Source organism: Microbacterium sp. A8/3-1 (assembly GCF_040267695.1).
Classification (GTDB): domain Bacteria; phylum Actinomycetota; class Actinomycetes; order Actinomycetales; family Microbacteriaceae; genus Microbacterium; species Microbacterium luteolum.
This window is the reverse complement of sequence record NZ_CP158357.1, coordinates 2,934,392-3,385,489: the sequence shown is the minus strand read 5'-3', so window position 1 is coordinate 3,385,489 and position 451,098 is coordinate 2,934,392. Positions and strand designations below refer to the sequence as shown.

438 protein-coding genes, 4 tRNA genes and 3 pseudogenes (2 of these 445 only partly in view) are annotated in these 451,098 nt (G+C 69.0%); 198 read left to right on the top strand and 247 right to left on the bottom strand.

Going from position 1 to position 451,098, the window contains the following annotated elements:
* Positions 1–363: the 5' portion of an LLM class flavin-dependent oxidoreductase gene (locus tag ABS642_RS16575; protein WP_350350979.1), read on the bottom strand. Its footprint begins 711 nt before the window's first position; the window shows 363 of its 1,074 coding nt (coding positions 1–363); it begins with the start codon at positions 361–363; its stop codon lies off the left edge, out of view.
* Between the two features lie 29 nt (positions 364–392).
* Positions 393–1,439, bottom strand: coding sequence for an LLM class flavin-dependent oxidoreductase (locus ABS642_RS16570; RefSeq protein WP_350350978.1), 1,047 nt, complete (start codon positions 1,437–1,439; stop codon positions 393–395).
* A 92-nt stretch (positions 1,440–1,531) separates the two neighbouring features.
* Here ABS642_RS16570 and ABS642_RS16565 point away from each other — a divergent pair, with 92 nt between their 5' ends.
* The gene (locus tag ABS642_RS16565) at positions 1,532–1,981 is read left to right on the top strand and encodes a MarR family transcriptional regulator (RefSeq protein WP_350350977.1); all 450 of its coding nucleotides are present in this window, start codon (positions 1,532–1,534) and stop codon (positions 1,979–1,981) included.
* 6 nt (positions 1,982–1,987) lie between these two features.
* Here the strand turns inward: ABS642_RS16565 and ABS642_RS16560 are convergent, their stop codons facing one another.
* Together ABS642_RS16560 and ABS642_RS16555 are read right to left on the bottom strand one after the other, a co-directional pair.
* Positions 1,988–2,464, bottom strand: a complete 477-nt coding sequence (locus tag ABS642_RS16560) for an MmcQ/YjbR family DNA-binding protein (protein ID WP_350350976.1) — start codon at positions 2,462–2,464, stop codon at positions 1,988–1,990.
* A 16-nt stretch (positions 2,465–2,480) separates the two neighbouring features.
* The gene (locus tag ABS642_RS16555; RefSeq protein WP_350350975.1) at positions 2,481–5,474 is read right to left on the bottom strand and encodes a glycoside hydrolase family 38 C-terminal domain-containing protein; all 2,994 of its coding nucleotides are present in this window, start codon (positions 5,472–5,474) and stop codon (positions 2,481–2,483) included.
* A gap of 113 nt (positions 5,475–5,587) precedes the next feature.
* Between ABS642_RS16555 and ABS642_RS16550 the strand changes: the two genes are divergently transcribed.
* Positions 5,588–6,619 (top strand): LacI family DNA-binding transcriptional regulator, encoded by a 1,032-nt coding sequence (locus ABS642_RS16550; RefSeq protein ID WP_350350974.1) that lies wholly within the window; start codon positions 5,588–5,590, stop codon positions 6,617–6,619.
* Between the two features lie 84 nt (positions 6,620–6,703).
* On the opposite strand, the gene ABS642_RS16545 is transcribed toward ABS642_RS16550, so the two are convergent.
* Complete coding sequence (locus tag ABS642_RS16545) at positions 6,704–7,255, bottom strand: GNAT family protein (protein ID WP_350350973.1); 552 nt, start codon at positions 7,253–7,255, stop codon at positions 6,704–6,706.
* Positions 7,256–7,346: 91 nt separating this feature from the next.
* Here ABS642_RS16545 and ABS642_RS16540 point away from each other — a divergent pair, with 91 nt between their 5' ends.
* Positions 7,347–7,994 (top strand): hypothetical protein, encoded by a 648-nt coding sequence (locus ABS642_RS16540; RefSeq protein ID WP_350350972.1) that lies wholly within the window; start codon positions 7,347–7,349, stop codon positions 7,992–7,994.
* Between the two features lie 89 nt (positions 7,995–8,083).
* Here the strand turns inward: ABS642_RS16540 and ABS642_RS16535 are convergent, their stop codons facing one another.
* Positions 8,084–8,671: a hypothetical protein gene (locus ABS642_RS16535; RefSeq protein WP_350350971.1), complete on the bottom strand. Its 588-nt coding sequence runs from the start codon at positions 8,669–8,671 to the stop codon at positions 8,084–8,086.
* 218 nt (positions 8,672–8,889) lie between these two features.
* Entirely contained in the window at positions 8,890–10,200 is a 1,311-nt protein-coding gene (locus ABS642_RS16530) for a glycosyl hydrolase (RefSeq protein ID WP_350350970.1), read from the bottom strand.
* Between the two features lie 216 nt (positions 10,201–10,416).
* On the opposite strand from ABS642_RS16530, the gene ABS642_RS16525 reads away from it, so the two are divergent.
* The 4 genes from ABS642_RS16525 to ABS642_RS16510 are packed head-to-tail and all read left to right on the top strand — an operon-like array spanning position 10,417 to position 16,803.
* Entirely contained in the window at positions 10,417–11,718 is a 1,302-nt protein-coding gene (locus tag ABS642_RS16525; RefSeq protein ID WP_350350969.1) for an extracellular solute-binding protein, read from the top strand.
* A gap of 41 nt (positions 11,719–11,759) precedes the next feature.
* The gene (locus tag ABS642_RS16520) at positions 11,760–12,647 is read left to right on the top strand and encodes a sugar ABC transporter permease (RefSeq protein WP_350350968.1); all 888 of its coding nucleotides are present in this window, start codon (positions 11,760–11,762) and stop codon (positions 12,645–12,647) included.
* The gene (locus tag ABS642_RS16515) at positions 12,644–13,579 is read left to right on the top strand and encodes a carbohydrate ABC transporter permease (RefSeq protein WP_350350967.1); all 936 of its coding nucleotides are present in this window, start codon (positions 12,644–12,646) and stop codon (positions 13,577–13,579) included. The genes ABS642_RS16520 and ABS642_RS16515 overlap by 4 nt, the downstream gene beginning before the upstream one ends.
* On the top strand, positions 13,576–16,803 hold the full coding sequence (locus tag ABS642_RS16510) for a GH92 family glycosyl hydrolase (protein ID WP_350350966.1): 3,228 nt from the start codon (positions 13,576–13,578) through the stop codon (positions 16,801–16,803). The genes ABS642_RS16515 and ABS642_RS16510 overlap by 4 nt, the downstream gene beginning before the upstream one ends.
* Positions 16,804–16,835: 32 nt before the next feature.
* Here ABS642_RS16510 and ABS642_RS16505 read toward each other — a convergent pair whose 3' ends face one another.
* The 4 genes from ABS642_RS16505 to ABS642_RS16490 form a co-directional block, all read right to left on the bottom strand.
* Positions 16,836–18,041, bottom strand: a complete 1,206-nt coding sequence (locus ABS642_RS16505; RefSeq protein ID WP_350350965.1) for an endo-beta-N-acetylglucosaminidase H — start codon at positions 18,039–18,041, stop codon at positions 16,836–16,838.
* A gap of 106 nt (positions 18,042–18,147) precedes the next feature.
* Positions 18,148–19,782 (bottom strand): fucose isomerase, encoded by a 1,635-nt coding sequence (locus ABS642_RS16500; RefSeq protein WP_350350964.1) that lies wholly within the window; start codon positions 19,780–19,782, stop codon positions 18,148–18,150.
* A complete protein-coding gene (locus ABS642_RS16495; protein WP_350350963.1) occupies positions 19,779–22,406 on the bottom strand; it encodes a GH116 family glycosyl-hydrolase in 2,628 nt (875 codons plus the stop codon). Before ABS642_RS16495 ends, ABS642_RS16500 begins: the two co-directional genes overlap by 4 nt.
* Positions 22,403–23,896, bottom strand: coding sequence for an FGGY family carbohydrate kinase (locus ABS642_RS16490; protein ID WP_350350962.1), 1,494 nt, complete (start codon positions 23,894–23,896; stop codon positions 22,403–22,405). The genes ABS642_RS16495 and ABS642_RS16490 overlap by 4 nt, the downstream gene beginning before the upstream one ends.
* Positions 23,897–24,094: 198 nt before the next feature.
* On the opposite strand from ABS642_RS16490, the gene ABS642_RS16485 reads away from it, so the two are divergent.
* Positions 24,095–24,637, top strand: a complete 543-nt coding sequence (locus tag ABS642_RS16485) for a hypothetical protein (RefSeq protein WP_350350961.1) — start codon at positions 24,095–24,097, stop codon at positions 24,635–24,637.
* An 11-nt stretch (positions 24,638–24,648) separates the two neighbouring features.
* Here the strand turns inward: ABS642_RS16485 and ABS642_RS16480 are convergent, their stop codons facing one another.
* Positions 24,649–25,632 carry a LacI family DNA-binding transcriptional regulator gene (locus ABS642_RS16480; protein ID WP_350350960.1) on the bottom strand — a complete coding sequence of 328 codons (984 nt, stop codon included), beginning with the start codon at positions 25,630–25,632 and terminating at the stop codon, positions 24,649–24,651.
* A gap of 102 nt (positions 25,633–25,734) precedes the next feature.
* Here ABS642_RS16480 and ABS642_RS16475 point away from each other — a divergent pair, with 102 nt between their 5' ends.
* Positions 25,735–26,868, top strand: coding sequence for a glycoside hydrolase family 172 protein (locus tag ABS642_RS16475; RefSeq protein ID WP_350350959.1), 1,134 nt, complete (start codon positions 25,735–25,737; stop codon positions 26,866–26,868).
* 24 nt (positions 26,869–26,892) lie between these two features.
* Here the strand turns inward: ABS642_RS16475 and ABS642_RS16470 are convergent, their stop codons facing one another.
* Positions 26,893–27,333, bottom strand: coding sequence for a DoxX family protein (locus ABS642_RS16470; protein ID WP_350350958.1), 441 nt, complete (start codon positions 27,331–27,333; stop codon positions 26,893–26,895).
* 126 nt (positions 27,334–27,459) lie between these two features.
* Between ABS642_RS16470 and ABS642_RS16465 the strand changes: the two genes are divergently transcribed.
* Positions 27,460–28,302, top strand: coding sequence for a PhzF family phenazine biosynthesis protein (locus ABS642_RS16465; RefSeq protein WP_350350957.1), 843 nt, complete (start codon positions 27,460–27,462; stop codon positions 28,300–28,302).
* A gap of 15 nt (positions 28,303–28,317) precedes the next feature.
* On the opposite strand, the gene ABS642_RS16460 is transcribed toward ABS642_RS16465, so the two are convergent.
* From ABS642_RS16460 to ABS642_RS16440, 5 genes are all read right to left on the bottom strand, one after another.
* Positions 28,318–29,418, bottom strand: a complete 1,101-nt coding sequence (locus ABS642_RS16460) for a DUF4185 domain-containing protein (protein ID WP_350350956.1) — start codon at positions 29,416–29,418, stop codon at positions 28,318–28,320.
* Between the two features lie 11 nt (positions 29,419–29,429).
* Complete coding sequence (locus tag ABS642_RS16455; RefSeq protein WP_350350955.1) at positions 29,430–30,326, bottom strand: carbohydrate ABC transporter permease; 897 nt, start codon at positions 30,324–30,326, stop codon at positions 29,430–29,432.
* Position 30,327: 1 nt separating this feature from the next.
* Positions 30,328–31,254, bottom strand: a complete 927-nt coding sequence (locus tag ABS642_RS16450; RefSeq protein ID WP_350350954.1) for a sugar ABC transporter permease — start codon at positions 31,252–31,254, stop codon at positions 30,328–30,330.
* A gap of 75 nt (positions 31,255–31,329) precedes the next feature.
* Positions 31,330–32,697, bottom strand: coding sequence for an extracellular solute-binding protein (locus ABS642_RS16445; RefSeq protein WP_350350953.1), 1,368 nt, complete (start codon positions 32,695–32,697; stop codon positions 31,330–31,332).
* Between the two features lie 130 nt (positions 32,698–32,827).
* On the bottom strand, positions 32,828–33,976 hold the full coding sequence (locus tag ABS642_RS16440) for a DUF4185 domain-containing protein (protein ID WP_350350952.1): 1,149 nt from the start codon (positions 33,974–33,976) through the stop codon (positions 32,828–32,830).
* A 46-nt stretch (positions 33,977–34,022) separates the two neighbouring features.
* Between ABS642_RS16440 and ABS642_RS16435 the strand changes: the two genes are divergently transcribed.
* The 3 genes from ABS642_RS16435 to ABS642_RS16425 are packed head-to-tail and all read left to right on the top strand — an operon-like array spanning position 34,023 to position 35,637.
* Entirely contained in the window at positions 34,023–34,388 is a 366-nt protein-coding gene (locus tag ABS642_RS16435) for a hypothetical protein (RefSeq protein WP_350350951.1), read from the top strand.
* On the top strand, positions 34,358–34,966 hold the full coding sequence (locus ABS642_RS16430) for a hypothetical protein (RefSeq protein ID WP_350350950.1): 609 nt from the start codon (positions 34,358–34,360) through the stop codon (positions 34,964–34,966). The genes ABS642_RS16435 and ABS642_RS16430 overlap by 31 nt, the downstream gene beginning before the upstream one ends.
* Positions 34,967–34,995: 29 nt before the next feature.
* Positions 34,996–35,637 carry a hypothetical protein gene (locus ABS642_RS16425; protein WP_350350949.1) on the top strand — a complete coding sequence of 214 codons (642 nt, stop codon included), beginning with the start codon at positions 34,996–34,998 and terminating at the stop codon, positions 35,635–35,637.
* Between the two features lie 3 nt (positions 35,638–35,640).
* Here ABS642_RS16425 and ABS642_RS16420 read toward each other — a convergent pair whose 3' ends face one another.
* The 10 genes from ABS642_RS16420 to dnaK all read right to left on the bottom strand — a co-directional run bounded on the left by ABS642_RS16420 (position 35,641) and on the right by dnaK (position 45,266).
* The gene (locus ABS642_RS16420) at positions 35,641–36,468 is read right to left on the bottom strand and encodes an ABC transporter ATP-binding protein (RefSeq protein ID WP_350350948.1); all 828 of its coding nucleotides are present in this window, start codon (positions 36,466–36,468) and stop codon (positions 35,641–35,643) included.
* Positions 36,465–37,520, bottom strand: a complete 1,056-nt coding sequence (locus ABS642_RS16415) for an iron chelate uptake ABC transporter family permease subunit (RefSeq protein WP_350350947.1) — start codon at positions 37,518–37,520, stop codon at positions 36,465–36,467. The genes ABS642_RS16420 and ABS642_RS16415 overlap by 4 nt, the downstream gene beginning before the upstream one ends.
* Entirely contained in the window at positions 37,517–38,611 is a 1,095-nt protein-coding gene (locus tag ABS642_RS16410; protein WP_350350946.1) for an iron chelate uptake ABC transporter family permease subunit, read from the bottom strand. Before ABS642_RS16410 ends, ABS642_RS16415 begins: the two co-directional genes overlap by 4 nt.
* Positions 38,592–39,491 (bottom strand): siderophore-interacting protein, encoded by a 900-nt coding sequence (locus tag ABS642_RS16405; protein WP_350350945.1) that lies wholly within the window; start codon positions 39,489–39,491, stop codon positions 38,592–38,594. The genes ABS642_RS16410 and ABS642_RS16405 overlap by 20 nt, the downstream gene beginning before the upstream one ends.
* The gene (locus ABS642_RS16400; protein ID WP_350350944.1) at positions 39,488–40,453 is read right to left on the bottom strand and encodes an ABC transporter substrate-binding protein; all 966 of its coding nucleotides are present in this window, start codon (positions 40,451–40,453) and stop codon (positions 39,488–39,490) included. Before ABS642_RS16400 ends, ABS642_RS16405 begins: the two co-directional genes overlap by 4 nt.
* Before the next feature lie 113 nt (positions 40,454–40,566).
* Positions 40,567–41,343: an AraC family transcriptional regulator gene (locus ABS642_RS16395; RefSeq protein WP_282215594.1), complete on the bottom strand. Its 777-nt coding sequence runs from the start codon at positions 41,341–41,343 to the stop codon at positions 40,567–40,569.
* Positions 41,322–41,747 carry a MerR family transcriptional regulator gene (locus ABS642_RS16390; RefSeq protein WP_282215593.1) on the bottom strand — a complete coding sequence of 142 codons (426 nt, stop codon included), beginning with the start codon at positions 41,745–41,747 and terminating at the stop codon, positions 41,322–41,324. The genes ABS642_RS16395 and ABS642_RS16390 overlap by 22 nt, the downstream gene beginning before the upstream one ends.
* A gap of 45 nt (positions 41,748–41,792) precedes the next feature.
* Positions 41,793–42,776, bottom strand: coding sequence for a DnaJ C-terminal domain-containing protein (locus ABS642_RS16385; protein ID WP_350350943.1), 984 nt, complete (start codon positions 42,774–42,776; stop codon positions 41,793–41,795).
* A gap of 7 nt (positions 42,777–42,783) precedes the next feature.
* Positions 42,784–43,401, bottom strand: a complete 618-nt coding sequence (locus tag ABS642_RS16380) for a nucleotide exchange factor GrpE (protein WP_282215591.1) — start codon at positions 43,399–43,401, stop codon at positions 42,784–42,786.
* A 2-nt stretch (positions 43,402–43,403) separates the two neighbouring features.
* Positions 43,404–45,266, bottom strand: a complete 1,863-nt coding sequence (dnaK, locus tag ABS642_RS16375) for a molecular chaperone DnaK (protein WP_116633685.1) — start codon at positions 45,264–45,266, stop codon at positions 43,404–43,406.
* A gap of 199 nt (positions 45,267–45,465) precedes the next feature.
* Here dnaK and ABS642_RS16370 point away from each other — a divergent pair, with 199 nt between their 5' ends.
* Positions 45,466–46,134, top strand: coding sequence for a hypothetical protein (locus ABS642_RS16370; protein ID WP_350350942.1), 669 nt, complete (start codon positions 45,466–45,468; stop codon positions 46,132–46,134).
* A 22-nt stretch (positions 46,135–46,156) separates the two neighbouring features.
* Here the strand turns inward: ABS642_RS16370 and ABS642_RS16365 are convergent, their stop codons facing one another.
* The 4 genes from ABS642_RS16365 to ABS642_RS16350 form a co-directional block, all read right to left on the bottom strand.
* Positions 46,157–47,536 carry a DUF222 domain-containing protein gene (locus ABS642_RS16365; protein WP_350350941.1) on the bottom strand — a complete coding sequence of 460 codons (1,380 nt, stop codon included), beginning with the start codon at positions 47,534–47,536 and terminating at the stop codon, positions 46,157–46,159.
* An 85-nt stretch (positions 47,537–47,621) separates the two neighbouring features.
* Positions 47,622–48,032 (bottom strand): hypothetical protein, encoded by a 411-nt coding sequence (locus ABS642_RS16360; RefSeq protein WP_350350940.1) that lies wholly within the window; start codon positions 48,030–48,032, stop codon positions 47,622–47,624.
* A 9-nt stretch (positions 48,033–48,041) separates the two neighbouring features.
* Positions 48,042–49,409: an NtaA/DmoA family FMN-dependent monooxygenase gene (locus ABS642_RS16355; RefSeq protein ID WP_350350939.1), complete on the bottom strand. Its 1,368-nt coding sequence runs from the start codon at positions 49,407–49,409 to the stop codon at positions 48,042–48,044.
* A gap of 84 nt (positions 49,410–49,493) precedes the next feature.
* On the bottom strand, positions 49,494–50,387 hold the full coding sequence (locus ABS642_RS16350; RefSeq protein WP_350350938.1) for a heparin lyase I family protein: 894 nt from the start codon (positions 50,385–50,387) through the stop codon (positions 49,494–49,496).
* 102 nt (positions 50,388–50,489) lie between these two features.
* Here ABS642_RS16350 and ABS642_RS16345 point away from each other — a divergent pair, with 102 nt between their 5' ends.
* The 13 genes from ABS642_RS16345 to ABS642_RS16285 all read left to right on the top strand — a co-directional run bounded on the left by ABS642_RS16345 (position 50,490) and on the right by ABS642_RS16285 (position 63,415).
* Positions 50,490–51,164, top strand: a complete 675-nt coding sequence (locus ABS642_RS16345) for a CbiX/SirB N-terminal domain-containing protein (RefSeq protein WP_350350937.1) — start codon at positions 50,490–50,492, stop codon at positions 51,162–51,164.
* Positions 51,165–51,303: 139 nt separating this feature from the next.
* Positions 51,304–53,022 (top strand): nitrite/sulfite reductase, encoded by a 1,719-nt coding sequence (locus ABS642_RS16340; RefSeq protein ID WP_350350936.1) that lies wholly within the window; start codon positions 51,304–51,306, stop codon positions 53,020–53,022.
* A complete protein-coding gene (locus tag ABS642_RS16335) occupies positions 53,019–53,789 on the top strand; it encodes a phosphoadenylyl-sulfate reductase (protein ID WP_350350935.1) in 771 nt (256 codons plus the stop codon). Before ABS642_RS16340 ends, ABS642_RS16335 begins: the two co-directional genes overlap by 4 nt.
* Positions 53,786–54,742, top strand: a complete 957-nt coding sequence (gene cysD, locus ABS642_RS16330; RefSeq protein WP_350350934.1) for a sulfate adenylyltransferase subunit CysD — start codon at positions 53,786–53,788, stop codon at positions 54,740–54,742. The genes ABS642_RS16335 and cysD overlap by 4 nt, the downstream gene beginning before the upstream one ends.
* 23 nt (positions 54,743–54,765) lie before the next feature.
* Complete coding sequence (locus ABS642_RS16325; RefSeq protein WP_350350933.1) at positions 54,766–56,067, top strand: GTP-binding protein; 1,302 nt, start codon at positions 54,766–54,768, stop codon at positions 56,065–56,067.
* A 63-nt stretch (positions 56,068–56,130) separates the two neighbouring features.
* Complete coding sequence (locus ABS642_RS16320; protein ID WP_350350932.1) at positions 56,131–57,204, top strand: ABC transporter substrate-binding protein; 1,074 nt, start codon at positions 56,131–56,133, stop codon at positions 57,202–57,204.
* Positions 57,201–58,079 carry an ABC transporter ATP-binding protein gene (locus tag ABS642_RS16315; protein WP_350350931.1) on the top strand — a complete coding sequence of 293 codons (879 nt, stop codon included), beginning with the start codon at positions 57,201–57,203 and terminating at the stop codon, positions 58,077–58,079. Before ABS642_RS16320 ends, ABS642_RS16315 begins: the two co-directional genes overlap by 4 nt.
* Entirely contained in the window at positions 58,069–58,986 is a 918-nt protein-coding gene (locus tag ABS642_RS16310) for an ABC transporter permease (RefSeq protein WP_350350930.1), read from the top strand. The genes ABS642_RS16315 and ABS642_RS16310 overlap by 11 nt, the downstream gene beginning before the upstream one ends.
* A complete protein-coding gene (gene cobA / locus ABS642_RS16305; RefSeq protein ID WP_350350929.1) occupies positions 58,983–59,963 on the top strand; it encodes a uroporphyrinogen-III C-methyltransferase in 981 nt (326 codons plus the stop codon). Before ABS642_RS16310 ends, cobA begins: the two co-directional genes overlap by 4 nt.
* Before the next feature lie 21 nt (positions 59,964–59,984).
* Entirely contained in the window at positions 59,985–61,418 is a 1,434-nt protein-coding gene (locus tag ABS642_RS16300; RefSeq protein ID WP_350350928.1) for an FAD-dependent oxidoreductase, read from the top strand.
* Complete coding sequence (gene fdxA, locus ABS642_RS16295) at positions 61,415–61,744, top strand: ferredoxin (protein WP_350350927.1); 330 nt, start codon at positions 61,415–61,417, stop codon at positions 61,742–61,744. Before ABS642_RS16300 ends, fdxA begins: the two co-directional genes overlap by 4 nt.
* Positions 61,737–62,681: an NAD(P)/FAD-dependent oxidoreductase gene (locus ABS642_RS16290; protein ID WP_350350926.1), complete on the top strand. Its 945-nt coding sequence runs from the start codon at positions 61,737–61,739 to the stop codon at positions 62,679–62,681. Before fdxA ends, ABS642_RS16290 begins: the two co-directional genes overlap by 8 nt.
* Positions 62,682–62,737: 56 nt before the next feature.
* The gene (locus tag ABS642_RS16285; protein ID WP_350350925.1) at positions 62,738–63,415 is read left to right on the top strand and encodes a hypothetical protein; all 678 of its coding nucleotides are present in this window, start codon (positions 62,738–62,740) and stop codon (positions 63,413–63,415) included.
* A gap of 24 nt (positions 63,416–63,439) precedes the next feature.
* Here the strand turns inward: ABS642_RS16285 and ABS642_RS16280 are convergent, their stop codons facing one another.
* Positions 63,440–63,901, bottom strand: a complete 462-nt coding sequence (locus ABS642_RS16280; RefSeq protein ID WP_116633666.1) for a DUF3817 domain-containing protein — start codon at positions 63,899–63,901, stop codon at positions 63,440–63,442.
* A 98-nt stretch (positions 63,902–63,999) separates the two neighbouring features.
* Between ABS642_RS16280 and ABS642_RS16275 the strand changes: the two genes are divergently transcribed.
* On the top strand, positions 64,000–64,917 hold the full coding sequence (locus ABS642_RS16275; RefSeq protein WP_350350924.1) for an AraC family transcriptional regulator: 918 nt from the start codon (positions 64,000–64,002) through the stop codon (positions 64,915–64,917).
* A 154-nt stretch (positions 64,918–65,071) separates the two neighbouring features.
* Here ABS642_RS16275 and ABS642_RS16270 read toward each other — a convergent pair whose 3' ends face one another.
* Positions 65,072–66,265, bottom strand: a complete 1,194-nt coding sequence (locus tag ABS642_RS16270) for an MFS transporter (RefSeq protein ID WP_350350923.1) — start codon at positions 66,263–66,265, stop codon at positions 65,072–65,074.
* A 253-nt stretch (positions 66,266–66,518) separates the two neighbouring features.
* Between ABS642_RS16270 and ABS642_RS16265 the strand changes: the two genes are divergently transcribed.
* Positions 66,519–67,361, top strand: a complete 843-nt coding sequence (locus tag ABS642_RS16265) for an RIO1 family regulatory kinase/ATPase (protein WP_350350922.1) — start codon at positions 66,519–66,521, stop codon at positions 67,359–67,361.
* 127 nt (positions 67,362–67,488) lie between these two features.
* Here ABS642_RS16265 and speB read toward each other — a convergent pair whose 3' ends face one another.
* From speB to ABS642_RS16245, 4 genes are read right to left on the bottom strand one after another with little or no spacing between them, the layout of a single operon-like run.
* Entirely contained in the window at positions 67,489–68,439 is a 951-nt protein-coding gene (speB, locus tag ABS642_RS16260; RefSeq protein WP_350350921.1) for an agmatinase, read from the bottom strand.
* A 2-nt stretch (positions 68,440–68,441) separates the two neighbouring features.
* Positions 68,442–70,049: a thiamine pyrophosphate-dependent enzyme gene (locus ABS642_RS16255; RefSeq protein ID WP_350350920.1), complete on the bottom strand. Its 1,608-nt coding sequence runs from the start codon at positions 70,047–70,049 to the stop codon at positions 68,442–68,444.
* Between the two features lie 4 nt (positions 70,050–70,053).
* Entirely contained in the window at positions 70,054–71,721 is a 1,668-nt protein-coding gene (locus ABS642_RS16250) for an amidohydrolase (protein ID WP_350350919.1), read from the bottom strand.
* A complete protein-coding gene (locus ABS642_RS16245; protein WP_282215564.1) occupies positions 71,718–73,040 on the bottom strand; it encodes an MFS transporter in 1,323 nt (440 codons plus the stop codon). The genes ABS642_RS16250 and ABS642_RS16245 overlap by 4 nt, the downstream gene beginning before the upstream one ends.
* A 223-nt stretch (positions 73,041–73,263) precedes the next feature.
* Here ABS642_RS16245 and ABS642_RS16240 point away from each other — a divergent pair, with 223 nt between their 5' ends.
* From ABS642_RS16240 to ABS642_RS16230, 3 genes are read left to right on the top strand one after another with little or no spacing between them, the layout of a single operon-like run.
* Positions 73,264–74,160, top strand: coding sequence for an Lrp/AsnC family transcriptional regulator (locus ABS642_RS16240; RefSeq protein WP_282215563.1), 897 nt, complete (start codon positions 73,264–73,266; stop codon positions 74,158–74,160).
* Positions 74,161–74,214: 54 nt separating this feature from the next.
* Positions 74,215–75,621, top strand: a complete 1,407-nt coding sequence (locus ABS642_RS16235) for an MFS transporter (RefSeq protein ID WP_350350918.1) — start codon at positions 74,215–74,217, stop codon at positions 75,619–75,621.
* Positions 75,622–75,639: 18 nt separating this feature from the next.
* Entirely contained in the window at positions 75,640–76,557 is a 918-nt protein-coding gene (locus ABS642_RS16230; RefSeq protein ID WP_350350917.1) for a cation diffusion facilitator family transporter, read from the top strand.
* An 8-nt stretch (positions 76,558–76,565) separates the two neighbouring features.
* Here ABS642_RS16230 and ABS642_RS16225 read toward each other — a convergent pair whose 3' ends face one another.
* Positions 76,566–77,117 (bottom strand): MarR family winged helix-turn-helix transcriptional regulator, encoded by a 552-nt coding sequence (locus tag ABS642_RS16225; protein ID WP_350350916.1) that lies wholly within the window; start codon positions 77,115–77,117, stop codon positions 76,566–76,568.
* Positions 77,118–77,220: 103 nt separating this feature from the next.
* On the opposite strand from ABS642_RS16225, the gene ABS642_RS16220 reads away from it, so the two are divergent.
* Positions 77,221–77,985, top strand: coding sequence for a hypothetical protein (locus ABS642_RS16220; RefSeq protein ID WP_350350915.1), 765 nt, complete (start codon positions 77,221–77,223; stop codon positions 77,983–77,985).
* Between the two features lie 61 nt (positions 77,986–78,046).
* Here the strand turns inward: ABS642_RS16220 and ABS642_RS16215 are convergent, their stop codons facing one another.
* Positions 78,047–78,694: a TetR/AcrR family transcriptional regulator gene (locus tag ABS642_RS16215; RefSeq protein WP_350350914.1), complete on the bottom strand. Its 648-nt coding sequence runs from the start codon at positions 78,692–78,694 to the stop codon at positions 78,047–78,049.
* Positions 78,695–78,767: 73 nt separating this feature from the next.
* On the opposite strand from ABS642_RS16215, the gene ABS642_RS16210 reads away from it, so the two are divergent.
* Complete coding sequence (locus ABS642_RS16210) at positions 78,768–79,703, top strand: alpha/beta hydrolase (RefSeq protein WP_350350913.1); 936 nt, start codon at positions 78,768–78,770, stop codon at positions 79,701–79,703.
* On the opposite strand, the gene ABS642_RS16205 is transcribed toward ABS642_RS16210, so the two are convergent.
* The 3 genes from ABS642_RS16205 to dcd are packed head-to-tail and all read right to left on the bottom strand — an operon-like array spanning position 79,681 to position 81,192.
* Positions 79,681–80,115, bottom strand: a complete 435-nt coding sequence (locus tag ABS642_RS16205) for a GNAT family N-acetyltransferase (RefSeq protein WP_350350912.1) — start codon at positions 80,113–80,115, stop codon at positions 79,681–79,683. The two genes, ABS642_RS16210 and ABS642_RS16205, sit on opposite strands and share 23 nt — an antisense overlap.
* An 8-nt stretch (positions 80,116–80,123) precedes the next feature.
* Entirely contained in the window at positions 80,124–80,585 is a 462-nt protein-coding gene (locus ABS642_RS16200; RefSeq protein ID WP_350350911.1) for a hypothetical protein, read from the bottom strand.
* Position 80,586: 1 nt separating this feature from the next.
* Positions 80,587–81,192, bottom strand: coding sequence for a dCTP deaminase (gene dcd / locus ABS642_RS16195; protein WP_282215554.1), 606 nt, complete (start codon positions 81,190–81,192; stop codon positions 80,587–80,589).
* A gap of 104 nt (positions 81,193–81,296) precedes the next feature.
* Between dcd and ABS642_RS16190 the strand changes: the two genes are divergently transcribed.
* From ABS642_RS16190 to ABS642_RS16180, 3 genes are all read left to right on the top strand, one after another.
* Positions 81,297–85,760 carry a glycoside hydrolase gene (locus ABS642_RS16190; protein ID WP_350350910.1) on the top strand — a complete coding sequence of 1,488 codons (4,464 nt, stop codon included), beginning with the start codon at positions 81,297–81,299 and terminating at the stop codon, positions 85,758–85,760.
* 110 nt (positions 85,761–85,870) lie between these two features.
* Positions 85,871–85,944: transfer RNA gene (locus ABS642_RS16185), tRNA-Gly, on the top strand.
* Between the two features lie 64 nt (positions 85,945–86,008).
* Complete coding sequence (locus ABS642_RS16180; protein WP_350350909.1) at positions 86,009–87,109, top strand: serine hydrolase domain-containing protein; 1,101 nt, start codon at positions 86,009–86,011, stop codon at positions 87,107–87,109.
* A gap of 91 nt (positions 87,110–87,200) precedes the next feature.
* Here ABS642_RS16180 and ABS642_RS16175 read toward each other — a convergent pair whose 3' ends face one another.
* The gene (locus ABS642_RS16175; protein ID WP_350350908.1) at positions 87,201–88,529 is read right to left on the bottom strand and encodes an alpha-L-fucosidase; all 1,329 of its coding nucleotides are present in this window, start codon (positions 88,527–88,529) and stop codon (positions 87,201–87,203) included.
* Positions 88,530–88,614: 85 nt separating this feature from the next.
* On the opposite strand from ABS642_RS16175, the gene ABS642_RS16170 reads away from it, so the two are divergent.
* Genes ABS642_RS16170 through ABS642_RS16140 form a run of 7 tightly spaced genes read left to right on the top strand, consistent with a single transcriptional unit; the run spans position 88,615 to position 95,984 of the window.
* Positions 88,615–89,958 carry an alpha-L-fucosidase gene (locus ABS642_RS16170; protein ID WP_350350907.1) on the top strand — a complete coding sequence of 448 codons (1,344 nt, stop codon included), beginning with the start codon at positions 88,615–88,617 and terminating at the stop codon, positions 89,956–89,958.
* Between the two features lie 60 nt (positions 89,959–90,018).
* Positions 90,019–91,272, top strand: a complete 1,254-nt coding sequence (locus tag ABS642_RS16165; RefSeq protein ID WP_350350906.1) for a sugar ABC transporter substrate-binding protein — start codon at positions 90,019–90,021, stop codon at positions 91,270–91,272.
* A 13-nt stretch (positions 91,273–91,285) separates the two neighbouring features.
* On the top strand, positions 91,286–92,248 hold the full coding sequence (locus tag ABS642_RS16160) for a sugar ABC transporter permease (RefSeq protein ID WP_350350905.1): 963 nt from the start codon (positions 91,286–91,288) through the stop codon (positions 92,246–92,248).
* Positions 92,241–93,107, top strand: coding sequence for a carbohydrate ABC transporter permease (locus ABS642_RS16155; protein WP_350350904.1), 867 nt, complete (start codon positions 92,241–92,243; stop codon positions 93,105–93,107). The genes ABS642_RS16160 and ABS642_RS16155 overlap by 8 nt, the downstream gene beginning before the upstream one ends.
* Complete coding sequence (locus tag ABS642_RS16150) at positions 93,107–94,231, top strand: mandelate racemase/muconate lactonizing enzyme family protein (RefSeq protein ID WP_350350903.1); 1,125 nt, start codon at positions 93,107–93,109, stop codon at positions 94,229–94,231. Before ABS642_RS16155 ends, ABS642_RS16150 begins: the two co-directional genes overlap by 1 nt.
* Entirely contained in the window at positions 94,231–95,259 is a 1,029-nt protein-coding gene (locus tag ABS642_RS16145; RefSeq protein WP_350350902.1) for an aldo/keto reductase, read from the top strand. The genes ABS642_RS16150 and ABS642_RS16145 overlap by 1 nt, the downstream gene beginning before the upstream one ends.
* A 5-nt stretch (positions 95,260–95,264) precedes the next feature.
* Entirely contained in the window at positions 95,265–95,984 is a 720-nt protein-coding gene (locus tag ABS642_RS16140) for a GntR family transcriptional regulator (RefSeq protein WP_350350901.1), read from the top strand.
* Between the two features lie 71 nt (positions 95,985–96,055).
* On the opposite strand, the gene ABS642_RS16135 is transcribed toward ABS642_RS16140, so the two are convergent.
* From ABS642_RS16135 to ABS642_RS16110, 6 genes are all read right to left on the bottom strand, one after another.
* Positions 96,056–96,229, bottom strand: coding sequence for a CsbD family protein (locus ABS642_RS16135; protein ID WP_282215551.1), 174 nt, complete (start codon positions 96,227–96,229; stop codon positions 96,056–96,058).
* Between the two features lie 111 nt (positions 96,230–96,340).
* Complete coding sequence (locus ABS642_RS16130) at positions 96,341–96,955, bottom strand: hypothetical protein (protein ID WP_350350900.1); 615 nt, start codon at positions 96,953–96,955, stop codon at positions 96,341–96,343.
* Positions 96,952–97,536, bottom strand: coding sequence for a DUF6286 domain-containing protein (locus ABS642_RS16125; protein WP_350350899.1), 585 nt, complete (start codon positions 97,534–97,536; stop codon positions 96,952–96,954). The genes ABS642_RS16130 and ABS642_RS16125 overlap by 4 nt, the downstream gene beginning before the upstream one ends.
* Positions 97,533–97,844, bottom strand: coding sequence for a hypothetical protein (locus tag ABS642_RS16120; RefSeq protein WP_350350898.1), 312 nt, complete (start codon positions 97,842–97,844; stop codon positions 97,533–97,535). The genes ABS642_RS16125 and ABS642_RS16120 overlap by 4 nt, the downstream gene beginning before the upstream one ends.
* A gap of 84 nt (positions 97,845–97,928) precedes the next feature.
* Entirely contained in the window at positions 97,929–98,117 is a 189-nt protein-coding gene (locus tag ABS642_RS16115) for a DUF2273 domain-containing protein (protein WP_116633630.1), read from the bottom strand.
* Positions 98,114–98,635, bottom strand: a complete 522-nt coding sequence (locus tag ABS642_RS16110; RefSeq protein ID WP_282215547.1) for an Asp23/Gls24 family envelope stress response protein — start codon at positions 98,633–98,635, stop codon at positions 98,114–98,116. Before ABS642_RS16110 ends, ABS642_RS16115 begins: the two co-directional genes overlap by 4 nt.
* 213 nt (positions 98,636–98,848) lie before the next feature.
* On the opposite strand from ABS642_RS16110, the gene ABS642_RS16105 reads away from it, so the two are divergent.
* A complete protein-coding gene (locus ABS642_RS16105) occupies positions 98,849–99,271 on the top strand; it encodes a hypothetical protein (RefSeq protein ID WP_350350897.1) in 423 nt (140 codons plus the stop codon).
* A gap of 12 nt (positions 99,272–99,283) precedes the next feature.
* The gene (locus tag ABS642_RS16100) at positions 99,284–99,751 is read left to right on the top strand and encodes a MerR family DNA-binding transcriptional regulator (RefSeq protein WP_350353455.1); all 468 of its coding nucleotides are present in this window, start codon (positions 99,284–99,286) and stop codon (positions 99,749–99,751) included.
* 17 nt (positions 99,752–99,768) lie between these two features.
* Here ABS642_RS16100 and ABS642_RS16095 read toward each other — a convergent pair whose 3' ends face one another.
* From ABS642_RS16095 to urtA, 8 genes are all read right to left on the bottom strand, one after another.
* A complete protein-coding gene (locus ABS642_RS16095; RefSeq protein WP_350350896.1) occupies positions 99,769–100,368 on the bottom strand; it encodes a helix-turn-helix domain-containing protein in 600 nt (199 codons plus the stop codon).
* Entirely contained in the window at positions 100,365–100,919 is a 555-nt protein-coding gene (locus ABS642_RS16090) for a TetR/AcrR family transcriptional regulator (RefSeq protein WP_350350895.1), read from the bottom strand. The genes ABS642_RS16095 and ABS642_RS16090 overlap by 4 nt, the downstream gene beginning before the upstream one ends.
* Before the next feature lie 11 nt (positions 100,920–100,930).
* Complete coding sequence (locus ABS642_RS16085; protein WP_350350894.1) at positions 100,931–102,640, bottom strand: hypothetical protein; 1,710 nt, start codon at positions 102,638–102,640, stop codon at positions 100,931–100,933.
* Positions 102,641–102,731: 91 nt separating this feature from the next.
* On the bottom strand, positions 102,732–103,418 hold the full coding sequence (locus ABS642_RS16080) for an ATP-binding cassette domain-containing protein (RefSeq protein ID WP_350350893.1): 687 nt from the start codon (positions 103,416–103,418) through the stop codon (positions 102,732–102,734).
* 1 nt (position 103,419) lies between these two features.
* A complete protein-coding gene (urtD, locus tag ABS642_RS16075) occupies positions 103,420–104,241 on the bottom strand; it encodes an urea ABC transporter ATP-binding protein UrtD (RefSeq protein WP_350350892.1) in 822 nt (273 codons plus the stop codon).
* Complete coding sequence (gene urtC, locus ABS642_RS16070; RefSeq protein ID WP_350350891.1) at positions 104,238–105,341, bottom strand: urea ABC transporter permease subunit UrtC; 1,104 nt, start codon at positions 105,339–105,341, stop codon at positions 104,238–104,240. Before urtC ends, urtD begins: the two co-directional genes overlap by 4 nt.
* A complete protein-coding gene (gene urtB / locus ABS642_RS16065) occupies positions 105,338–106,222 on the bottom strand; it encodes an urea ABC transporter permease subunit UrtB (RefSeq protein WP_350350890.1) in 885 nt (294 codons plus the stop codon). Before urtB ends, urtC begins: the two co-directional genes overlap by 4 nt.
* 110 nt (positions 106,223–106,332) lie before the next feature.
* On the bottom strand, positions 106,333–107,637 hold the full coding sequence (gene urtA, locus ABS642_RS16060) for an urea ABC transporter substrate-binding protein (RefSeq protein ID WP_350350889.1): 1,305 nt from the start codon (positions 107,635–107,637) through the stop codon (positions 106,333–106,335).
* 487 nt (positions 107,638–108,124) lie between these two features.
* On the opposite strand from urtA, the gene ABS642_RS16055 reads away from it, so the two are divergent.
* The 7 genes from ABS642_RS16055 to ABS642_RS16025 are packed head-to-tail and all read left to right on the top strand — an operon-like array spanning position 108,125 to position 113,663.
* A complete protein-coding gene (locus tag ABS642_RS16055) occupies positions 108,125–108,427 on the top strand; it encodes an urease subunit gamma (RefSeq protein ID WP_350350888.1) in 303 nt (100 codons plus the stop codon).
* A 27-nt stretch (positions 108,428–108,454) separates the two neighbouring features.
* Complete coding sequence (ureB, locus tag ABS642_RS16050; RefSeq protein WP_350350887.1) at positions 108,455–108,805, top strand: urease subunit beta; 351 nt, start codon at positions 108,455–108,457, stop codon at positions 108,803–108,805.
* On the top strand, positions 108,792–110,489 hold the full coding sequence (locus ABS642_RS16045) for an urease subunit alpha (protein WP_350350886.1): 1,698 nt from the start codon (positions 108,792–108,794) through the stop codon (positions 110,487–110,489). The genes ureB and ABS642_RS16045 overlap by 14 nt, the downstream gene beginning before the upstream one ends.
* Positions 110,490–110,491: 2 nt before the next feature.
* Positions 110,492–111,196 (top strand): urease accessory UreF family protein, encoded by a 705-nt coding sequence (locus ABS642_RS16040; RefSeq protein ID WP_350350885.1) that lies wholly within the window; start codon positions 110,492–110,494, stop codon positions 111,194–111,196.
* A 1-nt stretch (position 111,197) separates the two neighbouring features.
* On the top strand, positions 111,198–111,941 hold the full coding sequence (gene ureG / locus ABS642_RS16035) for an urease accessory protein UreG (protein WP_350353454.1): 744 nt from the start codon (positions 111,198–111,200) through the stop codon (positions 111,939–111,941).
* Positions 111,941–112,678 (top strand): urease accessory protein UreD, encoded by a 738-nt coding sequence (locus ABS642_RS16030; protein WP_350350884.1) that lies wholly within the window; start codon positions 111,941–111,943, stop codon positions 112,676–112,678. Before ureG ends, ABS642_RS16030 begins: the two co-directional genes overlap by 1 nt.
* Complete coding sequence (locus ABS642_RS16025; RefSeq protein ID WP_350350883.1) at positions 112,662–113,663, top strand: HoxN/HupN/NixA family nickel/cobalt transporter; 1,002 nt, start codon at positions 112,662–112,664, stop codon at positions 113,661–113,663. The genes ABS642_RS16030 and ABS642_RS16025 overlap by 17 nt, the downstream gene beginning before the upstream one ends.
* Positions 113,664–113,708: 45 nt before the next feature.
* Here ABS642_RS16025 and ABS642_RS16020 read toward each other — a convergent pair whose 3' ends face one another.
* From ABS642_RS16020 to ABS642_RS15965, 12 genes are read right to left on the bottom strand one after another with little or no spacing between them, the layout of a single operon-like run.
* Positions 113,709–114,710, bottom strand: coding sequence for an aldo/keto reductase (locus ABS642_RS16020; protein WP_350350882.1), 1,002 nt, complete (start codon positions 114,708–114,710; stop codon positions 113,709–113,711).
* A 44-nt stretch (positions 114,711–114,754) separates the two neighbouring features.
* Complete coding sequence (locus ABS642_RS16015; protein ID WP_350350881.1) at positions 114,755–115,921, bottom strand: aminotransferase class I/II-fold pyridoxal phosphate-dependent enzyme; 1,167 nt, start codon at positions 115,919–115,921, stop codon at positions 114,755–114,757.
* Between the two features lie 57 nt (positions 115,922–115,978).
* A complete protein-coding gene (locus ABS642_RS16010; RefSeq protein WP_350350880.1) occupies positions 115,979–116,809 on the bottom strand; it encodes a hypothetical protein in 831 nt (276 codons plus the stop codon).
* A 12-nt stretch (positions 116,810–116,821) separates the two neighbouring features.
* Positions 116,822–117,874: a mannonate dehydratase gene (locus tag ABS642_RS16005; RefSeq protein ID WP_350350879.1), complete on the bottom strand. Its 1,053-nt coding sequence runs from the start codon at positions 117,872–117,874 to the stop codon at positions 116,822–116,824.
* A gap of 54 nt (positions 117,875–117,928) precedes the next feature.
* The gene (locus ABS642_RS16000) at positions 117,929–118,687 is read right to left on the bottom strand and encodes an SDR family NAD(P)-dependent oxidoreductase (RefSeq protein WP_350350878.1); all 759 of its coding nucleotides are present in this window, start codon (positions 118,685–118,687) and stop codon (positions 117,929–117,931) included.
* Positions 118,684–119,607 (bottom strand): DUF4432 family protein, encoded by a 924-nt coding sequence (locus tag ABS642_RS15995; protein ID WP_350350877.1) that lies wholly within the window; start codon positions 119,605–119,607, stop codon positions 118,684–118,686. Before ABS642_RS15995 ends, ABS642_RS16000 begins: the two co-directional genes overlap by 4 nt.
* A gap of 5 nt (positions 119,608–119,612) precedes the next feature.
* Positions 119,613–120,275 carry an RraA family protein gene (locus tag ABS642_RS15990; protein ID WP_350350876.1) on the bottom strand — a complete coding sequence of 221 codons (663 nt, stop codon included), beginning with the start codon at positions 120,273–120,275 and terminating at the stop codon, positions 119,613–119,615.
* The gene (locus tag ABS642_RS15985) at positions 120,272–122,761 is read right to left on the bottom strand and encodes a hypothetical protein (protein WP_350350875.1); all 2,490 of its coding nucleotides are present in this window, start codon (positions 122,759–122,761) and stop codon (positions 120,272–120,274) included. Before ABS642_RS15985 ends, ABS642_RS15990 begins: the two co-directional genes overlap by 4 nt.
* Positions 122,762–122,790: 29 nt before the next feature.
* Entirely contained in the window at positions 122,791–123,624 is an 834-nt protein-coding gene (locus ABS642_RS15980; RefSeq protein WP_350350874.1) for a carbohydrate ABC transporter permease, read from the bottom strand.
* On the bottom strand, positions 123,621–123,974 hold the full coding sequence (locus ABS642_RS15975; protein WP_350350873.1) for a sugar ABC transporter permease: 354 nt from the start codon (positions 123,972–123,974) through the stop codon (positions 123,621–123,623). The genes ABS642_RS15980 and ABS642_RS15975 overlap by 4 nt, the downstream gene beginning before the upstream one ends.
* The gene (locus ABS642_RS15970) at positions 123,974–124,546 is read right to left on the bottom strand and encodes a sugar ABC transporter permease (protein WP_350350872.1); all 573 of its coding nucleotides are present in this window, start codon (positions 124,544–124,546) and stop codon (positions 123,974–123,976) included. The genes ABS642_RS15975 and ABS642_RS15970 overlap by 1 nt, the downstream gene beginning before the upstream one ends.
* A gap of 30 nt (positions 124,547–124,576) precedes the next feature.
* Positions 124,577–125,866 (bottom strand): sugar ABC transporter substrate-binding protein, encoded by a 1,290-nt coding sequence (locus ABS642_RS15965; protein WP_350350871.1) that lies wholly within the window; start codon positions 125,864–125,866, stop codon positions 124,577–124,579.
* Between the two features lie 151 nt (positions 125,867–126,017).
* On the opposite strand from ABS642_RS15965, the gene ABS642_RS15960 reads away from it, so the two are divergent.
* Positions 126,018–126,791, top strand: a complete 774-nt coding sequence (locus ABS642_RS15960; RefSeq protein WP_350350870.1) for an IclR family transcriptional regulator — start codon at positions 126,018–126,020, stop codon at positions 126,789–126,791.
* A 116-nt stretch (positions 126,792–126,907) separates the two neighbouring features.
* Entirely contained in the window at positions 126,908–127,129 is a 222-nt protein-coding gene (locus ABS642_RS15955; protein ID WP_282215541.1) for a hypothetical protein, read from the top strand.
* On the opposite strand, the gene ABS642_RS15950 is transcribed toward ABS642_RS15955, so the two are convergent.
* Genes ABS642_RS15950 through ABS642_RS15935 form a run of 4 tightly spaced genes read right to left on the bottom strand, consistent with a single transcriptional unit; the run spans position 127,126 to position 131,102 of the window.
* The gene (locus ABS642_RS15950) at positions 127,126–127,662 is read right to left on the bottom strand and encodes a GNAT family N-acetyltransferase (RefSeq protein ID WP_350350869.1); all 537 of its coding nucleotides are present in this window, start codon (positions 127,660–127,662) and stop codon (positions 127,126–127,128) included. The genes ABS642_RS15955 and ABS642_RS15950 overlap by 4 nt on opposite strands.
* A gap of 43 nt (positions 127,663–127,705) precedes the next feature.
* Positions 127,706–129,973, bottom strand: coding sequence for a heavy metal translocating P-type ATPase (locus ABS642_RS15945; RefSeq protein WP_350350868.1), 2,268 nt, complete (start codon positions 129,971–129,973; stop codon positions 127,706–127,708).
* Positions 129,970–130,893, bottom strand: coding sequence for a heavy-metal-associated domain-containing protein (locus ABS642_RS15940; RefSeq protein WP_350350867.1), 924 nt, complete (start codon positions 130,891–130,893; stop codon positions 129,970–129,972). Before ABS642_RS15940 ends, ABS642_RS15945 begins: the two co-directional genes overlap by 4 nt.
* Positions 130,890–131,102, bottom strand: a complete 213-nt coding sequence (locus ABS642_RS15935; protein WP_282215537.1) for a heavy-metal-associated domain-containing protein — start codon at positions 131,100–131,102, stop codon at positions 130,890–130,892. The genes ABS642_RS15940 and ABS642_RS15935 overlap by 4 nt, the downstream gene beginning before the upstream one ends.
* A gap of 152 nt (positions 131,103–131,254) precedes the next feature.
* Here ABS642_RS15935 and ABS642_RS15930 point away from each other — a divergent pair, with 152 nt between their 5' ends.
* On the top strand, positions 131,255–132,682 hold the full coding sequence (locus ABS642_RS15930) for an MFS transporter (RefSeq protein ID WP_350350866.1): 1,428 nt from the start codon (positions 131,255–131,257) through the stop codon (positions 132,680–132,682).
* A gap of 29 nt (positions 132,683–132,711) precedes the next feature.
* Here ABS642_RS15930 and soxR read toward each other — a convergent pair whose 3' ends face one another.
* Complete coding sequence (gene soxR, locus ABS642_RS15925) at positions 132,712–133,152, bottom strand: redox-sensitive transcriptional activator SoxR (protein WP_282215535.1); 441 nt, start codon at positions 133,150–133,152, stop codon at positions 132,712–132,714.
* A gap of 114 nt (positions 133,153–133,266) precedes the next feature.
* Here soxR and ABS642_RS15920 point away from each other — a divergent pair, with 114 nt between their 5' ends.
* On the top strand, positions 133,267–134,706 hold the full coding sequence (locus ABS642_RS15920) for an MFS transporter (RefSeq protein ID WP_350350865.1): 1,440 nt from the start codon (positions 133,267–133,269) through the stop codon (positions 134,704–134,706).
* Positions 134,649–135,599 carry an NAD(P)-binding domain-containing protein gene (locus ABS642_RS15915; RefSeq protein ID WP_350353453.1) on the top strand — a complete coding sequence of 317 codons (951 nt, stop codon included), beginning with the start codon at positions 134,649–134,651 and terminating at the stop codon, positions 135,597–135,599. The genes ABS642_RS15920 and ABS642_RS15915 overlap by 58 nt, the downstream gene beginning before the upstream one ends.
* A gap of 24 nt (positions 135,600–135,623) precedes the next feature.
* Here the strand turns inward: ABS642_RS15915 and ABS642_RS15910 are convergent, their stop codons facing one another.
* Positions 135,624–136,592 carry a WYL domain-containing protein gene (locus ABS642_RS15910; protein WP_350350864.1) on the bottom strand — a complete coding sequence of 323 codons (969 nt, stop codon included), beginning with the start codon at positions 136,590–136,592 and terminating at the stop codon, positions 135,624–135,626.
* A 64-nt stretch (positions 136,593–136,656) separates the two neighbouring features.
* Here ABS642_RS15910 and ABS642_RS15905 point away from each other — a divergent pair, with 64 nt between their 5' ends.
* A complete protein-coding gene (locus ABS642_RS15905; RefSeq protein ID WP_350350863.1) occupies positions 136,657–137,607 on the top strand; it encodes an alpha/beta hydrolase in 951 nt (316 codons plus the stop codon).
* Positions 137,608–137,616: 9 nt separating this feature from the next.
* Complete coding sequence (locus ABS642_RS15900) at positions 137,617–138,588, top strand: NADP-dependent oxidoreductase (RefSeq protein WP_350350862.1); 972 nt, start codon at positions 137,617–137,619, stop codon at positions 138,586–138,588.
* Between the two features lie 8 nt (positions 138,589–138,596).
* On the opposite strand, the gene ABS642_RS15895 is transcribed toward ABS642_RS15900, so the two are convergent.
* Entirely contained in the window at positions 138,597–139,403 is an 807-nt protein-coding gene (locus ABS642_RS15895; RefSeq protein WP_350350861.1) for an SDR family oxidoreductase, read from the bottom strand.
* A 53-nt stretch (positions 139,404–139,456) separates the two neighbouring features.
* Positions 139,457–140,827: a DUF4097 family beta strand repeat-containing protein gene (locus tag ABS642_RS15890; RefSeq protein ID WP_350350860.1), complete on the bottom strand. Its 1,371-nt coding sequence runs from the start codon at positions 140,825–140,827 to the stop codon at positions 139,457–139,459.
* A gap of 198 nt (positions 140,828–141,025) precedes the next feature.
* On the opposite strand from ABS642_RS15890, the gene ABS642_RS15885 reads away from it, so the two are divergent.
* Together ABS642_RS15885 and ABS642_RS15880 are read left to right on the top strand one after the other, a co-directional pair.
* Positions 141,026–142,162 carry a histidine kinase gene (locus ABS642_RS15885; RefSeq protein ID WP_350350859.1) on the top strand — a complete coding sequence of 379 codons (1,137 nt, stop codon included), beginning with the start codon at positions 141,026–141,028 and terminating at the stop codon, positions 142,160–142,162.
* Complete coding sequence (locus tag ABS642_RS15880; RefSeq protein WP_350350858.1) at positions 142,159–142,857, top strand: response regulator transcription factor; 699 nt, start codon at positions 142,159–142,161, stop codon at positions 142,855–142,857. The genes ABS642_RS15885 and ABS642_RS15880 overlap by 4 nt, the downstream gene beginning before the upstream one ends.
* On the opposite strand, the gene ABS642_RS15875 is transcribed toward ABS642_RS15880, so the two are convergent.
* The gene (locus tag ABS642_RS15875; protein ID WP_282215525.1) at positions 142,838–143,308 is read right to left on the bottom strand and encodes a MarR family transcriptional regulator; all 471 of its coding nucleotides are present in this window, start codon (positions 143,306–143,308) and stop codon (positions 142,838–142,840) included. The genes ABS642_RS15880 and ABS642_RS15875 overlap by 20 nt on opposite strands.
* 110 nt (positions 143,309–143,418) lie before the next feature.
* On the opposite strand from ABS642_RS15875, the gene ABS642_RS15870 reads away from it, so the two are divergent.
* Positions 143,419–144,609 (top strand): MFS transporter, encoded by a 1,191-nt coding sequence (locus ABS642_RS15870; RefSeq protein WP_350350857.1) that lies wholly within the window; start codon positions 143,419–143,421, stop codon positions 144,607–144,609.
* Between the two features lie 12 nt (positions 144,610–144,621).
* Here ABS642_RS15870 and ABS642_RS15865 read toward each other — a convergent pair whose 3' ends face one another.
* Both ABS642_RS15865 and ABS642_RS15860 read right to left on the bottom strand, forming a co-directional pair.
* Positions 144,622–145,293 (bottom strand): GPP34 family phosphoprotein, encoded by a 672-nt coding sequence (locus ABS642_RS15865; RefSeq protein WP_350350856.1) that lies wholly within the window; start codon positions 145,291–145,293, stop codon positions 144,622–144,624.
* 126 nt (positions 145,294–145,419) lie between these two features.
* The gene (locus ABS642_RS15860) at positions 145,420–146,067 is read right to left on the bottom strand and encodes an aquaporin (protein WP_350350855.1); all 648 of its coding nucleotides are present in this window, start codon (positions 146,065–146,067) and stop codon (positions 145,420–145,422) included.
* A 215-nt stretch (positions 146,068–146,282) separates the two neighbouring features.
* Here ABS642_RS15860 and ABS642_RS15855 point away from each other — a divergent pair, with 215 nt between their 5' ends.
* Together ABS642_RS15855 and ABS642_RS15850 are read left to right on the top strand one after the other, a co-directional pair.
* A complete protein-coding gene (locus ABS642_RS15855; protein WP_350350854.1) occupies positions 146,283–147,656 on the top strand; it encodes an APC family permease in 1,374 nt (457 codons plus the stop codon).
* Positions 147,643–147,858, top strand: a complete 216-nt coding sequence (locus tag ABS642_RS15850) for a multidrug transporter (RefSeq protein WP_350350853.1) — start codon at positions 147,643–147,645, stop codon at positions 147,856–147,858. The genes ABS642_RS15855 and ABS642_RS15850 overlap by 14 nt, the downstream gene beginning before the upstream one ends.
* A 12-nt stretch (positions 147,859–147,870) precedes the next feature.
* Here ABS642_RS15850 and ABS642_RS15845 read toward each other — a convergent pair whose 3' ends face one another.
* The 13 genes from ABS642_RS15845 to ABS642_RS15785 form a co-directional block, all read right to left on the bottom strand.
* The gene (locus ABS642_RS15845) at positions 147,871–148,815 is read right to left on the bottom strand and encodes a PDR/VanB family oxidoreductase (protein WP_350350852.1); all 945 of its coding nucleotides are present in this window, start codon (positions 148,813–148,815) and stop codon (positions 147,871–147,873) included.
* Positions 148,816–149,442 carry an MSMEG_1061 family FMN-dependent PPOX-type flavoprotein gene (locus ABS642_RS15840; protein WP_350350851.1) on the bottom strand — a complete coding sequence of 209 codons (627 nt, stop codon included), beginning with the start codon at positions 149,440–149,442 and terminating at the stop codon, positions 148,816–148,818.
* 94 nt (positions 149,443–149,536) lie between these two features.
* Positions 149,537–151,453 (bottom strand): helix-turn-helix domain-containing protein, encoded by a 1,917-nt coding sequence (locus ABS642_RS15835; RefSeq protein WP_350350850.1) that lies wholly within the window; start codon positions 151,451–151,453, stop codon positions 149,537–149,539.
* A gap of 72 nt (positions 151,454–151,525) precedes the next feature.
* Complete coding sequence (locus ABS642_RS15830; protein ID WP_350350849.1) at positions 151,526–152,302, bottom strand: enoyl-CoA hydratase/isomerase family protein; 777 nt, start codon at positions 152,300–152,302, stop codon at positions 151,526–151,528.
* Positions 152,302–153,567, bottom strand: coding sequence for a CoA transferase (locus tag ABS642_RS15825; RefSeq protein ID WP_350350848.1), 1,266 nt, complete (start codon positions 153,565–153,567; stop codon positions 152,302–152,304). Before ABS642_RS15825 ends, ABS642_RS15830 begins: the two co-directional genes overlap by 1 nt.
* Positions 153,564–154,928, bottom strand: a complete 1,365-nt coding sequence (locus ABS642_RS15820; RefSeq protein WP_350350847.1) for an MFS transporter — start codon at positions 154,926–154,928, stop codon at positions 153,564–153,566. Before ABS642_RS15820 ends, ABS642_RS15825 begins: the two co-directional genes overlap by 4 nt.
* 136 nt (positions 154,929–155,064) lie before the next feature.
* A complete protein-coding gene (locus ABS642_RS15815) occupies positions 155,065–156,252 on the bottom strand; it encodes a M20 family metallopeptidase (protein ID WP_350350846.1) in 1,188 nt (395 codons plus the stop codon).
* Positions 156,249–157,037: an ATP-binding cassette domain-containing protein gene (locus ABS642_RS15810; protein WP_350350845.1), complete on the bottom strand. Its 789-nt coding sequence runs from the start codon at positions 157,035–157,037 to the stop codon at positions 156,249–156,251. Before ABS642_RS15810 ends, ABS642_RS15815 begins: the two co-directional genes overlap by 4 nt.
* Positions 157,034–158,827, bottom strand: a complete 1,794-nt coding sequence (locus tag ABS642_RS15805; protein ID WP_350350844.1) for a dipeptide/oligopeptide/nickel ABC transporter permease/ATP-binding protein — start codon at positions 158,825–158,827, stop codon at positions 157,034–157,036. Before ABS642_RS15805 ends, ABS642_RS15810 begins: the two co-directional genes overlap by 4 nt.
* A gap of 5 nt (positions 158,828–158,832) precedes the next feature.
* Positions 158,833–159,876 carry an ABC transporter permease gene (locus tag ABS642_RS15800; protein ID WP_350350843.1) on the bottom strand — a complete coding sequence of 348 codons (1,044 nt, stop codon included), beginning with the start codon at positions 159,874–159,876 and terminating at the stop codon, positions 158,833–158,835.
* A 4-nt stretch (positions 159,877–159,880) separates the two neighbouring features.
* Entirely contained in the window at positions 159,881–161,461 is a 1,581-nt protein-coding gene (locus ABS642_RS15795) for an ABC transporter substrate-binding protein (RefSeq protein ID WP_350350842.1), read from the bottom strand.
* Between the two features lie 67 nt (positions 161,462–161,528).
* The gene (locus ABS642_RS15790; RefSeq protein ID WP_350350841.1) at positions 161,529–163,103 is read right to left on the bottom strand and encodes a hydantoinase/oxoprolinase family protein; all 1,575 of its coding nucleotides are present in this window, start codon (positions 163,101–163,103) and stop codon (positions 161,529–161,531) included.
* The gene (locus ABS642_RS15785; protein WP_350350840.1) at positions 163,100–164,203 is read right to left on the bottom strand and encodes a DUF917 domain-containing protein; all 1,104 of its coding nucleotides are present in this window, start codon (positions 164,201–164,203) and stop codon (positions 163,100–163,102) included. The genes ABS642_RS15790 and ABS642_RS15785 overlap by 4 nt, the downstream gene beginning before the upstream one ends.
* A gap of 73 nt (positions 164,204–164,276) precedes the next feature.
* On the opposite strand from ABS642_RS15785, the gene ABS642_RS15780 reads away from it, so the two are divergent.
* Positions 164,277–165,755, top strand: a complete 1,479-nt coding sequence (locus ABS642_RS15780; RefSeq protein WP_350350839.1) for a helix-turn-helix domain-containing protein — start codon at positions 164,277–164,279, stop codon at positions 165,753–165,755.
* Between the two features lie 91 nt (positions 165,756–165,846).
* On the opposite strand, the gene ABS642_RS15775 is transcribed toward ABS642_RS15780, so the two are convergent.
* From ABS642_RS15775 to ABS642_RS15735, 9 genes are read right to left on the bottom strand one after another with little or no spacing between them, the layout of a single operon-like run.
* Entirely contained in the window at positions 165,847–166,986 is a 1,140-nt protein-coding gene (locus tag ABS642_RS15775) for a CoA transferase (protein ID WP_350350838.1), read from the bottom strand.
* A complete protein-coding gene (locus ABS642_RS15770; RefSeq protein WP_350350837.1) occupies positions 166,983–168,578 on the bottom strand; it encodes an amidohydrolase family protein in 1,596 nt (531 codons plus the stop codon). Before ABS642_RS15770 ends, ABS642_RS15775 begins: the two co-directional genes overlap by 4 nt.
* Before the next feature lie 7 nt (positions 168,579–168,585).
* On the bottom strand, positions 168,586–170,055 hold the full coding sequence (locus ABS642_RS15765; RefSeq protein ID WP_350350836.1) for an amidohydrolase family protein: 1,470 nt from the start codon (positions 170,053–170,055) through the stop codon (positions 168,586–168,588).
* A gap of 23 nt (positions 170,056–170,078) precedes the next feature.
* Positions 170,079–171,080: an ornithine cyclodeaminase gene (locus ABS642_RS15760; RefSeq protein WP_350353452.1), complete on the bottom strand. Its 1,002-nt coding sequence runs from the start codon at positions 171,078–171,080 to the stop codon at positions 170,079–170,081.
* A gap of 23 nt (positions 171,081–171,103) precedes the next feature.
* Entirely contained in the window at positions 171,104–171,742 is a 639-nt protein-coding gene (locus tag ABS642_RS15755; protein WP_350350835.1) for an FMN-binding negative transcriptional regulator, read from the bottom strand.
* Positions 171,739–172,590, bottom strand: a complete 852-nt coding sequence (locus tag ABS642_RS15750; protein WP_350350834.1) for a MaoC family dehydratase N-terminal domain-containing protein — start codon at positions 172,588–172,590, stop codon at positions 171,739–171,741. Before ABS642_RS15750 ends, ABS642_RS15755 begins: the two co-directional genes overlap by 4 nt.
* Positions 172,587–173,816: a CoA transferase gene (locus tag ABS642_RS15745; protein ID WP_350350833.1), complete on the bottom strand. Its 1,230-nt coding sequence runs from the start codon at positions 173,814–173,816 to the stop codon at positions 172,587–172,589. The genes ABS642_RS15750 and ABS642_RS15745 overlap by 4 nt, the downstream gene beginning before the upstream one ends.
* Positions 173,813–174,790 carry a hydroxymethylglutaryl-CoA lyase gene (locus ABS642_RS15740; protein WP_350350832.1) on the bottom strand — a complete coding sequence of 326 codons (978 nt, stop codon included), beginning with the start codon at positions 174,788–174,790 and terminating at the stop codon, positions 173,813–173,815. Before ABS642_RS15740 ends, ABS642_RS15745 begins: the two co-directional genes overlap by 4 nt.
* Positions 174,787–176,067, bottom strand: coding sequence for a hydroxymethylglutaryl-CoA reductase, degradative (locus tag ABS642_RS15735; RefSeq protein WP_350350831.1), 1,281 nt, complete (start codon positions 176,065–176,067; stop codon positions 174,787–174,789). Before ABS642_RS15735 ends, ABS642_RS15740 begins: the two co-directional genes overlap by 4 nt.
* A 212-nt stretch (positions 176,068–176,279) precedes the next feature.
* Between ABS642_RS15735 and ABS642_RS15730 the strand changes: the two genes are divergently transcribed.
* Positions 176,280–177,131 carry an alpha/beta hydrolase gene (locus tag ABS642_RS15730; RefSeq protein ID WP_350350830.1) on the top strand — a complete coding sequence of 284 codons (852 nt, stop codon included), beginning with the start codon at positions 176,280–176,282 and terminating at the stop codon, positions 177,129–177,131.
* 35 nt (positions 177,132–177,166) lie between these two features.
* Positions 177,167–179,077, top strand: a complete 1,911-nt coding sequence (locus ABS642_RS15725; RefSeq protein WP_350350829.1) for a GAF domain-containing protein — start codon at positions 177,167–177,169, stop codon at positions 179,075–179,077.
* Positions 179,078–179,252: 175 nt separating this feature from the next.
* On the opposite strand, the gene ABS642_RS15720 is transcribed toward ABS642_RS15725, so the two are convergent.
* The 9 genes from ABS642_RS15720 to ABS642_RS15680 all read right to left on the bottom strand — a co-directional run bounded on the left by ABS642_RS15720 (position 179,253) and on the right by ABS642_RS15680 (position 187,343).
* The gene (locus tag ABS642_RS15720; RefSeq protein ID WP_350350828.1) at positions 179,253–179,678 is read right to left on the bottom strand and encodes a cupin domain-containing protein; all 426 of its coding nucleotides are present in this window, start codon (positions 179,676–179,678) and stop codon (positions 179,253–179,255) included.
* 2 nt (positions 179,679–179,680) lie between these two features.
* Complete coding sequence (locus tag ABS642_RS15715) at positions 179,681–180,454, bottom strand: ATP-binding cassette domain-containing protein (RefSeq protein WP_350350827.1); 774 nt, start codon at positions 180,452–180,454, stop codon at positions 179,681–179,683.
* Positions 180,451–181,320 carry an ABC transporter ATP-binding protein gene (locus ABS642_RS15710; RefSeq protein ID WP_350350826.1) on the bottom strand — a complete coding sequence of 290 codons (870 nt, stop codon included), beginning with the start codon at positions 181,318–181,320 and terminating at the stop codon, positions 180,451–180,453. The genes ABS642_RS15715 and ABS642_RS15710 overlap by 4 nt, the downstream gene beginning before the upstream one ends.
* An 88-nt stretch (positions 181,321–181,408) precedes the next feature.
* Positions 181,409–182,992: an ABC transporter substrate-binding protein gene (locus ABS642_RS15705; protein ID WP_350350825.1), complete on the bottom strand. Its 1,584-nt coding sequence runs from the start codon at positions 182,990–182,992 to the stop codon at positions 181,409–181,411.
* Entirely contained in the window at positions 182,989–183,996 is a 1,008-nt protein-coding gene (locus ABS642_RS15700) for an ABC transporter permease (RefSeq protein ID WP_350350824.1), read from the bottom strand. Before ABS642_RS15700 ends, ABS642_RS15705 begins: the two co-directional genes overlap by 4 nt.
* Positions 183,993–184,943, bottom strand: coding sequence for an ABC transporter permease (locus tag ABS642_RS15695; RefSeq protein ID WP_350350823.1), 951 nt, complete (start codon positions 184,941–184,943; stop codon positions 183,993–183,995). Before ABS642_RS15695 ends, ABS642_RS15700 begins: the two co-directional genes overlap by 4 nt.
* A gap of 7 nt (positions 184,944–184,950) precedes the next feature.
* The gene (gene solA / locus ABS642_RS15690; protein ID WP_350350822.1) at positions 184,951–186,120 is read right to left on the bottom strand and encodes an N-methyl-L-tryptophan oxidase; all 1,170 of its coding nucleotides are present in this window, start codon (positions 186,118–186,120) and stop codon (positions 184,951–184,953) included.
* 135 nt (positions 186,121–186,255) lie between these two features.
* The gene (locus ABS642_RS15685; protein ID WP_350350821.1) at positions 186,256–186,834 is read right to left on the bottom strand and encodes an isochorismatase family protein; all 579 of its coding nucleotides are present in this window, start codon (positions 186,832–186,834) and stop codon (positions 186,256–186,258) included.
* Positions 186,835–186,914: 80 nt separating this feature from the next.
* Positions 186,915–187,343, bottom strand: a complete 429-nt coding sequence (locus ABS642_RS15680; protein ID WP_350350820.1) for a MarR family transcriptional regulator — start codon at positions 187,341–187,343, stop codon at positions 186,915–186,917.
* A gap of 71 nt (positions 187,344–187,414) precedes the next feature.
* On the opposite strand from ABS642_RS15680, the gene ABS642_RS15675 reads away from it, so the two are divergent.
* Positions 187,415–187,822 (top strand): hypothetical protein, encoded by a 408-nt coding sequence (locus tag ABS642_RS15675; protein WP_350350819.1) that lies wholly within the window; start codon positions 187,415–187,417, stop codon positions 187,820–187,822.
* Here the strand turns inward: ABS642_RS15675 and corA are convergent.
* Together corA and ABS642_RS15665 are read right to left on the bottom strand one after the other, a co-directional pair.
* The gene (corA, locus tag ABS642_RS15670) at positions 187,819–188,835 is read right to left on the bottom strand and encodes a magnesium/cobalt transporter CorA (RefSeq protein WP_350350818.1); all 1,017 of its coding nucleotides are present in this window, start codon (positions 188,833–188,835) and stop codon (positions 187,819–187,821) included. The genes ABS642_RS15675 and corA overlap by 4 nt on opposite strands.
* A gap of 35 nt (positions 188,836–188,870) precedes the next feature.
* Entirely contained in the window at positions 188,871–190,145 is a 1,275-nt protein-coding gene (locus tag ABS642_RS15665) for a serine hydrolase domain-containing protein (RefSeq protein WP_350350817.1), read from the bottom strand.
* A gap of 97 nt (positions 190,146–190,242) precedes the next feature.
* Here ABS642_RS15665 and ABS642_RS15660 point away from each other — a divergent pair, with 97 nt between their 5' ends.
* A complete protein-coding gene (locus ABS642_RS15660; RefSeq protein WP_350350816.1) occupies positions 190,243–190,557 on the top strand; it encodes a DUF2470 domain-containing protein in 315 nt (104 codons plus the stop codon).
* 50 nt (positions 190,558–190,607) lie between these two features.
* Positions 190,608–191,255: a biliverdin-producing heme oxygenase gene (locus tag ABS642_RS15655; protein WP_350350815.1), complete on the top strand. Its 648-nt coding sequence runs from the start codon at positions 190,608–190,610 to the stop codon at positions 191,253–191,255.
* Between the two features lie 86 nt (positions 191,256–191,341).
* On the opposite strand, the gene ABS642_RS15650 is transcribed toward ABS642_RS15655, so the two are convergent.
* Positions 191,342–192,763, bottom strand: a complete 1,422-nt coding sequence (locus ABS642_RS15650) for an AAA family ATPase (RefSeq protein WP_350353451.1) — start codon at positions 192,761–192,763, stop codon at positions 191,342–191,344.
* A gap of 115 nt (positions 192,764–192,878) precedes the next feature.
* On the opposite strand from ABS642_RS15650, the gene ABS642_RS15645 reads away from it, so the two are divergent.
* Entirely contained in the window at positions 192,879–193,949 is a 1,071-nt protein-coding gene (locus tag ABS642_RS15645; RefSeq protein ID WP_350350814.1) for a hypothetical protein, read from the top strand.
* Between the two features lie 9 nt (positions 193,950–193,958).
* On the opposite strand, the gene ABS642_RS15640 is transcribed toward ABS642_RS15645, so the two are convergent.
* The 3 genes from ABS642_RS15640 to ABS642_RS15630 form a co-directional block, all read right to left on the bottom strand.
* Positions 193,959–195,971, bottom strand: a complete 2,013-nt coding sequence (locus ABS642_RS15640; RefSeq protein ID WP_350350813.1) for a cytochrome c oxidase assembly protein — start codon at positions 195,969–195,971, stop codon at positions 193,959–193,961.
* A 101-nt stretch (positions 195,972–196,072) separates the two neighbouring features.
* Positions 196,073–196,360 carry an HU family DNA-binding protein gene (locus tag ABS642_RS15635; RefSeq protein ID WP_017203554.1) on the bottom strand — a complete coding sequence of 96 codons (288 nt, stop codon included), beginning with the start codon at positions 196,358–196,360 and terminating at the stop codon, positions 196,073–196,075.
* A 183-nt stretch (positions 196,361–196,543) separates the two neighbouring features.
* Positions 196,544–197,122, bottom strand: a complete 579-nt coding sequence (locus tag ABS642_RS15630) for a helix-turn-helix domain-containing protein (RefSeq protein ID WP_350350812.1) — start codon at positions 197,120–197,122, stop codon at positions 196,544–196,546.
* A 160-nt stretch (positions 197,123–197,282) separates the two neighbouring features.
* On the opposite strand from ABS642_RS15630, the gene ABS642_RS15625 reads away from it, so the two are divergent.
* On the top strand, positions 197,283–198,134 hold the full coding sequence (locus tag ABS642_RS15625; RefSeq protein ID WP_350350811.1) for an alpha/beta fold hydrolase: 852 nt from the start codon (positions 197,283–197,285) through the stop codon (positions 198,132–198,134).
* A gap of 116 nt (positions 198,135–198,250) precedes the next feature.
* Here the strand turns inward: ABS642_RS15625 and ABS642_RS15620 are convergent, their stop codons facing one another.
* The 9 genes from ABS642_RS15620 to ABS642_RS15580 all read right to left on the bottom strand — a co-directional run bounded on the left by ABS642_RS15620 (position 198,251) and on the right by ABS642_RS15580 (position 205,162).
* A complete protein-coding gene (locus ABS642_RS15620) occupies positions 198,251–199,075 on the bottom strand; it encodes a type IV toxin-antitoxin system AbiEi family antitoxin domain-containing protein (protein WP_350350810.1) in 825 nt (274 codons plus the stop codon).
* A 298-nt stretch (positions 199,076–199,373) separates the two neighbouring features.
* Positions 199,374–199,679, bottom strand: a complete 306-nt coding sequence (rpsN, locus tag ABS642_RS15615) for a 30S ribosomal protein S14 (protein WP_017829734.1) — start codon at positions 199,677–199,679, stop codon at positions 199,374–199,376.
* Positions 199,680–199,682: 3 nt separating this feature from the next.
* Positions 199,683–199,853, bottom strand: a complete 171-nt coding sequence (gene rpmG, locus ABS642_RS15610) for a 50S ribosomal protein L33 (protein ID WP_046014935.1) — start codon at positions 199,851–199,853, stop codon at positions 199,683–199,685.
* Positions 199,853–200,089, bottom strand: coding sequence for a 50S ribosomal protein L28 (gene rpmB / locus ABS642_RS15605; protein WP_017203559.1), 237 nt, complete (start codon positions 200,087–200,089; stop codon positions 199,853–199,855). Before rpmB ends, rpmG begins: the two co-directional genes overlap by 1 nt.
* Positions 200,090–200,242: 153 nt before the next feature.
* Positions 200,243–200,968: a DNA-3-methyladenine glycosylase gene (locus ABS642_RS15600; RefSeq protein ID WP_350350809.1), complete on the bottom strand. Its 726-nt coding sequence runs from the start codon at positions 200,966–200,968 to the stop codon at positions 200,243–200,245.
* A gap of 20 nt (positions 200,969–200,988) precedes the next feature.
* Positions 200,989–202,923: a hypothetical protein gene (locus tag ABS642_RS15595; RefSeq protein WP_350350808.1), complete on the bottom strand. Its 1,935-nt coding sequence runs from the start codon at positions 202,921–202,923 to the stop codon at positions 200,989–200,991.
* Positions 202,913–203,710: a TIGR03943 family protein gene (locus tag ABS642_RS15590; protein WP_350350807.1), complete on the bottom strand. Its 798-nt coding sequence runs from the start codon at positions 203,708–203,710 to the stop codon at positions 202,913–202,915. The genes ABS642_RS15595 and ABS642_RS15590 overlap by 11 nt, the downstream gene beginning before the upstream one ends.
* On the bottom strand, positions 203,703–204,749 hold the full coding sequence (locus ABS642_RS15585; protein ID WP_282215505.1) for a permease: 1,047 nt from the start codon (positions 204,747–204,749) through the stop codon (positions 203,703–203,705). The genes ABS642_RS15590 and ABS642_RS15585 overlap by 8 nt, the downstream gene beginning before the upstream one ends.
* The gene (locus ABS642_RS15580) at positions 204,746–205,162 is read right to left on the bottom strand and encodes a transcriptional repressor (protein WP_223622963.1); all 417 of its coding nucleotides are present in this window, start codon (positions 205,160–205,162) and stop codon (positions 204,746–204,748) included. The genes ABS642_RS15585 and ABS642_RS15580 overlap by 4 nt, the downstream gene beginning before the upstream one ends.
* A gap of 147 nt (positions 205,163–205,309) precedes the next feature.
* Between ABS642_RS15580 and ABS642_RS15575 the strand changes: the two genes are divergently transcribed.
* Positions 205,310–206,611, top strand: coding sequence for a GNAT family N-acetyltransferase (locus ABS642_RS15575; RefSeq protein WP_282215504.1), 1,302 nt, complete (start codon positions 205,310–205,312; stop codon positions 206,609–206,611).
* Between the two features lie 5 nt (positions 206,612–206,616).
* Here the strand turns inward: ABS642_RS15575 and ABS642_RS15570 are convergent, their stop codons facing one another.
* The 7 genes from ABS642_RS15570 to ABS642_RS15540 form a co-directional block, all read right to left on the bottom strand.
* Positions 206,617–207,465, bottom strand: a complete 849-nt coding sequence (locus ABS642_RS15570; RefSeq protein ID WP_350353450.1) for a metal ABC transporter permease — start codon at positions 207,463–207,465, stop codon at positions 206,617–206,619.
* 23 nt (positions 207,466–207,488) lie between these two features.
* Positions 207,489–208,340 (bottom strand): metal ABC transporter ATP-binding protein, encoded by an 852-nt coding sequence (locus ABS642_RS15565; RefSeq protein ID WP_350350806.1) that lies wholly within the window; start codon positions 208,338–208,340, stop codon positions 207,489–207,491.
* The gene (locus ABS642_RS15560) at positions 208,337–209,320 is read right to left on the bottom strand and encodes a zinc ABC transporter substrate-binding protein (protein WP_350350805.1); all 984 of its coding nucleotides are present in this window, start codon (positions 209,318–209,320) and stop codon (positions 208,337–208,339) included. The genes ABS642_RS15565 and ABS642_RS15560 overlap by 4 nt, the downstream gene beginning before the upstream one ends.
* A gap of 150 nt (positions 209,321–209,470) precedes the next feature.
* On the bottom strand, positions 209,471–211,159 hold the full coding sequence (locus ABS642_RS15555) for a glycoside hydrolase family 13 protein (protein ID WP_350350804.1): 1,689 nt from the start codon (positions 211,157–211,159) through the stop codon (positions 209,471–209,473).
* 97 nt (positions 211,160–211,256) lie between these two features.
* Positions 211,257–212,132 carry a carbohydrate ABC transporter permease gene (locus tag ABS642_RS15550; RefSeq protein ID WP_350350803.1) on the bottom strand — a complete coding sequence of 292 codons (876 nt, stop codon included), beginning with the start codon at positions 212,130–212,132 and terminating at the stop codon, positions 211,257–211,259.
* Positions 212,132–213,103, bottom strand: coding sequence for a sugar ABC transporter permease (locus ABS642_RS15545; RefSeq protein ID WP_350350802.1), 972 nt, complete (start codon positions 213,101–213,103; stop codon positions 212,132–212,134). Before ABS642_RS15545 ends, ABS642_RS15550 begins: the two co-directional genes overlap by 1 nt.
* Positions 213,100–214,425, bottom strand: a complete 1,326-nt coding sequence (locus ABS642_RS15540) for an ABC transporter substrate-binding protein (protein WP_350350801.1) — start codon at positions 214,423–214,425, stop codon at positions 213,100–213,102. The genes ABS642_RS15545 and ABS642_RS15540 overlap by 4 nt, the downstream gene beginning before the upstream one ends.
* Before the next feature lie 101 nt (positions 214,426–214,526).
* Between ABS642_RS15540 and ABS642_RS15535 the strand changes: the two genes are divergently transcribed.
* On the top strand, positions 214,527–215,747 hold the full coding sequence (locus ABS642_RS15535; RefSeq protein WP_350350800.1) for an ROK family protein: 1,221 nt from the start codon (positions 214,527–214,529) through the stop codon (positions 215,745–215,747).
* A gap of 20 nt (positions 215,748–215,767) precedes the next feature.
* Here ABS642_RS15535 and ABS642_RS15530 read toward each other — a convergent pair whose 3' ends face one another.
* Genes ABS642_RS15530 through ABS642_RS15505 form a run of 6 tightly spaced genes read right to left on the bottom strand, consistent with a single transcriptional unit; the run spans position 215,768 to position 223,473 of the window.
* The gene (locus ABS642_RS15530; RefSeq protein WP_350350799.1) at positions 215,768–217,276 is read right to left on the bottom strand and encodes a helix-turn-helix domain-containing protein; all 1,509 of its coding nucleotides are present in this window, start codon (positions 217,274–217,276) and stop codon (positions 215,768–215,770) included.
* Complete coding sequence (locus ABS642_RS15525; RefSeq protein ID WP_350350798.1) at positions 217,273–218,310, bottom strand: DUF917 family protein; 1,038 nt, start codon at positions 218,308–218,310, stop codon at positions 217,273–217,275. Before ABS642_RS15525 ends, ABS642_RS15530 begins: the two co-directional genes overlap by 4 nt.
* 9 nt (positions 218,311–218,319) lie before the next feature.
* Positions 218,320–219,429, bottom strand: a complete 1,110-nt coding sequence (locus ABS642_RS15520; RefSeq protein ID WP_350350797.1) for a DUF917 domain-containing protein — start codon at positions 219,427–219,429, stop codon at positions 218,320–218,322.
* Positions 219,426–220,520, bottom strand: a complete 1,095-nt coding sequence (locus ABS642_RS15515; protein ID WP_350350796.1) for a DUF917 domain-containing protein — start codon at positions 220,518–220,520, stop codon at positions 219,426–219,428. The genes ABS642_RS15520 and ABS642_RS15515 overlap by 4 nt, the downstream gene beginning before the upstream one ends.
* Entirely contained in the window at positions 220,517–222,070 is a 1,554-nt protein-coding gene (locus tag ABS642_RS15510) for a hydantoinase/oxoprolinase family protein (RefSeq protein ID WP_350350795.1), read from the bottom strand. Before ABS642_RS15510 ends, ABS642_RS15515 begins: the two co-directional genes overlap by 4 nt.
* A 38-nt stretch (positions 222,071–222,108) precedes the next feature.
* Complete coding sequence (locus ABS642_RS15505) at positions 222,109–223,473, bottom strand: cytosine permease (RefSeq protein ID WP_282217548.1); 1,365 nt, start codon at positions 223,471–223,473, stop codon at positions 222,109–222,111.
* Positions 223,474–223,617: 144 nt separating this feature from the next.
* Between ABS642_RS15505 and ABS642_RS15500 the strand changes: the two genes are divergently transcribed.
* The gene (locus ABS642_RS15500) at positions 223,618–224,364 is read left to right on the top strand and encodes an SDR family oxidoreductase (RefSeq protein WP_350350794.1); all 747 of its coding nucleotides are present in this window, start codon (positions 223,618–223,620) and stop codon (positions 224,362–224,364) included.
* A gap of 22 nt (positions 224,365–224,386) precedes the next feature.
* Here ABS642_RS15500 and ABS642_RS15495 read toward each other — a convergent pair whose 3' ends face one another.
* The 4 genes from ABS642_RS15495 to ABS642_RS15480 form a co-directional block, all read right to left on the bottom strand.
* Positions 224,387–225,733 carry a dihydrolipoamide acetyltransferase family protein gene (locus ABS642_RS15495; protein ID WP_350350793.1) on the bottom strand — a complete coding sequence of 449 codons (1,347 nt, stop codon included), beginning with the start codon at positions 225,731–225,733 and terminating at the stop codon, positions 224,387–224,389.
* 22 nt (positions 225,734–225,755) lie between these two features.
* A complete protein-coding gene (locus ABS642_RS15490; protein WP_350350792.1) occupies positions 225,756–226,736 on the bottom strand; it encodes an alpha-ketoacid dehydrogenase subunit beta in 981 nt (326 codons plus the stop codon).
* Positions 226,733–227,860 (bottom strand): thiamine pyrophosphate-dependent dehydrogenase E1 component subunit alpha, encoded by a 1,128-nt coding sequence (locus ABS642_RS15485; RefSeq protein ID WP_282215479.1) that lies wholly within the window; start codon positions 227,858–227,860, stop codon positions 226,733–226,735. The genes ABS642_RS15490 and ABS642_RS15485 overlap by 4 nt, the downstream gene beginning before the upstream one ends.
* 105 nt (positions 227,861–227,965) lie before the next feature.
* Positions 227,966–229,033, bottom strand: coding sequence for a histidinol-phosphate transaminase (locus ABS642_RS15480; protein ID WP_350350791.1), 1,068 nt, complete (start codon positions 229,031–229,033; stop codon positions 227,966–227,968).
* Between the two features lie 62 nt (positions 229,034–229,095).
* Between ABS642_RS15480 and ABS642_RS15475 the strand changes: the two genes are divergently transcribed.
* Genes ABS642_RS15475 through ABS642_RS15465 form a run of 3 tightly spaced genes read left to right on the top strand, consistent with a single transcriptional unit; the run spans position 229,096 to position 230,126 of the window.
* Complete coding sequence (locus tag ABS642_RS15475) at positions 229,096–229,302, top strand: ribbon-helix-helix protein, CopG family (protein WP_282215477.1); 207 nt, start codon at positions 229,096–229,098, stop codon at positions 229,300–229,302.
* Positions 229,303–229,305: 3 nt separating this feature from the next.
* Positions 229,306–229,671 carry a type II toxin-antitoxin system death-on-curing family toxin gene (locus ABS642_RS15470; RefSeq protein ID WP_282215476.1) on the top strand — a complete coding sequence of 122 codons (366 nt, stop codon included), beginning with the start codon at positions 229,306–229,308 and terminating at the stop codon, positions 229,669–229,671.
* 47 nt (positions 229,672–229,718) lie between these two features.
* Positions 229,719–230,126: a phage holin family protein gene (locus ABS642_RS15465; protein ID WP_282215475.1), complete on the top strand. Its 408-nt coding sequence runs from the start codon at positions 229,719–229,721 to the stop codon at positions 230,124–230,126.
* Between the two features lie 21 nt (positions 230,127–230,147).
* Here the strand turns inward: ABS642_RS15465 and ABS642_RS15460 are convergent, their stop codons facing one another.
* Both ABS642_RS15460 and ABS642_RS15455 read right to left on the bottom strand, forming a co-directional pair.
* Positions 230,148–231,413 carry a hypothetical protein gene (locus ABS642_RS15460; RefSeq protein WP_350350790.1) on the bottom strand — a complete coding sequence of 422 codons (1,266 nt, stop codon included), beginning with the start codon at positions 231,411–231,413 and terminating at the stop codon, positions 230,148–230,150.
* Positions 231,410–231,673 carry a hypothetical protein gene (locus tag ABS642_RS15455; RefSeq protein ID WP_350350789.1) on the bottom strand — a complete coding sequence of 88 codons (264 nt, stop codon included), beginning with the start codon at positions 231,671–231,673 and terminating at the stop codon, positions 231,410–231,412. The genes ABS642_RS15460 and ABS642_RS15455 overlap by 4 nt, the downstream gene beginning before the upstream one ends.
* Before the next feature lie 177 nt (positions 231,674–231,850).
* On the opposite strand from ABS642_RS15455, the gene ABS642_RS15450 reads away from it, so the two are divergent.
* Complete coding sequence (locus ABS642_RS15450; RefSeq protein WP_350353449.1) at positions 231,851–232,327, top strand: low molecular weight protein-tyrosine-phosphatase; 477 nt, start codon at positions 231,851–231,853, stop codon at positions 232,325–232,327.
* The gene (purB, locus tag ABS642_RS15445; protein ID WP_350353448.1) at positions 232,324–233,706 is read left to right on the top strand and encodes an adenylosuccinate lyase; all 1,383 of its coding nucleotides are present in this window, start codon (positions 232,324–232,326) and stop codon (positions 233,704–233,706) included. Before ABS642_RS15450 ends, purB begins: the two co-directional genes overlap by 4 nt.
* Before the next feature lie 152 nt (positions 233,707–233,858).
* Here the strand turns inward: purB and ABS642_RS15440 are convergent.
* From ABS642_RS15440 to ABS642_RS15430, 3 genes and pseudogenes are all read right to left on the bottom strand, one after another.
* Positions 233,859–235,291: pseudogene (locus ABS642_RS15440) on the bottom strand (MFS transporter).
* Positions 235,292–235,350: 59 nt separating this feature from the next.
* The gene (locus ABS642_RS15435) at positions 235,351–235,704 is read right to left on the bottom strand and encodes a hypothetical protein (protein ID WP_282215469.1); all 354 of its coding nucleotides are present in this window, start codon (positions 235,702–235,704) and stop codon (positions 235,351–235,353) included.
* Entirely contained in the window at positions 235,701–236,366 is a 666-nt protein-coding gene (locus tag ABS642_RS15430; RefSeq protein ID WP_282215468.1) for an acyl-CoA synthetase, read from the bottom strand. Before ABS642_RS15430 ends, ABS642_RS15435 begins: the two co-directional genes overlap by 4 nt.
* 340 nt (positions 236,367–236,706) lie before the next feature.
* On the opposite strand from ABS642_RS15430, the gene ABS642_RS15425 reads away from it, so the two are divergent.
* Positions 236,707–237,639: a hypothetical protein gene (locus ABS642_RS15425; protein ID WP_350350788.1), complete on the top strand. Its 933-nt coding sequence runs from the start codon at positions 236,707–236,709 to the stop codon at positions 237,637–237,639.
* Here the strand turns inward: ABS642_RS15425 and ABS642_RS15420 are convergent.
* Positions 237,627–238,466: a sulfurtransferase gene (locus tag ABS642_RS15420; protein ID WP_350350787.1), complete on the bottom strand. Its 840-nt coding sequence runs from the start codon at positions 238,464–238,466 to the stop codon at positions 237,627–237,629. The two genes, ABS642_RS15425 and ABS642_RS15420, sit on opposite strands and share 13 nt — an antisense overlap.
* 103 nt (positions 238,467–238,569) lie before the next feature.
* Between ABS642_RS15420 and ABS642_RS15415 the strand changes: the two genes are divergently transcribed.
* The 3 genes from ABS642_RS15415 to ABS642_RS15405 are packed head-to-tail and all read left to right on the top strand — an operon-like array spanning position 238,570 to position 240,602.
* Positions 238,570–239,457 (top strand): DMT family transporter, encoded by an 888-nt coding sequence (locus ABS642_RS15415; protein ID WP_350350786.1) that lies wholly within the window; start codon positions 238,570–238,572, stop codon positions 239,455–239,457.
* A gap of 27 nt (positions 239,458–239,484) precedes the next feature.
* A complete protein-coding gene (ribA, locus tag ABS642_RS15410) occupies positions 239,485–240,144 on the top strand; it encodes a GTP cyclohydrolase II (RefSeq protein WP_282215464.1) in 660 nt (219 codons plus the stop codon).
* Between the two features lie 29 nt (positions 240,145–240,173).
* Entirely contained in the window at positions 240,174–240,602 is a 429-nt protein-coding gene (locus ABS642_RS15405) for a MarR family transcriptional regulator (RefSeq protein WP_350350785.1), read from the top strand.
* A 10-nt stretch (positions 240,603–240,612) separates the two neighbouring features.
* Here the strand turns inward: ABS642_RS15405 and ABS642_RS15400 are convergent, their stop codons facing one another.
* The gene (locus tag ABS642_RS15400; protein ID WP_350350784.1) at positions 240,613–240,987 is read right to left on the bottom strand and encodes a hypothetical protein; all 375 of its coding nucleotides are present in this window, start codon (positions 240,985–240,987) and stop codon (positions 240,613–240,615) included.
* Between the two features lie 2 nt (positions 240,988–240,989).
* Positions 240,990–246,035 (bottom strand): tandem-95 repeat protein, encoded by a 5,046-nt coding sequence (locus ABS642_RS15395; protein WP_350350783.1) that lies wholly within the window; start codon positions 246,033–246,035, stop codon positions 240,990–240,992.
* A gap of 328 nt (positions 246,036–246,363) precedes the next feature.
* On the opposite strand from ABS642_RS15395, the gene ABS642_RS15390 reads away from it, so the two are divergent.
* Positions 246,364–246,720: a helix-turn-helix transcriptional regulator gene (locus ABS642_RS15390; RefSeq protein ID WP_282215460.1), complete on the top strand. Its 357-nt coding sequence runs from the start codon at positions 246,364–246,366 to the stop codon at positions 246,718–246,720.
* 14 nt (positions 246,721–246,734) lie between these two features.
* On the opposite strand, the gene ABS642_RS15385 is transcribed toward ABS642_RS15390, so the two are convergent.
* The gene (locus ABS642_RS15385; protein WP_350350782.1) at positions 246,735–247,334 is read right to left on the bottom strand and encodes an ATP-dependent Clp protease proteolytic subunit; all 600 of its coding nucleotides are present in this window, start codon (positions 247,332–247,334) and stop codon (positions 246,735–246,737) included.
* Positions 247,331–247,945, bottom strand: a complete 615-nt coding sequence (locus ABS642_RS15380) for an ATP-dependent Clp protease proteolytic subunit (RefSeq protein ID WP_350350781.1) — start codon at positions 247,943–247,945, stop codon at positions 247,331–247,333. Before ABS642_RS15380 ends, ABS642_RS15385 begins: the two co-directional genes overlap by 4 nt.
* Positions 247,946–248,096: 151 nt before the next feature.
* On the opposite strand from ABS642_RS15380, the gene ABS642_RS15375 reads away from it, so the two are divergent.
* Positions 248,097–248,567, top strand: a complete 471-nt coding sequence (locus tag ABS642_RS15375; protein WP_282215457.1) for a hotdog domain-containing protein — start codon at positions 248,097–248,099, stop codon at positions 248,565–248,567.
* 15 nt (positions 248,568–248,582) lie between these two features.
* On the opposite strand, the gene ABS642_RS15370 is transcribed toward ABS642_RS15375, so the two are convergent.
* Positions 248,583–249,830 (bottom strand): PLP-dependent aspartate aminotransferase family protein, encoded by a 1,248-nt coding sequence (locus tag ABS642_RS15370; RefSeq protein WP_350350780.1) that lies wholly within the window; start codon positions 249,828–249,830, stop codon positions 248,583–248,585.
* Between the two features lie 112 nt (positions 249,831–249,942).
* Between ABS642_RS15370 and ABS642_RS15365 the strand changes: the two genes are divergently transcribed.
* On the top strand, positions 249,943–250,419 hold the full coding sequence (locus ABS642_RS15365; protein ID WP_350350779.1) for an Lrp/AsnC family transcriptional regulator: 477 nt from the start codon (positions 249,943–249,945) through the stop codon (positions 250,417–250,419).
* 4 nt (positions 250,420–250,423) lie between these two features.
* Here ABS642_RS15365 and ABS642_RS15360 read toward each other — a convergent pair whose 3' ends face one another.
* Both ABS642_RS15360 and ABS642_RS15355 read right to left on the bottom strand, forming a co-directional pair.
* Complete coding sequence (locus ABS642_RS15360; protein ID WP_350350778.1) at positions 250,424–250,822, bottom strand: hypothetical protein; 399 nt, start codon at positions 250,820–250,822, stop codon at positions 250,424–250,426.
* Positions 250,823–250,954: 132 nt separating this feature from the next.
* On the bottom strand, positions 250,955–252,454 hold the full coding sequence (locus tag ABS642_RS15355) for an MATE family efflux transporter (RefSeq protein WP_350350777.1): 1,500 nt from the start codon (positions 252,452–252,454) through the stop codon (positions 250,955–250,957).
* 138 nt (positions 252,455–252,592) lie between these two features.
* On the opposite strand from ABS642_RS15355, the gene cycA reads away from it, so the two are divergent.
* Positions 252,593–254,062, top strand: a complete 1,470-nt coding sequence (cycA, locus tag ABS642_RS15350) for a D-serine/D-alanine/glycine transporter (RefSeq protein ID WP_350350776.1) — start codon at positions 252,593–252,595, stop codon at positions 254,060–254,062.
* Here cycA and ABS642_RS15345 read toward each other — a convergent pair.
* From ABS642_RS15345 to ABS642_RS15335, 3 genes are all read right to left on the bottom strand, one after another.
* On the bottom strand, positions 254,059–254,508 hold the full coding sequence (locus tag ABS642_RS15345; RefSeq protein WP_350350775.1) for a DUF2871 domain-containing protein: 450 nt from the start codon (positions 254,506–254,508) through the stop codon (positions 254,059–254,061). The genes cycA and ABS642_RS15345 overlap by 4 nt on opposite strands.
* A 103-nt stretch (positions 254,509–254,611) precedes the next feature.
* Complete coding sequence (locus tag ABS642_RS15340; RefSeq protein ID WP_350350774.1) at positions 254,612–255,235, bottom strand: response regulator transcription factor; 624 nt, start codon at positions 255,233–255,235, stop codon at positions 254,612–254,614.
* Positions 255,232–256,497: a sensor histidine kinase gene (locus ABS642_RS15335; protein ID WP_350350773.1), complete on the bottom strand. Its 1,266-nt coding sequence runs from the start codon at positions 256,495–256,497 to the stop codon at positions 255,232–255,234. Before ABS642_RS15335 ends, ABS642_RS15340 begins: the two co-directional genes overlap by 4 nt.
* 158 nt (positions 256,498–256,655) lie before the next feature.
* On the opposite strand from ABS642_RS15335, the gene ABS642_RS15330 reads away from it, so the two are divergent.
* The 11 genes from ABS642_RS15330 (at position 256,656) to ABS642_RS15280 (ending at position 267,659) form a co-directional block, all read left to right on the top strand.
* Entirely contained in the window at positions 256,656–257,642 is a 987-nt protein-coding gene (locus ABS642_RS15330; RefSeq protein ID WP_350350772.1) for an aldo/keto reductase, read from the top strand.
* Between the two features lie 167 nt (positions 257,643–257,809).
* Positions 257,810–258,739 carry a DnaJ domain-containing protein gene (locus tag ABS642_RS15325; RefSeq protein ID WP_350350771.1) on the top strand — a complete coding sequence of 310 codons (930 nt, stop codon included), beginning with the start codon at positions 257,810–257,812 and terminating at the stop codon, positions 258,737–258,739.
* 42 nt (positions 258,740–258,781) lie between these two features.
* Complete coding sequence (locus ABS642_RS15320) at positions 258,782–259,750, top strand: squalene cyclase (RefSeq protein WP_350350770.1); 969 nt, start codon at positions 258,782–258,784, stop codon at positions 259,748–259,750.
* Positions 259,751–259,874: 124 nt separating this feature from the next.
* A complete protein-coding gene (locus tag ABS642_RS15315) occupies positions 259,875–260,864 on the top strand; it encodes a LacI family DNA-binding transcriptional regulator (protein WP_350350769.1) in 990 nt (329 codons plus the stop codon).
* A 49-nt stretch (positions 260,865–260,913) separates the two neighbouring features.
* Positions 260,914–262,182, top strand: a complete 1,269-nt coding sequence (locus tag ABS642_RS15310; protein ID WP_350350768.1) for an extracellular solute-binding protein — start codon at positions 260,914–260,916, stop codon at positions 262,180–262,182.
* 4 nt (positions 262,183–262,186) lie between these two features.
* A complete protein-coding gene (locus ABS642_RS15305; RefSeq protein ID WP_350350767.1) occupies positions 262,187–263,083 on the top strand; it encodes a sugar ABC transporter permease in 897 nt (298 codons plus the stop codon).
* Positions 263,080–263,922 carry a carbohydrate ABC transporter permease gene (locus tag ABS642_RS15300; protein ID WP_282215443.1) on the top strand — a complete coding sequence of 281 codons (843 nt, stop codon included), beginning with the start codon at positions 263,080–263,082 and terminating at the stop codon, positions 263,920–263,922. Before ABS642_RS15305 ends, ABS642_RS15300 begins: the two co-directional genes overlap by 4 nt.
* Positions 263,923–263,952: 30 nt before the next feature.
* Positions 263,953–264,924 carry a glycoside hydrolase family 130 protein gene (locus ABS642_RS15295; RefSeq protein ID WP_350350766.1) on the top strand — a complete coding sequence of 324 codons (972 nt, stop codon included), beginning with the start codon at positions 263,953–263,955 and terminating at the stop codon, positions 264,922–264,924.
* Between the two features lie 43 nt (positions 264,925–264,967).
* Positions 264,968–265,624, top strand: coding sequence for a histidine phosphatase family protein (locus ABS642_RS15290; protein ID WP_282215432.1), 657 nt, complete (start codon positions 264,968–264,970; stop codon positions 265,622–265,624).
* A gap of 75 nt (positions 265,625–265,699) precedes the next feature.
* Complete coding sequence (locus ABS642_RS15285) at positions 265,700–266,122, top strand: Fur family transcriptional regulator (protein WP_350350765.1); 423 nt, start codon at positions 265,700–265,702, stop codon at positions 266,120–266,122.
* A gap of 67 nt (positions 266,123–266,189) precedes the next feature.
* The gene (locus ABS642_RS15280) at positions 266,190–267,659 is read left to right on the top strand and encodes a catalase (RefSeq protein ID WP_350350764.1); all 1,470 of its coding nucleotides are present in this window, start codon (positions 266,190–266,192) and stop codon (positions 267,657–267,659) included.
* Positions 267,660–267,823: 164 nt separating this feature from the next.
* On the opposite strand, the gene ABS642_RS15275 is transcribed toward ABS642_RS15280, so the two are convergent.
* Positions 267,824–268,795, bottom strand: coding sequence for a hypothetical protein (locus tag ABS642_RS15275; protein WP_350350763.1), 972 nt, complete (start codon positions 268,793–268,795; stop codon positions 267,824–267,826).
* 16 nt (positions 268,796–268,811) lie between these two features.
* Entirely contained in the window at positions 268,812–269,519 is a 708-nt protein-coding gene (locus ABS642_RS15270; protein WP_350350762.1) for a YoaK family protein, read from the bottom strand.
* 178 nt (positions 269,520–269,697) lie between these two features.
* Between ABS642_RS15270 and ABS642_RS15265 the strand changes: the two genes are divergently transcribed.
* Positions 269,698–270,498: an alpha/beta fold hydrolase gene (locus ABS642_RS15265; RefSeq protein ID WP_282215427.1), complete on the top strand. Its 801-nt coding sequence runs from the start codon at positions 269,698–269,700 to the stop codon at positions 270,496–270,498.
* 118 nt (positions 270,499–270,616) lie between these two features.
* Here the strand turns inward: ABS642_RS15265 and msrA are convergent, their stop codons facing one another.
* A complete protein-coding gene (gene msrA, locus ABS642_RS15260) occupies positions 270,617–271,159 on the bottom strand; it encodes a peptide-methionine (S)-S-oxide reductase MsrA (protein WP_282215426.1) in 543 nt (180 codons plus the stop codon).
* Positions 271,156–271,632 carry a peptide-methionine (R)-S-oxide reductase MsrB gene (msrB, locus tag ABS642_RS15255; RefSeq protein ID WP_350350761.1) on the bottom strand — a complete coding sequence of 159 codons (477 nt, stop codon included), beginning with the start codon at positions 271,630–271,632 and terminating at the stop codon, positions 271,156–271,158. Before msrB ends, msrA begins: the two co-directional genes overlap by 4 nt.
* Positions 271,633–271,785: 153 nt before the next feature.
* Between msrB and ABS642_RS15250 the strand changes: the two genes are divergently transcribed.
* The 5 genes and pseudogenes from ABS642_RS15250 to ABS642_RS15230 all read left to right on the top strand — a co-directional run bounded on the left by ABS642_RS15250 (position 271,786) and on the right by ABS642_RS15230 (position 276,795).
* A complete protein-coding gene (locus ABS642_RS15250; protein ID WP_350350760.1) occupies positions 271,786–272,703 on the top strand; it encodes a DUF808 domain-containing protein in 918 nt (305 codons plus the stop codon).
* A gap of 20 nt (positions 272,704–272,723) precedes the next feature.
* The gene (locus ABS642_RS15245; RefSeq protein WP_350350759.1) at positions 272,724–273,929 is read left to right on the top strand and encodes a hypothetical protein; all 1,206 of its coding nucleotides are present in this window, start codon (positions 272,724–272,726) and stop codon (positions 273,927–273,929) included.
* Positions 273,930–273,994: 65 nt separating this feature from the next.
* Complete coding sequence (locus ABS642_RS15240) at positions 273,995–274,522, top strand: N-acetyltransferase family protein (RefSeq protein ID WP_350350758.1); 528 nt, start codon at positions 273,995–273,997, stop codon at positions 274,520–274,522.
* 5 nt (positions 274,523–274,527) lie between these two features.
* Positions 274,528–275,235 carry a nicotinamide riboside transporter PnuC gene (gene pnuC / locus ABS642_RS15235; RefSeq protein WP_350350757.1) on the top strand — a complete coding sequence of 236 codons (708 nt, stop codon included), beginning with the start codon at positions 274,528–274,530 and terminating at the stop codon, positions 275,233–275,235.
* A gap of 178 nt (positions 275,236–275,413) precedes the next feature.
* A pseudogene (locus ABS642_RS15230) lies at positions 275,414–276,795 on the top strand (LLM class flavin-dependent oxidoreductase).
* 11 nt (positions 276,796–276,806) lie between these two features.
* On the opposite strand, the gene ABS642_RS15225 reads toward ABS642_RS15230, so the two are convergent.
* The 4 genes from ABS642_RS15225 to ABS642_RS15210 are packed head-to-tail and all read right to left on the bottom strand — an operon-like array spanning position 276,807 to position 279,062.
* Entirely contained in the window at positions 276,807–276,983 is a 177-nt protein-coding gene (locus ABS642_RS15225; RefSeq protein ID WP_282215418.1) for a hypothetical protein, read from the bottom strand.
* Between the two features lie 35 nt (positions 276,984–277,018).
* Positions 277,019–278,191 carry a DUF1343 domain-containing protein gene (locus tag ABS642_RS15220; protein ID WP_350350756.1) on the bottom strand — a complete coding sequence of 391 codons (1,173 nt, stop codon included), beginning with the start codon at positions 278,189–278,191 and terminating at the stop codon, positions 277,019–277,021.
* Between the two features lie 5 nt (positions 278,192–278,196).
* Positions 278,197–278,373, bottom strand: coding sequence for a hypothetical protein (locus ABS642_RS15215; protein WP_350350755.1), 177 nt, complete (start codon positions 278,371–278,373; stop codon positions 278,197–278,199).
* Positions 278,364–279,062 (bottom strand): MurR/RpiR family transcriptional regulator, encoded by a 699-nt coding sequence (locus tag ABS642_RS15210; RefSeq protein ID WP_350350754.1) that lies wholly within the window; start codon positions 279,060–279,062, stop codon positions 278,364–278,366. Before ABS642_RS15210 ends, ABS642_RS15215 begins: the two co-directional genes overlap by 10 nt.
* Positions 279,063–279,212: 150 nt before the next feature.
* Here ABS642_RS15210 and ABS642_RS15205 point away from each other — a divergent pair, with 150 nt between their 5' ends.
* The 5 genes from ABS642_RS15205 (at position 279,213) to ABS642_RS15185 (ending at position 283,986) form a co-directional block, all read left to right on the top strand.
* A complete protein-coding gene (locus tag ABS642_RS15205; RefSeq protein ID WP_350350753.1) occupies positions 279,213–280,505 on the top strand; it encodes an extracellular solute-binding protein in 1,293 nt (430 codons plus the stop codon).
* A gap of 58 nt (positions 280,506–280,563) precedes the next feature.
* The gene (locus ABS642_RS15200) at positions 280,564–281,520 is read left to right on the top strand and encodes a sugar ABC transporter permease (protein ID WP_350350752.1); all 957 of its coding nucleotides are present in this window, start codon (positions 280,564–280,566) and stop codon (positions 281,518–281,520) included.
* Positions 281,520–282,440 carry a carbohydrate ABC transporter permease gene (locus ABS642_RS15195; protein ID WP_350350751.1) on the top strand — a complete coding sequence of 307 codons (921 nt, stop codon included), beginning with the start codon at positions 281,520–281,522 and terminating at the stop codon, positions 282,438–282,440. Before ABS642_RS15200 ends, ABS642_RS15195 begins: the two co-directional genes overlap by 1 nt.
* Positions 282,441–282,447: 7 nt before the next feature.
* The gene (locus tag ABS642_RS15190; protein ID WP_350350750.1) at positions 282,448–283,431 is read left to right on the top strand and encodes a serine hydrolase domain-containing protein; all 984 of its coding nucleotides are present in this window, start codon (positions 282,448–282,450) and stop codon (positions 283,429–283,431) included.
* Between the two features lie 153 nt (positions 283,432–283,584).
* Complete coding sequence (locus tag ABS642_RS15185; RefSeq protein ID WP_350350749.1) at positions 283,585–283,986, top strand: carboxymuconolactone decarboxylase family protein; 402 nt, start codon at positions 283,585–283,587, stop codon at positions 283,984–283,986.
* Between the two features lie 2 nt (positions 283,987–283,988).
* On the opposite strand, the gene ABS642_RS15180 is transcribed toward ABS642_RS15185, so the two are convergent.
* The gene (locus ABS642_RS15180; RefSeq protein ID WP_350350748.1) at positions 283,989–284,720 is read right to left on the bottom strand and encodes a MerR family transcriptional regulator; all 732 of its coding nucleotides are present in this window, start codon (positions 284,718–284,720) and stop codon (positions 283,989–283,991) included.
* A gap of 61 nt (positions 284,721–284,781) precedes the next feature.
* Here ABS642_RS15180 and ABS642_RS15175 point away from each other — a divergent pair, with 61 nt between their 5' ends.
* Positions 284,782–285,222, top strand: coding sequence for a DUF6194 family protein (locus ABS642_RS15175; protein WP_350350747.1), 441 nt, complete (start codon positions 284,782–284,784; stop codon positions 285,220–285,222).
* Positions 285,223–285,229: 7 nt separating this feature from the next.
* Positions 285,230–285,778 carry a putative immunity protein gene (locus ABS642_RS15170; RefSeq protein WP_350350746.1) on the top strand — a complete coding sequence of 183 codons (549 nt, stop codon included), beginning with the start codon at positions 285,230–285,232 and terminating at the stop codon, positions 285,776–285,778.
* On the opposite strand, the gene ABS642_RS15165 is transcribed toward ABS642_RS15170, so the two are convergent.
* Positions 285,762–286,421 carry a hypothetical protein gene (locus tag ABS642_RS15165; protein WP_350350745.1) on the bottom strand — a complete coding sequence of 220 codons (660 nt, stop codon included), beginning with the start codon at positions 286,419–286,421 and terminating at the stop codon, positions 285,762–285,764. The two genes, ABS642_RS15170 and ABS642_RS15165, sit on opposite strands and share 17 nt — an antisense overlap.
* Positions 286,422–286,742: 321 nt before the next feature.
* On the opposite strand from ABS642_RS15165, the gene mscL reads away from it, so the two are divergent.
* From mscL to ABS642_RS15130, 7 genes are all read left to right on the top strand, one after another.
* Complete coding sequence (gene mscL / locus ABS642_RS15160; RefSeq protein WP_350350744.1) at positions 286,743–287,147, top strand: large conductance mechanosensitive channel protein MscL; 405 nt, start codon at positions 286,743–286,745, stop codon at positions 287,145–287,147.
* Positions 287,148–287,360: 213 nt separating this feature from the next.
* On the top strand, positions 287,361–288,038 hold the full coding sequence (locus tag ABS642_RS15155; RefSeq protein ID WP_350350743.1) for a response regulator transcription factor: 678 nt from the start codon (positions 287,361–287,363) through the stop codon (positions 288,036–288,038).
* Complete coding sequence (locus ABS642_RS15150; protein ID WP_350350742.1) at positions 288,031–289,347, top strand: HAMP domain-containing sensor histidine kinase; 1,317 nt, start codon at positions 288,031–288,033, stop codon at positions 289,345–289,347. The genes ABS642_RS15155 and ABS642_RS15150 overlap by 8 nt, the downstream gene beginning before the upstream one ends.
* Before the next feature lie 66 nt (positions 289,348–289,413).
* On the top strand, positions 289,414–290,208 hold the full coding sequence (locus tag ABS642_RS15145; RefSeq protein WP_350350741.1) for a hypothetical protein: 795 nt from the start codon (positions 289,414–289,416) through the stop codon (positions 290,206–290,208).
* Between the two features lie 289 nt (positions 290,209–290,497).
* Complete coding sequence (locus ABS642_RS15140; protein WP_350350740.1) at positions 290,498–290,923, top strand: MarR family transcriptional regulator; 426 nt, start codon at positions 290,498–290,500, stop codon at positions 290,921–290,923.
* Complete coding sequence (locus tag ABS642_RS15135) at positions 290,920–291,900, top strand: zinc-binding dehydrogenase (protein ID WP_350350739.1); 981 nt, start codon at positions 290,920–290,922, stop codon at positions 291,898–291,900. The genes ABS642_RS15140 and ABS642_RS15135 overlap by 4 nt, the downstream gene beginning before the upstream one ends.
* Positions 291,897–292,091, top strand: coding sequence for a hypothetical protein (locus ABS642_RS15130; RefSeq protein WP_350350738.1), 195 nt, complete (start codon positions 291,897–291,899; stop codon positions 292,089–292,091). The genes ABS642_RS15135 and ABS642_RS15130 overlap by 4 nt, the downstream gene beginning before the upstream one ends.
* Positions 292,092–292,121: 30 nt before the next feature.
* Here the strand turns inward: ABS642_RS15130 and ABS642_RS15125 are convergent, their stop codons facing one another.
* Both ABS642_RS15125 and ABS642_RS15120 read right to left on the bottom strand, forming a co-directional pair.
* Entirely contained in the window at positions 292,122–292,958 is an 837-nt protein-coding gene (locus ABS642_RS15125; protein ID WP_350350737.1) for a CPBP family intramembrane glutamic endopeptidase, read from the bottom strand.
* A 119-nt stretch (positions 292,959–293,077) separates the two neighbouring features.
* A complete protein-coding gene (locus ABS642_RS15120) occupies positions 293,078–293,773 on the bottom strand; it encodes a WYL domain-containing protein (protein WP_350350736.1) in 696 nt (231 codons plus the stop codon).
* 49 nt (positions 293,774–293,822) lie between these two features.
* Between ABS642_RS15120 and ABS642_RS15115 the strand changes: the two genes are divergently transcribed.
* The 3 genes from ABS642_RS15115 to ABS642_RS15105 all read left to right on the top strand — a co-directional run bounded on the left by ABS642_RS15115 (position 293,823) and on the right by ABS642_RS15105 (position 296,151).
* Positions 293,823–294,500: an alpha/beta hydrolase gene (locus tag ABS642_RS15115; protein ID WP_350350735.1), complete on the top strand. Its 678-nt coding sequence runs from the start codon at positions 293,823–293,825 to the stop codon at positions 294,498–294,500.
* A 29-nt stretch (positions 294,501–294,529) separates the two neighbouring features.
* The gene (locus ABS642_RS15110) at positions 294,530–294,757 is read left to right on the top strand and encodes an RNA-binding S4 domain-containing protein (protein WP_282215399.1); all 228 of its coding nucleotides are present in this window, start codon (positions 294,530–294,532) and stop codon (positions 294,755–294,757) included.
* A gap of 65 nt (positions 294,758–294,822) precedes the next feature.
* A complete protein-coding gene (locus ABS642_RS15105) occupies positions 294,823–296,151 on the top strand; it encodes a DUF222 domain-containing protein (RefSeq protein WP_350350734.1) in 1,329 nt (442 codons plus the stop codon).
* 7 nt (positions 296,152–296,158) lie between these two features.
* Here ABS642_RS15105 and ABS642_RS15100 read toward each other — a convergent pair whose 3' ends face one another.
* Positions 296,159–296,749: a small multidrug efflux protein gene (locus ABS642_RS15100; protein ID WP_350350733.1), complete on the bottom strand. Its 591-nt coding sequence runs from the start codon at positions 296,747–296,749 to the stop codon at positions 296,159–296,161.
* Positions 296,750–296,877: 128 nt separating this feature from the next.
* On the opposite strand from ABS642_RS15100, the gene ABS642_RS15095 reads away from it, so the two are divergent.
* From ABS642_RS15095 to ABS642_RS15080, 4 genes are all read left to right on the top strand, one after another.
* Entirely contained in the window at positions 296,878–297,645 is a 768-nt protein-coding gene (locus ABS642_RS15095; protein WP_350350732.1) for a MerR family transcriptional regulator, read from the top strand.
* Positions 297,635–298,324, top strand: a complete 690-nt coding sequence (locus ABS642_RS15090) for a GPP34 family phosphoprotein (protein ID WP_350350731.1) — start codon at positions 297,635–297,637, stop codon at positions 298,322–298,324. Before ABS642_RS15095 ends, ABS642_RS15090 begins: the two co-directional genes overlap by 11 nt.
* An 89-nt stretch (positions 298,325–298,413) precedes the next feature.
* Positions 298,414–298,758 carry an L-rhamnose mutarotase gene (locus ABS642_RS15085; protein WP_350350730.1) on the top strand — a complete coding sequence of 115 codons (345 nt, stop codon included), beginning with the start codon at positions 298,414–298,416 and terminating at the stop codon, positions 298,756–298,758.
* A 131-nt stretch (positions 298,759–298,889) separates the two neighbouring features.
* Positions 298,890–299,780 carry a PhzF family phenazine biosynthesis protein gene (locus ABS642_RS15080; RefSeq protein ID WP_350350729.1) on the top strand — a complete coding sequence of 297 codons (891 nt, stop codon included), beginning with the start codon at positions 298,890–298,892 and terminating at the stop codon, positions 299,778–299,780.
* A gap of 99 nt (positions 299,781–299,879) precedes the next feature.
* Here ABS642_RS15080 and ABS642_RS15075 read toward each other — a convergent pair.
* A pseudogene (locus ABS642_RS15075) lies at positions 299,880–300,695 on the bottom strand (DMT family transporter); the annotation flags it as partial.
* A 32-nt stretch (positions 300,696–300,727) separates the two neighbouring features.
* Between ABS642_RS15075 and ABS642_RS15070 the strand changes: the two are divergent.
* From ABS642_RS15070 to ABS642_RS15060, 3 genes are read left to right on the top strand one after another with little or no spacing between them, the layout of a single operon-like run.
* Entirely contained in the window at positions 300,728–301,321 is a 594-nt protein-coding gene (locus ABS642_RS15070; RefSeq protein WP_350350728.1) for a TetR/AcrR family transcriptional regulator, read from the top strand.
* A gap of 42 nt (positions 301,322–301,363) precedes the next feature.
* Positions 301,364–301,954 carry a hypothetical protein gene (locus ABS642_RS15065; RefSeq protein WP_350350727.1) on the top strand — a complete coding sequence of 197 codons (591 nt, stop codon included), beginning with the start codon at positions 301,364–301,366 and terminating at the stop codon, positions 301,952–301,954.
* Positions 301,951–302,550: a helix-turn-helix domain-containing protein gene (locus ABS642_RS15060; RefSeq protein ID WP_350350726.1), complete on the top strand. Its 600-nt coding sequence runs from the start codon at positions 301,951–301,953 to the stop codon at positions 302,548–302,550. The genes ABS642_RS15065 and ABS642_RS15060 overlap by 4 nt, the downstream gene beginning before the upstream one ends.
* 16 nt (positions 302,551–302,566) lie before the next feature.
* Here the strand turns inward: ABS642_RS15060 and ABS642_RS15055 are convergent, their stop codons facing one another.
* The gene (locus ABS642_RS15055) at positions 302,567–302,866 is read right to left on the bottom strand and encodes a DUF1330 domain-containing protein (RefSeq protein ID WP_350350725.1); all 300 of its coding nucleotides are present in this window, start codon (positions 302,864–302,866) and stop codon (positions 302,567–302,569) included.
* A 128-nt stretch (positions 302,867–302,994) separates the two neighbouring features.
* Here ABS642_RS15055 and ABS642_RS15050 point away from each other — a divergent pair, with 128 nt between their 5' ends.
* Positions 302,995–303,690 (top strand): spermidine synthase, encoded by a 696-nt coding sequence (locus ABS642_RS15050; RefSeq protein ID WP_350350724.1) that lies wholly within the window; start codon positions 302,995–302,997, stop codon positions 303,688–303,690.
* Between the two features lie 28 nt (positions 303,691–303,718).
* Here ABS642_RS15050 and dacB read toward each other — a convergent pair whose 3' ends face one another.
* Both dacB and ABS642_RS15040 read right to left on the bottom strand, forming a co-directional pair.
* Positions 303,719–305,299, bottom strand: coding sequence for a D-alanyl-D-alanine carboxypeptidase/D-alanyl-D-alanine-endopeptidase (dacB, locus tag ABS642_RS15045; protein ID WP_350350723.1), 1,581 nt, complete (start codon positions 305,297–305,299; stop codon positions 303,719–303,721).
* Positions 305,296–306,492, bottom strand: coding sequence for a serine hydrolase domain-containing protein (locus tag ABS642_RS15040; RefSeq protein ID WP_350350722.1), 1,197 nt, complete (start codon positions 306,490–306,492; stop codon positions 305,296–305,298). Before ABS642_RS15040 ends, dacB begins: the two co-directional genes overlap by 4 nt.
* 170 nt (positions 306,493–306,662) lie before the next feature.
* On the opposite strand from ABS642_RS15040, the gene ABS642_RS15035 reads away from it, so the two are divergent.
* Both ABS642_RS15035 and ABS642_RS15030 read left to right on the top strand, forming a co-directional pair.
* Complete coding sequence (locus tag ABS642_RS15035) at positions 306,663–308,414, top strand: ATP-binding protein (RefSeq protein WP_350350721.1); 1,752 nt, start codon at positions 306,663–306,665, stop codon at positions 308,412–308,414.
* The gene (locus tag ABS642_RS15030) at positions 308,405–309,055 is read left to right on the top strand and encodes a response regulator transcription factor (RefSeq protein ID WP_350350720.1); all 651 of its coding nucleotides are present in this window, start codon (positions 308,405–308,407) and stop codon (positions 309,053–309,055) included. The genes ABS642_RS15035 and ABS642_RS15030 overlap by 10 nt, the downstream gene beginning before the upstream one ends.
* A 48-nt stretch (positions 309,056–309,103) precedes the next feature.
* Here ABS642_RS15030 and ABS642_RS15025 read toward each other — a convergent pair whose 3' ends face one another.
* Positions 309,104–310,834, bottom strand: coding sequence for a hypothetical protein (locus tag ABS642_RS15025; RefSeq protein WP_350350719.1), 1,731 nt, complete (start codon positions 310,832–310,834; stop codon positions 309,104–309,106).
* A gap of 145 nt (positions 310,835–310,979) precedes the next feature.
* Here ABS642_RS15025 and ABS642_RS15020 point away from each other — a divergent pair, with 145 nt between their 5' ends.
* Positions 310,980–312,188 (top strand): alpha/beta fold hydrolase, encoded by a 1,209-nt coding sequence (locus tag ABS642_RS15020; protein WP_350350718.1) that lies wholly within the window; start codon positions 310,980–310,982, stop codon positions 312,186–312,188.
* Between the two features lie 27 nt (positions 312,189–312,215).
* Here ABS642_RS15020 and ABS642_RS15015 read toward each other — a convergent pair whose 3' ends face one another.
* Positions 312,216–312,842 (bottom strand): TetR family transcriptional regulator, encoded by a 627-nt coding sequence (locus ABS642_RS15015; RefSeq protein WP_350350717.1) that lies wholly within the window; start codon positions 312,840–312,842, stop codon positions 312,216–312,218.
* Between the two features lie 88 nt (positions 312,843–312,930).
* Between ABS642_RS15015 and ABS642_RS15010 the strand changes: the two genes are divergently transcribed.
* Positions 312,931–313,704, top strand: a complete 774-nt coding sequence (locus tag ABS642_RS15010) for a CPBP family intramembrane glutamic endopeptidase (protein WP_350350716.1) — start codon at positions 312,931–312,933, stop codon at positions 313,702–313,704.
* Positions 313,705–313,706: 2 nt separating this feature from the next.
* Here the strand turns inward: ABS642_RS15010 and ABS642_RS15005 are convergent, their stop codons facing one another.
* The gene (locus ABS642_RS15005; protein ID WP_350350715.1) at positions 313,707–314,942 is read right to left on the bottom strand and encodes a glycoside hydrolase family 32 protein; all 1,236 of its coding nucleotides are present in this window, start codon (positions 314,940–314,942) and stop codon (positions 313,707–313,709) included.
* A gap of 215 nt (positions 314,943–315,157) precedes the next feature.
* Between ABS642_RS15005 and ABS642_RS15000 the strand changes: the two genes are divergently transcribed.
* The 6 genes from ABS642_RS15000 (at position 315,158) to ABS642_RS14975 (ending at position 321,621) form a co-directional block, all read left to right on the top strand.
* A complete protein-coding gene (locus ABS642_RS15000) occupies positions 315,158–316,438 on the top strand; it encodes an extracellular solute-binding protein (RefSeq protein WP_350353447.1) in 1,281 nt (426 codons plus the stop codon).
* A 75-nt stretch (positions 316,439–316,513) separates the two neighbouring features.
* Positions 316,514–317,407 carry a sugar ABC transporter permease gene (locus ABS642_RS14995; protein WP_350350714.1) on the top strand — a complete coding sequence of 298 codons (894 nt, stop codon included), beginning with the start codon at positions 316,514–316,516 and terminating at the stop codon, positions 317,405–317,407.
* Positions 317,404–318,243, top strand: coding sequence for a carbohydrate ABC transporter permease (locus ABS642_RS14990; protein WP_350350713.1), 840 nt, complete (start codon positions 317,404–317,406; stop codon positions 318,241–318,243). Before ABS642_RS14995 ends, ABS642_RS14990 begins: the two co-directional genes overlap by 4 nt.
* 63 nt (positions 318,244–318,306) lie before the next feature.
* Positions 318,307–319,368: a LacI family DNA-binding transcriptional regulator gene (locus ABS642_RS14985; protein WP_350350712.1), complete on the top strand. Its 1,062-nt coding sequence runs from the start codon at positions 318,307–318,309 to the stop codon at positions 319,366–319,368.
* Positions 319,361–320,290 carry a carbohydrate kinase gene (locus tag ABS642_RS14980; protein WP_350350711.1) on the top strand — a complete coding sequence of 310 codons (930 nt, stop codon included), beginning with the start codon at positions 319,361–319,363 and terminating at the stop codon, positions 320,288–320,290. Before ABS642_RS14985 ends, ABS642_RS14980 begins: the two co-directional genes overlap by 8 nt.
* Positions 320,290–321,621, top strand: coding sequence for a NosD domain-containing protein (locus ABS642_RS14975; RefSeq protein WP_350350710.1), 1,332 nt, complete (start codon positions 320,290–320,292; stop codon positions 321,619–321,621). Before ABS642_RS14980 ends, ABS642_RS14975 begins: the two co-directional genes overlap by 1 nt.
* A 35-nt stretch (positions 321,622–321,656) precedes the next feature.
* Here the strand turns inward: ABS642_RS14975 and ABS642_RS14970 are convergent, their stop codons facing one another.
* A complete protein-coding gene (locus ABS642_RS14970) occupies positions 321,657–324,098 on the bottom strand; it encodes an ATP-grasp domain-containing protein (RefSeq protein WP_350350709.1) in 2,442 nt (813 codons plus the stop codon).
* A gap of 237 nt (positions 324,099–324,335) precedes the next feature.
* Here ABS642_RS14970 and ABS642_RS14965 point away from each other — a divergent pair, with 237 nt between their 5' ends.
* Positions 324,336–325,802, top strand: a complete 1,467-nt coding sequence (locus ABS642_RS14965; RefSeq protein ID WP_350350708.1) for an amino acid permease — start codon at positions 324,336–324,338, stop codon at positions 325,800–325,802.
* A 24-nt stretch (positions 325,803–325,826) separates the two neighbouring features.
* Positions 325,827–326,696, top strand: coding sequence for an aminoglycoside phosphotransferase family protein (locus tag ABS642_RS14960; protein WP_350350707.1), 870 nt, complete (start codon positions 325,827–325,829; stop codon positions 326,694–326,696).
* 40 nt (positions 326,697–326,736) lie between these two features.
* On the opposite strand, the gene dnaB is transcribed toward ABS642_RS14960, so the two are convergent.
* Positions 326,737–328,008 (bottom strand): replicative DNA helicase, encoded by a 1,272-nt coding sequence (gene dnaB, locus ABS642_RS14955; RefSeq protein ID WP_350353446.1) that lies wholly within the window; start codon positions 328,006–328,008, stop codon positions 326,737–326,739.
* A gap of 622 nt (positions 328,009–328,630) precedes the next feature.
* Between dnaB and ABS642_RS14950 the strand changes: the two genes are divergently transcribed.
* Both ABS642_RS14950 and ABS642_RS14945 read left to right on the top strand, forming a co-directional pair.
* Positions 328,631–329,617, top strand: coding sequence for a hypothetical protein (locus ABS642_RS14950; RefSeq protein WP_350350706.1), 987 nt, complete (start codon positions 328,631–328,633; stop codon positions 329,615–329,617).
* Between the two features lie 104 nt (positions 329,618–329,721).
* Positions 329,722–331,251, top strand: a complete 1,530-nt coding sequence (locus tag ABS642_RS14945) for a hypothetical protein (protein WP_350350705.1) — start codon at positions 329,722–329,724, stop codon at positions 331,249–331,251.
* Between the two features lie 317 nt (positions 331,252–331,568).
* On the opposite strand, the gene rplI is transcribed toward ABS642_RS14945, so the two are convergent.
* The 7 genes from rplI to ABS642_RS14910 all read right to left on the bottom strand — a co-directional run bounded on the left by rplI (position 331,569) and on the right by ABS642_RS14910 (position 336,515).
* Positions 331,569–332,021: a 50S ribosomal protein L9 gene (gene rplI / locus ABS642_RS14940; protein WP_282215373.1), complete on the bottom strand. Its 453-nt coding sequence runs from the start codon at positions 332,019–332,021 to the stop codon at positions 331,569–331,571.
* An 11-nt stretch (positions 332,022–332,032) separates the two neighbouring features.
* Complete coding sequence (rpsR, locus tag ABS642_RS14935; RefSeq protein ID WP_017829850.1) at positions 332,033–332,287, bottom strand: 30S ribosomal protein S18; 255 nt, start codon at positions 332,285–332,287, stop codon at positions 332,033–332,035.
* A 79-nt stretch (positions 332,288–332,366) separates the two neighbouring features.
* The gene (locus tag ABS642_RS14930) at positions 332,367–332,888 is read right to left on the bottom strand and encodes a single-stranded DNA-binding protein (protein WP_282215372.1); all 522 of its coding nucleotides are present in this window, start codon (positions 332,886–332,888) and stop codon (positions 332,367–332,369) included.
* A gap of 5 nt (positions 332,889–332,893) precedes the next feature.
* Positions 332,894–333,262, bottom strand: a complete 369-nt coding sequence (rpsF, locus tag ABS642_RS14925) for a 30S ribosomal protein S6 (protein WP_042541520.1) — start codon at positions 333,260–333,262, stop codon at positions 332,894–332,896.
* Between the two features lie 156 nt (positions 333,263–333,418).
* Positions 333,419–334,447 carry an iron chelate uptake ABC transporter family permease subunit gene (locus tag ABS642_RS14920; protein WP_350350704.1) on the bottom strand — a complete coding sequence of 343 codons (1,029 nt, stop codon included), beginning with the start codon at positions 334,445–334,447 and terminating at the stop codon, positions 333,419–333,421.
* Positions 334,444–335,475: an iron chelate uptake ABC transporter family permease subunit gene (locus tag ABS642_RS14915; protein WP_350350703.1), complete on the bottom strand. Its 1,032-nt coding sequence runs from the start codon at positions 335,473–335,475 to the stop codon at positions 334,444–334,446. Before ABS642_RS14915 ends, ABS642_RS14920 begins: the two co-directional genes overlap by 4 nt.
* Positions 335,472–336,515: an iron-siderophore ABC transporter substrate-binding protein gene (locus tag ABS642_RS14910; RefSeq protein WP_350350702.1), complete on the bottom strand. Its 1,044-nt coding sequence runs from the start codon at positions 336,513–336,515 to the stop codon at positions 335,472–335,474. Before ABS642_RS14910 ends, ABS642_RS14915 begins: the two co-directional genes overlap by 4 nt.
* A gap of 185 nt (positions 336,516–336,700) precedes the next feature.
* Here ABS642_RS14910 and ABS642_RS14905 point away from each other — a divergent pair, with 185 nt between their 5' ends.
* Positions 336,701–337,405, top strand: a complete 705-nt coding sequence (locus tag ABS642_RS14905; RefSeq protein WP_350350701.1) for a hypothetical protein — start codon at positions 336,701–336,703, stop codon at positions 337,403–337,405.
* 121 nt (positions 337,406–337,526) lie between these two features.
* Here the strand turns inward: ABS642_RS14905 and ABS642_RS14900 are convergent, their stop codons facing one another.
* From ABS642_RS14900 to ABS642_RS14870, 7 genes are all read right to left on the bottom strand, one after another.
* Positions 337,527–338,651, bottom strand: coding sequence for a hypothetical protein (locus tag ABS642_RS14900; RefSeq protein WP_350350700.1), 1,125 nt, complete (start codon positions 338,649–338,651; stop codon positions 337,527–337,529).
* Positions 338,635–339,228 (bottom strand): RNA polymerase sigma factor, encoded by a 594-nt coding sequence (locus tag ABS642_RS14895; protein ID WP_282215366.1) that lies wholly within the window; start codon positions 339,226–339,228, stop codon positions 338,635–338,637. Before ABS642_RS14895 ends, ABS642_RS14900 begins: the two co-directional genes overlap by 17 nt.
* Positions 339,229–339,436: 208 nt before the next feature.
* On the bottom strand, positions 339,437–340,276 hold the full coding sequence (locus ABS642_RS14890) for an ATP-binding cassette domain-containing protein (protein ID WP_350350699.1): 840 nt from the start codon (positions 340,274–340,276) through the stop codon (positions 339,437–339,439).
* Complete coding sequence (locus ABS642_RS14885; protein WP_350350698.1) at positions 340,269–341,129, bottom strand: ABC transporter ATP-binding protein; 861 nt, start codon at positions 341,127–341,129, stop codon at positions 340,269–340,271. Before ABS642_RS14885 ends, ABS642_RS14890 begins: the two co-directional genes overlap by 8 nt.
* Entirely contained in the window at positions 341,126–342,034 is a 909-nt protein-coding gene (locus ABS642_RS14880; RefSeq protein WP_350350697.1) for an ABC transporter permease, read from the bottom strand. Before ABS642_RS14880 ends, ABS642_RS14885 begins: the two co-directional genes overlap by 4 nt.
* Positions 342,031–343,092, bottom strand: a complete 1,062-nt coding sequence (locus ABS642_RS14875; protein ID WP_282215362.1) for an ABC transporter permease — start codon at positions 343,090–343,092, stop codon at positions 342,031–342,033. Before ABS642_RS14875 ends, ABS642_RS14880 begins: the two co-directional genes overlap by 4 nt.
* 11 nt (positions 343,093–343,103) lie before the next feature.
* Positions 343,104–344,690, bottom strand: coding sequence for an ABC transporter substrate-binding protein (locus ABS642_RS14870; protein ID WP_350350696.1), 1,587 nt, complete (start codon positions 344,688–344,690; stop codon positions 343,104–343,106).
* 235 nt (positions 344,691–344,925) lie between these two features.
* On the opposite strand from ABS642_RS14870, the gene ABS642_RS14865 reads away from it, so the two are divergent.
* Positions 344,926–345,432 carry an Lrp/AsnC ligand binding domain-containing protein gene (locus ABS642_RS14865; protein WP_350350695.1) on the top strand — a complete coding sequence of 169 codons (507 nt, stop codon included), beginning with the start codon at positions 344,926–344,928 and terminating at the stop codon, positions 345,430–345,432.
* A 76-nt stretch (positions 345,433–345,508) separates the two neighbouring features.
* On the opposite strand, the gene ABS642_RS14860 is transcribed toward ABS642_RS14865, so the two are convergent.
* From ABS642_RS14860 to ABS642_RS14850, 3 genes are read right to left on the bottom strand one after another with little or no spacing between them, the layout of a single operon-like run.
* Positions 345,509–345,865 carry a hypothetical protein gene (locus tag ABS642_RS14860; protein WP_282215359.1) on the bottom strand — a complete coding sequence of 119 codons (357 nt, stop codon included), beginning with the start codon at positions 345,863–345,865 and terminating at the stop codon, positions 345,509–345,511.
* A gap of 22 nt (positions 345,866–345,887) precedes the next feature.
* Positions 345,888–346,481 (bottom strand): GNAT family N-acetyltransferase, encoded by a 594-nt coding sequence (locus ABS642_RS14855; RefSeq protein WP_350350694.1) that lies wholly within the window; start codon positions 346,479–346,481, stop codon positions 345,888–345,890.
* Entirely contained in the window at positions 346,481–347,494 is a 1,014-nt protein-coding gene (locus tag ABS642_RS14850; protein WP_350350693.1) for a hypothetical protein, read from the bottom strand. Before ABS642_RS14850 ends, ABS642_RS14855 begins: the two co-directional genes overlap by 1 nt.
* Positions 347,495–347,564: 70 nt before the next feature.
* Here ABS642_RS14850 and ABS642_RS14845 point away from each other — a divergent pair, with 70 nt between their 5' ends.
* A complete protein-coding gene (locus ABS642_RS14845; RefSeq protein ID WP_350350692.1) occupies positions 347,565–348,533 on the top strand; it encodes a hypothetical protein in 969 nt (322 codons plus the stop codon).
* Positions 348,530–349,651, top strand: coding sequence for a hypothetical protein (locus ABS642_RS14840; RefSeq protein WP_350350691.1), 1,122 nt, complete (start codon positions 348,530–348,532; stop codon positions 349,649–349,651). Before ABS642_RS14845 ends, ABS642_RS14840 begins: the two co-directional genes overlap by 4 nt.
* Positions 349,652–349,913: 262 nt before the next feature.
* Here the strand turns inward: ABS642_RS14840 and ABS642_RS14835 are convergent, their stop codons facing one another.
* Together ABS642_RS14835 and ABS642_RS14830 are read right to left on the bottom strand one after the other, a co-directional pair.
* Positions 349,914–350,312, bottom strand: a complete 399-nt coding sequence (locus ABS642_RS14835) for a DUF779 domain-containing protein (RefSeq protein ID WP_350353445.1) — start codon at positions 350,310–350,312, stop codon at positions 349,914–349,916.
* Positions 350,313–350,424: 112 nt separating this feature from the next.
* Complete coding sequence (locus ABS642_RS14830; RefSeq protein ID WP_282215354.1) at positions 350,425–351,975, bottom strand: aldehyde dehydrogenase family protein; 1,551 nt, start codon at positions 351,973–351,975, stop codon at positions 350,425–350,427.
* 185 nt (positions 351,976–352,160) lie between these two features.
* Here ABS642_RS14830 and ABS642_RS14825 point away from each other — a divergent pair, with 185 nt between their 5' ends.
* Positions 352,161–353,027, top strand: a complete 867-nt coding sequence (locus tag ABS642_RS14825; RefSeq protein WP_350350690.1) for an alpha/beta hydrolase — start codon at positions 352,161–352,163, stop codon at positions 353,025–353,027.
* A gap of 15 nt (positions 353,028–353,042) precedes the next feature.
* On the opposite strand, the gene ABS642_RS14820 is transcribed toward ABS642_RS14825, so the two are convergent.
* Positions 353,043–354,374 (bottom strand): GAF domain-containing protein, encoded by a 1,332-nt coding sequence (locus tag ABS642_RS14820; protein ID WP_350350689.1) that lies wholly within the window; start codon positions 354,372–354,374, stop codon positions 353,043–353,045.
* A gap of 173 nt (positions 354,375–354,547) precedes the next feature.
* On the opposite strand from ABS642_RS14820, the gene ABS642_RS14815 reads away from it, so the two are divergent.
* The 4 genes from ABS642_RS14815 to treZ are packed head-to-tail and all read left to right on the top strand — an operon-like array spanning position 354,548 to position 361,147.
* Positions 354,548–354,850 (top strand): hypothetical protein, encoded by a 303-nt coding sequence (locus ABS642_RS14815; protein WP_282215351.1) that lies wholly within the window; start codon positions 354,548–354,550, stop codon positions 354,848–354,850.
* Complete coding sequence (glgX, locus tag ABS642_RS14810) at positions 354,847–357,057, top strand: glycogen debranching protein GlgX (RefSeq protein ID WP_350350688.1); 2,211 nt, start codon at positions 354,847–354,849, stop codon at positions 357,055–357,057. The genes ABS642_RS14815 and glgX overlap by 4 nt, the downstream gene beginning before the upstream one ends.
* Positions 357,054–359,402 (top strand): malto-oligosyltrehalose synthase, encoded by a 2,349-nt coding sequence (gene treY, locus ABS642_RS14805; RefSeq protein WP_350350687.1) that lies wholly within the window; start codon positions 357,054–357,056, stop codon positions 359,400–359,402. Before glgX ends, treY begins: the two co-directional genes overlap by 4 nt.
* A gap of 29 nt (positions 359,403–359,431) precedes the next feature.
* On the top strand, positions 359,432–361,147 hold the full coding sequence (gene treZ, locus ABS642_RS14800; protein WP_350353444.1) for a malto-oligosyltrehalose trehalohydrolase: 1,716 nt from the start codon (positions 359,432–359,434) through the stop codon (positions 361,145–361,147).
* Positions 361,148–361,155: 8 nt separating this feature from the next.
* Here treZ and ABS642_RS14795 read toward each other — a convergent pair whose 3' ends face one another.
* Positions 361,156–361,554, bottom strand: coding sequence for a hypothetical protein (locus ABS642_RS14795; protein WP_350350686.1), 399 nt, complete (start codon positions 361,552–361,554; stop codon positions 361,156–361,158).
* A gap of 143 nt (positions 361,555–361,697) precedes the next feature.
* Between ABS642_RS14795 and ABS642_RS14790 the strand changes: the two genes are divergently transcribed.
* Positions 361,698–362,306, top strand: a complete 609-nt coding sequence (locus ABS642_RS14790; protein WP_350350685.1) for a hypothetical protein — start codon at positions 361,698–361,700, stop codon at positions 362,304–362,306.
* On the opposite strand, the gene ABS642_RS14785 is transcribed toward ABS642_RS14790, so the two are convergent.
* A complete protein-coding gene (locus ABS642_RS14785; RefSeq protein WP_350350684.1) occupies positions 362,255–362,848 on the bottom strand; it encodes a short chain dehydrogenase in 594 nt (197 codons plus the stop codon). The two genes, ABS642_RS14790 and ABS642_RS14785, sit on opposite strands and share 52 nt — an antisense overlap.
* A 154-nt stretch (positions 362,849–363,002) precedes the next feature.
* On the opposite strand from ABS642_RS14785, the gene ABS642_RS14780 reads away from it, so the two are divergent.
* The 3 genes from ABS642_RS14780 to ABS642_RS14770 all read left to right on the top strand — a co-directional run bounded on the left by ABS642_RS14780 (position 363,003) and on the right by ABS642_RS14770 (position 364,395).
* The gene (locus ABS642_RS14780; RefSeq protein WP_350350683.1) at positions 363,003–363,572 is read left to right on the top strand and encodes a dihydrofolate reductase family protein; all 570 of its coding nucleotides are present in this window, start codon (positions 363,003–363,005) and stop codon (positions 363,570–363,572) included.
* 117 nt (positions 363,573–363,689) lie between these two features.
* Complete coding sequence (locus ABS642_RS14775; RefSeq protein WP_350350682.1) at positions 363,690–364,016, top strand: hypothetical protein; 327 nt, start codon at positions 363,690–363,692, stop codon at positions 364,014–364,016.
* Positions 364,003–364,395 carry a PIN domain-containing protein gene (locus ABS642_RS14770; protein WP_282215342.1) on the top strand — a complete coding sequence of 131 codons (393 nt, stop codon included), beginning with the start codon at positions 364,003–364,005 and terminating at the stop codon, positions 364,393–364,395. Before ABS642_RS14775 ends, ABS642_RS14770 begins: the two co-directional genes overlap by 14 nt.
* A gap of 13 nt (positions 364,396–364,408) precedes the next feature.
* On the opposite strand, the gene ABS642_RS14765 is transcribed toward ABS642_RS14770, so the two are convergent.
* A complete protein-coding gene (locus tag ABS642_RS14765) occupies positions 364,409–365,836 on the bottom strand; it encodes a CCA tRNA nucleotidyltransferase (protein ID WP_350350681.1) in 1,428 nt (475 codons plus the stop codon).
* A gap of 23 nt (positions 365,837–365,859) precedes the next feature.
* Positions 365,860–366,153: a hypothetical protein gene (locus ABS642_RS14760; protein WP_282215340.1), complete on the bottom strand. Its 294-nt coding sequence runs from the start codon at positions 366,151–366,153 to the stop codon at positions 365,860–365,862.
* Between the two features lie 176 nt (positions 366,154–366,329).
* Between ABS642_RS14760 and ABS642_RS14755 the strand changes: the two genes are divergently transcribed.
* The 3 genes from ABS642_RS14755 to ABS642_RS14745 all read left to right on the top strand — a co-directional run bounded on the left by ABS642_RS14755 (position 366,330) and on the right by ABS642_RS14745 (position 371,660).
* Complete coding sequence (locus tag ABS642_RS14755) at positions 366,330–367,139, top strand: CPBP family intramembrane glutamic endopeptidase (protein ID WP_350350680.1); 810 nt, start codon at positions 366,330–366,332, stop codon at positions 367,137–367,139.
* A gap of 135 nt (positions 367,140–367,274) precedes the next feature.
* Complete coding sequence (locus ABS642_RS14750; RefSeq protein ID WP_350350679.1) at positions 367,275–369,806, top strand: metallophosphoesterase family protein; 2,532 nt, start codon at positions 367,275–367,277, stop codon at positions 369,804–369,806.
* Positions 369,807–369,902: 96 nt separating this feature from the next.
* A complete protein-coding gene (locus tag ABS642_RS14745) occupies positions 369,903–371,660 on the top strand; it encodes an alkaline phosphatase family protein (RefSeq protein ID WP_350350678.1) in 1,758 nt (585 codons plus the stop codon).
* Between the two features lie 6 nt (positions 371,661–371,666).
* On the opposite strand, the gene ABS642_RS14740 is transcribed toward ABS642_RS14745, so the two are convergent.
* The 3 genes from ABS642_RS14740 to ABS642_RS14730 all read right to left on the bottom strand — a co-directional run bounded on the left by ABS642_RS14740 (position 371,667) and on the right by ABS642_RS14730 (position 376,301).
* Complete coding sequence (locus ABS642_RS14740) at positions 371,667–373,613, bottom strand: carboxypeptidase regulatory-like domain-containing protein (protein ID WP_350350677.1); 1,947 nt, start codon at positions 373,611–373,613, stop codon at positions 371,667–371,669.
* Between the two features lie 68 nt (positions 373,614–373,681).
* Entirely contained in the window at positions 373,682–374,737 is a 1,056-nt protein-coding gene (locus ABS642_RS14735; RefSeq protein WP_350350676.1) for an LLM class flavin-dependent oxidoreductase, read from the bottom strand.
* 28 nt (positions 374,738–374,765) lie between these two features.
* The gene (locus ABS642_RS14730; protein ID WP_350350675.1) at positions 374,766–376,301 is read right to left on the bottom strand and encodes a methyltransferase; all 1,536 of its coding nucleotides are present in this window, start codon (positions 376,299–376,301) and stop codon (positions 374,766–374,768) included.
* Between the two features lie 99 nt (positions 376,302–376,400).
* Between ABS642_RS14730 and ABS642_RS14725 the strand changes: the two genes are divergently transcribed.
* The 4 genes from ABS642_RS14725 (at position 376,401) to trxA (ending at position 381,634) form a co-directional block, all read left to right on the top strand.
* Positions 376,401–378,557, top strand: a complete 2,157-nt coding sequence (locus ABS642_RS14725) for a DUF6049 family protein (protein ID WP_350350674.1) — start codon at positions 376,401–376,403, stop codon at positions 378,555–378,557.
* Positions 378,547–380,166: a murein biosynthesis integral membrane protein MurJ gene (gene murJ, locus ABS642_RS14720; protein ID WP_350350673.1), complete on the top strand. Its 1,620-nt coding sequence runs from the start codon at positions 378,547–378,549 to the stop codon at positions 380,164–380,166. Before ABS642_RS14725 ends, murJ begins: the two co-directional genes overlap by 11 nt.
* A 102-nt stretch (positions 380,167–380,268) precedes the next feature.
* Positions 380,269–381,243 carry a thioredoxin-disulfide reductase gene (gene trxB / locus ABS642_RS14715; RefSeq protein ID WP_350350672.1) on the top strand — a complete coding sequence of 325 codons (975 nt, stop codon included), beginning with the start codon at positions 380,269–380,271 and terminating at the stop codon, positions 381,241–381,243.
* A gap of 67 nt (positions 381,244–381,310) precedes the next feature.
* Positions 381,311–381,634, top strand: coding sequence for a thioredoxin (gene trxA, locus ABS642_RS14710; protein ID WP_116633353.1), 324 nt, complete (start codon positions 381,311–381,313; stop codon positions 381,632–381,634).
* A gap of 360 nt (positions 381,635–381,994) precedes the next feature.
* Here trxA and ABS642_RS14705 read toward each other — a convergent pair whose 3' ends face one another.
* From ABS642_RS14705 to rpmH, 12 genes are all read right to left on the bottom strand, one after another.
* The gene (locus tag ABS642_RS14705) at positions 381,995–382,525 is read right to left on the bottom strand and encodes a GrpB family protein (RefSeq protein WP_350350671.1); all 531 of its coding nucleotides are present in this window, start codon (positions 382,523–382,525) and stop codon (positions 381,995–381,997) included.
* A gap of 1 nt (position 382,526) precedes the next feature.
* Positions 382,527–382,865 (bottom strand): tryptophan synthase subunit alpha, encoded by a 339-nt coding sequence (locus tag ABS642_RS14700; protein WP_350350670.1) that lies wholly within the window; start codon positions 382,863–382,865, stop codon positions 382,527–382,529.
* A 9-nt stretch (positions 382,866–382,874) separates the two neighbouring features.
* Positions 382,875–384,323, bottom strand: a complete 1,449-nt coding sequence (locus ABS642_RS14695) for a sugar porter family MFS transporter (protein WP_350350669.1) — start codon at positions 384,321–384,323, stop codon at positions 382,875–382,877.
* A 61-nt stretch (positions 384,324–384,384) separates the two neighbouring features.
* The gene (locus ABS642_RS14690; RefSeq protein WP_350350668.1) at positions 384,385–385,353 is read right to left on the bottom strand and encodes a ParB/RepB/Spo0J family partition protein; all 969 of its coding nucleotides are present in this window, start codon (positions 385,351–385,353) and stop codon (positions 384,385–384,387) included.
* Positions 385,353–386,279, bottom strand: a complete 927-nt coding sequence (locus tag ABS642_RS14685) for a ParA family protein (protein ID WP_350350667.1) — start codon at positions 386,277–386,279, stop codon at positions 385,353–385,355. Before ABS642_RS14685 ends, ABS642_RS14690 begins: the two co-directional genes overlap by 1 nt.
* A gap of 1,192 nt (positions 386,280–387,471) precedes the next feature.
* Positions 387,472–387,834: a VOC family protein gene (locus ABS642_RS14680; RefSeq protein ID WP_350350666.1), complete on the bottom strand. Its 363-nt coding sequence runs from the start codon at positions 387,832–387,834 to the stop codon at positions 387,472–387,474.
* A gap of 171 nt (positions 387,835–388,005) precedes the next feature.
* Entirely contained in the window at positions 388,006–388,647 is a 642-nt protein-coding gene (gene rsmG / locus ABS642_RS14675; RefSeq protein ID WP_350350665.1) for a 16S rRNA (guanine(527)-N(7))-methyltransferase RsmG, read from the bottom strand.
* A 40-nt stretch (positions 388,648–388,687) separates the two neighbouring features.
* Positions 388,688–389,179 carry a R3H domain-containing nucleic acid-binding protein gene (locus ABS642_RS14670; RefSeq protein ID WP_116633345.1) on the bottom strand — a complete coding sequence of 164 codons (492 nt, stop codon included), beginning with the start codon at positions 389,177–389,179 and terminating at the stop codon, positions 388,688–388,690.
* Complete coding sequence (gene yidC, locus ABS642_RS14665) at positions 389,176–390,246, bottom strand: membrane protein insertase YidC (protein WP_282215322.1); 1,071 nt, start codon at positions 390,244–390,246, stop codon at positions 389,176–389,178. The genes ABS642_RS14670 and yidC overlap by 4 nt, the downstream gene beginning before the upstream one ends.
* Before the next feature lie 3 nt (positions 390,247–390,249).
* A complete protein-coding gene (gene yidD, locus ABS642_RS14660) occupies positions 390,250–390,600 on the bottom strand; it encodes a membrane protein insertion efficiency factor YidD (protein ID WP_282215321.1) in 351 nt (116 codons plus the stop codon).
* Positions 390,597–390,953: a ribonuclease P protein component gene (rnpA, locus tag ABS642_RS14655; RefSeq protein ID WP_282215320.1), complete on the bottom strand. Its 357-nt coding sequence runs from the start codon at positions 390,951–390,953 to the stop codon at positions 390,597–390,599. Before rnpA ends, yidD begins: the two co-directional genes overlap by 4 nt.
* 6 nt (positions 390,954–390,959) lie before the next feature.
* Entirely contained in the window at positions 390,960–391,097 is a 138-nt protein-coding gene (gene rpmH / locus ABS642_RS14650; protein WP_045278552.1) for a 50S ribosomal protein L34, read from the bottom strand.
* A 318-nt stretch (positions 391,098–391,415) separates the two neighbouring features.
* On the opposite strand from rpmH, the gene dnaA reads away from it, so the two are divergent.
* The 7 genes from dnaA to ABS642_RS14615 all read left to right on the top strand — a co-directional run bounded on the left by dnaA (position 391,416) and on the right by ABS642_RS14615 (position 401,798).
* A complete protein-coding gene (gene dnaA, locus ABS642_RS14645; protein WP_116633341.1) occupies positions 391,416–392,807 on the top strand; it encodes a chromosomal replication initiator protein DnaA in 1,392 nt (463 codons plus the stop codon).
* A 493-nt stretch (positions 392,808–393,300) separates the two neighbouring features.
* A complete protein-coding gene (gene dnaN, locus ABS642_RS14640; RefSeq protein ID WP_282215319.1) occupies positions 393,301–394,443 on the top strand; it encodes a DNA polymerase III subunit beta in 1,143 nt (380 codons plus the stop codon).
* 358 nt (positions 394,444–394,801) lie between these two features.
* Positions 394,802–396,031 carry a DNA replication/repair protein RecF gene (gene recF / locus ABS642_RS14635; RefSeq protein ID WP_350350664.1) on the top strand — a complete coding sequence of 410 codons (1,230 nt, stop codon included), beginning with the start codon at positions 394,802–394,804 and terminating at the stop codon, positions 396,029–396,031.
* Complete coding sequence (locus ABS642_RS14630; RefSeq protein WP_282215317.1) at positions 396,024–396,527, top strand: DciA family protein; 504 nt, start codon at positions 396,024–396,026, stop codon at positions 396,525–396,527. The genes recF and ABS642_RS14630 overlap by 8 nt, the downstream gene beginning before the upstream one ends.
* A gap of 118 nt (positions 396,528–396,645) precedes the next feature.
* Positions 396,646–398,730: a DNA topoisomerase (ATP-hydrolyzing) subunit B gene (gyrB, locus tag ABS642_RS14625; protein ID WP_350350663.1), complete on the top strand. Its 2,085-nt coding sequence runs from the start codon at positions 396,646–396,648 to the stop codon at positions 398,728–398,730.
* A gap of 111 nt (positions 398,731–398,841) precedes the next feature.
* The gene (gene gyrA, locus ABS642_RS14620) at positions 398,842–401,397 is read left to right on the top strand and encodes a DNA gyrase subunit A (RefSeq protein WP_282215315.1); all 2,556 of its coding nucleotides are present in this window, start codon (positions 398,842–398,844) and stop codon (positions 401,395–401,397) included.
* Positions 401,394–401,798 carry a DUF3566 domain-containing protein gene (locus ABS642_RS14615; RefSeq protein WP_116633337.1) on the top strand — a complete coding sequence of 135 codons (405 nt, stop codon included), beginning with the start codon at positions 401,394–401,396 and terminating at the stop codon, positions 401,796–401,798. Before gyrA ends, ABS642_RS14615 begins: the two co-directional genes overlap by 4 nt.
* 88 nt (positions 401,799–401,886) lie before the next feature.
* On the opposite strand, the gene ABS642_RS14610 is transcribed toward ABS642_RS14615, so the two are convergent.
* Complete coding sequence (locus ABS642_RS14610; RefSeq protein ID WP_282215314.1) at positions 401,887–402,597, bottom strand: VIT family protein; 711 nt, start codon at positions 402,595–402,597, stop codon at positions 401,887–401,889.
* Positions 402,598–402,718: 121 nt separating this feature from the next.
* On the opposite strand from ABS642_RS14610, the gene ABS642_RS14605 reads away from it, so the two are divergent.
* The 5 genes from ABS642_RS14605 to ABS642_RS14585 all read left to right on the top strand — a co-directional run bounded on the left by ABS642_RS14605 (position 402,719) and on the right by ABS642_RS14585 (position 405,887).
* A complete protein-coding gene (locus ABS642_RS14605) occupies positions 402,719–403,987 on the top strand; it encodes a histidine kinase (protein ID WP_350350662.1) in 1,269 nt (422 codons plus the stop codon).
* Entirely contained in the window at positions 403,975–404,664 is a 690-nt protein-coding gene (locus ABS642_RS14600; protein ID WP_350350661.1) for a response regulator transcription factor, read from the top strand. Before ABS642_RS14605 ends, ABS642_RS14600 begins: the two co-directional genes overlap by 13 nt.
* Positions 404,661–405,626: a DUF4097 family beta strand repeat-containing protein gene (locus ABS642_RS14595; RefSeq protein WP_350350660.1), complete on the top strand. Its 966-nt coding sequence runs from the start codon at positions 404,661–404,663 to the stop codon at positions 405,624–405,626. The genes ABS642_RS14600 and ABS642_RS14595 overlap by 4 nt, the downstream gene beginning before the upstream one ends.
* Before the next feature lie 87 nt (positions 405,627–405,713).
* A tRNA-Ile gene (locus tag ABS642_RS14590) sits at positions 405,714–405,787 on the top strand.
* A 27-nt stretch (positions 405,788–405,814) separates the two neighbouring features.
* Positions 405,815–405,887 (top strand) — tRNA-Ala (locus ABS642_RS14585).
* 46 nt (positions 405,888–405,933) lie between these two features.
* Here ABS642_RS14585 and ABS642_RS14580 read toward each other — a convergent pair.
* Positions 405,934–406,410, bottom strand: coding sequence for a DUF3253 domain-containing protein (locus tag ABS642_RS14580; RefSeq protein WP_350350659.1), 477 nt, complete (start codon positions 406,408–406,410; stop codon positions 405,934–405,936).
* A 65-nt stretch (positions 406,411–406,475) separates the two neighbouring features.
* Positions 406,476–408,977 (bottom strand): AAA family ATPase, encoded by a 2,502-nt coding sequence (locus ABS642_RS14575; RefSeq protein ID WP_350350658.1) that lies wholly within the window; start codon positions 408,975–408,977, stop codon positions 406,476–406,478.
* Positions 408,978–409,144: 167 nt separating this feature from the next.
* Here ABS642_RS14575 and ABS642_RS14570 point away from each other — a divergent pair, with 167 nt between their 5' ends.
* The gene (locus tag ABS642_RS14570) at positions 409,145–411,232 is read left to right on the top strand and encodes a hypothetical protein (RefSeq protein ID WP_350350657.1); all 2,088 of its coding nucleotides are present in this window, start codon (positions 409,145–409,147) and stop codon (positions 411,230–411,232) included.
* Positions 411,233–411,328: 96 nt separating this feature from the next.
* Here the strand turns inward: ABS642_RS14570 and ABS642_RS14565 are convergent, their stop codons facing one another.
* A complete protein-coding gene (locus ABS642_RS14565) occupies positions 411,329–412,159 on the bottom strand; it encodes a helix-turn-helix transcriptional regulator (protein WP_350350656.1) in 831 nt (276 codons plus the stop codon).
* Between the two features lie 76 nt (positions 412,160–412,235).
* On the opposite strand from ABS642_RS14565, the gene ilvD reads away from it, so the two are divergent.
* Complete coding sequence (gene ilvD, locus ABS642_RS14560; protein WP_350350655.1) at positions 412,236–414,140, top strand: dihydroxy-acid dehydratase; 1,905 nt, start codon at positions 412,236–412,238, stop codon at positions 414,138–414,140.
* A gap of 25 nt (positions 414,141–414,165) precedes the next feature.
* Here ilvD and ABS642_RS14555 read toward each other — a convergent pair whose 3' ends face one another.
* The 3 genes from ABS642_RS14555 to ABS642_RS14545 all read right to left on the bottom strand — a co-directional run bounded on the left by ABS642_RS14555 (position 414,166) and on the right by ABS642_RS14545 (position 416,382).
* On the bottom strand, positions 414,166–415,290 hold the full coding sequence (locus ABS642_RS14555) for a Xaa-Pro peptidase family protein (protein WP_350350654.1): 1,125 nt from the start codon (positions 415,288–415,290) through the stop codon (positions 414,166–414,168).
* A gap of 62 nt (positions 415,291–415,352) precedes the next feature.
* Complete coding sequence (locus tag ABS642_RS14550) at positions 415,353–415,802, bottom strand: hypothetical protein (protein ID WP_350350653.1); 450 nt, start codon at positions 415,800–415,802, stop codon at positions 415,353–415,355.
* Between the two features lie 88 nt (positions 415,803–415,890).
* Positions 415,891–416,382, bottom strand: a complete 492-nt coding sequence (locus ABS642_RS14545) for a hypothetical protein (RefSeq protein WP_350350652.1) — start codon at positions 416,380–416,382, stop codon at positions 415,891–415,893.
* A 76-nt stretch (positions 416,383–416,458) separates the two neighbouring features.
* On the opposite strand from ABS642_RS14545, the gene ABS642_RS14540 reads away from it, so the two are divergent.
* Positions 416,459–416,881: an NUDIX hydrolase gene (locus tag ABS642_RS14540; RefSeq protein WP_350350651.1), complete on the top strand. Its 423-nt coding sequence runs from the start codon at positions 416,459–416,461 to the stop codon at positions 416,879–416,881.
* A 92-nt stretch (positions 416,882–416,973) separates the two neighbouring features.
* Here ABS642_RS14540 and ABS642_RS14535 read toward each other — a convergent pair whose 3' ends face one another.
* Entirely contained in the window at positions 416,974–417,429 is a 456-nt protein-coding gene (locus ABS642_RS14535; RefSeq protein WP_282217545.1) for a YbaK/EbsC family protein, read from the bottom strand.
* Between the two features lie 56 nt (positions 417,430–417,485).
* Positions 417,486–417,992, bottom strand: a complete 507-nt coding sequence (locus tag ABS642_RS14530) for a DNA helicase (protein ID WP_282215301.1) — start codon at positions 417,990–417,992, stop codon at positions 417,486–417,488.
* A 173-nt stretch (positions 417,993–418,165) separates the two neighbouring features.
* Here ABS642_RS14530 and ABS642_RS14525 point away from each other — a divergent pair, with 173 nt between their 5' ends.
* A complete protein-coding gene (locus tag ABS642_RS14525) occupies positions 418,166–418,723 on the top strand; it encodes a peptidylprolyl isomerase (protein ID WP_282215300.1) in 558 nt (185 codons plus the stop codon).
* Positions 418,724–418,744: 21 nt separating this feature from the next.
* A complete protein-coding gene (locus ABS642_RS14520; protein ID WP_350350650.1) occupies positions 418,745–419,644 on the top strand; it encodes a rhomboid family intramembrane serine protease in 900 nt (299 codons plus the stop codon).
* A gap of 291 nt (positions 419,645–419,935) precedes the next feature.
* On the opposite strand, the gene ABS642_RS14515 is transcribed toward ABS642_RS14520, so the two are convergent.
* Complete coding sequence (locus ABS642_RS14515; RefSeq protein ID WP_282215298.1) at positions 419,936–420,175, bottom strand: cell division protein CrgA; 240 nt, start codon at positions 420,173–420,175, stop codon at positions 419,936–419,938.
* A gap of 77 nt (positions 420,176–420,252) precedes the next feature.
* Here ABS642_RS14515 and ABS642_RS14510 point away from each other — a divergent pair, with 77 nt between their 5' ends.
* The 3 genes from ABS642_RS14510 to ABS642_RS14500 are packed head-to-tail and all read left to right on the top strand — an operon-like array spanning position 420,253 to position 421,860.
* Complete coding sequence (locus ABS642_RS14510) at positions 420,253–421,047, top strand: class E sortase (protein ID WP_282215297.1); 795 nt, start codon at positions 420,253–420,255, stop codon at positions 421,045–421,047.
* A gap of 28 nt (positions 421,048–421,075) precedes the next feature.
* The gene (locus tag ABS642_RS14505) at positions 421,076–421,231 is read left to right on the top strand and encodes a hypothetical protein (RefSeq protein ID WP_165807956.1); all 156 of its coding nucleotides are present in this window, start codon (positions 421,076–421,078) and stop codon (positions 421,229–421,231) included.
* Positions 421,228–421,860, top strand: coding sequence for a gamma-glutamyl-gamma-aminobutyrate hydrolase family protein (locus ABS642_RS14500; protein WP_350350649.1), 633 nt, complete (start codon positions 421,228–421,230; stop codon positions 421,858–421,860). Before ABS642_RS14505 ends, ABS642_RS14500 begins: the two co-directional genes overlap by 4 nt.
* Positions 421,861–421,947: 87 nt before the next feature.
* Here the strand turns inward: ABS642_RS14500 and pknB are convergent, their stop codons facing one another.
* The 7 genes from pknB to ABS642_RS14465 form a co-directional block, all read right to left on the bottom strand.
* Positions 421,948–423,573, bottom strand: a complete 1,626-nt coding sequence (gene pknB / locus ABS642_RS14495; protein ID WP_350353443.1) for a Stk1 family PASTA domain-containing Ser/Thr kinase — start codon at positions 423,571–423,573, stop codon at positions 421,948–421,950.
* 109 nt (positions 423,574–423,682) lie between these two features.
* Positions 423,683–425,425 carry a protein kinase gene (locus tag ABS642_RS14490; RefSeq protein WP_350350648.1) on the bottom strand — a complete coding sequence of 581 codons (1,743 nt, stop codon included), beginning with the start codon at positions 425,423–425,425 and terminating at the stop codon, positions 423,683–423,685.
* Positions 425,422–426,876, bottom strand: coding sequence for a penicillin-binding transpeptidase domain-containing protein (locus ABS642_RS14485; protein WP_282215293.1), 1,455 nt, complete (start codon positions 426,874–426,876; stop codon positions 425,422–425,424). Before ABS642_RS14485 ends, ABS642_RS14490 begins: the two co-directional genes overlap by 4 nt.
* A gap of 1 nt (position 426,877) precedes the next feature.
* The gene (locus tag ABS642_RS14480) at positions 426,878–428,263 is read right to left on the bottom strand and encodes an FtsW/RodA/SpoVE family cell cycle protein (protein ID WP_282215292.1); all 1,386 of its coding nucleotides are present in this window, start codon (positions 428,261–428,263) and stop codon (positions 426,878–426,880) included.
* Positions 428,260–429,579 carry a PP2C family serine/threonine-protein phosphatase gene (locus tag ABS642_RS14475; protein ID WP_282215291.1) on the bottom strand — a complete coding sequence of 440 codons (1,320 nt, stop codon included), beginning with the start codon at positions 429,577–429,579 and terminating at the stop codon, positions 428,260–428,262. The genes ABS642_RS14480 and ABS642_RS14475 overlap by 4 nt, the downstream gene beginning before the upstream one ends.
* 7 nt (positions 429,580–429,586) lie before the next feature.
* A complete protein-coding gene (locus ABS642_RS14470; RefSeq protein ID WP_282215290.1) occupies positions 429,587–430,111 on the bottom strand; it encodes an FHA domain-containing protein in 525 nt (174 codons plus the stop codon).
* A 97-nt stretch (positions 430,112–430,208) separates the two neighbouring features.
* Positions 430,209–430,925 carry a DUF3662 and FHA domain-containing protein gene (locus ABS642_RS14465; RefSeq protein ID WP_282215289.1) on the bottom strand — a complete coding sequence of 239 codons (717 nt, stop codon included), beginning with the start codon at positions 430,923–430,925 and terminating at the stop codon, positions 430,209–430,211.
* Positions 430,926–431,070: 145 nt separating this feature from the next.
* On the opposite strand from ABS642_RS14465, the gene ABS642_RS14460 reads away from it, so the two are divergent.
* Both ABS642_RS14460 and ABS642_RS14455 read left to right on the top strand, forming a co-directional pair.
* Positions 431,071–431,153: transfer RNA gene (locus ABS642_RS14460), tRNA-Leu, on the top strand.
* A gap of 468 nt (positions 431,154–431,621) precedes the next feature.
* Positions 431,622–432,338 carry a DUF6338 family protein gene (locus ABS642_RS14455; RefSeq protein WP_350350647.1) on the top strand — a complete coding sequence of 239 codons (717 nt, stop codon included), beginning with the start codon at positions 431,622–431,624 and terminating at the stop codon, positions 432,336–432,338.
* A 596-nt stretch (positions 432,339–432,934) separates the two neighbouring features.
* Here ABS642_RS14455 and ABS642_RS14450 read toward each other — a convergent pair.
* Positions 432,935–433,828: a hypothetical protein gene (locus tag ABS642_RS14450; RefSeq protein WP_350350646.1), complete on the bottom strand. Its 894-nt coding sequence runs from the start codon at positions 433,826–433,828 to the stop codon at positions 432,935–432,937.
* Between the two features lie 419 nt (positions 433,829–434,247).
* Between ABS642_RS14450 and ABS642_RS14445 the strand changes: the two genes are divergently transcribed.
* On the top strand, positions 434,248–435,531 hold the full coding sequence (locus ABS642_RS14445) for a hypothetical protein (protein WP_350350645.1): 1,284 nt from the start codon (positions 434,248–434,250) through the stop codon (positions 435,529–435,531).
* A 256-nt stretch (positions 435,532–435,787) separates the two neighbouring features.
* Here ABS642_RS14445 and ABS642_RS14440 read toward each other — a convergent pair whose 3' ends face one another.
* The 7 genes from ABS642_RS14440 to ABS642_RS14410 all read right to left on the bottom strand — a co-directional run bounded on the left by ABS642_RS14440 (position 435,788) and on the right by ABS642_RS14410 (position 442,606).
* Entirely contained in the window at positions 435,788–436,309 is a 522-nt protein-coding gene (locus ABS642_RS14440) for a hypothetical protein (RefSeq protein WP_350350644.1), read from the bottom strand.
* Positions 436,310–436,344: 35 nt separating this feature from the next.
* Positions 436,345–436,872 carry a hypothetical protein gene (locus ABS642_RS14435; RefSeq protein ID WP_350350643.1) on the bottom strand — a complete coding sequence of 176 codons (528 nt, stop codon included), beginning with the start codon at positions 436,870–436,872 and terminating at the stop codon, positions 436,345–436,347.
* A 141-nt stretch (positions 436,873–437,013) separates the two neighbouring features.
* Positions 437,014–438,276 carry a family 1 glycosylhydrolase gene (locus ABS642_RS14430; RefSeq protein WP_350350642.1) on the bottom strand — a complete coding sequence of 421 codons (1,263 nt, stop codon included), beginning with the start codon at positions 438,274–438,276 and terminating at the stop codon, positions 437,014–437,016.
* 7 nt (positions 438,277–438,283) lie between these two features.
* Positions 438,284–439,153 (bottom strand): carbohydrate ABC transporter permease, encoded by an 870-nt coding sequence (locus ABS642_RS14425; RefSeq protein ID WP_350350641.1) that lies wholly within the window; start codon positions 439,151–439,153, stop codon positions 438,284–438,286.
* Positions 439,150–440,106 carry a sugar ABC transporter permease gene (locus ABS642_RS14420; protein WP_350350640.1) on the bottom strand — a complete coding sequence of 319 codons (957 nt, stop codon included), beginning with the start codon at positions 440,104–440,106 and terminating at the stop codon, positions 439,150–439,152. The genes ABS642_RS14425 and ABS642_RS14420 overlap by 4 nt, the downstream gene beginning before the upstream one ends.
* A 64-nt stretch (positions 440,107–440,170) precedes the next feature.
* Complete coding sequence (locus ABS642_RS14415) at positions 440,171–441,415, bottom strand: ABC transporter substrate-binding protein (RefSeq protein ID WP_350350639.1); 1,245 nt, start codon at positions 441,413–441,415, stop codon at positions 440,171–440,173.
* Positions 441,416–441,571: 156 nt separating this feature from the next.
* The gene (locus ABS642_RS14410) at positions 441,572–442,606 is read right to left on the bottom strand and encodes a LacI family DNA-binding transcriptional regulator (protein ID WP_350350638.1); all 1,035 of its coding nucleotides are present in this window, start codon (positions 442,604–442,606) and stop codon (positions 441,572–441,574) included.
* Between the two features lie 79 nt (positions 442,607–442,685).
* On the opposite strand from ABS642_RS14410, the gene ABS642_RS14405 reads away from it, so the two are divergent.
* From ABS642_RS14405 to ABS642_RS14370, 8 genes are all read left to right on the top strand, one after another.
* Positions 442,686–443,417 carry an alpha/beta hydrolase gene (locus tag ABS642_RS14405; protein WP_350350637.1) on the top strand — a complete coding sequence of 244 codons (732 nt, stop codon included), beginning with the start codon at positions 442,686–442,688 and terminating at the stop codon, positions 443,415–443,417.
* Positions 443,418–443,515: 98 nt separating this feature from the next.
* Entirely contained in the window at positions 443,516–444,280 is a 765-nt protein-coding gene (locus ABS642_RS14400; RefSeq protein WP_350350636.1) for a DUF998 domain-containing protein, read from the top strand.
* 22 nt (positions 444,281–444,302) lie between these two features.
* Entirely contained in the window at positions 444,303–445,526 is a 1,224-nt protein-coding gene (locus ABS642_RS14395; RefSeq protein ID WP_350350635.1) for a sensor histidine kinase, read from the top strand.
* Positions 445,516–446,178, top strand: a complete 663-nt coding sequence (locus tag ABS642_RS14390; RefSeq protein ID WP_350350634.1) for a response regulator transcription factor — start codon at positions 445,516–445,518, stop codon at positions 446,176–446,178. The genes ABS642_RS14395 and ABS642_RS14390 overlap by 11 nt, the downstream gene beginning before the upstream one ends.
* A gap of 29 nt (positions 446,179–446,207) precedes the next feature.
* Positions 446,208–446,675 (top strand): heme-degrading domain-containing protein, encoded by a 468-nt coding sequence (locus ABS642_RS14385; RefSeq protein WP_350350633.1) that lies wholly within the window; start codon positions 446,208–446,210, stop codon positions 446,673–446,675.
* Positions 446,676–446,952: 277 nt separating this feature from the next.
* A complete protein-coding gene (locus tag ABS642_RS14380) occupies positions 446,953–447,993 on the top strand; it encodes a Gfo/Idh/MocA family oxidoreductase (protein ID WP_350350632.1) in 1,041 nt (346 codons plus the stop codon).
* 415 nt (positions 447,994–448,408) lie between these two features.
* Positions 448,409–448,669 carry a hypothetical protein gene (locus tag ABS642_RS14375; protein ID WP_350350631.1) on the top strand — a complete coding sequence of 87 codons (261 nt, stop codon included), beginning with the start codon at positions 448,409–448,411 and terminating at the stop codon, positions 448,667–448,669.
* Positions 448,670–448,754: 85 nt separating this feature from the next.
* Positions 448,755–449,555 (top strand): siderophore-interacting protein, encoded by an 801-nt coding sequence (locus ABS642_RS14370; RefSeq protein ID WP_350350630.1) that lies wholly within the window; start codon positions 448,755–448,757, stop codon positions 449,553–449,555.
* 16 nt (positions 449,556–449,571) lie between these two features.
* On the opposite strand, the gene ABS642_RS14365 is transcribed toward ABS642_RS14370, so the two are convergent.
* Positions 449,572–450,060 carry a MarR family transcriptional regulator gene (locus ABS642_RS14365; protein ID WP_350350629.1) on the bottom strand — a complete coding sequence of 163 codons (489 nt, stop codon included), beginning with the start codon at positions 450,058–450,060 and terminating at the stop codon, positions 449,572–449,574.
* A 92-nt stretch (positions 450,061–450,152) separates the two neighbouring features.
* On the opposite strand from ABS642_RS14365, the gene ABS642_RS14360 reads away from it, so the two are divergent.
* Positions 450,153–450,938 (top strand): SDR family NAD(P)-dependent oxidoreductase, encoded by a 786-nt coding sequence (locus ABS642_RS14360; protein ID WP_350350628.1) that lies wholly within the window; start codon positions 450,153–450,155, stop codon positions 450,936–450,938.
* A gap of 60 nt (positions 450,939–450,998) precedes the next feature.
* On the top strand, positions 450,999–451,098 hold the 5' portion of the coding sequence (locus tag ABS642_RS14355; protein WP_350350627.1) for an aldo/keto reductase. The gene runs 890 nt beyond the window's last position; the window shows 100 of its 990 coding nt (coding positions 1–100); its start codon is at positions 450,999–451,001; its stop codon lies beyond the right edge, outside the window.

Sequence of the window (451,098 nt, the reverse complement as noted above, 5' to 3'; positions counted from 1 at the left end):
TCCGCGGCCGAGGATGACCTCCGCACGACCGCTCGACAGGGCGTCGACCGTGGCGAAGCGCTGGAACACGCGCACGGGATCATCGGAGCTCAAGACCGTGACCCCGGATCCCAGACGGATGCGGGACGTGCGGGTTGCGATGCCCGCCAGCACGGTCTCAGGACTCGAGATCGCGTACTCGGGCCGGTGATGCTCGCCCACGAGGAACACGTCGACGCCGAGCCGATCGGCGAGCACCGCCTCTTCGACGGCCTGACGGATGGCCGCGGCGTGGCTGGAGAGCTCGCCGTTCTCGTCTTCGGTGAGGTCGCCGAAGGTGTCGAGGCCGAATTCAAGGTTGTCGACGGATGCCGAGTCGTTCATGACTGCTTTCCTTCCGGGGGTGGGGGTGTTCACGCGGCGCGCTCGAGGGAGAGCAGCTCCCGCACGCGCGGGGCGACCTCGCGGCCGAGCAGCTCGATCGTGCGGGCGCGGGCCTCGCGCGGGAGGTGCATGATGTCGTACTTCAGATCGAAGCGGTCGAGCTGGAGATCGCGTGCGGACCGCGCGATCTTCTGCGCGACCGTCTCGGGCGAGCCGACGAAGAGGGCGCCCTCGGCGATCTCGTGCTCGTACCGTGCGCGGGTGGGTGCGTAGAAGCCGCGCTCGTTCGCGAGGTCGGTCACGACCGGCTCCCAGAAGCGCCACCAGGTCTCCCGCGCCTCCTCATCCGTGTCGGCCACGAGTCCGAGCGAGTGCATCCCCACGGGCTGGGGTGCGTTCCCCGCCTGGGCGAGAGCCCGATGGTAGAGGTCGACATGGCCGGCGAAGCGCTGCGGGTTGCCGCCGATGATGGCGAGCATGAGCGGCAGCCCGTAGTTCGCGGCGCGGATGACGGACTGGGGGCTGCCGCCGACGCCGATCCAGGTCGGGATGCCGCCTGGCCGCATCCGCGGCTGGGCGACGTGATCGCGCAGTGGCGCCCGGGTGGTGCCCGACCAGGTGACGGCCTCCTCGCGCTGCAGGCGCATGAAGAGGTCGAGCTTCTCCTCGAACAGCTCTTCGTAGTCGGCGAGGTCGTAGCCGAACAGCGGGAACGACTCCGTCGCCGACGCCCGGCCGAGCACGAGCTGCGCGCGGCCGTTCGAGACCGCATCGAGCGTCGAGAACTCGTGATAGAGCCGCACCGGGTCGTTGGTGCTGAGCACCGTGACACTCGTACCGAGGCCGATCCGCTCGGTGGCGGTGGCCATCGCGGCGAGGAGCACCGGGGTGGCGGAGTCGTTGTGCCCCGGGCGATAGTGCTCGCCGACGCTGAACACGTCGATCCCGGCATCCTCGGCGCGACGCGCCTCGTCCACGAGCAGTCGCAGAGTCTCTGCACCGCTCAGGTCCCGTCCACCCGACGACGCGGTGTCGCCGAACGAGTTGAGGCCGATCTCGAATCCCTGCGGGTTCACGACGCTTTCCTTCCCTCTTTTATTGACACATCAATCACTTGCACTCAAGTTCTACTCCTATATGATGGACATGTCAACTAAAGGAGGCGACCATGGCAGCACGAAGCACGCCCACCGCGCCGCAGCTGCGCATCTGGCGGGACTTCATCGAGACCGTCGCCGCCATGCAGGGCGAACTGGGCAGGCGACTCCAGGACGAATCGGACCTCTCACCCGCGGACTACTCGGTCCTCCTGGCGCTCAGCGACCAGAGCGATCACCAGCTCCGATCGAGCGAACTCGCCGCGACCATCGGCTGGGAGCGCAGCCGCGTCTCGCACCACCTCGGGCGCATGGAACGTCGCGGGCTGATCCGGCGCGACGACTGCGCGACCGACAATCGCGGCGCCGTCGTGGTGCTCACCGACGAGGGGTCAGCGGCATTCCGTCGCGCGAACGTGCCCCACCTGCGCGCGATCCGCGAACTCTTCATCGACCGCCTCGACGACGAGCAGCTGCAGATGGTCGACGGCATCACCCGGGCGCTGAAGACGGGCGCCTAGGGCGGGTCACCCCAGCCCGTGCTCCGCGAGCCAGTCCTTCGCGACCCGGACGGGGGCGCGCGACAGCCAGGCGTCCGTGACGAGCTCGGCCAGCCGCTCCCGATCGATCACGTCGAGCCGCACGAGCAGCCCCGGGTACCCGTCGAAATGCGGGATCGTGAAGAGCACATCCGGCTCGGCCGCGAGCAGCGCCTCCTTCTCCTCGAGGCTCGCCGTCCGCACTCCGATCACGACGCCGGCCGGCCACTCGCGTCCGAGTTCCTCGAGCTGACGGAGGTCGGTCTGTCGCGGACCGCGAAGACCGGTGAACATCCCGCTTTTGACCCGCCACGCGGCGTCACCGGTGTGTCCGTCGATCACCTCGTGCACGCCGGGCAGCGCGAGCGCGATCTCGCGCAGATCGTCGATGGTCGCCATGAGGCCATCGTCTCGCTGATCGCCGCCTCGCGCCAGCACCACGGCCGGAGCGAGGCGGTCGATCACCTCAGCAGGTTCGAACTCAGCGGGTGATGCGGAGCGTACGCACCTCGAAGGGCCGCAGCTTCAGTTCGCCACCGAGGCGCGGCTCGTCGAGCTCGTCTTCGATGAGCGTCACCTCGCGCACCTCGCGGTGCGGGAAGTCCACGGTGAGCGCGCCCGTCGTGCGCCGGCCGAGGGACTCGTACACGCGCACGATCACGTCGCCGGAGCCGTCATCGGCGAGCTTGACCGCCGACACGATGATGCCGTCGCCCTCGACCGAGACCAGCGGCTCGACCTCGCGCGCCCCGCGCACGACGGTGGGCGTCGCGTTCATCCTGATGCCCTCGGTGGTCGCGATCCCGGCATCCGCTCCGACCACGAAGCCGACCTCGATCTGGTGATGCCCGTGATCGGTGTCGGGGTCGGGGAAGCGCGGGGCGCGCAGCAGCGACAGGCGCACGGTCGTCGCCACCGCATCGCCGTCGACCTCCCGAGTGGTGTCGTACCCGTAGATCGAGTCGTTCACCAGCGCGACGCCGAAGTCGGCCTCGCGCACCAGCACGAAGCGGTGCATCGAGGTCTCGAACTTCGCCGCCTCCCAGCTCGTGTTGGTGTGCGTCACCCGCGACTGGTAGCCGAACTGCGTCTCGGCATCGGTGTGCGCGGCCTGCACGTCGAGCGGGAAGGCGAGCTTGAGCAGCTTCTCGGTCTCGTGCCAATCCACGTCGTTGCGCAGCAGCACCGTGCGCTCACCGGGGGCGAGGGAGATCCTCTGCTCGATGGTCGACTCCGAGAACTCCCGGCGCACGGTGACGACCGCCGTGCCACCGTGGACGGTCGCATCGATCGACGACACGTCGGTGAGGTCGTCGACGCTGTTGCGGTAGTACTTGTCGATGTCCCACGCGTCCCACATGTTCGGGAAGTCCTGGTGCAGCTGGAAGAGGTTCGCCGCCCGTCCCGCCGCGACGGCCTCGCGGCCGGAGGCGCGGTCGACGGCCGACACGATCAGCCCCTCCGCTGAGACGAGAACGGAGACGAGGTCGTTCTCCAGGCGCCAGCCGCCGTCCTCCGCGGTGAGCGACACCGAGGCTGCGGTCGGCTCGACCACGAACGATGCCCCGAGCGCACGCCCGCGCCCGACGGAGGTCGGCTCGAAGAGCAACTCACGCTCCCCCTCGCCGGCGAGGGATCGCCGCGCCTGTGCGGAGATCTCCTCGGCATCCGACAGCACGTTCGTGAGCACCTCGACGGCCTCGCGGTGCACCCAGGCGATCGACGTGCCGGGGAGGATGTCGTGGAACTCATGGAGCAGGACGATCTTCCAGAGCCTGTCGAGCTCGTCCTGCGGGTACGACGCACCCGTGCGCACGGCATCCGTCGTCGCCCACAGCTCGGCCTCGATGAGGGCGTGCTCGGCCCAGCGGTGCAGCGCCTTCGTGGCGTGCTGGCTGGTGAGCGTCCCGCGGTGCAGTTCGAGGTAGAGCTCGCCGACCCACACGGCCGGGTGCGGCAGTTCCGCCTTGGCCGCGTCGAAGAACACGTCGGGGTGCTCCCACACGACCTGCGCACTGCCCTCGAGGTTCGCGAGGCGCGTGGCCTTGCCGGTCATCTCGCGGGTTGTGCCGCCGCCGCCGTCGCCCCAGCCGACGGGCGCGATCGATCGGGAGCTGAGCCGGTTCTCCTTGAACTGGCGGGAGGCCTTCGCGACCTCCATGCCGCTGAGCTGCGAGTTGTAGGTGTCCATCGACGGGAAGTGCGTGAACACCTGCGAGCCGTCGATGCCCTCCCACAGGAACGAGTGGTGCGGGAACACGTTCTGCTGGTTCCAGGAGATCTTCTGCGTGAAGAACCATTCGAAGCCGGCGCGGCGCATGAGCTGCGGCAGGGCCGGGGAGTAGCCGAAGCTGTCCGGCAGCCAGACGCCCTTCGAGCGGATGCCGAACTCGCGCTCGAAGAACCGCTGGCCGTGCGAGAACTGGCGCACCAGCGACTCGCCCGTCGGCATCACGGTGTCAGACTCGACCCACATGCCGCCGAGCGGCAAGAAGCGCCCCTCGGCGACCGCCGCCTTCACCCGCTCGTACACCTCGGGACGATGCTCTTTGAGCCAGGCGTACTGCTGCGCGCTGGACATGCCGTACTGGAACTCGGGCTGCTCATCGAGCAGGGTCGTCATCGACGAGGTGGTGCGCGCGACCTTGCGGATCGTCTCGCGCACCGGCCACAGCCACGCGGAGTCGATGTGCGCGTGGCCGATGGCCGAGATGCGGTGCGCGCTCGCCTCCGCCGGGGCCGCGAGCACTTCGGCGAGGCGGGCACGGGCATCGGGTGCGGTCTGCGCGATGCGCTGCAGGTCGAGGGCATCGAGCGCGTCGTCCATCGCCTGCAGGATGCGCATGCGCCGGGGTGACGTCGGCGTGAGTTCGGCCTGCAGCTCGAACAGCACCTCGAGGTCGACCGAGAGCTCGAAGACGTCCTGCTCGAACACGGCGAGGTCCATCCGCCGCGAGCGGTAGAGCGGCTCACGCGAGGAGGTCTGGATGTCGCCCTCCTGCGTCGGCAGGAAGGGGTGGTAGTCGAGCAGCACCGGGTTGGCCGCGGCCTCGAGGTACAGCTCGACGGGCTCTTCGCCGTGGGCGGCCTCGGTGATCGGCAGCCACTGGTTGCGCGGGTTGATGCTCTTCACCGGGCTGCCGTCCGGGCGGTAGACGAGGGCCTCGCACTGGAAGCCGGGCATGTTGATGTCGAACCCGAGGTCGATCACGGCCTCGACGCGACGACCCGCCCACTCGGCGGGGACGCGACCCGTCAGCCGGAACCAGGTGGTCCCCCAGGCCGGACCCCAGGGCGCCCCGACGGCACCGGGAGCGTAGTCGAGCGCGAGGCCATCCTGCGGGCTGATCGGCTCGCCGGGCAGTTCGTGGAGCTCGACCTCCAGCGGCACGGATGCCGAGTGGATGGCCGGGCGGATGCGCTCTTCGAGGACGCGCTTGACGCGGCCGACGGTGAGCGAGGTGTCGTCATGCATATGGGGGATCTCCGGCTCGACGGTGAGGGCAACTAAAACGATCTAGTGACCAAGTCTAGGACACTCGATCCGTGCTTTCACGAGACTAAACCGATCAAGTATGGTGAGTGACTATGAGCCCGGCGAAACGCGTCACCATCGCCGATATCGCGCGCATGGCCGGGGTCTCTCCCGGCGCCGTCTCGTTCGCGTTGAACGGCCGCCCCGGTGTTAGCGACGAGACCAGGCAGCGCATCCTCTCGATCGTCGAGGAGAACGGCTGGCAGCCGAGCTCGGCGGCGCGTGCGCTGGTCGGGGCGAAGGCGAACACGGTCGGCTTCGCGCTCGCCCGGCCCGCACGGTCCCTCGGATCCGAGGCGTTCTTCACCGACCTCATCGCCGGCATCGAGTCGCGCCTGTCGGTGAGCAAAGTGAGCCTGCAGCTCCGCCTCGTGGCCGATGTCGCCGAGGAGATGGAGGTGCACCGGCAGTGGCGATCGTCGAACCAGGTCGACGGCTTCATCTTCATCGATCCGCGCGACGACGACCCCCGCGTGGACCGCATCACGGCCCTCGACGCGCGTGCGGTCATGATCGGATCCAAGCCGTCGCCCGAGGGTTCGGTGCCGAGCGTCTGGATCGGTGACGATGCCGTGGCCGAGACGCTCTTCTCGTACCTCGCGGCCCTCGGCCACACCCGCATCGCCTACGTCGGCGGCCCCGCCGACCTCGAGCACACGCACCTGCGCGCCGAGGTCCTGGAGCGCATGGCATCCGACGGCATCGAGGGCGAGGTGATCACGACGGACTTCTCGCCCGCACGGGCATCCGCGGTCACCCGCTCGCTGCTCTCCGGGCGGCAGCGCCCGACCGCGATCGTCTACGACAACGACGTGATGGCCGTCGCCGGTCTCCGCGTCTCGCAGGAGATGGGACGCGCGGTGCCGCGGGACGTGTCGCTCGCGTCGTTCGACGACTCCGTGATCGCCGGGCTGATCAACCCGTCGATCACCGCGATGACCCGCGACACCTTCGAACTCGGCGAGCGCGCGGCGACCCTGCTGCTGCAGCAGATCGAAGCCGGGGTCAACCTGCCGAGCGTCGAGGGCCCGACGCCCGTGCTCACGGCGCGCGAGAGCACGGCCCCGCCGGAGCGGCTCGGCTGAAGTCGTCTCCCGCCGACCTGGGCCTTCGGACCGCTGAATCTCGTCGTGGTGCACGGCCAGGAGCGAAGGCGGTCAAGACCGTTTTCAGGTCGTCTGTCCCGTCAACCGCGAGTACATGTACATATCGCGCGGTTGGCCACCCACCCTTTTCCAATTGCGGAGAAGACCCTCACGTTCGTAGCCTGCCGATTCGGCCACACGCCACGAACCTTCATTCCAGGGCTCCACGTACAGCTCGACACGATCGAGTTCCTCAAGTGTGATCGCCCATGAGGTCAAGGCCAGCACGGCGTCCCGCGCGAATCCCTGTCGTCGACGGGAGCGGGCGATCCAGTAGCCGGCGCTGGCTCGGCGAGATGCACCCGGGATGAAGAAGAGCCCGATGTGCCCGACCGCGGTGTCGTCGTCATCAGCGATCGCGAAGACGTAGCCGGCGCCGTCCCGCACACGCTCATGTTGTCGTCGGATGAAGGCCAGCGCCTGAGGGTGATCTGAGTTCGTCGGCACGCTTGTCAGTAGAGGAATCAGAGGGTCCTTGGAGGCCTCCACCACGATCGCGACATCCGAGCGGCGCCATGCGCGCAGCGTGACTTTCTCTCCGGTGAGCGTCGGGAGGGAAAGTGCTCTGGAAGTCATCCCCCATGGTGGCACGTGCGAGCGCGGAGCACGAAAGACAGTGACACCGCGAAGCGTCCGTGACCGGCCGCTCGCGACGTACTCTGTTCTCATGCGCGGCGCGTACGTCGATAAGCGGGACTCCACATGGGAGCGTGACGACCCCCGCTTCCGCATCTTCGTGTTCAAGGGAGCTGTCGATGAGGTGACAGCCGTGGACCTCGTTGACGCCACCCTTGACGAAGCCATGGATGGCGCGCGTGCGTTTTCGAACGGCGACCGAGACCTCTGGTCGATGGCGATCGTCGATGACGACTCGCGCGGTGCTCGCGGATTGATCTGGCTTTCTGGGATGAATTACAACGACACGCCTGTCACCGCACGTCAGTGGCAGCTACGCCGACAGATGCAGAGCCGCTACCTGTCGGCCCGAACTCGACGAGGGTTGCAACCGCTCCTGCCCAACGGGTTACGACTTCTTCGGGTGTTCCCTGAGTGGGCCAGCGGCTGGCCGCTCTGGGAGGACTTCACTGACGGATACCGCTTCGACGTCGGCTCCCTCGACATCTCGCCTGAGTTGAGCTCCGCATTGTTCGATTGGAACGAGGAGTGGCTGACGAGGCAGGAGGATGAACCGCTCGCCGACGCCGAGGGCTGGCGCGAGCGGGGCGTGCTGCTTGTCGAGCAACTCCAGCGCGAACTGAATGGAGTGGCAGAAGTTCGTCCCGAGTTCTCAGAAGAACAGCATCCCTTTGTATGAGATGACGGATGCGGCTACACAACGCGATGACGAGCGCTGTAGGCATTTCGAGGGACAAGACCGGTGGCTTGCTGGACGCGCCACTGTTGCTACTGCGTGGGGAAGATCTCAACGCTTTCAGGTCTTTGTCTCGCAGCGAGGGCGATTGCAAGGATGCCTAACCCCATCGTTCCCGCAAGGGTCGCGAGAGTGGCGAGCGCTTGAAACAGAGAAGCGAAGCTCTGGAGTTCCTCGGGCCTTTGAGAGACGAAAACAACCTGCGGGATCACCCACGTGAAGACGTAGGCGCCCAACACCCAAAGAGGTGCCCACCGCCAGGGATTGGGCACTACACGAGATCGCACGATCCGCACGCCTGCAAGCAGTCCCGCCGCAGTAGGAACCAGCAAAGCCACGAGCCCCAGAGCACTTCCCCCGGCCGGCGAAATCGGATCACTCATCACGACCCGCGTGACGACGGACCACACCAATGGCCAGACACCCACCACCACCAAAGCAGCGACTCCTACGGGCTCACGCCCGACCACGCTCGCGTCTCGAGACAGCCCCATGGCAAACAACAACACCGATGCCGCGAAGATCACATCAGCGAGCACCCCGACCCACAATTGGGAGTTCAATGTGGGCTGCAGAGCACAAGCCACCCCGCAGACGATGAGACCGACGCCCGCGGACACCCATGTCCTTTGTCGCTGACGCCTCGTCATGAGACTCACCCTAACCCGCACACTGCTGACACCTTATGGCAGTGCGGTCAGCCGCTCGACCGCAGACTCCTGGGCCTTGAGAAACCAAAACCTGCCGCATCGAAACTTCGGCAAGGTCGTTTTCGGCGGGTGGGTGAGGTCGGCTCGCCGAGCTGCCCCAGGAAACGGCAGGGAGCTCTCTGACCCCGTCAGGCTCCGACGACCGTGTTCACCGAGCCGTAGGGGTCGACCTCGTTCGCCGACACGTCCGGGCGGATCAGACGACGGATGCCGCGCGCATCGAGCGCCGCGGGGTCGAGCGCCGTCCGCGAGGTGACCAGCGCCGGGTCGAGACCGGCGGCGCAGGCATCCACCCACGCCTGGAACACCACTCCCCCGGGGCTCAGTGCTGCGCGGCTCACCGGCACGTCGCGCTCGTCGACCTCGACCACGATCGCGGTCTCGCGTGCGGGCGGCGTCTGGCGTGCGCGCAGCTCCGGGATGAGCTCGGCGAACCGGCGGCCGAGGGGTTTCGCCTTGCCGTCCTGACCGACCAGGCCGAGCGAGTACTCCAGTTCGGGGAAATCGCCGAGCTCGCGGCTCACGTCGTGCGAGCACCACCAGGTGATGCCCCAGAGGTTCTCGGTGCGGGCGGCCGAGCGCACCGTCGCTTCCAGGAAGCCGGGCATCTCGTCCTCGGCGAGGCAGTTGGAGGGGGCGCCGACCTCCTGCAGCCACACCACACGCTGCGGGTCCGTCGCGAAGGCGCGGGAGAGCTCGATCAGGTACTCCGCGTGCCGGTCGGAGGCGACCGAGCGCCCGCCGTAGCGCTGGGCGGTGCCGTTGAAGATCCAGGAGTGGATCGTGGTCATCGCCCCGAGGCGCGAGGCGTGCGCGGGCGTGAACCCGTGCCCATCCATGTACCAGACCGCGTCGTACTCGCTGTGCACGTTCGCGTGGCCGGGAGCCGCGGCATCCGCCGCCGCCAACAGCGCGGAGATCCACTCGCCTGCCTCGTCCTGCGTGACCGGCCAGGGCGAAGGATGCGTGTGCGCCGAGAACTGGTTCGTCTCGTTCCCGAGGGTCAGGCCGAGGAAGTTCGGGGCCTCGCGCAGCGCCTGGCCGAGCCGGTCGACGAGCGCGACCTGCCCCTCCAGCGCCTTCGGATCGGTGAACATGTTCTTGTCATGCCAGGTGTACAGCCAGGACGGGACGAAGTCGAAGCTCGAGAGGTGTCCCTGGATCACGTCGACGCTGGCGTCCAGCCCGAACTCGCCGGCGATGTCGACCATGGCACGCACGTCGTCGACGGCCTTCGTGCGGATGAGCGTGCGGTTCGGCTGGAGGACGTTCCACAGCGGGAAGACCCTGACGTGGTCGAGCCCCAGCTCGGCGAGCGCGGCGAAGTCGCGGCGCACGTCGTCCGGCGTGAAGTCGAGCCAGGAGTGCATCCAGTCCTTCGACGGCGTGTAGTTCGCCCCGAATCTCAGGGGAGCATCGAGAGCGCCACGCTGCGTCATGTGTCCGGACCTTTCCGACGGCGCCCTCCGGTGAGGGCATGTCGGATCACTATAACGCTTGAGCAACGAACATCCCACTGCCCGGAACGGATTCCCGTGAGACCCTCCGCCAGCACCTTGACAGGCACGGAATCGGATGGTTTCATCTGCTAAAGCGTTGTAGTCCACCCTCATGTGGACATCACGCGGAATCGCCCGCCTCGAGGAAGAAGCACGATGAGAGTTCCGACACGCATTGCCGCTCTGGCAGCATTCAGCATCGGCGTCCTGGCGCTGACGAGTTGCACGGGAGGCGGCGGAGGCTCCGGCGACACCGGCCCCATCGACACCTCCGGCGAGCTGAGCGGAACGATCCAGTTCCAGACCTGGTCGCTCAAGAACGAGAAGTTCACGCCCTACTTCGAGGATCTGATCGACGCGTTCGAGAAGGAGAACCCCGACGTCACGGTCGAGTGGCTCGACCAGCCGGGCGACGGCTACCAGGAGAAGATCCTCAGCCAGGCGAACGCCGACACCCTTCCCGACGTGCTGAACCTGCCGCCGGACATCGCCTACCCGCTCGTCGCCGCCGGCAAGCTCGTCGACATCGACACGGCCGACCCCGATCTGAAGTCCGTCTACAACGCCGGCGCCTGGGATTCCTACAGCCAGTACCCCGAGGTCGAGGGCACGTACGGACTCCCCTGGTACCTCTCCAGCGACGCCTCGTGGTGGAACCTCGCGCAGCTCGCCCCATACGGGGTCACCGAGGACAACCTGCCGACGACCGTCGACGAGCTCCTCACCCTCGCGAAGAAGGTCGCCACGGAGTCCGACGGCAAGGTGCAGCTGCTCTCGTCGATCCCCGCGCTCGACACCTTCACGGCCGCCGGCATGGAGGTCATCGACGACAAGGGCGAGTTCGACTTCAACACCGACGAGGCCGCGAAGATCATCGAGGCCTACGCCGACGCCTACGCGGCGGGTGCGATGCCCGCCGAGGCTCTGACCGGCGACTACGGCGGGAACGCCGAGTCCTACATCCAGGAGAAGGTCGCGTTCACGACCGGAGGCACCGGCTTCACCACCGACCTGCAGAAGGACGCCCCCGCTCTGCTGGAGAACACCGTCGCGACGCAGCGCCTGGGCGTGCCGCCGCTGTACGTGCAGGGACTCAACGTCTCGGCCGACTCCGACAACAAGGAAGCCGCTCTCGCCTTCGCCGAGTTCGTGACCAACGAGGAGAACCAGGTCGCCTTCTCGTCGCTCGCCGTCGGCACCGCTCCCGGCACCGCCGCAGGTGGCGACAAGGTCGTGGAGAACATCTCCTCGTCGATCACCGACGAGAAGCAGCTCGCCGCGATCGACACCGTGTTCACCGCGATGGAGGGCGCCAAGGCTCTGCCGTTCCAGTGGACGTCCGACATGGCGACGTACATGACGCAGCAGATCGCCCTCGCCATCAACGGCGAAGCGGATGCGGCGACGCAGCTCGACAAGATCGTCGAGTACGCCAACGCGAACCGCGTGGACCAGTAAGCATGCGCGCGGACACCGGCATCCGGAGCAGGGTGAGATCGATGAGATCCCACCGATGGTTCACGCCCTGGCTGCTCCTCGGCCCCGCCGTGATCTGGGTGCTGGTGTTCGCGCTCTGGCCGTTCCTCAACACGGTCTTCCTCAGCTTCACCGACGCGCGTCCGCTGCGGACGCCCGAATTCGTCGGCGTGGCGAACTACGACCGCATGTTCGGCGACGAGATGTTCTGGAACGCGCTGACGACCTGCATCATCTACGTCGTCGTGTGCGTGCCGCTGCTCACGGTACTCCCGCTGCTGCTGGCGCTGCTCGTGCAGAAGAAGCTGCCCGGCATCTCGTTCTTCCGCACCACTTTCTACTTCCCCGTGATCGCCTCGGTCGTCGTGGTGGCCCTCATCTGGACCTGGCTCTTCGACAGCCGCGGCATCATCAACCAGACGCTCGAGTTCCTCGGACTGGTCGACAAGCCGATGGCCTTCCTCGTCGATCGCTGGCTGCTGCTGGGGTGCGCGATCCTGCTCACGGTGTGGAAGGGGCTCGGCTACTACATGGTCGTGTACCTCGCCGCCCTCGGCAACGTCGGCAAGGAGCTGCACGAGGCCGCGATGCTCGACGGCGCCGGGGCGTTCCGCCGCTTCCTCTCCGTCACGATCCCCTCGGTGCGCGGCGCGATGCTGCTGATCGCCGTGCTCATCGCCGTCTCGGCGATGAGGGTCTTCGCCGAGCTCGACGTGCTGTCCAAGAGCACGGGAGGGCCCGGCGGCTACGACATGTCGCTGGTGATGCTCATCCGTCAGGTCGGCTCCGGGCTGAACGGCAACATCGGATACGCGTCGGCGATCAGCGTCGCGCTGTTCCTCCTCACCCTGATCCCGCTCGCCGCGATCGCCTTCATGAATCGCGAGAAGAAGGCGAAGGCCCCCGCATGAGCATCCTCACCCCGCCCCGCGCCGACGACGACCGCCGCGCGCCGGATGAGCCCGCGCGGCCCGAGCGCGAGCGCATCTTCCGCCGACGGGGCTCCGGCGACTTCAGCAAGCCGACGCTCGGCGGCCTCATCGGCCGCTACGCCCTGCTGCTGCTCGTCCTCGTGCTCGTCATCGGCCCGTTCGTCTGGCAGCTCTCGACCTCGTTCAAGGGCCCGCAGGAGAACATCTACTCCTTCCCGCCGAACCTCATCCCGCGCGAGCCCACGCTGGGGAACTACTCGACCGTCGCCGACATCGTGCCGGTCTACCTCTACGCGTGGCACTCGCTGCTCGTCTCCCTCGGCACGGTCGTCAGCAACGTCGTGCTCGCGACCTTCGCCGGCTACGCCCTCGGCTGCATGCGGTTCCGCGGCAAGTGGATCGTGATGGCGATCCTCCTCTCCACGCTGCTGTTCCCCGGCGAGGTGACCGTGACGAGCAACTTCCTCACGATCCGCGCCCTGGGACTGGCCGACACCCTCTGGGGCGTCTTCCTTCCCGGCGCCATCAGCGCGATGAACGTGCTCCTGATCGCGACGGCCTGCCGCATGATCCCGAAGGACGTGCTGGATGCCGCGACGGTCGACGGCGCGACCACCTGGCAGCGCATCCGGCACATCGTGTGGCCGAACATCCGCGGCATGGTCTCGGTGGTCGCGATCTTCGCGTTCATCGGCGCCTGGGACGACTACCTGTGGCCCCTCATCGTGCTGTCCGACCCCGCGAAGTACACGCTGACGGTCGGCATGGCCTACCTCAACAGCAGCTTCTCGGTCGACCCGCGACTGATCGCGGCCGGGACCATGATCGCGCTCGTGCCGATCGTCATCATGTTCTCGTTCACGCAGCGGTTCTTCTTCAAGGGCGTGCAGGAGGGCGCGATCAAGGGGTGAGCGCCGCGCACCTCTCGCCGGCGGACGGCCCGGCCGATCCTCCCTCGTCCCGTCCCCGCGCGGGCGTCCTGTCGGGGCCGGTGTTCGCCTTCGCGTTCGATCCGTCTGCCGGAGAGCAGCGGATCGATGCACCCGGACTCGCCGACCTCAGGTTCTCGCCGGACACCGTGCTGCACTGGGCGTTCTACGCGGACGGCCCCTCGGCGACGCTGACGCCTCATGCAGCGCTCGCGGTCACGATCGACGTGCGATTCGCCGACGGCACCCGGCTGAGCGATATCCCGGCGATCCGCGACCGCTACGACTTCCCGATCCCCGCCGAAGAGCAGTTCGCCGCGCGCTGGAGCTTCCCGGAGCAGTGGAACGCCGACACCGTCGCGCTCGCCCCGGTCGCCCACCGCACCGGCACGGTCGAGATCGTGCTCGGCACCGAGACGCTCGCCACCGCGGCGGATCTCCCTCCGCGCGTCTCCGGCTATGTGCAGCTCGTGATCGAGCAGCGCGCGGCATCCGCACCGCTCACCCCCGTCGAACGCGTCGACACGCGCCGCGGGTCGCACTCAGGACCGCGATTCTCCCGTGGGAACACGATCCCGGCCGTTGCCGTGCCGCACGGCTTCACGTTCGTCACCCCGGCGACCGACGCCGCCGACTCCCGCTGGCCGTACCGTCCGTTCGTGCACGATGATCCCCGCGGGCGCCGGCTCGAAGCGCTCCAGTTCTCGCATCAGCCGAGCCCGTGGATCGGCGACCGCTCGGTGCTGCAGCTGATGCCCTTCCTCGGCCGCCCCACCTCGCAGCGTGCCGGCCGCCGACGCTGGATCGTCGCAGGCGCCGAGCGCGCGCATCCGCACGAGTATGCCGCCGACCTCGGCGACGGCCTGCACGTCGAGATGACGGCGACCTCGCACGCGGCGGCCTTCCGAGTGCGGAGCGCCGACCCCGACGCCCGCGTCGGCTTCGTCATCGATCAGCTCACCTCCGGCGGGCGCCTCGAGTGGAGGGATGCCGGAGAGTTCGAGGGCTGGATCCCGGAGGGTCCTGCGGATTGGGGCAACGCGCCCCGCTGCTTCTTCGCCGGTACCGTCCTGCGGGGTCGCGATCAGGCCGATGAGCGCGGCCGTCTCGACGACGACGGCCGCGGCGAGGTCGCCGGATACGTGAGCGGCCGCGGATCGCTCGAGGTGCGGATCGCGGTCTCCTTCCTGTCCGTCGAGCAGGCCCGGCACAGCCTCTCGATCGAGACCCCCGCGACGACCTCGTACGATCAGCTGCGCGACCGTGCTGCAGGGGCATGGAATCGTCTGCTCGGGCGCGTCACGATCCCGCCGCTGCCCGCGGAGGATGCTCCGTATCGCTCGCTCGCCGATGAGGAGCACCGGTCGCGGATCGCCGCCGCCCTCCACCGGATGCACCTGTACCCGAACAGCGCGGCCGAGAACGCCGGCACGGCCGAGACCCCCATCTGGCGGTTCGCCGACGTGTTCGCCGAGGTCCCGGTCCACGACGGCGAACCGGCAGCCGAGGGCGAGCTCGTCGTCAACAACGGCTACTGGGACACGTACCGCACCGAGTGGCCGGCGCTCGCCCTGCTCGACCCCGCCCTCACGGGGCGCCTCCTCGACGGCCAGTTGGAGCAGTACCGCCGCGGAGGCTGGATGGCGCGGTGGAGCGCCCCGGGGTACGTCGACAGCATGGTGGGCACCTCGAGCGACCAGATCTTCGCCGACGCCGCGCGCTGGGGCGTGGAGTTCGACCGCGTCACCGCCTTCGAGAGCGGATGGCGCAACGCCTGCGAACCGGGGCCCGACGCCCGTCGTGGCCGCAAGGGCGTCGCCCGAGGCCGCTTCACCGGTTACATCGCCTCGGAGGTCCCCGAAGGCATGAGCTGGAGCATCGAGAACGCCGTGAGCGATGCCGCGCTGGGGCGATTCGCCTCCCGGCTCGCCGCCGAGGCCGAGCCGGAATCCGCGCCGGCATCCGTTGCGGATGCTGCGCGCTACCGGTCCTTCGCCCGCTACTTCGCGAATCGGGCCCGGTCGTACCGCACCCTGTTCGACGACAGCACAGGGTTCTTCCGCGGCCGGGATGACGACGGCGCCTTCGCCGCCTCGGGATTCGACCCGAGGTCCTGGGGCGGTGACAACGTCGAGACGAACGCGTGGGGGATGTCGGTCGGCGCCGTGCACGACGGCGCCGGGCTGGCCGACCTCTACGGCGGTCCCGACGGCCTCGGTCGTCATCTCGACGCCCTCTTCGCCGAACCCGAGACCGCCGACGAGCGATTCGGCGGCGCATACGGCACGGTCATCCACGAGCAGCGGGAGGCACGATCGCTGCGCTCCGGCATGTGCGCGATCTCGAACCAGCCGGCGCACCACATCCCCTTCATGTACGCGTTCAGCGACCAGCCATGGCGGACGGCAGGCATCGTGCACGACCTCGCCGGGCGCCTGTTCGCCGGCGCGCACATCGGCCAGGGCTTCCCCGGCGACGAGGACAACGGTGAGATGAGCGCCTGGTGGCTGTGGGCCGCGCTCGGGCTGTATCCGCTGGAGCTCGCCTCGGGCGTGCTGCGGATCGGGTCGCCGCTCTTCGACGACATCCGGGTCGATCGCGGCGACGCCTCCTCGCTGCGCGTCGTCTCTCGGCGCAGCTCGCCGACGGCCCGGGTGCTGCAGGAGGCACGGCTCGACGGCGTGCTCCTGCCTGCGGCCGAGCTGCCGATCGACGCGCTCGTCGGCGACGCCGTGCTCGAGCTGGTGTTCGGCCTCGATCCGGCGGCAGCGCTCGAGGCGCGCGATCGCTCGGTCGCGAACCAGGTCGAGGCCTGGCGCGCAGACCTGACGTCGACCGGAGGCCGCATCGTCTCCTCGCCCGGACTCCGCCACGCCGAGCGGGTGTTCGACGACGGGGCGCTCTCGGGGGATGCCGGTACAGCGCTGCGAGCCGGGGAGTGGGTGGGATGGCGGTTCTCCGAGCCCCGCGGCATCAGCGACCTCACCGTGACGGCGGTGGCTCCGGCATCCGCTTCTGCGCTCCGCTGGGAGATGCTCGGGCCGGATGAGAAGTGGGTTCCCGTCCGCACCACGCACCGGGCCGAGCTGCTGCCGAACCGCACGACGCCCTTCACCCTGGCGACGCGCATCGTGACCTCGGCGCTCCGCGTGCGGGCGGAGGCCGAGGTCACGATCCGTCAGGTCGAGCTGTTCGACCTGGACTGATCACTCACCGGGAAGGTCGGTCGACCAGCGGATCAGCCGGCAAGCACGAACGACACCTCGGTGCGGTTCCCCGCGACGTCGAACACCTCGAGCGTGTTCGCTCCGGCGACCGCTCCGAAGGCTCCCGGCTTCACGAAGTTGAGGTCGCTCCACGTGTTGTTCGTGAGGTCCTTCAGCACGCCGTTGACGAAGAGCCGATCGATCTGGCCCGCGTCGTACAGCTTGAAGCTGACCTGGGAGTACGCGTCGGAGGATCCCGTGGTGAACTCGGCACCCTGCTTCACCGTGACGGTCGGAGCCGTGCGGTCCTTCGGCGACGCGCGGTACTCGGTCGCCTCTCCCTTGAGCGCCTGCGTGATGCCGGAGAGATAGGCGGACTGATCGGTCGCGGTGAGGTTGTACGCCACGTAGACCCCGTAGCCATCGGCGACCGTGCGGTTCGCGAAGTCCGCCGCCGTCGCAGCACTCGTGTTCGCGAGGTCGATCGCCGCGGCTCCGATGCGCGTGCGGTCCTCGAGCCCCGGCACCGTCGGCGTGTCATAGGTCGGGTAGTAGGGGTTCCAGGCGTAGTCGAGCACGCCCTCGGCATCGAACAGCGTGAAGTCCGTCGTCGTGTACGACGGACCGATCGCGTACAGGCTGATGATCTTGTCGTCACCGAGGCGATCACGCAGCGCCGTGGCCAGCCATCCGAACGACTCCGCGTTGGGCTGCGGCGTGCCGTTGGCGCCGTACTCCGTCCACTCGTCGTCGAAGTCGATGCCGTCGAGTCCGTAGGTCGTCACCGCGTCGGCGAGCTGCGCGGCGAACGCATCGGCCTGCTCATAGGAGGTGAAGTTCGCGAATCCCGCGCCCTGGTGGTTGCCGAGCACCGAGAGCAGCACCTTCGTTCCCTGCTCCTGCACCGGGCGGATCTGGTTCTCGGCGTCGTTCAGCGTCTCGGTCACGCGCTCGTTGAAGTGCAGGTACGCCTTCTCGCCGTCGTAGTTGATGTTCGCGGCGAAGATCATCGCCAGGTCCACGGCTGCACGCCCGGAATCAGCGAGGGTGTAGTCGGCGACGTTCGCTAAATCGTTAGAGTTCACTTCCACATAGACCGCGAGCTGCGGGTCGTTCTCGGGCGCTTCGGTCGCGGCGGCCGGGCTCGCAGCGACAGCACCGGCTGCGGCGACGGCGAGGCCCGCCACGGCCGCGAGGCCTTTTCGGAACCGGTGACTCCTGATGCGTGACTGACTCATGGCAGATCTTCTCCTTCATCATCGACGTCGAGATCAGGCCGCATCGGTGCGACCTGCCGCCGACTATATCGCTTAAGCGAAACGAGGTGAAGAGTCGATACTCAGGTCAGACGGCGACGTCTCCCACGAGGTTGACCTTGATGCCCATGCCCGCGAACATCGCGGCCTTGGCGATCAGTGCCTTGTCGGCGGTCTCGGCATCCGGGGCATAGACGAGCTGGGCGTGGTTGGCCTTGTGCCGCGCCATGAACTGGTCGCGCGAGATGCCGTGCAGCACCACGTGCGCGATCGGCCATTCCGGGTTCGTGGCGTCCTTGCGGCGCTGCGTCTCCTCGGCCGGCAGCTCGACGACGGATGCCCGGAAGATGTCGGCCTGCAGGATGCCGTCGGCGATGAACACGCGCGACAGCACGATCTCGCCGGGCTTCGAGACGCCATTGATCGTCGCACCGCCCGCGGGGAAGAACACGTGCCCCTGACGCCAGCCCTCGGCGTTCTGCCATCCGCCCAGGTGCGAGGCCGGCACCGATCCCGAGATCTCGTAGACCCACACGAACTGCCCGTCGAAGTCCTCGCCCCAGCGCACGTCGTGCAGCGTGTTGTCGGGCACGAGCCCCATCGCGCGCCAGACCCGGTCGGTCACGAGGGCGTCGACCGCGACGCCCTCGTCGGCCTCATTGAAATGCGGGAACGCGCGGCCCTCGTGCAGCACGCGTGACCCGTCGCGCGAGGTCACCGGCGGGCGCTCGGTGGAGTTCAGGATGCCCTCGGCCAGATCGGATGCCGGTACCAGATCCTTCAGACCCTGCTGGTACTGGATGCCGACCGCGTCGAGCCCGAAATCATCGGCGATGCGGAGGGCGGCGATGTACATCTTCAGCTGCCACTGCACCTGCTCGCGGGTGAGCTCGGTCGCGGCATCCTCGCCGTACTGGAAGGTCATTCCGGCGTCGATCAGCCAGTCGTAGGCGGCATCCGCCTCGCGTTCGGAGACCTTGAGCATCTCGGCGTACAGGGCCGACTGCGACAGGCGCTCCTTGTAGATGCCGGTCTTGTTCAGCAGCTCGTCGTCGAAGATCGCGTTGTACATGCCCATGCAGCCTTCGTCGAAGACGCCGATGATGGCCTTCTCGGCGAGCAGCTCGGCGGCGAGCGCCTCCCCGAGCTGCTTCTCGGGGCTGTCCGGCAGCTCGGGCAGGGCCCGCACGTGCGAGGCGTCGTGCGTGATCGACCCGGTCTCGGTCCACTCCTTGATGCCGGCCTTGAACCAGTCGTCGCTGAAGTCGACCGACCAGATCGACGCGTACGGCTTGTCCATCTTGGTCAGCCCGGCGTTGAGGCCGAGCAGTCCGACGAGTCCCGGCCAGTCACCCGCGAAGTTCGCGACCGTGAGGATCGGCCCCTGATGCGAGCGCAGACCAGCGAGCACGTGGTGCGAGTACTGCCACACGGCCTCGGCGACGATGAGCGGAGCATCCGTCGGGATGTTCTTGAAGACCTCGAGGCCCATGCGCTGGCTGGAGATGAAGCCGTGGCCGGTCGCGGGGTCGACCTCGTTGGCGCGGATGACGCTCCAGCCGAGGTCGTTGAAGACACCGGTGACGCCGGCTTCGAGTTCGACCTGCACGGGCCAGCCGCCCGTGTTGGCGGATTCGCGCAGGTCGCCGGAGGCGATCAGGTAGGCGGTCTTCGGTGCAGACGCCGGGCGGGATGCCGGGGCCGGCAGGGTGTAGGTGGTCATGATGCCTCCGGTGTTGGGGTCGTGGTGAGCGGGAACCGCTGGGATTCGCTCGCTCGGAGTCGGATGCCGAGGCCGAGGCTCCGGCCGTGCAGCTGCAGGTCGGCGATGTCGAGTTCGCCGCCGTCGAGGTGGAGGGTGAGGGCATCGCGGTCGATCTCGACGCGTCCCCAGCCCGTGCCCGTGGTGAACAGGAACCTCTCGGTCCCCTGGGTCCCTGAGCCTCCACCCTGGGTCGCTGAGCTTGTCGAAGCGCAGGGCGCGAACGACAGCACTCCCGTCGGCGCATCCCACTGCGCGCCCGTCGCGCCGAGCAGCAGCGCCCACGACGCGAGCGAGCGGGCGTAGTGGTTGCCGCACTCGATCTCGTTCCACGGACTGCGGTGGCCACCGTCGTACCGGGCACGCAGCGTCCGTTCGACGAGCAGGGCGTCGTCGTAGCGGCCGGCGAAGAGGAGGGATGCCGCGACCTGATGCTCGACGCCGGTCCACACCTCGTCCGAGTACACGAAGGGGATCGCGGGTCGTCCGCCGTTGGGCCAGGACGCGAGCAGCAGCCCGCCCTCGTCGTTCAGCGCGTAGACGCGCTGCGTGCTCTCATGCGCCGAGAGGTCGTCGCGGTGGTTGTGCGCCACGATCGCGGCGAGCGCGGACTCGACCCGCTCCACGGGCAGGATGTGCCCGAGGCCGTTCACGTAGGCGTGGAACTGACCCAGCAGCTGGTCGGAGAGCACGCCCTCGCCGTACTGGTAGCGGTGCGCGTCGGCATCGTCGATCACCTGGCGGTAGTACTCGCCGTTCCAGAGCGTCTCGTCCATGGCCGCGGCGACGTGGTCGGCGCGCGTCGACCATGCGCGGGCCCGCTCCTGCTCGCCCAGGCGCTCCGCCATCCGGACGCCGGCGCGGAGCGCTGCCAGGTACACGCCATTGGCGAGCGGTTCGGCGCCGTGGAACTCGATGTCGTAGGTGTTGTGCATCTCGCCGTCGAGCAGGCCGTCGCCGTCGCGATCCCACTCCCGGATCGCGTAGTCGAGGGTGCGGGATGCCGCGGGCCACAGCTCGCGCAGGAACTCGTCGTCGCCGCTGAACCGCCATTCCCGGTGCAGGCGCAGCAGCGTGCCGAGCTGTCCGTCGACGGCCGGAGCCATGAACCACGCGGGGCCGCCGAAGATGCGGTTGCCGCGGAATTTCTGCGCTCCCTCGCCATCGGTCTCGAGCAGGTACTCGACTCGTCGCGCGCTCCGCTCGAGCGAGGGGAACAGCCAGGCGAGCGTCTGCGCGTACGACCAGACGTGCGTGCAGGTGCCCTCGCAGGAGCCGCCGTGATCGAACGATCCCTCCCAGGCCGCGAACACCGGGCCCTCCCCCAGCTCGGGGTTCGGGGACTCGAGCACGAACCCCGTCGTCGAGCGCGCAGCGGCGATGTTCGCCCCGATCGCGTCGACGAGCACCGGGTCGAGGCTGCTCCCGTACAGCGCCTCGACGAAGGCATCGGTCGCCTCTTCGAGGGCCGGGAGCTCACGGTGCAGATGCGTCGCCGCCGCCCAGGCGTCTGGCCAGAGGGTCGCGTAGTGGTTGCGGACTATGGGCGACAGCGGGCCGTCCTCAGGAGGATCCGCGAACACGATGTGGCCGTGCCAGCCGCGCCGGCGGTTCGGGAAGCTCCACGCCAGCACGAACTCGAAGCCGCGGGCCTCGCCCGGGGCGAGGGTGTGGACGACGCCGAGGGAGCCGGTGCGCAGACGCGGGAGCTTCGCGAGCATCTGCTCCTCGGTGAGCGGGGCGCCCTTCGACGAGCTCAGGGACCCACTCTCGTCGAGCTCGGCGAACAGCCCGCGGGGACGATCCTCGAGGGTGAGCCGGGGCTCCGGGGCGAGCAGCCCGTCGTCGGTCAGGTCGTTCCAGAACAGGCGCGCTCCGTCGGGCCAGTAGCTCGTGACCCATTGGGGTTTCGCCGTGGTGGCGGCATCCGTCGTGGTGAGGCTCAGGGTGCCGTAGCCGGGGTCGTCCTGCGGGAGGTCGATGCCGAAGTCGAGGCCGCGCACGTCGCCGTCGTCGCGCCACCGCACTGTCTGCGTCGCGCGCATCCCCCACGGGGCGTCGGGTCCGGCGGCTCCGCGCCCGGCGGTGTGCGAGACGCTGCCCACCACCGTGACGGCGACGGGCACCGCACCGGGGTTGGTCACGCGGTAGCGCAGCACGGCGGCCGGTATCCCGGAGTCGTCGGCGTCGAGGGGCACGAGGGGGGTGAAGGCGTGCAGCGAGACCTCGACCGGCAGGACGGCGTCGGTGAAGTCGACGTCGACGACCGGGTACTCGCCGTGCAGGGTGGCGCCGTCGAGACGCGGGAGACCGGCCAGCTGGTCGAAGGCGTAGCCGGCATCCGCATCGTGACGACCGGTGAGCCGCGCCTCGAGCACGCGGGTCACCGGAGTGCCGCCCTCGGGCGCGGCATGGATCGCGAAGAACGAGTGCGGGTTGCGCCGCCCCTTGTCCGGCAGGTTCTCGAACTCCCAGTCGCGCAGCTCACCGCGGGCGCCGATCGAGACGTTGCCGGTGCCGATGCCGCCGAGCGGGAACGCCGTCGCCTGCGAGGTGTGCGGGATGCCGCGGGCACGCCGGTTCATGCGGATGCTCCCCGCTGCGCGGCGGCCAGCTCGTGCACCACGTCCTTCGACCCCTCGTACAGCCGCACGTAGCGGTCGAAGAGAGTGTCGTAGAAGGTGCGGAGCGCCGGGTCAGGCCGGATGGTCTCGATGATCGCGTTCCAATCGGTGATCGCGGGGGCCTCCCCCGCAGGGGCGATCGCGGTCGCCGCGAGGAAGGCCGCACCGTAGCTCGCGCCGATGGTCGTCGCCGGCACCTCCTGGACGAGCCCGGTCACGTCGGAGACCACCTGCATCCACAGCCGGCCCTGTGTGCCACCGCCGACCGCGACGATGCGCCGGATGTCGGCCCCGGCCGCGCGCATGGTCTCGACGTTGTGCCGCACGCCGAGGGCCGTCGCCTCGAGCGCCGCGCGGTAGAGGTCACCGCGCGTGTGCTCGAGCGTGAGCCCCGCGATCACGCCGCGGGCATCCGGATCCTGGATCGGGGTGCGCTCCCCCGCGAAGTAGGGCAGCACGAGCAGTCCGGCAGCTCCCGGCCCTGACGCCTCGGCATCCGCGAGCAGCTCTGGGTAGTCCGCGCCGGTGAGATCTTTCAGCCAGGCCGTCAGGGCGCCCGAGGTGGAGAGACCGCCGGCCAGGTTCCGCGTGCCGGCGAAGGCCCCGGCGGTGGTCCACATCGACGGGGTGCGCAGCGTCTCGGCACCCGTGGCCACGAGGAACATGGTCGTTCCGTACATCAGCATCAGGTCGCCGACCTCGTGCGCACCCACGCTCACCGCCTCGGTCCACGCGTCGATCGTGCCGGTGATGACCGGGGTTCCCGCGGGAATGCCGGTGACGGATGCCGCGTCCGCGGTCACTTCTCCGGCGACGTCGCCCGCCCAGGCGAGCGACGGCTGCTCGATGCGGCCTGCGTACCTCTCCCACCACGGCTCGTGCCAGCGCTCGTTCTCGATGTTGTAAAGCGGGGAGACCTGACTCGCCGACTGATGGTCGAGGACATAGGCGCCGGTGAGCCTGCGGGCGAGCCACGAGGCAGGCATGAACAGGCGTCGTGCACGCGCCCAGGCGTCGGGATCCTCCTCGGCGACCCAGGCCAGCTTCGGACCGGCCGCCTGCGAGGTGAGCGTCGAGCCGCCGATCCGCGCGATCTCGTCGACGCCCAGCTCCGCCATCATCCGCTCGATCTGCGCCCCCGATCGGGTGTCGACGCCGTACAGGATCGCGGGGCGCACGGGCTCGTCCGCGTCGTCCGCGAGCAGGATGCAGGGCCCCATGCCGCTCACGCCGACCCCCGCGACCTCGGCGGCGGGTGCCGCGGCGAGCAGCTCGCGCACGATCGCGACGAACTCGTCCCACCACACGCGCCCGTCCATCTCCACCCAGCCCGTGCGCGGGCGGCTGACGTCGTGCGAACGCGTCGCGGTCGCCAGGATCACGCCGTCGTCGGCGACCAGCACGCCCTTGCTGCTGGACGTGCCGATGTCCACCCCGAGGGTGCAGCGCATGGCGTCCTCCTTGAAACCCGAACTGCGGAACCTGAAACCTGATCGTCACTGTACGCGAAATCGATTTCAAGACGCAAGCGGCCGCGACTCCTGCTGCACCGAACTTGCGCGATTCGTGTTGTCCACAGCTCGTGGGATTCGGACGGTCGGCACCCGGAATACCGTGACAATCTGGCCTTTCGTTCGCAGAATGGAGCCATGGAGATGACCGAACCGCAGGTGTGGACTTTGATCGGCGTGTTCGCCGCCGTGATGATCGGCGTGATCTCTCTGCTGCTGCGACAGGGTCACAAGACACTGACGGTGCTCTCCCACCAGAACGAGAGCACGCTCGCCTCGCTCTCCCACCAGAACGAGAGCACGCTCGCCTCGCTCACCCGCCAGAACGAGATCACGCTCACCTCGCTCACCCGCCAGAACGACAGCACGCTCGCCTCGCTCTCCCACCAGAACGAGAGCACGCTCACCTCGCTCACCCGCCAGAACGACAGCACGCTCACATCATTCCGCCGAGAGATCGAAGCCCGCCTCGAAGGACTTCAGGGAGTGTTCGACGCCCGCTTCGAGGCCATGGATGCGAAATTCGACGCCCGCTTCGAGGCCATGGACGCGAAATTCGACGCCCGCTTCGACGCGATGGACGCGAAGGTCGACACGCGACTCGGATCGATCGACCGGCGCCTCGAAGACCTCGACAAGGAGGTCGCGAATCTGGCGACCCGCTTCTGGGGTTCTTCCTGAGCGAAGGCCGCTCAGGCCCGTGGGCTCGCTGGCTGCACCTCGTTGCGCAGCACGACGGTCCGGGCCGGCTGCTTGTCTCCCTTGATGCGCTCGAGCAGCATGCGCGCGGCGGTCACGCCCATGTGCCGGGCGGGAAGCCGCACGACGGTCACCGCGCTGGGCGACAGCGTGGTGAAGGGCAGCGAGCCGATCACCGCGACGCCGACCTGGGGCGGCGTGAGCCCGTGCTCGGTGAGAACCTGGATCGCGCCGACGCCGATGAGGTTGTTTCCGGCGACCACGGCGTCCGGCGGTTCCGGCAGCGAGAGGAGGTCTTCCATGGCAGCGCGGCCGCCGTCGACACGGAAGGTCTCGAATCGCTGCAGCGCATCGAGGTCCAGGTCCGGATACGCGGCGCCGAGCGCCGTGCGCCATCCCGCCGCGCGCTCCGCCGCCGTGTCGATGTGCTCAGGGCCGCCGATGTAGGCGATGCGACGGTACCCGGCGTCGATCAGGTCTTTGGTGGCCGAGGTCCCGGCGGCGCGGTTCGCCATCACGACGCCGTCGATGTCGTAGGTCGTGCTGCGGTCGACAGCCACGATGGGTCGCCCGGTCGCCAGGATGGTGTCGAGCTTGGTTCCCTCGTCGGCCGTCGCGATGATGACGCCCGACATGTGCTCAGCGATAGCGATCCGGAGGTACGTGGCCTCCTTCTCCATCTGGGCGTCGGAGTTGCAGAGCACGACCGAGTAGCCGGCTTCGGAGGCGACATCCTCGACCCCGCGGGCCATCTCGGTGAAGTAGGGGTTCTCGATGTCCGGGATCACGAGAGCGATCACCTCGGAGCTCTGGCGGCGCAGCGTGCGCGCGGTGCGGTTCGGGGTGAAGCTCAGCTTCTCCGCGGCATCCCGGACGGCGGCGACCTTCTCGTCCGACACGCTCGTGCCGTTGAAGACGCGCGAGACCGTCGCGGGAGAGACTCCCGCGAGCTCTGCGACGTCGTAGATCGTGGCCATGCACCCTCACTGCCTGCCCGGTCGCGCCGGGCGTGAAGCAACAGTATCGCGCACGCACGCGATCTCTGGAGTTCTGCGCTGAAATCGATTACATTAGCGCCCATGACTTCTGCTACCTCCGACCTGGCATCCCTCGCAGCGCTGCGATCCGTGCAGACGCGTTCGATCTCACCGGAGAACTTCGACGGATCCGCTGGGGGCGGAGGCCGGGCGACCGAGGGCACGGGCGCGGGGAACGCGCGTGACCTCGGCCCCGGCTGGAAGATCTCACCGAGCGTCGACATCAAGGCCGGCGAGACACTCGAGCTCGCGAGCATCCAGGGGGCCGGCAAGATCACACACATCTGGATCACCACGCACACCGACAACTGGCGCACGCTGCTGCTGCGCGCCTACTGGGACGGATCGGACGAGCCGGCGATCGAAGTGCCGTACGGCGACTTCTTCTGCAACGGCTGGGGCGTGTTCGCGCAGGTGAACTCGCAGACGATCGCCGCGAACCCTCACGGCGGGTTCAACTCGTACTGGCCGATGCCGTTCAAGGACGGCGCCCGCCTGACCATCGAGAACACCTCCGTCGTCGACGTCCGCGTGTACTACCAGGTGACGTACGAGATCGGCGGCGACTACTCGAACGACGCCTACTTCCACGCGCAGTGGCGCCGGTCGAACCCGTTGGAGGACCTGACCCCGCACGTCATCCTCGAGGGGATCGAAGGCCAGGGCCAGTACGTCGGCACGTACATCGCATGGGGCGTGAACTCGAACGGCTGGTGGGGCGAGGGCGAGATCAAGTTCTACCTCGACGACGACACCGACTACCCGACGATCTGCGGCACCGGCACCGAGGACTACTTCGGCGGCGCCTGGAACTTCGACATCCCCGGGAAGGGCTACACCGAGTTCTCGACGCCCTATCTCGGGATGCCGCAGGTGATCAGGCCGGACGGCCTGTATGTGAGCCAGCAGCGCTTCGGCATGTACCGCTGGCACCTTCTCGACCCGATCCACTTCGCCACCGGCATCCCTAAGGTCGACATCCAGGCTCTCGGCTGGCGCAGCGGATGGCGGTACCTGCCGCTGCGGGATGACATCGCCTCGACCGCGCTGTTCTACCTCGACCGGCCGACCGCACGGCTCCCGAAGACGCCGACGGCCGACGACCTGGAGGTCCACCTAGGGACCGCTCCGGTTCCGGACATCGGCACGAGCCCCGCCCGGGCCCCTCAGGACTGAGGCCGCCCGAGCGCCCTGCGATCCTCAGGCGATCCAGGCCGGGACGCGTCCGCGCAGCAGAGCGCGGTCGAGCGAGAACTTCCCCGCACCGGTGAACGCGAGCGCGAGAGCCGCGACGCCGAGCACGGCCACGAACTCGTAGCCGCCCTCGCCGACCCAGAGCCCGGCGGGAAGGTGAACGGCGACGAGTGCAACGGCCATGTCGATGGCGAGGAGGATGCCCACAGGGCGGGTGAAGAACCCGGCGATCAGCAGGATGCCGCCGACGAGTTCGACGAACGCGACGACCGGTGCCGCGATCTCAGGCAACGGGATCCCCATGCCCGCGAAGCTGCCGATCGTGCCCGGCAGGGTGTACTCGAAGATCTTCTGAGCGCCGTGGGCGGCGATGATCGCACCGACGACGACGCGGAGGACGAGGAGTCCCGCCGACGTGGCTGCGGAGGGGGCGGTGGTGTTCGTCATGAGGAGGTGTTCCTTCGTGGCAGGACACCGCGCGCCAGGCGCGGAGCAGGGGCATTCCCTGTCTCGACCGTACGAAGGCGAGCTTTCCGTCTGCTGAGTGCGCCGTCCACCGGATATCCTCCAGACATGCAGCGCGGATTCCGACAGGTAGATGTGTTCGGCGACACCCCCGGAACGGGCAACCCCGTCGCCGTCGTTCTCGATGCGGAGGGCCTCGACGACGATGACCTGCGCCGATTCTCGGTGTGGACGAACCTCTCCGAATGCACCTTCGTGCTGCCTCCGACCGAGCCGGGCGCCGACTACCGCGTGCGCATCTTCAGCCTGAGCACCGAGCTCCCGTTCGCCGGCCATCCGACGCTCGGGACGACCAGGGCGTGGCTGGATGCCGGCGGCGTGCCGTCGACCCCCGGCACGGTGATCCAGCAGTGCCCCGCCGGCCTGATCCCGGTGCGGGTGGACGGCGACCGACTGGCCTTCGCCTCGCCGCCGCGGACGCGCTCCGGCCCCGTCGCACCCGAGCTCGTCACCGAGCTGGTCGAGATCCTGGGCATCGGCCGCGAACAGCTCGTCGACGCCGAGTGGCTCGACAACGGCCCCGGCTGGGTCGGTCTGCTGCTGGACAGCGCCGAGACGGTTCTCGACCTCCGCCCGGATGTCGCAGGTCACCCCGGAGTCTGGGACATCGGCGTGATCGGCCCTCACTCGGAAGGAGCCGAGACCGCGTTCAAGCTGCGCGCCTTCTTCACCGACGGCGACGGCCCGCTGCGGGAGGACCCCGTGACCGGCAGCCTGAACGCCGCGGCGGCGGAGTGGCTGCTCTCGACCGGTCGCGCCCGCGCCCCGTACCTCGCCGCACAGGGCACGGCCATCGGACGCCGCGGACGGATCCTGATCAGCCAGGAGGCCGATCAGGTATGGGTGGGCGGCCGTGCCGACGTGGTCGTGTCGGGGTTCGTCGAGCTCTGATCCGCGGGCGGATGCCTACACGAGTCCCTGCACCCGGAACTGCTCCGAGTGATAGACGCTGTTGTTCCCGGTGTGCCACTGGCTCACGCTGAGGTGCAGATCGGACAGCGTGGACCCGGGGATGATGTATCCGCCGTACAGCTGCGCGACGTGCGAGGCATCCTCCGTCCCCCACTCGGTGCCGTGCAGCAGCGTCGTCTTGGTCGCCGTGTGCAGGTTGTCGGTCGGGGTGTTCAGCACCATCGCGTCGATCCGGTACTCGGGGGCGTTGAACCAGGTGAGGATCCATTTGCCGCCGAGGGGCCGCAGGCACATCTCGCCGAACCCTCCGGGCAGCACCTCGGTCACGGGTTTTCCCCAGCCCCAGGATCCGTTCGCGAAACCCCAGGGCTGATAGGCGGACAGCGTGGTCATGTTGTTCGACGGCACCCGGTAGAGCACGATGCCCTTGTCGCGCTGGAATCCGGTGCCGTAGATGTACACGTAGCCGTCGCTGCCGAGCCCCCACGTGATGCACTGGAACTTCCCGCCCGCCATGTCGGCGGGGAACTGCAGCCCGGTGTGCTGCCAGGTGGCGCCGTTGTCGTCCGACTTCCACAGCTCCGTCCAGCGCACCGCGCCGAACTGCGGACCGTTCACGATCGCGTGCAGGTACATCCGCGATCCGATCGTGATCACGTCGGATGGGATGACGGTCGTGAAGTACGCGTCGTGCGGGTAGTACCAGAGCTGTGGCGCCACCCCCTGCGTGTTCGCGCCCGCTCCACCGCAGCCGTCGAAGGTCACACCGGCGTTGAGGTTCGTCGTCGACGAGTACAGCGCCACCGGCGAGCGCCAGTTCGCGCCTCCCACGGTGTCGGCCCACGTGTCGCCAAATAGGAACAGCATCCGCCCGTCCGGAGTGCGGGCCGGGATGCCGAGGTCGGTCGCCCCCACCCCGTACTGCAGCGGGCTCTGGGTACCCGCGAGCACCTTGATCCTCGTCACCGTCAGTCCGGCGGCGGATGCCGGTGGCGCCGGTGCCGTCGCCGCGACGAACGCGGCGCCGAGCACGGCGGCTCCCTGCAGTACTCCTCGGCGACTGATTCCGCCGCCGTGCGTGTTCTCGGTCTCCATCGACCTCTCCTCTACTTGAGACCCGCCATCTTGATGTTGCCGATGATCTGGCGCTGGAAGATCAGGAACAGGATGATCACCGGGGCCGCGGCCAGCACGGATCCCGCCATCAGCAGTCCGAGCTCGGTGCTGCGCTCGGAGCGGAACGTCGCGAGGTACTGCTGCAGGACGAAGCGCTCGGGCGAGGTGACGGTCAGGATCGGCCAGACGTACGAGTTCCAGTAGGCGAGGAACGCCGTGATGCCCATGACGACGAAGGGCGGCTTGGACAGCGGCAGGAAGATGCGCACGAAGATGCCGAACCGGCCGCAGCCGTCGAGCATCGCGGCCTCCTCGAGGCTCTTCGGGATGTTCAGGTAGAACTGCCGGATGAAGAAGACCATGCCGGCGCTGGCGAGCCCGGGGATCACGAGCACGGCAAGGGTGTCGAGCATGGACAGGCGGGTCACGACGATGAAGCTCGTGAGCAGGATCGTCATGCCGGGGATGAACATCGTCGTGATCACGATGGCCCAGATGGTGCCCTTGAAACGGAAGTCCAGGCGGGCGAAGGCGTAGGCGGCGAGAGAGTTGACCGCCAGGCTGCCGACCGTGAACAGGACGGCGCCGAAGAACGTCCACAGCAGCGTCTGCAGGAACGTGGGGTCGGCGAGGATCTGCGCGTAGTTCTGCCACAGCCAGACCTCGGGGAAGAACTGGAACGGCGTCTCGACGACCTCGGTCTTCGATTTGAACCCGGCGATCACCATCCACGCGAGGGGGAACAGCGACGCGACCACGAAGATCGCGCCGAGGATCACCTTGCCGAGGACGACGAGCCAGCCGCCGGCGGTGCGCGGCGCTCTGCGCTGTGCCCGCGGCTCCTTGCCGGCGAGGACGATGCGGGTGGTCTCCTGCATGACGGCCATCTCAGTCCACCAGCCTTTCGGAGTTGACGAACTTGAACACGAGGGCCGAGATGGTCCCCAGCACGACGAACAGCAGCAGAGCGGCCGCGATCGAGTAGCCGACGTTCACGTCGTTGCGGAAGTGATTGAAGATGAAGAGGTTCGGGAGGGTCGTCGAGTCGAGCGGACCGCCCTGGGTCATCACGAGCGGGAGTTCGAACTGCTGGATCGCCGCGACGAATCCGGTGATCAGCAGGTACAGCACCACGTTCTTCATCTGCGGGATCGTGATGTACGCGGTCTTCTGCCCCCAGTTCGCGCCCTCCATCGCCGCCGCCTCGTAGTACTCGGTGGGGATGTCGACCATGGCCGCGACCATGATCAGCGAGGTGAGTCCCATGCCCAGCCAGATGGCGGGGACGGCGACCGCGAGGAGCGCCCACTTCGGGTCGCCGATCCAGGCGATCGGGTCGACTCCGAAGATCCCGAGGAAGGCGTTGAGCAGACCGCCGGAGTAGTTGTAGATCAGCACGAAGATGATCGACGTGATCACGGCGGAGATGATGGTCGGGATGTAGATACTGACCTTCAGGATGCTCGCCGCCCGACGCGACACCGCCACGACGAGGCTGGCGAACAGGAACGCCAGGATCAGCATCGCCGGCACGGTCATGAGCACGAACAGGAAGCCGCGACCGATCGTGGCGATGAACAGCGGGTCTTTCAGCACGTTGGCGTAGTTGCGGATGCCGACGAATTCCGGGTCCTTGTAGAAGCTCCAGTCCTGGAAGGACAGGTATCCGGCGTAGATGGCGGGCCAGATCACGAAGATCCCCAGCAGCACCACCAGCGGCACCAGGAACCAGTAGGCGGTTCTGTTGTCCCGGTACCGGTACCGGTTCTTCCTCTGCCGGATCTCCCGGCGTTCCTGCACAGCCTGACTGGCCATTTCCACCTCGTCGCGATCTCAGGGTGCGACGCTGTCCGGGGACCGGGACCCCCGGCCCCCGGACAGCGAGCGATATCAGTTCTTGGGCGCCTTGTCGGGCAGCCCGTCACGGTCGATGACCGTCTGGATCGCGGCCTTGGCCGTGTTGATCGCGTCGTCCGCCGACGCCGAGCCCTTCATCACGGACTCCATGGCGGTACCCACGGCGAGGTTCACGTCCCACGGGTAGGTGGCGCCGGCGATCGCGTCGGGCGCGATGTCGTCGACGATGATGCTCGACCACGGGGCGTCCGCGGCTTCCTGGCTCGCCGCGACCGCATCCTGCACCGACTGGCGGACAGGCACCTTGGTGAACTGGGTGTCGACGAAGAACGGCACGAGGTTCTCGGGGTCGCCGGCGATCGCCCACTCGAGGAACTTCCCTGCGGCCTCCGCGTTCTTGCTCTTGGCGTCGACCACCCAGGTGAAGTTGCCCATGGTCGTGGCCGTGCGGCCGTCGGCACCGGAAGCGCTCGGGAATGCGCCGACGCCCGTCTTGGCGAGCAGGTCGGCGTAGTCGGAGCCGATCTCCGACATCATCCACGAGCCGGAGACCTTGAAGGCCACCTTCTGCTGGCCGAAGTCCTCCCCGCCGACGTACGCGGCGAGCGGCTGCTTGGGCATGTATCCCTTGTCCCACAGCTCCTTGTACTGCGTCATGAGATCGCGGTAGCCGTCGTTGTCGATGTCGGGCGCGGACCAGTCGTCCGTGAGTGCGAGGTGCCCGGCGAAGTTGTACTGCTGGCCCACGGTCGACCAGGCCATGGTCACGGCGTCCTGCGCGGGCGAGATGCAGTACTGGCCCTCGGCGAGCGTCGGCTGGATCTTCGCGCAGGCGGCGAGCAGGTCGTCCCAGGTCTCGGGAGCCGCGGAGGAGTCGACGCCCGCGGCATCGAGCATGTCGGTGTTCCAGAACAGCACGGTCTGCGGTTCGAGCAGCAGCGGGTAGGCGTAGTGCTTGCCCCCGACCTCGGAGATCGAGGTGGCGGTGTCCATGATCTCGCCGAGCGCGTCCTCCGAGACGATCGAGTCGAGCTCGTGCACGGATCCGGCGTTCACCAGATCGAGCAGGTTGGCGGAGCTGGTGTAGACGTCCGGCGCCTTGCCTGCGGCCTGGGCGGCCTTCATCTTCTGATCCCACGCGTCGGCGGGAACCTCGGTGTCGACGACCTTGATCTCGTCCTGCGATTTGTTGAACTGCTTGACGATGTCGGCGTACCACTCGTTCTCGACCGGCGTGAAGCTCCGGTGCCAGAACTGGATCGTGGTGACGCCGTCTTCGCCGCCGTCGCCTCCTGCCGTTCCACCGGGGGTGCCCGCGCCACAGGCGGCGAGCAGAGAGCCGACCGCCAGCGCGCCGAGGGCGGCGATCGCTGTGCGTCGGGTGCGGGTGGTGATTCTCATTGGTTCCTCCTCAGGGAACAGACTCCTCATCGAGTCGCTGCTGTGCAGGCCGATCGATCCTCAGTGATCGGGTAGCGCCAGAGTAGGCGAAATCGATTTCATGCGCAAGGGAAACAGGCCTCGCGATATTTCAGTCGGCGCGTTCCAGGTCGGCCGAGAACCAGAACACGTTGTACGGATCCCAGAGCGAGAGCGTGAAGTGGATGCGGCGACCGTCCTCCGTGACGTAGCGCGGATTCAGGTACGGCGAATACAGCCCCGGATACTCCGATCCGGGCACGAGCTCGATGGCCTCACCCCATGGTCCCCACGGCGTGATGCCCTCGCGGATGTAGGCGCTGCCGGCATCCGAATACGTCATGATCCAGCGTTCGAGATAGGTCGACCACATCACCGAGAGCTCGCCGATAGTGCCGTCGACGATCGTCTCGGCATCCGTCATCTCGTCGCTCCACTGCGGCGCATCGCCGTCGAGTCCGGCGAAGTACGAGTACGCCGACTGGTCCTCGACCGCCGCCTCCGTGGCGCGCACGCGCATCAGCTGGACGCCGCCGAACCGGCCCGAGGGAATCGACCAGAAGTAGATCCAGTCCTCGCCGCCCTCCGTCACCTGCGCGGTCGCGAACTGGATGAAGTTCGAGTCCCCTGGCCACTCGACGCCGTCGACCGGGGACCAGGTCCTGCCGTCATCCCGCGAGACGATGAGCGCGGAGCCGTTCGCATCCCAGGCGCCGGGCTCTCCCCAGAACTTCACCGACATGTACGACACATAGATCGTCTCGCCGATCGCGAAGCCGTAGGTGGGGATCTTGGTCACCTCTCCGCCGGCCCCGTTGGCGTCGTGATCGCCTTCGATCAGCGGTCCCGCGAGACCGATGTCGTCTTCCACCCAGCCCTCGAAGTCGATGCCGTCCGTGGGGTCGCCGTCGGTCGTCCAGGCCGCGACGTTCGACCTCCAGAAGCCGCCCTGGCCGCCGATGGACTCGGGGTCCCGCTCGCCGAACGTGTCGCCGAAGAAGAAGAACGTCTTGTCGCCGACGTTCACCATCGAGCCCAGATCCGTACCGGCGACGGAGACGGATGCCGTGTCGTTCATGGCATCCGGACCGGTGAGCTGCGCGATCTCGGTGAGCTTCGAGACGCCCTCCAGCACGAAGGGCTTGTCGGGGTCCGGATCCACGCTCGGTGCGCCTCCGCCGGCGCAGCCGGCCAGCCCGACGGCGAGAACGACGGATGCCGCGGCGAGGACGCGACGGGACGATGCTGTGCGACGATGCATGCCACGAATCTAGCGAAATCGATTTCATATCACTAGGGTCTTCGACATGTCCCTCTCCCCCGAACACGGGTGGCTCCGGCCGTCCGGCGCACCCGATGCCGAACCCCGCTGGGGCCATGTCGGCGGCATCCAGATCGGCATCCCGCCGATCCCCGGGCCTCGTGGTCTCCTCCGCGTCTTCGCGCCCTACCTCGACCATCCGCCCGAGCGGCTCGTCAACTTCATCGCGGTCGAGCCGATCGCGGAGGGAGCGACCGCACGCGGGTTCTCCGAACTCGAACCCAGCACCCTCGACCCCGGCGAGCGCGGCAAGCGGTTCTGGTCGGCGGACGACGCGGATGCCGCAGAGCAGCCGCGGGGGACTCTCCCGCGCGCGGCGTCGTGGAGACCGTCGCCGGCGTCGAGGCCCTGACGGTCTGGATCGGCGTCGAGCGCTTCGACAACGGGGCGGACGTCCGCGTGCGCGTGCGGTTCTTCGCCGACCGGCCGCACGAGGTCGAGGTCGCGGGCTTCGCGAACGCGGCATCCGTCCCGCTGTCACATCTGATCCTCACGGCGACGATGGGCAACTGGGCGCGACTGCGACGACTGCACCTCGCCGATCGCATCGTGACCGCGGCCGAACTGTGGCCGGACTTCTCCGGCACGGCCTTCGCCGAGCATGCGCGGTTCCCGCTGTCCGAGCTCTCCCGCGAGGATGGTGCGGCGATCGTGAGCGCGACGGGTGACGAAGAGGACCCGTGGTCGGTCGAGTACTCCCCCGACACGGCGACGCACTGGCGCTTCCTCGGTCGCCGCGCCGCGCAGACCTGGCGGGTCGACGATCCGCATCCCGAGCTCGAGGCCGTCGTGAACGCCCGCTGGTCGTACTGGGCGAGCGCGTCGCCGATCCCGGGCGGTCCCGCGTACGAGAACTTCGAGATCATCGAGCCGTTCCGCCAGGGCGCGGCGTTCCGCTTCTCGGTCGAGGAGGTCCGACCGCCGGAGTGAATGGGCGAGGGCGGGATATCCTGCCTCGTGTGACGCTCGCGACCTCCCGCCGACGAACCTGGGTCGCGGGCGGAATCCTCCTGCTGCTGTCCGTGGCCGTGGGGCTGGCGGCGCGCGGGTCGTGGGGCGACCTCGCGTCGGCCAAGGACTGGCTGTTCCTCGTGGCCGTGATCCTGCTGGTGGTGGGCATCGGCCGCGCGGGGAGCGTGACCGGCCGCCGACCGATCGGCTCCGTGGCGACGGTCCTGCTGGCGATCGCCCCGCTGACGCAGGCGTTCTGGTTCACCCTGATGCCGGACAGTGCGGGTGACCCGCACGTCGCTGAAGACACCTCGGTGCTGTTCGCGATGACCTACTACGGCGTCGTGCTCGTCCTGGCTGTCATCTCGGTCGTGTCGATCGTGCTCGCCGATGCCCTCCCGTTCCACTGGCGCTGGGCACCGCTCGGCGTGCTCGTCTGGACGCCCCTCTCGGTCGGATTCGGGCTGATGCTGTTCGGCGCCACGCCCCTGGGCACCGTGTTCGCCAGCATCGGCTCGATCGTGGGCGTCCACGGCCCGGCGGTGGGCGTCGCATTCCTCGGCCTCGTGGCGGTCGTGCTCGGCATCCGATCCCGACCGGGAACAGACCTCGACGGACGACCGCTCACCGAGTGGACCGAGCGCCCGTGACGCCTACCGCGAGGGCCGCGGGACCACGAGCGGCGAGCCGGTGTGCGGATCGGGGATGATCGTGCACGGCAGCCCGAAGACCTCCTCGATCAGCTGCTCGGTCATCACCTCATCCGGGGCGCCCGTGGTGATCACCCGCCCGTCGCGCATCACGATGAGGTGGTCGGCGTACCGCGCCGCCTGATTCAGGTCGTGCAGCACGGCGACCAGGGTTCGACCGCCCTGGTCGTGCAGACGACGCAGCAACTCGAGCAGCTCGTACTGATGCGCGATGTCGAGGAACGTGGTGGGCTCGTCGAGGAGCAGCAGCGGCGTCTCCTGCGCCAGCACCATGGCGACCCACACCCGCTGCCGCTGCCCTCCGGAGAGCTCCTCGACATGACGCGCGGCGAGATCGGCGGTGTTGGTCGCGACGAGCGCCTCGGCCACGGCCAGTTCGTCAGCCGTCGTCCACTGGCGGAAGACCCCCTGATGAGGATGCCGTCCCCGCGCCACGAGGTCGGCCACCGTGATGCCCTCCGGGGCGATCGAGGTCTGCGGCAGCAGTCCGAGCCGACGGGCGACCTCCTTCGCCGGGTACTCCGCGATCTCCCGCCCGTCGAGCAGGATGGATCCCGCTGACGGCTTCATCACCCGGGCGAGCGCACGCAGGAGCGTCGACTTGCCGCATGCGTTCGGCCCGATCACGACCGTGAACGATCCGGTGGGGATGTCGACGGTCAGGCCGTCGGCGATGATGCGTCGGTCGTAGCCGAGGGTGACGCCCCGCGCGCACAGTCGCGCCTCGGGCCCTCGCTCGACGCCCACGCGGTCCACAGCAGTGTCGGTCATCGTCTTCTCGCCTCCGAGATCAGCAACCAGATGAGATAGGCCCCGCCGAGGGCGACGGTGATCACGCCGACGGGGAGCTGCGATGGGGCGAAGATCCGCTGTGCGATCAGATCGCTGACGACGAGCAGCAGCGCCCCCATCGCGGCCGAGCCCGACAGCGTGACGCCGGCGGAGCGGGTCAGTCGGCGTGCCAGCTGCGGGGCGGCGAGCGACACGAAGGCTATCGGCCCTGCTGCCGCGGTGGCCGTCGCCGTGAACGCGACGCCGAGCACGACCAGTCGCAGCCGTACCCGCCCGGTCCGCACACCCAGCGCGACCGCCGCATCGTCACCGACCTCGAGGGCGTGCATGCCGCGGGACAGAACGGCGGCGATGCCCCACAGCGCGACCAGGATCACGACGGCGGGAGTCGCCTGCGCCCAGCCGACCGCGTTGAGCGAGCCGCTCCCCCACGCCGATGCCGCGAGGGCGATGTTCAGGTCGGTGTTGAGGATGACCCACGTGCTCACCGAGGCGAGCATGGCGGAGACGGCGATGCCGACGATGATCAGCCGGAATCCCTGGAACCCTCGCCGATACGCCAGCACGTACACGAGCAGCGCTGTCGCGAGTCCGCCGACGAGTGCTCCGCCGGCCACCACGAGGTACCCGGTGCCGACGGTCGTGATGACCAGCAGCGCGCCGACGTACGCACCCGAGTCGAAGCCGATGATGTCGGGACTGCCGAGAGGATTGCGCGTCAGCGACTGGAAGATCGCGCCGGCCGCGCCCAGTGCGGCGCCCAGTGCGAGCGCGAGCAGCACGCGCGGCATCCGCCACCCCCACACGACCAGCTGCGAACGCGAGTCGCCGAAGCCGAAGACGGTGGCGACGACGTCGGGGATCGGCACGACGTAGTCGCCGACGCCGAGACTCACGACGGCCACCGCCGCCGCGGCGAGCAGCAGCGCCGCCACGACGATCACCGGGCGGCGCCGGAGGAGGATGCTGACGCGACCGCCCCGCGATCGCAGAAGCCAGGTGCGGTGACCGCGCTCGATGTGCACGCTCACAGGGCGCTCGCCCCTCGGCGGCGGACGAGCATGATCAGCACGGGTGCCCCGACGAACGCGGTCACGATGCCGACGGGCAGTTCGCCGCTGCGCAGCACGACCCGCCCGACGATGTCACTCGCGAGCACGAGCACGGGAGCGGCGATCAGGCTTCCGGCGAAGATCCAGCGCTGGTCCGGCCCGGTGAACCAGCGGACGGCGTGCGGCACCATGAGACCGACGAAGCCGATGGGGCCCGCGACAGCGGTCGCAGCAGCGCACAGCAGCGTCGCCGCGATGATCGCGAGCACGCGGGTGCGCACGATCCGTGAGCCCAGCGAGACCGCGAGGTCGTCACCGAGCGCCACCGCGTTCAGCGGTCGCGCTACCGCGAAGGCGAGCACGAAGCCGACGAGCAGGAACGGCAGCACCCATCCGATCTGCGCGGACGGCGTGCTGGCGATGCTGCCGGCGTTCCAGCCGCGCATCCGGTCGAAGACCTCCGGGAGCAGGAGGGTGATGCCCGAGGTGATGCCGCTGAGGAAGGCGCCGATCGCGACACCCGCGAGCGTGATCCGCAGCGGGTCGACGCCGCGACGCCCGGAGGCGCCGATCGCCCACACCGCGAACGTCGTGGCGACCGCACCGAGGAGCGCGAACCAGATCGTGCCAGACAGCGTGGTGATGCCGAAGGCCGCCGCACCCGCGGCCACGGCGAATGCCGCACCCGCGTTGACCCCGAGGATGCCGGGATCGGCCAGCGGGTTCCGCGTGAACGCCTGCATCAGCGCTCCGGCGATGCCGAGCGCCGCCCCCACGAGGATGCCGAGCGCCGTGCGCGGTCCGCGGAGGTCGCGGATGATGGTCCACGCCTCACTATCGACCCGCTGCAGCGCGGCGACGATCTGCTCGATCGAGAGCCGCTGGGAGCCGATCGTGAAGCTCAGCAGGATGCACGTCGCGAGGGCGCCGACCGCGAGCGCGAAGCCCAGCATCCGCCGCCGGCGTGAGACGGAGATCGCTGCGCGCGCATTGTCCACGGCCTCGCTCGTCTGCACCGGCTGCTCTGCGACCTCCCGAGGCGGCGCGATCTCAGAGTCCGTGAGCCTCAAGAGTGGCCTCGTACTCGTCTTCGACCTCTTCGGCGTCGCGCGTCTCGTCATCCCACATCGCGCGCAGCCGATCACGGACCGTGTCGGGGAGCGATTCGAAGCGCTCGCTCCACTGCTCCGAATTCGCGGTCCAGTAGCCGACGACCTTGTACGCCGTGGACGGCAGCCGGAGCTCGTGGCGCAGATGCTTGCGCACCCCGCGGGTCACGCGGGTCTCGCCCGCGACCCAGACGTAGCCGGGCTCGCGGGGGAACTCGCTCGCGCGCACGATGTCCTCGACGCGGCTCGGGCCGTGGCCGTTGCCGCCGTGCACCCAGGTGAGCTCGACGTCGGCCGGCAGGTCGACGTGCTGCTCGTCGGCCGGCTCGCCGACCTCCAGCACCACTCGCGTGCGCACACCTGCCGGAGCCTGCTCGGCCAGGCGCAGTGCGGCGGGAAGCCCCGTCGCGTCGGCGACGAGCAGCTGCCAGCGGATGCCCTCGGGCGGGTCGTAAAGACCGCGCGGGGTGTTCACCCCGACGACGTGGCCCGGCTGGGCTCCGAGCGCCCAGGTGGCGGCGATGCCGCCCTCGTGCACGACGAAGTCGATCACGAGGCGGCCGAACACGGCATCCCACGACCGCACCGTGTACGTGCGCACCTCGGTGGAGTCGACACCCTCCGGGAACTCCCAGTAGCCGTCCGCGGTCGGCGACGGGAGCACGGGCTCGTCATGACCTGTCTTCGGCAGGAACAGCCGCAGGTACTCGTCCCCCACTCCGGAGGAGAGGAAGCCCTCCAGACCGTCGCCGGCGAAGACGATGCGGACCATGCCGGGCGTCAGCCGCTCGACCTCGACGACCTCGACGCGATGGACGCGGTTCACCTCGGGGCGGCTCACGGGAGCAGCGCCTTGCGCACGACCTCGAGCAGGCCGTCCTGGCCGCTCGGCGAGCCGTAGCTCATCTCGTAGTTGTAGCCGTGGACCTCGCCGTTCGCGATGGCGGGGAGTGCGGTCCAGAGCGGGTTCGCCTGCAGCGCCTCCTCGTCGGTGATCAGACCGGAGCCGTCTTCGCTCACCCCGGTGAAGATGACGTCGATGTCGGCGAGCTGTCCGACCTGCTCCATGCTGAGGGAGGTGCCGTCGCTGTCGGGCTTTCCGTCGCCGTCGCTGTCGGCGAGCGGGCTGATCTCGAGACCGAGATCGGCGAAGACCAGGCAGGAGATGCTGTAGCAGCCGACGTTGATCTGGCCTTCCCAGAACGAGATGTCGGCGACGACAGGGGCGATGCCCTCGGCGTCGAGCTGCTCCTTGACCTCGGCGATGCGCGCCGCGTAGTCGTCGAGCCAGGCCTGGGCCTGCTTCTCCCGGCCGAGGTCGGCGGCGAGGGTCTGGAACTTGTCGCGCCAGTCGCCGCCGTCGAAGGCGTTGTACGTGTAGGTCGGGGCGATCGGGGTCAGCTTGTCATGCAGGTCGGTCTCGTAGCCGATGCCGTTGAGGATGAAGTCGGGACCGACCTCGAGGATGTGCTCGAGGTTGAACTCCGGGTAGTTGTGGAACCCCTTGATGCCTTCGAGCTCCTCCTGCGGGAAGTAGCTCGGGAACGAGTCCCAGTCGTCGCGGATCGGCTGCTCGGAGGCCAGCGGGTACCCGAGCGTGATGAGGATGTCGACGTCGGTCGTGTAGAAGCCGAGGGCCGCCTCGGGTTCGGTCGGCACGGTGACCTCGCCGAACTCGGTGTCGATGGTGAGGGTCTCGCCGCCGGATTCACCCGCCTGCGCGGACGTGCACGAGGTGAGCAGGAACACGGCGCCGGTCGCGAGGGCGACGGCGCGGAGACGACGGATGCGGGAGGGCGTCATGAACGGACCTTCGATTCGGGGAGGAGATTAGCTGAGGCTTACCTAAGTGCCTCATCGATCATCCCCCGTCTCGATGTCGCGAACCTGCCAGTGGATGTCGTGAGAGAGACGAATTAGAGCGCGGAGACCGCGAATGCCCCCGGCGTCGTCCCCAACTCGCGACGGAACGCCTGCACGAACGCGCTCGACCGCGCGTAGCCGACACGCCTCCCGACCATCGCGACCGGAAGGCCCTCGGCCAGCATCACGATCGCCGCGAGCATCCGTGCCCGGGTGCGCCACTCGGCGAAGGAGAGGCCGGAATCGCGGCGGAACAGCCGCGCGAGATGCCGCTCGCTCGCGCCGACGAGGGCACCCCATTCCTGCAGTGTGCGCGCATCGGCCGGATCCTGCTGCACGGCCTCCGCGATCCGCCTCGCCCGGTCGTCGTCGGGCAGGGTCAGGGTGAGATGCAGCAGCTCCGCGCGATGGAGCAGGCGGGGCACGAGCTGCTCTGCGAGCCGGCGCGTCTCGTCGGCCATGTCCTGTGTCGCGAGTTCATCGAGGAGCGCGCGGGCGGCCATCGGGATGCCGACGCCGCCGACACCCTCGCGCGGCGGGGAGGCGATTCCGGGCGCGAGGAAGGTGCACGAGAACTCGGTCCCCTTGGACGCGGTCACGCGGTGCGGCTCACCTGCGGGGATCCAGAGTCCGACGGTCCACGGGACGGCGTGGAAGCCGACGGCGGTCTCGACGACGAGGGACCCGCGTGCCGACCACAGCAGCTCGTCGGCGTCATGCCGGTGCCAGTCCCATTCCTCGGCGGCGCTGATCGCGAAAGGGCTCGTGCTGATCCCTGTCACACCGACCGGGACGTCGAGCGCGTCGCTCAGTTCCCTCGCGGATTCCACAGCATGACCTCTGTGGAACGGCGGATGCGGCGGCCGGAGGGCATCGGCACCACGCCGGTGGAGCCCGCGGCGAAGACGCGCACGCCGGGGCGGCTCTCGCGTTCGGCGCGCAGCGCCGCGTCGAGCTGGATGACCCGGGCGCGCAGCATCCGGTTCTCATCCTCGAGGTCGAGGAGGCGCGCGATCGCGGGGAGGCTGACACCCTGGGCGGACAGCTCGGCCACCTCGCGGAGCTGTTCGATGTTGCGGGTCGAATAGCGGCGCGAGCCACCGGAGGTGCGGCCGGGCACGACCAGACCGATGCGGTCGTACTGCCGGAGCGTCTGCGGGTGCATGCCCGCGAGCTCGGCGGCGACGGCGATCGCGAACACCGGGGTGTCGGCGTCCATGCCACCTTCAGTCATGGACGCTCACCTCCCCGGTGCTCGCGGATGTCGTCGCGATCATGATCAGCGACGCGCCTTCGCCATCAGCTCGGCGCGCGGGTTCTCCGTCGGCTCGAGCTCCTGGAACTTCTCCAGCGCCGCGCGGGCGGCCTCGTCGAGGTGCGTCGGCACCGCGACCTGGAGCTCGGCGAGCAGGTCGCCGGTGCCCTTCGACGTCGTGACGCCGCGGCCTTTGACGCGCAGCACACGACCGGAGGGCGTGCCCGGTGCGACGCGGAGCTTGACCACGTCGCCGCCGAGGGTCGGCACCTCGATGGTCGCGCCGAGCGTCGCCTCGGTGAATGTCACCGGCACGATGAGGCGCAGGTTCAGTCCGTCACGTGTGAAGACGGGATGCGGGCGCACCGTGATCTGCACCACGATGTCACCGCGCTCCCCGCCGTCGGGCGAGGGACGACCGCGGCCGCGCAGACGGATCTTCTGCCCGTCGGCGACGCCGGCCGGGATCTTCACCTTGAACGGCTTGCCGTCTTCGCCCTGCAGGGAGATGGTCTCGCCCTGCACGGCCGTGATGAAGTCGATCGTCGTGCGCGCCGTGACGTCGGCGCCGCGCTGCGGTCCCCCGTAACCGCGGAACCCGCCGGAGGTCTGCCCGAAGCGGCCGTTGCCGAACGAACCGCCCTGCCCCTGGTTGAACATCGCGAAGATGTCCTCGAAGTCGGCGGACTGGCCGCGTCCCTGCTGGCCGAAGCGGCTGAACACGTCCTCGAATCCGCCGGCACCCGAGCCGCCCGCCGTGAAGCGTGCGCCCGAGCCCATGGCACGGATCTCGTCGTACTCCTTGCGCTGCTCGGCGTCGGAGAGCACCGAGTACGCCTCGCTGATCTCCTTGAACTTCGCCTCTGCCGCCGCATCACCCTGATTGGAATCGGGGTGGTACTTGCGCGCCAGCTTGCGGTACGTCTTCTTGAGATCGGCGTCGCTGACGTCCTTCGAGACCCCGAGGGTCTTGTAGAAGTCCTTGTCGAACCAATCCTGGCTAGCCATCGATCACCTACTCGGCAGGTACGGCGACGACGACCTTCGCGGGACGCAGTTCGATGTCACCGAGGCGGTATCCCACCTCGACGACTTCGAGCACCGTGGTCTTGGTGGCGCCCGGAGTGGGCTGCTGGAAGATCGCCTCGTGGCGCTGCGGGTCGAATTCCTCGCCCTGCTCGCCGTAGGAGACGACGCCGAGGCGCTCCACCACCGCGCGCACCTTGTCGGCGATCACGGCGAAGGGCGTGCCCTCGACGAGGTCGCCGTGCTGGGCGGCGCGATCGAGGTCGTCGAGCACGGGGATGAGGCCCTTGGCGGCCTCGCCCTTCGCTCGCTCGCTCTCGATCTGACGCTGCTCCTCGGTGCGGCGGCGGTAGTTGGCATACTCGGCCTGCAGACGCTTGAGGTCGTTCAGCAGGGTGGACTCGAGGTCGGCGAGGACGGCGTCTTCCGCCGCGGCCTCACCGGTCTGCGTCGCGCCGAGGATGTCGTCGACCGTGAGGTCGTCGTCAGAGCCCTCGGCCGCTGCAGCCTCGGTGGAGTCGGGGTTCTGCGGCTGGGGGCCGGACGCGTTCGCGTCCGACCCCTCTTCCGGAACCCCGGCGTTGTCGTCGAAGTTCTTGTCCGTCATGATTACTTCTTGTCTTCCTCGTCGTCGACGACCTCGGCGTCGATGACGTCCTCGTCGGAGGAGCTGTCATCGGCGGGAGCGTCGCCCTCGGGGGCGGCGCCGGCCGCGGCATCCGCCTGCGACGTGGCGTAGATCGCTTCGCCGAGCTTGCCCTGCGACTCGTTCAGCTTGTCGAATGCGGTCTTCACGGCGTCGTCGTCCTCGCCCGCGAGTGCGGTCTTGAGGGCGTCGACGTCGGCCTGGACCGACTCCTTGACGTCGGCGGGGAGCTTGTCCTCGTTGTCCTTGATCAGCTTGTCGATCGAGTAGGCGAGGGTCTCGGCCTGGTTGCGGACCTCGGCGGCCTCACGGCGCTTCTTGTCTTCGGCCGCGTTCTCCTCGGCCTCGCGCACCATGCGGTCGATGTCTTCCTTGGACAGCGACGAGCCGCCCGTGATCGTCATCGACTGCTCCTTGCCGGTGCCCTTGTCCTTGGCGGACACGTGCACGATGCCGTTGGCGTCGATGTCGAAGGTGACCTCGATCTGCGGGATGCCGCGGGGGGCCGGGGCGATGCCGGTCAGCTCGAACGTGCCGAGCGGCTTGTTGTCGCGCGTGAAGTCGCGCTCGCCCTGGAAGACCTGGATCGCGACGGACGGCTGGTTGTCGTCTGCCGTGGTGAAGGTCTCGCTGCGCTTGGTCGGGATGGCCGTGTTGCGCTCGATGAGCTTGGTCATCATGCCGCCCTTGGTCTCGATACCGAGGCTCAGGGGGGTGACGTCGATGAGCAGCACGTCCTTGCGCTCACCCTTGAGGACTCCGGCCTGCAGGGCGGCGCCGACGGCGACGACCTCATCCGGGTTGACGCCCTTGTTCGCTTCCTTGCCGGCCTCGCGCTTGACGAGTTCGGCGACGGCGGGCATACGCGTCGATCCACCGACGAGCACGACGTGAGCGATGTCGGCGACCTTGATGCCGGCCTCGCGGATGACGTCTTCGAACGGCTTCTTGGTGCGGTCGAGGAGGTCCTTGGTGAGGTCCTCGAACTTCGCGCGGGTGATGGTCTCGCTCAGCGACACCGGGCCGGACTCCGTCAGCGACAGGTACGGGAGGTTGATGCTGGTCGAGGTCGAGGAGGAGAGCTCCTTCTTGGCCTGCTCGGCAGCCTCCTTGAGGCGCTGGAGGGCGATCTTGTCACCCGAGACGTCGACGCCCGTGGTCTCCTTGAACTGCTTGATGAGGAAGTCCACGAGACGCTGGTCCCAGTCGTCTCCACCGAGGCGGTTGTCACCGGCGGTCGAGCGCACCTGGATGGTCGAGAAGTCGTCGTCCTTGCCCACCTCGAGGAGGGAGACGTCGAACGTTCCGCCACCGAGGTCGAAGACGAGGATGAGCTCGTCTTCCTTGCCGCGGTCGAGACCGTAGGCGAGGGCGGCGGCGGTCGGCTCGTTGATGATGCGCAGGACGTTGAGGCCCGCGATCTCACCGGCCTCCTTGGTGGCCTGGCGCTCGGCGTCGTTGAAGTACGCGGGGACGGTGATGACGGCATCCGTCACGGTGTCACCGAGGTACGACTCGGCGTCGCGCTTGAGCTTCATGAGGATGCGCGCGGAGATCTCCTGCGGCGTCCACTTCTTGCCGTCGACGTCGAAGCTCCAGTCGGTGCCCATGTGGCGCTTGACGGAAGAGATCGTCCGGTCGACGTTGGTGACGGCCTGGCGCTTGGCGGTCTCGCCGACCAGCACCTCTCCGTCTTTGGTGAAGGCGACCACCGAGGGGGTGGTGCGGAAGCCCTCGGCGTTGGCGATGACCTTGGGCTCGCCGCCCTCGAGGACGCTGACGACGGAGTTGGTGGTTCCGAGGTCGATACCGACAGCACGTGCCATGTGTTTTCTCCTTTGTTGGAAGTTGTTGTGGTTCGGAAATCTGCGGCGATCAGGGAAACCTGAGTCGCGATGACTCAACTGTACTCCGAGGTGCGGATGCTGTCAAACAAAGTTGATACGAGACGGCTCAAGTTTTCGCTTCGGGAGTTATCCACAGGGGCGGATCGGCGGATGCGGCGACTGCCTAGGCTCCCCCAGCATGACTCGACGAATTCATCCCACCACCCTCCGCATCCCTGCCGTCATCGCCGTGGCTGCCTTCCTGGCTGTCGCGAGCGGGTGCGCCGCACCACCGATCTCGCGCGAGGCGAGGAGTGCGGACTCGAGCCGCGCACCGGGCGCGAGCCCGACACCGGGTGCGGGGATCGGGTCGGTCTCGCACGACGTGACCTTCGCTGCGGGCGCGGAACTGACGGCGGATTCGGACATCGGGTGGGGCGACGGGCTGATCGAGGACGAGGAGTGGGAGGCTCTGCCGGCCGACCAGCCGGGGCGATGGTCGTATGTGAATGCCAGCGGTGCTTGCACGGCCTCGTTCCGGGGCGGTGTGCTCGGTGACGCGACCGGCATGGACGACAGGGAGGCCACCGACGCCATGATCGAGCATCAGACCGGTGACGACTTCCTCGGGCGGGACTGGCTCACCGACGGAGAGTTCCTGCGCTACGGAGGAGAAGGCTCCGGCGTGGAGCACCGGCAGTTCAGCTACACGTTCAACGAGGTCGGATACTTCATGGCCGCGCGAGCTTTCGTGGAGGCCGACTACTCGGTGTGGGTCATCGTCACGTGCGAGGGCGAGCCGGTCGGCCCTGTCGTGCAGGAGGTGCTGTCGAAGAACTTCATCGCGGTGGACGCGCCGGCGAACTGAGCCGGCCACGGGCGCCCCTGCGTCAGAAGGGGGGTGGGGTGTCGTCTTCGGTGAAGGTGATGGTGTGGGGTGGTGGGGGTGTGTCGATGTAGGTGCGGCCGGTGGGGCTGGTCCAGGCGTACAACCCGCCGGTGAGGGGTTCGACGTGCCACGGGGTCTGGTGTTTGAGGGTGTGGTGTCGTCGGCAGAGGTGGCCGAGGTTCTCGGCGGTGGTCGCACCGCCGTGGGCGGCGTCGTGGTGATGGTCGATGTCGCAGTCCGATGGTGGGTATCCGCAGGTGGGGAATCGGCAGCGTTGATCCCGAGCCCGCAGGTGTCGTTTCAGGTCAGCGCCAGGTCGGTACCGGTCGACGGCGAGGAGCGCCCCGCTGATCGGGTGGGTGAGGATCCGATCCCATCCGGATGCCGCCCCCGCCAGGCGTCTCGCGGTGTCGGGGTCGATCGGTGTGCGCCCGTTCAGTTCCGCAGGGGTGGTCCCGGCGCCCATCAGGGTTGTGACGGGGACGGTGACGGACACGGTGGCGGTGATCGCGGCGAGCAGCCCGGCCGCAGTGTCGTGTCCGGCCGGTGTGCCGGTGAGGAGCATGTCGAGGGTGAGGTCGGCGCGGATCTGCCCGAGGGTGCGCGGGTCTTTCGAGACCGTGTCACCGGTCGGGCGTCCTGCGGTCCGCGCCGCATCTGCCGCCGGGCCGAACGCGCTCTCCCGCGAGTCGCCACCAGCATCCGCCCGGGTCGGATTCGACTGCTCCTGCACCGTCTGTTTCTGCACGGTTTTCGCCATGGCGGTGATCCGGTCGAACGCGCCGTGCACGAGCGCGGCGGGGCCGGTCATGCCGAGTTCGGCCATCCCGTCGGGGAGGTCTTTCACCCATACGCCCCGCTTCGCCCGCGCATCCTTGTGCCGTTCACCGATCGGACGGGACTGGTAGCGTTCCGCGACCCGCCGCGCCATCCGGGCGACACGGTTCGGGGACTCGGTCTCCGCGAACCCGAGCACCTCTCCCGAGTACGCGTCCCGGTCACGGGGATCATCCAAGTGCGCACCGGCGTCGCAGATCACCCGGGCATGCCCGGCACTGATGAGCCCGGCGCCCAGCGCCCGCCACACCCGCGGGAAACGCTCCACCAGGAACGACGCGTCGGTCATCCGCCGCTGCACGGTCCGGTCCGACACGCGCAGCGCGGCCGCGAACTCGGCCGCGACCGTCCGCAACGCCAGCTCCGCCTCGTCCCGCGACGCGGCCTGCTGGGCGACGTCGACCGCCAAACGGGACCCGACCGCGAGGAAACCATCACGCACCGCCTGCATGCTGCTGATCGTGCGCTCGACCTCGACGAGCATCTCGGTGACCGCCCCCAGGGCGTTCACCTGCTCGATCGTCGCGTCCGCCAGTGCTGTCATACCCCTAGTGAACCAGGGGCCACCGACATTCAAACCCCCAGATCAGCCCCACAAACCGATACACCGGCATGCCGTGCTGACGGCGTCAATCGGAGGCCTCGGCGGCCGCCGGACGCACCAGCAGCCGGCGCACCGCCCCGCGCGCCAGCATGAGCACGACGATGAGCAGCGTCACGAGGAAGAAACCGCCGAGATACACGGCGTCGCCGAAGACCAGGTCGACCAGCTCCAGCACGAGGAACTTGCTGCCCGGCATCACGAGCAGCAGCACCACAACCCCGACGGCCCGCCTCGCAAGACCGCCGTCGGAGCGGATGCGCGCGAGCGCCTTCGCCTTCACCCACGCCACGACTTCGAGCACGAGCTTCAGCAGGATCGCCGTCAGCAGCGACAGCAGGAAGCTCTCGGAGATCACCGCAGGGAACAGCTGGGTGAAGGTACTGAGGACGACCAGGTACACGAGGACGTCGACCAGGTCGATGGCGCGGAGCCGCATGCCGCGAGTCTAGAGGTTCGCTCCCCCGCGGTACCGCGCCGCAGGATGCCGCTCCGGCAGGCGCGGCCCCTCGCCGAAGATCCGCTCGCGCAGGGTCTCCCCCGGCGTGTACGCCTCGCGCATCCGTCCTCGCCGACGCAGCTCGGGCACGACGAGCTCACCGAAATCCCTGGCCGTGTCGAAGGAGTGGTACTGACGCAGGTTGATGCCGTCGATGCCGTCGACGTCGAGCCAGCGCTCGATCGTGTCGGCCACCTGCTCGGGGCTTCCGACGGCGAGGAACCGCGAATCCCACGCCTCGTCGACCGCGCCGGCGAACTGCCCGACCGTCAGGTGCAGCGGCAGCCCTCCCGCATCGATGACGTCCTGCCGCCCCTCGCGCTCGAGCGCCTCCCGCACGGTGATGTCGGCGGGATGCTGCAGCGGATGGAACGGCACGCTCATGTGGATGAACGCCCCCTCGGGGTCTCGGAATGTCCGGTAGCCCTCGTACTTCGCCCGCGCCTCCTCCTCGGTGGGGGCGACGATCACGGTGGCCATCACGACGTACCGGGTGTCCTCGGGGAGCCGTCCGTGGCGCACGCTCTCGTCCCGGATCGCGGCGATGTTGCGTTCGAGCGCTCCGGGCGGACGGTCGGCCGTGAACAGCACCTCCGCGTGCTGCGCCGCGAACGCGATGCCAGCCTTCGACGCCGATGCCTGGAACAGCAGCGGCACGCGCTGCCGCGACGGCTCGGACAGGTGCGGACCCTTCACGCGGAAGTGCGTGCCGACGTGATCGATCGCCCGCACCGCACCCACGCGACTGTAGGTTCCGACCTCCTTATCCGCGACGACCGCGTCGTCATCCCAGGAGCCCTCCCACAGCTTGTAGAGGACGTCGATGTACTCGGCGGCGATCTCGTACCGGGTGTCGTGGGGGATCTGATCGTCGAGACCGAAGTTCCGCGCGGCGTTCGGCAGATACGAGGTCACGATGTTCCACCCCACCCGCCCGCGCGTCAGGTGATCGAGCGTCGCCATCCGCCGCGCGAACGCGAACGGCGGCTCGTACGTCGTGGAGAAGGTCACGCCGAAGCCGACGTGCTCGGTGACGGCCGCCATCGCGGCGACGAGCAGCAGCGGGTCGATGTTCGGGATCTGCAGCCCGCGCTCCAGCGCCGGCTCGAAGCTGTCGTCGTACACGTCGTACGCACCCACGACGTCGGCGAGGAAGATCGCGTCGAACCCGGCGGCCTCGGCGACCTGCGCGAGCTCGGTCCAGTACGAGATGTCGGCATAGCGCTCGCGCTGGTTGTCGGGCTGGCGCCACAGTCCATGAGTGATGTGCCCGGGCGTCGCCATCTCGAACAGGTTGACGATGAGCTGCTTGGCCATCCCCCAAGGATGCCGGAACCGCTCGTCGTCGACCGCATCGGGTGGCGCGCCCGTCGCAGAGCGTCCCGCTCCGAGCTCCCGGACTCACCCGGCGGCGCACCCGGTGAGATCGTGGACGGTGATACCCCGGTGATAGATCTGGAGGTCGGGCTGGGCCGGATACCCTCCGGTCCGCCACGAAGACCGGTAGATGCCGGTCTGGAAGTACGGCGGCCACTGCTGGTGGTAGTTGTTGTCGCCGGAGATGTCGAGCACCGTCGAGCCGCCGTGGGTGATGATCACCCGACCGGGCGTGGACGGCGTGGACCAGCTGATGTCGAAGGTCCAGTCGTTCCAGCGGCCGTACGCCACCGGCACCGGCAGCGGGTGCCGCGTGAGTCTCGTCGTGAGGTCGGGCAGCAGTTCGTAGGTGTGGAACTCCCAGGCGGGCGTCGGCGCCCCGTCGAGCACGAGAGCGAGCGGCGGGTTGGTGGCGCGGCCGTCCGGCAGGGTGAAACCGTGCCACTGCGCGAGCAGCGTGCCGTATTCGTAGGGCACGTAGTCGGTCGGGATGTAGTGCGAGACCCCGTAACGATAGCGACCGGGAGCGAACTGCTTGCGGGCGATCTCCGCCCGGTACGAGGTCTGATCGGCCGGAACGGTGAAGCGCATCACCGGGCGGCCGGAGCCCGCGGGGTCGGGCACGATCGCATAGCGCGCCGGCGGGAACAGCGTCTGGTCGCTCCACAGATCGGCGGCCGCGAGCGCGGCACTGTCCCCGTCGAAGATGCGCCCCGTCCAGTTGCCCGCGCTCGGCGTCGCGAAGCCGTCCTGGTGGACGAGAGCCTCGCAGGCGGCGCTGGCGGATGCCGGGCGCCCCGCGACCGCGAACGTCGTGGCGAGCGCCGCCGCTCCACCGGCGAGGAGCAGCGTGCGTCGATCGATCACGAATCGGTCGAGGGCATGCCGGTCGGTCTGAGAAACTCCATCGTTCGTCATGCCGACACGGTAGGCGTGTCGTGGGAGGGCGCCAAGCGAACTAACAGAACCTCACATCACCACGGAAACATCTCCGTCATACGCACCTCCTAGGCTGGCCGCATGGCTCGACCCACCCTGCTCGCCGTCTCCCATGGCACGTCCGACACGGCCGGTGCACGCGCGATCGCGGACCTCGTCGAAGCGGTCGCCGCCCGGCTCCCCGAGGTCGAGGTGCGCGCCGCCTTCGTCGACGTGCAGGAGCCCGACGCGGTCGACGCCCTCGCGGCGATCGACGGCCCCGTCGTGGTCGTCCCGCTGCTGCTGTCGAGCGGATTCCACGTGCATCACGACCTGCACGGCATGGTCGCCGACCGGGCGGAGGCCGTGGTGGCGGCGCCCCTGGGCCCCGACCCCCGACTGGCCGCCGTGCTCGCGGAGCGGATGCCCGCGGCATCCGCTCTCCCGGTGATCCTCGCGGTGGCGGGCTCCCGTGATCCGCGTTCGCTGACGGATGCCGAGGGCATGGCGACCGTCCTGCGCGAGCACCTCGGCCGCCGAGTGGAACTCGCGTATCTCGCCGCGCGCGAACCCGACCTGCCGACGGCTCTGGCGACACATCCCGACGCGGTCGTCTCTACCTACCTCCTGGCTCGCGGCTACTTCTTCGACCTCGCGGAGCGGCAGGCGGCCGGGCGCGTGCTCACGCTCCCGCTGCTCGACGGCGGTGCGGTGCCGGATCCGCTGATCGACATCGTGGTCTCGCGGTACGAGGAGACCGTCCCGCAGATCGCCTGATCCGGACCGACGGGCCCTCTGTCAATATTCCGGCGGCCGTGTGTCTCTCTGTGACGCCCCCTGACGCTCCGTGTCATCGAGGTTCTTGCACCGAGTCCAAGCTCCTACTTTGATGCGAAGCCATCCCAGGGAGCAGGTCATGACCATCGAGCAGCCGACGCCGATCCGTGGTGCCCGCACGCGCACCACACGGACGCCGACCAAACCCCACGGACAGTGGGCGGTCGACGGCCGCGAACCCCTGAACGCGAACGAGGAGTTCAAGCTCGCAGACGACGGGCTCAACGTGCGGGAGCGCATCGAGACGATCTACGCGAAGGGCGGATTCGCGTCGATCGACCCGACCGACCTGCACGGACGCTTCCGCTGGTGGGGGCTGTACACCCAGCGCAAGCCGGGCATCGACGGCGGCCGCACCGCCCAGCTCGAGCCGCACGAGCTCGAGGACGAGTACTTCATGCTGCGCGTGCGCATCGACGGCGGGCAGCTCACCACGCAGCAGCTCCGCGTGATCGGCGAGATCTCGACCGAGTTCGCCCGCGACTCCGCCGACCTCACCGATCGCCAGAACGTGCAGCTGCACTGGGTGCAGGTCGAAGACGTCCCGGAGATCTGGCGTCGACTGGAAGAGGTCGGGCTCAGCACCACCGAGGCCTGCGGCGACGTGCCGCGGGTCATCCTCGGCTCCCCCGTCGCCGGCATCGCGGCCGACGAGATCATCGATCCGACCCCGCAGATCCAGGAGATCGCGGACCGCTTCATCGGCGATGCCACGCTCGCGAACCTGCCGCGCAAGTTCAAGACGGCCATCACCGGCCACCCCAGCCAGGACGTCGTCCACGAGATCAACGACTGCGCGTTCGTCGCCGTCGAGCATCCCGAGCTCGGGATCGGCTACGACCTGTGGGTCGGCGGCGCGCTCTCGGTGGTGCCGCGTCTCGGCGAGCGCCTCGGCGTCTTCGTCGCGCCCGACCAGGTCGCCGAGGTCTGGCACGGCGTGACCCGGATCTTCCGCGACTACGGCTACCGCCGCCTCCGCAACAAGGCACGCCTGAAGTTCCTGCTCGCCGACTGGGGCGTCGAGCGCTTCCGCGAGGTGCTCGAGACCGAGTATCTCGACAGCCCGCTCCCCGACGGCCCCGCCGCCCCCAAGCCGACGAGCCTCGGCGATCACGTCGGCGTGCACGCCCAGAAGGACGGCCGGTTCTTCGTCGGCGCAGCCCCGCTCGTCGGCCGCGTCTCCGGCTCGACCCTCACGGCGCTCGCCGACCTCGCCGAGGTGCACGGTTCGCAGCGCGTCCGCACCACCCCGCACCAGAAGCTCATCGTGCTCGACGTGCCCGAGCCCGAGGTCGAGAACCTCATCGCAGGCCTCGATGCGATCGGCCTGTCCGCCCGCCCCAGCCTGTTCCGGCGCGGCACGATCGCCTGCACCGGCATCGAGTACTGCAAGCTCGCGATCGTCGAGACCAAGGCCAACGCGGCGGAGGCGATCACGCAGCTCGAGCAGCGCCTCGGCGAACTCGAGCCCGAGATCGGCCGCCCCATCACCCTGCACGTGAACGGATGCCCGAACTCGTGCGCCCGCATCCAGATCGCCGACATCGGCCTGAAGGGTCAGCTCGTGTCCATCGACGGCGAGCAGGTTCCCGGATACCAGGTGCACCTCGGCGGCGGCCTGGCCAGCGTCGACCGCGAGGAGGCCGGCCTCGGCCGCACCGTCCGCGGTCTGAAGGTGGCCGCCGACGGCATCGCCGACTACGCCGAGCGGGTCATCCGCCGCTATCTCGCCGACCGGGAGCTCGACGAGACCTTCGCCGTCTGGGCGCACCGGGCCGACGAGGAGGCGCTGCAATGAGCCCTTCGACACGCTCAGGTGCCCAGCCCGTCGTCATCGGGCGCGCCCGCCCGGCTCGCCGCTCCGAGGACGAGCTGCGCGCCATCGCCGAGCGCGGCGCCGTGGAGCTGCGCAGCCGCCAGGCCGATGAGGCGAGCCCCGCCGAGGTCGTCGCCTGGGTCGCCGAGAACTTCGCCGTCAGCCAGGCCACCGTGGCGTGCTCGATGGCGGATGCCGCGCTGCCGCATCTGGTCGCCCAGAGCCTCCCCGGTGTCGACGTGCTGTTCCTCGACACCGGCTACCACTTCGCCGAGACGACGGTCACACGCAACGAGGTCGAGCGCGAGCTCGACGTGCGCATCGTCGACGTGAAGCCCGTGCAGTCCGTGCGCGAGCAGGATGCCGAGTACGGCGAAGACCTGTTCGCCCGCGACCCCGGGCTGTGCTGCGCGCTGCGCAAGGTCGAGCCGCTGCAGCGATCGCTGGGCGACTACGAGCTGTGGTTCACCGGTGTCCGTCGTGAAGAGGCACCGACCCGCGCCGACACCCCGCTGATCGTCTGGGACGAGCGCAACGGCCTGGTCAAGGTGAACCCCGTCGCCGCCTGGAGCTTCGACGACCTCATCGACTACGCGACCACGAATGAGGTGCCCGTGAACCCGCTGATCGCGAACGGCTATCCGTCGATCGGCTGCGCGCCGTGCACGAAGCCCGTGGCCGCCGGCGAAGATCCTCGATCCGGCCGCTGGGCCGGACTGTCCAAGACGGAATGCGGGTTGCACCTATGACTCTCGATACGCAGGACGCTTCGACAGGCTCAGCGACCCATTCCCTGAGCTCGTCGAAGGGTCGACTGTCGGCGCTCGACCTGCTCGAGGCCGAGGCGATCCACATCATCCGCGAGGTCGTCGCGGAGTTCGAGCGCCCCGTGTTGCTGTTCTCCGGCGGCAAGGACTCCGTCGTCGTGCTGCACCTGGCGGCCAAGGCCTTCGCCCCCGGGCGCGTGCCCTTCCCGGTGCTGCACGTCGACACCGGACACAACTTCCCCGAGGTGATCGCCTTCCGCGACGAGACGGTGGCGCGGCTCGGCATCCGTCTCGAAGTGGCGAGCGTGCAGTCGTACATCGACGACGGCCGCCTCGCCGAGCGCCCCGACGGCACGCGCAACCCGCTGCAGACGCAGCCGCTGCTCGACGCCATCGCCGCGGGGAAGCACGACGCGGTGTTCGGCGGCGCCCGCCGCGACGAAGACAAGGCTCGAGCCAAGGAGCGGATCATCTCCCTGCGCGACGAGTTCGGCCAGTGGGATCCGCGCAACCAGCGCCCGGAGCTCTGGAGCCTCTACAACGGCCGCCACCTTCCCGGTCAGCACGTGCGCGCCTTCCCGATCTCGAACTGGACAGAGCTCGACGTCTGGCGCTACATCGAGCGCGAGGGCATCGCGCTTCCTCCCCTGTACTACGCGCACGAGCGCGAGGTGTTCCGCCGCGACGGCATGTGGTGGGCGATCGGCGAGTTCTCGCAGCCGCGCACCGGCGAGAAAACCGAACGCCGCGTGGTCCGCTACCGCACGGTCGGCGACATGAGCTGCACCGGAGCCGTGGAATCGGATGCCGCGGACACGGCATCCGTCGTCGCCGAGGTCGGCCGGTCCACGCTCACCGAGCGCGGCGCCACGCGCGCCGACGACCGCATCAGCGAGGCGGCCATGGAAGACCGCAAGAAGGACGGGTACTTCTGATGAGTGCTGTTGAGACGGGGTCCGTGAGCACGTCGACGGGCACACTGTTCCGCTTCGCCACCGCCGGATCGGTCGATGACGGCAAGTCGACCCTCGTCGGGCGCCTGCTGCACGACGCGAAGGCGATCCTCGCCGACCAGCTCGAGCAGGTCGCGTCGACGTCGCGGCAGCGCGGTTTCGCGCACGGCGAGTTCGACTTCGCGCTGCTCACCGACGGCCTCCGCGCCGAGCGCGAACAGGGCATCACGATCGACGTCGCCTACCGGTATTTCGCGACGGATCGCCGCAGCTTCATCCTCGCCGACTGCCCCGGGCACGTGCAGTACACGCGCAACATGGTCACCGGCTCCGCCACCGCGGACGCCGTGATCGTGCTGGTCGACGCCCGCAAGGGCATCGTCGAGCAGACGCGCCGCCACCTCGCCGTCGTCTCTCTGCTGCGCGTCGCGCACGTGATCATCGCCGTCAACAAGATCGACCTCACCGACTTCGACGAGAACGTCTACGTGGCGATCGAGCTCGAGGCGGCGCGCGTGGCCGAGCAGCTGGGCCTGCAGGGCATCCATGTCCTCCCCGTCTCGGCCCTGGAAGGCGACAACATCGTCGACCGCTCCGAGCGCACCCCGTGGTACTCCGGCCCGACGCTGATCGAGCTGCTCGAGGAGCTGCCGCGTCAGGACGAGGCGGATGCCGCGGCATCCGCTCTCCGACTCCCGGTGCAGCTGGTGCTGCGCCCGCAGGGCGGGCTGTCGCCCGAGATCCTCGATGCCGAGCAGTACCGCGACTACCGCGGCTTCGCCGGGCGCATCGCCACGGGCGTCGTGCAGGTCGGCGACCGCGTCGACGTTTTCCCCGGCGGGCATGAGACGACCGTCACCGGCATCCACGTGGCCGGAGAACCGGCGGATGCCGCGACCGCGCCGCAGTCCGTGACCCTCACTCTCGCCGATGAGATCGACGCCGCCCGCGGTGCGCTGATCGCCGCCGCCGGCACACTTCCCGCCGGGCGTCGCGAAGCCGTGGTCGAGCTGTTCCAGCTGGACGCCCGCGCGGTCGTTCCCGGCACCAAGGTGCTCGTCAAGCACGGCACCGCGACCGTGCAGGCACTGGTCGCCGAGGTGCTGTCGCGCCGCGACCTCGAGACGCTCGGCCACGAGGAGGCGTCGTCGCTCGCCGCGAACGAGATCGGCCGGGTCCGCCTGCGCTTCGCCGCCGACCTCCCCCTCGAGCCCTACGCGCGCGACCGCTCCGGCGGCTCGCTCCTGCTCATCCACCCCGCCGACGGCGCGACACTCGCCGCCGCGACGGTGATCGACGAACCCTGAGACCTGCACCACCCACCCTGCACCACCCCACCTGCACCATCTGACCGCTGAGGAGGCGAAACCGTGAAGATCAACAGAACCACCACGACACTCACTGCCCTGGGACTCGCTGCGATGATGCTGGCCGGCTGCGCCTCGGCATCCGCGACCGGAGACGACGCGAAGGGCGAGGCCGAGGCCCCCGCCGAGGTGCGCCTGGGCTACTTCGCGAACGTCACGCACGCGCCGGCGCTCGTCGGACTCTCCGAGGGCCTGTTCGAGGACGCGCTCGGCGACATCGACCTGAAGACCGAGGTCTTCAACGCCGGCCCGGCCGCGATCGAAGCACTGTCGGCCGGCGCCATCGACGCGACGTACATCGGACCGAACCCGTCGATCAACACCTTCATCCAGTCGGGAGGGGAGTCGGCGCACATCATCGCGGGCGCCACCTCGGGCGGCGCCGCCCTCGTCGTGCGCGACGGGATCGACAACCCGGAGGACCTCGCGGGCGCGAACATCGCGACCCCGCAGCTGGGCAACACGCAGGATGTCGCCCTGCGCAGCTGGCTGGCCGAGGAGGGTTACGAGACCTCGACTGCCGGCGGCGGCGATGTCACGATCACCCCGACCGAGAACGCGCAGACGCTCACGCTCTTCCAGCAGGGCGAGCTCGACGGCGCCTGGCTGCCGGAGCCGTGGGTGTCGCGTCTCGTGGTCGAAGCGGGCGCGCACGTGCTCGTCGACGAAGCCGACCTGTGGAAGGACGGCGCCTTCCCGACCACCGTGCTGCTGGTGCGTGCGGAGTTCGCGGAGCAGCATCCCGACGTCGTCGAGGATCTGCTCGAGGGGCACGTGGCCTCGGTCGCCTGGCTCGACGAGCACGCCGACGAAGCGCCGACCGTCATCAACGACGCGCTGGAGGAGGCGACCGGCAAGAGACTGTCGGACGACGTGCTCGCCCGCGCGCTCGACAACGTCACCTTCACCGTCGATCCGCACGCGGAGACCTTCGCCGCCCTGGTCGACAACGGCCTGGCCGCCGGCACGCAGAAGAAGGGCTCGATCGACGGGCTGTTCGACCTGCGCGCACTGAACGCGCTGCTCGCGAAGGACGGCGAGAAGCCCGTCTCCGCCGCCGGACTCGGGGACGAATGATGAGTGCGCCCGTGGGGTCGGCTGAAGCTGGGTCCCTGAGCCCGTCGAAGGGCGCGGTCGCCGCGCTGACACCGAGCTTCGACGGTGTGACGCCGCCGGCCGCGCAGGCTCCGGCGGTCGACCCCGCGGTGCGCCTCTCCCACGTGACCAAGCGCTACGGCTCGGGGCCGCTCGTGCTCGACGACGTGACGCTCGACATCGCGCCCGGCGAGTTCGTGTGCCTGCTCGGAGCATCGGGATGCGGCAAGTCCACGCTGCTGAACCTCATCGCCGGGCTCGAGCCCCTCACGTCCGGCGAGATCCGGACCGCCACGGGGTCGCTGAGCCCGTCGAAGGGCGGCGCGGCGGTGATGTTCCAGGAATCCGCGCTGATGCCCTGGCTCACCGCGCGCAAGAACGTCGAGCTCGCACTCCGGCTGCGCGGCGTCCCCCGCGGCGAGCGCCGCGAGGAGGCGCAGCGCCTGCTCGCGACCGTGAACCTCGCCGAAGCGGGAGACAAGCGACCGCATGAGCTGTCCGGCGGCATGCGGCAGCGCGTCGCGCTCGCCCGCGCCCTCGCGCAGGACCGCCCCGTGCTGCTGATGGACGAGCCCTTCGCCGCGCTCGACGCGATCACCCGGGATCTGCTGCACGAGGAGCTCGAGAGGGTGTGGCGCGCCACCGGACGCACGATCGTCTTCGTCACCCACAACGTGCGCGAGGCCGCGCGGCTCGGACAGCGCGTGATCCTGCTCTCCAGCCGTCCCGGTCGGGTCGCCGGGGAGTGGAAGGTCGCCACGACCACCGGCCGGCGCATCGAGTCGCCGGAGGTCGCCGCCCTCGCCACCGAGATCACCGCCGAGCTGCGGAAGGAGATCCGCCGCAATGCCGCGTGACACCACCGCCCCTCGACCTTCGAGCGAGCACAGCGAGACGAAGGACGACGAGCTCCGCACGCTCTCCGCGGGCCTCGACCGCCTGCAGAGCGCGCAAGGCGACCTCCGCCCCCGATGGCGCACGGCGCTGTCGAAGGTGCTGCCGCCCATCGTCCTGCTGCTGGCGCTGCTCGCCGCCTGGCAGGCCTACGTCGTCATCGCCGACCCGCGGCCCGACATCGCTCCCGGTCCGTTGCAGGTGGCCGGAGCGCTCGGTGAGGCCTGGGAGACCGGCCGCCTGCAGGAGGCCGTGCTGACCAGCCTGGAGCGCGGGGTCATCGGCTTCCTCATCGCGATCGCCGTCGGCACCCCGCTCGGTCTGCTCCTGGCCGAGTGGAAGCCGCTGCGCCGTGCCGCCGGTCCCCTCATCTCCGGCCTCACCGTGCTGCCCTCCGTCGCCTGGGTGCCCGCCGCGATCATCTGGTTCGGCCTCTCCGACGCGACGGTGTACTTCGTGATCCTCATGGGCGCGATCCCCTCGATCGTGAACGGACTGCTCTCCGGCATCGACCAGGTGCCGCCGCAGCTGCGCCGGGTCGGGACGGTGCTCGGAGCGAGCCGGTGGCAGCTCGCCACGGCCGTCATCCTTCCGGCCGCACTCCCCGGCTACGTCGCCGGACTCAAGCAGGGATGGGCGTTCTCGTGGCGCTCGCTCATGGCCGCGGAGATCATCGCCGTGGGCGGCTCGATCGGCTTCGGGCTCGGCTCGATGCTGCAGCAGTCGCGCGAACTCGCCGATCTCGCCGGCGTGCTCGGCACCATCCTGCTGATCCTCGCGATCGGCATCCTCATCGAGCTCGCGATCTTCGGGCCGTTGGAACGACGGATGCTGCAGAGCCGCGGCCTCGCGCTGGGAGGCGACCGATGACCGGAACAGTCACCCTCGTGGGGGCGGGACCCGGCGACGCCGGCCTGCTCACCATCCGCGGCCTCCGCGCACTGCAGGAGGCCGACGTGATCGTCGCCGACCGCCTCGGCGCCCGTGCGGTCCTCGAGCAGCTCGCCGCGGACGGCGTGCACCTCTCCGCCGAGGTCATCGATGTGGGCAAGCTCCCCGGTCACCATCCGGTGCCGCAGGACGGCATCAACGACCTTCTCGTCCAGCACGCCCTGGCCGGGCGCCGCGTCGTGCGGCTGAAGGGCGGCGACCCCTTCGTCTACGGACGCGGACGCGAGGAGCAGCAGCACTGCGAGGAGGCCGGCATCCCCGTCGATGTCGTCCCCGGCGTCACGAGCGCCGTGTCGGTTCCTGCCGTCGCCGGCATCCCGCTGACCCATCGCGGCGTCGCGGCATCCTTCACCGTGCTCAGCGGCCACGACCAGATCGAGCCCGGTGGGGTCCTGAGTCTGTCCAGGGGCGACCACACGGTCGTGCTGCTGATGGGCGTGAACACGCTGGGGCACTCCGCGCACGTGCTGAGCAGCGGCGCCCGCGGGGTCGACTGCCCTGTCGCGATCATCGAAGACGGCTACGGCGAGCGCGAGCGCGTGACCATCGGCACTCTCGGCACGATCGCGCACCTCGCCGCGAGCCGCCAGGTGCGGTCGCCGGCGGTCGTCGTGGTCGGTGACGTGGTGGCCCTGAGCCCGCACGCCGCTGGGTCCCTGAGCTCGTCGAAGGGCCGCACGTTCACCCGACGCTTCGACAAGCTCAGCGACCCAGGCCATGAGCTCAGCGACCCAGGCCACGAGCCCAGCGTCCCAGCGACGCCCAAGCCGCACTGGGCCGATGCCCTCGACGCGGGTCTCGCGGTCGACACGGGCCTCGTCCAGGCGGTCGATGCGCTCGACCCGGCATCCGCTCGTCGTTCTCCCCTCTCCTCCCTGTTCTCTCGCTCGCGCTGAACGCGCCCCCGAAAGGCTGTCATGACCTCCTTCCCTCCTGCCCTGCGCGTCGCGATCGTCGGCGCCGGTCCGGCCGGCATCTACGCCGGCAACCTCCTCGCCACCGCGGTCTCCGCGCGCCCGGACGCCGATGTCGAGATCGACCTGTTCGAGTCGCTCCCCGCGCCGTACGGGCTGATCCGCTACGGCGTCGCACCAGACCACCCCCGCATCAAGGGCATCGTGAACTCGCTGCACGAGATGCTCGACGCGTCGAGCTCCTCGTCTCGCCGCACGATCCGCTTCATCGGCAACGTCGAGGTCGGGCGCGACATCGCCCTCGACGAGCTGCGCGAGCGCTACCACGCGGTGATCCTCGCGACCGGCGCGATCCGCGACGCGGTGCTCGACATCCCCGGCGTCGAGCTGCCCGGCTCCTACGGCGCCGCCGACTTCGTGGCCTGGTTCGACGGCCACCCCGACGTCGCCCGCACCTGGCCTCTCGACGCCTCGTCGGTCGCGGTGATCGGCAACGGCAACGTGGCCCTCGACGTCGCGCGCGTGCTGGCCAAGCACGCCGTCGACCTGCGCACGACCGAGGTGCCGGACAACGTGCTGGAAGGCCTCGAGTCGTCAGCCGTGACCGACGTGCACGTGTTCGGCCGACGCGGCCCCGCCGACATCAAGTTCACACCGATCGAGCTCCGGGAGCTCGGCGAGGTGCGCGACGTCGACATCGTCCTGTACGACGAGGACTTCGAGGGCGTCGATCCGGCCTCCGCCCCGAACAACCAGCTCAAGGTGATGCTCCGCACGCTGAACGGCTGGCGCGAGCGCCCCGCCGGCACAGCATCCCGTCGGCTGCATCTGCACTTCTGGCACGCGCCGGTGGAGATCACGGGCGACGGGGAGGTCGAGGGCATCCGCTTCGAGCGCACGCGTCTCGTGACCGGCGAAGCGGATGCCGCGCCGCGACTGACCGGCACGGGCGAGTTCCGCGACTACGCCGTGCAGGCCGTCTACCGCGCGGTGGGCTACTACGGCACCCGTGTGGTCGACGCCCCGTTCGACGAGGCGCGCGGCGTCGTGCCGAACGCCGGCGGCCGCGTCGACGGCGAGACGGGTCTGTACGCGACCGGCTGGATCAAGCGCGGACCCGTCGGCCTGATCGGGCACACGAAGTCCGACGCGCTCGAGACGATCACGAACCTGATCGCGGACGCCGAGGCCGGCCTGCTGACGGATGGCCCTGGGTCCGTGACCCCGTCGACAGGCGAGGGCGACGTGCTCGACCTGCTCGACGCCCGCGAGACGGCGTACACGACGTGGGACGGCTGGCTCGCCCTCGATGCCCACGAGCGCCACCTCGGCGAGACGCACACCTACGCCCGCGAGCGGGTCAAGGTCGTGCCGCGCGAGGAGCAGGTCGCGGTGTCGTCTCAGGCGGTGTCGCGCGACGGCGCGCTCGTCCGATGACCTACGTCATCGCGCTGCCCTGCGTGGATGTGAAAGACCGGGCCTGCATCGACGAGTGCCCGGTGGACTGCATCTACGAGGGCGAGCGCTCGCTGTACATCCACCCCGACGAGTGCGTCGACTGCGGCGCCTGCGAACCCGTGTGCCCCGTCGAGGCGATCTACTACGAGGACGACCTGCCGGATGAGTGGCAGGATTACTACAGGGCGAATGTCGACTTCTTCTCGGAGATCGGATCGCCCGGCGGCGCCGCCAAGGTCGGCGTCTACGCGTTCGACCATCCGGTGGTCGCCGCCCTTCCCCCGCAGGAGGGTGCGCATGACTGAGACGGCTCCGTACGACGTGCTCATCGTCGGCGGCGGTCCCGCCGGCCTCTCGGCCGCGCTGAACCTCGGCCGCTCGCTCGTGCGCGTGCTCGTCGTCGACGCCGATCGTCCGCGGAACGCCGCGACGCTGAACTCGCACGGCTTCCTCACCCGCGACGGCGTGCCGCCGCATGAGCTGCGTCGCATCGCCCGCGAGGAGCTCGCCGCCTACCCGAACGTCGAGATCCGCTCGCGCGTGCGCGTCGCCGCTCTCCGGTCGACGGATGCCGGAGCCGACGGTGCGCGCTTCGACGCCGAGGTCGGGCGCCGGGAGCCCGAGACGACGGTCTCGGCGCGTTCGGTGCTGCTGGCGACCGGACTCCGCGAGACGCTTCCCGACGTGCCGAACCTCCGCGGCTTCTACGGCATGAGCCTGTTCAGCTGCGCCGCGTGCGATGCATGGGAGCTGCAGGGCCGACGCCTCGCGCTCATCGGGGAGTCCGCCGACCTCGCCTCCCGTGCCCGCCTGATCGGCCGGTGGACCGAGACGCTCACGGTCTTCACGAACGGCGCCGATGTCGTGACCGCAGCCGAGGAGGCAGAGCTCGCCGCCGCCGGCATCACCGTGCGGCGGCATCCGATCGTCGAACTCGTCGGCGACCGCGGACGGCTCGAGGCGATCCGCCTGGCCGACGGGGCGACGATCGCCGTGGACGGCGGATTCGTGCGCCCGGAATGGGAGACCGAGCTGTCGTTCCTCGACGGGATCGCGCCGACTCTCGACGACGCGGGGCACCTGGTCACCGATCGCTCCGGACGCACCGACGTGCCGGGTCTCTACGCGGCGGGCGACGCGGCGACCCCCGGACCGCAGCAGCTCATCGTCGCAGCCGGAGCCGGAGCCCGTGTGGCGGCGGTCATCGTGCACGACACGATCGGCGTCGCGACCGCGCACTGAGCGCTGAGCAGGGCTGCCCATCCTCCGCGGCCGGGCGCGGGGCTAGGCTGACCGCCATGACGCGCACCTCGCAGATCTCCCCGTTGCTCCGTCTCGCCGCCGCGGCAGTCGTCGTGACGGCGGTGCTGCCGCTCAGCGGATGCCTCTTCGCGCAGATCCCGACCGGCGGACCGTCCGAGAGCGCGCCGTCCGGCGGGCCGGAGGCGACCGACGAGCCCGCCGAGGAGCCGGCGGGCGGATCGACCCTGACGTTCGACGAGGGTCAGGAGCTCTCGAGCAGCGCGTACATCGAATGGGGCGACGGGTTCCTGGCCGACGACGACTGGAAGTCGGTCACGCCCGACGACGGCAACGGGGGCTGGACGTACGGCACGCTCGACGACACCTGCACCGCGCAGTTCTGGCAGGGCCGGACCTCCGACGTGCCGGTGGTCGACGGTGACGACAGCGCCTCGTCCGACGCGATCCTCGGGGTTCTGCTGCAGACGCCGACCGCCGACATCACGCCGGTCGCGACCACCGGAGAGTTCAGTTACCTGGTCGGCGGTGCCGGCGGCGTCGAGACCCGCCAGGTCGTCGGCACGGACGGCGACCGCACCTGGACCATGGCCGCACGGGCGTTCACGGCGACCGGTGTCGGCCTGTACGTGATCGTGGACTGCACGGGCGGCATCGGCGCCGAGGCGACCATGGACCTCGTCAACGAGGCCAACGCGGTGGTCGTCACCCCCTGATCGGCCGCCGGCGAGGGCGAGGCCTCACTTGCCGCCGGGAGGACCGACCAGCAGCAGGATCACGTAGAGCGCGACGATGCCGACCGCGAGCAGGAGCACCAGCACGAGGGGCCGACGCAGGAACCAGCGCATCAGCCGGTCGTACCAGCGGCGGTCCCGGGGGTCGTCGGTCGCATCGAGGCGCCAGGCGCCGTCGAGCCGGCCCGTGCGGTGCAGCCAGATCTCGGTGGGGATCGTGGCATAGGGAACGATCGCGCTGACGACCGCCAGCACGCCGACGCCGAGGTGCCAGCGCTGGTTGAGCGCGACGAGCACGGCCGTGGCCGCATAGGCGAGGAACACGAAGCCGTGGATGCCACCGCCCACGGTCACCACCACGCCGGGCGCGCCGACCGCACGGGCGATGATCGCGGCGATCAGGATCGTCCAGGTGATCGCCTCCGCGATCGCGAGAACTCGGAACAGGCGGTCGGGGGTGCGGAACACGGGACTCCTCGGGTGGCGTCCTCCCAGCGTATCCGGGCCGCGGCGCCCTTCGAATCGAACGGTGGAATACCCGGCGGCGGCACGACGTTGCCGAAGGCATGGTGACAGTGGATGCGGACGCGCTCTCGCAGGTGCTCAGCACCGTCGATCTGCGCGTCGGCGTGGCCCGGCGCACCTCGCTCCCCGCGGGGGCGCTGCTGCCGATCCCGCACGACGTGATCACGCTCGTGTACATCGCCGAGGGCAGTGTGCACGGGCATCCGCCGCTGGGAGACGGATGCCGTCTCGACGTCGATCCCGGTTCGCGCCGCCTCACGATCGACCCGCAGGGCACCCGCGATCGGCTCGTCGCCGGCGACGCGTTCCTCATGCTGGGCGGATCGCCGTTCGCGCTCGAGGCCGAGGACGCCGCCAGCCTGATGGTCGTCGACCTCGAACTCGCGGATGCCGCCTCGCAGCTGCGCGCGGTCCTGCCCGAGTTCATCACCGTGACGGGATTCGACGCCCTCGAGCCCGCGGCCGCCGCTCTGGCCGAGAACATGGGCCTCGTCGACCCGGCCACGTGCCCCGTCCGTCAGGGCGATCCGCTGATCTGCCGGATGATGGCGACGACCGTGCTGCTCTCGCTCATCCGCGCCTGGGCGGCGAACGGCTGCGCGCCGCAGGGCTGGCCCTCGCTGTCGAACGACCCCTTCCTCGACCGCGTCGTCGAGGCCATCCACGAGGAGCCGGGCCGCGACTGGACCGTCGAGCGCCTCGCCGGCGTCAGCGCGATGTCGCGCTCGACCTTCGCGGAGCGCTTCCGCAACGCCGTCGGCCGCTCCCCCGCCGACTACGTCACCGAGGTGCGCGTCGACGCGGCGAAGCGGATGCTGGACGCCGGACGACCCGTCTCCGAGATCTCCCGGGAGCTGGGCTACGCCTCGGACGAGGGGTTCAGCCGCGCGTTCCGCCGCCGCACCGGCATGACCCCGTCGTCCTGGCGCATGGCCCACCGCACGCCCGTCCCCGCGTAGCCCGGCGTCCGGCATCCGGCATCCGGCATCCGGCACAACTTCGGAGCCCCGCGCACGACACGCCGCGCGGGGCTCCGAAGCCGCGGGGTGTCGGCCGTGGACTCCGAAGCTGTGCGCAGCTGACTGCGGCTGGCCGGGTGTGCCGAGATCCCGCTCAGGACTTGATGCGGTTCGATGCTCCGAACAGCACGGCGCCGACGAGGAGGATCACTGCGCCGACCGCGTAGACGAGCTCGATGCTCATCGTGTCGACGAGGAATCCGCCGACGCCCGCCGCGATCATGATGGCGCCCTGGAATCCGACGACGACCAGGCTGCCGCCGGCCTCGAGGCGATCCGGCATCCGGTGACCGACCCAGGTGTTCACGACGATCAGCCAGGAGGCGAAGAAGAGGCCCCAGACGAACACGACGATGCCGATCCCGAGGACGGTGCCGGAGAGCAGGATCATGGAGGCGACCGCCACCGCGATGACGACGGGTGCGAACACGGCGAAGAAGGCGAACGACCGGTCGATCACCAGACCGATCACGAGGTTTCCGATCAGGCCGCCCGCGCCGAACAGGGCGAGCAGCACGACGATGGTCGAGGCGTCGACGCCCGGGATGCGCTCCAGCGCGAGACGCACGTAGGTGTAGGCGAGGAAGTGGCCGAGCACGATCAGCACGTGGCCGATCATGCCGAGGCTGATGCCGGGGCGGCGGACGGTGTCGACCAGGAGACGGATGCTGGACGCCTGAGCCGCCGGCACCGACGGCAGGAGCACTCGGAGCGCGATCGCGAGCAGCCCGGTGACCACGCCCGCCAGCGCGAAGACCATGCGCCAGTCGATGAGCTCGCTCAGCATCACTCCGATCGGCACGCCGGCGACGGTGGCGAGCGAGGTCCCGGCGGCGGTGAACATCACCGCGCGACCGAGGCGCTCAGGACCGGCGATGCGGGCGGCGACCGTGATCGACATCGACCAGAACGCGCTGATCGCAGCGCCCAGCAGGAACCGGGCGAGCAGCACGATCACGAGGTTCGGGGAGATCGCGACGATGAGGTTCGACACCGCCGCGGCGAGCGCCATCCACACGAGCAGGGAGCGGCGGTCGAGGCGCGGGAAGATCAGCCCGATCGTCGGCGCCACGAGCAGCCCGACCAGGGCGGTCACGGTGACGGTCTGCCCGGCCTGCCCCGGGGTGACGCCCAGCGACGCCGCCATCTCGGTGAGCACACCGTTGGGAAGGAACTCCGCCGTCACCAGCAGGAAGCTCATCATCATCACGACGATGAGGCCGCCGTACGGCATCCGCCCTGCTCGAGAAGGGGATGCGGTCGTCGGGATCGGCGCTGTCGTGGTCATGGTTCCACGCTCTCAGGTTCCGGGGGTCGACGCCCGACCGGTCGTCCGCGGCATCCGACCATTCGTCCGGGTCTGGACAAGCCTGGCGCGCACGCCCTAGGCTCATCGACGCACCGGGACGAGCCCGGAAGGCCCGAGCGGAAGGAGCTGAGGACATGAACACCGTCTTCGTCGCGCTCTTCGCCGACCACCTTCCCTTCGAGGCCACCCGCTCCTGATCCCTGGTGTGGCCTCCCCTTTCCGGAGCCACATCTTGTCTGATCCCTTCCTCTCTGATCCCTTCGCGACAGAACTCTTCTTCGCGGACGTCGAACCCGGCGAGAACCAGCGCTGGTCGACCTGGCCGGCCGTCACCCCGACGGAACGCGGGCCGGAGCCCTGGCCCGACTGGGTCGTGACCTCGGCCGGCGCGCTCGACACCGAGCTCGGCATCCTCAAGACCGGCAAGGAGGCCGACGTGTTCCTGCTCGAGCGCGCGGTTCCCGACGACCCGGCGCAGCGCACGATCCTCGCGGCAAAGCGCTACCGTTCCGCCGAGCACAGCAGCTTCCACCGCTCGGCCGTCTACACCGAGGGTCGCAGCACCCGGAACACCCGCGACACCCGCGCCCTCGCGAAGAAGTCGAGCCATGGGCGGGAGGTCGCCGCCGCGCAGTGGTCGTTCGCGGAGTTCGAGGCGCTCTGCCGGATGTGGGAGCTGGGCGCCCCCGTGCCGTACCCGGTGCAGGTCAACGGCACCGAGGTGCTCATGGAGTTCCTCGGCGACGCGCACGGCACCGCGGCACCCCGCCTCGCTCAGGTGCGCAGCGACCGTGCGGAGCTCGCGGGCTTCTACGACCAGGTGGTCGAGATCATGCGGGTGTTCGCGGCCGCAGGGTTCGCGCACGGCGACCTCTCGGCCTACAACCTGCTCGTGCACGACGGCCGCGTGCGGGTGATCGACCTGCCGCAGATCGTCGACATCATCGCGAACCCGCAGGGACTCGACCTGCTGCACCGCGACTGCGTCAACATCTGCGACTGGTTCACCCGGCGACGGGTGGAACGCGACCCGGAGGAGCTGTTCGCCGAGCTGCTCGCCGCGTCGTATGCCTGAGGTGCGGCGTTCCGGTCCCAGTTGCTGCCGGTGAGCGGCGTTCCGGTCGCAGTTGCTGCCGCCATCTCGGCCGCTGGGCGGCACGAAGTGCGACCGGAACGGAAGAAGGCGGGGACGGATGCCGGGGCTAGGGCTGCGCGACCTGCGCGGCCAGGAGGCTCACCAGCTCGTAGACCACATGACTCGCGGCGATGCCGGTGATCTGGGCGTGGTCGTAGGCCGGCGACACCTCGACGACGTCGGCGCCGACGATGTGCTGCGAACCGAGCGCCCGCAGGATCCGCAGCAGCTCGCGGCTGGTCAGCCCGCCGGCCTCGGGCGTGCCGGTGCCGGGGGCGTGCGCGGGGTCGAGCACGTCGATGTCGATCGAGACGTAGAGCGGCTTGTCGCCGATGCGCTGCAGGATCCGCGCGATCGCGGCCTCGACGCCGTGCTCCTCGATGTACTCGCTCGACACGATCGAGAAGCCGAGGCGCTCGTCGTCCTCGAGGTCCTGCTTGGAGTACAGCGGACCACGGGTGCCGACGTGGCAGCTCGCGGTGAGGTCGATCAGCCCCTCCTCGCTCGCCCGGCGGAAGGGCGTGCCGTGCGTGATCGGAGCTCCGAAGTAGGTGTCCCAGGTGTCGAGGTGCGCGTCGAAGTGCAGCACCGCGACCGGGCCGTGCTTCGCGGCGACCGCGCGCAGCAGCGGGAGCGCCACCGTGTGGTCGCCGCCGATCGTGACGATGCGCTGCACCTGCTCGCCGAGCGCGATCGCCGCGGTCTCGACCTCGCTCACCGCGGCGGCCAGGTCGAACGGGTTCACCGGGATGTCACCGGCATCCACCACCTGGGCGATCGCGAACGGCGACACGTCCTGCGCCGGGTTGTACGGACGCAGCAGGCGCGACGACTCGCGCACGTGCGACGGCCCGAAGCGCGTGCCCGGGCGGTAGCTCACCCCCGAGTCGAACGGGATGCCGACGACGGCGATGTCGGCGCGCGGCACGTCCTCGATCCGCGGGAGGCGTGCGAAGGTCGCGATCCCCGAGTACCGGGGGTTCACGGAGGCGTCGATGGGGCCCACGTTCTCGGTCATGATCAGTCCTGTCTTTCCATGGGGATGTGGACGAGCTGCACGCCGCCCTCGGCGATGGCCTCGCGGATGCTCGACGCGATCTCCTCGGTCCGGTCGACCCGGCGCCCGGTCGCACCGAACGCCGTCGCGAGCGCGGCCCAGTCTGGCTGCACGAGGTCGACGCCGACGGGTGTCATCCCGCGATCGACCTCGTTCTGCCGGATCTCGGCGTAGCCGCCGTTGTCGACGCACACGATCGTCACGTCGAGGCGCTGCTCGACGGCCGTGACGAGTTCGTTGACGCAGAACATCAGCGCGCCGTCGCCGATCACGGTGACGACCGGGTGCGCGGTCTGGGCGACCCGCGCGCCGATCGCGGCGGGCAGCCCGTAGCCGAGAGTGGCGTAGGTCGGCGTGTAGAGCAGGGAGTGCGGACGCGGCGAGCGCAGCACGCTCCCGAGCGCCATGTAGACGATCTGCGAGGAGTCGCCTGCGACGATCGCGTCGTCGGGCAGAGCGTCGGCGATGATCTCGGCCAGGGCGACGGCCTCCGGCGCGGTCTCGCGCATCTCGGCGTCGATCGCGTCTCGTGCCGCCCCGCGGTCGGGCGCCGGTCGCGCCTCCGACGGCAGAGCGGCCAGCAGCGCACCACCGACGGCTGGCGCATCGCCGGCGATCCCGACGGTCGCGGCGAGGTTCTTGTCGCGCTGCGCCGGCGAGATGTCGACGCGGATCACGGCACCGCGCGCCTCCAGCCGCGGAGCCCACAGCTCGGCCTCGCCGAGCTTCGAGCCGATCACGAGCAGCACGTCGGCGTCCTCCGCGACGGCGCGGGCGGCCGCGAGCCGCAGGTTCGAGCCGAGCGAGAGCGGATGCCGCTCGTCGACCACGCCCTTGCCGTTGAGGGTCGTCAGCACCGGAGCTCCGAGACGCTCGGCGAGCGCCGCGACCTCGGCTGCGGCATCCGTCGCTCCGCCGCCGGCGACGATCACCGGTCGGTGCGCCGAGGCCAGCAGCCCCGCCGCCTGAGCGATGGAGGAGGGGTCGCCCGCGGCAGGGGCGGGCGCGGGGCGCGCGATCCGATCCGCCTGGGGGACGTCTGCGGGGGCCTCGAGGACATCGAGGGGGATCTCGATGTGCACGGGCCGCGGGCGACCGGTTCGGAAGAGCGTGAAGGCATCGTGCACGGCTTCGACGGCCTCTGCGGCCGAGTGCACGCGGCGCGACCACTCGGCGATCGCGCCGACCATGGCCGTGGCATCCTTCGTCTCGTGCAGCGTGCCGACGTCGGCGAACTCCGCGCCGAGGGGCACGCCGGGCGACAGCACGATCATCGGCCGCGACTCGCAGAACGCGGTGCCGATCGCGCTCATGGCGTTCTGCAGACCCGGGCCGGAGGTCGTGATCACCACACCGGGGAGCCCGGTCTGCTGCGCCCAGCCGTCGGCGCCGTAGCCCGAGCCCTGCTCGTGGCGGTTGGTCACCGCGCGGATGCCGAGCTCGGCGAGCGGCCGGTAGAGCTCGAGGTTGTGCGTGCCGGGGATGCCGAAGACCGCGGTCACGCCATAGGCGCGGATGGTCTCGAGCACGGCGCGGCCCGCGGTGTCGGCATACTGCTCGTTGTTCGTCATGACGTCAGGCACGGTACCGGCGCTCCCCGTCGACCCAGGTCTCGCGCACGGTGATCGCCGCGATGTCCTCTCCCGCGACGACCAGCGGGTCGTCGGAGAGCACGGCGAAGTCGGCGTACTTGCCGACCTCGAGCGAGCCGAGGTCGTCTTCGCGGCCGATCGAGACCGCACCCTCGATCGTGTGGGCGCGGAGCGCGGCGAGCGCGGAGACCCGCAGGTCGTCCGGTCCGAGCTTGTGCCCGCGACGGGTCACGCGGGTGACCGCGGTCTGGATGGCCTCGAGCGGGATGGGCTCGGCGACCGGAGCATCCGACGAGATCGTGAACGGCACGCCCGCGCGCTCGAACTCACCGAGCGGGTTGAAGCGCTCGCCCGGGGTGCCGATGGCCTCCTCCACGCCCTCGCCCCAGTTGAAGTAGTGCTGGGTCTGGTTCACCGGGCGGATGCCGGAGGCGGCCATCCGCGCGATCTGCTCGGGGGTCGGCAGCCCGCAGTGCTCGATGCGGTGGCGGGCATCGGCATCCGGACGTTCGGCGAGCGCGGCCTCGATCGCCGAGACCACCATCTCGATCGCGGTCGGCGACTGCGCGTGCGTCGCGGTCTGGAGACCGGCGGCGTGGGCCTTGCTGATCAGCGCCGTGTATTCGGCGGGCTCGTGGTACAGCTGGCCGGTGCGGCACGGGTCGCCCACGTATCCGTCGGGGAAGTACGCGGTCCAGCCGCCGAGCGTGCCGTCGGCGTAGAGCTTGATGCCGGCGAAGCTGAGGTGCGCGTTGCCGAACTGTCCGACCAGGCCCATCTCGAGCGCCTCGTCGAGCAGATGCGAGAGCAGGTACATCGACACGCGCAGCTCGAGGCGCCCGGCCTCGGCGAGGCGCAGGTACATGTCGAACTCGCGGCGCGTGACCTGGGCGTCGCCGATCGAGGTGACCCCGCCGGCGAGGAAGCGCTGCGTCGCGGCATCCAGCTGGCGGAGGTGCTCCTCGGGCTCGTCGGCGAGGTGGAAGTTCGGGCCGTGGTGGCCGATCTTCACACCGTGCACGCCGGTGAGGATGTTGCACGCGGCGTCCGACAGCTCGCCGGTCAGCTCGCCATCGGCATCGCGGAAGAACTCGCCGCCGTCGGGGTTCGGGGTGTCGCGGTCGACGCCGTTCACCGTCAGCGTGTGCGAGTTGACGACGCCGCCGTGACCGGAGGCGTTCATCAGATACACCTCGCGGTCGGTCGCGACCTCGTCGAGCTCGAAGCGGGTCGGATGCCGCTTCTCGGCGAGGTTCCGCTGCTCGTATCCGTAGCCGCGCACCGGACGCCCGGCGGGCGTCTCCGCGGCAGCGGCCTGCAGCAGGGCGACGATCTCGGGGATGCTTCCGGCCTTCTCGGGCCCGCAGTCGACCCAGGTCATCAGCTGGCCGTACATCAGCGGGTGGGCGTGCGCGTCGATGAAGCCGGGGACGACGACCGCGTCACCCAGGTCGACCCGTTCGGGTGCGAGGCCGGCACGGCCGGCCACGGCCTCGCACTCGTCCGCACTGCCGATCGCGAGGATCCGCCCGCGATCGGTGAGCATCGCCGTGGCCGTCGTGGCCTCGGCATCCGCCATGTGGATCGCGCGCGCCGTGATGAGTCGCGGCGCCGTCTGAGCGGAGCGATCGAAGGGAGTGAGCCTTCTCATGGCAGCCTGTTCGCGGTCGTGTCGGTGCGGGCGGTGAACGACGCGGTGACCGGCGCCTCATCCGAGTGCTGCGGGGCGAGGCGGGTGCAGATGCCGGCGATGATCGCCATGCCGGTGAACATCGCGATGACCGACCAGATGCTGCCGGTCCAGGCGATGAGCTGCGTCGCGAACCACGGCGAGAATCCGGCCCAGAGCGCCGCACCCACACCGTAGGCGAGCGCGAGGGAGGTGTACCGGGCCTGCGGGCGGAACATCTGCGCGAGCAGGGCCGCGATCGGGGCGTACGTCGCGCTCATCGCGATGCGCACCAGCGACGCGAACAGGAAGATGAGCGGTTCGACGCGGCCGGGCATGATCAGCAGGAACGGCACGAACGTGAGCACCGAGGTGACCAGACCGATGTACATGACGTTCTTGCGACCCCACTTGTCGCCCAGCCAGGCGACCGGGAGGGTCACGACGAACTCCACGAAGGAGGCGATCGTCATCGCGTCGAGGATGACCTGCTCGCTGACCGAGATCGGCTCGCCGGTCGCGTAGGCGGTGACGAACGTGGTCGCGAGGTAGTAGCCGCCGGTCGAGATCGGCAGGATGCCGATGCCGAGCAGGATCGGCTTCCAGTTCGTGCGCAGGGCGTAGGCCAGGGGCATCGACTGCTTGCGGCCCTCGACCTTCGCCTCGAAGACCGGGGTCTCCTCGACGCGGTAGCGGACCCAGAACCCGACGCCGACCAGCACGATCGACAGCAGGAACGGGATGCGCCATCCGCCGTCCATGATGAAGTCGGGGCTGACGCGAGACATGATGGCGAAGATGCCCGAGGCCAGCAGGGCGCCAGCCGGGTTGCCCAGCTGCGTGAAGCCGCCGTAGAACGTCTTCGACTTCTCGGGGGCATGCTCGACGCTCATCAGCACCGCGCCGCCCCACTCGCCGCCGACCGCCAGGCCCTGGATGGCGCGGAGCAGGATCAGGAGGACCGGCGCCAGGATGCCGATGTTCTCGTAGGTGGGCAGGCAGCCCACCAGCACGGTGGCGGCGCCCATCATCAGCAGGGTGATGACGAGCGAGGTGCGCCGGCCGAGCTTGTCGCCGATGTGGCCGAAGATGATGCCGCCGAGGGGCCGGACGAGGAAGGCGACCGCGAAGGTGGCGAAAGCGGCGGCGGTCTCAGCGAGCCGGTCTCCGCTCGGGAAGAACAGGGGGCCGAAGACGAGGGCCGCGGCCGTCGCGTAGACGTAGAAGTCGTACCACTCGATGGTGGTGCCGACGAAGGCGGCGATGCCTGCGCGTCGGGCCTTGCTGTGCGTGGAGGTCATGAGGGAACCGCTCCTTTGCGGAAGATGTCGGATAACGGAGGATGCTACGTCCGTACGGAGCCTGCGACAAGGCCAGAACTCCAGTGAGAAGAGTCATTCACTGGAGAAATGATCGCCACCTCGGACAAGTGTCGCCTTCCCGTTGGTCGCTGGACCTCTTAGGCTGAGGTTGTGCTCGCCCGGGCGAGCGATCCCGGGAAAGATGACGAATCGGAGGAAAGCCGTGGATTTCGACGCCGAGCTCATCCGGGCCCTCCAGGAGGACGGGCGCGCCAGCATCCGCTCGCTGTCCGTGCGCCTCGGGCAGTCCCGGGCCGCCGTCGCCGCCCGACTGAAGGCCATGCTCGAAGACCGCACCGTACGGGTGGTCGCCGCCGTCGATCCCGTCTTCCTCGGCCAGCACGTCCTCGCGCACGTCTCGATCCGCACCGACGGCGCCGTCGAGGTCGTCGCGGAGCACCTGCGGGACCTCGACGAGACGGTGCTGGTCTCGGCGGTCGGCGGAGCGCACGACGTGGTCACCGAGATCCGGGTCGGCTCGATGTCGGAGCTGCACGACCTGCTCGCCCAGATCCGCGCGATCACCGGCGTGCTCGACATCAGCACGATCATCTACTCGACCGTCGTGAAGGGGTTCTTCGTCTCGGAGTACCACGGCGGGGTCACGCTCGACGCGATCGACGAGGCTCTGATCGAGCAGCTGCAGACCGACGGACGCCGAAGCTTCCGCGCGCTCGGCGAGGAGGTGCGGCTCTCTCCCTCCGCGGTAGCCACGCGTGTGCAGCGGCTCATCGATGCGGGAGTCATCAAGATCAGCGCGGTCGAGGCACGCGGTCTCGCGCACCGACAGCTGTCGATGGGCGTCGGCATGATCCTCGGCGACGACGACGAAGCGGTGATCGAGGAACTTCGCAGAGGGCGCGGCGTCGACTTCGCCGCGCGCACGCTCGGACGGTTCGATGCGGTCGCCACCCTCGTCGAGCCCTCGGCCGGCGCCCTGTATGCCAGCCTCGAACGTCTGCGGGCGCTGCCCGGGGTGACGCGCATCGAGGCGTGGCTGCATCTCGCGGTGCTGAAGGAGGACTACGCCCGCACGCTGCGCCCCCTGCGCACGGACTGAGGGGAGGCGGCGCGCCGTCACCGCCCGTTCACCGCGCAGCGCCAGACTTCGACCATGAGCGAACCTGACGCGCACCCCGGCGTTCCCGACCCCGTCGCCACCGCGAACAGCGGCGCCGTCGGCGTGATCGGACTGGATCTGCGCGGCGAGACTCCGGCCCCGAAGAAGCAGGTCTACTCGTGGGCGCTGTGGGACTGGGCGACGCAGCCGTTCAACACCGTCATCCTCACGTTCGTGTTCACGGCGCTGTACCTGGTCGGCGAGGGCTTCCTCCCCGCCGACATCGCCGCTCTCGACTCGTCCGACCCCGTGCGCAAGGCCGCCGAGGCCGACCTCGCCTCCGGCCTGGGACTGGGTTCGACGATCGCCGCCTTCGGCATCCTGCTCCTCGCGCCCGTGCTCGGTCAGCGAGCGGATGCCGCCGGCCGGCAGAAGCTCTGGCTCGGGATCGGCACCGGAGCCCTGGTGTTCTGCATGCTCGGCCTGTGGTTCGTCGAACCCACCCCCAGCCTGTTCTGGCTCGGGGTGGCGCTCATCTCGGCCGGATCCGTGTTCGGCGAGATCGCCGCGGTGAACTCGAACGCGATGCTCATCGGCATCGCGACGCCGAAGAACGTCGGCCGCATCTCGGGTCTCGGCTGGGGCTTCGGCTACATCGGCGGCATCCTCGCCCTCGTCATCGTGGTGGTGCTCGACACGTTCGACTGGTTCGGCATGTCGACCGACAACGGGCTCGCCTACCGGCTGATCGCGGTCGGGTGCGCGGTCTGGACGATCATCTTCAGCATCCCGATCTTCCTGAACGTGCCGGAGCCCTCACTCGGACGCCCCGAACGCAAGGTCGGCTTCTTCGCGTCGTACCCGCTGCTGGTCAAAGACGTGAAGCGGCTCTATCGCGACCCCGAGACCCGGCCCACCTTCTGGTACCTGCTGTCGAGCGCCGTCTTCCGCGACGGCCTCGGCGGCGTCTTCGCGTTCGGCGCCATCATCGGCACCGCGGTGTTCGGTTTCGAGACGCAGGCGATCATCATCTTCGGCATCGCCGCGAATCTCATCGCCGGCGTCTCCACGATCCTCGCGGGACGACTCGACGACCGCGTCGGACCGAAGCGCATCATCCTCGCCTCGATCGGTTCGATGATCGTCGCCGGCCTCGCGGTGTTCTTCCTGCGGGACGGCGGGTCGATGGTGTTCTGGATCGGCGGCCTCATCCTCTGCGCGTTCGTCGGCCCCGCGCAGGCCGCTGCCCGCTCGTTCCTCGCCCGCGTCACCCCGGCCGGCCGCGAGGGCGAGATCTTCGGTCTCTACGCCACGACCGGCCGCGCGGCGAGCTGGATCGCGTCGGGCGCCTGGACGGTGCTCATCGTGGCGACGAGCCAGACCGCCTACGGCATCCTCGGCATCGTGCTCGTCCTGATCCTCGGGTTCGTGCTGCTGCTCCCGGTGAAGGCGCCGCGCTGACGGGAGTAGCCTGACCGCGTGACCGTGATCATCGCCTTCCTCGCCAACATCCTGGTCGCGATCGCCAAGACGATCGCCGCCGTCATCACGTCATCGGCGTCGATGGTCGCCGAGGCGGCGCACTCGTGGGCGGATGCCGGCAACGAGATCTTCCTCCTCATCGCCGACCGCCGCGGCGCACGCACGAAGGACGCCCGGCATCCGCTCGGCTACGGACGCAACGCGTTCGTGTGGTCGCTGATCGCGGCCTTCGGCATCTTCACCGCCGGGGCGATCGTGTCGATCATGCACGGCATCCAGGAGCTGTCCGAGACCGGTCCGGTCGAGAGCCCGCTCGTCGCGTACGTCGTGCTCGGCATCGCCTTCGTCCTCGAGGGCGCGTCATTCACGCAGGCGATGGTGAAGTCGCGCCGGCTGGCGAAGGAGCGCGGCTCGTCGACGTGGGACTTCGTGCTCGAGACGAGCGACACGACCCTCCGCGCCGTGTTCTTCGAGGACGCCGCGGCGCTCATCGGCCTGGTCCTGGCGGGTGGCGCGATCCTCCTCCACCAGATCACCGGCGTCGCCGCGTGGGATGCCGTCGGCTCGATCCTCATCGGCATCCTGCTCGCCGTGGTCGCGATCATCCTCATCAGCCGGAACATCGAGTTCCTCGTGGGCACGACGGCGGCGCCGAAGCTGCGGGCGCGTGTCGGCACCGCCCTCCTCGCGCTGCCCCAGATCGAGCGGGTCACCTACCTGCACATCGAGTACGTGGGGCCGAACCGCCTGTTCATCGTCGCGGAGGTCGACCTCGCCGGCGACGCGGTCGAGCATGACGTCGCCCGTCGTCTGCGCGATGTCGAGCTGCGGATCGAGGAGCATGAGGCGGTCGAGACCGTCGTGCTGTCGCTCTCGGTCGACGACGAGCCGTCCCTGGAGTTCTCCGCGTCGTAGGCGGCGGCTCAGCGCTGCCAGTTGTCGGCGAGCTTGTTCAGCAGTCGCGCGAGCTCGGTGCGCTCGTCCTCGGTGAAGGCCGCCAGCGCTCCGGCCAGCATCTCGCGCCGCTCCCCGCGCATGCCGCGCGCGACGCGACGACCCTCGTCGGTGAGCGCGATGCGCGTGCGGCGCGCGTCGTCGGGGTCGGCCTCGCGACGCACGAAGCCCCGCTCGACCCCCTGCTGCACGAGCCGTGACGCGCGGGGCTGATCGACGCCGATCGCCTCGCCGAGCGCGCTGACGCTCAGCGGAGCGGATGCCGCGGCGAGCGCCTCCAGCATCCGCATCCGGGCGGGTCCGCCCATGCGCCCGGAGGGATCCGCCATCCACGGGGGCATGCCCGGATGACCGCGGTGACCGAAGGGCCCGTGATCGCCGTGATCACCCGGCGCTCCGCCGGGCCAGCCATGAGGACCGCCATGACCGCGGCCGCCGGGACCGCCCCCGAGACGACGTCCGCGCAGACGGGAGAGCGCCTGGGCGATGGCTTCGGCGGGATCGTTCGGTTCGGCGGTCACGAATTCATTTTACATGCGACTTGACATGGATCCTTAGTCCATGTCACACTACATATACATGACATGTGACAACCACATGCACACTGACATCTAAGGACTACTCATGAACACCGATACAGAGAACCCCCAGAACAGTTCCCGCCCCTTCGGCTTCTGGCTGAAGGCCGCCGACCGCCTGATGGCGGCCGAGTTCGCCACGGCCTTCGAGGCCGAGCAGGCGAGCCGCCGCGACTGGCGGATCCTCAACGTCGTCGACGGGACCATCCCGGCGCATCGTCCGCTCAACGACCACAAGCTGCACCGCCTCGTCGAGCGCGGCTGGGTCGCCGCAGACGGCGACGGCTGGACGCTCACCGACGAGGGCCGCGCGGCCAAGGAGCGCCTCGGCGCCGTCGTCGACGGCATCCGCGCGAAGGTCTCCGACGCCGTCTCCGAAGAGGAGATGGCCACCACGCTCGCGTCACTCGAGAAGATCGCCCGCGCCTTCGGCTGGGACGAGGAGACCCCGCTTCCGCGCGGTCGTCGTCACGGCTTCGGCGGGCGCGGCGAAGGTCGCGGATTCCCGGGCCGATTCGGTCGGCCCTTCGGTCGCGGCTTCGGCCCGGGACGCGGCTTCGGTCACGGCTTCGGTCCCGGCTTCGGCCCGCGTCGCGGCTTCGGTCCCGACGCCGACCAGCGTGACGACGAGTGCCGCCACGGCGAGCGCGGGCACGGCCACCACGGCCACCCGGGCTTCCGCGAAGGCGAGCACGGTGAGCGCGGAGACCACGGTCACCGCAGTCACGGCCCGCAGCGCGCCGCGCGGTTCGCGCAGCACGCATACGAGCGCGGCTTCGATGCCGGCTACAGCCGCGGTCGCGACGCCTGACCCACCTCTCGCACGAAAGCGAAACGCCCCATCCGACACACCAGTCGGGTGGGGCGTTTCGTCACAGTTCGAGCAGGGCGACCGCGTCTTCGTCGGCACCGGCCGCGCGCAGGCGCCCGCGCATGGCCGCAGCGGCCAGGGCGTACGGACGCTCGTCGCGCATGAGCAGCGAACGCGAGTTCGCCTGGTCGTCCAAGGCGATCAGCTCGAAGGCGAGGACCTCGATGTCGTCGACCTCGATCTCGCCGGCATCGACCGCGTAGCGGATCTGCATCCCCACATAGGCGTACCAGTCGGACAGCCCCGCGCGTACGGCGTCGCTCACGGGGCCGGGCTTCGAGTCGACATCGGCCGCGGTCGCGGCGAAGAAGCATCCACCGGTGAACACGCGGTCGCGGGAGTAGACGAGCCCGTTGCGCATCAGCGCCGCCAGCCGGCGGACTCCACGCGGCTCAGCCCTGGCCGGTTCGACGATCTGCGCCACGAAGATCTCCCGCGCGGCGGCGACCGTCGCGAGCTGCAGCCCCTCCTTGCTCTGGAAGAGCGTGGCGATGCTGCTCTTGCTGTAGCCCGACGCCTCGGAGAGCCGCCCGATCGTGAGTCCGTCGAGTCCGTCGACCGACGCCAGATCGGTCGCGCTCTGCAGCACCACGCGGCGCGAGGCATCGCCGCGGGCCCTTCGGCCATCCAGAACTGCGTGATCCGACATTCCCCTAGTATACGAACGATCGTTCGCCTAATATACGTATGATCGTTCGTATTGTTTCGGCGAAGGAGAAACCATGTCGTCCCTGCCTGCACTCGTCGCCCGCGGCATCCGCACCACCGCGACGCTGTCCCCCACCCTCGCCGGCGGACTCGCCCTCCAGGCGTTCTTCGCGACCGGCCCGCGGATGCCCGTTCGGGACTGGGATGCCACCACGCACAGCGAAGCCCGACACCGTCGCCTCGCCGTGCGTGGCATCGAGGTCGCCGGCTACGAGTGGGGCACCGGACCTCGCACCGTGCTCGTGCTCCACGGTTGGCGCGGCCGTGCCTCGCAGTTCGCGCCGCTCGTGCGCGAACTCGTGTTCGAGGGCTTCCGCGTGGTCGCGTTCGACGCCCCCGCGCATGGCGCATCGAAGGGCCGCCGCACCGACGTGCGCGACTGGGTCGCCCTGGCCGAGGAGCTGCAAGCGATCCACGGACCGTTCACCGCGATCGTCGGGCACTCCTTCGGCGCCCTCGCCGCCCTCGCGGCCGCGCGATCGAGCGTGCCGACGCCGGCCGTGGTCGCGATCGCCGGGGGTGCCGGTCCCTACGCCTTCATCGACGAGTTCGTGCGCGAGTTCCGGGTCGACCAGACCACGGCCGACAACATGAAGGCGCGGTTCCGCCGGCGCTTCGGCACGGAGGAGACCACGTCCGGGGCACTGTCCGACGCGGCGCAGCATCCGCTCCCCGCCGACACGTCGCTGCTCGTCGTGCACGATCGCGGCGATCGTCGGATGCCGGATGCCGACTCGCTGCGCCTGCACGCCGCGCATGGCGCACGCTCACGACTGCTGCGCACCGACGACTACGGGCACACGAGGGTGCTCTCGGCGGATGCCACCCTCGACGCGGTCGTGGCATTCGTGGCCGGCGGGCTCGCGGGCGTCGACGCGCTCGGCACGACCACCGGCCAGGCCCAGCCGGTCACGACGGATGCCGTGGTCAGATCTGCGCCCGTGTCATGAAGACGTCGATCTCGTCTTCGCTGTCGACGACGAAGCCCGCCCGTTCATAGAGCCGCCGCACGGGACTGCCCTGGAGCACGTTGAGTCGGAACCGCGGCGTGAGGCCCTCGGCGAGGACCCGGGCGAGCACCGCTGATCCGATCCCGCGCCCCTGCTGCCGAGGATCGAGGTAGAAGTGCTCGATCCACACGGCACCCTCCTCGTCGGCTCGCAGCGCGATGGACCCGGCATCCGCCCCGTCGATCACGATCACACGGGTCGACGACGAGCCGAAGGCATCGAGGAACCGCCGTCGCACGCGCACCGGGTCATAACGACCCAGGCGCTCCAGGTCGTCACGGAGCACGATCGCCCGCAGCTCGGCGATCCAGGTCGCATCCGCCGCCGTGCTCGGGCGCAGCCCCCACGCCACCCGCCCGCTCAGAGCGGCAGCACCACGCCCAGGCCCAGCGCGGAGGCGTCGAGATCGAACACCACGAAGGGGAAGCGGCCGGTGCTGAGCAGGTAGATCCCGGTGACGACCGCGGCGGTGAGCAGGATCAGCAGGAAGGCGAAGATCGCGACGGTGAGGCCGCGATAGCCGCCCGAGGTCGGGACCTCGGGCGCGACCGAGGGCTTGGCCCAGTCGTCGGCGACGGCGGCGGGCTGATCCCCTTCGAGGATCGCGGGGCGCGGACGCTCGGACGAGCGCAGCCGCGCCTCGGGCGGGGGCGGCGGGATCACCGCGTCCGGCACCGGGATCTCCGCCGGCGGAGGGGTCAGCAGCCCCTCCGGGATCGGGATCTCCGGCGGGGGCGGCGGGATGACGGCATCCGCGGGCGCGATCGCCGGCTCGTCCGGGGTGACCGGTTCTTCCGGAGTCGTGCCGCTGCCGTCACTCATGTCAGCCCCCTGTTGCTCCGACGTCGGTCACGCCGACATCCGTCCGATGGAAGTTCTGGAAGGAGCGGGAGGCCGTCGGGCCCCGCTGCCCCTGGTACCGGTTGCCGTAGGGGCCGGAGCCGTACGGGTTCTCGGCCGGCGAGGTCAGGCGGAAGAAGCACAGCTGCCCGATCTTCATCCCCGGCCAGAGCTTGATCGGCAGGGTCGCGACGTTCGCGAGCTCGAGCGTCACGTGCCCGGTGAATCCGGGGTCGATGAACCCGGCCGTCGAGTGCGTGATCAGGCCGAGGCGGCCGAGCGACGACTTGCCCTCGAGGCGGGCGGCGACGTCGTCGGGAAGAGTGACCTGCTCGTACGTCGCACCGAGGGCGAACTCCCCCGGGTGCAGGATGAACGGCTCCTCCGGATCGACCTCGATCAGGCGCGTGAGCTCGGGCTGATCGACCGACGGATCGATGAACGGGTACTTGTGGTTGTCGAAGAGGCGGAAGTACCGATCGAGGCGCACGTCGATGCTCGACGGCTGGATCATCTCCGGCTCGTGCGGTTCCAGGCCGACGCGGCCCGATGCGAGTTCTGCCCTGATGTCGCGATCGCTGAGAAGCACGGGTTCAGCCTAGTTGTCCCCCGCACCCTTGTCGGGAGGATCGTCTTCCGCTAGATTGTGTTGACGTCGACATGTTGACGTCAACACAATCGGAATGGACAAGGATGTCTGAAAGAAGAGCGACCTCACCCCGGCGCGCGCTCGCCATGGCCGCCGTGCTTGCGGCGACAGCGAGCGGACTCGCCGCCCTCCCCCAGGCGGCCAGCGCCGCCGAATCCGATCTCACCCTCACGCCCAATCCGGCCTATGCCGGCGGGCCGTTCCAGGGATGGGGATCGAGCCTGGTCTGGATGGCGAACGCCACGGGCGCCTACCCGGAAGAGCTGCGTGATGAGCTCATCGGCAAGGTGTTCGGAGACGACGGCCTGAACCTCAACATCGCGCGGTACAACATCGGCGGCGGCAACGCCTCCGACGTACCCGCCTATCTCCGACCCGGCGGCGCCGTGCCCGGATGGTGGAACCCCGATGCACCCCTCACCGACGACAGCGGCGAGATCACGTCGGACTTCGCCGACCGCGACCGCTACCGTGGCGCGTGGACCGGCGAGAACGCGAGCGACTACGACTTCTCGGCGGATGCCGCGCAGCTCGCCTGGGTGTCGGCGATCAAGGACCAGGTCGACACGTGGGAGGCCTTCAGCAACTCCCCGCCCTACTTCATGACCGAGAGCGGATTCGTCAGCGGCGGCACCGACGCCTGGGCGGACCAGATCCGCCAGGACTCGCTCGGCACCTTCGCGACCTACGTCAAGACGGTCGTCCAGCACGTCGAGGACACCCAGGGCATCTCCTTCGACACGATCGATCCCCTGAACGAGCCGAACACCAACTACTGGGGCACGACCCTGGGCGACGACGGCTGGCCGACGAGCGCGAGCCGGCAGGAGGGTGCGCACGCCGGACCCGCCCTGCAGGCCGAGGTGCTCAAGGCCCTCGCCGCCGAACTCGCCGAGTCCGACACCACGACGGATGCCGCGATCTCCGGACCCGACGAGACGAACCCCGACCGGTTCGTCGAGGACTGGAACGGGTGGGATGCCGAGGCCCGAGACGTGGTCTCGCAGCTCAACGTGCACACCTACGGCACCAGCGGCCGTCCGCTGGCTCGCGACATCGCGAAGAGGGCCGACAAGCCGCTGTGGATGAGCGAGGTCGAGGGCAACTGGGGCGGCGACAGCTGGAACCCGGATGCGATCGAGAACGGTCTCGGCATCGCCCAGCTGGTCAGCGACGACCTGCGCGAACTCGAACCGGACGCCTGGGTGCTGTGGCAGCCGGTCGAGGACCTCTACAACATGGAGAAGGTGGAGAAGAAGAACTGGGGTTCGATATTCATCGACTTCGACTGTGACGCGAACGGCGACTCCGCCCGCCGGATCGCCGACGGCGACGCCGACCCGAGCTGCCAGCTCCGCACGAACGCGAAGTACAACACGCTGCGCAACTTCACCCACTACATCGAGCCGGGCGACCAGCTCGTGCGCGTCGGCGACGACGACACCACCGCCGCGATCGACGGCGACGGCTCCGGCGCCACGCTCGTGCACACGAACGAGAGCGACCAGGACCGCACGATCACGATCGACCTGTCGCTCTTCGGCGACATCGACCAGGGCGCGACCGTGACGCCGATCGTGACGACCGGGTCCCCGGCATCCGACCCCGAGGCGAACGCGCTCCGCACCGGCACGGCGGTCACCGTCGGTGCCGACGGAACGGCGACCCTGACGGTGCCCGCGAAGTCGGTGACCACGTTCGTGGTCACCGGTGTCGAAGGCGTCGCCGCCGACGCGCCCGCCCTCCGAGATGGCGCCTCCTACACGCTCACGGGCGTGCAGAGCGGGCACGCGCTCACCGTGGTCGACGACAGCACGCAGCTCGGCAGCGCTCGCGAGCCCGAGCTGATCGGCGCCCAAACGTGGACGGCATCGCTGATCGACGACCAGCCGGGAACGTCTCGTGACCGCTTCGCTCTGCGCGCCGCCGACGGTCGCGCGCTCGTCGCCGACGGCGACAGCACGGTCCTCCGCGACGTCGACGATGCCACGGCATCCGCCGACCCGTCGGCCCTCTGGATGATGACCTCGACGAACGGCAGCACCTTCAGCCTGCTCAACGCCGGCCGCGGGAAGGTGCTCGACGTCGGTGGCTCCTCGACCTCCACCGGCGCATCCGTCGGGGTCTGGCAGTCGAACGGGGGCGCGAACCAGCAGTGGAAGCTGGACGCGGCGCGCGATGAGATCGCGCCCTACGCGAGCTTCCGCCCGGGCCAGGAGTGGCTCGACACGAACGGCGAGGTCATCCAGGCGCACGGCGGCCAGGTGGTCCCGTCGACGGACGACGACGGCCGCACGATCTACTACCTCTACGGCGAGGACCGCACGAACGGCTACCACTCGGCGCCGGGCGTGCACGTCTACACCTCCTACGATCTCTACAACTGGGAGGACCGCGGGGTCGCGCTGCGCACGCTGGCATCGACGGAGCAGTTCGACGAGCCGTACTTCGAGGCGCTCGACGGCGACTACACGCAGGAGCAGAAGGATGCCGTCTACCGCGATCTCGGCACTGTTCCGGTCGAGGGGGTGACCCCGCCGATCATCGAGCGTCCGAAGGTGATCTTCAACGAGCAGACCGGCAAGTGGGTCATGTGGGCGCACATGGACGGTCCATCGGCGACGTCGTCGGCGCAGTACGCGAAGGCGAATGCCGGCGTCGCGGTGTCGGACTCCCCGTTCGGCCCGTTCCGCTACATCGACAGCTACCGGCTGAACTACGCCCCCGCGGATGCCGATCCGCCCAACCACGCCCCGAACAACGGCGGCATGGCGCGGGACATGAACCTGTTCGTCGACGACGACGGCACCGGGTACATCATCTACTCGAGCGAGGAGAACGCCACCATGTTCATCTCGAAGCTCGATGACGAGTACACGGATCTCGCGACCCCCGCGGATGAGGCCGTGCTCGGAGTGGACTACAACCGCATCTTCGTGAACCAGTCCCGGGAATCCCCGGCGATCTTCCAGCACGACGAACGGTACTTCCTGATCACTTCCGGCACGACGGGCTGGAGCCCCAACCCGTCGCGCTGGGCGTCGTCGACCGACCTCATGGGCGCGTGGACCGAGATGGGCGACCCGTTCCCGTGGTGGGCGCAGAGCAACTCCTGGAACTCGCAGCCGTCCTCCGTGATCCCGGTCGACCCCGAGCAGGGGAAGTACATCTACATGGGCGACCGCTGGAACGGCGGCACCGATCTGAAGAACGCGCAGATGGTGTGGCTCCCGATCAGCATGGGCGAGGGCGGAGACTCCCTCTCGGTCGAGGTGCACGACGAGTGGACTCTCGATCAGCTCGACCAGTGGTCGGCGTGGGACATCTCGGCGGTTCCGGAGACGATCCCGGTCGGCGGCAGCTTCGACGTGCCGGTGGTGACCGTGACCAGGAACGGCGTCGCGACGGAGCAGCCGGTCACGTGGAGCTTCAGCGGATCGTTCGACGCGCCGGGCATCGTGACGGCCACGGGCACCCTGCCGGAGTTCGGCGGACGCACCTTCACCCGGACGATCGCCGTCGTTCCCGACGGCCTCCGCTACGCGGTGAACGCCGGCGGGCAGGAGACGGCGGATTGGAAGGCACTGCGGGATGCCGCGGATGAGGGCGACCTGCAGAACACCCTCGCCGACCAGTCCTACGGCGAGGATGCCGACACCGGCGCATCCTGGGGGTACGTCAGCGAGGGCAGCAAGTCGTCGGGTGCGACCGACGGCACGATGTTCTCCACGCTCCGCTACGCCGTCGAAGGGCGCGACATCGCGTACCGCTTCGGCGACCTCGAGCCGGGTCGCTACAGCGTGCACGTCGGCTATGCGGATCCGTGGGACCAGTGGGATGACCGCGGGGCACGGGTGAGCGTCAACGGCACCGTCGTCGAGGAGGACCACGACTACGTCGCGGCCGACGAGACGCGCAGCTACGGCGACCTCACCGTGGGCGATGCGGGCGAGATCGAGCTGGTGCTGGCACCGACCCGTGACGCCGACGTGCAGGTGAGCTGGATCATGGTGACGCTCGACGAAGCCGTGACCCCGGAGGCGCCCGAGATCACGATCTCCTCGGATGCCGTCACCGCCGGCGACAGCGTCACGGTCGAGGTCGCCGGGCTCGAGCCGGAGGAGGATGTGTCGTTCGCGCTGCACTCCGACCCGGTCGACATGGGCACGGTGACGGCTGACGCGGCCGGAGCGGCGTCGCTGACGTGGAGGGTGCCGGCGAACGTCCCGGCGGGCCAGCACCACATCGTGATGACACGGGCCGACGGCACGGAGTTCCGCGCCGCGCTGACCGTGCGGGCGGCTGACCCGGGAACCGGGCCGGGAACCGGGCAGCCGGGCACGGGCACCGGCGGTAGCGGCGGAGCCTCCAGCGGCACGAGCGGCGGAGGCGGACTCGCGGCGACCGGACTGGACGGAAACGTCCTCACCGTGACTCTCGCCCTGGCGGCGCTCCTGCTCGTCGGCGGCGGACTCGCCTTCGCGGGGCGGCGACGCTGGCGTCGCTGAGCGGCTGACGCACGGGGCCATCGCGGAGCAGCATCCGCGGTGGCCCCGTGCTTTTGCCATCGGGCGGCGGGCGGGTAGGCTTGCGATCACCCGCTCCTCGGAACGGGTTCGGGACTGTAGTTCAATGGCAGAACTTCTGCTTCCCAAGCAGATAGCGCGGGTTCGATTCCCGTCAGTCCCTCCACATGTAACGTCCAGAGCTGTTCCCGGACATTCGCTCGCGACGCACAGCGTGTTCAATGGTGGGCATGACGAATCCTCTGCTTCCGATTCTCGAAGACCATGTCTCGCGCGGAACGGCGCCGGGGATCATCGCCGTTCGCGGTCGGCCCGACGGACCGGACGAGGTCGTCACGGCGGGCGATCTGCCGGCGGATGCGATCGTGCGGATCCAGTCGATGACCAAGCCGATCGTGACGGTGGCGGCGTTGCGGCTCGTGCAGGACGGACGGCTCGGTCTCGATGATCCGGTCGCACGGTGGCTGCCGGAGCTTGCGGATCGTCAGGTGCTGCGCACTCCGACGTCCTCACTCGATGACGTCGAGCCCGCCGAGTCGCCGATCACAGTGCGGGATCTGCTGACGAACATGTCGGGGTACGGCATGATGACAGCGCCGTGCCCGTTGCAGGATGCGATGATCGCCAACCGGACCCAGGCCGGACAGGAACCCGTCGCCCTCGGTGCGCAGGAATGGTTGGATGCCCTCGCCGACCTGCCGCTCGCCTTCCAGCCCGGGACCGGATGGCGCTACCACCACTCCTTCGGGATCCTCGGCATCCTGCTCTCCCGCGTGGTCGAGGGATCGCTCGAAGATCACCTGCGGACGGACCTGTTCGAGCCGCTCGGCATGGTCGACACCGGGTACACCGTGCCCATCGCGCAGGCGCATCGGCTGCCCGCCGCGTATCGCCACGACGAGTCCGGCACCTTGGTGGAGATCGAACCCGCCGCAGGCGGGTTCTCCGTCGCCCCGGCCCCGTTCGACCTCAGCCATTCGGAGCTCGTGTCGACGGCATCCGACTACGCCGCGTTCGCACGGATGCTGGCAGCCGGCGGCATCCACGACGGGAAGATCGTCCTCGATGCGGAGCTTCTCGACCTGATGCGCACGAATCAGGTGCCGGCCGCGGCAAAGGCGGAGGACAGCTTCTTCCCCGGGTTCTGGAACGGCACCGGCTGGGGCTTCGGCGTCGCCGTCGTCACGGAGGGCGAGCACGCCGGACGCTACGGCTGGTCCGGCGGCCAGGGCACCGACTTCCACATCGACCCGGACGGCACCTTCCAGATCGTGCTCACCCAGGTCGAGATGGGCGAGGCGATCATGGAGCTGTTCGCAGACACTGTTTGACGAAGACGGGGTCGCTCACGCGACAGCGCCGGCCTCCCACCGCGGCGACGGCAGATGGATCAGCACCAGCCCGCCCGCGGGAGGCCTCTCGTCAGATCCGCGGCCGGAAGGAGATCGCGATCGGCGTCGCCGCATCCTCCGTCTCGACCAGGATGGCACCGTCGACACGCATCGCGCTCACCGGCGACTCGCCGATCCTGGCCGTCGCCTCGTCGACCACGCCGTCCGGGTCCGGCAGCCGGATGCGCCCCCGCTGATCGGTCACCGCGTGGATCTCCTCTCCGGAGCGGGTCCATCGCAGCCAGGGCTCGTCCGACGGCTGCAGACGCTCTTCGGGGTGCGCACCGAACACGGCATGGCCGTATCGGCTGTTCCACTCCCCGATCCCCTCGAGCGTCCGCCGCTGCAGGTCGGGTATGCGACCGGATGCTTCGAGTCCGATGTTGAGCAGGAGGTTGCCGCCGCGCGAGACGACGTCGACCAGCAGCCGCACGGCGTCGTCGGCCGAGAGCAGGTGCTCACTCGTCTCGTTGCGGTTGTGCCCGAAGGAGAGTCCGATGCCCCGGCAGTTCTCCCATGCCTCCCCCACCTCGACAGCCGTGCCGTGCACGTACTCGCTGGTGCGGAAGTCCCAGTGCGACTCGCCCCAGCGGTCGTTGACGACGCCGTCGGGCACGGCGTCGTAGAACGCACGGAATGCATGTGCGAGGCTCTTCGGCCCCGGTTCGATGCCCGCAGCAGGCCAGCGGATGTCGCCCCACAGGACATCGGGGCTGTACCGCTCGATCAGGTCGATCACGTGGTCGTGCGCGTACTCGGCGTAGGCGAGATCGTCCGGGGCCGGATCGTCATCGTGCTCGATGGGCGGCAGATCGGAGAAGTGCCAGTCGAGGCCGCCGGAGTAGTAGACCCCGAAGCGGAGACCCGCGGCGCGCGTCGCCTCGGCGAAGGCGCCGATCAGGTCCCGCTGCGGGCCGCGCGCGACCGTGTTGCGCCCATCGGTGCCCGGCGCATCCCAGAGCGTCACGCCGTCGTGGTGCTTCGTGGTCGGGATGAAGTACCCGGCGCCCGTCGCCGCGACCACGGCCAGCACCTCGTCGGGGTCGAACTCCTCGGCCTTCCACTCGTCGAGAAAGCGGTCGTACGGCGCACCGCCGTGCACGGTCTGCTGATGCTCGTGCGCCGGCGAACCCTCGATGCGGATCGTGTTCGCGTACCACTCCGCATAGGGATTGTGCGCGAACCATCTCTCCCGCGGCACCGCTCCGAGCTCCCCCGTCGGCTCCGCCCACGCAGGAACGGAGTACGGCCCCCAGTGCACGAAGATCCCGAGCGCCGCGCCGCGGAACCACTCCGGCAGCGGACGCTCGAACCCGCGGTACGCCTCTGGCCTCACAGCATCCGGTTTGAACATCGCCATTTCGGCACCTTCCCTCACACCCTTGTGGATCGGATCGTCTATCACGTATCCTATAGGAAATCCGACCCTCAAAGGAGAGAGTCTCATGACCGACGCATCGTTCCTCCGTACGACCGAGCGAATCCCCGGCGGTGAATGGTTCAGCGGCGCGGGCTTCGGCATCTTCGTGCACTGGGACCAGGCCTCGCAGCAGGGCATCGAGATCTCCTGGCCGCTGGTCGGGCGCTCGATCATCCCCGGCGTGGACACCGTCGACGAGGTCACCGTCGCGGGCTACCAGGCGACGGCTCCGACGTTCAACCCCACCGAATGGGATGCTGCCGACCTCGCCCGACGCGTCAAGGAGGCCGGCGCGACCTATGTCGTCTTCACCGCCCGCCACCACGCCGGCTACAACATGTTCTTCACGGAGCAGTCCGACTTCGGCGTCGAGCACGGCCCGTTCGGCCGCGACATCACCCGCGAGTTCGTCGACGCCGTGCGCGCCGAGGGGATGAAGGTCGGCATCTACTACAGCCTCCCCGACTGGAACCACCCGGACTACCCCGCGTTCCGCGACGACGACCTGCCCTACAAGCTCGAGCACTGGCCGGCCGCCGGCCTCGCCGAGTTCGCCGATACTCCTGGCGCGACGGACCGTCACCGCCGGTCCAGCCCCGAGGAGTGGTCCCGCTACCTCGACTACGTACGCGCCCAGCTGCGAGAGCTCCTCACGAACTACGGCACGATCGACCTGCTGTGGTTCGACGGCGACTGGGAGCGCTCGGCCGCCGAGTGGACCGCGCCGGGACTGCGCCGCCTCATCAAGGAGTTGCAGCCGGACGTCGTGATCAACGATCGCCTTCCCGGGCAAGGTGACTACCGCACTCCGGAGCAGGGCTTCCCGCTCACGGTGCCGACCGGCCCGTGGGAACTCTGCCTCACCATCGGCGACCAGTGGGCCTGGCGGAACGGCCCCGACAACGAGAAGTCGGCGCGCTCCCTGCTCGTGACCCTGATCGACGTCGTCGCCCGCGGCGGCAACCTTCTGCTCAACGTGGGGCCCGGGCCCGATGGCACGCTGCCCGCGATCGAGAACGAGCGCCTCCAGGAGTTCGCCGACTGGATGGCGGCGCACGCCGAATCGGTGATCGGCGTCGAGCCCACGCAGGGCGTCGACTTCCACGGCCCCAGCACGGCGCGCGAGGGCCGGGTGTACCTGCACCTCACCGCTCTCCCGGTCGACGAGGTCATCGTGCGCGGCCTGCCGGTACGGCGGATCACCCGCGTGCACCGCCTCGCCGACGGCCTCGAGCTGCAGCACGCCGCCAGCTTCGAGGTGCACGAGTCCTCCACAGCCGGCGACGACTCCGGCGAGCTGCGCATCGTCGCCCCGGCTCCCAGCGGCGCTCTGATCGACGTGATCGCCATCGACTTCTCCGACGACTGACCCGAGCAGCACCCACCCACCCCGCATCGAAAGCAGCATCCAATGAAGGAGGCAGTCAGTATGAATGCAGTCTCGAACCGGCGCGTGAAGCGCCTCATCCTCACCGGCGCGGCCGGTCTCACGGCCCTCACGCTCGCCGGCTGCGCCGGCGCCTCGGGCGGCGGAGGCGAGGCCGGCGGCCCGCTCGTGCTCTACACCTGGGCCGCGAGCGAAGGCGACCAGGCCCAGTGGGCCGACTTCATCGACGGCGCGAAGGCCGAGGACCCCGACCTCGACATCTCGGTCGAAGGGCCGAGCTTCGCCGATTACTGGACCAAGGTCAAGACACGCCTCTCCGGCTCCAATCCGCCCTGCCTGCTGACGACGCAGGCGGCGCGCGCCCAGGAGCTCGGCGACCTGCTCATGCCTCTCGACGACCTGATTGAGAAGAGCGGCTTCGACGTGGACAACATCGACGCCTCGATGCTCAGCGGCATGACGGTCGACGGCACGATCCGCGCGATCCCCTACGACGCCGAGCCGATCGTGCTCTTCTACAACGTCGAGGCGTTCCAGGCCGCCGGCCTCGACCTGCCCGGTACCGAGTACACCCGCGACCAGTTCATCTCCGACGCGAAGGCCCTCACCGACGGCGAGAAGAAGGGCCTCGCGCTCGCGCCGGGCGTCTTCATCCCGAACGCCTGGTCACTGGCCGACGGCGTGCCCGCCGTGACCGAAGACGGCGAGCTCGACCTCACCAACCCCGACTTCGTCGACCAGATGCAGAGCTTCTTCGACCTGGTCGCGGTCGAGGGCGTCGCGAAGGCGCCCGAGGCGGCCGACGGCTCCGAGGTGTCGCAGCAGGCGTTCACCAGCGGTGCGGTCCCGATGCTCATCGAGGGTCCGTGGATGTACGGCAGCTTCGCGGATGCCGCGGACTTCACCCTCGGCGTCAGCATCGTCCCCTCCACCAGCGGCGAAGCGGCGGCGATGACGGCCGGATCCGGATTCGGCATCGCCGCGAACTGCGAGCGCCCCGACGAGGCGTTCGCCGCGATCGAAGCCCTCACCTCGCTCGCTGTGCAGGAGAAGCAGGCCGAGGCCCGGGGCATCGTGCCGGCTCGCATCGAGGCGCTCCCGGCCTGGGCCGAGGGCAAGACGGACGGCGCTTCCGAGGTCGTCGAGGCCCTGCTCTCGAACGCGACCCCGCAGCGCACCACCACGACCTGGAACCAGGTCGAGACCCTGATGACCCAGTACGGCGTGCAGGGGTACCGCGGTGAGCTGACGGCCGAGGAGATCATGGAGACGATCCAGAACTCGGTCCAGGGCTGAGCGGATGGCGATCATGAGCGATCGGAGTGAGGCCCCGGCGTCCTCCATGATGCCCGCCGGGGCGGGGGTGCCGATCGGCACCCCTGCCCCGGCGGGGCCTCGGCTGCCGCGCCGACGCGGTCATGGATGGGTGGCGCTGGCCTTCCTCGCCCCCGGGATGATCGGATTCGTCCTGTTCATCCTGACCCCGCTGTTCGGGTCGGCATTCATCAGCCTGTTCGACTGGAAGCTGTTCGGCAGCCCCGAGTTCATCGGCATCGAGAACTACCTGAAGCTGTTCCGCGATCCGACCTTCTACACGGTGCTCGGCAACACGGTGATCTTCGCCGTCGTCTACACGGCGCTGAACCTCTTCGTCGCTCTCGTGATCTCGCTGTGGCTCGGCACCCGGATGAAGGCGGCCGGCGCCTGGCGCGTGGTCTTCTTCCTGCCGGTCATCACCCCGATGGTCGCGAACGCCCTCGTCTGGCGTCTGCTGCTCTCGCAGGACGGCCTGGTCAACTCGATGCTCGCCGCGGTCGGCATCGACGGCCCGAACTGGTTGTCCGATTCCGCCTGGGCGCTGCCCTCCGTGATCGCGATGTCGGTCTGGCAGTCGTTCGGCTACAACGTGATCGTGCTGTCGGCCGGTCTCAGCGCCATCCCGAAGGAGCTGCTGGAGGCGTCTCGCATCGACGGCACCAGTGCCTGGCAGCGCCTGCGGTACATCATCCTGCCGCTGCTCTCGCCGTCGCTGTTCTTCTGCTCGACGATGACGATGATCGGCGCCTTCCAGGTGTTCGTCCAGCCGCTGTTCCTCACGCAGGGCGGCCCGGGCGAGAGCACCAACACGTTCGTGCTGTACCTGTACCGCAACGGATTCGTCTTCGACCGACTCGGCTACGCCTCCGCCCTCGCGTGGATCCTGTTCGTCGTGGTGATGCTCATCACGGCCCTGCAGTTCGTCGGCCAGCGCAAGTGGGTGAACTATGAGTGAGATCCGAGTGAGCCTCCCCCGTCGAGCGCATCAGCGCCGTGCATCGGTCAAGGTATGGCTGAACACCGCAGGCATCGCGATCGTCGCGCTGATCTTCGCGTTCCCCTTCATCTGGATGTTTCTCACGGCACTCAAGCCCGAGAACGAGGTCTTCACGGCGACGCCGCAGATCTTCGGGTCCGAGATCCGCTGGGCGAACTTCGTCGAGGCGTGGACGGTCGTCCCGTTCGGGCGTTTCATCCTCAACGGCCTGTTCGTCGCGATCGCCGGCGCCGCGCTCTCGGTCGTGGTCGCTGTGCTGTCGGCCTACGCGTTCTCGCGGCTGCGCTTCAAGTTCCGCGACAAGCTGTTCCTGCTCTTCGTGCTCACGCTCGTGCTGCCCCAGGAAGTGCTCGTGGTGCCGCTGTTCATCATGATCAACAGCTGGGGCTGGAACGACAGCTACGGCGCCCTGATCATCCCGTTCGCCTTCACCGCGTTCGGCACGTTCCTGATGCGGCAGTTCTTCCTCACGATCCCGATCGAGTACGAGGAGGCAGCACTGATCGACGGGGCTTCGCGGTTCCGCACCCTGTGGTCGGTGCTGCTGCCGCAGCTCGTCGCGCCGCTGAGCGTGCTCGCGGTCTTCTCCTTCATCGGCTACTGGAACTCGTACCTCTGGCCGCTGATCATCATCAACACGCAGGACATGGCGACAGTGCCGCTCGGGCTCGGGATGTTCACCGGCCAGTTCGGCACGCAGTGGTCGCTGCTCATGGCGGCGTCGACGCTCGCCGTCATCCCCTCGCTGATCCTCGTGCTGCTGCTGCAACGGCAGCTCATCAAGGGGGTCACCCTGGGCGGACTCGGAGGACGATGATGAACACAGCACAGACCATGCCGGACGCCACGGCCGGCAGCCGCATCGTGCACGTCGAGGCACAGCTGTGCGACCTGCCGGTCGAGACGCAGCGCACCGATGCCCTGCAGACCTTCGTCAAGCAGGAGACGATCTTCGTGCGGCTCCGTACCGCCGACGGCACCGAGGGCGTGGGCTACAGCTACACGATCGGCACCGGCGGCGGGGCGGTGCTGAGCCTGCTGCGCGAGACACTGCTGCCGGCACTGCTCGGCCTCGAGGCCGAACGCCCGGAGGCCGTCTGGCTCGCCTTGTTCGGCATCACCCGCGCCACCACCGTCGGGCCGATCACCGCGCTCGCCCTCGCCGCGGTCGACACCGCGGTGTGGGATGCGAAGACCCGTCGTGCGGGCCTTCCGCTCTGGGTCGCGGCCGGCGGGGCATCGCCCTCGATCCCGATGTACGACACCGAGGGCGGCTGGCTGCACTTCGGCACCGACGAGCTCGTCGCCCACGCCCATGCCGCGAAGGAGCGCGGTATGGGCGGGGTCAAGATCAAGGTCGGGATGCCGCGCGGCCACCAGGACCTCGAGCGCTTGCGCGCCGTGCGCGACGCGGTCGGCCCCGGCATGGACATCATGGTCGACGCGAACCAGTCGTTCACCGTCTCGGAGGCCGTGCGCCGCGCCCGGCTGTTCGAGCAGGTCGACGTGTTCTGGTTCGAGGAGCCGCTGCCGGCGGAAGACATCGAGGGGCATCGGCAGCTCGCCCGCTCGACGTCGGTGCCGATCGCTGTCGGCGAGAGCATGTACTCGCTCGGTCATTTCCGCGAGCACCTGCAGCGTGGTGGCGCGTCGATCGTGCAGCCGGACGTGGCGCGGGTCGGCGGCATCACGCCGTGGCTCAAGATCGCGCACCTGGCCGAGTCGTTCAACGCCCCGGTCGCGCCGCACTTCCTCATGGAGCTGCACGTGTCGCTCGTGTGCGCGATCCCCAACGCCCTCTACCTCGAGCACATCCCGCAACTGCGGGCCGTGACGACGGATGAGCTGCGCATCGAGGACGGCCGCGGCTGGGCGCCGACAGCTCCGGGCATCGGCATCGCCTGGGACGCCACGGCCCTCGATCGTGTAAGCGTCGGATGATGACTCCCGACCCGGTCCCGATCGGTCGCGGCGGCCTGACCGCTCCACCCCTCGGGTACGGCGCCGCGTCGCTCGGGAACCTGTATCAGGCGCTCTCCGAGAACGAGTGGCCCGAGATCGTGCCGGCGGCGTGGGCCGGCGGCATCCGATATTTCGATGTCGCTCCGCACTACGGGCTGGGTCTCGCAGAACGGCGGCTGGGTGAGAGTCTGCGAGCGCTGCCTCGCGACGAGTACGTCGTCTCGACCAAGGTCGGGCGGCTGCTCGTGCCGCAGGATGCCGCAGGGCGCACCGATCACGAGAACCTGTTCGCCGTGCCGGCGGACCACCGGCGCGTGCGCGACTACTCGCGCGACGGCGTGCTGCGCTCGATCGAGAGCTCGCTCGAGCGGCTCGGCCTCGATCGCATCGACCTGGTACTCGTGCACGACCCCGACGAGCACGAGCGCGAGGCGCTCGACGGCGCCTTCCCCGCCCTGAGCGAGCTGCGCGACCAGGGCGTGATCACCTCGTTCGGCGCCGGAATGAACCAGAGCGCGATGCTCGCGCGCTTCGTTGCCGCGACCGATGCCGACGTGATGATGGTCGCCGGGCGCTGGACGCTGCTCGACCAGTCCGCGGCCGACGACCTGCTGCCGCTCGCGCTCGAGCGCGAGGTGTCGGTGATCTCGGCAGCGGTCTTCAACTCCGGCATCCTCGCGACCGACGCTCCGGGTGCGGGCGACACCTTCGACTACGGTCCCGCCGCCCGCGCCGTCGTGGAGCGGGCGCAGGCGATCGCTTCCGTCGCACACCGCCACGGCAGCACGCTGCCCGAGCTCGCGGTGCAGTTCCCGCTGACCCATCCGGCCGTCGCTGCGGTCGTGACCGGCGGCGCCAGCGCGGCGCAGGCGATCCGTAACAGCGGGCTCATCGACCGGCCGGTCGCGGACGCCGTCTGGGATGAGCTGCGCGATCGCGGCCTCGTCGGCCCTTCCCGCATGCACGCGCGGCGGCCGGGGGCGCGGGTGGGGCAACCCGTACGATGAGTCTCATGTTCAGCGACGACGTGGCTCGCAGCCCCCGGGCGCTCCCCGCGCGACGGGCCCTCGTCGACGACGTGTACGACGCCGTGCTCGCGCTCCTGATGGACCGCGCGATCGAGCCCGGCGCGCGCGTGAACATCGACGCCGTGGCCCGCGACCTCGATGTCTCGCCGACGCCCGTGCGGGAGGCGCTCGCCCGCCTGGAATCGGAAGGCCTCGTCGCGAAGCGCGCGTTGAAGGGCTACGTGGCGGCGCCGCTCCTCGACGCCGCCGGACTGCGCGATCTCTACGACATGCGCGAGCTCCTCGAACCGGAGGCTGCCCGACGCGCGTCCGCGAACCTCGACGACGCGACGGCCGCTGAGCTCTCGGAATCCGTCGGGCAGATGCGCACGGCATCCGCCCCCGACGATGACGAGCACTTCCAGAACTACCGGCGCTTCATCGAGGAAGACCTCCGCTTCCACCACCTGATCGCCGATCGGGCACTCAGCCCGCTCCTCACCGAGGCGATCGTGCGACTGCGCTCGCACATGCATCTCTACCGACTCAACTTCCGGCACGACTTCGAAGAAGACACGGTCAGCGAGCACGAGCAGATCCTCGACGCGCTGCGTCGACGTGATCCGGATGCCGCCGCGACGGCCATGCGGACGCACATCGAGAATTCCTACCAGCGCCTCGGCCCCATCCTCGCGCGTCGAGCCGAGACGCCGACCGACCACTGACAGACCGGGGCATCGACTTCGTGACCCGCTGAGAGAACGAGGGCCGCGACAAGAGGATGGGTCGCCCCTGATTACTTCTTGAAGGCGTCCTTGATGTTCTCGCCGGCCTGCTTCACGTCGGACTTGGCCTGGTCGGCCTTGCCCTCGGCGACGAGCTTGTCGTTGTCGGTCACGTTGCCGATCGCTTCCTTCGCCTTGCCGGCGATGTCCTGAGCGGCGTTCTTGATCTTGTCATCGAGTCCCATGGGGAGCTCCTCTCCTGTGGTGGTCATGACGTCGGGATGATCCCCCGACGCCTTATCGACGTGCCGCGCAGCGACCGACGATAAGTCTCTGGGTGGGTGCGAACCTCTCTGTCAGGAGAGTCGACGCTGGTCGTGCGCGAGGCGCGCACGCAGTCCGGTGTGGATCGACACGTAGGTCTCCGTCTCGCGTCCGGTCAGGGCGGCGAGGTTGGTGAGCAGGCGGTCGAGGTGATCGACGACCTCGCGGGGGTCGGTGTTCTGCCGCGGCGTCACGGCCACGTGCAGCACCGGACGGTGACGGATGTCGTTGGCCGTGACCTGCGTCGAGAGGATCTCGTCTCGTGTCGCCAGCGAGTTCTTCACGGCATCCGACACGAAGGACTCGGTGACCGTGACCCGACCGAGGGGATTCTGCGCACCCGACGAACGGAAGACGGTCTTCGAGCGGCGACCCGCGATGCTGGTCAGCGCCAGGATCAGCAGCACGACGACGACGAGGATCGCGGCGACGGCGCCGACGGCGATCCATGAGAGGTTCCCGCCCGCGATGGCGGACGCCGCGATCGCCTGGTCGAGCCAGGAGCGCGTGTCCTCTCCCGCCGACGACCAGATCTCGGTCGCGGTGGGCCAGCTCATGATGGCGATGCCGACCGCCCCGAGGCCGAGGAACAGCAGCCCGATGATCAGGAGCAGCGTGCGGTTGAGTGCGCGATTCGTGGTGTTCACAGCTCGTCCTCCTCGGCGTCGGGGCGGTCGATCCGTACCCGCGTGCGGACCCTCCGGGTCAGTCGGTACGTCTCCAGCTCGAGCTCGGCCGCCGACTGCACCATGCTCTTGTCGAGCGGGATGCCGGTGCCGGGGCGCACGGTGACGTCGACGCTGCGGTGTCCGACTCCGACGGTGATGTTCTCGCGTGCGAGTCCCGTCTCCTCCGACAGGTGCTGCGCCAGGGCGCTGGCGATCACGCCGTTGTCGACGACGACCGCACGGTCGCCCGCGTCGAGGGTGTGCTTCGACAGGCGCCCCGGGGTGACGGCAAGCCACACGAAGATCACGCCGAGGAGGGCGAGGACCGCGCTCCCGGCGATCACGAGGCCGGCCGGCTGAGCGGTCGGAAGGCCGATCAGCCATCCTCCTGCGGCGGCGGGACCCAGGAGGAGCGCGGGCTGGGCGGCGAGACTCAGCACGATCTCCAGCCCGATGTAGACGAGCGCCAGGATCAGCAGGATGACGGCGACGAAGGTCGCGACGGTGCGCGGCGAGTGCGTCTCGCGTCGGATGACGCGGCGCAGGACCGGGGTGCTCATCGCACTCGTCTCCTTTCGGGGATGGCGGCACCGGTGATGGTGAGGTTGATGCGGGTGACCTGACGGCCGAGGATGCCGGAGAGTCGCTGCTGCAGCTGCTCCTGCAGCTGACGTGCCCGGTCGAGCACCGGCGGGCTCTGGGAGATCGCGGCGGTGTCGTCGAGATCGGGCACGGGAAGCGGCGTCGCGATGCGGACGGCGATGCCTCCGGGGTGTTCGGCGACATCGACCTTCACGTCACCGCGGGGCACGCCGATCAGGGTTGCGGACGCCTGCTCGGTGACCGTGCGGTACACGCGCTCTCTCACGTCGATGCGGCCCGGGACGGAGTCCCCCTCCGGTGGCGACCCCCGCGGGGCCGCCACCGGGGGCGATGTGCTGGTCGACGCGCATCAGGAGGTGCGCCGCCCTGTGAAGGCGTCGGCGAGTCCGCGAACGTCGATCTTGCCGGAGGCGATCCGGCCGACGATCGCGCCGATGCCGGCGAACAGGGCCATGAGGAGGAATCCCCAGAACCCGAACAGCAGCGCCGCCAGAGCGAGGAGGGCGCCGATCAGGGCGCCGGTGACGGTGGGACTCATGAGACGCGCGACTCCTCGTTCTCCTGGTTGTCGGTTCCGGGCACGTGCACGTCGTTGACCTCGACGTTGACCTCGACGACCTCGAGGCCGACCAGTCGACTGATGGCTCCGGCGACGGCGGCGCGCACGTTGCCCGCGACCTCCTGGATGGGGGCGGGGTACTCGACGACGATGGTCAGGTCTGCGGCGGCCTGGGTCTCGCCGACCTCGACCTTGACGCCCTGGGCGAGGTCGGTCGCGTTGATCACGTCGCGGATCGCACCGAAAGCGCGTGCTCCGCCGCCGCCGAGCGCGAACACACCCGGGACCTCACGGGCGGCGATGCCGGCGACCTTGGCGACCACGCCGTCGGCGATGACCGTCTTGCCTGCGGCATCCGAGTCCGCGGGGATCCGCGACGTCGAGAAGCTCGAGGACCGGTCCACGCGGGAGGCGGAAGCGGGCTTCGACGCGGTCGCGGTCTGGGCCAGCTCCTTCTCGGCGGGAGCGGCGGGGGTGTTCTGGTCCTGGTTTGCCATGACGGGTCCTATCTCGATCTGAAGACCGGTCGCCCGCCCCTCTGGGGCTTCGACCGGGAGCGAGATCCTCGCTCACAGGTAAGACGCGCACACCCGTCGATTCGTCACGAAAAGGTTCTGAACCTTTCGACCCCCGTGCCGTTTCCTCGGATGCTGCGCTGGATCGACCCACGACTTGACACTGCACCGAGGTGCAGGCTCGACGATGAGGGCATGACCGAATCGACGACGCTCCGCGTGATCCGCATCTCCGCCCTCTACGACCTGGTGATCACCGCCGGTTTCGCCCTGCCATGGACGGCGGTCCTCGTCTTCGGTGGTCTGGCACAGGCTCATGAAGCGCTCGGGCTCACGGGCATCACGCCCTCGCCGGATGACGTCTTCACCGTCATGTTCGCGAACCTCATGGGTTCGATCGTGGTGGTCTGGGCCGTGTTTCGGATCCTCCGGCCCACGATCGCCGCCGGCGTCGCCGACACCACCGCGCGCCTGCTGTTCTCGGTGGGGTTGGCGACCGCCCTCCTGAACGGGGCCACCGCCTTGACCGGAGTCCTGCTCGCCCTCGAACTCGCTTGGGCTGTCGTCCAGGGCGGCGCCGTCCTCGCGCATCGGCGCCGGGCGACGGCATCCGTTTAGAGTGTGCTCGTGATGATCAGCGAGCTCGCAGCGCAAGCGGGCGTGAAGGTATCGACCATCCGGTTCTACGAACGTGCAGGTCTGCTGCCGGCGGTGAAGCGCGCGGCGAACGGCTACCGCGAGTACGACGAGGACGACGCGCGCCACGTCCGTTTCCTGCGGCGCGGGCAGGAGCTGGGGTTCGCCCTCACGGAGCTCAGCGCGTTCGCCGCCCTCACCGGTGGAGCGGTCCCGGCATCGATAGTCACCGAGCAGGCGCTGTCGAAGGTCGATGACATCGATCGACGCATCGCCGACCTCCAGCGCACCCGGGCTGCGCTGCTTGTGATCGCCGAGCGCCCCGTCATCGATGCGGACGCCGCCTGTCCGGTAGTCGAAGCGCTCGGCGGGTCGCTCCCCGCGGCACTGCCGTCGACCCGGTCTCGGCACATGGCAGATCAGATGAATGCTGCGCTGACGCAGCTCGATCCGGCGCTGTGATCAGGCCCGGGATCCGATCACTGACCGACGCGTCCGCGAATAGGGTCGAGGACCGCTTCGGCCGCCCACCCCGCAGCGTCTGCGATGTCGCGACCGCTCATGCGCATCTCGCGAGCGAAGGTCACCCATGTCGTGGCCGAATCGAGGTGCGAGAGCGCCGCGGCGATGACCAGACGCTCCGCTTCGGGGACGGAAGGCGCGTCGCGCGCGAGCATCGCGGTCACCGAGTCCTTCGTCGGCGAGGGGGCGGCGCCGCTCACCCCGCGCATCGCCGTCTCAGCGACGACGTGGGCGAGTTCAGGCCGACGGTCGTACGCTTCCATGGCTTCCCGGATCGCGAGCGGCACATCGAAGACGGATGACGACTCGCGTCGCATGAAGACGCTGCGCTCGATCCATGCGGCCGTCGCCAGAAGAAGGTCGACACGAGTCGCGTAATTGCGGTAGATGGTGCGCTCGCCGACGCCGGCGCGGCGCGCGATCAATCGGAACGACACATCGTCGGTGCCCAGTTCCTCGATGAGCTCTGCGTATGCCGCGAGGATCGACTCCTGCGTGCGGTTGAGGGCGGTGGCATCGAGGTCAGGAGCGTCGAGACCGGCGTCTCCAGCGCTCATCGCGGGGTTCGGGACATCGTCGAGAATCGGTCGACCGCCAGTCCCACGGTTCGGTCGAAGACATCTGAGATCTCGGGGGCGCTCATCTCGAAGCCGGTGCGCATGCGCGCCCAGAACTGCGCGGAGGCGAAATAGCGCATCACGGCGGAGACGCGGCGGCGATCTCGGGCGTTGACCGAGGGGTGGGCGGTCTCGATCATCGCCTCGATCGTCCGTGTCAGGAACGTGGGTTCCGATTCGCCGGTGGGCGAGATCGACGCGGCGCGCGCACAGACGAACGCGAAGGCGGGCGATGCGTCGAAAGCGGTGAACCTCGCCCGCGCCGCCGCACGGAATTCGGGGATCGTGACGAATGCCGGCAAGGGGAACTCGGTGGTCTCGATCCAGCCGGCGAGCCCTTCGAGCAGGTGCGATCGAGTGGGGAATTGGCGATACACCGTGCGCTCGGAGACGCCGACGGCATCGCCCAGGGAGCGGTACGAGATGTCGTCGAAGGTGTTCTCGCGCAGCTCGGCCGCCGCGCTCACGAGGATCGCCGTGGGCGTGTCCACCGACTCCGCCTTCATTCTCGTCCTCCCGTCGACCTGACGCGCTGCGAACGTGCCGCGTTCTTCGCCGCTTTCCGTCGCGGCGTCGCGGGCTCCGGCGGGAGCAGGTACCGATCAGAGGCATCGAGCGTCAGCGCCAGTGATGAGACGAACTGAAGCTCGCCCTTCGGGCCCCGTTCCGCTGATGCCAGCATATCCGGGCGCTCGAAGATGTAGCCGGTGACGTGGCAGCGCAGTCGTTCACCGGAGGGATTGCCGTCGGCATCCAGCATCGGAGAGGGGATCCCGTCGGTCTGACGACGCAGGTAGAACCGGCCGCGCGTGACGATCGCGACGGCCGGAGTCGTCACCGCGGCCGTGCCGATCGCGATCAGCACCGAGTACGGCCGCACGTCTTCGCCGAACACCCCCGCGAAGGCGGTGAGAGAAAGGACTGACGCGAGTCCTACCGACACGAGTCCGACCGGGTTCCAGTCGTGCAGCATGCCGCGCCGGAACTCGGGGTACTGGGGTGAGATCCGCAGGAGGTGCTTGTTGATCACGATGTCCGCGGCGATCGTCACAAGCCACGCCATCACGACATTGGCGTACAGGCTCAGCACGAAGGCGATCAGGCTGAAGACATCCATCCACATGAGCGCCAGGGCGATCGCGAGGTTGAAGAAGACGAAGAGCGATCGTCCCGGGTAGGTCTTGGTCAGGCGCGAGTACACATTGGACCAGGCCAGCGATCCCGAATAGGCGTTCGTGACGTTGATCTTCACCTGTGCGACGACGACGAGGACGAGAGCGAGGGCGATCGCCAGCCACTCGGGCATCATCGACATGTAGAGGCCGACGAACTGCAGAATGGGCTCCGTCGCGCGGCCGCCGAGATCGGGATCGATGCGGGTGAAGAGGTAGACCGCGAGAAAGACGCCGACCACCTGCTTGAGCCCGCTGAACAGAACCCATCCGGGTCCTGCGAAGAGAAGAGACGTCCACCAGGACCGGGCGTTCGCGCGCGTGCGCGGCGGCATGGCGCGGATCATGTCGATCTGCTCGGCGAGCTGAGGGGTGAGTGCGAAGCACACCGCGGCGCTCGCGACGATCGCGCCGAAGTCGAGCTCGCCGTTCGTGTTCCCGGTGAACGCGAGGAAAGCGCGCACCGCGCCCGGGTCCGACACGATCACCCAGATCAGCGGCAGGAGTGCGAGCACGAGCCACAGCGGCGTCGTCCAGAACTGCAGGCGCTCGAGTGCCCGCATTCCGTAGATCACCATCGGGATCACGACGACCGTGGAGATCAGATACCCGAAGGCGAGAGGGATGCCGGTGGCGACCTGGATCCCCTGCGCCATGATCGCGCCCTCCAGCGCGAAGAAGATGCAGGTGAAGACGGCGAAGATCACCGTCGTGATCGACGACCCGTAGTAGCCGAATCCGGAACCGCGCGCGATGAGGTCGAGGTCGAGGTTGTAACGGGCGGCGTAGTACGCGATGGGCAGGCCGACCAGGAAGATGGTGACCGAGGCGAACAGGATGCCGAGAATCGCGTTGTTCGAGCCGTGCTCGATGCCGACGCTCGCGCCGATCGAGAAGTCCGCGAGGAACGCGATGGATCCGAGTGCCATCACCCCCACGGATGCCGCACCCCACCGCCGGAACGTGCGTGGCACGTACCGGAAGGCATAGTCCTCGAGGCTGTCCTCGGCGGCTGCCCTCGCGTTGTCTGCCTTCGTCACCTCGCAACTCCCTGCGCCTCGCACGTGTGGCTCATTGTCTCCATCGCGTGTTACAGGCGCATTGCGGGCAGAGCGCACGGGCAGGTCGCCGCTAGATCGCCATCGCCGAGCGCACACTTCCCGCCGCTGAGGTCCCGCCGTCGCCGGTGCTCGATGCGAACCCGCTGGCGAGCACGAGGTACTTGTCGGCGGCTTCGAGGGCGAAGCCGATGTGCTGTTCGACGAGCAGCACCGAGAGGCCGTCTCGCGCGAGCTGCATCACCGTCTGCTCGATCTCGGCGACGATCGTGGGCTGGATGCCCTCGGTCGGCTCGTCCAGGATGAGCAGCTTCGGCTCGGTGATGAGGGCCCGGGCGATCGCGAGCTGCTGCCGCTGGCCGCCCGACAGCAGGCCCGCTTTGCGGGTTGCGAACTTCTCGAGGGCCGGGAAGCGCGCGAGTTGCTGCTCGATGAGTGCCTTGCCGCGCTTGCGTCCGTCTGCGATGAGCTGCAGGTTCTCCATCGTCGTCAACTGCGTGAACGACTGCTGGCCCTGCGGCACGTAGGCCATGCCGCGCGCGACGCGCCTGTTCGGCGCCATCGACGTGACATCGTCGCCATCGAAGACCACCTGGCCGTTCCGGGGCTTGATGAGCCCGATGGCGACGCGGAGCAGCGTCGATTTGCCGGCGCCGTTATGGCCGAGCACGGCGACCACGCCGTCGGAGCGCGGGAGGGTCACCCCGTGGAGTACGAGGGTGCGACCGTAGCCCGCCTGGATATCGTTCAGTTCGAGCATCTCAGACCCCGCTTACAGAGGTGGCGGCGTCCGTCACCGTGGCCATGGGCTCCGGCATGGCGACCATGCCGGTCGTGGTCGCCGCACCGGCGGTGCCGAGGTAGACCTCCTGCACCTTCGGGTCGGCCTGCACCTGCGCGACCGGTCCTTCCGAGAGGACCTTGCCCTGGTGCAGCACCGTGACGCGGGACGCGTAACGGCGCATGAAGTCCATGTCGTGCTCGACCACCAGCACGATGCGTCGCTGCGCGATGCGCTGCAGCAGCTCGCCCGTCGCGGTGCGCTCGTCCTGGCTCATGCCCGCGACAGGTTCGTCGAGCAGAAGTGCTCGAGGGTCCTGCACGAGCATCATCGCGATCTCGAGCCACTGCTTCTGGCCGTGCGACAGGATGCCGGCGGGAGTGTCCTTGTCGCGGCTCAGTCCCGTCTCCTCCAATGCGAGCTCGATCGCCGGATCGACGCCTCGCCGAGCACGCAGCAGCGAGAGCGGAGAACGGCGCAGCCCTGCCGCGATGTCGAGGTTCTGCAACACCGTGAGCTGCTCGAAGACGCTCGCCGTCTGGAAGGTGCGCCCGACTCCGAGTCGCACGATCCTGTTGACGGGCGTGCCCAGCAGTTCGTGGTCGCCGAGCTTCACCGATCCGGTGCCCTTCGACAATCCGGTGATCGCATCGATACACGTGGTCTTGCCTGCGCCGTTCGGCCCGATGAGGAACCTGACCTCGCCGGGTCGGGCGTCGAACGAGACGCCGTCGACGGCGACGAAACCGTCGAACTCGACGCGCAGATCGGTCACGACGAGCGAGTCTTCAGTGGGGGTCATCTTTTCACCTCATCGAGGACGGACGCGGAATCGGAATCGGAGACGAAGGCGGATGCGGGTGGCGTCGCGCGCGAGCGCCGCACCAGACTCTTCGCCTTCCCCGTCAGAGAAGAGAGACCCATGGGCAGGAACAGGGTCACGAGGATGAAGACCAGGCCCAGGATGTAGATCCATCCGCTGGGCCAGCTCGAGCCGAGACTCGACTGACCCCAGCCGATCGCCATCGCCCCGAGAGCGGGGCCGAAGAGCGACGCACGCCCTCCGAGAGCGACGCCGGCGATCATCAGGATCGAGGCGGCGGCACCGATCTCGGCCGGCGTGATGATGCCGACGATCGGCACGAACATGGCGCCCGCGACGCTCGCCATCACGGCGGCGACCACATAGGCGACCAGTTTGATGTTCGCAGGATCGTAGCCGAGGAACCGCACGCGCTCCTCGGCATCCCTCGTCGCGATCAACAGCTCTCCGAAGCGGCTGCGGTTGAGCTGCCACACCCCGAGGAGGCACACGATGAGGAGGGCGGCGGCGATCATGAAGACCATCACCTTGTTGGCATCGTCGTCGAGCACGAACCCGAAGAAGTATTTGAAGTCGCTGAGCCCCGTATCACCCCCGGTCTCGCGGATCGTCGAGCTGATCAACACGGCGAGCGCCTGGGACAGGATCGCGAAATACGCCCCCTTGATCCTGCGCTTGAACAGCGCGTAGCCGAGGACCGACGCCACGATCACCGGAAGCGCCACGATGGCGATCAGCGTGAAGGCGTCACTGCGGAACGGCTCCCAGAACGCCGGAAGCGACGCCGACGGGTCGTAGAGGATCATGAAGACCGGGAGGCTGTCGGGCCCCGCGCTCTCCAGCGTCAGGTGCATGGCCATGGCGTAGGCGCCGAGACCGAAGAACACACCCTGCCCGAGGACCAGCATCCCGCCCCGGCCCCAGGCGAGGCCGATCCCCACGGCTGCGATGGCCCAGCAGCAATATTTGCCGAGGTTGTTGATCCAGTGCATCGACAGCACGGCCGGCGCGACGACGAGGAGCAGGATCGCGAACACCCCGATGCCGATGAGTGGAAGCCACGGCTTCAGTTTCGTCATGTCAGCCCCCGTGTGCGGACCGTGAACAGGCCCTGTGGTCGGAATTGAAGGAACACGACCAGCAGCACGAAGGCGAGTACCTGCGCCATGCTGCCGGTCGTCCAGTCTGCGAAGTACGACAGTGCGATGCCGAACGCCAGCGCGGCGATCACCGTGCCCTTGATCTGGCCGATCCCACCGGCGACGACGACAAGGAATGCCGGGATGATGTACTGCGTGCCCATCTGGGAGTTCGTCCCGCCGATGAGCGATGCCGCGACCCCCGCGACCCCGGCCAGGCCCGAGCCGACGAAGAAGGTGAGTCGGTCGATCGTGCGGGTGCGGATCCCGCTCGTCTCGGCGAGGTCGCGGTTCTGCACCGTCGCCCGGATCCGGCGCCCGAAGGACGAGTACTTGAGCCACGCCGCCAGAGCGGCCAGGCACACCGCGGCGAGGAGGATCGTGAACACCTGCCGCAACGGCCATCCGTAGCCCAGCACGTCGATCTGCCCGTCGAGCCAGGCGGGGCTCTGCACGGGTACACCCTGCGCGGGGAAGATCTGCAGGGCGACCTGCTGAAGGATCAGACTCACGCCGACGGTGACCAGGAGCGTGTCGAGGGGGCGTCGGTACATCCATTGGATGATGCCGATCTCGAGGAGAAGGCCCAAGAGGCCCGCCCCCACGAAGGCGAGAGGCAGCGCCAACAGGATCGAGACGTTGGACGTGGTCACGACGAGCTGCGTGAGATAGGCGATGAAGGCACCGGCCATGATGAACTCCCCGTGCGCCATGTTGATCACCCCCATCTGGCCGAAGGTGAGCGTGAGGCCGAGTGCGGCGAGCAGCAGCAGCGCGCCCAGCGCGGTGCCGTTCAGGAGCGGCGGTATGAGGGCGTCCATATGCGATCACTCTCTCTGCGGTGGTGGATTGCCTGCGGTGGTGAATGGCGGAGTTGTGGGGGTGTGGGGCCCCGTGCCGACGGGCACGGGGCCCCACACCCGGTGGGAGATCAGCCCGCCGCAGCGACGAGCGCGTCACGCACGTCGGCGGGGAACCAGTCGTACCCCTCGAGGTACGGGTCGGGATCGATCGGGCCTTCGGACGACCAGACGATGTCGAACTGGTTCTCGGCGTTGATCCGACCGATGTTGCCGGGCTTCGAGATGTGGTGGTTCTCGCCGTCCAGCGTGACGACGCCCTCCGGCGCATCCACCGTGATCTCGTTCTCCAGCGCCGCCGCGTTGATGGCGTCGACATCGAACGAGCCGGCCGCCTCGACCAGCGCCTTGTAGAGGTAGAGCGAGATGTATGCCGCCTCCATCGGGTCGGAGGTCACTCCGCTGCTGCCGGGGTAGGCCTTCCAGCGCTCGATGAACCCCGGGTTGTTCGGAGTGTCCATCGACTGGAAGTAGTTCCAGGAGGCGAAGTTGCCGGTGACCTCGTGGCCCATGGCCGGCGCCTCTTCCTCGGCGATCGACACCGAGATGATCGGGGTCGTCTCGGGAGTGAGTCCCGCGTCGTAGTAGGCCTTGACGAAACCGACGTTCGACGAGCCGTTGATGGTGTTGAAGACATAGTCGGGGTCGGCCGCGACGATCTTCGCCACCTGCGTGGTCCAGTCGTCCTTGTCGAGCGGCACGTACTCCTCGCCGACGATCTCGATGCCGAGTTCCTCGGCGTAGAGCTTGATGATCGCGTTGGCGGTGCGGGGGAACACGTAGTCGGATCCGGCGAGGAACAGGGTCTTGACGCCTTCGGCCGCCAGGTAGTCCAGCGCCGGGATGATCTGCTGGTTCGTCGTGGCGCCCGTGTAGTAGATGTTCGGCGACGCCTCGAGCCCCTCGTACTGCACGGGGTAGAAGAAGAGGCCGTTGTGCTCCTCGACGACGGGCTTGACGGCCTTGCGGGACGACGAGGTCCACCCTCCGAAGATCGCCCCGACGCAGTCCTGCGTCAGCAGCTTCTCGGTCTTCTCGGCGAAGGTCGGCCAGTCGGTGGCGCCATCCTCCTGCACGTACTCGATCTGCTTGCCGAGGATGCCGCCGTCGGCGTTGATCTCGTCGGCCGCCATGTGCAGCGCGGTCGATACCGTCTTCTCGGAGATCGCCATCCCGCCCGTGAGCGAGTTCAGGAAGCCGAGTTTGATCGTGTCGCCGGATGTGTCGACGCAGCTCTCCGCGGCGGAGCTGGAGGAGGACGGCTCGGCGGAGTCGCCGGCGCGAGCGCCGCAGCCCGCGAGGACCAGCACCACGCTGGCGAGCATTGCGGGGGCGACCAGGGCCGTCCTGAGTCGTCGTGTTCGGATGGTGCTCATGTGGAGTCTCCGTTTCTCGATGGTGCAGGGGCGGTGCGCGTGCTGTGACGTGATCGATCTCCGCGGTCGCCGAGGCGCGCCGAAGCGAGGCGTGGCTCGACCCTCGCTCAGGGAACGCCGATCGACGGCGGTGCTGGACCGGGAGCGGGGGGCGGGCTGACCCGAGGGTCAGTTCGTGGAGAGGAAAACGACGGGTGGTGCGTGAATCGCTGCGGAAGTCGGATCGATCCGGCTATCGCATCCCGGTTTTCGGCGACGACGGGTGGTCGGCACCTGCTGCGGTAGTTGTCAGCATGAGCCCGTGACATTGCTCTGACATTTCTCGATTGTTTCAATCCTGTTAATCGTTGGAAGCGCATATCGCGCTTTTGCCCGTCATATCAACGAATGGCACACAAAGCCCCGTTTCGGGACGGCCGGCGCACTCTTGTCGGAACCTCCGTTGTGGCACACTTCTGACATCCAATCTGCCCCGGGGAGGGATGCCGTGCACTTCACGCCAGCCGAAACCGAGAAGCTCCTGCTCTCGGTAGCCGCCATGGTCGCCCGCGACCGACTGGAGCGCGGTGTCGTCCTGAACCATCCCGAGACGGTCGCCCTCCTGTCGTGCTGGGTCATCGAGGGTGCCCGCGACGGCCGCGGCGTCGCAGAGCTGATGCAGGCCGGACGCAGCGTGCTCACCCGATCGCAGGTCATGCCGGGAGTGCCCGAGATGCTCGCCGACGTGCAGGTGGAGGCTACTTTCCCCGACGGGCGCAAGCTCGTCACGATCCATCACCCCATCGACTGAGCCGATACCCATCGAAAGAGGATCCGCATGACTTCATCATCTTCCGAAGGGCCGGGCGCCTACCGCATCCTGCCGGGGAGGATCGAGTTGAACGCCGATCGCCGTGACGACGAGCGGGTCCGCCTCGTGTTCGTCAACACCGGCGATCGGCCCATTCAGATCGGGTCGCACCTCCATCTGCCCGATGCGAACTCGGCGCTCGAGTTCGACCGCGTGCGCGCCCATGGCTTCCGCCTCGACATCCCCTCCGGCACGTCCCAGCGGTTCGAGCCGGGCGCATCGCGAGAGCTGGATGCCGTCGCGCTCCGCGGCGCTCGGCGGGTCCCCGGCATCCAACTCAAATCCGACGGCCAGGAGGTCCTCGATGGTGTGGCTTGACCGATCGCGGTATGCGGCGATCTACGGACCGACGGTCGGCGACCAGGTGCGCCTGGGAGACACGGATCTCTGGATCGAGATCGAGCAGGACCTCACCGTCGGGGGCGAGGAGTCGGTGTTCGGAGGCGGGAAGTCGATCCGCGAATCGATGGCGCAGGCCACGACGAGTCGCGCGGACGGTGCACTCGACACGGTCATCACCAACGCGATCATCCTGGACTGGTGGGGCATCATCCGCGCAGACATCGGCATCCGTGACGGGCGGATCGTCGGCATCGGACATGCCGGCAACCCCGACATCAGCGATGGGATCGACATGATCATCGGTCCGTCGACCGACGTCATCGCGGGAGAGGGACGCATCGTCACCGCAGGGGCGATCGATTCCCACGTGCACCTGCTCTCCCCGTCGCAGATCCACGAGGCGCTCGCGGTCGGCATCACGACGATCGTCGGTGGCGGAACCGGTCCCTCCGAGGGATCGAAGGCGACGACGGTGACTCCCGGCGCCTGGCATCTCGCAGCGATGCACCGCTCTCTCGACCCGCTCCCCGTCAACGTCCTCCTCCTGGGCAAGGGCAACACCGTCTCGGCTGCCGCCCTGAAGGAGCAGGCGCTCGCGGGGGCTGCCGGATACAAGGTTCACGAAGACTGGGGATCGACGCCCGCCGCGATCGACGCATCGCTCAAAGCCGCCGAGGACTGGGGGCTCCAGGTCGCCCTCCACTCCGACTCCCTCAACGAGGCGGGTTTCGTCGAGTCGACGATCGCCGCGATGGGCGGCCGATCGATCCATGCCTTCCACGTCGAGGGTGCCGGTGGCGGCCACGCGCCCGACATCCTCTCGATCGCCGGTCTTCCGAACGTGATCCCCGGTTCCACGAACCCGACCCTGCCGCACACCGTCAACACGGTCGCCGAGCACCTCGACATGCTGATGGTCTGCCACCATCTGAACCCGGCCGTACCCGAAGACCTTGCGTTCGCCGAGTCCCGCATCCGCGCCACCACGATCGCGGCGGAAGACATCCTGCACGACATCGGCGCGCTGTCGGTGACATCGTCCGATGCGCAGGCGATGGGCCGCATCGGCGAGGTGATCACCCGCACGTGGCAGGTGGCGCACGTGATGAAGCACCGGCGTGGCGCCCTCGGAGGAGGGATGCCGGCCGACAACGAGCGTGCGCGTCGGTACGTGGCGAAGTACACGGTGAATCCCGCCATCGCGCACGGCATCGCCTACGACGTGGGGTCGATCGAAGTCGGCCGGCTCGCCGACATCGTGGTGTGGGATCCGAAGTTCTTCGGCATGCGCCCCGCCGTCGTGATGAAGGGCGGTTCGATCGCGTGGGGGGCACTGGGTGATCCGAACGCGTCCATCCCGACTCCGCAGCCGGTGATGATGCGGCCATCGTTCGGGGACACCATCGGCGCAGACCTCTCGGTCACGTACGTGTCCCCGGCCGCGCTGGCGGACGGGGTCGCCGAGACGCTGGGACTGCGGCGTCGACTCTCTGCCGTCGAACCCACGCGACACATCGGCAAGGCCGACATGAAGAACAACGATCTGCTGCCCCGTATCCGCATCCGGCCCGACACGTTCGAGATCTCGATCGACGGAGAAGACGTCGAGCCCGCGCCCGTCGATCGCCTGCCGCTCGCGCAGCTCTACTCGATGTTCTGATCATGACGCCTGAGTTCCCCACCCACGCCGCCTCCGTGACGGTCGCGATGCTGCTGGCGGATGCGCGACTGCCCTCGGGCGGACACGCGCACTCCGCGGGAATGGAGCCGGCGATCGTCGGCGGCCTGCCGGTCGCCGACGTGCCCGCGTTCCTCATCGGTCGCGCCCGTACGACGACCCTGGTCGAAGCCGGCACGGCCGTCGTGGCCCGGCACCTGACCCTGCGCAGCATGACCTCGAACAGCATCGACATGTGGGAGCTCGAGCGGGCCTGGGCGGCGCGCACGCCGTCGTCGGCGATGCGTGATGCGTCGCTCGTGCTCGGTCGCGGCTACCTGCGTCTGGCGTCGCGGGTCTGGCCGCACGCCGCGGCGCTCCGCCGTGCGCGCGAGCGAAGCGAAGCACCTCCTCGTGCCATCGTGCTCGGGATGATCGCCGCCGCCGCCGGGCTCAGCGCGGAAGACCTCGCCCGCGTGACGATCTACGACGAGGCGCACAGCGCCGCCGCGGCCGTGCTGAAGCTCGAGCCGCGCGACCCGGCCGACACGATCTCGTGGGTGCTCGACACCTGCGCTGCGGTCGAGCACCTCGTACCGGTGCTCGCCGAACTGACCACCCCCGACGCGATCCCCGCGGCGGGAGCCCCACAAGCCGAGGGTTGGGCCGAAAGCCACGCCCTCATGAGCCAAAGGTTGTTCCGTGCCTGAGATCCCGCAATCGTCACACTCGCACCCCGCCCGATCCCTGCGACTGGGCGTCGCCGGCCCGGTCGGCACCGGCAAGTCATCCCTGATCGCGACCGTATGCCGCGCGCTCTCCTCCGAACTGCGCCTCGGTGTGATCACCAACGACATCTACACCGATGAGGACGCCCGCTTCCTGCGCTCCGCCGGAGTCCTCGAGCCGGAGCGCATCCGCGCCGTCGAGACCGGAGCCTGCCCGCATACGGCGATCCGCGACGACGTCACCGCGAACCTCCTCGCGACCGAAGACCTGGAACGCGACTTCGACCCGCTCGACGTCGTCATCATCGAGTCCGGCGGTGACAACCTCACCGCCACGTTCTCTCCGGCACTCGTCGACGCGCAGATCTTCGTCCTCGACGTCGCCGGAGGTGGCGATGTCGCACGCAAGGGCGGCCCCGGAATCGCCCGCGCCGACCTGCTCGTGGTCAACAAGACCGATCTGGCGCCGTACGTGGGCGTCGATGTGCCGCAGATGGTCGCCGACGCAGAGGCCGCCCGTGAAGGACGTGCCGTTCTCGCCCTCTCGCGCTCCGACGCAGACTCGGTCGCGACGCTCAAGGCCTGGGTGCTGCAGATGCTCGCCGCGCACCGCTCGGGCGACCACACCCCTCAGGATCCTGGCCCGATGGCTCCGCACTTCCACGCCGACGAGGAAGGTGGCGGCGTCACCCACTCGCACGACGGGGTGGCCGCACACTCGCACTGATGTCCTCCACTCGAATCGCGATCCATGCCGACGAGCCGCGCACCCGCGTCGACCTCGTGGCCGGCGCGATCGTGCCTCGCCTCATCGAGCGCGGTCCGCGGTCGGCGCGCATCGCGCTCGTCGCCGGTGGCGCGCTGCTGCTCGGCGGTGACCGCGTCGACATCGCGGTCACCGTCGGAAGCGGGTGCACGCTCGACCTCGAAGACATCGGGGGCACCGTCGCATACGCCTCCGACGGTGTCGCGGCCTTCTGGGATGTCGAGGTGACCCTCGGTGCGGACTCTCGTCTGCGCTGGGCAGGGCTTCCCCTCGTCATCGCCGACAGCGCCGACGTCCATCGCCAGACCCGGATCCGCCTCGGCGACGGGGCGATCGCGGTGATCCGCGAGTCGGTCGTTCTCGGGCGGTCGGGGGAACGCGGCGGACGTATCCGGCACCGCACTTCTGTGGCGGATGCCGAGGGGCCGGTCCTGGAGGAAGAGCTCGATGCCGACGGAGGCGCCCCCGTCCCCGGAGTGCTGGGGGCGAACCGGGTGCTCGACACGATCATCCGCGTCGGCGATCGACCCCCCGCAGCGACCGGGCGCGGGGCGACCTTCATGGCCCTGAGCGCCCCCGGGGCGATTGCGCGCTACCTCGGCGACGCCGCCCATGCGAGTCCCCTCGCAGAAATCTGGAACGAGTGGGCGGATCTGCCCCTCGCCGTGGAAAGGAACGCTGTTGACGTCACTGGCTGACACCCGCCCCGGGATGCGCATGATGCCGAGCACGATCGGAGTCGTCGCGTTCATCGCGCTGCTGCACGTGCTCGGCTGGGGTGTCCTCCTCTTCGCGGTGATACCGGCAGGAATCCCGCTGGGCGGCAGCACACTCGCAACGCTCGGCGTCGGGCTGACCGCGTACGTGCTGGGCGTCCGGCACGCGTTCGATGCCGACCACATCGCCGCCATCGACAACACCACTCGGCGGCTCGCGGAACGCGGCAAGCCCGCCACGACGGTCGGCTTCTGGTTCTCACTCGGGCACTCGACGATCGTCGTCGTGCTCTGTGTGCTCCTCACCTTCGGCATCACCGCCGTCGGCTCGTCGCTCGCCGACGATTCCTCGACTCTGCGGGTGTGGACGGGGGTGATCGGCCCCGTGGTCTCGGGCGTCTTCCTGCTGATCATCGCCGCGATCAACATCGCGTCCCTGCGCCGCCGGCGAGGAAGCACCGGCGGCCCCGTGCTTCGCCTGCTCGGACCGATCGAGAAGGCGGTCGACCGCCCCTCTCGGATGTACGTCGTCGGACTCCTCTTCGGCCTCGGTTTCGACACCGCGACCGAGATCGGCCTCCTCGCGCTCGCGGGCGCCGCGACTCTCACCGCCATTCCCTGGTGGGCGACGCTCACCCTGCCCATCCTGTTCGCCGCCGGAATGAGTGCCTTCGACACCGGCCAGGGTGCGGTGATGCGCCGGGCCTACACGTGGCAGCCCGGCCGCCGTCGCCTGGGAGAGACCTACGTCATCGCGATGACCGGCCTCTCGGTCGTCGCCGCCGTGCTCATCGCGACCGTGCAGCTCGCAGACGTGCTCGTCGCGAACCTCGGGCTCGGCGGACCACTCCCCTGGGTGGCGTCCATAGGTATCGATGACCTCGGACTCGTGCTCACCGCCGTGCTCCTGGCGACGTGGGCAGCCGTGCTCCTCATCGCCCGTCGGCCGCACGCGGTTGCGACCTGAACGGCGGTCTGACAGTTCCTCAACGCTCAGTTCGGCGGGTGACGCTCACGCCGGCTTCGCGGCCAGCGGCTCGAGGCGGGCGATCTCCTCGTCCGACAGCGGAGCACCGTCGAGAGCGCGCAGGGAGTCCTCCAGCTGGCGGACGCTCGACGCACCGATCAGCGCGCTGGTGACCGCCGGGTCGCGCAGCACCCACTGGATCGCCAGCTGAGCGAGGGTCTGGCCGCGCGACGAGGCGATCTCATTCAAGGCCTTCGCCCGATCGAGGTACGCCTCCGAGATGTTCGACTCGGTCATCCATCGTCCGGTCGCCGCACGGGAGTCGCTCGGGATGCCCTTCAGGTAGCGATCCGTGAGCAGGCCCTGATCCAGCGGGGAGAAGGCGATCGCGCCCGTGCCGAGCTCGGTCAGGGTGTCGAGCAGACCCAGCTCCTCGATGCGGCGGTCGAACATGTTGTACCGCGGCTGGTGGATCGTCAGGGGAACACCCTCGGCACGAAGTGCCGCCGCAGCAGCCCGAGTCTCCTCGGGCGTGTAGTAGTTCGAGATGCCCGCGTACAGCGCCTTCCCCTGCCGGACGGCGGTGGCGAGCGCACCCATGGTCTCTTCGATGGGCGTCTCGGGATCGGGCCGGTGGGAGTAGTAGATGTCGACGTAGTCGAGACCGAGGCGCTGCAGGGACTGATCGAGCGACGCGACCATGGTCTTGCGCGAACCCCACTCGCCGAACGGCCCGTCCCACATCTGGTAGCCCGCCTTCGTCGAGATGATGAGCTCATCGCGGTAGGGCTGGAAATCGAGCTGGTGGATGCGGCCGTAGTTCTGCTCCGCGCTGCCGGCCGGCGGACCGTAGTTGTTGGCCAGGTCGAAGTGGAAGACACCCAGATCGAACGCGCGGCGGAGGATCGCGCGCTGCGTCTCGAACGTGCGGTCCTCGCCGAAGTTGTTCCACAGACCCAACGAGACGCGCGGCAGGATCAGTCCGCTCCGCCCGGATCGGGCCGTCGTGATCGAGTCGTACCTGGTCGGCTCAGCGGTGTACGTCATCGTCCTGCTTTCTGGGGGAAGGATTCGAGTCCACTATTCCAGCCTCAGCGCGCGGCCAGCGCGTCGGCCATCCGATCGACGGCCTGCTCGATGATCGGGCGGGGCGTCGCGAAGACGAAGCGCATGAATCCGATGCCGGCCGTGCCGGTGGCGGATCCGTCGGTGAGGGCGACGCCGGCCTTCTCGCGGAAGAACTCGGCCGGCTGCGCGCCGAGGTCGAGCGCTCTCGCGTCGAGCCAGCCGATGTACGTCCCCTCGGGTGCGCGGTAGGAGATCTCCGGGATGCGCGCGGCCAGCGCCTCGCCGAGGAACCGGCGATTGCCGTCGAGGTAGCCCTTGACGTCGGCGAGCCAGGCGCGGTCGTCGCGGTAGGCGGCAGTGTTCGCGATGACGCCGAGGTTGCTCGCGCCGTGCGAGGCCATCATCCCGATCGGATCCCAGACTGCGCGGTCGGCGTCGTTGCTCAGGATGATCTGCGCCGTCTTCAGGCCCGGGAGGTTCCAGGCCTTCGACGCGGACGTCGCGGTCACGGTGTGGGCGGCGGCGGCATCCGAGATCGAGGCGTAGGGGATGTGAGACGCCGGGGCGTAGACGAGCGGCGCATGGATCTCGTCGGAGAACACCCGCCCGCCGTGACGCTCGACGACCTCGCTGACGGCGAGCAGCTCCTCACGCGTGAAGACGCGACCGACCGGGTTGTACGGGTTGCAGAGGATCAGCAGGCCGGCCCCGGCACGGAACGCCGCGTCGATGCCGTCGAGATCGAGCATGTAGCGCCCGTCGGTCACCGTCATCGGCACCTGGATGACCTCGCGTCCTGCCGCGGGCGGCACCGAGAGGAACGGCATGTAGGCGGGCGTCGGAACGATGATCGGAGAGCCGGGGCGCGAGAAGTGCTCCATCGCGAGCTCGAGGCCCTGGATCACGTCGGCGATCGGGTGGACGTCGGATGCCGGCACGGCCCAGCCGTACATGTCACGCAGCCAGTCGGACGTGGCCTCCGACATCTCGTCGGAGAGGGCGGTCGGAAGATATCCGAAGATGCCCTGGTCGACGGCCGTGTGCAGCGCACGGGAGATGCCGGGTGCGACCCCGAAGTCCATCTCGGCGACGAAGGCGCCCACCGCGTCGGGGAACATCGACCACTTCAGCCCCCCGATGCGACGAAGATGCTCGACCTCGATGGCGTCGAAGGCGGAGGCGAGAGACATGGGGCTCCTGTCGTTGCGCTGGCGGGGGTGCGTGCTCCCTCCATCTTCGCCCGGTTCTCAGGGGGTGGGCTCGGCCGCGATCATCTCGTCGTACCCCTCGACGTACGTCGGGTACTCGAGACTGCCGAGCAGAGACAGCAGCAGCAACCCGTCGTGCACGAGCCCGGTCGCCTCGGCCGACGGGTCGTCCGGCGGAGCGTCGACGCCGAGCCGGAGCGCGATGTGAGCGACGACGTCTCCCAATGGCGCCGGCGCCTGATCGACCGCGTGGACCAGGGAGGGCGGCTCCGGCATCCGCAGGAGCAGATCGAGTGCGCGCACCAGATCCACCTCGTGGATGCGGTTCGTACGGCGCCGGTGGTTCACGGGCTTGTGCTCGCGCACCTGACGGAGCAGGAACCCCCGGCCCGGGCCGTAGATCCCGCTCGGTCGCACGACCACCGCCGAGAACAGCTCGATCGCCGCGCGCTCCCCGTCGTACAGGCCTCGGGAGCGATCGGATGCCGGCACGGGCTCGTCCTGCTCGGTGATCGGGTGATCGGATGCCGTCGCCTCGAAGACCCCCGTCGACGAGACGAACACGGTGCGCTGAGGCACGGAGGGCAGAGCGTCGCGGAGGTGGGTCAGGGCGATGCGGTACCCGTCGACGCCTCCCGGCGGCGGAAGGGTCACGACCATGGCGTCGACCGCAGGCAGAGGCTCGGTCAGCGGGATCGACAGATCCCCGCGGATGCCGGTGACGCCCTCCGGCAGATCGCCGTCGCTGCGCCGCAGCGCGAACACCTCACTGCCGTCGGCGACGAGCCGGTGAGCGAGACCCCGCCCGAGCTTGCCGAAGCCGACGAGGAGCGTGCGGCGGGGAGGCACGAGGGGGGCGGAGGAGTTCATCGCTTCAATCTGTCACACGATCGCGGCGGACCTCGCCTCGGGATGCCCGAACACCGCATGCTGCAGACCGCGGATGTACCCGGCCGCGAACAGCCGTCCGAGCGCCTGATAGCCCGGGCGGTCGTTCGCCTCGCCCGCCATGGTGGGGACGTGGTCGGGGCGCAGCGGGCCGGTGAATCCCACGTCACGATAGGCGCGCATGCACTCCGCCATGTCGGTCTTGCCATCGTCGTGGAACGTCTCCACGAAGTCGGAGGCGCTACCGCGGAGATCACGGAAGTGCACGAACGCGATGGCGTCGTCGGCCCCGAGCTCGCGGATCGCCGCCGGGACATCGTCGGTCATCAGGGCGAAGTTCCCCTGGCAGAACGTGATCGCGTTGCTCGCGGACGCGTCGATGCTCCGCAACCGCCGGTAGCCGTCGAGCGAGCTCATGATCCGCGGCATCTCGCGCACGATCGGCAGGGGCGGATCGTCCGGATGCAGGGCCAGCCGCACGCCCGCGCTCTCCGCCTCGGGCAGCACGGCGGCGAGGAAGTACTCCAGCGCGGACCACAGCTGCGGGGCCGTGACGTCTCGCCCGGGAAGGATCGGGCCGCGGGCGTTCGCGTCGGCCAGCGAGAATCCGGTGACGAGCGCACCTCCTCTGGTGGGGATGTCGCTGCGCGTCCGCGACCAGCTCGAACCGACCATCCAGTTGTAACAGAGCACCGGGATCTCCAGCACGCCCATGGCGCGGATCTGCTGGATCACATGCTCGATCTGCTGGTCGCGGGCAGGGCCCCCGAGCCGCACGTCGTCCATCGGCGCCGTGTCCTCGATGGCGATCAGCTGCATCCCGTGCTCCGCGAACGTCGCCTTGTCCTCGGCGAGCGCCGTCTCGCTCCACGGCTCGGCGCCGTCGGCGTAGTGAGGGGGTTCGGTGGCGCCCGCTACCGCAGCGAAGATGCGGTGCTCCTGTTCGGCTCCGCGCATCATGCCGACGGCGTGCTCGACTCCCGCCTGCCGCAGCAGCGCCCACCACGGCTCGGGGCGTGCGGGAAGGAACTCACTCAGTTGGAACATCGAATCTCCGTGCAGTCTTTCTGGGTTGGCGTTGCGGTGGGTGCGGGAACCGGATCAACCAGGGTCGGGCTCGTACCGCACCAGATGGTTCGAATACGCGCCGTCGACGGTCACGGTGGTGCCGGAGATGTACCGGCTGTCGGGGCCGGCGAGGAACGAGGCAGCGCCTGCGACGTCGTCGACAGCTCCCACTCGCCCTGCCGGTATCCAGCGCCCGAAGCGCTCCGCGCCGATCTCGTCGATGAGGTGCTCGTTCATGGCCGTGCGGATGGCTCCCGGCGCGAGATTGTTGATGCGGATGCCGCGCGGACCGAGCTCGACCGCGGCCGTGCGCGTGTAGGCCGCCAGCGCGGCCTTCGTCGTCGCGTATCCGGAGTTGCCCGCGACGGGGACCGATTCGTGGATCGACGTGACGTTGATGATCGATCCGCGACCGGACCTCTGCAGCTGCGGCAGGCTCCGCCGGATGAGCTCCACCGGCGCGAAGACGTTGATGCGGAACATCCGCTCCAGAATCCGCGGGTCGAGCTGGTCGACGGTCGCGGGCTCTTCGAAGCCGGCGTTGTTGACGAGCACGTCGAGCGTCCCGACCGCCTCGATCGCGGCGAGAACCGCGTCGAGTCCGGAGGCCTCGGCGAGGTCCGCGACGATGAGCTCCGCATCCAGCGCTTCGGCGACCCGTCGCGTGCGCTGCTCGTCTCGGCCATGCACGAGGAGGCGCGCGCCGTCCGCGGCGAGACGCCGGGCGATCGCCTCGCCGATGCCCGCACTCGCTCCGGTGACGAGGGCGGTGTATCCCTGCAGATCGGTCATGAGATGTCCTCCACGGTCAGTGTCAGTCGCATCGTCCAGCTCTCCCCCGGCTCCAGGGTGGGCTGAGGTCGGGCATCGTCGAAGCCGGCGATCCCCCAGTTGGCAGGCTCGATCGCCTGCACGTAGGCGCCGGGAGTCCGACGCCGCCAGCTGAACCCTCGTGGAAGGCGCTTCGTCTCCCACGCGACGCCGAACCGGCGGTCTCGCGACGGCGAGGTGATGAAGGCGCGTGCCGTGCCGTCCGAGGACTCCGGGTCGATCGCGATGACCTCGTCCTCGACGACCTGCGGCTCGCCCATCCGGCCCCGACTCTCGCCGTCGATGATCAGCTCGGATGCCGGCTGCAGGAACGGGTAGCCCAGATTCACGTGATAGAGCAGGGGTGCCGCAGCGGGCGCAGCCGACTCGTTGACGATCTCGTCGTGCAGGTCGATCCGGCCGTCGTCGGTGTGGAACGTCCACGTGCGGTGCACGACGAACAGGCGGCCGATCCCGTCGTTCTCTCGAATCGTCCCGCGGACGACGATCCTCCCCGTGGCCGGATCGGCATCGACGCTCACCTGCTCAGCGGGGTTGCCGCTGTAGCGCCCGTGCCGCGGCATCCCGGGAACCGCTCCGCCGACGTGACGGAGCCCGCAGGTCGTGAGCAGTCCGCCTTCCCACATCCGGTGCCATCCGTCGTCGTCCGACGGGACATCACCCGCGCGTCGCGGTCCGGCGGCCGACGTCCACGACAGCGCCTCTCCCGCGAACCACGCCTGACCGAGATCGAGGCCACGGTCGAGGAGCACCCGCGCATGGATCCCGCCGGATGGCGAGACGGCGAGCAGCCGCTCCCCGCTTCCGGTGCCGTCCGCGCGCACGAGGACATCGGCGCTCATCAGCTGCGAGTCGGAGGCGGTCAGGGATCGGAGGTCCATGTCGATCAGAGCACCCCGAAGGTCGCGAAGGCCTCGGATGCCGGCATCCCGTCGGCCACCGCGGTGCGGAAGGCCACCTCGCCGGCGCGCTTCTCCTGGGCGGCGGCGATCGTCGCCTCGACCAGGCGCTCCGGAACCACGACCACTCCGTCGCAGTCGCCGATGAGGAGGTCGCCCGGTTCGATCCGGACGCCGTCGATGACGCACGACACCCGCAGGGCGACGATCTCGTGACGCCCCATGCTGTCGTAGGGGATCGTCCCCGCCGAGATGACCGGGAAGCCGAGGCCCCGCACCTGCCGGGTGTCGCGCACGAGGCCGTCGGTGATCGCACCGGCCGCACCACGGACCTGGCACGCGGTGGAGAGCAGCTCACCCCAGACCGCCATGTCGACGGCTCGCGCCGTCGGCGTCACGAACACCTCGTCGGCACCGATCTCGTCGAGGGCGGCGATCAGGCCGACGAACGGCTTCTCCGGGATGTCGTACATCCGCTGCGTCGTCACCGGGAACGCCCACCCGACGATGACGTCGTCACGGTCGAGGGGCGCGAGGCCGGGCCCGAGGCACTGGTGACGCAGTCCCTGCGCGTCGAGCAGGTCGGACACCACGGACGAGCCGAGTTCGCGGCGGATCCGGTCGAGGTCGACGTTCGGCCGCGGGCTCATCGCGCGTCCTCGGTGAGCGCAGCGGTGAACTTCAGCGTGCTGATGCGCCAGGGAGCGAGCTCGATGTCCACACGGCCATCGGCCACGGGCACCTCGCCGACGACGGCGCCGGTGAGGTCGATGACGTCGGCGCCCTCCGCCGTGAGGAGACCGGTCAGTCTCGCCGTGACGGTCGAGGCCGACTGGTTGACGAGCCGCACGCAGGCGCGGCCGTCCTCGTCCAGGTAGAGCGCGGAGACCCGCACGTCGTCGCCGTGGTTCTCCAGCAGCACGGACTCCGCCGCGTCGCCGAACAGCACCCGCGAGCGGCGCCACCGTCGATCCGCCAGCGCGGCGACGTAGTCGGACGCATCGAGCACCTGCACGCGGAACTGCCACGTCGTCTTGCCGGGGTTCGTCCAGTGCAGCCGACGGTCGCCGCAGGATGCCGCCGTGCGCAGCAGCACCGCGCTGGTCTCGCCGTGCTCGGACCGGAATGCCGGATGCTCGGTCAGCACCGCGACCGCGCCGTCCGCGTCATCCGCCGCGATCCAGTGCTGCACCTCGCGGTACGCCGCCTGGTCCTCCGGGGAGATCTCATCGGGCGCGTAGGGGTGCGCCCCCTCGGGAATGCAGTCCCATGGCGAACCGTGGAACGGGGTGCCGAAGCTCAGCGCCGATCGAGAGGCCTCGGGCAGCAGCGGGAGACGGACCTGCCAATCCTCGAGTGCCGGCCAGTCGACGTCCATCTCGACGTCGACCGCCTTCTCGTGGGCCCAGACCGTCAGGATCTGGCGCCAGGTCACACCCAGCAGCTCCCAGTCGAGGTGGACCTGGACGGCGAGCGCCCCCTGCGAGCCCACCGCGACGTCGAGCAGCACGGCGTCGACGCGCTGCTCCTCGTCGGTCGCGAGCGTGACATCGTTGCCGAGCTCACGGACGGCATAGGCCGGAGCGAGGATGCGGCGACGGCGGTCATCCTGCGTGAGCCATGCCTCGCCGCTCGTGCGCGAGACCTGCAGCTGGAGGTCACCGGTCGTCACGACGACCTCGTCGGCGTCGGAGCGCACGTCGATCGAACCGGTGGCAGCGGCGGTCGTCAGCGGATGCAGGCCGATGCTCTCGGGAAGGTCGGCGGCGACCGCGCGGATGGCTCGACCGTCGGCTCCTTCGAGCACCTGGGTCGAGCCCGTCTCGGAATCGAGCGCGGCGTCCAGCGCAGCATCCGCTCCGACGTCGACGAGCAGCACCGGTTCCGCGCCGAAACGCGTGCGGAACACGACCGGGCGAGCGCCGGCATCGGCACCGGTCGCCACCGCGTGAGTGACGACATCGGCCGCGTAGCCGCGTGCGCGATCGTGACGGACCTTCTTCTGGAAGACCGAGAGCGCGCCGTCCTCGCCGCCGCCGTTGTGATCCTGCGTGAACACCTGCATCCGCCAGAGCCACTCGAACTCGCGGCCGGCGGGTGCGAGGTCCTTCGGCGCGAAGAACGCCTCCTCGCCGTACAGGCCGTGCCACTGCGCCGCGCTCTCCGGCAGGGGCGCACGACCCGCGGATGCTGCGAGCACCGCGGCTGTCTCGGCGTCGAGCAGGTCGCGCTCGATCGCGCGGACGCGGTGGAAGAAGCGCATCTCCTCGTCGGGGGCGACGCCCCACACACTCGGGAACGTCCCTTCCCGCTCCGGAAGTTCGACCGGATCGTCGAGGTACGGCTGCATCACCGTGGCCGGGATCGCGTAGTCGATCTCGATCTCCGGGAACTCGTGCTGGAACTGGTCGATGTAGGCGCGCTGGTCCTTGCCGTACCGGGTGATGAAGTCCTCCGGCCCGGTCAGGTCGCCGGCGCTGCCCGACATCGCGAGGGTGCCGTGCGGGTAGCGCCCGGCCATGTCCTCGTGCTCGAGCGTCTTGCCTCCGACGAAGTGCCCCTCGGCTCCCTCGACCAGCGAGCCCTCCCGGAACGGCACGAACACGTAGTGAACCGGCCAGTGCATCACGTGCATCGCACTGCCGTCCGGGGCGACGTGCCGCCAGATGCGGCCCTCGTGGAAGATCTTGCGCGAGGTGACGTAGTAGTCGACGCCGGCCTGCGTGTAGATCTGCGAGGTCTGCGCGTTCAGACCGGGGAGGTCCGGATGCGCAGCCAGGCGCGTCTCGATGCCCAACCGCTCCTTCGCCCAGCGCCGGCCGATCTGGATGTTGCGGATGAGCGATTCGCCGAGGACGAGGTTCTCCCAGCGGTCGATGTACGCGCCGCCGATCTCGAGCCGCTTCTCGGCGATGAGCCGACGGACGAGCGGTTCGTAGTGCGGGTGCGTCATCAGGAAGTGCTCGGCGAAGATCGCCGTGTCGATCACGAACGTCTCGTTGCCCGACTCGTCGGCCCGATCCAGGTAGCGGCGGATCAGGCCATCCCCTCGGGAGAGGCAGTTGCGGTAGTCACCGAGCCAGAACAGGTCGAGGTGCGAGGTGGGGATGATGCTGATGCGGGAGATGTCGCGCATGGTTCACTTTCTGAGTTCTGGGGGTGAGTTCAGGCTTTGACGGCACCGGAGATGCCGTCGGCGAAGTACTTCTGCAGCAGGAAGAAGAGGAGGAGGGGCGGCAGGGCGGCGATCGTGGATGCAGCGAGCACGACGCCCCAGCTGGTCGTGTGCTGACCGACCATGCTGGCCAGCGCCACCGGCACGGTCTGCAGGTCGCCGGAGAGCAGGATCAGGGCGAACAGCAGCTCGCCCCAGCATCCGATGATCGCCCAGATCGCGACCGCGGCGATGCCGGCGCCGGCCATCGGGATGATCACGCGGAACAGCGTCCGGAGGGGCCCGCTTCCGTCGACCTCGGCCGCTTCGATCACCTCGTTGGGGATCGAGGCGAAGTGACCGGTGATGATCCAGACGGCGACGGGAAGCTGGAAGGCGATGTACGCGAGCGTGATGCCCGGCAGCGTGTCGATGAGCCCCAGGTTGCGCCACAGCAGGAAGACCGGCAGCAGGGTCGCCGCCTGCGGCAGCAGCTGCGTCACGAAGCTCAGGGTGAGCAGGTGCGAGCCGAAGCGGAAGCGGAGGTGCGTCGTCGCGTAGGCGGACAGAGACGCGAGCACGACGACCATGACCGTCGTCATGAGGGCGATCGCCAGGGAGCGCAGCGACGCCTCGACGATGGTGCCCTCTCCCAGGACCGTTGCGAAGTTCTCGAACGAGAGGGATTGGGGCCAGAGCGTCGCCGGGATCGAGGCGAGCTCGTTCGAGGTCTTCAGAGAAGAGGTGACCAGCCAGTACAGCGGCGCCAGGGTTCCGAGCAGGATCAGTCCGAGCACGACCCCTGCTGTCCAGGGCTTGCGGCGGGTGGAGCGTCTGACCGTCATTTCTGCGCCTTTCTGGCCACCCGCATGTAGAACCCGATCGCGATGCCGGTGATCAGCACCGAGAGCACGGAGTACGTGGCGGCGTAGTCGAAGCGGTTGAACTTCAGCGATGTCTCCCAGATCACGAACGGGAGGGTGCGCGTCGCGCCGTCGGGTCCTCCGTCGGTGAGCAGGTAGACGAGGTCGAAGTAGTTGAAGGTCCAGATGAAGGCGAGCAGCGTCGTCGTGATGAGGACGGGGCGGATGCTGGGCAGCAGCACGCTCCATACGATGCGCACGTAGCGGGCGCCATCTACTCGTGCGGCCTCGGTGAGCTCCTTCGGAACCGTCTGCAGCGCCGCCGAGATCATCAGGATCCAGTACGGCGTGGACTTCCAGGTGTGACGATGATGAGCGCCGCCATCGCGAGCGTCGGGTCGCTCAGCCAGGCGACCGGCGCGAGGCCCGCGAGATGCAGCACCGCGTTGGCCATGCCGGTGTTCGCGTCGAGGATCGAAGCCCAGATCGCGCCGACGGCGACGGCAGGGACGACCCACGGGATGAGCAGCACCGGGCGCAGAACACGGCTGGCGCGGGGGAAGAACTCGAGCGCCAGAGCACCCGCGAGCCCGAGCAGGAACTGCAGGATCAACGACCCGAACGTGAACACGAGGGTTCGGCCGATCGTGGGGAGCAGATCTCCGCGGCCGATCACCTCGAAGTAGTTCCCCAGGCCGACGAACGTCCCGTCATCGACGCTGAGGCGGTCGATGTGCATGCTCAACCACACGTTGTAGCCGAGGGGGTAGATCAGCAGGACCGCGAGGGCGATCAGAGCCGGCGCCGCGTAGGGCCACGCGGAGGGTCGGCGGATGCGCTGCGTCCGCCGACCCTCCGGCCTCGGCGACCTCGTGGACGTCACGTCCGCGGTGGTCTGGGTCATCATTGTCCCTTTCGTCGGCCGAAGCCCGGGTTACTTGATGATGGCGTCGGCCTGGGAGTCGAACTCCCCGAGCGCATCCTCGACGGAGCCGCTGCCCTTGACGATGACAGGCTCGAGCACGTTCTCGAACGCGGCAGAGACCTCGGCCATGCGCGGGACCGGCGTGATCGGCACTCGCGAGTTGGGCAGCACCTCGGCGAAGGCGTCGAAGAACGGGTCATCGCTCCACGGGGCCACATCGAGGCCGTCCGTGGTGGGAGGGAAGGCCTCTTCCCGGTTGATGTTCTCGAGGTTCTCGGCCTGCACCATCCACGCCACCAGCTTCATGGCGGCCTCCGGGTGGTCGGTGTTCTTGAACGCCCCGATCTGCCAGCCACCGGCGGTCGACGACGACTTGTCGCCGTCGTTCTGCACCGGGACGGGTACCGTGACCCAGTCCTCGCCGTAGACGAGCTGATCGTTGTAGCTCTCGATCTGCGGACGAACCCAGGGTCCGCCGAGCATCATCGCGAGCTTGTCGCTCGCGAACAGCTGCGCGAGGGCGTCGCCGGCGAGGTTGTCGAGCCCCGGAGGGACGGCGCCGGTCGCGACGATGTCCTGGAGGAGCTGGAGCGCGTCGACGGTGGCGTCGTCCTTCGCGGCCACCGCTGCTGAGCCGTCCTCGTTCAGGATCGCCCCGCCCGCGGTGTTGATGTACGGACCGGCGGACTCGTAGGAGAGCGAGTAGTCCGAGTCGAGCGGGAAGCCGTATCCGTAGACGTCGGTGCCGGCGAAGGCCTTCACAGCCGTCAGCAGCTCGTCCCAGGTCGTCGGTGGCGCGTCGATGCCGTTGGCCGTGAGGAGACGGGTGTTCACGAACAGCACGCGCGCGTCCGTCGTCAGGGGAAGAGTCAGCTGCGCATCGCGCACCTGCCCCACCTCGACGAGGCCGGGGATCAGCGGCTCGGTGTCGATGGTGCCGTCGTCGATCGCGTCGTCCAGCGGCAGGAGGAAGTCGGCCGCCGCGTAGGTCTGGATGTCGGTGTGGTTCACGCGCCCGACATCCGGGCCACCACCGCCGCGCATCTCGGTCTGGATCTTGGTGTTGTATTCGCCGAAGGGGATCTGCTCCACCTTGACGTCGATGTCGGGATTCGCCTTCTCGAAGGCTTCGATGGCCGGCATCTCCCCCGCTGCCAGCGTGGCGTCCTCCACGCTGGTGACATAGGTGAGGGTGATCGGTCCGTCTTCGCCGCCGTCAGCGGCGGGACTGCATCCGGCGATGAGGATACCCACCGTGGACAGGCCTGCCAGGACGGCGAAAGTCTTACGTGATCTCACTGCAAGCTCCTTTGCTTGTTCCCATATGGAAACGGTGTTTCTCATACGAGAGCATCATACGAAGGCTGGCGCGAAATCGTCAAGCATTTCCGGGGAATCAGTTCTTGTCCAGGAACTCACTTTCCATGGAGGAACGCGGTAGCATCGGCGAATGGTCGAACCGACGACAGACGCAGCGGGTGTGAAGTCCGCCGAGCGCACCCTCGACGTCCTCGAACTGCTCGCCAGGGCATCGGAGCCGATGACCTTCACGAGGATCGCCACGGCACTGTCCGTGCCGAAGAGCAGTCTCCACAAACTCCTCGCCACACTGGAGCGGCGTGGATGGGTCGAGACCGACGAGATGACGCGGTCGCGCTATCGCGTCGGGATGCGCGCGCTGCAGGCCGGCACGAGCTACGTCGACGCCGACGAGATCGTGCAGTGGGCCGAGACCGCGCTCACCACGCTGACCGAGCACTTCGGCGAAGCATCCCACCTCGGCCGGCTCGACGGATCCGATGTCATCTACCTCGCCAAGCGCGAATCCGCGCATCCCCTGCGCATGTTCAGCGCGGTCGGACGGCGACTCCCCGCCCACGCCACGGCCATGGGCAAGGCGATGCTCGCGACCATGGCCTGGGAAGACGTGGAGCGCCTCGTCGGCCCGCACCTCGAGACGCTCACCCAGAAGACCATCACGTCGATGGAACGCCTCGCCGACGAACTCGCCCTGACCCGCGAACGAGGCTACGGCGTCGACGACGAGGAGAGCGCCGACCTCATGCGCGCCGTCGCCGTCGCGCTCCCGAGCGTCGACAGCACCTGCAACGCGATCAGCGTGTCGGCTCCCGTCGTGCGGATGCCGCTGGATCGGACGCCCGACGTCGCCGCCGCGATCGCGCAGGCCATCTCGAGTTCCATCCCGCCGGCGCCCCGGCGCTAGACGAGTTCGCGTGAGTCCGTAGTTCCACCGATGTGCACGCCTCCCGGTCGGAGAAGACTGACGGTCGGACCGCTCCCGCACGCGCGCGGGGCGGGCACGACCGAGAGGAACAGACCATGAAGAACATCAAGAAGCGCGCCGCCGGCGCCGGGGCCGTCGTCGCACTCGCGGCCGCGCTCCTCCTCGTACCCGCCGGAGCCGCCAACGCGGCGAACAGCTACGTCTACCAGGGCTCCTGTGGCGCGGGTTGCTTCAAGTACAGCAACGGCGCCCAGAGCGCCTACATGGACAGGTGGATGGGAATGACCTTCCACCTGACCAGTCAGGTGCCGTACTAGGGGAGTCGCCGCTCCAGCACCTGGCCGGGCCACGCGTTGGGCTCCTCGCCCACGGCGAAGGTCCCCGCCCGGGTGTACCCGCAGGCTTCGTAGAACCGCACGAGGTCGCCGGACCCTCCGGCGTAGCAGTCGACTCGAAGCAGGTCGACGCCCTTCGCGGCCGCGCGCTCGTCCGCGAGGGCGAGCAGCCGGCGTCCGACGCCCTTCGCCCGTGGATCCCGCGAGCCGATCAGCACCCGGACATAGAGCTCCGGCTCGACGGTAGCCGGGACGTAGTCGACGGCGTCGCCGAGCGCGATCAGCCCGCAGACTCCGATCTCCGGATGCTCGACCACCCAGCTGTCGTCGCCGGAGCACCACTCCTCGGCCCGCGCCTCCCAGCGGGGCGTGCCCGAGACCGGCTCGGTGCCCCACTGGCCGGTGTTGCCGATCGAGACGAACCAGGCGATCGCCTCGTCGAACAGACGCAGCACGGCGGCGGCATCCTCCGGCGCAGCCCGGCGGAGCGGGAGGTCAGGGACAGCAGAAGTCATCTCTCGATCCTAGGAAGTTCTGCGCGCCCCCTGGGCCCGGAGCCTACTGGCCGTGGCCCGCGACGCTCTTGAACCCGCGCAGGCGCAGGCTGTTGCCGACGACGAAGACGCTGGAGAGCGCCATCGCCGCGCCCGCGAGCATCGGGTTCAGCATCCCGAGGGCCGCGACGGGGATCGCCGCGACGTTGTAGGCGAAGGCCCAGAACAGGTTGGTCTTGATGGTTCCGAGCGTCTTGCGGGACAAGCGGATCGCATCGACCGCGCTGCGCAGATCGCCGCGCACCAGGGTGATGTCGGATGCTTCGATCGCGACATCCGCTCCTGTGCCCATTGCGAGACCGAGGTCGGCCTGCGCGAGCGCCGGAGCGTCGTTGACGCCGTCGCCGATCATCGCGACGACCTTGCCCTCGCTCTGAAGGCGGCGGACGACGTCGACCTTGTCCGCGGGCAGCACCTCGGCGATGACCTCGTCGATCCCGACCTCGGTGGCGATCTGCCGTGCGACCGCCTCGTTGTCTCCCGTGAGCAGGACGGGGGTCAGACCGATCGCCTTGAACTGCGCGATCGCCTCGGCACTCGTCGGCTTGACCGTGTCGGCCACGATGAGGATGCCGCGCGCCTGGCCGTCCCAGCCCACGGCGACGACGGTCTTGCCTTCGCCCTCCGCGCGCGCCTTCGTGGATGCCAGCTCACGACTCAGCTTCAGCGACCACTCGGCCAGCAGGGACTCGCGGCCCACCAGCACCGCGTGCCCGTCCACGACGCCCTGCACGCCCTTGCCCTCGATGTTCGCGAAGTCCTCCGGGGCGGCGAGCGCACCGACTTCCTGCGTCGCGCCCTTGGCGATGGCCTGCGCGATGGGGTGCTCCGAGGCATCCTCCAGCGCGCCGGCCAACCGCAGCAGGTCCGCGCGGTCCACACCCGGCTCGACGACGACATCCACCAGGGTCATCTTCCCGCTGGTGACGGTGCCGGTCTTGTCGAGCACGACCGTGTCGACCATGCGCGTGGACTCCAGCACCTCCGGACCCTTGATGAGGATGCCCATCTGCGCGCCGCGACCGGTACCGACCAGCAGCGCCGTCGGCGTCGCCAGCCCCAGGGCGCACGGGCACGCGATCACGAGCACGGCGACTGCTGCCGTGAACGCCGCCGTCACCGGGAAGCCGGCTCCCAACCAGCCCCCGAGTGCCGCGACGGCGATAACGATCACGATCGGCACGAAGACCCCGGAGATCCGGTCGGCGAGGCGCTGCACCTCGGCCTTGCCGGTCTGCGCGTCTTCGACGAGCCGGGCCATCTGAGCCAGCTGCGTGTCGGATCCGATCCGCGTCGCCCGCACCACGAGTCGTCCCCCGACGTTCGTGGTGGCACCGGTCACCGCATCCCCCGAGGCGACCTCGACGGGGACGGACTCCCCGGTGAGCATGGAGGCGTCGACCGCCGACGTGCCGGAGACCACGACCCCGTCCGTGGCGATCTTCTCGCCCGGACGCACGATGAACTCATCGCCCACGCGGAGGTCCTCCACGGGGATCTTGCCCTCGATCCCGTCGCGAACGATCGAGACCTCCTTGGCGCCGAGCTCGAGCAGCGCCCGCAGCGCGGCCCCGGCCTGCTTCTTCGAGCGCTTCTCGAAGTAGCGCCCGGCGAGGATGAACATCGTCACGCCCGCGCCGACCTCGAGGTAGATGTTCGCCGCACCGTCAGAAGGCGCCAGTGCGAACTCGAACGGATGCGTCATGCCCGGCGTGCCCGCCGTTCCGAAGAACAGCGCATACAGCGACCAGAGGAACGCGGCCGCGGTGCCCATCGAGATGAGCGTGTCCATCGTGGCCGCACCGTGCCGAAGGTTCATCCATGCCGCCCGGTGGAACGGCCACGCCGCCCAGACGATCACCGGTGCGGCGAGCGCGAGCGACGCCCACTGCCAGTACGTGAACTGCAGAGCGGGGATCATCGCCATCGCGATCACCGGAACGGTGAGGATGATCGATCCGATCAGCCGATTGCGCAGCGAACGCAGCTCCGGGTCCGCCTCGTCGGCGTCACCGGTCCCCTTCTTGTCGCCCTTCGGCGCGGGCAGGACGGCCGTGTACCCGGTCTTCTCCACCTCGGCGATCAGTGCTGCGGGGTCGTACCCCTCAGGCACCGTGACCTTCGCCTTCTCGGTCGCGTAGTTGACCGTCGCCGTGACGCCGTCGAGCTTGTTGAGCTTCTTCTCGATCCGCATCGCGCACGAGGCGCACGTCATCCCGCCGATCTCCAACTCGACGCCGGCGCCGGCGGTCTGGGGAGCTGTCGTGCTCATGAGTGGCCTCCGTGTGCCGCGTCGATGACGAACTCGGCCGTGTGCACCACGCCGTCGACCTGGAAGTCCAAGTACAGCAGGGAGCGTCCGGCGGTCGGGGCTTCGGCGAAGAACACGATCTCCGGTCCCGACGTGTCGCCGGCCTCGGGCTCGTCCCCCTCGGCGTGCACGTGCAGGAAGGCGAGATCGCCCTCACGCAGAGCCACGAAGTGACCGAAAGCCCCCAGGTAGGGCTCCAACGTCGTGACGGGTTCGCCGTCACGCGAGATGGTGATGGCCAGTTCCCTCGCAGACCCTGCCACCACGTCTCCTTCGAGGGAGACGGTGAAACCGTCGACCTCGGAGGCCACGCTCGGCTGCGTCTCGACCGGAACGAACTCGCCCACCACCTGGACGGTGCGCGAGAGGGTCAGGTTCGCCGCGTCCGCGCCGCCCGGCGTGAAGTCGGCGAACACGCGGTACGTTCCCGCCGCCTCCCACTCCCACGGCAGCGACCATGTGCCCGTCGCCTCATCGAGCAGCGGGTGCACATGCTGGAAACCGCTCCCGTCCGATCGCGCGACGATCAGGTGCAGATCCTTGTCGTGAGCCGTCGTGTAGTCGGTCACCGCCTCGCCGGCGGCATCCTGGATCTGGAAGCGGAGCTCCCCGGCCTCGCCCACGGTCGTCGGCGCTTCGATCGGCGACAGGACGTACCCGTCGATGCTGAGCGCGAGGCCCTTCAGCGCGGTGGCGACGGATGCCGATGCGGATGCCGTCTCCCCGGACTCGTGTCCCTCGTCATGCCCGTTCATTTCGCTTCCCTTCTGCCATCCGGCGACCACGTCGTCGGGAACCACCGCTGCGGCGATGCCGAAGGCTCCGCCGAAAGCGACGATCAGTCCGAGCCCGTACAGGGCGAGACGTGCGCCGGTCTTCATGACGCCCGTACCGCCGAGTAGCCGGCCTCCTTGACCGCCGCGAGAATCTGCGCGTCGTCGATCGCGTCCGAGGCGGTGACCTCCAGCAGCCCGGTCTTCGCACTCACCTGAATGCCTTCGACTCCGGCGACCTGTCCGACCTCTTCGCGCACCGACATCTCGCAGTGCCCGCACGTCATGCCCGTCACCTGGTACTCGTTCGTCGCCATGTCATCCTCTTCTCGTTTTGGGATACCCCTGCTGGGTATTTGATTCAACCGTATACCCCACCCGGGTATTCCGCTACTCTGAAGTTAATACCCCCTGGGGGTATTACGACATCTCGCCCGGACCCCCGGGCCACCCTTCAGGAGGAATCACCATGTCCCACCCACCCATAACGCCGGCGAAGCGCTGGCTCGGCCTCGCGCTGATCGCCATGGCGCAGTTCGTCGTCATCATGGACACCTCGATCATCGGCGTCGCTCTTCCCGACATCCAACGGGAGCTCGGCTTCACTCCCGAGTCGTTGTCATGGGTCTTCAACGCCTACGTGGTCGCCTTCGGCGGCCTGCTCCTGCTCGGCGGTCGCCTCGCCGACGTCTTCGGCGCCCGCAAGATCTTCGTGCTCGGCTGGATCGTCCTGATCGCCGGGTCGATCCTCGCCGGCGCCGCCGGCACTGTCGGACTCGAGATCACCGGCCGCGCCATCCAGGGGGCCGGCTCCGCACTCATCGCCCCCGCCGCGCTGACCCTGCTGATGATGCTCTTCGGCGGCACCTCCGACCTGCCGAAGGCGTTCGCGGTGTACGGCGCTGCGGCCCCGATCGGCGGAACCGCGGGGGTCTTCCTCGGCGGCGTGCTCACCGAGTACGTGAGCTGGCCATGGGTGTTCTACGTCACCGTCCCGATCGCGCTGTTCGTGCTCGCGTTCACGGCCACGTCGCTCCCCCGGACCGTCCGCAAGGCATCGGGATCGATCGACATCGTCGGCGCGCTCACCGTCACCGGCGGACTCGCCGCGGTCGTCTACGCGGTGGTCAACGCGCCGGAGGTCGGCTGGCTCACCTGGTCCACCCTGGGCCTGCTGAGCGGAGGCCTCGTCCTGCTGGTGATCTTCTTCCTCGTCCAGGCGCGGAGCCGCAACCCGCTTCTTCGACTCGGCCTGCTGCGCACTCCGCTGCTCGGGGCAGCCAACGGCGCACAGCTGCTGCTGGGCGCGGCGTGGGTCTCGATGTGGTTCTTCCTGAACCTCTACCTCCAGCAAGTGCTGGGTGCGAGCGCCTTCGCCGCCGGCGCCGCACTCCTCCCGATGACCGGCCTCGTCGTGCTCGTCATGGTCGCTCTCGCACCGCGGCTGCAGGGGAGGTTCGGTGCGAAGGCGCTGATCGTCAGCGGTCTTCTCCTCCTGGCGGCGGGGCTCGCCTGGCTCGCCTTCGTCCGAGCTGACGGCAACTACGCCGTCGATGTCCTGCCCGCCTCGCTCGTGGCCGCCCTCGGCATGTCGCTGGCCTTCGTCCCCTCGCTCGGCACGGCCATCAACGCCGCACCGCCGGCGGAGACGGGCGTGGCCTCGGGGCTCGTGAGCACCAGCTACCAGATCGGTTCCGCACTCGGCCTCGCCGTCCTCACGGCCGTCGTCTACGGAATCTCCGGCACGGATCCTTCTCGCGTGGAACTGACCCAGGGATACTCCGCGGCATTCATCGGCGCGGCGATCCTCGCCCTGGTCGGGGCATTGGTCACCGCCATCGCGATGAGAACGCCGCGGGTGTCCACGCACACGACAGCGCACTCCGTCCCGGCCTGACGGCCGGGAACCCACGGGCTGGTCCCGCGTCAGATGCGACGCGGGCCCGGCCCGTCGACGCCCAGCGCGTCCTCGGGGTTCAGCAGCCGGCAGGCCTTGAGCGAGAGACACCCGCAGCCGATGCAGCCGGTGAGCTCGCGTTGCAGGTGGTCGAGCTGGGTGCGGCGTACCTCGAGCTGCGCGCGCCAGAGCTGGGCGACCCGTCGCCAGTCGCGCTGCGAGGGCGGATCGTCGAGCGGCAGGCTCTGGAACACCTCCTGCACGTCGCTGAGCGGGATGCCGAGCCGTTTCGCGACCACGATCAGCGAGATCCGCCGCAGCATGTGCCGGCGGTATCGACGCTGATTCCCCGGGGTGCGCGTCGACGCGATCAGGCCGAGCTGCTCGTAGAAGTGGAGAGCGGATGCCGGCACTCCGGTGCGCTGCGTCACCTCGCCGATCGCCAGTAGATCATCGGGTTCCAGAGACATCTCGACCCTCCTCTTGACCTCAAGCTTACTTGAGGTCATAGCGTGACGAAAGGTCGCCGGCAGTCGGCGCCGCGGAGGCCGCCAGCCTCCCCCGATGCCCTGAAGGAACGATCGATGACGCAGACCCCGCAGAAGACCGCAGCCGGCGGCACCTGGCGCGAACTCCTGGGCAGCCGCTACGCCCCCGTCGCCTCCGTGCTCGCCGGCGGGGTGCTGCTCGAAGCCAGCAACGTCTATCTGACGACCAGCCTCCTGCCCACGATCGTCGGTGAGATCGGCGGCGCCGAGTTCTACGCGTGGACCATGATGACCTTCCTGCTGGCCTCGGTGGTCAGCTCGATGCTGGTGAGCAGGATCCTCACGCAGCAGGGCGCTGTGCGGGCCTACCTGCTGGCGTTGGGACTGTTCGCGCTCGGCTCTCTGCTGTGCGCGGCGAGCCCGTGGATGTCGGCACTGCTCTTCGGCCGTGCGGTGCAGGGTCTCGGCGGTGGGCTGCTCGCCGGCCTCGGCTACGCGCTCATCCAGCGGGCTCTGCCCGAACGCCTCTGGGCACGAGGCGCCGCCCTCGTCTCCGCCATGTGGGGCGTCGGCAACATCGTCGGCCCCGTGGTCGGCGGCGTCTTCGCGCAACTGGATGCATGGCGCGTGACGTTCGTCGGACTCGCCGTGGTGTCCGCACTCATCGGCATCGTCGTGGTCCGCGCGCTTCCGCGAACCGCACGAGGCCGGTCCAGCGAGTCCATCCCGTGGGCGTCGCTCGTCCTGCTCTCCGGCGGTGTCGCCGCCGTCGGGATCGCGAGCGTGGTCCCGGCCGGTCTCGGCACGGCGATCGCGCTGGTCGTCGGCGTGGCCCTGGGCATCTGGTTCCTGCGCCAGGAGAAGCGCGGCACCCGTGGCATCCTCCCTCGCGTGACGTTCACGCACGGCTCTTCGCTCGGTTGGGTGTACCTCACGGTCGCCGTGCTCGCGTTCGCGATCGGCACCGAGGCATTCATCCCGCTGTTCGGCCAGGAGATCGGCGGGCTGGCACCGTTCGTGGCCGGGCTCCTCGGAGCAGCGCTCTCGCTCGGATGGTCGATCACCCAGGTGTTCACCGCCAATGCCTCCGGCATCCGCTCGCGCCGGGCGCTGATCACTCTGGGCCCGCTCGTCGTCGCCCTCGGCCTGGCCGCCTACGGCCTGCTGCAGCACGAGGGCCCGTCGGTGCTCGTCATCGTGCTGTGGTTCACGACTCTCTTCATCGCCGGAGCGGGCATCGGCCTGGGCTTCCCGCACCTGACGGTCGCGGCGCTCGGCAGCACCTCGGGCGAGGAGGAGGGCGCCAAGGCCGCCGCGGCAGTGAACACCGTGTTCATCATCGCCAGCGCGTTCAGCGCGGCGATGGCCGGAGTGCTCGTCAACCTGGCCATGCCCGACATCGTCGGATCGGCCCGCCTGCTCATGCTGGTGTTCGCCGGCGTCACGGTCCTCGGAGTCTTCATCGCGCGCGGCGCCAGCTGGGGCATCGGACTGAGGTCCGACGACGAGCAGCCGACCGACACGACCGCACACTGAAGGGGAAGGACATCATGACGATGAACAGCCAGGTCACCGTGATCGGCCTCGGGAGCATGGGGTCGGCGATCGCACGAACGTTCCTCGACCGCGGATACCGCACGACCGTGTGGAACCGGACGGCGAGCAAGGCCGAGCCCCTGGCGGCGGCGGGAGCCTCGGTGGCGGAGACCGCCACGGATGCCGTGGCCGCGAGTCCGCTCGTCGTCATCTGCCTGCTCGACAGCCCTGCCGTCGAAGCCGTGCAGGAGACGATCGCGGATGCTGTCGCCGGCCGCGCCCTCGTGAACGTCACCAGCGGCTCGCCCGCTCAGGCGCGGATCAACGCGGACTGGGCGCACGCGCAGGGGGCGACGTACATCGACGGCGGGCTCATGGGAGACCCGCCGTACATGGGGACGCCGACCATGATGCTCTCGTTCAGCGGCGACCCCGACGCCTGGGAGGCGCAGCGGTCGACGCTCGAGGAGCTCGGAACCGTCGCATACTACGGAGAGGACCCGGGGCTGGCCGGCGTGGAGTTCCTGGCGCAGGTGGCGGTCGGCTACGAGTTCCTCATCGGGCTCCTGCACACCTTCGCCCTCGTGCGCGCGGAAGGCGTCGACGTCGCGGCCTTCGCGGAGAGAGTCGCCGGCACGATCGGCGGATACGCGCCGCTCGTGAACGCCTTCGGCACCGCCGTAGCGAGCGGCGAGTACGGACCGGATCTCGGCTCTCTCGACGTGCAGGCTGCTCTGATGGACGACCTGATCAGCCACCGGGAGACCCTCGGCGTCGACGCGGTCCGCATGCGTGAGGTCAAGAGGCTGATGGACCGGCGCATCGCCGACGGCCACGGCGATCAGGGCTTCTCGAGCCTGTTCGAGGTGCTCGGAGAAGAGAGAGCGGAGTGATTCACGCCGGCCGTGTCGATGCGCTCAGCGGGCAGTACCGGAGCCGCCGTATCGTTCGACGAGGGCGTTGCCGATGGACGCGAGATGATCGCGAACACCGGAGGGCTCGATGATGTCGAGCCATTCGACCAGTCCGGCGAGAAGTCCTGCGAGTCCGTACTCGCCGGGCCCGCGGATCACGACGGAGATGCGTCCGTCGGCGTCGGCTCCTCGGATCTCGAGGTTGTCGCCGACGGCGACTCTGAGATAGTCGAGGCCCTCGGGCTCGCAGGTCGCGAGGATCTCGACGGGCGATGACCGCCTGACGTCGATGTCGGCCGCGATCTCCTGCCAGCTTCCGGAGAGATCGACACCGTCGGGAATGATGACGGCTGCCTCGGTCACCACGGCGGACGAGACCCGATCCATCCGAAACGTGCGCCGACCGGTCTCCGTATACGCGACGAGGTACCAGGATGACCCCTTGGCGACGATGCCCAGCGGGTGGACGATTCTGTCGGATGCCGCACCGGAGCTGTCGACGTAGCCGAGTCGCACCTGCACGCCGCGGATCGCGGCATCCTGCAGGTCGTCGAGGAACGGAGGGCGCGGCCGTTCGGTGCGCGGAGACCCCCACGGCTGGGAGTCCAGGATCCGTGACGACGCCGCGGCCTCGGCCTCGTCCCGGAACGACTCCGGAAGGGCGCGCACGAGCTTGCGGAGCGCAGATCGCACGGCCGGAGTCGCCGTCGATGCCGGACCGGCGACGAGGAACAGCGCGCGGGTCTCGCTCGCAGTGAGCCCGGACAGATCGGTGCGGCCGCCGCCGAGGAGCCGCCAGCCGCCGTGGCGACCCTGGATCGAGTAAATGGGAATGCCGCTCTGACCCAGCGCGTCGAGGTCACGACGCGCGGTGCGCTCCGACACCTCGAGCTCGGCGGCGACCTCAGCGGCCGTCACCTGTTCGCGGCGCTGCAGCATGAGCAGGATGGCCACGAGTCGATCGCTTCGCATGAGGACAACATTTCCAGATAAATCGGTCATCAGGTGACCTGTTTACCTCCCTAGCGTGAAGAGCATGAACACACCGACTCCCTCCCCCTCCTTCCCCGAGCCCACCCTGATCGCCGTCAACGGCGTGACGCTCGAGGTCTTCGAAGCCGGCCGCGAGAACGCCGGCCGACCCATCGTGCTGTGCCACGGCTGGCCGGACCTCGCCTTCACCTGGCGGCATCAGGTGCCCGCGCTGGTCGCCGCGGGCTACCACGTGATCGCCCCGAACCAGCGCGGCTTCGGGAACTCCTCGCGCCCGGCCGAGGTCACCGCCTACGACGTCGCGCAGCTGGCCGGCGATCTCGTGGCCCTGCTCGACCACTACGGCTACGAGGACGCGACCTTCGTCGGTCACGACTGGGGCGCGATGGTCGTGTGGAGCCTCACCGCGCTGCACCCGAACCGGGTGAACCAGGTGATCTGCCTGAGCCTGCCCTACCCCGCGCGCGGGGAGCGGCCGTGGCTCGAATTCATGGAAGAGGTGCTCGGCAGCGACTACTACTTCGTGCACTTCAACCGGCAGCCCGGCGTCGCCGACGCGGTGCTCGACGCGAACACCGAGAGGTTCCTCCGCAACCTGTACCGCAGGAACGAGCCGCTCCCGGCTCCGCAGCCCGGGAACGCGATGATCGAACTCGCGCTGACCGACTCGCCTTCCGGAGAACCCCTGTTGAGCGCAGACGAGCTCGCCGTCTACGTCGCCGCCTTCGAGAAGACCGGGTTCACGGGCGGCATCAACTGGTACCGCAACTTCGACCGCGACTGGCATCTGCTCGGGGACGTCGATCCGATCATCCACCAGCCCGCGCTCATGATCTCCGGTGATCGCGACCCTGTGGCGCCGTCACCGAACCTCGCGGAATTCGTGCCGAACGTCGAGCAGGTCCATCTCGACAGCGGCCACTGGATCCAGCAGGAGCAGGCGGAGGCGACCAACCGCGTCATCCTCGACTGGCTGTCGCGCGGAGCCTCCTAGGCTGTCCCCATGACCCCCGAACCGACGGATGCCGCGTCGAGACGCGTCGTCTTCCGCCGGTTCGGAGGGCCCGAGGTCCTGGAGATCGAGCGCCGAGCGGTGCCTCGCCCCGCCCCGGGCGAGGTCCTGGTGCGGGTCGCCGCGGCCGGCGTGAACCCCGTGGACTGGAAGCTGTTCAGCGGCGAGCCGATGCACGACCCGTACGAGCGGAGTCTGCCGTCGGGCAACGGCTACGACTTCTCCGGCACGATCGAGGCGCTCGGCGATGACGTGGTCGACTGGCGCGTCGGCGAGCAGGTCTTCGGCGGTCTTCGCTACGAGGCGCAGGCCGACCATCTCGTGATCGACCCCGCCCTGCTCGTCCGCGTGCCCGAGGGACTCTCGCTCCTCGTCGCGGGAGCACTCAACGTCGTCGGACGCACGGCCGTCGCGAGCGTGGAGTCACAGCGGATCGGCGAGGGCGACGTGGTGCTCGTGAGCGGTGCGGCCGGCGGTGTCGGCATCCTCACCGCGCAGCTCTGCGTCCTGCGAGGCGCCCGCGTGCTCGGCACCGCTAGTCCTCGGAACCACGCGTTGCTGGGCAAGCTCGGCATCCACCCCCTCGCCTACGGCGACGACCTCACCGAGGCGGTGCGCGCGGCGGCGCCCGACGGGCTCACTGCGGTGCTCGACACCGTTGGCCACGGGACCGTCGACCTCGCCCTCTCGCTGGGCGTCCCCGCGGACCGGATCAACACGATCGCCGACTACGAGGCGCGATCCCGTCATCCGGTCCGCGGCGTCGGCGGGGCGAAGGCTGGCGGGCCGGAGCTCGCGATGATCGCGCAGCTCCTCGCCGACGGCAGGATCGAGCTGCCGATCGACTCGGTGCATCCGCTCGAAGATGTGCGTGCCGCGTATGCGCGATCGATCGAAGGCCACGCGACCGGCAAGATCGTGATCACGACAGCGCCGGTCGCGGAGGCCGACGGGATCGGCTGACCTCTGCCTCAGTCGACCAGCGCCCCGGCGGAGAGGTTGACCACGGTCCCGGTGATGGATCCTGCACGATCCGACGCGAGGAAAGCGGCCATCTCCGCGACCTCCGAGAGAGTGGGCAGGCGCTTCAGAAGCGTCCCCTGCGCGAGCTCTTCGGTGAGGAAGCCCTGGACCGAGCGCCCGCCTGCCGCGGCGAACTGTTCGAACAGGGCTCCGGTGTAGGACCCCGCGGCCGGAGCGTCGATGATCGCGTGCGGGCGGATGCCGACGACCCGGATGTTGCTCGCCGCCAGCTCGGCCGCGAGCAGGCGCGAGAACGCCTCCTTGCCGGCCGCGCTGACGCCGTGCCCAAGGATCCCGGGCGCCGTGAGCTTCGCACCCGGCTCGGACAGCGTGAGGATGACGCCAGGGCGTTCATGCCCCATGTGCGGAGCGACGGCCTTGCTGGTGATGAACAGCATCCGCAGGAAGCCGTCGATCGGCTGCAGGAAGGCCTCCACCGAGAGATCAGCCAAGCCCGTACCCTGATCGTGCGGGACACTCACCGCATTCATGACGATGTCGATGCCCCCTTCGGTCGACGCGACCTGCGCGGCGTGCCGCTCGACCGCCTGCTGATCGTGCACGTCGAGCTGAGCGGTCGCGACCGTACCGCCCTCGGCCGCGATGCCCTGTGCCACGGCGTCGAGCCTCGCCGACGTCCTCCCGGCGAGGAACACCCGGGCACCCTCGCGGGCGAACACCCGCGCGGTGGCGGCGCCGATGGCTCCGGCGCCGTAGATCACGGCGGTCCTGTCGGTGAGCAGCTGATCATTCATGGGCGTGCCTTCCTGTCCGGTGTTGTTTCGCTGATTCATGCGCTGGTGGGGAGTCATCGACGGCCGTTGCCGACGATCTCGATGTCGCCCTGTCCTGTGCGTGCGCGGATCGCGCTGTCACTGTCGGGGTCGACGTCCACATCGATCCGCTCGTCTCCGGCGCCCGCCTCCGCGGTCACGTCGTACGATCCGTCGGGCAGACCGATCTCGATGCGACCGGAGCTGACGGTGGCGTCGACACTGTCGGGAACGCTCGCGAAGTCGAGCGAGACCTCCCCGGAGGCGACATCGACGACAGCCTCCGACAAGCCGCTCACACCGGCCAGTTCGACATCGCCGCTCGCGATCCGAAGGTTCACCGTCCCGACCTCGATGTCGCGCGCGGTGAGCGAGCCGGCACCGATCTCGATCTCGAGGTCGAAGCCGTCCGGGATGGTGATGTCGTAGGAGACCTCGCAGCCGGAGTTGAACTGCCCGCTGCAGTCGGCCTCGATGACGATGCCGTCGGCGCCGGAGGTCTCCCGGATGGTCGGCTCGGTGATGCCTCGTCGCGTCGTCCGATCGACGATGATCTCCGTTCCTGTGCCGTGGCGCAGGACCACATCACCGCTGGAGACGTCCAGCCGCAGCAGCTGCTGCTCGATCGGCAGTCGGATCTGGTCGTGCGTCGTGGACACCGCCGGCAGGACGGTGACCAGGGTCAGCCCGGCCGCGACGAGCACGATCGCCCCGAGGGCGCCGAGAAGCACCATCCGACGGCGACGTTTCGGTGCGACGGCGAGACCGATGCGGTCGGTGGTGACCGGGCGGGGTTCTCCGCGCCCGGCCCGCACGGTGAGCGCGAGCCCGACGACGATGATCGAGAGCGCGACGACCTCGGTCGGCCGGGATTCGACGACCCGTGCGACGCCCATGAGCGAGGCGCCGGCGACGAGCATCCACCCCGGGAGTCGCCGGGGGTTCGGGCGGAGGATCAGGAGGACCCCGAAGATGGCGAGTCCGGTGAACAGCAGTGCAGGGCCCACCGTGTAGAAGGTCAGATCCATCGGTGCGGCACTCTGGATCGTGTCGAACATGCGGTCGACGGCTTCGGCGTCGCCGCCGCCGAGGTGGACGACGACGAAGTCGATGACGAACTGGCCGGCCAGCGCCAACGCGCCGGCCGAGGTCAGCACGAGCGCTGTCCGGCTCGGCCAGGTCGGATGCCGGTCGACGAACAGACCGTGCAGTGCGACGCCCGTCGGCAGCATCGCGAGGCTTCCGGCGAGGAAGACCAGATGCGACAGGGTCCAGAACCCGGGCAGGATCATGAGCACCACGCCCGCAAGAAGCAGGAACGGACCGATGACCAGGGCGGCGGCGCGCACGGCGCCGACCGGCTCACGGCGGGTCGATGTGGTGGTGGGCGAGTGATTCGATGACATGACGACTCCTCTGCTGGATGCGGGACACCGCCCACACTGCTCGCCTACGGAGCCGCGCGGATCGCCGGTGCGACCGATTTCGGATCTCCCTCGCGCGAGTGAGGACGGCCGGCGGCTGCGGGAGTAGCGTCGGTCACAGGCGCGATCCGAGGAGGAGTCGATGTCCGACGTTTCTGCGATACGGCGTGCGCTGCACGGATGGTCGGCGCGCCTGCGCAGCCTTCCCCCGCCGGAGCGGATGCCGCGCTCACGGTGCTGGCATTGGCCGGACAGATCACCCCGTTCCTGACCACCACCCGCGGGGATGGCAGGCCATGGACCGCTGCCGAGTTCCTGCCGATCCTGCTCGTCTCGCTTCCCGTCCTGGGGCGCCGGCATGCACCGATCACCTGTCTGCTCATCTCCGCGGCGGGGATCGGCGTGTACGCGATCGTCGGCGGCGACGGGCCGGAGCAGCCGATCTGGTACGGCGCGCTCATGCTCATGTACGCGGTGGCCGAGCGGGCACCGCAGCGGCAGCGCCGGCTGACCCTCGTCTTGGCGGCGGCCGGGATCACGATCATCGGCGGCGTCTTCGGATCGCTCGCCGTCGGCATTCGGGAGGCGATCCTGTGGGGAGCGGCGTACGCACTGGGCCGAAGCGCGAAACTCCACCGGGAGAACACGACGATGCTCGAGGAACGGGCGGCGCGGGCAGCGCGCGAGCGTGCGGTGGAGGCCGAGCGGGCAGCCGAGCGGGAGCGCGCCAGGATCGCCAGGGATATGCACGACATCCTCGCCCACGCGGTCAGCCTGATGGTCGTGCAGGCGGAGGCCGGAGCGGCAGCGGGAGCTGCTGTTCCCGGGCGCAGCGAGGCCATCTTCGACGCGATCGCCGAGGCGGGCCGCGATGCGATGGGTCAGCTGCGAAGAACGCTGGGCCTGCTCGCGGAGCCCGACCTCGCTCGGACTCCGCAGCCGACTCTCGCCCGGCTCCCCGATCTCGTCGCCGGCATCGGCCTGCACGGCACCCTGCAGTCCAGCGGCATCCCCCGCGCGCTGCCGCCCGACGTGGAGGTCGCGGTCTATCGGATCGTCCAGGAGGCGCTCACCAACGTCATCAAGCACGCCGATGCCGAGAATGTCGCGGTCGCGCTGCGCTGGGACGATTCCGAGCTGATCGTCTCGGTGGTGGACGACGGCAAGCGCGCCACGACCCCCGGCGCGGACAGCGGGAGCGGCGCCGGCCTGATCGGCATCCGTGAGCGGGCGGCCGCGTGCGGTGGTTCCGCGCGATCCGGCCCTCGTGTCGGAGCGAGCGGGTTCGAGGTCACGGCTCGGATACCCGCTTCATGAGCATTCGAGTGGTCGTGGCCGATGACCAGGAGCTGGTCAGGACGGGCTTCGTCATGATCCTCGACGCCCAGCCCGACATCGACGTCGTCGGGGAGGCGAGCGACGGGTTGCAGGCGATCGCCGCTGCCCAGGTGCACCGGCCCGACGTGATGCTGATGGACATCCGGATGCCGCAGCTCGACGGGATCGCGGCGACGAAGGCCATCTGCGCCGCCACGGCGACCCGGGTGATCATGCTCACCACCTTCGACCAGGACGACTACGTCTTCGACGCACTGCGCTCCGGCGCGAGCGGCTACCTGCTCAAGGATCTGCGCCGCGACGACCTCGTGCAGGCCGTCCGGGTGGTCGCGGCGGGCGACGCCCTGATCGCTCCGGCGGTGACACGACGACTCATCGAGGCGGCAGTGCGCAGGCAGCCTCTTCCCGGCATTCCTGCCCGGTATCGCGAGGTGCTGACCGCTCGAGAGCTCGAGACCCTCGTCCTGTTGGGGCGCGCCCTGTCGAACGCGGAGATGGCCGCCGAACTCGTGGTGAGCGAGCACACGGTCAAGACGCACGTCAGCAACGTCCTGACCAAACTCCATCTGCGCGACCGCGCACAGGCGGCGATCAGTGCGTACGAGATGGGACTGATCGTTCCCGGCGCGCAGGACGATCGGCCGCCGGGCGGGATCAGCCCGTCGTCGTCGTGACGAGCGCCGGAAGCGCGACGCCGTGCAGCGCGTCGACCACCGGAGCGAGCTCCGGCTGGGTGGCCGCCTCGTCCAGCGCGCGGCGGAGCGTGGCGTCGTGGATCGGGTGGGCTCGTTCGTAGAGCTCACGACCGGATGCCGTCAGCTCGGTGTAGATGCCGCGGCGGTCGTCGGCGCACAGCACGCGCGTGAGGAGGGCGCGGTCCTCGAGGCGGTTCACGAGCCGGGTCGTGGCGCTGGGACTCAGCGCGGTCGCCCTGGCGAGCTGCTGCATGCGCATGTGCCAGCCGTCCTGACGCTCCAGCGCGTCGAGCACGGTGTACTCCACGACCGAGAGACCGACGGCGTCACCCAGGGCGCGCTCCAGCTCGGCTTCGATCAGACCGTGCAGAGCGGCCAGTGTCCGCCACCCCTGGGCGCGCACTTCGACGGCGTCGTCCGCGATTCCCATCAGCACTCCTCAAGTAGTTGCTTGCGCTTTATAGTTGCGTGTGCAACGATTGTGCTTCGACGCGCAATATCCGGCGTCTGCAATCAAATCACTTTATCAGGAGAATCGTCATGCCCGCAGGACTGATCGCACTCGCCATCGGGGCGTTCGGCATCGGACTCACCGAGTTCGTCATCATGGGACTGCTGCCGGAGGTCGCCGCCGACTACGGTGTCACCGAATCCGCGGCCGGCTGGCTCATCTCCGGCTATGCGCTGGCCGTCGTCGTGGGCGCTCTGCTGCTGACCGCCGCGACCACGCGCCTGCCCCGCAAGCCCGTGCTGCTGGGGCTGCTCGTTCTCTTCATCCTCGGCAACACCCTCACGGCGCTCGCTCCCGACTACGGCACCGCCATGACCGGCCGGATCATCGCCGCCCTCTGCCACGGCGCGTTCTTCGGCATCGGCTCTGTCGTCGCGGCCGGCCTGGTGGCCCCGGAGAAGAAGGCCGGTGCGATCGCGATCATGTTCACCGGCCTCACCGCGGCGAACGTCTTCGGCGTGCCGTTCGGCACGTTCATCGGGCAGGAGTTCGGCTGGCGTTCGACCTTCTGGGTGATCTCCGCCATCGGCGTGCTGGCGTTCATCGGCATCGCGGCGCTCGTACCTGCCCTGCCGCGGCCCGATCAGAGCATCAGCCTCCACCAGGAGTTGCGGGCCTTCCGGTCCGGCCAGGTGTGGTTCTCGCTGATCGTCACGGTCCTCGCCTTCGGCGGCATGTTCGGGGCGTTCACCTACATCGCCTACACGCTCACCGAGGTCAGCGGATTCGCGTCCTCCGCCGTGCCCTGGCTGCTGGTGCTCTTCGGCGGCGGCCTCGTGCTCGGCAACTGGCTGGGCGGCCGCCTCGCCGACCGGGCCATCGACCGTACGCTCATCGTCTTCATCGCGGCACTGGTCGTCGTGCTCGCCTTCTTCGCCCTCTTCGCGCAGTCCGGGATCGCGACCGTCTTCGCCCTGTTCCTGATGGGCGGATTCGGGTTCGGCACGGTGCCCGGTCTGCAGAGCAGGGTCATGCATTACGCCGGCGGTGCGCCGACGCTCGCCTCCGGCGCCAACATCGGCGCGTTCAACGTCGGCAACGCGCTGGGCGCGTGGGCCGGCGGCGTGGGGATCTCCGCCGGGTTCGGCTACACCTCGCCGATCTGGCTCGGCGCGATCATCACCGGCGCCGCGCTGGTGGTCATCGTGATCGCGGCTGCACGCGCGCGCATTCCCGCGACGTCGGACCGGCAGGCCCCGGTCACCGCCGTCGTGCGCTGATCCGAGCGGCGCTCAGCCGGTCGTCGTCGCGACGATGACCGGCGTCATCGCGGCCATCAGCGCCGCAGCGATCGCCGTGTTCACCGCCTTCGTGACGGCGTCGCCCGCTGCCGAGCCCGAGACGAGCTGCTCGATGCGCTTCTTCAGCTGACCCGCTGATGCCCCGGCCGCCTCGTTCTTCAGGATCGGATGCGCCGCGTTCATCCCCTGCAGGATCGCGAGGATCGTGACGTCCGCCTGAGTGGCCGCGGCCGAACCGGACAGCACGGCGGCGAGCCGGGAGCGGATCAGCATCTCGGGCCCGGGATCCGACTCCGGCGTGCGCAGCGAACCCCACCCGAAGAAGCCGCGCTCTCCGCGCACGAGCACACCCTGGACGACGAGCGACTCGATGACGTGGTCGAGCGGGTCGAGCTTCGACCGCATCAGGAGCGACTGCAGGCGCTTGCCGCTCAGCGGCTCGAGACGGACGAGGGTGGCGTCGAGCACCGGATTCCCGGTCGGCTCGGCCGAGACGACCTGCACGGCGGGATTCTTCTCCTCCGTCACCACGACGCGACCCTGCACGGAGAGGTCGACGATGACCGCGGCGATCGCAGCGAACAGGCGGTGCACGCTCGCGGCGCTCTCGACGCGTCCGTCCGGCCGGGTCAGCAGCAGGTGGAGTTCCTCGACGATCAGCATGGCTTCACGCTACGGAAGGCGGATGCCGACGGCATCCCCCGCACGACGGACTTTTCCTCGGAGGATACGGCCGCACGCAGAAGCGCCGCGCCCTCCGGAGAGGACGCGGCGCTTCGGAGCCGGGAGTTACTCGCCGGCGATCTTCTTGGCGTCGTCCGCGTTGAGCACGCGGAACAGGATCGCAGCGATCACCGCACCGACGACCGGAGCGACGATGTAGAGCCACAGCGAGCTCCACGCGAAGTAGCCGCCCACCGAGAGGCCGAGGGCCACGGCCGGGTTGAAGCCGCCGCCCGAGATCGAGCCGACGGTCGCCGCGCCGATGAACACCGTGGCACCGATCGCGAGACCGTAGAACGAGTTGCCGTCGGTGCCCTTAGCGGTGGCCGTGTTGAGCACGACCCAGACGAGGATCAGCGTGAACAGCGCCTCGACGAGGAAGGCCGGTCCGATCTCGATGACGACCGCCTTGCCGCCGCTCGGCCACACGGCCAGGCTGGCGAGGGCGGCCAGCGCGCCGCCGACGAACTGGGCGATGAGGTAGGCGATGAAGTCGACGACGCTGAGGCCGCCGCGCAGGAAGACACCGACCGAGACGGCCGGGTTCAGGTGCGCACCCGAGATGTGGCCCGTCGAGTAGACGAGGACCATGAGGGTGAAGCCGATCGCGAGCGGTGTCAGCGGGCTTTCGCTGTTCACCGCGGCGATGATGGCGAGGACGAAGAGGAAGGTCGCGAGGCCTTCGGCGAGCGCCTTCCGTGCGGTACCGGTCATGAGAGAACCCGTTTCTTGTGTCAGGTCGTGAAGCGATCCCCTCGATCGCCCCTGCCGGAGGCCGGCGGACCGTCCTTCGTGCGACGACAATTTATCGGCGATCCCGCAGCGGATCGCCGCGCCGCGCGGCATGTCTGTGAGAATGCTGAGTGCGTGACACCGGCATATCTGTCAACCCCGTCGCGGCGATCCGCCGTCGGCCCTAGCTTTCGAGGATGACCACCGAGACCGCGACCGGCGCCGAGGCTCCCACTCGCCTCCGCAGAGCCATCACCGGACCGCTGCTCTTCGCCTTCATCCTGGGCGACGTCCTCGGAGCGGGGATCTACGCGCTCATGGGCGTGCTCTCCGAGAAGGGGGGTGGGATGCTCTGGGCGCCTCTGCTGCTCGCGCTTCTGCTCGCGCTGCTCACGGCCGGCTCCTACGCGGAGCTCGTGACCAAGTATCCGAGGGCCGGCGGATCGGCGGTCTTCGCCGAGCGGGCCTTCCGCAGTCCGCTCGTCTCCTTCCTCGTGGGGTTCAGCATGCTGGCGGCCGGCGTGACCAGCGCCGCCGGGCTCGCCATCGCGTTCGCCGGCGACTACTTCCGCACGTTCATCGATCTGCCGACGATTCCCGTCGCCATCGCGTTCCTCGCCGTGGTCGCGCTCCTCAACGCCCGCGGCATCCGGGAATCCCTGGGCGCCAACCTCGTCATGACCGCGATCGAGCTCAGCGGACTGGTGATCGTGATCGCCGTCGTCGCGGTCTTCGTCGGCGGGGGCGGCGGCGACGTGTCGCACATCACCGAGACGCCCGAGGGAACGAGCGTCGGCATGGCCGTCCTCGCCGGCGCCGTGATCGCGTACTACTCCTTCGTCGGGTTCGAGACCTCGGCCAACATGATCGAAGAGGTGAAGAACCCGCGGCGCACGTATCCCCGCGCCCTGTTCGCTGCGCTCTTCACGGCGGGCGGGGTCTACGTGCTGGTGGGGCTGGCGAGCTCGATCGCGCTGCCGGCGGCGGATCTGCAGGAGTCCAGCGGACCGCTCCTCGCCGTGGTCGAGGCGACCGGCGTCAGCATCCCCTCCTGGCTGTTCAGTCTGATCGCGCTCATCGCGGTCGCGAACGGCGCCCTCCTCACGATGATCATGGTCAGCCGCCTGACCTACGGCATGGCCGAGCAGAACCTGCTTCCTGCCGCGCTGGGCCGCGTGCTGCCGAACCGGAAGACCCCGTGGGTCGCCATCCTCACCACGACTCTCGTGGCGATGGGGCTCACCCTGGTCGGCGACCTGGCGACGCTCGCCGAGACCGTCGTGCTGCTGCTCCTGTTCGTCTTCCTCAGCGTGAACGTGTCGGTGCTGGTGCTGAGGCGGGACCGTGTCGAGCAGGACCACTTCCGCGTGTGGACCTTCGTGCCGGTGCTGGGGATCGGCTCCTGCATCCTGCTCCTCACGCAGCAGCGCCCCGTCGTGTGGCTGTTCGGCGCGATCCTGATCGCGGTCGGAGTGGCGCTGTACCTGCTGGCACGGTGGGGCCGGAAGCGCACCGAGAGCCGAAAGACCGATGACGACCGCAACACCGAGGAGAGCCATGAGCACGCCTGATCACGCATCCGCAGACGACGAGACCTTCGAGGAGAAGCGCCACGATCAGCTGACGGCGGCACCCGATGCCACCGAAGCCGACGCCGCGCCGCGCATCGAGGTGAGCGAGCACGACGGCAACACCCGCATCGACATCGCTCCGGATGCACCGGTCCGCCCCGGGCCCGGGCCGGGCGTGGAGACCGACGATGAGGAGTCCTAGGGTTCCGCGCTCCTAGACGTCGACGACGAGTTCTCGGGAGATCGACCGCGACACGCACGGGTAGATCGTCATCGAGTCGTCGTCGGCGTTGAGCGAATCCCGGTGCTCGGGGAGGCCTTCGAGCACGTTCAGCGCGCAGGAGCCGCAGACGCCGCGCAGGCAGGAACCGCCGACCGAGACCCCGGCATCCGCCAGCGCGTCGAGCATCGACCGCTGCGCGGGAACCTCGACCGTGACCTCTGATCGCGAGCACACCACCGAGAACGCCTCGTTCGGTCGGTGCTCGCGCGGCTTCGGCTCGAAGCGCTCGACATGGATGCTGCTTCCCTCGGGCAGTGCGTCCGCGAGTCCGGCGAGCTCGTCGATGAAGCCCTGCGGCCCGCAGGCGTAGACCGCGGTGCCGGGTGCGATGTCGGCCAGCAGACCCGCCAGGTCGAGCCGGCCGCGCTCCGAGCTGATGTGTGTCGTCACCCGGTCGCCGAGGCCCTCGAGCTCGGCCGAGAACGCGATGCCATCCCTATGTCGAGCGAGGTATGACATGCGCCAGTCCGCCCCCTCCGCAGCCAGATGACGGGCCATCGCGAGGATCGGCGTGATGCCGATGCCCGCGGCGAGGAGCAGGTAGGCGGGTGCCTCAGAGAGCGCGAACAGGTTGCGCGGAGGCCGCACCCAGACGCGGCTGCCGACCCGCAGGAACGAGTGGATGTAGTACGAGCCTCCGCGGGAGGCAGACTCGCGCAGCACGGCGATGCGGTACCCCGTGAGGTCTGCCGGGTCGCCGCACAGCGAGTACTGCCGTTCGTGTCGCGTGATCAGCTGGACGTCGATGTGGGCACCGGGCACCCACGGCGGGAGCGGCGAGCCGTCGGAGGCTTCGAGCCGTACGCTGACGATCGACGGCGTCTCGCTGAGGATCTCGCTGACGAGGAGGGGGATCATCCCCGCGCGGGAGCGCATTCAGTACAGCACCTTGTAGGCGCCGGCCATCGCATCGTCGATCGCGGTGCCGACGGTGGGGTCCCACCCCGACATGCTCGCCCAGATCTGCCCCGAGCTGGGCACCTCTGCGGCGAGATCCTGGGTCTCCGGATCCCACAGCCCGCCGCGCAGCAGCGCGCGACCGCAGTGCAGGTAGACCTGCTCGGTGTGGACGACGATGGCGAGATCGGGAACGGCGTGATCCTGCTCGAGCATGGCCAGGAGAGCCGGATCGTCGGTCACCGTCGCGGTGCCGTTGATGCGGAGGGTCTCGGTCATGCCGGGAACGAAGCACAGGAGCCCCACGTGCCCGTTGTCGAGGATGTTCGTCATCGAGTCTGCGATCTTGTTGCCGAGGCGGTCGGGGATCACGAGCGTCTGCGCGTCGAGGGCGCGGACGAAGCCGGGGTAGTCGCCGCGAGGTGAGCAGTCGCAGTTGCCCGCGGCATCCGACGTCGACAGGCAGCAGAACGGCGAGTGCGCAAGGAACGCCAGGCAGTTTTCGTCGAGGTGATCGGTGATCTTCTGCGTGGTCGGGGCGTCGGGCTCCCCCATCTTCGCTCGCAGAGCAGTCAGATCGACGGGTCGAAAGTCACGGGCGTCCATTCTTCGACGCTAGACAAGGATCATCGTTGTGTCAGCGGCACTTCGTCACAGTGTCTGAGGGCTCGACTGTGACCGCATCACACCGTGCGACACGTCACCTGCCTGCGATCAACCGGACGCGGAGGTTCTCGAGCCTTACCGCGGCCTGCACGCGGAATCGGTACTCGGCGTCGTCCCAGTCGCCCTCGAGCAGGGTCCAGATGCGCTCGAGACGCTGTTGGACGGTGTTCTTATGAACTCGCAGCGATGCCGCGGCCGCCTGCCGGCTGCCACCTCCGTCGAAGTAAGCGGCGAGGGTCTCGACGAGCGCGGTACCTCGGCGAGAATCCCACTCGCGCACCCGCCCCAGCACCTCATCGACGAAGCGCGCGACCGCGTCCGGGGCGGCCGAGGTGAGCACATGGTACGGCGCGAAGGCGTCGGACCGCACGGTCGCGTCCGTGATCCCCAGAGGAACCAGCAAACGCAGGTCGCGTGTGGCACGATCGACGGCGGCCCGGAGCGACGTGCCTTCTGCGACGGCCACGACCGCGCGGATGTCGGGTTGGCGCAGGCGGTCGGCAAGCACGCGGCGCATCCGCTCGGTCTCATCCGTCGCCTCCGGCACCCCCCACGCGACGATCAGGTACTCCCCGCGCACAGCCACGATCCCGTCGTCTCCGACCGCGTCGGCTGCGGCCGTGAGAGCGCCCTCGCGGCCCTGCACATCGACGACTGCGCACGCGGTGATCTCCGCTGAGAACTCCGCGCGGAGATCCGCCTCATTCCGAGCCGTCTCTCCCTCGATGACCGCGAGCAACGCACGCGCCCGACGCTCGGCTCGGAGCGCCGACGCCGCATCCCGCTTGAACGACACCAACGCGGCGACATGGGCCGCACGCTCCAGCGTCGGCCGGACCACGTCGTCGTCCGGCGGGTCCTCGCCCCCGCGCTCCGCGACGATGGCGCCCAGCACCCGGTCTGCGCCCAGGATCGCGACCACGAGCCAGCGGCCGCCGTCGTGGTCGATCGTGGCAGCGTGGCCGCTCCGCTGGCTCTCGCGGACCGCGCCGGTGAGCAGCATCCTGGCGGGAAGACCACGAACGGGTCCGGCCGAGGCGCCGAGCGGCCGGGCAGCGTCATCCAGAGCCCAGACGCGGCGGCCCAGCCGATCCGAGAGCGTGGAGACGAGATCGACGACCGTGGCACCGGACATCACCGCGGCCGTCAGCTGCTCATGGATGCTGCTCGCCACCTGGGTCGCCTCGAGATGCCGATGCAGCTCCCGGTACGCCTGTTCGGCGCGGGCCCTGGCGGTCGCGCTGTCGGCCAGCACGCGCGCACTGTGCAGCACGGCCGCCGCATGATCGGCGAAGGCCGACAGCAGCAGCACCTGATCAGGAGTGAAGTCGTGCGCGAAGCGGTTGCAGGCGAACAGGGCGCCGAGCACCTCGTCGCCGACGGCGAGCGGCACACCGAGGAACGACACGAGTCCCTCCCGCTCGACCGCGGCGTCGATCGAGGCGTCGTGCGGAGCATCCGCCATCCGCGCGTACTGCCGCACCCACACCGGTTCGCGACTGTTCGCCACCAGGCTGGCGAGGCCGTAGCCCGCCGGCACCAGCAGATCGCGGAACTCCGGGGTGACCGTGCCCACCGAGTACCGCACCCGCAGGTCGCCCTGCGCATCGTCGACCTCGGAGAGATAGGTGACGTCGGTTCCCATCAGCTCGTGCGCGCGTTCGACCAGCCGACGCAGCACATCCGTGACGTCCTGCAGACGCACGAGCTCACGCGCGGTCGAGAACAGCGCCTCGAGCTCGGTGGCCCGGCGGCGCAGCCGCGCGGTCAGCTGTTGCGCCTCCTGCACCGAGGCCAGCAGCTCCTCGACCTCTGCCGCGGCGACGTCGGCCTCGGCGAGCAGCGCGGCGAGCGCCGCGGTGCTCTCGCCCGGCTCGGAGCGGGTGGCCGACACGACCCCGCGCACCAGTGCCGCCGTCGCAACGGGAGAGGCTCGGGTCGGATCGGCCATCGCACCTCCTCGGCGAACGGCCACAGGGGTATGGCCATCGGGTGAACAGCAGTCTACGAGCGCCGGTTCGTCCTAGCCATGCGAGGGGAAGACCGGAGGGCGCCGTGCCGCGAAGGCGTCGAGCCCCTCACGGGCGTCGGGGCTCGCGAATGCCCGCTGCCCGAGCTCGGCCTCGAGCCGGAACGCCTCGTCCTCCGGGAGATCCTGCAGTGCGCGAACCGCGCGCTTCACCGTCGCGACGGCGGTGCGGCTCTTCGCCAGCAGGTGCTCCGCGACGCGGAACGCCTCGTCGCGAAGGTCGGTGGCCGGGACCACCCGGTTGACGAGTCCGTAGCGCAGCGCGGTGCCGGCGTCGATGCGCTCTCCGCGCAGCATCAGGTCCATCGCGAACGCGTAGGGGATCTGCCGGACGAGTCGCACGAGCGTGCCGCCCGCTGGCACGACGCCGACCCCGGTCTCCGGCAGCCCGAACTCGGCGTGCGACGCCGCGAGACGGATGTCGGTCGACAGCATGATCTCGAAGCCGGCGCCGAGAGCCAGGCCGTTGATCGCCGCGATCACCGGTTTCTCGAGCGTCGAGTGCTTCTGGTGCGCAGCATCCCACTCGCTGATGTCGAATCGTTCCTCGGTCAGTGCCGGGATCGATTCGCCGAGGTCGGCACCCACGCAGAACGCGCGGTCGCCCTCGCCTGTGAGCACGGCCACCCCGATGCCGGCGTCGTCTCGCACCTCGGCGAACGCGGCGCCGAGCTCGTCGTACATCGCGAGCGTCATCGCGTTGAGCTTCTCGGGTCGATCGATCGTGATCAGCCCGATGGCCCCGTGCCTCTCGAGGCGGATGCCGGCCATCAGACGGTTCCGCTCTGACGCAGGGCTTCGACGTCGTCGGGCGAGAACCCGAGCAGGTCGCGCAGCACGTCGGCGGTGTGCTGACCGATGTCCGGTGCAAGCCCTGCCATCCGGGGCGGGGTGCGGTCGAGCTTGATCGGCGACCCGAAGGTGCGCAGCGTGCCGTGCCCCGGATACTCGGCCTCGACGATCATGCCGCGTGCGGCGATCTGCGGATCCTCGACGACCTCGCCGATGTCCTTCACCGCACTCAACGGCACGAGGTCGCCGGCGAGCTGCTCCAACTCGACCTTGGTGCGATCGGCGAACCAGCGCTCGACCATCGGCCGCACCTCGGTGCGATAGACCTCGGCGTCGAAGCGCGCGGCCATGGTGTGCAGGTCGGGGTGCGCCTCCCAGTCGGCGGCGGTGCCGAACGTCTCGCACGAGATGAGCCAGAACTTGTCGGTGTAGCCGCCGAAGAACACGAACCCGTCGCGGCAGGGAAAGAGCTCGTAGGGGCGGACGAACGGATGCTCGTTGCCGAGCGGCTCGGGAATCGTGCCGTCGACCGTGTACGCCACGACCGCGTTCTCGGTGAGGGTGAGCACGGAGTCCTGCTGCGAGACGTCGACCAGCTGCCCCTCACCCGTGCGCTCGACGTGCCGGAGCGCCGAGAGCACGCCGATCACGCCGTAGAGGCTGGCGGCGAGGTCGCCGATGATCGTGCCCACCCGCGTCGGCGGTCCGCCGGCGGGACCGTTCATCGACCACAGTCCGCCGGTCGCCTGGGCGCTGTTGTCGTACGCCGGCCGCGAGCGGTACGGCCCGGTCTGCCCGTACCCGCTGAGGGCCGCATAGACGAGTCGCGGGTTCACGGTGCGCAGCCGCTCGTAGCCGTGCCCGAGCCGGTTCATCGTGCCGGGGCGGAAGTTCTCGACCAGCACGTCGGCCTTCTCGACGAGGCGGTCGAGCACCGCCGCGGCATCCGGGCTCTTGAGATTCAGCGTGACGCCGAGCTTGTTGCGGTTGTACTGCGCGAAGAACCCACTCAGCGGCTCCTCGCCCGCGCGGTCCAGCAGCGGCGGGAAGGTGCGCGTGTAGTCCGGGTCTCCCGGGTTCTCGACCTTGATCACGGTCGCGCCGAGATCGGCCAGGATCATCGAGCAGTACGGACCGGCCACGACCCGCGTGACGTCGAGCACGACGACGCCATCGAGGGAGCCGGGCGCGGCATCCACTCCGCCGAGGGTGTTCAGCAGGGCGCGTGTAGCGTCGTCGATCATCGGGCGGATCCTTCAGTCGGGGCAGATGCTGCGCGCCGGGCGGCGCCACGGGTGAGCCGGTGCAGGAGCGTGGCCGAGACGAGGGTGATCAGACCCGCGACCACGATGTAGAGCGCGATGGCCCAGGAGCCGCCGAAGACCGACAGCAGCTCGAGGTAGATGATCGGCACGAACGCGGAGCCGATGATCGTGCCGATCCCGAGGGCCAGCGACATGCCGGTGTAGCGGATGCGCACGTCGAAGGCCTGCGCGTACAGCACGCCGAGCGTGCCGTAGGTGGCGCAGAAGGCGATCGTCATCGCGAGGTAGGCGACGTAAGCCGCGGCCAGGCTTCCCGTGTCGATCAGCCAGAACGCGGGGAACGCCAGCAGCACCGACAGGATCGTGCCCGCGGCGAAGACCTTCGCGACCCCGAAGCGGTCGGCGAGCCATCCGGCCAGCGGCAGCCCGCCGAGCGCCAGAACCGAGCAGATCGTCGCGATGGTCAGCATCTCGGAACGCTCGTGGCCGATGAACTCGGTGCCGTAGGTGAGGCTGAACGTGAACAGCATGTAGAAGACGGCGCCGATCACGGCGAAGCTGAGCGCGGCGAGCAGTACCTGCGCCGGGTGGGTCTTGAGCGTGACCCACAGCGGCACCTTCGCGGCCTTGCCGGCATCCTTCATCTCCTCGAACTCGGGCGTCTCGGTGATCTTCAGCCGGATGAACAGACCGACCAGCACCAGCACCGCGCTGATCAGGAAGGGCACGCGCCAACCCCACTCGGCAAACGCGTCACCGGGCAGCGCCACGAGCGGAAGGAACACCAACGTCGACAGCGTGAGGCCGAGCGCGAGCCCGACCTGCGGGAAGCTGCCGAGGAACGCGCGTCGGCGCGGTTCGGCGTGCTCGACGACCAGCAGCACGGCACCGCCCCACTCGCCGCCGAGGGCGAAGCCCTGCACGAAGCGCAGCACCATGAGCAGGATGGGGGCCGCGACCCCGATCGCGGCGTACGTCGGCAGAAGTCCGATGAGGAAGGTCGCCGCGCCCATCAGGATCAGCGAGAGCACCAGCATCCGCTTGCGTCCGATGCGGTCGCCGAAGTGCCCGAAGACGATCGATCCCAGCGGACGACCGAAGTAGCCCACCGCGATGCCGCCGAACGCGAGGATCGTGCCGACCAGCGGGTCGTAGTCGGGGAAGAACAGTCCGTTGAGGATGAGGGCCGCCGCCGTCGAATAGGCGAAGAAGTCGAACCACTCCACGGTGGTGCCGACGACGCTGGACGCGACGATCGTGCGGATCTGCGACGACTCGGGGGCGCTCTCCCTGCCGGATGCTGAGCCTGAGCCGCGGGTCACGGTGGATGCCGAGATCATGAGAGGGTCCTTTCCGCCGGCATCCGCGCTGAGGCCGGCTCGTTCCAGCGTGCCGGTCGGGCGGAGTCCAGAGTATGTGTGGCCGAGCTACAACCAGTGCCTGATCGTGGCACCTAGCGCCACAGCATGAACGCAGTCAGCCGCGCTCGAGCCTCCGCCAGGCGAGCTCGGCGAGTACCTGCGCCTGCAGAGGCAGCACCGCGTCGTCGAAGATCGCATTGTCGGCGTGCAGCGGCAGCGGCCCACTGTCGGGCGCGGCACCCACGAAGACCAGGGCGCCCGGCACCTCCTGCAGCACGTAGGAGAAATCCTCCGAGGCCATCGACGGCGCCTCCAGCCGCGTGACGCGCTCCGCCCCGACCAGATCGTCGAGCACCGCGAGCACCTCGCGCGTCTCGGCCGGGTCGTTGTACGTCACGGGATACGACGCGATGAACTCACTCTCGAACGCGCAGCCGTTCGCCTCGGCGATGCCGGCGAGCAGCACCGGCAGCTGCGTGCGCACCGTGTCCAGCGTGGTCGACGAGAGCGTGCGGATGTTCGCCTCGAGAGAGACGCTGGCGGCCAGCACGTTACTCGCTTCGGAGTCGCTGCTCAACCGGGTGATCGAGATCACGGCCTGGTCGGTGGCGGGCAGCCGCCGCGCGGCGAATGCCTGCACCGCGAGGATGAGCTGCGCGGCCACCGGCACCGGATCGATCCCGAGCTGCGGGAACGCGGCGTGGCCGCCGGTGCCCCGGAGGGTCATCCGCATCGCGCTGGCGCTGGCCATCATGGCGCCCCCGCGCGTGACGAGCTGACCGCGCGGGGTCGCGCTGTCGACATGGATCGCGTAGGCCGCGACCGGCCGCTCCCCCGCGGCGTCGAGCACGCCCTCCTCGATCATGATGCGACCCCCGGCCTGCCCCTCCTCACCGGGCTGGAACATGAAGATCACGGTGCCGGGCAGGTCGTCGCGGCGGGCGACCAGCAGCCGGGCGGCACCGAGGAGTCCCGCCATGTGCAGGTCGTGGCCGCACGCGTGCATCGCACCGGACGTGGAGGTGAAGGGCAGGCCCGTCGCCTCCGCGACCGGGAGGCCGTCCATGTCGCCGCGAAGCAGGACCACCGGTCCTGGGCGACCGCCGCGGAGGACAGCCGTGATCGACGACAGCGAGGTGCCGCGGGTGATCTCGAGACCGAGGCCCTCCAACTCCCGCAGCAGGATCCCCTGTGTCTGCGGAAGGTCGAGGCCGATCTCCACCGCCTGGTGCAGCTCCCGCCGCACCGCGACCAGTTCCTCTCGCAGCTCTTCCGCCGTGGCATCTGCGAAGCGTCTCGTCATCCGAACTGCATCCTCTCGCCGAGCACAGGCACCGCGTCGAGCAGGTCCTGCGTATAAGGGTCCCCGGGAGCCGCGAGCAGCGTCTCCGTCCGGCCGGCCTCGACCAGCCTTCCATTCCGCATCACGCACACCTCGTCGCTGATGTACCGCACGACCGCGAGGTTGTGCGAGATGAAGAGCATCGACAGGCCGAGGTCCTGCTGCAACTCACGGAGGAGGTTGAGGATCGCCCCCTGCACCGACACGTCGAGCGCGCTGGTGACCTCGTCGGCGATGAGCACCGACGGCTCTCCCGCCAGCGCCCGTGCGATCGTGATGCGCTGCCGCTGGCCGCCGGAGAACGCTCCGGGCCTCTCGTCCGCGCGATCCGGATCCAGGTGCACCTTCGCCAGCAGTTCCCGGACGCGTGCCACGCGTTGGGCCCTGGTCCAGCGGCGGCCGGTCGCCCGCAGCGCCTCGCCGATCGAGTCGCCGATCGGCATGAGCGGGTCCAGCGCCGAGAACGGATCCTGGAACACGAGCTGCATCCGACGGCGAGTGCGGCGGGCCGCGGAGTTCGTGCCCACGGCATCCGCTCCGTCGACCCGGATCGAGCCCGACTCGGCGCGCACGAGCCCCACGGCGGCAGCGGCGATCGTGCTCTTGCCCGATCCCGACTCCCCCACGAGCCCGACGGTGCGTCCCTTCGGCACGGCGAGGCTCACGTTCTCGACCACACGGGTGCGGCCATAGCGGACGCTCAGGTTCTCGATCTCGAGCGCGTTGACGTTTTCCGGCGTGCTCACACCGTCACCTCCCGGTCGTCATGGGCGTCGTCGTGGGTCTCGTCGAGCGCCTCGGGCACGAGCTCGGGCGGGATCACCGGCAGCGGCCGCGTGCGGTCGCTGTTCATGTCGGGCAGGCAGGCGATCAGCGCCTTCGAATACGGATGCCGGGCGTCCTCGCGGATGCGGCGCGCGTCGAGGGTCTCCACGGCCCGGCCGTCCTTCATCACGATGACCCGGTCGCAGAACGCCGACACGAGCGCGATGTCGTGCGAGATAAACACGATCGCCGCGCCCGTCTCCTCCTGCGCCCGGTGCAGCACGCCCATGACCTGGCGCTGCACCGTCACGTCGAGCGCGGTGGTCGGCTCGTCGGCCACGATGAGCCGCGGACGCCCGGTCATGGCCATCCCGATCATCGCCCGCTGCCGCATACCGCCGGAGAACTCGTGCGGATACTGCTTCAGCCGCTGCGCGGCGTTCGGGATGCCGACGGCGTCGAGCGCGTCGGCCGCGCGCGCCCGTGCCTCCTTCGGCCGCATGCCCATGTGCACCTCGGGCACCTCGGTGAGCTGCCGACCGACCGTCAAGGCCGGGTTCAGCGAGGTCAGCGGATCTTGGAAGATCATGCCCAGCTCGACGCCGAGGCGGGCGCGCTCGGCGGGCGACGGCGCCCGCGTCATGTCGATGCCGGCGAAGGTGTGGGCGGACGTCGTGACGATGGCGTCGTCGCCGAGGAGGCCGGCGAGCGCCATCGCCGTCAGCGACTTGCCCGATCCGGATTCGCCCACGATGCCGACGACCTCGCCGCGGGCGACGGTCAGGTCCACGCCGCGGACGCGCTCGATGGTCCCGCCGTCGGCGGTCGCGAACGCGATGCGCAGGTCGCGGATCTCGGCGACCACGTCCCCCGCGGATTCCCCGGTCTCGGCCACGAGTTCGCGGCGACGGGCGGAGATCGTGACGGCGCCTGCGGCCCGCGCCCTGACAGCGCGGAGTCCCGCGCCCCGGGAACCCGCGACCGCCTCGCTCACCATCGTGAAGACGAGTCCCGCGAGCACCACGGCGAGGCCGGGGCCGAGTGCGGCCAGCGGGTTCACGTAGATACGCAGGATCCCCTCCTGCAGCATCCGCCCCCAGTCGTACTCGGGCGCCTGCACGCCCAGGCCGAGGAACGACAACCCGGCGAACGAGAGCAGCGTCACGCTCGCGGTGGCCGCAGCGTTCACGAAGAACGGGTTCGCGATGTTCGGCAGCACGTGGCGCAGCAGCACGCCTATCGGTCCGACGCCGACCACCCGCGCGGCCCGCACGTAGTCGCGTCCCGAGACGGATGCGGCGAGGTTGTAGACCAGCCGGGCGAACGAGGGGATGCCGGCGAAGCCGATCGCGAGCATCGCACCGGTCGCCGTCGCTCCCCAGATGACCGTGAAGAACAGCACCATCAGCAGCCACGGGAACGCGAGCAGGATATCGAGCAGCCCGGTGAACAGGCGTCGCGGATGCTTCGGCAGGATGCTCGCGACGAGCCCGAACACGATCCCGCCGCACAGCGCGATCGCGGTCGCACCCAGAGTGAGCAGCAGCGTCAGGCGCGTGGCGACGAGGACTCGAGCGAGAATGTCGCGGCCGAGCTCGTCAGTGCCGAACGGGTGGGCGGCGCTCGCGCCGAGGAGGCGGGACGAGACATCGGTCGTGGTCGCCGCCTCGCCCCAGATGGTGGGGCCGGCGACGGCGACGAAGAGCAGCAGCGCGCTGCCGGCGATCGCGGAGATCGCGATCGGATTGAGGAACCTCTTGCGCGGAGACATCGGGATCAGCCCTCCGTGATCGACGAGCGCGGATCGATGGTGGCGAGGATGACGTCGACCACGAGGTTCACGCCCAGCACGATGAGGGCGTAGACGATGACGACGCCCTGCACCATCGGATAGTCCTTGGCGCCGACCGACGAGACCATGATCGACCCGAGTCCAGGAATGGCGAACACGGCTTCGATGAGCACCGTCGCCGCGGTGAGTCCGGCCAGGATCATGCCGCCGACCGTGAGCGTCGCGGTGACGATGTTGGGCAGCGCGTGGCGCAGATGGATCAGGCGCCGCGGCAGGCGCTTGGCCCGGGCGGTGGTCATGTATGTGGTGTCGAGCACCGCCAGCATCTCGACCTGCACGATGCGCACGAGGTAGGCCATGGGACCGATCGCGAGTGCGATGACCGGCAGCACGGCATCTGCCGGCGCGCCCCAGCCCGCTGCGGGCAGCCAGCCGAGCCGCACCGCGAAGAGCGAGATCAGTCCGACCGCGAGGAGGAAGCTGGGCACCGCGATCAGGATGCCGAGAACGGCTGACACGGCCATCGACAGCCCGCGGCGGCGACCCGAGCGGGCGAGCACAGCCGCGCCGATCCCTGCGGGGAGGGCGCCCACGACCGCGATGACGAACGCCAGGACCGCGAGCAGCAACGTCGTCGGGAATCGCTGGCCGATCACGTCGGCGACCGGTCGTTGCAGACGCACGGACGTGCCGAGATCGCCGGTGAAGAGACCGCCGATGAAGCGGAGGAACTGCTCGGGCATCGACTTGTCGAGCCCGAGCTGGATGCGTGTCGCCTCGACGAGCTCGGGTGTCGCGCTCTGGCCCAGGGCCGCGCGGACCGGGTCGCCCGGTACGAGGTACATGAGCAGGAACGAGGCCATGATGACGACGGCCAGCGAGACGACCAGTCTCCCGAGTCGGCGCAGCAGGAAGGCGGTGCGCGGAGTGAGCCCCCGGCGCAGGCGGCGCTCCTCCGCCCGCGCCGCCAGAGCGGCCGTGGTCGTGTCGACCACGTCAGCGGTCGCGAGCGGAGGAGTCGTCGTCATGATGTCAGCCGAGCATCCGGATCGAGGTGGGCTGGATGAAGTTCGGCAGATCGAACGTCGCGCCCGACTGGTAGGTCGGAAGGATGTTGTCGATCACCGGGAAGACGTCGAAGCGCTCGATGAGTTCCTTCTCCGCATCCTGCCAGATGCCGCACGCGTCGTCCGGGCTCGCACTGGAGGCCTCGGCCACGAGAGCCGAGTACTCCGGGTTGTCGACCCACATGAAGTTCAGGCCGCCCTCGTCCGGCGTCGCTCCATCGAAGAACACCGACAGCAGCACCGGGCCGCCGGGGGCGATCTGCACCCAGCCTGTGTCCCAGTCGAACGACGTGTAGAGCTGCTCGGACCAGGCCGCCGCGTCGTTGCCGGAGAGCTCCGTCGTCACGCCGAGGCCGTCCCATGTCTCCTTCACGAGCTCTGCCGCAGCAGCGTGCGTCGAGGTGGGCGCGTTGTAGACGAACTTGATCGTGAGCGGCTCGCCGTTCTTGTACCGCAGGCCGTCGGACTCGAGCAGCCATCCGGCCTCGTCCAGCAGTTCTGCGGAGCGGTCGAGGTCGGTGTCGGGCAGCGACCATTCGGGCTTGTCTGCGACGCACAGCAGCGGGTTCTTGGTGACGAGGGAGATCGACTCCAGACCCTCGCCGTCGGCGATCACCGTGCCGACCTCGTCGCGGTCGATCGCGGTCGACAGCGCCTCGCGCACGAGCGGGTCGGAGAACGGACGCCCCTCCTTCTCGTTGAACAGGATCTCGCCGACCGGGTTGCGCACGCCGACGAAGGTGAGGCCGGCGGAGTCCAATCGAGCCCGATCCGCCCCCGAGATCGTCGCAGCGTTGATCTCGCCGGACACCAGCAGGTTCGCGGCGGTGCTCTCGTCGGTGACGACGCGCGCCTCTATCGTGTCGGGAAGTCCCTTGGTCTCGCTGGTCACGTCGTCGGGACCCCAGGTGTAGTCGTCGCGCTTGGTGAACGTGTAGGTGTCACCAGGCTTGATATCGCTGAGCGCGAAGAGGCCGGTACCGTCGGTCGCGTCGGACATCGTGGTCGGGTCGGCCAGGCCGGCGTCGCAGACCAGCTGGATGGTGCCGATGTTGACCACGAGGAACGGGTTGTTCTCCGTGCTCGTCACGGTGACGGTGTTGCCGTCGGCCGTCGCCGAGATCTTCTCGTCGATGACGGAGCCGTACGAGAACGTCGCGTTCTCGGGATCAGCGTTGTAGTTCAGATTGTCGGCGACGGTCTGCCCGGTGAACTCGGACCCGTCGGCGCACGTGATGCCGTCCTTGAGAGTGAAGACGACCTCGGTGCCCGTCTCCTCCCAGCTCTCGGCGAGCCACGGTTCGAGCTCGCCCTCGGGCGTCACGGCGATCAGCGACTCGTAGGCCAGGGCGAGAACGGAGAAGGTGTCGGGCGAGACGGCCTTGAGCGGGTTGAGGTCGCCCGGGTCGTCGCCGACGGCGGTGACGAAGGTGCCGCCCGAGACGACTTCACCTTCGGACGGACCGGTCGAACCGGCGCAGGACGTCAGCGTCAGCGCGAACGCAGAGAGAACGGCGGCCACGGGTACTGCGGTACTGCGTTTCATTGCGATCTCCTCTTATCGGGTGGGAAGTGCTCGGGTACAGATTGCTCGGGGACAGATATGGTGCGGATCAGCGGACGGGAGCCTCGGCGGAGAGCCGGGCGAGGGGCCCTGCGGCCTTGACCGTCACGTTGACGGTGGGCTGGGCGGTGTACGGCACGTGGGTCTCGAGCACCTCGACGACCGACACCTGCAGCGGGTCGGCTCCCGCCTGGATGGCCTTCGCCACTGCGGCCTCGGATGCCTGCTCGATCGCGGCATCCCGGTCACCCATCGGGGCCATCTGGTCGGCACGTCCGCCGGCGAGCGAGATGGCCGCGCCGACCGCGTTGGCGACGCCGCCGTGATCCGGACGCAGGATGCGTCCGGCGCTGGCGAGCCGGTCGGGCACGAGAAAGCCGCCGCCGCCGACCACCACCAGCGGGATATCGAGACGTCCGAGCGAGAGGCGCTCAACCGCTTCTTCCAGCCGGTCCGCCACCACGGCGAGCGCCGCTTCCAACGCCTCGGATACGCTCGCCGAAAGCGACGGAAGCGCGCGGCCGGCTACCGGGCTTCCGGCGAGCGCCGCGGCATCCGTCAGCGTCGGGGTGGAGCCGCCGAACAGCAGCCCCTCCGGGTCGATGCGGTAGCCGACGGAGTCCGGCCCGACCCGCCCGGAGGCGACGTCGACGACCGTTCCGCCGCCGATGCCGACGCTGAGGATGTCCGGCATCCGGAAGTTCGTGCGCACGCCGCCGATCTCGCGCGGCAGCGTGGATTCGCGCGGGAAACCCCCGACGACGACGCCGAGATCGGAGGTCGTGCCGCCGACGTCGATGACGATCGCGTCGTCGTGGCCCGACAGATAGGCGGCGCCGCGGATGGAGTTCGCCGGTCCCGAGCCGATCGTGAGCACGGGGTATTGCGCCGCGTAGTCGAGCGACATGAGCGTGCCGTCGTTCTGCGCGAAGAAGGTGGCGGCATCGAGTCCTTCCTCGGCGACGACCGTGACGAGCGCCTCGGTGACCGAGCGGGCGACGCTGTAGAGCGCGGCGTTGAGCAGCGTGGCGTTCTCGCGTTCCAGCAGGCCGGTCGGACCGATGTCCTGGCTGAGGAACACCCGGGTGTCCTGACCCAGGTGACCGCGGAGCAGCTCGGCGACCTCGAGCTCCTGGTCGGGGGACGAAGGGCTGAAGATCCCGGCGACGGCGATCGCGTCGAAGTCGTCGAGTCCGTCGACGAAGCGCAGGATCCCGTCGCGATCGAGCGGCGAAATGGGTGTGCCGTCGACCATGTGGCCGCCGCCGAGCATCGCGGAGCCGGCGAGCACCATGCGCACCAGGTCATCCGGCCAGCCGGTCAGTGGCGGGTACTCGGTCGCCGCCGGAGCCCCGAGCCGGATCATCGCGACACGGTCGAGCTGACGACGCTGCACGATCGCGTTGGTCGCGTGCGTGGTGCCGAGCATGACCCGCGAGACGCGGGAACGGTCCTCGCCGATCGCCGCGAGCACGTCGGCGATTCCGGCGCGGATGCCGCCTGTGATGTCATCCGTCGTCGCCCGCTTGGTCCAGGCCAGCACTCGGCCGTCACCGTCGAGCACGACGGCGTCGGTGTTGGTGCCGCCGACGTCGACGCCGATCGCCAGGTCGCGCGCGATCATCGGGTTGCTCCTTCGAACGGGACGTACGGGAGGTCGTAGCCGAAGGCCGCGGGTCCGGCGAGCTCCAACCCGCGCGGGGTGCGCCAGATCGGATCACAGGCCCAGGCGAGCACGGACACCCGCTGGCCGAAGCGCAGCATCTCGGTGGTGATCGCGTGCCCGGTCTCGGCGTCGATGATCGTGATGAGGTCGGGCACGCTGGCCAGCACGGCGCCGTCTTCGAGCACCAGGAGGTTCTCGTTCTGCAGCTCGAGACGCTGCAGGCGGCCGCGGTCGGCGCCGGTGCCCGAGATGGTGACCGAGCCGCGCACGAAGCCGCCGGCGGTGCGGCGGTCGAGGTCGGTGATCTTTCCGGTCATCAGCACGCGGGCGTCGAGCTCGGCGGCCACGGCGTTCACCGGATCGGATGACGACATCAGCGCATGGCCGACGCGGATGGAAGCGCTCACGGTCCCTTCGATCACGGCGCCGCGCACCTGCTCGGCGGTCATCGGGTAGTGCGCGCCGAGGCAGATCGAGCCGCTCGCGACGGTGAGGGCGCGCGCGTGGCGCTCGAGCCAGTGCAGATCGATGGTCTTCATGACCGAGATGTTGCCGACGACGTCGCTCTGGACCGCCCACTCGCACGGCACCCCTGCGACGTTCATCGCGACCATCGCGGCGTCCGGGAACGCGCGGCCCATGCCGTCGGCGTCGAGCACCTTCAGTCCGAGGCGGGCTGCCCAGCCGACCGGCTGCACGCCGTTGCCGCCGCCGATCTCCGCCGCCATGAGCGTCGTGACCTTGCGGCCGAGCAGCCGCTCCGCCTCGGCGAGCAGCGCGTGGATCTGACCGGTGGCCGAGAGCATCTCGATGCCCACCGTGGGGGCGCCGATGCCCGACATCAGGATGACGACGTCGTCGGGTCCGAGGTCGTCGACCGTGACGAGCGGCACGGGTCCGTGATCGCGCAGCGCGTTCTCGACCATGATCTGGCTGGTGTACACGGCGCCACCGCCGCCGGTGCCGAAGATCGCGGTGCCGATGCCGAGCGCGGCGACGTCATCGACCGTGATCTCGGTGATGCGCTCGGTGCGCGCGATCGGGGATGTCTGTGCCATGTGTTCACGCTACGGTCGGGGCGAACGACCGACAATGTTCTGAGAAGCCAGTGTTTCCCGGCATACTGTGCGAATGGCACAGTACACGCTGGAAGACCTCCGGGGAGATGCGAGTCGCCTCGGACTGCTGCACGTCGCGGGACCCGTCGACTCGCGCATCGTCGTCCGCGTCGACATGGCCGCGGTCGATCGACTCGACGCCGTGCCCGCCGGGACTCTCGTCATCGTCCCGGGCGACGAGCAGCCGCCGCCCTACCGGATCGACGTCGCACTGCGGCAGGCCAGCGCCCGCGGACTGGCCGGCATCGTGTTCACCACCGGCCTCGCCCTCGCCGAGACCGCCACGGTGCTCGCGACCCGGGGCGGCGTGCCGGTGTTCTCCGCCGCCGGCACCGCAGCCGCGGAACTCGCGAAGACCATCGACCGCGCGATCTCCGGCGGCGCATCCGAAGCCATGATGCGCGGCGCGCACGCGGTGTCGGCGGCCACTGAGGCGGCGTCGGCATCCGAGAGCACTCCGGAGAGCATCCTCGCCGCCGCGAGCGGAGCGCTCGGCATCGAGCTGTCGATGATCGCCGACCCGACAGCGACGTGGGCGGCATCCGACGCCGTCTGCATCGGCGAGGTACCCGTAGGACGACTGGTGGCGGCGACCACCGACGGCGCCACGGCCGTGTCGGTGCCCGTGATCGCGTCGCTGCTGTCGCGCGTCGTGCAACGCCAGAGCCGGGACCGCTACGCCCCCACCCAGTCCCGCGCCGACCTGCTCGTGGAGCTCGTGCTCGCCGAGTCGTCGCGCGTCGAGGGCTTCGTCGGGCAGGCCGCACGGCTCGGGCTGCCGCTCCCCCAGTCGCACGTCGTCGCCTGGCTCGCGCCGACCCACACCGCCGACCCCGAGGCCCGCGCACCGCGCAGCGTGCAGCCCGCGCTCGAACTTTTCGTGCTGCAGCTCGTGGAGTCGCGCGAGGAGATGTGGCACGCGGCGTTCCTGCAGGACGACCTCATGCTGGTGTGCACCGAAGAGCACGGTGCCGGCGACCACCAGCGCCGGGTGCGCGAGGTCGCGCGGCTGATCCAGCACCAGGCGCGCGAGCTCGCGGGCACCGAGTGGGCGTACACGCTGGGGCTCGGCACGCCGAAGCTCGGCGCGCTCGGGCTGCGGCAGTCGGCCGCCGAGGCCCGGATCGCCGCGGAGTCCGCGATCGCCGCCGGGCGTCTGGGCGGCGTCGAGCTGACCGACGTGACGGGGCTGCGGCGCGTGCTGCTCGATGTGTACGCGTCGCCGATCAGCCGCGACCTGCTGCACGACGTGCTCCGCCCGCTCGACGACCTCGGTCCCGAGCGCGCTCTGAACGCCGTGCGGACACTGCTCGTGTACCTCGCCCACGGTCGCTCGCTCGTACACGCGGGCAAGGAGCTGATGCTGCACCCGAACGGCGTCGGCTACCGCATGCGCCGCATCCGCGAGCAGCTCGACATCGACCTCGACGATCCTGATGTGCGCTTCGCGGTCGAACTCGCGTGCCGGGTGCGGCTGCTCGGGGCCGGGTAGGCGACCTGGCTCGCGTGAAAAACTCCTCCGATCCTTCCGGCTGAGGCCCCGGATCGGCCCGGATGGCCCGCACTCGACCGTTCTGGAGGAGTTATGCACCGACCTCGGCGCGCAGAGCAGCACCGTCGGCGTCGAGCTGCGGCGCGCGCGGGAGGTGCGCGGTGCCGTTCGTTCCCAGAGCCGACCGGGCGATCGAGACGCCGTCGTCGTGCTCGATGAGCCCCAGCGCCGCGGCCTGCTCGCCGGCCGCTGCCTCTTCGGGACTGCGCACCCGGGCCACGAGCACGCGGGCTGCCTTCAAGCGGGTGACCACCTCGTCGAGCGTCAGCCCGCCCACCCGCGCGGCGAGGGCCGCCTCGAGCTCGTCGCGACCCTCGACGCGCGCCTGATTGCCGGCCCACCTCGCACCGCCGAGCGCTTCGCCGAGATCGAGCGCCCCGACCAGCCGTGCGAACATCGCGTCGTTCGTCGCGCCGAGCACGACGCTGCCATCGGCGGCCGCGAACGCCCGGTACGGCACGATCGACGGATGCGAGCTGCCCCACGGCTTCGACGGCGGCCCGCCCGCCGAGGTCGCCGCGATGACCGTGCCGAGCGAGCTCAGCGCTGTGGCGAAGAGCGAGAACTCCAGGCGCCGGCCCGCACCCGTGCGTGTGCGCTCGAGGAGCGCGGCGAGCACGCCGTTGATCATCGACATGCCGGTCGCGATGTCGACCATCGCCACCCCGGAGCGCACCGGGTCGGCGCCCTCGTACCCCGTGACGCGCATGAGCCCCGACTCTGCCTCGACCGTGACCGCCGTGCCGGGTTCGGCAGCCAACGGCCCGTTCGGCGAGAAGCCGCTGATCGACGCGTAGACGAGCCGCGGAAACCGTTCGCGCATCGCCGCCGGACCGATTCCCAGGCGCTCGGCGACGCCCGGCCGGAAGCTCTCGACCAGCACGTCGGCCGAGCCGATGAGCCGGTGCGCGACCTCGCGGTCCGCGGCATCCGTCAGATCGAGCGCGATGCTGCGCTTGCCGCGGTTGATCGCGTGGAAGTACGCGCTCGCGCCGTGCACGAAAGGCGGCCCCCAGTGCCGGGTCTCGTCGCCGATGCCAGGCTGCTCGACCTTGATCACGTCGGCGCCCAGCTCTGCGAGCGTCATCGTCGCGTAGGGCCCGGCCAGCAGCCGCGTGAAGTCGATCACGCGGATGCCGGCGAGCGGCAGGAACGCGCCGTCTCCGGTCATGCGTGCTCGATCTCGCGGACGAACACCTGCTCGCCACGGATCCAGGTCTCCGCCACCCGCACGGCGGCGATCTCGTCGTCGGGCACGGTGAAGACGTCGCGCTCGAGCACAGCGAAGCTTCCGTCGTACCCGGGAGCGAGCGTGCCGACACCGGTCAGCGGCGACAGCGACGCCGCGCGCGACGTGTAAAGCAGCAGTGCCTGCGCGACCGTGATCGCCGCCTCGGCACCGAACTCGATTCCGTTGTAGGTGCGGCGGCGCACGGCGGCCTCTACCGAGAGCATCACGTCGTCCGCACCGCTCCACGCCGTGGCCGGCCGGTCCGACGACAGCGCGAGCGGATCGAGGCCCGCGTACAGGCGGGCGATCGGGTACGCATCCGGTACCTGCTCGACGCGCAGAGCCTTCTCGTAGCCGTCGTACTCGGCGAAGAAGAACACAGTGTGCGTGGCGATGCCGAAGGTCATCCGCGCCGACGCCAGACGAGCGAGGTACGCGTCGCTCACGATCGTGGCGTGCTCGATGCGCACCGAGGGGATGCCGTCGAGCCAGGGCTCCGCGTCTTCGAAGAGCTCGACGACGCGGTCGAGAGCGCGGTCGCCCATCGCGTGCACGGCGAGCTGCACCCCGTTGCGCCGCGCCCAGTCGCCCGCGGCGAGCACATCGGCGTCGTCGACCAGGCGCAGACCGTGGTCGCACGAGTCCGGGTACGCCTGATGCACCCACGCCGTGCGGTTGGAGTAGGCGCCGTCGAGCACGACCTTGACTCCCGCGACCCGGATCTGGCCCTCGCGGTCGCCGGCGTCGAGGTCGGCAAGCGGCGCGGCGGGGTCCCATGCCGGATACAGGGCCACCTGCGTGCGGAGCCCCCGCTCCACCGCGGCGCGGAACGTCGCGAGCGGCTGATCGATCCGCGTGGAGAACAGGTCGCAGACCGCGACGATACCGCGGGTGGCGAGCTCTTCGCCGATCGACACGATCGCCGCGAGCTGCTCCTCGCGGGTGGGAGCGGCGACGAACGAGACCACCGCGTCGACGGCGGCGAGCTCGGTCAGCACCCCGTTCGGCTTCCCGTCGGCGTCGCGTCCGAAGCGGGCGCCGTCAGGGTCAGGGGTGTCGGCGGTGATGCCGGCGATCTCGAGGGCCTTGGTGTTGCAGACCGCGGAGTGGGCATCACAGCGCCACACCAGCACCGGCCGGTCGGTGCTCACCCGATCGAGGTCGGCGGCGGTCGGCATCCGTCCCTCGGGGAACTTCGTATCGTCGAACCCGCGGCCGAGCACCCAGGCGTCCACGGCGATTCCGGCCGCATGCCGCTGCAGCACGGCCACGAGGTCGTCGGGCGAGAGCACGGCCGGCGGGAAGCACTCGGCGGCGAGCGCGGTGCCCGCGAGGAGCGCCGGATGCGTGTGGCTGTCAAGGAGGCCGGGCAGCACGGTGCGGCCGCCGAGGTCGACGGCATCCGCATCCGACACGTCGGCCGCGTCGCCGACCCACTCGACGAGCCCGTCGGTGACACGGAACGCCGAGGCGAACGCGGTCTCGGACTCGCCGGTGAACACCCGGCCGTTGGTGAAGGTTGTCGTGGTCATGTCGTCCTCAGATCGTTCGCCAGGTGAATCGGCCGCCCAGAAGGGTCGCGGCGACCGGCATCGCGCGCAGTTCGTCGCGATCGCTCGAGTAGGGGTCGCGTTCGGTGAGCACGAGATCGGCCGGCTGGCCGATCTCCACCGTCGTGCGAGCGGATGCCGCGAGCGCGACGTCCAGCGGCAGACGCTGCTCCGGATGCCACGCCTCGCGCGCTCCGCGGCTGCGTGCGGTCGCGGCGCTCAGCGAGATCCACGGATCCAGCGGAGCCACGGGGGCATCCGAGCCGAGGCGCAGCGCCGCGCCGGAGCGATGCAGCGACCCGAACGCGAAGGCACGCCCGGTGCGGCCGGACCAGTGCCGGTCGGCCACGTCGCGGTCGTCCATGGCGTGCTCAGGCTGCACGCTGGCGATCAACCCCAGAGCGGCGAAGCGGGCGAAGTCGTCGTCGCGCACGAGCTGGGCGTGCTCGATCACGCCCTTCATGCCGAGCGCCTCGAAGGTGTCGAGCACCTCGGTGTTGGCACGGTCGCCGATCGCATGGACCGCGGCCTCGATCCCGGCGCCGCGCGCGCGTTCCAGCAGTCGTCGCAGCTCCGGGATCGGCACACTCTCCATGCCGCACGCGTGCGGGTGCCCCGGGTCTATCCCCGGATAGGGATCCCAGCACCACGCCGTGCGCGTGTTCAGCGAGCCGTCGACCACGACCTTGAGACGCCCGAAGGTGATGAGCCCGTGCTCGTCGACGACGTCGCCGGTGCGACGGCCGGCGGCGATGACAGACTCCAGCCGATCCGGCCACACCGCGATGTCGGCGCGCAGACTCGTCAAGCCTCCGGCTGTCCGCTCCGCCCACTCCGTCACGTTGTCGGTGTTCTCGTATTCGACGATGCCGACCACGCCTCGCGCCGCCGCCGCATCGGCCGCCTCACGGAAGGCGTCGGCCGGGAGTGCGGATGCCTCGTCGAACGAGTGCAGCAGCTGGATCCACGGGCCTTCGCGCAGCAAGCCGGTTTCATCGAGGGAGAGACCGAACCGGGATGCGGCGGCCCGGTTCATCCAGCCGCAGTGCAGGTCGCCGCTCACGAGCACGACCGGCACATCGGACACGACGGCGTCGAGCGCGGCGAGCGTGGCCGGTACCGGCCAGAGTCCGTCGCGGAACCCGTAGCCCATCAGCATCCCGTCGCTGAGCGGCGCGCTCGCCGCCCGTGCGCGGCGCACGACGTCGAGCACGTCGTCGGCGCTCCGCGTCTCGGTCAGGTCGAGCCGGCGACGACGGATCACATGCTGGGTGAAGTGCACATGCGCATCCCAGAACCCCGGGCCGACCCAGCGTCCGTCGGTGGCCACGGCCTCACCCTCCGGCGCAGCCGAGCCGGCCGGGGCGATCGACGCGATGATCCCGTCGCGCAGCACGAGGTCGACGGGCTCGCCGCCGTCGAACGGCCGCACTCCGGTCAGGGTCACGGACTCGGTCATGATGCTCCGATCTGAAAGGCGCGTCAGAGTGCGGGAACGGGCGAGTGCGCGAAGCCGAACAGGTCCTTCGGGTCCTCGGGCGCCGCGACGAGGTCGATCTCCGTGTCGAGTCCGCTTCCCGCGAGGTCTGCCCGCAGATGCCGCAGCGCTGAGAAGTCCTCGATGGCGAAACCGACCGAGTCGAAGATCGTCACCTGCTCGGCCGAGGTGCGTCCCGGCGCGAGGCCGGCGAGCACCTGCCAGAACTCCGTCACCGGGAAGTCAGCCGCGACGTTCTGGATCTCGCCCTCGACGCGGGTCTGCGGTGTGTACTCGACGAACACCGGCCCGCGATCGAGGATCCGCGGGTCGAGCTCGGTCTTGCCGGGGCAGTCACCGCCGATCGTGTTGATGTGCACGCCGGGCGCGACGTCGGCATCCGTCAGCACCTGAGCCACCGCCTTGTCCGCCGTGCAGGTCGTGACGATGTCGGCACCGGATGCCGCCTCCGAAGCAGAGCCGCAGACCGTGATGTCGAAGCCGCGCGCACCGAGGTTGCGGACGAACTTCTCCGATGCCGCGGAGTCGACGTCGTAGATGCGCAGCCGCGAGATGCCGAGCACGCCGCGGAAGGCCAGCGCCTGGAACTCGGCCTGGCTGCCGGCGCCGATCATCGCCATCGTGCTCGAGTCCGGGCGCGCGAGCCGGCGCGCGACCATGGCCGACGTCGCCGCGGTGCGCAACGCCGTGAGCAGCGTCATCTCGGCGAGGAACACCGGGTAGCCGTTGTGCACGTCGGCGAGCACGCCGAACGCGGTCACGGTCTGGTAGCCGCGACCGGGGTTGAACGGGTGACCGTTGACGTACTTGAACGCGTAGATGTCGGGGTCGCTGATCGGCATCAGCTCGATCACGCCGAAGGGCGTGTGATTCGCGACGCGCTCGCTCTTGTCGAACGACTCCCAGCGACGGAAGTCCTCCTCGATCGTGTCTGCCATCTCGGTCATGATCGTCTCCGCGCCGCGGCGCGAGATCCACTCCACCATGTCGGCCACTCCCACGAATGCGGTCACGCCGTCACCTCCTGTCCATTGGTGCTCGCGATGCGATCGGCGAGCTTCGGGTTCTCGTAGGGGCCGGGTCGCCGGAGTGCCGCGACGATCTTCGCGATCACGTCGGCCGGCTTGTCCTGGCTCATCTTGTCCTTCGCCTCGAACCGGTCCACGCGCAGGCGGAACCCGACCGTGCCGTGCACGATCCGCTCCGCGTACGCGGTGTTCTCCAGCGTGCGATACATCAGGAACGGCTCCGGCAACGGGCTCTCGAACCACGCGACCAGCCGGTCCAGCACCCGCAGGTTCTCCTCGTCGGAGAGGATCTCCGGCGTGCCGTGCAGATGCGCGACCGCGAAGTCCCAGGTGGGCACGGCCGGCGACACGTCGTACCAGCCGGGCGAGACATAGCCATGCGGCCCGTAGATGATGACCATGACCTCGTGCTCGCCGAGGCGGTGCAAGCGCTCGTCGGGGCGACCGACATGGCTCACGAGCACGATGCCGTCGGCATCCTCCTCGAGCAGCATCGGGTAGTGCGAGGCGACCAGACCCTCACCGGGCACGTGCGTCACGATCGTCGCCCACGGGTTGTCGCGCACGAGCGCGCGGATCACCTCGACATCGTCGAGCACGTAATCGGGGGTGTGTCTCATGCGCGCGGCTCCCAGTCGATGTCAGCGGTCGCCAGCACCACGTCGTCCGGGTCGACAGCGGTCACCCGGGTCGTGTCGCCGGCCGTGCGACCGACGATGCGCAAGAGACGATCGACGAGCACCGGCGCGGTCGCGCGCACGTCGAGGCGGACGGGCACGCGGCCCGGGGTGTTCCGCCGCGCGACATCCATCAGCAGGATGCGGGTGAGCGGGCCGTGCACGAGCAGGTCGGGCAGCCCTTCGACATCGCGGGCCCAGGCGCGGTCGTAGTGGATGAGGTGCGTGTTGAAAGTGAGCGCCGAGAACCGGAACAGCTGCCGCGCGTCGAGGGTCAGCTCCTCCTGCCAGTCGGCTTCGGCCACGACGGCCGGGTCGGGGCGGGGCGCCCGCGCCGGAGCATCCGGATCCGCCGCATCGAGGAACACATCGTGCCAGACGGTCCGCACGGCCGTCTCGCCGTCGACGGCGTACTCGCGCTCGACATCGACGAACACCAGGCGTCCGCGCGAGCCGTTCTTCGCCACGACGCTGCCGAGCGACGCCCTACGGGTGACGTCGTCGCCCACGCGGATCGGGCGCAGGAACTCGGTCGTCTCGCCGGCATACATCCGCCGCGGCAGATCGATCTCGGGGATGATGCCGTCACGGGCGGGCGTGCCGTCAGGGCGCAGGTCGGCGAGCGCGGCATCGAACGGGAAGAACACGCCCTCCCAGGCGGCCGGCAGCACATCGACGTCGGCGAGCGCGGCATCGGCCGCCGCGAATGTGCCACGATACGCCTCGACGGTGGTCGCTGTGATCCGCTCGGTGCGCACCTCGCTCGTGGAGGCGCGGTCGGAAGCGCTCACGGCAGTGCCCCCGCGGCACGCAGCTCGGCGATGCGCGCGGCGTCGTAGCCCGCGAACTCGGCGAGCACCTGGTCCGCGTGCTCCGCGAAGCGGTTGGCCGTGCGCGCCGGGGTCGCGGGCGTCGCCGAGAGCTTGATGGGCTGGCCGAACATGCGCAGCACGCCCAGGTCGCCGTAGTCGGCCTCGACGATCATGTCGCGCTCGGCTGTGCCCGGATCCTCGACGACCTCGCCGATCGTCTTCACCGCGGTGAGCGGCACGACATCGCCGGCGAGCTCTTCGAGCTCCTTCTTGGTGCGCGAGGCGAGCCAGCCGGCGACGATCGGCTTGACCCGGCGCTCGTACACGTCGGCCGCGAACCGCTTGCGCATCGTGTCGATCTCTGGGTCGCCCTTGTGCTCGGGCGTGCCGAACAGGTCGCAGCTCGCGTTCCAGAGCTTGTCGGTATACGCGCCGAAGAAGACCTGCCCGTCGGCGCAGTCGAACAGCTCGTAGGGCCGCACCCACGCGTGCGCGTTGCCCTGCGGCGAGGCCACCGTGCCGTTGACGGTGTAGTCGACGACGGCGGTCTCGGTGAGCGCGACGATGCTGTCGACCTGCGCGACGTCGACCACCTGCCCCTCGCCGGTCGCCTCCGCGTGACGGAGCGCGGCCAACGTGCCGACGACCGCGAACAGGGTGGCGGAGAGGTCGCCGATCGTGACGCCCACGCGCACCGGCGGATGCTCGGCGTAGCCGTTCATCGACCAGATGCCGCCGGCCGCCTGCGCTGTGTTGTCGAAAGCGGGGCGCTTGCTGCGCGAGCCGGTGCGGCCGTAGCCGGAGATGGCGGTGTACACGAGCCGAGGGTTGACCTCGCGCAGCACCTCGTAGCCGACGCCGAGCTTCTCCATCGTGCCGGGGCGGAAGTTCTCGACCAGCACGTCGGCGTTCCGGACCAGGTCCTTCAGCACCTCCTTGCCCTCGGGCGTGGCAAGGTCGAGGCCCATGCCGAGCTTCCCGCGGTTGTACTGGGCGTAGTAGGCACTGAATTCCTCCTCGCCGTCGGTGAGATACGGCGGGAAGCCGCGCGACACGTCGGGGTCGCGAGGGTTCTCGACCTTGATCACGGTCGCCCCGAGGTCGGCGAGCATCTGCGCGGCGTACGGACCGGCGAGCACGCGCGACAGGTCGATCACGGTGACCCCGGCGAGCGCGCCGGGAGCGGGGAGCGTGGTGTCGATCATGCGGGCGTGACCTCCTGGAGAGATTCGGGAGCATCGATTCCGGCGGCCGCGAACGCCCGGGCGACGTTCGACTCCGGGCGCACGTTGCGGATGCGCGAGAGCCAGAGCGTGGTCGCGGCCAGGGCGCCGAGATCGAGTCCGGTCTCGATGCCGAGCCCATGCAGCATCCACACGAGGTCCTCCGTGGCGAGGTTACCGGTCGCGCCCTTCGCATACGGGCATCGGCCGAGGCCGCCGATCGAGGCGTCGAACTCGGCGACGCCGTACTGCAGCGCGGCGTGCACGTTGGCGAGCGACTGCCCGTACGTGTCGTGCAGGTGCAGGGCGATGGCCGAGACGGGGATGCCTGCAGCCAGGGCCTCCTCGATCATCCCGACCGTGTGCCCGGGGGTCGCGACGCCGATCGTATCGCTGAGCGCGATCGTGCGGGCGCCCGCCTGGTGCAGGGCCGCGACCGCCTCGACGACGGCATCCGGAGAGACCGATCCCTCCCACGGGTCGCCGAACACCATCGACACGTAGCCGCGCACCGGGATGCCCTGCGCGGTGGCGGCGGCGATGACCTCGACGGCCCGGTCGATCGCGCCCGCCCGCGTGGTGTTGAGGTTCGCCTGCGCGAACGACTCGGTGGCGCTGACGACGACCGACACCTCGCGGATGCCGGCATCGATCGCGCGCTGCAGGCCGCGGAGGTTCGGGACGAGGCCCACGGCGCGGGCGCCCTCCGGCACCTCGAGACCGGCGACCACCTCCTCGGCGTCGGCGAGCTGGGGGATCCAGGTCGGCGGCACGAAGCTGGTGACCTCGAGGTCGCGGCTGCCCGCGGCGTAGAGCCGGCGGCACAGCTGCGTCTTGATGTCGGCGGGGATGATGTCGGTCTCTGCCTGCAGGCCGTCACGCGGCCCCACCTCGAACACGGTCACTCTGGCCGGGAGGCCGTCCTGGCGGATCACGGTCGGGGCGGGAACGGTCATGCGCCCGCTCCGCCGCCGCGCAGCTCGGCGAGCACTTCCTTCGCGTATTCGACGCGGATGCGGCGGTCGGCGACGATGCGCGCGGCGACCGCGCCGATCTCGTCGACCTCGGCGCCGGCACTCGCGGCGATCGTGCGGGCGTGCAGGGTCATGTGGCCGCGCTGGATGCCTTCGGCGGCGAGCGCACGGCACGCGGCGAGGTTCTGCGCGAGTCCGACCGCGGCGATCACGGCAGCGAGCTCGCGCGCCGTCTGCACGCCGAGGAGCTTGACGGAAGCCTGGGCCGTGGGGTGGGCGCGGGTCGCGCCGCCGACGAGACCGACCGCGAGCGGAACCTCGAGAGTGCCGACGAGGTTGCCGTCGGCATCCTTCTCGAACTGCGACAGCGCCGCGTACTGCCCGCTGCGGGCGGCGTGCGAGTGGCAGCCCGACTCGACGGCGCGGGTGTCGTTGCCGGTCGCGAGCACCACCGCGGTGATGCCGTTCATGATGCCCTTGTTGTGGGTGGCCGCGCGGTACGGGTCGGCCTCGGCGAACGCGCTCGCGGCGACGATGTCGTCGACGACCTGCGGCCCACCGAGCAGTTCGGCGTCGAACACGGCGCGGGCCCGGGTGACGCGTAGCTCGGCCTTGTTGGTGAGGATGCGCAGCAGCGTGCGGGTGCCGGCGACCTCGGCGATGCGGGGGGCGATCGCCTCGGCCATCGTGTTCACCGCATTCGCGCCCATCGCGTCCTTCACGTCGACGTGCAGGTGCAGGATGACCTGCACCCCGGCGCGGGTGGGGAGCACGCGGACCGAGATGTCGAAGGCGCCGCCGCCGAAGGACACGAGCACCGGGTCCTGCTCGTTCGCGAGAGCGAGCAGCTCGTCCTTCGCCTCGAGCAGCGCGAACCGCGTGCCGTGCGGGTCGACCGCGTCGAGCACTTGGATCTGCGCGATCATCACATCTCCGGTGTAGGAGGTGGTGAAGCCGCCGTGCGCCCGCGCCATGCGCGCCGCGTTCGAGGCGGCCGCGACGACGCTGGGCTCCTCGGTGGCCATCGGGATCAGGCGATCCTGGCCGTCGATCGTGAAGTTCGTGGCGACGCCGACGGGGATGCCGATCATCCCGACGACGTTCTCGATCATGTGATCGGCCTGCGCGAGGCCGAGCCCGCGGTCGGGCCGGAGCGCGTCGAGCACGGTGGGCTCCAACTCCGCACTCCGCGCGACGAGAGCGAGACGCTCGTCGGGCGTGTGGTCGCGCAGACCGGAGATTCGGCTGTTGGTCGACATCGCCACCTTCTTTCGTGACAGCGTCCGGATCGTCGGCGCTGTGGTCACCTCGACACTAGGAGCGGCGACAGGCGAGCGACGATGGGTGGAAAGCTCACCGCATGCGTCTCGCTGTATGCGGATGACACATCCGCCTGCGCCGGTCGCCGACCTAGACTCGCACCACATCCCGGACCGCGGTCGCTCGCGTCCGCTGCGCGTGAGGAGATCCGATGCCCTACACCGAATCCGCCGACCTGCGCCTCTATTACGAGGTGTTCGGTGACGACGATGCCCCCGTGCTGGTGCTCGTCTCCGGCGGCGGCGCCCAGCTGCTCTCCTGGGACGAGCACTTCATCGGGATGCTGACCGCGGGGGGCCTGCGCGTGGTGCGCTTCGACAACCGCGACACCGGGCTGTCCGCGCGCCTCGGCGGCGAGGACGACCTCGACGGCGGGTACGACCTCTCCGACCTGGCGGAGGACGTGCTGCGCGTGCTCGACGATCTCGGCGTCGCCGCGGCCCATGTCGCCGGGCATTCGATGGGCGGCATGATGGCGCAGATGCTCGCGATCGAGCATCCGGATCGGGTATTGAGCCTCGGACTGCTCTCGACCATCCCCGGGCAGTCGCCGCGGTACGTGCTGCACGAACGCCCCGACGTGAGCGCGCCGCCGGTGCGGGTCACCCGGGAGCAGGCGGTGGAGTTCGCCGGGCTCTACGCCGAGTCGACGCGGCTCGGCTCCTTCGATCCGCAGGTCGAGTGGCACCGGGCCGCCGCCGGCGAGGCGTACGACCGCGGGTACTTCCCCGAGGGCTTCTCGCGGCAGTGGGCGGCGCTCCTCCGGGCGCCGGAACGGCTGGACTCGCTGAAGGCCGTGACCGTGCCGACCCTCGTCTTCCACGGCCGGGAGGATGACGTGCTGCACTGGGCATCCGCTGTCGACATCGCCGAGGCGATCCCCGGGGCCGAGCTGCAGGTGCACGCCGAAATGGGGCACCTCATCCCGCACGAGCTGTGGCCCGACCTCGTGGCCGCGTTGCTGCGCACGATCGCCAGAGCGGATGCCGTCGCCGCCCGCTGACGCGGGCCGCACACATCGCGCCGTACAGTGAAGTGATGCCCGAGGACACCGAAGCGATCGCCGCGCTGCTCGACGCGGCGTACGACCCCGAGCTGGTCGGACCAACCGCGGTCAGCGACGCGCTTCAGCGTCTGGGCGCGACCGACGATGCCGCCACCGCGTTGGCGGAGCGGGTCGGCCGCGCGCAGCGCGAGCTGTCCCGCCTGCGACGCCGCGAGCACGAGCTGACGGCGCTGTTCTCCAGCGCCAGGGAGCTGGCCGAGCTGCGCGACAGCGACGCCGTGCTCGCGCGTCTGGTGCAGCGCGCCAGGGAGATGATGGGCGTCGACCTGGCCTACCTCTCCGAGTTCGACACCGACAGCCGTGAGCTGCGGGTGCGCGAGACGAGCGGTTCGGTGAGCGCGTCGTTCCAGACGCTTCGCGTGCCGCCGGGTCGCGGTCTCGCGAGCGTCGTCGTCGAGTCGCGCACCGCGCACTGGGTCGCCGACTACACCGCCTACGCCGCCGACCGGCACGACGCCGGTATCGACGACGCCGTCTCGGCGGAGGGCCTGGTCTCGCTGCTGGGCGTGCCGATGCTGACCAGCGACGACGTGCTCGGCGTGCTCTTCGTGGCGAACCGCGAAAAGAAGAGCTTCTCTCCCGACGAGGTCGCGCTGCTGTCGGCTGTCGCCGACCATGCCTCCGTCATCCTGCAGACGACGCAGACCCTGCGGGATCTGCAGCTCTCCGAAGACGCCAGCCGTCGCACCCTCGAGAGCCTGACCGCGCACCTGGTCGAGCGCGATCGGGCGAACACCGTGCATCAGGAGCTCGTACAGGCCGTGCTCGCCGGCGGCGGTTTCGGTCCCGTCGCCGAGACGCTCGCTTCGGCCCTCGGCCGCGCGGTCGCGATCATCGACGCACAGGAGAACGTGATCGCCGCAGCAGGACTGCCGCTCTCCCCCGGGATGCTGTCACTCGACGAACCGGTGCGCGACGCCCTCGCCGAAAGCCGCCGTCACGGTCACTGCGTACCGGTCGCCGGGAGCGGGGTCCGGGCAGTATCGGCCCTCACCGCGGGCAGCCGCCACTTCGGTGCGCTGCTGCTCGGCGACGGCGACTTCGAGCTCGGCGCGGTCGACCTCCGCACGATCGAGCGGGCGGCCCAGGTCGGCGCCTTGCTCGAACTGCAGCAGGAAGCGGCATCCGGTGCCGACCACCGCGTGCGCAGCGAGCTGATCGCCGACATCCTCGACGACGTGCCGGAGCGGCGGGCCGACGTGGAACGGCGCGCCCGCCGGCTCGGCGTCGACCTCGCCGCGCTCGACTCGCTCCTGGTACTGGCCGTCGCGGGCGATCAGCAGACGCCGGCGGCCCGCGCGGTCATGCGACAGCTCGACGACCGCGTCCTAGTCGGCGAGTACCGCGGCTTCGTCGTCGCCGCCTATTCGGGGGGACGCGGTGAGGTCCAGCCCGATCGGCTGCGCACGCAGGTCGCATCCGCCATCCAGGGATCCGTCGCGGTCGTCGTGCCCCCGCCGGCGAAAGGCCCCCTGCCCGCGGCGTTCCTCGCCGCCCGGCGCACGGCTCGTCTGCTCGCCGCGCTCGAGCTCATCGACCTCACCGCGCACGTCGAGGACTTCCTCCCCTACTCGGCCGTGCTCGACACCGACGCCCACGGCCTGTCGTCGTTCCTGCGCGACACGATCGGCGCCGTGCGGCAGTACGACGCGGAGCGCAACGCCGACCTGATCGGCACCCTCCGCGCCTTCGTGCGCAACAACGCGAGCCCCACCCGCACCGCCAGGGCCCTCAACTTCCACACCAACACGATCCTGCAGCGGCTCGACCGCCTCGACCACGTGCTCGGCGCGGACTGGCGCGACGACGAGCGGATGTTCCGGCTCGGCATCGCCGTGCGCCTCGACGAACTGCGCGAGAGGCTGCAGGGCGGGAAGGGCTGAGGGCGGGTTCTGCGTCGGAGGGTGCGTCTGGCGCAGCATCCGTGTCCGCCGCACGCGCGCCCGCACGCGCAATGAAGGAGAACGGCGCGAATGCAGGAGCCCAGCGGCATCCGCTCCTGCATTGCGTGAGATCTCCTGCGCAGCGCGCGGCCGTGGCACCGAAACACCCGGCGACCTACCGGTCCGCCTCCGCGTCGAACGCCTCCACCCCGGTCTGGGGGAACGGATGCTGCCCGCGCGGGCCGAACACGAGCATGAGCTCGGCTGCGGCATCCGACTCGTTCCGCACGCCATGCTGCATACCCTCCGGGGCGTAGAACGCATCGCCTGCGCGCAGCACCTGTCGATCCTCGCCCGCGGTGATCACGACCTCGCCCTGCGTGACGATGTACATCTCATCGGAGCTGTTCGTGGAGCAGCTGTCCTGGTCGCCTGCCAGGTGGTGGTGCTGCCCTTCCTCCGCGCCGGGCTCCAAGTGATACCGCATCACCGAGATCGGCAGCGCGGAAGTCTCCTTGAAGTACCACTCGATGCCGATGCGGCCCGCGCCGTCGTACAGCTCCCAGTCGTGGGCGTTGTCGCCCGCCCGCTGAATCCTCATGGTCAGGTGCGGTACAGCACCGGCATCGATTCCAGCAGACGCTGGGTGTACGGATGCTCGGGCGCGTTCATGACCTGCTCGCCGGTGCCTTCCTCGACGACCTTGCCCTGGTGCATGACCGCGACCCGGTGCGCGAGGTGGTGCACGACGGCGAGGTTGTGCGTGATGAAGAGGTACGTGACACCGGTGTCCTTCTGCAGCTGCACGAGTAGGTTCAGCACCTGCGCCTGCACCGAGACGTCGAGCGCCGACGTCGGCTCGTCGAGCACGACGAACTCGGGCTCCGCGGCCATGGCCCGAGCGATCGCGATGCGCTGACGCTGTCCTCCGGAGAACTCGTGCGGGTAGCGCTCGGCCGAGTCCATCGGCAGTCCGACGCGATCGAGCGCATCAGCCAGGCGGCGGCGGCGCTCCTTCGACCCGATGCCGGCGGCCACGAGCGGCTCGGAGATCGATCGGGCGACCGTGAAGCGCGGATCGAGCGAGTCGTTCGGGTCCTGGAACACCATCTGGATGCGGCGGCGATGAGTACGCAGGGCGCGGCCGCGCAGTCCGGTGACGTCCTCGCCGTCGAACTCGATGGTCCCGGCGGTCGGCTTGCGCATCAGCAGGATCGCGCGGGCGAGGGTGCTCTTGCCCGACCCGGACTCGCCGACCAGGCCCAGCGTCTCGCCGCGAGGAACGGCCAGGCTCACGTCGTCGAGCGCCACCATGGCGTTGTCGCCGTGTCCGAAGCGCTGGGTGATGTTCTTCACCCGGAGCACGTCGTCACTCATGAGGCCTCCTCCAGTTCGGCGGGCGCCTCGGTGAAGTCGTTGAGCGCCGGGATCACCGCGAGCGGCGAGCGCACCGGCACCGACGGCCGCGGGATACTCTCCAGCAGCGCGCGCGTGTACGGATGCCGAGGATCCTCGAGCACGCGTCGCGCCGAGCCCGATTCGACGACCCGGCCGCGGTACATCACCGCGACCCGTTCGCAGAGTTGACCGATCACTCCGAGGTCGTGGCTGATGAACAGCACGCCCATCCCGGTCTCGTCGCGGAGGCTCTTGATCAGTTCGAGGATCTGCGCCTGCACCGTGACGTCGAGCGCGGTGGTCGGTTCATCCGCCACGAGCAGGTCGGGGCCAGCGGCCACGGCGATCGCGATGACGACGCGCTGACGCTGACCGCCGGAGAGCTGGTGCGGATAGTAGCTGAGCCGCTTCTCGGCATCCGGCATCTGCACCAGCTGCAGGATCTCGAGAGCGCGCGCCCGCGCCCGCCTCTTGTCGGTCTTGCCGTGGATCTGCAGTACCTCGGCGATCTGGGCGCCGATGCGCATGCACGGGTTGAGGGCAGCCATCGGCTCCTGGAAGACCATCGACGCCTTCACGCCGCGCACCTGTTCCCAGTCGCGCTCCGTCGCGTCCTGCATCTCCGCACCGGCGACCGTCATGCGGCCGGCCGTCACGCGAGCCGAGTCGGGCAGCAGCCCCATCATCGCCAGCGCGATGCTGGACTTCCCGCTGCCGGACTCGCCGATCACTCCGACGATCTCGCCCTTGCGCACGCGCAGCGAGACGCCGGAGACCGACGGCGGGGCGGTGCCGTAGGAGATGCTGAGGTCTTCGACGCGGAGGGCGTCGACGTCGTCGGTCATGCGCGGCCCGGCTTTCTCTCTGGTGCGGAGGAACAGGTGGATGCCCGGGCGTCGGCGCTCATGTTCACGCCGACGCCCGGGCGGGGTGTCACTGCGACAGCCAGGCCCGATCGAGAGCCGAGCGCGAGTAGAACGCGTCGTTCTCGTAATCGTGCAGCTTGCTACCGTCCCAGACCTCGAAGTACACCGGCACTGCCGCCGGCACGAACTCGAGCGCCTGCTCGGCGGCTTCGTTCGCCAGCTGCGCCACGAGGTCGGTGTACTCCTCGGGGGATGCGGCGGACTTCGCGGCCTTCAACAGTTCGCGCGCCTTGTCGGCGTCGGGGTTTCCGTCCCAGTGGTTGTACACGCCGCCCTCGAGCAGGACCGGCTCCAGGTAGAACGCGGCCGAGGCGCGCGGACTGCCGGGGATGGCGACCAGGTCGGTCCAGGACTCGCCCGTGGTGAAGATCGGCGCGATCTCGGCGAGCGGCGTCGACTTCAGGTTCAGCGTGATCCCCGCCTCGGCCAGCTGCTGCTGCATCATCTCGTAGACCGGGTGGTGGGCCTGGGCGACGTCGCCCATGTAGCTCAGCGTGATCTCGGGGTTCGGCTGGCCGGCTTCCTCGAGCAGGCGCTTCGCCTCATCCACATCGCGCTGGTGGTAAGGCAGCTTCGTCGCGTCGGTAGCGCCGGGGTCGCCGGCCGGGGGCACGAACGAGACACCCGCGTTGCCCAGCATCGCCGTGTCGACGAGAGCCTGGCGGTCCAGCGCGAGCGAGAAGGCGCGGCGCACGTTCACGTCGGACAGCGGTCCTGCCTCGGGGTTCACGTAGATGGCGAGGTTCTGGCGGAACGCGGCATCGCCGAGGGTGAAGCCCGACTGCTCGGCCTGCTGGGCGAGGCTGCCGTCGATGAACGATGCGGCCTGCACGCTCCCCTGCTGCACGGCGGCGAGGAGCGTGTTCTCGTCGGGGTAGAGTTCGAAGACGATCTCGTCGAGGTAGGGTTCCTCGCCCCAGTAGTCCTCGTTCTTCTCCATGGTGACGGAAACGCCCTGGTTCCACTCGGTCACCTGGAAGGCGCCGGTGCCGAAGCTGGTGGTCTGGCGCTCCTCCTCGGTCGCGTTGCCGTAGCCCTCTTCGCTCACGATGAGGAACGTCTGGCGGGCGGAGACCGCGTCGAGGAATGTGCCGTCGGGCTCGCTGAAGTGGAACGTTACCTCGTGGTCGCCGGTGGCCTCCACGCTTTCCATGAGGCTGAGGTAGGTGGCGTTCGTGCCGCCGTCCTTGCGCGTCTCGAAGGAGTAGACCACGTCTCCGGCGTCGAACGGCGTGCCGTCCGAGAAGGTCACGTCGTCGCGCAGCTGGAACACCCAGGTGAGCTCGTCGACCTGCTCGTACTCGGTGGCGAGGGCGGGCTCGATCTTGTTGTCGTCGTCGCGGGTGAGGAGCGTGTCGTAGGCCATCGAGTAGATGACCTCGGCGGCGATGGCCGAGGCGACCATCGGGTCGATGCCACCGGCAGAGGGCTCTGCGGGGACACCCCAGGTGAGGGTGCCACCGGCGACCGGGTCGCCCGCGGGCTCTTCGGCGCCGCCGCCACCGCCACCGCCACCGGCGGAGCATCCGGAGATCGTCAGGGTGACGACGGCGAGTGCTGCCGCCGTCCCTGCCCAGGATCGTCTGTTCATGAGGGCCTCTTCTCGGTTCGGGACTGCTGTGTTCGGGACTGCTCGGTTCGGGTGTCGTGCGCGGATGCGGTGGAGCTGTCGGATGCGGCGGTCTTCGCACGCCGCGGCAAGCGTCGCTTCGAGCGTCCACCGAGCGAGAAGGCCGGTTCGCGACGGGGCGCGAGGTAGTCCTGCATGCCGTCGGCGAGGAGGTTCCAGCCGGCCGAGAGCAGGAGGATCACCAGCGACGGGAGGATGATGAGCAGCGGCTGTAGCTGCATGAAGCGAGTGAACTCGCTGATCATGCGGCCGGCCGACGGCTCCGGCGCCTGCACGCCCTGACCCAGGTAGCTGAGGGCGGCCTCGATCAGGACGACCTGCGAGGCGACGGAGGCGAACTGCACGAACAGCGGGGTGAGCACATTGGGCAGCAGGTGCTCGGCGATCACCCGGTGGGGACGTACGCCGCTGAGCGTGGCCGCCAGCACGAAGTCCCGCTCCCGCAGAGCGATGACCGGGGCCCGCATGACCCGGGCGAAGCCGGGCGCGAAGACGAGTCCGAGCGCGAGGATCAGCGGCCAGGGGCCGTTGCCGATCACGACGCCGACGACGAGCGCGACGAGGATGGCGGGGAGGGCGAGGATGGCGTCGACCACGCGCATGATGACCGCGTCGACCCACCCGCCGACGTAGCCGGCGATCAAGCCGAAGAACGTGCCGATCACGGCGCCGAGCAGAGCCGCAGCGCCCGAGATGACGAGGCTGGTCCGTGCGGCGAGCGCGAGGCGGGTGAAGGTGTCCCGACCGAGGTTGTCGGTGCCGAGGAAGTGCTCGGCCGACGGCCCGCCGAGAGGCGTGCCGGAGGCGGCGAACGGATCATGCATCGGCCAGAAGCTCATCCAGCCGGCGAGGATCAGGATGACGCCGAGGATGCCGGCGCCGCCCCAGAAAGCGGGGCCGAAGCGGCGGCGAGCCGGACGCTTGCCCGCGACCTTCGCGAGGGCGAGCTCTCGTGTGACGGTCATCGCGCGTGCACCCTCACTCTGGGGTCGATCAGCGGGTAAAGCAGATCGACGGCGAAATTGATCACGACGTAGACGACGCCGATGAGAAGGACCGTCGCCTGGATGATCGGGTAGTCGGACGAGCGGATGCCGGTCAGCAGCAGCGATCCCATGCCGGGCAGCGAGAACACGGCCTCGATTACCACGGTGCCGCCGACGAGCGCGGCGAGCTCGATGCCGATGACCGTGGTGACCGGGATGAGGGCGTTGCGCAGCGCGTGCCGGGTGACGAGGCGGCCGGGTGAGGCGCCCTTGGCCCTGGCCGTGCGCACGAAGTCCTGTCCGAGCGTGTCGAGCAGCGTGCCGCGGGTGTACCGGGCGATGATCGCCGCCAGCACGATGCCGATCAGGAGCGCGGGCAGCAGCAGCACCCCGAAGGCCCGGAGCGGATCGTTCGCGGCACCGGCGTAGCCGACGAGCGGGAGTCGCAGGGTGAGCGAGTTGACGAGGATCAGCACGGTTCCGAGCACGAACGGCGGTGTGGCGAGGAGCACGAACGAGAGTCCTCGCACGACCGTGTCGGGCAGTCGGCGCCACCGCGTCGCGGCGAGGACTCCGGCGGGAATGCCGAGCGCAGTGCCGATCACCGTCGCCATCACCGCGAGCGTGAGGCTCAGCGGAAGCCTGGTGGCGATCAGGCCGGACACCTCGCCGGGGATCGTGATCGCGCGGCCGAAGTCGCCCTGGACGACGCCGAGCAGCCAGACGAAGTACTGCGTGATCCACGGCTGGTCCAGCCCGAGCTGCGTCCGCAGCGCGTCGAGCTTCGCGGGATCGGGGTTCGCCGGGTCCGCGAAGGCGGCCAGCGGATCGCCCGGGATGATCCGGACCATCGAGAAGACCAGGACCGACAGGACGAGCAGGACGAAGAGCGAGGAGAAGACGCGGGAGATGATGTATCGGGTCATCCGCGGGTCACCCCTCGGTGTGGAACGGGCTGGCGGCGCCGCCCGCGAGCTCACGGACCATCGAATCGGCCGCATCGAACTCGCTGAGGTCGTCGGTCGATTCGCCGTCCAGGGCCAGCTCGGCCAGCACCCGCCCCAGTGTCGGCGTGAACTTGAAGCCGTGCCCTGCGGCGAGACCGACGATGATGTCGGGATGCTGCGGCAGCGCGCTGAGCACGAATCGGCGGTCCTTGGTGAGCGCATACTGGCAGGTCACGGTGCGCAGCTCCGGCCCCTTGCCTGGGATGAGACCGTCCATGAACTCGGACAGCTGGGCCGTGAGCTCAGGCGACGGGACGAACGACCGCTGCTCTGGGTTCATCCGGTTCTCCGACACGTCGCGAGCCGCCTTGATGCTCGGCTCCCCGAACGTGGGGAAGCCGTAGTAGCACTCGTCGTCCTCCCAGATCCACACCGGGAAGCGCGCCCGGTCGTACTGGTCGGGCTCAGCGGGGTGGAAGTACGTGACCTGCTCCTGCATGATGTCGAGCGGGATCGCCGCATCGAGCGGCTCGAGCAGCATGTTGGTCCAGGCATCGGCCGCGACGACCACCTTGCCTGCGCGGATGTCGCCGTTCGCTGTGTGCACGACGACGCCCTCGGCATCCGGGGTGAGCGACAGCACCGCCGTGCGATCGCGGATCTCGGCGCCGTGCATCCGGGCCCGCATCTGCAGGGTCGCGACGGTGCGCGACGCATGGGCGATGCCGGTGTCGGCCGTGTACACGGTCTCGACGTTCTCCGGCACGCGGAACTGCGGCCAGCGCGCCTGCACCTCGGCGGGCGAGAGCAACTCATGCTCGACGCCGCACTCGTTCAGGGCGACAGTGAAGTCGGTCGCCGAGTAGGGGCCGTCGATCGGGATGAGGATCACGCCGCCCGTGATGGTGAGCAGCCGCTCGCCCGATTCCCGCTCGAGGTCGGCCCAGTCGCGGTACGCCGACTGAGCGAGGCGGACGTAGGCGGTCGATCCGTACGAGGTACGGACGATCCGTGAGGTGTCGTGCGAGGCGCCGCGCACATGGCCGAGCTCGTACTGCTCGAACGCCACCACCTTCGCCCCGCGGCGAGCCAAGTGGTACGCGGTCGCGCTTCCGATCGCCCCCATTCCGACGACGGCCACCTCGAAGGACTCCATGGCTGCTCCGCTTCTCTCGCGGCGTCCGGTGCATGCCACCGGCTCGCTGCTGTCAGTGTGCGGGCGGCGATGAAGTCTCGACTATGGAATGAACGTCCACAGTGACGGAGTCGGAATGTGCGAAGTTGCCACGACTCAGCTGCGCGGGTCGCCCCCGATCCGCGTCTTCGTGTCGGTGATCGTGGCGAAACCGCGCGCCGAGAGGATGCTCTCGGTGCGGCGCATGATGTCGTCACCCGACACCGCGGCGAGCGCGCCGTGGGACGGGATGGCGGAGGTCGTCGTGGCATCCGTGACGAACTCGACCTCGAAGCCGAGGTCGGCGGCGACGCGCGCCGTCGTCTCGCAGCACTGCTCGGTGCGGATGCCGCAGATCACGACCCGGCGGATGCCGACGCCCTGCAGCCGCTCCTGAAGATCGGTCGATGTGAAGGCGTTGATCGTGGTCTTCGTGACGGCCGCTTCGTCGTCTCGGGGGCCGAGCTCACCGATCACGCGCACGAACCCGAGCGCGGGGTCGAACACTCCCCCGGTCCCGGGCTCGGAGTGGGTGATCCACACGACCGGGTCGCCGACCGTCCTGGCGTGATCGACGAGAAGCGCGATGTTGTCGAGTACCGCGGGATTCGCGGTGGCCGCCCAGTCGTCGGGACGCTGGCGGAAGGACTCCTGCGCGTCGATCACGAGGAGGGCAGTGTCGGAGGATGCGGTCATCCGTTCAGCTTGGGTCCGCCGTCTGCGACCCCACAAGGCGCGGAACGGTCAGCGACGGGAGGGATCCCGCCACTCCCCGCTCACGACCCGGCCGGCTCGCGCCCGAGGCGGGTGATCATGTCGAGGAAGACCCCGCGCTCGTCCGCGGTCAGCGGCGCCAGGAAGTCGGTCTGCGCCTGCTCGACGACGGCGTCGAGGCGCAGGAGCTCGTCGCGCCCTCGTGCGGTGAGGGAGACGAGATTCTGCCGCCGGTCGGTCGGGTGCGCAGCGCGCATGATGAGCGCGTCCTTCTCCAGAGCGCTCAGCGCGACCGAGACATCGCTGCGGTCGAGACCCGTCACGCGCCCGAGCTCGGCTTGACTCACGGCGCCTGCTTCGTCGAGCGCCGCGAGTAGGCGGTAGTGATACGCCCGCGCTCCGGCGTCGGCGAACAGCTCCTGCAGAAGCGAGTGGGCACGGAGGTGCGCGCGGCTGACCTGCCACGTCGCCCGACCGTCGAGACGTTCCATGTCCCCACTCTACTCGTTGGCCTTACCCACGATCTGATATCGTTGGCTGGGCCAACTAAAAGGAGAAGACCATGCTCGCTTTCAGCACACAGCTCATCGGACAGACGGAGAAGGCCTTGAATGCGCTCCTGCGCACGGTGCTGGTCGACCGACAGCTCTCCGAGCGCGAGTGGGTCGCGCTGCGTCTCACCTCGCAGTTCGACGGCCCCGGCACTCTCGTCGAGACCATCAGGGACAGCGCGCAGTTCACCGACGCCGCCGACCTCCTGTCCGGCCTCGAGGCGCGCGGCCTGGTCATGGACGATGCGCTCAGCGCGGCGGGAGCGGACCTGGTCGCCGAGATCAGCCGCGAGATCGGAGCCCTGACCGAGCCCATCTGGGCGAGCATCGCCCCCGCCGATGCCGAGGCCGCGGCACGCGCACTCGACGGCGTGCTGACCCGGACCAGGGCGCTCCTGCGCGGCGAGAGTCAGCCCTAGAGCCAGCCCTTGCGCTTGAAGGCCGCGTACAGCCCGACGCCCATGGCGAGCATCAGACCGATCGCCATCGGATAGCCGAGCACCCAGTGCAGCTCGGGCATGTGGTCGAAGTTCATCCCGTAGATGGTGCCGACCAGCGTCGGGGCGAACAGGATCGCGGCCCATCCGGAGATCTTCTTGACCTCATCGTTCTGGCGGATGCTGAGCTCGGTCATCCGCCGCATCTCCTCGTTCTGCCGGCGCGCCACGATGGTCGACTCGACCGTGAGGGCGTTGTCCAGCACCGTGCGGAACGTGGTCGCGCGATCGGTGACGCGCAGCGTGTGGTCGAGGACGTCGCGCAGATACTTCTGCAGCTCTTCGCTCACCCGGTACTTGTCCGACCCGCGCAGCAGGGCCTCCAGCATCCCCGAGAGCGGCTGCGTCGCGCGCTGGAAGTCGATGACCTCGCGGCCGAGGTCGTAGATGCGCTGCGTGGCGTCCACATCCTCCTCGAACAGCTGGCTCTCGATCTCGTCGATGTCGTTCTCGAGCCCGGCCAGCACCGGCGCGTACTCGTCGACCACCTCGTCGAGGATGGCGTAGAGCACCGCCTCCGGCCCGTGGCCGAGCAGCGTCGGATCGTCTTCCAATCGCCGGCGGACCCGCCCGAGATCGGGCGACTCGGCGTGCCGGATGGTCACCACGAAGTCCGGGCCGACGAGGACGTGCACCTCGCCGAACTCGACCTCCTCCGACGCATCGAGGTAGCGCGCCGGTCGCAGGACCATGAACAGCACGTCGCCATAGCGCTCCAGCTTCGACCGCTGGTGTCCGGCGAGCGCGTCCTCGACGACGAGCGCATGGATGCCGAACTCATCGGCGACCGCGCGGAGCTCCGCCTCACTGGGGCGGTACAGCCCGATCCAGCTCATCCCGCCGCGCTCGCGCATGCGCTCGAACGTCTCGCTGAGAGTCTGCGGATTCTCGGTGCGGACGCCGTTCACGTAGATCGCGTTGTCGATGATCGCCATCGTCGCCGTCCTCGCTCTGCCGGATCAGCCCCGGATCACTCCACGGGCGGTTCGACGCAGACGAGCGCGGCGTCGAGGATGGCCTGGTGGTACTGCCCGGCCGTGAACGGCAGTCCGAACTCCGGTGCGGTCTCGCCGGAGGCCGCCGGCGCCTTGGAGGCGATCGCTGCGAGCTCCCACGAGAGGTACTGCGCGAACGTCGCGCCCGCCGTGGAGTCGTTCAGCACGACCGCCACCGTGAAGCCGGTCGTCGGGTCCGAGTAGGCGGCCGTCGCGTACCCGGGGGTCCAGCCGTGCTGGCCGACCATCGAGCCGACGAGGTAGGCGCCGCCCGTGGCCTGGTACCAGGACGCGGCGTCGGCAGCGACCGGGAGCGGAGCACCGAAGCGGTTCGGCTTGTCCTTGTCCTTGCGGAGCACCTGCGCCGCCTCGGCCTGCGCGTAGCGGCCGAGGTCGGTGATCGTCGAGACGACGCCGGAGTCCGTGAAACCGGCGCTGGACGAGAGCGCGGTGATGTCGACCGGTGCCGCGCAGGTGTATCCACCCGTGACGCCGTTGATGAAGTGCCCGTTCATCGACGGCGGGTCGGCCTTGACGCCCGGCAGCGACGTGTCAGGAAGGCCGAGGGGCTCGGTGACGTACTCCGCGATCAGCTCGGAGGCGGTCATCCCGGAGGCGCGCTCGAGCGCCATGCCGAGCAGCAGATATCCCGAGTCCGAATCGCGGTAGGTCGTGTGCGCGGCGACGCGGGTGATGCCCAGGCCGTAGCCCGCGAGCTCCAGAGGCGCCCACACGCGCTCGGGGGTGTTCAGCCAGGCGTTCTTCGCGACCGTCTCGGACGACCCGGCGCCGCTGGTGCCGTTGCAGAGGTCGAGGAGAGTGATGTCCTGCATGTCGGCGACGCCCGACACGTACTTCGGGACCTTGGCGTCGAGCTCGACGGTCCCCTCGTCGACGAGGGCGTAGAGCACATCGCAGGTCATCAGACGCGTCACGTCGGCGATGCGGAAGGACATGTCGGTGTCGACGGGCGTCGCTCCGTCGCGATCCTGCGTGCCGGTCGCCGTGACCCAGGTGCCGCTCCAGGGGACCCACACCCCGACGATGGCCCCGGAGGCACCGGACGCCGCGACCGCACTGTCGACCGCTTCCTGCATGGCGGCGACCGTGTCGTCCGGCAGTGCGCCGTCGACCTGAGCGGGTGGCGTGTACGTGAAAGTCTCACCGGAGGAACAGCCGGTGAGGACCAGACCGATCACGGCCGCAGTGGCCGCGACGGCGCGCCACCGGCGCGACGAGAGATGCTGCATGGAAAGTACCCCCGAAGACGTGTCTCCCGAGTCTAGAACGCGGATGCTGAAATTCTGCACCGGCACCCGCTGCGCCGAGCGCCTCTAAGGTGTGAATGTGCCCCACGCCTTCGATGCCGATGTGATCTCCGCCGTCCTCCGCCACATGAACGGCGACCACACCGATGACAATCTCCTCATCGCGCGCGCCTTCGCCGCACCGGCCGATGCCCCGATCACGGATGCCGTGATGGTCGGCTTCGACGGCGACGGCGGAGTGTGGGAGATCACGCGGAACGCCACGGTCTCCGAGCTCCGCGTGCCGTGGCCGGGCGGCCCGATCGACGACCGGCCGGCCGTCCGCCGCGAGGTCGTCGCGCTCTACGACGCCGCCTGCGCACGTCTCGGAGTCGAGCCGCGCCCGCACGCCTGAGCCGCATCTCGCACTTCCGCATCAGGTTAGGTAAGCCTTACACTGGTCGCATGCCCGAGATCCTCTCCTTCTCCGCCGCCCTGCGCGAACGCTCCTCCGGGTCGCATTCCCGCAGCGAGGGCGCCGGCTTCATGTCCGACCTGCTGAAGGGCGAGGGCTCGCGCGAGGACTACATCTCGCTGGTCTCGCAGCACTACTTCATCTACGAGGCGCTCGAGGCAGCCGGCGAGCGGATGCGCCAGGACCCCGTGGCATCCGTCTTCCTCAGCGACAAGCTGACCCGCCTTCCCGCTCTCGAGGCCGACCTCGCCTTCCTGCTCGGGGCCGACTGGCTCGAGCGCATCACGCCGCTGCCGACCACCCAGCGCTACGTCGAGCGCATCCGTCAGGTCGGCGCGACCTGGGCCGGCGGCTTCGTCGCCCACCACTACACGCGGTACCTCGGCGATCTGTCCGGCGGCATCTTCATCGGCCGTGTGATGGCGCGGCGCTTCGGGTTCGAGACCAACGGCATCGGCTTCTACCTGTTCGACGACATCGCCGACCCGTCCGCCTTCAAGGACGTCTACCGCGAGCAGCTCGACGCCGCCCCGTGGGACCAGGCGGAGCGTGAGCGCGTGATCGACGAGGTCCTCCTCGCCTACCGCTTCAACACCGAGCTCTTCGAAGACCTCGACCGCGCCCGCGTCGCGGCCTGACGATTCGCGACCGCTCGGACGCTTCGACAAGCTCAGCGACCCAGGAGGCTGGGTCCCTGAGCTTGTCGAAGGGCCGAAACGCCGCGTCACCCCTTCGGCAGCTCCGGCGTCGACTTCGCGAGCCACGCCTCGCGCATGAACCGCCGCACGTCCTCGTCGACGCGGATGTCGGTGGGGCGCAGCGCACGCGACAGGTACAGACCCTCCAGTGACGTCAGCCGGCTGAGGGCGACATACGTCTGGCCGGGGGCGAACGCCCCGGAGCCCAGGTCGATGATCGCGCGCTCGTACGTCTTCCCCTGCGACTTGTGGATCGTCACGGCCCAGGCCAGGCGCAGCGGGAACTGCGTGAACTCGGCCACCACGTCGCGGGAGAGCTTCTTGGTGCTCTGGTCGTAGGCGTAGCGGAAGCGTTCCCAGACCGCCGGCTCGACGTCGACCTCCTCGCCGTCGATGTCGACGCGCACCGCGCTCCCGAGGATGCGGATCACGGTGCCGATCGTGCCGTTCACCCAGCGGGGCGGCTCGCCCGACATCGCGGTGTCGTTGCGCAGGAACATGACCTGCGCGCCGACCTTGAGCTTCAGCTCCGACTCCGCCGGCAGCGACGCCTCGCCCCGCCCGAAGTCGCCGCTGACCTCGGCCCGCGCCGTCTGCTCCTTGCCGGGCAGGGCGTTCAGGTGCTGGCTGTTGATCTTGTTCACGATGTCGTTGCGGGTCGCGAGCGTGATCATCGGCACCTCGCCGGGCTCGGGGTCCGGTGGCGTGCGGGCTCCCTGGGCGTTGAGCACCCCGGCGATCTCGGCCGTCACCCGCCCGTACCGCACCGCGTTCAGCATCGCCTTGAATCCGTCGTCGGACTGCCGGTGGATGTTCACCAGCTCGCGCACGTGCAGCTCGGCCCGCGTGTCGACGGCGAAGAGGCCGTCCTGGTCGGAGGAGCCGTAGCCGTGCGACTCGGCCCGCGTGCCGGAACCGGTCCAGGGCCCCGCCCACACCTTCGCATCGAAGAACCAGAACGACCGGTAGTGATCCTGCACGTAGCGGGCCTCGTCGCCGCGCGGCGGCACCGGAGCCAGCTGGTACGGATCGCCGAACATCACCACCTGCACTCCGCCGAAGGGCTCGCCGCGCCGACCGCGCGCCTGCCGCAGCGAGCGGTCGATGGCATCCATCAGATCGGCGTTGACCATGGAGATCTCGTCGATCACCAGGGTCTCGATCGCATTGAGGATGCGACGGGTCGCGTCGTTCTGGTCGATGTCGGCGTCGCCGATGAGCCCGATCGGCAGGCGGAAGAGGGAGTGGATGGTCTGCCCCTCCACATTCAGCGCCGCGACCCCGGTCGGAGCGCAGATCGCGATCTGCTTCTTCGTGTTCCAGGCGAAGTGCTGCAGGAGCGTCGACTTGCCGGTGCCGGCGCGCCCGGTGATGAAGACGTGCTCGCCGGTGTCCTCGATGAGCCGGAACAGCTCTTGCTGCTCCTCGGACAGGGCGGGAAGGGACACGGTTCTCACAGGGGCAGCAGACGGACACGGGGCGCCCACCCATGCTACGTCCCGGCATCCGCCCGGAGTCGCCGACGCTCGGCGTCGTCCCAGGACGCCCTCCTAGACTGACGCCATGCAGCAGGTCGCGACCACGGGGGCCCGGCGCGCCCGTCTCGGTGCCGACCTGGCGATGCTCGCGCTCGTGGGCGTCCTGCTCCTCGCCGCGATCGGCGCCGGCGGCGCCACGCTCTACCAGCAGTTCTACGGACCGTCGGCGTTCGTGACCCGCTATCTCGACCTCCTCGCCGCCGGCCGTGCCGCAGACGCCCTGCGGATCCCCGGCGTGGCCGTCGACCGCGAGACGCTGGACGCGGCAGGCATCGACGCCGCGGCATCCGAGGCCATGCTCCGTCACGCCGCGCTCGCCCCGCTGACCGACGTCGAGATCGAGTCGGAGGAGCCCGCCGACGGCAAGACGGCCGTGACCGTCAGCTACAAGGCCGGCGGCCACGCCGGAACCACCACGTTCCTCGTCGAACAGGACGGCTGGGCCGGAGTCACCCCCGACTGGCGCTTCACCACCAGCCCGCTGGCGGTCGTCGACCTCACGGTGCTCGGGGCCGACCGTTTCGCCGTGAACGGCTTCGAGGTCGATCGCCGCCAGGTGTCAGCCGCCGGGGCGGAGGCTGCCGCGGCCGATCCGCTGCCGCTGCTCGTGTTCACGCCCGGCCTGTACTCCGTCACGGTCGACACCCCCATCGCGCAGGCGTCGGGCACCGGGGTCCTCGCCGACACTCCCCTGGCCATCACGCCGCTCGAGGTGCAGACGACGCCGACCGAGGAGTTCATCGGCGTCGTGCAGCAGCGCGTCGAGGAGTTCCTCACCGAGTGCACGACTCAGGAAGTGCTGATGCCGGCCGCGTGCCCGTTCGGCCTCGAGGTCAGGAACCGCATCGCCTCCCCGCCGAAGTGGTCGATCAGCACCCAGCCACAGGTCACTGTCGCACCCGACGGCGGCAACTGGCAGATCCCCACGACGGATGCCGTCGCCCACGTCGAGGTCGAGATCCAGTCCCTGTTCGACGGCTCCGTCGAGCCGGTGTCCGAAGACGTGCCGTTCCAGGTCAACGGCACGATCACCATCCTGCCGGACGGCACCGCGTCGATCCGGGTCGGATCCCCCGACGACACCGTCTCCGACTGATCCGTCCTTCTAGCGGCGCTCGTGCTCCGCGGCGCGCCGGTCCCGCTCGGCGAGCGCCGCGAGCTTGGCGTTGTACTCCGCGAGCTCGGCGTCGCCCGTGCGATCCGCGTTCCGGTCGGTCCGACGCTGCAGCTTCGTGTCGTTGCGGCTCCACTGGATCGCGACCGTGATCGCCAGGATCAGGGTCGGGATCTCGCCGATCGACCAGGCGATGCCACCGCCGACGTACTGGTCCGCCATCGGGTCTGCACCCCAGGCGCGGCCCATCGACCCGAACCAGTCGGCGACCATGAGACCCTCCTGCATCATGATCGCGATGCCGAAGAACGCGTGCATGGCCATGATGGCGATGAGGGTGATGAGGCGTCCGGGGTACGGCAGGCGGTACGGCACGGGGTCGGCGCCGATCAGGCTCATCACGAACAGGTAGCCCGACATCAGGAAGTGGATGACCATCCACTCGTGACCGAGATGCTCGTACATCGACCAGCGCACGAGATCGGTGAAGTAGAACGCCCACAGCGACAGGATGAAGATGGCCGCCGCGACGAACGGATGCGTGAGAACGCGGGCGACGGGCGAATGCACGGCCCACATGATCCACTCGCGGCCGCCGCGGGTGCCGTCGTCGCGCTTGTGGACGGCGCGCAGCGCGAGGGTGATCGGGGCCCCGGTCACGAGCAGCAGCGGGATCGCCATCGACAGCATCATGTGCCCGAGCATGTGCACGCTGAACAGGTACTCCTGGTACGCGTTGATCGGCCCGCCGGTCACCCAGACGAGCAGCAGCATCCCGAGGATCCAGAACACGGTGCGGTAGATCGGCCAACGATCGCCGCGACGGTGCAGGCGGATCACGCCGGCGAGGTAGAGGAAGAGTCCGAACCCGGCGGCGACGAGCCAGAGCACGTCGATGTTCCATGCCGTGAACCAGCGCTCGAGGGTGAGCTCCGGCGGGAGCGTCGCGCCGGTCAGGATCTCGGCGGGCGTCTGGGCGAACGCGGCGGTCTCGCCGGTCGGTGGGGGCGTGCGAGCGAGCGCTGCAGCGGCACCGGAGGCGAGCCCCATCAGGGCGACCTCGCCGAGCACCAGCATCCAGAACCAGCGGGTGGCGCGTTCCCCGGAGAGCTTCGGGATGAGCCGGGTGCGGTACCAGGCACCGAGCAGGCCCATGCCGACGAGCAGGGCGACCTTCGCGAGGACGATCGCGCCGTACGGGGTGGCCCAGAGCGCGTCCCAGCTGCCGACCGCGACGATCGACCGGGTGACGCCCGACACCGCGACGACCGCGAAGGCCGCGATCGCGAGCGACGAGTATCGCGCCACCAGTCGCGGGGTGTCGACGTCGGTGCGTCCGCGCAGGAGCACGAGCAGCAGCAGTCCACCGAGCCAGACGGCCGCGGCGATCATGTGCAGCAGAATCGAGTTCACCGCGATGTTGTGGCCGGCGAGATCTCCCGCGTGCCCCTGCGTCGCGAGCGGGAGGAAGGATGCCGCGGCGAGGAGCGCCGTGATGAGCGTGGGTGTCCACGTGCGCCAGGCGAACGCGAGGACCGTGATGACGGCGCCGAAGATCGTGGTGATGAGCCAGGACTGGCCGAGGGGCAGGTCGAGCAGGAACCGGCCGAGCTGCGTGCCGAACTCGCGCTCGATGCTGAGCTTCGGGTTGAACGCCGCCATGAACGCGAGGAAACCGGCGAGCCCGGACGCGACCGTGAAGATCGCGGCCCCGACCGATGCGATGTTCAGCGCCGCGTCGAAAGCCTTCTCGCCGGCGCGCAGCGCGAACAGGGCGAGCACGAGGGAGCCGAGCATCGCGGCGCCGGCGATGTTCATGACCAGCCTCGCGATCGGAGTGCCCCACAGCACGAAGGGTCCAGGGTCCTGCAGGAGCGGAGGCTTGGCGCCTCCTCCGAGGGCGAGCGCGATCACGGTCGCGACGACCGCCGCGACGAGGAGGATCGCGATCCCGGCGAGTCGATACGCCGAGGACCGGGTGGTCGTCTCGGCGCGGGAAGTCACCCCACCAGCCTAAGCCGCGGCATCCGTGCCGGCTGACCGTCCGGGAACGCCGAAGGCCGCCATCCCGCGAGGGACGGCGGCCTTCGTGAAGGTGCGTCGAATTACTTGACGGCAGCCTTGAGCTTGGAGCCAGCGGTCACCTTGACGCGCTTGCCGGCCGGGATCTTGATCTCGGCGCCGGTCTGCGGGTTGCGGCCCGTGCGGGCAGCCGTGTCGACCTGCTCGAACGAGATCCAGCCCGGGATCGAGACCTTGCTGCCCTTGGCAACGGCGTCGGAGACCGTGGCGAACAGCGAGTCGAGGACACCGGAGACGGTGGCCTGGCTCTGGCCCGTGGCGCTTGCGATGCTCGCGACGAGCTCGGTCTTGGTGATGGACTTGTCAGCCATGTCACTCCTCCAGCGACGAGATCCCGTCGCATCGTTGTGGGTTCGGAGCGGATGCTCCTGGTCTTGCGACCGCCTCGAATGTATCAACGACCGCCCGCATTTCCGCGTCATTTCGCGGGTTTTGGGCAATTACTGGGCGTGTCGCACCACTTTGGTCACTCCAGTCACAGGTTTCAGGCCGTTTCACGACCGGTGGGCGTCGATCACGGAACGCGCGGTGCGCTCGAAAGCCGGCGTCACGCGGTCGTCGCCGTCGAGGTATCCGCCCACGAGGGCCGCGTCCCGCAGCAGGACGAGGGATGCCGCGACGTCGGCCGGTCGGTCGAGACCAGCCGCTTCGGCGACGGCCTGCAGGGTCGCACGGAACCACTCGCGGTGCTCGCCGATGAGCTGCCGCACGGCGCCGGCGGCATCCGGATACTCGGCGGCCGCATTGATGAACGGGCAGCCGCGCGTGTGGCGGTGGCGGATGTCGGCGGCGATGCCGTCGATCACCGCGGTCAGCAGGTCGTCGGGGGCAGCGCCGGTTGAGCCGGCGGCAGCGAACAGCTCTCGGAGCATCGTGTCCTCGTTCGCGAGGTACGCGAGCACGAGGTTCTCCTTGCCGCCGAACTGCTTGTAGAGGGTGGCGCGCGTCACCGCGGCCTCCTCGATCACGCGATCGACGCCCACCGCGTGGATGCCCTCCTCGTAGAAGAGCCGGGTGGCGGCGTCGATCAATCGTGCGCGGGCGGGACTGGGGCGCTTCGTGGTGGTGGTCATGATCTCTCTCCTCTCATCGTCGCATCCGATCCCCGCATCCGGTGCTCGTATCCGGTCCTCGAGAAGAATTTCGGAAAAGGGGTTGCGGTAGATAGAACGTTCGGTCTACTATCACTATACGGCAGCCGCACAGGGCGGGGCCCGACAAGGAGAAGACATCATGAACAGCACCGACATCACCAGCACCGGCAAGGCACCGATCGTCCTGATCCACGGACTGTGGATGACGCCGAAGAGCTGGGACACCTGGGCCGAGCGCTTCCGGGCGAAGGGGCACGAGGTCATCGTTCCCGGGTGGCCCGGCATCGACGACCGCACGGTCGAGGACATCCGCCGGAACCCGGAGGCCCTCAAGGGCATCGGCCTGAAGCAGATCGCCGACCACTACGAGCGCATCATCCGCGCCCTCCCGGTCAAGCCGATCATCATGGGCCACTCGTTCGGCGGTGTGATCACCCAGATGCTCGCCGATCGCGGACTCGGTGTCGCCTACGTGGGCGTCGCGCCGGGACAGACCGCCGGCGTCACGGCACTCCCCCTCTCCACCCTCTGGACCGGCACGCCGATCCTCGCGAACCCGTTCGGCCGCAACGGCGCCAAGCCGCTGTCCAAGCGCCACTTCCACTTCACCTTCGGCAACGACCTTCCCCGCGCAGCATCCGATCTGCTCTGGGAGGACTACGCGGTGAACTCCTACAACCGGGTCTTCTTCGAGGGCGTCACCTCCGTGCTGAACGAGAAGGGCGGCGTGACCCACGTCGACTACGCCCGCACCGACCGTGCACCGCTGCTGCTGATCGCCGGCGAGATCGACCACGTCGTGCCGCCGGCCATCGTCCGCGCGATCGAGAAGAAGTACCGCTCCACCGGCAGCCCGTCCATCGTCGAGCGCAAGGAGTACGCCGGACGGACGCACCGCCTGGTCAGCCAGGACGGCTGGGAAGAGATCGCCGACGAGGCCCTCGCCTGGGCGGTGTCGCACGCGGCCCAGCCGACGGCATCCGTCGCCTGATGCCGGGGCGCTGCGCGTCGGCGCACATCGTGAAGGAGATCTCACGTGATGAAGGAGCGGATGCTGCATCCGCTCCTTCACTACGTGAGATCTCCTTCATAGTGCGCGACGACTCGTCACGCGAGGTGCTTTCCCTGCGCAACTGCCTCCATGATCACCGCCTGCACGTCGTGCCACCGGTCCATGACCTGCTCGTAGCTGAAGCGCAGCGGGTGGTAGCCGCGGAGGACCAGCTGTGCGTCGTGAGCGATGTCGCTCGTCCGCTGGGCACCCGTGTGCGTCGCCCCGTCGATCTGGATGACCAGTCGCTCTCCGATGAGCAGATCGACTTGCCGGTCCACGACCCAGGCCTGCGGCAGAAGCCGCACGTTCATCCATCTCAGCCTGGAGACGAAGATCGTCTCCAGGCCGGAATCAGCGAACGGACGCGCTCGCTCCAGCACCGCGCGGGCGGCAGGCGGCAGCTCGAAGGCGCGGAGATACGCGCTGTCCACCAGTCGCTTGTTCATCGCCGACTCCCAGATGACCAGCGCCGTCTCGTAGGGCTGACACTGGGCGACCAGCACGAGTGCGTTCGCCAGCTCGTCGACCGTCGCATCGGGTGGGCGCGGCACGATCGGTTTGGCCCAGTGCACGACGACCTTCGCCGGAACCTCGATGCGAGCCGCGTGCGGAGGGGCGGCGACGTGCAGCGGAGATCTCTCCGGCACCCACAGCCCGTGCCGCTTCGCTGCCGTGACACAGCTCAAGACCACGCCTCGCGCCGCCGCTCCTCGCAGCTGCGGATCAGCATCGGGCAGCGCCACCCATCCCTGACGCACGGTCGTGATGGTTCCACTCTCTTTCAACCGTCGCAGCGCATGCTGACTCGCCCCCGCGGCTCGGAGGTCGCGAACCCGCCCGACGCCTCCACGAGCGCGTAGCTCTTCGACAGGATCCATCGGGACATCCTGCCCCGCGCCGAATGATGAGCAGTGTCGTCTCCCCGGGGAATGTGCAATCGCCGTGCGGAGCGGCATCGGTGCAGAAGGTACGCGCAACATCCGCTCACCGCCATCATCTGACCGCCGACCATTCGGCCGCGCGCGCAATGCAGGAGATCTCATGAATCGAAGGAGCGGATACCGGATTGCGACCTTCACAACGGAAGATCTCCTTCAGAGTGCGCGGGCAACCCCGCCCGGACGCACAGAAAGGGGCGAGGATCCGAAGATCCTCGCCCCTTTCGAGTACTGGTGCTTACCAGCTGGACTTGGTCACGCCGGGCAGCTCGCCACGGTGTGCCATATCACGGAAGCGGACACGCGAGATGCCGAACTTCGTGAGGACACCGCGGGGGCGGCCGTCGATGACGTCGCGCGAACGCACGCGAGCCGGCGACGCGTTGCGCGGCAGCTTCTGCAGGCCGACGCGTGCGGCCTCGCGGGCCTCGTCGGTGGCGTTCGGGTCGACCAGGGTCTTCTTCAGCTCGGCGCGACGCTCGGCGTAGCGCTCCACGATGACCTTGCGCTGCTCGTTGCGAGCGATCTTGCTCTTCTTAGCCATTGATCAACGCTCCTCTCGGAATTCGACGTGCTTGCGGACGACCGGGTCGTACTTCTTCAGCACGAGGCGGTCGGGGGTGTTGCGGCGGTTCTTCTTCGTCACGTACGTGTAACCCGTACCTGCCGTCGAACGCAGCTTGATGATCGGACGGACGTCCTGAGCCTTCTTGGCCATTAGAGCTTCACACCCTTCGCCTGGAGGTCCTTGACGACGTTCTCGATGCCGCGGACGTCGATCACCTTGATGCCCTTGGCGGACACGTTGAGCGTGATCTTACGACCGAGCGAGGGGACGAAATACGTCTTCTTCTGCACGTTCGGGTCGAAGCGGCGCTTCGTCCGGCGGTGCGAGTGCGAGACGTTGTGACCGAAACCGGGAACAGCTCCGGTCACCTGGCACACTGCTGCCATGATGGTGACTCCTTCTCTACCGTGAGGCCGACGGCCCCACCCAAGATCCCTTGTCTGCACGCCTCGGGCCCTTCGACTCCTTCGACAAGCTCAGGAACCGAGAAAACCCAGCAGGCACGCGAACTGCGCACAGGAGTGTGCGCAGACAAAGAGTCAGTCTAGCACGCCGGAAGCAGCCGCCTGCGCCCCGCGACCCCAGCGGAACGCCGACACGGTCGGGTCGCCCTCGAGCCAGAAACGCCAGGGGAAGGCGTCCGTTCCGGCAACGCCGGCGACGCCGACGCGGGGACCGCGCGCGAAGCCGCCCACAGGCTCTCCGAGCCACAGCTCCGCCCTGGCGCCGTGAAGCTCTTCGCCGGTGATCGCATCGATCCCGTCGTGCACCGGATGCCGAAGGCCCACGGCCTGACCGAGTCGACCAGGGCCGCGCGCGAGATCGCGCAGCGCCGTGCGGCCGAGCGGCAGTGTCGCGCCACGGCGCCGGGCCGCGGCATCCGTTCCGAAGACGACCTCACCCGCGCGGAGCAGCACGCCGTCTCCCTGACCCTCGGGGCCGCAGACGACGTTGACGCACGAGTGGATGCCGTGGCTCAGGTACACGTACAGATGTCCGGGCTCTCCCCACATCGTGGCGTTCCGCGCCGTGCGGCCCATGCGCGCGTGCGAGCCGGGGTCGGGCAGCGCCCCCGTTCCCTGCCCGTGGTACGCCTCGACCTCGGTGATCCGCAGGCGCACCTCGACGGGCGCGGCGTCGGGCGAGACACCCTGCGGGGCGACGACCGTGCGCAACTCCGCACCGAGAAGACGGGGTGCGACCTCGACCGCCGAGCCGCTCAGCTCCGCACGCGTGGCGCGACGCCGCCCATCGTGTTCCGCCATCTCAGAACCGAGAGTCCATCTCAGAATCGAGGGGCCGTCTGGCACCAGGACGCGTCGAAGCCGGTGAGGGCGACGAGCTCCTTGCCCGACTCCATGTCTATCAGGTGCGTCTCGACGTTCTCCGGCAGCGGCAGCAGCATGCCGTCGTAGGGGTTGTTCGCCATGTCGGAGGCGAGGGCCACGGCGGCGTACTGACCGCTCGGAGACGCACAGGCCTGGAGGATCCTGTCGGACGAGCCGACCTCGACCAGCGGCGTCGCCTTTCCGTCCTCGTCCACGCGGATGACCGCCTGCCCCACGGGGATCCCGTTCGCGTCACGCTGAACGACGTGACGGAGAGTACCGCCGGGGAAAGGAGTGATCGAGGTCGCCGTGCCGTAGTCGGGATCGGATGCCGCCAGCGGCGCCTCCGACCCGTCGGCGAGGTTGATCTCCACCACGGATCCGTCGACGCGCTCCACGATCGCGGTGTACGTTCCGCGGGAGATCCCCTGGATCGTGGATGCCAGTCCCAGCGACTGCACTCCCGCGTCGGTCGAGCGGTCGACGAGCGAGAGCGCTCCGTCGAAGTCGATGAACAGGACGGCGGAGCTGTCGGGGACGAACTGCCAGACGAAGACGCTCGCCTCCTCGCCGCCGACCTCGATGATCTGCGGCTCCTCGTCGCCGCTCAGCGGCTGCGTGACGAGCACGCTGGCGCGGCCCTCGGTGTCGCTGAGCTCGCGGTCCGAGTAGCTGTAGCCGACGAGCCCGCCCCGCTCGGAGACCTGGATCGCCCCGACGTACCCCACGCCGGGGAGCTTCAGCTCGCGCTCGTTCTTTCCATCGCGGTCCATCACCAGCAGCCGCGATCCCTCGTCTTCGGCGACGGAGACGACCAGCTTCGTCGACGTCGCCCGGAAGTCGTTGATCTCGGCGTGCGAGAACACCGGAACCGCGTTCTCGCCGCTGAGGTCGGTACGGAAGATGGTGTCGTCACCGGAGACGTCGCGCCGGAGCAGGAAGATGTTCGAGGCCGGAGTGGAGAACGTCGTGCTCAGGTCGGTCGACGGCCCTCCGCCCCTGCCCACGACATCGGCGACGCGCACCGTGTACTTCGTCGACTCGTCGAGCGGCACGGTGAAGCGGATGCCGACTCCTCGACCCGAAGCGTCGACCGTGAAAGGCACTGCGGGCTCGACCGTGACCTGTTCGGGGTCGATGTCGGCGAGCGCCTGGTTCGCCGTGAGGATGACCCGACTGCCCGAGGCCTCGATCGCCTGCGCCGGATCGACCTGCACCTCGGAGATGCGCGGTCCCTGCAGGAGGCTGACGATGCCGAAGCCGGTTCCGACCAGCACCAGGACGCCGAGCACGGCGCCGAGTGCGACGAGGAAGCGACGAGGGGACCCCGCGGGCTTCCGAGGGGACGACGTTGCGGTGTCGGCCGACACGCCGGATGTCGGACGTTCCGTGGCATCCGGTCCGACATCTGGCGTGTCGGCCCCCAGAACGGGTCGTGGGGCAGCGTCCGGGGCGACCGGCGTCAGACCGGCCAGCACCGACTCGGGGGCGACGGGAACCGCGGAAACCGCATCCGCGTCGACATCTTCCCGAGCAGTCGCCTCGAGATCTTCCCGAGCGGCGGCTTCGAAGGCCGCCATCTTCCGGGCGGCAGCTTCCTGCTCGGCGATCTCACGGTCGCCTGCCTGGCGGACCGCAGCCTCGCGGACCGCGGCCTCGCGGACCGCCGCCTCGCGCGCCGAAGCATCGCGGGCAGCAGCGTCCCGGACAGCAGCCTCATCCGGGCCGGCATCCGGCTGGTCAGTGCGCTGTGCGGTCGGATCGGTGGTGGGTGCGGCCGCGCGACTGATCCGCTCAGCTTCCGCCGCCTCCGCCGCCTCACGGGCGGCGCGCATCTCCGCACGCGTGCGCGGGACGGCGGGGATCTCGGGCCGCTCGTCCTCAGTACTCATACGGATCCCCCGGCTCATCGATCGCGACGACGTCGGTCGGCTCGATGTGGAGGTCGCCGTCGGCATCCGCTCTGACGGTTCCGGTGATCTCGACCCACTGTCCGGTCGGGTACTCGCTCGGGTCGACCGAGACCGGCAGGGTCGCGGTCTGCGCGTCGATCACGCAGTGCGTGATGATCAGCCGGGTGAGGTTCACGCCGTCGTCACCCGAAGCTCCGGGCGTGACGAAGCCGGTGAGGGTGACCGCGGCCCCGTCGTAAGCGGTCGTGTTGGTCGCGGTGGCGAAGACGCTCGCCCAGTCGCCGATGCCGAAAGTCGTGGTGTCCGCGACGCCGAGAGCGACGGTGTCGGCGCCGGCGAAAAGCGCGGTCTGCTCCCCCGCGCGCGACATCGCCAGCTCGACCGACAGCGACGCCGGCGGCAGCACGAGGGCGGCGGCGACCACGCCCGTGGCGATCAACCCTCCGGTGACGGCGCCGACGGCGGCGAGGGTTCTGCGGGGGGAAGCGGCCGATGCCGGCGCATCGTCTGCGGCATCCGCTCCGTGCCCGTGGTCGTGTCCGTGATCACCCTCCTCGCCGAGGGGAAGCGCGAACGACCAGATCGCTCCGGCCAGGGTCACGACGGCCGCGGCACACGCGAACCACACCGACTCTGGGCTGATGTAGAGCGTCAGCCGCCCGGTGACACCGAGGCCGAGCGTGACGACGGCGATGACCGCGGCGAGGCCGACGCCGAGCCAGCGACTGCCCAGCGCGCGGGCGCGCGAAGAGGTGTGCTCAGACAAGGACGTTCACCCCGATCCCGATCGCGAAGGCCGCGGCCACCACCACGCCGACGATCCCGGCCAGGGTGCGCCCGGTGAAGGTCGTGCGCATGAGCGCGAGCATCTTGATGTCGACGAGAGGGCCGACCAGCAGGAAGGCGACCAGCGCGCCGGACGAGAAGGTCGACGCGAACGAGAGGGCGAAGAAGGCATCCACATTCGAGCAGATGGCGACCGTCATCGCGAGCACCATCATCGCAACGATCGAGAGCACCGGATTCGATCCGATCGCGAGCAGCATGTCGCGCGGGATCAGTACCTGCACGGCTCCGGCGAGCGCGGATCCGATCACGAGGGCGGGCATCACCGCGCGCAGCTCGACGAGGAACTGCGTGAGGCTGCGTCGCACGGGCGTGCCCGGCTCGTGGGTGACGCGGTCGCAGGTGTCGACGAAGCGCTGGGTGAGCAGGGAGTCCGGCGACGGGTGCCGGCTGTAGATCCAGCCGATGAGGTTCGCGATCAGGTAGCCGCCGACGAGGCGGGCGACGAGGATGCCGCCGTCCCAGCCGAACGCCGCATGCGTGGTGAGGATCACGATCGGATTCACGATCGGCGCGGCGATCAGGAAGGTCAGCGCCTCGGCCGGAGCGAGCCCGCGCATCATCAGGCCGCGCGCGAACGGCACGTTGCCGCACTCGCACACCGGGATCAGCATCCCGAGCAGCGACAGCACCGCCCGTCGCGCCCAGGCGCGCTTCGGCAGCCAGCGGTGGATGACGTCGGCCGGAAGCCAGACCTGCACCACGATCGACAGCAGCACGCCGAGGACCACGAACGGCAGCGCCTCGATGAGCACGCTCAGCGCGAGCGTGAGTCCGTCCTGCGCCCTGGTCGGGAGCGAGGCGGGGAACAGCGAAGGCAGGAAGCGATCCACGAGGAACAGCGCGGCGATGATCGCGACCCCGAGTCCGACGCCGACCCAGGCCGAGCGCGGAGAGCGTGTCGGGCGATGCGCGTGGGTGTGCCCCGGGCGGGTCGCCGTTCCTGCCGAGGGGCTCACGCGTTCGCTGCCCGTTCGGCGTCGCGCTTGTTCGTGCAGGGGGTGCACAGCCCGAAGATGTCGACCACGTGCGCGGCTTCGGTGAACCCGTGGAGCGCCGCGGTGCGATGCGCCCACTGCTCGACGTCCTTCGCCTCGATCTCGACGGTCAGCCCGCAGGAGCGGCAGATCAGATGGTGGTGGTGACCCTGGGTGGTGCAGGCGCGATAGAGCGCTTCCCCCTCGGGGCTCTGCAGCGAGTCGGCGTCTCCGGATGCAGCGAGCCCGGCGAGTGCGCGATACACGGTCGCGAGCCCGATCCCGGTGTTGTCCTCGCGCAGCGAAGCGTGCAGATTCTGCGCGCTCACGAAACCGCGCGCGTCGGCGAGTGCTTCGCGCACGCGTTCGCGCTGCCAGGTGTTCCGCTGAGCCATGCGACAAGTCTAGGCGGAGGGGGTTGACGAGGGCTGGGAGCGCGTGAACGGTCCCGGATGCCCTCCCGAGCCGCCGTATTACGCCCCCGTCTGGGTGCTGGACCGAGCCGCCGGTATCGTTGCGGCATCCGAGACGAGGGAGTCCCGATGACCGGCTGGCGACTGCGCGAGTTCCACAATGACGATCTGGGCGGCATCCTCCACCTGTGGGAGGAGCTGAAGCGCTCGGGGTCAGAGCCTGTGTACGACCTCAGCGAGGTGGTCGCGTCGTGCCAGAAGGACCACGCGATCGTCGCCGTGCACGGCGACGAGGTGATCGCGGCCGTGGTGGGACGTGCAGCGCACGATCAGGGCTGGGTGGTGTTCTTCGCCATCGACGACGCCTGGCGCGATCGCGGCATCGGGTCGGCCCTGCTCGCGGCCCTCGAGAAGAGCATGGCGCCCTACGGCCTCACCAAGCTGTCGGCCCTGATGCCCGAGGTCGAGACGCGTCTGGCCGCTTTCGACGCCCGTGGGTTCGAGCAGAAGCACCACCTGCGCTACTTCGAGCGGCGCATCCCCGTGCAGCGGCAGGAGCTCACGTCGCTCGCCGAGCTGGGCGGCCGCCAGATGCCGCGCGACCTCTGGGAATCCGTGTCGGGCATGCGTCGCGAGAAGGACATCCTCGAGCAGCGGCTGGTGCTGCCGCTCGCCGAGCAGGACCTCGCCGAGAGCTTCGGCGTCGTGCCCCCGCGTGCGGTGGTGCTGTTCGGCCCTCCCGGCACCGGCAAGACCACGTTCGCCAAGGCCATCGCCTCGCGGCTCGAGTGGTCGTTCGTCGAGGTGTTCCCCTCCCGCCTCGCCGCCGATCCGCAGGGCCTCGCCGGGGCGCTGCGCGAGACCTTCACCAAGATCTCCGAGCTCGAGCACGCCGTGGTCTTCATCGACGAGGTGGAAGAGATCGCGGCGCAGCGCTCCGGCGAGCCGCCCTCCCCGCTGCAGGGCGTGACGAACGAGCTGCTGAAGATCATCCCCGCGTTCCGCGAGCAGCCCGGCCGCCTTCTCGTGTGCGCGACGAACTTCATCCGCGCCCTCGACAGTGCTTTCCTGCGTCACGGGCGCTTCGACTACGTGATTCCGATCGGCCTGCCCGACCGCGCTGCCCGCGCCTCGATCTGGCGGCGCTACATCCCGGACGTCACCCGGGACGCCGTCGATGTCGAGGCTCTCGTGCAGCGCACCGAGGGATTCTCGCCGGCCGACATCGAGTTCGCGGCGCGCAGCGCCTCCCAGCGTGCGTTCGAAGCCGCCGTCGGCTCACGGCTGCCTGGGGCCGAGGGCACAGCAGCGGATGCCGCCGGCCCGAGCACCGAGGACTACCTCGAAGCCATCGCCGGCACGCGCACGACCGTCTCCGCGGAGACGGCAGCCCAGTTCCTCGAGGACATCGAGGCGCTCGCGCGGGTGTGAGTCGGTCAGGCCACGCGCCGCACGCGGGCACGCGCCCGCTGCACGATCCAGCACACGACGTAGATCGTGAACGACAGGGTCGTGATGTAGGGGCTCACCGGGAGGGTGCCGGCGAGCGCGAGCAGGATGCCGCCGACCGCCGACACGAAACCGAACAGTGCGGCGAGGAGCGGAACGGCCACGGGCCCGGCGGTGATCCGCATCGCCGCGGCGGCGGGCGTCACGAGCAGCGCCATGACGAGCAGGGCACCGATGATGTGCACGCTCACCGCGACGATGAGTCCGAGCAGCACCATGAAGATCAGGCTCACGGCGCGGGTGGGCACTCCGCGCGCGGCGGCCGACTCGGGGTCGAGCGAGTCGAAGCGCAGCGGGTTCCACATCACGAGCAGCCCGAGCAGCACGACGATGCTGATGCCGATCAGCCAGCCGAGGTCGGGGCTCGAGACCGACACGATCTGCCCGGTCAACAGGCTGAAACGGTTGGCGCTCCGCCCGTCGTACAGGGAGAGGAACAGGATGCCGAGGCCGAGGCCGAACGGCATGAGCACGCCCACGATCGAGTTGCGGTCCCTGGCCTTCGCGCCGAGGACGCCGATGAGGATCGCCGCCACGAGCGCCCCGCCGAGCGACCCTGCGACGACGCTGCCGCCGAAGAGCAGGGCGGCGGCCGCTCCGGCGAACGACAGTTCGCTCACGCCGTGCACGGCGAACGCGAGATCCCGCTGCATCACGAAGACGCCGATCAACCCTCCGACGATGCCGAGCACGGCGCCGGCGATGATCGAGTTCGCGAGCAGGGCCACGAGCTCGCCGTAGTCCTGGAAGGAGAAGACGTCGCTCCAGTCGACCATCGGCACGAGGCCCGCCGATGCGATCATGCGTGTCCTCCGTGCTCGTAGTCGCCGTGGTCGTGGTGCGGCTCGGCATCCGGAACGCCCACGACCACCAGGCGGTCGCCGGCGCGCAGGACGAACACCGGGGTGCCGTAGAGGTCGGTGAGCACGCGCGTCTGCAGCACCTCTTCCGGGGTGCCGAGCAGGAACCGTCCTCCTGCGATGTACAGGATCCGGTCGACGCGGTTGAGGATCGGGTTGATGTCGTGCGTGACGAACAGCACCGCAGCTTTTCGCTCGCGCCGCTGCCGGTCGATGATGTCGGTCACGCCGACCTGGTTCGCGAGGTCGAGGTTCGACAGCGGCTCGTCGCACAGGAGCAGCGACGGCTCATCGGCGAGCGCCTGGCCGACGCGCAGCCGCTGCTGCTCGCCGCCGGAGAGCAGACCGACGCGACGGTCGGCGAAGTGCGCGGCGCCCACGGCCTCGAGCAGGCGATCGACTTTGGCGCGGTCGCCGCGGTGCGGGACGGGGAATCCGAAGCGACTCCCCTGCACGCCGAGTGCCACCAGGTCTCGCGCCCGCATGCTCGTGTCGGGCGCGAGGGAACGCTGCTGCGGGATGTACCCGATGCGCGCGTTGCCGCGGTGCACGGGCTCCCCCGCGACGGCGATCGTTCCCGAAGACAGGGGCTGCAGACCCAGGATGCTGCGCAGCAGTGTGGTCTTGCCCGAACCGGAGGGGCCGAGCACGGCGATGAACTCCCCGGGCTCCACGGTCAGGTCGAGCCCGGACCACAGCTCACGGTCTCCGCGGTGGAGGGCGGCGCCGGAGATCTCCAGCACCGGGCGGTCGCCCGAGGCGTCGGTTCCCTGTCGACGGGGCGCCGTCACGGCTGGACGGCGGCGGCGAGGCTCTTGATCGCGTCACGCATCCACTCAGAGTACGACGATCCGTCCTCCAGGAGCTCGGTGAAGGCGACAACCGGGATGCCGGCATCCTTCGCGGCCGTCTCCACGCGATCCGTCTCGGCGCCCCCGGTCTGCGCGTTGGTGAGCAGCGCGGTCACCTCGCCGCTGTCGATGACGTTCAGCGCATCGAGCAGGACGGCCGGGGCGACATCCGTACCCTCCTCGACGGACTCGGCGAACCCTTCGGGCGTGACGTCGGTCAGGCCGGCGGCCGCCGCGAGGTAGCCGGGAAGCGGCTCGGTGATGAAGACGTTCGCGCCGGCGGCATCCGTCTTGATCGTCTCGAGGTCGGTCTCGAACCCCTCCAGATCGGCGACGATCTCGTCGGCCGCAGCGGTGAAGTCGGCCTTGCCCTCGGGGTCGAGCTCCGCAAGGTCGGCCGCGATGTCCTCCACGACATGGATCATCGTGTGCGGGTCGAACCACACGTGCTCGTTGAAGCCCTCGATGTGGTCGTGGCCCTCGTGACCCTCTTCGCCCTCGGCGTGGTCGTGGTCGTGCTCCTCCGCGTCGGCCTCGCCCTCTTCATGGCCCTCATTGCCGGGGAAGTCGTGCGAGAACTCGACGGCGGTGAGCACCTCGGCATCCGAGCCGTCGAGCAGGTCGTCGATGAAGGCGTCGTAGCCGCCGCCGTTCTCGATCACGAGATCGGCCTTCTGCACGGTGAGGCGATCGCGCGCGGTGGCCTCGTAGGAATGCGGATCCTGGGTCACGGAGTTGATGATCGAGGAGACCTCGACGCGGTCGCCGCCGATCTGCGCCGCGAGGGAACCGTAGACGTTGGTGCTCGCGACGACCTGGACCTTGCCGTCGTCGCCCTCTCCCGCAGCAGGAGTGGAGCAGCCGGCGAGCCCGAGGGCGGCGACGGATGCGAGGGCGAGAGCGAGCACGGGCTTCTTCATGATCTCACTCTAAACGCTAATGAGAACCATTATCAAATCGGCATCCGACCGTCGCGAGCTGCGATTTGCAGGTCCGTTTCACGGATGCAGGTCGAAAGAACACGTTTCGACCGGCATCCGTCACAACTGCCTACAGATGGAGCCGATGCCTCAGCCGACAAGCCCCGCCGGTGCGATCCAGACCGTGTGCTCCCCCGGCACGGCGCCGTCGACGACGGCACCGAGCACGACGTCCGCGGCATCCGTCCCGAGGTCGAAGGGCTCGGTTCCGAAGTTCGTCACGACCTGCCAGCCGTTGGGGCGGGCGAAGCGCAGCACATCATCGCGTCCGGTCTCGACCCACTCCAGCCGCTCGTCGGCCTGCAGCAGGTGCCGCAGCCGCAGAGCCTCCCGGTAGAGCGAGAGCGTCGACGACGGGTCCGCCGCCTCGACGTCGACCGCGTACTCCGCGAACCATGACGGCTGCGGCAGGTGCGCGTCGCCAGCGCCGAAACCGAAGGAGGAGCCGGATGCCGTCCACGGCAGCGGCACGCGGCATCCGTCCCGCCCGAGCCCGTCGAAGGCCTCCTCCCGCAGGAACGCCGGATCCTGGCGCTGCTCCGGAGTGATCTGGGCAACCTCGTGCAGACCGAGCTCCTCGCCCTGGTACAGGTACGTGCTGCCGGGGAGCCCGAGCAGCAGCAGGGTCGCGGCGTGCGCACGGCGCAGCCCGCCCTCGCGATCGAGCTGGTCGGCCGGACCGCCCGCAGCTACCCACTCGGTGCCCTGCTTCACCGCGCGCCCGCGCAGCGACGGCAGCCCGTAGCGCGTGGCGTGCCGGGTCACGTCGTGGTTCGACAGCACCCAGGTCGTCGACGAACCGCTCGCCTGCGCCTGCTGAAGGTTCTCGGTGATGACCTCGCGGAAGTCCCCTGCAGAGAACTCCGCGACGAGCAGGTCGAAGTTGAACGCCTGCCCCAGGCCCTCGGCCGACGCATACCGCGCGCGGCGCTCGGGAGTCTCCACCCAGGCCTCGGCGACCGCCGTGCGCGGCGGGTCGTACTCGTTGAACACCGCACGCCACTCGGCGTAGATCTCGTGCACCTCGTCGCGATCGAGCAGCGGATGCCGTCCCGACGTGCGGTCCATCGCGTCGAGCTCGGCCTGACTCGGCAGCGGCTCCGTCAGGTCCTTCGTCAGCATGTGGGCGACGTCGATGCGGAACCCGTCGACTCCGCGGTCCGACCAGAACCGCAGCGTCTTCAGGAAGTCGGCGCGCACCTCGGGGTGGTCCCAGTTCAGGTCGGGCTGTTCCACCGCGAAGCTGTGCAGGTACCACTGGCCGTCTGCGACGCGCTCCCACGCGCTGCCGCCGAACGCCGCGCCCCAGTCCGTCGGGGGCTCGGAGCCGTCGGGCCCTGCGCCCTCGCGGAAGATGTAGCGCTCACGGGCGGCCGAACCGCGACCCGCGGCGAGCGCCTCCTGGAACCACTCATGCAGGTCGGAGCTGTGGTTCGGGACGATGTCGACGACGACCCGGATGCCGCGGGCATGCAGCGCCTCGACCATCGCGTCGAAGTCGTCGAGCGTGCCGAGTCGGGGATCGACGTTGCGGTAGTCGGCCACGTCATAGCCGCCGTCGGCAAGCGCCGAGGGGTAGAACGGGCTGAGCCAGACCGCGTCGATGCCGAGCTGTGCGAGGTAGTCGGCGCGGGAGACGATGCCGGGGATGTCGCCCAGCCCGTCGCCGTTCGCGTCGGCGAAGCTCCGCGGATAGATCTGGTACACGGCGGCCTGCCGCCACCAGGCGGCGGCATCGGCGTCGGTCGTGCGGGTCTCGACGGGAAGCACGTCGGTCATGAAGTGGGACTCCTTCTTTCTTGTTGCGGTCTGGTTGCCCTTCGACAGGCTCAGGGATCCATGGGTCGTTGAGCGAGCGAAGCGAGACGAAACGCAGTCAACCCTTGACGGCGCCCTGCGTCACGCCCTCCATGACGAAGCGCTGCGTGAACAGGTACGCCAGGATCGCGGGGGCCATCGCCATCAGGTACGAGGCGAACGAGACGTTGTAGTTGTTGCTGAACTGGGTCTGGAACAGGTTCTGCCGCACCGGCAGAGTCTGCATGGCCGGATCGGAGATGATCAACGATGGCATCATGAAGTCGTTCCAGGCGTAGAGGAAGGCGAAGATGCCGACCGTCGCGCTCATCGGGGCGAGCAACGGGAAGATCAGCTGCCAGAACGTCTGCCAGGTCGTGGCACCGTCGATGCGCGCGCTCTCCTCCAGCTCGATGGGGATCGAGCGGAGGAACGCCGTGAACAGCAGCACGCTGAAGCTCAGCTGGAACATCGTGGCCAGGATGATCACGCCGAACGGGTTGTCGAGCCCGACACGACCCGTCAGCTGGATCTGCGGCAGCGCGACCACCGGGAACGGGATGAACATCGCGGCCAGCAGGTAGAAGAACGACCAGCGGAACAGCTTGCGGTCCCAGTTGCGCACGATCGCATACGAGGCGAACGCCGCGAGGATGATCGTCGCGCACACGGTGCCGGCGGTGACGAGCAGTGAGATGCCCGCTCCGATCGGGAACTTGGTGAGGTTCCAGGCTTCGACGAACCCGTCGATGCTGAACGGCGCAGGCAGGGAGAAGGCGTTGCCGTCGACCGCCTGCCCCGTCGTCTTGAACGCCATCGAGATGGTGACGTACAGCGGGAGGAGCACGGTGACCGCGCACAGGATCAGGATGATCGTGCCCGACCAGTTGGGTCGCTCCATCCTGATGCGGGGCTTCTTGCCCGCGGTCTGGGTGGTGATGGTCTGCGTCGACATCAGAGTGCGTTCCTTCCGCGCGTCAGCGAGAGCTGGAGGAGCGAGATGAGGACGGCGACGATGAAGAAGATGGTCGCGTTGGCCATCTGGTAGGCGTAGTCGCCGCCGTTGAAGCCCGCGATGATCGTCATCGCGACGCTGCGGGTCGAGGTGCCGGGGCCGCCGTTGGTGAGGCCGACGATGATGTCGTAGGCGTTGAGGAAGCCCTTGAAGCCGAGGATCACGTTGATCACGACGTAGCCGGCGACCAACGGGAGCGTGATGCGCAGAAGCTGCTGCCGCTTGTTGGCGCCGTCGATGCTCGCCGCTTCGTACACCTCGCCGGGCACCGACAGGAGCCCTGCGATGTAGATGAGGAGCGTCCCCGGCACGGCCTGCCACGCCGTCACGATGACGATCGCGACCCAGGCCAGGTCGGGATTGGCCAGCAGGCTCGTCTCGAGGAACGGGATGCCGGTGGCAGCACCTGCGGCCGGGAGGGAGTTCGAGAACAGGAAGTTGAAGACGTAGGCGATGATGATGCCCGAGATCACCATCGGGATCACGAAGATCGTGCGCAGCCCGGTCTTGAAGCGGATACGCGAGGTCAGTCCGACCGCGAGTAGGAAGGCGACCACGTTGACCACGATCACCGTGGCGATCGAGAAGCCGAACGTGAACAGGTAGCTCTGCAGGATCGACGGGTCGCTGAACATCGCGACGTAGTTGGTGAGCCCGTTGAAGCTCCACTCGCCGATGCCGATCGAGTCGGTGAAGCTGAAGAAGATGCCCATCACCGCCGGAACCGTGATCGCGAGCGTGAAGATCACGAGCGTCGGGAGCAGGAACAGGTAGTAGATCGGCTCGACGCGCGTGGTGCGACGGCGGAGGCCGCGAGTGCCTCCCGTGATGACCGACGTGGTGTCCGTCGAAGGGGCGGGCGGTTTCGTGATGCTGGGGACTGCCGGGTTCGGCAGCGCGGTGTTCGTCATGGCGTCGACTCCTCTGTCGTGCCGGATGCGGAATCCTGAGTGGTGGGTATCGGGGCGCGGAACGCGATCCGCGCCCAGTCGGCGTCCATCGTGCGGAGGGTGGACTCGGGCGATGCGCCGAGCACCATGGCCTGCGCGTAGTTGAACATCGGGAGCGTCTTCGGCACGAGAACCGACGGGCCCTGATAGATCTGACCGTTGTCGTAGTACTCGATCATTCCCTCGACCCGCGGGTCGTCCGGCGCCGGAGCATCCGTCGTCGGGGTGAACCCGAGTTGCGAGGCGTTGTACGCCTCGATGTTCTCGGGCAGATACAGATACTCGAGGAAGTCGCGCGCGGCATCCTGGTGATTCGATTCGACCGGGATCATCGCGGCGAGGTCCATGTTGACCCGCACCCCGAGATCGGCGGGATCATCGGTCATCGGCAGCGGGAAGGTGCCGAGGTCGAGGTCCGGCGCGGTCTTCTCGATCTCGCTGAACGCCCAGGGGCCCTGGAGATACATGGCGGCTTCGCCCTTGCCGAAAGCGAGATTGCCGTCGCCGTAGCCGCGGCTCGCGGCATCCGAGTTGGTGTACTCGCTCGCCAGCTGCATCATGCGGTCCATCGGCTCGGCGAAGTCCTGCTGGAACGACACCGGGGCGTCGGGGCCGACCTCCGTGCCCTCCTCCGCCATCGCATCGAAGAAGTCGATGACGTCGACCGAGCCGCCGCCCGTGTAGTCGTACCAGCCCTGGGCGACGGTCCAGTCGTCCTTGAATGTCGCGTAGAACGGGTCGATGCCCGCATCCTTCAGCTGGTCGCAGACGGCGAGCAGCTCGTCCCAGGTCTGCGGGACCTCGAGACCCTGCGCGTCGAAGATCTCCTTGTTGTAGATGACAGATGCCGCCATCACGGAGTACGGGAGTGCGCTGGTCCGGCCCTCGCAGGAGCCGTACTGGTCCATAAGGGGCTGGAGGTCGTCGCGGATGCCGGCGGCGGCATCCGTCTCGGAGAGATCGGTGAGTGCGCAGCGCTGCACGAATCGCGCGATCTCGTAGTTGTAGTTGGCGAGCATGATGTCGGGCGGGTTGCCCCGCACGAAGCTGGCGGAGACGACGTCGACACCCGAGGTGTCGATCTCGACCTTCACCTCGTCCTGCGAGGAGTTGTACTCCGCGACGAGTTCGGTCATGAACTCGATGGCCTCGCGCTTGCTGAAGGTGAAGCGGATGGTCTCCGCCCCCGAGCCGGCCGCACAGCTCGTGAGTGCGGCTCCGACCAGCGTGAGCCCGAGGGCCCCCGCGATCATCCGCAACGCGCGTGTTCGTTTCTCAGACACCGTCGTCCTTTCGATCCGTAGATACGCGTACTAAATCTAGTGAGCGAATTTACTCTGTCGAGAGGTACTCTCTCATTGGCGCGACAGAAAGGTCAAGGGGCGTGGCAGAAGTCTCGGCGGATCTCGGCACCGGGCGCGCAAGCGTCGGGGCGGTGCTCGACTTCGCCTGGGCGGCGGGCGAGTTCACGGCGACCGAGGTCATGGCCGGCACCTCGCTCACACGCTCCACGGCAATCGACGCCATGGACACGCTGCTCGACGCCGCGCTGCTGCGCGAGCTGCCGAACGCCCGCGCCGTCGGCAGCTACCGGTCCGGCCGTCCGGCACGCCGCTTCGCCCTCTCCCCCGATCTCGGCGTCGTCGTCGGCATCGATGCGGGCGACACCCACCTTGCGGTGACGGTCGCCGATCCGCTCGAGACGACGCTCGTGCACCACCGCATCGAGGTCGACCCGACGCACTCCGCCGAGGAGCGGCGTGCGACGATCATCTCCGCCCTGGGCGCGGCGCTCGCGGAAGCCGGCGTACCCCGCGAAGACGTTCTGGCGCTGTGCGTCGGGGTCGCCGCCCCGGTGGATCGCAACGGCATCTCGCCGCCGCATCCCGACGGCTTCTGGGAGCGGACCAACCCGGGGCTGGCCGAAGCGCTGCGCGACTGGGCGCCCGTCGTCGAGATCAAGAACGACGCCCAGCTGGCGGCGATCGCCGAGGGCGCCGTCGGAGCGGCTAGCGGATGCCGCGACTACGTCGCGCTACTCGCGAGCGAGCGCTTCGGCGGCGGGGTGGTCGTGGACGGCCATGTCCTGCACGGTGCGCACGGCGGCGTCGGCGAGGGCGTCGTGTTCGACCACATCATCGGCGTCGGTTCGGCGTTCGGGCTCTCCTACTCCGTGCGCAACCACGCGCAGGCCGCAGTCGACGCAGGCGAGATCGCCAGCGACAGCGCCGTCGGGCGCATCGTCGCGGCGGAACGCATCGACCCCCGGCTCGTGCTGACCCTCGCCGCGTCCGGCGACGAGGACGCGATGCTCGTCACGGATCGCGTCGGCGCCACGGTCGCGCGCGTCGTCGGTGTGCTCGGCAGCATGTACGACCCGGCGCGCGTGATCGTGTGCGGGGCCGTCGCCGAGAGCATCGAGCCCGTGCTCGCGGCAGCGCGTCGGATGCTCCCCGGAGAGCTGCACCTGCCGGCGCCGGAACTCCTGGCGTCGGAGCTCGGCGCCGAGGTCGTGTCGATCGGCGCCGTCGCCACCGCACGCCGCGCCGCGCGCGAGCAGGCGGTGCCGCGCCTCGCGGAGCAGCGCCTCCGCGTGCGGGCGTAGCGCAGCATCCGGCCTTGCCGTCAGCGCACCGCGCGGCAGGCGAGGTGGAGCGCCAACCGGACCTCGGGATCGCCCATGTCCACGCCGAGCAGCTCCTGCGCGCGATGTACGCGACTCGCGACGGTGTTCCGGTGGAGGCCGAGAGCGGCCGCGGTCGGGGCGAGAGCCGACTCGTGATCCAGGTACGCGGACAGGGTCGTGAGCAGCTCGCCGCGACCCTCCTGCAACGGCGCGAGGAGCGACTGCGCCGCCGGGACGAACGTGTCGTTGCCGGTCCACGCGAGCAGGAGCCGTTCGAGGCCGAGCCCGTCGACACGGACGAACCAGCTCGTGGTCGAACGGTTCACCGCGATCTTCGACGCGTCTGACGCCTCGCTCAACGACGTCGTGAGTCCCGCGGAGCCGTTCGCCACCGAGCCGACGCCGGTCGCGACGTTGAATGATCGCCGGGCGGCGACATGCAGCTCTCGAAGTGAGGCCACGTGCTGCTCGATCTGGGGCGGGGCCGGCGGATCCGTGAACGTCAGCCATCCGGTGACGCCTCGACCACTCGTGGTCGCGTGCGAGTCGACGGAGATGCGGCCGAGCTCGCCGATGACGAACCGGAGGAGCTGCAGGGTGTCGACGCGGGTGCGCCCGATGATGCGGAACCCGAGGTGGTACCCGCTCGTGCGCCACCCGCGCTCGAGCATACGGCGCTCCACATCGAGATCCGGGGTGCCGCGCAGATCGACGAAATCGCGGAGGACTCCCGACGACACCGACGCGTCGTTGACCTCGTTGACCTCGTCGATCAGGATGCGGGCGGCGACGGCGGGCATCGCCACCTCGGCGGCGACCGCGAGGGCGCCGACCTGCCGCTCGTCGAGCCCCTCGCCGAAGAACGCGAGCCGCAGGCCTTCTCTGCTGGGGCTGTCGACACGCACGGATGCCGCGGACCCTGCGGGCACGCGCACGATGTCGAGCCACGGAGCGAAGTCGATGGAGGCGTGCACGTCGGGAGCCAGTGCACCCCCGGATTCGAGGAGCACGCCCTCGGCATCGAGCAGGGCGACTCCGTGCCGCACGCTCGAGGAGAGATGCCGCAGCAGATCGGTGAGGCTGTCGGCGTGGTATTCGATCGACTGCGCCACCTTCCGCACGTAGTGCAGAGCGAGGGCATCCCGCGCCTCGACGAGCTGCCAACAGGCCTTCGCGAGCTGGATGGGCCGATCGACGTGCAGCACCGTGAACCCGAGCCGCTCCGCGAGCGCACGGGTGCCGGCACCGAAGGCATCCGCTCGCGGCACGGCGAGCGCTCGGAATCCGCGATCGCGCGTGCGGCGGATGAGCGCGTCCTGCTGCCAGGAACGATCGGGCGGCGATTCCGTGAGGACCACGAGGCGGCCAGCCCCCTCGGAGGGGAGCCGGGTCTCGTCCGACTCCACGACGACGCCCGTCCACTCGACATCCTCCGGCCCGGCGATCGCGCGCACGCCGCCGTTCTCTGGGTGCGCGAGCAGAGCACTCAACAGGAGCGCGTCGGTCATCTCGGTCCGTCCAGTTCAGCCAGCCCGTAGGCGGAGGGGACCACATGACGGAGGCGCTCGGCGGATTGCGACCACCATTCCGGTCCGTCCAGGTGGGCCACAGCGACGTATCGCCCCATCGACAGGTGCGGAACCTCCAGGATGTCGCGCGAGATCGCGTCGAGCACGACGACCAGATCGGGGGCCGCGGCTTCGAGCCTGCCGTCGGTCATCAGCGCGAGGCTCTCGGACCGGGCGACGAGCCGGTGCACCTCTCCCGCGCTTCCCTCGATGCCGAAGACGGTCACATGCGGGTCCCGCTCGTCGATCTCGATCGCGGTGATGCGCCCCTCCGCGAGCAGGCGTCCACCCAGCGCCCCCGCGAGATCGCCGAGCGGCCCGGTCGCTGCGGAGAGGAAGGCCTGCCCCAGCTTCAGCGCGTGCGCGGCATTGCCGACGACCGAGTGCTCGCGCAGGTCTCCGACGGTGAAGCCCGCGAAGACCATGCCTCCGGCGCCGCCCGCCTGGACCGTCGCCGCCCGCACGATGCGTTCGATGTCGATCGCCCGGTCGGTCTCGACGAGGGCCACGCCGCCGGCGCCCGTGTCGCAGGTGACGATGATGTTCGGCACGCCGTCGACCAGGAGCGACATCTGGTCGAGTGCCGGGACCGCCCGACCGGTCAGGTCGGCGTCGACGATCATCCGTTCGCCGGCCAGCGTGAAAGGCGCGAGGCCGTTGAGGCCTCCGCCCTCGAGCGAGCAGACGACCGGCACGTGATGGCCCAGCCAGCGCTCCGCCGCGGCGATCAGCCGAGCGAAGGGATCGGCTCCCGGGAGCCGTTCGCCGAGCAGGATGGTCGAGCCGACGAAGGCCGCCCCGAGGACCGGGAGGTCCGGATCCAGGTCATCGACGTCGTGCAGCGTGATCGGCCAGTCCGGGGAGTCCCTCAGCACGAGCTCGAGCATCGTCGTGCCCCCGCCGCCCCCGGAGCCGAGCAGCGCGAACCCGGCTGCCAGCGCGGGGAGGCTGTCGAGCTCGAGGGTGACCGGCATGGCCTCAGCCTAGGCTCGCCGCTCCCCCGCTGTCTCCACCGGGGAGAAGGGCTCGGTCAGCCCGAACGCCGTCGGCCCGAACGCCTGCAGGGCCTCGGGCGTGCGCATCATCTCCGGGGTCGAGATGCCGAGCACACACACCCTCTGCCCGTAGCGCAGACCCTCGGTCGTGATGGGTTCGGCGGACTCGTGGTCGACCACGCAGATGAGGTCGGGCACGATGGCGACGACCTCGCCGTTGCGGCGCGCGATGAGGTTCTCGTTCTGGAACGAGATCTCGAGTCGATCATCGCTCGACGGGTCGGATGCCGAGACGATGGCAGTCCCTCTGGCGAACCCCTCGGTCGTACGGCGCTCCACGTCTGTGACCTTCCCGACGAACAGCTCGCGCACATGCGGGTAGAGGGTCGTGGAGAGCGTCTCCGCGATGGCTTCGAAAGGCGATCGATGTGCCTCTCTGGCCAGGCGGATCGTCCGCCCCAGCGCGAGCGCCATCGAGATCGTGCGCGGGACCGCCGTGCGCTTCACGTCGGCACCGGACATCGCGTACTCCGCGATGTGCCCGACGCCCCCGAGCCTGATGGTGATCCCTCGCGCCAGCCACTCCATCTGCCGATCGTCGTCGCCGGTGTCGATGATCACGCGCTCGCCCCGCTCGCCGGCCAGGGCGAGAGGCGAGCCGTGCACACCGTAGACCGCGAAGGTCTCCATCGATAGCTCGGGGAACGCGCGCCCCATCCCGTCGGCGTCGACGACCGGAAGGTCCGTCTCGGCGGCCACCATGAGCGGGATCATCGAGTTGATGCCCCCGCACTCGATCGGCATCGTCGCATCCGCCGTCCGCCCGAGGTGCTCCTCGAGCGTGCGCAGGGCGAGCGTGGCCTCGAAGCCCGCCGGAATCTTCTCGATCATCACGGTGGGCGCCCCCATCTGCGCCGTCGGGATCACGAACATGTCGTCGGTCAGATCCTCGGGGTCGAGGATCGTGATGGACCGATCGCCGAGGACCTGTTCGACGAGCATCTTGCCGATGTACGGATCGCCGCCGCCGCCGGTTCCGAGCAGCGTCGCACCACGGGCGAGATCGGGCAGGTCCGCACTGGTCAGCTGCCAGCTCACGCGGCATCCTCCTCGGCGAAGGTCTCGACCCGACCGTCGAAGCGGTGGGAGGGGAGGTCGTACCCGAAGTACCCCGGCCCGACCATGGCCAGCGCGGCGGCCCCATGCCAGCGCTCGTCGCTCGGCGCGGCGATGACGCGCACCCGCTGGCCGTACCGCAGCCCCTCCGTCGTGATCGGCTCCCCCGAGTCGTGGTCCAGCACGATGATGAGGTCGGGCGTCGTCACGAGGGTCTGCCCGTCGAGGGTCGCGATGAGGTGCTCGTTCTGGAACGACAGTTCGAGCGCCGAGTCGGCACCCTCGATCCTCGCCCTCCCGCGGGCGAAGCCCGTCGTGGTCGCGCGCTCGACGTCGACGACCTTGCCGTCGAAGAGCTCGCGTCCGCCGAGAAGGGCGACCACCTCCGCGACCGGATCCGTCTTGGCCTCGCGCGCGGAGTCGATGCCCTCACCGATCTCGCGGCACAGCGACAGGGAGTCCGCGACCAGCGCCTCGCGCGCCTGTGCCCCCGACATCCGGAAACCGGAGATCATCACGGAACACCCCATCTCCACGCAGGCGACCCGCGCGATGCGCTCGGTCCAGCTGTTGTCGACGGTGTTCAGCACACCCACGTTGCCCTTCTCGTCACTGAACGCGAGAGGCGACGCATCGATGCCGTACAGGGTCGGCAGCACCATCTGGAGCTCGGGGAACGCGCGGCCCATGCCGTCGCCGTCGATGAGCGGCAGACCGAGCGCGGCAGCCGCGGCGATCGGGATCGTCGAGTTGACGCCGCCGACCTCCGCGCACGCGATGTGCGTGACGGCGCGGCCGAGGGCCGCCCCCAGTGCCCGCACGGGGGCTGTGACCTCGTCGAGGCTCGGAAGCTTCTCGACCATCACCGTAGGGGCACCCATCATCGCGACCGTCAGGACCAGCGCGTCATCCGGCACCTCGTCGAGCGAGACGACCGTGACGTCGCCGTGGAGGCGCAGCGCCTGCGAGGCGAGCAGGGCTCCGATGTACGGATCGCCACCACCGCCGGTGCCGAGCACGGCTGCACCGCGGGCGAGTCCCGGGATGAGGTCGCGGGTGATCGTCCAGCTCATCGCACACCGCCCATGTCGAGATCGCCGACCGCCTTGACCCGGATGCGGGTGGCGTTGCCGGGGAGATACGGGATCGGGACCTCGTCGAAGTCGACGATCTCGACCGAGGACGGGAACGCACCGGCGGCGATGGCCTTGTCGACGGCCTCCGCACGCACCGCGGCGATCGCCTCCTCGCGACGGCCGGGCTCGATCGCGTAGACCTTGTCGATCTCGCCTCCGACCTGGGCGATGGAGGCGCCGATCGCGTTCGCGACCGCATAGTTCTCGGGACGCTGCGCGGCACCGAAGATTGGGAGCTCCCCCGACACGAGGATCGAGCCGCCGCCGACGGCCACCACAGGGATCGGTTCGGGCGAGGTGCGCATGCGGTCCACCGCCTCGGCGACCCGCTCGCCGATCCGGTCGAGCACTCGCTCGACGAATGCCCGGTCGAGGTGGGCGACCTTCGAGGCGTCGCCGATGTCGGCGCGACCGGCCGCGACGGCGATGTCGGTCGCGGTGAGCGTCGACCCGCCGAACACGAGTGCCTCGGTCGTGAGCCGGTAGCCCACGGATTCGGGCCCGACCTCGCCGGTCTCCTCGTTCACGATGGACCCGCCGCCGATTCCGATCGACAGCACGTCCGGCATCCGGAAGTTGGTGCGGATGCCGGCCACCTTCACCTCGTTCGCCGTCTCACGGGGGAAGCCGTTGATGAGCAGTCCGATGTCGGTGGTCGTGCCGCCGATGTCCACGACGGCGCACGTCGCGAGACCGCTGGTCAGTGCCGCGCCGCGCATCGAGTTCGTCGGGCCGGACGCGAAGGTCGCGACCGGATACAGGCGCACGTAGTCCTCGTCCATGAGCGTTCCGTCGTTCTGGCTGAGGAAGATCGGCGCCAGGATGCCCTGCCGGCGCACGGCCGCGGTCAGGCCGTCGACGATCTCGGATGCGAGCTCGCGGAGCGCGGCGTTGATGATCGTGGCGTTCTCCCGCTCGAGCAGTCCGATCCGGCCGATCTCGTGCGAGAGGGAGATCGCCACATCGTCGCCGAGCTCTTCGGCGATGATCCGCGCCGCCTCGACTTCGAGGTCGTGGTTGACGGGGCTGAAGACGGACGAGATCGCGACCGAGCGGATGCCGTTGGCGCGCATGTCGGCGGCGTGCTCGCGGAGCTCGTCCGGATCGAGCGGAGAGATCGGCCGCCCGTCGAACTCGTAGCCGCCGTGTGCGAGGTAGCTCCGGCCCTGGATCGCCTCGACGAGACCGGCGGGCCAGTCGACGAGTGGCGGGAGGGCCTTCGTGGCGGGCAGCCCGAGACGCAGCGCCGCGGTGGGTGCGAGACGCTTGGCCTCGACGAGGGCGTTGATGAAGTGGGTCGTGCCGATCATCACGGCGGAGATGTTCTCGCCGTCGAAGTGGTGGCCGGAGCGCAGGGCGTCGATCGCCTGGACGATGCCGGTCGTCACGTCCTCGGTCGTCGCGTGCTTCACCGCCGCCAGCGTGTGCGTGCCGTCCATGAGGACGGCATCGGTGTTGGTTCCGCCGACATCGATTCCGATGTGCATGTGGGTGGTTCTCTTTCTGTCGCTTCTGCTGCGGGGAGTCAGTTGGTGGCGCCGAGACCGGGTACCGCGTCGGGGGCGGCATCCGTCTCGAGTTCGGGCTGCGCCGTGCGAGCCGTGCCGACGCCGCGCACCCAGCCGAGCTTGCCCGCGATGACGTACAGGACCATCGAGAGGATCAGCGACAGCACGGGAGGGATGCCCCAAGTGATGACGTAGCCGGCGACCGCCGAAACGAGCCAGATCACGAGTGTGGCCGGGACGATGCGCGGTGCCGTCTCGGGGAGGCGGCCGGTCTCCCTGCTCGCATCGAGCTCGGGACGCCAGCGACGCACGATGAAGTACTCGGCGACCATGATGCCGGCGATCGGGGGGAACGCCACTCCGAGGATGATGAGGAAGCCCGCGAACTGACCGAGGATGCCGACGGCGGCGAGCACCGAGCCGACGACACCGAGGACGATCGTCGTCGTGACGCGGTGGAGGTTCTTGTTGAACGCGGTGGAGATGAAGTTGACGAGTCCGAGCGTCGACGAGTACAGGTTCCAGTCGTTGATCTTCAGGGTTCCTGTGATCACGATGATCAGGCCCACGAAGCCGATCGACGAGGTGACGATCGCGACGATGTTGCCCGAGGCGGCGGCGTGCGCCAGGAGGACGCCGGCGAGGCCGATCACGAACTCGCCCAGAGAGACGCCGACGACGGTCTGCTTGATCACGTCGGCACGGGACCGGTTGAAGCGCGTCATGTCGGCGGTGATGATCGCGCCGACGATGAGCCCGCCGGCGACGATGCCGGTCCCCGCCCACACGCTCATGGTCGGGCCGGGAGCGGGTCCGGTGAGCAGCTCGCCCAGGTCGTGATCGACGAGTTCGCTGATCACCGACCACCCGACGAGGACCAGGAACAGCGGCACGGTGATGTTCGCCAGCCACTGCATGCCCTTGAATCCGAAGGCGACGATCGCGGTGACCGCGAGGCCGAAGAGCAGGCTCCACGCCCAGATCGGCAGGGCGCCGGGCATGAGGGCATCGAGCGACTCGGCGGAGATCGCGCTCTGGATGCCGAACCACCCGATCAGGCTGATGCCGATCGCGAGCCCGACGAGAGAGGCGCCGACCTCTCCGAATCCGGTCCATCGGGCCAGGAGGGCCGTGTTGAGCCCTTCCTTCTGACCGATGATGCCGACGATGCACATGATCACCTCGAGGATGATCGAGCCGAGGAGGAGTGCGAGGAAGGCCTCGCCGAACGTCATGCTGTAGCCGAGCGTGGCGCCCAGCAGGAACTGCGAGAGAGCGGAGACCTGACCGAATCGCTGAACCGCGATCCCGAACCAGGGCTTCTGCGCTTCCGGACGGACGCGACTGAGGGCGAAATCGTCGGCGTGTGCCGTGGTGGCCATGGTGTTCTCCAGAGTCATGTGGACGGGTTCCGGCCACGGTATCCGCGCAGCCAGCACACAGGAACATGCAGAGTGCACTGATTCTCATGAGAGATGTGCACACCGCATAAGCGTCACTCTGCGGGCGCGTCACAGAATGGAGGCATGTCAGCGCACACCACGGAATCGTTCGACGCCCGCCTCCACGATCGGACGATCGTCCTCATCGGGGGCGGCTCCGGGATCGGCCTCGAGGTCGCGCGACGATCCCTCACCCTCGGAGCCGAGGTCGTGCTGGGCGGGCGCACGCCGAGCCGGCTCGAGGCCTCGGTCGCCGAACTCGGGCCGCGAGCCCGCTGGAGCACGGTCGACACCTCCGACGAGGAGTCGATCACCCGCTTCTTCGCCGACATCCCGACCGTCGACGGCATCTTCACCACCGCGGCCGACTATGTCGTCGGGTCGATGCGAGACCTGGATCCGCAGGCGGCCGCTTCCCCCTTCGAGTCGAAGTTCTGGGGCCAGTACCGGGTCGTGCGCGCCGCCCTCGACCTGCTCTCCCCCGATGCCTCGATCGTGCTGATGTCCGGGGCGGCGAGCGTGCGCCCGCCGGCTGCCGCGCCCGCGTACGTCGCCGCGAACGCGGCGATCGAAGGACTCGCTCGCGGTCTGGCCGTCGAACTCGCACCGGTCCGCGTCAACGCGGTGTCGCCAGGGACGATCGACGGCAACCTCTGGGCGAACCGCGACGAGGCTGCCCGCGAGGCCGCCTTCGCGCAGTTCAGCGCCGACACCCTGCTCGGTCGCCCCGGCTCGGAGGGGGAGATCGCGGATGCCGTCATCCACCTGCTCGTCAACGGCTACACGACCGGCTCCACGCTCTACGTCGACGGCGGTTATTCGCTGCGCTGAAGGGAGCGCGACCGACGGAGGGTCAGTCGACGAGCAGCGCCGGCTCCTCGAGCACGGAGGCCACGTCGGCGATGAAGCGGCTCATGCCATCGCCGTCGATCACGCGGTGGTCGAAGGAACCCGCGACCGTGGTCACCCAGCGGGGACGCACCTCGCCGTCGACGACCCACGGCTTCTGGCTGATCGTGCCCATGGCGACGATTCCGGCCTCGCCGGGGTTGATGATCGGCGTGCCGGCATCCATCCCGAACACGCCGATGTTGGTGATCGTGATCGTGCCGCCCTGCTGGTCGGCCGGCGAGGTCTTGCCCTCGCGAGCGGTGAGCGTCAGGCGGTTGAGCGCCCGGGCGAGGTCCTTCATGCCCAGGTCCTGCGCATCCTTGATGTTCGGGACGAGCAGGCCGCGCGGGGTCGCCGCAGCGATGCCGAGGTTCACGTAGTGGCGCACGGAGATCTCGGCTCCGGCATCCGTCTCGATCCACGCCGCGTTGACCATCGGCGTGCGGCGGGCCGCCCAGATCACGGCGCGTGCCATGATCAGCAGCGGCGAGACGCGGATGTCGGCGTAGTCCGGAGACGCCTTCAGGCGCTTGACGAGCTCCATCGTGCGGCTCGCGTCGATCTCCTTCCACACCGTCACGTGCGGCGCCGAATACGCGCTCTGCACCATCGCCGACGACGTGGCCTTGCGGACGCCCTTGACCGGGATCGACTCCGTGCGTCCGTCGTCGCTCGCGCCGGCGGGAGCCGGAGCGGGGGCGAGCCCGCGCGCCAGTCCAGCCGGGGCGCTCTGCGGAGCGGGAACCGTCTCTTCGCGCACCTCTCCCCATTCGGGCGTCTCGATGTTGCGGAAGACGCTCGCCTGGGAGGCGTGCTTCACGACGTCATCGCGCGTCACCTCGCCATCGGCGCCAGTGGCAGCCACAGCGGTGAGGTCGACCCCGAGGTCGCGGGCGAGCTTGCGGATCGGAGGCTTCGCAATCACGCCGACCGACGAGCGCACGGCTCGCTCGGCCGGACGCTTGCGACGCGAGGTCGCACCTCCGCCGGTGCCGTAGCCGACCAGCACGGAACCGCCGCCCTCCTCGGGTGCCGGGGCCACCGCGACCGCGGGCGCTGCAACGGCATCCGCCGTGGTGAAGGTGATGATCGGCGAGCCGACCTCGACCGTCGCCCCCTCGGCCGCGAGCAGCTCGCCCACGACGCCGGCGTGCGGCGACGGCAGCTCGACGAGCGACTTGGCCGTCTCGATCTCGCAGATCACGTCGTTGATCGCGACCGTGTCGCCCGGGGCGACCTTCCACGACACGATCTCGGCCTCGGTCAGGCCCTCGCCGACGTCGGGGAGGTTGAAGTTCTGCGTGCTCATGAGGATGCCTTTCGGAACAGTGTCAGTAGGCCAGGGAGCGGTCGACGGCTTCGAGGATGCGGTCGGCATCCGGGAGGTACAGGCCCTCGAGCTTCGCGGGCGGGAACGGGGTGTCGTACCCGGAGACGCGCAGCACCGGCGCCTCGAGCGCGTAGAAGGCGCGCTCCATGACGGTCGCGGCGATCTCGCTGCCGAGGCTCGTGAAGCCCTGCGCCTCCTGCGCGTAGACCATGTGTCCGGTCTTGCGCACCGAGTCGAGGATCGGCTCGTAGTCGACCGGCGACAGGGACCGCACGTCGACGACCTCGCAGCTGGTGCCTTCGGCTTCGGCGAGCGCCGCGGCCTGCAGGAGCGTCGTGACCATGGCGCCGTGTCCGACCAGGGTCACGTCGGTTCCGGTGCGCACGACCCGCGAGGCGTGCAGCGGAGCGGAGGACGCCTCGAGCTCGACCTCGCCCTTGGGCCAGTAGCGGCTCTTCGGTTCCATGAAGATCACCGGGTCGTTCGACGCGATCGCCTCCTGGATCATCCAGTACGCGTCGTTCGGCGTCGAGGGCGAGACCACGCGCAGACCCGGAGTGTGCGTGAAGTACGCCTCCGGGCTCTCCTGGTGATGCTCGACCGCGCCGATGTGCCCGCCGTAGGGGATGCGGATCACGATCGGCAGCGAGAGCCTGCCCTCGTGCCGGTTGGTGAGCTTCGCGAGCTGCGTGGTGATCTGGTCGAACGCCGGGAACACGAATCCGTCGAACTGGATCTCGATGACAGGGCGGAACCCGGTCATCGCGAGTCCGATCGCCGTTCCCACGATCCCCGACTCGGCCAGCGGGGTGTCGAGCACCCGCTTCTCACCGAAGTCGCGCTGCAGGTGCTCGGTCACGCGGAAGACGCCGCCGAGCTTGCCGATGTCCTCACCCATGAGGATGACCTTCGGATCGTTCTCCATGGCCTTGCGGAGTCCGGCGTTCATCGCCTTGCTCAGGGGCATCGTCTCGAGAGTCATGCCTGTCCCCCCTCGAACGACGCCTCATACTTCGCCTGCCAGGCCTTCTGCTCCTCGATCAGCGGATGCGGGTCGCTGTAGACGTGGTCGAACATCCGGCTCACCGGCGGCGGTCCGAGCTCGACGGTGCGGGCACGCAGGTCCTCCGCGGCATCCGCCCCCTCCGCGTCGACGTCGTCGAAGAAGGATGCCGCGGCACCCCGCCCCTCGAGGAACGTGCGCATCCGGACGATCGGGTCGCGCAGCGCCCAGATGTCCTCCTCGTCGGTGTGCCGGTACTTCGTCGGGTCGTCGCTCGTGGTGTGGGCACCGAGGCGGTACGTGACGGCCTCGATCGCCCGCGGACCCTGGCCGCTGCGGGCCTCGTCCAGCGCGACACGGGAGACCGCGTAGCTGGCGAGCACGTCGTTGCCGTCGACCCGGATGCTCGGAATGCCGTAGCCGGCGCTGCGCTGCACGAGCGGCACCCGCGACTGCGTCGTGACGGGCACCGAGATGGCCCAGTGGTTGTTCTGCAGGAAGAAGACCACGGGAGCCTGGTAGCTCGCGGCGAAGACCATGGCCTCGTGCACGTCTCCCTGGCTGGAGGCGCCGTCGCCGTAGTAGACGACGACCGCCTCGTCGCGGTCGGGGTCGCCGATGCCGCTGCGGCCGTCGAACGAGAGCCCCATCGCGTATCCGGCCGCGTGCAGCACCTGCGAACCCAGCACCAGCGTGTAGAGGCGGGTGTTGCCGTTCTTCGGATCCGTCGGGTCCCAGCCGCCGTGCGAGACGCCGCGCATGAGCTTGATGATGTCGACCGGGTCGACGCCGCGGATGCGGGTGACGGCGTGCTCGCGGTACGACGGGAAGATCGTGTCCTGAGCGCGCGCCGCGCGGCCAGAGCCGACCTGCGCCGCCTCCTGACCGCGGCTCGGCGGCCACAGCGCGAGCTGCCCCTGCCGTTGCAGGTTGGTCGCCTGGGTGTCGATGGCTCGGATGACCACCATGTCGCGGTAGAACTGCTCGAGCTCTGCATCGCTGATCGCCTCGATCAGCGGCAGATACTGCTCGGCAGCAGGGCTGGGCGCGAAGCGGCCGTCCTGATCCAGGACGCGGACGAGTTCAGTCTCTGACGAGGTCACGTTCACACGCTACCCGCGCCGGCATGCCCGGTCACGCATACCTAGGAGGCCCTCGTATCTGCCGGGAAACCGGAGAATCGGGGCGGAACGGCGCGCGTCGCGGGCTCAGCGAGCGGCGGCCGCGACCTCGAGGACGCGGGCGATGGAGTCCTCCTCGCCGGCGGAGATGCGGATGCCGTCGCCGGGGAACGGACGGACCACGAGGTCGTTCTCGATGAACGCCGCGGCCACCTCCTCGGTGCGCTCTCCCGTCGGAAGCCAGACGAAGTTCGCCTGGGAGTCCGGGACATCCCAGCCCTGTGCACGGAGGCCCTCCACGAGGCGCGTGCGGCGCTCGACGATCACGGCGACCCGCTCGAGGAGCTCGGCCTCGGCGTCGAGGCTCGCGATCGCGGCGTTCTCCGCAGCGGACGTGACCGAGAGCGGGATGCCGGTGGTGCGCGCGGCATCCAGAACCTTCTCGTGCCCGATCGCATAGCCGACCCGGAGTCCCGCCAGACCGTACGCCTTCGAGAAGGTGCGCAGCACCACGACGTTCGGATGCTGCTCGAACACGCGCTCGGCCAGACCGTCGACCGCGTCGGGCGCCGTCACGAACTCCGCGTACGCCTCGTCGAGGATGATGAGGATGTCGGCCGGAACCCGTGCGACGAACGCGGCGAACTCGGCGCTCGTGACGATCGGCCCGGTCGGGTTGTTGGGCGTGCAGACGATGATGGCGCGCGTGCGATCGGTGGCGGCATCCGCCATCGCATCGAGGTCGTGGCGTGAGTCGGCCGTCAGGGGCACCTGCACGCCGGTCGCGCCGGCGACGAGCGGGAGGCTCGGGTACGCCTCGAAGGAGCGCCACGCGTAGATCACCTCGTCGCCCACCGACGCCGTCGCGAGGATCAGCTGGTGCAAGATCGAGACGCTGCCGGAGGCCACATGCACCTGGTCGGGCTCGACGCCGTAGCGCTCTCCGAGCCGCGCGCGCAGGCGACCGGCGGTCGCATCCGGGTAGCGGTTGATCGGCGTCGTTCGCTGCAGGGCCTCGAGCACCGACGGCAGCGGATCGAAGGGGTTCTCGTTGCTGGACAGCTTGAACGCGTCGGGACCCGCCTGCCTGCCCTGCCGGTACGGCGCGAGCGCGGCGATGGCGGGACGGATGCGGGGCAGGATCGGCTCGGTCACATCGCCAGTCTAGAAGTCTCGGGTCCCCGGGCTACGGGAGAAGTGAGTGGTACCATTCTGGTATGGCTATGACCGTGCGACTCCCGGAAGAACTCGATGCCCAGCTCGAGGCGATCGCCCGCGCCCGGCACACGTCGAAGCACGCCGTGATCATCGAAGCCGCGACGCGATTCGCGAACAGCGAGACGAAGACCGATCGCGTGCTCTCGATCGCCAAGAGCGTGGCAGAACGGTATGCGGACACGCTCAAGCGACTCGAAGACGCCTGACCCGTGGCGACGGAGTACATCGAGCCGGAGCAGGCGCTCGCTCTGATCGAGAGGCTCGGCCTGCATGTGCGGGACGAGGGCCTTCTGTTCTCTGCGCTTGCCCGGCCGTCGGCTGGCATGTTCGGCGTCGACGCGTACCCGACATTCGAGGAGAAGGCTGCGGCGCTCATCAGTTCCGTGGCGCAGAATCACGCCCTCTTCGACGGGATCAAGAGAATCTCGTTGTTTCTCACCTTCATCTTCATCGAGCTCAACGGATATGAGGTGACGTTCACGAACGACGAAGCCTTCGACTTCGTCCTCGACGTCGCCCAGAGCAGGCTCGAGTTGAAGGAGATCGCTGAGGTCATCGCGGCGCACATCCGCTGACGCCACTTCCTGACAAGCGCGGGCGGGCGTGCGACACTGGACGCACTATGCGCTTCATCATCCGCGTCGTCGTCAACGCCTTCGCCCTCTGGGTCGTCACGCTGATCCCTGCCCTGCAGGTCGTGATCACCGCGTTCCCGCCCGGCGAGACGCTCCAGCTCGTGCTGACGCTGCTCGCGGTCGCCGCGATCTTCGCGATCGTGAACACCATCATCGGCACCGTCGTGAAGATCGTCGCGTTCCCGCTCTACATCCTCACGCTCGGCCTCATCGGGCTCATCATCAACGGCTTCCTGCTCTGGCTCACCGCCTGGATCACGAGCGGGTTCGGCTGGGGCCTGACGGTCGGCGACTTCTGGTGGGGCGTGCTCGCCGCGCTCATCATCTCGGTGATCAACGGCATCTTCGGCTTCATCCTCCGCCCGCAGACGAAGAAGCAGCGCCGCCGCGACTGAGACTCCTGTCGTCGAGGGCGCTCATCGAAGGGGCTCCTCGCGCTCGCCGTGATACTCGGTGCGCTCGACGGAGACGGCCTCGGCACGGGGGTCGTTCGACTCGTCGATCATCTCGGCGGTCTCCAGATACGGCTCGAACCTGTGCGGCGCGAGCAGGAGGTCCTGGATCCCCGGGTTCGGGTCGGCGAGACGCGTCGCGGTGAAGCTGTCCGGCGAGCCGGTGCCACCGGGAGACCCCTCGCCCGCCAGGCTCGACACGACGTCGTCGGTGTGCGCGATCTGGACCACGAGCTGGTCGTCGCGGAACGTACCGCCGGTGGGGCTTCCCGCCGTCGCGATGAAGTCGACGTCGTACTCGCTCTCCATCCCGAGATGGACCGCGATCATGCCCGACTGGGAGTGGGCCACGACGCCCACCGTGTCGCCGGGACGCGCCCCCGCCGCCTCCAGCGCATCGAGCGTCGCCTGGTACGACGCCGACTTCTCGCCGGTGTAGAGCTCAGCGTTCGACTTCATGTCCCAGGGCTCGGAGCCGCCCGCTTCCCACGGCACGAAGTTCTGCGTGCCCTTGAGGTAGACCATGTACTTCGTCGACCCGTCTGCGAACGTGAGCTTCTCGACGGCGACCTGCGCGCTCGCGTCCTTCGGCATCCTCTCGAAGGCGCCGCGCAGGGTCGACGGAGGAGCCGCGGGGGTCGATTCCCGCACGGGGGTCACGGTCACCGGTTCGACGCTGCCCTTCAGCGTCATGCCGGGGAGGACGGTTCCGAGGCGGGCGGTCGTGCCGACGAGCGCCCCGATGAGCCACACCGGCGGCAGCAGCCCGCCCATGTCCCACTGGGTGCCCAGCCCTTCGAACCGCTCCTCCTTCCAGCCGCTGCGCTCCAGCCGGCCGGCCAGGATGCCGATGCGATCGTCGGTGGCCAGCAGCCGATCTCTCCGCGCGAGGAGGGCGCTGGCGGCTGCGGCGTCCGAGTGAGCCAGCGCCTCCGCCTCTGCGCTCAGTTCGACCACCTCGAAGGCGTCGGCCATCAGCAGCGTGCCGGTCGCCGCGTCCTCCGTCTCGGTGCGCAGCTCGACGATCCGCGTGGCGCATGACGAGAGGGCCGCGGTGTCGACCTGGCCGGCGAGGGAGGAGGAACCGGCGATGTGACACGCGCGCTCGATCGCCGCGCGAGCGTCATCGAAGTGCTCGGTCAGCGCCATCACGCGCGCACCGACGTCGCGCATCTGCTCCGTGTCGACCGCGATCGCACCACCGTGATCGATCTCCAGTTCGCCGCTCACTGCGCCACCGCCCTTTCGAGCTCCCACTCCCGAATGGCGAGCGCACCCCGCTGTTCCCCCGTGCGCTCCGTGAGACGTCGGAGGAGCTCGTTCAGCGCCCTGACGCCGTCGGATCGCCAGTCCGAGTCGTCGACGAGACCGACCAGAGCCGCTCCTGCGGTGTCGAGGGCGGTCATGGCGGAGCGGACATCCTGGAGGGCGGAGACCTGCGCCCAGAGGGCTTCGGAGACGCCGGCCTCGGCGTGTGTGAAGGAGTGCATGCGCCCAGCATCCGTGATCCGCCCCTGTCGCCGGAGCCGCATTCGCCGCAGCGGTGGAGAGCCGGGATGCGGCCACCGCTGTGCAGGACAGCCGACGCCAGGCAGAATGGACGGGTGACTTCCCCGGATCCCTTTCGCGTGATCTTCGTCTGCACGGGGAACATCTGCCGCTCGCCCATGGCCGAGGTCGTGTTCCGCGACCTCGCCGATCGGCAGGGATTCGGGCCGCGCGTCGTCTCGCGCAGCGCCGGCACCGGCGACTGGCACCTCGGCGAGCGCGCGGATCACCGCACGATCGACTCGCTCGCGCGGCGGGGCTACGACGGATCGCAGCATCGTGCCCGGCAGTTCACCGCGGCATCCTTCGCGGACAACGACCTCGTCGTCGCCCTCGACCGCACGCACGAGCGCATCCTCCGCGAGTGGGCTCGGGACGAGGACGAGGAGGGCAAGGTCACTCTCCTGCTCGCCTTCGACCCGAATGCGTCGACGCACGACGTCCCGGATCCGTACTACGCGGGCGCGGAGATGTTCGATTCGGTGCTCGGTATGATTGAGGCGGCGACGCGGGGCCTGTTCCAGCAGCTCGAACCCGCTCTTCGCCTCCCCCGCACGCCCCGAGCCTTCGGGGCCTCATCAGGAGGACTCCCCTGACTTTCCAGCCTTCGCTCCCGCCCCAGCCTCTGAGCCCTCTCGACGGCCGCTACCGCGGTGCCGTCACCGGCCTCGCCGACTTCCTCTCCGAGGCCGGGCTGAACCGCGCACGGGTCGAGGTCGAGGTCGAGTGGCTGATCGCCCTCACCGACCGTTCCCTGTTCGAGACCTCGCCGCTGTCGGATGCCGACAAGGAGCGTCTGCGCGCGCTGTACCGCGACTTCGGTCAGGCCGAGATCGACTGGCTCGCCGAGAAGGAAGCCGTCACACAGCACGACGTCAAGGCGATCGAGTACCTCGTGCGCGACCGGCTCTCGACCCTCGGACTCGATGCGATCGCCGAACTCACGCACTTCGCCTGCACGAGCGAGGACATCAACTCGGCCTCCTACGCCCTCACGGTGAAGCGCGCCGTCGAGCAGGTGTGGCTGCCCGCCCTCGACACCGTGATCGCCAAGCTCCGCGAACTCGCCGTCGAGCACGCGGACGCCCCGATGCTGTCCCGCACGCACGGACAGCCCGCGACGCCCTCGACCATGGGCAAGGAGATCGCCGTGTTCGCGTGGCGCCTCGAGCGGGTGCGCGGCCAGATCGCCGGCTCCGACTACCTGGCGAAGTTCTCGGGTGCGACCGGCACCTGGTCGGCGCATCTCGCCGCCGATCCCGACGCCGACTGGCCGACGATCGCCCGTGAGTACATCGAAGGCCTGGGGCTCGGCTTCAACGTGCTCACCACGCAGATCGAGTCGCACGACTGGCAGGTCGAGCTCTACGACCGCGTGCGTCACGCCGGCGGCATCCTGCACAACCTCGCCACCGACATCTGGACCTACATCTCGCTCGGGTACTTCGCGCAGATCCCGGTGGCCGGCGCCACCGGCTCGTCGACGATGCCGCACAAGATCAACCCGATCCGCTTCGAGAACGCCGAGGCGAACCTCGAGATCTCGGGCGCCCTGTTCGCGTCGCTCGGCCAGACGCTGGTCACCAGCCGCCTGCAGCGCGACCTCACCGACTCGACGACGCAGCGCAATATCGGCGTGGCCTTCGGGCACTCGCAACTCGCCCTCGACAACCTGCGCCGAGGACTGAACGCGATCTCGCTGTCGCGCGACGTCCTGCTGGCCGACCTCGACGTGAACTGGGAGGTTCTCGCCGAGGCGATCCAGACCGTCATCCGCGCCGAGGTCGTCGCCGGCCGCTCGACGATCACCGACCCCTACGCCCTGCTCAAGGAGCTCACCCGCGGTCACCGCGTCGGCGGAGCAGACCTGGCGACCTTCGTCGAGGGGCTCGAGATCGGCGACGCCGCGAAGCAGCGCCTGCTCGCCCTCACCCCGGCGACCTACACGGGCATCGCGGAGCAGCTGGCGCGTTGACGTCTCACGCCGACGCGGGAATCCGCCCGGTCGCGCGTGCACAACTCAGCAGATCCTTCGGCGGCGGGAGCCTGCTTCCGCGTCTTTCCGGGCCACCACTCTCGCGCGGCGTGCGTTCTTGCTGAATTGTGCACGCAGAGCCTCGCCGTGAGCTAGCCGTCGACCTCGCCCGACCGCTCGACCACCGCATCCTTCGGCATGAAGGCGGCGGCGAGCAGGGTGAGCACGGCGGTCACGGCGACCGCGACGAAGACCCAGAAGGATGCCGCGATGATCGTGTCGGGGTCGCCCGGCCCTGCGCCCTGCGCGATCACCGAGTTGGAGATCGCCCCGAAGACGGCGACGCCGACGGCGCTGCCCGCTGATCGGGCGAACGCGTTCATGCCGGTCACGGCGCCGCGCTCCCCCAGCCGACCGAGGCCTGGGCCGCGATCAGCGTCGGTGCGGCGCTCCATCCCAGACCGAAGCCGAACAGGAACGCGACCCCCGCGATGACGAACGGGTTCGGCCACGGCGAGACGGCGGCGAGGGCGATGGCGGCGATCGTCGCGATGCTCATTCCGATGAGGGTGGTGCGACGGAAGCCGATCCTCAAGTACAGGCGCCCGGCGTTCGCCGCCGAGAGCGGCCATCCGAGGGTCAGCGCGGCGACCGCGAGCCCCGAGAGCAGCGGAGCGATGCCGATCGATCCCTCGAGATACGCCGGGGCGAAGCTCGTCACGCCGATCATCAGCGCGCCGACGCCGAGCGAGACGATCGTGGTCGTGAGGATCAGCCGCCGCCGCGCCAGGCGCAGGTCGACGATCGGCTCCGCGACCCGCCGTTCGACGAAGACGAACGCCGCGAGCGCGAGGATGCCGACGCCGAAGCAGAGGGCGCTCTGCACCGACAGCCACGCCCAGGCGTTGCCGCCCTCGAGCATGCCGAGGATGATGCCGGTGAGCCCGATCGTGAGGAGCACGGCTCCGGCGTAGTCGATGCGGTGCCGCTGCGTCTGCTTCTTCTCGTGATACGTGCGCAACAGCATCCACCCGGCGATCAGACAGAGCGGGATGTTGACCCAGAAGATCCACCGCCACGCGTCGAGCTGCGCGAAGATGCCGCCGAGTGCCGGCCCGACGACCGACGAGACCGCCCAGACGCTCGCGACGTAGCCCTGCACCTTGGCGCGTTCGGCGACCGTGTAGATGTCGCCGACGATCGTCATCGACATCGGCGCGACGGCACCGGCGCCGAGGCCCTGGATGACGCGGAACACGATGAGGGCGGGCATGCTCCACGCGAATCCGCAGAGGATCGAGCCGAGCAGGAACAGGGCGATGCCGAGCAGGATGATCGGCTTGCGCCCCACCGTGTCGGCGAAGCGCGAATAGATCGGCACGCTCACCGCCTGCGCCAGCAGGTAGACGGAGAACAGCCACGGGAACTGCTGGTAGCTGCCGAGCTCCCGGACGATGCTGGGCACCGCGGTCGCCAGGATCGTGGCGTCGATCGCGATGAGTCCGGTGGAGAGCATCAGCGCGCCGAGGACGGGGCCTCGCTCCGACCGCAGTCCGATGGAGGCGCGGTCGACGGAGGCAGTCACTCTAGGCACAAGCCCTCAGCACCCGCGACTATTCCGGATCCGCGCACGGCGACGCGGGATCAGGAGGAGCGCGACGGTCCGGGCTTCTCGGCGCCGGAGTCCTCGTCGGGCTCCGCGTCGTACAGCACCGGACGGTCGATCGTCTTGGTGACGTCGGCCGGATCGACGGCGAGGATGAGCATCGCGAGGATCAGCAGCGTCACGATGAAGGCACCACCGCCGACCACGAGGCCCAGCGCCACCGGCGTCAGGCCGTCGTAGCTTCCCTCGGCGATCGCGGCGTTCACGCGCGCGGTGAAGGCTCCGGTCGAGACCAGGGTGACGATCATCGCGAAGACGCCGCAGCCGAGGGCGATGCCGAGCAGGTGCAGCGGGCGCAGGATGTCCCGGCGGGTCGGCTTCTCGTCGCTCATCGCTCTCCTCCGCGCTCGGCCGAGGCTGCGCTCTGATCGGTGTCTGTCGCCGTGGCCGTGTGAGCACCGACGGCGGCGTGCGGCGCGGCGGCAGCGGCGACGGCATCCGCCCGCTTCGGAGTGAGGCCGGCGATTCCGAGGAAGACGGCGACGATCGCGGCGTAGCCGCCGAACATGCCCACGCCGAGGATGATGCCGGAGAGCAGGAACGTGCCCGCCTTGTCGATCGTGTACTCCTGGACGAATCCGGCGGGGATCAGCAGGAGGACGACGCCGAGGAGGATGCCGAGCGCACCGATCGTGATCGCGTCCCGAGCGAGCGGGTCGGCCGTGCGGCGCGCGCGGATGCCGGCGAGGAGCTCGACCCCACCGGTGACGATCGCCCAGGCCGAGACGACGACGAAGAACAGATCATCCGAGCGCCAGGCGGGAACGCCGCTCGCCATGCCGGCGATGATGCCGAACGCGGCCAGCAGGACCTGCGGCCAGCGCGACCCCGCGGGCAGCACCAGCCACGCGGCCAGCACCTGGATGAGCGCCGTGACCAGGACGAAGCCGCTGAACACGGAAAGCCCCACCGGAGCGGAGTGGTCGGAGGAGAACGTGATCATCAGTGCGGCGACGGCGGCGAAGAGCGCGCGCAGCAGTTGCACGTTTCGCATGGTGAATGCGCGAGCAGGGGCAGACATGACGATCCAGAGTCCTCCGGGGTGTTCCTCCCAGTCTACGCGGGGCCGCCGGGCCGCGGAGCCGCGTGCCGGAGGGCGCCGGAGAGGTGTTCGTGAAGCCCGGTGGATCTCCCCAGATCGATCACCGGGCTTCACGACGAACGCAGTAAGGGGGCGTCACTGCGTGAGACTGGTCGTGCGCAAGGTCGGGCACCCTGCCCTTCGACGACACAGCCGAGCGACCCCACTCGCCCACCCGGTCCCCTGAGGTAAGCGTGTGCGGTCGTATGCTCACTCTAAGGTTGTGTCCTTCACATACCGGGGGAGGTCTGTGATGAGTTTGGAATATGACGATCGCGAGTCCTCTTCGGAGGCGTTCGCCGGGGCGCTTCGCGATGCCATCAATGCGAAGGACGTCACGCTGTCCTGGCTGCAGCGGCAGCTCAAGCGCCGTGGGAACCGGGTCTCGATGGCCACGTTGAGCTACTGGCGCTCCGGCGCGCGCCGCCCCGAGGGCGTGCAGTCGCTGGCGGCGCTGGCCGACATCGAGCAGCTGCTCGGCCTCGAGGACGACACCCTCGCCCGCCTGCTCCCCTCCACCAAGAGGACAGGCCCCCTGGGACCGAGCCAGTTCCCGATCGACCAGGAGGACATCGAGCAGGCCGTGAAGGACGCGTACGCGGCGCTCGGCGCCCCGTATCCCGACCACTCGCGCGAGGTCACGACCCACTCCGTGACAGACGTCGACGCCGACGGAAACGTGTTCTACTGCATCACGCGGAGCGTGCTCCAGGCGACGTCGGGCACGATGACAGGGACCCCGTTCCTCGAGCTGACTCCCGGCACCCGCACTCCCGCACCGACCTTCCGGGCCGTGTCAGGAGGACGCATCGCGGAAGCGTATTCGCACGCCGCCGGCGAGGTCCACGGCGTGCTGTTCGAGCTCGACGCTCCACTGTCCGCGCCCGACACGACGATGGTGGAATGGTCCGTTGAGTACCCGCCGGACTACCCGCCGACCCGCGAGACCGGCCACGCTGTGGCGCGGCAGTGCCGCGAGCTGCTGGTCTGGGTGCGGTTCCACCCGGATGCGCGGCCGGACTGGTGCGAGGAGCGCGTGGAGACGGCATCCGGAATCACGACCACGCCGGTGTCGCTCAACGGGCAGGGCTCGGTGCACCTGATCCACCGGGCGTTCGGACCGGGCGTCGTGGAGCTGCTGTGGGGGTACGGCCCTCGCCGTGACGCGGCCGATCAGCCGGGCTGATCACCTGTCGCGACCGGCCGACCTGGCGTGTTCGACCACTGGCTCCACGATCCGGGGAACACCTTCGCATCGATGCCCACCTCGCTGAGGATCAGCGCCGTGTGCGCAGCGGTGACGCCGGAGCCGCAGTACGCGGCGACGGGCGTCCCGGGTGTGACGCCGACCCCCGCGAACGTCGCGCGGACGGTCTCCGGGTCGAGCAGGCGCCCCTCGGCGTCGAGATGCAGCATCGTGGGGAGGTTGCGCGCGCCGGGGATGTGTCCGGCCTGCGGGTCGAGCGGCTCGGTCTCGCCGCGATAGCGCTCGGGAGCGCGCACGTCGAGCAGGACACCGGATGCCGGGAACGCTGCTGCTTCGTCGATCGAGAGCGCGTCGCCGCCGATCTCCTCGAGCACGACGTCGCCGGCTTCGGGGGTCACGTCGTCCGTGGCGACGTCGAACCCGGCGGCCTTCCACGCGCGGAGGCCGCCGTCGAGCACCCGCACGTCGACGCCGGCCTGGCGGAGGAGCCACCATGCCCGCGAAGCAGCCGTGCTCTTCGCGTCGTCGTAGGCGACCACGATGTCGCCGTCGTTCACACCCCAGCGGCGGGCGGCCGCCTGAAGCGTCGCGGTGGACGGGAGCGGATGCCTTCCCTCCGAGGGGGCGCCGTGCGTGGAGAGCTCGGTGTCGAGCGGCGCGAACACCGCGCCGGGGATGTGCCCGGTCAGGTAGTCGTCGTGCCCGGCCTCCGGACGGTCGAGCCGCCACCGCACGTCGATCAGGCGCACCGGGGCACCCTGAGAGAGGAGGTCCTTCAACGCGGTCACGCTCACGAAGCTGCTCATCCTCCGAGGCTATCGACTCGATCCGGCCTCCGGCTCCGCCGCGTCTTCGCGCGTCATGGATTGCCGGATAGGCTCGATCCGGCAACGTCGAGAAAGGGCCGCGATGCCCTCTTCCCGTCTTCGCTGGATGCGCTTCCGTCCGCAGGAGGCCGCGCTCATCGCGATCACCGCGGTGTGGGGCAGCACGTTCCTGCTCGTGCACTGGGCGATGCAGCATTCCGGCCCGTGGTTCTTCGTCGGCGTGCGGTTCCTCATCGCCGGACTCATCAGCGTCGTGATCTTCCGTCGCGTCCTGCGCGGCATCCGGTGGCGTGACGCGGGCGCTGGCGTCGCGATCGGCGTGATGATCTACCTCGGCTACGGCCTCCAGACCGTCGGACTGCAGACGATCGACAGCAGCACCTCCGCCTTCATCACCGCGATGTACGTGCCTCTCGTCCCCCTCGCACAGTGGGCGGTGTTCCGCAAGCGCCCTCCGGCGATGGCGTTCATCGGTGCGGGCCTCGCCTTCCTCGGGTTGCTGCTCATCGCCGGCCCCGACGCGTTCACGTTCAGCCTCGGCACGGGCGAGATCGCGACCATGATCAGTACCCTCCCCATCGCGGCCGAGATCATCCTCATCAGCGTGTTCGCCGGGAAGATCGATCTCGGACGCATCACCGTGGTGCAGCTGCTGACCGCGGGCGCACTCGGACTGCTGACGATGCCGGTCGTCGGCGAGGGGATCCCCGAGTTCTCCTGGATCTGGGTCGGCTGCGCGGTCGGCCTGGGTGCGGCCAGCTGCCTGATCCAGCTCACCATGAACTGGGCGCAGAAGTCGGTGTCGCCCACCCGGGCGACGATCATCTACGCCGGAGAACCGGTCTGGGCCGGAGTCATCGGGCGCATCGCCGGCGAGCGTCTGCCGGTCACCGCGCTCATCGGCGGGGCGCTCGTCGTGCTCGGCATCCTCGTCAGCGAGCTGAAGCTGATCCGTCGACGCCGGGAATAGACCACCCGCTGTCGCGTTGCATCTCGCATGATTGAAACTTCAACCGTCGTTCCGGTCGCCACCGAGCGCACGCGGGTACGCGTGCCGATGCGTTTCGCCGACGGTTTCGCCACGACCGCCGATGTGGTCACGTTCGACGGACTCGTCGACGGCCGCGAGCACCTCCTGCTGGGACTCGGAGACTGGCGCGCGGCGATGGAACGAGCGGATGCCGGTGGCGACGCGCCGCTGGTGCGCCCACACAGCGAATGCCTGACCGGCGACGTCTTCGGCTCGGAGCGCTGCGATTGCGGACCGCAGCTGCGCGAGGCGGTCGAGCGGATCTCCGACGAGGGCGGCTTCCTGCTGTACCTGCGCCAGGAGGGCCGCGGCATCGGCCTCTACGCCAAGCTCGACGCCTACGCCCTGCAGGACTCCGGCCTTGACACCTACGAGGCGAACGTCGCCCTCGGTCACGGTGAGGACGAGCGCGACTACACCGTCGCCGCGCAGATGCTGAAGGCCGCAGGGGTGGACGGCATCCGCCTTCTCAGCAACAACCCCGACAAGGCGGTGCAGCTCGAGGGCCTCGGCATCCGGGTCACGGACCGCGTGCCCACCGGGGTGCACCTCTCGGACGCCAACTCCCGCTACCTGCAGGCCAAGCGCGATCACACCGCGCACACCCTCGATCTGTCCGCCGCCTGATGGACGAGCGCCGGCTCGACGATTCCGAGATGGCGACCTGGCTGCCGACGATCCGCTTCGTGCAGCTGCTTCCGCAGGTGCTGGACCGCACCCTCAAGGCGGAGACCGGGCTCAACCACGCCCACTACGCGATCCTGATCACGCTCGCCGGCCGGGGCGAGAGCACCGTCACGATGACCGAGCTCGCGCAGATCGCCGGCCTCAGCAGGTCACGCCTCAGCCACGCTCTGGATTCTCTCGAGGAGCGCGGCTGGGTGGTGCGGTCGTCCTGCGGCAGCGACAAGCGCACGCTCACGGCGACGCTCACCCCCGCGGGGCGCGAGCTGCTGCGGTCGGCGGCTCCCGTGCATGTCGCGCAGATCCGCGACCTGGTGCTGGGTCCGCTCACCGACGAGGAGCGTGCGCAGCTCGGCACGATCCTCACGAAGCTGATCCCCGGAGTGACCGCCGCGCTGTAGCGCCCGTGCTTCAGAGCATGCCGCGCGTCAGGGCGACGGTGCAGCTGCTCGCGGAGGCCTCGCCGAGATCGGCGGACGCCGACCAGTCGACGGATGCTCCGGCATCCACCCCCTCGATCTCCTCCCACGCCGACGCGATCACGGATCCGTCGGCGTCGAGCCAGCTCACGTGCACGAGGTAGTCGCCCGCGTCGCCCTGGCTGTTGCGCACCGAACCGGCCGAGGTCAGGCGCCCGCTCCCGGGCGGGCACTCATCGATCGTCAGGTCATCCACGGCGTTCGTCCCGCCGGTGACCGAGGGCGCCGGTGGAGCGGACGGGCTGCATCCGGCGAGGACCGCCGCCGCGGCGAGCGCCGCGACGACGGCCAGGACGGTGGCCCTCAACCTCAGGCCGACCGTCGACGGATCAGGATCACGATCCCGGCGAGCAGCAGCAGCAGGCCGGCTCCGAGAGCGATCCACGGCACGGCGCCACCGGTCGTCGGGAGCGTGGCGCCCGCGGCCACCGTCACCGTCACCGTCGCGGTGACCCGCGTGCCGTTCGCATCCGCCACCGAGTAGGTGATCGGTCGGGTCGTGCCGACGAAGCCGGGGGCGGGCGTGAACACGATCTTGCCGTCCGCCACGGTCCAGACGCCCTCACCCGGCACGGTGAGCTCGGTCACGAGTGCGCCGTCGGAGCCGACGATGCGGAGGGTCGAGCGGTCGAGCGGGACTCCGGTGGCTCCCGGCGTGTCGTCGCCGATCACATCGATCACCACCGGGACTCCCGGCGCCGTGGTCGCGGAGTTGTTCCGCGCTACCGGGTCGACGCCTGCCACCGTGATCGTGAGCGTCGAGCTGGCGGAGTTGCCCAGCGAATCGGTGACCGCGTAGGTCACTGCCGTCGCCGCACCGCGGAAGGTGGGAACAGGCGTGAAGGTCACCCGGCCGTCCGCTCCGATCTCGTACGTGCCCTCACCGGGGACGTCGAGCGTCTTGCCGCCTCCGCCGACGGTCGCACCGGCCGGCTGACCCGTCGCGGGGAAGACCACGGACGCGGGGTCGAGGACTCCGTCCGTCCCGTCCGCCTGCTGGCCGGGACTGTCGTTGCCGAGGATGTCGACGGTCACCGGCACGTTCTGCGGCGTGCTCTCGACATCGGCGTCCGCGTCGGGCCCGGGTCGCACGGTCACGGTGAGCGCCGCGTTCGCGGGTGAGCCGTTCTCGTCGAGGATCGTGTAGCGGACCGGGGTCGTGGTGCCGCTGAACCCGTCGGCAGGTGTGAACGTCACCGTTCCGTCAGCACGCAGGGTGTAGACGCCCTCGCCCTCGACGTCGAGCGTCTTGCCGCCGTCGCGGATCTCGGCGGTCAGGCCTGCGGGGATCCCGGACGCCTGGAAGACCACGGACGCGAGGTCGAGCGGAACCGCGGGGTCACCGGGATCGTCGTTCCCGACGAAGTCGAACGTCACGGGGGTCGCGTACGGCGTCACGGCCGCATCGTCCGCCGCGGTCGGAACGACCGGGGTCACCTCGATCGTGATGGTCGAGGTGATGGCGTTGCCGATCGCGTCGGTGCCGGTGTACGACACGACGGAGGCGAGGCCGGCGAAGGCGGGAAGAGGCGTGAACGTGACCGAGCCGTCGGCGGCCGCGGTGTACGTGCCCTCCCCGGGCACGACGAGGCGGGTGCCGCCGTCGAGCACCTGGGCGCCGGCCGGCTGGCCCGCGGTCGGGAATCGCAGCGTCGGGAGATCCCAGGCACCGGCCGAGCCGTCGGCGTTGCGCGAGGGGACGTCGTTGCCGAAGGGCTGCAGCGTCACCGGGACCCCCTGCAGCGTCGAGTCGGAGTCGGGAGTCGCAGACGGGCCCGGGCGGACCGTGACCTGCACGGTGGCATCGGCGGTGGTGCCGTTCGCATCCGCGATCCGGTACGTCACGGGGGTCGTGGTTCCGGTGAAGCCCGAAGCCGGAGTGAAGACCGCCGCGCCCGTGCTGCCGATCACGTAGCTTCCCTGGCCGTCGATCGTCAGCGTCTTGCCGTCGGGCGAGACCGTGACCCCGCTCGGCTGCCCCGTGGCGGGGAAGACGGTGGCGGAGGGCGTCAGCGGCGCGGTCGCACTGCCGGGCCTGTCGTCGTCGAGCAGGTCGATGGTGACCGGCACGCCGTAGGGGGTGCTCGCGCTGTCGTCCTGCGCCACGGGAGTCACACCGGTGACGGTGACCGTGACGGTCGAGGCGACCGCCGCACCGTGCGTGTCGAGCGCGGCGTAGGTGATGGTCTGCGCCGCACCGGTGAACGTCGGCAACGGCGTGAACGTGACGGCTCCGGTGGCGGGGGCCACCGTGAAGACGCCCTCGCCGGGAACCGTGATCGTGCGTCCGCCGTTCGAGACGACCGCGCCCGCAGGCTGACCGTCCGCGGGGAACACGACGCTCCCCGGCACCAGCTCACCCGTGTCGCAGCCGACCGGGACGTTCGTCTCGCCCGCATCGCAGGGGTTGCCGAGATCGCTGGCGAGATCGTTGTCGAGGATGCTGAGGGTGACCGGGGTGTTCTGCGGCGTGGTCGCGGCATCCGGTGCGGCGATCGCACCGCTGCCCACGGTGACCGTGATGTTCGCCGGCGCGAGGGTGCCGTTCGCATCGGCGACGGTGTAGCCGACCGGAGTGGTCGTCCCGGCGTAGTCCGGCAGCGGAACGAAGCGCACCGTGCCGTCGCTGCGGACGGTCCACGTGCCCTCCCCGGGAACCACGAGGGTCTTCCCCCCGTCTGTGGCGTCGGGCGAGGTGAGCACGACCGAGCCGGGAACGAGCGGCACGGACGCGGAGCCCGGGGCGTCGTTCGCGAGGATGTCGATGACCACCGGCGTGTCACCGGGGGTCTTGGCGACATCGCTGGTGGCGATCGGCGCGACGGACGCGACGGTCACCGTGACCGTCGTCGACGCGGCATTGCCGAACGAGTCCTCGACCGTGTACGTGACCGGGGTCGCCGTTCCCGTGAACTGCGGCTCGGGATCGAAGGTGACGTCACGGGTCGCGGGGTCGAAGGTGTAGACGCCCTCGCCGGGAACCGTGAGCACGCGACCGCCGCCGCTCACCGCACTGCCGACCGGCAGACCGGGGGTGACGCTGAAGCGCAGCGAATCAGGATCGAACGTGCCGGCGCTGCCGTCGGCGGCCGTCCCGGGCACGTCGTTGCCGACCACCGGGAACGACACGTCGACGTTCTGCGGCGTCGAGGCGTTGTCCGGGTTCGCGGTCGGCCCCGGACGCACGGTCACCGACACGGTGGCGGTGGCCTGCTGGCCGTTCTCGTCGGTGACCCGGTAGGGCGTCGACGCAGTGCCGGAGAAGCCCGCGGCCGGCGTGAACTCGACCTGCCCCGCCGGGGTCACGCGCCAGGTGCCCTCGGGCGTGACGAGAGCCTTGCCGCCGTCGGTGGCGGTCGGATCGGTGAAGACGGTCGATGTGGGCACGATCGCACCCCCGGGGCCGGGGACGTCGTTGTCGACCACGTCGACGGTCACCGGGGTCGCGTGCGGGGTGGTGGTCGAGTCGTTCACGGCCGTCGGAGTCACGGCCGTGACCGTGACCGTGATGGTCGTCGACGCCGGGTTGCCCAGGCTGTCGGTGAAGCGGTACGCGACGGGCGTGGTCGACGGACCGTCGAAGGTCGGATCCGGCGCGAAGGTCACGACGCCGGTGGTCTGGTCGATCGTGTAGACGCCTTCGCCCGGTACCTCGAGACGGCGGCCGTCGGGGCTCACGACGGATCCGGCCGGCTGCCCGGTCGGCTCGAAGAGGACGGATGCCGGCGGGATGGTCCCCGGGGTTCCGTCGGCGTTCTGTCCGGGTGCGTCGTTGCCGAGCACGGGGATCTGCACGCTCGTCCCCTGCGTCGTCGCGGCGGTGTCGGCGACCGCCGACGGCCCGGGGCGCACGGTGGCGGTCGCGGTGGTGGTGGAGGTCTGCCCGTTGTCGTCGACGATGCGGTACTCGGTGGTGGCATCGCCGCTGAAGCCCGGTGCCGGGGTGAACGTGATGCCTCCGTCCGGGGCGATCGTCCAGACGCCCTCGGGGGTCTGGAGTCGCTTGCCGCCGTCGGTCGCGGCCGGATCGGTGAACACGGTCTGGTCGGGCAGGATGGCGCCGGTGCCCGGCTGGTCGTTCTTCGCGCCCGGCAGCGTGACCGGGTCGCCGAACGGAGCGGAGCCGGAATCCGGCACGGCGACGGGCGGCGGGAGCACGTTGACGAAGGCGCAGACGATGTTCGCGCCGTCCGTGCCGGAGGGAGCTGTGAAGGTGGCCGTGTTGCCGGTGCCGCTCGCGACGACGGCGCCGGTGGCGTCGGTGCACGACCACGTGGTCGTGTAGTCCGTCAGGTCGGTGGTGCCTTCCGGCACCTGCCGCATCGTGTAGGTCTCGCCGGGAATGATGAGGCCCGGTGTGCTGGGAACGCCTCCGCCGCCGGGACCCGACGATCCCGGGGGGAAGTCCGGTGTCGTGCCGTCCGGACCGTACGAACCGCCCTCGAGCACGACGCGCACCTGATCGGTGGGGGTCGCGCGAGGACCGTCGAACTGCGCGACCGTCTGCGCCGAGGAGGGGTTCGCGCAGGAACCGAGGTCGGACGATGCGGCCCCCGTCAGGGTGAACGTGGTGCCGGTGGGCGCACCCGTGATCGGGTTCGTCTTCTGCAGCACGGTGCTGCCGCCCAGGTAGAGGAAGCCGTCGGACCCGAACGCGATGCCGTTGGTCGGGACAGTGGTCGCACCCCGGGAGAGCTCGCGCGCGGGCAGAGTGGTGCCCGTTCCCGAGGTCGGCACGGTGCCATCGACGACATACAGCGCCGCCTCGGAGGCGCCACCGGCGACGATGTACAGCCGACCCGTCTTGTCGAAGGCGAGGTCGCCGTTGAAGCCGGGAGGGTTGGCGGGCGTGACGGACAGGACCGGTCCGGCCGGCGCGATGTTCGTCGCCGGATCGAAGACGTAGATGTCCACGCTCGAGGTCGCATTGAACGCGCCGTAGTAGTACAGCCCGTTCGCGGGGTTGATCGCGCCCATGGTGCCGTTGGCGACACCGGGAGTCTTCGGCGAGGCGGTGACGGTGCCGTCGGCGCTCGCCGTCGGCTCGTACTCGACGACGCTCGTCGATGTCCCGAGGATCGCGGCGGTGCCGCCTGCGCCGATGCCCAGCTGGTTCGCGAAGGCACCGTCGGTCGAGGGCACGGTGAAGGTCGGGGTCGTCGATGCGGTGCCGGTGGTCAGGTCGAGCTGCCACACGGTGCCGGCCTGGTTGTTGGCGTAGTAGAGGGTGTTGATGCACGCCAGCGGTTCCGCGGCGGCGGCGGGCGCGGGTGCGCCGGCGGCGGTGAACCCCGCAGCGAGCAGGGCGCCGGCCGCTGCGACGGCGAGGAGGCGGGATGCGACGGGACGAGCCATCAGACGGCCCTGCCCGACTGCGGGAGGTCGATGACATCGCCGAGAAGGATGAGTTCCCTGAGTCCGTTGGTCATTGCTCTGCACCGCTCTCGCTTCGGTCGCCGTGAGGCGTGGGGAGTGAGAGCGACTCCGGCCGCCTCACTCCCCGCCCTACCCCCATGTCCCCCACAGGGCGCCGGGACGACCGTGATTCGTCGCCGTCCCGGCGCGCAGAAAGCTATCAGCCGGCTGTTCACGCTAAGTCGGCCAGATGTGGAAACACGGCGCGGGGGTTCTGCTCTGAGCAGAACCCCTCGAACAGGGCGGATGCCGCGGCATATCGTGAGGCATGGCCGACATCGTCCCGTTCTCCCGCGCCCCTCGTCCCGCCCGCCGCCCCCGGCCGAACGACCCCGAGCCCCTCTGGCGTCAGCTCCTCGGCGATCAGCTGCGCCGCCGGCGGCACGAACGCGACGAGACGCTCACCGAGACCGCCGAGAAGGCCGGCGTCTCGCCGCAGTACCTCTCCGAGGTCGAGCGCGGACTGAAAGAGCCCTCCAGCGAGATGATCGCCGCGATCAGCGGCGCGCTCGAGACCTCGCTCATCGAGCTCACCAGTGCGGTCGCCGACGAGCTGCGGACCGAGACGGCCCCGGCATCCGCCCTGGTCTCGGCCGGGCGCGCGGTGTTCGCGCTGGCCGCCTGAGCCGCGGCATCCGCTCAGCCGGCCGCGACCCGCGCGCCGAGCACCGTGTCGATCAGTCCGTACTCGAGCGCGGCGGATGCCGTGAAGACGCGGTCGCGGTCGGTGTCGGCACGGAGCTCCTCGACCGTGCGGCCGCTGTGCTTGGCGAGGATGGCCTCCATGTCGGAGCGGACGCGCACCACCTCGTCGGCCGCGAGGATGAGGTCCGGGATCGCGCCACGGGACTGTCCCGCGGGTTGATGCAGCACGATGCGCGCGTGCGCCAGGGCGGCTCGCTCCCCCGTGTCACCGGCGGCGACCAGCAGCGCGGCCGGTCCGATCGCCTGGCCCACGCAGGTCGTCGCGATGCGCGGACGGATGTGCTGCATGGTGTCGTAGATCGCCAGCGCGGCGCCGGGGTCTCCGCCCTCGCTGTTGATGTAGAACTGGATGCCGCTCTCCGGGCTGTCGGCGTCGAGATGCAGCAGCTGCGCGATCAGCGCGTTCGCGACGCCGGCGTCGATGCCGGTTCCGAGGTAGATGACGCGCTCCGCGAGCAGGTGCGAGTACACGTCCATGATGCGCTCACCACGAGGATGCTGCGCGATGACGTTCGGGATCGAGTAGGTGCTCATGCGCTCGTCCCCAGCCCGACGCGCGCGCGTCGACGCGGCATGATCTCGGCGAGCGAACCGACGATGTCGTCGATGAAGCCGTAGTCCAACGCCTCGGCGGCGGTGTACCAGCGGTCGTGCAGCGAGTCCTCGAAGATCCGCGTGACCGGCTGGCCCGTGTCGTCGGCGATGAGGCCGAGCACCGTGTCGCGCATGTGCCGCAGATCGTCGGCCTGCGTCTCGAGCTCACCCGCCGACCCGCCGATGCCCGCGGATCCCTGGTGCATGAGGATGCGCGCGTGCGGCAGGGCGCGGCGCTTGCCCTTCGTGCCGGCCGAGAGGAGGAACTGACCGGCGCTGCACGCCAGGCCGAGCGCGAGGGTCGACACGTCGTTGGGCACGAGCTGCATCAGGTCGCGGATCGCCAGCATCGACGGCACCGAGCCGCCGGGCGAGTGGATCCACAGGGCGATGTCGGTCGTCGCGTCCTCGGCCGAGAGCGCGAGCAGCTGCGTCATGAGCAGCGTGCCGTTGTCGTCGTCGAGGGCGCCGTCGAGCACGAGCACGCGCTCGTGGAACAGGGCGCGTCGGGCTTTGGGTCCGAACTGCGGGATGGGGTTGTCTTCGCTCATGCCCCCAGCATCCGCTCGTCCCCGCGGTCGCAGGGCGGTATCCGCCTCAGGCGGATCCGCCGTGAGCAGAGGCGGTCAGGCCGAGCCGCTCGGCGCAGAACGAAAGACGCCCGTAACACCGCCGACTCACGGCGCTCCTACGCTCGGGATCATGGCGAAGCAGACGACACCGGCATGGCAGTGGTCCGAGGACGGGATCAACTTCCGCACCCGCAAGTGGGTGCGCCCCGAGGACCTCAACGCGAACGGCTCGCTGTTCGGCGGGAGCCTGCTGAAGTGGATCGACGAGGAGGCGGCGATCTACGCGATCGTGCAGCTGGGCAACTACCGCGCCGTCACGAAGCACATCTCCGAGATCAACTTCGAGGCGTCGGCGGTGCAGGGCGACCTGGTCGAGATCGGTCTGACGGCGACCCATTTCGGTCGCACCTCGCTCACCATGAAGGCGATGGCGCGCAACATGATCACGCGCAGGCGCCTTCTCACGATCGAGAAGATCGTGTTCGTGAGCCTCGATGAGGACGGCGCTCCCACCCCGCACGGCTACACCGACATCACCTACGATCGCGACCGCATGCCGACCGAGCGCATCGCGACGGGGACCATCCGCCTGCCGAGCTGACGCCGAACCGCCCCCTTATGCCCGAACGGCCCCCGTATGGGCATCACTCAAGGGGGTGGCTCGCTCAGAGAGGGGCGGCTCGGCGATGCTGGGGGCCGCCGCGAAGGCCTGGGCGAGGTCGGCGATCAGGTCGTCGGCATTCTCGAGACCGATCGACAGACGGAGCACGTCGGCGGCGGGGCGCGCCTCGGGCGGCACCGGGCGATGGGTGAGCGCGGCAGGATGCTGGATCAGCGAGTCCACCCCGCCCAGCGAGACGGCGTGGGTGAACAGTGCCGTCGCCGTCGTGATCGTCGATGCGGCGGCGAAGCCTCCCCGCATCCGCATCGCGATCATCGCTCCGGTGCCCCGCATCTGCCGGTTCAGGATGCCGTGCGGATCGCCGTCGAGCCCCGGGTAGAACACCTCGGCGACCTCCGGCCGGTCGATCAGCCACTGCACGATGCGACGCGCGTTCTCCTGCTGCTGGCGCATCCGCACCGGCAGGGTCGTGAGCCCGCGATGCAGCAGGTACGCGCCGAGCGGATGCAGCAGACCGCCGGTCACGGCCCGCACGCGCCGGAGCGCCTCAGCCGTCGCCTCGCTGCAGGCCACGACGCCGGCGATGACGTCGCCGTGCCCGCCCAGGTACTTGGTGGCGCTGTGCAGCGACATCGCGGCGCCGAGGTCGATCGGGTTCTGCAGCACCGGAGTGGCGAAGGTGTTGTCGACGACGACGGGCACCTCCCCCGCCTGCCGCACGATGTCGGCGATGTCCGCGATGTCGAGCGTCGGGTTCGCCGGCGTCTCGAGAACGACCAGTCCGGTGTCGGGGCGGATGCTGCGGGCCACCTCGTGCGGGTCGCAGTAGCTCACCTCGGCACCCAGGAGTCCGGAGCCGAGCAGGTGGTCGGTGCCGCCGTAGAGCGGGCGCACCGCGACGACGTGCCTCTTGCCGACGGCGTTGGTGTGGGCGAGGATCACGGCCGTCATCGCCGCCATGCCCGAACCGAAGGCGACGGATGCCTCGGCGTGCTCCATCTCGGCGAGCGCGGCCTCGAAGCGCGCGACCGTCGGGTTCCAGAGCCGGGCGTAGACCATGCTGCCGTCCGCGGGCGGGCGTCCGCCGGTCGCCATCGCCTCGTACGAGTCGCCGCCGCGCTCGATGTCGGGGAGCGGATTCGTCGTCGAGAGATCGATGGGCAGCGCGTGGACCCCGAGACCCTCGAGATCGGAGCGGCCGCTGTGGACGGCGACGGTGTCGGGATGCAGCGGTGCAGTCATGCTTCCAGGCTGTCGGAAACACGACGAAGGCGCTGAGATTCGACAGCATCCGCCATTTTTTGCGCCTTTCTCGCTATTCTGAGCAACCGGCAGCATCAGAGACGAGGCGACATTGGCGAGAACACAAGGCGCAGCACTCGACGAGGTCGACCTCGCGCTGCTCGCCGCCCTCCTGGACGACGCGGAGATCACGAACAAGGCGCTCGCGCACCGACTCGGCCTCGCGGAGTCGACCTGCGCGCATCGGATCAGGGCGCTGCGCGAGCGCGGTGTGATCCGCGACACCCGCATCCGCGTCGACGAGGCGGCACTCGGCTACCCCCTGCAGGCGATCATCAAGGTGCGCCTCGCCAATCACACCGGCCCGAAGGTCACCGCGCTGTTCGATGCGCTCGCGAGCATCCCCCGCGTGCTGCAGGTGTTCCACGTCGCCGGGGTGGACGACTTCCTCGTGCACGTGGCGGTCGAGGACGCCACGGCGCTCCGCGACATCGTGCTCGAGCACATCACGATCCATCCGGTCGTCCGCGGCACCGAGACGCAGCTCGTGTTCGAGCTGCGCGACGGCAGCGGGATGCTCCCGCGGTGACGCGTCAGGAGACGACGGCGATCGATCCGGTCGATGCGCTCTGCAGCGCGGATGCCGGCTTCACCACGGTCGGCACGGCCTCCTGCTCGCGCGAACGCTGACGCATCGTGCGGCCGAGATCGGTGGCGCTGACGATCGCGCGGACGACACCGCCGAGCGTGAGCATGGCGACCAGTGCGGCGCACGCGGCGAGCAGCGGCAGCCACTGGTTCGCGAACGACGCCGTGAAGCTCATCAGCGCGCCGACGATCCACAGACCCACGGCGCCTCCCGTGAGCCCTCCGGCACCGCGCATGATCGCGATCCCCGCCACGACGGCGCAGATCGCAGCGAATGCCGCCCCCGCGATCCCGATCGGAACCATCACCTCAGCCAGATCGCTGGCCATTCTGAATGTCGTCATGACGACCCCCCGTCAGCGGAATATCCGCTCCTTCGACACTAAGAGAGTGCCAGCGGGAAGCCATCCGTCTCAAGTGCGACCCCGCATCATCCTCCAGAACGATCTTTTTCCTGCGCGTTCCGTGCTTTTCGGTCAGCGGCGGGCGCGCTCGGAGCGGCGTCGGCGCAGCGTGAGCTTCCGCAGACGCGAGGTGCGGACCGTGGCGATGGGCTGCGTCACGACCGCGTCGACGACCATGGAACCGTCGGTGGGGCCGACGATCGCGATCGCGGAGGTCTCGGTCGCCTCCGCCGGATCGACCGGCAACCGCGCGAGATCCCGGTGCGCGCGGACGTACGCGGGGACCAGCAGCACGATCGCGCCGACCCAGGCGAGCGGGTTGCTGAGGGCGACACCGGCGAAGCCGATCAGCGCGCCGAGCAGGACCGCCGCGCCGACGCGCATCACGAGCTCGATCACACCCGTGACGGTCGGCACGAGCGTGTGGCCGAGCCCCTGCAGAGCGCCGCGGAGCACGAACAGCATGCCGAGGGCCCAGTAGCCGCATCCGTTGATGATGAGCATCTGGTGGGCGAGGTTCACGACGTCGTCGGAGCCGGCGCCGATGAACAGGCGGACCATGGGGGCGCCGAAGGCGATCAGCAGCCCGCCGAGCACGATGCCCGAGACGATCGACATCCAGGTGGCCTCGACGACTCCGCGGCGGATGCGGTCGGGGCGACGACCGCCGTGGTTCTGCGCCGCGTACATCGAGACGGCCAGACCGAGAGAGGACAGCAGCGCCACCGCCAGACTGTCGACGCGCGAGGCGGTGGTGTACGCGGCGACGGCGTCGGAGCCGAGCGTGTTCAGCGCGACCTGCACCGTGAGCGTGCCGATCGCGATGATCGACGCCTGGAAGCCCATCGGGAGCCCGAGTCGCAGGTGCTCCGCGACGTCGGCGCGGGTGACGCGCCAGTCCAGGCGGCGCAGGTGCAGCATCGGGAGACGGCGGCGCACGAACTCGAGGCACAGCAGGACCGAGACCGCCTGCGCCACGACCGTGGCGAGAGCTGCACCGGCGACCCCCCACTCCAACGGCCCGACCATGAGCACGACGAGCCCCACGTTCAGGGCGCACGACACGGTGAGGAAGACCAGCGGCGTACGCGAGTCCCCAATCGCACGGATGATCGCGGAGAGGTAGTTGAAGAACATGGTCGCGCCGGCGCCGAGGAAGCTGATCTGCGTGAAGACCGTGGCCTCGGCCATCAGCTCGGGCGGTGTCTGCAGCAGCGCGAGGAGCGGCGCCGCGATGAGAGGGGCGACCACGGTCAGCAGCACACTCGTGACGCCGGAGAGGATCACTCCCGTCGCGACCGAGCGACGCACCGCGGCGTCGTCACGCGCGCCGAAGGCCTGGGCGATGGGGATGGCGAAACCGCTGGTGAGACCCCACGCGAAGCCGAGCAGGAGGAACAGCAGCGGGCCGGTCGCCCCCACCGCGGCGAGGGAGTCCACGCCGAGGTGCCGCCCCACGACGATGGCGTCGGCGAAGTGATACAGCTGCTGCACGACATTGCCGATGAGCAGCGGGATCGAGAAGGCGAGGATGACACGCCACGGGCGACCCGTGGTGAGAGGAGTGGCCATGAAGAAGCGGCTCGCAGAACTGGGGGGTGATCGGGGGAGGCTCCAGTTTATCGAATCGATTCGGCGCAACGGAAGAGCAGCTCACAGGAAGTACGGTCGAGGGGATGCACGGGCATCCGGCATCGAACGCACCGGAGGATGACAGTGACGACAGAGAAGACGAAGGGGTCCGTCGGGGTGGGCGGCTCCACGGGCGAGGATCAGCATCTGCGGCGAGCGCTGAGCAACCGGCACATCCAGCTGCTCGCGATCGGCGGGGCCATCGGCACCGGCCTGTTCATGGGCAGCGGGAAGACCATCTCGGTCGCGGGGCCGTCGGTGATCTTCGTCTACATGATCATCGGCTTCATGCTGTTCTTCGTCATGCGGGCGATGGGCGAGCTGCTGCTGTCGAACCTCAAGTACAAGTCGTTCAGCGACTTCGCGAGCGACCTCCTCGGCCCCTGGGCGGGCTTCTTCACCGGCTGGACGTACTGGTTCTGCTGGGTGGTCACGGGTGTCGCCGACGTCATCGCGATCGCCGGCTACACGGACGCCCTGATCCCCGGCATCCCGCTGTGGATCCCCGGCCTGCTCGTGATCGTGATCCTCCTCGCCCTGAACCTGCCGACGGTCGCGGCGTTCGGTGAGATGGAGTTCTGGTTCGCGCTCATCAAGATCGTCGCGATCGTCGCCCTCATCATCACGGGCCTCGTGATGATCTTCACCGGGTTCCAGCACGACGCCGGAACCGCGAGCTTCTCGAACCTCTGGGACCACGGCGGGATGTTCCCGCACGGGTTCATGGGCTTCGTCGCGGGCTTCCAGATCGCGGTGTTCGCGTTCGTCGGCGTCGAGCTCGTCGGCACGGCTGCCGCCGAGACCAAGGACCCGAAGCGCAACCTGCCCAAGGCGATCAACGCGATCCCCATCCGCATCCTGCTCTTCTACGTGGGCGCGCTCATCGTGCTGATGGCCGTCACGCCCTGGACCGAGTACGTCGCCGGCGAGAGCCCGTTCATCGCGATGTTCGCGCTGGCCGGACTCGGCATCGCCGCCACCGTCGTGAACCTCGTCGTGCTCACCTCGGCGATGTCGAGTGCGAACTCCGGCATCTACTCGACCTCGCGCATGGTGTTCGGCCTCGCGCAGGACGGCGACGCCCCGCAGCTCTTCGGACGGCTGTCACGCCGGCGGGTGCCGCAGAACGCGCTGTTCCTCTCCTGCATCCTGCTGCTCTCCGGAGTGGTGCTGCTCTACGCGGGCGAGGACATCGGCACGGCCTTCGACATGGTCACCACCGTCTCGGCCGTGTGCTTCATGTTCGTCTGGACGATCTTCCTCTGCAGCTACCTCGTGTACCGGCGCCGGCGCCCCGAGAAGGTCGCCGCCTCGACGTTCCGGATGCCGGGCGGCGTCTTCATGGTCTACGTCGTGCTCGCGTTCTTCGTGTTCATCCTCTGGGCACTGACGACCCAGCCCGACACGCTGACCGCGCTGCTCGTCACGCCGATCTGGTTCGCGCTGCTGATCGTGGCCTGGCTGTTCGTGCGGAAGTCGCCGAACCACCTGACGCGGCACGAGGCGCACATCCGGTACCTGCGGGACGACTCGATCGAGGCGGACTAGGCGCGCGCCAGGGCGGCTTCCTCCGGAGCAGCGGTCTTCGCGACGAAGATCCGCTTGCGCAGCGCGAGGAAGAGCAGCACCATGCCGGCGGTGAGCAGCATGTGGCCGACACCCGCGATGCCGGCGATCATCTTCGACGACTCCTGACCGAGCACCGTCAGGCAGCCATGCCATACGAGCATCGCCGACGTCAGCACGAGGCCGGCGTTGTAGAGCCAGAAGAACCACCCGAAGAGGCGGCTCTCGGAGAGCGTGAACGCCTTCTCCAGGAGGAGGACGATGAGGAGCACGACGAAGCCCAGCACGAGCAGGTGCGTGTGCACGAGGCCGAGCTGCGTCGCCTCCCCCTCCGGGAAGCCGTTGATCTTGGTGAACTCGCGGTAGAAGAGTCCGGAGGCGACGCCTACGAGCATGTAGGCGAACGCGGCGTGGAAGAGTCTGCGCATGGGGGTACCTTTCGGGTCTCTTCCAGCCTCGGCGCAGCATCCGTTCCGGGGATCCATCGAACGGTTGAGATGCGGATGCTGCGGCGTCGCAGCCGAACCGACGTCAGAGCAGACCGGCGTCCCGCGCGATCGCGATCGCACGGGCGCGGCTGTCGGCGCCGAGCTTCTCGAACACGTGCACCAGGTGCGTCTTCACGGTCGCCTCGGTGACGAAGAGGGTCTTCGCGATCTCGCGGTTGGATGCCCCGGTGTCGAGCAGGGCGAGGACCTCCCGCTCGCGATCGGTGAGTCGCACGCGGGGCGCGCGCATCACCTGCACGACCCGCTCGCTGATCTCCGGGGCGAGCACGAGCCCTCCGGACGCCGCCTGACGGATCGCGCGAACGATGTCGTCGGGCGCGACGTCCTTGAGGAGGTACCCCGCCGCGCCCGCTTCGATCGCACCGAAGATCTCGGCGTCGCGATCGAACGTCGTCAGGATGATCACGGCGGGAGCCGGATGCTGCGCACGCAGGGCGGCGGTCGTCGCCACGCCGTCCATCCCCTCGCCGAGTCGCAGGTCGCACAGCACGACGTCGGGGTGCAGGTGCCGGGCGAGCAGGACGGCCTCCTCGCCGGACGACGCCTCGCCGACCACCTCGACGTCGTCACGGTGGTCGAACAGGGAGCGCACCCCGGCCCGGACGATGGGGTGATCGTCGACGAGCAGCACCCGCACGGCCGTCATCCGTCGCCTCCGGCATCCCGGGCCGGAGACGGACCACCGAGCGGGACGTGCGCCGACAGTGCCGCTCCGTCGCTCTGGACGCTCTCCACGTCGAGTCCTCCGCCGAGCTCCCGCAATCGCGCGCGCATGGAGCGCAGTCCGTAGCCGCCGCCCCGGCTCCCCGCCCCGCCCTGGGCTTCCCACCGGGTCGCGTCGAACCCGATCCCGTCGTCGACGATGTCGAGCCGCACCGCATCGCCCGCGTCGGCCAGCGTGACCACCACCCGGGAGGCGGCCGCGTGCGAGCGCACGTTCGCGAGGGCGGACTGCGCCGTGCGCAGCAGCGCGACCTCGGCGTCGAGGCCGAGCGCGGGCAGGTCGTCGTCGACATGGAGCGTCGCGGCGATGCCGGTCTCCTCGGCGAGACGCTCGAGCATGCGCGCGAGGGCGTCGCCGAGCGCACTGGACTCGAGCTCGGCGGGCATCAGCGCGTTCACGATGCGCCGCGCGTCGGCCAGCCCCTCGGCCGCGAGCGTGCCGATCTGGCGGAGGGCGCGGGTGCTCTGTGCGGCGTCGTCGGCCTCCAGAGCCGAGCGCGCCAGCATCCCGATCGAGGAGACGCTCTGGGCGACGGTGTCGTGGATGTCGCGGGAGACCCTGGTGCGCTCGGCGCTCGCGCCCGACTCGCGCTGCGTGCGAGCGAGCTCGTCCTGCAGTGCCGCCATCTCCTCCTGCGTGGCGACGAGCGAGGCGATCAGCCGTCGCCGTTCGCGACCGTCGCGCACCAGTTCGAGGTAGCCGCGGGAGATGCCCAACGCGAAGACGCCGCCGACGAGCGGCCCGATCACGTTCGCGTAGCTCGTCGCGCCGGTGTGCAGCAGCGGGGCGACGACCACGACCGCGAGGATGACGACGCTGAGCAGCAGCGCCCAGCGCAGGCGCATCACGAACCCGGCGAGCAGCCAGAGCGGGAACGCGAGCCACACGAACTCGGGCGACACAGCGACCGCGCCGAGCCAGATCAGCGTCAGCCCGAGCAGCCACCAGGTCGCCAGACGCCGATCCGCGGTGCGCTCGCCGAGCAGCAGACCGCCGCCGTACCACCCGAGGAAGGCGAGCGACAGCGCCAGGACCCAGGGCAGCGGGATGCCGTCGGCCGAGGCGCGGACGGCGCCGATCACGAGCAGCACGACCGTGATGACCGCCTGGCCGATGCGGATCGACCCGATCAGGCTCGCCCACGTGTGCGCGGGCTCCCGCGGCGACGGGTCGATGGACGGCATCCTCACATTCTCGCCCCGGACCGCCGCCGGCGCCTCCATCGTTCGATCGATCCGTCGGACAGAGGGGTACCGACAGGCCCTCCCTCAGCGGAAGGCCCGCGCGTAACGTCGGTGGCACGGCCGCGCAGGCGGCCTCGATGCTCGGGAAAGGACCACTCATGCACACACGCACAATCGGACAGGGACTCGAGGTCTCGGCGGTCGGACTCGGCTGCATGGGGATGTCGCAGAGCTACGGGCCGAACCCCGGCGACCGCGACGAGATGATCGCGGTGCTGCGCTCGGCCCTCGATCACGGCGTGACGTTCTTCGACACGGCCGAGGTCTACGGCCCCTACGCGAACGAAAAACTGGTCGGAGAGGCGCTGGAGCCCATCCGCGATCAGGTCGTGGTCGCCACGAAGTTCGGCTGGCGGATCGAAGACGGACGCAGCGTCGGACTCGACAGTCGTCCGGAGCAGATCCGCCGGGTCGCCGAGGAGTCGCTCCGGCGGCTCCGCACCGACGTGATCGACCTGTTCTACCAGCACCGCGTCGACCCCGAGGTGCCGATCGAAGACGTCGCCGGCACGGTCGCCGAGCTGATCGCCGAAGGCAAGGTCCGGCATTTCGGGCTGTCCGAGGCGTCGGCATCCACCATCCGCCGCGCCCACGCGGTGCAGCCGGTCACGGCCTTGCAGAGCGAGTACTCGCTCTGGACGCGCGACCCCGAACGCGACGTCCTCCCGGTGCTCGGCGAGCTGGGGATCGGCTTCGTGCCGTTCAGCCCGCTCGGGAAGGGATTCCTCACCGGCACGGTCGATCAGAACACGACCTTCGCGGACGGCGACATCCGCGGGACGATCCCGCGCTTCAGCGAGGAGAACCGCGCAGCCAACCAGGCGCTCGTGCGCCAGGTCGGCGACCTCGCCGCCGCGAAGGACGCCACGCCCGGCCAGATCGCCCTCGCCTGGCTGCTCGCTCGCGCCCCGTGGATCGTGCCGATTCCCGGAACCCGTCGCACGGCGCGGATCGCCGAGAACGCGGGAGCGACCGCCGTCGCCCTGTCGGCCGACGAGGTCTCCGACCTCGACCGCCTGGCCGACCGGGTGGGCGTCGCCGGCGACCGGTACAACTCGCAGCAGATGAGCTTCGTCGACCGCTGAGCAGGGTCGGCGGTCCCGTTCGTCGGGTTCCGGTCGCAGTAGCTGCCGCCGGGCGTCGTTCCGGTCGCAGTTCCTGCCGTCCGAACGTTCTCGAAGCGGCACGAACTGCGACCGGAGCAGCGCCGCGAACGCAATAACCTGGATGCTGCGGCGACGGAGGGAGCGCGATGTTCGACAGTCCGCTCTCGGCCTCGGCCTACGAAGTGCTCGGCGTCGCGTCGACGTCGGCCGACGACGACCTGCGGCGCGCGTATCGGCTGCGGCTGCGGCAGACGCATCCCGACACCGGCGGTGACGCGGCCGTGTTCATCCGGGTGCAGCGCGCCTGGGAGCTGGTCGGCACTCCGGAGGGCCGTGCGGCCTACGACCGCAGCCACGGCATCGGCGTCGAGACGGAGTGGGGCGGATGGCGGGCCCCCGACACTCGCAGGGACACGCGACCGCGCCCGAAGTCGTACGGCGAGCCCGGTGCGTGGCGGCGTGCCCGGTACGTGTCCCTCCTGCAGGAGTGGGCCGGCGAAGAGGTCGCCGACCCGTACGCCCCGGCGCTGGTGCGCGCGGCACCGCGCGAGCTCAAGCGCCTGCTCGCCGACGCGCTGGCCGAGGAGGGCACGGCCCAGACCGTCGCCGGTCTGGGCATGGGCTTCACGCTGTGGCACGGCGTGGCCGTTGCGGCATCCGCCGAAGCGGAGACGACGGATGCCGCGGACCGGCTCGACCACATCGTGCTCGGCCCCTCCGGCCTGTACGGCGTGATGTCGGCCGACTTCGGCGGCGTGGTCGGATTCCGCCGCGGCGAGATCACGGGTCCGAGCCTGGGTCACCGGGCACCGGTCACGACGCTCCTCGCCCAGATCAACGTCGTCGCCCGCACCGCGCGCGTGCGCTTCAGCGGCGCGATCGTCGCCCTGCCCGACGACGACCTGTCGCAGGCGGTCACGCCGCTCGGCAGCATCCGCGGACTCCCGGTGGTGGTCGTCCGACGCAGTGCCCTGCCGCTGCTGCTGCGGAAGGGGATGCCGGGCGCCCGGGTCATCGGAGGCAACGAGCTGTTCGACATCCGCACCCGGCTGATCCAGCGGTCCCGCTTCGCCTGAGCGAGGGTTTCGCCGGTCGCGGGTCAGGAGTAGCGTGCGCGCATGGCGATCTCGACGGCACTCCGTGATTGGCTGCTCGATTCCGACCCTTCCCTCCGCTGGCAGGTCGAGCGCGACCTGACGGATGCTCCGCCCGAGGTCTGGGAGGCGACCAGGGCACGGGTGACGACCGAGGGGTTCGGCGCCGCGCTGCTCTCCCGACAGGATGCCGACGGGCAGTGGGCGGGAGGCGCTCACTTCCCTCGAGGCTTCTTCGACAGTGCCGAGGCGCAGACGTCGGGACAGCCCTGGGTCGCGACCAGCTGGTCGCTCAAAGACCTCCGCGAGTGGGGCGCGGACGCCGCAGCCCTCGAGGGGACAGTTGAGAAGCTCGCGGCGAACTGCCGCTGGGAGTACGAGGATCTCCCGTTCTGGGGCGGCGAGGTCGACGTGTGCATCAACGCGTTCACCCTCGCCAGCGGCGCCTGGCTCGGGGTGGACATGAGCGAGCTCGCGCGCTGGTTCGTGACGCACCGCCTCGCCGACGGCGGCTGGAACTGCGAGGCGGAGGAGGGACGGTCGACGCGGTCCTCGTTCCACTCGACGCTGAACGCGATGGTCGGACTGCTGGCCTACGAGCGCCTCACGGGCGACACGTCCGCACGCGGCGCCCGCCATGGGGGCGAGGAGTATCTCCTTCGGCGCCGGCTCCTCTACCGGGAGTCGACCGGAGAGGTCGTCGACGGCTTCGTGTCGCAGTTCACGTACCCGCACCGGTACCGGTACAGCGCGCTGACCGCGCTCGACCACTTCCGCGATGCCGCGCTCCTGGAGGGCACGCGTCCCGACCCACGGCTCGCCGATGCGGTGGAGATGGTCCGCGCCGCACGTCGGCCCGACGGCACCTGGCTGCAGGGAACGCCACTCGCCGGCCGCACCTGGTTCGCCGTCGATGCCCCGGAGGGCGAGCCGTCGCGCTGGCTCACCCTGTTCGGCACGCGCGTCCTCGATTGGTGGGATGCCGCGGCCTGACCCGGCGTTTCGAATCGAAACAGGAGAGGTCCGTTGACAGTCACAATCAAACCGGTTTACACTCATCAAACCGGTTCAACGCCTGCAACGGCGTGCTCCGGGGTGAATCCACGAGGAGGTGGGCATGAGCCGCACGACGATCGCCGACGTGGCCCGCGAGGCCGGCGTGACCAAGGCGACGGTCTCCCATGCCCTCAGCGGCAATCGCCCGATCTCCGACGAGACCAGGGCGAAGGTCCTCGCCGCGGCCGCGAAGCTCGACTGGGTGCCCAGCCAGAGCGCCAGGGCTCTCGCCACCCGCCGCGCCAACGCGATCGCCGTGGTGCTGGCCCGCGATCCCGAGGTCATCGCGAACGACTCCTTCTTCCCGGCGTTCATCGCCGGCGTCGAATCCGTGCTCGCCGAGTCCGAGACCGCACTCCTGCTCCAGGTCGTGCCGGACCGCGACGCCGAGGAGCGCGCGTACCGCACCCTCAGCCACGGCCGCGCCGACGGCGCGCTCCTGCTCGACCTCCGCACCGACGACTGGCGCATCCCGCTGCTCGACGAGCTGAACCTGCCCACCGTGCTCGTCGGCGCCTACGAGCAGCCGACCGACTTCTCCTGCGTCCGCACCGACGACGCTGCTCCCGTGCGCGAGATCATCGCCCACCTCCGTGCCGGCGGACACGAGCGCATCGCCCACGTCTCCGGTCCGCTCGACTACGTGCACTCCCGTGCACGCGCCGACGCGTATCTCGCCGAGATCGGCAGCGACGAGCTGCTCCGCGAAGGCGACTTCACCGCAGCGAGCGGACGTGACCTGACCGAAGAGCTGCTCGCCTTGCCCGAGCGTCCGACGGCCATCCTGTACTCGAACGACACCATGGCGATAGCGGGGCTCTCGTACGCCCGCTCGCAGGGTCTCTCGATCCCCCGTGACCTCGCGATCTCGGGATTCGACGACGACCACCTGTCGGCTCATCTCTCTCCGGCGCTGACCAGCGTCTCGTCGGATCCCGCGGCGCGTGGTCGCGCCGCCGCCCGCATCCTGCGGGAGGTCATCCTCGGCGCGCAGCCGCGCACCGAGTTCGTCGACTGCAACGTCGTGCACTTCCGCGACAGCACCAGCTAGTCGGCATCCGCATCACCGCACCAGATCCACTCGTGTCGAGGAGGACACCATGAAGAAGATCCGCGCACTCGCGCTCATCGGCGCCACCGCACTCATCGCCACCGGATGCTCCGCCGGAGGCGGCGGCGGGGGTGAAGGCGGCGCTGACGCCACAGGACCCATCGACGTCTGGCTCTCGAACAACGAGCAGGAGGTCGAGTGGGGCAAGGCGGTCGTCGAGGCCTGGAACGCCGAGCATCCGGATGAGAAGGTCACGGCGCAGGAGATTCCCGCCGGCTCTTCGTCGGAAGAGGCCATCACGGCCGCGATCACCGCCGGTACTGCGCCGTGCCTCGTCTACAACGTGGCGCCCGCGGCCGTATCCGGGTGGGTCAAGCAGGGCGGCCTCGTCGACCTGAGCACCATCGACGGCGGCAGCGACTACATCACCGAGCGGGGCGGCGACGTCGAGTCGTACTCCACCGACGGCAGCTACTACCAGCTGCCGTGGAAGTCGAACCCCGTCATGGTCATGTACAACAAGGCGCTGTTCACGGCTGCGGGCATCGATGCGGAGAACCCGCAGATGAACACGTACGACGCGTTCCTCGAGGGCGCACAGAAGATCGTCGACTCGGGAGTCCAGAGCGCGATCTGGCCCGCTCCGACCAGCGAGTTCTACCAGCCGTGGTTCGACTACTACCCGCTGTACCTCGCCGAGACCGACGGCACCATGCTCGTCGAAGACGGCAAGGCGACGATCGATTCGGATGCCGGACGCACCGTCGCCGAGTTCTGGGCGACGGTCTACAAGGACAAGCTGGCGCCGAACGAGGCCGCGACCGATGACGCGATGTCGGCGGGAACGACCGCGATGCAGCTCGCCGGGCCCTGGGCGATCCCGTCCTACGCCGAGACCGTCGACGTCGGCTTCATGCCGGTTCCGACGAGCGACGGCCGCGAGAACCCGGTCACCTTCGCCGACTCGAAGAGCGTGTCGATGTTCACGGCCTGTGAGAACCAGGGCACCGCGTGGGAGTTCCTGAAGTTCTCCACCAGCGTCGAGAGCGACGGGCAGTTCCTCGAGGCCACCGGCCAGATGCCGATGCGCACCGACCTGACCGGGACCTTCGCGGACTACTTCGAGGCGAACCCGAACTACGTCGCATTCGCCGAGCAGGCCGAGGCCACGGCCGACGTGCCCAGCATCCCGAACTCGGTGGAGGCCTGGCAGGCGTTCCGCGACGCGTACTCCCCCGCGGTGATCTTCGGCAAGGACTCGATCGACGACTTCCTGAAGAACGCCTCGTCCAAGATCGACGAGCTCGTCGCCGAGTGATCCGATGACCGACAACCGGCGGTTGCGCACCCGATGGCTGGGTGCGCAACCGATCGGCGGCCTGTTCGCGCTGCCGTACTTCGTGTTCGTGATCGCGATCTTCGCGTATCCGCTCGCGTTCGCTGTCTACATCGCCTTCCACGACTACTTCTTCACCGCCCCGGGCACCGAGCCCGACCGCCCGTTCGTCGGGTTCGAGAACTTCGTCACCGTGCTCACGGATCCGCGCGTGCTCGGCTCGTTCCGCAACACACTGGTGTTCCTGGTGATCAACGTGCCGCTGACCGCGGTGCTCTCGCTCGTGCTCGCCGCGGCCCTCAACACCGGCATCCGCTGGGTGGCCGCCTACCGCGTCGCGTTCTACGTGCCGTACCTGACGGCGAGCGTGTCGCTGGTCGGCGTGTGGATGCTGCTGTTCTCGGGCAACGGACTGATCAACTCGATCCTCGGCCCGCTCGCGCCCGACCCGTCGTGGCTCGTGAACAGCGGGCTCGCGATGCCGATGATCGCGCTCTACGTGACCTGGAAGCAGCTGGGCTTCTACATCCTGCTGTATCTCGCGGCGCTCCAGAACGTGCCGAAGGAGCTCTACGAATCGGCGGAGACCGACGGCGCCGGCGCCTTCAAGCGCTTCCTGCACGTCACGGTTCCCGGCGTCCGCAGCGCCACCACGCTCGTGCTGATCCTGTCGATCATCACCGGCGCCAACCTCTTCACCGAGCCGTATCTGCTCACCAACGGCGGAGGGCCGGACGGCGCCTCCTCCACCCCCGTGCTGCTCATCTACCAGCTGGGCATCCAGCAGCAGAACCCCGACACGGCCGCAGCGATCGGCATGATCCTCGTGATCCTCGTCGGGATGCTGTCGCTGGCGGCGAACCGCGCGACCAGGGAGCGATGATGAAACGCAGAAGCAAGGCCCCCCGCATCCTCAGCATCGTCCTGCTCACGGTGGCGGCGATCGGATTCGCCTTCCCGTTCTACTTCATGCTCGTCGGCGCGTTCCAGGAGAGTCCGACGAACGCGCCGAACGAGCTCTTCCCGACCAGCGGATGGACCGTCGACAACTTCGTCGCGATCGACTCGCGGATCGACCTCGCGGGCTCGCTGCTGAACTCGCTGATCTTCACGGCGGGTGTGCTGCTCGGCACCGTGGTGTTCGGACTGCTCGCCGGGTACGCGATCGCCCGCCTCGACTTCCGCGGACGCGGCGTCGTCTGGGTGCTCATGCTGCTCGTGCAGATGGTGCCGTTCCAGCTGCTGATGATCCCGCTGTACGTGCAGATCACCCGCAGCTACGGACTCGGGGACTCGTACCTCGGCATGATCCTGCCGTTCCTCATCAACACGACCGCCGTGTTCATCTTCGTGCAGTTCTTCAAGGCGCTGCCCGTGGAGATCTTCGAGGCGGCGCGCATCGACGGGGCCGGCGAGATCCGCCTGCTGACGTCGGTCGCGATCCCGCTCATCCGGCCCGTGCTGGTGACCGTCGTGCTCGTCACGTTCATCGGTCCGTGGAACGAGTTCCTGTGGCCGTTCCTCATCACGAAGGATGCGACGCTGCAGCCGCTCGCCGTGTCTCTCGCGAACTACATCTCGAACGTGGCGCAGTCCACCGCGAACCCCAACGGGGCGATCCTCGCCGGCGCGACCGCGCTCGCGTTCCCCGTCGTCATCCTGTTCATCGTCTTCCAGCGGTTCTTCCGCGCCACCGACCTCGGCGCAGCCGTCAAGGGCTGATCACTCGCTGTCCAGCCAGAAAGGGCATCCATGTTCTCCGGAGCCTCCTTCCCCCTCGGTCCGTTCACCCCGTACGAGGGCAACCCGATCCTGCGCCCGCGCGGCGACAGCTGGGAGTCGGCGAACCTCTACAACCCGGCGGCGATCGTCGACGGCGACGAGGTCGTGCTGCTCTACCGGGCGCACGCCGACGACATCATCTCCCACATCGGCATCGCCCGGTCGAGCGACGGCGTGAACTTCACCCGCGAGGATGCACCGATCCTGTCGCCGTCCGAGGACTACGAGACCTACGGCTGCGAGGACCCGCGCATCGCGCTGATCGACGGCACCTACTACCTCACCTACACGGGGTGGGATCGCCGCAGTGCGCAGCTGTGCCTCGCGACCTCGACGGACCTCCGCACCTGGACCAAGCACGGCCCGTTGTTCGACGACTTCGACACCTTCAAGACCATGGACCCCCGCGGGTTCAACTGGTCGAAGGCCGGGGTCATCGTGCCGCAGAGGATGCATGGGAAGTGGTGGATGTACTTCGGCGAGGGCGCGATCTACTGGGCGACCAGCGACGACCTCATCCACTGGACCCCCGGCACGGCCGACACCGATCCGATGTACTCGCCGACGCCCGGCACCTGGGACGAGGCGCTCGTCGAGATCGGCACCTCGCCCGTCGTGACCGACAACGGGCTGCTGCTGTTCCTGACGAACGGCGCCACCCGCGTCGTGCATGAGGACGGATCGGTCGACGTCGACTACCGCTGCGGGCAGATCGCGATCGACCCGGATGAGCCGACGAAGGTCATCGCCCGCCTGCAGGAGCCGTGGCTGCGGCCGCAGACCTTCGAGGACAGGCACGGGCTCGTCTCGAACGTGACCTTCGTCGAGGGCCTCGTGAAGTTCCAGGAGAAGTGGTTCGCGTACTACGGCCAGTCCGACACGACGCTCGCGGTCGCCATCCACGACCCGGCAGAGCCGTGGGGCCGTGCGCTGCGGGAGTGAGCCGGATCGTGACAGCATCCGCTGAACGTGACAGCCTTGCGATGTGCCCACGAACGATCCCCTGCCTGACCGCCCCACCCCCGACAACCCCACCGGGAAGCTGGTGCTCCTGCGCCACGGCGAGACGGAGTGGTCGAAGGCGGGCCTGCACACCGGGCTGACCGACATCCCGCTCACCGCACGCGGGGAGGATCTCGCCCGCGGGGCCGGCGAACTCGTCGCCGACTACGACTTCTCGCTCATCCTCACCTCGCCGCTGCAACGCGCACGGCGCACTGCTGAGCTCGCGGGACTGCACGCCGAGGTCGATCCCCTTCTCGTCGAATGGGACTACGGCGGATACGAAGGTCGCACGACGAAGGACATCCGCGAAGAGCTCGGCTACAACTGGACCGCCTTCACGCACGGCGTCATCCGGGGCGACACTCCCGGCGAGACCGTCGAGGAGGTCGCCGCCCGCGCCTCGCGCGTGCTCACCCGCGTGCTCCCGGCGATGGCGCACGGCGATGTCGCCCTGGTCGCGCACGGGCACTTCCTGCGCATCCTGACCGCCGTCTACCTGCGTCAGGCCCCGCGCTTCGGCGCCCAGATCAGCCTGGATGCCGGATCGGTGTCGGTCCTGAGCTTCTATCGCGAGCAGCCGGCGATCCTGTCGTGGAACTACGGACGCGAACTGCCCCTGGCCCCCTCGGAGTCCTGACGTTCACCCGATGGACACCCGATATGCCGGCATCCTTCTTTTGAATGACTCAAAAGAACGTGTAGGGTCGAAGACATGGAGACAACGCTCGACTCGGCACTTCGCGGTGCCGGGCTGCGTGCGACCGCGGGCCGCATCGCCGTCCTCGAGGCGCTGGACTCCATGGCCCACACGGATGCGGAGCGGGTCTACCGCGCCGTGTCCGACGTGCTCCCGACGACGTCGATCCAGTCGGTGCACAACATCCTCGCGGACCTGACGACGGCGGGCCTCGTCCGTCGGATCGAACCGGCAGGCTCCGCAGCCCTCTATGAGCGGCGCATCGGCGACAACCACCACCACATCGTCTGCACCGCCTGCGGTGCCGTCGGCGACGTGGACTGCGTCACCGGTGATGCGCCGTGCCTCACGCCGTCATCCGCGGGGGGATTCACCGTCCAGACAGCCGAAGTCACCTTCTGGGGCCTCTGCCCCAGCTGCCAGAACGTCGCGCAGTAGTCCGACGCGCCCGCCTGCCCGCCCGGGCAGGGGTACTCGTCGCGCCTGCGCGCAGAAGGAGAAGAAAATGACGAATCCGCACGACCCGGCGAAGCCCGCCACCACCACCCAGACCGGCACCCCGGCTCCGAGCGATGCTCACTCGCTGACCGTCGGCGCCGACGGACCCACGGTCCTGCACGATCGCTACCTCGTCGAGAAGCTCGCCTCCTTCAACCGCGAGCGTGTGCCGGAGCGCAACCCGCACGCCAAGGGCGGCGGCGCGTTCGGCGAGTTCGTCGTGACCGAAGACGTCTCGGCCTACACCCGCGCGGCAGCCTTCCAGCCCGGCGCGACCAGCGAGACGCTGCTGCGTTTCTCCTCCGTCGCCGGCGAGCAGGGCTCCCCCGACACCTGGCGCGATGTGCGCGGCTTCGCGCTGCGCTTCTACACGACCGAGGGCAACCTCGACATCGTCGGTAACAACACCCCGACGTTCTTCCTGCGCGACGCGATGAAGTTCCCCGACTTCATCCACTCGCAGAAGCGCCTCGGCGACTCGGGTCTGCGCAACGCCGACATGCAGTGGGACTTCTGGACGCTCTCCCCCGAGACCGCCCACCAGGTCACCTACCTCATGGGCGACCGCGGACTCCCCCGCAGCTGGCGCCACATGAACGGCTACGGCTCGCACACCTACCAGTGGGTCAACGCCGCAGGCGAGCGCTTCTGGGTGCAGTACCACTTCCTGTCGAACCAGGGTGTCGAGGCCATGGGCGCCGCCGAGGCGCAGGAGCTCGCCGGATCGGATGCCGACTTCTACCGCCGCGACCTCTTCGAAGCGATCAACACCGGCGAGTTCCCCTCGTGGGACGTGTACGTGCAGGTCATGCCCTACGAGGAGGCGAAGGAGTACCGCTTCAACCCGTTCGACCTCACCAAGACCTGGTCGAAGAAGGACTACCCGCGCATCAAGGTCGGCACGTTCACGCTGAACCGGAACCCGCAGAACTTCTTCGCCGAGATCGAGCAGGCCGCGTTCTCGCCGGGCAACCAGGTTCCCGGCACCGGCATCTCGCCCGACAAGATGCTCATGGCCCGCGTCTTCGCCTACTCCGACGCGCAGCGGTACCGCATCGGCGCGAACTACAACCAGCTGCCGGTCAACCAGCCGCACGCGGCCGAGGTGCGCAACTACATGCACGAGGGCCAGATGCAGTTCAAGCCGAACCCGGCCGAGCACCGCACCTACACGCCGAACTCCTTCGGTGCGGCCGGTGGCCCCGAGGCCGACCCGCAGGCCGGCGTCGAGGCGAGCTCGGAGTCCGACGGCGAGCTGATGCGCGCCGCCGCAACCCTGCACCTCGACGACGACGACTTCGGTCAGGCCGGCACCCTGTACCGCACGGTCTTCGACGACGAGCAGCGCGCCCGGTTCCTCGAGACCCTGACCGGTCAGGGCCAGGGCATCACGATCGACGAGATCCGCGAGCGCTTCTTCCAGTACTGGACGAACGTGGATGCCGCGCTCGGCGAGGCCCTGCGCCGCGCAGTCTGAGTCGGCGGCGGATGCTGCGCGGCGGGGTTCGGCCCTGCCGCGCAGCATCCGCGTCTCTTCGCACGTAGTGAAGGAGATCTCACGTTCTGCAGGACCCCATCCCACGGATGCTCCTTCAGAACGTGAGATCTCCTTCGTCGCGTGTGGCTCGTGGATGCTCCGGATCAGCCCGTCACGGTCGCGAACAGCAGTTCACTCGAGGAGGCGAGCACCGCCGTCTCACCGCGCACGTCCACGAGCGCGAATCCGGCGGCTCCCCGGATCAGCGGGACCTCGTGGAGTGCGCCGTCGGCGAGCGAGAGCATCCGCTGCCGCCCCTTCCACTCGCCGGACGAGAAGACCGGCGACAGGATCACGGACGCCCGGTCGGACGTGAACCGCGCACGGATGCCGTGCTTGCCGGGCTGCTTCTTCCACCCGCTCTCCTCGAACACGCGGCGGGTCACACGTCCGGCACCGTCGAGCTCCGCGAGCGTGAAGAAGTCGGAGCCGTACTTGTTGACGCTCATCGTGTCGCTGCCCTGCGCCGCGACGAAGCGGATGCCGTCGACGTCGATCACATCGCCGACGATCGGTGCCTTCACGCCGCCGGGCGCGGAGCTCGTCCGACCGCCCGCCATCGGGTAGTCGGAGCCGTCGAGCAGGTCCATGCGCACCCAGGACACGGCATCCGCCTCTATGCGGAGGCGCGCGATCGTGCGGGCGTTCTGGAACGCGATCGGGTCGGTGAGCACGGCGAGCCAATCACCGTCCGCCGTCGCCCGGGCGATCCCGCCGGCGGGCAGGCGCGGTCCGCGGTCCGCGGCATCCGACCCGTCGACGATCTCCCGGGCACTCGACGCTCCCAGGTGCGCGTCGAAGACCACGCAGGTGCGGTCGTCCACCAGCACGACGATGCCGTCGTCGCCGCGATCGACGATCACCGGCTGCGCTCCGAACTCCCCCTCGGGCAGCAGCACTCTCGCCCGTTCGCCGGAGGGGTCGGCGAGCACGACCTCGGTGCCCCAGCCGTCTTCTTCCCGCTGCGCGACCACCGCGAGCGCCGAGCCGTCGCCACGCAGGCACGCGGTGGGAGGATGCGGGAACGCCAGCGCTCCCCCACCGAGATCGACGCGGGAGACCGGGAGCAGCTTCACGCCCCGACCCTACCGGTCAGACGGAGACTGCACGCGTGTAGAGCGAGCGGTGGCCGAACACGACGACCGCGACGGTGAGCACCGCCGCGAGCATCAGCGGCACGGCCACGCCCAAGCGCAGGAGCAGCGCGCCGACGAGCGCTCCGCCGAAGATGATCGCGATCGCGGCGAAACGACGGTTCCACACGCCCTTCACCCCGCCGGCGACCAGGGACTCGCTCGCGAGAGAGGTGAGGGTGGATGTCACGACGACGGTCGTCACATCGGCGACGGCGAGACTGCGCGCCACCGCCGCCTGCATGCCCATCGCGGCGGCCGTGGTCGAGGAGGCGATGAGCTCCAGCACGTCGGACTCCGCCCAATCGGGGAGGAGATACGCCACCCCGAGCAGCGCGAGGACCAGTGCCCCGGTGAGCAGCAAGAGCGACACCCCGCCGCTCCACTCCTTGCGACGCCGACGAAGGACCATCCCACCGATGTATGCCCCGATGGTGAAGGTCGCCAGCGCGATCGCGGGCCCGAGCACCGGCAGATCGTCCGCTCCGGCGACGGCCATGCCGAGGATCACGATGTTCCCGGTCATGTTGCCCACGAACACTCGATCGAGCCCGAGGAACCCGACCGCGTCGACGAGTCCGGTGACGAACGTCAGCACCATCATCATCCAGAGCGTGACAGTGGGCGCGCGCTCCCCCGATCGCGGGGCGATCACCGGTGTCGCCATCAACGGATCCTCTCGAGACTCGTCCGGGACTCGGCGCCGAGCCGCAGCACGGCTTCGGCGAGAGCACGGATGCCGTGTGCGACATCTCCCGCACTCACGCTCTCATGAGGTCATGGCTGACGCCATCCGGGTTACGGCGGAAGACCATCCCGACGCCGGTGGGGCCAGAATGGATGCCGTGGCCGTCCCTCTCTCCGACCTGACCAGCATGCCCGAACCGCAGCAGGTGTACGCGGCCGACGGCACGCGCCTCGCGACCTACACCTGGGGCGACCTGGATGCTCCGGTCGTCGTGGCCGTGCACGGCTTCGCATCCAACGCGCGCGACAACTGGGTGCTCACCGGCTGGGTGCGCGAGCTGACGCGTGCCGGCTACCGGGTGCTCGCCCTCGACCAGCGCGGGCACGGGCACAGCGCGAAGCCGCATCAGCCGGAGGACTACGGCATCCGCACCCTCGCGACCGACGTCGAGTCCGTGATGGACGCGTACCTCGTCGACGACGCGTTCTACGTCGGGTACTCGCTGGGGGCGCGCGTCGGGTGGGAGGTCGTGCGCGATCTCCCGCAGCGCATCGAGCGCGCGGTGCTCGGCGGCGTGCCCGACGGCATCCCCCTCGCCCGGCTGGATCTCGACCAGGTGCGGGCCTACATCGCCGATGGCACGCCGGTCGCGGATCAGACCACGCAGAACTACATCGCCCTCACCGAGCGGGTGCCGGGCAACGACCTGCAGGCGCTCGTCGCGCTGGCGGAGGGCATGCGCGCATCCGGCACGATCGATCCGGATCCCGCGGATGCCCCGACGCGGCCGATCCTCTTCGCCACGGGCTCGAAGGACGCGATCATCGAGGGGTCCCGGGCCCTGGCATCCGCCGCCCACGACGGGCGGTTCTTCGAGATCCCGAACCGCAACCACTTCAACGCTCCGGGCTCGCGCGACTTCAAGGAAGCGGCGCTGGCCTTCCTCGCGGAGGGCTGACGGGCCCGGCCCTTCGACAAGCTCAGGGACCCAACAGAGGGGTTGTCAGGGACCCCAGACCTGGGTTGTCAGGGACCCCAGACCTGGGTTGCTGAGCTTGTCGAAGCACCACCGAGGGTCAGACCGCGGCGTCGGCCCTCTTCGGCAGCACCCACCCCGCACGCGGGAAGTGGCAGGTGTAGCCGTTCGGGTACTTGATCAGGTAGTCCTGGTGCTCCTCCTCGGCCTGCCAGAACGGGCCCTCGGGCTCGATCGTGGTGACGGCCTTCGCGGGCCAGAGACCGGAGGCGTCGACGTCGGCGATCGTGTCGCGCGCGACGGTCTCCTGCTCGGGGCTGAGCGGGAAGATCGCCGAGCGGTAGCTCGAGCCGATGTCGTTGCCCTGACGATCCTTGGTCGACGGGTCGTGGATCTGGAAGAAGAACGCGAGGATGTCGCGGTACGTCGTCTTCGACGGGTCGAACACGATCTCGACCGCCTCGGCGTGACCCGGGTGGTTGCGGTAGGTGGCGTGGTCGTTCGACCCGCCGGTGTAGCCGACGCGCGTGTCGAGCACGCCGGGCTGGCGTCGGATCAGGTCTTCCATACCCCAGAAGCAGCCGCCCGCGAGGACGGCGGTCTCGGTCCCGGGGGTGCGGGTGATGGTTCCGGTGTCGGTCATGACTGCTCCTCAGAAGTGTGTGCGGTGGTGGTGTCGAAGAGGCGGCTGTAGCGACCGTACCCCTCTTCGTCGAGCCTGTCAGCGGGGATGAACCGCAGCGCGGCGGAGTTCATGCAGTAACGCAATCCTCCCGCGTCGCGCGGCCCATCGTCGAAGACGTGGCCCAGGTGGCTGTCGGCGCCGGCCGAGCGCGCCTCGGTGCGCTTCATGAACAGCTTCCGATCGGTGCGCGTGGTCACGGCATCCGCGTCGATGGGCTTGGTGAAGCTCGGCCAGCCGGTGCCGCTGTCGAACTTGTCCGCCGAAGAGAACAGCGGTTCGCCCGAGACGACGTCGACGTAGATCCCGTCGTCGTGGGTGTTCCAGTAGGCGTTGCGGAACGGCGGCTCCGTCGCGTCCTGCTGGGTCGCCTCGTACTGGAGATTCGTGAGGGCACTGACCGCCTCGGGGGTCCTGCCGTAGTCGTTCGACATGATCTGACTCCTTGTCCGACGTCGCTGGCTGCGCCGTCACTAGAGGAGAACGGATGCCGGTCCCGTTTTGGTCCCGCGGGACTGGGAGCGGGCTGTGAGTTTCGCGCGACTCGATAGAGTTGGCCCCCGGAACCACAGACCCTGGGGGAACACATGTCCGTTGGACTTCTCGCCGTCGTCGACGACATCCTGAGCGCCGCGATGAAGGCGTCGGCGAAGGCGGCGGGCGTCGTGATCGACGACGCCGCGGTCACGCCGCAGTACGTGCAGGGCATCACTCCTGCCCGCGAACTGCCTGTCGTCGGCAAGATCGCTCTCGGCTCGCTCGCCAACAAGTTCCTGATCATCATCCCGGCGGCTCTGCTGCTCACCGCCTTCGCGCCCTGGGTGCTGCCGTACCTGCTGATCCTCGGCGGCGCGTACCTGTGCTTCGAGGGTGCCGAGAAGGTGCTGGAGTGGTTCGGCGTGCAGCACGGCCACGCCGACGAGGGCGACCGCGACGAGAAGAAGCTCGTGCTCGGGGCCGTGCGCACCGACCTCATCCTCTCCACCGAGATCATGCTCATCTCGCTCGCGAACCTGGAGGCGGGCCTCGACATCTGGACGACGCTGGCGATCCTCGCCGTGATCGCCCTGCTGATGACCGGCGTCGTGTACGGCGCCGTCGCGCTGCTGGTGAAGATCGACGACATCGGTCTGAAGATGGCGAAGAACCCCGTACAGCGCGTGCGCCACACCGGCACCCGGATCGTGCGCTCGATGCCCGCGGTCTTCCGCTTCATCAGCATCCTCGGCACCGTCGCCATGCTGTGGGTCGGCGGTCACCTCGTGCTGGTGAACCTCGGCGAGGTCGGCTGGCACTTCCCGGTCGACATCCTGCACGCCGTCGAACACGCGCTCGAGCCCGCGGGCGCCGTCATCGTCTGGATCGTCGACACGATCATCTCGGCGATCGCCGGCCTCGCGCTCGGCCTGCTGATCGTGGGCATCGTGCTCGGCATCGGACGGATGTTGGGCAAGAAGCCGAGCTTCCACGAGGGCGAGGAATCTCCCGCCGACGTGCACGTCTGACGCGCGAGTAGTCTCGTCGCATGTCCGCATCCCCGAGCAGCCGGAACGCGAAGCGCGATGCCGATCGCTGGTTCCGCGAGCAGGGGCTTCCCACCTTCGTGCCGCTGCGGCGCTGGTTCACCGACCTCCCCCGCCGCGTCGCACCGCTGATCGCGGGAGTGGCGATCCTCGTCTACCTGGTCGGGGACGGGATCGAGCTGACCGTCGATCTCGCCGAGGACTCGACCGCCGGTGAAGCGGCGTGGCTGACTCTCGTGGTGGTCGGCGTCCTCGCGCTCGCCGTCGTCGCACCCTGGGGCGGCTACGTCGCGGTCCGCGCCATCCTGCGTCGACTCTCGGTCGGCATCGGGACGCTCGTCGCGCTCGCGCTCATCATCGCGTGCCTCGCCGGGCTCGTCGTCTTCGGCTACCAGAACAATCCGCAGGCGACGGTCGGCCCGGTCTTCTGGGCTCTGCTCGTCCTCTTCCTGTGCGTGCTCGTGACCGGGATGGGCGGTGGCGCACTGATCTCCTGGGCTTCGCGCCTCGCCGTGCACAACGCCTCGGCGATCGGTCACATGGCGTCGATCGCGCTGCCCGTGATCCTGATGCTCGTCGTCTTCGCGTTCTTCTCGGCGGAGGTGTGGCAGATGGCGTCCGCGCTGAACTGGGGGTCGATCGCCCTGGTCGGGCTGGTCGTCGCGATCCTGGCGGGCATCGTCGTGCTCCGGGTCAGCGCCTCGGAGATCGACGACGACGCCCAGGCGCCGACCGAGGTGCAGCGGAGGGCGATGCTCGCCGACACCCCTGCCGAGCACCTGCCCGCACCGGCGGAGCACCAGCGGCTCCGTGCACCGCAGCGCTTCAACATCCTGATCGCGATGACCATCGCCCAGCTGCTGCAGGCGCTGTTCTTCGCCCTGCTGCTCGCCGCACTCCTGATCATCATCGGGAGCATCGCGATCCCGATCGGCGTGGTGGAGATCTGGCTCGGGCCGCGCAGCGAATCCCAGCCGCTGATCACCGAGCCGCTCGTCGTGGCGGGGGTGGAGCTGCCGCTCACGGTGAACCTGTTGAAGGCCGCGATGCTGCTCTCGCTGATCGCCTCGCTGCCGTTCGTGTTCTCCGCCGTGAGCGAGGCCCGCTACCGCGAACGGTTCTTCGATCCGATCATGGTCGACATGCGCCGCGCGATCCTCGTGCGGGATGCGCTGCATGCGAAGGCGCCGCGCTCGCGCGACGTCTGACCCCCCGGCATCCTGCTAGCGTCGGCGATGCGCACCCGAAGCGCAGAAGAAGATGAGAGACCCCGATGACAGCCGTGCAGATCAGGGATGCCGATGACTCGGACCTCCCCGCGATCACAGAGATCCACAACCACGCCGTCGTGCACACCACCGCGATCTGGAACGAGGACGCGGTCGACGTCGCCGATCGCGCCGCCTGGCTCGCCGACCGGACGGCTCGCGGATATCCGGTCATCGTCGCCGTCGACGACAGCGGCCTGGTCGGATACGCGTCCTATGCGCAGTGGCGACCGCACAGCGGCTACAAGCACACCGTCGAGCATTCGGTCTATGTCCGCGGCGATCAGCGCGGTCGCGGCATCGGCAAGACGCTGATGGCCGAGCTCATCGAGCGGGCGCGCGCCGCCGGCCTCCACGTCATGATCGGCGGGATCGAGAGCGGGAACGTCGCCTCGATCGTGCTCCACGAGAGGCTCGGCTTCGCCGAGGTCGGACGGATGCCGCAGGTCGGGGCCAAGTTCGGGCGCTGGCTCGACCTCAGCATGCTCCAGCTCATGCTGGACTACAGGCCCGCGCCCGACGCGGCATCCTGACGCCGATGGACCTGCTGCGCTGGCTCGCCGAGGCCTTCAACTCGCAATGGGTGCTGCCCGGTGGGCAGACGCTGCTCATCCGGGAGGTCGTGGGCAACGCCTTCGGCCTCGCGAGCGCGATCGGCGGCATGCGGCGGAAGATCTGGGCCTGGCCGGTCGGGATCATCGGCAACGTGCTGCTGCTCACGGTGTTCCTCGGTTCGATCCTCAGCCCGGACCACTCGCTTCCGCATCTGCTCGGCCAGGCGGGCCGACAGGTCATGTTCATCGCCGTCGCGATCTACGGGTGGCTGCGCTGGCGGAACGCCGAGGGCGGGCGGGTGAGCCCGCGGTGGGCGCCGACGAGTGCGCGCATCGGGCTGGTGCTCGGAATGGTCATCGGCACGGTGGCGCTGACCCCGCTGTTCCGCGCGCTCGGGTCGTGGGAGCCGGTGTGGGCCGACGCCTGGACCTTCGTCGGCTCGCTGCTGGCGACGTACGGCATGGCCAAAGGCTGGACGGAGTTCTGGCTCATCTGGATCGCGGTCGACGTCGTGGGCGTGCCGCTGCTGTTCAGCTCGGGCTATTACGCGACCGGCCTCATGTACGTCTTCTACGGCGCCTTCACCGCCGTCGGGTTCGTGATCTGGTGGCGAGCGCAGGTGAGGGCCGCGCATCCGATCGAGATCATCCCGCCCGACCCCAGTCCACGACGCGCGGACGAGTCGGCCTGACCCGGTCGCGCACGCCGTCCCTCGGGTACAGCTGTCGGACGCCACGCCAGATGTCGGACCGATTCGGCGAATACGCCCGACAAGTGGCCCATCACCCGACATCTGTACCCGCGCCGAATGTTTCTGCGGATGTCGGGCACCCTGGCCACACGGCGACCTGTCCCGTTTCATGGTCTCCATGACTCGTCAGATCCGCTTCAACGCCTTCGACATGAACTGCGTCGCCCACCAGTCGTCCGGTCTGTGGCGGCATCCGGACGATCGTTCGCGGCAGTACAACACCATCAGCTACTGGACGGATCTCGCGAAGCTGCTCGAGAGCGCGACGTTCGACGGCATCTTCATCGCCGACGTGCTCGGCACCTACGACGTCTACGGCGGCACGAACGAGGCCGCGATCCGCAACGGCGCGCAGGTTCCCGTCAACGACCCGATCCTGCTGGTGAGCGCGATGGCCGCGGTCACCGAGCACCTCGGCTTCGGCATCACAGCCGGCACCGCGTTCGAGCACCCCTACCCGTTCGCCCGTCGTCTGAGCACGCTCGACCACCTCACGCAGGGCCGCATCGGCTGGAACGTCGTGACCGGTTACCTGCCCAGTGCCGCGCGCAACATGGGCCAGGAGGACCAGCTCGCCCACGACGACCGCTACGACCACGCCGACGAGTACGTCGAGGTGCTCTACAAGCTCTGGGAGGGATCCTGGGAGGACGACGCCGTCATCGAGGACCGCGAGCGCGGCATCTTCACGGACCACACGAAGGTGCATCCGATCAGGCATGAGGGCAAGCACTTCAGCGTTCCCGGCATCCATATCTCCGAGCCGTCGCCGCAGCGCACCCCGGTCATCTACCAGGCCGGCGCGAGCCCCGCGGCGTCCGCTTCGCGGCCGAGAACGCAGAGGCGATCTTCGTCGCCGCCCCCTCGAAGGAGGTGCTCGCCGGAACCGTCAAGCGCATCCGCGACGCCCTCGAGGCCGCCGGTCGCGACCGGTACGACGCGCGCATCTACACGCTGCTCACCGTCATCACGGCGGCGACGAGCGAGGAGGCGACCGCCAAGCACGCCGAGTACCTCACCTACGCGAGCCCGGAGGGCGCCCTGACCTTCATGTCGGGCTGGATGGGCGTCGACCTGTCGCAGTACGAAGAGGACGAGCCGGTCGGCGACGTCGAGTCGAACGCCATCCAGTCGGTGCTGCAGCACCTGAAGGAAGAGGCGGATCTCGGCCGCGAGTGGACCGTGGGCGACTTCGGTCGGCACAACGCGATCGGCGGCCTCGGCCCCACGGTGGTCGGCTCGGGCGAGGAGATCGCCGACGAGCTGCAGTCCTGGGTCGATGAGACCGACATCGACGGCTTCAACCTCGCCTATGCGGTCACTCCGGGCACCTGGCAGGACATCATCGAGCACGTCATCCCGGTGCTGCGCGCCCGCGGCGCCTACCCCGAGGAGTACACGCCGGGCACGCTCCGGCACAAGCTGCAGGGCAAGGGCGACCGCGTGCAGGACACGCATCGCGCGGCGAAGTACCGCATCGGGGCGAAGGCGAGCGTCTAGGCTCGACCGCCTCAGTCGTCGGCGCGGCTGAAGACGCTCCGGATCACGACGAAGACCAGGACGGCGACCACCGCGACGATCGCCAGCTTGGCGATGAACCACAGCACGGAGAACAGCGCGCTCACGATCCACCAGGCGATCACGACGGCCAGGATCACGCCGAGGATGGTCCAGATGTTCTTGGTCATGGGTACAGCCTACGGAGTCCCGCGACCCCAGCGCCTCACGCGTAGAGCACGTCCTCGGCCACGGCATCCGCCCATCTGGGAACCGCGAAGCGCTCCGGGTCGTTCCACTCCCCCGCGACGAGCTGCGCGAACGCCCCTTTCACCCCGAAGAGCTTCTCGAGCGGCGTCCAGTCCGACTCCCCGGGCATCGGCATGAGCGAACGCTCCTCCAGCGCGCCGGGGTGGATCTCCTCGATCAGCGACAGCAACCGCGCTCCGGTGTGCACAGGTCGGAGCGCGTCGGCATCCGTGACGTGCAGGATCACGCCCTCGCAGGCCTCGCCGGCATGGTCGCGCACCAGGGGTGTGAAGCCGTAGGGCACTGCGGCGATGCCGGGCAGCCGCGCAGCCGTGATGGCCGCGGCGTAGAGCTCCCCGTCGAGGAACGGCGCGGCGATCACCCGGAAGGGCACGGCGGTACTGCGGCCCTCCGACACGTTCACGCCCTCGGCCAGGCACGTACCCGGGTACAGCAGCGTGGTCGTCGGGCTCGGGAGGTTCGGCGATGGCGGCATCCAGGTGCGTTCCCCGCCCCCGATCGGCGCCTCCCTCGACCAGCCGTCGACCTCGATCACGTCGAGATCGACGTCGATCCCGCGCGTGCGCACCCAGTGCCGCGCCAGCTCGCCGATCGTCAGTCCGTGGCGGATCGGCATGGTCCAGCGTCCGACGAGCGACTGCGCCCCTTCGTCGAGCATCGGGCCTTCGGCCTGGTCGATCCGCCCGCCGATGGGGTTGGGGCGGTCGAGCACGACGACCGCGACGCCGGCATCCGCACACGCCTCCAGCACGTGGCTCATCGTCCAGATGTACGTGTAGAAGCGGGCTCCGACGTCGGGCAGATCGATCAGCACGACGTCGAGGTCGGCGAGGTCTTCGGCCGCCGGACGCACGTCCTCGCCGTAGAGACTGCGCACCTCGACACCCGTCACCGGGTCGGTGAGATCGCCGACCAGCTCGCCCTCGCGGGCCCGTCCGCTCAGTCCGTGCTCGGGTCCGAACAGGCGCGTGAACCGCCATCCGGTGCCGGCGAGCGACTGCCGCCCCCGTACGAGGTCGGAAGTCAGCGCCAGGTCGTTCGTGAGCATGCCGATCCGCCCGCCGGTGAGACGGGCGAGCAGATCGGGTCGGATGTCGCGGCGGATCAGACGGTCGATGCCGAGAAGCATGGGGATCAGTCGATTCTGTGGTCGGTGACGGCGTTGTAGGTGCGCTGGAGGTTGTCGGCGATGGTGTCGTAATCGGCCTGCGCGATGCGGGTGAACAGGAAGTCGAGCACCGCCAGCTGGGCGATGCGGCTCGCCATGGCGCCGGAGCGGAAGGTCGACTCGGCGACGGCCGTCACGAGCACGAGCGAGCACACCGCGCGAGCGGCGAGCGCGGGTTGTTCGTGATCGCGATGGTCTTCGCCCCGGCGCGCTGGGCGACCTCGGCCGACTGCACGATCTCGAGCGTGCGACCGGAGTGCGAGATCGCGATCGCGACATCGCGTTCGTCGAGCAGGGCGGCGCCCGTGAGCGCGAGATGCAGGTCGGTGCGCGCCTGGGCGACGAGTCCCGCGCGATGCAGCTTCTGCTCGAGATCCTGCGCCGCCAGACCGCTGGATGCCGCGCCGTAGATGTCGATGCGACGGGCGCCGCGCACCGCGGTGACGCAGCGTTCGAGCTCGTCGATGTCGATCTGCCGGGCGGTGCGCTCGATGGCGGAAGCCTCGGCGAAGGCGATCTTGCGCACCGTGGTGATCGCGTCGTCGTGCCGGCTGACGTCGCTCTCCGACACCTGGAACCGCTCACGATCGGATGCCGTGCGATCCAGCTCGGTGGCCAGCGCGCGCCGGAGCTCGGGGTAGCCCGAGAAGCCGAGGCTCTGTGTGAAGCGCGCGATGCTCGCGACGGAGGTGTCGCACGCGACCGCGAGCTGGGTGATCGAGTTGTCGACCACGCTCTGCGGATCGGCGAGGACGTGCTTGGCGATCCGGCGCTCGGTCGGAGTGAGCGCAGAGAGTCGCTGATGGATGGCGGTCATCGCACTGGTGGACACGAGACCAGAGTGCCAGACCCGACCTCGGAGTGGAAGTAATTTTCAGAAGGGGCTTGAAATCTTGTAACTAATTGCCCAAAGTAGGCCGAGAGGCTTTCACAGCAGAGATGCCCGGTCCGTCCGACGGCTCTCATTACCGAGAGGAACCCCATGCGACAGCGCACCACCCGACTTGCCCTCACCGCAGGTCTCCTCGTCACGGGGCTCGCCGTGGCGGGCTGCGCCCCCGCGGCATCCAGTGGCGAGGCCGGAGGCGACGGCGAAGACGTCACCCTCAAGGTCTGGTCCTGGCAGGCCGCCTCGTCCGCGAAATGGGAGGCCGTCTTCGACAAGTACGAGGAATCGCACCCGGGCGTGACGGTCGAGTTCGAGGGCTTCCAGCCCACCGAGTACAACCAGATCCTCGCCACCGGGCTCGAGGGCAGCGACGGACCGGACATCGCGATGCTCCGCGCCTACGGTGGCGTCCAGCCCGCGATCCAATCCGAGCAGCTGGTGCCGATCGACGACATCGTCGATGGGCTCGACCAGTTCGACCCGACCGTGCTGCGGGCCGCTCAGGGCAAGGATGACGGCGCCACCTACGGCGTCCCCTTCGCGTATCAGACCATGCAGATGTTCTACAACAAGACCATGTTCGAAGAGATGGGTCTCAAGGAGCCGAAGGACTGGGACGAGTTCATCGACCTGCAGGAAGAGCTCCTCGCAGAGGGTGTCACCCCGATGGCGCTCGGCGCCCGCGAGGACTGGGTGCTGCCGATGTTCCACGACATCGTGGGATCGGCGAACTACGGCGGCGCCGACTTCGAGGAGAAGGTGCTGAGCGGCGAAGCCGACTTCACCGACCCGGCCTACGTCTCGTCGCTCGAGATCGTGAAAGATATGCAGAAGTACCTCGACAAGAATGTCAACGCGATCGCCGTGGCCGACGCGGTGCTGCAGTTCACCTCGGGCCAGGCCGCGCAGTGGCCCGGCGGCTCGTTCGACCTGCCGACGTTCCAGGACTCCGCTCCCGACACCGAGTGGGGCGTGTACGAGGTGCCGCCGGCTCCCGGCAGCGCGCTTGACCACGCCGTGACGCCCGGATATGCCGACGGCAGCTTCGGCATCAACGCCTCGAGCGACCAGCAGGATGCGGCCGCCGAGCTGCTGAACTGGATGACCACGAAGGAGTTCGGCCAGCTCGTCGCCGACGAAGTCGACCAGTTCTCCGCCCTGCCCGGCGTGAAGTACTCCGACCCGCTCATGCAGGAGATGAACGAGCACTACACCGCCAACCCGGCGCCGTACCTGCTGCTCGTCGACTTCCGCTACGGCGACCCGACCGGGACCGCGGTTCTCGGCCCGGACATCCAGGCGATGTTCCTCGGCGACAAGACGCCGGAACAGCTGGGCAGCGACCTGCAGTCCGGGGTCGCGACCTGGTTCACGCCCGCATCCTGATCCGTCCGTGGTGGGGGCGCCGGACTCGGCGCTCCCACCACGCAGCGAAGGACACCTCATGGCTCTGACCCTTCCCGTCCGCCGGGAGAAGACGCGACGCACGCGCACCGGAATCGCGCTCACGACACCGACCGCGCTGATGTTCGTGCTCCCCGCCGCGGCGCTGTTCGCGGTGCTGATCCTCTATCCGATGCTCGCGGCGCTCAGCTATTCGTTCTTCGACTGGCAGGGGACCAAGCAGGGCGGATTCGCCGGCGTCGGCAACTACATCACGCTCCTCACCAAGGAGCCGTACGCGTCCGAGCTCTGGAACGCGTTCGGGCACAACCTGCTGCTGTTCGTCGGTGCGCTGGTGTTCCAGAACTCTCTGGGCCTGGGTATCGCGACCCTGCTGCACCGTCGCAAGCGCACCAAGCGCTTCTTCCAGACGATCTTCGCGCTGCCCTACCTCGTGAGCCCGATGGTGATCGGCTACCTGTGGTCGCTCATGCTGTCGCCCCTGTTCGGACCGGTCAACGCGATCCTCCGCGGCGTCGGGCTCGAGAGCCTCGCGCTCCCCTGGCTCGGCGACCCCCAGCTCGCGATCTGGGTCATCGTGCTGGTGAGCGCCTGGCAGTGGATCGGATTCCCGATCCTGCTGTACGGCGCAGCCCTCGGCGGCATCCCGGAGGAGATCGAAGAAGCGGCCGCCCTCGACGGCGCGACAGCGGGCAAGCGATTCCGCTACATCACGCTGCCGATGCTCACCCCGACGATCGGCATCATCACAGTGCTCACGTTCATCGGGAGCATGGAGGCGATGGCGATCCCGTTCGCGCTCGCCGGCTCCAACGGCGCGCCCGCCGGGTCGACCGACGTGATGATGCTGCTCTTCTACCGCACGGCGTTCGAGTCCGGGAACCCGAACTCCATCGGAGTCTCCTCCGCCCTCGCCACCGTCCTCTTCATCTTCATCATGGTGATCTCGGTGGTCATCACCTCCACGATGCGCCGAGCCGAACGGAAGCTGTTCTGATGAGCACCGCCACCGAATCACGCGCCGAGGCGACCACCGAGGCGATCGTGTCGGGTCGACGTCCGTCGGCGCCGCGCCGCAGCACGACGCGCACCTCGGACACCCCGTTCATCGGCCGCCTGTTCGCGAACATCTTCCTGTGGGGCTACGCGCTCGTCGCCATCGGCCCGCTGCTGCTGATGGTCAACAACTCGCTGCGCACCCAGCAGCAGATCGCGACCGAGCCGCTGGGGCTGCCCACTCCCCCGACGTTCACGAGCTTCCAGAGCGCGTGGATCACGGCGTCGTTCGACACGTACTTCCTCAACTCGATCACCGTCACCGTGGGCTCGGTCATCGTCACGACCGTCGTGTCGGTGCTCGCGGCCTACGCGTTCGCGCGGGCCAGGGCGAAGTTCTTCCGCGGCATCGAGGCGGTCTTCCTGTCTGGGCTCATGCTGCCGGTGCACCTCGCGATCCTGCCGCTGTTCTACCTGCTCGACTCGCTCAAGATGACGAGCAACGTGTTCAGCCTGATCCTCGTTTACGGCGCCCTCGGCATCCCCTTCACGACGTTCGTCCTGACGGTGTTCTTCCGCGCACTGCCGATCGAGCTCGAGGAGGCGGCGCGCATCGACGGGGCGGGTCCCTTCCGGACTTTCCTGCAGATCCTGCTCCCGCTGGTGCGGCCGGCCCTCGCGACCGTGATCGTGTTCCGGTTCGTGCCGGTGTGGAACGACTTCTTCTACCCGCTGATCCTGCTGCGCGACCGCGACTCGTACACGCTGCCGGTCGGGCTCACCCGGTTCTTCGGCGAGTACTCGACGGATTGGCCGCAGCTGTTCGCGGGACTCACGATCGCGACGATCCCGCTGGTCGTGCTGTTCCTGCTCGCGACGAAGCAGATCATCAACGGACTCACCTCTGGCATGAGCAAGTGAGCCGAGCGTGGTGAACGGCGCGCCGGGTTCGGCCTGGGCCTCGCTGCGCAGCAATCCCGGATCGGAGGGCGACGAGCTGACGCTGCTCGGCACGGCAGCCGACGACGATCCGACGCCGCTGCGCCCGGAGCACCTGTTCGACCTCGCCTCGCTCACGAAGATCTTCACGACAGTGGCCGCGCTGCGGCAGGTCGAAGCCGGGATGCTGGGACTCGACGCGCCGGTGTCGGGCGTGCTCGCCGTGGGACGGGGCGAGGGGTCCGACCGCATCACACTGCGTCACCTCCTCACCCACACGTCGGGGCTACCGGCCGAAGGCGGAGGCTGGCGGACAGGGCTCACGGGTGACCAGCTCCGGGCGACGGTCATCGCCAGCGGGCTACGCGCGGAACCAGGCGCCGTCCACCTCTACTCGGATGTCGGCTTCATCTCGGTGGGGGAACTGCTGGAGCGGGTCTCTGCTCGTCCGCTCGCCGAACTCGTCGCTGAAGCGGCAGTGCTCATGGGCGCCGATTCCCTCACCCTGAATCCACCGGTCGCGCTCGCAGTGGCGACCGAGATGCAGCCGCACCGCGGGCTGGTGCGGGGCGAGGTGCACGACGAGCTGGCTCACGCCCTCGGACGCCCCGCCGGCCACGCGGGTCTCTTCGGGACCGTGCACGACGTGGCGGCGCTCGCGCGCCTGATATGCGACGAGGGCTTCGGGCCCGGCGGGCGCGTGCTGTCCGCCGACAGCGTCCGGCTGATGACGACGCCCGTCGCGACGGCGGAGACCGGATACGGCCAAGCCGTCGGCCTGCGGGTGCGCGACGACGCCTGGATGGGAGCGACGGATGCCGTGGGGCACACCGGCTTCACCGGTACGGCGTTCGCGGTCCACCGCGTCTCGGGGGCGTTCGGCGTGCTACTCACGAATCGCGTGCATCCGTCGCGGGTGGACGTGGACGTGAACCCCGCGCGGCGGGCATTCTTCGGGGAACTGGGGCACTGAGCCGTCGACCTGATCACACGATCCGCCGCCGACACCTCACATCTCCGTACGCTGCGTCGTCGGATCTCTTGGGGCGCAGACGCGCCCGAACAGAAGGAGAGACCACGTGTCCCATGTGAACACGGCAAGATCTACTCGGCTCCGTACCAGGCGATGCTGGAGTTCGCCGCGAAGGCCGCAGAGGCAGGAGCGGATGCCGGGCTGTCGCCGCTGCTCGTCGAACTCGTCAAGGTCCGCGCCTCGCAGCTCAACGGATGCGCGTTCTGCCTGAGGATGCACGCCGCCGACGCGGTCAAACAGGGCGAGACCGCCGACCGGCTCGCGGTTCTGGCGGGCTGGTGGGAGTCGCAGTACTTCACCCCGGAGGAGCAGGCCGCCCTGCAGATCGCCGAGCGCGTGACGCTCATCGGAGACCACGGTCGACTCCACGATCGCGGGATCGACGTCGACGGCATCCTCACCGAGAAGCAGATCGCCGCCGTGACCTGGCTGACCGTCGTGATCAACAGCTGGAACCGCATCGCGATCACCAGCCACTATCCCGTGGCGCCCTGAGCTCAGGGTTCGTCCCCCGGTAGGGCATCGCGCAGAAGGTCGTGCAGCGCACCGGCGGCCCCGAGGAGCGCGACGCTCCGGCGGGTCAGGTCAGCGAGCCGGTCCGTGAGGATGCGCTGCGCGTCGGCGGTCAGCGCGTGCCCGCGCAGCTGCTCGAGGATGCGGGCGATCGGCGGGATGCCGTAGCCGCCCGCGCGGAGCGCCGCGACGACCCTCGCCTCGGTGATGGCTCTCGCCCCATAGGAGCGCGTGTCGGATGACGCGGTGCGGAGCGGGTGGACGAGGCCCTCCCGCTCCCAATGGCGCAGGGCCGAGCTGCGCACGTCGAGCGCTTGGGCGAGCTCGCCGATCGTCATCGCATCCTCGTCGCCGAAGACCTCGGCGGATTCGGCGACGGCGACGTCCAGACCGCGGAGCGCCTCGCGGACACGGGACCGTTCACCGGCCAGCGACGCATGGAGGTCGTCGATCCGCTCCGCCGCGCGCTCCACCGTGCCCTCGATCAGCACGGGCATCAGCTGCCGCGCCGGCACCGGGCCGATCGCGGAAGCGAGCGCGCGGTACGCCCGGAGCGCCACGAGGTGCCGCTCCTGATAGCGGCGGTACCCGTTGGCGCCGCGGTCCGCTGCCGGGATGACGCCGAGGCGCTCGAGATCGCGGACCTGCTGCGTCGAATAGCCGATCCGGCTCCCGATCTGCGCGGTCGTGAGGGATGAAGCTTGAGGGTTGGGCATGATCTCCCCCTGTCTTCCGGCGCGGAAGTCCACATAAGCACGTCAACCTCATCATTGAAGCATGAAGATGCAGCAGATCATCGAGAACGTCCGCGGTTTCGACGGCGTCCTGGTCGTCGCACCCGAAGCCGGCAGTGCATTCCCCGAGCTCTCGTGGGGCGACGCCTACTTCTACCACGCGCCCGACGGACGGATGCCGGAACGCACCCAGCCCTACGGGACGATCATCACGAAGGACTACCCCGACGACACGTCGTCCGACCTCGACGCCCCTGGGCGCTTCCGCGTGAACATCCACGTCGGGAGGGAACGCGCATCAGGGCTCGTCTCGACGGAGGCCGAGCCCGCGGAAGCCGACGTCTTCCACCGGCATCCGCTCTACGGCGACGCCGGCTGGGTCTGCGTGATCGACCCGGCGGAGAAGACGACGGATGCCGTGCTCGCTCTGCTCCGCGAGGCTCACGAGGCGGCGCGGTCGCGTGCCGCGCGTCGGAAGAGGTGAGGGCGACATGGCCGGGACTGTGTCTCCCCAATCGCTGAGCGACGCCGAGCGACGGATCGTCGCGTTCTGGGCGGCCGACTGCGCGGAGCGGGTGCTGCCGCTCTTCGAGGCGGAGGCGCCGGAGGACGACCGCGCCAGGGATGCCATCGCCCGTGCGCGAGCCTTCGCCCGCGGCGAGCTCGACGCGGCGGGTGAGATCCGCCGCCGCTTCGTCGCCGGTCGAGCTGCGGCCGCTGCGCGCACGCCGGCAGGGGCGGCCTCAGCGCGGGCTGCCGCCCAAGCAGCCGGCGTCGCGCATATGGGCGCCCACGCGCTCGGAGCCGCGGCCTACGCGGCCAAGGCTGTGGAACTCGCGCACCCGGACGATCCCGACGCCCGCGACACCGAGGTGCGGTGGCAGCTGGCTCACCTCTCCCCCGAGGCCGCCGCGGCGCTCCGGCTCCTGCCGCTCCTGGGCGAGGATCACGCCGGACCGCTCGGCCCGGGCCTCCTCGCGTCCGGCGTGCTCGGCGCCGTCATCCGCGAGATCCAGAGTCGCCTCAGGCCTTCTCCATGAACTCGTGCACCAGGCCGCGCGCCGCGATTCCGAACAGCGGCCAGGTCTCACCGTCGACCTCGGTCATGAGGTGGGGCAGTCCCTCGAGCGTCCGCACGGCGAAGCCGTCTCCCAGCGCGGCCATCGCCTCGGAGAACTGGCGGACCGTGTAGGGCTCTCGCATCCGATACCCGTACTCGCTCATCAGATAGGCGTAGTAGTCGGCGAACTTCTCGATGGAGTCCCGGTGCCTTTCGCGACTGGCCTCCGTCAGCTCGGGCCACGAATCGGCCGTGGTGCGCAGCGCGAGCGTCACCAGGAACAACCGCGACGCGAAGGTCTCGAGTCCGAAGTGCCCGAGCGCTCCCTGTCGGAGCACCTCGTCGAGCGGCGCCTTCTCATCGATCAACGACTGCAGGCGGGAGCGGGCCTGGTCGGTGGGATGCTCCGCACGGTGCCGCACGACCGCGACGGCGACGTCCTTCTGGTACTCGGTCTGATCCGCCCACAGCCGGTACGCGGCACCCGTCGTCAATCCTGCGTGGCGCAGCACTTCCTGCAGACGGATGTGCTGAACCCCGGCGGACACTCCCCTCGTGACCAGCATCTTCATTCCGATGCGGACGAGGAGTGCTCGTGTTTCGTCAGCAGCACGACGAGGCACGACGCTCACCTTCCTCTCGAAGACGCCGGATCAGCGAAGCGATCCCCGAGCGTAGGCGGCCGTTGTTCACAGAGGGCAGGACTCCGTGAACAGGAATCAGCGCACGCGGTGACCCAGAACGGGGGTGTTTACGATCCGCCCGCTGCTGTGAACGACGCATTGCTAGCTTCATCGCTGTCGGCGGCTCGTCTGCCTGGCCGACCGTCGCTGCTCACTGGGGTGAGGGCAGCGCGAACGGGGAACCGAGCGATGAGATCGCCTGCTCCCTGGCGCCCGGGCCCCGAGCATCAGCCCGATATCGGAGAGAAAGCGGTACGAACAGTGATCAACGGATTCAAGGAATTCATCCTCAGAGGCAATGTCATCGACCTTGCCGTCGCGGTCGTCATCGGTGCCGCTTTCACCAGCATCGTGAATGTGCTGGTCGACGCGCTCATCAACCCGCTGATCGGGTTGTTCTTCCAGGCCGGCAGCCTGGATGAGGCGCTGCTGGTGACGGTGCCGAACCTCGTCGGCGGAGAGTCGACGTTCTCGTTCGGCCTCATCATCGGCGCGGTGATCAACTTCCTCGCCGTCGCCGCGGTCGTGTACTTCGCCTTCGTGCTCCCGATGAACAAGCTGAAGGAGCGCACGCAGCCCGTCGACGCCGGCGACGAGGCCGGCCCGAGCGAGCAGGAGCTCCTCGTCCAGATCCGCGACCTGCTGCAGGCGAAGAACGGCATCTGACCGCCGTCGTCGCCGCACAGCGGCATCGAACTGCTCCTCGGCCGGGGTCTTCGGTCGAGGAGCATCTGCGGGAGATCTCCTGCCCCGTCGGGTCGGGGCAGGAGAGTCACAAGACTCCTGCGCGTGCAGGGGCGGGCTTCGGGGTTCCGCTCCTGCACACTTCCCACCCCTCGCTTCAGCCGCGATTCAGCGTCGGACCGCCACACTGGAGGAATGCGGATCCTGGTGGTCGATGACGAGGTGCGCCTGGCCGACGGCGTGCGCCGCGGCCTCGAGGCCGAGGGTTTCGCCGTCGACGTCGCGCACAACGGAGTCGACGGGCTCTGGCGGGCGCGCGAGACGCGGTACGACGCGATCGTGCTCGACCTGATGATGCCGGGGATGAGCGGCTGGAAGGTCTGCGAGGCGCTGCGCGCCGAGGAGAACTGGACGCCGGTGCTCATGCTGACCGCGAAGGACGGCGAGTGGGATCAGGTCGAGGCACTCGAGACGGGCGCCGACGACTACGTCACGAAGCCGTTCTCGTTCGCGATCCTCGTCGCCCGGATCCGGGCCCTCGTGCGTCGCGGCGCTGTCGCGCGTCCGGCGATCCTGGAGGCGGGCGATCTGCGACTCGACCCCGCCGCCCACCGCGTCTGGCGCGGCGAGATGCCGGTGACGCTCACCGCGCGCGAGTTCTCGGTGCTGGAGTATCTGATGCGCCACCGTGGAGAGGTCGTGTCCAAGCGGGTGCTGATCGACGGCGTCTGGGACGACGACTTCGACGGCGATCCGAACATCGTCGAGGTGTACGTCGGGCACCTGCGTCGCAAGCTCGACAAGCCGTTCGGTCGCGAGGCGATCGAGACGATCCGCGGTGCCGGCTACCGGTTGGCGGCCGACGGTGGCTAGTCGCTGGTGGCGCTCCGTGCGGGGCCGCACGACGCTCGGCGCGACTCTCATCGTCGCCGTGGCCCTCGCCATCGGCGCTGTCTCGTTCTACGCCGTGCTGAGCAGCAGCGTCAGCGGCAGCACCGCGCAGGCCGCGCAGCAGCGCCTCGAGCAGCTCGGCGATCGCGAGGGCGGGCCCGACGGTCGCGGCATCGACGCGCTCGAAGACGAATTCGTGCAGCTCCTCGGCGCGGACGGCGCCGTGCGCGCAGCCAGCGAGGACGCCCGCGAGACGCTCGGATCGACACCGCTCCCTGTCGCCGACGACGCGGTGACGATGACGATCGACGGCGAGCCGATGCTCATCGTGTCGGACGATATCGACGATGACCAGACGATCGTGCTCGCGGTGTCCGTCGAGGACGACGCGGAGACGCTGGCGACCGTCGCGACGCTGCTGGCCGTCGCGGTCCCCCTGGTCCTTCTACTCGTGGCCGGTACGACGTGGTTCGTGACCGGTCGCGCGCTCCGTCCCGTCACGCGCATCCGCCAGGAGGTCGACGGCATCACCGCCGAGCGGCTCCACCAGCGCGTCGCGGTACCCGGCTCCGCCGACGAGGTCGCCGCGCTCGCGACGACCATGAACGGCATGCTCGACCGACTGGACGCCGCGGCGACGGCGCAGCGACGCTTCGTGTCCGACGCCTCGCACGAGCTGCGCTCCCCTCTCGCCACGATCCGCCAGCATGCCGAACTGGCGCAGGCGCATCCGGCGGTGACGAGCATCGGCGAGCTGGCGGAGGTCGTCTCCGAGGAGGGCGTCCGGTTGCAGGGCATCGTGGAGTCGCTGCTGCTTCTCGCGCGCCTGGACGAGGGCGTCACCCCGCACGACGAACCGGTGGATCTCGACGATGTGGCGCTCGGCGAGGTGCGCCGGCTCCGCGCGGCGGGCCATGAGGTCGACGGCTCCGGCATCCGCGCCGCCCGCGTCTCGGGCGATCCGCGCCTGCTGGGTCAGCTCGTGCGCAACCTGGCCGACAACGCCGCACGCCACGCGCGCGGACGCATCGCCATCGGCGTGACGCCCTCCGACCAGCACGTGTTCGTCACGATCGAGGACGACGGCGACGGCGTGCCGATCGAGGAGCGCGAGCACATCTTCGAGCGCTTCGTCCGGCTCGACGAGGCGCGCAGTCGCGACGCGGGCGGCAGCGGCCTCGGCCTCGCGATCGCCCGGGGAATCGCGGCGGCGGAACGCGGAACCGTCGTCGTCGACGAGTCGCGCTGGGGCGGCGCGCGTTTCGTCGTCACCCTTCCACTGAGCTCCTGACGGTTCCTGAAGACGGCTTCAGGACGCTTCAGGAAGGCTTCAGTGCCGGCGCGGGACCATCGACACATGGACGACAAGAACCTCACTCCCGACCAGACTCCCGACCGCAGCGCCGACCAGCCCACCGTGCCCGTCACGCCGGCAGCGGATGCCGCACCGCACGCCCAGGCAGCGGATCAGCACCCGGCGGCAGCGCCCGTCGCATCCGCTCCCGTCGAGGCCAAGCCGCGGCGCAGGCGCGCGCTCCTGATCGGCGGCGGGATCGCCGCGGCCGTCGTGCTGATCGGCGGCGGTGTCGCCGTCGGTGCCGCGATGGGTGACGAGCTCGGCGATGACGACGACCGGTCCTCGGTGTCGGACGGCGCCCGCCACGACGTCGACGACGCGGATGACGACGGCAGCGACGGCGGAACGTCATCCGCCGGCCAGAGCTCCGCGACTGCGATCGGCACGGACTCCGCAGACGAACTCATCGAGATCGCGGATGCCGCGCGCGCTGCCGCCGAGGGCGAGGTCACCTCGATCGACGCGAAGCGCGACGGCAGCTGGGAGGTGCAGCTGACCACCGCGTCCGGCGACGAGACCGAGGTGCGCGTCGATGAGAAGAGCGCGGCCACGGTCGTCTCCACCGAGATCGCGGACGGCGACGACACCGGCCCCACGCTCGCACTGGATGACGAGGCGATCCGATCGCTCGTCTCCGCGGCTCTCGCCGAGGCCGACGGGATGATCACCGACCTCGATGTCGACGGCGACGACGTGAGCCCCTACGACGCCTCGGTCCTCACCTCCGACAAGCGCTCGATCGACATCGACTTCACCGCGGAGTTCGCGGTCGTCGGAACCGACATCGACGACTGATCCCCGATCGCACTTCGCCTGGGTGTTCACACCTGCATCCGGATACGTGGACGCGCGTCTGGTCGACTGGGAGAGCACTCGCCTCGGGAGGGGTCCCGGGGCGGAGGCGAATCGCCGTCTCCCTGACTGGACGGCCGGTGGGCGGGGTCCTCCACGCCCCGCCCACCGCATCCGAGACCGTGGCGGCGACGGGCAGCTTGGCCTGCCCTCGGGGCAGCCCGCACCGGACAGATTCCAAGGAAGTCAATTCCTGGGAATATAAACGCTGCACAGGCGCGTTGCACCCGACATGGACTTCTTCGACGCACTCGTTCGCTACGAGACCGACCTGTGGAACCACCTCGACGCCAGGGTGCGGCACACCGGAGCACCCGGACTCGCGACCCTCTCGGCTCTGCGCGTCGTCGAACGATTCGCGCCCGCCAGTCGCGTGCAGGAACTCCGGGATGAACTGAGGATCACCGTGGGCGCGGCGAGCAAGCTCGTCGATCGTCTGGAACGTGAGGGGCTGGCGGCGCGGCGGCCGCATCCCACGGATCGCCGTTCCTCCCTGATCGCTCTGACCGCGAGCGGCGAGACTGCGCTGGCTCTCGGTGCGCAGGCGATGAAGGATGCTCTCGACGACCACCTTGCAGGGCACGATCTCGCCGAGGTCACCTCGCTCCTCTCTCGACTCGATCGATCCCTGACCGTCGAGCAGGCGGTGATCCGATGAACGATTCGATGCGTGCCGTGGTGGTGGAGGCCCCCGGGGGTCCCGAGGTGCTTGCCGTGCGCACAGTGCCGAGGCCGCGAGCCTCGAACGATCAGGTCCTCATCCGCGTGAAGGCCTTCGGCCTCAACCGCTCGGAGCTGCACTTCCGAAAAGGCCTGGCCTACAGCGGCAGTTTTCCGCGGATCCCCGGCATCGAGGCGACCGGCGTCGTGGAGGAGGCTCCGGGAGGGCAGTTCCTGCCGGGCCAGCAGGTGATGACGATGATGGGCGGCATGGGTCGCGAGTTCGACGGCGGATACGCCGAGTTCGTGCGGGTGCCCGCAGCGCAGGTCATCCCGTTCCGGAGCGAGCTGCCGTGGGAGGTCGTGGGCGCGGTGCCCGAGATGCTCCAGACCGCGTACGGCTCTCTGGCGATCGGCGTGCGAGCGGGCGACGGCGACAGTCTCCTGATCAGGGGTGGCACGTCATCGGTCGGCCTGGCGCTGGCGGTCCTGGCGAAGCAGCGCGGGATGCAGGTCCTCTCGACGACCCGCAGCGAGAGCCGCCGCCCGCTGCTGGAGAGCGTCGGCGTCGATCACGTGCTCGTCGACGACGGAGAGATCTCTGAACGAGTCCGTGACATCGTCCCGGACGGCGTCGACGGAGCCGTGGAGCTCGTCGGGGTGAACGTGATGCGGGACACGTTGCGCAGCGTCCGCTCGGGCGGCGTTGTCTGCTTCACCGGGATGCTGTCGGACCAGTGGACCATCCCCGACTTCTACCCGATGGACTGGCTGCCGAACGGCGTGCGCCTCACCTCGTACTCCGGCGAAGCCGCCGACCTGCCTCCGCGAGTGCTGCAGGACTTCCTGGACGCGGTCGCCGCGGGCGAGGCGCGGATCCCCATCGGCAGGACGTACGCCATGGACGACATCGCACAGGCGCACCACGATCTGGAAGCGAACGTCGTGGGCGGCAAGGGCGTGGTGCTGCCGTGAGCACGCCCATCGACTGGGCCCAGGCGCAGTATCTGCGACGCCGTGCAGCGCTGCCGCTCGCCGTGCCGGATCGCGAGCACGACGCGGCCGATCAGACCGAGGGAGAGCCCGTGCTGGCGGGCGTCGGGCAGCAGGTCCTTGTCGCCGAGCACTCGGCATCGGCGGTAGACCCAGATCTCGCCCGACCCTGATCGCGGCCGGCGTCCGGTGGCGAGGGTCGGTCAGCTCGCCGAAGCCGCGACCTCTGCCCGTCGGCGGCGGCGCTCGCTGACCAGGAACACGATCAGCAGGATGAAGCCCGTGACGATCACGATGTAGGTGCTCAGCGTGGGGAGGAGGATGAGCGGGTTGCCCGTCGTGTGGAACTCGCCGAAGAGGAAGATCGACGGGTCCGTGCTCGCGTGCACGAGCATCGGCGCGATCAGCGTGCGCGTCACCCGCAGGATCAGGTACATGCAGATGCCGAACGCGAAGGTGTAGACGATCTGCACGAGCGTGGTCCCCAGCCCCTGCTCCGACGTGAAGAGGTTCGTGAAGTGCAGAGCCGCGAAGATGCCCGCCGAGGCAAGGGCGACGGCGATCTCGCCATGCCCGCCCTTGCGCATGAGGTTCACGACGAATCCACGCGTGACAAGCTCCTCGACCAGGCCGATGAGCAGCCCCGCGAACAGCCACGTGCCGACGAGCGGGATTCCCGCCTTGCCGTAGTCGATGCTGAGGAGCGCGGCGACGTTGATGACGAGCACGACGATCAGGCCGATCCACATCCAGCGGCGGCCGCCGAGCGCCTGCCTTGAGAACAGCTCTTTCAGCCAGCCGACGGATGCCGCGAAGCCGAGCAGCAGCAGGCTGGTGATGATGAGGGGCAGGGCGGTGCCGAAGAACACGGATGCCGCGCTGTCGGTCCCGCCGTGCCGGCCGTCTTCGACGTGCACGACCAGACCGATCAGGAATCCGATCAGCTCGTAGACGCCGAGGTAGACCGCGGCGAGCAGCAGCACCCGCCAGATGCCGCCCCGGTTCCAGAACCGCTTCCCCGCTGACGACTGCTCGGCCATGATGCCCCTGTTCCGAACGCGACCGGCTGTCGCGCGCTCTCGGGCGAGAGGCACCCCGGCGTTCCTGGTTCGATGATGGCAGATCAGTCGGCTTGGAGCAGGATCGCAGCGCCTCGGAGCTAGCGGTCGGTGAGCGACGACGCCGACGACGGCGGGGCCCCGATCGCATCCACGGGGATGACGGAAGCGCGCTCCTTCGTGAGTCTCGCGCCGATGATGCGATCCGTGCGGAACCAGCGGATGCCGTCGGTCAGCCGGCAGTGGCCGACGAAGTACCAGTGCCCCCGGGTGAGCGCGAGGATGATCGGGTCGACCCTCCGCGTCGTGGCGGCACCCTTGTGGTCGACGTAGTCGAGGGTGATGACCCGCATGTCGTTCAGCGCGTGCTCGAGGGAGCGCTCCACCTTCGCACTCGCCGGAGCGGCGGTCGCGTCGATCCAGATGCGGTCGGTGAGGGAGGATGCGCGGTCGCGGGCCCCGCTGTCCATCACGCTCAGGGCCTTGTTCAGTGCACCGCGCAGGTGCTCGGCGAACGGCTGGTCGCGATGAACCGCGGCGGCGGCGGCGAGGCCGGCAACCTCGGCCTCGGTGAAGTTCACCGGCGGCAGCGTGGCACCGGGGTCGACGACGTAGCCGCCGCCCGGCCCGGGTCTCGCCCAGGCCGGGAACCCGGAGTGCTGCAGCGTCGAGATGTCGCGCTTGATCGTGCGCGTGCTGACCTCGAAGGTGGCCGCCAGGCGCTCGGCCGTCCGTCCCGCCGGACCGGCACGCCGCAGCTCCTCACGGATGGCGTAGAGCCGGTCGGTGCGATTCACAGATAAATAGTGACATAGGAGTGACATTCGCGCCCGGAATGATCGAAGGATGATCAACTCCTCCGAAACCATCCTGTTCCTCAGCGGCGCCGGGCTCAGCCCGTGGATCTGGGACGACGTGCGGCGCGAACTCCCCTTCGCGTCGGTGGTCGCGCCGCGGCCGACCGCAGACGCGCCGTCGTTGCGCGACTACGCCGAAGCGGCGATCGCGGCCGTCGACGACGACACGTTCACCGTCGTCGCCCACTCGATCGGCGGCGTGGTCGCCAGCGAGATCCTGCGGCTCGCACCGGAGCGGGTGAACGGCGTGCTCGCCGTATCGGCCGTCGTTCCGCGCTCGGGCGAGTCCTTCGCCTCCGCCATGCCCTTCCCGAACAGGGTGATCCTGCCGTTGGCACTTCGGCTCGGCGGAACGCGTCCTCCGGAGTCGGCCATCCGTCGCGGGCTCGGCCACGGACTCGACGAGACGCTGGCCGACCGGATCGTCACCGACTTCACGACCGAACCTCGGGAGCTGTACCTCGACCGGACTCGCGGGCACTCCTGGACGGGGCGCGCGGGATACCTCATGACGACGCAGGACCGCGAGCTGCCGGAATCGATGCAGCAGCGCTTCGCCGGGCGCCTCGCCGGAGATTGGCGCGAGAGCATCCCCACCGGTCACCTGCCGATGCTGCAGGACTCCTCGGAGACCGCGGCATCCATCGCGCGGTTCATCGCAGCCTGAGGCTCTGCCCCGACGGCTAGCATTCAAGGATGACGAACAAGGGCCCGATCGACGACGTCTCCATCGGCGGCGAGATGATCCGTCTCGGACAGTTCCTGAAGTTCTCGGGTCTGCTCGACTCCGGCGGCGACGCCAAGGAGGTCGTGATCGACGGCTACGTGACGGTCAACGGCGAGGTCGATCGCCGCCGCGGTCGCCAGCTCCACGACGGCGATCTGGTGACGTTCGAGGGCCGCACGGTTCGCGTCCGCCCCTGACGCAGGTCTTCAGCCCGCGGGATTCGTATGCTGCCATATTAGTACATACGTTCTAATCTGGAGGCATGGCACAGCGGCGGACTGATCTCGACCTCGATCTCGAGGGACGCCGTCGTGTGCTGGATGCGTGGGTCGAGAAGAAGCGGCAGATCGCGGTGCTCGAGGCGGAAGCCCTGGGGCTCATGGTCGAGCAGATCGCCTTCCATGATGCGGATGTGTCGGGCAACGGGTTTCACCGGGATGCGATGTACCGATCGATGGTCGCGGAGTTCTCCGCCGCCTCGCGCATCCCGACCGGATCCGTGGAGTATGCGTTCACCGATGCGCTGGTGGTGAGCACAGCGTTGCCGGAGGTGCGGGCGGCGTTCGATGCCGGACGGATCGGTGCGGGGCATGTGCGGGAGATCGTGCGGGCGAGTGCGATCGTGTCGGAGGCGATCCGCAACAAGCGTGTGGATGCCGAGGTGATGGGGTTGTACGAGACCGCGGTGCTGGTGTTCGCGGAGCGGGAGACGGCGGCTCGGACCAGGGCGCACGCGGCACAGGTCGCCGCAGCGCTGGTCGGAGAGACGGTCACGGACCGGCACAAGCGAGCGGCGGGCGAGCGATGCGTGAAGGTCCGCTCGGTCGGTGACGGGCTCGCCCTGCTGACCGCCGTGCTGCCGGAGTGGGCTGCGAACGCGATCGCGGACCGGCTGGCGCAGATGGCCCGCCAGGTGATGACCACGCGCGATGACCGGGAACCCGTGATCGCCCATGGCGACACGTTCGCTCTCGACCCGGATGACGACATCGAGCACATCCCCGCCGACACACGCACGTGGGATCAGGTGCAGGCGGATCTGTTCGCCGACCTGCTCCTCACCGCCGACCCCAGCGCCGTGCATGGTGACGGGCTGGACAACATCCAGGGGCGCATCCAGGTGACGATCGCCGGGACCACGCTGGCCGGCGAGGATGACCGTCCGGCGGAGCTCGATGGGTACGGGCCGATACATCCCGATATCGCGCGGGATCTCGCTGGGCGGAGCACCGGGTGGTCGCGCTTGTTCCTCGATCCGGACGGGATGGTCACTCAGACCGACACGTACTCCCCGACGGAGGGGATGCGGCGGTTCCTGCGTGCCCGGGATCAGCATTGCCGGTTCCCCGGCTGCCGGATGCCCGTGCACCGGTGCGACATCGACCACAACCAGGACCACGCGCGAGGCGGCAAGACCCGGATCGACAACCTCGCCCACCTCTGCCGCCGCCACCACACCCTCAAACATCCCGATATCCCGGACACGCACCGGTGGACGGCGCGACAAGAACGCGATGGCACCATCACCTGGCACAGCCCCCTCGGCCGCGACTACACCGACCGACCCACCCACCGCGTCATGTTCATCTGATCGACCCTCACCAACCGAGCAGGGCGAGAACCCCGGTGGCTGCCGCCGCGACGGCTCCGGTCCACAGCACGATCGCGACGACCTGCCAGAGGATGACCCATTCCTTGCGGACGCCCGACGCGACGAAGAACGCGGCCGTCAGCATGGTGGGCAGGGCGATCGGCGCGAGGATGCTCGCGCCCGGCACGCCGAAACGCACCAGCCAGCCGCGCAGCTTCGCCCGCCCCTTCGACCGGCGGTCCGGTTGCGCGTCGGCATCCTTCTCAGCGACCGCGGTCGCGGCCGACGTCGCGAGGGCGCCCTGCGACGTGGCAACGGTCCCTGCTGCCGAACTCGACTTCGCCCGCGCAGTACGACGGGCGACGACGCCGCCGCGGATGCGCGAGCCGAGGAGCACCACCGCGATCACGCACAGGATGTTCCCGGCCGCGGCGGCGATGGCCGCGACGATCGGGTTGATGCCGGCGATGATGCCGAACGCGGCCGCGCCCTCCCCCTCGATGTACGGGATCGCTGCGACGAGCGCGACCATGAGCGGTTGGAGAAGCTCGGGAACCTGGTTGATGAAGTCCTGCAGCCACGGGTAGGGATTGTCCATGACATGCAGTCAAGACCGTGTTCTCACCACAGGGTCAAGCACGGGCCGATTCGCCACGCCGCCCTTGACCCTGTTCCGGGAACAGGGTCTTGAATGGACGCAGACCTGACGAGAGGAGTGGAGAGCAGATGGCATGGAGCACGCGCGAACTGGCTGATCTCGCCGGGACGACCGTCAACACGGTCCGGCACTATCACCGTTCAGGCCTGCTCGAGGAGCCGGAGCGGATGTCGAACGGGTACAAGCAGTACCGTGCACGGCACCTCGTGCGACTGCTGCAGATTCGTCGACTCCGCGACCTCGGCGTTCCGCTCGCGCAGATCGAGGCGGTCGGTGTCTCGAACGGTGCGAACGCTGCGCCGGCGCTGCTCGCGATCGACGCCGATCTCGCCGCGAGTATCGAGCGCCTGCAGCGGGCGCGTGCCGAGATCCGGGCCATCCTGGAGGGCGCGACCGCAACAGATGTTCCGGCCGGATTCGAGGGCGTCGCGGCGACCATGTCCGACGCGGATCGGTCGCTCATGCTCATCTACGAGCAGCTCTACGACGAGTCGGCGATGACCGACCTCCGGCAGATGGTCCAGGCCGACCCCGACGATGCGAGCGCCGAGTTCGACGCTCTCTCACCCGATGCCGACGACGCCGTCCGCCAGCGTCTCGCCGAGGCGCTGGCACCGCAGCTCGCCCAGCACCTGTCCGACTTCCCTTGGCTGCTGCAGCCCGCCGAGCACCTGTCGAAGAGTGAGCGCGTGACGCAGGAGACGTTCGTCGAGACGTACACCGAGCTCTACAACGAGGCACAGCTGAATGTGCTCGGCCGCGCGAGCGCGCTGGCCAGAGAGATCCTGGCTGCGCATGCCGCCACGAACGACGAAGGAGAACCCCATGACGGATGACCTGGCACGCATGTCGGAGGACCCCCTACTGGTCGAGGACACACTGCTTCTGCTCTTCCAGCCCGACTCCGGATCGATCGCCGGAGAGAACATCCTCTTCTACGTGCTCGGGGGTGCCGTTCTCGCCGACCTCGCTCTCGCCGGACGGACCGAGGCGCAGGAGCACCGCGGCTCGACGCGCGTCGAGGCGACCGGCGAAGGGCCCCTGCCGGATGCGCTGCTCGACCCGGCATGGGCGTACCTGTCGCCGAAGCCGCGGGACGTGCAGACGGCACTCGCCGCGATCGGCCCTGAACTGCGCGGTCCTGTTCTGGATCGCCTGGTCGCCCGGCGCGACCTGAATCGAACGAAGGGCAAGACGCTCGGCATCTTCCCATCGACGAAGCTCACCCTCGGAAGCGAGCGACGAGCGACCCTGATGGAGCGGGTACGTGCCGCACTGGTCGACGGCGAGACCCCCGATGCGCGCACTGGTGCGAGCATCGCGCTCCTCTCCGCTAGCGGCACGCTTCCGCAGTTCCACAAGGAGATTCCGTGGAGTGGCGACGTCTACGCGCGGGGCAAGGAGTTCGAGCGTGGTGACTGGGGCGCGTCCGCCGCCTCCTCCGCCGTGACCCGCACGATGAACGCGATCATCGTCAACGCGGTGATCGCCGCCACAGTACTGCCTCGGACATGAGTGCCATACGCGGAGCGGCGATCCGAGCGGCTACGATGAATCGATTCATTCCGCCCCGATCAGCACGAGCGACGCGCAAAGGACAGGACATGACCGAACGAATCGCCTTCCAGTTGCAGATCGCCCCGGCAATGGTCGATGAGTACGTCGCCCGCCACACGCCGGTCTGGCCCGAGATGCTCGCCGAGATCGCGGCATCCGGCCGACGCAACTACTCGCTCTTCCTCGGCGAAGGCGGTCGGCTCTTCGGCTACTACGAGACCGACGACGACGAGGCCGCCCGCACCTACCTCGCCGCCTCCCCCGTCGCGGCGAGGTGGGAGGCGGCGATGGCGGAGTTCTTCGTCGGGCTCGTGGGACGCGCCGACCAGGCCGCCACGCCGCTCGTCGAGGTGTTCAACCTGCACGACCAGCTGACGGCATCCGGCGCCTGACCGATCAGCCGCGCTCTTCCACGAGGCCGATGATGACGCCGGCGGGACCGCGCACGTCACGACGCATAGACGCGCGGTGCCGGGCTTTCTAGCATGGGAGCACTCACCCGACGATCCAGGAGGAACTGTCGATGGATGTGCCCTTCTTCTGGGTCGACGTGTTCGCCACCGCTCCCCTCGCGGGAAACCCGCTCGCGCTCGTCCCGGATGCCGATGCGCTGACGACCGAGACCATGCAGGCCATCGCTCGCGAGTTCAACCAGTCGGAGACGACCTTCCTCGTGCGTCCGACGCTGCCTGGCGCGGATCATCGCCTGCGGTCCTTCACCCCCGGCGGCTTCGAAGTGCTCGGTGCGGGGCACAACGCGATGGGCACGTGGCTGTGGCTGGCGGCATCCGGTCGACTCGATGAGGACGGCGGGCGGTACGTGCAGCAGATCGGCGAGGAACTGCTCCCGGTCACCACCACGAGCGATGGCGCGGGCCGAGCGGTCGTCACGATGCAGCAGTCGGAGCCGCGGTTCCTGACGGCGGTCGCCGGCGAGCGGCGGGGCGCCCTCGCCGCGGTCCTCGGGCTCGATGCGACCGACCTCAGTGACGATCGCGCGGCGCAGGTCGTCTCCACGGGTGCCGAGCATCTGCTCGTTACCGCGCGGAACCCGGATGCCGTCGACACGGCCCAGCCCGACACCGCGGGCTTGCGCGAGTTCCTGGCCGACGTCGGCGCCGAAGGCTGCTACCTCTACACGACCGCCGTCGAGCCAGGTTCAGGGATCGACGCGTACGCGCGGTTCTTCAATCCGACGGTCGGGATCGTCGAGGATCCCGCGACCGGCACGGCCGCGGGTCCGCTCGCCGCACTCCTCGTGCGCGACGGACTCGCACGCGAGGGCGCCCCGATCACGGTGGAGCAGGGAACGGCGCTCGGCCGCCCGAGCCGCATCGGGCTGCAGGTCGACGGTGCCGTGGTGACGATCTCCGGAACGGGGATCATCGTGGGCGAGGGCGTTCTCCACCTCTGACCGGGGCCTTCGCGCTCGGCCTGCGCGGGCCTCCGAAGCGAGCACCATCCCGACGCCCAGGCCGCAGAGCAGGAAACCGAGCAGCGTCACGACGGTCAGCACCTCTCCGAGCAGGATGGCTCCGGCCACCGCCGTGAACGGGGCGATGAGAAAGAGCAGGGCGTTGAGCGCCGTGATGCCGACGCGGCGCAGCAGCCACCAGTAGAGCCCGTACGCCGCGAGCGTCGGGAACGCCGCGGCGAGCGCGGTCGCCACCCAGAAGGATGCCGAGGCGGGCGGCAGGAGGGTGCCCGTCGCGGCGGCGAGCACCACGAGCGCGAGCGCCGACACCGCGGCGTGGATCGCCAGGGTCGGAAACACGGCGGTCCTCGGGTCGCGTCGACGCTGGATGATCGTGCCGGCGATCAGGCACGCCATCGCGACGGCGAGAAGGAGGTACACGAGCGGATGCGCGTCGGACTGGCCGAGCTGCGACTGCACGACGAACACGACGCCGACCGCCCCGAGGATCAGGCCGATCCACTGGACCCCGCGCACGCGCAGGCCGAGGAGAGGGCCGACGAGCAGGGCGATCACGAGCGGCTGCACGGCGTCGATCAGGGCGACCGTTCCCGTCGCGATGCCGGCGGCGAGAGCGGCATAGGTCGCCGTGCAGTAACCGAACTGCGCGAACAGGCCGACGGCGCCCTGCCAGCGGAGGTCGGACGCCGTGATGCCGCGGAATGCCCCGGTGGCGAAGGCGACGATCAGCAGGACGCCCGCCAGCGGCACGAACCGCCAGACGAGCAGCGTCACCGGCGCGGCATCGACGGTCGCGATCGCCGCGATGAGAAACCCGGAGCTCCAGGTGACCACGAACGCCGTGGCCGCTGCGACCGTGAGGAAGGCAGAGACTATACCGATCTGTATACTCATTCCTCGACTATACAGGTTGGTATACTCAGGGCATGAAGCAGTCGATCCCCGAGCTCGCCCCACTCACTCCCGGCGCCCGCCGGGTGCTCGATGCCGCGTCGCACCTCTTCTACGAACGCGGCATCCATGCGGTCGGGGTCGACACGATCGCGGAGGCCGCCGGCGTCACGAAGAAGACCCTCTACGACCGGTTCGGCTCGAAGGAGACGCTGGTCGTCGCGTACCTCCAGCACCGTGACGCGCGATGGCGCGAGCACGTGGCGGCGAGTCTCGAGCGCTCCCCCGGGCCCGGCGTGGAGCGGATCCTGACGATCTTCGACGCCGCCGAGTCCTGGTCCGACGAGAACAGCTCGAAGGGGTGCAGCGCGATCAACGCCCGCGCCGAGATCGGCGACGAGCACGACGGGCACCCGGTCTTCCCCGAGGTGGCGCGCCAGAAGGTGTGGCTGCTCGACGTCTTCGAAGACCTCTGCACAGAGGCGGGGGTGCCGGATTCTCGAGCGATGGCAGAAGCGCTGATGCTGCTCTACGAGGGCGCCATCGTCACCGTCGGGATGGAGACCTTCCCGAACCCGTTCCCCGCGGCCCGACGGGTGGCGAAGTCGCTGCTCGATACGGTGGCGTAGATCTCCGACCGACCGGTCGGTCGGGTGCGTTAGTATCGACCCATGCAGCGCTCGATCCCGATGCCGAAGGTGTTCCACGAGATTCTCGGCCGCGCCCAGACCCCTGCGGACCTCATGGTGATCGCCGCCGCGGCGATCGGCCTCGGCGTGGCGATCGGCATCGCGGGCGGCGAGACGCTCGCCGCGGTGCCCCTCTGGCGGGCAGTGCTGGCGGGGTTGCTGATCGTGGACATCGCCGCAGGATGCGTCGCCAACTTCACCCCCGGTACAGATCAGCACTACGCGACGCGTCCGATCAGCCGGTGGGTCTTCATCGCCGTCCACTGGCATCTCGTCGCGATCGGCGCTCTCCTCGGCGTTGCCGTGGTCCCCCTGCTCCTGGTGACGGTGTACGTCCTGCTGTCAGCGGCAGTGGTCAACCTTCTCCACGGCAGCCGCTCGCAGGTCGGCATCGGCGGCGCACTGATGGCGATCGGGATCGTGGGCGTCGTGATCTGGATGCCGGCGAGCGCACCGCTCTTCCTGGTCGCGACGGCCGCCCTGTTCGTCGTGAAGGTCGTCTTCGCGTTCGGGGTCGCGCATCACGGCGTGCCAGAGAAGGCGACGACCGCTCCGCGTGGGGTGCGAGCGTGATCGCGGAGAAGGGGTCCGCGCGAGCGAGTATCCTCGAGACGTCGTTCCTTCTCTTCCTGGCCAAGGGATACGACGCCACGAGCATGTCGGACATCGTGCGCGAGACCGGAATGTCCAAGGGCGCGCTCTACCACCACTTCACGAGCAAGGACGAGCTCTTCGCGGCCGCCATCCGGTCGTACTTCATCGACATCGTCGCCGACAGCGCATCACCGGCCGATGGGTTCGACGGGTTCGAAGGGGCCGTCCGAGCCGCGTCCACCAGCCTGACGGACGCTCTCACGCACGTGTCATCCCTCGGCGCCGAGATGACTGCGTACTATCGCTTCCTCACCTACGCGATAGACCGGCACGGCCCGGAAGTGCAGCGCGCCCTGTCGGCGCGCCTGAGGACGCTGTCGGACGCGGCGGAACGCGACGCCCGCAGCGGTGCACGGCGCAACCGCATCGCCCCCGGAGTCCTCGCAGACATGGCCCTCGCCACGATCGAGGGGGCCGCCCTCCTCGGGTCGATGGAAGGACCGGAGCGCATGGTCGCCCGCGTCGAGGACGCTGTCGACCAGTTCCTGGCGACGGTCCGCGCAGCCGAGCGGTGAGATCCGGCTCGCCGCTTCACTCGGCCGGCGGCGCCGCGTCGATCACCCGGATCTCCCTGGTCGCCGCGTCTCCGAGAGTGTGCAGCGCCTGCTGATAGGCGTCCGAGTGATACGCCGCGACGGCGGCTTCGAGGTCGGGGAACTCGATGATGGTCGTGCGCAGCGCCGACTCGCCCTCGAGCACGGCGAGCGGTTCCCCGCGCGCGATGAAACGCCCTCCCCCGGCGAGCATCGCCGGACCGGCGAGATCGACGTACAGACGGAGACGCTCCGGATCACGGATGCTCGTGAAGGTGTTGACCCAGTAGACCGGCATCCGCTCAGTCTGCCACCGGCTCCACGGCGCGGGGCCGGATCGGTCGAGGTGGGGAAATCCGGCCAGAGCGCGGACCACGGAGCGGCCGGGCGCGTAGGGTGGGACGTCTGCCGAGGAGAGGCTCCGCGATGATCGCACGGTATGAAGAGCTGGACTGGCAGAAGACGCGGATGGGTGAGCTCATGCTCCGCCGTCGCGCGGACCCCGCGACGGGCGAGATGATCTACGAGGTCAGGCTCGAGGACGAGTACCTGATGTCGAGCCTCTTCACCGTCGCCGAGGAGGAGCTCGCGACCCTGGGACTCGCCGCCGCGACGGGTGACCGCCTGAACGTGCTCGTCGGCGGACTTGGCCTCGGCTACACGGCCGTGACCGCGCTCGGCGATGCGCGCGTGGCGCGACTCGAGGTGATCGACGCGCTCCCCGCGGTGATCGGGTGGCACGAGCGGAAGCTGCTGCCGGTGTCGGCGCAGCTCGTGGACGACTCCCGGACGACGCTGACCCACGACGACTTCTTCGCCGTCATGCGCGGTGCACCCGGCCGGCGCCACGACGCGATCCTTCTCGACGTCGACCACTCACCCCGGCACACGCTCGACCCGAGCCACGCCGACCTGTACACCGAGGCGGGACTCACCGCTCTCGCGCGGCACCTCGCCGACCGTGGCGTCTTCGCACTGTGGTCCGACGATCCGCCCGACGACGAGTTCCTGCAGACGCTCGGTGCGGTCTTCGACGACAGTCGCGCGCACGTCGTCGACTTCGACAACCGCCTCACCGGCGGGGTCTCGTCGAACACGGTCTACGTCGGCATCAAGCGCTGACGACCGCCCGCCCGGAGGCGCCGCGGACTCAGTAGTGCTGCTGGATGCTGGCGGCGACCTCGCCCACGTCGTCGTTCGCCTGGAAGACCCCGTCGATCTCGGACGCGAACCCCTGGTTCATGATGATGATGAACGCCAGGTTCCGGCCGCTCTCGGTCTCCATGACACCGCCGAGCGCCTTGGTGTTCAGCCGGAAGCGGTCGTTGAGCTCGTCGCCGCCGACCAGTGTTCCCGTCTTGGCGAAGACGTGGCCTGCGGCAGGGCTGTCCGGCTGCACCTCTGCGAGCGAGCCGTCGACCCCGAGGATCGGCATGGTCGCCTTCCAGCGGTCGGCGTCGGATCGTTCGGCCATGATCGTCTGCAGAGCGACGGCGTTCTCCGGCGTGACGAAGTTCCCGTTGAGGCCGGAACCGTCCACGAGTGCCGCCCCCTCGATGTCGAGCCCGGCCTCCGACCAGATCCGGCCGACCTCCTCCATCCCCGTGCTGCAGTCATCCTTGCCGGCCTCGACGGCCAGAAGGCATACGTAGGTCTGCGCACCGCGGTTGTAGCTGATCTTCATGATGTACGTGGCCTGCTCGGCGAGCGGCAGCGATGCGAACTCGGCGACCGAGGGCAGCGCGTCCACGCTCTCCGTGTCCGCCAGCGTCGCCGTCGAGTTCACGGCGACCGAGTCGCTGCTCACCGTCACGCCGGCCCGGCCGAGCGCTTCGATGAAGGCGGTGCGCGCGAAGGTGGCGGGATCCTCCAGCGCGAACACCTTCAGCACCGGTTCGCTGTCGGCGGCGATCGTGCCGCCGATCGTGATCTCTCCGTGCTGCGCGGACTCCGGGTCGGAGATCGACGCGTCGGCCCCGGCCGCCACGGTGTCGACCTGGCCGACGATGCGCCACGGCGCGACGGCGGGGGTCATCTCCACCGTCGCCGGCTGACCCGCCTCACCCGGGGTCACCAGGACATCGATCAGATTCTGGTTCACGACGATGGGCGTGATCGATTCTCCGGCCAGCTCGCCCTGGAAGAGGCGGTCGTCGACGACGACATCCCCGGCCACGGTGTCGATTCCCGACGCCTTGACCTGACGCGCGAGGTCGTCGATGCCTGCCAGCGGGTCCTCCGTCGTGAGCGTGGCGCCCGGCAGAGGATTCGCGTCGTTGTGGTCGAGGTTCGTGTAGTCGACGGAGCCGTCGTCCTTCGTCCGCCCGCCCAACGTGATGTCGCCCTTGCCCACGAGGACGAGATCGCCCTGCAGCGTCGTCCCGACGAGGTCGCCGGTGTGTTTGACCGGCGTCACGATCTGGTGGTCGGGTCCCCAGTTCAGCCAGGCGGCACCGACGCTGTAGCTCTTCACGAACGACGCCGGCTCCGCCATCTTGTCGCCGTCGAGGTCGATGAGCACCTCGCCCGTGTCGAGGTCGGACACCGAGATCATCCAGCGGGCGTTGGCATACTGCGGCTCGTTCATGACCTTCCACGCCTCGTCCGGGAGACCGGGAACCGATCCGTCGGAGGTCAGGTCAGGGGCATCCGCCGTGCAGGCGGCCGCGGTCGCCGCGACGAGAGCCAGTGCGAAGGCGGCGGCGCCGATGCGGAGGACGCTACCGGTCATAGAACTGCTCCTGTCGTGAGGATCTCCACCGCGCGGCGGAACATCTGGTCGGCCGGGTGCACGTCATCCGGGACGTTCGACTCGTTCATGAACACCGCGACGGTCGCGCCCGACTCGGGGTCGTGGAACACGGCGGCCGTGAAACCGAGCCCCTCGCCGTTGTGCCCCCACCATCCGTCCGTCTCGCCCATGCCGAGCGCGTAGATGTCGTAGGGCGGTCCGGCATCCAAGGGCGCCCCCTCCTGGCGCTCCGTCTGCGTCGCGGGCTCCAGCAGGGCTCCCGTCGCAAGCGTCTGGCCCCACACGCGGGCGTCGTCGAGTGTCGTGATCATGGAACCTGCGGGGCCGAAGATCGAGAGGTTCGAGGGTTGCGGCGCGAGGCCTCCCTCGCCCGGGGCGTAACCCACGGGGTGGGGTTCCGTCCAGGTCGCCGCATCCACGATGTACCGTGTGCCGGTCTGCCCGAGCGGCTGGAGAATGCGCTCGTCGATCACATCGGCGAACTCCTGACCGGTCACCTCCTCGATGACAGCACCGAGTAGGTTGGTGTTGGCGTTCGTGTAGACCTTCTCGGTGCCGGGGTCGAACTGCGCCGGCTTTCCGAGCATGAAGCCGTTCAGCTGGTCGAGGGTGAAGATCGCATCGGGATCCTCGGTGAAGGCGGCGAGGAAGTCGTCGTTGGTGTAGTCCGCGTTTCCGCTGGACATCTCCGCGAGTTGCCGCAGGGTGATGACGTCGCCGTCGGTGACCCCGTCGACGTACTGCCCGATGGTGTCGTCCAGGCTCACTTCGCCTTCGTCGACCAGCTGAAGCAGGAGCGTGACCGTGTACGACTTCGTGACGCTGCGCATCGGCCACATCATGTCGAGGTCGACGGGCTCGCCGGTCTCGATGTCCGCCAGGCCGGACGCGGTCGTCCAACTGCCCTCGTCGGGGATCCAGACGCCCATGGCCGCTCCGGGTACGCCGAACTCCGTCATCGTCTCCTCGAGCGACGTCTGGAGCTGCGACTGCAGCTCCTCGGAAAGCTCGCCCGTGGGAGCATCCGGTCGAACGACCGCCGAAGACGCCGAAGGTTCAGGCTCCACGGGCGCGGGGCCGGCACATCCGGCAGCTCCGACGACGCCGGCGAGCGCGGCGGCGACGAGCAGAAGGCGCCGACCTCGCGGCGCTCGATCTCCGTGTCGGTTCACGACGTTCCTCCCGCTCGGTTCCCTCATGAGGCATGACGCACCGCTCACCTCGACGATCCCAGAAACGGGCGGCTTCCGCTATGGACATAGGTCGCCTATCGGCCCCGGACGGCCCACGGCGCGAGGGCGACGCGCCACAATGGGAGACGTCGCCCGTCGGAAAGGCCCCGATGTCCGAAATCCCCCGCGTGCAACCGGCGCTTGCGCGGTCGCTCAACCATGCGCTGCTCATCGTGGCGCTGTTCTCGGCGCTGCTGATGATCACGGTGATCGGTCTGATGCCGCTCGACGGACCGGCCGGTCTGCTGCTGGCTGTGCTGCCGATCATCTTCGGCATCTACGTCGTCGCCGGTCTGATCGCCTGGCTGCGCCGGCCGAGCAACGGGATGGGACCCCTCATCGTCGTCGCGGGGTTCATGGTCCTGATCGGTGGCATCGCGAACACGGAGGTTCCGGTGCTCCTCGCCATCGGCGCGATCGGAGCGACGCTGGCACTTCCTGCGACCGTGCACCTGCTGCTCGCCTTCCCGACCGGACGGCTTCCCGACCGCCTCTCGCGCGCGCTCGTGATCGCGCTCTACACCACGTCGCTCGTGCTGCAGATGCCGGAGTACCTGCTGGACCCTGCGGGCTCGTACCCGCCGTTCGCGATCGCCGACGCTCCGGGTCTCGTCGCGATCATGGGAACGGTCCAGACGGTCGTGGCGACGGGGATCATGCTCGTCGTGGCCGCGGTGCTCTGGGGCCGGCTTCGCCGAGCGGATGCCGTGCACCGTCGTGTGCTGATCCCGCTGTTCTCCTACGGCATCATCACCGTGCTGTTCCTGCCTCTCATCGCGATCGCTCTCGACAGGCTGTTCCATGTCGAACCGGCCGTCCGAGGGTTGCTGCAGTTCGCGGCGGTCGCCGGCATCCCGATCGCGTTCACGCTGGGGCTGCTGCGCGGCGGGTTCGCGCGCACCGGGGAGCTGGAGGAGCTCGGGACATGGCTCGGCGCCGCCGACACGTCGAGGCAGCCCCTGGTGGTCGCGCTCGCCCGCACGCTCGGCGACCCGTCGCTGCGGCTGTACTTCTGGGCGGAGGATCGGGGGATGCTCCTCGATGCCGATGGCAGGGCGGCGCCCGATGGGACCCGCACGGATCCTCGGCGCGGCTGGCAAGAGATCACCCTGGAGGGGCGCGCGATCGGTGCGATCGAATACGACGCGGCGCTGCTCACCGATCCCGAGCTCGTGCACACCGCGGGACGGATCGTGGCGATCGCGGTCGAGCGCGAGCGGCTCACGGCCGACCTGCGGGCGAGTCGCCGGGCCCTCCTGCGTTCGCGGGAGCGCATCGTCCAGGCCGCCGACCTCGAACGCCGCCGCATCGCGCGCGATCTGCACGACGGGCTCCAGGTTCAGCTCGTCCTGCTGGCGCTCGAGGCCCAGCAGATCGCCTCCGCTCCCGCTCCGACCGTGGCGGAGCGCGCGACCCGACTGCGCGTCGACATCGACGCCGCTGCGACCGAGGTGCGCACGCTCGTGCGCGATCTCGTGCCGGCTGCCCTCGTCGAGCGCGGCCTGAGCGCCGCTGCCGAGGATCTCGCCGATCGCATGCCGATCTCGACCACGTTCGAATCGAATGTCAGCGACGCCGGCCTCGGTGATCTCGCCGAGGCCACGATCTACTTCGTGCTCGCCGAGGCCCTCGCGAACGTGGTCAAGCACGCTCGCGCCTCGAGTGTGCGCGTGCGACTCGTCCTCGAAGACGGACGACTGCGGCTCGGTGTGGAGGACGACGGGCGCGGCGGCGCATCGATGGATGCCGGCACCGGCCTTCGCGGACTGGCGGACCGTGTGGAGGCCATCGGCGGAACCATCTCCATCTCGAGCGCGCCCGGTCGGGGAACGACGGTGTGGACGGAGGTGCCGTGCGAGTAGTCATCGCCGAAGACGAGGCACTGATCCGACGAGGGCTCGAGCTGGTCCTGGAGGCGGGCGGACACGAGGTGGTCGCCGCCGTCGGCGACGCCGACGAGATGCTCGCCGCCGTCGCGCATCATCGACCCGACCTCGTGGTCACCGACATCCGGATGCCGCCGACCCATACGGACGAGGGGCTCGCCGCGGCGCTCCGCATCCGGCGCGACCACCCAGGCACCGCCGTGGTCGTGCTCTCGCAGCATGTCCAGCGCCGCTATGCGAAGGACCTCCTCGAGCGGGGGACGGATCGCGTCGGCTACCTGCTCAAACAGCGGATCGCCGATGTCGACACGTTCCTGGCCGATCTGGAGCGCGTCGCGGGCGGCGGCACCGCGCTGGATCCGGACGTCATCGCGGTCATGGTCGGACGCGCTCGTCATTCCGAGGGCGCGGTGGGAAGCCTCACGGCTCGCCAGCAGGAAGTGCTGGCGCTCGTGGCCGAAGGGCGCAGCAACGCCAGCATCGCCGCCACGCTCTTCCTCACCGAGAAGGCCGTCGTGCAGCATGTGTCGCGCATCTACAGCGCGTTGGGCCTTCCTCCCGATGCCGACACGCATCGGCGCGTGCACGCGGTCATCCTGTTCCTGAACCGGGATTGACCGTCGCCGCAGCGGGGCCCGCACCTCGGGGCCCCGCCTCGGCGGTGGTCAGAGCGAACGTCGGGCAGAGCGGCGTCGCACGAACCTCGTGCTGAGCAGCCCGGCACCGGCCAGTACGGCCGCGATCGCCAACCAGATCGCCGCCACGTCGACGTCGGCACCTGTCGCTGCGAGCTTCCCGCTTCCGCCCCTGCCGGCCGATCCGGCCAGCGCCGGGTTGAGCGGTGCGGTCGTCGTCGGAGGCTCCGCACCCACTCCACCCCCGCCCGGAGACGACACGACGGGTCGCGTGAAGGACGACAGCTGCCCCGTCAGCCGATCATCCGGAACGGTGTAGCTGCCGCCGGTGACGCGATACCAGGTGCCGTCCACCTCGAAGAGGAAGTCGCCGGAGATCTTCCGGTAGGCGGGCGCGAACTCGAACCAGCCCTCCTCGTGGGCCGGGACCTTCATGGTCGCCACCCACTTCTTGTCGGTCTCGTTCGTGTTCTCATATCCGTACGCCGCCTTGATCGACGCCTTGAAGACGTCGAACACGTTGACCTCGGCGGAGACCGTCAGGTCGAACGTGTGCGTCACCGAGCGGTTGGTGGCGTAGTAGAACGAGTAGTCGGCCTCCTCCGATCCGGTGTTCGCGTAGGGGGCGCCGAGCACCTTGCCGGGCTCGACGACGGCGTCGTCCGCCGTCGGCACGAAGTAGCACGCGTCGGTCGGGTCCCCGCAGCCGACGGCGATCAGGTCGCGGGCCTGAAGCGGACCGAGGGTCTCGATCGCGCCGACGCTCACCGTGAAGTCGACCCGGTAGTCGGCGTTGCCGTCGATCTTGGTCGTCGACATGTCGCAGCTGTACGGCGATGCGCTGACGGGGAGGGCTCCGGCGAGCGGGTCGCCGTCGTAGATCTTGCAGTCGTAATCCCAGTTGAACTCGACCCCGCGCCAGTTCGAGGCCATGCCCGACACCCAGAACCGGGTGGGCACGCCGCCGTCGTAGATCCGGTAGGAGAACAGGCCCTCCGCGTTGGCATCCGATTCTCCGTTGCGGCGGAAGGCCGCGAAGTTCAAGGTCGCACCCGACTCGATGGTGACGTACGGCCCCTGCTCGGCCGGGTCGCTCGGGTACCAGCGGCCATCGACGATGAAGCGGGTGCTCGGGGACTCGAGGTGCCCGTCGCCGAGCTTCAGGGTGCCCTGCGGCATGATGGCGCCGCGCGCCGTCGCCCAGTTCAGCGAGGTGATCGTGAAGGTCTCGGTGAACAGCCGCCGAGGATGCTCGCCCGAGGTGTTGCTGTGTCCATGCGACCAGCACTGGTACGGGGAGTTCTCCTCGGCCAGCGGTTCCGCACCCGCGGCGGCGGGGTCGCCGTGGAAGATCTGGCAGTCGCTGCCGTAGATCAGGCTGCTTTCCTGCACATAGGCGAACGCCTTGATCCAGTAGTCCGTCGTCCGGTCGAAGTCGACGATCCGGGCCACCATCTGCGAGTGCAGGGAGCCCGCCGTCGTGCCGAGAGACCACGTCGCCGATGAGGTCGTGCTGGAGGGGCCCGGTTCGACGTTGGGCCCGGGGGCGGCCGGCATGCCATCCTCCTGGAACTCGTAGCGGATCGACTGCAGCTGGAGGTCGCCGGCGATCTCCACGGTGGTGGTGGTGGCGAGGTCGCCGTCGACGGCGGCGAGCGCCGGAGAGGCCACGAGGATGCTCGTGGCGGCGAAGCCGAGTCCGATCGCAGCGGCCACGACACGGCTCAGACGGCGTCGGACGGCGGTCGAGGTTTCAGTCATGAACCCGACGCTAGGAGCAGACCCGGACCGTTCGCGAGAGACCTGAGTCCCCAGCACGACGTGCTCGTGCGCACCCGTGGGGACCCAGGTCGCCAATGTCCTCCGCTGCGGTGACACGCACGCGCGCCGCGTCTAGCGTTCAGGCATGAGCGCGTCACCGGGAGCCCTGTTCAGCGATCCGTTCCATGAGGAGTTCGGCACATGGATGTGGGGCTACACGCCCTCCGGTGGAGGCGATCACGGGGAGGTCGCCGCCGTCGCCGCCGCCGTCGGGGACGGGGACGACGGCGCGTTCTTCGACGCGTGGGTCAGCGCGGGCGATCGGCTGCGGGCGGAGGCGGATGCCGCGGCGGCGCGGGGGCGGCAGAGCGCATCCGACCTCTACCTGCGGGCGAGCGCGTTCTACGCCAGCGCCTATCACCCGCTGTTCGGCGACCCCGTCGACCCGCGGCTGCTCGAGGGGTTCCGCCGGCAGATCTCGGCCTTCGATGCGGGGTTGGCTCTTCGCGGCGTCCAGCCGGCGTCCGTGGCGCTGGGAGACGCGCGGATTCCCGTCTATCTGATTCCCGCAGTCGGCCACGAGGACGAGGTGCGTCCGCTCCTCATCCTCGTGAACGGCTACGACGCGACGGTGACGGACTCCTATTTCGCCTCGGCGGTCGCCGCACTGCAGCGGGGGTACCACTGCCTCCTGTTCGACGGCCCAGGGCAGGGCGCCGTGCTCTTCGAGCAGGGCGTGCCGATGCGACCGGACTGGGAAGTGGTCGTGTCAGCCGTGATCGATCACGCTCGCACGTCGCCCCTCGTCGACCCCGACCGCATCGTGGTCAGCGGCTGGAGCCTCGGCGGCTACCTGGCACCGCGCGCGGCCTCGGGCGACTCGCGGATCGCCGCGTGCATCGCGGATCCGGGTCAGTGGGACCTCGGGGCCGGTCTCGCGGGATTCGCACGCCAGCTCGGCGCGACCGAAGACGAGGCGGCGAACCTCCTGACCCTCGACGACAGCGTGCTCGACCGGCTGATGGGCGTCATCGAGAGCAACCGGAAGCTGCGCTGGTCGATCATCCAACGAGGGTTCTGGGTCAACGGGGTGAGCGATCTGCGCAGCTTCCTCGCGAAGAGCGCCGAGTACCGCATCGACGACGTCGACGCCATCCGCTGCCCGGTTCTGTTGACGCAGGCCGAGGGCGACCCGATCGCCGCGGCCGTCCCGGCCTTCGCGGCGGCGCTGCGTGACGCCACGGTCCTCGAGCTCACCGCCGCGGAAGGAGCCGGCGGGCACTGCTCGATGCGAAACCGCTCGCTGCTCAATCGCCGCGTGCTGGACTGGCTGGACGACACGCTCGCGCGGTGATCGACGGCACGTCTGCACGCCCTGTGCTCAGAGCGCGGGCCCGACGCGGCCGTTGCTCCCGTCCCTGACCGCTCGCGCAAGCGCATACAGCACGTCCTGACCGTCGGGCTTGATGCCTCGGTCGACGAAGTCGACGCTGAGCGAGTCGTTCAGCACGCGAACCGCGCCGGACACCGACGCCGCGATCTGCTGAACCTCCCGGCTCGTCGCGTCCTGCCCGAGCCGTTCTCCGAAGATCCGCGCGCACTCGCGCTCGGCGTCATCGCACACCATCAACCACGCGCTGCGGAGGACGGGTTCGTCGAACCCGAGCCGGATCATCCGCGACGCGTGCAGGTCGTCCTCGGTGTACGTCACCGGCCCCGGGATGCGAGCCGCCTCCAGGAAGTCCTCGATGCTCACATCGAGGGGCCAGGCGGCGAGGACCGACATGAACCGGCGCCCGGACTCCGCCAGGACCGGCTCGACGCACGCCTCCTTGGAGCGGAAGTACCGCCACAGGGTGCGCGTCGCGATCCCCGCCGCTGCGGCGATGTCGTCGCCGCGCGTGGCCGAAACCCCGTCTCGCCAGAAGAGTTCCGCGGCCAGACGAGACACCTGCAGGCGTGCATCCGGACGGCGGCGCAGATCGATGGGCACCCGAGTTTCTGTCACATAGTGACTATACGCCGTGGATGAGCTACAATCTGTCATGAAGTGACAGTAGACACTTCATGACTATAGAGAAAACGGGTCCACCGCCATGAACACCTCCACCTCACCGCGCCGGCTGCGCGTGTGGCATTACCTCGTCATCGTGGCGGTCTACATCGCCATCGTCCAGGCGACGGGCATCTTCCTCACCGCCGGTCAGGACGTCGAGTACGCGCAGCCCACGTCGGTGGACTATCTGATCAGGTCGTACGTCATCCCCGTCGGACTCGGCATCCTCTTCGCGATCGGAATCACGGGGTACCTGGGCCGATGGCAGGAGATCTTCGTGGAAGGCAGACGGTTCCGACGCTGGACCCTCGTCGTGCCCGCGATCGTGCTCGTCTGCGCGCTGATCATCACCAACTACAGCGGCCTCGGCGAGAAGGGCATCGTCTTCGCGCTGCTGCTGTTCATCTCGACCATGATGGTCGGCTTCGGCGAAGAGCTCGTGTTCCGCGGCATCGGAGTCTCCGCCTTCCGCGACGGCGGATTCAGCGAGTTCAAGGTCGGGCTGTGGACCACCGTGATCTTCGGGCTCGCGCACGGCACGAACATCTTCGTCGCCGGCCCGCAGGCGCTGGTCCAGGTCGTCGCCACCACCGCCACCGGGTTCGTGTTCTACCTCGTCCTCCGCAGTACCGGTGCCCTGGTGATCGCGATGACCGCCCACGGGCTCTGGGACTTCTCCGTCATCAGCACCCAGGTGAACCCCGACTCACCGTCACCCCTGGCGAACATCGCCGGAGTAGCCCTCGCGGTCGTGCTCCTCATCGCGGTCCTCGCGCGCAAGCGGCTGAACCCCGCAGGCGCGAAGTCCGCCTGACCTCAGGTGGTCTGCCGCACCGTCGCGTTGGCGCGACGTGCGGGCGCGCTGACCGTGAAGGCCGAGTTCGACCCCACCCCGAACAGTGCGGCGCCGGAGAACAGCTCGACGGTCTCTCCATCGACGAGGATTCGGACGTCCCCGGCGGCGGCGGGAAGCACCGTCACGGCATCCAGCCAGGAGCAAGTGATCGAGAACTCATCCCGGCGGATCGCGAGCGTGCCCGCGTCGTTCGACGCGACCCACTCCTCCCCCGCCGCGAGCGCGGCCTCGAACCCGTCAGTCGCAGAGGAGCGGGCATCTGCGACGTACGCCCGCACCGCAGGATGCGGCGCAGCCACCAGAGTGTCGCCTTCCAGACGGAGCACGTGCGGAACGCTCAGCGCACTGGCACGGCCGGCCTCTTCGTCGATCACACCCCGCATCCAGAAGATGAGGCACGGCCTCCCGTCGCGGTCTCTGAAGAAGGACGGCGCGTAGTAGCTGTCGCCGTAGGTGAGGCGGCCCCAGTTGTCGGCTCGGAAGCGGCCTTCGACGAACTCACCCACGGCATAGACCACGTAGTGCAATTCATCCTCCTGCCAGACCGAGGTCACCATGACGTCGCGATCATCGATCGTGAAGATCTGCGGGCATTCCCAGAGGGCGCCGGTCCATACCGGCTCCGACTCGCGCGTGTTCCGCGAGGCAGCCAACCCCTCGAATGTCCAGGTGCGAAGGTCGTCCGAGACGAAAGAACTCGCGGCCGCATCTCCTCCGTCCAACGCGGTTCCCACCAGCATCCGCCATCGCCCTCCGTCGCGCATCACGAACGGATCGCGGAACGCGATCAGGTCGAGCGGTGGCGCTTCGACGACGACCTCGCCCTTCGCCCAGCGGATCCACTCATCGTCGACGGGGGTGGCGGTGCGGATGCTGCCGATGCCGAAGTCGGGGACCTGGACCGAGGTGTAGAAGATGGTCGGACGCCCGTCTTCGCCGATCGCGATCGAACCGGACCAGATACCGTCGTCGCCGTCACCGGGCTCCAGCGCCACCGGATGCTCCGTCCAGGTGACGAGATCGGGCGAGGTCGCGTGGCCCCAGCGGCACTCGGGCGCCCAGGTCGTGCGGCCAGGCACGTACTGGAAGAAGAGGTGGTACTGACCGTTGCTCCACGTCACGGCCAGGGGGTCGTTCATCCACCCCGACTGCGGGGTGAAATGCAGGCGAGGATGGGGGCGCTGCACGTCCGTCATGGGGCCGGCTCCTTCTGCGGTCGCCGTCGGCGGCGGTCGCTCTCGTCCAAGTATGTGCTTGACAAGACGTTTTGGCAAAACGTATTGTCATCACAGTCGCCTTCGCGATCAGCGCCGAACAGATCGACGCTCAGCCTCGCAATCACGCAACGCCGCACAGAATTGGAGCCGAAGTGATGATGCTTCGCAAACACCGGCACTCGTCCCGACGTGCCATGGTCGGATCCACCGGCGCACTCGCCGCTCTTCTCGTCGTCAGCCTCGCCGGGTGCGGTGTGGGCGGGGGCAGTACCGCCTCGGGCGACGATACGATCACCGTTCTCGTCGAGGCCGGTGGGCATGGAGAGCTGCAGCCCATCGCCGACCAGTTCGAGAAGGACACCGGCACCTCGGTGACGTTCGTCGAGTTGCCGTACGACGGTCTCTACAACCGCCTCAACAGTGAGTTCAGCTCCGGTTCGCTGTCGTTCGATGTCGCAGCGCTCGACGCGATCTGGCTGCCCACCTTCGCCGAGGCCCTGACACCCCTCGATGACATCTTCACCGACGAGGTGCAGTCGGACCTCTTCCCCGCCCTGGTCACCGAGGCGCAGGTCGACGGCGCGTTCGTGGGCATGCCCGCGTGGACCAACTCCGAGATCCTCTACTACCGCACCGATCTCTTCGAGGACCCGACGCAGCAGGCGAACTTCAAGGCGGAGTACGGATACGATCTCGCACCGCCGACGACCTGGGAGCAGTACTCCGACACGGCCGCGTTCTTCACGCAGGACACCGACGGCGACGGACAGGTCGACGTCTACGGCACCGACGTCAAGGGAGCCGTGGAGACCGAGTGGCTCGCGACGCTGTCGCAGACCGGCGCGAGCGACATGGTCGTCGGGAACGACGGGACCGTCTCCCTCGGCGACGCCGACAGCCTCGAGGCACTCGACTTCTACACCAGCCTGCTGCCGTATGCGCCGTCCGGCGCCGCGCAGCTCGACTGGGCCGGATCGCAGAACCTCTTCAATCAGGGTCAGCTGGCGATGATGCGCTTCTGGGCACATGCCTACAAGCAGATCCCGTCCGACTCAGCGGTCGCCGGCAACGTCGGCGTCACCACCATGATCGGCGGGCCCGGCGGCGTGGCGGGCGTGCCGGGTGCGTGGTACCTCTCCGTGCCCTCGGGTACGAGCAAGCAGGACAAGGCACTGGAGTTCGTGCAGTACGCCTTCGACCACAACGAGCTGTCGGTCGACACCGACCTCGGGCTGGCATCACGGATCTCCGTGCTCGAGCAGTACCAGGACGAACCCGGATACGAGAACTACAAGCCTCTGATCGAGACCCTGAACGCACAGGCGACCGTGCCTCGGCCTGCCACCCCGCAGTGGCAGGAGATCGTCGACTCCGCGCTGATTCCGATGATCCAGAAGGCGGTGGTCCCCGGAGCGGACAATCAACAGCTCCTCGACGACGCCAAAGCGCAGGTGCAGTCGATAATCGGCGACTGATCGAGACGGCGGCGGCGCCCCGCGCCCGCAGGAGCGCCGCCGCCCCCTGTCCACCACCTCACAGAAAGACTCATCGTGCGTCTCACCGATCGCCAGTTCGCCCTGTTCCTGATGCTGCCGGCCACCCTGTTCCTCGCGGTATTCGTCGCGTGGCCGCTCCTGCAGTTCATCTCGGACTCGTTCTTCGAGATCAGCAAGTTCGCCGGCGGCCCGCGCACCTTCGTCGGCTTCGACAACTACGCCACGGCGTTCACCTCGGGCGACTTCGGCAACGCCGCCTGGCGCACCATCGTGTACACGATCATCGTGGTCGTCTTCGAGTTCGTCCTCGGCCTCACGGTCGCACTGATCTTCACGGCCCTCGGCGACAGATCCCGGGTGTTCCGGACGATCTTCCTCTATCCGCTGATGATCGCCCCCATCGTGGCGGGACTCCTCTGGCGCTTCCTGCTCATCGACAACTTCGGCATCGTGAACCAGCTGCTCACCGATGCGCGCATCCTGCAGGATCCCGGCCAGATCCAGTGGCTCAGCGATCCGAACATCGCCCTCTTCTCCGTCGCCATCCCCGACATCTGGTTGACCACGTCCTTCATCTCTCTGGTGCTCTTCGCCGGCCTGCAGAACATCCCCGGCGACGTCATCGAGGCCGCCCGCCTCGACGGCGCCCGATATCCGACGGTCCTGTTCCGCATCATCATCCCGCTGCTCCGCCCGGTGATCGCGGTGGCCCTGATCATCCGCGGCATCGACGCCGCCCGTGCCTTCGACGTCATCCTGATCCAGACCAACGGCGGGCCGCAACAGAGCACGGAGACGATGTCCCTCTTGATCTATCGGACCATGGTGCGCTTCGGCGACCCCGGTCTGGCCAGCGCGATGGGCACGATGTACCTGCTGGCGATGCTGGCCGTGTCCGTCGTGGCGATCCTGCTCATCTGGCGTCCCGGAAGTGAGAACGAACGATGAATGGCCTCGAAACCACCCGCACCGGATCCAGGACGATCCTCTGGATCGCCCTGGTGCTCCTCGTCATCCTGTACGGCTTCCCCTTTCTGTACATGCTCTTCACGTCCTTCAAGACCCCGTTGGAGACGATCGCGGTACCACCCACCGTGCTCCCGTCGCAGTGGACGATCGAGAACTACGTCTCTGCCATCAGCCGGGACGGCGTCGTCGCCTCGTTCATCAACAGCGTGATCACGGCCGTCCTCAGCACGGCCATCTCACTCGTCCTCGCCCTTCCGGCGGCGTACGCCGTGACCCGCTTCCGCACCGCGTATGGTCGGTTCTTCATCGTCGGCGCCCTCGTCATGCGCATGGTGCCGCCGATCGTGATCGGGGTTCCGATGATCGCGATGTTCCGCAACCTCGGCATCGCCGATACGTCACTCGGTCTCGCGATCGCCCACACCACCATCTCCCTGCCCCTGTCGATCTGGTTGATGTCGAGCTTCTTCGAAGCCGTGCCCGGCGAGCTCGAGGAGGCGGCGAAGATCGACGGCGCGAGTCGACTGGGCGCCCTCTGGCGAGTGGTGCTCCCCGTGACCATGGGCGGAGTGGCGGTGACCGCGATCTTCGCATTCCTGGCATCGTGGAACGAGTTCCTCTTCGCTCTTCTCCTCACGGCGACGCGATCCCAGACGACGCCCATCGTGATCGCCAACTTCCAGACCCAGTTCGGTCTCGATTGGGGGGCCATGACGGCTCTGGCGGTGCTGTACTCGGTCCCCGTGATCCTGCTCGCCCTGGTGCTGCAGCGTCACATCGTGGCCGGTCTCACGCTCGGGGCGGTCAAGGGCTAGAACCGAGCGGGTGAGACGGATGCTCGCTCACCCACTAGAAATGAACGGACGAAAGGCGAGACGGTGGCACGCAAGACAGTCGGCATACGAGACGTCGCACGCGAGGCAGGGGTCTCCGTGACGACGGTCTCGCACATCCTCAACGACGTCGAGTCCGCACGCGCCAGCGAAGAGACGCGCGAACGGGTGCGCACGACCGCGAAGCGACTGGGCTACGGCGCGAATCGCATTGCTCGCAGCCTCCGCCGCCAGCAGTCCGAGATGATCGGGCTGCTCAGCGAGGAGATCGCCACGACGCCGCACGCCGGTCGCATCATCCTCGGAGCGCAGCAGGCCGCTCGTGAACGGGGCCTCACCCTGGTGCTCATCAACACCACGCGCGACGACGTGGACATACAGCGCGACACCGACGCGCTGCTGCGTCAACAGGTCGACGGGGTCCTCTACGCCACCATGTACCACCGCGAGATCGCACTGCCGGCTTCGCTGCAGGCGATTCCGACGGTCCTGATCGACTCCGCATCGGTGGGTGGCCGGGTCCCCTCGGTCGTCCCCGACGAAGAGGGCGGCGCCTACGTCGCGGTCGACGAGCTCATCCAGCACGGGCATCGGCGGATCGGCTTCCTCACGAACGCCGATGACGTGCCGGCGACGCGCGGTCGCCTCGCCGGGTACCGTCGCGCACTGGCCGATGTCGGGGTGGAGTTCGACGAGGCGCTCGTGATCGCCGAACCCTCGGAGACCCCGGGCGGATACAAGGCCGCGATCGAGGTGCTGAGTCGACCGGACCGGCCGACCGCGCTGTTCTGCTACAACGACCGCATGGCCATGGGCGCGTATCGGGCCGCAGCGGAGCTGGGACTGCGCATCCCGACCGATCTCTCCATCGTCGGCTTCGACAACCAGGAACTGATCGCCGAGGGTCTCTTCCCGGCGCTGACGACGGTCGCGCTGCCGCATTTCGAGATGGGCAGGTGGGCGCTCGACGCCCTCGCCGGCGTGATGGAGGGGGACGTCGACCTGGATTCGGGTGTGACCTACCCACCCGCGGTTCTCGCCTGTCCGCTCGTGCGCCGTCAGTCCGTGGCGGCTCCGAGCGTCGAACAGGCGGGCTCCGATGAGTGAGGTGCTCGTCGTCGGCGAGGCACTGGTCGACGTGGTCTCGTCCGCGACCGGAGGGCAGGCGCATCCCGGAGGAAGCCCCCTCAACGTCGCCATCGGCTTGGCGCGATTGGGAACGCCCGTGACCCTGGCGACTCGTCTCGGCACCGATTCATACGGACGGATGCTCGCGAGCCACCTGGCGGACGCCGGTGTGCGGCTCACCTCCGGCTCCATCGATCCTTCGACGCGCACGTCCTCGGCGACCGCGACAATCCAGGCGGACGGGTCCGCGCACTACGACTTCGACATCACGTGGGACATCGCCGACATTCCGTCGCGCGGATTCGACCTGGTGCACGCGGGATCCATCGGGGCGCTGCTGAAGCCCGGCGGGGACACCGTCGCGGAATTCTTCGAAGTCGCCGACGGCGACATGCTCCGCTCGTTCGACCCCAACATCCGACCGTCCGTCGTGGGATCACGCGCCAGCATCCTCCCCCTCGTCGAGCGATTCGCGCGCGCCAGCACGATCGTGAAGATGAGCGACGAGGATGCCGAGTGGCTCCACCCCGAACTCGCTGCGTCAGAGGTCACGGCTCACTACGCGCGGCGAGGAGCCTCGATCGTCGTCATCACCCGCGGCGCCGAGGGCAGCATCCTGCGCTGCGGGGAGGAGAATGCGCTCATCCCCAGTCCCGTCGTCGACGTCGCGGACACGATCGGCGCAGGCGACTCCTACATGGCAGGTCTCCTCCACTTCATCGCTGCGGAGATCGGCGTCGTTGGGCTGCGCACTCGAGGAGTCTCTCTCTTCGAAGCCATCGACGCGTGCCGTTTCGCGGCAGCCTGCGCAGCGGTGACCGTCGGTCGGTCCGGCGCCGACCTGCCGCATCTGAACGACGTGACCATCACCGCCGGAATCCGAGATGAGAGCACGAACTGATGACGAGCCCGAACGCCTACGACGTGACGACCTGGCCGGTGGGCGACGCCACCGAGGACGTCGGGGCGGTGATCAACAGCATCATCGCGGACATCAAGCGCCGTCAAACCGGCGATCAGGGTGCGAAGCCCGGCGCGGTGATCACCTTGCCGCCCGGTGACTACCCCCTTCGGACCCAGGTGATCATCGATGTCAGCTTCCTGCGGATCGAGGGGGCCGGCCACGGGTTCACCTCGTCCAGCATCCGGTTCAATGTTCCGGAAGCGGACTGGCCGGATCTGCATGAGCTGTGGCCCGGAGGAAGCCGAATCCTCGTCGATCTGCCGATCGTCGAGGGCGCCGATGAGTCCGCCGGCGCCGCCTTCCTCGTCGAGCGCAGCGGAGATCCGCGGATCAGCTCGGTCGAGTTCTCGAACTTCTGCATCGATGGCCTGCATTTCGTCTCCGACGGCTCTGACCTGCACGCGGAGAACACCTACGTCAACGGCAAGACCGGCATCCACGTCGCGAGCGCGAACGACTCCTTCCGCGTCAACGGCATGGGATTCGTCTATCTCGAGCACGCGCTCACCGTCTGCAACGCCGACGCGCTCTCTCTCCACGACAACTTCATCGCCGAGTGCGGAAGCTGCATCGAGCTCCGCGGGTGGGGCCAGGCTTCGAAGATCACCGACAACCTGATCGGAGCGGGGCCCTGGGGTCACTCGATCTACGCCGAGAATCACGGGGGACTCCTGATCACGGCGAACAACGTCTTCCCGCGCGGGGCGAGCAGCATCCATTTCACGGGCGTCACCCGGTCGAGCATCACCGGCAACCGTCTGCACTCGTTCTACCCGGGCATGGTCGTTCTCGATGAAGGAAGCTCGGAGAACCTGGTGTCATCGAATCACCTGCTCCGTGATCTCGAACCCTGGACGCCTTTTCTGGACGTCGACAACGGGCAGGATGATCTCTTCGGAGTGGTCCGCGTCAACGGGAGCAACAACTCGGTCATCGGCAACCACATCTCTCATGTGGTCGATGCGCAGCGCATCCGCCCGTCGGATGCCGTGCCGGTGATCGTGCGACTGGTGGAGGGGGCCGGCAACCTCGTGTCCACGAACCATGTGGTCGCGATCGACATGCGCGCGAAGTCGAGCGGCTCGGCCTACGCTGCGCAGGTCGACGCCCTGTTGACCACCGAGGCCACGGACGCGCTCCCCGTCACGACCGTGCTGGTCGATCCGGCATCCACGAGGAACACGGTGCTCGATTCCGGGCGCGAGACGGAGGTCATCCTCGACCGGGCGGTCAACGCCTTCCGGGCGACACCGGCCGTCGGATCCTGACGCCGCCCGCACACCCACACCGATCGATGAGGCCGTCAGAGCCCTTCGCGACGCACCATCGGGACGGCGACCGCCCGCACCACTGTCTCCAGCAGACGCCATCCTGCTCGGTGCCGCCACGGGAGGTGGTGCGTGTACACCGCGGTGTACTCGAATTCCGGCTCAGCCCCTCGGTTGCGCTTGAACGCGGCCACCCCGCTCGAGTTGTGCAGCTGGACCCCGTTCTCGTTGGCGGTGCGGGCCACGAGATAGCTGAGCATCCGATAGAGGCCGAGCTCCTGCGGGAGCCGCGTGTCGTAGCCGAGAACAGGAGCGGCGAGGAAGCCGTTCGCCACGCGGAACCCGAAGACGCCGTCGATGCGAGCGTCACCCTCGTGTTCGAGCAGGACGAACTCCAGGAGCCCGCTCTGCTGCGCGACGCCGATGAACGCGGCGGTGTAGCGAGGGTTGAGCCGCGAGTACTTGTCGACGTACAGCTGCGTGTATAGCTGGGCGATCCGCTCGCGCATGACGAGGGGCGACATGCCGGTGACGGGGTCGAGCGGTGCGGGCCGCGCCCGATAGGCCGAGCCTTCGTACACGGCGCGATCGCGCACGGTGTCGCGCACCCGCGCCCATCCGGTGCCGCGCGTCTCGGTGAACAGGACGCTGCGCGCGGGAATGAGCCGATAGCCGCACCGGCGCAACGTCTCGGGGAGCAGGTTGCCGCGCCCGTGCACGCTGCGCCAGCCGATGGCGAGATGCGGATGCGACCGCTGCAGCGCTTCGGTGAGCCCGGCCACCTCTACCTCGTCGAGCTGCGGATGCAGATTGGTGGAGATCAGGGAGTTGCCCACGAACGCGACGTCGTCGATATGCGACACGGCGAACGCCATCCCGAGGACGTGCAGCAGACCCCGAGCCGCGAGGCGGGCCACCCGGGAACGCAGCTCCCCCACCTCCTCGCGGGCGTAGTGCAGGTAGTGCGTCACGGGGGACACGACGTAGCTCTGCGGATCAGTCTCTTCACTCCGCACGCCCGGGCGCGGAGTACGGGATGAGGGCGTGGTCAACGGCAGTCGCTCGCCGCCGACCGCCACGACCGACAAGGTGACGTCGACGTTGGATGCGACCTCGCGGGTACCGCCCGCACGGGCGACGGCGGCCGCGAACGCATCGGCCCCGCTGTGCTGTACCGCTCGGGAGGGCAACCGGACCGGCTCCCCGTTCCACTCGATGTCATGCGTGGAGGCGGCGAGAATCGACACGCGAGCGGCCCGCGCGGTGCGAAGCTGCACCAGAACGGATCGCGCGAGTGTCCCCAACGCCACGCGGTCGCCGGGTTCCCGGAGCACATCAGGCGCCCGCAACTGACGAACGAAGCGACCGGCGTCACTCACCGACCGCATGCCCCCCGGCCCGTACAGGAGATGCGGCACTCCGAGGCGCACCACCGTGCGGGATGCCGTAACGAGCTCGAGGGCCTCGCCCGAGCCGTCGGTGTCGGCGGAGAGAGCCGGCGCGAACGCATCGGCGAGCCGATCGCCAGGAGCGAAGAGGTGGATGCCGCTGGTCGCTCGAGGATTGCATTCGAGGATGGTGAGCCCCGAGTCGGTCTCCATCAGATCGAGGCCGAACTGACCGGAGAAGCTCAGGCCGGCCGCGAGGCTCGCGGCCAGAGATCGTGCGGCGACATGGACCCGGTCGCTCTCCTCGATGCGTTCGAACGCCACCCCGGCTCCGCGAGCGGCCCGCCAGACGGGCGCGTAGAGGACGAAAGCCGTGAGCCGTCCTGCGACCGCGACCGCGTAGGTGCACAGCTCCCGACCGGCCACCCGCTCCTGGATGATCCAGGGCTGATCAGCCGTGATCCGACCCACGTCGGGAAGCGGCTCCCCCGCGGGCACCATCATGGTGCGGCTGCCGAAGCGCGACAGCGCCGGCTTCACGACCCTCGCCCCCGAAAGCCACCCGGCGCGGGCCACGCGTCGGCGTCGCCACTCGATCGCCGACGAGACGACCTCTGTGCGCGGGTGCGGCAAGCCGAGTTCGTCGAGCAGTGCGACGAATCGTCCCTTGTGATGCAGGCGCGCGAGCAGATCCGTCTCCGAGGCGAACAGCCGGTCGCGGAGCAGGGCGAGATCGCTCTTCACATGGCGATCGTCATTCGCCTGTCCTGGCGCGTCCGCGACATCGTCCGCCGTGAGCACGGCGCTGAGCCAGAAGGTCTCCTCGCAGGTGGGGACGATGAGATCGGCCCGATGGCGTCGCGCGATACCGGCGATCGCCCGCGCGAACTCCACCGGACGGAACCGCGCGGACGGCACCCGATAGGCGCGCTGCACTGCCCGCGAATTCGCCGTCAGGTTGGGTTCGCTGTCAGCGACGACCACACGCCAGTCGGCCTCGGCGAAGCGCCGTGCGAGGTCGAGAGTCGCCGGGGCACGGGCGCCGGTGAGCACCACCGTGCGCGACCGGATCACGCCCGCGAGAACCACGCCGTGCACATTCGCTCCCTCTCGGTCCCTCCCGCCCTGCTGCCGTCAGACGACTCTACGACGCCTCAGCCCCGAGCTTCGCGGCGATCCCGCTCGCTGAGTACACCGGCATCGCGCTGCCGTGAGCCTGAACAGTAGCGTTCAGCATCAGTCACCTTTCGCGAGGCGTCTCCAGGTACATACTGGGCTGACCGTCACAGGGCAGTGATGGTCGCGGCACCAACTGAGGAGCATCTGATGAGTGCAAAAGATCCATCCCAGTCCATCATGCGGCGCAAGCCCATCGACGACATCGAGGCCGAGAGCAAGAACAGCGGGCTCTTCAAGTCGCTGGGTCTGTGGCAGCTCACGGCGATCGGCGTCGGCGGCATCATCGGCGTCGGCATCTTCTCCCTCGCCGGGTTGGTGGCGGCAGGCAGCCAAGGGACCCCCGGAGCGGGACCCGCCGTGCTCATCTCCTTCCTGATCGCCGGGCTCGCGTCGGCGGCTGCCGCCCTCTCCTACGCCGAGTTCGCCGGCATGATCCCCAGGGCAGGGTCCGCATACACGTACGGCTACGTCGCCCTTGGCGAGGTCATCGGCTGGTTCATCGGGTGGGACTTGCTGCTCGAATACATCGCCATCGTTGCCGTCGTCGCTATCGGCATCTCCGGCTACTTCGACGCCTTCCTTTCCGGGGTGGGCATCCACATGCCGACGTGGATGACCTCCACGGCCGACGAGGGCAAGGGCGGAATCGTCAACATTCCCGCCATCGCTGTCTGCCTGCTCGTGACGTGGATCCTCGCCCGCGGAACCAAGGCCTTCGGGCGCTTCGAGCTCGTCGCAGTCGCGATCAAAGTGCTCCTGATCCTGTTCATCATCGGCCTGGGCGTCTTCTACATCGATGCGAACAACTACAACCCGTTCATGCCCAGCGGCTTCGGTCCCGTGCTCGCCGGCGCCGCGACCGTGTTCTTCGCAGTGTTCGGCTACGACGCCATGAGCACCGCCGCTGAGGAGGCGAAGGACGGCAAGAAGCACATGCCGAAGGCCATCATCCTCTCGCTGATCATCGCGATGCTCCTCTACGTCGCCGCCACGCTCGTGCTGACGGGCATGCAGAACTGGAAGGAGATCGACCCCACAGCCGGGTTCGCATCCGCGTTCACGAGCGTCGGGCTGCCCGTGATCGCCACCATCATCTCCGTCTTCGCCGTCCTGTCCATCCTCACCGTGATGCTCACCTTCCTCCTCGGCGTCACCCGCGTGTGGTTCTCGATGAGTCGCGATGGGCTCCTCCCGGGGTGGTTCGCCAAGACCGACCGAAACGGCACCCCACAGCGCGTCACCTGGATCGCCGGCGTCGCCTCGGCGCTCCTCGCGGGCGTCTTCCCGATCAAGGCAGTCGCGGACCTCACCAACATCGGCATCCTCGCCGCGTTCGTCGTGGTCTGCTTGTCGGTCATCATCTTCCGATACAAGCGCCCGGATGCTCCCCGCACCTTCCGGCTCCCGCTCATGCCACTGGTTCCCGCGTTCGGAATGCTCGCCTCCGGCTTCCTGATGCTCCAGCTCCACTGGGAGACCTGGCTCCGCTTCGGCGGCTGGCTCATCATCGGCCTCATCATCTACTTCGTCTACGGCCGCAGGCACTCCCTGATGAACCCGAACAGTCCACGACACGCTGAGAAGCCGGCAGCGAAGGCACCGGGCAGCGAATAGCGCGTGCTGAAGCGGGGAGGAAAGATGGTCGATATCGACGAGGCCCTGGTGGCCCAGCTCATATCGGAGCAGTTTCCGCACTGGAGCACACTGCGCATTCGCGCGGTTCCGCAACAGGGGTGGGACAACCGGACGTTTCGCCTGGGAGATGATCTTTCCGTGCGGCTGCCCAGTGGCGAAGCCTATGCCGCTGCTGTCGAGAAGGAGAAGCGCGCGCTCGAGTTCCTCGATGGGAAGCTGCCGGTTCTCGTCCCCGGCGTCGTGGCCGTCGGAGTGCCGAGCCGGGACTACCCGCTTCCGTGGTCCGTGCGTCGATGGCTGCCCGGTGACACGCTGGACGAGAATTCGCTGATCGACCGGGTCTCCTTGGCCGTCGATCTGGGAACCGTGTTGCGCACACTGAGATCCCTCCCGACAGGGGAGGGCACCGCAGCGGGACGACATTCCTTCTACCGCGGCTGTCACCCGAGCGTGTACGGCAATCAGGTGCAGATCGCCCTCGAACGTCTGGGAGACGACGTCGATGCGGAGCGGTGCCGAGAGATCTGGCTCGCCGCGACGACGTCTGCCTGGGAGTCCGAGCCTGTCTGGTTCCACGGAGACGTCGCCACCGGCAACCTCCTCACAGAGGAAGGGCGACTCTCGGCAGTCATCGATCTCGGCACCTGCGGGATCGGCGATCCCGCCTGTGATCTCGTCATCGCGTGGACCTTCTTCGACGGCGAGGCGCGTGCGGCGTTTCACGAGTCGGTCGGCCTCGATGATGCGACCTGGCAACGCGCGCGAGGATGGGCCCTCTGGAAAGCACTTGCAACCATGTCGGACCAGTCCAGCCCGGATCCCGGGAGAACTCAGCAGCGCGTGCTCGCGGAAGTCCTCTCCACGGCGCTCTAGGTCGCCGCCGACTCTGTCGTGTTGACCCGGAACCTACAACTCAGTTGAAGTCGCCACCCGGGGCCATGTCCTTGAAGCGCGAGTAGTGACCCTGGAACGCGACCGTGATCGTGGCGGTCGGGCCGTTACGGTGCTTGGCGACGATGAGGTCGGCCTCGCCCGGACGCACGTCCTTGTCGTAGACGGAATCGCGGTGGAGCAGGATGACCATGTCGGCATCCTGCTCGATCGAGCCGGACTCACGCAGGTCACTGATCGCGGGCTTCTTGTCCTGCCGCTGCTCGGGACCACGGTTCAGTTGCGACAGGGCGATGACGGGGACCTGCAGCTCCTTGGCGATGAGCTTGAGGCTTCGCGAGAACTCGGAGACCTCCTGCTGACGCGACTCGACGCGCTTGCCCGATGTCATGAGCTGCAGATAGTCGATGATGACCATGCGCAGACCCTCGCGCTGCTTGAGCCGACGGCACTTGGCACGGATCTCGACGAGCGTCATGTTGGGGCTGTCGTCGATGTAGAGGGGCGCGTCGTTGATGCGACCACGGGTCGCGGCGACGGTGGTCCAGTCGCGCGGATCGAGCGTTCCCTTGCGCATGTTCTGCAGCGGGATCCCGCCCTCGGCGCTGAGCAGACGCATCGCGATCTCGCTCTTGCCCATCTCGAGCGAGAAGAAGATCGACGGGAAGTCATGACCGATGGATGCCGCGCGGGCGAAGTCGAGGGCGAGCGTCGACTTACCCATCGCGGGTCTGGCCGCGACGACGATCATCTGGCCACCGTGGAGGCCGTTGGTGAGCTCGTCGAGCTCTTTGAACCCGGTCGGGATGCCGGTCATCGAGCCGTCGCGGCCGTTCGCGGCCTCGATCTCCTCGATCGCCGCGTCGACGGCTGTGGTCAACGGCACGTAGTCCTCGGCCGTCTCCGTGCCGGTGACCGAGTAGATCTCGGCCTGGGCGTTGTTGACGATGTCGGTCGCGTCGCCCTCACCGGCGTACCCGAGCTGCACGATGCGCGTGCCCGCGTCGACCAGGCGACGCAGGATGGCCCGCTCGTTGACGATGCCCGCGTAGTACCCGGCGTTCGCCGCGGTCGGGACGATCGAGGTGAGGGTGTGCAGGTAGTCGGCGCCGCCGGCCCTGCCGAGCTCGCCCGTCTTGATGAGCTCGTCGGTGACCGCGACCACATCCGTCGGTTCGCCGTGCGAGTACAGCGACAGGATCGCCTCGAAGATCAACTCGTGCTTCGGGATGTAGAAGTCGGCGCCCTTGAGGGTCTCGATCACGTCGGCGACGGCGTCTTTCGACAGCAGCATGCCGCCCAGCGCGCTCTGCTCGGCGAGGAGGTCATGGGGAGGCGTGCGCTCGGGCGGGCGCTGCCCTCCCAGGCGCTCCTCTGAGATGTCCGCGATCGACACGCTTTTCCCTTCGATGCGACGTTTCCGAATGCGCCGCCCCGAGGGGCGGAGCCGTGTCCGTCCGGCCGTTCCGGCCGCTGTGCACAGCGAATCAGGAGCCCCCGACATTCGGTCGCTCGACCACGCTACGAGCGGCGTGAATCGGGTGCAACACAGCCTGTGGATAACTCTGTGGAGAGTTTGCGGACAAAGCCGGAGTGTCTGTGTAGAACGGTTGTGGATAACCCGGTGGACGGTCTTTCATATTGGTTTTCTTAATCGCGCTGACCTGGGCTTTCTCGATTCCCCAGCCTGTGGATGGGAACCGGATTCAATGCGTGATTGAAGGTTTTCCCGTCATGGGACGACATGTGTAGAACCTGGGGAAAGTCAAGCTGAGATTCTGCCGGGCGCGTCATCGCGCGATGAGCTTCCGGACCTGCGCGAAATAGCCCTGGACAACGGCTGTAAGCGCGAGTATCGTCAGCCCATCGAGCACGTTCGTGCCGATGGTGCGTTGCCTTCAGAGGGGGAGGTTGACGTGAACGTTCGGGCCACCCGACGCGGCATCCCCACCGCCGTCAAATGGGGCGGTCTCGTCGCGCTCGCCTGGGCGACACTGACGGTCGTCGCCGGCGGAGGCTCCGCGCACGCCGACGAGTCGGACGGACCCCTCGACGGGCTCACCTCGATCGTGAGCGAGACGGTCTCCGCCGTCACGACACCGGTCGTCTCCGACGTCGTCGCACCCGTCGTGACGCAGGTGGTCGCCCCGGCCGTCACGGCCGTGATCGCGCCCGTGCAGCAGGAGGCGCCCGTCGTGGTCGACACTGTCGCCACCGCCGTCACGCAGGTTCCGATCGTCGGAGCCGTCGCCGCGCCGATCGTCCAGGCGGTGGCCCAGACCGCCGAGGGCGTGGTCGCGCCGGTGACCGACGCTCTCACGCACTCCCCCGTCGCACAGATCGCCGACCCGATCCTGGATGCCGTCACCGGTCTCCCGATCCTCGGAGACCTCGTCGACGATCTCGGTGCCGCCGACCTGGTCCGCGGCCTCATCGGAGTGGTCGACGGCGCGACCGGCGTGATCGGCGAGGCGGGCGGGGAGACGCTGCCGCCGATCCTGGAACCTCTCGACCCGACAGCATCGGTGCCGCCCGCACCCGGCACACCCGGCACGAGTTCTGCTGCGCAGCTCGCCTCGGCGACGGCATCCGCACTCTACCTCCAAGCCACGACCCCCGCGCTCGCCTCCGCTTCGCCCGTAGTCCCCGCTACCATCCCCAGGGGCACTGTGAGCGAGCGCGGGGCGTCGGACGCGCCCTCCGGGCCGTCCTCCGGCGCCCCGCCAGGGGGTCCTGGCACGCCTTCTTCCTTCGCCGGTTCCGGTGGAGGTTCTCACAGCGCCCACGCTCGCGTCAGCGACGTCGGCGCGTCCCCGCTCCGTGCCTGGGAGCGGGCTGCCGGTGCATCCGACGACGCCCTGCCGACGTCGCCGGTCTTCGCCACCGACGTCTCTCCTGACTGACTGACGGTCGCGCCGCCCTCACCCCGAGGACGGCAGATGCTGTGCTGCGCGCGCACTTCGCCCGCACCCATCCAGACTCCCCCAGTCCAGTCAGGAGAATCATCATGCGTACTTATCTGAAGCGGGCCCTGTGGGGCACGCTGATCGCCGGGGGCATCACGCTCTTCGGCGCGACGGTCGCCAACGCGGCCGAGACATCCGGAGACGACAGCCTTCTCTCCGGCACCCAGGCGGTGGCCACGGTCACCGCGCCGATCACGATCGTCGACAACGCGATCTCGGTGCTCGGCACCTCGACCGCCGAGGCACCCGCTCCGGCACCCGTCGCCGAGACCCCGCCTCCAGCCCCTGCCCCCGCGCCGGTGGCGGAGACGAGCGGCGACTCGGGCGCGGCATCCGGCTCCCAGGCCGTGGTGACCGTCACCGTACCCGTCACCGTGACGGACAACGCGGTGAGCCTTCTCGGCACCTCCTCGACCAGCACCCCGGCTCCGGCATCCCAGGACGAGGCTCCCCAGGCCTCGCCTCCCGCCGCCGGGGTGCCGTCCGTGACGACCAGCGGCATCGACGGCGTGCTCTCGGGTACGCAGGCGCTGCTGCAGGTCGACGCGCCGATCACCGTCTCGGGCAACGCCGTCTCGGTCCTCGGTGAAAGCGATGCGGAGTCGCAGGGAGCCGCAGCACCGGCCCCTGCCGCCGCCTCGCCGGTCTCCGCGGAGACGGACGGAACGGATGCCGTGGGCAGCGGCACCCAGGTCGTGGCCCCGGTGACGGCACCGATCACGGTCGACGGCAACGCCGTGTCCGTGCTCGGCACCAGTTCGGCATCCGGCTCCCCGGCCGGCGCACCCGCGCCGGACTCCGCACCCGGAACGCCGGCGACGACGTCGGGAGACGATTCGATCCTCGGCGGCACCCAGGTGGTGGCACCCGTCACGGCACCGGTCTCCGTGCTCGGCAACGCGATCTCGGTCCTCGGCACCAGCACGGTGACCGGCGGAACGGGCGCAGCACCGGCACCGGCATCCGGCGGTGACGTGTCGACCGGCGGGGATGACTCGCTCGCCGGCGGCAGCCAGGTCGTGGCGCCCGTCACGGCACCGGTCTCCGTGCTCGGCAACGCGATCTCGGTCCTCGGCACCAGCACGGTGACCGGCGGAACGGGCGCAGCACCGGCACCGGCGGTTCCTGCCGTCGGCGGGATCGACACGTCGGGGTTGGGAGGACTCCTCGGCGGCAGCCAGGTCGTGCTCCCGGTGAGCATCCCGATCACGGTCGGCGGCAACGCCATCGCGGTGCTCGGCGAGAGCACCGTCACCGGGCCCGGGACGAACCCCGGGACGAACCCCGGAACGGATCCGGGAACGGACCCGGGGACTGATCCGGGAACCGACCCGGGAACGGATCCGGGAACAGACCCCGGCACCGGTCCCGGTACCGGTCCGGGCACCGATCCGGGCACGACTCCGGGAACCGGTTCGGCCTCCGGAGCGGCCGCTGCCGCTTCGGCATCCGGCGCAGCGGAGGGCCTCGCCATGACCGGCGGCGCCGCCGCCTCCGGTCTGGTCGCACTCGCCGCACTCCTGCTCCTTCTCGGAGGAGCAGGGCTGCTCCGCCGTCGCACGACGGCGTAGCCCAGACGCCGGCGGTGCGGCCGTCCTCGGGGAGGAGACCCGCACCGCCGGTGCGTCCCGCGTCGCGTGACGGGCGGATCTCGGTCCGACCGCGCGTGACGCGGACGCAAGGGGTGCCCCGTGGGTTCGCGCCCACGGGGCATCCTGCGCGCCCGCGTGCGCAGGCATTCGGCCAACCCCACGTTCTGCGGAGAATGCGGGCGTGATCGTCCGAAGAAGACGGAATGGTCCGAAAACGTGCGGCCCGGAGACGCCGAACGCCCCCTGTCCCGAAGGAAAGGGGGCGCACATCGACAGGCTCAGTGGCCCATCGGGAATTACTTGGCGGCGACGACCTGCAGCGTGATGACCGCGGTCACGTCGTCGTGCAGACGAACGGTGGCCTCGTGGTCACCCGTCGACTTGATCGGCGAGGTGATGTGCACCTTGCGCTTGTCGATCGCACCGATACCGGCAGCCGCGACAGCGTCGGCGACGTGCTCGGTCTTGACCGAACCGAAGAGGCGACCGGACGCGCCCGCCTTGACGGCGAGACGGACCTTGGTGCCCTCGAGAGCGTTCTTCAGTGCGACAGCGTCGTCACGATCGTGGATCGCGCGTGCCTGACGCGCGGCCTGGATCGAAGCGACCTGCTTTTCGCCACCGCGGGTCCACGCCGTAGCGAAGCCCTGCGGGATGAGGAAGTTGCGGGCGTACCCGTTCTTGACCTCGACGACGTCTCCCGCGCTACCCAGCCCGGCGACCTCGTTCGTGAGAATCAGCTTTGCCATCTCGATACCCCTTACCGGCCGGCGCCAGCGTAGGGCAGGAGCGCCATTTCGCGCGCGTTCTTGATCGCCGTGGCGATCAGACGCTGCTCCTGCACCGAGACACCGGTGATACGACGGGCGCGGATCTTGCCGCGCTCCGAGACGAACTTGCGGAGGGTGGCGACATCCTTGTAATCGATGACACCGACCCGGATGGACTTCGCGGGAGCGGTGGGCTTGCCACCCTTCCGCGGCTTGCGGCGGTCGCCGCTCGACTTTCCAGCCATTGGTTTTCCTTAATGATGAGCGGCCCTTCGACAAGCTCAGGGACCCAAGGGTCCCGGGCTCAGACCGCGGGAGTTGAGTTTAGAAGGGGGTGTCGTCGCCGAAGCTGCCCGGAGTGCTCCAGGCATCCGCGCTGGTCGACGAGCCGGGCGTGGACCACGGCTCCTCCGACACCTGCTGCTGCGCGGGACGGGACTGACCGCCGCCGGGACCACCGGCACCGCCGGCACCGCCGGTCGACGCCGCACGGGTGACCTGCGCGGTCGCGTACCGGAGCGAGGGGCCGATCTCGTCGACCTCCAGCTCGATCGCGGTGCGCTGGTTGCCCTCACGGTCCTGGTAGGAGCGCTGACGCAGACGGCCCTGCGCGATGACGCGCATGCCCTTCGTCAGCGAACCCGCCACGTGCTCGGCGAACTCGCGCCACACGGACGCGCGGAGGAACAGCGCATCGCCGTCCTTCCACTCGTTCGCGGCACGGTCGAAGTTCCGAGGCGTCGATGCGATGGTGAAGTTCGCCACCGGCAGCCCGTTCTGCGTGTAGCGCAGCTCGGGGTCGGCCGTGAGGTTTCCCACCACGGTGATGACGGTTTCGCCGGCCATGGCGCTTAGGCCTTCGCAGCCTTGGCGGCCTTGCGGGCAGCCTTCTCTTCGGTGCGCTTGGCCTCGAATGCGACCATCGCCTGAGCCTCTTCCGAACGGAGGACCTTGGTGCGCATGATCTGCTCGTTCAGCTTCAGCTGACGGTCGAGCTCCTGCGTGGCCTCGCTGGTAGCGGTGAAGTTGACGACGGCGTAGATGCCCTCGTTCTTCTTCTGGATCTCGTAGGCCAGACGGCGCTTACCCCAGATGTCGACCTTGTCGATCGAGCCACCATCGTTGGTGATGACCTTCAGGAACTTGTCGAGCGTAGGTGCGACCTGGCGCTCGTCGATCTCGGGGGTCAGAATGACCATGAGTTCGTACTGGTGCGTCACTTACCCACCTCCTTCGGACTAGAACGGCTTCCGCGTATCTCGCGGAAGCAGGAGGGTGTGTGAACGTGTCCGCCAGAAGGCAGACAACCTCGTCAGTCTAGCGGAGTTCCGCGCAGGCCGCGAACGCGGGTCACGGGGTGGGAGAACCGAGCGACCTCAGAAGCGCTGTCGGGCCGTGCGCACCACCAGGAAGATCAGATACACGCCGCCGAGAACGAGCGTGACGACGCCGACCGGGAGCGCATGTCCGGGGATGGCGTTCTGCCCGATGATGTCGGCCGCCGACAGCAGCACGGCACCCGTGAGCGAAGTGGCCACGAGATGGAGCGGACCGTTCTTCACGATGAGCTTCGCCAGGTGCGGTGCGGCGAGCGCGACGAAGGCGATGGGTCCGATCGCGGCCGTGACGACGGCGCAGAGACCGACGGCGATGGCGACCAGTCCCGCCTTCGTCAGGTTGATCCGTCCGCCGAGACTCGTGCCGATGTCATCGCCCAGCTCGATCAGCCAGAGGCCGCGTCGCGACAGGGCGAGGAGCACGATCAGCACCGAGACGATCACGATCGGGAGGAGCACCTGCTGCCATCCGACGCCGTTGAGCGATCCCGCACCCCAGATGGCGGCCGAGACAGCGACCTCGAGCCTGGCGCGCAGCAGCATCCAGGCGTTCACGGCGGCGAGCACCGCGCTCACTCCGATGCCGACGATGACGATGCGGTAGCCGAGGGCGCCTCTGCCGGCGACGAGGGCGGCGACCAGTGCCGCCGTCGCGAAGCCGCCGAGGATCGCGGCGATCGACACGGCGACGCCGGACGAGCCGCCGGTCGTCATGACGATCAGGGCGCCGGTGTAGGCGCCGGTGGTGAGCCCGATCACGTCGGGGCTGCCCAGCGGGTTGCGGGTGATCGTCTGGAACACCGTGCCCGACAGGGCGAGCGCGGCGCCGAAGAAGAGGGCGGCGAGGGCACGCGGCAGCCGCCAGTCGACGACGACCATGCGCACACCGCCCTGTGTCTCGAACAGCGCCTCGACGACGCGGATCGGCGAGATCAGGCGGTCCCCGATCGACAGGCTCGCGAGGAACGCGGCCAGCACGGCGACCACCAGGATCCCCATCGCCCAGCGCGCTCGGCGATCGAGCGGGCGACGCAGGCGACGGATGCCGGACCGCGGCGCGGCGCTCACAGCTGCACCGGATTCCGGCGGCGGCCGATCCAGATCAGGAACGGTGCGGCGACGAAGGCCATGACGATGCCCACCGGCACCTCCTGCGGCGCGATGACGATCCTGCCGACGACGTCGCCGAGCACCACGACGATGGCGCCGATCACGGCCGCGAGCGGCACGATCGCCTTCTGCGAGGAGCCGACGATCCCACGGGCGATGTGGGGTGCGGCGAGTCCGAGGAAGGCGACGGGGCCGGCCACGGCGGTCGCGGTTCCGGCCAGCAGTGTGACGGATGCCACCGCGCCGGTGCGCAGCGAGCCGATCCGCACCCCGAGCGCCGCGGCCGTGTCGTCGCCGAGGGCGAGCACGTCGAGGCTCCGCGTGATCGCGAAGGCGAGCACCAGGCCCACGGCGATCGTCGGACCGGCGACTGTGAGGATCGACAGGTCGCGCCCCGCGAGCGCACCCGATTCCCAGCTGCGCATCTGCAGGAAGGCGTGCGGGTTGAGGAGCACGAGCGCCGTGGTCAGGCCGCCGAGCACGGCCGCGAGGGCGACACCCGACAGCACGAGCGTCACCGGGCTGCCGCCGCCTGCGGATCCCAGCAGCACGACCCCGATCGTGGCGACGAGGGCTCCGGCGAGCGCTGCGGCCATGAGGGCCGGGAAGTCGTGGATCCCGAGGGCCGCGACCGCGACGGCCACCGCCACCGAGGCGCCGGCGTTGACGCCGAGGATGCCGGGATCGGCGAGCGCGTTGCGGGTGAGGCCCTGCATCACGGCGCCCGCTGCCCCGAGGGCGAGGCCGACGAGGAGGCCGAACACCGTGCGCGGGATGCGCGACTCGCGCACCACGAGCTGCAGGTCGCTGCCGTCGAAGCGCGCGATCGCGTCGATCACGGTGTCGATGCCGACGAGCTTCGTGCCGACGGTGAGGCCGATGCCGGCTGCCACGACGAGCGCGACGGCGGCGAGCACGACGACGAGCGCGATCCGCCCGGCGGATGACCGGGACGGATCGCGTCGTGTGCGTGCGAGGGAGGTCACTCCGCGGTGCGCGCGGGACCGTTCCCCGCGATGGCGTCTGCGAGCGCCGGGACGAGGGCGTCGATCACGTACGGGAGGCTCAGCGGCGAGGTGAAGTAGATCGCACCGGCCGTCACGCCGTCGGTGTAGACCACGGAACCGCGCTTCATCGCCTCGATGGCCGCGACGAAGGGCTCGCCCTCGAGAGCGGTGATGTCGTCGTCGGACTCGGTGCCCCAGATGAGTACGTCGGCCGCGTTCAGCACGTCGAGGTTCTCCACCGGGATGTACGCCTGGCCGCCGGACTCGTCCTCCGGCGCGTACGCGTCGATCTCCGAGGGGATCGAGAAGCCGAGGTCGGTGAGGAAGTCGGTGCTGAGCCCGTCCTGATAGGCGATCGCCGCGCCGTCGTAGATCGCGTTCTGCAGGAACACGACGGATGCGCCCGCGAACTCGGGGTGCGCTTCGGCGGCTTCGGCGAACTGCGCGTCGATGTCGTCGACGAGCTTCTGGGCGTCTTCCGTGCGGCCGACGGCCTTGCCGATCTGCAGCGTCTGCACGTCCCACGGCTCGAAGTACATCGAGTAGTCGCCCGAGTGGGCGATGGTCGGCGCGATGTCGGACAGACGGTCGAAGTCCTCCTCCGTCATCCCCGCGTTGGTGCCGATGATCAGGTCGGGGTCGAGCAGGGCGATCGCCTCGAAGTCGAGGCCGTCGCTGGTGCCGAGCACCTCGGGCTCGGAGTCGCCGCGGGCCTCGTCCGCCCACGGCCACGAAGCGAAGTCGTAGCCGCCGTACCACTCGGTGACGCCGACGGGCTCGATGCCCAGCGCCCAGAGCGTGTCCTGCTCCGTGTAGCCGACAGTGACGACCCGCTGCGGCTGCTCGGAGATCTCGGTCTCGCCGTAGGCGTGCTCGACCGTGACGGGGAATGCGCCGTCGTCGGCGGCGGGCGCTGCACCCTCGCCGTTCTCGGTGGCGGGCGCGCAGGCGGTGAGGGCCGCCGCGGCGACGGCCAGGGCGAGGAAGGCGGTGAGGGCCTTCGAGCGTGGGGAGGACATGGCGAACCTGTTCGTCGAAGTAAGGGTTGGCTAAGCTTATCGACCCGGCTCACCCTCTTGCATCCACATGACCGCCATGGGGAGCTGTGCCCGACCGCGGTGTGCGGGTCGGCTCGAAAAATTTGGCATGCTGGAAGCCGTGCCTCGATGACCGTCATCGGGGCATACGACCGAAGGGGGACGCCATGCGCGTCAACAAATTTGGGGTCGGCGTGATTCTCGCCGCCTCGGTCCTGCTCACCGGCTGCGCGGCCGGAGGCTCCGACAAGCCCGCCGACGCGAAGCCCAGCGCCGGCGCATCGCAGGAAGCCGAAGCCCCGGCCTCCGACTGCCCCGAGCTGAAGGAAGGCGCGACGATCGACGGCGCCACGCTCGGTGGATGCGTCAGCGTCGCGGCTGAGGACACGGCCGGATACGCCGCGTCGATGTCGATCATGGACATGACGACGACCACGCGGCACAGCCCGGCTGACGAAGCCGTCGAGCTCACGACCCCCATGGGATCGGTGATCAAGATCGGCGACGAGAGCTGGGTCAAGACGGCGACGAGCGAGTGGCAGGTCGCCGACCCGAACTCCACCGACCCGATCATCGCCGGCCTCAGCACCGGCGCCGCATCGGCTACGGCCATGGACCCCACCGCGATGGCCACGGCGCTGACGGGTGACTACACCGTCACCGGCACCGGCACGCGTCTCGGCCAGAAGGTCTTCCTGCTCAGCGGAACCATCGAGCAGGAGGGGATCGCCATGGAGACCGTCTACGAGGTCACCGCGGACTACGTTCCTCTCGCAATGACCAGCACGGCCGACATGAACGGTCAGCCCCTGGAGTCCGTCTTCGAGGTCACCGAGTGGGACGTCAAGCAGGACATCGTCGCACCGCTCTGATCCAGAGCTGAAGAACACGGCGGGCCGGGGCTGATGCCTCGGCCCGCCGTCGTCTCCGGGCACGCGATGGGGCAGCGCACCCGTGCCCGGCCCGTCGCGCGGACCGGACACGGCGCAGCCGTCAGCCTTCGCTGTTGATCGCCGGCGGGGCGTCGACGATCTCGTGCGTGAAGCGGCGGATGGTCGTCGGTGCGCCGTCCTCGACGAGCGGGCTCGTGCCGACCGGCGCGTCCTGGCCGGCGTCGTACGCCTCGGTCAGATGCTGAGAGACCTCCAGCAGCTGATCGGTCTCCGTGTCGAAGACGAGTCGACGCATCGCCCGATCGTCATCGAGGCGAACAGTGGTGACGGTTCCCTCGACCGACTCGATGTGCAGGCCGTCCGCGAGTGCGATCACGCCGAGGAGCACCGCGCGGTAGGCAGCCGAAGCGGTGGCGATGTCGCCGGTGACCAGGCTCTCGAAGACCACGGCGATGGCCTGATCCTTCGTCGTCCCGGCGGGGAACTCGGCCAGGACGTCGTCGAGGAACTCCTGCGGCTCGGTCGCGAACGCGCCCCAGTCGTCGATTCGAGAGTCGTCGGGATCGTCGATCGGCCGCGTCTCCTCAAGATCCTTGCTCCACAGACGCGCGTGCGCGACACCATCCATCTGGAACACCACCGGCGGGCGGGGAGATTCGATGACGTCATCCCAGTGCCCATAGGTCGAGCCGTAGTAGGAGTTCCACGCGTCCTCGACAGCCTGCACGTCGCCGTTCGCCTCGACCGGCTGGTACTCGCTCGTCTCCAGGATCGGCGGGACCTCGGCGTCGGATGAGAGGAACGTCGACGTGATCCACCTCGTCGTCAGAACACCGGTCGCGTCCTGCAGCACATAGGAGAAGGGTTCTGCCTCCGTCGGCCCGTGGAATCCCATGACCTGTTCGAACGTCTCGGTCGTCTTCAGGTACTTGCCGGCCGGTATCTCGGACGCCTGGAGCTGTGCGGCGGCACTCAGGACGATCGTCTCGGCAGCCGAGGCCGGCGGCGCGACGACAGCGCCGACGGTGAACGTGCCCGCCACGACCGCGGCCACCGCGGAGACGCCGACGACACCACCTGCCGTGCCGAATGCGATTCCGAGACCGCGGCGACGTCGCCGTCGCCCCTCGCCGGCCATCGCCCGATGAAGCGAGTTCCGCGCACCGACGATGCCGGCGGAGGGGTCTTCCACTCCGAGTTCGCGAACGCTATCCAAGATGTCCATATTCGACCTCCGATGACTGCAATGCGTTGGTTGATGTCTTGTGACCCGCGTTGGCCGGCGCGAGCAGCCGGCGAACGCGGTTCAAGCGTGACTTCACGGTTCCCACCGGCACACCGAGAGCCTGCGCCGTCTCCTCATAGCTCAGATCCCCCCACGCGAAGAGGAAGAGCGTGTCGCGGTCCTTCTTCGCCAGTGCCGCGACCCGAGGAGCCAGTTCCCGGAGCGACGCACTCGCGTCGAGACGATCCGACAGGCCGTCGGAGTCGTCGGGGAGCGCTCGCTCCGGTTGCTGCGCGAGCAGGCTTCGCAACTGCTTGGCTTCGCTCGCGCGGTGTCGGTGGATGACCCGGGTCGCGATGCCGAGCAGCCACGGGCGTGCGGAATCGACGCGGAGATCGAAGCTCGCGCGCCGGCGGAACGCCACGAGGAACGTCTCGCTCAACACGTCTTCCGCGACGTCCGCTCCGACCCGTCGAGAGGCGAAGCCCGCCACCGCGCGGGCGTGCCTCTCGAACAGCTCGCCGAACGCGGCCGCCTCGTGTCTCGATCGCCGGACGATCTCGCTATCAGTAGTCACGTTAGATATTCCTCGGCCCGCGCGATCGGGTTCACGCGCCGACAGCCTAGGCCGCCGGCGAGGCGAGGGCGGCACGCCGCCGGAAGGCGCGCGGAATCAGGCAGACGCGCGGAATCAGGCCGATTCTCAAGATGTCGGCCTGATTTGACGCGATCGCCTGATGTGGCGTGCCGCCCCGCGCAGAATCGGACCGACGCGCCGTCCGGCGTCAGTTCAGGACGGGCGGGACCTCGGCCCAGACGGCGCGATCGTCGACCGAGGGTGCTGCCGGGATGCGTCCGGCGCCGTCGGGCTCCGGGATCGCGGCGAGCAGCGCGCGGGTGTACGGATGCTGCGGCGCCGACCACACCTGATCGGTCGGCCCCGACTCCAGCACCCGACCGGCGAACATCACGAACGTGCGGTCCGCGATGCGCCGCACCACGGCGAGGTCGTGCGAGATGAACAGCATCCCCGCACCCGCCTCTGCCACCAGGTCGCGCATGAGGCCAGCCACACTCGTCTGCGTCGAGGCGTCGAGCGCGGAGATCGGCTCGTCGGCGACGAGCAGCGAGGGGCGCGCGGCGAGGGCACGGGCGATCGCGATGCGCTGCTTCTGCCCGCCGGAGAACTGATGCGGGAACCGGGATGCCACCTGCGCGGGAAGGCCGACGCGCTCGAGCCACTCGGCCACGGTCGATCCCTCGGCGCCACGAGCGCGAGCGGTCGCGATGCCGTCGGCGATCTGGTCGCCGACGCGGCGCCGCGGGTTCAGCGAGGTCGAGGGGTCCTGGAACACCATCTGGATGCCGGTCAGCGCCTTCGAGCGACGACGGATGCCGAGCGGCGACACGGGCGCGTCGCGGAAGAGCACCGTGCCGGCCGCGGTCTTCTCGATGCCGACGACGGCACGGGCGAGGCTCGACTTGCCGCTGCCGGATTCGCCGACGAGCGCCACGGTCTCCCCGGGGGCGACGCGCAACGACACTCCGTTCACGGCGATCACGGGCGGGTTGCCCGGGTAGCGCACGACCACGTCCTGCGCGTCGAGGACGGCGATCTCACTCATCTGCATCCCCCTCGTCCGCGGCGTCCGCCGGCGCAGCACCTGCGATCTTCGAGCCGGGAAGAGCCGCGAGCAGCGTCCGCGTGTACTCGTGCTGCGGATCGCGGAACAGCGTCTCGCGGTCGGCCCGCTCGACGATCAGTCCGTCCTTCATCACGGCGACCTCGTCGGCGATCGCGCTCATCACCCCGAGGTCGTGGGTGACCAGCAGCACCGCGAGATTCCGCTCGATCGCGAGGTCGCGCAGCAGCTGCAGGATGCCGGCCTGCACGGTGACGTCGAGCGCGGTGGTCGGCTCGTCCGCCAGCAGCACCTCGGGGTCGCACGCCAGGGCGCAGGCGATCGCGATGCGCTGGCGCTGGCCGCCGGAGAACTGGTGCGGGTACCGCTTGAGCGCCTCCGCAGGATTCGGCACCTGCACGGTCTGGAGCAGCTCGATCGCCCGTGCACGTGCTGCCGCCCCCTTGAGGCCGAGGTGCACGCGCATGTGGTCCGTGAGCTGGCGACCGACCGGCAGCTGCGGGTGCAGCGACGCGGAGGGGTCCTGGAAGATCATCGCGATCCGCTTGCCGCGCACCCGGTTGAGGGCGCGGCGGCCGAGGCCGATGAGCTCCTCTCCCGCCAGCGAGATCGATCCGCCGGTGCGGGCCTGTCGCGGCAGGAGCCCGAGCACGGCGAGCGAGGTCAGCGTCTTGCCCGATCCCGATTCGCCGGCGAGACCGTGGATGCGACCGGGAAGCAGTTCGAGCGAGACGCCGCGCACGAGCGGGCGACCGATGTCGATCGTGAGATCGCGGATGCTGAGCGTCGCGTTCCGCGCCTCGACGGTGCGGGGCTCGACGGTGCGGGCGTTCACGCGGTCACCCCCGCAGAGGCCTTGTGCTCGCCCTGCTTCTCGTGCACGACCTCGGCCGTCGGGTCGAGCACGTCGCGCATGGCGTCTCCGAGGAAGTTGAACGCCAGCACGACCGTGAGGATCGCGAGGCCCGGGAAGACGCCGAGCCACCAGGCGTCGAAGTTCTGCATCGCCCCGGAGATCATCGAACCCCATTCGGCGGTCGGCGGCTGGGCGCCGAGACCGAGGAAGGAGAGTCCGGAGAGAAGGAGGATCGCCGCGCCGATGTCGAGCGTCGCGAGCACCAGGACGGGGCCGGCGATGTTCGGCAGGATGTCGACGAACAGGGTGCGCAGCGGCGAGTGGCCGAGAAGGCGACCGGCGATCACGTAGTTCTGACCGCGCAGGCTCAGCACGATGCTGCGCGTGACGCGGGAGTACTGCGGCCATGACACGACGATCGCCGCGATCACCGCGTTGAACAGCGACGGGCCGAGCGATGCCGCGACCACCATCGCGAGGATGACGGTCGGGAACGCCATGAACAGGTCGGTGATGCGCATGAGGGTCTCGTCGAGCCATCCGCCGAAGTATCCGGCGAGCGCGCCGATCACGGTGCCGATGATCATGGCCGCGATCACGAGCATGAGGGCGAGCGGCAGGCTCACCGTCGCACCCGTCATCAGGCGGGAGAAGATGTCGCGGCCGTTGCCGTCGGTGCCGAGGAGGGTGTCGACGCCCGGCGGCTGCAGTCGTGGGAGCACCTGGGCGTTGGGACCGAAGGGCACCCACCACTGCGCCGTGAACGCGACGATGATCCAGGCGCCGGCGATGACCGTGCCGATGATGCCGAGCGGCGTGCGCCAGGCGCGCGGCCAGCGGAAGCGGAAGCGTCCGGCCGGGGTGGCTGCGGCGATGCGGCTCATGCGATCCTCACTCTCGGGTCGAGGACGCCGTAGAGCAGGTCGACGACGAAGTTGATGAGGAGGTAGATGACGCCGACCACGAGACCGACGCCCATGATGCCGGGGAGGTCGAGGTTGGCGGCCGAGTTGTAGGCGTAGGTGCCGAGGCCCGGCCAGGCGAACACCGACTCGACGAGCACGGTGCCGGAGAGCAGCGAGCCGAAGGCGACACCGACGATCGTGAGGATCGGCAGCGAGGCGCCGCGGAGCACGTAGTCCAGGATGACGCGCATGGCCGGAAGCCCCTTGGCCCGCGCCGCGCGCACGTAGTCGCTGCCCAGCACCTCGAGCACCGAGGTGCGGATGAAGCGGGTCAGCAGGCCGATCGTCACGAGCGACAGCACCAGCACCGGAAGGGCCAGGTGCGCGAGCGCGTCGAAGAAGCCGACGCCGTCGCCGTTCAGCAGGTAGTCGACCGTGTAGAGGCCCGTGATCCGCGGCGGCGGGGTGATCGAGGGCGAGATGCGCCCGGACCCCGGCGCGATGCGCAGCTCCAGGAAGAACACGTAGAAGCTGACGAGCGCCAGCCAGAAGGTCGGAACGCTCAGGCCGATCAGCGTCACGACGCGGATGACCTGATCGGTGACGAGGCCGCGGCGGTAGGCGGCGAGAGTGCCGAGCACGATGCTGACCGCGAGGCTGAGGATGATCGCGCCGATCGCGATCTCGATCGTCGCGGGCACCGCGGTGGCGAGGTCGCTGGTGACCGGACGACCGGTCACCAGCGACGTGCCGAGGTCCCCGCGGAACAGGTTCCCCATATAGATGAAGTACTGCACGAACAGGGGCTGGTCGAGGCCGTTCGCGCGGATGAACGCCTCACGGGTCGCGGGGTTCTGCGACGCCCCCTCACCGAGGGCCGCCGAGACCGGATCTCCCGGCACCAGGTTGGTGAGCGCGAACGTGACGATCGTCACGCCCACCAACAGGAGCAGGGAGGTTCCGGCCCGCCGCAGCAGGTACCCGACCAGAGGCGATCTGCGCCGCTGCGCCTGCCTCTGCACCGCCACCGTCGTCATGGGGATTCCGCTCAGCCGGCCGGGGCGATCTCGGCGATGTCCATCTCCCAGACGGAGTTGTACACGGCACCGGCCACATCGCCCGCGGTCGCGATGTTGCGGCCAGGGACGATCAGCGGCACGAACGGGCCCTCGGCCTGCATGGCCTCGGCGAACGAGGTGAAAGCGTCGGCACGCACGGCCTCATCCGTCGCGCTGGCTGCACCAGCGGCGATCCCGGCGATCTCCGGGTTGGCGTCGGCGGACCAGCCGGCGCGCAGGCCGACCTTCAGGCCCGGGGCGAAGGGGAGGAAGTTCGCGGAGTCCGCGTAGTCCGGACCCCAGAACCAGAGACCGAAGCCCTCGGTGCCGTTGACGTAGGCGTCGAGCTCAGTGGCGAACGGTGCGGGAGCGAGTTCGACCGTGATGCCGGCCTCTTCGAGCTGCGCCTGGATGCGCTCAGCGAGCGGGGTGAACTCCACGCCGCCGACCGGGTAGTCGTTCGGGAACTGCAGCTTCAGGGTCTGACCCGTGTAGCCGGCCTCGGCGAGTGCCGCCTTGGCCTTCTCCGGATCCGGCTTCACACCGGAGTCGAGGGCGCCCTCGAACCCGGGCGGGATGACGCCGGTCGCCTGGACCGCGCCGGCACCCGCCAGCTCGAGCAGGGCGTCGTAGTCGAGCGAGTACCGGATCGCCTCGGCGATCTTCACGTTCGCGAGCTCGCCGGCGACGGCATCCGACTGGTTGAGCAGCAGGAAGATCGTCTGGCCGGACGGAACGGACTCGACCGTGAGGTCGTCGCCGAGACCGGCGACCTGGTCGCCGTTCAGGTCCATCGCGACCATCGAGTCGCCGCCCTTGAGGTTGGCGAGCTGCGTGGCGCTCTCCGAGACGTTGCGCACGACGACGCGCTTGTATGCGGACTCCTCGTCGCCGTTGTACTCGTCGTTCTTCGTCAGCACGACCTGCGAGCTGAGGTCGAGGGTGTCGAGCACGAACGGACCGGATCCGGCGGACTCGCCGTCGAGGAAGCCCTGCGCCGTGTCGGCGCCGTCGGTCGTGCCGCCGTTCTCGATCACGACGTCGGAGTTGACGATGCCGAGCGCCGGGTTCGCGAGGATCGCCGGCAGCTGCAGGAGCGGGGTCTCGGAGACGAACGAGATCGTCTTGTCGTCAACCTCGGCGATCGTCAGGCCGCCGAGCAGGAAGTTCGGCTTGGCCTCGGTCATGCCCTGGATGCGCTGCAGCGTGAAGACGACGTCCTTCGCCTCGATCGGCGAACCGTCGGAGAAGACGCGGTCGCCCTCGAGCGTGAAGGTGAACTCGGTCGCGGCCTCGTTCTGCTCCCACGAGGCGAGACCGGGAACGGGGGTCGAGACGTCGGAGCCCTCGAAGTCGACGAGGGTCTCGTACAGGGCCTTCGCGATCATGTTGCCGGTCGGGTCGTAGGTGTGACCCGGGTCGGCCGTCTCGATCGAGAAAGCGGTGTCGATGACGAGCGAATCCGAGCCCGAGGACTGGTCGCCGTTGTTGGCGGAGTTGCCTCCGGAGCAACCGGCGAGCGCGAGGAGCGCGACGGCTCCGATCGCGATGACTGACGTGCTGCGACGTGACGACATGAGAGCCTCCAGAGGCGAGGAGTACATTCGGGTGTGGCCGACCCAGATGTGGACGACCGGTGATCAGATTCGCATCATATGCGACGATGTGTCCAGCAAGGGTGCGTCACATTGACACGCTCTGTCCAGAACGTCGTGCGTGAGGAGCAATATGTCCAGCAAGGATGCGGAACGGTCGAAGCATTCTGGACGAAGTGCCGCCCCATTGGACGAGACCGCGTACAGAATCCTCGATGTGCTCCGTGATAACGGTCGCGTCTCGATCGCCGCACTCGCCGACAAGGTGGGCATCTCGAGGGCGAATGCCTACACGCGGGTCGAGTCGCTCGTGCACGACGGGGTCATCACGGGCTTCAGCGCCAGAGTCGATCAGGCCAAGGCCGGGCTCTCGATCGGCGCCCTCGTGTTCGTCACGGTGCTCCCGCAGGCATGGGCGTCGTTCCGCGACCGCGTGCTCGAGATGCCCGACGTGGAGTGGTGCGCCATCACGACGGGCGAGCACGACGCGATGCTGCTGATCCGGGCCGTCGACGTCAGCGGTGTGCACGAGTTCTCCACCGGGGTGATCGCGCAGCTGCCCGAAGTGCGGACGGTCGTCAGCGTCGTCGTGCTCGACGAGGTGATCCGGCGCCCCTATCTGCTTCCCGCCGACCTGCCGGAGCGTAGCAGCGTCAGCGCGCCCCTCGGCATGACGCGCTGGACCCCGGCCTCACCCGGCCGCGACACCCTCCCGCCGCGCTGAGGCGTTTCGTCTCGCTCGCTGACGCTCCCTCGCTCAACGACCGGTCGTTGAGCGAGCGCCAGCGAGACGAAACGGGTCAGGCGGGGATCTCCTCGACCACGCTGAGCTGCGGGAGCCCGTGCATCTCGTAGTGCTCGACCAGGCGGATGCGTCCGTCGTCGGTGAGTTCCAGCTCGCTCTCGCCGTCGCCCGTCACAACGCTGCCGTCCGCGACGAGAACATGCACGAAGGACACCCAGATCGTGTCGCCCGTGCGGGTGCCGACGAACTTGCCGAACGTGACCGTGTCGCCCTCGTACCCGCCCCAGATCGCTCCGTCGCGCTCGAAGTACTCGAACACGCTCGGCGCATCGGGGTCGACGGTCGAGGTCGTCGACGACACCATCCGGAATCGGCGGCCGTCGAGGGAAGGGAGCGTCGCAGTGGCAGTCACCCCTCGATTATGGGGGATGCCGTCAGGCCGAGGCCGCGCCGGTCCTCCCCCGCCACTCGTCCTCGAGCAGCGCGTACACCAGCATCGTGGTCCATTCGTCCTTGAACCACTCGCTCTCGACGAGCCGGGCCTCGCGTCGGAACCCGAGCCGCTCGACGACGCCCGCCGATGACGTGTTCCGGTCGTCGATCCGCGCCGCGATGCGATGCAGCCCCAGTCCGTCGAACCCCAGCTCGAGCAGCGCGCCGACCGCCTCGGTGGCGTATCCCCGTCCGGCGAACGCCGGGTCGAAGATGTAGCCGACCTCTCCCGCGCGATCCCTCTCGCTGTGCCAGAACAGCACGACATCGCCGAGCAGGGTCCCGGTCTCCCGGTCCTCGACGGCCAGGCAGATCCCGCCACCCGGTTCGTCGAAACGGGTGCGCGACCAGGTGGTGTCGATGCGCTCTTCGACCTCGGCGAGCGACAGCGGTGCGTACGGCACGCAGCGCACGGCATCCGGATCCGACTTGTACACGTGCATGGCCGGCGCGTCGCCTGGCGCGATCGGTCGCAGCAGCAGCCGCTCGGTGCGGATCGGATACGCGGGCGCGAGTCCCCGTTCTGCCTTCGCCATCATTCGAGGTCCAGCGAGAGGAGGCCGGGGAGGTGCGCGGTCTGCGCCCGCACCGCGACGAGGAGGTCGGCGTAGTCGGGTGTGATCCCGACGCGCGACGATGCGAGCAGGTGCGTGGTGCGCGCGGCGCCTGCGCGTTCGAAGCGGATCCGTCGGACGGGATACGCGGGCGGCGTCATCCAGATGCGGGTGAGCTGCGCGTACGGCTGATCGACATCGTCGAGACGGATGCCGTGCGGACTCACCGTCACGTGCGCCGGGATCGCGCGCACGACGCGACGGCGCTGCACCGCGCCGATCGCGAAGCCGATCGCTGCGACGGCCGCCATCGGCACGATCAGCACGAGCGCCGAGAACTCGCCCTCGAGGAAGCCGGGCACGGCGGCGAGGAGCCCGAAGCCGAGCGCGACGGCGAAGAACACGACCGCGCCGATCGTGAGCCGCGAGGCCAGTCGGCGCTCCCCGGCAGCGTCGATCGTGAACGTCGTGGGCAGATGGGCCCGCGCTCGCGCGGCCTCGACCGGGTCTGCGACGGGAGGCGGCGCGATCGGGTTGAGCTCGGCCATGAGCTCGCTGAACGTCGCTCTCGTGAAGCCGGGCAGCTCGATCGTGATCTCGCGGTCGCCGCTGAACACGACGAGTGCGCGCGTGGTGCCGCTGGGCAATCCGTTCGTGCGGTGCTCGGTGACCTTCGACCGGAAGACGGTCGTCGCCCGCGGGAACGACTCGCGGCTTCCCGCTCGACCGATCTCGACGGTGTCCGGACGCACGACGACGCGGATGTTCCGGAACCAGAACGCCCCGACGAAGACCGCCACGGTCAGAGCGATCGCCACGACGAGAACGACGGTCCCCCTGGTCGAGATGTTCATCGTCCGCGGCAGGAACCGCGGAAGGAGGAAGAGCGCCGCGGCCGACAGCGCCGCCGCGAGCAGGACCGCGCCGAGGAGGATGCGCATCGGATGCCGGCGGAAGACCCGCTCGCTTGGAGCGACCTGAACCTGATTCACCATGCGGGATCTCCCCCGAGACCGTGGACTGTCAGCAGCACGCCTCTTACCGTAACGCCGGTAGCGTGGTCGCATGGAGTGGATCGCAGACACGAGCGTCGGAGCGTGGCTTCGCGAGCGCCTGGACGACGCCCACGCGACGATGCACGGAGTCGTCCCGCATGGCTTCCCCGCGTATGCGCGGGTCTTCCACCCGGCGATCGTGCGATCGCTGCCGGATCGCCCCGTGCCGGCGCCCGCCGAGTGGGAGAGCATGCCCGAGGCGGAGCAGCAGCGCCTCCGCGAGCAGTTCGTCGATGAGCCCGCGACGTGGGCCGAGACCGCCGCGGCGTTCGGAACGACGATGCATCCCTTCGCGCAGTGGCGACGGATCGTCCGCACCCCCGACGACGAGGACTGGCGTACCCGCATCTCCCCCGACGGGCGCGAGTTCAGCGCGCCCGTCGAGGGCGAGCTCGGCGCCGGGATGCTCTCGGCGATCGCGGGGCACCTCGTCGCGCACACGAGCACTCCGGATGCCGGATTCGCGGCGGTCTGGGAGGGCTACGGCGGCCTGCTCGGCTTCTTCGGGGAGGCGCCGTCGCGGGCGTTCCTCACCTTCACCGACGATCCGAACCACCAGGCGATGCTGAACCGGAGCACGCACGATCCGTTCAACAACGTCTTCCGCAAGCCCACCTGGCAGGACGGCATCCTCTCGCGGGAGATCTCCGAGGGACCGCGTCTCTCGCTGCCCGACCGCGACCACGTGCTGTTCTCCGCGCCGCCGCGCACCTTCGCCGACCCCGGATGGGTGCTGCAGGTGCCGTGGCGGGACCGGCCCGCGGAGGAGCACGGCTTCCCGCCTGCGGCCCTGAGCCCCAGCCTCCTCTGGCCGGAGGATCGCTCGTGGGTGATGGTGTCCGAGATCGACTTCGACTCCACGATCGTGGCGGGTCCAGACGCCCTGATCCACGAGATCTGCGCCGACGACCGTCTCGAGGCGATGCAGATCCCGGAGGGCACCGACCTGACCTGGGACGCCGACCAGGTGAACCGATGACCGCGCCGCAGCCCCCGATCACGTTCGACGCCCGGCCGCTCACCGACCCGGTCGACTCCGCGGCCGTCCGGGCGTTCACCTCCGAGCTGCGAGCACGGCAGTCGACCAGCGCCTCGACATCGACGATCATCGGCATCGTGGCCGCGTCGGTCGCCGGCATCGTGGTGCTGCCGATCATCGTGACGGTGTTCCTCAGCCTGGCGTCGGCGAGCGGCTCGCCCGGGATCGCGGTGATCCCCCTGGTGCTCATCGGCCTGGTCCTGGTCGCGGTCGTCCTGATGATCTGGCTCGGCGTGCGGAACGCCCAGGCCACGCGCTACCGGCTGAGCCGCTTCGCCCAGGCGAACGGCATGTCGTACGAGGCGAGGATCGCCGACCCGCCGCTGCCCGGCATGATCTTCAGCCTCGGCCGCTCCCGCCAGTCGACCGACCTCGTCCGCGGCACCCGCCCGCGGTTCGTCGAGTTCGGCAACTACCAGTACACGGTGCAGTCGGGGAAGAACTCGACGACCTACCGCTGGGGGTACGTGGCGGTGAAGCTCGACGTGCCGCTCCCGAACATCGTGCTCGACGCGAACGGCAACAACAGCTTCGGATCGAACCTGCCTGCGTCGTTCGAGAAGGAGCAGCGCCTCTCGCTCGAGGGCGACTTCGACCGGTACTTCACGCTGTACTGCCCCGCGGGATACGAGCGCGACGCTCTCTATCTGTTCACGCCCGACATCATGGCGCGGTTCATCGACAACGCCGCCCAGCTCGACGTCGAGATCGTCGACGACTGGCTGTTCCTCTACACGCAGCGCAAGGTGTCGACGCTCGACCCCGCGACCTGGGCGTGGCTGTTCGGTGCGGTCGGTGCGCTGCTGACGAAGTTCGACCAGTGGGCGCGGTGGCGTGACGAGCGGCTGCTCGCCGAGAACGCGGATGCCGTCGCGACGGCATCCGTCCCCGCCCCCGCGATGAACGCGCAGCTGCCGTTCGCTCCACCGGTCGGCCTGCTCACGCCGCCGCCGGGCGTCGCACCGCAGGGCCGCCGGCTGAAGCGGAGCACCAGGTGGCTGCCGATCGTGTTCCTCATCGGCTTCGCGCTCTTCTGGTTCTGGAGCCGGCTGAACTGAGAGTCAGAGGCGGAGGGGGAGTGTGGGGGTGGGTGTCGGCTGGGGACCGAACTCCCACCCCATCCCCCCTCGGGATCGAAAGAAGATCGACTCTCCCTCCGCATGACGGCTGACGCCGTCCGCGCCCGCGGTCAGCTGGGGACTGACGCTGCTCGGCGCATACGTGAATGGTATACCGGCCGACGTTGCAACGGGTTGCGTCCATGCGTCCGCATGCGGTCTGCGGATCACGCACGGCGTTCCTGCTCACAGGAGATCGAACTCACGTGTCGCTGCGAAGGCCGAAGTACTCCAGCTCCGCGTCGTTCAGCATCCGCGATCGGATGAGGAAGCGCATGCCCGTCGGCCCCTCGACGCTGAAGCCGGCTCCCCGTCCGGGGACGACGTCGATGGTCAGGTGCGTGAACTTCCAGTACTCGAACTGCGACTCCGACATGAAGACCTCGACCGGTGCCTCGAGCCCCATGTCGAGGGCACCGAGGAGGACGTCGCCCGGTCCCGTGATGAACATGCCGACGGGATAGCACATGGGCGATGAGCCGTCGCAGCATCCGCCGGACTGGTGGAACATCAGCGGGCCGTGCTGCGCCGTGAGGTCGCGCGCGAGGGATGCCGCGGCATCCGTCACGTCCACTCGCTGGTACGTGCCGATCTTCACCATGTCCGTGCCTTTCACGTCTTGCTCGTCGCACCCACCTCTGGGTCCCTGAGCCTGTCGAAGGGCCGAACGATCGGCGACGCTTCGACAGGCTCAGCACCCCATCGGATCGAGCTCAGAAGAAGCCCATCGGGCCTTCCGCGTACGAGACGAGGAGGTTCTTCGTCTGCTGGTAGTGGTCGAGCATCATCTTGTGGTTCTCGCGCCCCACACCCGACTGCTTGTATCCGCCGAACGCGGCGTGCGCGGGGTACTGGTGGTAGGTGTTCGTCCAGACGCGACCCGCTTCGATCGCGCGACCGGCACGGTACGCCGTGTCGCCGCTGCGGCTCCACACACCGGCACCGAGGCCGTACAGCGTGTCGTTGGCGATCGAGATCGCGTCGTCGAAGTCATCGAACGAAGTGACCGACAGCACGGGTCCGAAGATCTCCTCCTGGAAGATGCGCATGTCGTTCGTGCCCTCGAACACGGTCGGCTCGACGTAGTAGCCCTCGCTGAGGTCGCCGCCGAGGTCGACCCGTCCGCCGCCCGTGAGCAGCCGGGCGCCGCCCTGCTTTCCGATGTCGATGTAGCTGAGGATCTTCTCCAGCTGGTCGTTCGACGCCTGCGCGCCGATCATCGTCGCCGGGTCGAGCGGGTTGCCCTGGACGACCTTCTTCACCCGCTCCAGACCGTCGGCGAGGAAGCCGTCGTAGATCGAGCGTTGGATGAGCGCCCGCGACGGGCAGGTGCAGACCTCGCCCTGGTTCAGCGCGAACATCGTGAAACCCTCGAGCGCCTTGTCGTAGTAGGGGTCGGCGGTCGAGCGCGCGACGTCCTCGAAGAACACGTTCGGGCTCTTGCCTCCGAGCTCGAGCGTCACCGGGATGAGGTTCTGCGAGGCGTACTGCATGATCAGGCGACCGGTGGTGGTCTCACCGGTGAAGGCGACCTTGCGGATGCGCTTGTGCTGCGCGAGCGGGGCGCCGGCCTCGATCCCGAACCCGTTGACGATGTTCACGACGCCGGCCGGAAGCAGGTCGCCGATGATGTCGAACAGGAAGAGGAGGGATGCCGGGGTCTGCTCGGCCGGCTTGATCACGACGCAGTTGCCTGCGGCGAGCGCGGGTGCGAGCTTCCACACGGCCATGAGGATCGGGAAGTTCCAGGGGATGATCTGGCCGACCACGCCGAGCGGCTCATGGAAGTGATAGGCCACGGTGTTCTCGTCGAGCTGGCTGATGCCGCCCTCCTGAGCGCGCAGGACGCCGGCGAAGTAGCGGAAGTGGTCGACCGCGAGAGGGATGTCGGCGGCGAGGGTCTCGCGCACCGGCTTGCCGTTCTCCCAGGTCTCGGCGACGGCGATCTCCTCGAGGTGCTGCTCGATGCGGTCGGCGATCCGGTTCAGGATCACCGAGCGCTCGGCCGGGCTCGTCTTGCCCCAGCCCGCGAACGCCTTCCACGCGACGTCGACCGCCCGGTCGATGTCCTCGCTCGTGCCGCGGCCGACCTCGGTGAACGGCTTGCCGTTGACCGGACTGACGTTCTCGAAGTACTGCCCCTTGACGGGATCGACGAACTCGCCGCCGATGTAGTGGCCGTAGCGGGCACGGTAGTTCGCGAGGGCGCCCGGTCGTCCCGGGGCCGCGTAGGCGGTGGACACGTCTTCTTCGACGATGGTCATCGTGACTCCTTCGACGGGCCGCGCTTCGGTGCGGCGGCTGTTGTCACGACGGTAGGTCGCGCGAGGTTGCACCCGAGTGCGCAACGTTGCAGGGGGTTGCATCGCCCCCGGACCGATGGTGCTGGCGCACACGGCCCCGGCGTCATAGCATCCTGGGAGATCGCCCGCGATGGAGGAGGCCCTCAATGACGCAGCACACGCTCGAGCTCCCGGATGTCGACCTGGTCTACGACGTGCACGGGCCCCTGCCGACGGCGGATGCCCATCCCCCGCTGCTGATGATCGGCCAGCCGATGGACGCGAGCGGCTTCCGCGACCAGGTGCGGCTGTTCGACGACCGGACGGTGATCACCTACGATCCTCGTGGTCTCGGCCGGAGCGTCCGCAAGGACGGCGGGGTGACGAACGAGCCCGAGACCCAGGCGGAGGACCTCCACGCGCTCATCGAGGCGCTCGGCGCCGGCCCCGTCGACCTGTTCGCGAGCAGCGGTGGGGCGGTGACGGCCCTCGCGCTGGTCACCGCGTACCCGCACGACGTGGCCACCCTGGTCGCCCACGAGCCGCCGATCGACAGCGTGCTGCCCGACGCCGAAGCCGTCCAGCGAGCACGCGCGGCGTACACGCAGGTGTATCAGGACAAGGGCTGGGGCGCCGGGATGGCGGCGTTCATCGCGATGACCGCCTGGGAGGGCGAGGTCACGGACGAGTACTTCGCCCAGCCGGTACCGGATCCGGCGGCGTTCGGGATGCCGACCGAGGACGACGGCACCAGGGAGGATCCGCTGCTGTCGGAGCGGTCCTGGGCCGTGTGCCTGTACGAGCCGGATCTCGAGGCGCTGAAGGCGTCGCCGACGCGGATCGTCATCGCGGTGGGTGAGGAGTCGAAGAACGTCTACACCGGCCGGACGGCGCTCGCCCTGGCGGAGCAGCTCGGCCAGGAGGCGACGGTGTTCCCCAGCCACCACGGCGGCTTCCTGGGCGGCGAGTTCGGCTACGCCGGTCAGCCCGAGGCCTTCGCCGTCAAGCTCCGCGACGTGCTCGATCAGGAGTGATCCCGGTCGCCGACGCTAGCTGCGGTCGAGGCGCTCGATCCGGGCGACCAGCGCGGCGCGCTTCGGCGAGCGCGCGGGAAGCATCTCGAGCGCGAGCCGCAGCGCCTCGGCGTCACCCTGTCCCTCGGGGATCTCGGCGTAGGCCAGCAGCACGTCGAGGCTGGCCTCTGAGAGCATGACCTCGCGGAGCGCCCCGCGCACGGATTCGCGGAACTCCTCCACGCCCGGCGACGTCGACTCGGGCAGCACGGGCCCGCGATACGCGGTGAGGGCCACCCTGTGCGCGCCGCGGTCGAGCAGCGAGAGCACGTCGTGCGCATCCGTCTCGAGCGCCACCGGCAGGCGGTACGGCCGCGACTCCGGCACGAGGTCCGGTGCCGTCCGCTCGAGCACCTTGCGCAGGCGCACCATCTCGGGTCGCAGGGTGTCGGGAGAGACGCCCGGCCCGTAGACGAGCTCGCACAGCCGCTCGGCGGAGAGACCCTGCCGGTGCACGGCGAGCATCAGCAGGATGGCCGCGTGCCGCGCGCTGAGCTCGATCATCGACTCGTCGTGCTCGGACTCGGTCTCCAGTCGTGCGCGATCCCTGCCGAGCACATGGAGCGTCGCCCGGGCGGTCTTCAGCGGCCGGGCCTTGACCGGCGCCGGACGCTGGCGCGGTGCCTCGCTGCGCTCCCGGAGGCGCGTGACCATCAGCTCCGATTCGACGGCCCGCGCGGTGGCGTCGACGAGCAGCCTCGCCTGCGGGGACACGACCTCGGGACCGCCCGTGATGTCGATCACACCGAGCACGCGCTGCGTCTCCGGGTCGCGCACCGGAGCGGCCGTGCACGACCACGGGTGCACGAGGCGGTTGTAGTGCTCAGCGCCGCGGATCTGCACCGACTGCCCGAGCGCGAGCGCGGTTCCGGGGGCGCTCGTGCCGACGGCATCCTCCGACCAGTTCGCGCCGGCCACGAAGCCCATGTCGTCGGTGAGCGAGCGCAGCTGACGGTCCCCCTCGATCCAGAGCAGCCGACCCGCCTTGTCGCCGACGGCGATGATGACGCCGGAGTCCTCTTCGGTGTCGGGCAGCAGCAGGGCGCGGATCATGTCCATCGCCGAGGCGAGCGGGTGCGCGAGCCGGTAGTCCTCGAGCTCCTCGGTGTGGAGGTCGAGGGGCGGCGCGCCTTCCGACCCCACCCTCCCCCGCCACGACCTCTCCCACGAGTCCCGCACGAGGGGACGCACCTCCTGCAGGCGCCGATCGTCGAGGTTGCCCGCCAGCATCTCCTCGTGGGCACGCTCGATGAGCAGCCGCGATGCGTGCGGGAGGGCTTCGCGCGAAACCTGCCACGGTGCAGACACAGCGTTCTCCGATCGTCGAAGATGGTGCGTTTTCCTCAGTGTAGGAGTCGGATGCCGTGGGCGAAACCGGTATATCGGTCAGTCTGTAGCGGTTTCCCGCCGCCCTGGCAATGCCGTTCCCGGATTCGCCGACCCCTTCTACCGTGAGGATCATCCCCGAGTCAGGAGGTCTCATGTCCGTCAGAACCCCCGCCCCCTCTGGCTCCGAAGTGCGCACCGCGCAGGAGCCGGACGTGTCGTCCGAGCCGCAGCATCCGGCCAAGCCGAGAGCCGAGCTCTTCGACTTCGACCGCTACGTCGTGAGCCAGGACGGCCCCATCGGCTATGTCGAGGTCGTCTCCCCCGTCTTCGTCTGCTACCTGGGGCACCCGTATGCCCTGGCCGAGGAGATCGCGCAGGTTCTCGACTTCGACCGCGCGGTGCAGATCGTCGCAGAGCGGGCCGCCACGTCGCGGCGGCCTAAGCTCGCCCCATGAGTCACGAGATCTGGCCTGGATCGGCATACCCCCTCGGAGCGACCTTCGACGGGCAGGGAACGAACTTCGCGCTGTTCAGCGAGGGCGCGGAGAAGGTGGAGCTCTGCCTCTTCGATGACGACGGCGGCGAGGAGCGCGTGACGCTCACCGAGGTGGACGCCTTCGTGTGGCACGGCTACCTCCCCTCGGTGCAGCCGGGGCAGCTCTACGGCTACCGCGTGCACGGTCCCTTCGCCCCCGAAGAGGGCAAGCGCTTCAACCCGAACAAGCTCCTCCTCGACCCGTACGCCAAGGCCGTCTCCGGCCGTATCGAATGGGGACAGGCCCCCTTCGGCTACGACTTCGGCGAGCCCGATTCCCGGAACGACGACGACTCCGCGGCATCCATGGTGAAGGGCGTCGTCATCAACCCGTTCTTCGAATGGGCCGGTGACCGCCTGCCGAAGACTCCCTATGCCCAGACCGTCATCTACGAGGCGCACGTCAAGGGACTCACCGTCCGCCACCCCGACGTCCCGGAAGAGCTGCGCGGCACGTACGCCGGCATCGCGCACCCCGCCGTCATCGAGCACCTCACCCGCCTCGGCGTGACCGCGCTCGAGCTGATGCCGGTGCACCAGTTCGTCGACGATTCCGTGCTCGAGGACAAGGGGCTGTCGAACTACTGGGGCTACAACACGCTCGGCTTCTTCGCGCCGCACAGCGGGTACTCGTCCAGCGGCGAGCACGGCCAGCAGGTGCAGGAGTTCCGCGCCATGGTCCGCGCCCTGCATGCCGCCGGGATCGAGGTCATCCTCGACGTCGTCTACAACCACACGGCCGAGGGCAACCACCTGGGACCCACCCTCTCGATGCGCGGCATCGACAACGAGGCCTACTACCGCCTCGAGAAGGACAAGCGCTACTACACGGACTACACCGGCACGGGGAACAGCCTGAACGCCGGCAGCCCGCACGCGCTGCAGCTCCTGATGGACTCGCTCCGCTACTGGGTGACCGAGATGCACGTCGACGGTTTCCGCTTCGACCTGGCCTCGACGTTGGCGCGGGAGTTCTACGACGTCGACCGCCTGTCGACGTTCTTCGAGCTCGTGCAGCAGGATCCGGTGGTCTCGCAGGTGAAGCTCATCGCGGAGCCGTGGGATGTCGGCCCGGGCGGCTACCAGGTCGGCAACTTCCCGCCGCAGTGGACCGAGTGGAACGGCAAGTACCGCGACACGGTCCGCGACTTCTGGCGGGGCGAGCCGCAGGCCCTCGGCGAGTTCGCGTCGCGTCTGACCGGATCGGCCGACCTCTACGAGCACTCGGGCCGGCGTCCGGTAGCGTCGATCAACTTCGTCACCGCGCACGACGGCTTCACGCTGCGCGACCTCGTCTCGTACAGCGAGAAGCACAACGAGGCGAACGGCGAGGACAACAACGACGGCGAGAGCCACAACCGCTCCGACAACATGGGCGTCGAGGGACCGACCGACGACGAGGCCGTGAACCGTCGGCGCGCCCGTCAGCAGCGCAACTTCCTCGCCACGCTGCTGCTGTCCCAGGGCGTGCCGATGATCTCTCACGGCGACGAGCTCGGACGCACCCAGCGCGGCAACAACAACGGCTACGCCCAGGACAACGAGACGACCTGGATCGACTGGGACTCCGCCGATCTGCCTCTCGTCGAGTTCACGGCGGCCGTCGCCCGGCTCCGCCGCCGGCATCCGACGTTCCGGCGCAGCCGGTTCTTCAACGGCCGTCCCGTGGAACTCGACGACGAGCGCATCGCCGACGTCGTCTGGCTCCGCCCCGACGGCAGCCCGATGGCGCCGGCGGACTGGGATTCCGGCTTCGGGCTCCTGGTGGGCATGTTCCTCAACGGCCAGGGCATCCGCGAGAAGGATCTGCGCGGCCGGGCGGTCACCGACGTCAACTTCATCGTGTACTTCAACAGCGGCGACGAGCCCGTCGACATCGTGCTCCCGGATGAGCGCCACGGCGAGCACTGGCACGTGGCCGTCGACACCGCGGGCGAGATGGCCGACGGATCGGATCACGCCGCCGGCACGCAGCTGACGATCGAGGCGAAGGCCCTCCTCGTGCTGCAGGAGGTCGACGGGCCCGAACCCTCCACCGACGACTCGGTGGATGCGTCGCTTCGGATGCAGAACGATCAGGCGGACGGCGTGGCACCCGCGCCGAGAGCGGAGCAGGCGACCTCATGACCCGACGGCCCCTCTCGACGTATCGGCTGCAGATCAGCGATCGGTTCCCGCTCGACGATGCGGCCGCCGTCACGGCGTACCTCGCGGATCTCGGGGCGGACTGGGCCTACCTGTCTCCCCTGCTGGCTGCGGTGCCGGGGTCGAACCACGGATACGACGTGGTCGATCACTCCCGCGTCGACCCGGATCGCGGCGGGGCCGAAGGGCTCGAACGGTTCGCGGCCACCGCACGCGCGGCGGGGCTCAGCATCCTGGTCGACATCGTCCCGAACCACGTCGGCGTCGCGGTGCCGAGGCTGAACCCCTGGTGGTGGGATGTGCTGCGGCTCGGGCGCGCATCGCGCCACGCGGTCGCATTCGACATCGACTGGCCGGCTGGCGGCGGCAGGCTGCTCGTGCCGATCCTCGGCTCGGCGCCCGAGGAGGTCATCGCGAACGGCGAGCTCGTGATCGACGCCTCCCCCGCCGAGGACGCCCCCGACGGCACCCTCGCGTACTTCGACCACGTGCTGCCGCTGGCGCCAGGATCGGGCGAGCACGCCGACGACCTCCCCGCACTCCTCGCCGCCCAGCACTACGAGCTGCGGTTCTGGGAAGACCAGAACACTGCGCTCAACTACCGCCGCTTCTTCGCGGTGGTCGAGCTCGCCGGCATCCGCGTCGAACTCCCCGACGTCTTCGCGGAGTCGCACCGCGAGATCGCGCGGTGGGTGCGCGACGGGCTCGCCGACGGCATCCGCGTGGATCACCCGGACGGGCTGGTCGACCCCGGCGGCTACCTCGAGCAGCTGGCGGATGCCACGGGCGGGGCATACACGCTGGTGGAGAAGATCCTCGAGCCCGGCGAGCCGCTGCCGTCCTGGTGGCGCACCGACGGGACCACGGGGTACGACGCGCTCGCGGAGCTCGACCGTGTCCTCGTCGATCCCGCGGGCGTCGAGGAACTGGACCGGCTCGACGCACGCCTCCGCGCGGAGACCGGGCTGCCCGAGGCGCAGCCGTGGCCGGACCTCATCCACACCACCAAGCGCATGATCGCCGACGAGCTACTCGCGTCGGAGGTCCATCGACTCGTGCGCACCCTTCCGCACGGGGTCGTGCGCGCGGAGGATGCCCTCGCCGAGCTGCTCGCCTGCTTCCCGGTCTACCGCTCGTACCTGCCCGAGGGCATCGCGCACCTGCTGCACGCCTTCACGGAGGCCCGGCGGCGGCGCCCGGACCTTGCCGAGGCTTTCGACGAGCTGGAGCCGCTGCTCGCGGATCCGGCGCTCGAGGTCGCGCAGCGCTTCCAGCAGACGAGCGGGGCGGTCATGGCGAAGGGCGTGGAGGACACGGCCTTCTACCGGTTCACGCGTCTGGGGACGCTGACCGAGGTCGGTGCTGATCCGTCGATCGCCGCGCTGTCCGTCGACGACTTCCACGAGGCGCAGGCGGCGCGCCTGGCGGCATGGCCGCATTCGATGACGACGCTCTCGACGCACGACACCAAGCGATCGGAGGATGTGCGGGCCCGGCTCACGGTGCTGTCCGAGATCCCCGAGCGCTGGGCCGAGGTGCTCGACGAGCTTCGCGCGGTCGCCGGCACAGGGCACGGCCCGCTCGACGCCCTGATCTGGCAGGCCGCGGTCGGCGCGTGGCCGCTGTCGTCGGAACGGTTGCTGGCGTACGCGACGAAGGCCGCCCGCGAAGCATCCGAGTCGACCGCGTGGCAGCATCCGGATGCCGTGTTCGAGGAGGGCCTGGCCGCGACCGCCCGATCCATCGAGGGTGACGCGCGCCCGATACTCGACCGCTTCGTCGCCGAGATCGCGGATGCCGGACGCTCGAACTCGCTCTCGGCCAAGCTGCTGCAGCTCACCGGCCCCGGAGTCCCCGACGTCTACCAAGGCAGCGAGCTGTGGGATCTGTCGCTCGTCGACCCGGACAACCGCCGCCCGGTCGACTTCGCCGAGCGGGCCCGCCTGCTGACCGAGCTGGACGCCGACGCGGCGCGCGGCATCGTTCCGCCCGTCGACGACTCGGGCCGGGCGAAGCTGCTCGTCACGTCGCGCGCGCTGCGTCTGCGCCGCGACAACCCCGAGCTCTTCCGTGTCCATCGCTCCGCGGTGGTCGAGGGCGAGGCGGCACGACACGGCATCGCCGTCCATCGCGGAGGGGTGACCGCGGTGGCGACACGCCTCCCGGTCGGGCTGGCCCGACGCGGCGGTTGGGGCGACACCGTCCTGATGCGCGCCGACGTCCCTGGAACGGACGTGCTCACCGGACGACGGATCGCCGCGGGGCCGGTACGCCTCGCGGAACTGCTGGCGACGTACCCCGTGGCGTTGATCGAGGACGCACGGTGATCGAGGTCTGGGCTCCGCGCGCGCGACGGATGCGGGTGCGGCGGCTCGACTCCGGCGGCGCGACGATCGACGAGCGGGAGCTGGAGGCCGGACCGGACGGCTGGTGGCATGCCGATCTCCCCCTCGCCGACGGCGAGCGGTACGGCTTCCTGATCGATGACAGCGAGCAGCTGCGCCCCGATCCGCGTTCCCGCCGACAGCCCGAGGGCGTGCACGGCCCGTCGGCGGCGTTCGACGCGCGCGCGTTCGCCTGGAGCGACGACTCGTGGACCGGGCGGCAGCTCGCGGGCGGGCTGATCTACGAACTGCACCTGGGCACGTTCACGCCCGAGGGCACGCTCGACGCCGCGATCGACCGGCTCGACCACCTGGTCGCCCTCGGCGTCACGCTCGTGGAGCTGCTGCCGGTCAACGCCTTCAACGGAGCGTGGAACTGGGGCTACGACGGCGTGCTCTGGTACGCCGTGCACGAGGGCTACGGCGGTCCGCCGGCGTATCAGCGGTTCGTCGATGCGGCGCACTCCCGCGGCCTCGCGGTGATCCAGGACGTGGTCTACAACCATCTGGGCCCGAGCGGCAACTACCTGCCCGAGTTCGGCCCCTACCTGCGCGAGGGCAGCAACACGGGTTGGGGCGACTCGGTCGACCTCGACGAGCGGGCCGTGCGCGACTTCATCCTCGAGAACGCCCTGATGTGGCTGCGGGACTTCCACGTCGACGGTCTCCGGCTGGATGCCGTGCACGCGCTGCACGACATCCAGCCGGTGCATATCCTGCGCGAGCTCGCGCAGCGCGTCGATGCGCTCTCGGTGCAGCTCGACCGCCCGCTCAGCCTCATCGCGGAGTCGGACCTGAACGACCCGACCCTCATCCTGCCTCGGGAGGCGGGCGGCTACGGCCTCACGGCCCAGTGGTCCGACGACTGGCATCACGCCATGCACGTCGCTCTCACCGGCGAGACCGCGGGCTACTACGCCGACTTCGCAGCGGAGGATGCCGTCGCCAAGGTCTCTCAGGGCGGGTTCTTCCACGACGGCACCTTCTCGTCGTTCCGCGGTCGCCCGCACGGTTCGCCGATCCCGCCCGAGGTGCCCTCCTGGCGGCTGGTCACGTTCGCACAGGACCATGACCAGATCGGCAATCGCGCGGCCGGCGACCGTCTCTCGACCTCGCTGTCGCCCGATCGGCTCGCCGTGGCCGCGGTGCTCACGCTGACGGCACCGGGAACGCCCATGCTCTTCATGGGCGAGGAGTGGGGTGCCTCAACGCCCTGGCAGTTCTTCACCTCGCACCCGGAGCCCGAGCTCGGGCGCGCCGTCTCGGAGGGACGCAAGGCAGAATTCGCGCGGATGGACTGGGACACCGACACGGTGCCCGACCCGCAGGACCCGGCGACATTCGAACGCTCGCACCTCGACTGGGCGGAGCTCGAGGAAGCGCCGCACGCGCGACTCCTGGCTCTGTACCGCGAACTCGCGGCGTTGCGGAGGGAGCGCCCGGAGCTCACCGATCCCGACTCGACGTCGACGCGCGTGAGCGTGCGAGAGACCGACGGCACCCCGCAGCACCGCGTCTACCGGATCGACCGCGGTGGGCTGTCCGTGCTCGTGAACCTGTCGGCGGCGCCTGCGGAGTTCGAGATCGGTACGGATGCCACAGTGCTGCTGTCGACCGCCGCGGCGGCGCCGGATGCCGGCATCCTGGTGCTGCCGCGCGACTCGGCCGCGGTGGTCGCCCCGGCCTAGCTGTCTGACTATCCCCAGAAGACGGGGAGGAACGATGCGACGAAGCCGACGACGGCGGCGCCGAGCATGACGAACGAGATCGTCAGACACGCGCGCTCGACGGGCGATCGCGCCTCGACGCGCATCCGCTCGGGATCGCGGTCCGAGACGTAGCCGACCGGCTCCGGCAACTCGGCGAGGTGACGCGCCTCCGACGCCGTCAGCGATCGCGAGCAGGTGCGGCCGCCCGCCGACCACAGCGCCATCGGCCGGTCCTCGAGGTCGTCGAGGACCGCGACCGAGGTGCGGGTGAACGGCCCCTGCACGCTCCGGGTCAGCAGGCCGATCCCGAGCAGCGGAAGGCCGACGATGAGACCGACCCAGGCGATGATCTCGCCCACCAGGCCGACGGCGTCGATGATCTCCACGGTCAGCCCCCCGGCGGGGTCTGCGGCGGAGTGATCACGCAGTCGAGCCTACCCGGGCAGGCCCCGTGAGGGATCGCAGGAAGGCCGCATGGGTTCCGTGCGGAGACGTTCCGCGTGCTCCGGCGCGGGCATAGGACAGAGACATGACCCTCACGGAGATCCTGCCCACGATGCGATTGAGCATCCCCTCCCCTCTCGCCGTCGACTCGTGGCCCGTTCACACGCAGCCGACCGTCTCCGATGTCATCGTCGCCGGTGTCTCGCTGATCAGGCTCGCCGAGATCAGCGGCACCCCGGCCGTGCTCACCGGAGACCTTCCTCGTCCGGGGCGGCCGCGCGAGCGCGCACTCACCGGCGGGACCGACGTCACGGTCCTGGTCTTCCGGATCACGTTGCGCGTGGACACCCAGGAGGACAAGCGCATCGCACTGACCGACTGCACGTTCGACGGCGTCACTGCGCAGTGGAGCGAATGCCGGCTCATCGAACGCGCCTCGGGCAGCAAGAGCGTGCGCATCGAGCTCATCCCCGGCGACGTCGGGGATGCGTCGTGGCCGCATCCGGTCGCGATGCTTCCGGGAGATCTGCGGGAAGGCGACCTGGTCGTCGTCCCCTGCCTCGGAGCGGCATCCCTCCACGACGTGCGGCCTCAGCGGCCGGGAGTCGCGCGTGCCGGGAGCCCAGCCCTCGGCATCCGCGATCAGACGGCGAGGATCCGGCCGTTGATGACGCCCTCGACGGCGCGCACGTAGGCGGTACCCACCTCGTCGTCCGTCACGGGGCGGTGCCCGGGGAAGGCCGAGTGATAGCCGGGCGAGTTCGCGAGCACGTCGGGCGAGACGGCGTTGATGCGGATGCCGCGCGGCGCCTCGGCGGCGGCCGTGAGCACGAACGACTCGAGGGCCCCGTTCGCCATCGCGGCGGCGGCACCGGTGGCGAGGGGCTCGCGAGCCAGCACGCCGCTCGTCAGCGTGATCGACCCGCCGTCGCGCACGTGCGGGAGGGCCCGGGACAGCACCTCGATCTGCGCGAGGGTCTTCGACGTGAACGCCGCGAGATAGTCGTCGCGGGAGAGGTCGGTGAGGGGCTTGAACGGGACGGAGCCCACGGCGACCACCACGGCGTCGAGGTCGGCGAGTCCGGCGAACAGGTCACGGACGGATGCCGGGTCGGTGACATCGACCGAGGGTTCGGAGTTCCGCGAGGCCCGGATGACCTCATGCCCGCGGCTCTCGAGAGTGGTCGCGACCACGCCGCCGATGCTGCCTGTCGCGCCGATCACCAATGTCCGCATGTCCGGGTTCCCATCCGTCGAGCTCTCCGCGCGACGTCCGCGCGCGGAGTCTCCAACGTACCTCCCGGGGATGTGCGCACGGGTCAGCTCCCGTTGCGCAATCACTACATCCGTTGTAGTTTCAACTGCGACACCTGTTGTGAAGGGAGAGATCATGCGAGAACTCGTGTACTACGTCGCCGTTAGCCTCGACGGTTTCATCGCCGGCCCGAACGGCGAGTTCGATGCGTTCCTGGTCGAGGGCGACCACATGGACGCGATCAACGATCGCTTCGCCGACACGATCCCGACCGACGCGGCCGCCGCGCTCGGCATCCGCCAGGAGCGCACGGAGTTCGACACCGTGCTGATGGGCTGGAACACCTATGCGATCGGCGGAACTCCGAGTCCGTACCGCCACCTCCGGCAGATCGTGTTCAGCCGCACCCGCACGGCAGAGGCCGAGAACCTCGAGGTGACGGCCGAGGATCCGCGGGCCGTCGTCCAACGGCTCAAGAACGAGGACGGCGCAGCGATCTGGCTCTGCGGCGGCGGGGAGCTCGCCGCGACGCTGGCCGACGAGATCGACCGGCTGGTCCTCAAGCGGCAGCCGCTGCTCTTCGGAGCCGGCATCCCGCTGTTCGGCGACCGCCCCTACCGACCCGAGCGGTTCGAGCCCGTGGACACGACCGCGTTCCGGACCGGTGTCGTCGTGTCGGAGCTCATCCGCCGCCGCGAAGGATGACCGCCACCTGCCGCTGAGCGCGTTCGAGTATGCCGGAATACGATTCCGCCGGCTGGGCTGAAGCCCTGTCTCCGCCTGAGGTGGATTGCTAGCATTGTGCTGTCAAGGAGGTGCAGCATGGCGACGGTGACGATCCGGAACCTGAGCGACGAGGTGGTGGCCGCACTCAAAGAGCGCGCACGACGCAACTCTCGCTCGATGGAGGCCGAGGCGCGCGATCTGCTCACGCGCATGGCGGAAGGAGAAGAGTTCGTGAGCGGGGTGGAGGCGCGCATCGCCGCACGAATCCGACCGCGCTGGTCCATGCCGACGAGCGAGTTGATGGCGCGAATCGCTCAGAGCCCGCCACCACCCGTCGACGCCGAAGCCTGGCTCGCGGACACTCGATCAGACGACGATTCCGAAGACTTCCGTGATCCCTGGGACCAGCATGCTGCTTCTTGACACGTCGGTGCTCATCGATGTGGACAGAGTCCGCCTTCCCGACGAAGCGCTCACCTTCAGCGCAGTGACCTATTCGGAGCTGGTGTTCGGTATCGAGGCAGCGTCGACCGAGGCGCTTCGCCGTGAGCGCACGGCACGATTGGCATGGCTTCGAGACACCTTGGAAACGGAGTGGCTGCCTTTCGACACTTTTGCCGCCGAGAGCTATGCGCGGCTCGCGGCACGCGTCGCGCTCCAGAGGCCACGCCACGCGCGGAGCAAGGACATCATGCTCGCCGGGCACGCCGCCGCGCTCGGCGCCCGCATCGCCACTCTGAACCCCAAGGACTTCGAGCTCGTCAGCGACCTCGTCGAGATCGTCGTGCCGGAGCTGCGCTGAGCGAGACTCCGCCTCAGCTCCGCGCCGCCCACCACTCGCGCAGCCGCTGCTCCGCGACCTCGGGCCCGAGCACGCCCTCGTCGAGACGAAGGTCGAGCAGGAAGCGGTACGCCTCGCCGACCTCGCGGCCGGGCTTGATGCCCAGGACCTTCTGGATGCGGTTGCCGTCGAGTTCGGGGCGGATGGAGTCGAGCTCCTCCTGCTCGCGGAGCGCCGCGATCCGCGACTCGATGTCGTCGTAGGCGCTGGCGAGGCGTCCGGCCTTGCGCCTGTTGCGGGTGGTGACGTCGGCGCGGGTGAGGATGTGCAGCCGCTCGAGCCGCTCGCCCGCGTCTCGCACATAGCGGCGCACCGCGGCATCCGTCCACGCTCCCTCGGCGTAGCCGAAGAAGCGCAGGTGGAGCTCGATGAGGGTGGCGACGGCATCCGTCGTCTCGGTGTCGAAGCGCAGTGCCTGCAGGCGCTTGCGCGCCATGCGCGAGCCGACGATGTCGTGGTGGTGGAACGTCACCACGCCGCCGTCTTCGAGCTTGCGGGTGCGCGGCTTGCCGATGTCGTGCAGCAGGGCGGCGATGCGCAGGGGCACGTCGGGGGCGGCACCGGGATGCCGGGAGTGCTCGAGTTCGATGGCCTGCGCGAGCACCGTGAGCGAATGCTCGTAGACGTCCTTGTGGTGATGGTGCTCGTCGACTTCGAGACGGAGAGCACTGACCTCGGGCAGGAACTCGTCGATCAGGTCGGTCTCGACCAGCACGCGGATGCCGCGCACCGGGTCGTCGGTCTGCATGAGGCGCACGAGCTCGGACTGGATGCGCTCCGGGCTGACGATCTCGATCGTCTTCCGCAGCTGCGCGATCGCGTCGAACGTGTCGTCGTCGACGCGGAAGCCGAGCTGGGCGCTGAAGCGCGCGGCGCGCAGCATCCGCAGCGGGTCGTCGCCGAACGAGACGTGCGGATCCGCGGGTGTGCGCAGGACGCCGCCAAGGAGGTCTTCGACCCCGCCGGTCGGATCGACGAGCTTGACGGACGGGACCTGCAGGGCCATCGCGTTGACCGTGAAGTCTCGGCGCACGAGGTCGCCCTCGATGGAGTCGCCGAACTCGACGGTGGGCTTGCGGGTCACGCCGTCGTAGCTGTCGGCGCGGTAGGTCGTGATCTCGACCTGCTCGCCCTGCACGCGTGCACCGATCGTGCCGAATGCGCGGCCGATGTCCCAGTGCGCCGTCGCGATCGGCTTGACGATCTTGAGGATCTCGTCGGGCGACGCGTTCGTCGTGAAGTCGAGGTCGTGCGTCTCGCGGCCGAGCAGCGCATCGCGCACGGGACCGCCGACGACCGCGAGGTCGAAGCCGGCATCGGCGAAGGCCGTGGCGAGGGTGCGGACGACCGGATCCTCGGCGAGCGCGCCGAGACGGAGGAGGCCGTCGGCCATGTTGAGCATGGGTTCCAGCGTACCGGGGCAGGTCAGAAGAGCGGGTTCTCGCCCTTGGCCTGCGCGATGGCCCGGGTACGGGCCTGCATCAATCGCACCAGGAACATGCTGAGCAGGAACCCGCCGATCACCGCCACCGCCACGATGTACCAGATGCCGATCTCGGGGTCGATCAGCCCGAACCCGTAGATGACAGCGACGAGGACGGCGAGCACCGCGCCCTCGACGACCGCGAAGGTCAGGAAGAGACGGGTCTGGCGGCGCCCGTAGTCCGCGACGACCTCGCGGACGCGGGCATCGATCGAGGAGTCACCGGCGTAGGTCATGAGCCCAGGGTAGCGAGCACGCCGACCGGCCGGGGGCGGCGCGGGAGCTCGCGCGGATTTATGGATCCCCCGAAACGAACCGCTGGTTTCCCGCGTTCCGGCACACCGGCGCCTCTCCCTAGAGTCCTAGACGCGCGGGGTGCCCGCGGCCGTTCCCCACACGAACCGAGGTCAGCATGACTGCGTCTCCCCCACGCCCGCGAACGTCCCGATCGATCACCGCCGATGTCACCTGGTTCTTCGCGATCGCCATCCTGCTGTGCTTCGCGCTGTCCGTGCCGATGGTGTTCCGGCTGGTCCCCGAAGACGTCAACAACCTGATCACTCCGCTCCTGCAGCTGACCCCGTTGCTCGCCGCGATCATCATGTGGATCGCCCGGCGGCCGGGGACCTTCCGACAGACCTTCGCCACGGGCTGGCGCGGCACACCCCGGTGGATCGGAATCGGCATCGGCATCATCGCCGCGATCGCCGCGATCCAGACCGCGATCGCCCTGTCGACGGGGATCTGGCAGCTCAATCCGCTCGAACAGATCGCCGCCGCGACCATCTGGGTCATCCCCGTTCTGCTCATGCAGTCGATCTTCGCGATCGGCGAGGAGTTCGGCTGGCGCGGGTGGCTGGTGACGCGCGCCGCATCGTGGGGCTTCTGGCCCCTGGCGATCGTCAGCGGCCTGGTCTGGATCGTCTGGCACCTGCCCGTGCTCGCCGTCATCGGCGACCGCCCCGTCTGGGACATCGTCATCTACTTCGCGGGCATGCTGCCCTGGGCGCCGCTGCTACTCGCCCTCCGCTGGCGCTCGGGGAGCGTCTGGCCGGCGGTTCTGACACACGGCGCCATCAACAGCATCCGCGTGTACCTGCTGCAGTCCGTCCCGAACGCGACGGATCACCTGCTCATCGAGGTGATCGGCTGGGTGCTCACGCTCGCGGCCGCCGCATGGCTGATGCGTCCGAGCAAGGCGCAGTTCGTCCAGGCGGGATAGAGCACGGCGGATGCCGCGGCGTCCGCTCTGTTCATCTTCCCGACGCCTCGACGTCAGCCGGGAGTCATCCGTCTTCGATGGGCTGAGGGGGCCCCGTGCGGCTGAGCACGAACCCCCACCCCACAAAGGACTGACATGACCTCCCCCACCCCTGCGGTGCGGTGGCGGCGTCGCGGACTGACGTCCGTCGCGCTCCTCGCCCTGCTCGGCGGCGCCGTCGTCGCCCCCGCGGCATTCGCCGCACCGGATGCCGCACCCGAGGTGCCGACCGGATCGCTGATCACCGGCGACACCGCCTGGCACTACCTCGACGACGGCTCCGACCCGTCCCCCGCACCCGCGGCTCTGCGAGACTGGACGCTTCCCGCGTTCGACGACAGTGCTTGGAAGACGGCGCCCGGATCGTTCGGCGCGAAGAACGGCAAGCTCGCCGCGGTCGGTCCTGTCACCCCGAAGACACTCCTGAACCACTACCTCGACGGAGCGCAGGCTCCGACGGTTCCCACCTACTTCTTCCGCGGCACGTTCGAGCTCGAGGCGGGCGTCGCTGAGCAGGTCGCGTCGCTCTCGAGCTCCGTCACCTACGACGACGCGATCGTCGTGTGGATCAACGGCACAGAGGTCGCCCGCTTCGTCGACGGCCGCATCACCGACACCACGAACGTCGAGTACGCCGGCGACTCGAACGGCGACCCGCTGACCAGCACCATCACCGCCGAGGGCGACGTGCTGCAGGACGGCACGAACACGGTCGCCGTGGCGCTCTTCCAGGACCGCGAGACCAGCTCCGACATCTACTTCGACATGTCGTCGCTCACGCTGGTCGAGGCGTCCGACCCGGGCACCCCGGTCGTCGCCCCACCGACACGCGTCATCCTGACCCCGACCGAGCAGCCCGAGATCTCGCAGTCCTTCTCGTGGCTCGCCGGTGATGCCTCGCACACGATCGGCCAGGTCGAGATCGCCCCGGCCGCCGGCGGCGACACCCGCACGGTCGACGCCTATGACGCTGGCGTGGTGAACGGCAACCCGAACCACCACTTCTCCGCCACGGTCACCGACCTCAGCCCCGCGACCGAGTACCGCTACCGCGTCGGGCTCCCGGGCAGCTGGAGCGACTGGTTCACCTTCACGACGGCCGACCCGAACGCGACGGACTTCCAGTTCGTCTACTACGGCGACGCGCAGATCGGCCTCGACACGACTTGGCCGAGCGTCGTCAAGCAGGCCGAGGCGAACGCGCCCCGATCGATCGGCTCCGTGCACGCCGGTGACCTGATCAACAAGTCCAGCAACGAGGACGAGTGGCTGAACTGGTTCAAGGGCATGGAGGACTCGGCCACGCACACCAACGTGATGGCGGCGCCGGGCAACCACGAGTACTCGGGCGACAAGCTGCTCACCGCCTGGAAGGCCGCGTTCGAGTACCCGCACAACAACCCGTCGATGGAGTCGATCGGCGAACTGGCCGACCTCGCCAAGGGCGACACCGAGGTCGCGGCGCAGTACCGCTCGCTGTTCGACCACTGGAGCGCGTTCGCTGCCGAGACCGCGTACTACACGGACTACCAGGACGTGCGCTTCATCACCCTCAACGCGACCCGCGACGCGACGTTCCTCACGCCGCCGGCTCTGCCGTCCTGCACGGGAGACGACTGCCCGATCAACCAGGGCGAGGAGCTGTGGATCCGCTTCCAGGGCGCCTGGCTCGACCTGCTCCTGCAGAACAGCCCGTCGAAGTGGAACGTCGTCACGTTCCACCAGCCGGTCTTCTCGGCATCCGAGGGTCGCGACGAGCCGAAGCTCCGTGCCGACTGGGTACCGGTCTTCCAGCGCAACGACATCGACCTCGTGCTCATGGGTCACGACCACACCTATGCGCGCGGCTACGTGAACACCGACGCGACCGAGACCCCTGGCCTCACGACCGGACCGGTCTACGTCGTCTCGAACTCCGGCGCGAAGCACTACGAGCTCGAGACCCCGGAGAAGAACGTCTGGACCAACAACGGCGCCACCCAGGTGCTGCGCGGCCAGGGCGTCACCACGTACCAGGTGATCGACGTGTCGCACGATCAGCTCGTCTACCGCTCGTACCTCGCGGAGAAGCAGCCGAACGCCACGACCGACCTTCCCGTCGGCGCCGTCTACGACACCTTCACGGTGACGAAGTCGGATGCCGGTGAGAAGTGGGTCACCGAGGCCGGGGTCACGCCCCCGACCACCGAGCCCGAGGTTCCGGCAGAGGTCGAGCTCGGGGCGGCATCCGTCAAGGCCGGTGGCACGGTCACGGTCTCGGGTACCGGATTCGCAGCGGATGCCGAGCTGCGGCTCGAGCTGCGCTCCGACCCGGTCGACCTCGGTACGGTCACCGTGGGCGCGGACGGCGCGTTCTCGCGCAGCGTCACGATCCCGGCGGCCACCCCGGCCGGCGTGCACACCCTCGCGGTGATCCGCGCCGACGGCACCGAGGTCACCGCCTCGCTCACCGTCACAGCGGCGACGTCGGGCGGCGGAGCGGTGACCCCGGGCGCCGGTGGCCCCGCTGCGGGCGGCCTCGCCACGACCGGTGCCGACAGCACCCCGTACGTGGTCGCCGCGGTGGTGCTCCTCGCGCTGGGTCTCGGGCTCTTCGCGCTGCGACGCCGTCGGAAGCACGCCGAGTAGTCCACGGCATCCAGCGAAAGGCGTCGTCGGGGCTTCGGCTCCGGCGGCGCCTTCGGCCTCTGTCGGGGCGACTCGGCCCGCCGTAGGATCAGCCTCGTGACCGAAGACCCCGCGCGACCCGGACCCGACCCCTCCCGCCGAGGGTTCCTCAAGCTGGGCGGGGCCGCGTTGGCCGGAGCAGTGGTGGGCGGAGCCGGCGGAGCCGCCATCGGAGCGACGATCGCCGCGAGCCATCGCGACGGCTTCGCCTCCGATCCGGATCCGTTCGCCGCCCTGACTCCTCGGAGCGAGCCGGGATTCGATCACCTCGTCGTGGTGATGGGCGAGAACCGCTCGTTCGACAACCTGCTCGGCTACCTGTACTCGAAGGAGAACCTGCCCGAAGGCGAGACGTTCGAGGGGCTGGCCTTCGGCGACCACAGCAACACCGCCCCCGATGGGACCGTCGTCGCAGCGCACGTCCACCAGGGCGACACCGACCGGATCATGAGCCTTCCCGACCCGGATCCGGGCGAGGAGTATCCGCACGTCAACACCCAGATCTTCGGCACGATCGATCCGAAGACGAACGCCGATCTCTTCGTCGACGAGATGACGGCGCCGTTCAATGCCCCGACGAAGGGCGAGAAGGCGACGATGTCGGGGTTCCTCGAGGACTACATCATCAACTTCCGGCGCCTCCGTCGTGGGGTCGACCCGAAACCAGAAGAGGCCGCGCACATCATGGGCTCGTTCTCCCCGGAGATGCTGCCCGTGCTGTCGACGCTCGCCGCCGAGTTCGCCGTGTTCGACCACTGGTACGCGGGCGTGCCATCGCAGACGTTCTGCAACCGGTCGTTCTTCCACGCATCGACCTCGCACGGCTTCGTCACGAACCAGGGCGAGGGCGGGTACCGGAAGTGGCTCGACGCCCCGGCCGCGCCGACGGTCTTCAACCGGCTCGAAGACAAGAAGCTGAGCTGGAAGATCTACCTCGACAAGCTGCAGCTCGTCTCGTTCACGGGCATGCTGCATGCGGCCGTGCTCGAGAAGTACTGGCGTACCGAGCACTTCGGGACGATGGAGGACTTCTACGCCGAGGCGAAGGAAGGGAAGCTCCCCGCCTACGCCTTCATCGAGCCTCGGATGGTCTACGACCACAACGACTTCCACCCGCCGTTCGGCGCCGTGCGCGAGAGCAGCGCCGACGGCGAGGAGATCTTCGACAGCGCGGTGTCCGATGTCCGTGCGGGCGACCGTCTCATCCACGACATCTACGAAGCGGTGCGCACCAGCGCGTCCCCGCAGGGCTCGAACGCCGTGAACACGCTGCTGCTCATCACGTTCGACGAGCATGGCGGATGCTACGACCACGTACCCCCGCCCGCTGCGACGAAGCCGACAGCCGACACGAAAGCCGGGGAGATGGGTTTCACGTTCGACCGCCTCGGATGCCGGGTACCGGCGATCGCCGTCTCGGCATACACGAAGCGCGGCACGATCATCCACGACGAGATGCACCACGGCTCGGTGACCGCGACGCTCTCACGCCTGCACGGGCTGAAGCCGCTGAACGACCGCGACCAGTCGGCCAACACGCTGACGAACGTCGTGAACCTCGACAAGCCGCGGCATCCGGCCGACTGGCCCGTCACCACCCCGGCGTACACGCCACCCAACCCCGAGGAGGCTCCGCCGCAGCCGAACGACGCCGATCAGACCAGGCCTCTCACGCCGCCGGCCCGCGGCCTGCTCGGTCTGCTCATCGCGCGCTACGGCAAGCCGGGCGAGCCCGAGCCGCAGACGTTCGCCGACGCCTACCGGCTGCTCCACGAGCATGGCGAAGAGCTCTTCGGACCTCCGAAGGGCAGCTGAGGCCGCTCAGTCCTTGGTCGCCCGGCGGCGCGAGACGATGAACAGCACGGCTCCGATGAGGAGCACGGCGGCACCGCCCGCGGCCCAGGCGAACGTCTCCGGGCCGAGCCCCGTGGCCGGAAGCGGCTTTCCGCCGCCGTTGCCTCCGCCGCCGACGGGCGGATCAGGGTCAGGCGACGGAGGTGTGACCACGATGGCGGCGAGGGTGAAGTCCTGCTCCACCACGGCCTCGCCGGCGGCAGTGATCACGACGGTCCTGGTCGCCGAACCGACGACCGTGGTTCCGGCGGGGGGCACGACGGTGAACGTGTAGGTGCCTGGCGGGAGATCGCCGAGGCCGAACGATCCGTCGGCATCCGTGATCAGCTGCGCGGGCACGCCCGGACCGGTGACCTGGATGACCGCTCCGGGCACGGGTGCCCCGCCGTCGGTGCGCACCGTTCCGTCGACGGCGCCGAGGCAGGCGAGCTCGAAGTCCACGTTCTCGACGTCGGCTCCCGCGATCTGCTCGTTCCGCGTGACCGGCGTCACGGCCACGTACCCGCCCGGCGTCGTGATAGTGATCTCGTAGTCGCCCGCGGGAAGGCGCGGGAAGGCGTATCCGCCGCTTCCGTCGGTCACGGTCGTGAGGACCGCGCCACCCGGACCGGTCGCGGTGACCGTCACCCCGGCGACGCCGGTGCCGTTGGACGAGACCAGGCCGCTGAGACTCGGGTTCTCCGCCACCTGGAAGTCGACGTTCTCGATCGGGTCCTCACTGCCGGGAGGGATCGTGAAGGCCGGCGGTGACGTGACGAGGGTGTACCCGTCGGGCGTGGTGATGACCGCCGTGTGCGTGCCGACCGGGATCGAATCGAACAGGTAGCGCCCGTCGGCATCCGTCGTGGTGGTCTGCCCGTCGATCGTCACGGTGACGCCCGCGATCGGACCGCCACCGGCATCCGTCACCTGCCCGGAGACAGCGACGGGAACGATGTCGCGAACCGTGAAGTCCGCGACCGCGTCGGAGGTCGTGAGATCCGCGGTGAGAGTGGCGGGGCCGGTCGAGATCTTCCCTGCCGGGGGCGCGACGCGGACGATGTAGCCGTCGGTCGCGATGAAGCCCGGGAACGCGTAGGTGCCGTCAGCCGCGGTCGTCGTCGTGCCGACCACCGCACCGGTGCCGTCGATCAGCGTGAGGCCGACGCCGGTCAGGGGCCCGTCGACGATGTCGACGACTGATCCGGTGATGTCCCGCGCCTGCGAGGCGAACCAGGTCTGGTAGACGGGGAAGCCGGATCGACGGGTGAAGAAGAAGGTGAGCGAGGTGATCGGAGCGGCCGGCTCGAACCAGGCGGCCGAGCCGCTGGTGTCGGCAGCTGCCGCGTTTCCGGTCAGAGTGAGGGTGGCCGGATCCCAGCTCGGGATGTCATCCGCCGCGCCCGTGCATGACGGCTTTCCGACGACTCCGGGCGCGCAGTAGTTGAAGCCGCCCTGGAAGCCGAGCTCCGTCGCGTCGAGCGCCTGCCCATCGGGACCGATGGCCTGGATGCGCACGGCATCCGCGTCGATGTCGCCGAGTGCGAAGGCCCATCCCGACGACGGCGTCGGGGCCGCGAACGAATACGTCGTGGTCGAGGGGCTCGCCGCATTGTCGGCCTTCGGCCGCAGGTTCAGGTACGCCTGGTCACGGCTCGACCCGTACTTGGCTCCGATAGGGGTGCCCTCCGACAGCCAGGTGGATGCTCCGGAGATCACGGCCGGTCCGCCGCCGCGGGAGTCGCTCGTCATGGTCGCGGTGAGAGCGGGCTGCGGCGCGATCTGGACCGTGGTCGTGTATGCCCCGGCACCGCCGGACAGCGGCTGCCAGGTGGCCCAGGAACTGGTCGTCGCTGCGGCCGCCGGGATGGCGCCCACGAGCACGGCGACCATGACGATCGCTCCGGCAAGAATCCCCCGCTGACGCACACGCATGCGGCCAGCGTACCGATATACCGGAATGACGTGAAGGGCGGATGCCGCGGCATCCGCCCTCTGCGCGATCAGACCGGGTCGCCCTGGACGGGGCCTTCGGTGTTCGGCTTCCACCCGAGCGCCGGAGCGACATGGGTCGCGAACGACTCGAGCACGTGCAGGTTGTACGCCGGTCCGAGCTGGTTCGGGATGGTCAGCAGCAGGGTGTCGGCGCTCATCACGGCCTCGTCGCGCTTCAGTTGCTCGATGAGCACATCGGGCTCCGCGGCGTAGGTCTTGCCGAACGTGGAGCGGAACCCGTCGATGATGCCGATCTGGTCGCCGTTCTCCTCGCTGCGCAGACCGAAGTACGCCCGGTCCATGTCGGAGATCAGCGGGAAGACGCTGCGGCTGACCGAGACGCGGGGCCGACCCGTGTGGCCCGCCTCCTTGTAGGCGGCGCGGAAGAGCTCGATCTGTTCGCGCTGCAGCTCGTGGAACGGCTGACCGGTGGCCTCCGTGACGAGCGTGGAGCTCATCATGTTCAGGCCCTTGCGGCCGGTCTCTTCGGCCGTGCCTCGGGAACCCGAGCCCCACCAGATGTGATCGCGAAGCGTCGGGGACTGCGGCTCGATCGCGAGGTAGCGTCCCTCTCCGACCATGCGGGGGTCACCGGCGGCGATCCGCTCCCCCTCGATCGCGCGCAGGAAGATGTCGAACTTCTCGCGCGCCAGCACGCTGCCGCGCTCCGGGTCCTCCTGATCGACGTAGCCGAAGGTCTCGTAGCCGCGCAGCGCGGTCTCGGGTGAACCACGGCTCACGCCGAGAGCGATCCGGCCGTCGGCGATCAGGTCGAGCGCGGCCGCCTCCTCGGCGAACTGCAGGGGGTTCTCGTAGCGCATGTCGATCACGCCGGTGCCGACCTCGATGCGCTTCGTGCGTGCCGCCATGGCCGACAGCAGCGGCATCGGCGACGCCGCCTGCCGCGCCCAGTGGTGCACGCGCACCGAGGCGCCGTTGACGCCGATCTCGTCCGCACCCTCGGCGATCTCGATCGTCTGCTTCAGCATGTCGCCCGCCGTGCGGGTCGCCGAGCCGGGCACATCTGCGTAGTGCCCGAAGGAGAGGAATCCGAAAGCCTTCATGATCTATTCCAACGCATGGATGCTGCGCCTATTCCCCCGGCACCAGCAGGCCGTCGAACACGAGCGCGCGGATGCGGGGCTCGAGCTCGGACCAGAGGTCGGCCAGCGGCACCTCGAACAGGTCGGCCAGCGCCGCGACGATCTGCCCGACGGTCAGCTCCCCGTCACACGCGCCGACGAACGCGGCGAGCGCAGGATCGACGTTCACGGTGCGGGCGAATCCGCTGCCTTGTCGCAGCTCGATGACGCTCGGATCGTCGTTGCCGGGCAGCAGGTGCCGCGCCTCCGTCACATCGGATGCCGTGACGAGCGTCGCCGGCACGCCCTCGGCCAGCACGTCGTGGGCGGCCAGCCCGATGGCGAGCGCCGTGCCGACGTTCGACACCGGCTGCGACAGCTTCTCCATGCGCCGGATCGGTGCGGCATCCGCCTGCTCGGTTCCCGCGCCCGTCGACGGACGCCGGATCAGCACGTAGCCGAAGCCGATGGAGGTGACCTCGCGCGCGGCGAAGTCATCGAGCCATGCCGTGAGCAGCGGCGTGAACTCGCGGTCGCGCGGCGTCGTGCCTCCGTCGCGGATCCACAGCTCGGCGTAGCCGAGAGGAGAAAGCTGCTCGCGCTCGATCACCCAGAGGTCGAGGTCGGCCGGCACCCAGGCGTCGAGACGCGCGAGTCCTGCGACACCCGCGCGCGACTCCCAGTTGCCGAGCAGCTGGGCGATGCCGCCGACGGTGAGGAACGCCGGGGCGGTCCGCACGAACTGCTCGACCAGCGCATCGCCGACGAGACCCCCGTCGCGGTACTCGTAGGCGGGGACCCCATCGACGCGCGGGGTGATGACGAACGGCGGGTTCGAGACGATCAGGTCGAACGCCTCCCCCTCGACCGGATCGAACATGCTCCCGAGGCGGAACTCGATGTTGGTCACGCCGTTGAGCCGGGCGTTGAGCTCGGCGAAGGCGAGTGCCCGTGCGGAGATGTCCGTCGCGACGACGGTCCGCGCCCGGCGGGCGACCAGCAGCGCCTGGATGCCGCACCCGGTGCCGAGATCGAGGGCACGGTCCACTTCGATCGGCACGATCGTCTCGGCGAGGGTGCGCGACGCCCCGCCGACGCCGAGAACGTGGTCGGCGGGCAGAGCGCCGTCGAGCGCGACCTCGTCGAGATCGCTGGCGATCCACCACTCCCCGACACCGTCGGCGTCGACGAACGACTGCGGGCGCAGCAGGGCGGCCGGCGACACGGTCTCGGCGTCCGCCGTCGCGAGCCCGAGGGCGATGAGCCCCTCGACGCCCAAGCGGGGCAGGGCGTCGTCGACCGCAGCCCTCGGCTGCGGCATCCCGAGCACGAGCAGGCGCCCGAGGGTGGCCAGGACACTGCTGTCACCGGCGATCGCGCGGAGGATCGGCTCGCGCATGCCCCGGGCGAGGGCGTCGTCGGCCTCCTCGCCCCACAGGCGTCGCAGCGGCTCAGAGCGAAGGTCGGCGGCATCGAGATCGGCGGCGAGATCGGCACTGCCGAGCGGCTCGGGAACGGGTGCGGGGGTGTCGGACACGGCCGTCACTCTACGCGTCTTCAGGGTTCTCCTTCCTCGGGCCTCCTAGAATCACAAGGTCAGTACTCACGAGCAGCCCCCGTCCCGGGGCGTTCGAGGAAGACCTTCATGTCCGTCAACACCCCCGAAACCGGCTTCCGTGCGCGCCTGCAGCAGCTCGCGCGCAGGACCGTCGTCTTCGCGATCGCACTGGCGGTCGGCGGATTCGTGGTTCCGAGTGCCGCATCAGCCGCAGAGACGCCGCCGGCCGATGGCGAGCAGAGCGTCGAGCTCCACGTCTCCGCAGGACTCCGCGGAACGATCGCACCCGGTTCTTCGACCTCGGCGACCCTCACCGTGCGGAACAGGACCGACGAGGAACTGAGCGCCGGTCGCGTCCAGGTCGAGATCGGAAGCACCCCGCTGGCCGACGACGAGGCCGTCACGAACTGGCTCGACCAGGAAGAGGCATCCGGCGACTTCACGCCGCTCGGGACCGACAGCACGGGATCGATCGATGCGGGCGAATCCGCGACCGCCACGGTGTTCCTTCCCGAGAGCGCCGTCGGCGATCTCGTTCCCGGCATCTACCCGCTGCGAGCCGAGCTGACCGGCGCGACCACCGGCGGACCGGCGGCGGATGACACGGTCGCCAGGGACGCCTCGGCGACCAGCATCCTGGTCGTGACGGCGGCGCAGACGTCGCTGATCGGCGTGCTCGTGCCGATCACTGCCACGCCCGCCGGCGGGGCGCTCCTCACAGCGGACGAGCTCGCGGCTCTCACCGCCCCCGAGGGCTCGCTGACGGCGCAACTCGACGGTGTCGCCGGCACCACGGCCGTGCTCGCGATCGACCCGTCGATCCCGGCCGCGATCCACGCTCTCGGCACCGCAGCGCCGGAACAGGCGACGGACTGGCTCGCCCGCCTCGATGACCTCCCGAACCCACGCTTCGCCCTGCAGTTCGGCGATGCGGATGCCGCCGTCCAGGCGCAGGCGCAACTCCCCGAGCTGCTGCAGCCGACGACGCTCTCGCCCTTCCTGGATCCCGCGAACTTCCCGGTCGCGCGCGTCACCACGCCCCCGACCGCCGCCGCCGACGGGACCACCGCCCCCACGCCCGCGCCGACCGAGGCCCCGGTCCTCCCCGATGACGAGCAGCTCACGGTCGTCGAGGGCGCGCTGCCCCGCATCCTGTGGCCGCGCGCAGACGTGACGCCGCAAGATCTCGCCGCCTTCCAGACGTACCTCGGCGAGGGGACGACCACGATCGTCTCCTCCTCCACGGTGAGCGGGCAGAGCACGGCGCACGCGACCGCCGAGGGCCAGGACCTCCTCGTCACCGACGCCGTCGCCTCCGCCGCGCTCTCGGATGCCGCGGCCGAAGCCGACCCCGCCGCCCGTCAGCGCCTGCTCGCCGAAGCGGCCGCACGCCTCTTCCTGGCGGAGAGTCGAGCCCCCGGAGCGCCGCTGCTCATCGGGCTGGACCGTGATGAGACCCGCACTCCGGACGCACTGCGCGAGGTGATCTCTGCGGCCGACTCGATCGGCTTCGACCTCGGCGCGCTGCGCGACACCCCGCCGGCCGCCGCGACGATCTCCGTCGAGACGGGCACCCCGGGAGCGGCAGACGTCGGGAGCCTCCTCGCAGACGAGCAGACCCTCGTCGCCTTCTCGACGATCCTCACCGACCCGCAGGTGCTGCTCGGCCCGGAGCGCATCAGGATCCTGCGCACGCTCGCGGTCGGAACTCCGGCGGAGGATTTCGTCGCGGTCGTCGCCGCGCACCGGGCGCAGACCACCGCGACGCTCGGCGCGGTCAGCATCCCGCCGTCGAGCACCATCCAGCTGCTCTCCGCCAACGCCGACCTGCCGATCCGGGTGCGCAACGATCTGCCCTGGCCGGTGACGGTGCAGCTGACCGCCTCGCCGAGCGACCCTCGCCTCGAGGTGAAGCCGCTCATCGAGACGGTCGTGCAGGCGAACAACACCGCGACCGTCAAGGTTCCCGTGTCGGCTCGAGTCGGCAGCGGTGAGGTCGACCTGCGGCTGGGCCTCATCAGCCCCACGGGCGTGCAGATCCAGGGCGTCCAGACCGTCCGCGTCGCGGTGCGCGCGGAGTGGGAAGGCATCGGCCTCGGCATCTTCGGCGGACTCGCCGTGCTGCTGATCGGCCTCGGCGTGATCCGCACCGTGCGCCGCAAGCGCCGGGAGGCGGCCGAGGAGGCCGCAGCGGATGCCGCCGCACTGGAAGCAGCAGAGCCGAAGGACGGGCGTGGAGAGTAGCCTCGGGCGCGCGAGCGCCGTCATCGGCGCCGGCACCCTGGTGTCGCGCCTCACCGGACTCCTCCGGAGCATCGTGCTGGTCGGAGTGCTGGGCGCCGTCGGCTCGGAGGCCGCGGACGCGTTCACGTTCGCCAACACCCTCCCGAACAGCGTCTTCGCCCTGATCTCCGTCGGCGTGCTGACGGCGGTGATCGTGCCGCAGATCGTGAAGGCGACGGCGGATGCCGACGGCGGCAACGCCTTCATCTCCAAGCTCTTCACTCTCGGCACCGTCGTGCTGGTCGTCACCACGTTGATCGCGACCATCGCCGCGCCCTGGCTGGTCGTGCTGGTGGCCGGCCAAGCGCCCCCCGCCGCCCAGGCGCTCGCGACCGCCCTCGCGTACTGGTGCCTCCCGCAGATCCTCTTCTACGGGCTCTACGCGCTGCTCGGGGAGGCGCTCAACGCCCGACGGATCTTCGGACCCTTCACCTGGGCGCCGGTCGTGAACAACATCGTCTCGATCGTCGGCTTCCTGCTCCTCGGAGCGCTCTTCGCTCCCGTGCCGACCAAGGCCGCGGAGTGGACGCCGACGATGATCACCACCCTCGGCGCCACGGCGACCCTGGGCATCGCGCTGCAGGCGGTCGTGCTGCTGGTGTTCTGGCGGCGCACCGGTCTCGCGCTCAAGCCCGACTTCCGCTGGCGAGGCGTCGGCCTCGGGACGGTCGGGAAGCTCGCCGGCTGGACGTTCCTGATGGCCTTCGCGAGCCTCGCAGCGGGAGTGCTGCAGGGGAACATCGTGAGTGCGGCCTCGGGAACGGGCGCCTCCGCGACGGTCACCGCCAACGCCTGGCTCATCTTCATGCTCCCGTACTCGGTGATCGTGCTGTCGATCGGGACGCCGTACTTCACCCAGATCAGCGAGCATGCCGCGGCCGGTCGACACGTCGAGGTGCGAGAAGACATCTCGCGCAGCATCCGCACCCTGCTGTTCTTCATCGTCGCGGCCGTCGCGGCCGTCGCCGCCGCCGCGATCCCCGCATCCCGGGTCTTCACGAGCTCGCCCGCCGACGCCGAAGCGGCCGCGCTGGTGCTGATCTGCTACCTCGTGAGCCTGATCCCCCTGACGATCCTCTTCATCGTCCAGCGGACCTTCTACGCCTACGACGACACCCGCACGCCATTCTGGTTCACGATCTTCCAGTGCTGCCTCATCGTCGGCACGGCGCTGATCGCCTGGGGGCTGCTCCAGGCCGATCTGATCCCGATCACGGGTCTCGCCGCGGCCGTCGCCCTCGGCCAGTCGATCTCCAGCACCGTGCAGACGATCGTCGCCACGTGGTTGCTGCACCGCAAGATCGGCAGCCTCGGAGTGCGCTCCTGGCTCGTCACACTCGGCCGCTTCGCCGTGGCCGCGATCCCCGCGGGACTCGCCGGCTGGGGTGTCTTCGTCCTGTTCGGCGCGAGTGCCGGCTGGACCGTCTCGGACAAGATCCCCGGCGCCCTCGGCACCGCCGTGATCGGCCTCGTCGTGGTCGTCGTCTACCTCGGGATCCTCGCCCTGCTACGCGCGCCGGAGCTCAAGGTCGCCGGTTCGCTCGTGCGCCGTTTCCTGCCAGGTCGCTGAGTCCCGCCGGGCGCCCCGCGCGGGGAATGCCGCGCGGTTACCATGGGTTGAACCACTCGGGACGTCTTTCGGCGCCACCGCAATTTCTCAGACGGAGAGCACATGCGTCAGGTCATCATCATCGGTTCCGGCCCCGCCGGATTCACGGCCGCCATCTACGCTGCACGCGCGAACCTCAAGCCGCTGCTCATCGCGAGCTCCGTCGAGGTCGGCGGCGAGCTGATGAACACCACCGAGGTCGAGAACTACCCGGGCTTCCCCGAGGGCATCCAGGGACCCGAGCTCATGGCCAAGTTCCAGGAGCAGGCCGAGAAGTTCGGCACCGAGGTGCTCTACGACGACGTCACCGAGCTGCAGCTCGACGGGCCGGTCAAGACGGTCACCCTCGGCAGCGGGGCGGTGCACGAGACGCAGACGCTGATCTACGCCACCGGCTCCGCCTACCGCAAGCTCGACATCGCGGGCGAGGAGCGCCTCTCCGGATACGGCGTCTCCTGGTGCGCCACGTGCGACGGGTTCTTCTTCCGCCAGAAGACCATCGCGGTCGTCGGCGGCGGCGACTCGGCGATGGAAGAGGCGACGTTCCTCACGCGCTTCGCCGACAAGGTCTACGTGATCCACCGCAAGGACACCCTGCGTGCCTCGAAGATCATGCAGGAGCGCGCCTTCGCGAACGAGAAGATCGAGTTCGTGTGGAACAGCGAGGTCACCGAGGTCCTCGGTGGCGACTCCGTCACCGGCGTGCAGCTGCGCAACACCGTCGACGGCACGCTGAGCGACCTGCCGCTCGACGGTCTGTTCATCGCGATCGGCAACGACCCGCGCACGCACCTCGTGCACGACAAGCTGAAGCTGACCGCCGAGGGCACGATCTGGGTCGACGGCCGGTCCTCGGTCACCTCGGTCCCCGGTGTCTTCGCCGCCGGCGACGTCATCGACCCGACCTACCGCCAGGCCATCACGGCTGCCGGCACGGGCACGATCGCCGCCCTCGACGCGGAGCACTTCCTCGCGGATTTTGACGACGCCTCCGTCGAGTTCCCGGCCGCGGAGGCCGCCGAGATCCTCACCGCCTAGGCACGCGGGAACACTTTCACCTCGTCTGCTGTTGTAGCAGGCGAACCTCGAATCAAGGAGAACTCTGATGAGTGCAAAGGCTACGAGCCAGGCGACCTGGGAACAGGACGTTCTGCAGGCCGACGGTCCCGTGCTGGTGGACTTCTGGGCCGAGTGGTGCGGTCCCTGTCGCATGGTCGCCCCGGTTCTGGACGAGATCCAGTCCGAGAACCCCGACAAGATCACCATCCTCAAGCTCAACGTCGACGAGAACCCTGAGCTCGCGATGAAGTACCAGATCACGTCGATCCCGGCGATGAAGGTGTTCGACGGCGGTGAGGTCAAGACGACCATCATCGGCGCCAAGCCCAAGTTCGCCCTCGAGAAGGACCTCGCCGCATTCATCGGCTGATCCTCTGAGACCCAGCAGGGCCGTCACCTCTTCGGAGGTGGCGGCCTTTTCTGTGCCCGGTCGTTGAGCGAGCGAAGCGAGACGAAACGTGGTTCCTGTGGTCCCGGGCTCCGGGATGTTCCCCTCTCTCGCAGAACGGGGACCCTCCCGCTGCGCGGGCCCCTCCCGATGCTCGTTCGGGGAACATCCCTGCGCCCTGCGCTGCGCGGACGGGCGCAGTGATACGGGCGCGGGCCACAGAGGGTGTGATTACGGGGGCACGATTTCGGGGGGTTTCACGAATCTCGGATGCTTTGGGACGATGCATCCGAAATACGTGGGGTTGTCCGAATTCGTTGCAGAGCGGATGCCGGGGACGGGTCAGTTCTTGTCGGAGACGGGGACGGACGGGAGGCCACGGGCGGCACGGGCACGGTCGACGAGGTCCTGGATGACGGGGGTCTTGGCGGCGTTGTAGGTCGACGTGCCGCGGGCGGCAGCGGCCACGGCGTCGCACTTGGCGTGGGTGTAGCGGTCGGCATCCGCCGGGTGAGTCCGCAGCCAATCGCGCAGGATGCGCTGGTTCACGGTGTCCCAATCGCTCGCGGTGAAGAAGTGCGCGATGCGAGTGCGGATGCCGTCCACCTCGAACAGCATCACCGGATGGCTCTGCACGCTGCTGCCGAGGCGCCAGCCGATCGCCTCGAGAGCCTGGTGGTGCCGTTCGAAGTCCTCGACGTCGCCGATTCGCACGGCGAGGTCGATGATCGGCTTCGCCCGCATCCCGGGAACGGCCGTCGAACCGATGTGCTCGACCAGCCACTCCGGATTTCCGTGTGTGCGGATCTCCGCCGCGATCTCCTTGAACTGCTCCGGCCAGCGCGGGTTGTACGAGACCAGCATCCGTGGCATGTCAGGAAGGGGCGTCGGCGACCGTCGGGTCCCAACGGCGGTGACGCTGCTTCTCGTCGAGAAGCCCCCAGACCGCCGGGGTCAGTTCCGGGTACTCCAGGGCGATCTGTCGCAGCACCCGGTAGTGCCGGGCCGCGTTCGGCCGCACCCCGTCGTTCGCGGTGATGTTGTCGGCCCGCAGAAGGTAGACGACGAGCTCGTCGACGCTCGGGAGCTCCTCCATGAAGTCCCACGGGTCCTCGCCGCCGAGGAGCCGTTCCTGGATGAGGACCGCGAGCTCGTCCGCCGCCTCCGCACGCAGCACTTCGAGGCTGGCGCGGCGCTGGACGGACTCGGACATGCTTCCAGCCTACGTCCGACTCGGGCGTCGCCGGCGCTCGACCTTCGTGTCTTCGCGCATGTCCTCGAGCTCTTTGCCCTTGGTCTCCGCGACCTTGAAGTACACGAAGAAGAACGACAGCACGGCGAAGAACGCGTAGAACCCGTAGGCGAACGGGAGACCGATCGCCGAGAACGCCGGGAACGTCGTCGAGATGAAGAAGTTCGCAACCCACTGGGCCGCCGCGGCGACGGCGAGGGCCCCGGCACGGATCGAGTTCGGGAACATCTCCCCCAGCAGCACCCACACCAGCGGACCCCAGGTGGCGCCGAAGAACACCACGAAGCCGTTCGCGCAGATCAGTGCGACCGTCGACCACGGATCAGGCAGCGTGACCGCCCCCAGGGCATCCAACGTGCCGAACGAGAACGCGAGTGCCATCAGCCCGAGCGTCAGGGTCATGCCGACCGAGCCCACCAGGAGCATGATGCGCCGACCGACGCGGTCGACGAGCAGGATCGCGATGATCGTGACCACGATGTTCGTCACCGAGGTGATGACCGTGATCAACAGGGCTTCCGACTCCCCGAACCCGACCGACTGCCACAGGGTCGTGGAGTAGTAGAAGATCACGTTGATGCCCACGAACTGCTGGAACACCGACAGCAGGATGCCGACCCACACGATCGGCTTCAGCCCGAGACGGTTGCCGCGCAGATCCCTCAACGACTCGGAGCGCTCGGTGTTGAGGGTGCCGGTGATCTCGGCGATCTTCGCCTTGACGTCAACGGCTCCCGTGACCGTCGTCAGCACCTCGGACGCCTTCTCGATCTCGCCCTTCGCGACGAGGTAGCGCGGAGACTCGGGGAGCCTCATCGACATGACGCCGTAGACGATCGAGGGGACGGCGCCGGCGATGAACATCCAGCGCCAGGCATCCAGTCCCCAGAGCGGCTCTGCCGCTCCCCCGGCGACGTTGGCGAGCATGGCGTCGGAGAGCAGCGCGATGAAGATACCGGTGACGATGGCCAGCTGCTGGAGCGATCCCAGGCGTCCGCGGATGTGCGCCGGGGAGACCTCGGCGATGTAGGCCGGAGCGATGACGGATGCCGCGCCGACGCCGAGGCCGCCGATGACGCGCCAGAAGATGAGATCGATGACTCCGAACGCGAAGCCGGAGCCGAGGGATGAGAGCAGGAAGAGGACCGCAGCCACGACCATCACCGGGATGCGCCCGAAACGGTTGGCGAGGGGGCCGGCGAACCAGGCTCCGACAGCGCAGCCGATCAGCGCCGACGACACGGCGAAGCCCTTGAGCCCGACGTTGAGGTCGAAGCCCGACTGACTGCCGGCCAGAGCGTCGACCGCGCCGTTGATCACGGCGGTGTCGAAACCGAACAGGAAGCCGCCGAGAGCGGCGGCGATGCTGACCGCGATGACGCGGCCTCGAACGGCTGATCCGGGTTGTGTGCGCGACATTGTGCCCCTCCTCGACATCATCTGACGCGAGTCTAGGCCTGCATCTGCCGCTGGGGGTGGGTCAGCTGCGGCCGTATCCCTTTTCGCCGAGCTCCTCGAGAATCCGGTTCAGATCCTGGATCGATGCGAAATCGATCGTGACCTGGCCTTTACGCGCGCCCAGTGCGATCTTCACGCGCGTGTTCAGGCGGTCCCCGAGCTTGCCGGCGACCTCGTCGAGGTAGGCGCGTCGCGCCCCGGGAGTCGGCTTCGGGGTCTTCCCCGCGTCGGCCGGCTGCGACTTCGCGACCTCTTCCGTGGCACGCACGGAGAGATCCTCGTTCACGACCTTGTCCGCCAGCCGCTGCATCGCCTCGGGGGTCTCCAGACTGAGGATCGCGCGGGCGTGACCGGCGGTGAGCACGCCGGCGGCGACCCGCTGCTGCACCGGGACCGGGAGCTTGAGGAGGCGGATCGTGTTGCTGATCTGCGGCCGCGACCGCCCGATGCGCGTCGCGAGCTCCTCCTGCGTGATGCCGAAGTCCTCGAGGAGCTGCTGGTAGGCGGATGCCTCTTCCAGAGGGTTGAGCTCGGAGCGGTGCAGGTTCTCGAGGAGCGCGTCGCGGAGAAGGTCCTCGTCCGCGGTCTCGCGGACGATCACAGGGATCGTGTCGAGGCCCGCCTCACGAGCCGCGCGGGTGCGCCGCTCCCCCATGATGAGCTCGTACTCGCCCTCGGAGTTCTTCCGCACGACGACGGGCTGCAGCACACCGAACTCGCGAACGCTGTGCACCAGCTCCGCGAGGTCCTCGGGGTTGAAGTGCGTGCGCGGCTGCCGAGGGTTCGGCACGATCTTGTTCGGATCGACCTGGACGAGATGGATGCCGGGAACGGTTGCGAGCTCCTCCTGCTCCCGCGCGACCGTGCTGACCTGGTCATCGCTCGGACGGAGGTTCGCGCCCGGGAAGAACACGTCGACAGGACGCTCCGCCTGATCGGCCGTCGGAATCAGGGCGCCGATGCCCCGGCCCAGTCCAGTGCGCTTCGCCATCATTTCTCCTTGCTCTGCGTCGCTGTGCGCGACGCGATCTCGACAGCGGCCTCGCGATACGCGATCGCTCCGGCGGACTGCCCATCGTAGGCGATCACCGTCTGACCGAAGCTCGGCGCCTCCGACACGCGCACCGAGCGCGGAATGACGGTCTCCAGCACCTGCGTCGGGAAGTGGGTGCGCACCTCATCCGCCACCTGCTGGGCCAGGCGGGTTCGCCCGTCGAACATCGTCAGCAGGATGGTCGAGAGGTGCAGCGAGGGATTCAGGTGCTTCTGGATCATCTGGATGCTGCCGAGCAGCTGACTCAGACCCTCCAGCGCGTAGTACTCGCACTGGATCGGGATGAAGACCTCGGATGCCGCCGTGAAGGCGTTGATCGTCAGCAGCCCTAGCGACGGCGGGCAGTCGATGATGACGAAGTCCATCGGGCTGTCGACGAGGTAGTCCTCGAGGGCACGACGCAGACGATGCTCCCTCGCGACCTGGGCGACGAGCTCGATCTCCGCGCCGGCGAGGTGGATCGTGCTCGGAGCACAGAAGAGGTTGGGATCCTCCGGGCTCTGCTGCACGATGTCCGCGAGCGGGAACTCCTCGATGAGCACGTCATAGACGCTGGGAACCTCCGCGCTGTGCGGGACTCCGAGAGCCGTGGACGCATTGCCCTGCGGATCGAGGTCGATGACCAGCACCTTGGCACCCAGGCCGGCGAGGGCGGATGCGACGTTGACGGCCGTGGTCGTCTTGCCCACTCCGCCCTTCTGGTTCGACACTGTCAGCACGCGGGTCTCCCCGGTGAACTCGACCTTCGCGGCTTCAAGCGCACGGCGCCGAGCGGAGAGGTCGGCGAGTTCCCGCGCGAGCGGCGTGTCCATCCCGAACGATTCGTTCGATGATGCCTTCTCGGATTGTTTCACGTGAAACATCCACTCCTTTCGGGGCCGCGTACCACTCTAATCGCAGGAGACGACGTTGGACTTACCGCGGGACTCCGGGGCTCGTCGGGTGACGCCCTGAGCGCTTTCCCACGGTGCCCTCGGGGTACAAGGGTGGGTCCCCCGACATTCGTGGCGCCGACCTCTGTCCCACGCGGGGAACCGCGGATGTCCGGGTCGGCAATCAACACATTCACGCCTCGATTCGAGGCGCAGCAGGCGGAAGCCGACACATGTTTCACGTGAAACGGGGGTGTTCGCGAAGCCTCGGCGTCGTGCTGTCAGCCGGGCCCTCCCCCACCTGCACTGTCACGCGCTCCTCTAGCTGCGGCTCGCCGCCCAGGACGGAGGTGTGCTTGGCACGACCATGAGCGTGCTCGCACAGCACTCACCCGTCCCAGCGGGTGCGTGCCAGCACGGTCCTACGACGGCTGCACTCAAAGAGCGCCGCCTAAGGTCGCTGATCATCCTCCCGTGAAGCGAGTCCTGGTGCTTGGAGAGGTAGGCCACCCCCACCCGAGGAATCACGCGAGCGCGCGCCGGAGCGACTCCGGGACATGTTTCACGTGAAACGGAGTGCTCGCGGCTCATCGTCGCCCGGTCCTCGCGCGGGACTCCTCGGTCGCCTCACGTCAACGAGTCACGTAGTCGAGGTACCCCCGTGCAGATCTTGCCCATCTTCGAGCGGGAGGTCGCGGAATGCTCGCCGGTCCCCCATCAGGGTCCCCGGGTTCGGAAGCCCCTCCGCCTTCACACACCCATCGAGCGCTCGGTCCCGCGATCACGCGGATCACTCCCTCTCGCAGGACTGCAGACATCCGTACCCCCACTCCTGCGCGTCAGGGAAGGTGAGTACTGAAGATGTTTCACGTGAAACGTTGGATATGGAGTGATTGCCAGACGTACCCTCCACAGTCACAGGGTTCCCGTACGGGCGCGCATCACGGCCACATCGATGCACGAGCGCACCCAGCGTTCAGGGAGGGACGTTTTTCCGGTACGTCGAGAGTCCTCTGTACCGCCGATCCTCGAGTCGATGGCGGGCGCGGCTTGGTCCGGGGGACCCCCGACCTGGTCGTGATGCGATGTTTCACGTGAAACATCGATCACTGGCGGCCGGTCTACTCGTGTTCGCCTCCGTCAGTCACACAGGATGCAGGCGCGGCGAAACCGCGCGGGCACCCTACTGCGGAGCAGGGGGCTCCGTGTGCATGCCGATGTTGATGACGCTCCCACCGGCGTCCCGGTAGAAGAAGCGGGTGACTCCCCAGGGTTCTTCCGTCAGCGGATGCACGATCTCCGCACCGGCGGCGATGGCCTGGCGCAATGCCTCCCCCACGTCATCCACGAAGACCGAGACATCCGGGTTCACCGCAGCGGACGCGTCACGAGTCATGACGCTCAGCTGTCGACCGGCATCATCCGCGAGCGTCACGATCCATCCGTGGTCCATGACCACCGACATCCCCAGCACGCGCCGATGCGTCTCCACGGCACTTGCGACATCCGTCACGGTCAGGATCGGCACCACTCGTTCCACACGCATGCTCCTATCAAACAGCAGGAACCCAAGGCACTGGCATCTCCGAGTCAGATAAGACAACTCATACGAACTCGGCTCATAAGCCAGTGAATCCAGGCTCCCCCCACCGCCACACGAAACCCACGGTGTGGACTCCACAACGGCGATGTTTCACGTGAAACATCGGCCCCCGACTCAGCGAACGACAGCCCGCAGGACTCGCGTCGTCTCGAGCAGCACGCCCTCGCCCAGCACCTCGACGCGTACGTCGGAAAGTCGGAACCTCTTGATCTGCTTCTGAGCAGCGTCGATCTCATTGCCGACGTTCATACCCTTGAGGAGCGTGAGCTCTCCCCCATCCCGCACCAGGGGTGCCGTCAAGGGAATGAGGGTGCGGAGTGCACTGACTGCTCGCGCCGTCACGACGTCGAAGCCCTCGGCGGGGCGCACGTCCTCCGCCCGGGCACGCACGACATCGACGTTGTCCAGTCCGAGAGCGGAGACCTGTTCGTTGAGCCAGGTGACCCGTCGCTCCATGGGCTCGATGAGCGTCCACTGCACGTCGGGCCGCGCGATCGCCAGCACCAGACCCGGCAGGCCGGCACCGGAACCGATGTCAGCGACGGACCCGTAGAAGAGTGGCGCAGCGATCACGCTGTTGAGAATGTGCCGGCTCCACAGGCGCGGGAGCTCGAGCGGACCGATGAGGCCGCGCTCCTCCCCCTCGCGGGCCAGAGCCTCCGTGAAGGATCGAGCTACGTCGATACGATCACCGAAGAGCTCAGCGGCGATCTCGGGTTCGGCTTCGAGCTCGCCACCATCCGTGTTCGTCGTCACGCGACCAGGTTCCTCGCCACTCGATGTTTCACGTGAAACATCAACGGCGACGAAGCACCGTGTGCCGGTCGGCGCCCTCGCCGTAGGACTCGGAGACGAGGCCACGGTCCGCAGCGATGTCATGCACCAGCTTGCGCTCGTAGCTCGACATCGAAGGCAGCGACGCCTGCGAGGATCCCTCGTCGAGCTTCGCGGCTGCCGCGTCCACCAGCGTCTCGAGCTGACGGCGACGCGTGTCGCGTGATCCGCCGATGTCGAGGATCAGACGCGAGAACGAGCCCGTGCGGTTCTGCACCGCGAGACGCGTGAGCTCCTGAAGTGCCTGCACAGTGTCCGGCGCCGAGAGCAGCGCGAGTCCATCGCCCTCCGCTTCGACCGAGACATACGCACGGCCCTGGCGGACATCCAGGTTCAGATCGCCATCGATGTCGGCGATGTCGAGCAGCTCCTCGAGGTAGTCCGCGGCGACGTCGCCCTCGTTCTCCAACTGTGCCACCGTCGGTTCGGTGGTCTCGGTCACGACCTCGCTCATGAACCGCTCCCCTTCTTCTTCGCACGCTTCTTGCCGACCGGCTGCTGACGCTTGGGTGCCTCGGCCTTGGCCTTCTCCACCTCGTCGAGCAGACGCTTCTGCTCCGCCTCGTAGGCAGCCATCGGGACCACCTTGCCGGACGAGTCGATCGCCTTGCCCTTCTTCGCCAGACGCTCTTCACGAGCCTTCGCCGCTTCGGAGCCAGGAGTCGGCATCTCGCGAATCACGAGGAACTGCTGGCCCATGGTCCAGATGTTCGAGATGAACCAGTAGACGACCACACCGAGCGGGAAGAAGATACCCGAGAAGATGAAGCCGAGCGGCAGCACGTAGAGCATGATCTTCTGCATCTGGTACGCCTGGCCGGTCTTGGCCTCGGGCGACAGGTTCTTCGAGATGATCTGCAACTGGGTGAAGAACTGCGAGCCGATCATCAGGACGACGAGCGTGACCAGAATGATGATCGCCGTGGTGTTGCCCGCGTCGACGGCATCGCCGAGCGTTCCGTGCAGCGAGGCGACGTCGAACAGCTTGGCGTCGTAGAACTCCTTGGTGAGCTGTGGGGTGAGCAACCCCACACCACCGAGCTCGTTCTCGGCATGCTTCTTGACGTCGCTCAGCACGCTGAACAGGGAGAAGAAGATCGGCATCTGCACCAGCAGCGGAAGACAGCTCGACATCGGCGTCGTGCCGTGCTTCTTATACAGGCCCATGGTCTCGCGGCTCATCGCCTCGCGAGAGAGCTGATCCTTCTTACCGCGGTACTTCTCCTGGACTTTCCGCAGTTCAGGGGCAATTTCCATCATCTTTCGCTGGCTCTTGATCTGCTTCACGAAGAGCGGGATCAGAGCAGCGCGGACGACGATGACGAGCCCGACGATCGAGAGCACCCAGGTCAGACCGGATGCCGCGGGCAGACCGACCGCGGTGAGAAGCCAGTGCCAGGCGACGAGGATCATCTCGACGACCCACTTGAGCGGCCACAGGATCGTGCCGATCAGGTCGAAGCCACCCGCCGCGGGCGCATCGCTGGGGGTGGTGCTGGCGAGCAGAAGGTCAAGACCCACCGTTCAGTCCTTTCGGGCAGGGACGACGAAACCGTGAGCAGTCAGGTCGTAGCGGAAGTGTTCATGCGGACGGACGTCATCGACGCCGCCGCGAGTCCAGGGATTGCAGCGGAGGATGCGCCACGCAGAGGACAACGTCCCCCGCACGGCGCCGTGCTGCTGCACCGCACCTACAGCGTAAGCGGAGCAGGAGGGGTAGTAGGCACAGACATCTCCATACAGAGGGGAGATCGTCTTGCGGTACGCGGTGAGGAACCCGAGCACCAGATTGCGAGGAATCAGCGGGATGCTGCGCAGCAGGTCCTGTGACTGCATCCGAGCCGAGCCGATCGACGATGCCGGCAGCGCCGTCATGACGCACCCGCCGTCGATGCCGGCGCGAGCCGACCGAGACAGCGGTTCACATCCGCGCTGAGTTCGGCGAACGACGCCGTCGCGGATGCAGGAAGGGCACGGATGACGACATCCGTGCCCTCGGGTACGCGCGGGAGCGCATCCGCACAGACGGCTTTCAGACGCCGACGCACGGTATTGCGCACCACAGCGGTGCCCACCTGCTTGCTGATGATGAATCCGAACCGTGCAGCCCTGCTCTCACCCGTCGACATCATCGACGTGATGACGCTCGACCCGCCACAACGCGATCCGCGACGAACGACCAGTCGATAGTCGCTCCCGCGGGTCAGCCGATACGGGCGGGCGAGCACAGCAGACTACGCGGAGAGCTCGGTGCGGCCCTTCGCGCGGCGGGCAGCGAGGATGCCGCGGCCGGCGCGCGTGCGCATGCGAGCGCGGAAGCCGTGCTTCTTGGCGCGACGACGGTTGTTGGGCTGGAAAGTGCGCTTAGTCATGGAATCACTCCGGGAATACTGCCACCGGGTTCACTGCGACCGGAGACATGGGGAACTGCCAAAAAAATGGCATAAGTCAACCAAGTAAGGGTACGTCCTGCCGGCGCGCAGAGCAAATCTGCGCGCTGGGGAGGCCGACACCCTGCACGAACCGCACAGCCATTATCCACAACCGGGGCGCGCCCGGAGTGCAGGACACGCGCGCGGAATTCCCGGGGCAGGTTGCCGTTCCCAGCCGCGATGACTACCGTGGCAACCGAAGTTATCCACAGGGGCACGGCACGTCGGAGCCCTCATCGATCCCCCGTCCGGAGCGTCATGTCCTCACCAGCCCAGCCCGACGTTCCGATCTGGACCACGGTGCAGGAGCTCCTCGTCGACGACGACCGGGTCACCCCGCAGCTTCAGGGCTTCCTGAGCCTGGCGGTTCCGGCAGGTGTGATGGCTGCGACGCTTTATCTCGAGGTCCCGAACGATCTCACCGCCGCACAGATCAACAAGCGTCTGCGGCTGCCGATCATGGAGGCCCTCTCCCACATCGGTGAAGAGGTCACCTCTTATCGCGTCGTCGTGAACCACGAGCTCGCCGAGCAGCCCACCGCGCCGATCGCCGTCGCGGACTTCGGTCGCCACGAGCCCGTGCGCGTCGAGTCCCCGATGGAGCAGCCCACGCAGCTGCGGCACGAATCGCGACTGAACCCGAAGTACACCTTCGACAACTTCGTCATCGGCCAGTCCAACCGCTTCGCCCATGCGGCAGCGGTCGCGGTCGCCGAGGCGCCGGCGAAGGCGTACAACCCGCTCTTCATCTACGGCGACTCCGGTCTCGGCAAGACGCACCTTCTGCACGCGATCGGCGACTACGCCCAATCGCTCTACGCCGGCGTCAAGGTGCGCTACGTCTCGAGCGAGGAGTTCACCAACGACTTCATCAACTCGATCGCGAACAACCGCGGTGCGGCATTCCAGGCGCGCTACCGCGACGTCGACATCCTCCTCATCGACGACATCCAGTTCCTGCAGGGTCGTGCCGAGACGCAGGAGGCGTTCTTCCACACCTTCAACACCCTCCACGACCACAACAAGCAGGTCGTCATCACCAGCGATGTCGCCCCGAAGCACCTGACCGGCTTCGAGGACAGGATGCGTAGCCGCTTCGAGTGGGGTCTGATCACCGACGTCCAGGCGCCCGACCTCGAGACCCGCATCGCGATCCTCCGGAAGAAGGCGCAGAGCGAGGCGCTCCACATCCCCGACGAGGTCCTCGAATACATCGCGACCGTCGTCTCCTCGAACATCCGCGAGCTCGAGGGCGCTCTCATCCGCGTCTCCGCATTCGCGAGCCTCAACCGGTCGTCGCTCGACATCTCCCTCGCGCAGACCGTGCTGCGCGACATCATCGACACGGCCGAGGACAACATCATCTCGCCGACAGACATCATCACGGCGACCGCTCAGTACTTCAAGCTGACGGTCGACGATCTCTACGGCTCGAGCCGTTCGCAGCAGATCGCCACCGCCCGCCAGATCGCGATGTACCTCTGCCGCGAGCGGACCAGCCTCTCCCTGCCGAAGATCGGACAGCTCTTCGGCAATCGGGATCACACGACGGTGATGTACGCGTACAAGAAGATCAGCGAGCTCATGAAGGAGCGTCGTTCGATCTACAACCAGGTCACCGAGATCACGACCCAGCTCGGCCGACGCTGACCGCACGCAGGCCCGTAGAGGGGGATGCGACACCGATTCCGGTGCCGTATCCCCCTCTTCGTCGTCTCGACACGCCTGTGCAGCATCCGATAAATGCCTCTATGCACATGTGGATAACTTGTGGATGATCGAGCGAACCATCGGGACGAATGTGGGCTCAGGCGTCAAACCTGTGGATAACTACGTGAACGTCGGAGAGGGGTCGGATGCTCCGAACCCGCGGATTCCTCAGGGTTTCCACAAGTCACAGCCGTGTAGTTCCTTACTCGCGTCTGCTTTCCACCGAGTTATCCACAGAATCCACAGCGGTTAACACCGTTAAGGAGTTAACACTTAGAAGCGGCGATCCGATCACCAGACGATGGGGAGAACGCTGAGCGGATCACAAAACCTCCGAGCGTAGGGATACGCGGGACTGTGGGGCTAGCATGGGAAGCCCTGCACCGGCAGGACTGACGACGACATGTCACAGAACGACGACAAGGGAGCACCCGTGAGGTTTCAGGTCAACCGCGATGTCTTCAGCGAGGCAGTGTCGTTCGTCGTCAAGCTCCTCCCGCAGCGGAACCCGCAGCCGATCCTCGCCGGAGTGCTGATCGAAGCAGACGGTTCGGGCCTCACGCTCTCCGCGTTCGACTACGAGGCATCCGCTCGCACGACCATCGAGGCCACCGTCGAGACACCGGGCACGATCCTGGTCCACGGCCGTCTGCTCTCCGACATCGCCAGCCGCCTGCCGAACGCTCCGATCGAGATCGCCGTCGAGGACGACGGCGGGATCACCGTCACGTGCGGCTCCGCCCGATTCACCCTCGCCGCCATGCCCGTCGAGGAATATCCGTCGATCCCCGAGGTCTCCGGGTCCTCCGGCGTGGTTCCCGCCGACGACTTCGGCACCGCGATCGCGCAGGTCGGCTTCGCTGCGTCGCGCGACGACGTCACCCCGGTGCTGACGGGTGTGCAGCTCGCCGTCTCCGGTCACAACCTCAGCCTCGTCGCGACCGACCGCTACCGGGTCTCGATCCGCGACGTGCCGTGGGACGGCGAAGAGGTCGAGGCCACTGCCCTCGTCCCGGCGCGCACCCTGGTGGAGGTCGGAAAGACCTTCGGCCACGCCGGCACGATCCAGATCGCCTTCTCCGGTGCCGGTGAGCGCGAGATCATCGCCTTCACGGCGGGCAACAAGACCGTGACGTCGCTGCTGATCAAGGGCAACTTCCCGCCGGTCCGCCGTCTCTTCCCCGAGCAGACCGACCACTACGCCGTCGTCAACACCGCCGACCTCGTCGAGGCCGTCCGCCGTGTGTCGCTCGTGCTCGACCGCGCTGCCCCGCTGCGGTTCACGTTCTCGAGCGACAGCGTCACGATGGATGCGTCGGGCAGCGAGCACGCTCGGGCATCCGAGTCGGTCGACGCGATCCTCTCGGGCGGCGACGAGGTCACCCTCGGCCTGAACCCGCAGTACCTGATCGAGGCACTCGGTGCGGTGAAGAGCGAGTTCGTCCGCGTGACCTTCACGTCGAGCGACAACGCCAACAAGCTCAGCCCGGTTCTCATCACGAGCCAGACGTCGGTGGATCAGGCCGGTCTCGATTCGTTCAAGTACCTGCTGCAGCCCAACCTCCTCCTTCGCTGACCTACTCCGCCAACCGTTCCTGCCCCTTCGACAAGCTCAGGGACCCAGCGAGCTGGGGACCCAGGTCGCGCGAGGATGCAGTTCCGCTCCGCGTTTCGTCTCGCTCCGCTCGCTCAACGACCGGGCTACCGCGGATTCGCACGCAGTCGGAGAGCGAAGCGAGCCGATGCCACCCCCGTACCCACCCGTTCGTCGATGCGTACAACGCAAGGGAGTCGGGTCGTTCCCGGGAGTGAGCATCGGGAGGGGCCCGCGAAGCGGGAGGGAACCCGCTCTGCGAACGAAGGGAACGACCCGACTCCCGACCCACAAGACCCAAGAACAAGAGACTGTCCGACCCCGAAGATAGGCTGATCCCGTGATTGTGGAGCACCTGAGTCTGGTCGATTTCCGCAATTACGCGACCGCTGAACTCGCCCTTCACAGCGGCCCGAACGTTCTCGTGGGCCGGAACGGCCAAGGGAAGACGAACCTGGCGGAGGCCGTGGTCTTCCTCGCGACGCTGGGTTCGCATCGGGTGTCGTCGGATGCGCCGATGGTGCGTGATGGTCAGGAGTACGCGATCATCCGGGCTCGTCTGTCCCATGGTGAGCGCAAGGTCCTCGTCGAGGTGCAGCTGAATCGGCAGGGGTCGAACAAGGCGCGCATCAACGGCTCTCCTTCGAAGGCGAACGAGCTTCCGCGGTATGCGCATGTCGTCCTGTTCGCTCCCGAAGACCTGCAGATCGTTCGCGGGGATCCGTCGGCACGTCGTCGTTTCGCGGATCAGCTCCTCATCCAGCGCACGCCGCGGATGGCGTCGGTCCTGGCGGACTACGACCGCGTGCTCAAGCAGCGCAACGCCCTGTTGAAGTCGGCGCGTGCGCGCGGCATCCGTGGGGAGGGTCTCAGCACTCTCGATGTGTGGGACGACAAGCTCGTCGCGCTCGGCTCGGAGATCATCACCGCGCGTCAGCGTCTCGCCGCGGATCTGCAGCAGCCGGTGGCCGATGCCTACGCGGCCATCGCCGGCGAGGACCACCGTCCGCAGCTGGAGTGGGCGCTCTCGGTACGCGGCGGCGATCCCGAAGAAGACGGCGCCGACCCGACGGATGCCGATGACACCGCGCCGTACGACAAGGTCGGCGAGACGCGTCTGATCGCCGACATGTTCCGGGCTTCTCTCGCGGCGAAGCGCTCCAACGAGCTGGATCGAGGGCTCACGCTCACCGGGCCGCACCGCGACGACCTGGTGCTGCGGGTGCGCGATCTTCCCGTGAAGGGCTATGCCTCGCACGGCGAGTCGTGGTCCGTCGCGCTCGCGCTGCGCCTCGCCTCGGCCGAGCTGCTGAGGAGCGAATCCCCGGCCGGCGACCCGGTGCTCATCCTCGACGACGTGTTCGCCGAGCTCGATGCCGACCGCCGTCAGCGCCTCGCTTCCCTGACCGCGGCATACGAGCAGGTGGTGGTCACGGCGGCGGTGGAGGAGGATATCCCCGAGGTGCTGCACGCCCACGTGGTGCGGATCAGCGCCGGAACGATCAGCGATGAACGAACCCTTCGACAGGCTGAGGGACCCAGCGCAGAGGAGGCGGGCGAAGATGACTGACGCCGCGTCCACGCCGGCAGCCGCCGATGTGCCGGAGACGGTCGCCACCTACCTCCGACTGCGAGGCCTGAAGCCGAGCTCCACCTCGTGGAAGCGCAAGCGCCGGATCGTCGACGACGACAACGCGCCCTTCACGCCGGGTCGCGACCCGGGATCCCTCGGCGCCGTGCTCGACCGGCTGAGCCGGGATTCCGGCTGGCAGACGACCCTGGCCCGCGAGGACCTGGTGCGGCAGTGGGCTGACCTCGCCGGCGCCGACACCGCGAAGCACTCCGAACCTGTCTCCCTGGAGCGCGGTCTGCTGACCGTCAAGTGCGATTCGACGGCGTGGGCGAAGAACCTCCAGTTCATGCGCGCGACCATCCTCACCGAGATCGGTCGACGCTATCCGGATGCCGGTGTCGAGAACCTCCGCTTCATCGGGCCGGACGTTCCCTCCTGGAAATGGGGTCCCAGAGCCGTTCCAGGACGGGGCCCGCGCGATACCTACGGGTAGGGCACCATGCGAGGGGTCTGAAACGCTCAGAGGGCCACACGCGGCCTCTGAGCCGCATATCGCGACGAAATCCCGCTAGAATGGGAGTTCGTGATATCGATGTGGAGAATGCCCTCTGATGACGCCTGAATCCCCCGCAGACGAGACGGAATCGACCAACGGAGGGACCCCCGAGAACGGCTCCGGGAACGGACACTCGCCGATCTCACCCACCTCGAAGCAGCCGGGCGAGTACGGCGCAGACGAGATCCAGATCCTCGAAGGACTCGAGGCGGTCCGCAAGCGCCCCGGCATGTACATCGGCTCCACGGGTCCGCGTGGTCTGCACCACCTGGTCCAGGAGATCGTCGACAACTCCGTCGATGAGGCGATGGCCGGGTACTGCGACACGATCATCGTCACTCTTCTCGACGATGGCGGTGTGAGAGTCGTCGACAACGGCCGCGGCATCCCGGTCGATCCGCACTCCTCCGACCCGTCGAAGTCGACGGTCGAGGTCGTGCTGACCATCCTGCACGCCGGCGGAAAGTTCGGCGGCGGCGGGTATGCCGTCTCAGGTGGTCTCCACGGTGTCGGCTCCTCTGTGGTGAACGCGCTCTCGACACGCTTCGACATCGCGGTCAAGCGTCAAGGGCACGTCTGGCGACACAGTTTCGCCAACGGCGGTCAGCCGCAGCAATCGCTGGAGAAGGGCGAGGCGACCGACGAGACCGGCACGATCATCACGTTCTGGCCAGACCCTGAGATCTTCACCGAGGGCGTCGAGTTCGACTACGAGACTCTGCGCACCCGTTTCCAGCAGATGGCGTTCCTGAACAAGGGTCTGCGCATCGAGCTGCACGACGAACGCGAAGGTCACACCGAGGTCATCGAAGAAGAGGGCACCAGCGTCGAGAAGCAGCGCGGCGATGTCTTCCTCTACGAGCGCGGCCTCGTCGACTACGTCGAATATCTCAACAAGGTGCGTCACGCCGAGGTCGTCAACGACGAGATCATCGACTTCTCCTCCGAAGACACGGTGCGCAAGATCTCCGTCGAGATCGCGATGCAGTGGACGACCTCGTACACCGAGAACGTCTTCACCTATGCGAACGTCATCAACACTCACGAGGGTGGAACGCACGAGGAAGGGTTCCGCGCCGCGCTGACCACTCTGGTCAACAAGTACGCTCGTGCGAACAACATCATCAAGGAGAAGGACGACAACCTCTCCGGCGACGATGTGCGTGAGGGTCTCACCGCGGTCATCTCGATCAAGCTCGCGGAACCGCAGTTCGAGGGGCAGACCAAGACCAAGCTCGGCAACACCGAGGCGAAGGCGTTCGTGCAGAAGGTGGTCGGAGACCAGCTCGGAGACTGGTTCGAGCGCAACCCGAACCAGGCCAAGAACGTGATCCGCAAGGCCATCGACGCCGCGACCGCGCGTCTCGCAGCGCGCAAGGCGCGCGAAACCGCTCGTCGCAAGAGCGTGTTCGAATCGGCGGCGATGCCCGACAAGCTCAAGGACTGCACGAGCAAGGATCCGTCGATCAGCGAGATCTTCCTCGTGGAGGGTGACTCGGCCGGCGGTTCCGCGGTGCAGGGCCGCGACCCGCACACCCAGGCGATCCTGGCGCTGCGCGGCAAGATCCTCAACGTGGAGCGGGCGCGACTCGACAAGGCGCTCGGCAACCGCGAGGTCCAGGCGATGATCCAGGCCTTCGGCACGGGCATCGGCGAGGACTTCGACATCGAGAAGGCCCGATATCACAAGATCGTCCTGATGGCGGATGCCGACGTCGACGGTCAGCACATCACGACGCTGCTGCTCACGCTGCTGTTCCGCTACATGCGCGGTCTCATCGAGGCGGGTTTCGTCTATCTGGCCATGCCGCCGCTGTACCGCCTGAAGTGGTCGAACTCCGCACACGAGTACGTGTTCAGCGATGCCGAGCGCGACGCTCTGCTCAAGCACGGCCTCGACAATGGCAAGCGCATCCCGAAGGACGCCGGCATCCAGCGTTACAAGGGTCTCGGCGAGATGAACGCCAAGGAGCTGTGGGAGACCACGATGGATCACACCACGCGGACCCTCCGCCAGGTGACCATCGAGGATGCCGCGGCCGCCGACGAGATCTTCAGCGTGCTGATGGGTGAGGACGTCGAATCCCGGCGCAGCTTCATCCAACGCAACGCCAAGGACGTCCGCTTCCTCGACATCTAGCGAACCCTGGGTCCCTGAGCTTGTCGAAGGGCACCCATACGAAACCGAATTGGGTCCCTGAGCCTGTCGAAGGGCAGCGACCCAGAACTGAACGACCGGAATCGAACACACATGACTGACGAAGAACGCCCCGTCCCCGAACACGATCACGGCAAGATCGACCAGGTCGACCTGCAGTCCGAGATGCAGCGCAGCTATCTCGACTACGCCATGGCCGTCATCGTCGGCCGCGCCCTCCCGGATGTGCGCGACGGCTTGAAGCCCGTGCACCGTCGTGTGATCTACGGCATGTACGACGGCGGGTTCCGCCCCGACAAGTCGTTCTCGAAGTGCGCCCGCGTGGTCGGCGAGGTGATGGGTCAGTACCACCCGCACGGTGACACGGCGATCTACGACGCGCTCGTTCGTCTGGTGCAGCCCTGGGCTCTGCGGTATCCGCTCGCTCTCGGCCAGGGGAACTTCGGCTCCCCCGGCAACATGGGTGCGGCGGCTCCCCGATACACCGAGACCAAGATGGCTCCGCTCGCGCTCGAGATGGTGCGCGACATCGAAGAGGACACGGTCGACTTCCAGGACAACTACGACGGTCAGACGCAGGAGCCGACGGTCCTCCCGGCCCGGTTCCCGAACCTGCTCGTCAACGGTTCGGTCGGCATCGCGGTCGGAATGGCGACCAACATCCCCCCGCACAACCTGCGCGAGGTGGCGGATGCCGCACTCTGGGCGCTCGACAACGCGGGGATCAGCCGCGAGGAGCTCCTCGACGGTCTGATCCAGCGCATCCCCGGCCCGGACTTCCCGACCGGCGCGCAGATCCTGGGCACCAAGGGCATCCACGAGGCGTACCGCACGGGTCGCGGATCGATCACGATGCGCGCTGTCGTCAACGTCGAGGAGATCCAGGGCCGCACGTGCCTCGTGATCACCGAGCTGCCGTACCAGGTCAACCCCGACAACGTCGCGGTGAAGATCGGCGACCTGGCCCGCGACGGGAAGATCACCGGCATCGCCGACATCCGCGACGAGTCGTCGGACCGCACCGGCCAGCGCCTCGTCGTCGTGCTCAAGCGCGACGCCGTCGCCAAGGTCGTGCTGAACAACCTGTACAAGCACACGCAGCTGCAGGAGAACTTCGGCGCGAACATGCTCGCGATCGTCGACGGCGTTCCGCGCACGCTCGCGATCGACGGCTTCGTGTCGTACTGGATCACGCACCAGATCGAAGTGATCGTCCGCCGCACGCAGTACCGCCTCACCGAGGCCGAGAAGCGCATGCACATCCTGCGCGCGTACCTGAAGGCGCTCGACGCGCTCGACGAGGTCATCGCGCTCATCCGCCGGTCGCAGACGACGCAGGAGGCGAACGAGGGACTGCAGAAGCTCCTCGACATCGACGAGATCCAGGCCGACGCGATCCTGCAGATGCAGCTGCGTCGTCTCGCCGCCCTCGAGCGTCAGAAGATCATCGAGCAGGCCGAGGAGCTCGAAGCGCTGATCGCGGACTACAAGGCGATCCTCGCCGACGAAGGTCGTCAGCGCACCATCATCCGCGAAGAGCTCACGGCCATCGTCGACCGCTTCGGCGACGAGCGCCGCACGCACATCCTGCACGGCTTCGACGGCGACGTCTCGATGGAAGACCTCATCGCCGAGGAGGAGATGGTCGTCACCGTCACGCGCGAGGGCTACATCAAGCGCACGCGCAGCGACAACTACCGTTCGCAGCACCGTGGCGGCAAGGGCATCAAGGGCGCACAGCTGCGTGCCGACGACATCGTCGAGCACTTCTTCGTGACGACGACGCACCACTGGCTCCTCTTCTTCACCGACAAGGGCCGCGTCTACCGCGCGAAGACCTACGAGGTGCCCGAGGCCGGACGCGATGCGAAGGGCACGCACGTCGCGAACCTTCTCGCGCTGCAGCCGGACGAGAGCATCGCGCAGGTGCTCGACATCCGCGATTACAAGGTCGCCGAGTACCTGGTGCTGGCGACCCGCGAGGGTCTGGTGAAGAAGACGCGTCTCGACGCGTACGACACCAACCGCCAGGGCGGCGTCATCGCCATCCGCCTGAACGACGAGGACGAGCTGGTCAGCGCGCTGCTGGTCGACGCGTCCGACGACATCCTCCTCATCAGCCGCCGCGGCATGTCGGTGCGGTTCGAGGCGACCGACGAGGCGCTGCGTCCGATGGGTCGCGCGACCGCCGGTGTGCGGGGCATGAAGTTCAAGCTCGACGAGGACAGCCTGCTCTCGGCATCGTTCGCGGCACCGGGCAAGTTCGTGTTCGTGGTCACCGACGGCGGATACGCCAAGCGCACCGCCGTCGAGGAGTATCGCGTCCAGGGACGCGGTGGAACAGGCATCAAGGTCGCCAAGCTGAACGACGATCGGGGCACGCTCGCCGGTGGTCTGATCGTCTCCGAGGACGACGAGGTCTTGGTGGTTCTGTCCAGCGGCAAGGTGGTACGCTCTGCCGTGGCCGAGGTGCCCGCCAAGGGCCGAGACACCATGGGAGTGGTGTTCGCACGGACGACGGAAGCCGACCGCATCCTCGCCATCGCCCGAAACGGCGAGCGAGGCCTCGCAGATGACGAGGCGGAGGCGGACTCCGAGACCGCGGCCCCCGAGACGACACCGACACCTGAGGAAAGCACGGACGAATGAGCACAGTAGCCGACAAGCTGGCGAAGAAGTCCACACGCAAGACCGGCGGCAAGCAGGTCCGCCTGCGTCTGGTCTACGTCGACTTCTGGTCGGCCGTGAAGCTCTCGTTCCTCGGAGCGGTCGCTCTCGCGGTCGTCACGATGGTGTCGTTCTTCCTCATCTTCCTGGTGCTGCAGGCGACGGGCATCATGGCGACGGCCGATGAGTTCGTGCGCAGCTTCACCGACGGGGCGGTCCCGCTGTCCGAGATCGTGGGCCTCCCGCAGGTGATGGCGTTCGCCGCCGTCGTCGCGATTCTCAACCTGATCGTCTTCACGGTGCTCGGCGCCGTGATCGCCGGAATCTACAACCTCGCCGTGAAGGTGACGGGCGGACTGCTCGTCGGCTTCATGTCGAACTGACGCTTCGACGGGCTCAGGGCGCTTCGACAGGCTCAGGGATCCCGAGTCGAAAGGGGCGGATGCCACGGCATCCGCCCCTTTCGCGTTCCTAGACGATGCCGGTCGTGCCGAGCAGCGTGCCGATCAGCCAGGTCGCGACCAGGGCGAGGGCGCCGCCGACGACCAGGCGGACGGATGCCCGGACCGGCGCGGAACCGCCGATGACGGCTCCGACCGCGCCCGTCGCTGCGAGGGCGAGCAGCACGGCGGCGAACGTCACCGGAACGCGCCACTCCGGCGGGGGCAGCAGGATGGCGAGCAGCGGCAGCAGCGCGCCCAGAGTGAAGGCGACGGCTGACGACAGGGCTGCATGCCAGGGGTTCACGAGGTCGTCCTGATCGATCCCCAGCTCGACCTCGAGGTGCGCCGAGAGCGCATCGTGCGCGGTGAGCTCCTCCGCGACCTTCTGCGCCGTCTCATCGCTGAGCCCGCGATCACGGTAGAGGGCCGTGAGCTCGGCGAGCTCTTCGACGGGCATCGTGCGCAGCTCCTCGCGCTCCTTCGCGATGAGTGCGCGTTCGCTGTCGCGCTGGCTGCTCACCGAGACGTACTCGCCGAGAGCCATGGACACCGCGCCGCCGACGAGGCCGGCGAGCCCTGCGGTGAGCAGGGCGGCATTGTCGGTCGTCGCGCCGGCCACACCCACGACCAACGCCGCGACCGAGACGATGCCGTCGTTCGCTCCGAGCACCCCGGCGCGGAGCCAATTCAGTCGCTGGCCGATCCCCGCCGCGTGCGGTTCATCCTGATGAACGGTCATGGCCTCAGTGAATCAGACTCCACTCCCGGCGGACAGCCCGACGGGCGGCTACGGAAAACCCGAAGACAGGAGTCCGGATGCCTCGGTGTCGGCCGGATGACCGCGCCCGTACCTTGGAACCATGACGACACACACTGCGCCTCCGCCGCAGGCCGCGGCCGTGAAGCCACCGCTGCGCATCTTCCTCACCGTCCTGCACCTCGCAGGCGTCGGGGTCCTCGGCGGCATCATCTTCACCACGCTCGGCGGGCTCCTCGGAACCGGTCTGGGTCTTCTCTTCGCGTTCGGCATCGGCATCATCCTGCTCGTCGGTCTGGTCTACGCCCTCTTCGGCGTCGGCTGGTTCGAGGTCGCCAGGGTCGGCGCGCTGTACCGCACCCCGATCGCACCGCTCCGACTGCGACAGCGCGATCGCCCCGGCTTCGGCGGCTGGCTCGGCTCACTCGGCCGGCAGGCGATCGACGGTCGGATGTGGCGCGCCGTCGCGAACTTCGCGATCGCGGCCATCCTCGGAACCATCGTCCTCCGGCTCTTCTGGAGCCTCATCTGGTCGGTGATCATCTCCTTCGCTCCGCTCACCGATGCCGAGTCCGTCATGGGACCGTTCGGCGGTGGCGGCATCCCCGTCGCCTGGGCGCCGCTCGTCGGCATCCTCGGCATCGCCGCATCCGCGGTCGGCATCTTCGGTCTCGCGCTGCTGCACCGCACGCTCGCCCTGGCGATCGTGATCCGCAGTCGCGAGACGGAGCTCACCGAGCGCGTCCGCACCACGACCGCGCAGCGCGAAGGCGCAGTGCGGGCGGCGGATGTCGAACGCACCCGCATCGAGCGCGACCTGCACGACGGCGTCCAGCCCCGACTGGTGTCGGTCGGCATGACCCTCGGCCTCGCGCAGCAGAAGATCGACAACGATCCGGATGCCGCGAAGGAGCTGATCGCCGAGGCGCACACCTCCACCAAGGCCGCCATCACCGAGCTGCGTCAGCTGGCTCGCGGCATCCACGCCTCGGTCCTGGACGACCGCGGACTGGATGCGGCCCTCTCGGCCCTCGCCGGCCGGTCGCACATTCCCGTGCACCTCGACGTCCGCATGGACGGGCGGTGCAGCAGAGAAGCCGAGGCGGCCGTGTACTTCGCGATCGCCGAGTCGCTCACCAATGCGGCGAAGCACTCACGCGCCAGTGAGGCGCGGGTGATCGTGCGACTCCGCGACGGCGGCACCCTCTGGGCGCGGGTCGAGGACAACGGCATGGGTGGCGCGCAGGTGCAGCCCGGCGGCGGACTCGACGGCATCGCGAATCGCGTCCTCGCGGCAGGAGGGACCTTCCGTCTCGACAGCCCGCTCGGCGGACCGACGTCGCTGGAGGTGAACGTGCCATGCGCATCCTGATCTGCGAGGACTCCGTCCTGCTGCGCGAGGGACTCATCCGTCTCCTCGAGGACGCCGGCCACGAAGTGGTCGCGGCTCTCCCCGACATCGACGGTCTGGTCGAGGCTGTCGAGACCACGGACCCGGAGCTCTGCATCCTCGATGTGCGGCTGCCCCCGACGTTCACGGACGAGGGGATCCGGGCGGCGCTCGGACTGCGGTCCACGCATCCATCCCTCGCGATCCTCGTGCTCTCGCAGTACGTCGAGGAGCGCTACGCGTCCGACCTGATCGCCGCGCAGGGTGGCCCGCTCGGCTACCTGCTCAAGGACCGGGTCGCCGACGTGGCCGAGTTCCTCGCGTCGGTGCAGCGCATCTCCGAGGGTGCGACCGTGCTCGACCCCGAGGTCGTGGCGCAGCTGCTCACGCGGAGGAACCGCGACGACCGGATGCTGCGGCTCACCGAGCGCGAGCGCACCGTGCTGGCACTGATCGCGGAGGGCAAGTCGAACCAGGCGATCGCCGGGCTCCTCTTCCTCTCCGAGGCGAGTGTCGAGAAGCACATCACCTCCATCTTCCAGAAGCTGGGCTTCGAGCAGGGCGAATCGGGAAACCGTCGCGTGCTCGCCGCCCTCGCCCACATCGAGAACACCGGCGGCCCCGTGCCCCCGGCCGGCCCGACAGGAGTGGCACGATGACGAACGAACAGAACGACCTCACGGGCGGGCACACCCCGCTCACTCCCCCGCCGGCCTCGGCACCCCAGGCCCCGGAGGCTCCGCAGGCGACACAGGCCTCCGGGCCCTGGGTCGCGGACCCCGGTGCCACGGCATCCGCCGAGCCGAGCGGCTCCGGCCGCTCGTCGGGCGTGGCCGCGATCTCCGTCGTCGTCGCGGTCGTCGGCGGCATCGCACTGCTCGGGTCAGGCGGAACGGCTGCCGCTGCGGCGGCCGGCGACCTGTGGAGCGCGAGCCTGCCGGACTCCGTGCAGACCGTGGACGTCGACGGGATCGACGGCATCGACCTGGACGTCGACGGAAGCAACATGCGCATCGAGTTCGGTGACGTGGACGAAGCGGAGCTGTCGATCACCAACGGTCGCGGCCCGACGTGGACGTTCGAGCGCGACGGGGATGAGTTGACCGTGCACAGTCCCGAGTCGAAGTGGGGCTGGTGGTTCTCGAACTGGTTCGGCGACGAGGAGATCGCCGTGCTGACGCTGCCGCAGAGCCTGAACGACAGCGGCCTCGACGGAGACCTGCGTCTCGATGCGGGCAGCCTCGACGTCGAAGGCGACTGGGGTCATCTCGGCGTCGAGGTCAGCGCGGGCGCACTCGGCCTCGACGGCGCGGCCGACAGCCTCGACGTCCAGATGAACGCCGGTCGCGCCGACATCCTTCTCGACGGAGTCAACACGGCTGTTCTCGGCGTCTCCGCGGGCAACCTCGATGTCGAGTTGACCGGGGTCGCCCCGACGCAGACGACCATCGATGTGAGCGCGGGCTCGCTGGATCTGACCGTGCCCGACGAGGCGTACGGCATCACCCAGGAGGTCAGTGCCGGCTCCCTCGACGTGAAGGTCGACCAGTCCGGCAGCGAGCGGCGGATGATCGACGTCACCCTGTCCGCCGGGAGCGCGACCATCCGCCCCGGTAACTGATCTAGCTCGAGCGCGGGGCCTCCCCAGGGCGGCCCCGCGCTCGATTCGGATTTTCCGTCTTTCTCCGGTAAAGTCTTGGAGGTTGACGGGGCTATAGCTCAGGCGGTTAGAGCGCTTCACTGATAATGAAGAGGTCCCAGGTTCAAGTCCTGGTAGCCCCACCCTTTCAATTCAAGAAACACCCTCACGGGGCCTTAGCTCAGTTGGTAGAGCGCCTGCTTTGCAAGCAGGATGTCAGGAGTTCGAATCTCCTAGGCTCCACACTCTTTCCATCCACAGGTGTTAACAACTCTGTTAACAACTCGCTTCAGAGCGCAGGGCCGCGGATGATCCGCACCGGACCGCGGGCCTCCTCGATCCGCACAGCCTCGCCCTTCTGCGTCACGACGATCTCGTCGCGGCCGGCGAGCTCGGCGGCCACCCGTCGGACATCGTCCATGCGTGTGCGCCAGGATGCGCCGCCGATCGCGCGCGCCACGTCGCTCGGACAGATCGACGATGTGCTGCGTTTGCGGACGAGGGCGCGCGTGGCGGCTGCGGCACGCTCCGCGAACGCGGCATCCGTCGGCTCTTCCCACCACGGTTCGCCGCGCTCGCCGAGGGCTGTCTTCGCGTGGTGCACTCGCCGTCGTGCGTCCGGCTCGTCAGCCTTCACCGCGCGGCGGGCCGCCATCAGCTCGTCCACGAGCTCTTGACGGAAGGTGTCGGGGATGGACGGATCGGTCGCGCGCCAGCGACGGCCGTCGACGATGATGTGATGTCCGTCGGGTGTGTGCTCCGCCATGTCGAGCAGTCTGCGCTCCGACACCACGCCCGCACAGAGCCTTGACGGATGGCGGGATCCCCGTCCTACGACCGCCGCGGCTGCCGCAGCGCGGCGTCCAGGTGACGGGCGATGCCGGCCCGGGAGCGGAGGCCCGTCTTCTGCAGGATCCGCGCGACATGGCTCTCGACGGTGCGCGGGCTGAGGTAGAGGCGCTCGGCGATCACCCGGTTGGTGTGCCCCTCGGCCACGAGCTCCGCCACATCGAGCTCGCGAGGGGTGAGAACGTCGAGCGGTCCTGCCTCCGCGGCGGCCGCCTCCAGCTGTGCCACCGTGGCCTCCGCGAAGCGACGGTAGAGCGTCGACCCCGACAGCTCGAACAGTCCGATCGCTCGACGGGCGTCGTCGAGCGCATCGTCGACACGGCCTTGAGCGAGTTCCACCCGGGCGCGGAACATCGTGCCGTGCCCGGCCTGTGACGTGTGCTCCGCCTGCTCGCCCCAGGCGATCGCCGCTTCGGCATGCTGCAGAGCCTGCGGCAGGTCACCCGCGGCCAGAGCCACCTCACCGAGGCCGATGTGCTTCTGCGAGGCGAAGATGTCGTTGCGGTCGATCGCGAGATCAGCGAGCTCGGCGGGCAACCCGAGCGCGATCGACGCGCGAGCGACGAAGAGGCGGACGATGCGTCGCCACCATCCGATCTGCGGGAGACCCGCGTCGACGAGGCGTCGGTACCGCGCGACGAACTCCTCGGCGTCGACCCTGCCGGGAGCGGCGACGATGCTCGCCGTGAGCGCCAGCGGGATCGCGTCGGGCCAGTTGTACTTCTCGGCCGCGGTGATCGCGAGCGCGCTGAGCTCTTCGGCCTCCTCGCACCGATCGAGGGGAATATAGAGGAACGAGAGGATCATGTAGAGGTGCGGCAGCACATGGAAGCGTCCGCGCGACTCGGCGAGGCGGATGGCGCGCTCCACCAGTCGCACGCCGTCGTCGAAGTCGGCGAGGAAGTGCGCGCACCACCCCATCGCGGTGACGACGTCGATCACCGGCAGCAGCTCCGATGCGGTGAGCGACTCGAACCCCGCCTTGGCGACGAGATAGGCGGCGCGTCCGCGCTCCAGATCCCCGACCCGCAGATGCGAGAGCGCACGCAGGCCGGCGAGGGCCATCGCGTGACCCGGCCGGGCGTCGTCGTCGTCCAGCCAGGTGCGCGAGTCGAGCTCGGCATCGCCGTCGTGCATGACCGCGAGGGTCGCGAGCTCCACGATCACCTCCGGCTCGAGGCGCGCGGCTCCGGCTTCGCGGACCAGTTCGAACGCCTCATCGGGTCGGCTCTGGATGCGCAGCGACTGCAGCAGCAGAGCGAGCCCCTCACCACGCGGTGTCCCGACCGCATGCACGTCGCGCAGCAGCTCCTCCGCATCGACCGGCCGGCCGTCGAGCAGGAGGGCGCGGGCGAGCAGCAGATCCCTCTCGCGGTGCGGGATCCGGCGGGTGCGTGAGAGCAGGGCGATGCTGCTCTGCGGGGAGGTCGCCGAGACGATCTCGGCGGCCCGGATGATCGTCTCGACCTCCTCGGCGGTGAGGTGCGATCCGACGTGCTGCAGGTGCGACGCCCGCTCGAGGATGTCGGCGGAGTGCTGCGCCGCGATGCGGTGGGCCCGGCGACGGCGAGCAGGCCGCATGTGCCGGTAGGCGGCGGCACGGATGAACGGATGCACGATCCGCAGCTCGTCCGCGTCGATGAGGCCCCGCCGGGCGAGGTGCTCGGTGGCGACGGCGAGGGACGCGGCATCCGTTCCAGCGACCTCGCTCACGGTGGCGGGAGCGATCGCGGGCGTGAGAGCCAGGGCGTGCAGAAGCGCGAGCGATGGCGGGTCGAGCGCGCTCAGCTCGCCGCGCAGCGCGTCGCCGATCTCCAGAGGCGCCGTGGCGTCGGCATCCACGAGGTCCGCTCCGGCGACCTGGGACTCGGCCAGGAGGCGGAGGAACAGGGGGTTCCCTCCGGCGAGGTCGATGAGCGCGTCGTCGGCGACACCGTGCCCGCCGAGGATCGTCGCCGCGTCCGCGGAGTCGAGAGGGCGGAGCCGGATGCGCTGCAGGGAGGCGCCGCCGCGCTCGACCGCGCGCAGGAGCGAATCGGGGATGGTTCCACTGCGGAAGCAGAGCAGCACGGCGAGTGCCGAAGCGCCCGGCGCGGCGATCAGGCTCTCGACCACGTCGAGGGCTTCCCCGTCGAGCCAGTGCGCATCATCGATCACGACGACGCTGGGTTCGGACGTCAAAGCTTCGCGGATGCGGCGTCGCAGCACGCGCGGCGCGCTCTCCTCGAGCAGAACCGGGAGGTCGTCGTCGAGGAGCTCCTCGACGATCGGACGGATGCCGGCGAGCGGGATGTTCGTCGCCACCTCGTCCGGCCGCGCGAAGAGGACGCGGGCGTGGAGACCGGCGCGCAGGAACTCGTTCACCAGGGCGGTCTTGCCGATGCCGATCGACCCCTCGACGACCACGACCGGCGCGACCGCCGTCGATCCGGCATCCAGGTGGGCGCGCAGCAGCGCGAGCTCGGCGTCTCGCCCGATGAACATGCGTCCCCCTCACCCCAGACAGGACGAGAGTAGCCGGAACCACGCGTGATCGGGGCGTTTTCTCGATTCAATCGAGGAACCCGGTGTTTCTACGGATGTGCCGCCCGGTGCGCTCTTCATAGCCTGTGCCTGAATGCGTCCGCACACCCAGGTACAGGAATCACTTGATGACATCGCAGCTACGACCACGCCTCACGCGACTCCTCGGGGCTCTGACCGGCATCGCGCTCGCCGTCGGCTTCAGCGCCGTCGCCGTCGCGGCCCCTGCCCAGGCAGCCACCACTGACGGCGTGTACGTCGGTGAGAACAGTCACGGATACGACATCTCCCTCACGGTCACGGACGGGAAGGTCACCGACGTCACCACCTCGGCGACGGCGTTCTGCGGCGTGAATCCGCCCTTCCCGTTCCAGGTGCCGTTCAACGAGATCCCCGACACGGCGATCGCCGCGGACGGCTCCTTCCAGGCGCACTGGACGTATCAGATCGACGCCGACACGCAGGCCGAGTACTGGCTCGGCGGCACCTTCCACGCCGACGGCTCGGTCACGAACTCGGGGTCGAACGCCGCGGACCTCGTCGGGGCGGGCCTGATCTGCACGGGCACGCAGTTCACCTACGAGGCCGCGATCGACGGAGTCGCTCCGCAGATCGCCGTCTCGCCGAACCCGGCGACGCTGTCGCAGATCACCGACCCGAACGGCGTCGTCCGCTTCACGGGCAGCGGGTTCGTGCCCGACAGCACCGTCGCGCTCTTCATCGACGGCCAGCAGGCGGCGACACGCACCGCCGGTGCGGACGGGGCCGTCGAGGTGATCCTCTACTGGCAGAACGCCACGGTGGGCACCCATTCGGCCCGGTTCACGAGCGGTGCGCGCACCGCGGAGACGACTCTCACGATCATCGCCGATCCGACGTACGACCCGACCGCATCCGTCGACCCGTCCACGGCGACGGTGTCACGGCTCGCGGGAGCCGGCGTGGTCGTCGAAGGCGCCGGCTTCCCGGCATCCGCCCCTGTCGAGATCGCCTTCGACGGCGCGGTCGTGACGACGGTCACGAGCGGCGCCGACGGCTCCCTCACCTACCCGCTGACGCGGTCGGCCGTCGCGCCCGGAGCGCACACCATCGCCCTGACCAGCGGGCCGTGGTCGGCGTCGGCAGCGCTGACCGTGGAAGCCGATCCCGTCGTCTACGACCCGCAGGTCGTGGTGACGCCCGAATCGATCACGCAGTCCGCGCTGGCCGCCACCGGTGTGCAGGTCGCCGGAACCGGATTCCCGGAGAACGCTCCGGTCGAGATCCTGTTCGACGGCGCCGTCGTCACGACGGTCACCAGCTCGGCATCCGGAGCAGTGACGACGACCGTCGCCCGCGCGGGCATCGCCGCCGGAACGTCGACGGTCCTGCTGCGGAGCGGAGCGTGGGAGGCATCCGACACGGTGATGGTCACCGCCGATCCGGTCGATCCCGCGGAGGTGACGCTCACCCCGTCCGAGATCGCGACCGGCGCGCTCGCGACCGACGGCATCTCGCTCTCGGCCGAGGGGCTTCCGGCCGACGTCCCGGTGCGGGTGCTGTTCGACGGCACGCAGGTCGCGACGTTCACGGCCTCGTCGGCCGGGGCGGGCACGGCATCGTTCACGGTCGCCGACGTCGCCGCGGGTGCGCACACCGTGCAGCTCGTGCAGGGCCCCGGCTTCGCACCGCGCGGAGGCATCACGGCGGCTCTGGCACCGGGCGACATCCTCGGCGAGGCGACGCTGACCGTCACCGAGGATCCGATCCCCAGCGACCCGGAACTGGTGCTGGGCGTCTCGAGCATCGCGACAGACGCGCTCGCCGCGACGGGTGTCCTGCTCACCGGCACCGGGTTCACACCGGATCAGGACGTCGCCGTGGCGTTCGACGGGAGCCAGGTCGGCATCGTCACCGCGAACGCCGACGGAGAGGTCTCGTACATCCTCCGCGTGCCGGGCGTCGCTCCCGGCGCCTACCCCGTCACCCTCGCGCAGGGCGACCTCAGCGCGGAGGTGACCCTCACGGTCACCGCCGCATCCGTCCCGGGCACCCCAGGCCCGGGCACCCCAGGCCCGGGCACCCCAGGGCCCGGCACAGGTCCTGGACAGTCCGGCGGTGGCGACGGCCTCGCCGCGACCGGAGCGGATGCGGTGCTGTGGACCGGCATCGCGAGCATCGCCCTCGCGCTCATCGCCGCGGGTGGGCTCCTGCTGGTCCGTCGTCGTCGCGCATAACCCCCGCCGACGGCTCCCCGCCGCGGAGCCGTATCCGCCGCCTCGCTCCTCGTGAGCGGAGCGGAGGGTGCGGCTCCGCGGTGTTCGGGGGCGTCGTCACTCGCGGCGGCGGAAGAACCTCGCCCGGGCCGCGGCATCCGACGGGGTGTAGACGACGAGCTGGATCTCGGTCTGATCCGAGGGGCGCAGCTGGTGATGCTCGAAGACGAGACGCCCGAGCGTCGGATGCTGGAACACCCGCTCCCGGGACTCGAACCCGCGCACGTCGTGACTCTCCCAGCGTTCCCGGAACTCCGGGCTCGCCTCCATGAGCCGCCCGACGAGGTCGCGGTAGCGGGGGTCACCGAGGCGCGGTCCTGCTTCGGCGCGGAACTCGGCGAGGAAGCGGCGGCTGGTGTCGTCCCAGTCGTCGAGCAGCTCGCGCACCGCGGGGTCGGTGAAGATCAGCCAGAGCAGGTTGCGCTTCTCCGGCGGGGTCGTCGCCACGTTCGGATACAGGGCCTCGTACGCGCTGTTCCACCCGGCCACACCCCAATCGGGTGCCAGTGCATACGCCGGATGCTCCTCGAGCGCGTCGAGGAAGCGCTGCACGTGCGCGGGTGCCGTCTCGACCGCCGCACCCGAGCCGGGCCGGGTCGGAGAGAATCCGGCCAGGCGCAGCGCGTAGTCGTGCTCGGCCACGCTCAGGTGCAGTGCGGTGGCCACGGCATCCAGCACCTGCCGCGACGGATTGATGTCGCGTCCCTGCTCGAGCCAGGTGTACCAGGTGACGCTGACGCCGGAGAGGTACGAGATCTCCTCGCGGCGCAGGCCGACGGTGCGGCCGCGGCCGGCGGGCGGGAGACCGTACGCGCCGCGGTCGAGCTGCTCGCGTCGGGCGCGCAGGAAGGCCCCGAGCTCCTTGCGCTGCTGCTCATCCGTCGCCATGCAACAAACCTAGTGCTCCCACTACTAGTGTCAGCGCCGTCTTCCCACCGCTGCCGGCGGGAACCAGAGTGGAATAATGCCCACCCCTCTTCGCTCCCGCACCGTCACGCACGGACGCAACGCCGCCGGCGCCCGCGCGCTCTTCCGCGCCGCCGGTGTCAACGCCGCCGACTTCGGCAAGCCCATGATCGCCGTCGCGAACAGCTTCACCGAGTTCGTCCCCGGTCACACGCACCTGCAGCCGGTCGGACGCATCGTCTCCGACGGGATCTCGGCAGCGGGCGGCATCCCCCGCGAGTTCAACACCATCGCGGTCGACGACGGCATCGCGATGGGCCACGGCGGGATGCTGTACTCGCTGCCGTCGCGCGACCTGATCGCCGACTCGGTCGAGTACATGGTCAACGCGCATCAGGCGGACGCGCTCGTCTGCATCTCGAACTGCGACAAGATCACCCCCGGGATGCTCATGGCCGCCCTGCGGCTGAACATCCCGACGGTGTTCGTCTCGGGCGGTCCGATGGAGGCCGGTCGGGCGACGCTCGTCGACGGCTCCGTGCGCACGCTCGACCTGGTCGACGCGATCTCCGAGGCCGCGAACGACACGGTGTCGGATGCCGACATGAAGCGCATCGAGGAGAACGCCTGCCCGACCTGCGGCTCGTGCTCCGGCATGTTCACCGCGAACTCGATGAACTGCCTCGTCGAGGCGCTCGGCCTCGCGCTCCCGGGCAACGGCTCGGTGCTCGCCACGCACACCGCGCGTCGCGCCCTGTACGAGCGGGCCGGCGAGGTCGCGGTCGAGATCACCCGCCGCTTCTACGACGAGGACGACGCGTCGGTCCTTCCCCGCGAGGTCGCGAGCTTCGCCGCGTTCGAGAACGCCATGGCGCTCGACATCGCCATGGGCGGGTCGACCAACACGATCCTGCACTTGCTCGCCGCGGCCCACGAGGCCGGCATCGCCTTCGGGCTCGACGAGATCGACGCGGTCTCACGACGGGTGCCGTGCCTCGCCAAGATCGCGCCGAACCCGGCCTACGGACGCATGTACTACATGGAGGACGTGCACCGCGCCGGCGGCATCCCCGCCGTGCTCGGCGAACTGCGCCGCGGCGGCCTGCTCGACGAGAACGTCAGCACGATCCACTCCCCCTCGTTCGCCGACTGGCTCGACGACTGGGACATCCGCGGAGGGAAGGCGACGGATGCCGCGCACGACCTCTGGTACGCGGCGCCCGGCGGCGTGCGCTCGTCGAGTGCGTTCTCGCAGTCGGAGCGCTGGGCGGCGCTCGACGAGGATGCCGCGACCGGCTGCATCCGCGACGTCGAGCACGCCTACTCGGTCGACGGCGGTCTCGCGGTGCTGCGCGGCAACCTCGCGGTCGACGGCGCGGTCGTGAAGACCGCAGGCGTCGATCCGTCGATCCTCGTGTTCTCGGGTCCCGCCGTCGTCTGCGAATCGCAGGAGGAGGCCGTCGCGAAGATCCTCGGCAAGAAGGTGCAGCCCGGCGACGTGGTCGTGATCCGATACGAGGGACCGAAGGGCGGTCCCGGCATGCAGGAGATGCTGCATCCGACGTCGTTCCTCAAGGGACGCGGCCTCGGCAAGGTGTGTGCGCTCATCACCGACGGCCGCTTCTCCGGCGGGACGTCCGGCCTGTCGATCGGCCACGTCTCCCCCGAGGCGGCGGCCGGCGGAGTGATCGCGCTCGTCGAAGACGGCGACATCATCGACATCGACATCCCCTCGCGCGCCATGATCCTGCGCGTGAGCGAGGCCGAGCTTGACGATCGGCGTGCGCGTCTGATCGACGGCACCGGCTACCGGCCGGTCGACCGTGCGCGTCCGGTCTCTCTCGCGCTCCGCGCCTACGCCGCGATGGCGACGTCGGCCGACCGCGGCGCCGTGCGCGATGTCGAGAAGGTCGAGCGGGCGCTGCGCGAGCAGGAGGTCCGCGAGGCGGCCGCCCTCGTCTGAGCCGGATGCCGCGGGCTCCCTCGGCTCAGGCGCCGGCGACGCGAGTGAGCTCGTGCGGAGCGACGTTCAGCCGTTCGCAGCCATCCGCCGTCACGACCACGATGTCCTCGATGCGTGCACCCCACTCGCCGGCGAAGTAGATGCCAGGCTCGATGCTGAACGCCATGCCCTCGCGCAGCACCAGGTCGTTGCCGGGAGCGATGTACGGCTCCTCGTGCACGGAGACCCCGATGCCGTGACCGGTGCGGTGCAGGAACGCCTCGCCGAGTCCGGCATCCGCCAGCACGTCCCGTGCGGCAGCGTCCACCGCGGATGCCGTCGCGCCGGGGCGCGCCGCATCGACGGCCGCCTGCTGTGCGCGCACGAGGACCGCGATGCGCTCGGCAGCGGCGGCGTCGGGCGTGCCGACGACGTAGGTGCGGGTGCTGTCGGAGTTGTAGCCGCTCGGCACGGCGCCGCCGATGTCGACCACCACCACATCGCCGTCCTCGATCACACGGTCCGACACCTCGTGGTGCGGGTCGGCACCGTTCGGGCCCGAGCCGACGATCACGAACTCGACCGTGCGATGCCCTTCCGCGACGATGGCTTCGGCGATGTCGGCGGCGACCTCCCGCTCGGTGCGTCCGGCGCGCAGCCACTCCGGCACGCGACGGTGCACGCGGTCGATCGCCTCACCTGCCCGTCGGAGCTCCCCGATCTCGGTGGCGTCCTTGATCATGCGGCTCTCGCGCAGCACCGGGGTCGCCAGCTCCAGGGTCAGACCCAGCCGCGTGCCGAGGGGGATGACATGCAGTGCCGGAAGGGCGTCCGAGACGCCGACGCGCGAGGCCTCGCCGACAGCGGACGAGACCAGCTCGTAGGGGTTCTCTCCGTCGACCCAGTCGGCGACCGCGAGGTGGAGCTCTCCGACGGCGGTCGAGCGCACCTTCGCGAGCTCCATCCGCGGGACGACGACGGTGGGCGCGGATGCTGCACCGATCACCAGCGCGGTGAGGCGCTCGATCGTGTCGCCCTCCACTCCGACGAGGTACTGCAGATCGGGGCCGGGCCCCACGATGATCGCGTCGAGTCCGGCCTCGGCGGCGAGGGCGGATGCCCGCTCGAGGCGGGCGGCGTACACGGAGGCGGGGAAGGCGGGTGTGCTCACGGCGTCCACGCTACTGCGCGGGGTCGCGGCTGTCTCCGCCCTTCCAGCCGGACTGCCGTTCGTCAGCTGATCGCGAGACGAATCCGCTCCGTGAGGAGCTTCTTGTTGGCAGTTGTCAGCTCGAGCACGGCGTACGCGGTCGGCCACATCGTGCCGTCATCGAGGTTCGAGATCGGTTCGAAGCCGAACGTGCCGTAGCGCACCTTGAACTTGCTCGCCGGCTGGAAGAAGCAGAGGACCTTGCCGTCCTTGCCCCACGCGGGCATGCCGTAATAGGTGCGGGGCACGAGGTCGGGCGCGACCTCGGTGACCAGCTCGTGCAGTCCCGTCGCAAGCTTCTTGTCCGAGGCATCCGACAGCTTGGCGATGGCCTCCTTGAGGTCGGCCTCGCCCTCGGCGCGCACCTCTTCGGGCGTCTTCTTCGCCCGCGATCTGGCCTTGCGCTTGTCGGCCGCTGCCGCCTTCATCGCCTCGCGCTCTTCGGCACTGAAGGTCGTGTCGTCGTCAGCCATGATCGGGTCCTTTCGTGTTCTTCGGTTGGTATGACCCCAGAGTACGGATGCCGGGCGTGCCGGGCTTCTCGATTCCTGATCGATCCGCTCAGTCCGCGAGGAGGAACGCCAGCTCCGTCGTCCACGCGGTCTTGCGGCGCTCGACGCGCGGGTCGGTGCGGAGGATCTCGAACCGGCCGGCCCATACGCCCGTCGACGGGTCGGCGTCGAAGCGCCGCTCCGATGCGTCCACCCATCCGAGCAGCATCCGGTTGGCCTGGAGCGAGCTGCCGCGATACGCGAGCAGGGCGTAGTCGCCGGCGGGCGCCGTCCCGGGTCGTACCCGGTCGTCCCCGGCCACGGCGACCCCCATCACGCCGACCTCGATGTCCATGTCGGCCGCCATGTCGACCTGGTGGAGTCGGAGGAAGAACGGGCCATCGACTTGCAGGTCGTGATCCGCGAGCCAGGAGAACAGCTCATCGAGCACGCGGTCGCGCACGCCCAGCATTCCGCGGAAGGGAGTGACGAGGCGGATGCCCACCGTCGGGATCTCGTCCCGGTGCTCGATGCGGGGGCCGTCGGACACGTCGAATGCCATGCGCCCATGATGCTCCCTGGGCGGCGGCTCCGCCAGGCGGTCAGGCGGGCCGCACCGGACGGATAGGGTGAGTCCCATGGACCTGCGTGTCGCGGCATACGCGGTCGTCACCGATGACGACGACCGGCTGCTGCTCGCGCGCTGGACCGAGGGTCGCCGTGTGGCCTGGACCATGCCCGGCGGAGGACTCGAGCCCGGCGAAGCGCCGGAGGATGCCGTGCGGCGTGAGCTCCGCGAAGAGACGGGCTATTCGGTCAAGGTCGGCGAGCTCCTCGGCATCCACTCCCGGGTGATCCCCGCCGGCCGGCGCGTGCACAAGGCGGCTGTGCCCCTGCACACCCTGCGCATCCTCTACCGTGCCGAGGTCACCGGCGGGAAGCTCACCTTCGAGGCCGACGGGTCCACGGACATGGCCGAGTGGTTCCCCCTCAAGGCGGTCGCCGAGCTGCAGCGCGTCAAGCTCGTCGACATCGCGCTGCGGATGGCCGGCATCCTCTGAGGACTCACTAGTCCCACGAACCTTGGGTCCCTGAGCTTGTCGAAGGGCCCGTCGCGACGCTTCGACAGGCTCAGCGACCCACTACCGGGCGCTCAGCGCTCTTCCGGCACCGAGATGTCGGCGACCGTCGCGCCGTAGGCCGCGATGAGGTCGTCGGCCTCGACGAAGAGGCTGTAGCCGTGCGCGCCAGCGCCCATGGCGATCCGCTGTCCGACGATGCTCTCGTCCGCGTAGACGGGCCAGTCGGTGGTGCTGCCGATCGGGACGATCGTGCCGCGTTCGTACCCCGTCGCCGCGAGCGCGAGCTCGGGTTCGGGAAGGCGCAGCTTGTTGACGCCGACCAGTGCGCGGAGCTTCGGCCACGAGATCGAGCGGCCACCGGGCACCAACGCGAACAGGTAGGTGTCGTCCGAGCGCTTCACGACGAGGGTCTTGACGATTCCCGACGGATCGATGCCGAGCAGCTCGGCGGCTTCGAACAGGCTGTTCGCCGCCGGGCGCTCACGGATGTCGATCGCCAGACCGCGCGCGGCCGCGGCGTCCCGCACCCGGGCATGCCGATCCCCTCCGTCGCCCGAGGCGGCGGAGGGGAGATCGGACGAGGTCACGCGTCCGGCGCGGAGAGCGGGTCGTCCGCGACCCAGAGCTCGTCGTCGGCACGCAGTGCCTGCCACGCGGCGTAGAGCACGCCCACGGCGGCTGCGGCACCGAGGATGATCGCGACGACCGATCCGAGGCCGGGGCCCGACTTCTGCTTCTTGCCGAACGCTCCACGAGGTGCCGGGGCTGCGACGCCGTGACGCTTGGCGTTCGCGTAGTCCCATGCGGTGAGGGCGCTGCCGACGACACCGCCCACGATCGGGACGACCTTGTCGTCGACGACGTGACGGCCGATCTTCACGCCCTGGTCGACGACGGGGGCGAAGCGACGGTTGTACGTGTCCTGCACGACGGGGAGCACCTGCTCGCGGCCGAGGCTGCCGAGCTGACGGCTCGCCTCGCGGGCGACGTCTGCGGCGTGGCCGACGACGACCTGCTGCGACTCCCAGAGCTGGGTGGCTTCCTTCTGCAGACGACGCAGTTCCTTCTTCCGCTTGCGGCTGAGGCTCACGATGTTCTCCTGTCCATTGCAGTGCGGGTTCCCCATCTTGCCAGACGAGGCTGGGTGGGAGTCGGGAAATTGCGTCCCCTTGCCAACGGACGAGCCGAGCGGTAGCGTACGTGCCCCGCGGCGGGCGCGCCATGAACGGGCGAACTCACCGGAAGCTCTGCGAGAATGGGCATATGGCTCACGCTTCCCACGTCGCAACTCTGCACACCAACCACGGTGACATCGTCATCAACCTCTTCGGCGACCACGCTCCGAAGACGGTCAAGAACTTCGTCGGCCTGGCCGACGGCTCCCAGGAGTGGACGCACCCCGCCACCGGCAAGCCGGGCGAGGGCGCTCTCTACAAGGACGTCGTCTTCCACCGCATCATCCCGAACTTCATGATCCAGGGCGGCGACCCGCTCGGACAGGGCGTCGGCGGTCCCGGATACAACTTCGACGACGAGATCAACATGGAGCTCGACTTCAACGAGCCCTACATCCTCGCGATGGCGAACGCCGGCCTCCGCCGCAACGCCATCACCGGCAAGCCCGAGGGCACCAACGGCTCGCAGTTCTTCATCACCACCGACCCGACCCCGTGGCTGCAGGGCAAGCACACGATCTTCGGCGCCGTCGCGGATGACGCCTCCAAGGCCGTCGTCGACGCGATCGCGGCCGTCCCGACCGCCGCGGGCGACCGCCCGATCGAGCCGGTCGTTCTGCAGTCGATCGACATCGTCGCGGCCTGACGACAGCTGCGGCCGATCCGGATGACGACGCCTGAGTTCGCGGACAACCGCGACAACTTCTGCTACCGGCATCCGGATCGGCGGAGCTTCGTGCTCTGCCAGCGCTGCCTCCGCACGATCTGCCCCGAGTGCCAGACGCAGGCGCCGGTCGGTGTGATCTGCCCGGAGTGCATGAAGGAGCAGCAGAAGAACCGCACCCCCGCCCAGAAGCGCGCGCAGCGACGCTGGGGCGGGAGGAATTCCAGCGCGACGATGACGCTCGCCCGCAGCGGCAGGCCGATCGTCACCTACATCCTGCTCGCGGTGACCTCGTTCATCGGGCTGGTGCAGCTCATCCCCGGCATCGGGAGGGAGATCACCAGCACCCTGCTCTTCGCCGCGCCGTATCTCTATCCGAACCTCTTCGCCCTGCCGTTCGAGCCCTGGCGGCTGCTCACCGCGATGTTCGTGCATGGCAGTTTCATCCACTTGGCGCTGAACATGCTCGCCCTGTGGATGCTGGGGCAGAGCCTCGAGCCCATGCTCGGCCGCGCCCGCTTCCTCGCGCTGTACCTGATCAGCGGTCTGGGCGGATCCGTCGCCGTCGCTGTCATCGCCCCCGGCACCTCGACCGTCGGCGCGTCCGGTGCGATCTTCGGACTCATGGCGGCGCTGCTGATCATCGGACGGCACATCGGCGCCAACGTCACCGGTCTCCTGGTGATCCTCGGCATCAACCTGGTCTACGGATTCGTGTTCTCGCAGAACATCGCCTGGCAGGCGCACCTCGGCGGACTGATCATCGGTGCGCTGATCGCGTTCATCTATACCCGCACCAAGCGCCGGGAACAGCGCATCTGGCAGATCGTGCTGCTCGCCGCCGTCACGGTGCTGCTGATCGTGGTCGTCGCGTTCGTGCCGCCGCTGATCCTCCTGGCCTGATCACCGCTGTCGACAGGGTTTCGACCCTGTGAATGACACCGGTGTAATTCTCCCCAGGCTGTGGACAAGGCTGTGGATAACTTCTTGGGGGACGGTCGCAGGGACGTTCCCTTCGTTCGCAGAGCGGGTTCCCTCCCGCTTCGCGGGCCCCTCCCGATGCTCACTCCGGGAACGTCCCTGCGACCTTCGGTCGGACGGGAACGCCAGACACGACCCTGAGACAGGGTGCGGTTGGGTAAGACGAAGGGCCCCTCGCGATGCGAGGGGCCCTTCGGAAGAAACTGAGGCGGGTCAGCGCCAGCGGGTGGTCATCAGGAACCCGATGAGAGCGATGCCGAGGCCGATGGCCAGATTCCAGTTGTCGAGCCCCGGAATCGGGAACTGCATGCCGGAGATGTAGAACACGAGGATCCACGCGAGACCGAGCAGCATGAAGCCGATCATCACCGGTTTGAACCACACGGCGTTGGGAGCGGCCTCGCCTTCGGCGCGCTCGACGGCGGGGTCTTCGGTCTTACGCTCACGTGCCATGCCCATATTCTACCCATGACGCCTATCCGGCCCCAGACCTTCGTCCATCGGCCAGCTGCGGGCGATAAGATCGCGCCATGACTGCATCCGTCGTGCCTGGGGGGCGACGCCCGCGACGCGAGCGCCCGCGCTCCCGCGCGACCTTCGCGAGCGTCCTCGGCGAGCTGCTCCTCACCGCCGGCGTCGTCGTGCTCCTGTTCGTGGCGTGGCAGATGTGGATCGGCGACATCATCATCAGCGCGCAGAAGAACGACGAGGGCGCCGCGATGTCGCAGCAGCTCGCGCAGGGCGAGGTCCCCGAGCCGCCTCCGCTGATCGAGACCGACGACGGGGCCACCGTGTACCAGGCTCCGATCCCCGCAGCCCCGGCCGACGGGCAGTGGTTCGCCCAGATGCACATCCCGCGCTTCGGCGCCGACTACAACTTCGGGATCTGGGGCGGCACCAGCAGAGCCGGCACGCTCGACCAGCTGGGGATCGGCGTCTACAAGGACTCCAAGATGCCCGGCGAAGCCGGGAACTTCTCGATGGCCGGTCACCGTACGACCTGGGGCAAGCCGTTCAACCAGCTCGACAAGCTCCAGCTGAACGACGCGATCGTCGTCGAGACCGCCGACGGCTGGTACACGTACCGGTTCCGGAACCTCGAGTACGTCACGCCGTCGCAGACCGACGTGCTGGCCGACGTTCCGCAGCTGCCCGGTGCGCAGACGGGCGAGCAGTACATCACGCTCACCGCCTGCTCTCCTCTCTACTCGCTCGAGGAGCGCATCATCGCCTACGGAGTGTTCGAGAGCTTCCAGCCCCGGGCCGAAGGCCCGCCGACCGCACTCACCGACCCGCCGCCGCCTCCGGCCGCACCGTCGATCTGATCATGGCCGCCTCCGAGGGAGAAGACTGATGTACTCCGCACTCTGGCGCCTGCTCCCCGGTCCCTGGTGGGTCCGGGTGATCATCCTGCTCGTAGTCATCGCCGCCGTGCTCTACGGACTGTTCTGGTACGTGTTCCCGTGGGTGAGCCCGCTCATCACCCCGGGCGAGGTCGACGTCGAATGACGCGTGTCCTCGTGGTCGACAACCACGACAGCTTCGTGCACACCCTGGTCGGGTACCTTCACGAGCTGGGTGCCGACACCACGATGATCGAGTCGGATGCGACGGATGCCGACGGGATCGAGCAGCTCCTCCCCGGATATGACGCGGTGCTCCTCTCCCCCGGGCCCGGAACCCCCGCCGACGCCGGAGCGTCCATGGACGCGGTCAGGGTCGCGACGAGGATGCGGATGCCGCTCCTCGGCGTGTGTCTCGGGCATCAGGCCATCGGCGAGGTCTTCGGCACGGCGGTGACCGAGGCGCCGGAGCTCATGCACGGCATGATCTCGGCCGTGACGCACGACGGATCCCCGCTCTTCGCCGGCATCCCGTCGCCCTTCGATGCCGGTCGCTACCACTCGCTGGCGCTCGCGGCATCCGCTCTTCCCGCCGATGTCGTCGTGACCGCGTGGACGGAGACCGGCACCGTGATGGGCCTCGCGCACCGCGAGCTCCCGATCCACGGCGTGCAGTTCCACCCCGAGAGCGTGCTCACCGAGGGCGGCTATCGGCTCCTCGCGAACTGGCTCGAGATGTGCGGGGACACGGATGCCGTGGCCATCTCCGAGCACCTGCATCCGCTGACGCGCTGACGTTCGCCGAAGGCCCTTCGACAAGCTCAGGGACCCAGACAAGCTCAGGGAACCGGACAGGCGCTGGGACCCAGGTCGTGCGACGCCCTACGGTCCGGTGCAGAACCGGAGCTCGACCGGCGAACCGATCGGCACGTCGCCCGGTGCGACCGACATGGAGTGGACGGTCGCCGGTTTCGTGGCCGGGCAGTCCGCCGCCTCCACGGGCGTGGGGGTGAGACCGAGATCGGTGAGGTTCGTCGAGGCGGCGTCCACCGTCCAGCCGGTGAGGTCTGTCAGCGTCACCTTGCCGCTCGCGACGACCAGGTCGACGACCGTTCCCGGCGGAACCTCGGCGTCGGCGGCCTGGCTGGCCGTCATCACGGTGTCGGCCTTCGTCGCCTTGTCGTTGCGTTGCACGACCGTGCCGAGTTGGAGACCCGCGTCGAGCAGAGCCTTCTTCGCGTCGGTGAGAGCCATGCCCTCCAGCTGCGGGACGACGACGACGTCCTCGCCCGACGACACGTAGAGCGTGACAGCCGTGCGCTCCTCGACGGCGACACCGGCTTCCGGATCCGTGCGGATGACATTGCCCTCGGCGATCTCGGAACTCGACTCGATCACGATGGTCGAGGTGAGGTCGAGTTTCGCGAGGTCGTCCTGCGCGCGCTCGGACGAGACGTTCACGAGATCAGGGACGACCCTCGAGGAGCTCGGCACCTCGGACGGACGCATGCTGATCGTGACGACCCAGAACAGAACGGATGCCAGCAGCACGGCGAGCAGCGCGACTCCCGCCCAGATCCACGCGACCGGAGGGCCGGACTGCGTGCGGGCCATCGTCGTGTCGGTGCTGAGCTGGCGCAGCGACCGCGCGGTCTCCTGCGCCTGGCGCGGGCTGGGACCGTAGAGCTCGCTGGTCAGCGCCCCGACCTGCTTGCGGGTGGGAGCGGCGCCGGTGAGCGCGGAGTCCAGCGCCGAGCGGAAATGCGCGGCATCCGGGAACCGCTGGTACGGATCCTTGGCGAGGGCGCGCAGAACGATCGGATCCAGGGCGCCCGGCGCGTCTTCGTTGACCTCGGTCGGCGGGACCGGAGTCTCGCTGACGTGCTGGTACGCGACGGCCACGGGCGACTCGCCGCGGAACGGCTGACGTCCGGTGAGCAGCTCGTACAGGACGACGCCGGTCGAGTACAGGTCGGCGCGCGCATCGACGGGCTCGCCCTTGGCCTGCTCCGGCGAGAAGTAGGCGGCCGTCCCGATGATCTGCGTGGTCTCGGCCACCGTGGACGACGAGTCGGAGACGGCACGGGCGATGCCGAAGTCCATCACCTTGACCTGGCCCTTTTCGGTGACCATGACGTTGCCGGGCTTGATGTCGCGGTGCACCACGCCGGCGCGGTGCGAGTAGTCGAGTGCCTCGAGGATGCCGTCGACGTAGCGGACCGCGTCGTCGACGGGCACGGGACCCTGGGCGATGATGTCCTTCAGCAGCGTGCCGCTGATGAGCTCCATCACGATGTACGGCGGGTCGTCGGAGGACGGATCGTTCGAGGAGGGGTCTCCGGCGTCGAAGACGCGCACGATCGACGGGTGCGCCATGCGCGAGGCCGCCTGCGCCTCGAGACGGAACCGGTTGCGGAAGGCCGTGTCACGGGCGAGGTCGGGGTCGAGGATCTTGACCGCGACGGCACGACCGAGCGTCAGGTCGTATCCGCGGTAGACCTTCGCCATGCCGCCATGCCCGATGAGCTCGTCGACGCGGTACCTGCCCGCGAGAACGCGTGGCTCTGTGGACACGGATTACCCCCCTTGGAACGACGTTGACTGAGCTGGATCTAGGCTACCCGGCGGTTCCGCCGTCGCCGTCACCCTCGCCGTCCCCGCCCGGGGCCGTGATCGTGACCGACAGCGGGGGCGACGCATCGGAGGTGCGCTGGTCGCCGCCGGAGCACATGCCCTGGTAGGTCACGATGAGCTGCTGGCCCGCGGCATCCGCCACCTTGATCTGCGTGTTGCGCTGCGTCGGCTGGAAGTTGGGGCCGCCCGACACGAACGTGCCGTTCTGCACCGAGACGACGTAGCCGGAGAGCGTGGATCCGCTCGGGCAGGTGAAACCGGTACCCCAGGCGATCGTCACGGTGCCACCGGCAACCGGGTCGCCCGTGATCGTGGGAGTGTCCGTCGGCGTCGGGAGCGCGGTGCGACCGGCGTAGACCGTGAGCACGATCGGCGTGGTCGTGAGGACGTTGCCCGAAGGCGCGACGTTGTAGACCCGGCCGACCTGCTCGTCGGTCGGGGCGGGATCGCCGTCGACGCACGTGATGTCGCTCACGAAACCAGCGCCCGTGAGAGTGGTCGTCGCGCCGGCGCAGTCCATTTCCGCCAGGTTCAGCGCCGTCACATCGACACGCGTCTCCTTGGGCGTCGGTGGCGGCGTGGGCGTCGGCGTCTTGCTCGGCGGCGCCGAGGTCGTCGGCGAACCCGAGGGGTCGGCGTTGGTGTCGCCCTGCTGCGACAGTGCCCAGATGGTGCCGCCGAGCACGATCACGAGCAGCGCGATCAGGGCGATCAGCGGCCAGGTCCACGGGCTGCGCTTCTTCTTCTCCTTCTCGTCCGCTGCTTCCTCGGTGGGGAGCTGGGCGGTGGTCGGGAGGATGCGAGTGGCGCCTTCATCACCCGTCGCGGACAGCATCCGGGTCGCGTCGTCGTTGCCGGCGATCCCTCCGGTGGCGATCGCCGGGACGGCGATGGCGGCGGAGTTCAGGTCACCACGGCGCAGAGCCTGCGCGGCACGGGCGACCGTCGCCGAGGACGACGGGCGATCCGACGGCTTCTTGGCGATCATCGCCATGACGAGGTTCTGCACCGGGATCGGCACGGTCGGCGGCAGCGGCGGAGGCTGCTCGTTGATCTGCGCCATCGCGATCGCGACCTGCGACTCGCCCGTGAACGGGCGCTTCCCGGCCAGGCACTCGTACGCGACGATGCCGAGCGAGTAGGTGTCGGTCGCGGGCGAAGCCGGGTGACCCGACGCCTGCTCGGGCGACAGGTACTGCACGGTCCCCATGACCTGACCGGTCGCGGTGAGCGGCACCTGGTCGGCGATGCGGGCGATGCCGAAGTCGGTGATCTTGACGCGGCCGTCGGGCGTGATCAGCAGGTTGCCCGGCTTGATGTCGCGGTGCACGAGGCCGGCGGCGTGCGCCGCCTGCAGAGCGGATGCCGTCTGGGCGACGATGTCGAGCGTCTTGTCGGCGCTCAGCGCGCCGTCGCGCTCGAGCACGGTCGACAGAGCCTCACCGGGCACGAGCTCCATGACGAGGTAGGCGCTGCCGTTCTCCTCGCCGTAGTCGAAGACGCTGGCGATGCCCTCGTGGTTGACGAGAGCAGCATGCCGCGCCTCGGCGCGGAATCGCTCGAGGAACCCGGGGTCCCCCATGTACTCGTCCTTGAGGATCTTGATCGCGACGGTACGTCCGATGACGTGATCCGTCGCCTCCCACACCTCGCCCATGCCGCCGATCGCGATTCGCGACTGCAGCTCGTAGCGACCACCGAACGACACACCCTGCGTCGGTCTCATCTGCCCAGCACCGCCTCTATGACCTTCTTCGCAATCGGAGCGGCGATGGTGTCGCCGCTTCCGGACTGCCCTTGTCCGCCGCCGTCTTCGACGACGACCGCTACTGCGACCGCGGGGTCGTCCGCCGGTGCGAAACCGGTGAACCACAACGTATGCGGCCTGTTTCCGTTCTCTGCCGTCCCGGTCTTACCCGCCACGTCGATCCCGTCTATTCTTGCACCCTGCGCGGCGCCCGTTGAGACGCTCGCGACCATGGATGCGGTGATCTGGTCGGCTGTCGTCGCTTCCATCGCCCGCCCGAACTCGCTGTTCTCGAAGGAGCGGATGACCGAGAGGTCGTTGCCGATCACGGCGTCGACCATCTGCGGGTTCATGACGACCCCGTCGTTGGCGATGCCGGCGGCCAGCATGGCGATCTGCAGCGGGGTCGAGGTGACCTGCCCCTGCCCGAATCCGGAGAGCGCGGTCTGCGCGTCGTCGAGGGCCCGAGGGTAGCTCGACGGCGTGGACTCGAGCGGTGTCGAGAAGCTCTTGTTGAAGCCGAACTTCTCGGCCATCTCGCGGATCCGCTCGTCGCCCAGCTCGACGGCGAGCTCGGCCATCGGGATGTTGCAGCTCAGGCGGATGGCCTCTGCGATCGTGACCGTGTCGCCGGACCCGCAGGTTCCGCCCCAGGCGTTGGACACCGTGTTGGATGAGCCGGGGAGCGTGTAACGGGCGGGGTTCGGCAGGGTCGAGTCCGGGGTCCACTCACCGCTCGCGTATGCGGCGGCGGCCGTGATGAGCTTGAATGTCGATCCCGGAGGGTTCAGGTCGCCCCGGATCGCGCGGTTCGAGAGCGGCTTGGTGGGGTCGGACTCGAGCTGGTCGTATGTCGCATTGGCGGCATCCGCATCGTGCGAGGCCAGCAGGTTCGTGTCGAAGCCCGGGGTCGAGACCATGGCCAGGATGCGGCCGGTCGCCGGTTCGATCGCGACGACCGCGCCCTGGTAGCCCTGGAGCGCGTCGTAGGCGGCCTGCTGCGCGGCGGTGTTCAGAGACAGCTCGACGCTGAAGCCGCGCTGCGGCTGACCGGAGAGGATGCGCTCGACCTCGGCGAGGAACGCGTTCGATCCCGTTCCGGAGAGGTCGGCGTTCATGGCCTCCTCGATGCCGGTCGCGGAGCCGAGCGCCGGGTTGAACCATCCGGTCACCGGCTCCCACATCGGCGCGTCGGAGTAGACCCGCTGGAACTGGTACTGGTCGTCGCTCGGGACCGAGGTCGCGATCGCGACGCCGTCGACGATGATCGAGCCGCGCTGGATCTCGTAGCTGTCCAGGCGCGTGCGCTTGTTGTGGCTGTTCTGGGCGAGGCTGTCGGCTTCGACGACCTGGATCCAGCTGCTCGCGGCGAACAGGGCGATGAACATGAACAGCATCACGATGCTGAGGCGGCGGAGTTCCTTGGTCATGTCAGCCGATCACCACCCGCGGCTGGCGGCGCACGCCGTCGGAGATTCGCAGCAGGAGCGCGACGATGAGCCAGTTGGCCACGAGCGACGAGCCGCCGGCCGCGAGGAACGGCGTCGTGAGACCGGTCAGCGGGATGATGCGGGTCACGCCGCCGACCATGATGAACACCTGCAGCGCGATCGTGAACGAGAGGCCCGTCGCGAGGAGCTTGCCGAAGTCGTCCTGACCCGCGAGTCCGATCCGCATGCCGCGGCTGACGAAGACCATGTAGAGGCAGAGGATCGCGAACAGACCGATCAGGCCGAGCTCTTCACCGAGGCTCGTGATGATGTAGTCGCTGTGCGCGAGGGGCGTGATCTCGGGTCGGCCCTGACCCCAGCCGGTGCCGATGAGGCCGCCTCGGGCGAGTCCGAACAGGCCCTGCATGGGCTGGTAGCCCGGACCGTCGGGGTCGACCTGGTCCGCATCGAAAAGGAACAGCCAGTTGATGAAGCGTCCCTGCACGTAGCTGAGGATCTGCGTGGCGAGGGCGACTCCGGCGACCACCAGGGCCAGGCCGATGAGCACCCAGCTGGTCTTGCCGGTCGCGACGTACAGCATCGCGACGAACATGCCGAAGATGAGGGTTCCGGTGCCGAGGTCGCGCTGGAAGATGATGATGCCGAGCGAGATGACCCAGACGACCAGCACGGGTCCGAGCTCGCGCATGCGCGGCCAGGTGATGCCGAGCACGCGCTTGCCGACCGACGTGAGGCTCTCGCGGGTACGGACCAGGTAGCCGGCGAAGAAGATCGCGAGGGCGATCTTGGCGAGCTCGCCGGGCTGGAAGGCGAAGACGCCGCCGAGCGAGACCCATACGGCCGCGTTCGCGTCGTCGATGCGCAGGCCCGGCACGAAGGGGAGCAGGAGCAGCACGATGCCGGTGAGGCCGAAGATGTAGGTGTAGCGGAAGAGGATGCGGTAGTTGCGCAGCAGGATGACCACGGCGATCGCGCCGGCAAGCGAGATCGCCGTCCAGGCGAGCTGCTTGGTCGAGTAGGCGTCCCAGCCCGTGTTCGCCTTCGCGATGTCGATGCGGTAGATCATGGCGATGCCGACGCCGCTGAGCAGCGTCGCGATCGGAACCACGAACGGGTCGGCGTCGGCGGCCACGAACCGCAGCACGAAGTGCAGGGCGAAGGCGAGGACCGCGAGCCCGCCGCCGATGGCGAGCACGACGGGGTCGATCACGCCGAGGGCGCCGAGCTGGACGAGGGTCAGCGCCGCTCCGCTGATCGCGCAGGCGAACAGCAGCAGCCAGAACTCGCGATTGCGCTGCGTCTGCGGCATCCGAAGCCGCTTGAGGGCCTTGATGACGCTGGTGTCGGCGGTGACGTCGGTGCTCATCCCTCACCTCCGCCGGCCGGGGTCTCTTCCGGAGTCGGGACGGGTGTGGGCAGCGGGGTCGGGAGGGGGGTCTGCTCGATGGCGTTCGCGTCGGCCCCGGCGCGCAGACGGTCGACGATGGCCATCGCGTCGGCGAGGGAGCGGGCCGTGATCGTGCGCTCGACGGACGCGCGCTGGTACGGCGGCAGGTTCGCCAGGAGGATGTCGGTGTCTTCGAGAGGGGTCGACAGCGTGATCGGGCCGATGTTCTGCTGCACGCCCTGGAAGATCACGACGCTGTCGTCGTCGGCGCCGATGAAGTACCGCGTCTGCGTCCAGCTGTAGGCCGCGAACGCGGCGACGCCGAGCATGACGAGGACGACGAGAACTCCGGCGATCCAGCCGAGCCGCCGGCGCTTGGCGCGACGACGATCCTCCTCGATGAGCTCCTCGAGGTACTCGGGGGCCGGCTCGAAGTGGCTGGGCTCGTTGGCGGCCTGGCGCACAGGGTGCAGCCAGTTGCCGCGGGTCGGGCGCACGGGCGGCACGTAGACGCCGGACGGGTTCGACGCCGATCCGACGACGGTCGCTGTTCCGGTGTGGATCGGATGCTGTCCGCCGACGTCGACCAGGACGATCGTGACGTTGTCGGGGGCACCGCCGTCGAGGGCCTGCTTGAGCAGGTTGTCTGCCGTGCGGCCGGGGGCGAGCCCGAGCTGCATCGCCTTGAGGATGTGCGGCTCGTCGACTACGCCGGAGAGGCCGTCGGAGCACAGCAGCCAGCGGTCGCCGGGCTGCGTGTGCATGACGAACATGTCGAGCTCGGGGTCCGAGTCCATGTCGCTGAGCACGCGCATGAGCACCGAGCGGCGCGGGTGGTAGCGGGCCTCTTCGGGGGTGATGCGGCCCGAGTCGACGAGGCGCTGCACGAAGGTGTGGTCGGCGGTGATCTGGGTCAGGGCGTCGTCGCGGTACAGGTAGATGCGCGAGTCGCCGATGTGGCCGATGACCGCGTACTCGTCGACCATGATGATCGCGCTGAGCGTGGTGCCGAGGCCGGCGAGCTCCGGTCGGTCCTTCGCGGCGCGGATGAGGTCGCCCGCTGCGGTGGTCGCCGCCGCCTGGAGGGACGCCTGCGCGTCTTCCGTGGAGGCGTAGGGCTGGTCGAGGGGCTCGAGGCGGTGGATCGCGATGCTCGAGGCGACGTCGCCGCCGGCGTGGCCGCCCATGCCGTCGGCGACGACGAACAGGTTCGCTCCGGAATACCCGGAGTCCTGGTTGTTGGAGCGGACCTTCCCGGTGTGGGAGATCGCGACGCTCGAGCCTTCGAAGACCATGCCGGGGTCAGGCTCGCAGCTCGAAGGTCGTGGCGCCCACCTTGATCGGGGTGCCGAGCGAGAGGTTGACGGGTCCGCCGGTCACGCGTTGGCCGGCGACGAAGGTGCCGTTCGTGGAGTCGAGGTCCTGGATCGCCCACGCGTCGCCGCGGAGCATGAGGCGGGCGTGATGGCTCGACGTGTAGTCGTCGCGGATCACGAGCGCCGACTCGCTCGAGCGGCCGATCGTCATCGAGTCGGCGCCGAGGGGGAGCTCGAGGCCCGTCTTCGGTCCGGAGGTGATCACGAGGCGCTTCGCCGTCGCGATCGTGGCGGGGCCCGTCGAGGCCTTCGCGGATGCCGGACGAGACGCGGCCGCGGGCTTCGCAGGGGCGGCCGGAGCGGATGCCGCGCCGGCGGTCGCCTCGGCGGGGAGCTTGCGCACCTTCACGCCGAACAGGTCGGCGCGCAGCGAGTACACGACGCCGAACACGAAGAACCACATGACGATGAGGAACCCGACGCGCAGCAGCAGGAGGATCAGTTCACTCATCGCGGCCTCACCGCCGTGGGGTCCTGGCCAGGAGTGGGGCCCTGAGCGCGGGTGGGTCCCTGAGCGCAGGTGGGTCCCTGAGCTTGTCGAAGGGCGGTCATCCGAAGCCTCCGAACGCGCGGGTGGCGTCGTCGGTCGGGCGCGAAGGCATCGACACGGGGACGATCTTGAACACCAGGTCGGTGCGGCCGATGGTGATCGTGGTGTCGGAGGGGAGCGCGGCTTCGCGGAGCTTCTGGCCGTTGACCTTGGTGCCGTTCGTGGAGCCCAGGTCGCGCATCATGGCGCGCTCGCCGTCCCACAGGATCTCGACGTGCTTGCGGCTCGAACCGGCATCCGCGATCGTGATGTCGGCATCCGACCCGCGTCCGATCACGGTGCGGGCGCGCGAGATCGAGTGCCGTCGACCGTCGACGTCGACGACGGCCTGCCAGCTGACGCGGCCCTCGACCGTGCCGGAGTCGACCCGGACCGTGCCGGTGGCGACCTTCTCGTCGGCCTCGAGGCTGATCGAGAGCGGGCCCGAGAAGCTGTAGCCCTGGGACTTGGCGTGCTTGGTGAGAAGTGCGTGGAGCTCTTCGGTCAGGGCGTTTCCGAGCCCGCGCATCCGTTCGGCGTCGTCGGTGCTCAGACGCACCACGAAGCTGTTGGGCGCGATGATGCGGTCGCGGCTGACGACCGCGGCTTTCGTGTCTGCTTCACGACGAACCGCCGAGGCGATCTCCACGGGCTGGATGCCGCTGCGGAAGGTCTTCGCGAACGCGCTGTTGACTGCGCGTTCGAGACCCTTCTCAAAGCTGTCAAGTAGTCCCACTGGGCTCCTCTGGCATGCCGACCGGTAGGGACATCGTAGCCAGGTGACCTGGGGGAACGCCGCCGATGACGCTTTCCGGGTGTGTGAGGAGGCCGAAATCGCGTGATATCCTCGGGAAGTTGAGTTCTTCGGAACGAGACCACTCGCGCGAGTGGCGGAATGGTAGACGCGCTGGCTTCAGGTGCCAGTATTCGCAAGGATGTGGGGGTTCGAGTCCCCCCTCGCGCACAGGACGAATGACAGAAGGCCGGGCCCGGAGGGTTCGGCCTTCTGTCATTCATTCGAGAGCACGAGTGAGGCCCCTCGATAATCAGGGCCCCACCGGCGCGGAGGGTCCGCGCGCCGCCCGATGCTCCTGCGTTCGCCGATTTCGGGAACGAGGCGGCGGGTGGAGTGCGCCGGAGGGACTCGAGTCCCCCCTCGCGCACAGGATGGCTCTGTTCGTCTATTCAGAGCAATGTATTTGTAAATCGAAAGAGCTGGTCAGAATATTCTTCTAACCACCTCTTTTTGCTCCGTCCGTCCGCATCGGGATGACAACATCGAGCGCGCCGTCCCCACATTGGCGGAGCAAGCTCGCGGCGCGCAGTCTCTTCTGTCATCAGCTGCTTTTCCTCGCGGCACTCTCACTTCTCACCCTGCGGCGGAGGGGTCATCCCCCGCACCGGTTTCCGCGATGGCGGATAGCCTGGCGCTGTGAACGTTCCCGAGTCCCTCCCGCAGGTGCTGATCTTCATCGCGATGCTGGTGCCGGGTATCAGCTTCGTCACAGTGCGGACGTGGTTCGTGGGCTGGCGGGCTCCGGATCATGGCGCGGGCGCACGGATCCTGGAGGCGCTGTACGTCAGCGCGATCTTCGTCATCGTGTATGTCGGTCTCGGCCTCGCCGCGGTCGGCCTGGCCAGCGAGGTGACGGGGATGGTAACGCTCGGCTCCTTCGAGAACTGGATCGACGATGGGTGGCGGGACACGCCAGCGTGGTGGATCGGGCTCGTCGTGGTGCTCTTGCTCGTGATGATCCCGGGTGGTGTGGCGGCGGCCATGAGCTCGGGTCGCGTGGTGAGTGAGCTCGACGATGAGGGCAACGTCGTGCGGAAGCTGCGTCGCATCAACCGCAACCAGGGCACCCCCCGCGCGTGGGACCTCGCTGGGTACGGCGCCGAGACGCCGCGGTTCGTTCGTGTGAAGACGACGACCGGCGTGTATGTCGGCGGATGGTTCGACGTGCAGGGCTACGTCAGCACGTACCCGTTCGAGCGCGATATCTTCATCGCGCATCAGTGGCGCATGAGCAAGCAGGGAGAGTTCCTTGAACCGCTCAGCGATTCGCTCGGGGTGTGGGTGCCCATCACCGATGATTGCCTTGTGGAGTGGATCGATGCGCCTGCGCAGAAAGATGAGAAGCAGCGATGACCGACAAGGGGCGCCAGTCCGAGCCGTTCTCCAAGGACAGCTCTCCCCGCCGTGCTGGTGAAGGAGCGAAACCAACCAACGGCAGCAAACCCAGTCATGCCGTGAAGCCCCCGACCAGCGGCCCCTCCGGTGGCGCGGGCGACTCCGGCGCGTCGGACAAGTAGGTCATCGTGGTCAAGGACAACGTGCCGCCGCGGCGCCCGTCGAACAGCGATGGTCAGTTCGGGGCAAGGCCGAGCATGATGAAGCCCAACCGGCCGGTGAAGCCGCCCACGCAGGGACCGAAAGGCACGGCGGGAGACTCCGGGGCAGCCAAGCGCTAGCTTCAACAGCTCGGCCATCGACGAGTTCAGCCGGCTGCACGCGGACCAGCACTACCCGGGCCTCGGATACGTCAAGAAGCTGTCGATGCACCATCGCACCGAAACCCCGGCGAACTTCCACGCGCGATGACGACGACTCTTCGAAACGTTCGCGGCGTGTGTTCGTGAGGTCGATGACGATGGGGAAGCGTTCAGCGACTGGATTGAAGTGAAGCGTTTGCGGCGGATCGGGCGCTGCCTCCCCGCCTACCGAGGCTCCCGAGTCGCGGGTCGCTAGATGCCGAGTTGCGTGCCCGCATCATAGATATCAAGTTTCACTTCTCGCATGGCAGCGGGGAAACGACCCAGAACCTCATTGGCGGTGTCGGCGAGCAGTTCCAGCGCCGCATCACTTTCTGCGCAGACCTCCGACAGGTCTGGAAGGACGTAGTCCGCGGGCGGGAATGTCGCTGTACGTGTGCCATCCGCGAGTGCTCTCCAGAAACTTTCCGCCGGAACGCCGCCAGCGACGCTCTGAGGACGCCACTGGTGATAATCCTCGGCTCGCCGGGCATCCAGGTCGTTCCATCGCGCATCCTTGCGTAGACGGAGGAGCGCGTCGGCTGACGCCTGCAGTTCGGGAACGTTGGCGGCGTCGATGGACTCTCTGACGGTCGTGAATGCCTTCTCGCTGAACTGGATCCAATCGTTGCGGTCGGCTGAGAACGGATGAAAGCCCTTGTTGTTCGTCCAGCGCGCTTCGATCCGCGTCCGGATGTCGTCATTCAGGAGCCCCATCCGGAGGATGACGTTGGCGAGGCCGGCGGCGGACGCGAGAGTGTAATAGCCCTGCATCTCCGCGAGAGCACGAACAGGAAGGTGGATCTCGCGGTCGTTTGCCTTCTCCATCCAGCGGCGCGCGTCGAGGCGGAGCGTCAATGCCAACCCCAGCTGCTCGCCGGCGGAGGCCGCGCGGCCGAAGATCTCGACGGCGCGTCCCTCCTGTACGCCATTTAGCGTGGCGTGCAGCTCAGCGATCTGAGCATCGCTCCCGACCACCTGCCACGCGTGCGCGACCTTGGCGATGTGCCTATCCGTCTCTTTCGCCGAAATTTTCTGCGTGCTGAAGAGGGTGCTCAGCACGGCCGCGACCTGCGTGCCTTCCCGTGGTTCGTGGTTGTGCGTCATCGAATGTCTCCGTGATCTGAATCTAGGTTGCGGCTATGGGCTAGTGGTCGCGCGACTGCGCCTGCCATCGCTTCAACGTATCGGGCGCCAAAGGGGACGGGCCTTTCGTCTGCACGGTGCGACCGGCATCGATGTTGTCGGCCATCTCACGCAGTCGTTCCGCGCCGCGCCGCGCACGCGTTGGCCAACGACCCACTCGTAGACGGCGTCGAACGGCAGGGCGTACCCGCCCTCAGCACCGTGGTAGGGATCGTCAGCGGCGCGATTCTTCCGCCGGACCGCTGTCCCGTGCATGCAACCCTGTGTGAATGAGACGCGCACGCGAAACTGGCCGCACCGTGTGGGAAGGCCTGCGCCGACGGTCGCGTTCGAGTGGAACCGAGCCGAGTGCCTTCGACGTTGCCGGTGACGTGCCCGTCATGCGCATTGTCGTCGACCCGCTATTACCCCTCGACGAGGCAACCAAGCGATACTTCGAGCTACTCGGGGTGCATGACCAGAGCCTTCAACTTCTGCGTCGTCGCGAGAAAAAGTCGCTGCAGTCCGCGGGCGACTATGCGGTCATCGCTCCGGCTGAGATCAACACAGACAACGGCTGGGGTGGTGTCATCGAGATGAATGAAAACGGAACCCGACGCAGTGGCATTCCTTACGCTGAGAACAACAAGGAGAGTGCGTATAACTGGGCGGATGCGTACGGTCTAGACGCTGAGGAAGCCCGCGAGCGATCCCTCGATGCGCAAGCCGCGATCGCGTTGAACGCGCACGTGTACGTCACAGACAATGCCTACGCTCTACATGGTCTGACGATGCGGATTGCGTGCACACCCCAGGACGCACTAGCGGTCATCGGACTTCATCAACGGTTGCGCAGTCACGTCCTCGTCGGCTTGGACGAGCCTCGCATCATCTCCACCTGGATGGCCGAGCATACGCAGGCGATCACGATGCTCCCAGCAGTGTCGGCGCAGTTCGAGGGCAGGCAAGGCATCAGACCGCATGATGAGACACTTGCGCTGCTACGGGCGATGCTGATCCGGTTGAAACGCGCACTGGGTGCGCGGGATCGACTCTTGGTATCGAGCCTGCACCCCGATGGGCTCCTCGGCTTCGAGGAGCCTGACGAACTCGTAGAGCGAACGGTCGTCAGCCTGCAGGGAATCTTCGATGCCGCCGGCCGTGCGCTGAACAACGAGCTTGTAGAACCTGCCGCTCAAGCAGCGGCTTCTTTCGCGCGGAAGGATTTCCGTAGAGTGCTCCCCGATTCAGTCCGCGACATCCTCGACCACCAGGACAATCGTGCTCTGCTTCGAGTGATCTCTGTCCTGCGCAACACAATTCACAACGAACCGTTCGGCAGGGCCGCCTATGAGGAACACGGTGAAGTTGAGTCCCTCGCGACGCTTGAAGGGGAGCCGGCTGTCGCCTTCCGAATGCTCGCAGCCCAGCTGGGTCGGACGCAACGATGGACCTACTTCGAGGACCAGCCCTCGAGGCCCGGGCGCGAACGGGAACTCGTCCTACGGCCTCTACCCCTCATAGAGGACCTCATCGTGCTCTCCGCCCAACTTGCGAACGCTCTCATCACCGCGGCGCCGTGGGCCTTATATCCATCCCCCGCTGAAGAGTCGTCGGAGAACTGGTCGACGTACCCGCCCTTTTCAGACTCAGTGCGGCGCGGGTATGGACTGCCTCTCAGATAGCGCGCTCACGGGTTCGCCGGACTCGGAGGGATCGCTTCGGTTATCTCGCTCCCGTGCAACGGGTGCCAGGATGGCATTGTGTGGTGCCGGCGGTCGTCGGGCTAGTTTTCGCCCGGCTCAAGCGGAGGCAGATCCAAGCACCGTCGGCACATCCACCTTGAATACATGTCTGGGGTGCAGCGGGTTCTCGTTCGGCCGAGGCGGGGTCGAGAGGGCGGGTGCATCAGCCACGACGCGCGTAGGATTCGTCGAAAGTTCAACGCGCGGGCGGCATCTGAATGTTCACCAGCGAGCGAAGTTGCTCGATGAACTCCGGTGCCATCGCGCGAGCCTGCTTGCGAGAAACGCCTCGCTTGCGTATGTCCGACGCGGCTTGCTTGAGGAAGATGCCCTCCCAGTAGAGCTCGAAGCCCATCTCCGGGACGTTGATCAGTACCTTGTCCCTGCTGTCGATAGTGAGGTATTTGTCGCCTCTCAACCCGTGAACGAAGTACAGCGCATTGTGATTGACGATGGAGTCCACAATGGGTGCGGAGGTGCTCATGTCGAACGCGAGCGCGAATGCGACCTCGACTGGGCGTATGAATTCAAGCTTGAGAATCACCTGCCTCGCGCCAGCGGTCACGATCCAAGAAGAAGCGCAGTCTCCCGACTCCACATGCCCGTGCACGCGGAGGAGCTCCTGAATGTCCGGATGGTCTGTCAGGTCGGCCATGACAACGGGGATGAGATGGCCGCCTGCAATACCGACGCCAGCGATCCCAGTGGCTTCGGTCACCGGTAGGACCCGCGCGTTGATGCGCAACACTCGTTTCACGACGTTCTCGCCTGGATGTAGCCGAGGTCGGTAAGAAGTTCAGTCCCGTGCGTGTCAACGAGGTAGAGCCGGAAGCCCTCCGCGTTCCGTCCGCTGTACAGTTCTGGCCGAGCGGTGAACTGGAGATTCAGCTGCGCGCTTCCGCCAGCGGTGAGCTGCGCGGGCAGTATCGCGGACGCGGTATCTCTCGGAATCCGCAGCGGAACGTGGCGGCCGCCCACTGAGTATGTCGTGAGGAGTTCTGCGTCGCTGACCGCGTTCGCTGAATCGGAGGGGTTCCGGACGAGAACTCTCACGGAGTACACAGTTTCTGCGTCCGTGGCTTCCCACGAGCCGTGCTCGTAGGTGACGTTGAGATTCGGCTTCTTGCGAGAGTCCTGCTTCTTGGCGAGCCGGAGTGCGCGGGCCCCGTTCACCGCTCCCATGATCCCCGCCGCCGCAGAGCAAATGGCAACCAGTAACGCGATGGATGAGATCCTCACGGCAGGCTCTTGCGCGAGCCAGGCGGCGATCCATTCATCCATGGTTCCCACCCTAGAGGCACCACAAAGCGGCCAACTCGTCGCCTGACGGCTGCGCGACCGTCAGGCATCACAATGGGTCGAGCGGAAGCTATCACGCCTTCTGAGATGGCCGCGATCCGATCTAGCGCGCGCCGGCGGGACTCACGTGCCCGTCGCGTGGAGACTCACGCGGCGCGCATACGCCGCGAACCGATCCGCCACCGGGTTCCGAACCCGCTCCAGCGACGATGCACCGTCGACGAGGTCGAACAACCCCATCGTCAGCAGGTGCTCCGCCCGCGGCCCGGTGCTGTGGCGATACGTCCACTCGTACATGTCGAACAGCGGCCACCACGTGTAGCCGACGACATCCGTTCCCGCGGCGCGCAGTTCCTCCACGGCTTGCACAGACGCGTCCATCCACGCGATGCGCGTCGCGACGTCATCCGTCACGCACGTCTCCGCCAGCATGACCGGCGCGCCATAGCGCTCCGCATACAGCTGCAGCATCTCGGTGAGGCCCTCCACACCGTCGTCTCGCGTCGGACGAGGGTCGGCGAATCCGCCGCCGTGGTGCACGCCCGCCTCGAACAGCTCCGTGGAGTGCCGCGGGTAGTAGTTCACTCCCATGACATCCGGCTGGACGGCGTGGTCGCGGAACCACGCGAGATCCCCGTCCGAGACGTCGTGTGCACGAAGGAACCCGACGAGCGGATGCCGGTCGTCGACCTTCCCCGTGACCAGGTCCTCCACGAGAAACCCCTGATGCGCGTAGCGTTCCGCGGTCTCGCGGTGCTCCGGAGCATCCACGTCTCCCGCGTAGCGCATCGACGCGTCCACGTGCACGAAGGTCGCGCGGTCACCGAGCACGTCGGCGATCGCGTGCTGGGTCAGCACGAAACCGCGGGCGATCGCCGTGGAGATCTCGACGAGGCCCTCGGAACCCCGGCGATACGGGGGCCAATACGCGTACTCCCCGCTGAAGAGCGAATGCAGCATGGGCTCGTTCACGGGGGTGTAGTCCGTCGCGACATCCCGATACCGATCCGCGGCGCGGGCCGCGTACTCCGCCACGAACGCCGGGTAGTCGGGGTGGGCGAACTGGTCCTCGATCCACAACGGGGTTCCGTAATGGAGGACGTCGACGATGGGGCGGATGCCGAGCTCGCCGAAGCGGTCCATCACCCGATCCGTCCACGACCAGTCCCATCGGCCGCGCTCGGGGGAGACGACGTGCCAGGGGATGCCCCAGCGCATGAACTCGGCGCCGACGGACGCGGCGAGACCGAGGTCCTCGCTCCACTGGTCGTAGTGCTCCGTGAGCGCGTACTCGTCGATGGCGCGCTCGCCGGAGCGCTCCTGAGGGATGAAGGTGTTCTCGATGCCGAGGCCGAAGTGCAGGCGGCCGTCGCGGTACCAGGTCATAGGGGTGTCACTTCAGTCCGGTAGAGGCGATGCTTTCGACGAAGCGTCGCTGGATGAGCAGGAAGACGATGGCGAGCGGCAGGACGGCGATCAGCGAGCCGGCCATCATGACCCCCTGCGGGATGATGCCGCCAGGGCCGGTCAGCAGGGTGAGACCGGAGGTGACCGTGCCCATCTCGGCATCCGTCGTGAACACCAGCGGCCAGAGGAGGTCGTTCCAGTTGTTCACGAAGATGTAGATCCCGAGCGTCAGCAGCGCGGGTACGGCATTCGGCAGCACGACGCTGCGGAAGATGCGGAACTCGCTTGCGCCGTCGATGCGGGCCGCGTTGTCGAGGTCGCGGGGGAGGGAGAGGAAGAACTGCCGCAGGAAGAAGATGCCGAAGGCATCGGCGGCACGCGGGGCGATCATCCCGGCGTAGGAGTTCACCCACCCGAGATCCGACACGAGCTGGTAGATCGGGATCAGCGTCGCCTGGAACGGGATCATCAGGCTGGCGATGATCGCGATCAGGAGCACCCGGCTCCCGCGGAAGTCCAGTCGTGCGAGCGCGTAGGCGGCGAGCGAGTCGAACACCAGCGCGAACAAGGTGACACCGCCGGCGAACACGAAGCTGTTCACGATGAGCCGCGCGAACGGCAGCTCGGTGAAGATCCGCGTGAAGTTGTCGAGCGTCCAGGCTCCGGGCGGAAGAGTCGGCGGGAACGCATTCACCTCGGAGACGGGCTTGAACGCGGTGAAGACGATGATGAGGATCGGCAGCATCACCGCCAGCGTCGCCGCCGCGGCGGCGATCAGCAGAGCGACGGATGCGATCCGCCGACGCGTCGCGTGCGGCGAACGACGGGGAGCTGTCAGGGAGGCGACGGCGGTCACGAGGCATCCTGCTCTCGACGCGAGAAGAAGAGGAACTGCACGAGGCTCAGCACCAGCGTGATGAGCAGCAGGACGTAGGACAGTGCGGATGCGAAACCGAGCTCGAGCTTGCGGAAGCCGGACTCGTAGATCTCCATGACGATGGTCTGCGTGCTCCCGTAGGGCCCGCCGCCGGTCATCACGTAGATCTGGTCGAAGGCCTGCAGCGCGGCGATGAGCGCCACGATGAGCACGAACCCGAGGGAGTTGCTGAGCATCGGGAGGGTGATGCTGCGGAACCGCTGCCATGCGCTCGCGCCGTCGACGCGGGCGGCCTCGTACAGGCTTCCGGGAATGTCCTGGAGCCCCGCGAGGAAGATCACCATGTAGAAGCCGAAGCTCTTCCACACCGCGACCAGCACGACCGTGGGCATCGCCAGTACGGGATCCTGCAGGACGTTCCCCAACTGGATGCCGAATCCCCGCAGCCAGTGGTTGAGCAGGCCGATCTGGGGGTCGAGCAGATACGACCAGGCGAACGCGGCGACGGCGAGCGAGACGATGAACGGCAGGAAGAGCATGGTGCGGAACACCCCGCGACCGGGAAGGAGCCGGTTGTTCAGGAGCAGGGCGAAGGACAGCGCCAGCACCACGACCAGCGGGGTGAAGAGCAGCGCGTAGAGGGCGGTGTTGCCCATCGCGCCGAGCACGCCGGAGTCGGTGAAGACGTCCACGTAGTTCCGCAGTCCGACCCACTCCTCATCGCCGAAGCCGCTCGCGTCGGTGAAGGACAACCGCAGCGCGGAGACCATCGGCCAGGCGACGAAGACCGTGAGGATGATGATCGCGGGAAGCAGGAACGCGATCACCGTCAAGCGGTAGCTCCGGCTGCGGCGGAGCGGCGTCCGTCCGCCCAGCGGTGCAGGCGGGCGGTACGAGCGGCGGGTGGGAGGCGCGGTGGCCTGCGTCGTCATCGGCGCTGCTTTCTGGAGAGGGCCCGTGGGAAGGACGCCGTGGACGCCCCTCCCACGGACGGGATCACTTGAGGGCCTGCTGGATCTCGCTCTGTGCGGCGGAGAGCAGTTCCTCGATGTCGCCGCCCGCGACCGCCTTCTGCGTGAGCGTGTCGATCGCGGCGAGCACGTCGACGCTGTTCACGACGCCCGGCAGCAGAGCGCGCCCGGTCGGGGCGATCTCGGTCAGGGAGACGACGACGGGGTTCGACTCGACGGAGTCCAGCGGGATGTCGGTGCGCAGCGGCGGCCACCCCGAGGCGAGTGACCACTCGGTCGCCACGTCGTCCTGGAAGAAGTAGGAGAAGAAGGCTTCGGCACCGGCGACCTGTGCGTCGTCCGCCTGTTCGGTGATGCCCATGGCCACCCCGATGGCCGAAGCTGCCTGGTCGTCGGGACCGGCGGGAATCGCCGCGATGCCGTAGTCGATGTCGTTGTCGGCCGAGATGAACGACATCCAGGGACCGCCGACGTGCATCGCGGCCTTGCCGGAGCTGAAGAGCTCGTCGGCGCCGATGCCGTCCAGTCCGGTCGGGGAGATCCTGTCGTTCGTGATGGCATCGACCCAATACGCGATCGAGTCGGCGTTCTCCTTCGAATCGATGACCGCGTCGGTGGATCCGTCGACGATGCCGCCACCGCCGCTGAGCAGAAGACTCGGCCACAGCCCGTTCGCCACCGTCGCGTGGTCGGGAAGCGCCAGGCCGTACTGCTCGGGCGTTCCATCGCCGTTCTCGTCCACCGTGAGCGCCTTCGCGGCGTCGACCCAGGCGTCCCAGGTGGTCGGGAACTCGTCGATGCCCGCCGCCGTGAAGAGTGCCTTGTTGTAGAACACGGACAGCGGGACGAAGCCCGTCGGCACGCCGTACGGCGCCCCGTCGACCGTCACCATCTCGACGGACTGCTCGACGAGTTCGGAGGTGTTGCTCTCCGCTGAGCCGTAAAAGTCGGTCAGGTCGACGAAGGCACCGCGGTCGGCGTACACCGGCATCCGCTCGGCAGGCATCGCCACGATGTCCGGACCCTCGTCGGAGGACAGGGCTGGGAGCAGGGTGTCGTCGATGACCGCCCAGGTCTTCGTCTCGGTCTCGATGACGTAGTCATCCTGGGACGCGTTGAAGTCGGCCACGATCTGATTCAGGACTTCGCCGTCGGCCTCGGTGTAGCCGTGCCAGAACGTGAGGGTGGTCGTGCCTTCCGGGTCTTCGTCCGCCGGGGCGGAGCATCCGGCCAGGGCGAGAGCGGTCGCGCTCACCGCTGCAGCGGCCATGATCGTTCGTCTCATCATCTTCGATGCCCTTCTTGTGACTGCATTGTCGGGTTCGGCTCGATGCCGTGGTGCTCAGGGTTTACAACGTTGGAGGTAAACGTTGTAAATGGATGATCGCTCCTCGCAGGACCGATGTCAAGTGCTACCGCGGAGTGCTCAGCGACGAGGTGCGGTCGACTCGCGCTCGACGAGGGTGAAGTCGGCGAAGACCTCCCGGGGAGGGCCGGCATCCGCGCGGCCGATCCGCGATGCGAGGAGCTCGACGGCCGTGCGGGCGATCTCGGAGCGTCCCGGGTTGATCGTCGAGAGCGCCGGCAGGCTGTAGCGCGTCTCGTCCAGGTCGTCGAAGCCGATCACGGCGACGTCGTCGGGTACGCGGATGCCGCGCTCGAGAAGGACCCGGAGTGCGCCGAGTGCCAGCGAGTCGTTGAAGGCGACGATGCCGTCGAACGCCACGCCCGCGTCGAGCACCGCGCGCATCGCCTCTGCGCCGTCGGCACGGTGCCAGAGGTCGACGGGGATCACGAGCTCCGCGTCGAAGGGGATGCCCGCGCTCTCGAGGGCATCGGCATACCCGCGCAGGCGCAGGCTCGGAGAGCCCATCTCCTCGCTGGGGTGCGACCCGAGAGCGAGGATGCGGCGTCGGCCGAGTTCGAGCAGGTGGGCGGTGGCTGCCTGCGCGCCCTCGGTGTTCCGCATCGTGACGTGATCGCGCGAGGAGTCGAAGATGCGCTCACCGAGCAGCACCAGGGGGACGGGGACGCGCTCGAGCAGGGCGGCATCCCCCGGCTCGAGGGTCAGGACGGAGTGCAGGATGCCGTCGAGCCCGCGCAGGTGGGCGTCCCGCAGGGCCGCGAGCTCGCTCTCGCGGTCGAGGTCGAACTGCTCGATGAGCACCGAGAACCCGCGCTCGCGTGCCGCCCGCATCACGTCATCCGCCAGTTCGGCGAAGTAGGGGTTGCGCAGGTCGGGGACGATCAGCCCGATCATGTCAGTGCGCCCTGAGCGCAGGCTCCTGGCCGCGCGGTTGGGCTGGTAGTTCAGCTGGGCGATGGCCGCCTCGACCCGTTCGCGGGTCTCCGGGCGAATGTGCGGGTATCCGTGGATGACGTTGGAGACCGTCTTGATCGACACGCCCGCCGCCCTCGCGACGTCGTGCAGAGTCGCCGTCGTCTCTGCCCCTGGTTTCATTCTGGGCACTCTACAACGTTTCCCCTCGCTCTCGGACGGGCCTGTACCGGCGCCGAGCAGGCAGGGGAGAATGACTCCCATGCGCCTCCACTCCACCACCTCCGGATCCGGTGACCGCCACGTCGGACTGATCCACGGGCTCGGCGGCTCCGGCGCGACCTGGAAGCCGCTCATCGACCGGATGCTGGCCACGGGCGGCTACACGGTGACCACGCTCGACCTCCGCGGGCACGGCGAGAGCGACCGGGCCCCCTCGTACACGCTCGACGACCTCGCGGGTGACGTCGTCGAAGCCCTCCCGATCGGACTCGACAGCGTCGTGGGCCACTCGCTCGGGGGAGCGGTGCTCGTGCGCGCCGTCGCGCGTCTGCAGCCCGAGCGCGCGATCTACCTCGACCCGGGGTTCGAACTCTCGCTCCCCACGACCGGGTTCAAGGGCCGGGCATTCTGGGCCGTGCCGCCGCTCTCGCTCGGCGTCATGGGCCTGTTGCAGGCACGACGCAGTGCGCCGCAGCGAGCCGCCCTGGACCCCAGCATCCGCGAGCTGATGAAGCGCGCCCAGCAGCAGTTCGACGCGAAGATGGCGGTCGGCATCTTCCGCGAGGTGGCGTTCCACCCCATCGCGATCGCCGCACCTGCCGTCCCGTCGACCATCGTGCTCTCGGACGAGTCGCCGGCCGTGCTCCCCGGTTCGATGGCCGCAGCCCTCGAACGTGAGGGATGGGACATCCGCCGTCTCGCCGGCATCCATCACGACATGCAGATCGAAGACCCCGACCGCACGTTCGCGATCATCGAGGACGTGCTGTGACCGGCTCCACCCCGGCGTAGTACCCGAGTACGACGGCGCCCTCGGGACGGCACTTCCGGCCGACGCGGCACCCCTGTGCCCGCTCATACCGTCGGAATATGCCCACAACGCCGACGTCCTCCGCCCCCACTTCCTCCCTCGTTCGCGCACTCGCCGGCATCGTCGGCAGCATCCTCGTCGCGGTCGCTCTCACGATCATCTGGGTCGCGCGACTGAGCGTCGACCGGGTGCTGTACGTCAGCGGTCTGGGTGCCGACGGCGAGCCCACGGCGCGCTGGTTCGAGGTGGCGCTGCTCCTCCTCGTCGCCGGAGGCTTCAGCGTCGCCTGGGCGGCACGAGGCATGCGCTCGACCGCTCGACTCCTCGCGATGTGGACTCCCGCGCTCTCGGTCGCGATCGCATCGTCGCTGTTCCTCGTCGCCTCGCAGGTGCCCTGCACGACCGGATGCCCCCTGCCCGTCGGCGACACCTTCACCTGGCAGGACCTGATCCACACATCCGTCGCCGTCCTGGCCTTCGCCTTCGCCGCCGTCGCGATGCTGCAGACGTCGTTCGTGAAGGGCCGTGCGACACTGCGCACGCTCTCGATGATCGCCGGCATCTCGACGGCCGTGATCGCCGCGGCAGGCGGCATCCTGTCGCTGCTGCAGTTCCGCACCGACATCGGCAGCATCCTCGAACTGGTCGCCACCACGGTGGGGATGGGATGGCTCGCGATCCTCGGACTCGCCACGGCGCACGCGCACCGGGCTGCGACTGCACGCAGCCGCGACGGCGTCAGGGCTCCGGAGCGCGTGGCTGCTCGACCCATGGCGCCTACACGCACTGCGCCGACAGGGTCGCTCGTCACCGTTCACGGCTGAGCCGGGTGCGTAGAGTCGTCACATGTCAGAGCCCGTCGCCGTCTCCGAGGGGAAAGCCCTCGCGGTGGATCTGCCCCGGCCGGCGGGGGCCATGCGCCGGTTCTGGGGGAGTCACCCGTGGCTCGTCGACTCGCTGCTCGCCGCAGGCTATCTCGCGGTGGGGGCGCTCTGGGCCGTCATCACACCGTTGTCGTCGGGCGACTGGTCGCCGATCGCACCGATCCTCGTCCCTCTTGTGGGAGCGGTCGTCAGCGCGGTCGCACTGCTCTTCCGACGCCATCAGCCCTGGGTGGTTTTCGGCATCATCGGGATCGTCGCCCTCGTGTCCCATCTTCTGGACGCCCCGGCGGAGCCCTTCGGCGTCGGCCTGGCCCTCTACGCCCTCTTCGTCTACCGCTCGAACCGCAGCGGGTGGATCGCCTTCGGGGTCACCGCGATCGTCAGCCTGTTCTTCCTGCCGGCGAGCGTGCTGTTCATCGTGGGGATGCTCGTCGCCGCGCTCCTCGGCGTGACCGTCGGCGATCGACGCCGGTACATCGGCGCGATCGTCGAACGCGCCAACCAGCTCGCTCGCGAACGCGACCAGCAGGCGCGGCTGGCGACGCTCGCGGAACGTGCCAGGATCACGCGGGAGATGCATGACGTCGTTGCCCACAGCGTCTCGGTCATGGTCTCCCTCGCGGACGGCGCGGGAGCCCTCGCCGACAAGGATCCGCAGCGTTCGCGCGAAGCCATCCGCGAGATCGGCGACGTCGGACGAAAGTCGCTCGTGGAGATGCGTCAGCTCATGGGTGCGCTCGGTGACGAGACAGCGGATGGCGAGGAGCAGAGCCCTCTCCGGCCCAATCCCGGACTCGGCGAGCTGCCGGGACTCCTCGAGTCGTTCCGCGCCGCCGGGCTGCCGGTGACCATGCGGACACAGGGCACGCCACCGGAGCAGGCGGGACTCCAGAACGCGATCCACCGGATCGTGCAGGAGTCCCTCACCAACGCGCTGCGCTACGCACGAGAGCCGCGTCATGTGCTCGTCGCCCTCGACTTCACCGGGGAACCGCTCACGCTCGAGGTCACGGACGACGGGCGCGCCGGGCCGCCCGCGGAATCCGTCGGCTCGGGCAGCGGTCTGGTCGGCATCCGCGAACGGGTTCGCCTCTACGGTGGGACAGTGGATGCCGGGCCGGCAGGCGACGGAGGGTGGCGCGTGAGAGTCGAGATCCCGAACGAGGGGAGGGGTCATGGTGGCTGATGCGCCGATTCGCACCCTCATCGTCGATGACCACGAACTGATCCGTCGCGGGATGAGGATGGTGCTCGACGCCGAGGACGACATCCACGTCGTCGGCGAGGCCGTGTCGGGAACCGAGGCGGTTCACCTGGCGGGTCAGCTCACCCCCGACGTGATCCTGATGGACATCCGGATGCCGGAGATGGACGGCATCGAGGCGACGCGCCGCATCGTCAGGGAGACGCCGGCGAGCCGCGTGCTGGTCCTCACGACGTTCGACCTGGACGAGTACGCGTTCGGGAGTCTTCGCGCCGGAGCGAGCGGCTTCCTCCTGAAGAACACGCCGCCTGCGCAGCTGATGGACGCGATCCGCGCCATCGCCGTGGGCGATGCGCTGGTCTCTCCTCGGGTCACGCGCTCGATGCTCGACCTCTTCGCCTCGCGGTTGCCGCGCCAGACGGCATCCGACGAATCGCGGCTGAGCGTGCTCACCGAGCGGGAGAGAGACGTCTTCCTCGCCATCGCGAAGGGTCTCAACAACACGGAGATCGGTGAGAAGCTCTTCGTCTCGGAGTCCACGGTGAAGACCCATGTGGGGCGCGTCCTCGCGAAGCTGGACCTGCGTGATCGAGTACAGGCCGTGATCCTCGCCTACGAGGCCGGACTGGTGTGACGCGGAATCGACGGAAGGAAACACGGACCATGACCGACGACGCATGGCTGGCACGGCTCGAAGCCGAGCATCTCGCCCTCGACCTTCCCCGGTTCGACCGGCGTGATGCGTGGCGCCTCGGCAGCTCGATCGCCGAGCGCGCGCTCGCCGCGGCGCATCCGGTGGCGATCGATGTGCGCACGGCATCCGGCATCCTGTTCCACGCCTCGATGCCGGGCGCGACCGCCGACAACGACGAGTGGGTGCGACGCAAGGCGGCGACGGCGTTCCGGTTCGAGACGAGCACGGCCCTGCTCGAGGCACGCGTCGTTGCCGGCGGACGTGACATGTTCCAACCGGGATGGCTCGATCCCGCCGAGTACGCCGTCGCCGGGGGAGGGGTTCCCGTGCGAGTGACCGGCGTCGGAGTCGTCGCCGTCGCCACGGTCTCGGGTCTGCCCTCGGCTGAGGATCACGACCTGGTCGTGCAGGCCCTCATGGAGCTGCGGGAGCGCTGATCACGCCACGTCTGGGGCCCAGAAACACCCTCCCAGGCCAACCATGCGGGCAAGCCTCGTCAGCGGTCACCTTTCTCTGCAGCAATCCCTCCCTCTGGCGATTGCGTCAGGAGCCTGCTATGTTAGCCATGTTCACGTAAACATGGGCGCGAGGGTCAGCGGATGTGGAGCACGAGGCTCGATCATCGTGACGTCTCCCGGCGCTGACCACTCATTCAACTCAGCTCGACCTGTTCATCCCAGATGTGTTGCCATGCCCAGAATCAAGGAGCACCGATTGACGTTCCCCACCACGTTCCCCGAGCCCGAACTCTTCACTCCCGGCGCCGATGCTCCGGCGTTGCGTTGGGGGCTGCTGGCGCCAGGATGGATCGCAGACCTCTTCGTGTCAGCAGTGCACGCGCACACCGATCAGCGATTCGTCGCCGTCGCGTCACGGTCTGCTGAACGATCTCGAGCGTTCTCGGCGCAGCACGGTATCGCGAAGGCGTACGACTCCTACGAGCAGCTCGTCGCCGACCCCGAGGTCGACGTGGTCTACATTGCTGCGCCGCAGAGCGAGCACCTCGCGCTCGGGCTCTTGGCCGTCGCCGCACGCAAGCACACCCTCATCGAGAAGCCGCTGGCGACGACCTCCGACGAGGCTCGAGTGCTGGTTTCGGCGGCTCGAAGCGCCGGCGTTCTGATGATGGAGGCGCTGTGGAGTCGCTACCTGCCGCAGACCTCGGTGGTGCGTGCGCTCGTCCGCGACGGAGTTCTCGGAGACATCCGTTCGGTCGTCGCTGATCACGGCCAAGCCATTCCCGACTACCCGAACCACCGCCTCCACCGCCGTGAACTCGGCGGAGGAGCGCTGCTCGACCTCGGCATCTACCCCGTCCAATTGGATTCGATGGTGCTGGGCGCGCCGTCGTCGATCACAGCGATCGGCGGCCTCCTCGACACCGGCGTCGACGCGTATTCGACGCTCGTGCTCGGACACGGGCCGTCCGTCCAGTCCACCCTCACCACCACGCTCGTCGTGCGCACCCCATCGACGGCGGTCATTGCCGGCACGGAGGCGAGGCTCGAGATGGCCGGCTCCTTCTACATGCCGACCACCCTGCGTCTCACGGCGAACGACGGTGAGGCGCTCGTGTGGAACGACACGACCGGAGTGTCATCCATGGCGGGGCTGTCCTGGGAAGCGACGGCACTGGCTCGGTTCGTGCGCGAGGGGCGAACGGAGTCACCCGTGCACACCCTCGATGAGACCATCTCCATCCTCGAGACCCTCGACGAAGCGCGCCGACAGATTGACGAGGCCGCGACTCGCTGAACAGATACGGGCCTCGGCAGGCCCTGGCCCCGCGCCGACCACGATCCACGCGGGGTCAGCGCTGTGATTCCCCGTGCGCCGATGGCTGTCAGCCGAGGTGGACGCCGGACTCGCCCTTTGTCCCCCGAAGACCCGACAGACAGAACGGAGCGCGTGACCGTACGCTCTCCCTGGTGCGGCTGCGAAGGTCGCGCGGGGGAGAGGCCGGATGAAGGCGGGTCACGCAGGCACAGTTGCGCTGCTCCTTGTCGCGAGCGCCCTCGTCGCATGCGCGCCGCTGCCCCAGGACGCGAGGTCCGCACCTCCCGCGGGCCCGAGCGCTGAGCCGTCTGCCGCAGCATCCGCCCCGCCGACGCCGGAGGTGCTGACGGTCTCGATCCCCCGCGATGAGACTCTCCTCGGTGAGCTTCCCGCGATGAGCGGCTCCGCCCAGGCCGGGCCGTTCAGCAATCCGACCGGACGGGTGGCCCTGTACATCCGGTGCGTCGGCGCGGGCGATGTCGTGGTCGAGATCGTCGGGGCGGCCGCAGTCACGCAGGCATGTCAGGCCGATGCGGACGATCCGGGGTCGCGGAACACGCTCGACGTCTGGGCGACCGATGACATCGTGATCACCGGCTCCGCCGAGAGCACCGCTCTCTGGACAGCCGCGGTGACGTCGATCCCGAGCTCCTGAGCACGGCCGGAGAGCAGGGGCGGCCCTCCGCCGGTCAGAGCCGGGCAGACTGGAATCGACCATTCGCCACGAATCCGGAGTCCCGATGACACAAGAGCAGCCGCGCCGCGCACCCGAACAGGCCGTCCTCACGGTGGAGCTGGTGGAGCAGGTGAGCCCCGACCTGATCCGGATCACGGCCGGTGGTGACGGGTACGACGCGTTCCGCGACAACGACTCGACCGACAAGTACGTCAAGATCCTGTTCGCGGATCCGGCTCACGGGCTGACGCCTCCTTACGACCTGGCGCAGCTGCGCGAGGAGAGCCCGGAGAAGCTCCCGACGCGGCGGACGTACACGGTCCGCTCGGCCGATCCCGCTGAGCGGCGCCTGGTGATCGACTTCGTCGTGCACGGCGACGAGGGTGTGGCCGGACCCTGGGCGCGCGCGGCGCAGCCCGGCGACACGCTCGTCGTCAGCGGCGCCGGCGGCGGCTACCGCCCCGATCCCGCCGCCCCCTGGCACTTGCTGGTCGGCGACCACACCGCGCTGCCCGCCATCTCGTCGGCGATCGAGAGCATGGATGCCGCGACTCGGGGCCATGTGCTGCTCTCGGTGACCGACGCCGCCGACCGCATCCTGCCGGAGGCACCGGCCGGACTGACGGTGACGTGGACGGAGTCCGACGACGAGCTGCTCGCAGCCCTCGGCGCCCTGGCCTGGGCCGATGGCCACCCGCACGTCTTCGCCCACGGAGAGCGCGGGACCATCAAGGAGGTCCGCGCCGTGCTGAAGCAGCGCGAGGTGCCGCGCGAATCCCTGTCGATCTCGGCGTACTGGGCCCGGGGCCGCGCCGAGGACCAGTTCCAGGCCGAGAAGCGCGAGCCGATCGGTCAGATCGAGTAGTCGATGCCGCCGTGCGTCACACGCGCGGCATCCACCCGCTCTGCTCACGGATCGCGCCGGTGATGCGACGGCTCGCGGTGCGCAGCTGCGTCGCCTGCGTTGGCGTGAGCGCGTCGAAGACGAGCCTACGTACGAGTGCGACGTGCCCAGGCGCGGCGGCGCGCGCGGCATCCGCTCCCTCATCGGTCAGCGTCGCGAGCGTGATGCGTCCGTCGGACGGGTCGGGAGCGCGACGGACCCAGCTCTTCGCCTCGAGGCGCGCGACGGCGCGGGAGAGGCGCGAGAGCGTGCTGTTCGCGTAGCTCGCGAGTTCGCTCATCCGCAGCGTGCGCTCATCGGCCTCGGTGAGCGCGAAGAGGATGCCGTACTCGAAGTGACTGATGCCCGAATCGCGCTGCAGCTGCGCGTCGAGTGCGGTCGGCAGCCACTCGAGCAGGGTCGCGAGTGCGGACCAGGTCTCGAGTTCGTCCGGCCCGAGCGCGTCTGCTGATCCCGTGAGTGCCATGGATCCACCCTAGGACATGACTTGCTCAGGAAAGTAAATGGGCTAGGCTTACTTTCCTAGACAAGTAAATGTCGACAGGAACGGACGCACCTATGGATCTCCACATCGCCGGCAAAAGGGTCTTCATCAGCGGCTCCACGCAGGGGATCGGTCGCGCGGCGGCTCTCGCCTGCGCCATCGAAGGCGCCAGTGTCGTCATCAACGGCCGCTCGCATGCCCGCGTCGCCGAGGCGGTGGACCGGCTCCGCGCCGAAGCGCCCGGCGCCGACATCTCGGGGATCGCGGCGGACCTCGCCGATCCTGCCCAGGTGGACGCGCTCCTGGAAGCCCTCGGGGAGGTCGACATCCTGGTGAACAACGCCGGCGTCTTCGACGTCGCGCCGTTCGCGCAGATCGACGACGCGGATTGGTCCCGGTACTTCCAGCTCAACGTGATGGCCGCCGTGCGCCTGTCGCGCCGGTTGCTGCCGGGGATGCTGGCCAGGAACGAGGGGCGCATCATCTTCATCGGCACGGAATCGGCCGTCGACGTGCCGGCGGAGATGATCCACTACGGCGCCACGAAAGCGGCCGCGCTCGCCGTGGCGAACGGCCTCGCGAAGCTCACGCGCGGCACGAACGTCACGGTGAACACGGTGCTCGGCGGACCGACGTACTCCGATGGAGTCGCAGCGGCGGTCGAGAGCATCGCCGCCGCGCAGTCCGTCGACGTGGAGCAGCTCAAGGGGTCGCTCGTGCGCGACACGTCGCTGCTGCAGCGGTTCATCCGACCGGAGGAGATCGCCCATCTGGTCGCGTACCTCGCGAGTCCTCTCTCCTCGGCGACCAACGGCGCCGCCCTGCGCGCCGACGGCGGGGTGCTCACGACCATCGTCTGAGGAACGTGCAAGGCTGGGACGACACGTGCCACCGAGCGCGCGAAGCGAGGGAGAAGACGGATGCTGGAGACGACCGACCACGTACGACTGGGGAACACCGGCCTCCGCATCTCCCCGGTGGTGCTGGGCTGCATGAGCTTCGGCGCGCCCGACCGCGGCA

Excerpts from the sequence above, each read along its gene's own strand:
- ABS642_RS14695 (WP_350350669.1), bottom strand. The coding sequence starts at position 384,323 with ATGTCGCGCACACAACCCGGATCAGCCGTTCGAGGCCGCGTCATCGCG.
- ABS642_RS15145 (WP_350350741.1), top strand. The coding sequence starts at position 289,414 with ATGGACGACAAGAACCTCACTCCCGACCAGACTCCCGACCGCAGCGCC.
- ABS642_RS15780 (WP_350350839.1), top strand. The coding sequence starts at position 164,277 with ATGGCACAGTACACGCTGGAAGACCTCCGGGGAGATGCGAGTCGCCTC.
- soxR (WP_282215535.1), bottom strand. The coding sequence starts at position 133,152 with ATGTCTCTGGAACCCGATGATCTACTGGCGATCGGCGAGGTGACGCAG.
- ABS642_RS14890 (WP_350350699.1), bottom strand. The coding sequence starts at position 340,276 with ATGAGTGAGATCGCCGTCCTCGACGCGCAGGACGTGGTCGTGCGCTAC.
- ABS642_RS15600 (WP_350350809.1), bottom strand. The coding sequence starts at position 200,968 with ATGGCGGAACACGATGGGCGGCGTCGCGCCACGCGTGCGGAGCTGAGC.
- rplI (WP_282215373.1), bottom strand. The coding sequence starts at position 332,021 with ATGGCAAAGCTGATTCTCACGAACGAGGTCGCCGGGCTGGGTAGCGCG.
- ABS642_RS15355 (WP_350350777.1), bottom strand. The coding sequence starts at position 252,454 with ATGGCCACTCCTCTCACCACGGGTCGCCCGTGGCGTGTCATCCTCGCC.
- ABS642_RS15090 (WP_350350731.1), top strand. The coding sequence starts at position 297,635 with ATGACGGATGACCTGGCACGCATGTCGGAGGACCCCCTACTGGTCGAG.
- ABS642_RS15175 (WP_350350747.1), top strand. The coding sequence starts at position 284,782 with ATGAAGATGCAGCAGATCATCGAGAACGTCCGCGGTTTCGACGGCGTC.
- ABS642_RS16300 (WP_350350928.1), top strand. The coding sequence starts at position 59,985 with ATGACCTCCTTCCCTCCTGCCCTGCGCGTCGCGATCGTCGGCGCCGGT.
- ABS642_RS15345 (WP_350350775.1), bottom strand. The coding sequence starts at position 254,508 with ATGCGCAGACTCTTCCACGCCGCGTTCGCCTACATGCTCGTAGGCGTC.
- ABS642_RS15105 (WP_350350734.1), top strand. The coding sequence starts at position 294,823 with ATGGCACAGCGGCGGACTGATCTCGACCTCGATCTCGAGGGACGCCGT.
- ABS642_RS15815 (WP_350350846.1), bottom strand. The coding sequence starts at position 156,252 with ATGACGAGACGCTTCGCAGATGCCACGGCGGAAGAGCTGCGAGAGGAA.
- ABS642_RS15305 (WP_350350767.1), top strand. The coding sequence starts at position 262,187 with ATGACCGACAACCGGCGGTTGCGCACCCGATGGCTGGGTGCGCAACCG.
- ABS642_RS15375 (WP_282215457.1), top strand. The coding sequence starts at position 248,097 with ATGGCGAAGCAGACGACACCGGCATGGCAGTGGTCCGAGGACGGGATC.
- treZ (WP_350353444.1), top strand. The coding sequence starts at position 359,432 with ATGCGGGTGCGGCGGCTCGACTCCGGCGGCGCGACGATCGACGAGCGG.
- rpmB (WP_017203559.1), bottom strand. The coding sequence starts at position 200,089 with ATGGCAGCAGTGTGCCAGGTGACCGGAGCTGTTCCCGGTTTCGGTCAC.
- ABS642_RS15285 (WP_350350765.1), top strand. The coding sequence starts at position 265,700 with ATGGAGACAACGCTCGACTCGGCACTTCGCGGTGCCGGGCTGCGTGCG.
- ABS642_RS14870 (WP_350350696.1), bottom strand. The coding sequence starts at position 344,690 with ATGTCGTCACGTCGCAGCACGTCAGTCATCGCGATCGGAGCCGTCGCG.
- ABS642_RS16465 (WP_350350957.1), top strand. The coding sequence starts at position 27,460 with ATGCAGCGCGGATTCCGACAGGTAGATGTGTTCGGCGACACCCCCGGA.
- ABS642_RS16400 (WP_350350944.1), bottom strand. The coding sequence starts at position 40,453 with ATGACGCCCTCCCGCATCCGTCGTCTCCGCGCCGTCGCCCTCGCGACC.
- ABS642_RS14735 (WP_350350676.1), bottom strand. The coding sequence starts at position 374,737 with ATGAAGGCTTTCGGATTCCTCTCCTTCGGGCACTACGCAGATGTGCCC.
- ABS642_RS15455 (WP_350350789.1), bottom strand. The coding sequence starts at position 231,673 with ATGCACTCCTTCACACACGCCGAGGCCGGCGTCTCCGAAGCCCTCTGG.
- ABS642_RS15950 (WP_350350869.1), bottom strand. The coding sequence starts at position 127,662 with ATGACTTCTGCTGTCCCTGACCTCCCGCTCCGCCGGGCTGCGCCGGAG.
- ABS642_RS15495 (WP_350350793.1), bottom strand. The coding sequence starts at position 225,733 with ATGAGCACGCAGAACTTCAACCTCCCCGACGTCGGCGAGGGCCTGACC.
- ABS642_RS16315 (WP_350350931.1), top strand. The coding sequence starts at position 57,201 with ATGATGAGTGCGCCCGTGGGGTCGGCTGAAGCTGGGTCCCTGAGCCCG.
- ABS642_RS15505 (WP_282217548.1), bottom strand. The coding sequence starts at position 223,473 with ATGGCCACCACGGCACACGCCGACGATTTCGCCCTCAGTCGCGTCCGT.
- ureB (WP_350350887.1), top strand. The coding sequence starts at position 108,455 with ATGACTTCATCATCTTCCGAAGGGCCGGGCGCCTACCGCATCCTGCCG.
- ribA (WP_282215464.1), top strand. The coding sequence starts at position 239,485 with ATGATTGAAACTTCAACCGTCGTTCCGGTCGCCACCGAGCGCACGCGG.
- urtB (WP_350350890.1), bottom strand. The coding sequence starts at position 106,222 with ATGGACGCCCTCATACCGCCGCTCCTGAACGGCACCGCGCTGGGCGCG.
- ABS642_RS15000 (WP_350353447.1), top strand. The coding sequence starts at position 315,158 with ATGGTCGGATCCACCGGCGCACTCGCCGCTCTTCTCGTCGTCAGCCTC.
- urtD (WP_350350892.1), bottom strand. The coding sequence starts at position 104,241 with ATGACCCCCACTGAAGACTCGCTCGTCGTGACCGATCTGCGCGTCGAG.
- ABS642_RS15595 (WP_350350808.1), bottom strand. The coding sequence starts at position 202,923 with ATGAGTACTGAGGACGAGCGGCCCGAGATCCCCGCCGTCCCGCGCACG.
- ABS642_RS15730 (WP_350350830.1), top strand. The coding sequence starts at position 176,280 with ATGCCCTACACCGAATCCGCCGACCTGCGCCTCTATTACGAGGTGTTC.
- ABS642_RS15735 (WP_350350831.1), bottom strand. The coding sequence starts at position 176,067 with ATGTCGACCAACAGCCGAATCTCCGGTCTGCGCGACCACACGCCCGAC.
- ABS642_RS14930 (WP_282215372.1), bottom strand. The coding sequence starts at position 332,888 with ATGGCCGGCGAAACCGTCATCACCGTGGTGGGAAACCTCACGGCCGAC.
- ABS642_RS16440 (WP_350350952.1), bottom strand. The coding sequence starts at position 33,976 with ATGCATCGTCGCACAGCATCGTCCCGTCGCGTCCTCGCCGCGGCATCC.
- ABS642_RS16335 (WP_350350935.1), top strand. The coding sequence starts at position 53,019 with ATGAGCCCTTCGACACGCTCAGGTGCCCAGCCCGTCGTCATCGGGCGC.
- rpmG (WP_046014935.1), bottom strand. The coding sequence starts at position 199,853 with ATGGCCAAGAAGGCTCAGGACGTCCGTCCGATCATCAAGCTGCGTTCG.
- pnuC (WP_350350757.1), top strand. The coding sequence starts at position 274,528 with ATGGACCTGCTGCGCTGGCTCGCCGAGGCCTTCAACTCGCAATGGGTG.
- ABS642_RS16460 (WP_350350956.1), bottom strand. The coding sequence starts at position 29,418 with ATGGAGACCGAGAACACGCACGGCGGCGGAATCAGTCGCCGAGGAGTA.
- ABS642_RS16505 (WP_350350965.1), bottom strand. The coding sequence starts at position 18,041 with ATGAGTCAGTCACGCATCAGGAGTCACCGGTTCCGAAAAGGCCTCGCG.
- ABS642_RS14775 (WP_350350682.1), top strand. The coding sequence starts at position 363,690 with ATGGCGACGGTGACGATCCGGAACCTGAGCGACGAGGTGGTGGCCGCA.
- ABS642_RS15450 (WP_350353449.1), top strand. The coding sequence starts at position 231,851 with ATGGCCGAGGTCGTGTTCCGCGACCTCGCCGATCGGCAGGGATTCGGG.
- ABS642_RS15720 (WP_350350828.1), bottom strand. The coding sequence starts at position 179,678 with ATGAGGATTCAGCGGGCGGGCGACAACGCCCACGACTGGGAGCTGTAC.
- ABS642_RS15715 (WP_350350827.1), bottom strand. The coding sequence starts at position 180,454 with ATGAGTGACGACGTGCTCCGGGTGAAGAACATCACCCAGCGCTTCGGA.
- ABS642_RS15250 (WP_350350760.1), top strand. The coding sequence starts at position 271,786 with ATGTCCGTTGGACTTCTCGCCGTCGTCGACGACATCCTGAGCGCCGCG.
- ABS642_RS15700 (WP_350350824.1), bottom strand. The coding sequence starts at position 183,996 with ATGACCGTCACACGAGAGCTCGCCCTCGCGAAGGTCGCGGGCAAGCGT.
- ABS642_RS15140 (WP_350350740.1), top strand. The coding sequence starts at position 290,498 with ATGGACTTCTTCGACGCACTCGTTCGCTACGAGACCGACCTGTGGAAC.
- ABS642_RS15430 (WP_282215468.1), bottom strand. The coding sequence starts at position 236,366 with ATGCGAAACGTGCAACTGCTGCGCGCGCTCTTCGCCGCCGTCGCCGCA.
- ABS642_RS15360 (WP_350350778.1), bottom strand. The coding sequence starts at position 250,822 with ATGACGACATTCAGAATGGCCAGCGATCTGGCTGAGGTGATGGTTCCG.
- cobA (WP_350350929.1), top strand. The coding sequence starts at position 58,983 with ATGACCGGAACAGTCACCCTCGTGGGGGCGGGACCCGGCGACGCCGGC.
- ABS642_RS15820 (WP_350350847.1), bottom strand. The coding sequence starts at position 154,928 with ATGATCTCGGCATCCACCGTGACCCGCGGCTCAGGCTCAGCATCCGGC.
- ABS642_RS15390 (WP_282215460.1), top strand. The coding sequence starts at position 246,364 with ATGGCCGACATCGTCCCGTTCTCCCGCGCCCCTCGTCCCGCCCGCCGC.
- ABS642_RS16005 (WP_350350879.1), bottom strand. The coding sequence starts at position 117,874 with ATGTTCCAACTGAGTGAGTTCCTTCCCGCACGCCCCGAGCCGTGGTGG.
- ABS642_RS14790 (WP_350350685.1), top strand. The coding sequence starts at position 361,698 with ATGACCCTCACGGAGATCCTGCCCACGATGCGATTGAGCATCCCCTCC.
- urtC (WP_350350891.1), bottom strand. The coding sequence starts at position 105,341 with ATGACGAAACTGAAGCCGTGGCTTCCACTCATCGGCATCGGGGTGTTC.
- ABS642_RS14600 (WP_350350661.1), top strand. The coding sequence starts at position 403,975 with ATGCGCATCCTGATCTGCGAGGACTCCGTCCTGCTGCGCGAGGGACTC.
- ABS642_RS15270 (WP_350350762.1), bottom strand. The coding sequence starts at position 269,519 with ATGGCGACACCGGTGATCGCCCCGCGATCGGGGGAGCGCGCGCCCACT.
- ABS642_RS14445 (WP_350350645.1), top strand. The coding sequence starts at position 434,248 with ATGCGCATTGTCGTCGACCCGCTATTACCCCTCGACGAGGCAACCAAG.
- ABS642_RS15935 (WP_282215537.1), bottom strand. The coding sequence starts at position 131,102 with ATGGCGACGAACGAGTACCAGGTGACGGGCATGACGTGCGGGCACTGC.
- ABS642_RS16160 (WP_350350905.1), top strand. The coding sequence starts at position 91,286 with ATGAGCGATCGGAGTGAGGCCCCGGCGTCCTCCATGATGCCCGCCGGG.
- ABS642_RS15955 (WP_282215541.1), top strand. The coding sequence starts at position 126,908 with ATGAAGAACATCAAGAAGCGCGCCGCCGGCGCCGGGGCCGTCGTCGCA.
- ABS642_RS16370 (WP_350350942.1), top strand. The coding sequence starts at position 45,466 with ATGACTCGACGAATTCATCCCACCACCCTCCGCATCCCTGCCGTCATC.
- ABS642_RS15855 (WP_350350854.1), top strand. The coding sequence starts at position 146,283 with ATGACCACCGAGACCGCGACCGGCGCCGAGGCTCCCACTCGCCTCCGC.
- ABS642_RS16270 (WP_350350923.1), bottom strand. The coding sequence starts at position 66,265 with ATGACCACGACAGCGCCGATCCCGACGACCGCATCCCCTTCTCGAGCA.
- ABS642_RS15970 (WP_350350872.1), bottom strand. The coding sequence starts at position 124,546 with ATGACCCAGACCACCGCGGACGTGACGTCCACGAGGTCGCCGAGGCCG.
- ABS642_RS15020 (WP_350350718.1), top strand. The coding sequence starts at position 310,980 with ATGAGCGCGTCACCGGGAGCCCTGTTCAGCGATCCGTTCCATGAGGAG.
- ABS642_RS15875 (WP_282215525.1), bottom strand. The coding sequence starts at position 143,308 with ATGGGAATCGCGGACGACGCCGTCGAAGTGCGCGCCCAGGGGTGGCGG.
- ABS642_RS16355 (WP_350350939.1), bottom strand. The coding sequence starts at position 49,409 with ATGGCCAAGCAGCTCATCGTCAACCTGTTCGAGATGGCGACGCCCGGG.
- dnaK (WP_116633685.1), bottom strand. The coding sequence starts at position 45,266 with ATGGCACGTGCTGTCGGTATCGACCTCGGAACCACCAACTCCGTCGTC.
- ABS642_RS15295 (WP_350350766.1), top strand. The coding sequence starts at position 263,953 with ATGTTCTCCGGAGCCTCCTTCCCCCTCGGTCCGTTCACCCCGTACGAG.
- ABS642_RS14505 (WP_165807956.1), top strand. The coding sequence starts at position 421,076 with ATGTACTCCGCACTCTGGCGCCTGCTCCCCGGTCCCTGGTGGGTCCGG.
- cycA (WP_350350776.1), top strand. The coding sequence starts at position 252,593 with ATGACAGTGACGACAGAGAAGACGAAGGGGTCCGTCGGGGTGGGCGGC.
- ABS642_RS15240 (WP_350350758.1), top strand. The coding sequence starts at position 273,995 with ATGACAGCCGTGCAGATCAGGGATGCCGATGACTCGGACCTCCCCGCG.
- ABS642_RS15900 (WP_350350862.1), top strand. The coding sequence starts at position 137,617 with ATGACCCCCGAACCGACGGATGCCGCGTCGAGACGCGTCGTCTTCCGC.
- ABS642_RS15155 (WP_350350743.1), top strand. The coding sequence starts at position 287,361 with ATGCGGATCCTGGTGGTCGATGACGAGGTGCGCCTGGCCGACGGCGTG.
- ABS642_RS15665 (WP_350350817.1), bottom strand. The coding sequence starts at position 190,145 with ATGCAGCATCTCTCGTCGCGCCGGTGGCGCGCCGTCGCGGCCACTGCG.
- dnaB (WP_350353446.1), bottom strand. The coding sequence starts at position 328,008 with ATGCTGCTGTCGAAAGACGCCGTCGCCGACGTGATCGAGACCCTCAAG.
- ABS642_RS16220 (WP_350350915.1), top strand. The coding sequence starts at position 77,221 with ATGAACACCGATACAGAGAACCCCCAGAACAGTTCCCGCCCCTTCGGC.
- ABS642_RS14700 (WP_350350670.1), bottom strand. The coding sequence starts at position 382,865 with ATGTCCGAGTCCGTCCAGCGCCGCGCCAGCCTCGAAGTGCTGCGTGCG.
- ABS642_RS16080 (WP_350350893.1), bottom strand. The coding sequence starts at position 103,418 with ATGCTCGAACTGAACGATATCCAGGCGGGCTACGGTCGCACCCTCGTA.
- ABS642_RS15050 (WP_350350724.1), top strand. The coding sequence starts at position 302,995 with ATGATCGCACGGTATGAAGAGCTGGACTGGCAGAAGACGCGGATGGGT.
- ABS642_RS16100 (WP_350353455.1), top strand. The coding sequence starts at position 99,284 with ATGATCAGCGAGCTCGCAGCGCAAGCGGGCGTGAAGGTATCGACCATC.
- ABS642_RS15225 (WP_282215418.1), bottom strand. The coding sequence starts at position 276,983 with ATGACCAAGAACATCTGGACCATCCTCGGCGTGATCCTGGCCGTCGTG.
- ABS642_RS14705 (WP_350350671.1), bottom strand. The coding sequence starts at position 382,525 with ATGCCACGGATGCTGGTCTCGTACAACCCGCGCTGGCCGGAGCAGTTC.
- ABS642_RS15280 (WP_350350764.1), top strand. The coding sequence starts at position 266,190 with ATGACGAATCCGCACGACCCGGCGAAGCCCGCCACCACCACCCAGACC.
- ilvD (WP_350350655.1), top strand. The coding sequence starts at position 412,236 with ATGCCCACCCCTCTTCGCTCCCGCACCGTCACGCACGGACGCAACGCC.
- ABS642_RS15220 (WP_350350756.1), bottom strand. The coding sequence starts at position 278,191 with ATGCTTCTCGGCATCGACCGTCTGATCCGCCGCGACATCCGACCCGAT.
- ABS642_RS16445 (WP_350350953.1), bottom strand. The coding sequence starts at position 32,697 with ATGAGAATCACCACCCGCACCCGACGCACAGCGATCGCCGCCCTCGGC.
- ABS642_RS15185 (WP_350350749.1), top strand. The coding sequence starts at position 283,585 with ATGCTGGAGTTCGCCGCGAAGGCCGCAGAGGCAGGAGCGGATGCCGGG.
- ABS642_RS14905 (WP_350350701.1), top strand. The coding sequence starts at position 336,701 with ATGCGCGTCAACAAATTTGGGGTCGGCGTGATTCTCGCCGCCTCGGTC.
- yidD (WP_282215321.1), bottom strand. The coding sequence starts at position 390,600 with ATGACGGCGCTGCCGGCATCGTCGATCGGCTCGGCTCGGATGCAGTCA.
- ABS642_RS16145 (WP_350350902.1), top strand. The coding sequence starts at position 94,231 with ATGACTCCCGACCCGGTCCCGATCGGTCGCGGCGGCCTGACCGCTCCA.
- ABS642_RS15655 (WP_350350815.1), top strand. The coding sequence starts at position 190,608 with ATGCCCGAGATCCTCTCCTTCTCCGCCGCCCTGCGCGAACGCTCCTCC.
- ABS642_RS15755 (WP_350350835.1), bottom strand. The coding sequence starts at position 171,742 with ATGAGACACACCCCCGATTACGTGCTCGACGATGTCGAGGTGATCCGC.
- ABS642_RS16525 (WP_350350969.1), top strand. The coding sequence starts at position 10,417 with ATGAGAGTTCCGACACGCATTGCCGCTCTGGCAGCATTCAGCATCGGC.
- ABS642_RS16135 (WP_282215551.1), bottom strand. The coding sequence starts at position 96,229 with ATGGGACTCGATGACAAGATCAAGAACGCCGCTCAGGACATCGCCGGC.
- ABS642_RS14430 (WP_350350642.1), bottom strand. The coding sequence starts at position 438,276 with ATGACCTGGTACCGCGACGGCCGCCTGCACTTCGGCCTCGGCATCGAG.
- ABS642_RS16470 (WP_350350958.1), bottom strand. The coding sequence starts at position 27,333 with ATGACGAACACCACCGCCCCCTCCGCAGCCACGTCGGCGGGACTCCTC.
- ABS642_RS16360 (WP_350350940.1), bottom strand. The coding sequence starts at position 48,032 with ATGCGGCTCCGCGCCATCGACCTGGTCGACGTCCTCGTGTACCTGGTC.
- ABS642_RS16455 (WP_350350955.1), bottom strand. The coding sequence starts at position 30,326 with ATGGCCGTCATGCAGGAGACCACCCGCATCGTCCTCGCCGGCAAGGAG.
- ABS642_RS14825 (WP_350350690.1), top strand. The coding sequence starts at position 352,161 with ATGACGCAGCACACGCTCGAGCTCCCGGATGTCGACCTGGTCTACGAC.
- dacB (WP_350350723.1), bottom strand. The coding sequence starts at position 305,299 with ATGACCGGTAGCGTCCTCCGCATCGGCGCCGCCGCCTTCGCACTGGCT.
- ABS642_RS15025 (WP_350350719.1), bottom strand. The coding sequence starts at position 310,834 with ATGACTGAAACCTCGACCGCCGTCCGACGCCGTCTGAGCCGTGTCGTG.
- ABS642_RS14880 (WP_350350697.1), bottom strand. The coding sequence starts at position 342,034 with ATGAGCCGCATCGCCGCAGCCACCCCGGCCGGACGCTTCCGCTTCCGC.
- ABS642_RS15570 (WP_350353450.1), bottom strand. The coding sequence starts at position 207,465 with ATGGTCGACTGGAGCGACGTCTTCTCCTTCCAGGACTACGGCGAGCTC.
- dnaA (WP_116633341.1), top strand. The coding sequence starts at position 391,416 with ATGTCCTCACCAGCCCAGCCCGACGTTCCGATCTGGACCACGGTGCAG.
- ABS642_RS16340 (WP_350350936.1), top strand. The coding sequence starts at position 51,304 with ATGACCATCGAGCAGCCGACGCCGATCCGTGGTGCCCGCACGCGCACC.
- ABS642_RS14975 (WP_350350710.1), top strand. The coding sequence starts at position 320,290 with ATGACGAGCCCGAACGCCTACGACGTGACGACCTGGCCGGTGGGCGAC.
- ABS642_RS15005 (WP_350350715.1), bottom strand. The coding sequence starts at position 314,942 with ATGACGGACGTGCAGCGCCCCCATCCTCGCCTGCATTTCACCCCGCAG.
- ABS642_RS15685 (WP_350350821.1), bottom strand. The coding sequence starts at position 186,834 with ATGACCGCATCCTCCGACACTGCCCTCCTCGTGATCGACGCGCAGGAG.
- ABS642_RS15645 (WP_350350814.1), top strand. The coding sequence starts at position 192,879 with ATGCAGCAGGTCGCGACCACGGGGGCCCGGCGCGCCCGTCTCGGTGCC.
- ABS642_RS14375 (WP_350350631.1), top strand. The coding sequence starts at position 448,409 with ATGAGCGGCTCCGCCCAGGCCGGGCCGTTCAGCAATCCGACCGGACGG.
- ABS642_RS14755 (WP_350350680.1), top strand. The coding sequence starts at position 366,330 with ATGACTGCGTCTCCCCCACGCCCGCGAACGTCCCGATCGATCACCGCC.
- ABS642_RS16105 (WP_350350897.1), top strand. The coding sequence starts at position 98,849 with ATGACCGAATCGACGACGCTCCGCGTGATCCGCATCTCCGCCCTCTAC.
- ABS642_RS15425 (WP_350350788.1), top strand. The coding sequence starts at position 236,707 with ATGAGTTTGGAATATGACGATCGCGAGTCCTCTTCGGAGGCGTTCGCC.
- ABS642_RS15860 (WP_350350855.1), bottom strand. The coding sequence starts at position 146,067 with ATGACCGGTACCGCACGGAAGGCGCTCGCCGAAGGCCTCGCGACCTTC.
- ABS642_RS16200 (WP_350350911.1), bottom strand. The coding sequence starts at position 80,585 with ATGAGTGACGGCAGCGGCACGACTCCGGAAGAACCGGTCACCCCGGAC.
- ABS642_RS14405 (WP_350350637.1), top strand. The coding sequence starts at position 442,686 with ATGCGCCTCCACTCCACCACCTCCGGATCCGGTGACCGCCACGTCGGA.
- msrA (WP_282215426.1), bottom strand. The coding sequence starts at position 271,159 with ATGACCGACACCGGAACCATCACCCGCACCCCCGGGACCGAGACCGCC.
- ABS642_RS14480 (WP_282215292.1), bottom strand. The coding sequence starts at position 428,263 with ATGAGCACCGACGTCACCGCCGACACCAGCGTCATCAAGGCCCTCAAG.
- ABS642_RS16175 (WP_350350908.1), bottom strand. The coding sequence starts at position 88,529 with ATGGCGATGTTCAAACCGGATGCTGTGAGGCCAGAGGCGTACCGCGGG.
- ABS642_RS14545 (WP_350350652.1), bottom strand. The coding sequence starts at position 416,382 with ATGGCATTCGACGTGTCCGACGGCCCCCGCATCGAGCACCGGGACGAG.
- ABS642_RS15465 (WP_282215475.1), top strand. The coding sequence starts at position 229,719 with ATGCGCTTCATCATCCGCGTCGTCGTCAACGCCTTCGCCCTCTGGGTC.
- ABS642_RS15070 (WP_350350728.1), top strand. The coding sequence starts at position 300,728 with ATGAAGCAGTCGATCCCCGAGCTCGCCCCACTCACTCCCGGCGCCCGC.
- ABS642_RS16150 (WP_350350903.1), top strand. The coding sequence starts at position 93,107 with ATGAACACAGCACAGACCATGCCGGACGCCACGGCCGGCAGCCGCATC.
- ABS642_RS15620 (WP_350350810.1), bottom strand. The coding sequence starts at position 199,075 with ATGGATCCTGTCGAAGAGCTACGCGCTCGTGGAGGCGTCGGGCGGGTT.
- ABS642_RS16390 (WP_282215593.1), bottom strand. The coding sequence starts at position 41,747 with ATGACTGAAGGTGGCATGGACGCCGACACCCCGGTGTTCGCGATCGCC.
- ABS642_RS15515 (WP_350350796.1), bottom strand. The coding sequence starts at position 220,520 with ATGAGCTGGACGATCACCCGCGACCTCATCCCGGGACTCGCCCGCGGT.
- ABS642_RS16040 (WP_350350885.1), top strand. The coding sequence starts at position 110,492 with ATGACGCCTGAGTTCCCCACCCACGCCGCCTCCGTGACGGTCGCGATG.
- trxB (WP_350350672.1), top strand. The coding sequence starts at position 380,269 with ATGCGTCAGGTCATCATCATCGGTTCCGGCCCCGCCGGATTCACGGCC.
- ABS642_RS16155 (WP_350350904.1), top strand. The coding sequence starts at position 92,241 with ATGAGTGAGATCCGAGTGAGCCTCCCCCGTCGAGCGCATCAGCGCCGT.
- ABS642_RS16285 (WP_350350925.1), top strand. The coding sequence starts at position 62,738 with ATGACGCGCACCTCGCAGATCTCCCCGTTGCTCCGTCTCGCCGCCGCG.
- ABS642_RS14575 (WP_350350658.1), bottom strand. The coding sequence starts at position 408,977 with ATGTTCATCGGGCGAGACGCCGAGCTCGCGCTGCTGCGCGCCCACCTG.
- ABS642_RS14815 (WP_282215351.1), top strand. The coding sequence starts at position 354,548 with ATGTCCGTCAGAACCCCCGCCCCCTCTGGCTCCGAAGTGCGCACCGCG.
- ABS642_RS15695 (WP_350350823.1), bottom strand. The coding sequence starts at position 184,943 with ATGACCCGATACATCATCTCCCGCGTCTTCTCCTCGCTCTTCGTCCTG.
- ABS642_RS15850 (WP_350350853.1), top strand. The coding sequence starts at position 147,643 with ATGAGCACGCCTGATCACGCATCCGCAGACGACGAGACCTTCGAGGAG.
- ABS642_RS14845 (WP_350350692.1), top strand. The coding sequence starts at position 347,565 with ATGGAGTGGATCGCAGACACGAGCGTCGGAGCGTGGCTTCGCGAGCGC.
- ABS642_RS16520 (WP_350350968.1), top strand. The coding sequence starts at position 11,760 with ATGAGATCCCACCGATGGTTCACGCCCTGGCTGCTCCTCGGCCCCGCC.
- ABS642_RS15320 (WP_350350770.1), top strand. The coding sequence starts at position 258,782 with ATGGCGATCTCGACGGCACTCCGTGATTGGCTGCTCGATTCCGACCCT.
- ABS642_RS15885 (WP_350350859.1), top strand. The coding sequence starts at position 141,026 with ATGGTCGGCGCGCCTGCGCAGCCTTCCCCCGCCGGAGCGGATGCCGCG.
- ABS642_RS15510 (WP_350350795.1), bottom strand. The coding sequence starts at position 222,070 with ATGCACATCGGAATCGATGTCGGCGGAACCAACACCGATGCCGTCCTC.
- ABS642_RS14765 (WP_350350681.1), bottom strand. The coding sequence starts at position 365,836 with ATGCTCAACATGGCCGACGGCCTCCTCCGTCTCGGCGCGCTCGCCGAG.
- ABS642_RS15770 (WP_350350837.1), bottom strand. The coding sequence starts at position 168,578 with ATGACCACGACAACCTTCACCAACGGCCGGGTGTTCACCGGCGAGTCC.
- ABS642_RS16420 (WP_350350948.1), bottom strand. The coding sequence starts at position 36,468 with ATGACCGACACTGCTGTGGACCGCGTGGGCGTCGAGCGAGGGCCCGAG.
- ABS642_RS14610 (WP_282215314.1), bottom strand. The coding sequence starts at position 402,597 with ATGACCGTTCATCAGGATGAACCGCACGCGGCGGGGATCGGCCAGCGA.
- ABS642_RS14510 (WP_282215297.1), top strand. The coding sequence starts at position 420,253 with ATGACTGCATCCGTCGTGCCTGGGGGGCGACGCCCGCGACGCGAGCGC.
- ABS642_RS15395 (WP_350350783.1), bottom strand. The coding sequence starts at position 246,035 with ATGGCTCGTCCCGTCGCATCCCGCCTCCTCGCCGTCGCAGCGGCCGGC.
- ABS642_RS16275 (WP_350350924.1), top strand. The coding sequence starts at position 64,000 with ATGGTGACAGTGGATGCGGACGCGCTCTCGCAGGTGCTCAGCACCGTC.
- ABS642_RS15775 (WP_350350838.1), bottom strand. The coding sequence starts at position 166,986 with ATGACCGGAGACGGCGCGTTCCTGCCGCTCGCCGGCATCCGCGTGATC.
- ABS642_RS15200 (WP_350350752.1), top strand. The coding sequence starts at position 280,564 with ATGGCTCTGACCCTTCCCGTCCGCCGGGAGAAGACGCGACGCACGCGC.
- ABS642_RS15065 (WP_350350727.1), top strand. The coding sequence starts at position 301,364 with ATGCAGCGCTCGATCCCGATGCCGAAGGTGTTCCACGAGATTCTCGGC.
- ABS642_RS16530 (WP_350350970.1), bottom strand. The coding sequence starts at position 10,200 with ATGACGCAGCGTGGCGCTCTCGATGCTCCCCTGAGATTCGGGGCGAAC.
- ABS642_RS15085 (WP_350350730.1), top strand. The coding sequence starts at position 298,414 with ATGACCGAACGAATCGCCTTCCAGTTGCAGATCGCCCCGGCAATGGTC.
- ABS642_RS14470 (WP_282215290.1), bottom strand. The coding sequence starts at position 430,111 with ATGAGTGAACTGATCCTCCTGCTGCTGCGCGTCGGGTTCCTCATCGTC.
- ABS642_RS15790 (WP_350350841.1), bottom strand. The coding sequence starts at position 163,103 with ATGATCGCGCGCGACCTGGCGATCGGCGTCGACGTCGGCGGCACCAAC.
- ABS642_RS14990 (WP_350350713.1), top strand. The coding sequence starts at position 317,404 with ATGAATGGCCTCGAAACCACCCGCACCGGATCCAGGACGATCCTCTGG.
- ABS642_RS14685 (WP_350350667.1), bottom strand. The coding sequence starts at position 386,279 with ATGTTTCACGTGAAACAATCCGAGAAGGCATCATCGAACGAATCGTTC.
- ABS642_RS15370 (WP_350350780.1), bottom strand. The coding sequence starts at position 249,830 with ATGACTGCACCGCTGCATCCCGACACCGTCGCCGTCCACAGCGGCCGC.
- ABS642_RS14475 (WP_282215291.1), bottom strand. The coding sequence starts at position 429,579 with ATGGTCTTCGAAGGCTCGAGCGTCGCGATCTCCCACACCGGGAAGGTC.
- ABS642_RS14740 (WP_350350677.1), bottom strand. The coding sequence starts at position 373,613 with ATGCGTGTGCGTCAGCGGGGGATTCTTGCCGGAGCGATCGTCATGGTC.
- ABS642_RS14680 (WP_350350666.1), bottom strand. The coding sequence starts at position 387,834 with ATGCGTGTGGAACGAGTGGTGCCGATCCTGACCGTGACGGATGTCGCA.
- speB (WP_350350921.1), bottom strand. The coding sequence starts at position 68,439 with ATGACCGAGAACGTGGGCCCCATCGACGCCTCCGTGAACCCCCGGTAC.
- ABS642_RS15945 (WP_350350868.1), bottom strand. The coding sequence starts at position 129,973 with ATGAGCACGACAGCTCCCCAGACCGCCGGCGCCGGCGTCGAGTTGGAG.
- ABS642_RS14615 (WP_116633337.1), top strand. The coding sequence starts at position 401,394 with ATGAGCACAGTAGCCGACAAGCTGGCGAAGAAGTCCACACGCAAGACC.
- ABS642_RS15055 (WP_350350725.1), bottom strand. The coding sequence starts at position 302,866 with ATGCCGGTCTACTGGGTCAACACCTTCACGAGCATCCGTGATCCGGAG.
- ABS642_RS15035 (WP_350350721.1), top strand. The coding sequence starts at position 306,663 with ATGTCCGAAATCCCCCGCGTGCAACCGGCGCTTGCGCGGTCGCTCAAC.
- ABS642_RS15995 (WP_350350877.1), bottom strand. The coding sequence starts at position 119,607 with ATGGACCTCCGATCCCTGACCGCCTCCGACTCGCAGCTGATGAGCGCC.
- ABS642_RS14830 (WP_282215354.1), bottom strand. The coding sequence starts at position 351,975 with ATGACCATCGTCGAAGAAGACGTGTCCACCGCCTACGCGGCCCCGGGA.
- ABS642_RS16095 (WP_350350896.1), bottom strand. The coding sequence starts at position 100,368 with ATGAGCGCTGGAGACGCCGGTCTCGACGCTCCTGACCTCGATGCCACC.
- ABS642_RS15840 (WP_350350851.1), bottom strand. The coding sequence starts at position 149,442 with ATGGACGCCCGTGACTTTCGACCCGTCGATCTGACTGCTCTGCGAGCG.
- ABS642_RS15980 (WP_350350874.1), bottom strand. The coding sequence starts at position 123,624 with ATGACGGTCAGACGCTCCACCCGCCGCAAGCCCTGGACAGCAGGGGTC.
- ABS642_RS14400 (WP_350350636.1), top strand. The coding sequence starts at position 443,516 with ATGCCCACAACGCCGACGTCCTCCGCCCCCACTTCCTCCCTCGTTCGC.
- ABS642_RS16385 (WP_350350943.1), bottom strand. The coding sequence starts at position 42,776 with ATGGCTAGCCAGGATTGGTTCGACAAGGACTTCTACAAGACCCTCGGG.
- ABS642_RS16495 (WP_350350963.1), bottom strand. The coding sequence starts at position 22,406 with ATGAACCGGCGTGCCCGCGGCATCCCGCACACCTCGCAGGCGACGGCG.
- treY (WP_350350687.1), top strand. The coding sequence starts at position 357,054 with ATGACCCGACGGCCCCTCTCGACGTATCGGCTGCAGATCAGCGATCGG.
- ABS642_RS15300 (WP_282215443.1), top strand. The coding sequence starts at position 263,080 with ATGATGAAACGCAGAAGCAAGGCCCCCCGCATCCTCAGCATCGTCCTG.
- ABS642_RS15725 (WP_350350829.1), top strand. The coding sequence starts at position 177,167 with ATGCCCGAGGACACCGAAGCGATCGCCGCGCTGCTCGACGCGGCGTAC.
- ABS642_RS14690 (WP_350350668.1), bottom strand. The coding sequence starts at position 385,353 with ATGGCGAAGCGCACTGGACTGGGCCGGGGCATCGGCGCCCTGATTCCG.
- ABS642_RS15795 (WP_350350842.1), bottom strand. The coding sequence starts at position 161,461 with ATGAAACGCAGTACCGCAGTACCCGTGGCCGCCGTTCTCTCTGCGTTC.
- ABS642_RS14365 (WP_350350629.1), bottom strand. The coding sequence starts at position 450,060 with ATGGCACTCACGGGATCAGCAGACGCGCTCGGGCCGGACGAACTCGAG.
- ABS642_RS16140 (WP_350350901.1), top strand. The coding sequence starts at position 95,265 with ATGTTCAGCGACGACGTGGCTCGCAGCCCCCGGGCGCTCCCCGCGCGA.
- ABS642_RS16015 (WP_350350881.1), bottom strand. The coding sequence starts at position 115,921 with ATGTCTCTCGCCTCCGCCTTCGACGCCATCGAGGTCGAGCATCTTCGT.
- ABS642_RS15905 (WP_350350863.1), top strand. The coding sequence starts at position 136,657 with ATGAACACACCGACTCCCTCCCCCTCCTTCCCCGAGCCCACCCTGATC.
- ABS642_RS14525 (WP_282215300.1), top strand. The coding sequence starts at position 418,166 with ATGGCTCACGCTTCCCACGTCGCAACTCTGCACACCAACCACGGTGAC.
- ABS642_RS14875 (WP_282215362.1), bottom strand. The coding sequence starts at position 343,092 with ATGACGACGGTGGCGGTGCAGAGGCAGGCGCAGCGGCGCAGATCGCCT.
- ABS642_RS15805 (WP_350350844.1), bottom strand. The coding sequence starts at position 158,827 with ATGTCTCCGCGCAAGAGGTTCCTCAATCCGATCGCGATCTCCGCGATC.
- ABS642_RS14485 (WP_282215293.1), bottom strand. The coding sequence starts at position 426,876 with ATGACCAAGGAACTCCGCCGCCTCAGCATCGTGATGCTGTTCATGTTC.
- ABS642_RS16550 (WP_350350974.1), top strand. The coding sequence starts at position 5,588 with ATGAGCCCGGCGAAACGCGTCACCATCGCCGATATCGCGCGCATGGCC.
- cysD (WP_350350934.1), top strand. The coding sequence starts at position 53,786 with ATGACTCTCGATACGCAGGACGCTTCGACAGGCTCAGCGACCCATTCC.
- ABS642_RS15550 (WP_350350803.1), bottom strand. The coding sequence starts at position 212,132 with ATGTCGACGCAGACCATCACCACCCAGACCGCGGGCAAGAAGCCCCGC.
- ABS642_RS14540 (WP_350350651.1), top strand. The coding sequence starts at position 416,459 with ATGGACCTGCGTGTCGCGGCATACGCGGTCGTCACCGATGACGACGAC.
- ABS642_RS15180 (WP_350350748.1), bottom strand. The coding sequence starts at position 284,720 with ATGCCCAACCCTCAAGCTTCATCCCTCACGACCGCGCAGATCGGGAGC.
- ABS642_RS14410 (WP_350350638.1), bottom strand. The coding sequence starts at position 442,606 with ATGAAACCAGGGGCAGAGACGACGGCGACTCTGCACGACGTCGCGAGG.
- ABS642_RS15525 (WP_350350798.1), bottom strand. The coding sequence starts at position 218,310 with ATGCCGGTCACCCTCGAGCTCGACAGCCTCCCCGCGCTGGCAGCCGGG.
- ABS642_RS15490 (WP_350350792.1), bottom strand. The coding sequence starts at position 226,736 with ATGACTCTCGAGACGATGCCCCTGAGCAAGGCGATGAACGCCGGACTC.
- ABS642_RS15985 (WP_350350875.1), bottom strand. The coding sequence starts at position 122,761 with ATGCGCGACATCTCCCGCATCAGCATCATCCCCACCTCGCACCTCGAC.
- trxA (WP_116633353.1), top strand. The coding sequence starts at position 381,311 with ATGAGTGCAAAGGCTACGAGCCAGGCGACCTGGGAACAGGACGTTCTG.
- ABS642_RS14945 (WP_350350705.1), top strand. The coding sequence starts at position 329,722 with ATGCGTACTTATCTGAAGCGGGCCCTGTGGGGCACGCTGATCGCCGGG.
- ABS642_RS15110 (WP_282215399.1), top strand. The coding sequence starts at position 294,530 with ATGACGAACAAGGGCCCGATCGACGACGTCTCCATCGGCGGCGAGATG.
- ABS642_RS15500 (WP_350350794.1), top strand. The coding sequence starts at position 223,618 with ATGTCAGCGCACACCACGGAATCGTTCGACGCCCGCCTCCACGATCGG.
- ABS642_RS14360 (WP_350350628.1), top strand. The coding sequence starts at position 450,153 with ATGGATCTCCACATCGCCGGCAAAAGGGTCTTCATCAGCGGCTCCACG.
- ABS642_RS14900 (WP_350350700.1), bottom strand. The coding sequence starts at position 338,651 with ATGGACATCTTGGATAGCGTTCGCGAACTCGGAGTGGAAGACCCCTCC.
- ABS642_RS15835 (WP_350350850.1), bottom strand. The coding sequence starts at position 151,453 with ATGGCCGATCCGACCCGAGCCTCTCCCGTTGCGACGGCGGCACTGGTG.
- ABS642_RS16490 (WP_350350962.1), bottom strand. The coding sequence starts at position 23,896 with ATGCGCTGCACCCTCGGGGTGGACATCGGCACGTCCAGCAGCAAGGGC.
- ABS642_RS15830 (WP_350350849.1), bottom strand. The coding sequence starts at position 152,302 with ATGGCCGGCATCCGCCTCGAGAGGCACGGGGCCATCGGGCTGATCACG.
- ABS642_RS16480 (WP_350350960.1), bottom strand. The coding sequence starts at position 25,632 with ATGGCCACGATCTACGACGTCGCAGAGCTCGCGGGAGTCTCTCCCGCG.
- ABS642_RS15420 (WP_350350787.1), bottom strand. The coding sequence starts at position 238,466 with ATGAGCAGCTTCGTGAGCGTGACCGCGTTGAAGGACCTCCTCTCTCAG.
- ABS642_RS16235 (WP_350350918.1), top strand. The coding sequence starts at position 74,215 with ATGAGCGAACCTGACGCGCACCCCGGCGTTCCCGACCCCGTCGCCACC.
- rpsN (WP_017829734.1), bottom strand. The coding sequence starts at position 199,679 with ATGGCTAAGAAGAGCAAGATCGCTCGCAACGAGCAGCGCAAGGTCATC.
- ABS642_RS14835 (WP_350353445.1), bottom strand. The coding sequence starts at position 350,312 with ATGGTGAAGATCGGCACGTACCAGCGAGTGGACGTGACGGATGCCGCG.
- ABS642_RS15625 (WP_350350811.1), top strand. The coding sequence starts at position 197,283 with ATGAACAGCACCGACATCACCAGCACCGGCAAGGCACCGATCGTCCTG.
- ABS642_RS15680 (WP_350350820.1), bottom strand. The coding sequence starts at position 187,343 with ATGGAACGTCTCGACGGTCGGGCGACGTGGCAGGTCAGCCGCGCGCAC.
- ABS642_RS16030 (WP_350350884.1), top strand. The coding sequence starts at position 111,941 with ATGTCCTCCACTCGAATCGCGATCCATGCCGACGAGCCGCGCACCCGC.
- ABS642_RS16115 (WP_116633630.1), bottom strand. The coding sequence starts at position 98,117 with ATGAGTCCCACCGTCACCGGCGCCCTGATCGGCGCCCTCCTCGCTCTG.
- ABS642_RS15880 (WP_350350858.1), top strand. The coding sequence starts at position 142,159 with ATGAGCATTCGAGTGGTCGTGGCCGATGACCAGGAGCTGGTCAGGACG.
- ABS642_RS14850 (WP_350350693.1), bottom strand. The coding sequence starts at position 347,494 with ATGGTGAATCAGGTTCAGGTCGCTCCAAGCGAGCGGGTCTTCCGCCGG.
- ABS642_RS14595 (WP_350350660.1), top strand. The coding sequence starts at position 404,661 with ATGACGAACGAACAGAACGACCTCACGGGCGGGCACACCCCGCTCACT.
- ABS642_RS15990 (WP_350350876.1), bottom strand. The coding sequence starts at position 120,275 with ATGAGCCCGCGGCCGAACGTCGACCTCGACCGGATCCGCCGCGAACTC.
- ABS642_RS15205 (WP_350350753.1), top strand. The coding sequence starts at position 279,213 with ATGCGACAGCGCACCACCCGACTTGCCCTCACCGCAGGTCTCCTCGTC.
- ABS642_RS14840 (WP_350350691.1), top strand. The coding sequence starts at position 348,530 with ATGACCGCGCCGCAGCCCCCGATCACGTTCGACGCCCGGCCGCTCACC.
- ABS642_RS14855 (WP_350350694.1), bottom strand. The coding sequence starts at position 346,481 with ATGGCGAAGGCAGAACGGGGACTCGCGCCCGCGTATCCGATCCGCACC.
- ABS642_RS14565 (WP_350350656.1), bottom strand. The coding sequence starts at position 412,159 with ATGGCGACGGATGAGCAGCAGCGCAAGGAGCTCGGGGCCTTCCTGCGC.
- ABS642_RS15545 (WP_350350802.1), bottom strand. The coding sequence starts at position 213,103 with ATGACGAACACCGCGCTGCCGAACCCGGCAGTCCCCAGCATCACGAAA.
- ABS642_RS15315 (WP_350350769.1), top strand. The coding sequence starts at position 259,875 with ATGAGCCGCACGACGATCGCCGACGTGGCCCGCGAGGCCGGCGTGACC.
- ABS642_RS15940 (WP_350350867.1), bottom strand. The coding sequence starts at position 130,893 with ATGAAGACCGGCGCACGTCTCGCCCTGTACGGGCTCGGACTGATCGTC.
- solA (WP_350350822.1), bottom strand. The coding sequence starts at position 186,120 with ATGGAGTCCTTCGAGGTGGCCGTCGTCGGAATGGGGGCGATCGGAAGC.
- ABS642_RS16485 (WP_350350961.1), top strand. The coding sequence starts at position 24,095 with ATGGAGATGACCGAACCGCAGGTGTGGACTTTGATCGGCGTGTTCGCC.
- ABS642_RS15380 (WP_350350781.1), bottom strand. The coding sequence starts at position 247,945 with ATGAGCGAAGACAACCCCATCCCGCAGTTCGGACCCAAAGCCCGACGC.
- ABS642_RS16555 (WP_350350975.1), bottom strand. The coding sequence starts at position 5,474 with ATGCATGACGACACCTCGCTCACCGTCGGCCGCGTCAAGCGCGTCCTC.
- ABS642_RS15890 (WP_350350860.1), bottom strand. The coding sequence starts at position 140,827 with ATGTCATCGAATCACTCGCCCACCACCACATCGACCCGCCGTGAGCCG.
- ABS642_RS14760 (WP_282215340.1), bottom strand. The coding sequence starts at position 366,153 with ATGACCTACGCCGGTGACTCCTCGATCGATGCCCGCGTCCGCGAGGTC.
- ABS642_RS16165 (WP_350350906.1), top strand. The coding sequence starts at position 90,019 with ATGAATGCAGTCTCGAACCGGCGCGTGAAGCGCCTCATCCTCACCGGC.
- ABS642_RS15100 (WP_350350733.1), bottom strand. The coding sequence starts at position 296,749 with ATGGACAATCCCTACCCGTGGCTGCAGGACTTCATCAACCAGGTTCCC.
- ABS642_RS15975 (WP_350350873.1), bottom strand. The coding sequence starts at position 123,974 with ATGATCTCGGCGGCGCTGCAGACGGTTCCGAAGGAGCTCACCGAGGCC.
- ABS642_RS16290 (WP_350350926.1), top strand. The coding sequence starts at position 61,737 with ATGACTGAGACGGCTCCGTACGACGTGCTCATCGTCGGCGGCGGTCCC.
- ABS642_RS15825 (WP_350350848.1), bottom strand. The coding sequence starts at position 153,567 with ATGATCGACGACGCTACACGCGCCCTGCTGAACACCCTCGGCGGAGTG.
- ABS642_RS15330 (WP_350350772.1), top strand. The coding sequence starts at position 256,656 with ATGCACACACGCACAATCGGACAGGGACTCGAGGTCTCGGCGGTCGGA.
- ABS642_RS15705 (WP_350350825.1), bottom strand. The coding sequence starts at position 182,992 with ATGAACAGACGATCCTGGGCAGGGACGGCGGCAGCACTCGCCGTCGTC.
- ABS642_RS14435 (WP_350350643.1), bottom strand. The coding sequence starts at position 436,872 with ATGGATGAATGGATCGCCGCCTGGCTCGCGCAAGAGCCTGCCGTGAGG.
- ABS642_RS15405 (WP_350350785.1), top strand. The coding sequence starts at position 240,174 with ATGGCGACCTGGCTGCCGACGATCCGCTTCGTGCAGCTGCTTCCGCAG.
- rpsR (WP_017829850.1), bottom strand. The coding sequence starts at position 332,287 with ATGGCTGGAAAGTCGAGCGGCGACCGCCGCAAGCCGCGGAAGGGTGGC.
- ABS642_RS16045 (WP_350350886.1), top strand. The coding sequence starts at position 108,792 with ATGGTGTGGCTTGACCGATCGCGGTATGCGGCGATCTACGGACCGACG.
- ABS642_RS16210 (WP_350350913.1), top strand. The coding sequence starts at position 78,768 with ATGTCGTCCCTGCCTGCACTCGTCGCCCGCGGCATCCGCACCACCGCG.
- ABS642_RS15010 (WP_350350716.1), top strand. The coding sequence starts at position 312,931 with ATGAACACCTCCACCTCACCGCGCCGGCTGCGCGTGTGGCATTACCTC.
- ABS642_RS15135 (WP_350350739.1), top strand. The coding sequence starts at position 290,920 with ATGAACGATTCGATGCGTGCCGTGGTGGTGGAGGCCCCCGGGGGTCCC.
- ABS642_RS16190 (WP_350350910.1), top strand. The coding sequence starts at position 81,297 with ATGTCTGAAAGAAGAGCGACCTCACCCCGGCGCGCGCTCGCCATGGCC.
- ABS642_RS15745 (WP_350350833.1), bottom strand. The coding sequence starts at position 173,816 with ATGATCGACACCACGCTCCCCGCTCCCGGCGCGCTCGCCGGGGTCACC.
- ABS642_RS15740 (WP_350350832.1), bottom strand. The coding sequence starts at position 174,790 with ATGACCGTTCCCGCCCCGACCGTGATCCGCCAGGACGGCCTCCCGGCC.
- rpmH (WP_045278552.1), bottom strand. The coding sequence starts at position 391,097 with ATGACTAAGCGCACTTTCCAGCCCAACAACCGTCGTCGCGCCAAGAAG.
- ABS642_RS14965 (WP_350350708.1), top strand. The coding sequence starts at position 324,336 with ATGAGTGCAAAAGATCCATCCCAGTCCATCATGCGGCGCAAGCCCATC.
- ABS642_RS16450 (WP_350350954.1), bottom strand. The coding sequence starts at position 31,254 with ATGGCCAGTCAGGCTGTGCAGGAACGCCGGGAGATCCGGCAGAGGAAG.
- ABS642_RS14420 (WP_350350640.1), bottom strand. The coding sequence starts at position 440,106 with ATGACGACGCAGGCCACCGCGCCTCCCACCCGCCGCTCGTACCGCCCG.
- ABS642_RS15960 (WP_350350870.1), top strand. The coding sequence starts at position 126,018 with ATGGTCGAACCGACGACAGACGCAGCGGGTGTGAAGTCCGCCGAGCGC.
- ABS642_RS14550 (WP_350350653.1), bottom strand. The coding sequence starts at position 415,802 with ATGGCTGACGACGACACGACCTTCAGTGCCGAAGAGCGCGAGGCGATG.
- ABS642_RS15095 (WP_350350732.1), top strand. The coding sequence starts at position 296,878 with ATGGCATGGAGCACGCGCGAACTGGCTGATCTCGCCGGGACGACCGTC.
- ABS642_RS14980 (WP_350350711.1), top strand. The coding sequence starts at position 319,361 with ATGAGTGAGGTGCTCGTCGTCGGCGAGGCACTGGTCGACGTGGTCTCG.
- ABS642_RS14725 (WP_350350674.1), top strand. The coding sequence starts at position 376,401 with ATGTCCGTCAACACCCCCGAAACCGGCTTCCGTGCGCGCCTGCAGCAG.
- gyrB (WP_350350663.1), top strand. The coding sequence starts at position 396,646 with ATGACGCCTGAATCCCCCGCAGACGAGACGGAATCGACCAACGGAGGG.
- ABS642_RS16540 (WP_350350972.1), top strand. The coding sequence starts at position 7,347 with ATGCGCGGCGCGTACGTCGATAAGCGGGACTCCACATGGGAGCGTGAC.
- ABS642_RS14395 (WP_350350635.1), top strand. The coding sequence starts at position 444,303 with ATGTCAGAGCCCGTCGCCGTCTCCGAGGGGAAAGCCCTCGCGGTGGAT.
- ABS642_RS15475 (WP_282215477.1), top strand. The coding sequence starts at position 229,096 with ATGGCTATGACCGTGCGACTCCCGGAAGAACTCGATGCCCAGCTCGAG.
- ABS642_RS14370 (WP_350350630.1), top strand. The coding sequence starts at position 448,755 with ATGACACAAGAGCAGCCGCGCCGCGCACCCGAACAGGCCGTCCTCACG.
- glgX (WP_350350688.1), top strand. The coding sequence starts at position 354,847 with ATGAGTCACGAGATCTGGCCTGGATCGGCATACCCCCTCGGAGCGACC.
- ABS642_RS14960 (WP_350350707.1), top strand. The coding sequence starts at position 325,827 with ATGGTCGATATCGACGAGGCCCTGGTGGCCCAGCTCATATCGGAGCAG.
- ABS642_RS14520 (WP_350350650.1), top strand. The coding sequence starts at position 418,745 with ATGACGACGCCTGAGTTCGCGGACAACCGCGACAACTTCTGCTACCGG.
- ABS642_RS16500 (WP_350350964.1), bottom strand. The coding sequence starts at position 19,782 with ATGACCACCTACACCCTGCCGGCCCCGGCATCCCGCCCGGCGTCTGCA.
- ABS642_RS16565 (WP_350350977.1), top strand. The coding sequence starts at position 1,532 with ATGGCAGCACGAAGCACGCCCACCGCGCCGCAGCTGCGCATCTGGCGG.
- ABS642_RS16515 (WP_350350967.1), top strand. The coding sequence starts at position 12,644 with ATGAGCATCCTCACCCCGCCCCGCGCCGACGACGACCGCCGCGCGCCG.
- ABS642_RS15385 (WP_350350782.1), bottom strand. The coding sequence starts at position 247,334 with ATGAGCACCTACTCGATCCCGAACGTCATCGCGCAGCATCCTCGTGGT.
- ABS642_RS14415 (WP_350350639.1), bottom strand. The coding sequence starts at position 441,415 with ATGGCCGCTGCAGCGGTGAGCGCGACCGCTCTCGCCCTGGCCGGATGC.
- pknB (WP_350353443.1), bottom strand. The coding sequence starts at position 423,573 with ATGGCGAAGGTCTACCGCGGATACGACCTGACGCTCGGTCGTGCCGTC.
- ABS642_RS15895 (WP_350350861.1), bottom strand. The coding sequence starts at position 139,403 with ATGAATGATCAGCTGCTCACCGACAGGACCGCCGTGATCTACGGCGCC.
- ABS642_RS15870 (WP_350350857.1), top strand. The coding sequence starts at position 143,419 with ATGCCCGCAGGACTGATCGCACTCGCCATCGGGGCGTTCGGCATCGGA.
- ABS642_RS14490 (WP_350350648.1), bottom strand. The coding sequence starts at position 425,425 with ATGAGACCGACGCAGGGTGTGTCGTTCGGTGGTCGCTACGAGCTGCAG.
- ABS642_RS15555 (WP_350350804.1), bottom strand. The coding sequence starts at position 211,159 with ATGACCGACGTGCTTCCCGTCGAGACCCGCACGACCGACGCCGATGCC.
- corA (WP_350350818.1), bottom strand. The coding sequence starts at position 188,835 with ATGGCGATCATCGACAACGCGATCTACGTGAACGGCGTCCGCACCGAG.
- ABS642_RS15245 (WP_350350759.1), top strand. The coding sequence starts at position 272,724 with ATGTCCGCATCCCCGAGCAGCCGGAACGCGAAGCGCGATGCCGATCGC.
- gyrA (WP_282215315.1), top strand. The coding sequence starts at position 398,842 with ATGACTGACGAAGAACGCCCCGTCCCCGAACACGATCACGGCAAGATC.
- ABS642_RS15415 (WP_350350786.1), top strand. The coding sequence starts at position 238,570 with ATGCCCTCTTCCCGTCTTCGCTGGATGCGCTTCCGTCCGCAGGAGGCC.
- ABS642_RS14580 (WP_350350659.1), bottom strand. The coding sequence starts at position 406,410 with ATGGCGGAGCACACACCCGACGGACATCACATCATCGTCGACGGCCGT.
- ABS642_RS16215 (WP_350350914.1), bottom strand. The coding sequence starts at position 78,694 with ATGTCGGATCACGCAGTTCTGGATGGCCGAAGGGCCCGCGGCGATGCC.
- ABS642_RS15310 (WP_350350768.1), top strand. The coding sequence starts at position 260,914 with ATGAAGAAGATCCGCGCACTCGCGCTCATCGGCGCCACCGCACTCATC.
- ABS642_RS16180 (WP_350350909.1), top strand. The coding sequence starts at position 86,009 with ATGACGAATCCTCTGCTTCCGATTCTCGAAGACCATGTCTCGCGCGGA.
- fdxA (WP_350350927.1), top strand. The coding sequence starts at position 61,415 with ATGACCTACGTCATCGCGCTGCCCTGCGTGGATGTGAAAGACCGGGCC.
- ABS642_RS16475 (WP_350350959.1), top strand. The coding sequence starts at position 25,735 with ATGACTTCTGCTACCTCCGACCTGGCATCCCTCGCAGCGCTGCGATCC.
- ABS642_RS15580 (WP_223622963.1), bottom strand. The coding sequence starts at position 205,162 with ATGGCTCAGCGGAACACCTGGCAGCGCGAACGCGTGCGCGAAGCACTC.
- ABS642_RS15530 (WP_350350799.1), bottom strand. The coding sequence starts at position 217,276 with ATGACCGACGCGCTCCTGTTGAGTGCTCTGCTCGCGCACCCAGAGAAC.
- ABS642_RS15760 (WP_350353452.1), bottom strand. The coding sequence starts at position 171,080 with ATGGTGGAGTGGATCTCGCGCCGCGGCGCGGAGACGATCATGACCGAG.
- ABS642_RS14785 (WP_350350684.1), bottom strand. The coding sequence starts at position 362,848 with ATGCGGACATTGGTGATCGGCGCGACAGGCAGCATCGGCGGCGTGGTC.
- ABS642_RS15560 (WP_350350805.1), bottom strand. The coding sequence starts at position 209,320 with ATGAAGAAGCCCGTGCTCGCTCTCGCCCTCGCATCCGTCGCCGCCCTC.
- ABS642_RS15435 (WP_282215469.1), bottom strand. The coding sequence starts at position 235,704 with ATGAGCGACGAGAAGCCGACCCGCCGGGACATCCTGCGCCCGCTGCAC.
- ABS642_RS15115 (WP_350350735.1), top strand. The coding sequence starts at position 293,823 with ATGATCAACTCCTCCGAAACCATCCTGTTCCTCAGCGGCGCCGGGCTC.
- ABS642_RS16350 (WP_350350938.1), bottom strand. The coding sequence starts at position 50,387 with ATGACGAACGATGGAGTTTCTCAGACCGACCGGCATGCCCTCGACCGA.
- ABS642_RS15920 (WP_350350865.1), top strand. The coding sequence starts at position 133,267 with ATGACGCAGACCCCGCAGAAGACCGCAGCCGGCGGCACCTGGCGCGAA.
- ABS642_RS16345 (WP_350350937.1), top strand. The coding sequence starts at position 50,490 with ATGGCTCGACCCACCCTGCTCGCCGTCTCCCATGGCACGTCCGACACG.
- ABS642_RS14605 (WP_350350662.1), top strand. The coding sequence starts at position 402,719 with ATGACGACACACACTGCGCCTCCGCCGCAGGCCGCGGCCGTGAAGCCA.
- ABS642_RS15630 (WP_350350812.1), bottom strand. The coding sequence starts at position 197,122 with ATGACCACCACCACGAAGCGCCCCAGTCCCGCCCGCGCACGATTGATC.
- ABS642_RS15845 (WP_350350852.1), bottom strand. The coding sequence starts at position 148,815 with ATGCGCTCCCGCGCGGGGATGATCCCCCTCCTCGTCAGCGAGATCCTC.
- ABS642_RS14570 (WP_350350657.1), top strand. The coding sequence starts at position 409,145 with ATGACATCGCAGCTACGACCACGCCTCACGCGACTCCTCGGGGCTCTG.
- ABS642_RS15910 (WP_350350864.1), bottom strand. The coding sequence starts at position 136,592 with ATGCGAAGCGATCGACTCGTGGCCATCCTGCTCATGCTGCAGCGCCGC.
- ABS642_RS15800 (WP_350350843.1), bottom strand. The coding sequence starts at position 159,876 with ATGACGACGACTCCTCCGCTCGCGACCGCTGACGTGGTCGACACGACC.
- ABS642_RS16000 (WP_350350878.1), bottom strand. The coding sequence starts at position 118,687 with ATGACCGATCTGCAGGGATACACCGCCCTCGTCACCGGAGCGAGTGCG.
- ABS642_RS15335 (WP_350350773.1), bottom strand. The coding sequence starts at position 256,497 with ATGCCGTCCATCGACCCGTCGCCGCGGGAGCCCGCGCACACGTGGGCG.
- ABS642_RS14630 (WP_282215317.1), top strand. The coding sequence starts at position 396,024 with ATGACTGACGCCGCGTCCACGCCGGCAGCCGCCGATGTGCCGGAGACG.
- ABS642_RS16310 (WP_350350930.1), top strand. The coding sequence starts at position 58,069 with ATGCCGCGTGACACCACCGCCCCTCGACCTTCGAGCGAGCACAGCGAG.
- ABS642_RS16250 (WP_350350919.1), bottom strand. The coding sequence starts at position 71,721 with ATGAGAAGGCTCACTCCCTTCGATCGCTCCGCTCAGACGGCGCCGCGA.
- ABS642_RS16110 (WP_282215547.1), bottom strand. The coding sequence starts at position 98,635 with ATGGCAAACCAGGACCAGAACACCCCCGCCGCTCCCGCCGAGAAGGAG.
- ABS642_RS14780 (WP_350350683.1), top strand. The coding sequence starts at position 363,003 with ATGCGAGAACTCGTGTACTACGTCGCCGTTAGCCTCGACGGTTTCATC.
- urtA (WP_350350889.1), bottom strand. The coding sequence starts at position 107,637 with ATGAGCACCATCCGAACACGACGACTCAGGACGGCCCTGGTCGCCCCC.
- ABS642_RS15325 (WP_350350771.1), top strand. The coding sequence starts at position 257,810 with ATGTTCGACAGTCCGCTCTCGGCCTCGGCCTACGAAGTGCTCGGCGTC.
- ABS642_RS14500 (WP_350350649.1), top strand. The coding sequence starts at position 421,228 with ATGACGCGTGTCCTCGTGGTCGACAACCACGACAGCTTCGTGCACACC.
- ABS642_RS15635 (WP_017203554.1), bottom strand. The coding sequence starts at position 196,360 with ATGGCTGACAAGTCCATCACCAAGACCGAGCTCGTCGCGAGCATCGCA.
- ABS642_RS15765 (WP_350350836.1), bottom strand. The coding sequence starts at position 170,055 with ATGACCGAGTCCGTGACCCTGACCGGAGTGCGGCCGTTCGACGGCGGC.
- ABS642_RS15195 (WP_350350751.1), top strand. The coding sequence starts at position 281,520 with ATGAGCACCGCCACCGAATCACGCGCCGAGGCGACCACCGAGGCGATC.
- ABS642_RS14450 (WP_350350646.1), bottom strand. The coding sequence starts at position 433,828 with ATGACGCACAACCACGAACCACGGGAAGGCACGCAGGTCGCGGCCGTG.
- msrB (WP_350350761.1), bottom strand. The coding sequence starts at position 271,632 with ATGTCGAACGACTACGGCAGGACCCCCGAGGCGGTCAGTGCCCTCACG.
- ABS642_RS15170 (WP_350350746.1), top strand. The coding sequence starts at position 285,230 with ATGGCCGGGACTGTGTCTCCCCAATCGCTGAGCGACGCCGAGCGACGG.
- ABS642_RS16010 (WP_350350880.1), bottom strand. The coding sequence starts at position 116,809 with ATGAACTCCTCCGCCCCCCTCGTGCCTCCCCGCCGCACGCTCCTCGTC.
- ABS642_RS14770 (WP_282215342.1), top strand. The coding sequence starts at position 364,003 with ATGCTGCTTCTTGACACGTCGGTGCTCATCGATGTGGACAGAGTCCGC.
- ABS642_RS14390 (WP_350350634.1), top strand. The coding sequence starts at position 445,516 with ATGGTGGCTGATGCGCCGATTCGCACCCTCATCGTCGATGACCACGAA.
- ABS642_RS15675 (WP_350350819.1), top strand. The coding sequence starts at position 187,415 with ATGCTCGCTTTCAGCACACAGCTCATCGGACAGACGGAGAAGGCCTTG.
- ABS642_RS15080 (WP_350350729.1), top strand. The coding sequence starts at position 298,890 with ATGGATGTGCCCTTCTTCTGGGTCGACGTGTTCGCCACCGCTCCCCTC.
- ABS642_RS16170 (WP_350350907.1), top strand. The coding sequence starts at position 88,615 with ATGACCGACGCATCGTTCCTCCGTACGACCGAGCGAATCCCCGGCGGT.
- ABS642_RS15930 (WP_350350866.1), top strand. The coding sequence starts at position 131,255 with ATGTCCCACCCACCCATAACGCCGGCGAAGCGCTGGCTCGGCCTCGCG.
- ABS642_RS16020 (WP_350350882.1), bottom strand. The coding sequence starts at position 114,710 with ATGACGTACACCGCTGAGCCGACCAGGTACGACTCGATCACGACGGCC.
- ABS642_RS15340 (WP_350350774.1), bottom strand. The coding sequence starts at position 255,235 with ATGACGGCCGTGCGGGTGCTGCTCGTCGACGATCACCCCATCGTCCGG.
- ABS642_RS16125 (WP_350350899.1), bottom strand. The coding sequence starts at position 97,536 with ATGAGCACCCCGGTCCTGCGCCGCGTCATCCGACGCGAGACGCACTCG.
- ABS642_RS15710 (WP_350350826.1), bottom strand. The coding sequence starts at position 181,320 with ATGACCGACGACGTCGACGCCCTCCGCGTCGAAGACCTCAGCATCTCC.
- ABS642_RS15125 (WP_350350737.1), bottom strand. The coding sequence starts at position 292,958 with ATGGCCGAGCAGTCGTCAGCGGGGAAGCGGTTCTGGAACCGGGGCGGC.
- ABS642_RS14910 (WP_350350702.1), bottom strand. The coding sequence starts at position 336,515 with ATGTCCTCCCCACGCTCGAAGGCCCTCACCGCCTTCCTCGCCCTGGCC.
- ABS642_RS15865 (WP_350350856.1), bottom strand. The coding sequence starts at position 145,293 with ATGCTGATCGTCGAGGAACTCCACCTGCTGCTGACCCGGCCGGACGGA.
- ABS642_RS14515 (WP_282215298.1), bottom strand. The coding sequence starts at position 420,175 with ATGGCACGTGAGCGTAAGACCGAAGACCCCGCCGTCGAGCGCGCCGAA.
- ABS642_RS16545 (WP_350350973.1), bottom strand. The coding sequence starts at position 7,255 with ATGACTTCCAGAGCACTTTCCCTCCCGACGCTCACCGGAGAGAAAGTC.
- ABS642_RS16435 (WP_350350951.1), top strand. The coding sequence starts at position 34,023 with ATGTCCCTCTCCCCCGAACACGGGTGGCTCCGGCCGTCCGGCGCACCC.
- ABS642_RS15575 (WP_282215504.1), top strand. The coding sequence starts at position 205,310 with ATGACCGGCTGGCGACTGCGCGAGTTCCACAATGACGATCTGGGCGGC.
- ABS642_RS14385 (WP_350350633.1), top strand. The coding sequence starts at position 446,208 with ATGACCGACGACGCATGGCTGGCACGGCTCGAAGCCGAGCATCTCGCC.
- ABS642_RS14750 (WP_350350679.1), top strand. The coding sequence starts at position 367,275 with ATGACCTCCCCCACCCCTGCGGTGCGGTGGCGGCGTCGCGGACTGACG.
- ABS642_RS16255 (WP_350350920.1), bottom strand. The coding sequence starts at position 70,049 with ATGACGAACAACGAGCAGTATGCCGACACCGCGGGCCGCGCCGTGCTC.
- ABS642_RS16245 (WP_282215564.1), bottom strand. The coding sequence starts at position 73,040 with ATGACCTCCACGCACAGCAAGGCCCGACGCGCAGGCATCGCCGCCTTC.
- ABS642_RS16380 (WP_282215591.1), bottom strand. The coding sequence starts at position 43,401 with ATGACGGACAAGAACTTCGACGACAACGCCGGGGTTCCGGAAGAGGGG.
- ABS642_RS16365 (WP_350350941.1), bottom strand. The coding sequence starts at position 47,536 with ATGACAGCACTGGCGGACGCGACGATCGAGCAGGTGAACGCCCTGGGG.
- ABS642_RS14670 (WP_116633345.1), bottom strand. The coding sequence starts at position 389,179 with ATGAGCGAGGTCGTGACCGAGACCACCGAACCGACGGTGGCACAGTTG.
- ABS642_RS15785 (WP_350350840.1), bottom strand. The coding sequence starts at position 164,203 with ATGGCACAGACATCCCCGATCGCGCGCACCGAGCGCATCACCGAGATC.